404 protein-coding genes, 4 tRNA genes, 1 pseudogene and 2 riboswitches (2 of these 411 running past the window's edge) are annotated in these 456,763 nt (G+C 66.8%); of the genes and pseudogenes, 230 read left to right on the plus strand and 179 right to left on the minus strand.

Translation table 11 applies throughout. The annotated features are described in order from the left end of the window. The 7 genes from AC13F7_RS00250 to AC13F7_RS00280 all read left to right on the plus strand — a co-directional run. Positions 1-1,348, plus strand: partial view of an AAA family ATPase gene (locus AC13F7_RS00250; protein WP_482998886.1) — the 3' portion only. The gene continues 209 nt to the left of window position 1, outside the view; 1,348 of the gene's 1,557 nt are visible here — the last part of the coding sequence; its start codon lies beyond the left edge, outside the window; it ends in the stop codon at positions 1,346-1,348. Between the two features lie 228 nt (positions 1,349-1,576). Next, positions 1,577-1,813 (plus strand): 50S ribosomal protein L28, encoded by a 237-nt coding sequence (gene rpmB / locus AC13F7_RS00255; protein ID WP_019185625.1) that lies wholly within the window; start codon positions 1,577-1,579, stop codon positions 1,811-1,813. A gap of 10 nt (positions 1,814-1,823) precedes the next feature. Further along, positions 1,824-1,991 (plus strand): 50S ribosomal protein L33, encoded by a 168-nt coding sequence (gene rpmG / locus AC13F7_RS00260; RefSeq protein WP_172407465.1) that lies wholly within the window; start codon positions 1,824-1,826, stop codon positions 1,989-1,991. A 173-nt stretch (positions 1,992-2,164) separates the two neighbouring features. Next, entirely contained in the window at positions 2,165-3,583 is a 1,419-nt protein-coding gene (gene cls, locus AC13F7_RS00265) for a cardiolipin synthase (RefSeq protein WP_482998887.1), read from the plus strand. 36 nt (positions 3,584-3,619) lie between these two features. Further along, entirely contained in the window at positions 3,620-5,011 is a 1,392-nt protein-coding gene (locus tag AC13F7_RS00270) for an FAD/NAD(P)-binding protein (RefSeq protein WP_482999468.1), read from the plus strand. Between the two features lie 63 nt (positions 5,012-5,074). Beyond that, positions 5,075-7,264 (plus strand): DNA helicase II, encoded by a 2,190-nt coding sequence (gene uvrD / locus AC13F7_RS00275; RefSeq protein ID WP_481466866.1) that lies wholly within the window; start codon positions 5,075-5,077, stop codon positions 7,262-7,264. 120 nt (positions 7,265-7,384) lie between these two features. Further along, entirely contained in the window at positions 7,385-7,939 is a 555-nt protein-coding gene (locus tag AC13F7_RS00280; RefSeq protein WP_481466868.1) for a hypothetical protein, read from the plus strand. Here AC13F7_RS00280 and AC13F7_RS00285 read toward each other — a convergent pair whose 3' ends face one another. Further along, on the minus strand, positions 7,940-8,671 hold the full coding sequence (locus AC13F7_RS00285) for a ThuA domain-containing protein (protein ID WP_482998888.1): 732 nt from the start codon (positions 8,669-8,671) through the stop codon (positions 7,940-7,942). A 214-nt stretch (positions 8,672-8,885) separates the two neighbouring features. On the opposite strand from AC13F7_RS00285, the gene AC13F7_RS00290 reads away from it, so the two are divergent. The 3 genes from AC13F7_RS00290 to AC13F7_RS00300 all read left to right on the plus strand — a co-directional run bounded on the left by AC13F7_RS00290 (position 8,886) and on the right by AC13F7_RS00300 (position 10,284). Then, the gene (locus AC13F7_RS00290; RefSeq protein WP_482998889.1) at positions 8,886-9,143 is read left to right on the plus strand and encodes a hypothetical protein; all 258 of its coding nucleotides are present in this window, start codon (positions 8,886-8,888) and stop codon (positions 9,141-9,143) included. Positions 9,144-9,192: 49 nt separating this feature from the next. Beyond that, positions 9,193-9,762 carry a sugar O-acetyltransferase gene (locus AC13F7_RS00295; protein ID WP_482998890.1) on the plus strand — a complete coding sequence of 190 codons (570 nt, stop codon included), beginning with the start codon at positions 9,193-9,195 and terminating at the stop codon, positions 9,760-9,762. 75 nt (positions 9,763-9,837) lie between these two features. Further along, positions 9,838-10,284: a universal stress protein gene (locus tag AC13F7_RS00300; RefSeq protein WP_482998891.1), complete on the plus strand. Its 447-nt coding sequence runs from the start codon at positions 9,838-9,840 to the stop codon at positions 10,282-10,284. A gap of 41 nt (positions 10,285-10,325) precedes the next feature. Here the strand turns inward: AC13F7_RS00300 and AC13F7_RS00305 are convergent, their stop codons facing one another. Both AC13F7_RS00305 and AC13F7_RS00310 read right to left on the minus strand, forming a co-directional pair. Continuing rightward, positions 10,326-10,565 (minus strand): hypothetical protein, encoded by a 240-nt coding sequence (locus AC13F7_RS00305; protein WP_482998892.1) that lies wholly within the window; start codon positions 10,563-10,565, stop codon positions 10,326-10,328. A gap of 82 nt (positions 10,566-10,647) precedes the next feature. Further along, positions 10,648-10,929, minus strand: a complete 282-nt coding sequence (locus tag AC13F7_RS00310; protein ID WP_070470027.1) for a DUF2782 domain-containing protein — start codon at positions 10,927-10,929, stop codon at positions 10,648-10,650. 97 nt (positions 10,930-11,026) lie between these two features. On the opposite strand from AC13F7_RS00310, the gene polA reads away from it, so the two are divergent. Continuing rightward, the gene (gene polA / locus AC13F7_RS00315; protein ID WP_482998893.1) at positions 11,027-13,798 is read left to right on the plus strand and encodes a DNA polymerase I; all 2,772 of its coding nucleotides are present in this window, start codon (positions 11,027-11,029) and stop codon (positions 13,796-13,798) included. Between the two features lie 356 nt (positions 13,799-14,154). Beyond that, on the plus strand, positions 14,155-14,628 hold the full coding sequence (locus AC13F7_RS00320) for a DUF421 domain-containing protein (protein ID WP_123729821.1): 474 nt from the start codon (positions 14,155-14,157) through the stop codon (positions 14,626-14,628). On the opposite strand, the gene hemF is transcribed toward AC13F7_RS00320, so the two are convergent. Genes hemF through AC13F7_RS00345 form a run of 5 tightly spaced genes read right to left on the minus strand, consistent with a single transcriptional unit; the run spans position 14,629 to position 20,717 of the window. Further along, positions 14,629-15,525, minus strand: a complete 897-nt coding sequence (gene hemF / locus AC13F7_RS00325) for an oxygen-dependent coproporphyrinogen oxidase (RefSeq protein ID WP_481466882.1) — start codon at positions 15,523-15,525, stop codon at positions 14,629-14,631. A gap of 52 nt (positions 15,526-15,577) precedes the next feature. Next, the gene (locus tag AC13F7_RS00330; RefSeq protein WP_482998894.1) at positions 15,578-17,221 is read right to left on the minus strand and encodes a hypothetical protein; all 1,644 of its coding nucleotides are present in this window, start codon (positions 17,219-17,221) and stop codon (positions 15,578-15,580) included. Between the two features lie 51 nt (positions 17,222-17,272). Further along, positions 17,273-17,872: a hypothetical protein gene (locus AC13F7_RS00335; RefSeq protein ID WP_482998895.1), complete on the minus strand. Its 600-nt coding sequence runs from the start codon at positions 17,870-17,872 to the stop codon at positions 17,273-17,275. A 30-nt stretch (positions 17,873-17,902) separates the two neighbouring features. Next, positions 17,903-18,343, minus strand: coding sequence for an NUDIX hydrolase (locus AC13F7_RS00340; RefSeq protein WP_482998896.1), 441 nt, complete (start codon positions 18,341-18,343; stop codon positions 17,903-17,905). Between the two features lie 7 nt (positions 18,344-18,350). Next, a complete protein-coding gene (locus AC13F7_RS00345) occupies positions 18,351-20,717 on the minus strand; it encodes a S9 family peptidase (protein ID WP_482998897.1) in 2,367 nt (788 codons plus the stop codon). Between the two features lie 294 nt (positions 20,718-21,011). Here AC13F7_RS00345 and AC13F7_RS00350 point away from each other — a divergent pair, with 294 nt between their 5' ends. From AC13F7_RS00350 to cydB, 6 genes are all read left to right on the plus strand, one after another. Next, entirely contained in the window at positions 21,012-21,635 is a 624-nt protein-coding gene (locus AC13F7_RS00350) for a hypothetical protein (protein ID WP_482998898.1), read from the plus strand. A 530-nt stretch (positions 21,636-22,165) separates the two neighbouring features. Further along, positions 22,166-22,558, plus strand: coding sequence for a hypothetical protein (locus AC13F7_RS00355; RefSeq protein ID WP_482998899.1), 393 nt, complete (start codon positions 22,166-22,168; stop codon positions 22,556-22,558). Positions 22,559-22,589: 31 nt separating this feature from the next. Continuing rightward, positions 22,590-23,876, plus strand: a complete 1,287-nt coding sequence (locus AC13F7_RS00360; protein WP_481466896.1) for an ABC transporter permease — start codon at positions 22,590-22,592, stop codon at positions 23,874-23,876. A gap of 9 nt (positions 23,877-23,885) precedes the next feature. Further along, complete coding sequence (locus AC13F7_RS00365; RefSeq protein ID WP_482998900.1) at positions 23,886-25,100, plus strand: ABC transporter permease; 1,215 nt, start codon at positions 23,886-23,888, stop codon at positions 25,098-25,100. Positions 25,101-25,388: 288 nt separating this feature from the next. After that, positions 25,389-26,786 (plus strand): cytochrome ubiquinol oxidase subunit I, encoded by a 1,398-nt coding sequence (locus AC13F7_RS00370; protein WP_482998901.1) that lies wholly within the window; start codon positions 25,389-25,391, stop codon positions 26,784-26,786. Between the two features lies 1 nt (position 26,787). After that, positions 26,788-27,801 carry a cytochrome d ubiquinol oxidase subunit II gene (gene cydB / locus AC13F7_RS00375; RefSeq protein ID WP_265308611.1) on the plus strand — a complete coding sequence of 338 codons (1,014 nt, stop codon included), beginning with the start codon at positions 26,788-26,790 and terminating at the stop codon, positions 27,799-27,801. A gap of 342 nt (positions 27,802-28,143) precedes the next feature. Here cydB and AC13F7_RS00380 read toward each other — a convergent pair whose 3' ends face one another. Next, entirely contained in the window at positions 28,144-29,166 is a 1,023-nt protein-coding gene (locus tag AC13F7_RS00380) for a chorismate transformation FkbO/Hyg5 family protein (protein WP_482998902.1), read from the minus strand. A 181-nt stretch (positions 29,167-29,347) separates the two neighbouring features. Here AC13F7_RS00380 and AC13F7_RS00385 point away from each other — a divergent pair, with 181 nt between their 5' ends. From AC13F7_RS00385 to AC13F7_RS00485, 21 genes are all read left to right on the plus strand, one after another. Next, complete coding sequence (locus AC13F7_RS00385) at positions 29,348-30,082, plus strand: beta-ketoacyl synthase chain length factor (protein WP_482998903.1); 735 nt, start codon at positions 29,348-29,350, stop codon at positions 30,080-30,082. Continuing rightward, on the plus strand, positions 30,075-30,878 hold the full coding sequence (locus tag AC13F7_RS00390) for a lysophospholipid acyltransferase family protein (protein WP_346472245.1): 804 nt from the start codon (positions 30,075-30,077) through the stop codon (positions 30,876-30,878). Before AC13F7_RS00385 ends, AC13F7_RS00390 begins: the two co-directional genes overlap by 8 nt. Next, positions 30,865-31,125 (plus strand): phosphopantetheine-binding protein, encoded by a 261-nt coding sequence (locus AC13F7_RS00395; RefSeq protein WP_019185497.1) that lies wholly within the window; start codon positions 30,865-30,867, stop codon positions 31,123-31,125. Before AC13F7_RS00390 ends, AC13F7_RS00395 begins: the two co-directional genes overlap by 14 nt. Before the next feature lie 20 nt (positions 31,126-31,145). Further along, positions 31,146-31,403 carry an acyl carrier protein gene (locus AC13F7_RS00400; protein ID WP_019185496.1) on the plus strand — a complete coding sequence of 86 codons (258 nt, stop codon included), beginning with the start codon at positions 31,146-31,148 and terminating at the stop codon, positions 31,401-31,403. Between the two features lie 22 nt (positions 31,404-31,425). After that, complete coding sequence (locus AC13F7_RS00405; RefSeq protein ID WP_346472246.1) at positions 31,426-31,977, plus strand: COG4648 family protein; 552 nt, start codon at positions 31,426-31,428, stop codon at positions 31,975-31,977. Beyond that, positions 31,970-33,655: an ApeI family dehydratase gene (locus tag AC13F7_RS00410; RefSeq protein WP_482998904.1), complete on the plus strand. Its 1,686-nt coding sequence runs from the start codon at positions 31,970-31,972 to the stop codon at positions 33,653-33,655. The genes AC13F7_RS00405 and AC13F7_RS00410 overlap by 8 nt, the downstream gene beginning before the upstream one ends. A 16-nt stretch (positions 33,656-33,671) precedes the next feature. After that, complete coding sequence (locus AC13F7_RS00415) at positions 33,672-34,433, plus strand: glycosyltransferase family 2 protein (protein WP_481466912.1); 762 nt, start codon at positions 33,672-33,674, stop codon at positions 34,431-34,433. Further along, positions 34,430-35,377 (plus strand): LpxL/LpxP family acyltransferase, encoded by a 948-nt coding sequence (locus AC13F7_RS00420; protein WP_481466914.1) that lies wholly within the window; start codon positions 34,430-34,432, stop codon positions 35,375-35,377. Before AC13F7_RS00415 ends, AC13F7_RS00420 begins: the two co-directional genes overlap by 4 nt. Further along, positions 35,367-36,923 (plus strand): HAL/PAL/TAL family ammonia-lyase, encoded by a 1,557-nt coding sequence (locus tag AC13F7_RS00425; protein WP_481466916.1) that lies wholly within the window; start codon positions 35,367-35,369, stop codon positions 36,921-36,923. The genes AC13F7_RS00420 and AC13F7_RS00425 overlap by 11 nt, the downstream gene beginning before the upstream one ends. Next, positions 36,910-37,332 carry an acyl-CoA thioesterase gene (locus AC13F7_RS00430; protein ID WP_482998905.1) on the plus strand — a complete coding sequence of 141 codons (423 nt, stop codon included), beginning with the start codon at positions 36,910-36,912 and terminating at the stop codon, positions 37,330-37,332. Before AC13F7_RS00425 ends, AC13F7_RS00430 begins: the two co-directional genes overlap by 14 nt. After that, positions 37,329-37,949, plus strand: a complete 621-nt coding sequence (locus tag AC13F7_RS00435; RefSeq protein ID WP_482998906.1) for a LolA family protein — start codon at positions 37,329-37,331, stop codon at positions 37,947-37,949. Before AC13F7_RS00430 ends, AC13F7_RS00435 begins: the two co-directional genes overlap by 4 nt. After that, positions 37,942-40,287 carry an MMPL family transporter gene (locus AC13F7_RS00440; protein WP_482998907.1) on the plus strand — a complete coding sequence of 782 codons (2,346 nt, stop codon included), beginning with the start codon at positions 37,942-37,944 and terminating at the stop codon, positions 40,285-40,287. The genes AC13F7_RS00435 and AC13F7_RS00440 overlap by 8 nt, the downstream gene beginning before the upstream one ends. Before the next feature lie 41 nt (positions 40,288-40,328). Then, positions 40,329-41,570: an NAD(P)/FAD-dependent oxidoreductase gene (locus tag AC13F7_RS00445; RefSeq protein WP_482998908.1), complete on the plus strand. Its 1,242-nt coding sequence runs from the start codon at positions 40,329-40,331 to the stop codon at positions 41,568-41,570. Continuing rightward, on the plus strand, positions 41,558-42,109 hold the full coding sequence (locus AC13F7_RS00450) for a DUF3261 domain-containing protein (protein WP_481466925.1): 552 nt from the start codon (positions 41,558-41,560) through the stop codon (positions 42,107-42,109). Before AC13F7_RS00445 ends, AC13F7_RS00450 begins: the two co-directional genes overlap by 13 nt. After that, on the plus strand, positions 42,106-43,293 hold the full coding sequence (locus tag AC13F7_RS00455) for a beta-ketoacyl-[acyl-carrier-protein] synthase family protein (protein WP_482998909.1): 1,188 nt from the start codon (positions 42,106-42,108) through the stop codon (positions 43,291-43,293). Before AC13F7_RS00450 ends, AC13F7_RS00455 begins: the two co-directional genes overlap by 4 nt. Positions 43,294-43,295: 2 nt before the next feature. Beyond that, positions 43,296-43,751 (plus strand): hotdog family protein, encoded by a 456-nt coding sequence (locus AC13F7_RS00460; RefSeq protein ID WP_482998910.1) that lies wholly within the window; start codon positions 43,296-43,298, stop codon positions 43,749-43,751. Beyond that, positions 43,748-44,479 carry a 3-oxoacyl-ACP reductase FabG gene (gene fabG, locus AC13F7_RS00465; RefSeq protein ID WP_482998911.1) on the plus strand — a complete coding sequence of 244 codons (732 nt, stop codon included), beginning with the start codon at positions 43,748-43,750 and terminating at the stop codon, positions 44,477-44,479. The genes AC13F7_RS00460 and fabG overlap by 4 nt, the downstream gene beginning before the upstream one ends. Beyond that, the gene (locus tag AC13F7_RS00470; RefSeq protein WP_482998912.1) at positions 44,479-45,720 is read left to right on the plus strand and encodes a beta-ketoacyl-ACP synthase; all 1,242 of its coding nucleotides are present in this window, start codon (positions 44,479-44,481) and stop codon (positions 45,718-45,720) included. The genes fabG and AC13F7_RS00470 overlap by 1 nt, the downstream gene beginning before the upstream one ends. Positions 45,721-45,769: 49 nt before the next feature. Continuing rightward, positions 45,770-46,207 carry an excinuclease ATPase subunit gene (locus AC13F7_RS00475; protein WP_346472260.1) on the plus strand — a complete coding sequence of 146 codons (438 nt, stop codon included), beginning with the start codon at positions 45,770-45,772 and terminating at the stop codon, positions 46,205-46,207. Positions 46,208-46,437: 230 nt separating this feature from the next. Further along, a complete protein-coding gene (locus AC13F7_RS00480) occupies positions 46,438-46,704 on the plus strand; it encodes a YcgL domain-containing protein (protein ID WP_346472261.1) in 267 nt (88 codons plus the stop codon). Beyond that, entirely contained in the window at positions 46,697-50,032 is a 3,336-nt protein-coding gene (locus AC13F7_RS00485; RefSeq protein WP_482998913.1) for an ankyrin repeat domain-containing protein, read from the plus strand. The genes AC13F7_RS00480 and AC13F7_RS00485 overlap by 8 nt, the downstream gene beginning before the upstream one ends. Before the next feature lie 391 nt (positions 50,033-50,423). On the opposite strand, the gene AC13F7_RS00490 is transcribed toward AC13F7_RS00485, so the two are convergent. Beyond that, positions 50,424-52,232 carry a monovalent cation:proton antiporter-2 (CPA2) family protein gene (locus AC13F7_RS00490; protein WP_481466935.1) on the minus strand — a complete coding sequence of 603 codons (1,809 nt, stop codon included), beginning with the start codon at positions 52,230-52,232 and terminating at the stop codon, positions 50,424-50,426. Between the two features lie 345 nt (positions 52,233-52,577). On the opposite strand from AC13F7_RS00490, the gene mgtE reads away from it, so the two are divergent. The 3 genes from mgtE (at position 52,578) to AC13F7_RS00505 (ending at position 57,495) form a co-directional block, all read left to right on the plus strand. Continuing rightward, positions 52,578-53,948, plus strand: coding sequence for a magnesium transporter (mgtE, locus tag AC13F7_RS00495; protein WP_481466937.1), 1,371 nt, complete (start codon positions 52,578-52,580; stop codon positions 53,946-53,948). Positions 53,949-54,022: 74 nt separating this feature from the next. Continuing rightward, a complete protein-coding gene (locus AC13F7_RS00500) occupies positions 54,023-56,752 on the plus strand; it encodes a bifunctional acetate--CoA ligase family protein/GNAT family N-acetyltransferase (RefSeq protein ID WP_482998914.1) in 2,730 nt (909 codons plus the stop codon). Positions 56,753-56,799: 47 nt separating this feature from the next. Beyond that, positions 56,800-57,495: an alpha/beta fold hydrolase gene (locus AC13F7_RS00505; protein WP_481466941.1), complete on the plus strand. Its 696-nt coding sequence runs from the start codon at positions 56,800-56,802 to the stop codon at positions 57,493-57,495. Between the two features lie 120 nt (positions 57,496-57,615). Here AC13F7_RS00505 and dkgB read toward each other — a convergent pair whose 3' ends face one another. Then, the gene (gene dkgB / locus AC13F7_RS00510; protein WP_482998915.1) at positions 57,616-58,419 is read right to left on the minus strand and encodes a 2,5-didehydrogluconate reductase DkgB; all 804 of its coding nucleotides are present in this window, start codon (positions 58,417-58,419) and stop codon (positions 57,616-57,618) included. 144 nt (positions 58,420-58,563) lie between these two features. Continuing rightward, positions 58,564-59,778: an MFS transporter gene (locus AC13F7_RS00515; RefSeq protein WP_482998916.1), complete on the minus strand. Its 1,215-nt coding sequence runs from the start codon at positions 59,776-59,778 to the stop codon at positions 58,564-58,566. A 126-nt stretch (positions 59,779-59,904) separates the two neighbouring features. On the opposite strand from AC13F7_RS00515, the gene AC13F7_RS00520 reads away from it, so the two are divergent. Beyond that, positions 59,905-60,807, plus strand: a complete 903-nt coding sequence (locus tag AC13F7_RS00520; RefSeq protein ID WP_482998917.1) for a LysR substrate-binding domain-containing protein — start codon at positions 59,905-59,907, stop codon at positions 60,805-60,807. 30 nt (positions 60,808-60,837) lie between these two features. Here the strand turns inward: AC13F7_RS00520 and AC13F7_RS00525 are convergent, their stop codons facing one another. Next, complete coding sequence (locus AC13F7_RS00525; protein WP_481466949.1) at positions 60,838-62,970, minus strand: methyl-accepting chemotaxis protein; 2,133 nt, start codon at positions 62,968-62,970, stop codon at positions 60,838-60,840. Between the two features lie 181 nt (positions 62,971-63,151). Between AC13F7_RS00525 and AC13F7_RS00530 the strand changes: the two genes are divergently transcribed. Both AC13F7_RS00530 and AC13F7_RS00535 read left to right on the plus strand, forming a co-directional pair. After that, positions 63,152-63,604 (plus strand): Rrf2 family transcriptional regulator, encoded by a 453-nt coding sequence (locus AC13F7_RS00530; RefSeq protein ID WP_123729852.1) that lies wholly within the window; start codon positions 63,152-63,154, stop codon positions 63,602-63,604. Continuing rightward, positions 63,594-64,502 (plus strand): NAD(P)/FAD-dependent oxidoreductase, encoded by a 909-nt coding sequence (locus AC13F7_RS00535; RefSeq protein ID WP_482998918.1) that lies wholly within the window; start codon positions 63,594-63,596, stop codon positions 64,500-64,502. Before AC13F7_RS00530 ends, AC13F7_RS00535 begins: the two co-directional genes overlap by 11 nt. Before the next feature lie 92 nt (positions 64,503-64,594). Here AC13F7_RS00535 and AC13F7_RS00540 read toward each other — a convergent pair whose 3' ends face one another. Further along, a complete protein-coding gene (locus tag AC13F7_RS00540; protein WP_482998919.1) occupies positions 64,595-65,554 on the minus strand; it encodes an aldo/keto reductase in 960 nt (319 codons plus the stop codon). A gap of 173 nt (positions 65,555-65,727) precedes the next feature. Between AC13F7_RS00540 and AC13F7_RS00545 the strand changes: the two genes are divergently transcribed. From AC13F7_RS00545 to AC13F7_RS00555, 3 genes are all read left to right on the plus strand, one after another. Next, the gene (locus AC13F7_RS00545) at positions 65,728-66,588 is read left to right on the plus strand and encodes a class I SAM-dependent methyltransferase (protein WP_123729855.1); all 861 of its coding nucleotides are present in this window, start codon (positions 65,728-65,730) and stop codon (positions 66,586-66,588) included. 57 nt (positions 66,589-66,645) lie between these two features. Beyond that, complete coding sequence (locus AC13F7_RS00550; protein WP_482998920.1) at positions 66,646-66,906, plus strand: hypothetical protein; 261 nt, start codon at positions 66,646-66,648, stop codon at positions 66,904-66,906. Between the two features lie 68 nt (positions 66,907-66,974). After that, entirely contained in the window at positions 66,975-67,514 is a 540-nt protein-coding gene (locus AC13F7_RS00555) for a pseudouridine synthase (protein ID WP_481467281.1), read from the plus strand. A gap of 60 nt (positions 67,515-67,574) precedes the next feature. Here AC13F7_RS00555 and AC13F7_RS00560 read toward each other — a convergent pair whose 3' ends face one another. Both AC13F7_RS00560 and hrpB read right to left on the minus strand, forming a co-directional pair. After that, positions 67,575-67,964 carry a hypothetical protein gene (locus AC13F7_RS00560; protein ID WP_123729857.1) on the minus strand — a complete coding sequence of 130 codons (390 nt, stop codon included), beginning with the start codon at positions 67,962-67,964 and terminating at the stop codon, positions 67,575-67,577. A gap of 183 nt (positions 67,965-68,147) precedes the next feature. Further along, positions 68,148-70,652 (minus strand): ATP-dependent helicase HrpB, encoded by a 2,505-nt coding sequence (gene hrpB, locus AC13F7_RS00565; protein WP_482998921.1) that lies wholly within the window; start codon positions 70,650-70,652, stop codon positions 68,148-68,150. Between the two features lie 78 nt (positions 70,653-70,730). Here hrpB and AC13F7_RS00570 point away from each other — a divergent pair, with 78 nt between their 5' ends. Further along, the gene (locus AC13F7_RS00570) at positions 70,731-71,528 is read left to right on the plus strand and encodes a TatD family hydrolase (RefSeq protein WP_482998922.1); all 798 of its coding nucleotides are present in this window, start codon (positions 70,731-70,733) and stop codon (positions 71,526-71,528) included. A gap of 22 nt (positions 71,529-71,550) precedes the next feature. Here AC13F7_RS00570 and AC13F7_RS00575 read toward each other — a convergent pair whose 3' ends face one another. Genes AC13F7_RS00575 through AC13F7_RS00590 form a run of 4 tightly spaced genes read right to left on the minus strand, consistent with a single transcriptional unit; the run spans position 71,551 to position 75,147 of the window. Further along, positions 71,551-72,447, minus strand: coding sequence for an NAD-dependent epimerase/dehydratase family protein (locus tag AC13F7_RS00575; protein WP_482998923.1), 897 nt, complete (start codon positions 72,445-72,447; stop codon positions 71,551-71,553). Positions 72,448-72,452: 5 nt separating this feature from the next. Beyond that, entirely contained in the window at positions 72,453-73,391 is a 939-nt protein-coding gene (panE, locus tag AC13F7_RS00580; protein ID WP_482998924.1) for a 2-dehydropantoate 2-reductase, read from the minus strand. Further along, positions 73,391-74,191 carry an ABC transporter permease gene (locus tag AC13F7_RS00585; RefSeq protein ID WP_481466963.1) on the minus strand — a complete coding sequence of 267 codons (801 nt, stop codon included), beginning with the start codon at positions 74,189-74,191 and terminating at the stop codon, positions 73,391-73,393. Before AC13F7_RS00585 ends, panE begins: the two co-directional genes overlap by 1 nt. Continuing rightward, on the minus strand, positions 74,188-75,147 hold the full coding sequence (locus AC13F7_RS00590) for an ABC transporter ATP-binding protein (RefSeq protein ID WP_121040818.1): 960 nt from the start codon (positions 75,145-75,147) through the stop codon (positions 74,188-74,190). The genes AC13F7_RS00585 and AC13F7_RS00590 overlap by 4 nt, the downstream gene beginning before the upstream one ends. A 104-nt stretch (positions 75,148-75,251) precedes the next feature. Between AC13F7_RS00590 and AC13F7_RS00595 the strand changes: the two genes are divergently transcribed. The 5 genes from AC13F7_RS00595 to AC13F7_RS00615 all read left to right on the plus strand — a co-directional run bounded on the left by AC13F7_RS00595 (position 75,252) and on the right by AC13F7_RS00615 (position 80,867). Beyond that, positions 75,252-76,001: a ferredoxin--NADP reductase gene (locus AC13F7_RS00595; RefSeq protein ID WP_482998925.1), complete on the plus strand. Its 750-nt coding sequence runs from the start codon at positions 75,252-75,254 to the stop codon at positions 75,999-76,001. A gap of 94 nt (positions 76,002-76,095) precedes the next feature. After that, on the plus strand, positions 76,096-77,265 hold the full coding sequence (locus tag AC13F7_RS00600) for a GGDEF domain-containing protein (protein WP_482998926.1): 1,170 nt from the start codon (positions 76,096-76,098) through the stop codon (positions 77,263-77,265). Between the two features lie 131 nt (positions 77,266-77,396). Continuing rightward, positions 77,397-78,905: an alpha/beta hydrolase gene (locus AC13F7_RS00605; RefSeq protein WP_482998927.1), complete on the plus strand. Its 1,509-nt coding sequence runs from the start codon at positions 77,397-77,399 to the stop codon at positions 78,903-78,905. A gap of 34 nt (positions 78,906-78,939) precedes the next feature. Then, positions 78,940-79,686 carry an ABC transporter ATP-binding protein gene (locus tag AC13F7_RS00610; protein WP_123729868.1) on the plus strand — a complete coding sequence of 249 codons (747 nt, stop codon included), beginning with the start codon at positions 78,940-78,942 and terminating at the stop codon, positions 79,684-79,686. After that, positions 79,683-80,867 (plus strand): ABC transporter permease, encoded by a 1,185-nt coding sequence (locus AC13F7_RS00615; RefSeq protein WP_482998928.1) that lies wholly within the window; start codon positions 79,683-79,685, stop codon positions 80,865-80,867. The genes AC13F7_RS00610 and AC13F7_RS00615 overlap by 4 nt, the downstream gene beginning before the upstream one ends. Positions 80,868-80,987: 120 nt before the next feature. On the opposite strand, the gene AC13F7_RS00620 is transcribed toward AC13F7_RS00615, so the two are convergent. The 3 genes from AC13F7_RS00620 to AC13F7_RS00630 form a co-directional block, all read right to left on the minus strand. Then, positions 80,988-81,683 (minus strand): transposase, encoded by a 696-nt coding sequence (locus AC13F7_RS00620; RefSeq protein WP_482998929.1) that lies wholly within the window; start codon positions 81,681-81,683, stop codon positions 80,988-80,990. Between the two features lie 191 nt (positions 81,684-81,874). Beyond that, the gene (locus AC13F7_RS00625; RefSeq protein WP_481466973.1) at positions 81,875-82,870 is read right to left on the minus strand and encodes an energy transducer TonB; all 996 of its coding nucleotides are present in this window, start codon (positions 82,868-82,870) and stop codon (positions 81,875-81,877) included. A gap of 187 nt (positions 82,871-83,057) precedes the next feature. Continuing rightward, positions 83,058-83,693, minus strand: a complete 636-nt coding sequence (locus tag AC13F7_RS00630; protein ID WP_123729872.1) for a TIGR00645 family protein — start codon at positions 83,691-83,693, stop codon at positions 83,058-83,060. A 108-nt stretch (positions 83,694-83,801) separates the two neighbouring features. On the opposite strand from AC13F7_RS00630, the gene AC13F7_RS00635 reads away from it, so the two are divergent. The 4 genes from AC13F7_RS00635 to AC13F7_RS00650 all read left to right on the plus strand — a co-directional run bounded on the left by AC13F7_RS00635 (position 83,802) and on the right by AC13F7_RS00650 (position 89,331). Next, on the plus strand, positions 83,802-84,491 hold the full coding sequence (locus AC13F7_RS00635; RefSeq protein WP_482998930.1) for a glutathione binding-like protein: 690 nt from the start codon (positions 83,802-83,804) through the stop codon (positions 84,489-84,491). A gap of 171 nt (positions 84,492-84,662) precedes the next feature. Beyond that, the gene (locus AC13F7_RS00640) at positions 84,663-86,891 is read left to right on the plus strand and encodes a S9 family peptidase (RefSeq protein WP_482998931.1); all 2,229 of its coding nucleotides are present in this window, start codon (positions 84,663-84,665) and stop codon (positions 86,889-86,891) included. Positions 86,892-86,930: 39 nt separating this feature from the next. After that, positions 86,931-87,440 (plus strand): cytochrome c oxidase assembly factor Coa1 family protein, encoded by a 510-nt coding sequence (locus tag AC13F7_RS00645; RefSeq protein WP_481466979.1) that lies wholly within the window; start codon positions 86,931-86,933, stop codon positions 87,438-87,440. Between the two features lie 79 nt (positions 87,441-87,519). Further along, positions 87,520-89,331 (plus strand): DUF885 domain-containing protein, encoded by a 1,812-nt coding sequence (locus AC13F7_RS00650; RefSeq protein WP_482998932.1) that lies wholly within the window; start codon positions 87,520-87,522, stop codon positions 89,329-89,331. A 98-nt stretch (positions 89,332-89,429) separates the two neighbouring features. Here AC13F7_RS00650 and AC13F7_RS00655 read toward each other — a convergent pair whose 3' ends face one another. Beyond that, entirely contained in the window at positions 89,430-89,888 is a 459-nt protein-coding gene (locus AC13F7_RS00655) for a hypothetical protein (RefSeq protein WP_019185443.1), read from the minus strand. Positions 89,889-90,069: 181 nt separating this feature from the next. On the opposite strand from AC13F7_RS00655, the gene AC13F7_RS00660 reads away from it, so the two are divergent. The 4 genes from AC13F7_RS00660 (at position 90,070) to AC13F7_RS00675 (ending at position 92,703) form a co-directional block, all read left to right on the plus strand. After that, on the plus strand, positions 90,070-90,318 hold the full coding sequence (locus AC13F7_RS00660) for a hypothetical protein (RefSeq protein ID WP_482998933.1): 249 nt from the start codon (positions 90,070-90,072) through the stop codon (positions 90,316-90,318). Positions 90,319-90,452: 134 nt separating this feature from the next. Continuing rightward, complete coding sequence (locus AC13F7_RS00665; RefSeq protein ID WP_481466984.1) at positions 90,453-91,370, plus strand: bestrophin family protein; 918 nt, start codon at positions 90,453-90,455, stop codon at positions 91,368-91,370. Between the two features lie 39 nt (positions 91,371-91,409). Beyond that, positions 91,410-92,399 carry a porphobilinogen synthase gene (hemB, locus tag AC13F7_RS00670; RefSeq protein ID WP_313209399.1) on the plus strand — a complete coding sequence of 330 codons (990 nt, stop codon included), beginning with the start codon at positions 91,410-91,412 and terminating at the stop codon, positions 92,397-92,399. A 34-nt stretch (positions 92,400-92,433) separates the two neighbouring features. Further along, positions 92,434-92,703 carry an SHOCT domain-containing protein gene (locus AC13F7_RS00675; RefSeq protein ID WP_284128632.1) on the plus strand — a complete coding sequence of 90 codons (270 nt, stop codon included), beginning with the start codon at positions 92,434-92,436 and terminating at the stop codon, positions 92,701-92,703. 66 nt (positions 92,704-92,769) lie between these two features. Here the strand turns inward: AC13F7_RS00675 and AC13F7_RS00680 are convergent, their stop codons facing one another. Next, positions 92,770-93,642 carry a TolB family protein gene (locus AC13F7_RS00680; RefSeq protein ID WP_482998934.1) on the minus strand — a complete coding sequence of 291 codons (873 nt, stop codon included), beginning with the start codon at positions 93,640-93,642 and terminating at the stop codon, positions 92,770-92,772. 52 nt (positions 93,643-93,694) lie between these two features. Here AC13F7_RS00680 and aroE point away from each other — a divergent pair, with 52 nt between their 5' ends. From aroE to dinG, 3 genes are all read left to right on the plus strand, one after another. Continuing rightward, a complete protein-coding gene (gene aroE, locus AC13F7_RS00685; RefSeq protein WP_346472294.1) occupies positions 93,695-94,540 on the plus strand; it encodes a shikimate dehydrogenase in 846 nt (281 codons plus the stop codon). A 10-nt stretch (positions 94,541-94,550) separates the two neighbouring features. Next, positions 94,551-94,913 carry a hypothetical protein gene (locus AC13F7_RS00690; RefSeq protein ID WP_481466989.1) on the plus strand — a complete coding sequence of 121 codons (363 nt, stop codon included), beginning with the start codon at positions 94,551-94,553 and terminating at the stop codon, positions 94,911-94,913. Positions 94,914-95,054: 141 nt separating this feature from the next. Then, positions 95,055-97,157, plus strand: coding sequence for an ATP-dependent DNA helicase DinG (gene dinG, locus AC13F7_RS00695; protein ID WP_481466991.1), 2,103 nt, complete (start codon positions 95,055-95,057; stop codon positions 97,155-97,157). Between the two features lie 16 nt (positions 97,158-97,173). Here the strand turns inward: dinG and AC13F7_RS00700 are convergent, their stop codons facing one another. Together AC13F7_RS00700 and ilvD are read right to left on the minus strand one after the other, a co-directional pair. Next, entirely contained in the window at positions 97,174-97,806 is a 633-nt protein-coding gene (locus AC13F7_RS00700; RefSeq protein ID WP_482998935.1) for a hypothetical protein, read from the minus strand. A gap of 82 nt (positions 97,807-97,888) precedes the next feature. Continuing rightward, positions 97,889-99,727 carry a dihydroxy-acid dehydratase gene (gene ilvD, locus AC13F7_RS00705; protein WP_482998936.1) on the minus strand — a complete coding sequence of 613 codons (1,839 nt, stop codon included), beginning with the start codon at positions 99,725-99,727 and terminating at the stop codon, positions 97,889-97,891. A 204-nt stretch (positions 99,728-99,931) separates the two neighbouring features. Between ilvD and AC13F7_RS00710 the strand changes: the two genes are divergently transcribed. Beyond that, a complete protein-coding gene (locus AC13F7_RS00710; protein WP_481466996.1) occupies positions 99,932-100,495 on the plus strand; it encodes a DUF1190 domain-containing protein in 564 nt (187 codons plus the stop codon). Between the two features lie 3 nt (positions 100,496-100,498). Then, positions 100,499-101,677 carry a glutathionylspermidine synthase family protein gene (locus AC13F7_RS00715; protein ID WP_482998937.1) on the plus strand — a complete coding sequence of 393 codons (1,179 nt, stop codon included), beginning with the start codon at positions 100,499-100,501 and terminating at the stop codon, positions 101,675-101,677. Positions 101,678-101,680: 3 nt separating this feature from the next. Here the strand turns inward: AC13F7_RS00715 and AC13F7_RS00720 are convergent, their stop codons facing one another. The 9 genes from AC13F7_RS00720 to AC13F7_RS00760 all read right to left on the minus strand — a co-directional run bounded on the left by AC13F7_RS00720 (position 101,681) and on the right by AC13F7_RS00760 (position 112,208). Then, positions 101,681-102,979 (minus strand): DUF58 domain-containing protein, encoded by a 1,299-nt coding sequence (locus AC13F7_RS00720; RefSeq protein WP_482998938.1) that lies wholly within the window; start codon positions 102,977-102,979, stop codon positions 101,681-101,683. Between the two features lie 31 nt (positions 102,980-103,010). Continuing rightward, a complete protein-coding gene (locus tag AC13F7_RS00725; RefSeq protein WP_481467002.1) occupies positions 103,011-104,024 on the minus strand; it encodes an AAA family ATPase in 1,014 nt (337 codons plus the stop codon). Beyond that, positions 104,021-105,199, minus strand: coding sequence for a DUF4350 domain-containing protein (locus AC13F7_RS00730; RefSeq protein ID WP_482998939.1), 1,179 nt, complete (start codon positions 105,197-105,199; stop codon positions 104,021-104,023). Before AC13F7_RS00730 ends, AC13F7_RS00725 begins: the two co-directional genes overlap by 4 nt. Then, positions 105,196-106,869 carry a DUF4129 domain-containing protein gene (locus AC13F7_RS00735; RefSeq protein WP_482998940.1) on the minus strand — a complete coding sequence of 558 codons (1,674 nt, stop codon included), beginning with the start codon at positions 106,867-106,869 and terminating at the stop codon, positions 105,196-105,198. The genes AC13F7_RS00730 and AC13F7_RS00735 overlap by 4 nt, the downstream gene beginning before the upstream one ends. Further along, positions 106,859-107,851: a stage II sporulation protein M gene (locus AC13F7_RS00740; protein ID WP_482998941.1), complete on the minus strand. Its 993-nt coding sequence runs from the start codon at positions 107,849-107,851 to the stop codon at positions 106,859-106,861. Before AC13F7_RS00740 ends, AC13F7_RS00735 begins: the two co-directional genes overlap by 11 nt. Next, on the minus strand, positions 107,848-108,537 hold the full coding sequence (locus tag AC13F7_RS00745; protein WP_482999469.1) for an RDD family protein: 690 nt from the start codon (positions 108,535-108,537) through the stop codon (positions 107,848-107,850). Before AC13F7_RS00745 ends, AC13F7_RS00740 begins: the two co-directional genes overlap by 4 nt. Before the next feature lie 121 nt (positions 108,538-108,658). Further along, on the minus strand, positions 108,659-109,189 hold the full coding sequence (locus AC13F7_RS00750; RefSeq protein WP_482998942.1) for a gamma carbonic anhydrase family protein: 531 nt from the start codon (positions 109,187-109,189) through the stop codon (positions 108,659-108,661). Positions 109,190-109,297: 108 nt separating this feature from the next. Next, complete coding sequence (gene mnmG / locus AC13F7_RS00755) at positions 109,298-111,187, minus strand: tRNA uridine-5-carboxymethylaminomethyl(34) synthesis enzyme MnmG (protein WP_481467009.1); 1,890 nt, start codon at positions 111,185-111,187, stop codon at positions 109,298-109,300. A gap of 490 nt (positions 111,188-111,677) precedes the next feature. Then, positions 111,678-112,208 carry a hypothetical protein gene (locus AC13F7_RS00760; RefSeq protein WP_481467010.1) on the minus strand — a complete coding sequence of 177 codons (531 nt, stop codon included), beginning with the start codon at positions 112,206-112,208 and terminating at the stop codon, positions 111,678-111,680. A 147-nt stretch (positions 112,209-112,355) separates the two neighbouring features. Between AC13F7_RS00760 and AC13F7_RS00765 the strand changes: the two genes are divergently transcribed. Beyond that, a complete protein-coding gene (locus AC13F7_RS00765; RefSeq protein ID WP_482998943.1) occupies positions 112,356-113,315 on the plus strand; it encodes a pyridoxal-phosphate dependent enzyme in 960 nt (319 codons plus the stop codon). Then, positions 113,300-113,911 (plus strand): YdcF family protein, encoded by a 612-nt coding sequence (locus AC13F7_RS00770; protein ID WP_346472311.1) that lies wholly within the window; start codon positions 113,300-113,302, stop codon positions 113,909-113,911. Before AC13F7_RS00765 ends, AC13F7_RS00770 begins: the two co-directional genes overlap by 16 nt. A gap of 61 nt (positions 113,912-113,972) precedes the next feature. Here AC13F7_RS00770 and bioC read toward each other — a convergent pair whose 3' ends face one another. The 5 genes from bioC to bioB form a co-directional block, all read right to left on the minus strand. Continuing rightward, a complete protein-coding gene (gene bioC / locus AC13F7_RS00775; protein WP_481467014.1) occupies positions 113,973-114,857 on the minus strand; it encodes a malonyl-ACP O-methyltransferase BioC in 885 nt (294 codons plus the stop codon). Between the two features lie 37 nt (positions 114,858-114,894). After that, on the minus strand, positions 114,895-115,677 hold the full coding sequence (locus tag AC13F7_RS00780) for an SDR family oxidoreductase (RefSeq protein WP_482998944.1): 783 nt from the start codon (positions 115,675-115,677) through the stop codon (positions 114,895-114,897). 59 nt (positions 115,678-115,736) lie between these two features. Continuing rightward, positions 115,737-116,498: a pimeloyl-ACP methyl ester esterase BioH gene (gene bioH / locus AC13F7_RS00785; RefSeq protein ID WP_482998945.1), complete on the minus strand. Its 762-nt coding sequence runs from the start codon at positions 116,496-116,498 to the stop codon at positions 115,737-115,739. A 16-nt stretch (positions 116,499-116,514) separates the two neighbouring features. Continuing rightward, entirely contained in the window at positions 116,515-117,726 is a 1,212-nt protein-coding gene (gene bioF / locus AC13F7_RS00790; protein WP_482998946.1) for an 8-amino-7-oxononanoate synthase, read from the minus strand. Positions 117,727-117,787: 61 nt separating this feature from the next. Next, positions 117,788-118,822 carry a biotin synthase BioB gene (gene bioB / locus AC13F7_RS00795; protein WP_482998947.1) on the minus strand — a complete coding sequence of 345 codons (1,035 nt, stop codon included), beginning with the start codon at positions 118,820-118,822 and terminating at the stop codon, positions 117,788-117,790. Between the two features lie 70 nt (positions 118,823-118,892). Between bioB and AC13F7_RS00800 the strand changes: the two genes are divergently transcribed. Then, the gene (locus AC13F7_RS00800) at positions 118,893-119,606 is read left to right on the plus strand and encodes a double zinc ribbon domain-containing protein (RefSeq protein WP_482998948.1); all 714 of its coding nucleotides are present in this window, start codon (positions 118,893-118,895) and stop codon (positions 119,604-119,606) included. A gap of 80 nt (positions 119,607-119,686) precedes the next feature. Beyond that, on the plus strand, positions 119,687-120,187 hold the full coding sequence (locus AC13F7_RS00805) for a SecDF P1 head subdomain-containing protein (protein WP_482998949.1): 501 nt from the start codon (positions 119,687-119,689) through the stop codon (positions 120,185-120,187). Positions 120,188-120,211: 24 nt separating this feature from the next. Here the strand turns inward: AC13F7_RS00805 and AC13F7_RS00810 are convergent, their stop codons facing one another. The 6 genes from AC13F7_RS00810 to AC13F7_RS00835 are packed head-to-tail and all read right to left on the minus strand — an operon-like array spanning position 120,212 to position 127,436. After that, entirely contained in the window at positions 120,212-122,017 is a 1,806-nt protein-coding gene (locus AC13F7_RS00810; RefSeq protein ID WP_482998950.1) for an MFS transporter, read from the minus strand. 54 nt (positions 122,018-122,071) lie between these two features. Beyond that, entirely contained in the window at positions 122,072-123,187 is a 1,116-nt protein-coding gene (gene nagA, locus AC13F7_RS00815) for an N-acetylglucosamine-6-phosphate deacetylase (protein WP_482998951.1), read from the minus strand. Further along, positions 123,184-123,960 (minus strand): DeoR family transcriptional regulator, encoded by a 777-nt coding sequence (locus AC13F7_RS00820; RefSeq protein ID WP_481467029.1) that lies wholly within the window; start codon positions 123,958-123,960, stop codon positions 123,184-123,186. Before AC13F7_RS00820 ends, nagA begins: the two co-directional genes overlap by 4 nt. Before the next feature lie 33 nt (positions 123,961-123,993). Beyond that, positions 123,994-125,322 (minus strand): D-tagatose-bisphosphate aldolase, class II, non-catalytic subunit, encoded by a 1,329-nt coding sequence (locus AC13F7_RS00825; RefSeq protein WP_482998952.1) that lies wholly within the window; start codon positions 125,320-125,322, stop codon positions 123,994-123,996. Between the two features lie 23 nt (positions 125,323-125,345). Beyond that, on the minus strand, positions 125,346-126,272 hold the full coding sequence (locus AC13F7_RS00830) for an ROK family protein (RefSeq protein WP_482998953.1): 927 nt from the start codon (positions 126,270-126,272) through the stop codon (positions 125,346-125,348). 6 nt (positions 126,273-126,278) lie between these two features. Further along, positions 126,279-127,436, minus strand: coding sequence for an SIS domain-containing protein (locus AC13F7_RS00835; protein WP_482998954.1), 1,158 nt, complete (start codon positions 127,434-127,436; stop codon positions 126,279-126,281). Positions 127,437-127,769: 333 nt separating this feature from the next. On the opposite strand from AC13F7_RS00835, the gene AC13F7_RS00840 reads away from it, so the two are divergent. From AC13F7_RS00840 to AC13F7_RS00850, 3 genes are all read left to right on the plus strand, one after another. After that, on the plus strand, positions 127,770-131,129 hold the full coding sequence (locus AC13F7_RS00840; protein WP_482998955.1) for a TIM-barrel domain-containing protein: 3,360 nt from the start codon (positions 127,770-127,772) through the stop codon (positions 131,127-131,129). 133 nt (positions 131,130-131,262) lie between these two features. Continuing rightward, positions 131,263-134,235, plus strand: a complete 2,973-nt coding sequence (locus AC13F7_RS00845; RefSeq protein WP_482998956.1) for a TonB-dependent receptor plug domain-containing protein — start codon at positions 131,263-131,265, stop codon at positions 134,233-134,235. Positions 134,236-134,287: 52 nt separating this feature from the next. Further along, positions 134,288-135,643 carry a Gfo/Idh/MocA family protein gene (locus AC13F7_RS00850; protein ID WP_482998957.1) on the plus strand — a complete coding sequence of 452 codons (1,356 nt, stop codon included), beginning with the start codon at positions 134,288-134,290 and terminating at the stop codon, positions 135,641-135,643. A gap of 146 nt (positions 135,644-135,789) precedes the next feature. Here the strand turns inward: AC13F7_RS00850 and AC13F7_RS00855 are convergent. Beyond that, positions 135,790-135,866, minus strand: a tRNA-Arg gene (locus AC13F7_RS00855). A 158-nt stretch (positions 135,867-136,024) separates the two neighbouring features. Here AC13F7_RS00855 and ubiA point away from each other — a divergent pair. From ubiA to AC13F7_RS00870, 3 genes are all read left to right on the plus strand, one after another. Beyond that, complete coding sequence (gene ubiA / locus AC13F7_RS00860; protein ID WP_313212439.1) at positions 136,025-136,918, plus strand: 4-hydroxybenzoate octaprenyltransferase; 894 nt, start codon at positions 136,025-136,027, stop codon at positions 136,916-136,918. 130 nt (positions 136,919-137,048) lie between these two features. Beyond that, positions 137,049-138,440 carry a short-chain fatty acid transporter gene (locus tag AC13F7_RS00865; protein ID WP_481467285.1) on the plus strand — a complete coding sequence of 464 codons (1,392 nt, stop codon included), beginning with the start codon at positions 137,049-137,051 and terminating at the stop codon, positions 138,438-138,440. Between the two features lie 267 nt (positions 138,441-138,707). After that, the gene (locus AC13F7_RS00870) at positions 138,708-138,851 is read left to right on the plus strand and encodes a hypothetical protein (RefSeq protein WP_019185247.1); all 144 of its coding nucleotides are present in this window, start codon (positions 138,708-138,710) and stop codon (positions 138,849-138,851) included. 65 nt (positions 138,852-138,916) lie between these two features. Here the strand turns inward: AC13F7_RS00870 and AC13F7_RS00875 are convergent, their stop codons facing one another. Beyond that, on the minus strand, positions 138,917-139,588 hold the full coding sequence (locus AC13F7_RS00875) for a VOC family protein (RefSeq protein ID WP_482998958.1): 672 nt from the start codon (positions 139,586-139,588) through the stop codon (positions 138,917-138,919). A 196-nt stretch (positions 139,589-139,784) separates the two neighbouring features. Between AC13F7_RS00875 and AC13F7_RS00880 the strand changes: the two genes are divergently transcribed. Continuing rightward, positions 139,785-140,735: a glutathione S-transferase family protein gene (locus tag AC13F7_RS00880; RefSeq protein ID WP_482999470.1), complete on the plus strand. Its 951-nt coding sequence runs from the start codon at positions 139,785-139,787 to the stop codon at positions 140,733-140,735. Between the two features lie 31 nt (positions 140,736-140,766). On the opposite strand, the gene AC13F7_RS00885 is transcribed toward AC13F7_RS00880, so the two are convergent. After that, positions 140,767-142,269, minus strand: a complete 1,503-nt coding sequence (locus tag AC13F7_RS00885) for a YifB family Mg chelatase-like AAA ATPase (RefSeq protein ID WP_482998959.1) — start codon at positions 142,267-142,269, stop codon at positions 140,767-140,769. A gap of 158 nt (positions 142,270-142,427) precedes the next feature. Here AC13F7_RS00885 and yidA point away from each other — a divergent pair, with 158 nt between their 5' ends. Beyond that, entirely contained in the window at positions 142,428-143,267 is an 840-nt protein-coding gene (gene yidA, locus AC13F7_RS00890) for a sugar-phosphatase (RefSeq protein ID WP_482998960.1), read from the plus strand. Between the two features lie 9 nt (positions 143,268-143,276). Here the strand turns inward: yidA and AC13F7_RS00895 are convergent, their stop codons facing one another. Together AC13F7_RS00895 and ubiK are read right to left on the minus strand one after the other, a co-directional pair. Then, entirely contained in the window at positions 143,277-143,681 is a 405-nt protein-coding gene (locus tag AC13F7_RS00895; protein WP_482998961.1) for a hypothetical protein, read from the minus strand. Positions 143,682-143,748: 67 nt separating this feature from the next. After that, positions 143,749-144,009 (minus strand): ubiquinone biosynthesis accessory factor UbiK, encoded by a 261-nt coding sequence (gene ubiK, locus AC13F7_RS00900; RefSeq protein ID WP_481467050.1) that lies wholly within the window; start codon positions 144,007-144,009, stop codon positions 143,749-143,751. A 126-nt stretch (positions 144,010-144,135) separates the two neighbouring features. Between ubiK and AC13F7_RS00905 the strand changes: the two genes are divergently transcribed. Then, on the plus strand, positions 144,136-144,474 hold the full coding sequence (locus AC13F7_RS00905; RefSeq protein WP_070472404.1) for a P-II family nitrogen regulator: 339 nt from the start codon (positions 144,136-144,138) through the stop codon (positions 144,472-144,474). Between the two features lie 30 nt (positions 144,475-144,504). Here AC13F7_RS00905 and AC13F7_RS00910 read toward each other — a convergent pair whose 3' ends face one another. Further along, entirely contained in the window at positions 144,505-145,158 is a 654-nt protein-coding gene (locus tag AC13F7_RS00910; RefSeq protein WP_121040694.1) for an RIO1 family regulatory kinase/ATPase domain-containing protein, read from the minus strand. Positions 145,159-145,711: 553 nt separating this feature from the next. Here AC13F7_RS00910 and AC13F7_RS00915 point away from each other — a divergent pair. Continuing rightward, the gene (locus AC13F7_RS00915) at positions 145,712-146,617 is read left to right on the plus strand and encodes an aspartyl/asparaginyl beta-hydroxylase domain-containing protein (protein WP_026070109.1); all 906 of its coding nucleotides are present in this window, start codon (positions 145,712-145,714) and stop codon (positions 146,615-146,617) included. 91 nt (positions 146,618-146,708) lie between these two features. Here AC13F7_RS00915 and speE read toward each other — a convergent pair whose 3' ends face one another. Continuing rightward, positions 146,709-147,563 (minus strand): polyamine aminopropyltransferase, encoded by an 855-nt coding sequence (speE, locus tag AC13F7_RS00920; protein WP_482998962.1) that lies wholly within the window; start codon positions 147,561-147,563, stop codon positions 146,709-146,711. A gap of 192 nt (positions 147,564-147,755) precedes the next feature. Between speE and speA the strand changes: the two genes are divergently transcribed. Then, positions 147,756-149,645: an arginine decarboxylase gene (gene speA, locus AC13F7_RS00925; protein ID WP_482998963.1), complete on the plus strand. Its 1,890-nt coding sequence runs from the start codon at positions 147,756-147,758 to the stop codon at positions 149,643-149,645. A gap of 94 nt (positions 149,646-149,739) precedes the next feature. Next, on the plus strand, positions 149,740-150,063 hold the full coding sequence (locus AC13F7_RS00930) for a DUF6122 family protein (protein WP_482998964.1): 324 nt from the start codon (positions 149,740-149,742) through the stop codon (positions 150,061-150,063). A gap of 26 nt (positions 150,064-150,089) precedes the next feature. Here AC13F7_RS00930 and AC13F7_RS00935 read toward each other — a convergent pair whose 3' ends face one another. Genes AC13F7_RS00935 through AC13F7_RS00945 form a run of 3 tightly spaced genes read right to left on the minus strand, consistent with a single transcriptional unit; the run spans position 150,090 to position 152,373 of the window. Further along, positions 150,090-151,415 carry a sensor histidine kinase gene (locus tag AC13F7_RS00935; RefSeq protein ID WP_482998965.1) on the minus strand — a complete coding sequence of 442 codons (1,326 nt, stop codon included), beginning with the start codon at positions 151,413-151,415 and terminating at the stop codon, positions 150,090-150,092. Beyond that, positions 151,412-152,074: a response regulator transcription factor gene (locus tag AC13F7_RS00940; protein ID WP_482998966.1), complete on the minus strand. Its 663-nt coding sequence runs from the start codon at positions 152,072-152,074 to the stop codon at positions 151,412-151,414. The genes AC13F7_RS00935 and AC13F7_RS00940 overlap by 4 nt, the downstream gene beginning before the upstream one ends. After that, positions 152,074-152,373, minus strand: a complete 300-nt coding sequence (locus AC13F7_RS00945; RefSeq protein ID WP_121040682.1) for a PepSY domain-containing protein — start codon at positions 152,371-152,373, stop codon at positions 152,074-152,076. The genes AC13F7_RS00940 and AC13F7_RS00945 overlap by 1 nt, the downstream gene beginning before the upstream one ends. 142 nt (positions 152,374-152,515) lie before the next feature. Between AC13F7_RS00945 and AC13F7_RS00950 the strand changes: the two genes are divergently transcribed. After that, positions 152,516-152,950 carry a PepSY domain-containing protein gene (locus AC13F7_RS00950; RefSeq protein WP_346472341.1) on the plus strand — a complete coding sequence of 145 codons (435 nt, stop codon included), beginning with the start codon at positions 152,516-152,518 and terminating at the stop codon, positions 152,948-152,950. A gap of 81 nt (positions 152,951-153,031) precedes the next feature. Here the strand turns inward: AC13F7_RS00950 and AC13F7_RS00955 are convergent, their stop codons facing one another. The 3 genes from AC13F7_RS00955 to AC13F7_RS00965 all read right to left on the minus strand — a co-directional run bounded on the left by AC13F7_RS00955 (position 153,032) and on the right by AC13F7_RS00965 (position 155,362). Further along, positions 153,032-153,550, minus strand: coding sequence for a hypothetical protein (locus AC13F7_RS00955; RefSeq protein ID WP_482998967.1), 519 nt, complete (start codon positions 153,548-153,550; stop codon positions 153,032-153,034). A gap of 98 nt (positions 153,551-153,648) precedes the next feature. Then, positions 153,649-154,860, minus strand: a complete 1,212-nt coding sequence (locus AC13F7_RS00960; RefSeq protein ID WP_482998968.1) for an NAD(P)/FAD-dependent oxidoreductase — start codon at positions 154,858-154,860, stop codon at positions 153,649-153,651. Positions 154,861-154,867: 7 nt separating this feature from the next. Further along, positions 154,868-155,362 carry a lipocalin family protein gene (locus tag AC13F7_RS00965; RefSeq protein WP_481467068.1) on the minus strand — a complete coding sequence of 165 codons (495 nt, stop codon included), beginning with the start codon at positions 155,360-155,362 and terminating at the stop codon, positions 154,868-154,870. A gap of 182 nt (positions 155,363-155,544) precedes the next feature. Between AC13F7_RS00965 and AC13F7_RS00970 the strand changes: the two genes are divergently transcribed. Together AC13F7_RS00970 and AC13F7_RS00975 are read left to right on the plus strand one after the other, a co-directional pair. Next, the gene (locus AC13F7_RS00970) at positions 155,545-155,793 is read left to right on the plus strand and encodes a hypothetical protein (RefSeq protein WP_346472345.1); all 249 of its coding nucleotides are present in this window, start codon (positions 155,545-155,547) and stop codon (positions 155,791-155,793) included. Positions 155,794-155,920: 127 nt separating this feature from the next. After that, on the plus strand, positions 155,921-158,323 hold the full coding sequence (locus AC13F7_RS00975) for a DUF3772 domain-containing protein (RefSeq protein ID WP_482999471.1): 2,403 nt from the start codon (positions 155,921-155,923) through the stop codon (positions 158,321-158,323). Positions 158,324-158,389: 66 nt separating this feature from the next. Here AC13F7_RS00975 and AC13F7_RS00980 read toward each other — a convergent pair whose 3' ends face one another. Both AC13F7_RS00980 and AC13F7_RS00985 read right to left on the minus strand, forming a co-directional pair. Continuing rightward, positions 158,390-160,492: a phosphoglycerol transferase I gene (locus AC13F7_RS00980; RefSeq protein WP_482998969.1), complete on the minus strand. Its 2,103-nt coding sequence runs from the start codon at positions 160,490-160,492 to the stop codon at positions 158,390-158,392. A 283-nt stretch (positions 160,493-160,775) separates the two neighbouring features. Further along, positions 160,776-162,416 (minus strand): ABC1 kinase family protein, encoded by a 1,641-nt coding sequence (locus AC13F7_RS00985; RefSeq protein ID WP_481467290.1) that lies wholly within the window; start codon positions 162,414-162,416, stop codon positions 160,776-160,778. 181 nt (positions 162,417-162,597) lie between these two features. Between AC13F7_RS00985 and AC13F7_RS00990 the strand changes: the two genes are divergently transcribed. Beyond that, positions 162,598-163,509, plus strand: a complete 912-nt coding sequence (locus AC13F7_RS00990) for a DUF808 domain-containing protein (protein ID WP_482998970.1) — start codon at positions 162,598-162,600, stop codon at positions 163,507-163,509. 12 nt (positions 163,510-163,521) lie between these two features. Here the strand turns inward: AC13F7_RS00990 and AC13F7_RS00995 are convergent, their stop codons facing one another. From AC13F7_RS00995 to AC13F7_RS01005, 3 genes are read right to left on the minus strand one after another with little or no spacing between them, the layout of a single operon-like run. After that, entirely contained in the window at positions 163,522-164,181 is a 660-nt protein-coding gene (locus AC13F7_RS00995) for a hypothetical protein (protein ID WP_482998971.1), read from the minus strand. A gap of 10 nt (positions 164,182-164,191) precedes the next feature. After that, positions 164,192-164,710 carry an RNA polymerase sigma factor gene (locus AC13F7_RS01000; RefSeq protein ID WP_482998972.1) on the minus strand — a complete coding sequence of 173 codons (519 nt, stop codon included), beginning with the start codon at positions 164,708-164,710 and terminating at the stop codon, positions 164,192-164,194. 51 nt (positions 164,711-164,761) lie between these two features. Then, positions 164,762-166,324, minus strand: coding sequence for a GGDEF domain-containing protein (locus tag AC13F7_RS01005; RefSeq protein WP_482998973.1), 1,563 nt, complete (start codon positions 166,322-166,324; stop codon positions 164,762-164,764). Positions 166,325-166,457: 133 nt separating this feature from the next. Here AC13F7_RS01005 and AC13F7_RS01010 point away from each other — a divergent pair, with 133 nt between their 5' ends. From AC13F7_RS01010 to AC13F7_RS01030, 5 genes are all read left to right on the plus strand, one after another. After that, positions 166,458-167,096 carry an NAD(P)H-binding protein gene (locus tag AC13F7_RS01010; protein WP_481467079.1) on the plus strand — a complete coding sequence of 213 codons (639 nt, stop codon included), beginning with the start codon at positions 166,458-166,460 and terminating at the stop codon, positions 167,094-167,096. Positions 167,097-167,167: 71 nt separating this feature from the next. Next, positions 167,168-168,046: a tryptophan 2,3-dioxygenase gene (locus AC13F7_RS01015; RefSeq protein WP_019185279.1), complete on the plus strand. Its 879-nt coding sequence runs from the start codon at positions 167,168-167,170 to the stop codon at positions 168,044-168,046. Between the two features lie 242 nt (positions 168,047-168,288). Further along, a complete protein-coding gene (locus tag AC13F7_RS01020) occupies positions 168,289-169,797 on the plus strand; it encodes a peptide MFS transporter (protein ID WP_346472353.1) in 1,509 nt (502 codons plus the stop codon). Between the two features lie 8 nt (positions 169,798-169,805). Further along, on the plus strand, positions 169,806-170,414 hold the full coding sequence (locus AC13F7_RS01025) for a thioredoxin family protein (RefSeq protein ID WP_482998974.1): 609 nt from the start codon (positions 169,806-169,808) through the stop codon (positions 170,412-170,414). Positions 170,415-170,558: 144 nt separating this feature from the next. After that, positions 170,559-171,701 carry a hypothetical protein gene (locus tag AC13F7_RS01030; RefSeq protein WP_481467083.1) on the plus strand — a complete coding sequence of 381 codons (1,143 nt, stop codon included), beginning with the start codon at positions 170,559-170,561 and terminating at the stop codon, positions 171,699-171,701. 24 nt (positions 171,702-171,725) lie between these two features. Here AC13F7_RS01030 and AC13F7_RS01035 read toward each other — a convergent pair whose 3' ends face one another. Then, complete coding sequence (locus AC13F7_RS01035; RefSeq protein WP_481467085.1) at positions 171,726-172,214, minus strand: MarR family winged helix-turn-helix transcriptional regulator; 489 nt, start codon at positions 172,212-172,214, stop codon at positions 171,726-171,728. A 172-nt stretch (positions 172,215-172,386) separates the two neighbouring features. Between AC13F7_RS01035 and hppD the strand changes: the two genes are divergently transcribed. Beyond that, entirely contained in the window at positions 172,387-173,457 is a 1,071-nt protein-coding gene (gene hppD, locus AC13F7_RS01040) for a 4-hydroxyphenylpyruvate dioxygenase (protein ID WP_482999472.1), read from the plus strand. 120 nt (positions 173,458-173,577) lie between these two features. Continuing rightward, positions 173,578-174,879, plus strand: coding sequence for a homogentisate 1,2-dioxygenase (gene hmgA / locus AC13F7_RS01045; RefSeq protein ID WP_482998975.1), 1,302 nt, complete (start codon positions 173,578-173,580; stop codon positions 174,877-174,879). A 161-nt stretch (positions 174,880-175,040) separates the two neighbouring features. Here hmgA and AC13F7_RS01050 read toward each other — a convergent pair whose 3' ends face one another. Then, entirely contained in the window at positions 175,041-175,508 is a 468-nt protein-coding gene (locus AC13F7_RS01050) for a hypothetical protein (protein ID WP_482998976.1), read from the minus strand. 139 nt (positions 175,509-175,647) lie between these two features. Beyond that, positions 175,648-176,178, minus strand: a complete 531-nt coding sequence (locus tag AC13F7_RS01055; protein ID WP_482999473.1) for a hypothetical protein — start codon at positions 176,176-176,178, stop codon at positions 175,648-175,650. A 157-nt stretch (positions 176,179-176,335) separates the two neighbouring features. Between AC13F7_RS01055 and AC13F7_RS01060 the strand changes: the two genes are divergently transcribed. Both AC13F7_RS01060 and AC13F7_RS01065 read left to right on the plus strand, forming a co-directional pair. Then, entirely contained in the window at positions 176,336-176,917 is a 582-nt protein-coding gene (locus AC13F7_RS01060; protein ID WP_482999474.1) for a hypothetical protein, read from the plus strand. Positions 176,918-177,017: 100 nt separating this feature from the next. Continuing rightward, complete coding sequence (locus AC13F7_RS01065; protein WP_482998977.1) at positions 177,018-177,974, plus strand: sodium:calcium antiporter; 957 nt, start codon at positions 177,018-177,020, stop codon at positions 177,972-177,974. A 15-nt stretch (positions 177,975-177,989) separates the two neighbouring features. Here the strand turns inward: AC13F7_RS01065 and AC13F7_RS01070 are convergent, their stop codons facing one another. The 8 genes from AC13F7_RS01070 to AC13F7_RS01105 all read right to left on the minus strand — a co-directional run bounded on the left by AC13F7_RS01070 (position 177,990) and on the right by AC13F7_RS01105 (position 185,829). Further along, positions 177,990-178,403, minus strand: coding sequence for a Na+/H+ antiporter subunit G (locus AC13F7_RS01070; RefSeq protein ID WP_481467096.1), 414 nt, complete (start codon positions 178,401-178,403; stop codon positions 177,990-177,992). Beyond that, on the minus strand, positions 178,400-178,684 hold the full coding sequence (locus AC13F7_RS01075; RefSeq protein WP_019185292.1) for a K+/H+ antiporter subunit F: 285 nt from the start codon (positions 178,682-178,684) through the stop codon (positions 178,400-178,402). Before AC13F7_RS01075 ends, AC13F7_RS01070 begins: the two co-directional genes overlap by 4 nt. Beyond that, on the minus strand, positions 178,681-179,187 hold the full coding sequence (locus tag AC13F7_RS01080; protein WP_481467098.1) for a Na+/H+ antiporter subunit E: 507 nt from the start codon (positions 179,185-179,187) through the stop codon (positions 178,681-178,683). The genes AC13F7_RS01075 and AC13F7_RS01080 overlap by 4 nt, the downstream gene beginning before the upstream one ends. After that, on the minus strand, positions 179,184-180,719 hold the full coding sequence (locus AC13F7_RS01085; RefSeq protein ID WP_482998978.1) for a monovalent cation/H+ antiporter subunit D: 1,536 nt from the start codon (positions 180,717-180,719) through the stop codon (positions 179,184-179,186). The genes AC13F7_RS01080 and AC13F7_RS01085 overlap by 4 nt, the downstream gene beginning before the upstream one ends. Further along, positions 180,716-181,099 (minus strand): Na+/H+ antiporter subunit C, encoded by a 384-nt coding sequence (locus AC13F7_RS01090; protein ID WP_019185295.1) that lies wholly within the window; start codon positions 181,097-181,099, stop codon positions 180,716-180,718. Before AC13F7_RS01090 ends, AC13F7_RS01085 begins: the two co-directional genes overlap by 4 nt. Next, positions 181,099-183,924 (minus strand): monovalent cation/H+ antiporter subunit A, encoded by a 2,826-nt coding sequence (locus tag AC13F7_RS01095; protein ID WP_482998979.1) that lies wholly within the window; start codon positions 183,922-183,924, stop codon positions 181,099-181,101. Before AC13F7_RS01095 ends, AC13F7_RS01090 begins: the two co-directional genes overlap by 1 nt. Positions 183,925-184,284: 360 nt before the next feature. Next, on the minus strand, positions 184,285-184,767 hold the full coding sequence (locus tag AC13F7_RS01100) for an Mpo1 family 2-hydroxy fatty acid dioxygenase (protein ID WP_121040632.1): 483 nt from the start codon (positions 184,765-184,767) through the stop codon (positions 184,285-184,287). Between the two features lie 135 nt (positions 184,768-184,902). Further along, positions 184,903-185,829, minus strand: coding sequence for a phosphoribosylaminoimidazolesuccinocarboxamide synthase (locus AC13F7_RS01105; protein WP_482998980.1), 927 nt, complete (start codon positions 185,827-185,829; stop codon positions 184,903-184,905). 143 nt (positions 185,830-185,972) lie between these two features. Between AC13F7_RS01105 and AC13F7_RS01110 the strand changes: the two genes are divergently transcribed. The 9 genes from AC13F7_RS01110 to AC13F7_RS01150 all read left to right on the plus strand — a co-directional run bounded on the left by AC13F7_RS01110 (position 185,973) and on the right by AC13F7_RS01150 (position 193,582). After that, complete coding sequence (locus tag AC13F7_RS01110) at positions 185,973-186,302, plus strand: J domain-containing protein (protein ID WP_123730837.1); 330 nt, start codon at positions 185,973-185,975, stop codon at positions 186,300-186,302. Between the two features lie 42 nt (positions 186,303-186,344). Beyond that, complete coding sequence (gene rpe, locus AC13F7_RS01115) at positions 186,345-187,022, plus strand: ribulose-phosphate 3-epimerase (protein WP_482998981.1); 678 nt, start codon at positions 186,345-186,347, stop codon at positions 187,020-187,022. 17 nt (positions 187,023-187,039) lie between these two features. Then, positions 187,040-187,522, plus strand: a complete 483-nt coding sequence (locus AC13F7_RS01120) for a GNAT family N-acetyltransferase (protein ID WP_482999475.1) — start codon at positions 187,040-187,042, stop codon at positions 187,520-187,522. A 189-nt stretch (positions 187,523-187,711) separates the two neighbouring features. Beyond that, on the plus strand, positions 187,712-188,644 hold the full coding sequence (gene yegS, locus AC13F7_RS01125) for a lipid kinase YegS (RefSeq protein WP_481467105.1): 933 nt from the start codon (positions 187,712-187,714) through the stop codon (positions 188,642-188,644). A 167-nt stretch (positions 188,645-188,811) separates the two neighbouring features. Then, a complete protein-coding gene (trpE, locus tag AC13F7_RS01130) occupies positions 188,812-190,287 on the plus strand; it encodes an anthranilate synthase component I (protein WP_482998982.1) in 1,476 nt (491 codons plus the stop codon). A 75-nt stretch (positions 190,288-190,362) separates the two neighbouring features. Continuing rightward, entirely contained in the window at positions 190,363-190,941 is a 579-nt protein-coding gene (locus AC13F7_RS01135; RefSeq protein ID WP_481467109.1) for an anthranilate synthase component II, read from the plus strand. 32 nt (positions 190,942-190,973) lie between these two features. Then, positions 190,974-192,011: an anthranilate phosphoribosyltransferase gene (gene trpD / locus AC13F7_RS01140; RefSeq protein WP_481467111.1), complete on the plus strand. Its 1,038-nt coding sequence runs from the start codon at positions 190,974-190,976 to the stop codon at positions 192,009-192,011. A 63-nt stretch (positions 192,012-192,074) separates the two neighbouring features. Then, positions 192,075-192,869, plus strand: coding sequence for an indole-3-glycerol phosphate synthase TrpC (trpC, locus tag AC13F7_RS01145; RefSeq protein ID WP_481467113.1), 795 nt, complete (start codon positions 192,075-192,077; stop codon positions 192,867-192,869). Beyond that, positions 192,866-193,582 carry a haloacid dehalogenase-like hydrolase gene (locus AC13F7_RS01150; protein WP_481467115.1) on the plus strand — a complete coding sequence of 239 codons (717 nt, stop codon included), beginning with the start codon at positions 192,866-192,868 and terminating at the stop codon, positions 193,580-193,582. The genes trpC and AC13F7_RS01150 overlap by 4 nt, the downstream gene beginning before the upstream one ends. 49 nt (positions 193,583-193,631) lie before the next feature. Here the strand turns inward: AC13F7_RS01150 and AC13F7_RS01155 are convergent, their stop codons facing one another. Beyond that, positions 193,632-194,393: a sulfite exporter TauE/SafE family protein gene (locus AC13F7_RS01155; protein WP_481467117.1), complete on the minus strand. Its 762-nt coding sequence runs from the start codon at positions 194,391-194,393 to the stop codon at positions 193,632-193,634. 125 nt (positions 194,394-194,518) lie between these two features. After that, the gene (gene crp, locus AC13F7_RS01160; RefSeq protein WP_088433580.1) at positions 194,519-195,184 is read right to left on the minus strand and encodes a cAMP-activated global transcriptional regulator CRP; all 666 of its coding nucleotides are present in this window, start codon (positions 195,182-195,184) and stop codon (positions 194,519-194,521) included. A 170-nt stretch (positions 195,185-195,354) separates the two neighbouring features. Between crp and speD the strand changes: the two genes are divergently transcribed. Further along, positions 195,355-196,149 carry an adenosylmethionine decarboxylase gene (speD, locus tag AC13F7_RS01165; RefSeq protein WP_019185315.1) on the plus strand — a complete coding sequence of 265 codons (795 nt, stop codon included), beginning with the start codon at positions 195,355-195,357 and terminating at the stop codon, positions 196,147-196,149. 169 nt (positions 196,150-196,318) lie between these two features. Then, the gene (gene sugE, locus AC13F7_RS01170; RefSeq protein WP_482998983.1) at positions 196,319-196,636 is read left to right on the plus strand and encodes a quaternary ammonium compound efflux SMR transporter SugE; all 318 of its coding nucleotides are present in this window, start codon (positions 196,319-196,321) and stop codon (positions 196,634-196,636) included. Between the two features lie 147 nt (positions 196,637-196,783). Here sugE and coq7 read toward each other — a convergent pair whose 3' ends face one another. After that, positions 196,784-197,428: a 2-polyprenyl-3-methyl-6-methoxy-1,4-benzoquinone monooxygenase gene (gene coq7 / locus AC13F7_RS01175; RefSeq protein ID WP_481467118.1), complete on the minus strand. Its 645-nt coding sequence runs from the start codon at positions 197,426-197,428 to the stop codon at positions 196,784-196,786. A 182-nt stretch (positions 197,429-197,610) separates the two neighbouring features. Between coq7 and rplM the strand changes: the two genes are divergently transcribed. Beyond that, the gene (gene rplM / locus AC13F7_RS01180) at positions 197,611-198,039 is read left to right on the plus strand and encodes a 50S ribosomal protein L13 (RefSeq protein ID WP_017354548.1); all 429 of its coding nucleotides are present in this window, start codon (positions 197,611-197,613) and stop codon (positions 198,037-198,039) included. 2 nt (positions 198,040-198,041) lie between these two features. Then, entirely contained in the window at positions 198,042-198,434 is a 393-nt protein-coding gene (rpsI, locus tag AC13F7_RS01185) for a 30S ribosomal protein S9 (RefSeq protein ID WP_017354549.1), read from the plus strand. A 328-nt stretch (positions 198,435-198,762) separates the two neighbouring features. On the opposite strand, the gene AC13F7_RS01190 is transcribed toward rpsI, so the two are convergent. Together AC13F7_RS01190 and AC13F7_RS01195 are read right to left on the minus strand one after the other, a co-directional pair. Further along, a tRNA-Gln gene (locus AC13F7_RS01190) sits at positions 198,763-198,837 on the minus strand. A gap of 49 nt (positions 198,838-198,886) precedes the next feature. Beyond that, positions 198,887-198,963 (minus strand) — tRNA-Met (locus AC13F7_RS01195). 120 nt (positions 198,964-199,083) lie between these two features. On the opposite strand from AC13F7_RS01195, the gene AC13F7_RS01200 reads away from it, so the two are divergent. The 3 genes from AC13F7_RS01200 to bfr all read left to right on the plus strand — a co-directional run bounded on the left by AC13F7_RS01200 (position 199,084) and on the right by bfr (position 200,618). Then, the gene (locus AC13F7_RS01200) at positions 199,084-199,716 is read left to right on the plus strand and encodes an RNA pyrophosphohydrolase (protein WP_179459853.1); all 633 of its coding nucleotides are present in this window, start codon (positions 199,084-199,086) and stop codon (positions 199,714-199,716) included. Positions 199,717-199,833: 117 nt separating this feature from the next. Continuing rightward, a complete protein-coding gene (locus AC13F7_RS01205) occupies positions 199,834-200,040 on the plus strand; it encodes a (2Fe-2S)-binding protein (protein WP_088433582.1) in 207 nt (68 codons plus the stop codon). Positions 200,041-200,147: 107 nt separating this feature from the next. Further along, positions 200,148-200,618: a bacterioferritin gene (gene bfr / locus AC13F7_RS01210; RefSeq protein WP_019185321.1), complete on the plus strand. Its 471-nt coding sequence runs from the start codon at positions 200,148-200,150 to the stop codon at positions 200,616-200,618. A gap of 1 nt (position 200,619) precedes the next feature. Here the strand turns inward: bfr and AC13F7_RS01215 are convergent, their stop codons facing one another. From AC13F7_RS01215 to AC13F7_RS01225, 3 genes are read right to left on the minus strand one after another with little or no spacing between them, the layout of a single operon-like run. Next, complete coding sequence (locus AC13F7_RS01215) at positions 200,620-202,884, minus strand: ATP-binding protein (RefSeq protein WP_482999476.1); 2,265 nt, start codon at positions 202,882-202,884, stop codon at positions 200,620-200,622. Between the two features lie 53 nt (positions 202,885-202,937). Next, positions 202,938-204,797, minus strand: coding sequence for an EAL domain-containing protein (locus AC13F7_RS01220; protein ID WP_482998984.1), 1,860 nt, complete (start codon positions 204,795-204,797; stop codon positions 202,938-202,940). A gap of 57 nt (positions 204,798-204,854) precedes the next feature. Further along, positions 204,855-205,481, minus strand: a complete 627-nt coding sequence (locus AC13F7_RS01225) for a DUF4126 domain-containing protein (protein ID WP_353084769.1) — start codon at positions 205,479-205,481, stop codon at positions 204,855-204,857. A gap of 181 nt (positions 205,482-205,662) precedes the next feature. On the opposite strand from AC13F7_RS01225, the gene AC13F7_RS01230 reads away from it, so the two are divergent. From AC13F7_RS01230 to ampE, 5 genes are all read left to right on the plus strand, one after another. Continuing rightward, positions 205,663-206,412, plus strand: coding sequence for a DUF6776 family protein (locus tag AC13F7_RS01230; protein WP_482998985.1), 750 nt, complete (start codon positions 205,663-205,665; stop codon positions 206,410-206,412). A gap of 4 nt (positions 206,413-206,416) precedes the next feature. Continuing rightward, a complete protein-coding gene (locus AC13F7_RS01235) occupies positions 206,417-206,878 on the plus strand; it encodes a bactofilin family protein (RefSeq protein ID WP_046273056.1) in 462 nt (153 codons plus the stop codon). Between the two features lie 37 nt (positions 206,879-206,915). Continuing rightward, positions 206,916-207,305 carry an iron-sulfur cluster insertion protein ErpA gene (gene erpA / locus AC13F7_RS01240; RefSeq protein WP_019185327.1) on the plus strand — a complete coding sequence of 130 codons (390 nt, stop codon included), beginning with the start codon at positions 206,916-206,918 and terminating at the stop codon, positions 207,303-207,305. 69 nt (positions 207,306-207,374) lie between these two features. Beyond that, positions 207,375-208,280, plus strand: coding sequence for an NAD(+) diphosphatase (nudC, locus tag AC13F7_RS01245; RefSeq protein WP_482998986.1), 906 nt, complete (start codon positions 207,375-207,377; stop codon positions 208,278-208,280). 120 nt (positions 208,281-208,400) lie between these two features. Continuing rightward, the gene (ampE, locus tag AC13F7_RS01250; protein WP_481467124.1) at positions 208,401-209,294 is read left to right on the plus strand and encodes a regulatory signaling modulator protein AmpE; all 894 of its coding nucleotides are present in this window, start codon (positions 208,401-208,403) and stop codon (positions 209,292-209,294) included. 11 nt (positions 209,295-209,305) lie between these two features. Here the strand turns inward: ampE and AC13F7_RS01255 are convergent, their stop codons facing one another. From AC13F7_RS01255 to AC13F7_RS01290, 8 genes are all read right to left on the minus strand, one after another. Further along, positions 209,306-209,725 carry a DUF2752 domain-containing protein gene (locus tag AC13F7_RS01255; RefSeq protein ID WP_482998987.1) on the minus strand — a complete coding sequence of 140 codons (420 nt, stop codon included), beginning with the start codon at positions 209,723-209,725 and terminating at the stop codon, positions 209,306-209,308. Then, positions 209,725-210,084 (minus strand): CD225/dispanin family protein, encoded by a 360-nt coding sequence (locus AC13F7_RS01260; RefSeq protein WP_123729974.1) that lies wholly within the window; start codon positions 210,082-210,084, stop codon positions 209,725-209,727. The genes AC13F7_RS01255 and AC13F7_RS01260 overlap by 1 nt, the downstream gene beginning before the upstream one ends. A 111-nt stretch (positions 210,085-210,195) precedes the next feature. Beyond that, positions 210,196-212,085 (minus strand): MFS transporter, encoded by a 1,890-nt coding sequence (locus AC13F7_RS01265; protein WP_482998988.1) that lies wholly within the window; start codon positions 212,083-212,085, stop codon positions 210,196-210,198. Positions 212,086-212,167: 82 nt separating this feature from the next. After that, positions 212,168-214,345, minus strand: coding sequence for a YccS family putative transporter (yccS, locus tag AC13F7_RS01270; RefSeq protein WP_482998989.1), 2,178 nt, complete (start codon positions 214,343-214,345; stop codon positions 212,168-212,170). Between the two features lie 80 nt (positions 214,346-214,425). Next, a complete protein-coding gene (locus tag AC13F7_RS01275; RefSeq protein ID WP_482998990.1) occupies positions 214,426-216,534 on the minus strand; it encodes a TonB-dependent siderophore receptor in 2,109 nt (702 codons plus the stop codon). Between the two features lie 242 nt (positions 216,535-216,776). After that, on the minus strand, positions 216,777-219,902 hold the full coding sequence (locus tag AC13F7_RS01280) for an efflux RND transporter permease subunit (protein ID WP_482998991.1): 3,126 nt from the start codon (positions 219,900-219,902) through the stop codon (positions 216,777-216,779). A gap of 34 nt (positions 219,903-219,936) precedes the next feature. Continuing rightward, positions 219,937-223,176: an efflux RND transporter permease subunit gene (locus AC13F7_RS01285; RefSeq protein WP_482998992.1), complete on the minus strand. Its 3,240-nt coding sequence runs from the start codon at positions 223,174-223,176 to the stop codon at positions 219,937-219,939. A gap of 88 nt (positions 223,177-223,264) precedes the next feature. Further along, the gene (locus AC13F7_RS01290; protein WP_482998993.1) at positions 223,265-224,503 is read right to left on the minus strand and encodes an efflux RND transporter periplasmic adaptor subunit; all 1,239 of its coding nucleotides are present in this window, start codon (positions 224,501-224,503) and stop codon (positions 223,265-223,267) included. A 230-nt stretch (positions 224,504-224,733) separates the two neighbouring features. Between AC13F7_RS01290 and AC13F7_RS01295 the strand changes: the two genes are divergently transcribed. From AC13F7_RS01295 to AC13F7_RS01315, 5 genes are all read left to right on the plus strand, one after another. Beyond that, positions 224,734-226,065 (plus strand): M20 family metallopeptidase, encoded by a 1,332-nt coding sequence (locus tag AC13F7_RS01295; protein WP_482998994.1) that lies wholly within the window; start codon positions 224,734-224,736, stop codon positions 226,063-226,065. Positions 226,066-226,164: 99 nt separating this feature from the next. After that, complete coding sequence (gene queF / locus AC13F7_RS01300; RefSeq protein WP_482998995.1) at positions 226,165-226,983, plus strand: NADPH-dependent 7-cyano-7-deazaguanine reductase QueF; 819 nt, start codon at positions 226,165-226,167, stop codon at positions 226,981-226,983. A 94-nt stretch (positions 226,984-227,077) separates the two neighbouring features. After that, entirely contained in the window at positions 227,078-227,371 is a 294-nt protein-coding gene (locus AC13F7_RS01305; RefSeq protein ID WP_070426094.1) for a LysM peptidoglycan-binding domain-containing protein, read from the plus strand. 39 nt (positions 227,372-227,410) lie between these two features. Then, complete coding sequence (locus AC13F7_RS01310; RefSeq protein ID WP_346472395.1) at positions 227,411-227,914, plus strand: hypothetical protein; 504 nt, start codon at positions 227,411-227,413, stop codon at positions 227,912-227,914. A gap of 305 nt (positions 227,915-228,219) precedes the next feature. Further along, positions 228,220-230,445: an NADP-dependent isocitrate dehydrogenase gene (locus AC13F7_RS01315; RefSeq protein WP_482998996.1), complete on the plus strand. Its 2,226-nt coding sequence runs from the start codon at positions 228,220-228,222 to the stop codon at positions 230,443-230,445. Between the two features lie 90 nt (positions 230,446-230,535). Here AC13F7_RS01315 and AC13F7_RS01320 read toward each other — a convergent pair whose 3' ends face one another. Continuing rightward, positions 230,536-231,435: a hypothetical protein gene (locus AC13F7_RS01320; protein WP_482998997.1), complete on the minus strand. Its 900-nt coding sequence runs from the start codon at positions 231,433-231,435 to the stop codon at positions 230,536-230,538. Positions 231,436-231,647: 212 nt separating this feature from the next. Between AC13F7_RS01320 and aceK the strand changes: the two genes are divergently transcribed. The 4 genes from aceK (at position 231,648) to AC13F7_RS01340 (ending at position 236,263) form a co-directional block, all read left to right on the plus strand. Beyond that, positions 231,648-233,360: a bifunctional isocitrate dehydrogenase kinase/phosphatase gene (aceK, locus tag AC13F7_RS01325; RefSeq protein WP_482998998.1), complete on the plus strand. Its 1,713-nt coding sequence runs from the start codon at positions 231,648-231,650 to the stop codon at positions 233,358-233,360. Positions 233,361-233,417: 57 nt separating this feature from the next. Continuing rightward, positions 233,418-234,293, plus strand: coding sequence for an energy transducer TonB (locus tag AC13F7_RS01330; RefSeq protein ID WP_482998999.1), 876 nt, complete (start codon positions 233,418-233,420; stop codon positions 234,291-234,293). Between the two features lie 120 nt (positions 234,294-234,413). Next, positions 234,414-235,283, plus strand: a complete 870-nt coding sequence (locus AC13F7_RS01335; protein ID WP_482999000.1) for an energy transducer TonB family protein — start codon at positions 234,414-234,416, stop codon at positions 235,281-235,283. Positions 235,284-235,408: 125 nt separating this feature from the next. Then, on the plus strand, positions 235,409-236,263 hold the full coding sequence (locus AC13F7_RS01340; protein WP_482999001.1) for an energy transducer TonB: 855 nt from the start codon (positions 235,409-235,411) through the stop codon (positions 236,261-236,263). 46 nt (positions 236,264-236,309) lie between these two features. Here the strand turns inward: AC13F7_RS01340 and AC13F7_RS01345 are convergent, their stop codons facing one another. The 3 genes from AC13F7_RS01345 to trxA form a co-directional block, all read right to left on the minus strand. Continuing rightward, positions 236,310-237,896: a sensor domain-containing diguanylate cyclase gene (locus AC13F7_RS01345; protein ID WP_482999002.1), complete on the minus strand. Its 1,587-nt coding sequence runs from the start codon at positions 237,894-237,896 to the stop codon at positions 236,310-236,312. A gap of 272 nt (positions 237,897-238,168) precedes the next feature. Next, positions 238,169-239,953 carry a transcription termination factor Rho gene (rho, locus tag AC13F7_RS01350; RefSeq protein WP_482999003.1) on the minus strand — a complete coding sequence of 595 codons (1,785 nt, stop codon included), beginning with the start codon at positions 239,951-239,953 and terminating at the stop codon, positions 238,169-238,171. A gap of 222 nt (positions 239,954-240,175) precedes the next feature. Next, positions 240,176-240,505, minus strand: coding sequence for a thioredoxin TrxA (gene trxA / locus AC13F7_RS01355; RefSeq protein WP_019183509.1), 330 nt, complete (start codon positions 240,503-240,505; stop codon positions 240,176-240,178). Between the two features lie 559 nt (positions 240,506-241,064). On the opposite strand from trxA, the gene rhlB reads away from it, so the two are divergent. From rhlB to ung, 5 genes are all read left to right on the plus strand, one after another. Next, positions 241,065-242,780, plus strand: a complete 1,716-nt coding sequence (gene rhlB / locus AC13F7_RS01360; RefSeq protein WP_482999004.1) for an ATP-dependent RNA helicase RhlB — start codon at positions 241,065-241,067, stop codon at positions 242,778-242,780. Positions 242,781-242,883: 103 nt separating this feature from the next. Continuing rightward, complete coding sequence (gene ftsE / locus AC13F7_RS01365; RefSeq protein WP_481467157.1) at positions 242,884-243,570, plus strand: cell division ATP-binding protein FtsE; 687 nt, start codon at positions 242,884-242,886, stop codon at positions 243,568-243,570. Further along, positions 243,567-244,517 carry a permease-like cell division protein FtsX gene (ftsX, locus tag AC13F7_RS01370; protein WP_284128704.1) on the plus strand — a complete coding sequence of 317 codons (951 nt, stop codon included), beginning with the start codon at positions 243,567-243,569 and terminating at the stop codon, positions 244,515-244,517. Before ftsE ends, ftsX begins: the two co-directional genes overlap by 4 nt. Before the next feature lie 7 nt (positions 244,518-244,524). Continuing rightward, positions 244,525-245,367: a response regulator gene (locus tag AC13F7_RS01375; RefSeq protein ID WP_481467161.1), complete on the plus strand. Its 843-nt coding sequence runs from the start codon at positions 244,525-244,527 to the stop codon at positions 245,365-245,367. After that, entirely contained in the window at positions 245,364-246,083 is a 720-nt protein-coding gene (gene ung / locus AC13F7_RS01380) for a uracil-DNA glycosylase (RefSeq protein WP_482999005.1), read from the plus strand. Before AC13F7_RS01375 ends, ung begins: the two co-directional genes overlap by 4 nt. Before the next feature lie 17 nt (positions 246,084-246,100). Here the strand turns inward: ung and AC13F7_RS01385 are convergent, their stop codons facing one another. Next, positions 246,101-246,460: a helix-turn-helix domain-containing protein gene (locus AC13F7_RS01385; RefSeq protein WP_482999006.1), complete on the minus strand. Its 360-nt coding sequence runs from the start codon at positions 246,458-246,460 to the stop codon at positions 246,101-246,103. 516 nt (positions 246,461-246,976) lie between these two features. On the opposite strand from AC13F7_RS01385, the gene AC13F7_RS01390 reads away from it, so the two are divergent. The 4 genes from AC13F7_RS01390 to rpoH all read left to right on the plus strand — a co-directional run bounded on the left by AC13F7_RS01390 (position 246,977) and on the right by rpoH (position 266,309). Further along, positions 246,977-248,956, plus strand: a complete 1,980-nt coding sequence (locus AC13F7_RS01390) for a hypothetical protein (RefSeq protein WP_482999007.1) — start codon at positions 246,977-246,979, stop codon at positions 248,954-248,956. A 112-nt stretch (positions 248,957-249,068) separates the two neighbouring features. Then, positions 249,069-261,389 carry an Ig-like domain-containing protein gene (locus AC13F7_RS01395; RefSeq protein ID WP_482999008.1) on the plus strand — a complete coding sequence of 4,107 codons (12,321 nt, stop codon included), beginning with the start codon at positions 249,069-249,071 and terminating at the stop codon, positions 261,387-261,389. Between the two features lie 7 nt (positions 261,390-261,396). Further along, positions 261,397-265,065: a TonB-dependent receptor gene (locus AC13F7_RS01400; protein WP_482999009.1), complete on the plus strand. Its 3,669-nt coding sequence runs from the start codon at positions 261,397-261,399 to the stop codon at positions 265,063-265,065. 368 nt (positions 265,066-265,433) lie between these two features. Continuing rightward, positions 265,434-266,309, plus strand: coding sequence for an RNA polymerase sigma factor RpoH (rpoH, locus tag AC13F7_RS01405; RefSeq protein ID WP_019183519.1), 876 nt, complete (start codon positions 265,434-265,436; stop codon positions 266,307-266,309). Positions 266,310-266,416: 107 nt separating this feature from the next. Here rpoH and purD read toward each other — a convergent pair whose 3' ends face one another. The 7 genes from purD to prmA all read right to left on the minus strand — a co-directional run bounded on the left by purD (position 266,417) and on the right by prmA (position 273,547). Then, a complete protein-coding gene (gene purD / locus AC13F7_RS01410) occupies positions 266,417-267,703 on the minus strand; it encodes a phosphoribosylamine--glycine ligase (protein WP_482999010.1) in 1,287 nt (428 codons plus the stop codon). Between the two features lie 94 nt (positions 267,704-267,797). Continuing rightward, entirely contained in the window at positions 267,798-268,709 is a 912-nt protein-coding gene (locus tag AC13F7_RS01415) for a hypothetical protein (RefSeq protein WP_482999011.1), read from the minus strand. Next, a complete protein-coding gene (locus AC13F7_RS01420) occupies positions 268,706-269,566 on the minus strand; it encodes a hypothetical protein (RefSeq protein WP_482999012.1) in 861 nt (286 codons plus the stop codon). Before AC13F7_RS01420 ends, AC13F7_RS01415 begins: the two co-directional genes overlap by 4 nt. A 17-nt stretch (positions 269,567-269,583) precedes the next feature. Beyond that, on the minus strand, positions 269,584-271,167 hold the full coding sequence (gene purH, locus AC13F7_RS01425; RefSeq protein WP_482999013.1) for a bifunctional phosphoribosylaminoimidazolecarboxamide formyltransferase/IMP cyclohydrolase: 1,584 nt from the start codon (positions 271,165-271,167) through the stop codon (positions 269,584-269,586). Positions 271,168-271,306: 139 nt separating this feature from the next. Continuing rightward, positions 271,307-271,582, minus strand: coding sequence for a DNA-binding transcriptional regulator Fis (gene fis / locus AC13F7_RS01430; RefSeq protein WP_038685853.1), 276 nt, complete (start codon positions 271,580-271,582; stop codon positions 271,307-271,309). Between the two features lie 114 nt (positions 271,583-271,696). Continuing rightward, positions 271,697-272,596: a DUF3426 domain-containing protein gene (locus tag AC13F7_RS01435; RefSeq protein WP_482999014.1), complete on the minus strand. Its 900-nt coding sequence runs from the start codon at positions 272,594-272,596 to the stop codon at positions 271,697-271,699. A 30-nt stretch (positions 272,597-272,626) separates the two neighbouring features. Further along, positions 272,627-273,547, minus strand: coding sequence for a 50S ribosomal protein L11 methyltransferase (gene prmA, locus AC13F7_RS01440; protein ID WP_482999015.1), 921 nt, complete (start codon positions 273,545-273,547; stop codon positions 272,627-272,629). A gap of 187 nt (positions 273,548-273,734) precedes the next feature. Between prmA and AC13F7_RS01445 the strand changes: the two genes are divergently transcribed. From AC13F7_RS01445 to AC13F7_RS01455, 3 genes are read left to right on the plus strand one after another with little or no spacing between them, the layout of a single operon-like run. Beyond that, the gene (locus AC13F7_RS01445; protein WP_481467183.1) at positions 273,735-274,697 is read left to right on the plus strand and encodes a hypothetical protein; all 963 of its coding nucleotides are present in this window, start codon (positions 273,735-273,737) and stop codon (positions 274,695-274,697) included. Then, positions 274,694-275,065 carry a hypothetical protein gene (locus AC13F7_RS01450; protein ID WP_346471178.1) on the plus strand — a complete coding sequence of 124 codons (372 nt, stop codon included), beginning with the start codon at positions 274,694-274,696 and terminating at the stop codon, positions 275,063-275,065. Before AC13F7_RS01445 ends, AC13F7_RS01450 begins: the two co-directional genes overlap by 4 nt. Before the next feature lie 19 nt (positions 275,066-275,084). After that, entirely contained in the window at positions 275,085-275,786 is a 702-nt protein-coding gene (locus AC13F7_RS01455; protein WP_482999016.1) for an alpha/beta fold hydrolase, read from the plus strand. A gap of 82 nt (positions 275,787-275,868) precedes the next feature. Here AC13F7_RS01455 and accC read toward each other — a convergent pair whose 3' ends face one another. From accC to AC13F7_RS01485, 6 genes are all read right to left on the minus strand, one after another. Further along, a complete protein-coding gene (gene accC / locus AC13F7_RS01460) occupies positions 275,869-277,236 on the minus strand; it encodes an acetyl-CoA carboxylase biotin carboxylase subunit (RefSeq protein WP_346471180.1) in 1,368 nt (455 codons plus the stop codon). Between the two features lie 10 nt (positions 277,237-277,246). Beyond that, positions 277,247-277,735 (minus strand): acetyl-CoA carboxylase biotin carboxyl carrier protein, encoded by a 489-nt coding sequence (accB, locus tag AC13F7_RS01465; protein ID WP_019183531.1) that lies wholly within the window; start codon positions 277,733-277,735, stop codon positions 277,247-277,249. 54 nt (positions 277,736-277,789) lie between these two features. Continuing rightward, entirely contained in the window at positions 277,790-278,212 is a 423-nt protein-coding gene (locus AC13F7_RS01470; RefSeq protein ID WP_482999017.1) for a lysozyme inhibitor LprI family protein, read from the minus strand. Further along, positions 278,212-278,661 carry a type II 3-dehydroquinate dehydratase gene (gene aroQ / locus AC13F7_RS01475; RefSeq protein WP_482999018.1) on the minus strand — a complete coding sequence of 150 codons (450 nt, stop codon included), beginning with the start codon at positions 278,659-278,661 and terminating at the stop codon, positions 278,212-278,214. Before aroQ ends, AC13F7_RS01470 begins: the two co-directional genes overlap by 1 nt. Before the next feature lie 273 nt (positions 278,662-278,934). Then, complete coding sequence (locus AC13F7_RS01480; RefSeq protein ID WP_482999019.1) at positions 278,935-279,666, minus strand: putative quinol monooxygenase; 732 nt, start codon at positions 279,664-279,666, stop codon at positions 278,935-278,937. 20 nt (positions 279,667-279,686) lie between these two features. Continuing rightward, positions 279,687-280,499 (minus strand): carboxymuconolactone decarboxylase family protein, encoded by an 813-nt coding sequence (locus AC13F7_RS01485; RefSeq protein WP_482999020.1) that lies wholly within the window; start codon positions 280,497-280,499, stop codon positions 279,687-279,689. 117 nt (positions 280,500-280,616) lie between these two features. On the opposite strand from AC13F7_RS01485, the gene AC13F7_RS01490 reads away from it, so the two are divergent. Together AC13F7_RS01490 and AC13F7_RS01495 are read left to right on the plus strand one after the other, a co-directional pair. Beyond that, positions 280,617-281,537 (plus strand): LysR family transcriptional regulator, encoded by a 921-nt coding sequence (locus AC13F7_RS01490; RefSeq protein ID WP_482999021.1) that lies wholly within the window; start codon positions 280,617-280,619, stop codon positions 281,535-281,537. A gap of 165 nt (positions 281,538-281,702) precedes the next feature. Further along, positions 281,703-282,896 carry an MFS transporter gene (locus tag AC13F7_RS01495; protein WP_482999022.1) on the plus strand — a complete coding sequence of 398 codons (1,194 nt, stop codon included), beginning with the start codon at positions 281,703-281,705 and terminating at the stop codon, positions 282,894-282,896. On the opposite strand, the gene AC13F7_RS01500 is transcribed toward AC13F7_RS01495, so the two are convergent. After that, positions 282,891-283,787 (minus strand): LysR family transcriptional regulator, encoded by an 897-nt coding sequence (locus AC13F7_RS01500; protein WP_482999023.1) that lies wholly within the window; start codon positions 283,785-283,787, stop codon positions 282,891-282,893. The two genes, AC13F7_RS01495 and AC13F7_RS01500, sit on opposite strands and share 6 nt — an antisense overlap. Before the next feature lie 165 nt (positions 283,788-283,952). Between AC13F7_RS01500 and AC13F7_RS01505 the strand changes: the two genes are divergently transcribed. After that, on the plus strand, positions 283,953-284,993 hold the full coding sequence (locus AC13F7_RS01505; protein WP_482999024.1) for an alpha/beta hydrolase: 1,041 nt from the start codon (positions 283,953-283,955) through the stop codon (positions 284,991-284,993). Positions 284,994-285,194: 201 nt separating this feature from the next. On the opposite strand, the gene AC13F7_RS01510 is transcribed toward AC13F7_RS01505, so the two are convergent. Then, the gene (locus AC13F7_RS01510; protein ID WP_482999025.1) at positions 285,195-287,990 is read right to left on the minus strand and encodes a PAS domain-containing hybrid sensor histidine kinase/response regulator; all 2,796 of its coding nucleotides are present in this window, start codon (positions 287,988-287,990) and stop codon (positions 285,195-285,197) included. A 90-nt stretch (positions 287,991-288,080) separates the two neighbouring features. Continuing rightward, the gene (locus AC13F7_RS01515) at positions 288,081-289,148 is read right to left on the minus strand and encodes an SDR family oxidoreductase (protein ID WP_481467301.1); all 1,068 of its coding nucleotides are present in this window, start codon (positions 289,146-289,148) and stop codon (positions 288,081-288,083) included. An 83-nt stretch (positions 289,149-289,231) separates the two neighbouring features. On the opposite strand from AC13F7_RS01515, the gene AC13F7_RS01520 reads away from it, so the two are divergent. From AC13F7_RS01520 to AC13F7_RS01530, 3 genes are read left to right on the plus strand one after another with little or no spacing between them, the layout of a single operon-like run. Beyond that, a complete protein-coding gene (locus tag AC13F7_RS01520) occupies positions 289,232-289,612 on the plus strand; it encodes a winged helix-turn-helix transcriptional regulator (protein ID WP_481467208.1) in 381 nt (126 codons plus the stop codon). Positions 289,613-289,669: 57 nt separating this feature from the next. Then, a complete protein-coding gene (locus AC13F7_RS01525) occupies positions 289,670-290,701 on the plus strand; it encodes a sensor histidine kinase (protein ID WP_482999026.1) in 1,032 nt (343 codons plus the stop codon). Beyond that, on the plus strand, positions 290,698-291,402 hold the full coding sequence (locus AC13F7_RS01530; protein WP_482999027.1) for a LytR/AlgR family response regulator transcription factor: 705 nt from the start codon (positions 290,698-290,700) through the stop codon (positions 291,400-291,402). Before AC13F7_RS01525 ends, AC13F7_RS01530 begins: the two co-directional genes overlap by 4 nt. Here AC13F7_RS01530 and AC13F7_RS01535 read toward each other — a convergent pair. Both AC13F7_RS01535 and AC13F7_RS01540 read right to left on the minus strand, forming a co-directional pair. After that, positions 291,380-292,783, minus strand: a complete 1,404-nt coding sequence (locus AC13F7_RS01535) for a serine hydrolase domain-containing protein (RefSeq protein WP_482999028.1) — start codon at positions 292,781-292,783, stop codon at positions 291,380-291,382. The genes AC13F7_RS01530 and AC13F7_RS01535 overlap by 23 nt on opposite strands. A 115-nt stretch (positions 292,784-292,898) precedes the next feature. After that, positions 292,899-293,492: a TetR/AcrR family transcriptional regulator gene (locus AC13F7_RS01540; protein WP_482999029.1), complete on the minus strand. Its 594-nt coding sequence runs from the start codon at positions 293,490-293,492 to the stop codon at positions 292,899-292,901. Positions 293,493-293,670: 178 nt separating this feature from the next. On the opposite strand from AC13F7_RS01540, the gene AC13F7_RS01545 reads away from it, so the two are divergent. Then, entirely contained in the window at positions 293,671-294,801 is a 1,131-nt protein-coding gene (locus AC13F7_RS01545; protein WP_482999030.1) for an MFS transporter, read from the plus strand. 213 nt (positions 294,802-295,014) lie between these two features. On the opposite strand, the gene AC13F7_RS01550 is transcribed toward AC13F7_RS01545, so the two are convergent. Both AC13F7_RS01550 and AC13F7_RS01555 read right to left on the minus strand, forming a co-directional pair. After that, entirely contained in the window at positions 295,015-295,188 is a 174-nt protein-coding gene (locus tag AC13F7_RS01550; protein WP_184997192.1) for a hypothetical protein, read from the minus strand. Between the two features lie 25 nt (positions 295,189-295,213). After that, positions 295,214-295,354, minus strand: a complete 141-nt coding sequence (locus AC13F7_RS01555; RefSeq protein ID WP_481467216.1) for a hypothetical protein — start codon at positions 295,352-295,354, stop codon at positions 295,214-295,216. Positions 295,355-295,552: 198 nt separating this feature from the next. Between AC13F7_RS01555 and AC13F7_RS01560 the strand changes: the two genes are divergently transcribed. Further along, positions 295,553-298,177 (plus strand): excinuclease ABC subunit UvrA, encoded by a 2,625-nt coding sequence (locus AC13F7_RS01560; protein WP_482999031.1) that lies wholly within the window; start codon positions 295,553-295,555, stop codon positions 298,175-298,177. Between the two features lie 14 nt (positions 298,178-298,191). Here the strand turns inward: AC13F7_RS01560 and AC13F7_RS01565 are convergent, their stop codons facing one another. From AC13F7_RS01565 to AC13F7_RS01585, 5 genes are all read right to left on the minus strand, one after another. Further along, positions 298,192-300,708, minus strand: coding sequence for a PepSY domain-containing protein (locus tag AC13F7_RS01565; protein ID WP_482999032.1), 2,517 nt, complete (start codon positions 300,706-300,708; stop codon positions 298,192-298,194). A 179-nt stretch (positions 300,709-300,887) separates the two neighbouring features. Next, positions 300,888-301,448, minus strand: coding sequence for a TlpA family protein disulfide reductase (locus AC13F7_RS01570; protein ID WP_482999033.1), 561 nt, complete (start codon positions 301,446-301,448; stop codon positions 300,888-300,890). Continuing rightward, a complete protein-coding gene (locus tag AC13F7_RS01575; protein WP_481467224.1) occupies positions 301,445-303,811 on the minus strand; it encodes a protein-disulfide reductase DsbD family protein in 2,367 nt (788 codons plus the stop codon). Before AC13F7_RS01575 ends, AC13F7_RS01570 begins: the two co-directional genes overlap by 4 nt. After that, the gene (gene cutA / locus AC13F7_RS01580) at positions 303,811-304,149 is read right to left on the minus strand and encodes a divalent-cation tolerance protein CutA (protein ID WP_482999034.1); all 339 of its coding nucleotides are present in this window, start codon (positions 304,147-304,149) and stop codon (positions 303,811-303,813) included. Before cutA ends, AC13F7_RS01575 begins: the two co-directional genes overlap by 1 nt. 72 nt (positions 304,150-304,221) lie before the next feature. Continuing rightward, positions 304,222-306,006, minus strand: coding sequence for an endonuclease (locus AC13F7_RS01585; RefSeq protein WP_482999035.1), 1,785 nt, complete (start codon positions 306,004-306,006; stop codon positions 304,222-304,224). Positions 306,007-306,299: 293 nt separating this feature from the next. Between AC13F7_RS01585 and AC13F7_RS01590 the strand changes: the two genes are divergently transcribed. After that, entirely contained in the window at positions 306,300-306,587 is a 288-nt protein-coding gene (locus tag AC13F7_RS01590; RefSeq protein ID WP_019183551.1) for a co-chaperone GroES, read from the plus strand. A 91-nt stretch (positions 306,588-306,678) separates the two neighbouring features. Next, positions 306,679-308,328, plus strand: coding sequence for a chaperonin GroEL (gene groL / locus AC13F7_RS01595; RefSeq protein WP_019183552.1), 1,650 nt, complete (start codon positions 306,679-306,681; stop codon positions 308,326-308,328). Positions 308,329-308,778: 450 nt separating this feature from the next. Here groL and AC13F7_RS01600 read toward each other — a convergent pair whose 3' ends face one another. Continuing rightward, a complete protein-coding gene (locus tag AC13F7_RS01600; RefSeq protein ID WP_482999036.1) occupies positions 308,779-309,081 on the minus strand; it encodes a hypothetical protein in 303 nt (100 codons plus the stop codon). Positions 309,082-309,279: 198 nt separating this feature from the next. Here AC13F7_RS01600 and AC13F7_RS01605 point away from each other — a divergent pair, with 198 nt between their 5' ends. From AC13F7_RS01605 to AC13F7_RS01630, 6 genes are all read left to right on the plus strand, one after another. Further along, entirely contained in the window at positions 309,280-309,774 is a 495-nt protein-coding gene (locus tag AC13F7_RS01605) for a MarR family winged helix-turn-helix transcriptional regulator (RefSeq protein ID WP_481467234.1), read from the plus strand. Further along, positions 309,771-310,511 carry a DNA alkylation repair protein gene (locus tag AC13F7_RS01610; protein ID WP_482999037.1) on the plus strand — a complete coding sequence of 247 codons (741 nt, stop codon included), beginning with the start codon at positions 309,771-309,773 and terminating at the stop codon, positions 310,509-310,511. The genes AC13F7_RS01605 and AC13F7_RS01610 overlap by 4 nt, the downstream gene beginning before the upstream one ends. A gap of 14 nt (positions 310,512-310,525) precedes the next feature. Then, positions 310,526-310,873 (plus strand): DUF6616 family protein, encoded by a 348-nt coding sequence (locus tag AC13F7_RS01615; protein ID WP_482999038.1) that lies wholly within the window; start codon positions 310,526-310,528, stop codon positions 310,871-310,873. 271 nt (positions 310,874-311,144) lie between these two features. Continuing rightward, the gene (gene aroG / locus AC13F7_RS01620) at positions 311,145-312,218 is read left to right on the plus strand and encodes a 3-deoxy-7-phosphoheptulonate synthase AroG (protein ID WP_314403975.1); all 1,074 of its coding nucleotides are present in this window, start codon (positions 311,145-311,147) and stop codon (positions 312,216-312,218) included. 179 nt (positions 312,219-312,397) lie between these two features. Next, a complete protein-coding gene (locus AC13F7_RS01625) occupies positions 312,398-312,667 on the plus strand; it encodes a type II toxin-antitoxin system TacA family antitoxin (RefSeq protein WP_346471230.1) in 270 nt (89 codons plus the stop codon). 69 nt (positions 312,668-312,736) lie between these two features. Next, positions 312,737-313,147, plus strand: a complete 411-nt coding sequence (locus AC13F7_RS01630) for a GNAT family N-acetyltransferase (protein ID WP_482999039.1) — start codon at positions 312,737-312,739, stop codon at positions 313,145-313,147. A gap of 114 nt (positions 313,148-313,261) precedes the next feature. On the opposite strand, the gene AC13F7_RS01635 is transcribed toward AC13F7_RS01630, so the two are convergent. From AC13F7_RS01635 to AC13F7_RS01650, 4 genes are all read right to left on the minus strand, one after another. Beyond that, positions 313,262-316,327, minus strand: coding sequence for an efflux RND transporter permease subunit (locus AC13F7_RS01635; RefSeq protein ID WP_482999040.1), 3,066 nt, complete (start codon positions 316,325-316,327; stop codon positions 313,262-313,264). Further along, positions 316,324-319,431, minus strand: a complete 3,108-nt coding sequence (locus tag AC13F7_RS01640) for an MdtB/MuxB family multidrug efflux RND transporter permease subunit (protein ID WP_482999041.1) — start codon at positions 319,429-319,431, stop codon at positions 316,324-316,326. Before AC13F7_RS01640 ends, AC13F7_RS01635 begins: the two co-directional genes overlap by 4 nt. Beyond that, positions 319,428-320,543 (minus strand): MdtA/MuxA family multidrug efflux RND transporter periplasmic adaptor subunit, encoded by a 1,116-nt coding sequence (locus tag AC13F7_RS01645; RefSeq protein ID WP_482999042.1) that lies wholly within the window; start codon positions 320,541-320,543, stop codon positions 319,428-319,430. The genes AC13F7_RS01640 and AC13F7_RS01645 overlap by 4 nt, the downstream gene beginning before the upstream one ends. A gap of 254 nt (positions 320,544-320,797) precedes the next feature. Next, positions 320,798-321,415 carry a trimeric intracellular cation channel family protein gene (locus AC13F7_RS01650; protein ID WP_019183564.1) on the minus strand — a complete coding sequence of 206 codons (618 nt, stop codon included), beginning with the start codon at positions 321,413-321,415 and terminating at the stop codon, positions 320,798-320,800. A gap of 93 nt (positions 321,416-321,508) precedes the next feature. Continuing rightward, positions 321,509-321,600: riboswitch (glycine riboswitch) on the minus strand. Positions 321,601-321,608: 8 nt separating this feature from the next. Continuing rightward, positions 321,609-321,702, minus strand: a riboswitch (glycine riboswitch). 44 nt (positions 321,703-321,746) lie between these two features. On the opposite strand from AC13F7_RS01650, the gene AC13F7_RS01655 reads away from it, so the two are divergent. The 3 genes from AC13F7_RS01655 to AC13F7_RS01665 all read left to right on the plus strand — a co-directional run bounded on the left by AC13F7_RS01655 (position 321,747) and on the right by AC13F7_RS01665 (position 322,935). Then, entirely contained in the window at positions 321,747-322,016 is a 270-nt protein-coding gene (locus AC13F7_RS01655; RefSeq protein ID WP_482999043.1) for a GIY-YIG nuclease family protein, read from the plus strand. 86 nt (positions 322,017-322,102) lie between these two features. After that, positions 322,103-322,447, plus strand: a complete 345-nt coding sequence (locus tag AC13F7_RS01660) for a ribonuclease E inhibitor RraB (protein ID WP_176988052.1) — start codon at positions 322,103-322,105, stop codon at positions 322,445-322,447. Positions 322,448-322,500: 53 nt separating this feature from the next. Further along, positions 322,501-322,935 carry a nuclear transport factor 2 family protein gene (locus AC13F7_RS01665; RefSeq protein WP_482999044.1) on the plus strand — a complete coding sequence of 145 codons (435 nt, stop codon included), beginning with the start codon at positions 322,501-322,503 and terminating at the stop codon, positions 322,933-322,935. Between the two features lie 51 nt (positions 322,936-322,986). On the opposite strand, the gene AC13F7_RS01670 is transcribed toward AC13F7_RS01665, so the two are convergent. Next, complete coding sequence (locus AC13F7_RS01670) at positions 322,987-324,279, minus strand: NAD(P)/FAD-dependent oxidoreductase (RefSeq protein ID WP_481467252.1); 1,293 nt, start codon at positions 324,277-324,279, stop codon at positions 322,987-322,989. A 162-nt stretch (positions 324,280-324,441) separates the two neighbouring features. Here AC13F7_RS01670 and AC13F7_RS01675 point away from each other — a divergent pair, with 162 nt between their 5' ends. Together AC13F7_RS01675 and AC13F7_RS01680 are read left to right on the plus strand one after the other, a co-directional pair. Further along, a complete protein-coding gene (locus tag AC13F7_RS01675) occupies positions 324,442-325,203 on the plus strand; it encodes an NYN domain-containing protein (RefSeq protein WP_482999045.1) in 762 nt (253 codons plus the stop codon). Between the two features lie 74 nt (positions 325,204-325,277). Then, positions 325,278-325,898 (plus strand): glutathione S-transferase family protein, encoded by a 621-nt coding sequence (locus tag AC13F7_RS01680; protein WP_482999046.1) that lies wholly within the window; start codon positions 325,278-325,280, stop codon positions 325,896-325,898. A gap of 60 nt (positions 325,899-325,958) precedes the next feature. Here AC13F7_RS01680 and AC13F7_RS01685 read toward each other — a convergent pair whose 3' ends face one another. Continuing rightward, a complete protein-coding gene (locus AC13F7_RS01685) occupies positions 325,959-328,139 on the minus strand; it encodes a primosomal protein N' (RefSeq protein ID WP_482999047.1) in 2,181 nt (726 codons plus the stop codon). A gap of 437 nt (positions 328,140-328,576) precedes the next feature. On the opposite strand from AC13F7_RS01685, the gene AC13F7_RS01690 reads away from it, so the two are divergent. The 4 genes from AC13F7_RS01690 to sppA all read left to right on the plus strand — a co-directional run bounded on the left by AC13F7_RS01690 (position 328,577) and on the right by sppA (position 333,604). Then, positions 328,577-329,581, plus strand: coding sequence for a hypothetical protein (locus AC13F7_RS01690; protein WP_482999048.1), 1,005 nt, complete (start codon positions 328,577-328,579; stop codon positions 329,579-329,581). Next, positions 329,574-330,137, plus strand: coding sequence for a DUF3106 domain-containing protein (locus AC13F7_RS01695; protein WP_481467259.1), 564 nt, complete (start codon positions 329,574-329,576; stop codon positions 330,135-330,137). Before AC13F7_RS01690 ends, AC13F7_RS01695 begins: the two co-directional genes overlap by 8 nt. Positions 330,138-330,256: 119 nt before the next feature. After that, positions 330,257-331,621: an MATE family efflux transporter gene (locus AC13F7_RS01700; protein ID WP_481467261.1), complete on the plus strand. Its 1,365-nt coding sequence runs from the start codon at positions 330,257-330,259 to the stop codon at positions 331,619-331,621. A 75-nt stretch (positions 331,622-331,696) separates the two neighbouring features. Further along, positions 331,697-333,604, plus strand: coding sequence for a signal peptide peptidase SppA (sppA, locus tag AC13F7_RS01705; protein ID WP_481467263.1), 1,908 nt, complete (start codon positions 331,697-331,699; stop codon positions 333,602-333,604). A 73-nt stretch (positions 333,605-333,677) separates the two neighbouring features. Here sppA and AC13F7_RS01710 read toward each other — a convergent pair whose 3' ends face one another. Beyond that, the gene (locus AC13F7_RS01710) at positions 333,678-333,914 is read right to left on the minus strand and encodes a hypothetical protein (protein ID WP_482999049.1); all 237 of its coding nucleotides are present in this window, start codon (positions 333,912-333,914) and stop codon (positions 333,678-333,680) included. 154 nt (positions 333,915-334,068) lie between these two features. Between AC13F7_RS01710 and AC13F7_RS01715 the strand changes: the two genes are divergently transcribed. Beyond that, positions 334,069-334,845: an SDR family oxidoreductase gene (locus AC13F7_RS01715; protein ID WP_259258949.1), complete on the plus strand. Its 777-nt coding sequence runs from the start codon at positions 334,069-334,071 to the stop codon at positions 334,843-334,845. 92 nt (positions 334,846-334,937) lie between these two features. On the opposite strand, the gene AC13F7_RS01720 is transcribed toward AC13F7_RS01715, so the two are convergent. The 9 genes from AC13F7_RS01720 to AC13F7_RS01760 all read right to left on the minus strand — a co-directional run bounded on the left by AC13F7_RS01720 (position 334,938) and on the right by AC13F7_RS01760 (position 344,394). Beyond that, positions 334,938-335,591 carry a DUF4124 domain-containing protein gene (locus AC13F7_RS01720; protein ID WP_482999050.1) on the minus strand — a complete coding sequence of 218 codons (654 nt, stop codon included), beginning with the start codon at positions 335,589-335,591 and terminating at the stop codon, positions 334,938-334,940. Positions 335,592-335,616: 25 nt separating this feature from the next. Then, the gene (locus tag AC13F7_RS01725; RefSeq protein ID WP_482999477.1) at positions 335,617-336,414 is read right to left on the minus strand and encodes a DUF4124 domain-containing protein; all 798 of its coding nucleotides are present in this window, start codon (positions 336,412-336,414) and stop codon (positions 335,617-335,619) included. Between the two features lie 49 nt (positions 336,415-336,463). Next, positions 336,464-337,024 carry an L-threonylcarbamoyladenylate synthase type 1 TsaC gene (tsaC, locus tag AC13F7_RS01730; protein WP_481467271.1) on the minus strand — a complete coding sequence of 187 codons (561 nt, stop codon included), beginning with the start codon at positions 337,022-337,024 and terminating at the stop codon, positions 336,464-336,466. Positions 337,025-337,088: 64 nt separating this feature from the next. Then, positions 337,089-339,596, minus strand: coding sequence for a DNA topoisomerase I (locus tag AC13F7_RS01735; RefSeq protein ID WP_482999051.1), 2,508 nt, complete (start codon positions 339,594-339,596; stop codon positions 337,089-337,091). 195 nt (positions 339,597-339,791) lie between these two features. Next, positions 339,792-340,700 (minus strand): RDD family protein, encoded by a 909-nt coding sequence (locus tag AC13F7_RS01740; RefSeq protein ID WP_482999052.1) that lies wholly within the window; start codon positions 340,698-340,700, stop codon positions 339,792-339,794. A gap of 45 nt (positions 340,701-340,745) precedes the next feature. After that, positions 340,746-341,495, minus strand: coding sequence for a pilin (locus tag AC13F7_RS01745; RefSeq protein ID WP_481467276.1), 750 nt, complete (start codon positions 341,493-341,495; stop codon positions 340,746-340,748). 38 nt (positions 341,496-341,533) lie between these two features. Next, on the minus strand, positions 341,534-342,007 hold the full coding sequence (locus AC13F7_RS01750) for a DUF494 family protein (protein WP_088433666.1): 474 nt from the start codon (positions 342,005-342,007) through the stop codon (positions 341,534-341,536). A gap of 42 nt (positions 342,008-342,049) precedes the next feature. Then, complete coding sequence (dprA, locus tag AC13F7_RS01755) at positions 342,050-343,189, minus strand: DNA-processing protein DprA (protein ID WP_482999053.1); 1,140 nt, start codon at positions 343,187-343,189, stop codon at positions 342,050-342,052. 74 nt (positions 343,190-343,263) lie between these two features. After that, on the minus strand, positions 343,264-344,394 hold the full coding sequence (locus AC13F7_RS01760) for a LysM peptidoglycan-binding domain-containing protein (protein ID WP_482999054.1): 1,131 nt from the start codon (positions 344,392-344,394) through the stop codon (positions 343,264-343,266). Between the two features lie 126 nt (positions 344,395-344,520). Between AC13F7_RS01760 and def the strand changes: the two genes are divergently transcribed. The 5 genes from def to AC13F7_RS01785 all read left to right on the plus strand — a co-directional run bounded on the left by def (position 344,521) and on the right by AC13F7_RS01785 (position 350,487). After that, the gene (gene def / locus AC13F7_RS01765) at positions 344,521-345,033 is read left to right on the plus strand and encodes a peptide deformylase (protein ID WP_482999055.1); all 513 of its coding nucleotides are present in this window, start codon (positions 344,521-344,523) and stop codon (positions 345,031-345,033) included. Between the two features lie 99 nt (positions 345,034-345,132). Next, positions 345,133-346,056, plus strand: a complete 924-nt coding sequence (gene fmt / locus AC13F7_RS01770) for a methionyl-tRNA formyltransferase (protein ID WP_481470341.1) — start codon at positions 345,133-345,135, stop codon at positions 346,054-346,056. Between the two features lies 1 nt (position 346,057). Beyond that, a complete protein-coding gene (gene rsmB / locus AC13F7_RS01775) occupies positions 346,058-347,401 on the plus strand; it encodes a 16S rRNA (cytosine(967)-C(5))-methyltransferase RsmB (RefSeq protein ID WP_482999056.1) in 1,344 nt (447 codons plus the stop codon). 26 nt (positions 347,402-347,427) lie between these two features. Continuing rightward, positions 347,428-349,149, plus strand: coding sequence for an ArnT family glycosyltransferase (locus AC13F7_RS01780; protein ID WP_482999057.1), 1,722 nt, complete (start codon positions 347,428-347,430; stop codon positions 349,147-349,149). Between the two features lie 36 nt (positions 349,150-349,185). Further along, positions 349,186-350,487 (plus strand): O-antigen ligase family protein, encoded by a 1,302-nt coding sequence (locus tag AC13F7_RS01785; protein WP_482999058.1) that lies wholly within the window; start codon positions 349,186-349,188, stop codon positions 350,485-350,487. Here AC13F7_RS01785 and AC13F7_RS01790 read toward each other — a convergent pair. Then, entirely contained in the window at positions 350,472-351,290 is an 819-nt protein-coding gene (locus AC13F7_RS01790; RefSeq protein WP_482999059.1) for a glycosyltransferase family 2 protein, read from the minus strand. The genes AC13F7_RS01785 and AC13F7_RS01790 overlap by 16 nt on opposite strands. Here AC13F7_RS01790 and AC13F7_RS01795 point away from each other — a divergent pair. Then, positions 351,289-352,347 carry a CDP-glycerol glycerophosphotransferase family protein gene (locus AC13F7_RS01795; protein WP_482999478.1) on the plus strand — a complete coding sequence of 353 codons (1,059 nt, stop codon included), beginning with the start codon at positions 351,289-351,291 and terminating at the stop codon, positions 352,345-352,347. The two genes, AC13F7_RS01790 and AC13F7_RS01795, sit on opposite strands and share 2 nt — an antisense overlap. A 9-nt stretch (positions 352,348-352,356) precedes the next feature. Here AC13F7_RS01795 and AC13F7_RS01800 read toward each other — a convergent pair whose 3' ends face one another. From AC13F7_RS01800 to AC13F7_RS01815, 4 genes are all read right to left on the minus strand, one after another. Further along, on the minus strand, positions 352,357-353,874 hold the full coding sequence (locus AC13F7_RS01800; protein ID WP_482999060.1) for a PH domain-containing protein: 1,518 nt from the start codon (positions 353,872-353,874) through the stop codon (positions 352,357-352,359). Next, positions 353,871-354,431, minus strand: a complete 561-nt coding sequence (locus tag AC13F7_RS01805; protein ID WP_482999061.1) for a PH domain-containing protein — start codon at positions 354,429-354,431, stop codon at positions 353,871-353,873. The genes AC13F7_RS01800 and AC13F7_RS01805 overlap by 4 nt, the downstream gene beginning before the upstream one ends. Positions 354,432-354,481: 50 nt before the next feature. Further along, the gene (ribA, locus tag AC13F7_RS01810; protein WP_482999062.1) at positions 354,482-355,615 is read right to left on the minus strand and encodes a GTP cyclohydrolase II RibA; all 1,134 of its coding nucleotides are present in this window, start codon (positions 355,613-355,615) and stop codon (positions 354,482-354,484) included. A 68-nt stretch (positions 355,616-355,683) separates the two neighbouring features. Then, on the minus strand, positions 355,684-356,601 hold the full coding sequence (locus AC13F7_RS01815) for a lauroyl acyltransferase (RefSeq protein WP_482999063.1): 918 nt from the start codon (positions 356,599-356,601) through the stop codon (positions 355,684-355,686). Between the two features lie 85 nt (positions 356,602-356,686). Between AC13F7_RS01815 and dtd the strand changes: the two genes are divergently transcribed. The 6 genes from dtd to AC13F7_RS01845 all read left to right on the plus strand — a co-directional run bounded on the left by dtd (position 356,687) and on the right by AC13F7_RS01845 (position 363,019). Next, positions 356,687-357,127, plus strand: a complete 441-nt coding sequence (gene dtd / locus AC13F7_RS01820) for a D-aminoacyl-tRNA deacylase (protein WP_482999064.1) — start codon at positions 356,687-356,689, stop codon at positions 357,125-357,127. A 90-nt stretch (positions 357,128-357,217) separates the two neighbouring features. After that, the gene (gene rpoD, locus AC13F7_RS01825) at positions 357,218-359,065 is read left to right on the plus strand and encodes an RNA polymerase sigma factor RpoD (protein ID WP_482999065.1); all 1,848 of its coding nucleotides are present in this window, start codon (positions 357,218-357,220) and stop codon (positions 359,063-359,065) included. 152 nt (positions 359,066-359,217) lie between these two features. Next, complete coding sequence (locus tag AC13F7_RS01830) at positions 359,218-359,892, plus strand: hypothetical protein (protein WP_482999066.1); 675 nt, start codon at positions 359,218-359,220, stop codon at positions 359,890-359,892. Between the two features lie 168 nt (positions 359,893-360,060). Then, positions 360,061-361,461, plus strand: a complete 1,401-nt coding sequence (yjjJ, locus tag AC13F7_RS01835; protein WP_482999067.1) for a type II toxin-antitoxin system HipA family toxin YjjJ — start codon at positions 360,061-360,063, stop codon at positions 361,459-361,461. A 56-nt stretch (positions 361,462-361,517) separates the two neighbouring features. Continuing rightward, positions 361,518-361,593 (plus strand) — tRNA-Ile (locus tag AC13F7_RS01840). Positions 361,594-361,825: 232 nt separating this feature from the next. After that, positions 361,826-363,019, plus strand: a complete 1,194-nt coding sequence (locus tag AC13F7_RS01845; protein ID WP_482999068.1) for a serine hydrolase domain-containing protein — start codon at positions 361,826-361,828, stop codon at positions 363,017-363,019. Positions 363,020-363,234: 215 nt separating this feature from the next. Here AC13F7_RS01845 and AC13F7_RS01850 read toward each other — a convergent pair whose 3' ends face one another. The 5 genes from AC13F7_RS01850 to AC13F7_RS01870 form a co-directional block, all read right to left on the minus strand. After that, a complete protein-coding gene (locus AC13F7_RS01850) occupies positions 363,235-364,884 on the minus strand; it encodes a phosphoethanolamine transferase (protein WP_482999069.1) in 1,650 nt (549 codons plus the stop codon). An 86-nt stretch (positions 364,885-364,970) separates the two neighbouring features. Continuing rightward, positions 364,971-365,363: a diacylglycerol kinase gene (locus tag AC13F7_RS01855; protein ID WP_482999070.1), complete on the minus strand. Its 393-nt coding sequence runs from the start codon at positions 365,361-365,363 to the stop codon at positions 364,971-364,973. 106 nt (positions 365,364-365,469) lie between these two features. Beyond that, the gene (locus AC13F7_RS01860; protein ID WP_482999071.1) at positions 365,470-366,714 is read right to left on the minus strand and encodes a sensor histidine kinase; all 1,245 of its coding nucleotides are present in this window, start codon (positions 366,712-366,714) and stop codon (positions 365,470-365,472) included. Between the two features lie 25 nt (positions 366,715-366,739). Beyond that, positions 366,740-367,435, minus strand: a complete 696-nt coding sequence (locus AC13F7_RS01865) for a response regulator transcription factor (protein WP_482999072.1) — start codon at positions 367,433-367,435, stop codon at positions 366,740-366,742. 123 nt (positions 367,436-367,558) lie between these two features. After that, positions 367,559-368,122 (minus strand): hypothetical protein, encoded by a 564-nt coding sequence (locus AC13F7_RS01870; protein ID WP_482999073.1) that lies wholly within the window; start codon positions 368,120-368,122, stop codon positions 367,559-367,561. 202 nt (positions 368,123-368,324) lie between these two features. Here AC13F7_RS01870 and AC13F7_RS01875 point away from each other — a divergent pair, with 202 nt between their 5' ends. Further along, complete coding sequence (locus AC13F7_RS01875) at positions 368,325-369,377, plus strand: DUF5694 domain-containing protein (protein ID WP_482999074.1); 1,053 nt, start codon at positions 368,325-368,327, stop codon at positions 369,375-369,377. 37 nt (positions 369,378-369,414) lie between these two features. Here the strand turns inward: AC13F7_RS01875 and AC13F7_RS01880 are convergent, their stop codons facing one another. Beyond that, positions 369,415-369,714: a putative quinol monooxygenase gene (locus tag AC13F7_RS01880; protein ID WP_481470360.1), complete on the minus strand. Its 300-nt coding sequence runs from the start codon at positions 369,712-369,714 to the stop codon at positions 369,415-369,417. A 245-nt stretch (positions 369,715-369,959) separates the two neighbouring features. On the opposite strand from AC13F7_RS01880, the gene AC13F7_RS01885 reads away from it, so the two are divergent. Beyond that, on the plus strand, positions 369,960-371,426 hold the full coding sequence (locus AC13F7_RS01885) for a SulP family inorganic anion transporter (protein ID WP_482999075.1): 1,467 nt from the start codon (positions 369,960-369,962) through the stop codon (positions 371,424-371,426). 251 nt (positions 371,427-371,677) lie between these two features. Beyond that, a complete protein-coding gene (locus AC13F7_RS01890; protein ID WP_482999076.1) occupies positions 371,678-374,272 on the plus strand; it encodes a methyl-accepting chemotaxis protein in 2,595 nt (864 codons plus the stop codon). A 126-nt stretch (positions 374,273-374,398) separates the two neighbouring features. Here AC13F7_RS01890 and arsB read toward each other — a convergent pair whose 3' ends face one another. After that, the gene (gene arsB, locus AC13F7_RS01895) at positions 374,399-375,463 is read right to left on the minus strand and encodes an ACR3 family arsenite efflux transporter (protein ID WP_482999077.1); all 1,065 of its coding nucleotides are present in this window, start codon (positions 375,461-375,463) and stop codon (positions 374,399-374,401) included. 25 nt (positions 375,464-375,488) lie between these two features. Beyond that, complete coding sequence (locus AC13F7_RS01900; RefSeq protein ID WP_482999078.1) at positions 375,489-375,815, minus strand: ArsR/SmtB family transcription factor; 327 nt, start codon at positions 375,813-375,815, stop codon at positions 375,489-375,491. 74 nt (positions 375,816-375,889) lie between these two features. On the opposite strand from AC13F7_RS01900, the gene arsC reads away from it, so the two are divergent. Further along, positions 375,890-376,324, plus strand: a complete 435-nt coding sequence (arsC, locus tag AC13F7_RS01905; RefSeq protein ID WP_482999079.1) for an arsenate reductase (glutaredoxin) — start codon at positions 375,890-375,892, stop codon at positions 376,322-376,324. Between the two features lie 31 nt (positions 376,325-376,355). On the opposite strand, the gene AC13F7_RS01910 is transcribed toward arsC, so the two are convergent. Beyond that, positions 376,356-376,745, minus strand: coding sequence for a DUF2628 domain-containing protein (locus AC13F7_RS01910; RefSeq protein ID WP_481470366.1), 390 nt, complete (start codon positions 376,743-376,745; stop codon positions 376,356-376,358). Between the two features lie 194 nt (positions 376,746-376,939). Here AC13F7_RS01910 and AC13F7_RS01915 point away from each other — a divergent pair, with 194 nt between their 5' ends. The 6 genes from AC13F7_RS01915 (at position 376,940) to hemC (ending at position 383,037) form a co-directional block, all read left to right on the plus strand. Further along, entirely contained in the window at positions 376,940-377,119 is a 180-nt protein-coding gene (locus AC13F7_RS01915; protein WP_481470367.1) for a hypothetical protein, read from the plus strand. Positions 377,120-377,634: 515 nt separating this feature from the next. Beyond that, positions 377,635-379,542, plus strand: coding sequence for a glucans biosynthesis glucosyltransferase MdoH (gene mdoH, locus AC13F7_RS01920; protein ID WP_482999080.1), 1,908 nt, complete (start codon positions 377,635-377,637; stop codon positions 379,540-379,542). A 73-nt stretch (positions 379,543-379,615) separates the two neighbouring features. Further along, a complete protein-coding gene (locus AC13F7_RS01925) occupies positions 379,616-380,281 on the plus strand; it encodes an alpha/beta hydrolase (protein WP_482999479.1) in 666 nt (221 codons plus the stop codon). A 4-nt stretch (positions 380,282-380,285) separates the two neighbouring features. After that, positions 380,286-381,332, plus strand: coding sequence for a sensor histidine kinase (locus AC13F7_RS01930; RefSeq protein ID WP_481470369.1), 1,047 nt, complete (start codon positions 380,286-380,288; stop codon positions 381,330-381,332). Between the two features lie 10 nt (positions 381,333-381,342). After that, positions 381,343-382,071, plus strand: a complete 729-nt coding sequence (locus tag AC13F7_RS01935; protein WP_481470370.1) for a LytR/AlgR family response regulator transcription factor — start codon at positions 381,343-381,345, stop codon at positions 382,069-382,071. A 54-nt stretch (positions 382,072-382,125) separates the two neighbouring features. Beyond that, complete coding sequence (gene hemC, locus AC13F7_RS01940) at positions 382,126-383,037, plus strand: hydroxymethylbilane synthase (RefSeq protein ID WP_482999081.1); 912 nt, start codon at positions 382,126-382,128, stop codon at positions 383,035-383,037. 109 nt (positions 383,038-383,146) lie between these two features. On the opposite strand, the gene AC13F7_RS01945 is transcribed toward hemC, so the two are convergent. After that, positions 383,147-383,923 carry a DUF481 domain-containing protein gene (locus AC13F7_RS01945; RefSeq protein ID WP_481470372.1) on the minus strand — a complete coding sequence of 259 codons (777 nt, stop codon included), beginning with the start codon at positions 383,921-383,923 and terminating at the stop codon, positions 383,147-383,149. 123 nt (positions 383,924-384,046) lie between these two features. Beyond that, positions 384,047-384,658: a hypothetical protein gene (locus tag AC13F7_RS01950; protein WP_346471287.1), complete on the minus strand. Its 612-nt coding sequence runs from the start codon at positions 384,656-384,658 to the stop codon at positions 384,047-384,049. A 90-nt stretch (positions 384,659-384,748) separates the two neighbouring features. Here AC13F7_RS01950 and AC13F7_RS01955 point away from each other — a divergent pair, with 90 nt between their 5' ends. Both AC13F7_RS01955 and AC13F7_RS01960 read left to right on the plus strand, forming a co-directional pair. Next, a complete protein-coding gene (locus AC13F7_RS01955; protein WP_123730096.1) occupies positions 384,749-385,714 on the plus strand; it encodes a helix-turn-helix transcriptional regulator in 966 nt (321 codons plus the stop codon). Between the two features lie 113 nt (positions 385,715-385,827). After that, positions 385,828-386,622 carry a MetQ/NlpA family ABC transporter substrate-binding protein gene (locus tag AC13F7_RS01960; RefSeq protein WP_482999082.1) on the plus strand — a complete coding sequence of 265 codons (795 nt, stop codon included), beginning with the start codon at positions 385,828-385,830 and terminating at the stop codon, positions 386,620-386,622. Positions 386,623-386,675: 53 nt separating this feature from the next. Here the strand turns inward: AC13F7_RS01960 and glpK are convergent, their stop codons facing one another. From glpK to AC13F7_RS01975, 3 genes are all read right to left on the minus strand, one after another. Further along, on the minus strand, positions 386,676-388,175 hold the full coding sequence (glpK, locus tag AC13F7_RS01965; protein WP_482999083.1) for a glycerol kinase GlpK: 1,500 nt from the start codon (positions 388,173-388,175) through the stop codon (positions 386,676-386,678). Between the two features lie 48 nt (positions 388,176-388,223). Next, positions 388,224-389,717 carry a glycerol-3-phosphate dehydrogenase gene (gene glpD / locus AC13F7_RS01970; protein WP_482999084.1) on the minus strand — a complete coding sequence of 498 codons (1,494 nt, stop codon included), beginning with the start codon at positions 389,715-389,717 and terminating at the stop codon, positions 388,224-388,226. A 147-nt stretch (positions 389,718-389,864) separates the two neighbouring features. Continuing rightward, entirely contained in the window at positions 389,865-390,497 is a 633-nt protein-coding gene (locus AC13F7_RS01975) for an OmpW/AlkL family protein (RefSeq protein WP_019183623.1), read from the minus strand. 192 nt (positions 390,498-390,689) lie between these two features. Here AC13F7_RS01975 and AC13F7_RS01980 point away from each other — a divergent pair, with 192 nt between their 5' ends. From AC13F7_RS01980 to lpdA, 4 genes are all read left to right on the plus strand, one after another. Next, positions 390,690-391,211: a DNA-deoxyinosine glycosylase gene (locus AC13F7_RS01980; RefSeq protein ID WP_481470375.1), complete on the plus strand. Its 522-nt coding sequence runs from the start codon at positions 390,690-390,692 to the stop codon at positions 391,209-391,211. A gap of 166 nt (positions 391,212-391,377) precedes the next feature. Continuing rightward, positions 391,378-392,781, plus strand: a complete 1,404-nt coding sequence (gene aceF / locus AC13F7_RS01985) for a dihydrolipoyllysine-residue acetyltransferase (protein WP_482999085.1) — start codon at positions 391,378-391,380, stop codon at positions 392,779-392,781. Next, entirely contained in the window at positions 392,778-393,425 is a 648-nt protein-coding gene (locus AC13F7_RS01990) for a hypothetical protein (RefSeq protein ID WP_482999086.1), read from the plus strand. The genes aceF and AC13F7_RS01990 overlap by 4 nt, the downstream gene beginning before the upstream one ends. Before the next feature lie 17 nt (positions 393,426-393,442). Next, positions 393,443-395,257: a dihydrolipoyl dehydrogenase gene (lpdA, locus tag AC13F7_RS01995; RefSeq protein WP_482999087.1), complete on the plus strand. Its 1,815-nt coding sequence runs from the start codon at positions 393,443-393,445 to the stop codon at positions 395,255-395,257. A 305-nt stretch (positions 395,258-395,562) separates the two neighbouring features. Here lpdA and AC13F7_RS02000 read toward each other — a convergent pair whose 3' ends face one another. Continuing rightward, positions 395,563-396,381 (minus strand): TonB-dependent receptor, encoded by an 819-nt coding sequence (locus AC13F7_RS02000; protein ID WP_346471295.1) that lies wholly within the window; start codon positions 396,379-396,381, stop codon positions 395,563-395,565. 539 nt (positions 396,382-396,920) lie between these two features. On the opposite strand from AC13F7_RS02000, the gene AC13F7_RS02005 reads away from it, so the two are divergent. The 9 genes from AC13F7_RS02005 to AC13F7_RS02045 all read left to right on the plus strand — a co-directional run bounded on the left by AC13F7_RS02005 (position 396,921) and on the right by AC13F7_RS02045 (position 404,109). Continuing rightward, on the plus strand, positions 396,921-397,289 hold the full coding sequence (locus AC13F7_RS02005; protein WP_172407534.1) for a hypothetical protein: 369 nt from the start codon (positions 396,921-396,923) through the stop codon (positions 397,287-397,289). Between the two features lie 31 nt (positions 397,290-397,320). After that, a complete protein-coding gene (gene atpB, locus AC13F7_RS02010) occupies positions 397,321-398,115 on the plus strand; it encodes a F0F1 ATP synthase subunit A (RefSeq protein ID WP_019183631.1) in 795 nt (264 codons plus the stop codon). 67 nt (positions 398,116-398,182) lie between these two features. Next, positions 398,183-398,485, plus strand: coding sequence for a F0F1 ATP synthase subunit C (gene atpE / locus AC13F7_RS02015; RefSeq protein ID WP_017354883.1), 303 nt, complete (start codon positions 398,183-398,185; stop codon positions 398,483-398,485). Positions 398,486-398,596: 111 nt separating this feature from the next. Then, positions 398,597-399,067, plus strand: a complete 471-nt coding sequence (locus AC13F7_RS02020; RefSeq protein WP_346471297.1) for a F0F1 ATP synthase subunit B — start codon at positions 398,597-398,599, stop codon at positions 399,065-399,067. A 3-nt stretch (positions 399,068-399,070) separates the two neighbouring features. Continuing rightward, positions 399,071-399,598: a F0F1 ATP synthase subunit delta gene (locus AC13F7_RS02025; protein WP_123730107.1), complete on the plus strand. Its 528-nt coding sequence runs from the start codon at positions 399,071-399,073 to the stop codon at positions 399,596-399,598. 44 nt (positions 399,599-399,642) lie between these two features. Next, positions 399,643-401,190, plus strand: a complete 1,548-nt coding sequence (gene atpA / locus AC13F7_RS02030) for a F0F1 ATP synthase subunit alpha (protein WP_481470380.1) — start codon at positions 399,643-399,645, stop codon at positions 401,188-401,190. Between the two features lie 76 nt (positions 401,191-401,266). Beyond that, positions 401,267-402,130, plus strand: a complete 864-nt coding sequence (atpG, locus tag AC13F7_RS02035) for a F0F1 ATP synthase subunit gamma (protein ID WP_123730109.1) — start codon at positions 401,267-401,269, stop codon at positions 402,128-402,130. 37 nt (positions 402,131-402,167) lie between these two features. After that, on the plus strand, positions 402,168-403,574 hold the full coding sequence (gene atpD / locus AC13F7_RS02040) for a F0F1 ATP synthase subunit beta (protein WP_088433766.1): 1,407 nt from the start codon (positions 402,168-402,170) through the stop codon (positions 403,572-403,574). 112 nt (positions 403,575-403,686) lie between these two features. After that, the gene (locus AC13F7_RS02045; protein ID WP_005411127.1) at positions 403,687-404,109 is read left to right on the plus strand and encodes a F0F1 ATP synthase subunit epsilon; all 423 of its coding nucleotides are present in this window, start codon (positions 403,687-403,689) and stop codon (positions 404,107-404,109) included. Positions 404,110-404,191: 82 nt separating this feature from the next. On the opposite strand, the gene AC13F7_RS02050 is transcribed toward AC13F7_RS02045, so the two are convergent. Continuing rightward, a complete protein-coding gene (locus AC13F7_RS02050; protein WP_482999480.1) occupies positions 404,192-404,575 on the minus strand; it encodes a GtrA family protein in 384 nt (127 codons plus the stop codon). A gap of 84 nt (positions 404,576-404,659) precedes the next feature. Between AC13F7_RS02050 and glmU the strand changes: the two genes are divergently transcribed. Further along, a complete protein-coding gene (glmU, locus tag AC13F7_RS02055) occupies positions 404,660-406,024 on the plus strand; it encodes a bifunctional UDP-N-acetylglucosamine diphosphorylase/glucosamine-1-phosphate N-acetyltransferase GlmU (protein WP_482999088.1) in 1,365 nt (454 codons plus the stop codon). Between the two features lie 3 nt (positions 406,025-406,027). Here glmU and AC13F7_RS02060 read toward each other — a convergent pair. The 6 genes and pseudogenes from AC13F7_RS02060 to AC13F7_RS02085 form a co-directional block, all read right to left on the minus strand. Then, positions 406,028-407,362: pseudogene (locus AC13F7_RS02060) on the minus strand (sensor histidine kinase); the annotation flags it as partial. After that, positions 407,359-408,699 (minus strand): sigma-54-dependent transcriptional regulator, encoded by a 1,341-nt coding sequence (locus AC13F7_RS02065; protein ID WP_481469530.1) that lies wholly within the window; start codon positions 408,697-408,699, stop codon positions 407,359-407,361. The pseudogene AC13F7_RS02060 and the gene AC13F7_RS02065, both read right to left, overlap by 4 nt. A 132-nt stretch (positions 408,700-408,831) precedes the next feature. Next, a complete protein-coding gene (locus tag AC13F7_RS02070) occupies positions 408,832-410,052 on the minus strand; it encodes an ABC transporter permease (protein WP_482999089.1) in 1,221 nt (406 codons plus the stop codon). A 16-nt stretch (positions 410,053-410,068) separates the two neighbouring features. Beyond that, positions 410,069-411,373, minus strand: coding sequence for an ABC transporter permease (locus tag AC13F7_RS02075; protein WP_482999090.1), 1,305 nt, complete (start codon positions 411,371-411,373; stop codon positions 410,069-410,071). Between the two features lie 8 nt (positions 411,374-411,381). Further along, entirely contained in the window at positions 411,382-412,107 is a 726-nt protein-coding gene (locus AC13F7_RS02080) for an ABC transporter ATP-binding protein (protein ID WP_123730117.1), read from the minus strand. Positions 412,108-412,150: 43 nt separating this feature from the next. Beyond that, positions 412,151-413,416, minus strand: coding sequence for an efflux RND transporter periplasmic adaptor subunit (locus tag AC13F7_RS02085; protein WP_123730118.1), 1,266 nt, complete (start codon positions 413,414-413,416; stop codon positions 412,151-412,153). Between the two features lie 204 nt (positions 413,417-413,620). Here AC13F7_RS02085 and glmS point away from each other — a divergent pair, with 204 nt between their 5' ends. From glmS to AC13F7_RS02105, 4 genes are all read left to right on the plus strand, one after another. After that, the gene (glmS, locus tag AC13F7_RS02090) at positions 413,621-415,462 is read left to right on the plus strand and encodes a glutamine--fructose-6-phosphate transaminase (isomerizing) (RefSeq protein WP_482999091.1); all 1,842 of its coding nucleotides are present in this window, start codon (positions 413,621-413,623) and stop codon (positions 415,460-415,462) included. 664 nt (positions 415,463-416,126) lie between these two features. Then, complete coding sequence (locus tag AC13F7_RS02095) at positions 416,127-416,540, plus strand: hypothetical protein (protein ID WP_482999092.1); 414 nt, start codon at positions 416,127-416,129, stop codon at positions 416,538-416,540. A 30-nt stretch (positions 416,541-416,570) separates the two neighbouring features. Next, positions 416,571-417,491 (plus strand): hypothetical protein, encoded by a 921-nt coding sequence (locus AC13F7_RS02100; protein WP_482999093.1) that lies wholly within the window; start codon positions 416,571-416,573, stop codon positions 417,489-417,491. 493 nt (positions 417,492-417,984) lie between these two features. Then, positions 417,985-418,416 carry a CBS domain-containing protein gene (locus AC13F7_RS02105; RefSeq protein ID WP_123730120.1) on the plus strand — a complete coding sequence of 144 codons (432 nt, stop codon included), beginning with the start codon at positions 417,985-417,987 and terminating at the stop codon, positions 418,414-418,416. A 62-nt stretch (positions 418,417-418,478) separates the two neighbouring features. On the opposite strand, the gene AC13F7_RS02110 is transcribed toward AC13F7_RS02105, so the two are convergent. The 3 genes from AC13F7_RS02110 to AC13F7_RS02120 form a co-directional block, all read right to left on the minus strand. Then, positions 418,479-419,933 carry a UdgX family uracil-DNA binding protein gene (locus AC13F7_RS02110; protein ID WP_482999094.1) on the minus strand — a complete coding sequence of 485 codons (1,455 nt, stop codon included), beginning with the start codon at positions 419,931-419,933 and terminating at the stop codon, positions 418,479-418,481. 1 nt (position 419,934) lies between these two features. Next, entirely contained in the window at positions 419,935-421,236 is a 1,302-nt protein-coding gene (locus tag AC13F7_RS02115) for a putative DNA modification/repair radical SAM protein (RefSeq protein WP_482999095.1), read from the minus strand. 74 nt (positions 421,237-421,310) lie between these two features. After that, entirely contained in the window at positions 421,311-421,745 is a 435-nt protein-coding gene (locus AC13F7_RS02120; protein ID WP_482999096.1) for a VOC family protein, read from the minus strand. A gap of 184 nt (positions 421,746-421,929) precedes the next feature. On the opposite strand from AC13F7_RS02120, the gene AC13F7_RS02125 reads away from it, so the two are divergent. Then, positions 421,930-422,292, plus strand: coding sequence for a hypothetical protein (locus AC13F7_RS02125; RefSeq protein WP_482999097.1), 363 nt, complete (start codon positions 421,930-421,932; stop codon positions 422,290-422,292). 48 nt (positions 422,293-422,340) lie between these two features. Here the strand turns inward: AC13F7_RS02125 and gloA are convergent, their stop codons facing one another. Continuing rightward, entirely contained in the window at positions 422,341-422,868 is a 528-nt protein-coding gene (gene gloA, locus AC13F7_RS02130) for a lactoylglutathione lyase (RefSeq protein ID WP_482999098.1), read from the minus strand. 109 nt (positions 422,869-422,977) lie between these two features. On the opposite strand from gloA, the gene AC13F7_RS02135 reads away from it, so the two are divergent. Both AC13F7_RS02135 and AC13F7_RS02140 read left to right on the plus strand, forming a co-directional pair. After that, on the plus strand, positions 422,978-424,090 hold the full coding sequence (locus AC13F7_RS02135; RefSeq protein ID WP_481469544.1) for a PLP-dependent cysteine synthase family protein: 1,113 nt from the start codon (positions 422,978-422,980) through the stop codon (positions 424,088-424,090). Positions 424,091-424,208: 118 nt separating this feature from the next. Further along, a complete protein-coding gene (locus AC13F7_RS02140; protein WP_482999099.1) occupies positions 424,209-426,242 on the plus strand; it encodes a M3 family metallopeptidase in 2,034 nt (677 codons plus the stop codon). A 40-nt stretch (positions 426,243-426,282) separates the two neighbouring features. On the opposite strand, the gene AC13F7_RS02145 is transcribed toward AC13F7_RS02140, so the two are convergent. Together AC13F7_RS02145 and AC13F7_RS02150 are read right to left on the minus strand one after the other, a co-directional pair. Further along, positions 426,283-427,083, minus strand: coding sequence for an SDR family oxidoreductase (locus AC13F7_RS02145; RefSeq protein WP_482999100.1), 801 nt, complete (start codon positions 427,081-427,083; stop codon positions 426,283-426,285). Next, entirely contained in the window at positions 427,074-427,652 is a 579-nt protein-coding gene (locus AC13F7_RS02150) for a DUF1415 domain-containing protein (protein WP_482999101.1), read from the minus strand. Before AC13F7_RS02150 ends, AC13F7_RS02145 begins: the two co-directional genes overlap by 10 nt. 210 nt (positions 427,653-427,862) lie before the next feature. On the opposite strand from AC13F7_RS02150, the gene AC13F7_RS02155 reads away from it, so the two are divergent. The 3 genes from AC13F7_RS02155 (at position 427,863) to AC13F7_RS02165 (ending at position 431,657) form a co-directional block, all read left to right on the plus strand. Then, positions 427,863-429,326: a benzaldehyde dehydrogenase gene (locus tag AC13F7_RS02155; protein WP_482999102.1), complete on the plus strand. Its 1,464-nt coding sequence runs from the start codon at positions 427,863-427,865 to the stop codon at positions 429,324-429,326. A gap of 14 nt (positions 429,327-429,340) precedes the next feature. Next, positions 429,341-430,468, plus strand: coding sequence for an NAD(P)-dependent alcohol dehydrogenase (locus AC13F7_RS02160; RefSeq protein ID WP_481469551.1), 1,128 nt, complete (start codon positions 429,341-429,343; stop codon positions 430,466-430,468). 88 nt (positions 430,469-430,556) lie between these two features. Continuing rightward, a complete protein-coding gene (locus tag AC13F7_RS02165; RefSeq protein WP_482999103.1) occupies positions 430,557-431,657 on the plus strand; it encodes a helix-turn-helix domain-containing protein in 1,101 nt (366 codons plus the stop codon). A gap of 344 nt (positions 431,658-432,001) precedes the next feature. Here the strand turns inward: AC13F7_RS02165 and AC13F7_RS02170 are convergent, their stop codons facing one another. Continuing rightward, the gene (locus tag AC13F7_RS02170; protein ID WP_123730133.1) at positions 432,002-432,484 is read right to left on the minus strand and encodes a YajQ family cyclic di-GMP-binding protein; all 483 of its coding nucleotides are present in this window, start codon (positions 432,482-432,484) and stop codon (positions 432,002-432,004) included. Between the two features lie 79 nt (positions 432,485-432,563). Between AC13F7_RS02170 and AC13F7_RS02175 the strand changes: the two genes are divergently transcribed. From AC13F7_RS02175 to AC13F7_RS02195, 5 genes are all read left to right on the plus strand, one after another. After that, a complete protein-coding gene (locus AC13F7_RS02175; RefSeq protein WP_353085690.1) occupies positions 432,564-433,460 on the plus strand; it encodes a DMT family transporter in 897 nt (298 codons plus the stop codon). A gap of 132 nt (positions 433,461-433,592) precedes the next feature. Continuing rightward, on the plus strand, positions 433,593-434,600 hold the full coding sequence (locus AC13F7_RS02180) for a methionine ABC transporter ATP-binding protein (RefSeq protein WP_481469640.1): 1,008 nt from the start codon (positions 433,593-433,595) through the stop codon (positions 434,598-434,600). Further along, the gene (locus AC13F7_RS02185; protein ID WP_481469555.1) at positions 434,597-435,286 is read left to right on the plus strand and encodes a methionine ABC transporter permease; all 690 of its coding nucleotides are present in this window, start codon (positions 434,597-434,599) and stop codon (positions 435,284-435,286) included. The genes AC13F7_RS02180 and AC13F7_RS02185 overlap by 4 nt, the downstream gene beginning before the upstream one ends. A gap of 148 nt (positions 435,287-435,434) precedes the next feature. Further along, positions 435,435-435,713 carry a type II toxin-antitoxin system RelE/ParE family toxin gene (locus AC13F7_RS02190; RefSeq protein ID WP_346471318.1) on the plus strand — a complete coding sequence of 93 codons (279 nt, stop codon included), beginning with the start codon at positions 435,435-435,437 and terminating at the stop codon, positions 435,711-435,713. A gap of 10 nt (positions 435,714-435,723) precedes the next feature. Next, positions 435,724-436,026, plus strand: coding sequence for a HigA family addiction module antitoxin (locus AC13F7_RS02195; protein ID WP_137190416.1), 303 nt, complete (start codon positions 435,724-435,726; stop codon positions 436,024-436,026). A gap of 9 nt (positions 436,027-436,035) precedes the next feature. On the opposite strand, the gene AC13F7_RS02200 is transcribed toward AC13F7_RS02195, so the two are convergent. Further along, the gene (locus AC13F7_RS02200) at positions 436,036-436,647 is read right to left on the minus strand and encodes a lipocalin family protein (RefSeq protein ID WP_123730137.1); all 612 of its coding nucleotides are present in this window, start codon (positions 436,645-436,647) and stop codon (positions 436,036-436,038) included. Between the two features lie 203 nt (positions 436,648-436,850). Between AC13F7_RS02200 and AC13F7_RS02205 the strand changes: the two genes are divergently transcribed. Together AC13F7_RS02205 and AC13F7_RS02210 are read left to right on the plus strand one after the other, a co-directional pair. Beyond that, positions 436,851-437,177: a hypothetical protein gene (locus AC13F7_RS02205; RefSeq protein WP_481469642.1), complete on the plus strand. Its 327-nt coding sequence runs from the start codon at positions 436,851-436,853 to the stop codon at positions 437,175-437,177. A gap of 34 nt (positions 437,178-437,211) precedes the next feature. Beyond that, complete coding sequence (locus AC13F7_RS02210; RefSeq protein ID WP_481469556.1) at positions 437,212-439,308, plus strand: prolyl oligopeptidase family serine peptidase; 2,097 nt, start codon at positions 437,212-437,214, stop codon at positions 439,306-439,308. A gap of 165 nt (positions 439,309-439,473) precedes the next feature. Here AC13F7_RS02210 and AC13F7_RS02215 read toward each other — a convergent pair whose 3' ends face one another. Then, complete coding sequence (locus AC13F7_RS02215; protein WP_482999104.1) at positions 439,474-440,670, minus strand: pyridoxal phosphate-dependent aminotransferase; 1,197 nt, start codon at positions 440,668-440,670, stop codon at positions 439,474-439,476. A 111-nt stretch (positions 440,671-440,781) separates the two neighbouring features. Here AC13F7_RS02215 and AC13F7_RS02220 point away from each other — a divergent pair, with 111 nt between their 5' ends. The 7 genes from AC13F7_RS02220 to hslU all read left to right on the plus strand — a co-directional run bounded on the left by AC13F7_RS02220 (position 440,782) and on the right by hslU (position 447,926). After that, positions 440,782-442,899: a S9 family peptidase gene (locus tag AC13F7_RS02220; RefSeq protein ID WP_482999105.1), complete on the plus strand. Its 2,118-nt coding sequence runs from the start codon at positions 440,782-440,784 to the stop codon at positions 442,897-442,899. Positions 442,900-443,081: 182 nt separating this feature from the next. Beyond that, positions 443,082-443,327, plus strand: coding sequence for an LPS translocon maturation chaperone LptM (lptM, locus tag AC13F7_RS02225; RefSeq protein ID WP_176988150.1), 246 nt, complete (start codon positions 443,082-443,084; stop codon positions 443,325-443,327). After that, a complete protein-coding gene (gene dapF / locus AC13F7_RS02230; RefSeq protein WP_482999106.1) occupies positions 443,320-444,174 on the plus strand; it encodes a diaminopimelate epimerase in 855 nt (284 codons plus the stop codon). Before lptM ends, dapF begins: the two co-directional genes overlap by 8 nt. Next, positions 444,171-444,848: a DUF484 family protein gene (locus AC13F7_RS02235; RefSeq protein ID WP_482999107.1), complete on the plus strand. Its 678-nt coding sequence runs from the start codon at positions 444,171-444,173 to the stop codon at positions 444,846-444,848. Before dapF ends, AC13F7_RS02235 begins: the two co-directional genes overlap by 4 nt. A gap of 22 nt (positions 444,849-444,870) precedes the next feature. Beyond that, positions 444,871-445,761: a tyrosine recombinase XerC gene (xerC, locus tag AC13F7_RS02240; RefSeq protein WP_482999108.1), complete on the plus strand. Its 891-nt coding sequence runs from the start codon at positions 444,871-444,873 to the stop codon at positions 445,759-445,761. A gap of 91 nt (positions 445,762-445,852) precedes the next feature. Further along, on the plus strand, positions 445,853-446,404 hold the full coding sequence (gene hslV / locus AC13F7_RS02245) for an ATP-dependent protease subunit HslV (protein WP_019183676.1): 552 nt from the start codon (positions 445,853-445,855) through the stop codon (positions 446,402-446,404). 148 nt (positions 446,405-446,552) lie between these two features. Beyond that, positions 446,553-447,926, plus strand: coding sequence for an ATP-dependent protease ATPase subunit HslU (hslU, locus tag AC13F7_RS02250; RefSeq protein ID WP_121039962.1), 1,374 nt, complete (start codon positions 446,553-446,555; stop codon positions 447,924-447,926). 245 nt (positions 447,927-448,171) lie between these two features. Here the strand turns inward: hslU and AC13F7_RS02255 are convergent, their stop codons facing one another. Continuing rightward, entirely contained in the window at positions 448,172-448,840 is a 669-nt protein-coding gene (locus tag AC13F7_RS02255) for a TetR family transcriptional regulator (RefSeq protein WP_481469568.1), read from the minus strand. A gap of 230 nt (positions 448,841-449,070) precedes the next feature. On the opposite strand from AC13F7_RS02255, the gene smeD reads away from it, so the two are divergent. Genes smeD through AC13F7_RS02270 form a run of 3 tightly spaced genes read left to right on the plus strand, consistent with a single transcriptional unit; the run spans position 449,071 to position 454,801 of the window. After that, a complete protein-coding gene (smeD, locus tag AC13F7_RS02260; RefSeq protein WP_482999109.1) occupies positions 449,071-450,249 on the plus strand; it encodes a multidrug efflux RND transporter periplasmic adaptor subunit SmeD in 1,179 nt (392 codons plus the stop codon). A gap of 12 nt (positions 450,250-450,261) precedes the next feature. Then, positions 450,262-453,408, plus strand: a complete 3,147-nt coding sequence (gene smeE / locus AC13F7_RS02265; RefSeq protein ID WP_482999110.1) for a multidrug efflux RND transporter permease subunit SmeE — start codon at positions 450,262-450,264, stop codon at positions 453,406-453,408. Continuing rightward, positions 453,401-454,801, plus strand: coding sequence for an efflux transporter outer membrane subunit (locus AC13F7_RS02270; RefSeq protein ID WP_482999111.1), 1,401 nt, complete (start codon positions 453,401-453,403; stop codon positions 454,799-454,801). Before smeE ends, AC13F7_RS02270 begins: the two co-directional genes overlap by 8 nt. A 174-nt stretch (positions 454,802-454,975) precedes the next feature. Here AC13F7_RS02270 and AC13F7_RS02275 read toward each other — a convergent pair whose 3' ends face one another. The 3 genes from AC13F7_RS02275 to AC13F7_RS02285 all read right to left on the minus strand — a co-directional run bounded on the left by AC13F7_RS02275 (position 454,976) and on the right by AC13F7_RS02285 (position 456,356). Next, positions 454,976-455,308, minus strand: coding sequence for a hypothetical protein (locus AC13F7_RS02275; RefSeq protein ID WP_123730151.1), 333 nt, complete (start codon positions 455,306-455,308; stop codon positions 454,976-454,978). Positions 455,309-455,370: 62 nt separating this feature from the next. After that, entirely contained in the window at positions 455,371-455,649 is a 279-nt protein-coding gene (locus tag AC13F7_RS02280; RefSeq protein ID WP_346471329.1) for a hypothetical protein, read from the minus strand. Positions 455,650-455,903: 254 nt separating this feature from the next. Continuing rightward, on the minus strand, positions 455,904-456,356 hold the full coding sequence (locus tag AC13F7_RS02285) for a nucleoside deaminase (protein WP_019186053.1): 453 nt from the start codon (positions 456,354-456,356) through the stop codon (positions 455,904-455,906). A gap of 77 nt (positions 456,357-456,433) precedes the next feature. Here AC13F7_RS02285 and ubiE point away from each other — a divergent pair, with 77 nt between their 5' ends. Then, positions 456,434-456,763 carry the 5' end (the start) of a bifunctional demethylmenaquinone methyltransferase/2-methoxy-6-polyprenyl-1,4-benzoquinol methylase UbiE gene (gene ubiE, locus AC13F7_RS02290; RefSeq protein WP_070471930.1) on the plus strand. It continues 432 nt past the right edge of the window, so 330 of the gene's 762 nt are visible here — the first part of the coding sequence; it begins with the start codon at positions 456,434-456,436; its stop codon lies beyond the right edge, outside the window.

A 456,763-nucleotide genomic window follows, 5' to 3' on the forward strand; every position in this document is an offset into this window, starting at 1 on the left:
GGTCATCGGCGCGGTGGACTTCGCCAGCCAGCAGATGGCGCAGCGTCAGAACCTCAGTTTCGTGTTGACCGAAGTGTCCGACCTGGAGGACGACACGCCCTCGGCGCGGCAGTTGATCGATGTGGCGATGCTGGCGGCCGACCATGGCGGCTCGGTGGTCGTGGTGACCAGCAAGCCGGTGTTCGGCCAACTGCAGCGGCTGGGCATGTCGCTGGTGCTGTCGCCGCCCACCGAAGACGAGATGGCGGCGATTATCCACGAACAGATCGATCCGTACCGCAGCCAGTTCCAGATCGAGTGGGACGAAGCCGACATCCGCCAGGCGGCGGCCATCCTGGCCGGCATCTCGCGGCTGGAGGCGGAGAACATCATCGCCACGCTGCTGGTCAACGGGCGTATCGACAAGAATGATCTGGTCGAGCTGATGCATGCCAAGGACCGGATATTCGCCGACATTTCCGGCATCGAGCGGGTGCCGGTGCGTGGCGGCGACCTGAGTGTCGGTGGCCTGGGCGGCCTCAAGAGCTGGCTGGCACGCGAGCGGCCGCTGCTGACCGCCGACCTGCGCGAGCGCGGCATCCGGCCGCCGCGGGGCGTGCTGCTGGTCGGCGTACCGGGCTGCGGCAAATCGCTGTCGGCCAAGGCCATTGCCCAGGACTGGCAGTTGCCGCTGTACCGCCTGGACCTGTCCACCATCCACGGCCAGTACCTGGGCCAGAGCGAAGGCCGCCTCAAGGAAGCGCTTGCCACGGCGGATCACGTGGCGCCCTGCGTGCTGTGGATCGACGAGATCGAAAAGGGCCTGGCCGGCGCCACCGGGGGCGGCGACGGCGGCACCTCGACCCGACTGGTCGGCCAGTTCCTGTACTGGTTGCAGGAAGCCCGTACCCGCGTGTTCGTGGTGGCGACCGCCAACGATGTGTCCAAGCTGCCGCCGGAGCTGCTGCGCCGCGGCCGGTTTGACGAGCTGTTTTTCGTCGACCTGCCAACCGCGCCGGAACGCCGCGACATCATCGGCATCTACGCCCGTCGCGGCCTGCAGCAGCGTGAGCTGGCGCCGGCGCTGCTCGATGAGCTGGTCGAGCTGTCCGAGGGCTTCGCCGGTTCTGACCTGGAATCGGCGGTGCGTGAGGTGGTGAAAGAGGCGTACCTGAAGGGCGATGCCGTGGTCACCGATGAGCTGTTCCGGCGGAGTTTCCAGAACGTGGTGCCGTTGTCGCGGACCGCACCGGAGCAGATCGAGAGCATCCGCGCCTGGGGCAGGGAGCGGGCGGTGCCGGCCTCGGGTGAGCCGATCGCGGCCAGCACCCCGGCCACGGGGCGGCCGCGCCGCGCCGTCTTGGCATGAACGACCCGGCCGGCAGGCCCCTGCCGGCCTCGGTTGCGCCAGCAGGGCCAAGCGGGCATAATGCGCGGCTCGCTGTGTCCAAAAACCTTTGGACTGGTGGCCGGGAACACGTCATCCGGTCCGCCCCCGACAGCGTAACCCTTTGATTCTCATGACGTGTGGCGGGAAACCGTCGAGGCCGCCGTCGCCCGGGCTATGGGCTGACAACTACTTTTATCGAGGTGCGCAATGTCCCGCGTATGCCAAGTTTCCGGCAAGCGAGTGCAGACGGGTAACAACGTCTCGCACGCCAACAACAAGACCCGTCGTCGTTTCCTGCCCAACCTGCACGAGCGCCGCTTCTGGGTTGCCAGCGAAAACCGCTGGGTCAAGCTTCGTGTTTCCGCGCATGCCCTGCGCACCATCGACAAGAACGGTATCGACTCCGTTCTGGCTGAGCTGCGTTCGCGCGGCGAAAAGGTCTGAGGAGTAAACGATCATGGCAGGCAAGCGCGATAAGATCCGTCTGATTTCGACGGCCAACACTGGCCACTTCTACACGACGGACAAGAACAAGAAGAACACCCCCGGGAAGATGGAATTCCTGAAGTACGATCCGGTCGTGCGCAAGCACGTCCTGTACAAGGAAGGCAAGATCAAGTAATCCGCAAGGATCCTTGAGCTTCCCGACGAAAAACCCGCCCTCGTGGCGGGTTTTTTCATGGGCCGCGCCCAGGCGCGGGCAGGGGGCGCAGTGGAGCGTGCCCGCAGCCGACACTACCGGTTGCATGCAGCGACCCATGGCAGAATGCGGTTCCCCTCCCGACGGGCGACGCGATGCTGTTCGAGTGGCTGCTGGGTTCGTGGTTGTTGATGCTGGATTGGCTGATCCGGCTGGCCGCGCTGTTGTGGATTCCCAGCCGCACCACACCCGGTGCCGCACGCAGCTGGTTGCTGCTGGTCGGCTTCGTGCCGCTGCTCGGGCTGCCGCTGTATCTGCTGTTCGGTCATCCCTGGCTGTCGCGCCAGCGCGTGCAGCGCCAGGCCGAGGCCTCCCAGGTAATTCGCGAGGAACAGGCCCTGCAGCCACCGCTGCGCTGGACGCCGCCGCCGGAGACGGCCACCGCCGAGATCGTGCCGCTGATCGAGCGCCAGGGCGACTTCATGCCCATCCACGGCAATGCGGTGGATCTGCTCAATGACTACGATGCCTCGCTGCAGGCCCTGATCGAGGACATCGACCAGGCCCGTGAACGTGTGCACCTGCTGTACTACCTGATGTTCGACGATGCGGTCGGCGAGGCCATCGTCGAGGCGCTGCAGCGGGCAGCCGCGCGTGGCGTGCACTGCCGCGTGCTGCTCGACGCGGTGGGTGCCAAGCGTGGGCTGCGCCACTATCGCCATCGCCTGCAGGCGCTCGGCGTGGACGTGCGCGCGATGTTGCCCGGTGGGCTGCGCTGGCGCCGCAGTGGCCGCATGGACCTGCGCAACCACCGCAAGATCGCGGTGATCGACAACCGCGTCGGCTACATTGGCTCACAGAACCTGGCGCGCGCGCAGTTCGTCGCGGGGTTCCCGAACAAGGAGCTGGTGGCGCGCGTGCGCGGGCCGGTGGTGGCGCATCTGGAAGCGGTGTTCGCCAGCGACTGGTACATGGAAACCGGGCAGCGCCTGGATGTGCTCACCGCGGTGCCGGTGTGCTCGGCCGATGTACCGACCCAGCTGCTCCCCAGTGGCCCGGCGTACCCCTTCAGCAACGCGCGCGATGCGGTGAACGCGCTGATCCATCTGGCGCGTCGGCGCATCGTGCTGGTCACGCCGTACTTCGTACCCGATGAGGCGACCTTGAGTGCGCTGCGCATCGCCGCCTTGTCCGGCGTGCAGGTGCAGCTGATCCTCTCGGCCAGCACCAACCAGCGGCTGACCTCGTGGGCGCAGGAGGCCTACTACGATGAGCTGCTGCGCAGCGGTGTGCGCATCGCGTTGTACGAACCGCATTTCCTGCATGCCAAGCACCTGACCGTCGATGAAGACATCGCCCTGGTCGGCTCGATCAATCTGGATATCCGTTCGTTCGCGCTCAATGCCGAGATCGGCATGCTCTGTTATGACCGGGGCATGGTGCGACAGCTGGCGCAGATCGAAGCCGATTATCTCCAACAGTCCCGTCAGCTCGCACTGGCGACGTGGCGGCAACGGCCGGCGTGGAAGCGCAGCCGCGAAGGCATCGCACGGCTGGCCGATGCCCTGATGTAGCCCGGTGTGACGCACGTGGACAGCCGGTCCACGCGCATCGCCTACAATCGATACATGACTGCGTCCGATACCCACCGCCAGTGTGATCTGGCCATCGTCGGCGGCGGCGCTGCCGGCGTCCTCGTCGCGCTGCAGGCCCTGCGCCATGCGACGCGGCCGTCACGCATCGTGCTGTTCGAGCCGGCCTCGGTCCTCGCTGAAGGCATCGCCTACGCAACACCGTGGCCCGAGCATCTGCTCAACGTGCCGGCCGGCAAGATGAGCGGGCTGCCCGATCAGCCCGCGGATTTCCTTGATTACCTGATTGACAGCCAGGCGATTGCCGACGTGCCGCGCGACGTGCTGGCCGAGCAGTTCGTGCCGCGCCGCCATTACGCCGCGTACCTGCGTGAGCGGCTGGAGCAGGCAGGCGAGCGCAGCGCTGCGGCATTGGAGGTAGTGGAACAGCCGGTGTTCGCGCTGATGCCCACCCCACACGGCGTGCAACTGCGGCTCGACGACGACGTGACGTGGAGCGCGAAGCGCGTGGTGCTGGCCTGCGGCAACAGCATGCGCCCGCTGCCGGTGCCCGGGGCCGACGCACTGCCGCCCGCGCAGGCGGTGGAGGCGTGGGACTACGACGGCGTGCGTGTCCTGGCCGGTGACGACGATCTGGCCATCATCGGCTCGGGCCTGAGCATGGCCGACAGCGTGGTCGCCCTCGCGGCCGCCGGTCATCGTGGCCGCATCTACGTGCTGTCGCGCCACGCGTTGCTGCCCTTGCCGCAGGCGCATGGCGCAGCCGTCACGTTCGATCCTCAGCCGCTGTTGGCGATGCCGCTGCGCCAGCGCGTCCGCGAACTGCGTGGGCAGGCCCGCACGGCAGTGGCGCAGGGCATTCCCTGGCAGAGCGTGATGGACCGGATCCGGCCCATGGGGCAGGCGCTGTGGTTGAGCTTGAACGAGGCCGACCAGCGCCGTTTCCTGCGCCACGTGGTGCGCTATTGGGACGTGCACCGCCATCGCATCGCCGAATCGGTGCACGCCCAGGTGGCCGAACTGGAGCGCAGCGGCCAGCTGCAGCGCCACCGCGCGCGGCTGGACACGCTGCTGGTGCAGGAGCGTGGGCTCCACCTGCACGGCCGCAGCCCGGACGGCGGCCTGCCGCCGCTGACCGTGGGCGCGGTGATCAACGCCACCGGGGTGGAGACCCGCGCACGGTCGATGCGCAATCCGCTGGTCCAGCAGCTGCTCGCCGAGGGGTATGCCCGCCCGGGGCCGCACGGTCTGGGGCTGGATACCACCGTGGACGACGGTGCCCTGATCGATGGCCATGGCCAGCCGCAGCCGGCGATCCGGGTGGTCGGCAGCCTGCGCATCGGCACCTTGTGGGAGAGCCTGGCGATCCCGGAGCTGCGCGTGCAGGCCGAACAGGCCGCGCGCGGCTGAACCCGTTCGGTCCGGGCGCCGCGTAACGACCCGGAGCGACCCGCCCGAGGGTAAAATGGGGACATGGATGTTTCCCACTTGCTCGACGGGTTGAACCCCGCCCAGCGCGAAGCTGTGTCCGCCCCGCCCGGCCACCATCTGGTGCTTGCCGGTGCCGGTTCCGGCAAGACCCGCGTGCTTATCCACCGCATCGCCTGGCTCAATGAAGTCTGCGGCGTGCCGACCCATGGCATCTTTGCGGTGACCTTCACCAACAAGGCCGCCGGCGAGATGCGTCACCGCATCGACCTGCAGCTGTCGCAGGGCAGCCGCGGCGCCTGGATCGGCACTTTCCACGGGCTGGCCCATCGCCTGCTGCGCCTGCACTTCCAGGACGCCAAGCTGCCCGACAGCTTCCAGGTGATGGATTCGGACGACCAGCTGCGGCTGGTCAAGCGCGTGGTCCAGCAGCTGGAGATCGACGACGGCAAGTTCCCGCCGAAGCAGATCGCCTGGTGGATCAACGAGCAGAAGGACGAGGGCCGCCGCCCGCAGCATATCCAGCCCGAGCCGCATGACGCGTGGCTGGAAACCATGCGCCAGGCCTACATCGCCTACCAGGAGCGCTGCGACCGCGCCGGTCTGGTCGATTTCGCCGAGCTGCTGCTGCGCGCGCATGAACTTCTGCGCGACAACCCGGCGCTGCTGGCCCACTACCGCTCGCGCTTCCGCGAGATCCTGGTGGACGAGTTCCAGGACACCAACGCCATCCAGTACGCCTTCGTTCGCGTGCTGGCCGGCGACACCGGCCACGTGTTCGTGGTCGGCGACGACGACCAGGCCATCTATGGCTGGCGCGGCGCCAAGGTCGAGAACGTCCAGCGCTTCCTGAAGGATTTCCCGGGTGCGCAGACCGTTCGCCTGGAACAGAACTACCGCTCCACTGCCAACATCCTCGGCGCGGCCAATGCCGTGATCGCGCACAACCCGGACCGCATCGGCAAAGAGTTGTGGACCGACAGCGGCGATGGCGATCCCATCGATCTGTACGCGGCCTACAACGAAATGGACGAGGCGCGTTACGTGGTCGAACGCGCGCGCCAGTGGGTGCGCGATGGCGGCAGCTACGGCGACGTCGCCGTGCTCTACCGCAGCAACGCACAGTCGCGCGCGTTCGAAGAATCCCTGCTTTCCGAGCAGGTGCCGTACCGTGTGTACGGCGGCATGCGCTTCTTCGAACGTGCCGAAATCAAGGACGCGCTGGCCTACCTGCGGTTGATGACCAACCGCAACGATGACGCCGCCTTCGAACGCGCGGTCAACACGCCCACGCGCGGCATCGGCGACCGCACCCTGGATGAAGTGCGCCGTCTCGCACGCGCCCACGCGATCTCGCTGTGGGAGGCCACCATGCTGACCACCCAGGGCAATGAACTGGCCGCACGCGCACGCAACGCGCTGGCCGGCTTCCTGGTGTTGGTCAATCAGCTCCAGGCTGAAGCCGATACGATGACCCTGGCCGAACGCATCGACCACGTGCTGATGCGTTCGGGCCTGCGCGAGCACTGGTCCAAGGAAAGCCGCAACGCGCTGGATTCGGAATCGCGCGCGGACAACCTGGACGAACTGGTCTCGGTAGCCTCGCGCTTCGTGCGTCGCGAGGACGATGTCGAAGAAACCCAGGACATGAGCGAGCTGGTCGCCTTCCTCGCCTATGCCTCGCTGGAGGCCGGCGAAGGCCAGGCCCAGGCCGGCGAAGAGGGCGTGCAGTTGATGACGCTGCACGCCGCCAAGGGCCTGGAATTCCCGCTGGTGTTCCTGGCCGGCATGGAAGACGGGCTGTTCCCGAGCGCGCGCTCGCTGGAAGAAAGCGGCCGGCTGGAAGAAGAGCGTCGCCTGGCGTATGTGGGCATTACCCGCGCGCGCCAGAAGCTGGTGCTCTGCTACGCCGAATCGCGCCGCATCCATGGCCAGGACAACTACAACGTGCCCTCGCGCTTCCTGCGCGAGATCCCGCGTGAGCTGGTCAACGAAGTGCGCCCCAAGGTGCAGGTCTCGCGCGGCACCTCGCTCGGTGCCAACCGGGTGATGGGCCACGCAGCGCTGGAAGCACCGCCGCTGAAGCTGGGCGCGATGGTCAACCATCCCAAGTTCGGCGAAGGCATGGTCACCGACTACGAAGGCAGCGGCCAGCACGCCCGCGTGCAGGTGGAATTCATCGAGGCCGGCAGCAAGTGGCTGGTGATGGCGTACGCCAATTTGACGGTGCTCTGAGCAGCGCTCGTCATCCGGTAGTGCCGGCCGCTGGCCGGCTGCTCTTTGCCGCGGCTTTGTCGGGAGCCGGCCAACGGCCGGCACTACAATGGCGGCATCCTTTTCGAACAGGCCCCCGCCATGACCGATTCGCCGCTGCACCTCACCGTCAAATTGAATGCGAAGCTCCAGCCCGAGCATCGCCATGAGCTGTTCGAAGATCCGCTCGATGCGCTGCTGGGCAGTGCCGAGCTGGGCGAGATCACCGGCGGCGGCACCGCGCTGACCGAAGACGGTGAAGTGGACTACGGCGATATCGAGGTCGCGTTGAACGATCCGGCCTCGCTGCCTGGCGTGATCGAGCTGCTGGAGCAGCTGGGTGCGCCGAAGGGCTCGCTGATCCAGCGCGAAGGCGCCCCCGATCAGCCGTTCGGCGTCACAGAGGGCCTGGCGCTGTATCTCAACGGCACCGATCTGCCCGATGAGGTGTATGAGCAGTGCGACTCGAACTATGTGTTCGAACAGATCGTCGAGCGCATCGAAGGCCATGGCGAGATCTGCAGCTGGTGGCAGGGCCCGACCGAGACCGCGCTGTATCTGTATGGCGCCTCCTTCGACACGATGCACGCGCGCATCGCCGATCTGCTGGCGAATTATCCGCTGTGCCAGGGCGCACGCGTGGTGCGCACTGCCTGATCAGCAGTCCGGCGCGTGGCCTGCTGCATAGCGCAGGCCACGGCGCAGCTGCGCCCGCACATTCGGGTCGGCATATACCGCCGCATCGTGGCCCAGCCCGGTGTACCAGCTGCGCCCGCCATCGAAGGGCCGGCACCAGGCGATGGGATGATCGGCGCCCATGGTGCCGCCGTCGTAGCGCGCTTCGTCCACCGTCGCGATGACCTGCACCCTCCCACGCGGATTGCGCCGGTAGTTGTAGAGCTCATCGCGGATCGGCCATGCCGGGCCTGACGGTTTGCCGTCATGCTCAGGCTGCACAAGCGTGTTCTGCAGACCCTCGGGGTGCTTGTGGAACCACGCACCGACCAGCTCGCCATACCAGGGCCAGTCGTACTCGGTGTCGGCCGCGGCGTGTACGCCCATGAAGCCGCCGCCGTTGCGGATGAACTGCTCCATCGCCGCCTGTTGCGTGGCATCGAGTACATCGCCGGTGGTGTTGGCGAAGACCACGGCGCGGTAGCGGGTAAGGTTGTCAGAGCGGAAATCGCGCGGATCGTCGCTTTGATCCGCCGTCATGCCGGCCTCGGCACTCAGCTCGCGCAGCGTCGCCACGGCCACAGGAATCGAGTCGTGGTGGAACTTGGCGGTGCGGATGAAGATCAGGACGCGGTCCGGACCGGCTGCGGCCGAGAGGCCCGGCATCGGCAGCAGGAGCAGCGCACACAGCAGGGCGATGGGCAGGCGAGGCATGCGCGAAGTCTGTCACGGGTGCTGCCCGTCGCCGTCCTGCGCTGCAGCACCGGCCGCGCCCGTCTGCGCGATCCGGGTGGGGCATGGCCGGGGCGTCACGCTTCATCCCGGATCGCCCCCGACTCATCCCGGATTTCACACAGTTCGTCGCGTGGCGCTTGTCGCACCCCGGGCCTGCGCCCAGAGTCTGCCCCTGTCCGCTGGGAGCGTACTCGTGAACAAGGGAATTCCGTATCTGCTTGCTGCACTGGTTCTGCTGACATGGTCGGCAGGCTGGGCCGAGCCGGTGCTGGCCCTGTTCCACAACGCGCAGGTCTGCCTGGCCGACGGCGGCGACTTCGATCTGCTGCGCCTGCGCTGCCAGCCGCAGCCCAGTGGGGTGTGCATCGGCCAGGCAACACTGTGGTTCTGGCTGAGCGGTATCGTCTTCGCGGTGGTCGCGCTGCTGGGCACGCGTCGCCGCACGCGCTGACAGTCGAGCACGCAACCGGCATCATCGGCCTCTGTCTGATGGAGGTCATATGCGTCCGAGTGAAAAGGAAAAGATGCTGTCCGGGCTGCCCTACCGCCCCGGTGATCCCGAGTTGCAGGCCGACATGGCCGCGGCCAAGGTGTGGATGGTCCGTTACAACGCCGCCCTGGCCGAAACCCCGGCCGTGCGCCGCGCGCTGTTGCGCGAGCAGCTCGGTGCGGTCGGCGAGGGCGCGGTGATCCGGCCGCCATTCCACTGCGATTACGGCTACAACATCCGCCTGGGGCAGGGCGTGTTCCTCAACTACAACTGCGTGATCCTGGACGTGGCCGAGGTCAGCATCGGCGATGGCAGCCAGATTGGTCCGGCAGTGCAGCTCTATGCCGCCGATCATCCGCGTGATCCGCAGGCGCGGGCTGAAGGCCTGGAGTCGGCCAAGCCGGTCCGCATCGGGCGCAATGTGTGGATCGGGGGCGGCGCGATCGTGCTGCCGGGGGTCACCATCGGCGATGACGCCGTGGTCGGCGCTGGCAGCGTGGTTACCCGCGATGTACCCGCAGGCGCGACCGTGATGGGCAATCCTGCGCGGGTGGTGCCTCGGCGCGCGCACGGCGATTGATCCAGCTCAAGGCACTGCGTCCACACCGGGTGTGCAATGGTGATCATCCCATCGCACACCCCAAGGAGCTCTGCCATGTACAAGCGCATCCTGATTGCCACCGATGGTTCGGAGCTGGCCGAGAAAGGCCTGATCAAGGGCCTGGAGCTGGCCAAGGACGTCGATGCCGAGGTCGATATCGTGACCGTCTCCGAGCCCTGGGCGGTGGGCATGTACGACGCGATGGGCTGGAGCGTGGGCTACATGAACACGCCCGAATACAAAGCCGATCGCGAAGAGGCCGCGCAGAAGGTGCTGCAGCCGGCCAAGGCCGCCGCGGAAGCGCAGGGCCTGCGTACGTCGACCGTGCACGTGTTGGACCGCTATGCCGCTGACGGCATCATCGATACCGCCACCGAACGCGGCAGCGACCTGATCGTGATGACCTCGCACGGCCGCCGTGGCGTGACCCGTGTGCTGCTCGGCAGCCAGACCGCCGAAGTGCTGGCACGCAGCACGGTGCCGGTGCTGGTCATCCGATAGCGGAGAAACGTGTAGTGCCGGCCGGCGGCCGGCAGTGCCCCTCAATCGCGCAGTATCAGCGTCTGCGATTCATCCAGCGTGCCATCCGGCTGCAGCACGACATAACGCTCCCCGCTTCGGTCGAACAGCACCGGGATCGGATCGCGGAACAGCGGGCGGCGCACGAAGCGCAGCTGCCAGCCGAAATGCTCCAGCGTCTCTACCGCCTGGCGCTGCTCTGCAGTGAGGCCGGCGCGCAGTTGGGCCGGATTCGGATCGTGGCGGCGTTCGGGGGTGGTCATCGAGCGTGAGCAGGCAGGGAGGCGGTCCGCGCCCGGCCTGCCCCGTAACGGAACGAGGCAGCAGCGCGGTCGACGCCCGCAATCACCAGCTGTAGAGCTTCCAGTACACCGGCGAGACGCCGTCCTTGTCGCTGTCCATGCGGCCATCGCCGTTCTGGTCGTACATGTAGAACGGGGCACCGCGCGACGGGGTCACCTTGACCATCCGCAGCTGGCCGCCGACCCGGTATTCCTCGATCGTGTCGCCGTTGTCCTGGACCGTCTTGACCACATCGGCACCGGTGACATCGACCGGGGGCCTGCCGCCGCCACCGGTGGCACAGCCAGCCAGCGCGAGCACGCCTGCGAGCAACAGAATCTTCATGGGCCGGGAGTCCTTGGGCGAAGAGGGCCCGATTATGCCCGATGGATCGTGAGGCCGGTGCCGACGACGGTCAGGGCCGGGCGCGTAGAATCGTCACATGAGCCGATTAGTCCTGATTGACGGGTCCAGTTACCTGTATCGCGCGTTCCACGCGCTTCCGCCGCTGACCAACGCACACGGTGAACCCACCGGCGCGCTGTTCGGTGTGGTCAACATGCTGCGCGCCACCCTGAAGGAGCGCCCCGAGTACGTCGCCTTCGTGGTCGATGCGCCCGGCAAGAACTTCCGTGACGACCTGTATGCCGACTACAAAGCCAACCGCCCGCCGATGCCTGACGACCTGCGCCCGCAGATCGAGCCGATGTGCCGCATCGTCGAGGCGCTGGGCCTGAGCATCCTGCGCATTCCCGGCGTGGAAGCCGACGATGTGATCGGCACGCTGGCCCTGCAGGGCCACCGCGATGGCCTGCAGGTGACCATCTCCACCGGCGACAAGGACTTCGCCCAGCTGGTCCGCCCGGGCATCGAACTGGTCAACACCATGACCGGCAGCCGCATGGATTCGGACGCGGCGGTGATGGAGAAGTTCGGCGTGCGCGCCGACCAGATCGTCGACCTGCTGGCGCTGATGGGCGACGCCGTGGACAACGTGCCCGGCGTGGAGAAGTGCGGCCCCAAGACCGCCGCCAAGTGGCTGGCCGAGTACCAGCACCTGGAGGGGGTGATGGCGGCGGCGCCGACCATGAAGGGCAAGATCGGCGAGAACCTGCGCGCGGCGCTGGAGCGCCTGCCGCTCAACCGCGAGCTGGTCACAATCCGCACCGATGTGCCGCTGGAGGTCTCGGCGCAGACGCTGCCGCTGCGCGAGCCGGACGTACCGTCGCTGAGCGAGCTGTACCTGCGTTACGGCTTCACCCAGGCCCTGAAGGAGCTGGGCGGTCCCGTGCCTGCCCCGGCCGCTGCCAGCGAGGCCCCGGTCAGCCTGCGCGGCACTGCGGCCGGCTACGCCCGTGCCACGCCGGATGAGGCGGTGGTGCCGGTCGATCCGGCGCTCTCCGCCCCGGGCGAGTACGAGATGGTGCTGACCACCGGGCAGCTCGATGCCTGGGTGCAGCGCCTGGCCGATGCCGAGCTGATCTCCTTCGATACCGAGACCGACGCACTAGACGCCATGCGCGCCAACCTGGTCGGCATCAGCCTGGCGGTCGAGCCGGGCCGGGCGGCCTACATCCCGGTCGGCCACGACTACCCCGGCGCGCCAGCCCAGCTGCCACGCGAGCAGGTGCTGGCGGCGTTGCGCCCGGCGCTGGAAGACCCGTCCAAGAAAAAGCTTGGCCAGCACGGCAAGTACGACCTGCACGTACTACGCCGCCACGGCGTGAACGTGCAGGGGTACCACGACGACACCATGCTGGAGAGCTTCGTGCTCAATTCCACCGCCACGCGCCATGACATGGACTCGCTGGCGATGCGCTACCTGGGCTACACCACCATCAAGTTCGAGGAGGTGGCCGGCAAGGGCGCCAAGCAGATCTCGTTCTCGCAGGTGGGCCTGGACGAAGCCTGCCGCTACGCCGCCGAAGATGCCGACGTGACCCTGCGCCTGCACCACGCGCTGCGGCCACAACTGCAGGCCACGCCTTCGCTGGACAGCGTCTACCGCGACATCGAGATGCCGCTGGTGCCGGTGCTGACGCGCATCGAGGCCAATGGTGTGCATATCGACATGGCCGAACTGCGCCGGCAGAGCCAGGACCTGGGCTCGCGCATGCTGGCCGCCCAGCAGAAGGCGACCGAGCTTGCCGGGCGCACCTTCAACCTGGATTCGCCCAAGCAGCTGCAGGCCGTGCTGTTCGACGAGCTGCAGCTGCCGGCGCTGGTGAAGACCCCCAAGGGCCAGCCCAGCACCAATGAAGAGGCGCTGGAGGCGATCGCCGAACAGCACGAGCTGCCGAGGGTGATCCTGGAGTACCGCGGGCTGGCCAAGCTGCGCAGCACCTACACCGACAAGCTGCCGGAGATGATCAACCAGGACACCGGGCGGGTGCACACCAGCTACCACCAGTCCGGCGCCGCCACCGGCCGGCTGTCTTCCTCGGACCCGAACCTGCAGAACATCCCGATCCGCACCGAGGACGGCCGCCGTATCCGCCGCGCCTTCGTGGCGCCGCCGGGCCGCAAGATCCTGGCCTGCGATTACTCGCAGATCGAGCTGCGGATCATGGCCCACCTCTCTGAGGACCCCGGCCTGGTGCGGGCCTTCGAGCAGGGCGTGGACGTGCACCGGGCCACCGCGGCGGAAGTCTTCAGCCGCAGCCTGGAGGAGGTCACCTCGAACGAGCGCCGGGCCGCCAAGGCGATCAACTTCGGCCTGATGTACGGCATGAGCGCGTTCGGGCTGGCCCGCAACCTCGGGATCGACCGTGGTCAGGCCCAGGATTACGTAGCGCTGTACTTCAGCCGCTACCCGGGCGTGCGCGACTTCATGGAACGGATGCGCCAGCAGGCCCGTGACCAGGGCTATGTGGAAACCCTGTTCGGCCGCCGCCTGTACCTGAACGACATCAACGCCCGCAACCAGGGGCTGCGTGCCGGTGCTGAACGCGCGGCGATCAATGCCCCGATGCAGGGCACCGCGGCGGACATCATCAAGCGCGCCATGGTGAAGGTGGACGATTGGCTGCAGGACCACGGCGACCAGGCCAAGATGATTCTGCAGGTGCACGATGAACTGGTGTTTGAAACCGAAAGCAGTTTCCTCGACACCTTGCGTTTGAAAGTGGTTGAACTGATGTCTTCAGCGGCCGAACTGCGCGTGCCGCTGGTGGTGGACGCTGGCGTCGGTGATAACTGGGATGAGGCGCATTGAGGCCTGAATCACAGTCAAAAGGCTGAATTGGTTCATTGCTTCCCAATAATCTGACTGCTGGATGAATGTTCCCGGGAGGAGCCCAGTATTAATTGGGCCCCTTCACGAACTATCAATGTTCGAAGTGTTGTTATAGACCTCGACAGGCGCAATGCCTGTTGTGGATCTCTCCCATCCCCTGGAGCAGATCTCGGAACGGGGGCTCCTCCCCAAGCGCCCGTTCCCCGGCCCCGCTAACCTCCCCCTGGTTGGCGGGGCTTTTTATTTGTGGCGCCGGAAAACGGCCGCCCGCGACGCGCCACCATTGCCTCTGGCCGGGTGCCGGCCCATGCTGGCTGGACCAGTCGGGAGAGACGATGAGCGACCTGTTTGCATTGGCCATGCCGTGGTGGGAATTCATCCTGCGCGCGGTGGTGGTGTACGTGGTGGTGCTGGGCATGGTGCGGCTCTCGGGCAAACGCGCGCTGGGCCAGATCACCCCCTTCGACGTGTTGCTGATCGTGCTGCTGGGCAACGCGGTGCAGAACGCACTGCTGGGCCAGGACACCTCCTTGGGCGGCGGCCTGCTGCTCGCGGCGACGCTGATCTCGATCAACTACGGCGTGGGCTGGCTGACCACGCGCAGCCGCCGGATCGAATCGCTGGTCGAAGGCGAGCCGGTGCTGATCGCGCGCGATGGCAAGGTGCTCGACTCGGTGCTCAAGCGCGAGCTGGTCACCCCGTCCGATCTGGACGCCGCGCTGCGTCAGCAGGGCTGTTTGACCATCGATGACGTTGCCCTGGCGGTGCTGGAGATCAACGGACACATCACGATCGTGCCGAAGAAGTAATTAGAGCCAGTCGCGCGGCACCAGATAGTCGGCCAAGCGCGCCTCATCGCTGCCGGCCTCCGGCTGGAAGCCGTATTCCCAGCGCACGCGCGGCGGCAGGCTCATCAGGATGCTCTCGCTGCGCCCGCCGCTCTGCAGCCCGAACAGGGTGCCGCGGTCGTAGACCAGGTTGAATTCGACGTAGCGGCCGCGACGGTACAGCTGGAACTCACGCTCGCGCTCGCCATACGGGGTGTCCTTGCGACGCTCGACCAGCGGCAGATAGGCGTCCAGGAAACCGTCGCCGACCGCACGCAGATAGGCAAAATCGCGCTCGAAATCGCCGTGCAGGTCGTCGAAGAACAGGCCGCCCACACCGCGTGTCTCGTTGCGATGGCGCAGGAAGAAATACTCATCGCACCAGCGCTTGTGCGCCGCATAGCGCTCTTCACCGAACGGTGCGCACAGATCGTGCGCGACCTGATGCCAGTGCCGCACGTCCTCCTCGATCGGATAGAAGGGCGTGAGGTCGAAGCCGCCACCGAACCAGGATGCCACCGCTACTCCATCGCGTTCAGCGCGGAAGTAACGCACGTTGGCATGCGTGGTCGGCAGGTACGGATTGGCCGGATGGAACACCAGCGAAACGCCCGTGGCGCGCCAGGAGGCGCCGGCCAGCTCCGGGCGGTTCGCCGAGGCCGACGGCGGCAGGCGCGTGCCGGCCACGTCGGAAAACCCGATCCCGGCCTGCTCGAACACCGCACCATCGCGCAGGATGCGGGTGCGGCCACCGCCGCCCTCCGCGCGCTGCCACAGATCTTCGGCGAAGCGGGCCTGGCCGTCGGCGGTTTCAATCGCCGCACAGATGCGGTCCTGCAGGTCGGTCAGATACGCGCGGACGCGGTCGAAGTCGTTCATGGGGGCTACTTTACCGCAGGCCGGTGCACGGCCTGCGTGTGCTCATCTGCGTTCAACGGCCGCTTTTGCGAAGGCTGCTTTTGTTCTTCGTCGTCGTGGCAGGTGCGTCGGCCGGCGCCTCATCTTCTCCAGCCTCCGCCTCCGCCTCCTCCGCCTCCGCCGCCATGCGCTCGGCGATCTGCTCCAGTCCGGCGCTGACCTGCATCAGGCCCCAGTTGCGGGTGGCGTGTACATCGCAGGCCACGTGCGTGCCTTTGCCGTCCTTCGCGCACAGGGCCGCCATCTGCTCGGGCAGCGCCTCGTCACCGGTGTGCTCGTAGACGGTGGCCAGGTTCTCGCAGCCTTCGCGGACGCCGGCGGTGCACAGCGTCATGTAGAACGGCGCGGCCTCGGCCCAGCGGTCGCGCAGTGCCAGCTGGTGGCCGGCCGCATTGCAGCCCTGCAGCTTGCCCGCCGCACAGCAGGCCTGGGCACCGCCCTCGCGGCCCAGGGTCGGGCAATCCTGCGGCAGCGGGGTCTCGACGAAGACCACCGGCGCGCTGCACTGCTGCGTTTGCCCGGTGTGCTCGTAGTAGCTGAAGCGGTTCCAGCTGTCCATGCCGATCAGGTTGCCGTTGGCCAGGCGCTTGAACACGAAGTCGTCGCCCTGGTCGTGGCGTACGCGGATGTCGCCGTCCACCAGCCGCGCACGCAGCTTGCCGCCGAAGCCGCTGTCGATCATGCCGCCATCCCCGAACGGAAGATGGTCCATCAGGCCTTGGCTGGCCACGTAGCTGCCGCAGGGCAGGGCGGTGGCCGCCAGCGGGCTCAGCGCCTTGGCATCCAGCTTGGCCAGCGGCGCCGCCCGCTCGCAGGCGCGCGGGTCCTTGCCCTGGGTGCAGGCCCGTTGCAGCGCATCGCGGGCGGGAACCAGGCGCCCGGCCTCCCACAGCGCTTCAGCGGCCTTGGCGCAGAAAGTGCCTTGGGTCTGCGCCTGGCAGAGCGTGGTGATCTCATCGAGCTGCGCAGCCGGCAGTGGCGATGCATCGGCTGCAGCAAGCCCACCGAGCAGTGCCTTGGCAAAGGCCTGGCCCATGGCCTCGCGCGCTGCGTCCAGGCAGGCGGCCTGGTCGTACTGCGCGGACGCGGGCTTGCAGACCTCGGGCTCGGGCGGATCAAGTGCGTTGTCCTGGGTCGCGGCCAGTGTGTTGGCCTCGCGCGCTTCGGTCTGGAAGTTGGCGAGCAGGCGCTTGCAGGCGGCCGGGACATCCTCGCGGCACCACTGCCGCAGGCGGTCGTTGCTGGCAAAGAGCGTGTCGTTCAGGCAGGTATCGATTTCGGCCCGGCACGACGCCGCCGGAAACACCGTCGCTCGGCGGCAGGTAGCCGCCTTCTGCAAGCGATACTCGTTGAAGCGGTCGCTGAGCAGGCGACCGCCTTCGTGCACGTTCAGCGATCCGACGCCGCCGTTGTCGAGGTCGGCCAACTTCAGTTCGTCACCGATGCGGCTGAGGAGGTAAGGCTCGGGCGCTTGGCCGGGAATCTGCCTAACGCCCTCGTTGGCGCTGTGCAGGGTCAACGTAGTGCCGCTGTCCTCGGCCACGAACGTGCCACAGACGACGGCCTGGGCCGCTGCCGGCAGGCTGACCGCCGTGAGCAGGGTGAACAGGGTCGCGCGCCAGCCGTGGCGGCGCAGAAGGGGGAGGGAAGCAGTCACACGATCATCCTTGCAGGTCGTGCAGCGCACCGTGGCGCTGCGGGAAACATGTCAACGGCGGAACAGCGCACGCACATCGGCCGCGCACAGGCGCACGATCAGCCAGCCCTGCAGCACCGCGAACGCCAGTGCGGTCACGCCGGCGAGGCCGCTGCAGATCACGCGCTGTACGCGCAGCTCACTGCGCAGCTTGAGCAGTTCGATCGACAGGGTGTCATCGGGTATCTGCGCCAGCAGGTGGCGGAACGCATCATCCAGCAGCCACGCGGCGACCACGTTGAGCACGGCGGTGACCGCCAGCAGCACGATGAACAGCGCCCACGCCCAGCGCCAGCGACGCAGCATGCCCCAGCATGCGGCAACGCCCAAGAGGCTCGACACGCACAGCAGCACGTTGGCCAGCACCGGGTGGGTGAGCAGCCAGCGCAGCGAGCCAGGCAGCCAGTGCAGGTCCTCATCGGCGAGCAGCGCCTGCAGCGCCTCCGAGCCCGACAGGGGTATCGAAATCAGTGCCAGCACCGCCCACATCGCGGCTGTGACCACACAGACCAGCAGCACGGACTTGAGCAGCGGAGCGAGGAAGGCAGGCGCGCCATCCCCGCTGGGGCGTGGCGTGCGGGAGGGCAATTGCGGGGGAAGCGACGCTGACATCCGGTGTCCTGGTTGGGCAGGCCGCGACGTCTAGGTCGCAGCCACCGCGTTCGCGGCCGCAGGCAGGATATGGTCTGCGCTCAACGGTGCCAAGCGCACTCCATGCGGCAGGTGCAGCGGCACCCACGCAAGTTCGGCGATTTCCGCCTGTGCGCGGGGCATGCCGATGACCGTCACCAGGTAGGCATGCGCCCGTACGCGGTGCCCGGCTTCGTGGACCGCCCATGCCTCGAACCGGCCGAGCGGCACAGCACTGGCAGGGTCCAGGGCGACACCGAGTTCTTCGTGCAGCTCACGCGCCAGGGCAACCAAGGGTGCTTCACCGGGCTCGGGCTTGCCGCCGGGCTGGATGAAGGTGTCCGAGCCGTGTTTGCGCACCACCAGTACGCGGCCGTCGGGATCGAAAACGACCGCGGCGACGATATCGATCGTCGCCGCGGCGTGCTGCCCGTCAGTAGGCACCGACGTCATCGATGGATTACTTCAGGTTCTCTTCGAACAGCTTGAGGATGCGCTTGTACTGGTCCAGCCAGGAATCGGCACGCACATAGCCGTGGCGTTCCAGCGGGTACGGCGCGATCGTCCAGTTGTCCTTGTGCAGCTCGATCAGCTTCTGGGTGAGGTTGACCGAGTCCTGGAAGAACACGTTGTCGTCCATCATCCCGTGCGCGATCAGCAGGTGATCCTGCAGGCCTTCGGCGTACTCGATCGGCGAGGACTTGCGATACGCCTCCGGGTCGATGTCCGGGGTGTTGAGGATGTTGGCGGTGTAGCCGTGGTTGTACTGGTGCCAATCGACCACCGGCCGCAGCGCCGCGCCAGCCTTGAACGTGCCCGGCGAGCGGAACAGCGCCATGAAGGTCATGAAGCCGCCGTAGGAACCGCCGTAGATGCCGGCGTGGTCACGGTCGCCCTGCTTGGTGGCGACCAGCCAGTCCAGGCCGTCCTTGTAGTCTTCCAGTTCCGGGTGGCCCATGTTGCGGTAGATCGCCGTGCGCCAGTCGCGGCCGTAGCCGGCGCTGCCGCGGTAATCCATGTCCAGCACCACGTAGCCCTTCTGCACGAGCAGGTTGTGGAACATCTGCTCGCGGAAGTAGGCCGGGTACTGCTGGTGGACGTTCTGCAGGTAACCGGCGCCGTGCACGAACATGGCGATCGGGTACTGCTTGCCCGGCTCGAAGGTCTCCGGACCGTAGTACTTGGCCCAGACCACGCCGGCGCCGTGCTTGGACGGCACCTGCACCAGCTTGGGCTGGATCCACTCGCGCGCCTTGAACTCGGCGGTGCGGGTGTCGGTCAGCACCTTGGCCTGGCCACCGGCGGCGGGCACCACGGCCAGCTGCGTCGGCAGGTAAGCACCGGAGTAACGCACCAGCAGCTGCTGGCCGTCCGGAGACAGCGAGAAGTCTTCCACGCCGTTGAGCGAGGTCAGCTCGCGCACCTGCTTGCTGGCGGTGTCGACCGCGCACACTTCATAGTCGCCCGGCGACTGCTGGTTGCACAGGAAGTAGAAGCCGCGGCCGTCAGCGCTGGGCACGGGCATCGAGGTTTCCCACTTGCCGCCGGTCAATGCCTGCGGCCTGGCCGTGCCCTGCTGGGTGTACAGATGCGAATAGCCGGATTCCTCGGACAGCATCCAGAGCGTACGGTTGTCGTTGGACCAGCCGAAATCGTTGAAGCTCCAGTTGATCCAGGCGCTGTCGGTCAAGCGATGACGCGTCTCCAGCTTGGCACTGGCCGGGGTCACGCTGGCGATCCAGCGGTCCTTGTTGTCGTTGGCGCGCAGCATGATCGCGGCCTGCTGACCATCGGGGCTCCAGCGGATGCCGGGCGCGCCGGGGCCACCCAGCACTTCCACCGGGCGGTTGCCCTTGAGGGCGTCCTTGCCAGCGGCCTTGCGCAGCGCGGCCAGCGGGTCGGTGCCGATGCCCGGCAGGCCGTCCAACGACAGCGGCTTGACCGTGCCGGCGACGGCATCGACCAGCCACAGCGCGTTCGGCTCCGGATCGTTGCGGCCCACGCGGGTGCGGGTGTCTTCGAACTCTTCGTAGCCCGACTCGGTCACGTACTTGGGCATCTTGCCGCCGCGGCCCTCATCGAAGCTCTTCGGCTTGGTGACCACGATCAGGGTGCGCGCATCCGGCGAGAGCACGCTGTCGACGATCTCCACATCCGCGCCCAGATACACCGGGCTCGGTGCGCGCGTGCCATCGGCGCGGCGCCAGCTGGCTTCCTGCGCCTTGAGCGCGTCGCGCTGGGCGCGGTCGTTGCGCAGCGTGGCCAGGGTGCGCAGCTGCTGCTCGCGCAGCGTGTCCGCCTTGGGTGCGTCATCCGGGTTCTTTTCGGCCTTGAGGCTGGCGACCTGCTGCACGCCGGCCGCGGCCGTCCAATGGAACCAGTTCTGGCCGGTGCGCCAGATCACACCGCCGTCGCGGGCGAAATTGACCGCGCTGGACTTCTCGGTGCTGCGGGTCAGCTGGGTCAGCGCGCCGCTGCGCAGGTCGCGCACGAACACATCGCCGTTGCGCACGAAGGCCGAGCGCTGGCGCGCGCTGTCGTAGACCGGGCTGTCCACATCCAGGGTGCCGCGCTGGTCATCGCCAACCTGTCCGGCCACGCCACCGGCAATCGGCTGGCGGAAGGTATCGCGCACCGGGCTGCCGTTGCGCTTGAGCTGGTACTCCACCTGCTGGCTGTTCCACGACCACCAGGCGCTCTCGACCGGCGGACCGATCCAGTCCGGGTCGGCCATGGCCTGCTCGATGGTGATCGGCGTCGGCGCCGCATGGGCAGCACCGCCAAGGGCGGCGAGCAGCAACAGGGACAAAGGCAGCGTTCTGGGCATTGCGGGCGGCACCAATGAGGAAAACCCGGCAAGCGTAGCAGCCGCAACGGCCGGCGGAGGGGGCCACAGGTCATGGCGCGGACCCATCGCCAGCATCCGCAACGTCGTGACGCCAAGGGGCTGCCCGTGCGCGGGATGAGGGCGATCCCGACACATCTCAGAACGACGAAGCCCTTGCCCTGCCTGATGCGGGAGGCCCTGCGGCACTGCTGCGTCGACAGCCCGGAACCGGCTCCCTACGGTGGCTGTGACCCCCGGGGATCCAAGGGGGACATCCATTCAAGGAGCGATTCGATGTTCAAGATGATCACCCGCGCAGCCGTGTTGACCGGCGCCGCCGTGGCGCTCAGCGCCTGTGGCAATCCGCGCGATGCAACCAAGGCCAATTTCAGTCGCGCCATCCAGGCCTATCTGGACGGGCAGGCCGGGCTGTGTGTCCCGTTACCGGCGAACGAAGTGCCCTTCACGCTCGGCGACCAGGACCTGTTCCCGCAGAACAAGACCCGTGCCGATGCTCTGGTCCAGGCGGGCCTGCTGTCGTCACACCCGACCGAGGTGAAGCAGCCCTTCGGTAGCAGCACCCGCCCCGCCACCGAATACCGGGCGACGGCGGCCGGCCAGAGTGCCCTGGTCGCCCAGGCGCCGAAGACCCTGGTCCAGCGCTCCGCCTTCTGCAGCGGGGCTTACAAGGTGCAGGACGTGACCAACTTCACCGAGCCGGGCGAGCTGATGGGGGTCAAGCTCTCCCACGTCGAGTACACCTACACGGTCAAGGGCAGCGCCGATTGGGCGCGTTCTGACGCGCTGCGCAGCGCCTACCCCGAGCTGGACAAGCACGCGCAGGACAGCGTGACCTCCAAGGCCACCCTGATCCTGACCCACGACGGCTGGGTGCACGAAAGCCTGTTCAAGCGCTGAGTGGTACTGCAGGCGGCGGGCCGCACGCCGCCGCCTGGATGTCGCCGTAGGCGTCTGTCTGGGTCGGTCGCTGCCCAGTACGTTCCTGCTTGATGAGGTGGTGCCCCCGAGCTTCATTCAGATCGTCGATTGCATGCAGGACAGCATCCGTAAGAGATACGGGCAGAAAGACATCCCACAACCGGAACGTCGGCGGGCCGCATGAGCCGTGCCATCGTCGTATTGCATTCCAGCCCGCCGATGGTGTGGCCGAGATGCTGAGGGGTCGTCCCGGCGCCACCTGCGTTCACCTGGATGAGATCAGCGCACTGGGCCATGGGTGAAGGCCATGCGCCGACCGACATAGCGGATCCAGAGGCAGTGCTTGCCTTGTTCACCGATGCCTATGTGATCAAGCGAGTTTCCGACTTCAACCATTGCGAGGCCGGACGTCGCCTGCAAGCGGCCGATCTGCATGGCCTATGGAGCTATATCGCGTTGTCGCCGCTGCTCGAACGCGCGAACACGCTGGCGCACGAGAGGGCACTCCCGTGGTGTGCATCTACCACGAAGGCAACATCGAACTACAGTTTCCGCGTGGAGATGTGGAGGTGGATCGATCGCTGTACCAGCACATCGCCGACGGGGCGCGCCAGGCATTTGCCAGCGAAATGGGCGAGCTGCTGCTCTACGAGCGCGAGGATGCCCCGCCGCTGTTCTGTGCTTTCAGTCCGTACATGGCCAACGCCACGCGCGGACGGCCGCCAGTCGAAGCAGTCAAAGAAATCAACTGCAACCGATGTTCCGGTTCGTGCATCTATGTAACTGACATCCACCAACGGAGCATCACCGTGAAGGAAATGATCCCGATCATGCTGTTCATCTGTATCGCCTACGCCGTTCCCCGAGGCAGCGGCGTAACGGCAGGAGCGACTTCGTGTTGATGGGTCGCCTACCGCGCAATCAGGGGTCAAGATGATCGGCTACTACGCTCTGCTGGCGTTGCGCCGCCTTCGGCAGAACGCCATGGCTTACGCCGTCGTAGCGCTGGTTCTGGGCGCGGGTGTCGGCTGCACGATGATCATGCATTCGATCGTGCGCCAGATCACGCATGATCCTGCGCCAGGTCGCAGTGGGTACCTGTACCGTCCGGCGCTGGATGTGAGGCCGGAAGCGCAGCGTCGGGCGGGCGGCGAAGCGAGCGGCAATCTGACATGGCCGGATGCGCGGCAGTTGCTGGATGGGGGCAGGCAGTGGCCGCAGGTTGCGATGGCTGGTGGCCGGGCTGCCGTCAAGGATGCGAGCGGACGGCCCTTCAACGCCCGCGCGCGCTACGCCACCGACGGCGTGTTCACTGTATTGGGAATACCGCTCGAACAAGGCCGTGGGTGGACGCGCGCCGAAGGGGAGGGGGCACAACGCGTGGCAGTGGTAACCGCGCCGCTGCTCGCACGGGTGTGCAGTGCGGGGCCTTGCCTGGGCACGACCATTGAACTGGATGGGCATTCCTACCGCGTCATCGGCGTAACCAAGCCCTGGCATCCGGTCCCGATGTATCACGCAGACTTGCCGGGCAGCGCCTTTGCCGAGCCGGACGAGGTGTTTCTGCCGCTGGCGGCCGCGGTAGCGGACGACTTGGTGGTGGATGGCAGCGTCTCGGCCTGGGGTGATGGCGGTGATACACCCCGGTTGGGCCCGACGATGGCCTGGCTGCAGCTCTGGACGTGGCTTCCGACCACCGACGATGTGCGGCAGTACGAACAGATGCTGCGTACCCACGCGCTGTCACGTGAGCTCCCTGCGGACCAGGCCAAGGTCTGGAGGATGGCCGATTGGCTGGATCTGAAGGGACTGGTCCCGCCCGATACGCGGATCCAGCTCTGGTTGTCCTACCTGTTGCTGGCTGTCTGCGTGACGAATGCTGGCGCGCTGCTTTACCTCACCCTCGACCGCCGTCGGCATGAAATGGCGATCCGCCGCGCCATCGGCGCACGGCGCGTTGATGTTCTGGTTCAGCTGCTGCTTGAAGCGGCCGTTGCAGGTGCCCTGAGCGGCGTGGTTGCCGTCGTGGTTTACGTGGGTGGGATGGAGTTCGTGCGCTCCAGCCGTGTGGTCGCATCCACGCTGACGGTGGTCGAGCCGGTCACTGCCGGGCTCGCCCTGCTCATCGGCGTTGCGGCCGCACTTGCGTGTGCAGCCGTGCCGGCACTTCGGCTCTGCACGCGCCAGGTCGCGGTACAGCAGATCGCAACAAGTCCATAGGGAATAGTCATGTTGATCCTCAAGGCATTGCGCCACTATCTTCCCGGCGCGCTGCTGCTGACTACGCAAGCCGCGCTGGCTTGCGCGGTGTGTATTCTGTCCCTCTCCGTGATCAGGGATAGTCAATCCCGATTGGGCGCACGCTTAAGTAGCGATGCGGAGCGCATCTGGATCGTGCATGCCGCCGACCCCGTGGGCAAACAGGCTTCGCCGGAGACAATCCGCGAAGACCTCGCGCTCCTCTCAAGGTTGGCGGGAGTCCACGCCGCCGCGGCGGCCGATGCGATCCCGTTCGGCGGGCGATCCCGGCGGTTTGGCCTGTGCAGCAGCGCAAAAGCCATGGAAGACGCCATTTCTGCGGGCTCCATCGAGGTGAAGGGCTGCCAGCAGCCCCCCGTCATCACCGCGACCGAGCGCTGGCTGTCCTCGATGGGTATCCCCGTGCTGCAGGGGCGGGACGCGGATCCTGCGGAGGTTGCCACGGGCGCTCGTGTGATTCTGTTGAGCCAGGCGCTTGCCCGCGCTCTATATGCCGACGAGCCGGCCGTGGGCCGTCAGGTTTACCTCGGTCCGGATGATGTGCGTACTGTGATCGGTGTGTTCGACGCCGTGGCGGGGCCTTCGCCCATGGGGAGCGAAGTCGACACCCAGTGGGCCGTCCAGCCAGGCTATCCGGGGGGAAATCAGCGCTATTTTGCCATGCACGCCCAGCCAGGGCTGGGCCGGCAGGTCGTCGATGGTGCGATCGAGGGCCTGTATGGCCTTGAGGCATACCGGATGCTGGACCCGGAGAAGGCGCGTTCGCTGGCGGAGTATCGTGATGAGTTCCTGCGGGCCGATACGTTCAAGGCCCGGCTGCTGGGTTCGATGACCGTGCTTGTACTGGTGATCATGATGGTGGGGGTTTCCGGCATGGTCGGATCCTGGGTAAACCGGCGTCGCCGCGCCATCGGCATTCGCCGTGCACTAGGTGCCCGGCAGCGCGACATCCTCTCCTACTTCCTGGTGGAGAACCTGTTGCTGTCCGCGCCCGGTGCGCTTCTTGGCCTTGCCCTTGCAGCGGCCATCACGCATTTGTCCCGCTTGGAGGCACTCTCCAGCTGGGGTGCGGGCACCGCAGCCGTTGCAGTGTCCGTCGTCATGGTAACCAACGTGCTGGCCTGCCTGCAGCCCTCACTGCGGGCTGCACGACAGGAGCCCTTGGAGTTGCTGCGCGCGCGATGATCACCTCGGGGCGAGCAAGCCCTGCCGGGCCGGTCGAGGCACTGGGCGCCGAGGAGGATGGGCCCCGGAAGACCCGCATCATCGCTGGCGGTCAGCAGGCTTTCTTGGCGTTGAGGGGGTGTCGGCAATCCACTTGGCAGGCACCGTTGGAGAGGTGGACCACCGACCAACCCTGAACCCGGCCGCCGCCTGCGACAAAGTGAAGCAGCGCGTCACCGGGTCGCATGTGCCTTTCACATATACAGGCCCAGACTGGTGCGGATTTCAGAAGCCAGTCGGAGGCGTCTCTTGGACGCGTTGTTGTTGTCCCGGATCCAGTTCGGGTTCGTCATCAGTTTCCACGTGCTGTTCCCGGCCTTCACGATCGGTACCGCCAGCTGGCTGGCCTTTGTCGAATCGCGCTGGCTGCGTACCGGCAATCCCGTCTGGCGCGAGCTGTATTTCTTCTGGCAGAAGATCTTCGCGGTCTCCTTCGGCATGGGCGTGGTGAGCGGCATCGTCATGGCCTTCCAGTTCGGCACCAACTGGCCCCGGCTGAGCGAGGTGGCTGGCACGGTGATCGGCCCGCTGCTGACCTATGAGGTGCTCACCGCGTTCTTCCTGGAAGCCAGCTTCCTGGGCGTGATGATGTTCGGCTGGGGCAAGGTCTCGCCGCGCCTGCATTTCTTCTCCACCTGCATGGTGGCGCTGGGCACGCTGGTCTCCACGTTCTGGATCCTGTCCTCCAACAGCTGGCTGCAGACGCCGGCCGGTTACACGATCGTCGATGGCATCGTGCATCCGGACAGCTGGTGGCAGATCGTCTTCAACCCGTCCTTCCCTTACCGCTTGGCGCACATGGCGCTGGGCTCGTTCATCACCACATGCTTCGTGATTGGCGGCGTGGGCGCGTGGTACCTGCGCAAGGATGTGCACCGCGAAGCTGGCCGCAAGATGCTGCTGGCGGCGGTGGGCTTCGCCGCGCTGACGGTGCCGGTACAGATCTTCGTCGGCGACATGCATGGCCTGAATACCCTCAAGCACCAGCCGATGAAGATCGCGGCGATGGAAGCGCATTGGCATTCCGAAGGCGAGGGCAAGGGTGTCCCGCTGGTGGTGTTCGCGGTGCCCAACGAAAAGGCCGAGCGCAACGACTACGAAATCGCGATCCCGCGCTTGGGCAGCCTGATCCTCACTCATTCGTTGGACGGCACCTTCGATCCGCTCACCTCGGTGCCTGCCAGTGATCGCCCGCCGGTGGTGCCGGTGTTCTTCGCGTTCCGGGTGATGGTCGGGCTGGGCACGCTGATGCTGCTGCTGGCCTGGGTGTCGGCGTTCCAGTGGTGGCGCGGCAAGTTGTTGCAGTCACGCTGGTTGATCCGCGGCTGGAACTGGATGCTGCCGAGCGGCTTCATCGCGCTGATCTCCGGGTGGTTCGTGACCGAGATGGGCAGGCAACCGTGGGTGGTGTATGGCGTGCTGCGTACGGCCGATGCCGTCGGCCCACAGAGTGCGTGGATGACGGCGTTGTCGCTGGGCGTGTACATCGTCGGCTATGCATTCGTGTTCGGTTGGGGCGTCTGGTACCTGGTGAAGATCATCCGCACCGGTCCCAAGCCGCATGCGCCGGCGCCGAAGCTGGATGCCGGCAGCCACACCCCGGCGCGGCCGCTGTCCGGGGCCGATGAACCGCTGGAGGAGCGCTGAGATGGAGATGACGACCTGGCTGCCGGTGGCATGGTTCGCGGTGATTGGCTTTGGTGTGCTGATGTACGTGGTGCTGGATGGCTTCGTGCTCGGCATCGGCATCCTGGCGCCAATGGCCGAGGATGAAGAACAGCTGGACATCATGATGAACACCGCCGCCCCGATCTGGGACGGCAACGAAACCTGGCTGGTGCTGGGCGGGGCCGGTCTGATGGCCGCGTTCCCGAAGGCCTACGCCGCGTTGCTGTCGGCGCTGTACCTGCCGGTGCTGTTGCTGGTGGTCGCGCTGGTGTTCCGCGGCGTCGCCTTCGAGTTCCGCTTCAAGGCGCACCGCTCGCGCAGGCTGTGGAGCGTGGCGTTCGGGCTGGGCTCGCTGCTGGCCGCCTTCGCGCAGGGCGTGATCCTCGGCGCACTCGTGCAGGGCCTGCAGGTGGTGGATGGCCGCTACGTGGGCGGCGCGTTCAGCTGGTTCAGCCCGTTCTCGATGCTGACCGGTGCAGCGGTGGTGTTCGGCTACGCACTGCTGGGCAGCACGTGGCTGATCCTCAAGACCGAAGGCCGCGAGCAGACGTTCGCACGCACCTTGACCCGCCCACTGGTGGTGGCGGTGATCGTGTTCATGGGCTTGGTGAGTGCGTGGTTGCCGTTCCTGGATTCGCGTCTGATGGCGCGCTGGTTCAGCGATGGCAATTTCTGGTGGCTGTCGCCGGTGCCGTTGCTGACGTTGGCGGTCGCCACGGCGCTATGGCGCAGCGCGATGCACCCCAAGCGCGACCTGCCGCCGTTCCTGTTGACGCTGGCGCTGTTCATCCTTGGCTTCATCGGCCTGGTGCTGGGCATGTGGCCGTACCTGCTGCCGCCGAGCATGACGTTGTGGCAGGCCGCCGCGCCGGCCTCGTCGCTGAGTTTCAGTCTGGTCGGGCTGGTGATCCTGCTGCCGGTGATCCTGGGCTATACGGCGTGGTCGTACCGGGTGTTCCGCGGGAAGGTGCGGGCGGATGTGGGGTATCACTGAGTAAAGCACGGTGGCTATTCCCGGTTCCGGGTGTGCGAGGGCGGTGGGAAGAGTCAACCGCATAAAACGGGTCAAGAGCAGCCGACCAACGGTCGGCTCTACCCCAGCATGAAAGCTGCTTGATTGATCAAGAAGAAACGTCAGGCGGCCGATTCGACCTGCTGTTGATCTCTCCCATGCGCACCAGGCAACTGTCGAAGGGGCGGTGTGGGTGGGGTGGCGGGACCATGTGTTGCCATGGATGGCAACACATGAGCTTACAGGGACGTACTTGCAGCGGGTCCCGACGCCTCACCCACGCCGACCCTGGCCAGTCGGAGCCTGCAAACCAAGGCTGTTGACTCAGCCGTGCAGCCCCTCGATCTCGACCAGCAACTCCGCCCGGCACACCTCCGCATGCAACACCACGAACGGCGGTGCCGTCGGCAGCGCCGCCATCTGCGCCGCCACTGCCGCCAAATCCTCCGCCCGACGCACATACACCTTCAGCACCGACGTCGACCCCAGCACCGGTGACAGCGACGGCCGCTGACCGCGCGCCGTATCCACCAGACTCTGCAGATTCCGCAGCGTCTCGCGCAACTGCTCATCCACCGCCCCCGTGTGCTGCGACACATGCCCCACGATCGCCGCCGTCCCGGACTGCAACAACGGCAGGCCCGTCGCCAACGGCGGCAGCAGCGCCCGCGAGAAACTCGGCGACTGCGGCCCGTACTGGCGTGGATAGCGGAACGCACTCACCTGGCGCGGATTCTCCAGCGGCTGGCCCGGCTCGCGCGCTGCCAGCCAATACACCTGCAGCCGGCGCTCACCGTCAAAACGACCGATGCAGGTTGCCGCCGGCAACGCGGCCTCATCCAGCTCCCGCAGGCCCCGCACGCGGCCCACGCAGAAACGTCGATAGCGCTCATCATCGCCCTCGCCCTCGGTCACCGCGTCCAGATAGTTCCAGGTCCGCAGCAGGTGCGGATAACCGCAGCGCGAGAGGAACGCGCTCATCCGCGCGTAAGCCTCGGCGGCGGCCGACTCGATATCGCTGTCGACCTCATCGATCTCCAGCACCCCGAACAGCACGTTATCGGTATGGGACCAGCGCACCCCATCGGTAATCCCGTGCTCGACCGGGGTGCCGGCGCACCAGACCTCGATCTGTGCCGGGCCCTGTTCGGCCAGCGGCACCTGCAGCCAGCGTGGGTCGTCCAGCGCGACGTGAGGCAGGCCGAATCCGAACACCGCCAGCGTGCAGGGGTCGGCCAGCGCGGCATCGCGGTCCGCCGCCGGGGCGTAGGCGACACGGAACAACGCAGGTCCGGAGGACGGGGAAGCGACTGCCGGTGCCGCTGCGGTGTTGATCGTGTTGCTCATTTCAGAATGTGAATGCTGCCAGTGCCGAGAATGTCATGATAGCGTGCGCACCTTTCCCGGCACCGCGTCCCGTGCTGGACGCTGTCGACGACAGGCGCGGGCCGGCTGGCATGGGGGAGCCGCTCCGCGTTGCCCTCATGGCGCGTGTCCGTCCTGGTACCCATCCATCATGTTGGCGTGAATGATCGAGTTTTCAGTATTGGATTGGTCGGCCTGGGCGCCGGGCATCACCACCCGGGAACAGTGGCAGGCGTGGGCGAACGCTCCCTGGCTGCCGACCGGTGAGGACACCCCGGCATTGGCCGAAGTGCCGGCCATGCAGCGCCGCCGGATCGAGCGGCTGGGCCGCATGGCGATCCAGACTGCCTGCTGGTGCGAGCAGCCTGACGACGGCGGCCAGGTGCCACTGGTGTTCGCCTCGCGCCATGGCGACGTGGCGCGCTCGATGGAACTGCTCAACACCCTGAGCGCGGACCAGCCGATGTCGCCGACCGGCTTCGGCCTGTCGGTGCACAACGCGATCGCGGCGCTCTATTCGATTGCCCGCGGGCATCGAGGCAACTATCTGGCCCTCGCGGCCGGCCGTGCCACGGTCGAAACCGCCTGTGTCGAGGCCTTCGGGCTGCTGGCCGATGGAGCGCCGGAGGTGCGGCTGGTCGTCTACGAATCCCCCTTGCCGCCGATCTATGCCGGTTTCGCCGACGAGCCCGACCCGTTCTTCGCCTGGTGCTGGCGATTGGGCCCGGCGGATCGGCCGGGCACGAGGCTGTCGCTGGGCTGGGGCGCAAGTGACAGGGACCGCCCTTCCCAAGGGCTGCCGCATGGCCTGGAGGCCCTGCGCTTCCTGCTGGCCGGCACGCCTTCGCTGGGGCTGGATGCCGATGGCCAACGCTGGACCTGGCAGCGCCATGGCTGAGCGCTGGCCGGCCCGGATCAACCATGCCTGGCGGGTGCTGGGCACGGGGCTGAGCTTTGCCGCCTTCGGGGTCGGTGGGCTGGTGCTGGGCGGGCTGCTGTTCCTGTCGCTGCTGCTGATCCGCGATCCGGTACGCCGGCGCGTGATGGCCCGGCGGCTGGTGCAGGCTGGTTTCGCCACCCACGTCGGCCTGATGCACCGGCTGGGGCTGATGACCTATGAGATCCGCGGGGGCGAGCGCCTGCAGCGCAACGGCCTGCTGATCCTGGCCAATCACCCGACCCTGATCGACGTGGTGCTGCTGATCGCCCAGCTGCCCAATGCCGATTGCGTGGTCAAGCAGGCCGTGGCCCGCAACCCATTCATGCGCGGCCCGGTCCGGGCCGCCGGCTACGTTTCCAATGACGACGGGGCGGGGCTGGTGGATGACTGCATCGCCGCTGTCCAGGCCGGCGGCAACCTGGTGATCTTCCCGGAGGGCACGCGCACCGTGCCGGGCCAGCCGCTGCGGCTGCAGCGCGGGGCGGCCAATATCGCGGTGCGGGGCCGGCTGGACATCACCCCGGTGCGGATCACCTGCACGCCGCTGACCCTGACCAAGGGCCAGAAATGGTATCGTGTGCCATCACGGCGATTTCACGTTCAGCTGGAAGTCGGGGAGGATCTCCCGATTGCCCCGTTTCTGAACGAGACCGGCGATGCGCCCAGGGGGGATGCCTTGGCGGCCAGGCGTGTGACCGATCATCTTGCCCATTACTTCGACTTCGCTGGAGACCCGACCCGTGCAGGCACTTGAGCACGAGATCAAGGAATTGATCATTTCATCGCTTTCACTGGAAGACATCACTCCCGAAGACATCGATTCCGCGGCGCCCTTGTTCGTGGAGGGGCTGGGCCTGGATTCGATCGACGCGCTGGAACTTGGATTGGCCCTGCAGAAAAAGTACGGTGTCAGCCTGTCAGCCGATTCGGAAGAGACCCGTCGCCATTTCTCCAGCGTGCGTGCCCTGAGCGAGTTTGTCGCCGCACGCCAGCCGTCCTAACGGCGCGTCAGGATTTACCCATGACCAAGAACGAACTTTTCGAGCGCATCGTCAAGATCCTCAAGGACAGCTTTGAGATCGAGCCGAGCCGTATCACGCCCGCCGCGCGGCTGTACGACGACCTGGACATCGACAGCATCGACGCGGTCGATCTGATCGTGCAGCTCAAGCCGCTGCTCGGCCGCAATCTGCAGCCGGAAGCGTTCAAGCAGGTGCGTACCGTGCAGGACATCGTGGATGTGGTGCACGGGCTGTTGCCCGGTCAAGCGGCCGCCTGACGGCCATCGCTGAAGACTGACCATGGTCCGGGTACGCGTCGCGGCGTTTGCGTTGCTGTCGCTGGCATACCCGCTGGTGGTCTACCTGTCGCTGGGCCGGTTCGAGCCGCGCTGGTTGTCGTTGCTGCTGTTCACCCTGGCCGCGCTGCGCGCGCTGACCACCCGCCAGCCGGTGTGGTGGGTGGCCGCACTCGGCACCGGTGTACTCGCCCTGGTGGCCACGGCCTTCAACCAGGCCCTGCCGCTGAAGCTGTACCCGGCGCTGGTGAACGCGGTGATGCTGGTCATCTTCGCCACCAGTCTTCGCTTCGGGCCGAGTGCCGTGGAGCGACTGGCGCGGCTGAGCGAGCCGGACCTGCCGCCGTTTGCGGTGATCTATACCCGCCGCGTCACGTGGATCTGGTGCGGTTTCTTTGTTCTCAACGGAAGTCTGGCCCTGGCCACGGCGCTGTGGGCGTCCAACCAGGTCTGGGCGTTCTACAACGGATTGCTGGCGTACGTGATGATGGGTGCTCTGTTTGGCGGGGAATGGCTGGTCCGGCGACGGGTCAAGGCGGCGCATGCCCATGGCTGAGTGGATCGCACTGGACCGGCTGGCGCTGGCGCCGCGCCCGGGCCGCATCGTGGGCATCGCCGGCGACACCGTGGTGGAGCACCCGCAGTTCCGCACGCAGGTACTGGGCTGGCAGCAGGCGTTCGCGCGGGCGCCCGGCACGGATTGGGCGCTGTATTTCGATGACACGCTGAGCTTCGCCGCCGCCCTGCTGGGTGCCTGGCATGCCGGCAAGCGCGTGTTCCTGGGCGGCGACAACCTGCCGGCCACGCTGGAGGGGCTGAGCCCGCATGTGGCCGGATTTGCCGGCGACGTGCCGGCCCGGTATGCGCCGTTGCAGCCCGATGCGGCGGCCGACCCAGGTCAGGTCCTGCAGCCGTTGGATGAGGCCGCCCTGGAGCTGGTGGTGTTCACCTCCGGCAGCACCGGCGCGCCGAGCGCCATCGTCAAACGCATGCGCCAGCTGACCCGCGAGGTGGATGCGCTGCAGGCCGCCTTCGGCGAGCAGCTCGATGGCGCGCAGGTGCAGGGCACCGTCTCGCACCAACACATATATGGGCTGCTGTTCCGGGTGCTGTGGCCGCTGGTGGCCGGGCGCGCGATCCAGCCGCGCCGGTTCTTCCACGAAGACCTGGTGAGCGCGCTGGGCGGCCAGCCCTCGGTGCTGGTGGCCACCCCGGCCCATCTCAAACGTCTGCCCGAGCAGCTGGACTGGTCCTCGCTGGGCGGGCAGCTGCGCGCGGTGTTCTCCTCTGGCGGCCCGTTGCCGACCGAGGCCGCGCTGCAGGTGCGCGCCTTGATGGGCGTGGCCCCGACCGAAGTGTTCGGCAGCAGCGAGACCGGCGGCGTTGCGTGGCGGCGCTGGAGTGCAGCGCAGCCGCAGTGGCATCCGCTGCCGGGCGTGGCGTGGCGGATCGAAGAGGGTTGCCTGGCGGTCCGCTCGCCGCACCTGGCGAGCGAAGACTGGTGGCTGACCCAGGACCGTGCCGTGGCCGACGACGGCCACAGCTTCCGCCTGCTCGGCCGGGCCGACCGCATCGTCAAGATCGAAGAGCGCCGCGTCTCGCTGGATGCCCTGGAGCAGCAGCTGCGCGCGCACCCGGCCGTGCAGGAGGTGCGCGTGCTGGTGCTGCCGGGCGCGCGCGAGCAGCTGGCCGCCGTGGTGGTGCCGCAGGCGACGGGCGCCGCGCAGTGGGATGACGCCGAGCGCCGCCGCCAGGCGCGGCAGTTGAGCGCCCATCTGGCCCGCAGCCATGACGCCGTGACCCGGCCGCGCCGCTGGCGCTTCATCGACGAGCTGCCCTTCAACGCCCAGGGCAAGGTCACCGCCGCGGCATTGGCCGCGCTGTTCCGTCCATCAATGCCCACGGCCGAGTGGCAGCAGCGCGATGGCACCACCGCGTCGCTGCAGTTCGTGCTGGACCCGGACCTGGTCGCGTTCGATGGCCACTTCCCGCAGGCGAAGATCCTGCCGGGCGTGGTCCAGCTGGACTGGGCGATCCACTACGGACGCAGCGTGTTCACGATGCCGCCGCGCTTCGTACGGATGGACGCGCTGAAATTCCAGCATGTCGCGCGCCCCGGCGACTGCCTGCAGCTGAGCCTGGGTTGGGATGCGGCCAAATCGGCGATGAGCTTCCGTTACGTCTCCGACCATGGCGTGCATGCCAGCGGACGGGTGGTGTTCGGCGATGCGTGATGACACCGGTAGTGGCATGAGCAGGCCGGCCTTCGCCCCCTTGGTGGTGATCCCGGTGTACGACCATGCGCATGCGATCGGCGCGGTGGTGCAAGGCGTCCTCGCCAGTGGCCTGCCCTGCCTGCTGGTCGACGATGGCTCGCACCTGGACTGCGCGCAGGTGCTCGATGCCCTGGCGCGCGCGCATGCGCCGCAGGTGACGCTGCTGCGGCTGGCGGTCAACCAGGGCAAGGGCGGCGCGATGCTGGCCGGTTTCGCCGAGGCCGCGCGTCTGGACTACAGCCATGTGCTGCAGATCGATGCCGACGGCCAGCACAACACCGGTGACATCCCGCGCTTCGTCGCGTTGTCGCAGGCGCAGCCGGACGCGGTGATCTGCGGCACGCCCGCGTACGATGCCAGCGTGCCCAAGGCGCGCCTGTACGGCCGCTATGCCACGCATATCTGGGTCTGGATCAACACGCTGTCGCTGCAGATCCGCGACTCGATGTGCGGCTTCCGGCTGTACCCGTTGGCGCCGGTGACGCGGCTGATCGGCGAGGAGACCATCGGGCGGCGCATGGATTTCGACAGCGAGATCCTGGTGCGCCTGTTCTGGCGCGGGGTGCACGTGGTCAATGTGCCGACCGCCGTCACCTATCCAAGCGATGGCGTCTCGCACTTCGATGTGTGGCGCGACAACGTGCGCATCAGCCGCATGCACGCGCGCCTGTTCTTCGGGATGCTGTGGCGTGCACCGCGACTGCTGTGGCAGCGCATCGCAGGTCATCGCCCATGACCACGCCTGCACCTGAGGGTGCCCCGCATTGGGCCGACATCGGCGAGTCGACCTCGGCCGCGGGCGTACTGTTCCTATGCTGGGTGCACCGCTGGTTCGGCCGTTGGCCGTTCCGTCTGTGCGTGTATCCGGTGGTGCTGTGCCACTGGCTGACCAACCGGGTCGCGCGCGAATCCTCGCTGCAGTACCTGCAGCGTCTGCAGGCGCACACCGGCGTCTTTTCCGCGCCGCCGGGGCGTTGGCAGAGCCTGAAGCATTTCGCGCTGTTTGCCGACACCATGCTCGACAAGCTGCTGGGCCTGGGCGGTCGCTATCCGCCCGATCGCATCTACCTGCAGCGCGACCTGGTGCTGGACAAGATCGCGCGCCGCGAAGGTGGCCTGATCCTCACCGCACATATCGGCTGCCTGGAGTTGTGCCAGGTGCTGGCCGAGCAGGTGCCTGGCTTCCACATCACCGTGCTGGTGCATACCGCGCACGCGCAGCGCTTCAACCGCCTGATGCAGCGGCTCGATCCGCTGGCCTCGGTGGAGCTGCTGCAGGTGACGGACATGGGCCCGGCCACCGCGGTCGAGCTGCAGCGCCGGGTCGAGGCGGGTGGCTTCGTGGCCATCGTCGGCGACCGCGTGCCGCTGCGCGGCGGGCGCACCGTACCGGCCTCGTTCCTCGGCCACACCGCGCAGTTCCCGATCGGCGCCTATGTGCTGGCCGCGGCATTGGCCTGCCCGGTCTACACCATGGCCTGCCTGCACCACGGCCGTGGCTACCAGGTGCGCTTTGAGCAGTTCACCGACCGCATCGTATTGCCGCGTGGCTCGCGTGACGCCGCGCTGACCGCGCAGGCTGAACATTTCGCCCGGTGGCTGGAAGTTCAGGTCATCCAGGCACCCTTGGACTGGTTCAATTTCTTCCCCTTCTGGGATCAGGCATCTCATGGCAAGTAAGGCCGATCAGGCACCCTCCATCTGCTTCGGCGATGCGCCGCTGACCATCGAAGACGTGGTCGCGCTGTCGCAGCGCCAGGCCCAGGCCGTCGTCACCGACGATGCTGCGTTCACCGCGCGCATCCAGCGCGGCGCGGATTTCCTCGACCGCCTGCTGCGCGAGGACGGGGTGATCTACGGGGTGACCACCGGCTACGGCGATTCGTGCACGGTGAACATTCCGCCGGCGCTGGTGGCCGAGCTGCCGCACCACCTGTTCACCTACCACGGCTGCGGCCTGGGCCGTTTCCTGGACCCACAGGAGACCCGCGCAGTGATCGCCGCACGCCTGGCCTCGCTGGTGCGCGGCATGTCCGGCGTCAGCCACCCGCTGCTGCAGGGCCTGGCCACGCTGCTGCGCCACGATGTGCTGCCGCTGATCCCGGCCGAAGGGTCGGTCGGCGCCAGTGGCGATCTGACGCCGCTGTCCTACGTGGCCGCGGTGCTGTGCGGCGAGCGCGAGGTGATGTACCAGGGCGCGCGCCGCCCGGCCGCCGAGGTGCTGGCCGAGATCGGCATGACCCCGCTGCGGCTGCGCCCCAAGGAAGGCCTGGCGATCATGAACGGCACCGCCGTAATGACCGCGCTGGCCTGCCTCGCCTATGACCGTGCCGATTACCTGACCAAGTTGGCCACGCGCCTGACCGCGTTCAACGTGCTGGCCAGCGACGGCAACGCGCACCACTTCGATGAGATGCTGTTCGCCGCCAAGCCGCACCCGGGGCAGACGCAGATCGCCGCGCGCCTGCGCCAGGACCTGCACAGCGATCGTCCGCCGCGCAACGAACAGCGCCTGCAGGACCGGTACTCGCTGCGCTGCGCGCCGCACGTGATCGGCGTGGTGCAGGACGCACTGCCGTTCTTCCGTCAGCTGATCGAAACCGAACTCAACAGCGCCAACGACAACCCGCTGATCGATGTCGAGGGCGAGCGCATCCTGCACGGCGGCCATTTCTACGGCGGCCATATCGCCTTTGCGATGGATGCGCTGAAGAACACCATCGCCAACCTGGCCGATCTGCTCGATCGGCAGATGGCGCTGGTGGTGGATGCGCGCTTCAACCACGGCCTGCCGGCCAATCTGTCGGCGGCCACCGGTGAGCGTGCGGCGATCAACCATGGCTTGAAAGCGCTGCAGATCAGCGTCTCGGCCTGGACCGCCGAAGCGCTCAAGCAGACCATGCCGGCCTCGGTGTTCTCGCGTTCCACCGAATGCCACAACCAGGACAAGGTCAGCATGGGCACCATTGCCGCGCGCGACTGCCTGCGCGTGATCGAGCTGACCGAACAGGTCGTGGCGGCGCTGCTGATCACGGCCCGCCAAGGCGTGGCGCTGCGCGAGCGCGTCGGCATGAAGGCGACCCTGCATGGCGATCTGGCTGCGATGTACCAGGACCTGTCCGAGCGCATCGCCCTGATCGAGGAAGACCGCGCGCTGGATGGCGAGCTGCGCGCCCTGCTGGATGACATCCGCGCACAGCGCTGGGAGTTGTATGTCCACGCCTGATCTGAGCTTCGAGGTGACGCTGTCGCCGGCGTTCCATGACTGCGACGCCATGGAAGTCGTCTGGCATGGCAATTACTTCAAGTACTTCGAGATCGCGCGCTGCGCACTGCTGCAGCGTCATGATTACGACTACCCGCAGATGCGCGATTCCGGCTACCTGTGGCCGGTGGTGGATGCGCGGGTCAAGTACATCCGGCCGTTGTTGTACGGCCAGGCACTGCGCGTGCGCGCCACCATCACCGAATGGGAAAACCGCCTGAAGATCGCCTACGAAATCCTGGATGCGGACAGCGGTACCACGCTGACCCGCGCCCACACCATCCAGGTCGCGGTCGACGCGGCCACCAATGAAATGCTCTACCTGTGCCCGCCGGTGCTGTGGGAGCGTCTGGGAGTGCACCCGCAATGAACCGTTTCCTGCGCACGCTGTGCGTGCTGGTGATGCTGGCCGTGGTCGCCCCGGCGATTGCCGCCACCGATGTGGAGGCCGTCAAACAGCGCGTGGCCAAGGTCGACGTGCTGCGTGGCGAGTTCACCCAGGAGAAGCAGGTCGCCGGCTTCAAGAACCCGCTGCGCTCGCAGGGCCGCTTCGTGCTGGCCCAGGACCACGGGGTGATCTGGACCACGCTCAAGCCGTTCCCGTCCGAGGTGGTGGTCACCCGTGACCGCATCCTCAGCCGGCAAAGCGATGGCAGCAGTCGGGTCGAACTCGATGGCCGTCAGCAACCGGCGATGCGCTCGGTCAACGCGATCATGTTCGCGCTGATGAGTGGCGATGCGCAGGCGCTGTCGGCGCAGTTCACGGTCAAGGTCGAGGTGCTGTCCGGCAACGCCTGGAAAATGCAGCTGACCCCGCGCTCGGCGATGCTCGGCAAAGTGTTCGCGCAGCTCACCCTGAGCGGCGACCGTTACGTGCGCGAGGTCCAGATCAACGAGGCCAACCAGGATGTCACCCGCATCCATTTTGCCGGCATGAGCGATACGCCGGCCACGCTGAGCACCGACGAGGGTCGCAGGTTTGAATGACGTGCTGACCTCGAACGGCCGCCTGCAGCGCATCTGGCGCTGGCTGGCCATCGTTTGGCTGCTGGTGCTGGTCGGCCTCGGCGTGCAGCAGTGGCAGCTGTGGAAGAGCGAATCGCGGATCGACACCGACATCCTCGCGCTGTTGCCGCAGGACGCGCATGACCGCCTGTTGTCCGATGTCACCCGGCGCATCGCCGATGCGAACGCGCGCCAGATCGTGGTGCTGCTGGGCAGTACCGATGCCGCGCAGACCAAGGCGGCCGAGGCGGCCTTCCGCGCCACCCTGCGCGACAGCGTCGACGGCAAGGCGCTGCTCCAGGAAAGCGGCTCGATCGAAGGCTGGTTCGATCAGGCGCGTGCGTTCTACGCACCGTATCGCGACCGCCTGCTGACCAGCGCACAGCGCGAGCGACTGCAGAATGAGCCCACTCAGGGCCTGGCCGAGTCCGCGCTGGCGGCGCTGTACGGTCCGATGGGCGCACCGCGCCTGACCGAGTGGCGGCAGGATCCGCTCTCGCTGTGGCCGCAGTGGTGGCAGGAACGCGCGCTGGGCTCGGGCCTGCAGATGGGCGACGACGGCTTGCTGGAGGCCGATGGCAAGCATTGGTCGATCGTGCAGTACGACACGGTCGGTTCGGCGTTCCAGCTCGATGGTGAGCGCCATATCGATCTGCTGCTGGACACCGCTGCCGAAGCCGCCGCCAAGCAGGCGCCCGGTCTTGAGGTGCTGCGCGCCGGTGTGCCGCTGCATGCCGAAGCCGCTGCGGTGCAGGCCAACTGGGAGATCAACACGATCGGTTGGGGCTCGCTGGCCGCGGTGCTGCTGCTGGTGTGGCTGGCATTCCGCTCGCTGCGCCCGATCCTGCTGGTGGCCGCCTCGCTGCTGATCGGCTGTGGTGTCGCGCTGGCGGTGACGGTGCTGGTGTTCGGCAAGGTGCACGTGCTCACGTTGGTGTTTGGTGCGTCACTGGTCGGTGTTGCCGAGGACTACGGCATCCACTGGTTCGCCTCGCGCCAGGCCGAGCCGGCCGACCGCCGCTGGAAGCTGCTGCGGCATCTGCTGCCGGGCCTGTGGCTGGCGTTGTTGACCAGCGCGCTGGCGTATCTCGCGCTCGGCCTGGCCCCGTTCCCGGGGCTTCGCCAGATGGCGCTGTTCTCGGTGGTCGGCCTGGCGGCTGCGTTCCTGACCGTGATCTTCTGGTTCCCGTGGCTGGATGGTGGCGAGATCCGCCGCACCGGCTTCGCCCGCTGGCTCGGCGCCACGCTGGAGCGCTGGCCGCGCCTGCATGGGCGCAAGGCGGCGGTGTTCCTCGGCGTGGTCACCGTCTTCTCGGCGATCGGCATCGCCCGCCTGCAGACCAACGATGACCTGCGCAGCCTGCAGTCGTCGCCACCGGAGCTGATCGCCCAGCAGATCCGCATCAGCCAGATGCTGGGCATGCCCAGCCCGGCGCAGTTCTATCTGGTGCAGGGTGACACCGCCGAGCAGGTGCTCGAGCGCGAAGAAGCGCTGATCGACCGCCTGCGCGTGCTGGAAGCAGACAAGCAGATCGGCGGCTACCGCGCGATCAGCGATTGGCTGCCATCGCAGAAGCGCCAGCAGGCCGATGCTGCGCTGACGGCCAAGGTCGAGCCGCAGGTGCTGGCCCAGGTCGGCGAAGCCGTGGGTGAGCCACTGCTGCGCCCGGCCTATGCCGCGCAGGACCTGCAGGCCGAGGCCTTCCTCGCCTCGCCCGCGGCGATGCCGTTCCGCCACCTGTGGCTGGGCACGGTCGGGCAGGGCGTGGCCTCGGTGGTGATGGTCGACGATCTCTCCCGCGCCGATGCACTGACCCTGCTCGAAGCGCAGGCCAAAGGCATCGATGGCGTGCGCTGGGTCGACCGTACCGCCGATTTCTCGCAGCTGCTCAAGCACTACCGCAAATTGATGAGCGGCTTGCTGCTGATCGGCATCGCGCTGGTGTTCGCGGTGCTGTACTGGCGCTATCGCGGGCAGGCATGGCGTGTGCTCGCCCCGACCCTGGTCGCCGGTGCGCTGACGTTGGCCTTGCTGGGCCTGTTCGGACAGCCGCTGCAGCTGTTCAACGTGCTTGCGCTCATGCTGCTGCTCGGCATGGGCATCGATTACGGCATCTTCCTGATCGAACATCGCGGCGACGCCAGTGCCTGGCTCGCGGTCTGCGTGGGCGCCGCCAGCACCTGGCTGTCGTTCGGGCTGCTTGGGCTGTCGGCCACGCCGGCGCTGCGCGCGTTCGGCTTGACCCTGTTGTTCGGCATCGGCCTGGTCTGGCTGATTTCGCCGCTGTTCCGCCCCCCGCCGCACGACGCACCGCACTGAGCGACCGCGTTTCCTCACCTGATCTGATCAAGGATGTACCGATGAACCCGCACGTGGAACGTACTGAAATCCTGGTCATCGGTGCCGGCCCGGCCGGTTCCGTGGCCGCTGCGATGCTGCGCCAACAGGGCCGCCAGGTGCTGATCCTGGAGCGCCAGCAGTTCCCGCGCTTCTCGATCGGCGAGAGCCTGCTGCCGCAGAGCATGGAGTACATCGAGGCGGCCGGGCTGCTGCAGGATGTGGTGCAGGCAGGGTTCCAGTACAAGAACGGTGCCGCGTTCGTGCGTGGCGAAGCGACCACCGAGTTCGACTTCCGCGACAAGTTTTCACCGGGCTGGGGCACCACCTACCAGGTGCAGCGCGCCGACTTCGATGACGTGCTCGCGCGCGGCGCCGAGCGCATGGGCGCCACGTTGCGCTTCGGCGATGAAGTGCTGTCGGTGCAGCCCGGCCGCCCGGCGCAGGTGCAGGTGCGCCGCCCGGATGGCAGCGAGTACACCATCGAGGCCGGCTTCATCCTCGACGCCAGCGGTTTCGCCCGGCTGCTGCCGCGCCTGCTGAAGCTGGAGTCGCCGTCGAACTTCCCGGTGCGCGGTGCGATCTTCTGCCACGTGCGCGACCACATTCCGCCCGGTGCCGGCTTCGATCGCAACAAGATCCTGATCACCACCCATCCCGAGCACGTGGACGTGTGGTACTGGACGATTCCCTTCTCAAACGGCTGCTGCTCGCTGGGCGTGGTGGCCGAGCCGAGCTTCTTCGAGCGCTACCCCGGTACCGATCTGGAGAAGCTGCAGGCCATCGTCGGTGAAGATCCGAACCTGACCCGCCTGCTCAGGAACGCCGAATGGGCGGTACTGCCGGTGCGCACCATCACCGGTTACTCGGCCAACGTGTCCTCGTTGTGGGGTGAAGGCTATGCGCTGCTCGGCAACGCGGGCGAGTTCCTGGACCCGGTGTTCTCTTCGGGCGTGACCATCGCGTTCAAGTCCGCACAGCTGGCCAGCGACTGCCTGGCGCGCGAGCATGCCGGTGAAACGGTGGACTGGGAGCAGGAGTTCTCGGTGCCGCTGCGCGCCGGTGTGAAGACCTTCCGCCGCTTCGTCGAGGCCTGGTATGCCGGTGGCTTCCAGAAGATCATCTACCACCCTGATCCGCAGCCGGAGGTGCGCCGCATGATCTCCTCCATCCTCGCCGGGTATGCCTGGGATACGAAGAATCCGTATGTCGCCGATGCCACGGGCCGGCGCCTGCGGGTGCTGGAGGAACTGTGCAGCGCCTGATCCTGACCCTGTTGCTGAGCCTGCTGCTGGCCGCCTGTGCCAGCACCCGCATGCCCACACCGCGGGTGCAACTGCCCACACTGCAGCTGGCGCCGTCGGCATTGCCGCAACCGGTGCAGCTGCAGCAGCGCCTGCAGTTCCGCTTCGGCAGCCACCAGCGAGAGCTGGATGCGCTGCTGGAAGTGGATGCCGAGCAGGTGCGACTGGCCGTGCAGGCGATGGGCCAGACCGGCGTGCGCATGGTCTGGGACGGGCAGCACCTGGAACAGACCCGCGCGCCGTGGCTGCCGCCGCAGGTACGCGGTGAGCGCGTGCTGGACGACCTGCAGTTCGCGCTGTGGCCGGCGGCCGCCATCCGCGCTGCGCTGCCGGCCGGCTGGACCCTGCAGGAGACCGATGGCGTGCGCAGCCTGGCGCAGGACGGCAAGCCCTGGCTGGTGCGCGACACGCTGCCCGATGGCCGCGTGCGCCTGCGCAATCTGGCCGAGGGCTATGAACTGGTGATCGAATCGATGGACATGGGGCAGGGCCAAGAGTGAGCAGCAGTGCGGTCTATCTCAACGAGCTGGGCGTGATCTGCGCGCTGGGTGCCGACCGTGCCCAGGTGCGCGACGGCCTGTTCGCGGCGCAGCCTGGTGGCCTGCGCGACAACGACGCCATCCTCCCCGGGCGCACGCTGGCACTGGGCGAGGTGCATGCCGCGTTGCCGGACCTGTCTGCGTTGCCGGTGGCCCTGCGTGGCCGCAACAACGGCCTGCTGGAGGCCGCGCTCGGCCAGATCCGCGCGGCGGTCGATGCCGCCGTGAGCCGCTTTGGTGCCGCGCGCGTGGCGGTGATCATCGGCACCAGTACCTCGGGCATCGGCGAATCGGAGAGCGCGCTGCGCACCTACCATCGCGATCATGTGTGGCCGGCCGGCTTCCATTACGCCCAGCAGGAAATGGGCACCGCCGCGCGCTTCGTGCGCGAGCGGATCGGCAGCACTGGCCCGGCGTGGACGATCTCCACGGCGTGCTCGTCCAGCGCCAAGGCGCTGATGTCGGCCGCGCGCCTGCTGCAGGCCGGCGTGGTCGATGCGGTGGTCGCTGGCGGGGCCGATTCGATGTGCCGTTTCACCGTGGCCGGGTTCAGCGCCTTGGAGTCGGTCTCGGCGGCGCGCTGCAATCCGTTCTCGGTCAACCGCAACGGCATCAACATCGGCGAGGGCGCGGCACTGTTCCTGATGTCCCGTGAGCCGGGACCGGTGCGGCTCTCCGGCTGGGGGGAATCCTCCGATGCGCACCACATGTCCGCCCCGGATCCGCTGGCACGCGGGGCAATCGATGCGATGCAGCAGGCGCTGGACCGGGCCGGCCTGACGGCCGCGCAGATCGACTACGTGAACCTGCACGGCACCGCCACCGGCCACAACGATGCGATGGAAAGCCAGGCGGTCGCCGCCGTGCTCGGCACGCAGGTGCCGGCCAGCTCGACCAAGCCGCTTACCGGGCACACGCTGGGTGCGTCCGGTGCGATCGAAGCGGCGTTGTGCTGGATGACCCTGGCCGACAACCCGGACCAGCAGTTGCCCACCCACTGGTGGGACGGGCAGGCCGATGCCGCCTTGCCGGCGCTGACGCTGGTGGCCCCGGGGACGCGCGCTGCGCAGCCGCTGCAGCACGTGCTCAGCCATTCGTTCGCCTTCGGCGGCAGCAATGCCGTGCTGGCACTGGCCAAGGGATGAGCATGCTGCTGCCTGACGACATCGACGCCGTGCTGCCGCACCGCGACAGCATGCGCTTGATCCACCGCGTGGTGGCCTGGCAGGACGAGTCCATCGCGGTGGAGGTGGACGTGCCCGCGCAGGGCCTGTTCTGCACCCCTGACGGCGTTCCGGCCTGGGTGGGCGTGGAATACATGGCCCAGGCGATCGCGGCCTGGGCCGGGTGCCGTGCGCGCCACGCCGGCCGTGCGCCGTCGATCGGTTTCCTGCTCGGCACCCGCCGCTACACCGCCCACCAACCGTACTTCACCGCCGGCAGCTGCCTGCGGGTGGAGGCGAACTGCGAGCTGTTGGGCGAGAATGGCCTGGGCATGTTCGCCTGCCGGATCCTGGCGGACGATATCGAAATAGCAGTCGCCAACGTCTCCGTGTTTGAACCCACGGACGCGATGGCCTATCTGGAGAGTGGAGAGGCATGACAGGGAATCTGACCGTGCTGGTGACCGGCGCCAGCCGTGGCATCGGCCGTGCCGTGGCGCTGCGTTGCGCGCGCGATGGCTTCGACGTGGTGGTGCATTGCCGCAGCCGCATCGAAGAGGCGCAGGCCGTAGTGAGCGAGATCCAGGCGCTGGGCCGGCAGGCCCGGGTGCTGATGTTCGACGTGAGCGACCGCGATGCCGCGCGCACTGCGCTGGAAGCGGACATCGCCGAGCATGGCACCTATTACGGGGTGGTCTGCAACGCCGGCATCGCCCGGGACGGCGCCTTCCCGGCAATGCCCGCGGAGGACTGGGACGCGGTCATCCACACCAACCTGGACAGCTTCTACAACGTGCTGCACCCGCTGGTGATGCCGCTGGTGCGCCGGCGCAAGCCGGGCCGCATCGTGACCCTGTCCTCGGTCTCCGGCCTGGTCGGCAACCGCGGCCAGACCAACTACAGCGCGGCCAAGGCCGGCATCATCGGTGCCACCAAGGCGCTGGCGCTGGAGCTGGCCAGCCGCGCGATCACTGTCAACTGCGTGGCCCCCGGCCTGATCGAGACCGAGATGGTCAATGAAGAAGTGGTCGAGCACGCGCTCAAGCTGATTCCCGCCAACCGCCTGGGCCAGCCGGAGGAGGTCGCTGCGGCCGTGTCCTTCCTGCTCTCCGAATCGGCCGGCTACATCACCCGCCAGGTGATCTCGGTCAACGGGGGCATGGTCTGATGGCCCGCCCCGATCGTCGCGTCGTGGTCACCGGCGCCGCCGCCATCAGCCCGCTCGGGCAGGACTGGGCGAGCATCCGCGCGCGTCTGCAGGCACTGACCAATGCTGTGCGTTACATCCCCCAGTGGGAGGTCTTCGATGGCCTCAACACCCGGCTGGCCGCACCGGCCGAAGACTTCGAGCTGCCGTCCAACTACAACCGCAAGACCACCCGCAGCATGGGCAAGGTGGCGGTGATGTCGGTGCGCGCCACCGAGCTGGCGCTGGAGGCAGCCGGTCTGCTCGGCCATCCGGTGCTGCGCAGTGGCATGGCCGGCGTGGCCTATGGCTCGTCCTCGGGCAGCCACGAGGCCACCGCCGAGTTCGGCCGGATGCTGCATGAGCACACCACCGAGGGCATCAGTGCCACCACCTACCTGAAGATGATGAGCCACACCTCGCCGGTGAACATCGGGGTGTTCTTCGGCTTGTCCGGCCGGGTCTACACGACCTCCAGCGCCTGCACCTCGGGCAGCCAGGGCGTGGGCTCGGGCTATGAAGCGATCCGCAGCGGAAAGCAGACGGTGATGGTCACCGGCGGGGCAGAACAGCTCGACGCCACGGCCGCAGCGGTGTTCGACACCCTGTTCGCCACCAGCGTGCGCAACGATGCGCCGCAGACCACCCCCAGCCCGTTCGATGCCCACCGCGATGGGCTGGTGCTGGGCGAGGGCGCCTGCACACTGATCCTGGAGGAGCTGGAGCACGCGCAGGCACGCGGCGCCACGATCCTGGCCGAAGTGGTCGGCTACGGCACCAACAGCGACGGCCAGCACGTCACCCAGCCCAGTGCCGGCACCATGGCCCAGGCGATGCGGCTGGCACTGGACGACGCAGATCTGGCCGCTGAGCGGATCGGCTACGTCAATGCGCATGGCACCGCCACCGAGCACGGCGACATCGCGGAAACCCAGGCCACCCATCAGGTATTCGGCCCGGGTATGCCGATCAGCTCGCTCAAGAGCTATGTCGGCCACATGCTCGGCGCCTGCGGTGCGTTCGAGGCCTGGCTGAGCATCGAGATGATGCGCGACGGCTGGTTCGCCCCGACCCTGAACCTGCATGAGGTCGATCCGCGCTGCGGCGCGCTGGACTACATCGACGGCGAAGGGCGCGCATTGCAGACCGACTACGTCATGAGCAACAACTTCGCCTTCGGTGGCATCAACACCTCGTTGATCTTCCGCCGCTGGCAGGACTGACCGCTGTTTCCGTAGACCCCTCGCGTCCCCCCAACAAGGAGAAAGTTGAATGCGTCGTTTTGCCCTGATTGCCGCCACCGCCCTGCTGGCTGTCGCCAGCACCGCCCAGGCCCGCGACACCCGCGTGGAGCAGTCGCTGCACGAGCTGGTCAATTCCGCCGAAGCCCGCAATGTGGGCATCGACGGCAGCGTGAAGTTCTACCTGGCCGGTGAAAAGGTCAGCGTCCTGCAGCGCCTGGGCGAAGATGTGACCAACAAGAAGACCAACGCGGCCAACAAGAGTGACGCCGAAGCCTGCCGCTGGGTGGCCTTGTCGGCGCTGCGCGCGCTGCAGGACGGCGCCAAGTCGCGCGGTGCGAACGCTGTGGTCGACATCGTCAGCTACTACAAGAAGAACGAGTTCAAGAGCACCACCAATTACGAATGCTATGCGGGCGCGATCCTGGCCGGCGTAGCGCTGAAGGGCACCTACGCCAAGGTGAAGTAAGCACGACACACCACCGCCTCATCGGGGCGGTGGTGGCGCAGAACCGACGTATTCATCACAGGCGGACCGGCAGACTGCAGCGGCGCGCAGCTGAACGACATCGCGACATTGATGAACCTGATGCTGTCGCGCGACAGAAAACCGACGGCGGACCGTGCACGCAGCTTTCACCCGTGCCGGCTTTCCTCCACAATCATTGCCATTCACTACCCTGGGCAACGCCCTGCGGCATGCAAGCCTACGTCTATAAAAGCCAACGCAAGCAGGACAGCTTCGTCTATCTCGCCGTTCGTGATGACTTCTCCGTCATCCCCGACGCGGTGAAGGCCTCGCTGGCGCCGTTCCAGTTCGTTCTCGAAGTGGCCCTGACTCCCGACCGTCGCCTTGCCCAGGCCGATGTCGCACAAGTGCGCCAGAACCTGACCGAGCGTGGATTCCACCTGCAATTGCCGCCGCCCCCGTTGGCGCCGGTCCGGATCCCGCGACGCAATGACTGAATCCCCACGCCCCCGCGCCGTTGCCTCCGCTGCCGCGCTCGGTGTGCTGCTGGCCCTGGCCGCGGCCGTTGGTGGCGTGCCTGGTGCCGTGTGCGCCGCGCTGGCGCAACCGGTGTTCGCGCTGGCGGTGTCGTGGTGGCGCCGGACCCGGCCGCTGCAGCCGCTGGCACAGGTGGCCCGCCAGGATGTTCCGGCGTTGTTGGCGCTGTGGTCGCTCGGTCCGCTGCTGCTGACGTTGCTGGTGGCCTGGCCACTGAGCGCACTGCACGACAGCGGCAGCCTGGCCGCCGTGCTGGGCCTGAGCGTGGCGGTCAGCGCCGCGCTGCTCGGGGTCTGGCGGACGTGGCCGTTGTGGAATGACGTGGAACGCAGCGAGGGCAGCCTGGCCCGCCATTGGCAGACCCTGGCCGGGCGTGACCTGACCGCCTGGCGCGGCCTGGCCGTAGCCGCGCTGGTGGTACTCGTCTGTGCGCTGGTGGTGCTGCCGGCATGGCCGGGGCTGGTCTCGGAGGCGCTGCGCTGGCCGATCGCCGGTGCGGTCGTGCTGCTGTCGCCCCTGGCGCATCTGCTGCTGCAGGCCATCGCGCCGGCCGACGCCTTGACCGCGACGCTGCCGGTGCAGACGCGCGATGCCCGCGAGGATGCGTTCGCCGAGCAGTACGCAGAACCCAAGCCGCTGGAATCGATCGGCCTGCACGAGCAGCAGCCGGCGCTGTACGACGCCGCGCGCAGCGGCCGGGTCGACCGCGCGCTGCAGCTGCTGCAGGCCGGTGCCGATCCGCACGGCCTGCCCGATCCGGCCTGGCGCGACCAGCGCAGCCTGGCGGTGCTCGCGGCCGTGCTGCCCGACCTGCGCCTGCTGCGTGAACTGATCGCCCGCGGCGTGGGCGTCAACGCGCCGCATCGCGGTATGACCCCGCTGCTGGCCGCTACCCGCGACAGCTGGCACGGTCGCCCGGAAGCGGTGATGACCCTGCTCGCCAACGGTGCCGACCCGCGTGCGGTGGACAGCGAGGGCAATACCCCGCTGCACCATGCCGCCCGCAGTTCCGATCCCGGTGTGGCCGCGTTGCTGCGCGATGCCGCTGCCGAAGTGGATGCGTTGAACGACGATGGCTGGTCACCGCTCGCGGTGGCCTGCCAGGTCGGTAACTGGCGCCTGGCCAAGTTCCTGCTCGAGCGTGGGGCCAAGACCGAGCCGGCCGAGGGCACGCCCGTGCTGCTCGCCGCCGCCGGCACCGAAGAAGACGATCCCGCTGGTGTGCAGCTGCTGCTCAAGCACAAGGCCCGCGCCGATGCGCGCGACCGGCAGCGCCGCAGTGCCCTGCACGAAGCCGCGCTGGCCGGCCATGTCGACATCATCGACGTGCTGCTCGCCGCCGGCGCCAATCTGGAAGCCCGCGATGCACTGGCGCGCACGCCGTGGCTGGAAGCTGCACGCGGCGGCCGGGCCGGCGTGGTCGAACACCTGCTGCCGCACCACCCCGATCTCAATGCGGTCGATGGCGAGGGCCGCAACGCCGTGCTGCTGGCCTGCATGGCCGACAACGTGTCACCGCTGCTGGTGCGCCGCCTGCGCGACCTGGGCATCGCCGTCGATGTGGCCGATCCGCAGGGCCGTCGTGCGGTGGATATCGCCGCCGGTGCCGGGCGCTGGGCGATCGTCTCGTTGCTGGACCCCGCCTATCCGCTGCCGTCTGCGGTCAGCGATGGCCTGGTGATGTCCGGCGATGGGGAGACGGCCTCGCCCTCGCTGCCGGACCGCCCGCCACTGGAACTGCTGCGTGAAGCGCTGAGCTTCGGCAACGTCGAGGGCATGGCCGCGCTGGCCCGCCTGTGTGCGCCGGAGGAACTGGGTGCGCTGCTGCACGATGCCGAACTGGCGTTGGATCCGCAGGCACTGGACTGGCTGCTCGCGCACGGCGCGGCGCCGGAAGTACTGGATGCCTGTGGGGATACCCCGATGTTCGCGCTGCTGGCGCGTGGCATCGACGCGGTGCCCGCGCTGCAGGTGCTGCTGCGCCGTGGCCTGTCCCCGGCCGGTCGCGGTGGGCTGGCGCGCCTGTTGAGCGCCTGCGCCCAGCACGACCATGCCTCGCGCGGGCTGGAACAGCTTGCGCTTGAACTGCTGGAACGCGGTGCTGACCCGTTTGCGCCGTCGCCGGCTGGCGATCCGCCGCTGTCGCTGGCGGTGCGCCTGGGCTGGCTGCGCCTGCAGCAGGCCCTGCTCACCCAGGGGGTGGACCGCGAAGCACGCGACAGCCACGGCATGACCGCGCTGCATCTGGCCACCGCGCTCGCGCGCGAAGGTTCGATCAAGCTGCTGGTGCAGCAGGGTGCCTCACCCGAAGCGCGCGCGGCCGACGGCCAGACGCCGCTGGGCGTGGCGCTGTCGATCGGCCGCCGCGACCTTGCCGATTGGTTGGACTGGCGGGTGTGGCCGCTGCCGCGCCGCGCCCTGCGCGACGGCGACCTGCCGGCCGCTGCGATGGCCGGCGATGCCGATGCCGTGCGGCGCCTGATCGATCTTGGGTTTGCTGTGGATGTCGTGGACGCCCAGGGCTGCACCGCCCTGCTGCGGGCCGCCGGTGGCGGTCATCTGGCCGTGGTGGACCTGCTGCTCACCCGTGGCGCGAATCCGCAGCACGCCGCGGCCAGTGGCGCGACGCCGCTCTCGGCGGCGGTCAGCATGCGCCAGATCGACATCGTCTCGGCCCTGCTCGATGCCGGTGCCGAGCTGGAATACCGCCTGCCGGGCGGTGTCACCGTGCTGATGCTGGCCTCGGCGCTGGGCCTGCCCGACATCGTCTCGCGCCTGCTCACCGCCGGTGCCAACGTGCACGCCGGCGATGCCCAGCAGCTCGGCCCGCTGCACTGCGCCGCGCTGTATGGCTTCAGTGCGCGCGACCGCTCGCGTCTGCTCGCCCTGCTGGACACACTGCTGCTGGCCGGTGCCGAACCAGACCAGGCCGCCGCCGGCTCGGTCACGCCGCTGTTGCTGCTGCTGGGTGCACGCGCCGAACCGGGCACCGCCTGCGATGAGCAGATCGTGCTCGCGGCGGTGGAGCGTCTGTTGGACGAAGACGTTTCGCTGGACGTGCGCGATCCGCGCGGCTTCGGTCCCCTGCATCTGGCGGCGCTGCATGGCCTGCCGCTGCTGGTACAGCGCCTGCTGCGTGCCGGCGCCGACCCGGATGTGCGCGACGCGCTCAACCGCAGCCCGCGCGAGATCGCGGTGATGCGCGGCTTCATCGATGTTGCCGGCGAGTTCGAACCGCTGGTGCCGGGCGTGTCCTCTATGGCCCGGTTCCTGCGCGATAACGGGTGAGCAGTTCAGACAAACTCCGCTGCCGTCTCTGCCCTTCGCGTGCGGCCGGACTAAGTTGTTCGGGCCTTCTCCCATCCGCGTCGCGAGAATGACGAGGGTGGCTTCTTTTCTGGCGCGGCGAAAGGTGAGTCGAGCGCTGGGCCGCGCTGCCCTTGCCGGCGAATGTCCCCCGGCGTCGGCCTGCGGCCGCCGCCTCCTCCTTCATTTCGCCCACAAGGGCATCGCGACCCACGTGTGCAGACCACCGGCTCTCACAGAAACGCGCGGTTTCCCGCACACCTACCGCACGCCGAGCCCCTTAGCGGCCGGAAGGCTCCTGGGCAAAATCAAGGAGGAGGTCGCCGCCGCGAGGCGGCGGCCGGGGGACATTTGCCGAGGGGCCTGCCGGTCGCTAAGGGGCGTCACGCTCGCGATCCACACCCTTCCCATCACTCTCCGCATCCGCCTCGAACAGATGCATCAGGTCCGCACGCGCATCGCGCGAGGTCTGGATCACCGCGGCTTCGTCGTCGTAGACCAGGTACTGATCGCGTAGCAGCTTCTCGTCATGCTCGCGGAAGCGCTGCACATGACTGCGCGCGGTTTCCACCGACATGCCCAGCGCGATCAGCATCCGTTCGCTCAGTTCCAGGCTGGTACCGAACACCTCGCGGAACGGCTCGGCGGACATGTCCATCAGCCGCCACGCATGTTGGCGGTTGCGCGCGCGCACCAGCACCACCGCATCCGGATACATGCGCCGGATCAGCCGCGTGGCGCGCATATTGGCGTCCGGATCATCCAGCGTGACCACGTACACACGGATGTGCTCGCCGCCGGCGGCGCGCAGCAGCTCCGGCCGGGTGGGATCGCCGTAATAGAGCTTGTTGCCGAAGCGGCGCAGGTCCGAGACGGTGTCCGGATTGGACTCCAGTGCCACGAACGGGATCTTCTGCGCGGTCAGCAGGCGCGCGACCACCTGGCCGAAGCGACCCATGCCGGCGATCATCACCTGCGGCTGCACATCGGTGATATCGACCTTGTCCGCTGGCGGGGCACTGGCCTTGGGCCCCTCGTCACGCCCGAGCAGCCGGATCAGGCCGATCATCAACAGCGGTGTGATCGCCATCGAGAGACCGACAATCGCCACCAGCCGATCATGGTTCGCACTGCCAAGCAGATGCGCGCGCTGTGCCTCATTGAACACCACGAAGGCGAACTCGCCGCCCAGCCACAGCACGCTGCCCAGCAACACGGCATGGCGCGTGCGCAGCTTGGCCAGCTTGCCGATCCCGAACAGCAGGCCGAACTTGACCACCAGCAGGATCGCCACGCCCGCGGCGATCATCATCGGCTCGGCGACGATGCGGTCCAGGTCGATGCCCATGCCCACGGCGATGAAGAACAACCCGAGCAGCAGGCCCTTGAACGGCTCGATCTGCGATTCCAGCTCGTGGCGGAATTCCGAATCGGACAACAGCACACCGGCCAGGAAGGCGCCCAGGCTGGGGCTCAACCCGGCTTCCTGCATGAACCATGCGGTGCCCAGTACCACCAGCAGCGCGGTGGCGGTGAACACCTCCGGGCTGCGCGTGCGCGCGATGATGTTGAACAGTCGGCGCAGCACCGGCCGCCCGCACAGGATCACCACCGCCAGTGCGCCGATGGCGATGGCCACGTCGTTCCATTGCAGGGTGTCGTTGCGCGCACCGCCCAGCAGCGGAATCGCGGCCAGCAACGGGATCGCGATCAGGTCCTGGAAGAGCAGGATGGCGAAGCCCAGGCGCCCGTAATCGCTGTTGATCGCCTTGTGCTCGGACAACAGCTGCAGCCCGACCGCCGTGGAGGACAGCGCCAGCGCAATGCCGACGATGAGCGCGCTCTTCCACTGGAAGTGATCCAGCATCAGCAGGCTGCCCAGCACCAGGGCGCTCAGCGCAACCTGCAGCGCGCCGGCTCCGAACACAGAGCGGCGCATCACCTTCAGGCGGGCGGGGGACAGCTCCAGGCCGATCACGAACAGCAGCATCACCACGCCGATCTCGGCGGCGCTGAGGATGCGGTCGGCGTCCTGCACGAAGCCCAGGCCGTCCGGGCCGAGCACCACGCCGGCGGCCAGGTAGCCGAGCACGGCGCCCAGGCCGAGCTTCTTGAACACCGGCACCGCGATCACCGCAGCCAGCAGCAGCACCAGGGCCAGCTCGAGCGCGCCGCTATGCATGGAGGAACCTGCTCATGGGATCGTGTGCCCTGCGGGTGGAAAGCCTCCCCGGGCGGACCGGGGCCTGTGGCCGGGGCCACGCGCCATTATGCGACCGCGATGGGTGCCGAAGGCGACTCCCACCGGAACAGGGTTCCGCACAAGGGTTGACCTGCGCCACCCCCAGGTCCAGACTGCCCGCCGCTGCTGGCGTCCGCCGTCGGCAGTAAACCCTTCCGGAGTCCCCAACCCATGTCCAGCGACAGTAGAAGTCGACCTTGCTCGACGCCAGCGATGGCCACCGCCTGACACGGGTCGGTTCGCCAGCGTTGGCGTCGCGCAATGCGATACCCACAGGCGAATACGATGAACCAGAAAGACCTGCTGCGCCCGGTGGCCGATGCCGCCTCGTTGAGCGCACCCCTCGATAATTTCAACACCGCCGATGCGGTGGAATTCCTCAACACGCTGAGCCTGTCGCGCGCCGCCGACACGCTGGCCGCGTTGCCGCTGCCGCGCGCGGTGAAGATGCTCGAGCAGCCCGAGCTCAACCGCAGCGGCGACCTCGTGGCGGCCATGCCGGTAGCCCGCGCCGCCGCCCTGCTCGGGCTGATGGCCGATGACCGCGCCACCGATATCGTCCACGAGCTGGACGAGGACGAGCGTGCACGTCTGATCCCGCTGCTCAGCCCGGACGCCCGCAAGGCGATCCAGCAGTTGCTGAGCTACCCCGCGCACACTGCCGGCGCGCTGATGACCACTGAATTCGTCAGCGTGCCCTCGGATTGGACGGTGGGCCGCACCCTGCAGCACATCCGCGAGGTCGAGCGCACCCGCGAAACCGTCTACGCGATCTACGTGCTGGATCCGCACACCCGCGCACTGGTGCAGGTGGTCACCATGCGCCGGCTGATCACCGGGCTGCCCGAGGAACCGATCCTCGACGTCGCCCAGGTCAACCCGCCGGTGACGGTGGAGGCGCAGCTGGATCAGGAAGAGGTGGCGCAGCTGATCCGCCGCCACGACCTGCTCGCGATTCCAGTGGTCGACGCGCAGCACCATGTGCTGGGCATCGTCACCGTGGATGACATCCTCGATGCGCTGATCGAAGAATCCACCGAAGACGTGCACAAGTTCGGCGGCATGGAAGCGCTGGAAAAGCCGTACATGCAGATCGGCTTCTTCGAGATGCTGCGCAAGCGGGCCGGTTGGCTGAGCGTACTGTTCCTCGGCGAAATGCTGACCGCCAGCGCGATGCAGCACTACGAGGACGAACTGGCGCGTGCGGTGGTGCTGACATTGTTCATCCCGCTGATCATGAGCTCGGGCGGCAACTCCGGCTCGCAGGCCACCTCGCTGCTGATCCGCAGCCTGGCCCTGCGCGAGTTGCGCCTGCGTGACTGGTGGAAGGTGGCACTGCGCGAGGTGCCGACCGGCATCACCCTGGGCGCGATCCTGGGCGTGCTGGCGATCATCCGCATCGTGTCCTGGCAGCTGCTGGGCCTGCACGATTACGGCGATCACTGGCAGCTGCTGGCGCTGACCATCGGCGCGGCGCTGGTCGGCATCGTCACCTTCGGCTCGCTGTCCGGCTCGATGCTGCCCTTCATCCTCAAGCGCCTAGGCTTCGACCCGGCCAGCGCCTCGGCCCCGTTCGTGGCCACGCTGGTGGACGTCAGCGGCCTGGTCATCTACTTCAGCATCGCCGCGATGATCCTGCGCGGCACCCTCCTTTAACGGGGACGGAGGTAGTTAATAACAGGGACGGGGGTGATTATTAGTCACCCCCGTCCCTGTTACTGTCTGGTCGCATGAGCACCTACCACCTGCAAGCTGTCTTCCGCCCGCAGTCGGTCGCCGTGATCGGCGGCAGCCCGCGTGAACGCTCCGCCGGCCGCGCGGTGATGCGCAACCTGCGCGGCACCGGCTTCCCCGGCAAAGTGGCCTGGATCAATCCGCGTTACAGCGAGATCGATGGCATCCGCACGGTGAAGCGGCTCAAGGACCTGGACTGGGTGCCCGAACTGGTGGTGATCACCGCCCCGGCCAGCATCGTGCCGCAGGTGGTGGCCACCGCCGCCGAGCGTGGCGTCAGTGCAGCGATCATTCTCACCGCCAACCTGGGCGAGGGCCCCGGCTCGCTGGCCGCGCAGGTGGAGGCGGCGGCACGCCCCAAGGGCCTGCGCATCCTCGGCCCGCATTGCCTGGGCGTGATCGCCCCGCATGCGCGCCTGAACGCCAGCATCGCCGCGCACTTCCCGCAGGCCGGTGATCTGGCCCTGATCTCCGAATCCAGCGCGATCGCCGCGGCCCTGGTGGAGTGGGGCGTGGCACGCTCGGTCGGGTTCTCCGCCGTGGTCTCGCTCGGCGACACCCTGGATGTCGACTTCGGCGATCTGCTCGATTATTTCGCCACCGATTACCGCACCCGCGCGATCCTGCTCTACGTCGAACACATCCGCGATGCGCGCAAGTTCATGTCGGCCGCACGTGCCGCGGCGCGCGCCAAGCCGGTGGTGGTGGTCAAATCCGGTCGCCACCTCCGCATCAATCCCGATGCCGATACCCACGTGCAGGCGCTGGCCAGCGCCGATGCGGTGTACGGCGCTGCGTTCAACCGCGCGGGCCTGCTGCGCGTCAGCGCGCTGGACGAACTGTTCACCGCCGCCGAAACACTCGGTCGGCTCGGCACCTTCCCAGGCCGTCGCCTGGCGATTCTGAGCAACGGTGGCGGGGTGGGCCGGCTGGCGGTGGATCAGCTGCTGGCCCTGCGCGGCAGCCTGGCCGAACTGTCGCCGGCCACCGTCGCCCAGCTCGATGCGGTACTGCCGCAAGGCTGGTCGCGCAGCAATCCGGTGGACATCGTGGTCGATGCCGATGGCGACCGCTACGCCGCCGCGATCGAGGCGCTGATGTCCGATACCGAGAACGACGCCGTGCTGGTGGTCAACGTGCCGACCGCATTCACCTCCTCGGCCGATGCCGCTCAGGCGCTGACCCGCACGCTCGGCCTGCGCCCGCGCCATCACCGCGACAAGCCGGTGTTCGCGGTGTGGCTGGGCAACGACGACCGCGCCACCGCCACGCTCAATGCCGCGCGCGTGCCGACCTATCCGACCGAAGCCGAGGCCGTGCGCGGCTTCCAGCATCTGGTGCGCTACCGCGACGCGCAGGCGGCGTTGATGGAAACGCCGCCCAGCCTGCCCGAGGATTTCGTGGTCGATACCGCCGGCGCCCGCGCGCTGGTGGAGGCTGCACTCGCCGCCGGCCAGCAGTGGCTGGACCCGATCGCTACCCACCAGCTGCTCAGCGCGTACGGCATTCCGTCGGCGCCGGTGATGCAGGCCCGTGATGCCCATGAGGCGATGGACCTGGCCCAGCCGTTGCTGGAGCAGGGCGCCACGGTGGCGATCAAGGTGTTCTCGGCCGACATCCCGCACAAGTCCGATGTGGATGGTGTGCGCTTGAACCTCAGCACGCTGCAATCCGTGCATGCGGCGGCCACCTCGATCATCGCGCGCGCGCACGAGAAGCGACCCGATGCGCGCATCGATGGCGTGCTGGTGCAGCCGACCATCGTGCGGCCCAAGGCGCGCGAGTTGATTGCCGGCATCGCCGACGACCCGACCTTCGGCCCGGTGATCGTGTTCGGCCGTGGCGGCACGGCGGTCGAAGTGATCGACGACAAAGCGATCGCCCTGCCACCACTGGACCTGCGCCTGTCGCATGAACTGATCGGTCGCACGCGCGTCTCACGCATCCTCAAGGCGTACCGGGATGTTCCGGCCGCCGACGAACGCGCGGTCGCGCTGATCCTGGTCAAGTTGGCCCAGCTTGCCGCCGACATTCCCGAGATCCGCACGCTCGACATCAATCCGCTGCTGGCTGACCGCGACGGCGTGATCGCACTCGATGCGCGCGTGGCGATCGAACCGTCCCGCAAACTTCACAAAGGCCGCGGCCACCCACGCTTCGCGGTATTTCCGTACCCGAAGGAGTGGGAGCGCACCATCACCCTGTCCGACGGCGCCCCCGCCTTTGTACGTCCGGTCCGCCCCGAGGACGATGCGCTGTTCCGCGCCTTCTTCGCGCGCGTCACTGACGACGACCTGCGCCTGCGCTTCTTCCAGTCGGTGAAGCACTTCAGCCACGAGTTCATCGCGCGCCTGACCCAGCTCGACTATGCCCGCTCCATCGCGCTGGTGGCGATCGACCCGCGCAGCGGCGACATGCTCGGGGCGGTGCGGCTGCATGCCGATGCGGACTACGACCGTGGCGAGTACGGCATCCTGATCCGCTCCGACCTCAAGGGCCACGGCATCGGTTGGCGGTTGATGGCGATCATGATCGAGTACGCGCAGTGGCTGGGCCTGAACATCATCGAAGGCCAGGTGCTGCGCGAGAACAGCACCATGCTGGCGATGTGCCAGAGCCTGGGCTTCAAGGCCCGGCTCGACCCGGACGATTCGACGGTGATGGTGGTGACGCTGCCGGTGCAGGACGTGCAGGTGCCGCAAGCGCCCGATCCTGCAACGCACTGAGCCGATCGCGGTACGGCGCGTGCACGTGGGTGGGGCGACAATACGGGATGACTGACCGACTCCCCCTGCTGCTGCTTCCCGGCCTGCTCAACGACGCTGAACTCTGGCGTGCGCAGATCGCCGACCTGTCCGATATCGCCGAGTGCATCGTCGGCGACCAGACCCGCGGTGAGACGATGCAGGCCGTTGTCGACGACGTGCTGGCCCAGGCGCCGGCGCGCTTTGCCTTGGCGGGATTCTCGTTGGGCGGCTTCGTGGCGCAGGCGATCGTGCGCACCGCGCCGGAGCGGGTGCTGCGGCTGGCCCTGATCGATACCTCGATCCATGCCGACTCGCCCGAGCGTGCCGCGCAACGGAAGACGCAGCAGGCAAGCGTGCGTCTGCCCGGAAAGTTCCACGGCTTCGGCGACACGTTGATGCGCAGCTACATCGACGCCGCGCGGCTGGATGACTATGTGCTGGTACAGCGCGTACGCGACATGACCGCGCGGCTGGGCGCGGAGGTGTTCCTGCGCCAGAGCGCACTGGACCGGGTGGATGGCCACGACGTGCTGGCCGGATACCGCGATCCGCTGTTGATCGTGTGCGGTGCCAACGACCGCATCACCCCGCTGGCGATCAGCGAGGAGATGCATGCGCTGGTGCCGGATTCAACTCTGGTGGTGCTGCCCGATTGTGGCCACCTGGCGCCGATGGAGAAGCCCGACGAGGTCAGCGCGGCCATGCGGGACTGGTTGCGGTGATAGCGGCCACGTACTTCCGGTGATGCCGGCCAGCGGCCGGCACTACCCGATGATGTCCACGCCGTTGATCAGGCGCTGGCTCTTCCGGTAGGTGCCGAACGTTGGTCGGCACGCACCCCATCAATCCCAGGCCGGTGCGATCCCCTCCGGATTGGCCAGGCGATGCCCGCGATCCAGCGTGGCGATCTGCGCCATGTCCTCATCGCTCAAGCGCAGATCGGCCGCGAGCAGATTGCCGGCCAGGTTGTCGCGCTTGGTCGAGGACGGGATCACCGCAAAGCCCTGCTGCAACGCCCACGCCAGCGCGACCTGGGCCGGGGTGGCCTGGTGACGCGCGGCGATGGCCTGGATCACCGGGTCCTTGAGCACTTCGCCGTAGGCCAGGCTCATGTAGGCGGTGACATGGATGCCCTGTTCCTTCAGGAACGCGATCAGCGCGCGGTTCTGCAGGTAGGGGTGGACTTCGATCTGGTTGGTGGCGATCGCATCGGCACCCAGGATCTCGATGGCCTGGCGGGTCTGGGCGATGGTGAAGTTGGAGATGCCGATCTGGCGGGTCAGGCCGAGCGACTTGGCCTCGGCCAGTGCACCGAGATACTCGGCCATCGGTACCGCGTCCTTCGGCGACGGCCAGTGGATCAGGGTGAGCTCGACATGGTCGGTGCGCAGCTTGCGCAGGCTCTCGCGCAGGCTGGCCAGCAACGCGTCGTGCTGGAAGTTGGCGATCCAGATCTTGGTAGTGAGGAACAGATCATCGCGGGCCACGCCGGATTCGGCGATGGCCTGGCCGACCTCGGCCTCGTTCTCGTAGATCTGTGCGGTATCGATGGCGCGGTAGCCGACGTCCAGTGCGTTGCGCACCGAGTCGATCACGGTCTGGCCCTTCAGGCGGAAGGTGCCGAGGCCGAATGCGGGAATGGGCATGGAAACTCCTTCATGGGGGTGAGGTGCAGGCTACGCCGTGCACCGTAAAGCGACGTAGAGCCGGCCGTTGGTCGGCTGCGATTGCGTGAAATGAATCGTTGGGCGACTGCTGTCGCGTAAGGCGAACCCTTGGTCCGGAATCGATCAATGCGCACTCATCGCGATGCCTTCGGCGCGGTCGGCCACGCCATCGCGGCGGTCCAGCCGGCCACTCAGCACGGTCAGACCCAAGGCGCCCATCACCACCACTGCGCCCAGCCACGGGGTGTGCATCAGGCCGAGGTGTTCGACCACCAACCCACCCAGCGATGCGCCGAGTGCGATGCCGACGTTGAACGCGGCGATGTTCAGGCCCGAGGCCACATCGGCGGCCTGCGGGGCGAACCGCTGTGCCTGCTTGACCACGTACACCTGCAGCCCGGGCACGTTGCCGAAGGCCACCGCGCCCAGCGCCAGCACGGTCAGCAGCACCAGCCAGGTGTTGTAAGCGGTAAAGGTCAGCACGAACAGTACGGCGGCCAGCAACGCGAAGATCAGCTTCAGTGCCGGGATCGGGCCGCGGCGGTCGGCCAGGCGGCCGCCCCACAGGTTGCCGATCGCCACCGACACGCCGTAAACCAGCAGCACGCCGCTGACCGCATTGGCCGAGAAACCGGTCACGTCCTGCAGGATCGAGGCCAGGTAGGTGAAGGAGAGGAAGGTGCCGCCGTAGCCGAGTGCGGTGATCGCATACACCAGCAGCAGGCGCGGCTGCGCCAGTACGGAGAGTTGCTGCCCGAACGTGGCCGGCGTGCTGCGCTGCAGGTTGCGCGGCACGAACAGCAGGCTGCCGATCAGCGCGATCACACCGAGCGCGGCCACCGCCAGGAAGGTGGCGCGCCAGCCCAGGTGCTGGCCGATGAAGGTGCCCAGGGGCACACCGGTCACCAGCGCCACGGTGAGGCCGGTGAACATGATCGCGATCGCGCTGGCCGCCTTCTCCTTGGGCACCACCGAGGTGGCGATGATCGAGCCGATCGAGAAGAACACGCCGTGCGCCAGCCCGGTCAGCACGCGCGCCACGATCAGCGAGCCGTAGCCCGGCGCCACCCAGGCGATCAGGTTGCCGAGGGTGAACAGCAGCATCAGCGCCACCAGCAGGGTCTTGCGCGGCACCCGCCCGGTCAGCGCGGTGAGCACCGGCGCACCGACCGCCACGCCCAACGCATACAGCGACACCAGCAGCCCGGCCGAGGGCAGGGTGACGCCGAGGTCGGCGGCGATGGTCGGAATCAGGCCGACGATGACGAATTCAGTGGTGCCGATGGCGTACGCACCCAGCGTCAACGCCAGCAAGGCCAAGGGGATACCACGGGACATGGACGGTTACCGGTGGGGAGTGAGGCTGCGCAGTCTGCGCGCCGTACTCTTGCGGAAAAAGCGGCCTTCACGCCAATCACTGTTGCCCCATGGTCAATAATGGAGCACCTCCACCCTGCCGCCGCCATGAAAACGACCCTGGATGAGATGCAGGCCTTCATTGCGGTGATCGACAGTGGCTCGATCACCGCGGCCGCCGAACAGCTCGGCCAGACCACCTCCGGGGTCAGCCGGGCGCTGGGCCGGCTGGAGGAAAAGCTCGGCACCACGCTGTTGACCCGCACCACACGTCGTCTGCAGCTGACCGAGGAGGGCGATGCCTTCCTGGCCCAGGCACGCACGATCGTGGCCTCGGTGGAAGCGGCCGAGGAACAGATCGCCGCCCGGCGGCAACGCCCGGCTGGGCGCCTGCGCGTGGATGCGGCGATGCCGTTCGTGCTGCACGTGATCGCCCCGCTGGTGGTCAGCTATCGCGCGCGCTATCCCGATGTGGCGCTGGAGCTCAACAGCAGCGAGCGCTACATCGATCTGCTCGAGCGGCGCACCGACGTGGCCATCCGGATCGGGCCGCTGGCCGATTCCACCCTGCACGCGCGGCCGCTGGCGCACAGCCGCCTGCGGGTGATGGCCAGTCCGGCGTACCTGCAGCAGCACGGTACCCCGCGAGATGTGGCCGCGTTGGGCGAGCACACGCTGCTCGGCTTCAACGAGCCCGATTCACTCAATCACTGGCCGCTGCCCGGCGCGACCGACGCGCTGCTGCACGTGCGCCCGGCGGTAGCGGTCTCCAGCGGTGAAACCCTGCGCCGGCTCGCGCTGGAGGGCGTCGGCATCGTCTGCCTGTCCGACTTCATGACCCACCGCGATCGTGACGCCGGCACGCTGGTCCAGCTGTTGCCGGACCTCACCGTGGAGGTCCGCCAGCCGATCCACGCCGTGTACTACCGCAATACGGCGGTCTCGGCGCGGATCAGCTCCTTCCTGGATCACCTGGCGCAGGCCATGGTGGGTACCCCCTTCGTCCGGTAGTGCCGGCCGCTGGCCGGCACCACGCATGCGTCACGCCGCGCGAGGCAATCCGGTCACCGCACCGCGTCCCGTATCCAGCACGAACACATCCACCGCGGCATTCAGGGCGACGGCCTGCTCTTCCATGCTGCGCGCCGCCGCGGAGGCTTCTTCCACCAGGGCCGCGTTCTGCTGCGTGGTCTCGTCCATCTGCACCACCGTCTGGTTGACCTGCTCGATGCCGGCCGACTGCTCCTGCGATGCGGCGGCGATGTCAGCCATGATGTCGGTAACGCGCTGCACGCTGCCGACGATCTCGCCCATGGTCCGCCCGGCCTGCTGCACCAGCGCCGCGCCGCCGTCGACATCGGCCACGGACTGATCGATCAGTCCCTTGATCTCCTTGGCGGCCCCGGCCGAGCGCTGCGCCAGCGTGCGCACTTCGCTGGCGACCACGGCAAAGCCGCGGCCCTGTTCCCCGGCGCGCGCTGCTTCGACGGCGGCGTTGAGCGCGAGGATGTTGGTCTGGAACGCAATGCCATCGATGACGCTGATGATCTCGGCGATCTGACGCGACGAGGCCTGGATGGCGCCCATGGTGGTGACCACCTGGCTCACCACCTCGCCGCCCTGCGAGGCGACCGAGGCGGCACTGATCGAGAGCTGGTTGGCCTGCCGCGCGTGCTCGGCGTTCTGGCGCACCGTGGAGGTCAGCTCTTCCATCGAGGCGGCGGTCTCTTCCAGATTGGCTGCCTGCTGCTCGGTACGGCGTGACAGATCGCTGTTGCCCGCGGCGATCTCGCCTGCGGCCGTCTGGATGGACTGGGCCGCGTGCTTGATGTCGCCAACGATGGTGGTCAGCTGGCCGGTGGTGCGCGCCATGTCATCGCGCATGCGCGCGAACACGCCGTGGAAATCGCCGTGCATGTGCGCGCTGAGATCCCCGCCGGCGATCGCCTGGAGCACGCGCGAGACTTCGCCCAGATCCTGCTCGGTGGTGCGCATCAGGCGGTTGAGGCCGCCGACCATCTCCCGGAAGTCGTGCTGGTAGCGCGCTTCATCACCGCGCAGGCTGAAATCACCCAACGCCGCTGCCTCGGCCAGTCGCTTGATCTCGGCATTGATCGCGCCGAGGTTGGCCTTGGCCGTGTCCAGCGCCTGGGTGATCACCGCCTTCTCGCCGGGCAGGCGCTCCATGTCCACCGACAGATCACCGACCGCATAGTGGCCCATGATCTCGATCGCGCGCAGCTTCACCTGGATGTGGTTGGCGACCAGGGTGTTGTTCTCGCGCACCATCTGGCCGTAAGCGCCAGGCAGGGCGTCGGCATCCATGCGGTAGCTGATCTGGCCGGCGTCGTGGCGCTGGGCCATGGTTGCCTGCGCATCCAGTACGGCCTTGAGGGTCCGAGTCACCTCGCTCATCGCCGTGCCGAGACGGCCGATTTCGTCGCGGCTGCGCACCGCCACCGTGTGCTCCAGATCGCCGCGTGCGACGGCGCGGGCCGCTGCTTCCACCGCGATCACCGGTGCGATCACCGCGCGTCGCAACCACAGCGCCAGCACCACCAGCAGCACCACGGCAGCCAATGCCGTCGTGATCGCCGATGCCACCAGCGCGGCGCGCGCGCGCTCGGACGTGGCGTTGGTTTCAAATTCGGCACGTTCGTTGGCGCGTGTCGCCAGCGCGTCCAGCGTGGTGCCAACGCTGCGGTCCGCACCACGTACCAGCGCATCGGCCGCCTGGGTGTCATAGCCACTGGCGGCAAATGCCTCCAGCGCCCCACGGTAGCGGGCCTCAAGGGCACGGTGCTCGGTCAGGAACTGATCGGCCAGCGTGCGGGTCTGCTCGTCGCGGCTGGTGGCGAGCGTGCCGGCCAAGTCCGCGATGCGGCGTCCTTCCGCATCGAATGCCGCCAGGTGACGCTCGCGTTGCACATCGTCCGCACCGCGGATCAGCACGTTCTTCCACTCCTGCACCTGCAGGCGGAACTCGCGCTGGAGCAGCTCGGCCTGTGCCTTGCGGGCAAGCTCAGGAGGGACCTCGGTGGAGAGGTTGCGCCACGCTGAACCGAGCCCGGCCAGGGCGGCCACGACGATGATGATCAGGCCAAGCGACAGCGCGCCCAGCAGTTTGAACTGAAGACTCAGGGCGCGTGGATGCGCCGGTGCGGAGGACGTCATGGGAAATGAAAAGTAGGGAAGGGCAATGCGGTATCGGTCTGCCTAGAGCAGGCTGAAGTGCGACGCCTATCACGGTTACCGTTCCATTAAACGTTGTGACGACCGTGTGTAGATGAAAATTGGTCACATATGGAACGAAACGGCACTGGACAGATAGACTATATGTAACTAATGTAGTTACATGAAATCGAGTAACCAGTTCTCCGACGCGCTGCACGTGATGGCCCATCTGGTCGGCCAGGACGGCCCGCGTACCTCCGAGCAGCTTGCCACCTGCCTGCCTACTCATCCGGTGGTGATCCGGCGCCTGCTGTCTGCCCTGCACAAGGGCGGGCTGGTTACCAGCGTGCGCGGCCATGGCGGCGGCAGCCAGCTGGCCCGGGAACCGGCGCAGATCACGCTGTATGACGTGTACGTGGCCATCGGCGCGCCTGCGCTGCTGCACACCGGCGCCCGCGAGACCGGCCGCGGCTGCCCGGTGCAGCGCGTGGTCAACGATGCCCTCGACGACAGTTACCGCCAGGCCCAGGCCCTGCTCGAGGCCCGCCTGCACGACACCACTTTGGCCACCCTGGGCGAGGCCTTCGCCCGCCACCTGGCCCACCACGCTGCAGGAGTTCCTCATGACGTTTGATGCGATTGTCGTCGGCGGCAGTTTCGCCGGCCTGTCCGCCGCCCTGATCCTGGCGCGCGCCCGCCGCGAGGTGCTGGTCATCGACAGCGGCCTGCCGCGCAACCGCTTCGCCGCGCAGTCGCACGGCGTGCTCGGCCAGGACGGCATTGCCGGCGCCGAGCTGCTGCGCAACGCCAAGACCCAGCTGCTGGGCTACCCCACGGTGCGCTGGGTCAGCGACACGGTCACCACCGCCCAACCGACCGTGGATGGCTTTGTGGTCGGCACCGAAAACGGTGACATCTGGGCCACGCGCAAGCTGCTGCTGGCCACCGGCATCCGCGACGAACTGCCCGACCTGCCTGGCCTGGCCGAGCGCTGGGGCCACAGCGTGGTGCATTGCCCGTACTGCCACGGCTACGAGATCGGGGGCGGCGCGATCGGTCTGCTGGGCGGGCATGAGAAGTCGACCACCATGGCGGCGTTGCTCGCCGACTGGGGCGACGTCACCCTGTTCGCGCACGGCATGACGCTGGAGGCCGATGACCTGGCCGCGCTGCAGCGACGCGGGGTCAGCATCGAATACGACGCCGTGGTCGGGCTGGAAGGCGAGGCACCGGCCCTGAGTGCCGCCGTGCTCGCCGATGGCCGCCGGGTTGAACTGCGCGCGCTGTTCGTTACCGCGCGCCAGCACATGAGCACGCCGCTGGTCGAACAGCTCGGCTGCGTGCTGGAGGACAGTCCGATCGGCGTGCTGGTGCAGGTCGATGCGGGCAAGCAGACCAGCGTGCCCGGCATCTACGCAGCGGGCGATGCAACGCTGGTGGGCAATATCAGCCTGGCCAGCGCCGAAGGCGTGCGCGCCGGGGTGAGCCTGCACCATGCGCTGGTCGCCGAGGACAGCCGGGCCAGCCGCTAGGATCAGGGGCGTGGCCGGTCTGCGAGCGGCAGGCCCGCCCCAAACGGAAACAGCCGCCCTGCGGCGGCTGTCCGTCACACCTGTCGGTGGGCTCAGGCCTGTTCGGCGCTTGCCGCATCCAGCTGCTGCACATCCTGTGCCGACAGCGCGACATTTGCGGCCGCCAGCACCTCCTTCAACTGCTCGACACTGGTGGCGCTGACGATCGGCGCGGTGATGCCCGGGCGCGCGATCAACCACGCGATCGCCACCTGCGAAGGACTCACGCCATGCGTGCTGGCCACATCGTCCAGTGCACCGAGGATGCGCAGCCCACGCGGATTGACGTACTTGTCCACCACGCTCTTGCCGCGCGCGCTGCTTTTGGAGGCATCGTCCGCACTGCGGTACTTGCCACTGAGGAAACCGCTGGCCAGCGAGTAGTAGCTGATCACGCCCAGCTGCGCCTCGCGCACCACCGCTTCCAGCCCGGCCTCATAACCGGCGCGGTCGTACAGGTTGTACTCCGGCTGCAGCGTTTCATAGCGCGGCAGTTTGTAGTCGGCCGAGACCCTCAAGGCATCGCGCAGGCGCTCGGCGCTGTAGTTGGAGGCACCGATCGCGCGCACCTTGCCCTGTTCGATCAGGCGGCCGAACGCGGCCAGCGTGGTCTCCAGCGGAGTGGCTTCATCATCTTCGTGCGCCTGGTACAGATCGATGACATCGGTCTGCAGGCGGCGCAGCGAATCCTCCACCGCAGCGGTAATGTTGTCGGCGGACAGGCCCGGGCGTTCGGCCCACTTGGCGACCTTGGTCGCCAGCACCACCTTGTCGCGCTTGCCGCTGTGCTTGAACCAGCGGCCCAGAATGGTTTCCGATTCACCGCCCTGGTTGCCGGGCACCCACGCCGAATACGCATCGGCGGTGTCGACCAGGTTGAAGCCGGCATCGACGAAGGCATCGAGCAGGGCAAAGGAGGTCTTCTCGTCCGCACTCCAGCCAAAGACATTGCCGCCGAAGGCGATGGGGGCGACATGGAGGCCGGAACGACCGAGTTCGCGCGTAGCAGTCATGGGTGATGTTCTCCCTGGGAATCGTTTCCACAGGATACGGCCGGCGTGGTGACAGCGTTGCGGCAGCAGGCACAAAACAGTGTTCCGGATTGCTGCGCCGCACTAACGTTTTGTGAACACCTGTACACGCTTCGCTGCTAGTCTCGCGGCATCCCGCTACCGGAAGCCCGCCGATGAAAGCCCGTTCGTTGACCTGTGCCTGCCTGTTCACTGTTTCTACCCTGATGCTTGCCACGCCCGCGATGGCGATCAAGCCCGCCGGCCCGAACGCGCAGGTCGCGATCACCCCGGCCGTGCAGAAGGCCGTGCAGGACAGCCGCCGCGATCCGGCCAACGTCAAGCGCGATGCGTACCGCCATCCCGCGCAGACGCTGTCGTTCTTCGGCGTCGCACCGGGCCAGACTGTCATCGAGGTCACCCCGGGCAGCGGCTGGTACTCGGAAATCCTGGCGCCGCTGCTGCACGACAAGGGGCAGTACGTGGCCGCCGTGGTCGATCCGATGGCGGTGGCGGAAGGGCGTGGCCGCGACTACCAGCAGCGCAGCCGAGATGGGCTGGACAAGAAGTTCGCCGGCAACGCTGCGGTGTTCGGCAAGAGCCGCGTGGTCGCCTATGACCCGAAGGCCCCGGTGTTCGGTCCGGCCAACTCGGCGGATGTGGTGCTGACCTTCCGCAACGTGCACAACTGGCGCAGCAGCGGCCAGGCCGAAGGCATGTTCAAGGGCTTCTTCTCGGTGCTCAAGCCGGGCGGTGTGCTGGGCGTGGTCGAGCACCGTGCCAAGGCCGATGTGCCGGCCGACGACAAGACCGGTTACGTGGGCCAGCAGCAGGTGATCGCGATGGCGAAGGCCGCCGGTTTCGAACTGGCCGGCAGCAGCGAGATCAACACCAATCCGCGCGACACCAAGGACTACCCGAACGGTGTGTGGACGCTGCCGCCGACCAACCAGCATGACGCGGCCGACGAGGCCAAGTACCAGGCGATCGGCGAAAGCGACCGGATGACCCTGCGCTTCGTGAAGCCGGGCAAGTAAGACACTATGCGCGGGCCATATTTCCGCGCCTTCGATGGACGGTAAAGGAATACATCGTTGAAGACGTTGCTGTTGATCGGTCTGGCGGTGATCACGCTGATCAAGATCGTTGATTTCGTGTTCTATGGACGGAATGCCTACGACCTGATGGGGGCGGCCGGTTTCGCGCTTCTGCTCACCGCTGCCGCCCTGGATGGGCGCCGGGCGTTCAATGCGCCCGCCACCGGGCGCTGGGCACGGGAAGCCCGCATCGCCAACGTCTGCGGCGTGGTGCTGGTGCTGGTCTACTTTCTGCTCAAGATGAACGTCATCGGCTGACGCCGTCCGGATCGCGGCGGCGGCACGGGGATGGGACAATGAGCCATCCCACCGCCGCTGTTGCCCCGATGCTGATCGCCTTCAACAAACCGTTCAACGTGCTGTGCCAGTTCACCGACCGCAGCCAGCCGCCACGCGCGACCCTGGCTGGTTTCGGGCTGCCACCGGCGGTGTACGCGGCTGGCCGGCTGGATTACGACAGCGAAGGCCTGCTGCTGCTCACTGACGACGGCGGCCTGGCACACCAGTTGACCGATCCGCGGCACAAGGCGGACAAGACCTATTGGGTGCAGGTGGAAGGCACGGTGACCGATGACCAGCTCCAGGCGCTGCGCCGTGGCGTGCTGCTCAACGATGGGCCGACACTACCGGCCGGTGTCGAACGGCTGGAGCCCTCGCCTGAACTGTGGCCGCGCACGCCGCCGGTCCGCTTCCGCAAGACGGTGCCCGATGCGTGGCTGGCGATCACGCTGCGCGAAGGCCGCAATCGCCAGGTGCGACGCATGACTGCGGCGGTCGGACTGCCCACGTTGCGCCTGGTGCGTGTCTCGATGGGCGCGCATGCGATCGGCGATCTTCAACCCGGCCAATGGCGCGAGATCGGATAATAAAAAAACCGCCGGTGGAAACCGGCGGTTTCGATGCGCTCGCAGTAACGCGTCAGCCGATCAGGCGTCGCTGCCGATATCGCTGGTTTCATCCACCACGGTCTCGTTGCGGCGGTTGCGTGCGCTGATGCGCTGCGCCTGGCCGTTCACGACGCCACCGTTGGCGAGCTTCTTCTTCTGCTGCTTGCGGTACAGCGCGTAGCCCAGCAGGCCCACGCCGACAGCGGCGGCGGCGATGGTCACGGCCGGATTGCGGCGCACCACCTTGGCGGCGACCTTGCTGCCGGTCTTGACCGCGCCGAGTGCGGCACCGGTCTTGATCCAGTCGGTGGCCTGCGGCCCGAAATGGCGCAGGTTGCTGCCGGCATGCTTGAGGCCGTCACCGGCGGTGCTGGCGAGGTCCAGGGCACGCTCGAGGGCGCGGTCGGTAATCACAGTCAATCTGCTCATGGGGGGTCCTTGCCTAAAGGTTCTGATCCAGTGTCGCGCGGTGGCCGTGTAGGGCGTGTTATCCATTTGCTACGGCCGGATCACGACTGTATCCGGTTCCCTGCGCTGCGCGAGCCACGTGCCCGGCGATGGTCAGGTGACAGCCATGAATGCGCGCATCGGGTGAGGAAGAGGGCGGCGTACTCACGTGCCGCGCGGCTTGGCGCGGTGTGTCGCGTTCGCCGTCCACGGATCGTCCGGCCAGGGATGCCGGGGATACCGCCCCTTCATTTCCTTCTTCACCTCGGCGTAGGTGTTCGCCCAGAAGTTGCGCAGATCCTGGGTGACCTGCAGTGGGCGGCCGCCGGGGGACAGAAGGTGCAGCGTCAACGGAATGCGGCCGTCGGCGATGCGTGGGGTATCGCTCAGGCCGAACAGCTCCTGCAGCTTGACCGCCAGCACTGGCGCCTGCGGGCTGATGCCGTCGGCGTCCATTGCGTAATGGATCGGGCGCTCCATGCCGGAGGGCACGGTGATGCGGACCGGGGCATGACGATCGATCAGTTGGCGTTGCGCCCACGGCAGCGGTGACTTCAGCGCTTCGCCTAGGCTGGATTCGTCCAGGGCATCCAGGCGTGTCCTGCCATTGAACGCGGGCGTCAACCAGGTCGGCAGCGTCGCCATCAATGCTGCGTCGGAGACGTCTGGCAGCTCCAGCTCCGGCATCCACGCACGTACGCCCAGCGCACGCGACTGCCACTGGCGCAGGCCGTCCGTCCACGGCAATGCCTCCAGCCCGAGTTCGGCCACGGCCTCGGTCAGGGCTTTGGCGGCATGCGCGGGATCCACGCGACCGGCCGAGCGGCTGTCCAGCACGATGCGGTCGAAACGGGTTTCGCGGCGTGCCACCAATGCGCGCTTCTCACCGTCCCAGCGCACCACGTCTTCCTGTGTGAAGCGTTCCGGAAAATCACGCCGCAGTCGATTCTCATCCACCGGCGCGGCGCGCAACAGCAATGCGTCGCGCGCCTCATAGCGCAGCTCCACGGCGACCAGCCACGGCTCGCCACGCAGATCGCTGGGATCGAACAGGCGCGCGCTGCGGCCATTGGCCAGCAGGTAGCGCAGCGGATCACTCGGATGGCGGGCGGCGATCCGGTCGGGAAACGCATGCGCGAGCAGATCGCCGAGCTGATGCGCTTCGGCTGAGGAAGGAGGCGCGTCATCACAGCGCAGGCGTCGCCGCCACTGTTTGCTGGCGGCATCGATGCTCGCCAGGCCGCCGCGGTTGGCATCGTGGGGTGCCCGCCCTTGGCGGAACGCTGCCAGCGCCCGCCACCGCGCAGCGAGTGCATCACCGCCCTGGCGCAGCGGATCGCGCGCTTCCACCAGCGCGGCCAGATCGCAGGCCAGGGCCTGCTCGACACCACTGCCTGCCGCCATCAGCATCGCCGCAAGGCGCGGATGCGTGCCGAGGGTCAGCATGCGCCGGCCCAGCGGGGTCAGCGTGCCGCTGTCGCTGAGCGCGCCCAGGCGCTGCAGCAGTTCACGCGCGGCGGCCAGTGCACCGGCCGGCGGTGTATCCACGAAGCGCAGGTCGTCACTGCCCCAGGCAGCCAGTTCCAGTGCCAGCGAGGCCAGTTCCACCTGCGCGATCTCGGGCCGACGCTGTGCCTCCAACCGCTGCGACTGCGGCCACAAGCGCCACGCCCAGCCCTCGGCGACACGGCCGGCACGGCCGGCGCGTTGATCGGCCGAGGCCTGCGCGATGTTCACCACGTCCAGGCGCGCGAAACCGCTGTTGGGGTCGTAACGCGGCTCGCGTGCCAGACCCGCGTCGATCACCACCCGCACGCCGGGCAGGGTCACCGATGACTCGGCCACGTTGGTGGCCAGTACCACGCGGCGCCGACCGCCGGGATCGGGCTGCAGCACCTGCGATTGCTGGTCCACTGGCAGCTCGCCATGCAGCGGCAGTACCTGCACGCCCGGATCCAGCACGGACTGCAGTGCGGTCTGCACGCGCGCGATCTCGCGCTGGCCGGGCAGGAACACCAGTACATCGCCAGGATGCTCGGCCAAGGCCTGCTCCACGGCGCGCCGTGCCTGCGGTTCCAGTGCCTCGTCGCGGCGGGCGGGGAAGTGCGCGATCGTGACCGGGAAGCTGCGGCCCTCACTGCTCAGGCGCGGCGCATCGAGAAACTGCGCCAGTCGCTCGCCATCCAGCGTGGCCGACATCACCACGATGCGCAGGTCCTCGCGCAGCTGGGACTGCACGTCCAGCGCCAGGGCCAGGCCCAGATCAGCGGCCAGATGCCGTTCGTGGAATTCGTCGAACAGCAGCGCGCCCACGCCCTCCAGCAGCGGGTCGTCCTGCAGCATCCGGGTGAGGATGCCTTCAGTCACCACCTCGACACGGGTACGCGCGGAGATCTTGTTCTCGAAGCGGATGCGGTAACCGACGGTCTCACCGACGTTCTCGCCCAGCTGACGCGCCATGAACTGCGCGGCGCTGCGGGCGGCCACGCGGCGCGGCTCCAGCATGATGATCTTGCGGCCTTCCAACCACGGCGCATCCAGCAACGCCAGCGGCACCTGGGTGGTCTTGCCGGCGCCGGGCGGCGCTTCCAGCACCAGCCGGGTGCCGCGTTCCAGCGTGGTCAGGATCTGCGGCAGCAGTGCGGAGATGGGGAAAATCGGGGGACTCATTGCTTAAGGATACGGCGTCCGATTGAGGCTGTCGGGGCGCAGGTACAATGGCCCGGTTTCCCGTCCTGCAGCAGCCCCATGCACCTGATCGATATCGGCGCCAACCTCACCCACGACTCCTTCGATCGCGACCGCGACGCCGTACTGGCGCGTGCGCGCGAGGCCGGGGTGGTGCAGATGGTGATCACCGGCGCCAGCCGCGAGCATTCGCCGATGGCGCTGGAGCTGGCCCGCCAGCATCCCGGGTTCCTGTACGCGACGGCCGGTGTGCACCCGCACCATGCGGTGGAATACACCGACGAATGCGACGCGGAGATGCGCGCGTTGCACGCCCATGCCGAGGTGGTGGCGGTGGGCGAGTGCGGGCTGGACTACTTCCGTGATTTCTCGCCGCGCCCGGCGCAGCATCGTGCCTTCGAGCGCCAACTGCAGCTCGCCGCCGAGAACGGCAAGCCGCTGTTCCTGCACCAGCGCGACGCCCATGCCGATTTCATGGCGCAGATGAAGAATTTCGACGGCAAGCTCGGCCCGGCGGTGGTGCACTGCTTCACCGGCGAGCGCCAGGAACTGTTCGATTACCTGGACCAGGACTGGTACATCGGCATCACCGGCTGGCTGTGCGATGAGCGCCGTGGCGCGCACCTGCGTGAGCTGGTCAAGCACATCCCGGCCAACCGGCTGATGATCGAGACCGACGCGCCGTACCTGCTGCCGCGCACGCTCAAGCCACTGCCGAAGGACCGTCGCAACGAGCCGATGTTCCTGTCGCACATCGTCGAAGAGCTGGCGCGCGATCGTGGGGAAGAGGTGGCGACCACGGCCGCCAACGCGACGGCGGCTACGCGCGCGTTCTTCCGGTTGCCTGACGCGCCCTGAGAGGGGAGGTACCGATCGTGGGCTACCGCAGCGCGGGGCGTCCGTCGCCGTTTGCCCACGCGTCGTCCAGTCCCTCGCGATAGGTGGCCAAGCGTGGCTGCCACTGCAATGCGGCGCGCGTGACGCGGCCATCGATGCGCTTGTTGCTGCTGTAGAAGCGGCGCAGGGAGGCAGCCACCTCGGGTGCGTCCCACGCCTGCGCGGCGGGCAGCGGCAGCCCACTGAGTATCGCGGCATACGCCAGCACCTCCTGTGGCGGCGCCGGCTCGTCATCGCTGAGCAGGTACAGCGCATGGCTTTCGGCCCGCTGCATTGCCGCCAGCACGCCACTGGCCAGATCCTCCACATGCAGCCGGTTGAACACCTGCCCCGGCCGCACCACATGCCGGGCCTTGCCCTGCGCCAGCTGGACCAGCGCATTGCGCCCGCGCCCGTACAGGCCAGGCAGCCGGAACACCGCCGAGGCGATGCCGCGGGCCTGCGCGAGGGCCTGCCACTGCTGTTCCGCGTGCAGGCGTTTCAAGGCGGTCTCATCGGTCGCATCGGCGGTGGATGTCTCGTTGACCCAGCCGCCAGCGCGGTCGGCATACACCGCAGTCGAGGAGAGATAGCCGACCCAGCGCAGGGCAGGGCTGTCACGCAGCGCATCGGTGAGCAGGCGCAAGGCCGGGTCGCCCTCCGCATCCGGTGGCACGGCGCAGACGATGGCCTCGGCCGTGCGGATCGCCTCGCGCAGGTCCTCGCTGATCGGTTCGCCAGCGACAAGGCGGTGGCGGACCCACCCATCGTCCGGCGCGTTTGCTGGATCACGCACGGTGCCGCTGCAGGCCACGCCGTGCGCGTGCAACAGCGCGGCCAGATGCCGGCCGCTGTAGCCCAGGCCCAGCACCAGCACGCGGGCCGGCAGCTTGGTCGGCATGCCGCTCAGGCGCTGCGCAGCTGCTGGTAGGCCTGCAGGTGCGCATAGGCCACCGCCAGCAGCGGGGCCGCTTGCCCGGCCGCCCGCGCCCGCACCAGCATGTCACCGACGATCTGCTCGGCCTCCACCTGCTGGCCGGCTTCCAGATCGCGCAGCATCGAGGCCTTCAAGGACGAGCCGGGCTGGGTGGTCGCGGTCAGTGCAATCTCTCGCGCCTTGGCCGGGATCGGCTCGCCAGCCGCCTCGGCAACCGCCACGCATTCGTCGTAAAGGCCGCGCACGATCGCCGCACCGTCATCGGTGGCCACGATCGTGCCGACATCGGCGCGCATCAGGCAGGTCGCCGCCGCCAGCGTGGTCAGGAAGGTGTACTTGATCCACTGCTCCTGCCCGATGGCATCGGTGGCGACGTGGTCCACCCCGGCCTGCACACAGGCCGCCGCCAACGCCAGCACGCGCGCGCTGCTGCCGGTGCCGTCGCGCTCGCCAAAGGTCAGCTTGGCCGCCGGCGCCAGATGCACCACCGCGCCATCGGCGGCCTTGGTCGCGCTGATGAAGCACAACCCGCCCAGCACCGCGTCGCGGCCGAAGCGCGCATCGAGATCGGCGTAATGGCGCAGCCCGTTGAGGATCGGCAGCACCGTGGTGCGCGGCCCGACCGCCGGGGCGATCGCCTCGATCGAACTGGCCAGGTCGTAAGCCTTGCAGCTCAGGATCACCAGATCGAACGGCTCGGCGCTCGCCAGGGCGGGCAGTGCCTCGGCGGTGACGTGCTGCACCGGGAACGTCGCATCGCCCAGCGGGCTGCGCAGCACCAGGCCCTCGCGCGCCAGCTGCGCCGCCCGGGCCGGGCGCACCAGGAAGGTCACGTCCACGCCGGCCTGGGCCAGGCGACCACCGAAGTACCCGCCGGTTCCGCCGGCGCCGAGGATCAGGATGCGCATCAGCTGCGCATCCCCACGCCACGCTTCAGCAGCCACAGCGCCAGCGCGGTCAGTGCGACCACGAAGCCGATCATCAGCGCGTAGGCCACCCACAGCGGCACGTCGCTGGTGCCCAGCAGGCCGTAGCGGAACGCGTTGACCATGTAGAAGATCGGGTTGGCGTGCGTGGCCGCTTCGGCCCACGTCGGCAGCAGCTTCACCGAATAGAACACGCCGCCCAGGTAGGTCAGCGGGGTGAGGATGAAGGTCGGCACGATCGCCACGTCATCGAACTTCTTGGCGTACACCGCGTTGATGAAGCCGGCCAGCGAGAAGATCGTTGCGCCCAGCAGCACCGTGGTCAGCGTCACCAGCGGGTGCGGGATGCGCACCGGGGTGAAGAACATGGCGATGATCAGCACGATCACGCCGACCATCAGGCCGCGCAGCACCGCGCCGGCGACGTAGCCCCACAGGATCACCCAGTTCGGCATCGGGCTGACCAGCAACTCTTCCACGTGGCGGCCGAACTTGGCGCCGAAGAACGAGGAGCTGATGTTGCCGTAGCTGTTCTGGATCACGCTCATCATGACCAGGCCGGGCACGATGAACTGCATGTAGCTGTAACCGCCCATCTCGCCCACGCGCGAGCCGATCAGGCCGCCGAAGATCAGGAAGTACAGGGTCATGGTGATCGCCGGCGGCACCAGGGTCTGGCCCCAGATGCGCAGGATGCGCGCCACTTCGCGGCGCACGATGGTCATCAGGGCGATGCGGTTGCGCTGGCCGTCGGTCAGGACCGGGGTCGGGGTGCTGCTCATGCCACGTTCTCCTGGTTGCCGGTGAGGCGCACGAACAGCTCCTCCAGACGGTTGCTCTTGGTGCGCATCGAGCGCACGCGGATGCCGGCGGCGTTCAAGGCGTCAAACACGCGGTTGAGGTCCATCGCACGCGGCATGTCCACATCCAGCGTGTGGCTGTCGGTGGCGATCAGGATCGCGCCGTCGATCTCCGGCAGCTGGGCGGGCAGGCTGCCGTCGATGTCGAACAGGAAGCCTTCCACGTCCAGCTTGGCCAGCAGTTCACGCATCGGGCCCTGGGTGACGATCTGGCCGTGGTTGATGATGGCCAGGTTCCGGCACAGGTGCTCGGCTTCTTCCAGGTAATGCGTGGTCAGGATGATCGTGGTGCCGGCGGCGTTGATCTCCTTGAGCACGCGCCACATGTCGCGGCGGATCTCGATATCCACGCCAGCGGTCGGCTCGTCCAGGATCAGCAGGCGCGGGCGGGTCATCATCGCGCGGGCGATCATCAGTCGGCGCTTCATGCCACCGGACAGGGTGCGGCTCATCACCTGGGCCTTTTCCCACAGGTGGGCGCGCTTGAGCTCTTCTTCGGCCATCTTCTCGGCCTCGGCACGGGCCACGCCATAGAAGCCGGCGTAGTTGACCAGGATGTCGAAGGGCTTTTCAAACAGGTTGAAGTTGATCTCCTGGGGGACCAGGCCGATCAGGCGCATGGTGGCGCTGCGGTTGCGCACCAGGTCGCTGCCGAATACCTCGACCTGGCCTTCGCTCAGGTTCACCAGCGAGCTGATGATGCCGATCAGGGTCGACTTGCCGGCGCCGTTGGGGCCCAGCAGGGCGAAGAAGTCGCCCGGGGCCACGTCCAGGGAGACGCCCTTCAGCGCTTGGGTGCCGTTGTCATAGGTTTTGCGGAGGTCACGCACCCGCAGGGCGGGCGCGGCGGTGGGCGCGGGAGTGTTCTGGGAAGCCAAGCTCTTGCCTTCGCGCCCATGGGCTGGCGCTGGATAGGGGCGGGGAGCGGCTATTATAGAAGACCCCGAGGGCTCGCCCCGGCTACACACTGTCCCGAAACGTCGTGCCTGCCCAATTCCCCCTAAAACTGGTCGACCGGCGCATGCTGGCGCCGACCATCGGCCATTACCAGTTCCTGCGTGATGACGGCCAGCCGCTGGATTTCCAGCCCGGCCAGTTCATCCAGGTCCATTTCGAGTACGCCGATGGCACCGCTACCAAGCGCAGCTATTCGCTGGCGACCATTCATGATCACGCTCTTGGCGCGGGTGACGCGGTCGATATCGCGGTCAGTTTCGTCCCCGGCGGTGCCGCTACGGCCCTGTTCGAGGGCCTGGACATCGGCGGCCACGTCAGCGCCAGCGGCCCGTTCGGCCGATTCTGCCTGCAGCCGGGCGACCAGAACGCCCGGTATCTGCTGATCGCCACCGGCACCGGAGTCACCCCGTACCGCTCGATGCTGCCGCTGCTGGCGACCGCCATGGCCGAGCGCGGGGTGGAGGTGGTCCTGTTGCAGGGCGCCCGCACGCCGGCCGAGCTGCTCTACAGCGAGGACTTCTATGCCTTTGCGGCCGCCCACCCGGGTTTCCGCTATGTGCCCTGCCTGTCCCGCGAGCTGCCCGAGAACCCGCATCCTGACGTGCGTCACGGCTACGTGCAGCAGCACCTGGCCGAGTTCGCCCCGAGCGCGGCCACCGACATCGCCTACCTGTGCGGCAACCCGGACATGGTCGATGCCACCTTCGAGGCGCTGCAAGACGCCGGGCTCCCCACGCCGCAGGTGCGGCGCGAGAAGTACGTCAGCAGCAAGTAGTCCCCCGGCGGTCGTGCCTCAGGGCATGGCCGCCAGCGGCATCGGCGCGTGGCGGGCGGTAAGATGCGCCGCGCCACCTCTGCCGATGGATACGATGCCGCTGGATTTCCCCACCATTGCCGTGCTCGGTTTCCTGCTGTGCCTGGGCATCGCCATGGGCTTTTCACTGCTGTTGCTGGTGCTGCGGCGGCAGCCAGCGCTGCGCCTGTGGACGGCCAGCCTGTGGCTGTTGTCGGTCAGCCTCACCCTGATCGCGCTGCGGCCCTGCCTGCCGCAGGTCTCCAGCATCCTGGCCAGCAATGCCGCGGTGGCGTTGTCCGGCGTGTTGATGCTGTATGGCGTCGCCCGCCATCTGGGCCATCGCCTGCCGGCCTGGAAGCCGGCAGCGCTGTCGATCATCTATCTGGGCGCCATCGCATTCTTTCTGCTGGTCCACCCCAGCCTGGTCATCCGGCTGGACGTCTTCAGCGTGTTCGCGGTGCTGCTCAACGGCTGGATGACGTGGATGCTCCTGCGCCATGCGCCGCCTGCCCAGCGTACCAGTTGCCGGTTGGCGGCGGCCGTGTTCGGCGCGCAGACGGTGCTGTATCTGATCCGGCTGTTCCTGCCGGTGGCGGCGGATGCGGGGCAGGACATCATGCGTGCCGGTTCGCCGGTGTTCGCTACGTATCTGGCTGGGCTGATACTTGAACTGGCCCGTTGTTTTGCCCTGGTGCTGCTGCTGGTGGAACGGATGCTGGTCGATCTGCAGCGGCTGGCGCGCACGGATGTATTGACCGGCCTGCTCAACCGCGGTGCCGTGCTCGCCGATGGGGCCAACCTGCTGCACGCGGTTCGCCGCACGCCACGGCCGCTGGCCCTGTTGCTGTTGGATGTGGACCACTTCAAGAGGATCAATGACCGCTGGGGCCATCTGGCAGGCGATGCGGTGCTGCGACATGTCGCCGATGCACTGGCCGGTTGCGTGGCCGACCGTGAGCACCTGCTCGGCCGGTATGGCGGCGAGGAGTTCGTTCTCTTGTTGCCGGGGACGGACGCCGCGCAGGCCCTGCAGTGCGCAGACCGCATCCGGCGTGTGCTGCGCGAGTCACCGGCCCAGGTGGCCGGCATGCAGGTGCCAGTCACTGCCAGCATCGGGATGGCCATGGATACGGGCCGCGAGGACATCGCACGCCTGCTCGGCGATGCCGATGCGGCGTTGTACCGCGCCAAGGCAGAGGGGCGCGACCGCACCATCAGCGCAGCGCCGGCTCTGGCGGACTGACGCGTCTTTGGAGGTGCGCAGGAGAACGTTCGTACGCCGCACGACACGGAGGCCGACATGCGCCCGGTCACATCCGCACCGCGCAGTCGTCATGGCATGCTGAGACCCTTCACTCCAGGACGAGATCGACCATGCGACTTCCCTGCCGTCCCCTGGCCACCGCAGCGGTTCTGCTGCTGTCGGCCTGTCAGGCTGCCCCGGAGGCGACGCCCAAGGCGGCCGAACGCCTCTTCGGGACGCTGGCCTTCCAGCCCTGCACCCTGACCAGTGCGCAGGCCAGCGCGAATGTCGAGGCCCAGTGCGCCACGCTGCAGGTGCCGGAAAACCCGGCGGCACCGGACGGTCGCAAGATCGGCTTGAACATCGCCTGGCTGAGCGCCGGCAACGATGGCGCAGGTCACGGCGACCCCGTCTTCTTCGTCGCCGGTGGCCCGGGCCAGGCCGCCACGGAGGTTGCCGCACCGGTCAACACGGCACTTCGCGACGTGCGCAAGCAGCGCGACATCTTCCTGATCGACCAGCGCGGTACCGGCAAGTCCAATCCGCTCACCTGCCTGGATGCGCAAGGCAAGGAATTGCCGCTGGACGAGAACGCGGCGCCCAGCACCACGCTGATCGAGGAGTACGCCCGCCAGTGCGCGCAGTCGCTGACCGGCCGCGCCGACACCCGCTTCTACACCACTACCGAGGCCATCGGTGATCTGGATACGGTGCGCAAAGCGCTCGGGGTGGACAAGGTCAACCTGGTCGGTGGCTCTTATGGCACACGCGTGGCGCAGCAGTATGCCGCGCGCTATCCGCAGCACACCCGTACGGTGGTGATCGATGGCGTGGTGCCGAACGACCTGGTGGTCGGCGGCGATTTCGCCAATACCTTTGAAGATGCGATCACCCTGCAGTCGGCGCAGTGCCGCCAGGATCCGATCTGCGCCAAGCGCTTCCCGGTGGATACCCGCACGCAGCTGCGCAACGTCATGGCGACGCTGGCCAAGGCGCCGGTCGAGGTCGACTACCGCAACCCGGGCACCGGTCAGGCAGAGCATGGCGTACTGACCGCCGATTCGGTCACCGCCCTGGCCTTCATGTTCTCGTACATGCCCGAGCTGTCCTCGCTGCTGCCGGTCATGCTGGATGAAGCTGCACAGGGCCGTTATGCGCCGCTGATGTCGCTGAGCAAGATGGCCAGCCGCACCCTCGGCGTGCAGATGAACCGTGGCATGCAGTGGTCGGTGCTGTGCGCCGAAGATGCCGACCGCTACCAGGAAGGTGCGCAGGGCGACCGCGTGCTGGGCCCGGAAGTGGCGCGCATGTTCTTCGCGGCATGCCCGGCCTGGAATGCCGGCTCGCGACCGAAGGATTTCACCGCGCCGTTCGCCTCGACGCTGCCGGTGCTGCTGCTGTCGGGCCAGTTCGATCCGGTGACACCGCCGCGCTACGCCGAGCAGGTGGTCAAGCAGTTGCCCAACGGCCGTCATCTGCTCGCCAAGGGGCAGGGCCACGGGACGATCAACGCCGGCTGCATGCCGCGCATCCTCGGGCAGTTCATCGACACGGCGGATGCCAAGTCGCTCGATGCCACCTGCCTGGATACCCTCAGCCCGGTGCCCGCCTTCACCTCGTTCAACGGGTGGGCCCCATGAACCGTACTTCGACCCGCACCGGGGAGGTGCGCGCATGATCGTCGCCGAGAATCTGCATAAAGCCTTCAAGACCAAGACAGGCCTGATCCAGGCCGTCCAGAACGTGGGCTTCCACGCCGAAGACGGCCGCATCACCGGCCTGCTCGGCCCGAACGGTGCCGGCAAGACCACCACCATGCGCATGCTGTACACATTGATGGCGCCCGATCAGGGCCGCGTGCTGGTCGATGGCATTGACGCGGCGGTGGACCCGGTCGCGGTGCGCCGCCAGCTGGCGGTGCTGCCGGACGCACGCGGGGTGTACAAGCGCCTGACCGCGCGCGAGAACATCGCCTACTTCGGCCAGCTGCACGGCCTGAGCGCGGCGCGGATCCGTGAGCGCACCAAGGTGCTGTCCACGGCGCTGGAGATGGACGACATCCTCGACCGTCAGACCGAAGGCTTCTCGCAAGGCCAGCGCACCAAGACCGCGATCGCCCGCGCCCTGGTGCACGACCCGCGCAACGTGATCCTGGATGAGCCCACCAACGGGTTGGACGTGATGACCACGCGCGCGCTGCGCGGGTTCCTGCGGGGACTGCGCGACGAGGGGCGGTGCGTGATTTTCTCCAGCCACATCATGCAGGAGGTGGCTGCGCTGTGTGACCACGTGGTGATCATCGCCCAGGGCACGGTGATGGCGGCCGGCAGCGCCGATGAGCTGCGCGCACAGACCGGGGAAAGCAACCTGGAAGATGCCTTCGTCAAGGCGATCGGTACCGAAGAAGGATTGCACGCATGAGTTCGTTCGCCACGCTGTTGACCGTGATGCGCAAGGAACTGCGCGATCTCTCCCGTGACCGCCGCACGCTCGCGCTGACGCTGCTGCTGGGGCCGCTGCTGTACCCGGTGCTGATCCTGGGCATGAGCAAGCTGGCCGAAAGCCGGGTCAAGACGCAGATCGAGCAGCCGCTGGAAATTCCGATGATCGGCGGCGAGCATGCCCCCAATCTGGTGCGTTTCCTGGCATCGCAGGGTCTGAATGCGACCGAGGCACCGAAAGACCTCACCGAGGCGATCCGCAGCCAGCGGATTGATGTGGCGCTGCGCATCAGCCCGGAATTCGGCAGGGACTGGGCCGACGGCCGCCCGGCGCTGGTGGAGATCATCAAGGACAGCACCCGCCGCGCCGCCGATATTCCCAGCAGCCGCCTGGAGGCGGCGCTGGGCGGCTACAGTCAGCAGGTCGGCGCCCTGCGCCTGCTGGCGCGCGGTATCGATGCACAGGTGGCCCGACCGCTGGACGTTGCCGCTCAGGACCTGGCGACGGCCGAAGCCAAGCGCGGGATGATGCTGTCAGTGCTGTTGCCGATCCTGCTGACGATCACCTCGTTCCTGGGCGGTGCCTACCTGGTGATGGATACCACGGCCGGCGAACGTGAGCGGCAATCGCTGGAGCCGCTGCTCGCCACCCCGGCACCGCGCAGTGCGATCGTCAGCGGCAAGATCGCCGCGGCCTGCGCCGTCGGGGTGGCGTCGCTGCTGCTGACGCTGGCGGCCTTCAAGATCAGCGCGCAGCTTTCCTCCGGCGGGGTAGGCCGGCAGCTCAACATGGGCTTCGTGCCGATGCTGCAGATGCTGCTGATCATGCTGCCGATGCTGTTCATCGGTACCTCGCTGCTGACCTTTCTGTCGGCAGCGGCCAAGAGCATGAAGGAAGCCCAGAGTCACATGACCTGGCTGATGCTGCTGCCGATGCTGCCGGGGTATGCGTTGATGGTGTACCCGATCAAGAGTGAGCTGTGGCAGTTCGCGGTGCCGTTCCTGGCGCAGAACCAGATGCTGCTCAAGATCATCCGCCACGAAACGATCAGCCCGCAGATGTGGGCGGTCTACCTCGGCGCGGGCTTCGGGCTTGCGGCCCTGTTCTGGTACGCCGCCGTGCGCCGCTACCATCAGGAGCGGTTGGCAATCTCGGGTTGATGCATGAAGGGCTCCGCAAGGGGCCCTTCTTCTTAACGGGGACGGAGGTAGTTAATAACAGGGACGGAGGTAGTTAATTCGGGGGTGTCAGGTGGTTCCGGGACGCTGACCGATAGTCTGCTAGTCGCCCGTCTTCTTGACCGGTCTTCCCGCAGGCCTGCAGACCACGGACCTCTGCAATGCCCGCCCTGCCATGTCTTGGAAGCGCGGGCTGCCCAACGCGCGCTCCTGCGCGACGTAGGCCACGATCCGCTCTCGTTCGTCTGGTTGAATGCTGGCCCGCAGCCATTCGCCGTAGGCCTTCGCACGTGCTTCCGGCGTTGGGCCTAGAAGGGTGTAGCAGGGATGTGGTGTCAGCATCGGGTTGTGCTCAAGGCCGAGGTACACCCGAACGCTGGACCATCGATATTCTTCTGGAAACGCCACCATCGCGGCCCGTACCGGATTCAGCTCGATGTATCGATGCACCATCATCAGGTAACCATCGGAATCCACCAGGCACGATTTGAACCGGCCCTCCAGCAACGTACCGCTCCGCACATGTCGCTTGTTGAAGTACTGCACGTAGTTCTGCCCACACTGTCGCATGGCTGGGGCCAGCCCCTCCGCTGCGGACGGTGTGAGCAGCAGATGGACGTGATTGCCCATCAACACAAACGCGTGAATGGCGACCCCGCACCTGCGGCAGGCGTTGCGCAACAGGCGCAGGTAATGACGCCGATCTTCGTCGTCGACGAACAACGCAGCACGATTGACGCCGCGCTGTATGACATGAAGCGGGATGCCGGGGAGAACCAAGCGGGGAGAGCGGGGCATGGTCGGCTGCGTTGAGGGCGAGCCATTACCTTGCAGAGCCACGCAGGAAAAAGCGGTAGGCCCGTGGCGCGCTCAGTCGTCAGACAAGCGCGCTTAACTACCTCCGTCCCTGTCATTAACTACCTCCGTCCCCGTTAAAGAAAAAGGCCCGGATCGCCCCGGGCCTTTCGTCATCCAACGTGACGCCGCGATCAACCGCCTTCCGGCGCGAAGGCAAGCGTACGGCGGGTCGTGACCGGGGCACCGACCGGCTCGAACTTCCATCGCTTGACCGCGTTGAGTGCTTCGCGATCAAAGACGCGGGCCGGGGTGGCGCGCAGCACGCGGGCGGCGGTCACCGAGCCGTCGGTGCCAACCGTGAGTTCGACCAGTACTTCGCCGGAAATGCCCGAGCGCAGCGCGTCGGCCGGGTAGCGCGGGGCGGGCGTGCTGACCGGGCGCAGGCTTGGTGCGGCGGCGGCTTGGCGGGTCGCCGCCGCCTGCTGGGCGGCCGCCTGCTGCTGGCGCTGTTCGGCCTCGCGACGGGCGGTGGCCTGGCGCTCGGCATCCTGCGTATCACGGCGCGCGGCTTCCTGCTGCGCGGCGATCTGGCGCGCGGCCTCGGCTTCGGTGGTCTGCTGCTGCGCCAGTCGCTGTTGTTCCACCAGCTGCTTGGCGCGGGTCTCGGCGTCCTTCTTGACCTTGTCGGTCTCTTCCTGGGTGCGTTTGAGCGCAGTCTGCATGCTGCCGCTGATGCCCTGCTTCAGGCGTGGCAACGCCGGGGCGGTCGGGTCGACTTTCTCGATCAGCGCGACCAGGCGCTGGGTTTCGGCGAAGTCCTCGCGGCTCAGGTTCTGCTCGGCGGCGATCAGGGTGTAGGGCAGCAGATCGGTCAGTGCGCTCTTGACCGAGGCGTCATCCGGCGTCTTGTCGCGCAGCGCCAGGTAATACTCGATGGCATTGTCGCCGGCCGGGGCGTACATGCGGTTCTCGCGCAGCGCCTTGCTGGCCAGCTCGCGCAGTTCCTCGGTGCCCATCGACTGGACCTTGGCCGACACCGCCGGTGCGGCCGGGGCAGCAGTAGGGGCTGCAGGGGCCGCCGGCGTCGCCGGTGCGGTCTCGTCCTTGCCCGAGCAGGCCGACAGGGCCACCAACAGGATCATCGGCGCGAACAGCCGCGCCGGGCCATGAGTCTTGACGTGCGACATCCAACTCCCCTTTGAAGACGACGATACGTAGGGCCTGATGCGGTCAGGCCGACCGAAGGCCATGGACGTTTCCCGACGTCCACGGCGGACCCGCAGGTATGCAATCTAGCATCACCCCGCCCGGCCCGGGGGCCAGGCGGTGAAGGCAGGGGGCATCCTCACCGATGCCGCCACTGCCGGGCAAGCCTCAGTGCGACAGGGTCTTGCTCGGCGTGCCGTTCATCAGCTTGTCGGTATAGGCGATGCCGATGGCCGACAGGATGAAGGCGGCATGGATGATGGTCTGCCACATCACGCCGGTGGAGGTGAGGGGCGCGCACTTGAAGGCGGCCGCAGCGCTCGGACCGACCGTGCTGATGGCCGTCTGTACCGCCAAAATGTAGTCGGGGCTGTTGCACGACGGCAGGCCGTCCAGGGTGCCGGCCGCGATGAAGGTCTTGAGCAGGTGGATCGAGGAGATGCCGATGATCGACAGCGCCAGCTTCACCTTCAGCACGCTGGCGTTGACGTGGCTCAGCCACTCCGGCTGGTCGGGGTGGTTCTCCAGGCGCAGGCGCGATACGAAGGTCTCGTAGCCGCCCACGATCACCATCACCAGCAGGTTGGAGATCATCACCACGTCGATCAGGCCCAGCACCAGCAGCATGATCTCCTGCTCGCCCATGCTGTTGGCCTTGTGCAGCAGGTGCCAGAGTTCCTTGCCGAACAGGAACACGTAGACGCATTGCGCCAGGATCAGGCCCAGGTACAGCGGCAGCTGCAGCCAGCGCGAGGCGAAGATCAGGGAGGACAGGGGACTGATGGGGGTCTGGGTCGAGCTCATGCTGGAATGCTGCGTTGCGGGGACGGCGCAGCGTAACGGTCCGGCTTGACCCTGCCAAGCCGAGTGACGGACTAGACTCGGGATTCCCTCTTCGCGAGCGCCGTCGCCATGATCGATCTGTACTACTGGCCTACCCCCAATGGCCACAAAGTCACGCTGATGCTGGAGGAAACCGGGCTGCCGTACCGGATCCAGCCGGTGAACATCGGCGCCGGGGACCAGTTCACGCCTGAGTTCCTGGCGATCTCGCCCAACAACAAGATGCCGGCGCTGGTCGACCACCAGCCCACCGACGGCGGCGCCCCGCAAAGCGTGTTCGAGTCCGGCGCGATCCTGCTGTACCTGGCCGAGAAGACCGGCCGCTTCCTGCCCGCTGACACCCGTGGCCGCGTGGCCGTACTGGAATGGCTGTTCTGGCAGATGGCCGGGCTCGGCCCGATGAGCGGGCAGATGGGCCATTTCAACGTCTACGCGCCCGAAAAGATTCCCTATGCGATCGAGCGCTACAACAACGAAGTGCGCCGCCTGCACGGGGTGATGGACAAGCGCCTGGCGCAGAGTGCCTACCTCGGCGGCGATGAGTACAGCATTGCCGACATGGCCAGCTACCCCTGGATCGGGGCCTACGACAAGCTCCCGGTGGATTTCAGCGCTTTCCCCAACCTCAAACGCTGGCATGACGCGATCGCCGCCCGGCCGGCCACCCAGCGCGCCTATGCGCTGCGCGAGAAGGTGAACCCGCAGGCCGGCAAGCCACTCAGCGAGGAAGAGCGCAAGCACCTGTTCGGCCAGCGCTGACGCGGTGGTCGCTTGGCCGGTCGTGCCGGCCGCTGGCCGGCGTCCCGCAGCGGTGCGCGCGGCCGGACACCCGCCGGCCCCCGGCACGACCCGAACGGTTTTGGTTAGGATGAAGCGTTCCCCGTGCCGTTTTCCTGGCCGGGGACTGCCCAGACGCTGCCGGAACCCTCCATGCGCCACCTGTTTGCTTCGCTCGCCCTGATGCTCGCCTCGACCTCGCTCGCCCACGCAGAAAAACTGACCCTGGATGCCATCACCGGCCCGCTGCCGTTGTCCGGCCCGACCCTGATGAAACCCAAGGTGGCCCCGGACGGCTCGCAGGTCAGCTTCCTGCGCGGCAAGGATGCGGACCGCAACCAGCTGGACCTGTGGGCGTACGACATCGCCAGCGGGCAGACCCATCTGCTGGTCGATTCCAAGGTGGTGCTGCCCGGCACGGAAACCCTGAGCGACGCCGAAAAGGCCCGCCGCGAGCGCCAGCGTATCGCCGCGATGACCGGCATCGTGGATTACCAGTGGTCGCCGGATGCGCGCACGTTGCTGTTCCCGCTCGGCGGCGAGCTGTACCTGTACGACCTGAGCAAGCAGGGCAAGGCCGCGGTGCGCCAGCTCACCCACGGTGAAGGCTTCGCCACCGATGCCAAGCTCTCGCCGAAGGGCGGCTTCGTCAGCTTCGTGCGCGCCCGCAACATGTGGGTGATCGATCTGGCGAGCGGCCAGCAGATCGAGCTCACCGGCGATGGCAGCGACACCATCGGCAACGGCGTGGCCGAATTCGTCGCCGATGAGGAAATGGACCGCCACACCGGTTACTGGTGGGCGCCGGATGACTCGGCGATCGCCTTCGCCCGCATCGATGAATCGCCGGTGCCGGTGCAGAAACGCTACGAGATGTATGCCGACCGCACCGAGATGATCGAGCAGCGCTACCCGGCCGCCGGCGATCACAACGTCACCGTGAAGCTGGCGGTGATCGCGCCGCGCCGGAACGCCACGCCGCGCTGGATCGACCTCGGCCGCAACCCCGATATCTACCTGGCCCGCGTCGATTGGCGCGACCCGAAGCACCTGACCTTCCAGCGCCAGTCGCGCGACCAGAAGACGCTCGAACTGATCCAGACCGACCTGGCCAGCGGCCAGCAGCGCACGCTGGTGACCGAAACCTCGCCGACCTGGGTGCCACTGCACAACAGCCTGCGCTTCCTCAAGCAGGGTGGCTTTGTGTGGTCGTCCGAGCGCAGTGGTTTCGAGCACCTGTACCGCATCTCCGATGACGGAAAGACCGTCACCGCGCTGACCGCCGGCCACTGGCCGGTGGACGAGCTGCTGGCGGTGGACGAAGACGCAGGCAGGGTCTACTTCCGCGCCGGCATGGACAGCCCGCGCGAAAGCCAGCTGTACGCCGTGTCGTTGCAGGGCGGCGCGCCGCAGCGTCTGTCGCAGGCCCCGGGCATGCACACCGCCAGTTTCGCGCGCAACGCCAGCGTCTACGTGGACAGCTGGTCCAACACCACCACGCCGCCGCAGATCGCGCTGCACCGTGCCAACGGCGAGAAGATCGCCACCCTGGTCGAGAACAATCTTGAAGACCCGACGCATCCGTATGCGCGCTATCTCGATGCGCAGCGCCCGGTCGAGTTCGGCACCCTGACCGCCGCCGACGGCAAGACCGAACTGCACTACAGCCTGATCAAGCCGACCGGTTTCGATCCGGCCAAGCGCTATCCGGTGGTGGTGTACGTTTACGGCGGTCCGGCTTCGCAGACGGTCACCAACAGCTGGCCCGGCCGTGGCGATCACCTGTTCAACCAGTACCTGGCCCAGCAGGGCTACGTGGTGTTTTCGCTGGACAACCGCGGCACCCCCCGTCGCGGCCGTGATTTCGGCGGTGCGCTGTACGGCGTGCAGGGCACGGTGGAAGTGGCCGACCAGCTGCGCGGCGTGGCCTGGCTGAAGCAGCAGAAGTGGGTCGACCCGGCGCGCATCGGCGTGCAGGGCTGGTCCAACGGCGGCTACATGACCCTGATGCTGCTGGCCAAGGCCTCGGACAGCTACGCCTGCGGCGTGGCCGGTGCACCGGTGACCGATTGGGGCCTGTACGACACCCACTGCACCGAGCGGTACATGAACCTGCCGGGCAACAATCCGAAGGGCTATGAAGAAGCGCGCGTGCTGGCGCATATCGACGGCCTGCGCTCGCGCCTGCTGCTGATCCACGGCATGGCCGATGACAACGTGCTGTTCACCAACTCCACCGTGTTGATGAGCGCGTTGCAGAAGCGCGGCCAGCCGTTTGAACTGATGACCTACCCCGGTGCCAAGCACGGCCTGTCGGGCAGCAACGCGCTGCACCGCTACCGCCTGGCCGAGGACTTCCTGGGGCGCTGCCTGGCGCCCTGATCCCCCGTTCCTGCCACCGGCCTGACAAGGAGTTTGCCGATGACATTGCCGCCCGCACTTCCTGGTACCACCGTGCCCACCGGCTGGTGGCGACGCCACTGGCGCTGGGCCATGCCATTGGCGGTGGTGCTTGGCATTGCGGCGGCAGCGGGCGCGGTGTGGTTCGCGCTGTCGCAGTGGGCGTACTGGAGCAAATCCAGCACGCCCTACCAGGAGGCCATGCGCCGCGCGCGCTGCAACGTCGAGCTGGTCGAAGCGCTGGGTGAGCCCCTGCGCGATGGTTACCTGCCTGCTGGCTCGATGCATTCCAATGGGCAGAGCCAGTTCGTGATCGGGGTGAGCGGTCCACAAGGGAAGGGCCGCCTGTTCCTCAATGCCAAGCGCAGTGGCGAGCACTGGGACTACCCGATGCTGTATGTGGTCACCGATGCCAACGAGGCCATCGATCTGACCGCGCTGGATGATGCCGAGGCCGCCGAGCGCTGCGCGCTGGCCGAGTGCCGGGCCGAGGGCGAGTGTCCGCCGTCGCCCGCCTCGCTGGGCATCTGAGCACGCCATGACCTCCGGCCGATTGCCGCGCCGGGCGTGAGTGCGTAGGGTCGCAGGCATCCTGCCCTGGAGTTCCTGCATGAAGCCGCTTGTCCTCGCTGTCGCGCTCGCCCTGTCCGTTCCCGCCGCGCTGTCGGCCCCGCCGGCCTTGGCCGCCCCGGCGGTCGCCAAGCCCGCCGCTTCGCCCGCCTGGGTCACCCGCAGCAACCAGCTGGCGCAGATCCTGCTGGATGCGCAGGGCCCGTTCCAGCCGGAAGAAACCGGCTTCTTCGGCGTGCCGGGCTATGACGACAAGGTGGCCGACTTCGGCCCGGACAACGGCGCCCGCTACCGCGCGGCGATGACCAAGGCCCGCGGTGAGCTGCAGGCAAAGCTCGCCACCGAGCGCGATCCCAATGTCCGTCAGGACCTGGCAATCATGATCGCCGCCGCCAACCAGAACATCGAGGGCAGCGAACTCAACGAGAAGTACCTGCTGCCGTGGAGCGATACCCCGCAGACGGTGTTCAGCGGCCTCAACCTGCTGCTGTCCGACCAGGTGCCGGCCGAGCGCCGCGCCAAGGCGCTGGATCGCCTGAAGGCCTACGCCGGGCTTGCCCCGGGCACGCAGCCGGTGACCACGCTGTCGCGCCAGCGCTACGAAGAGCGCCTGGGCGACAAGACCCTGCTGCAGCCGACGAAGATCGAAGTCGAGCAGTCGCTGGCCAATGTGGATACCTACATCACCGGCATCGAGCAGCTGTTCGGCAAGTACAAGGTGGCCGGCGCCGAGCAGGCGCTGCAGACCATCGCCAGCCAGCTGCGCGAGTACCGCGACTGGACCCGTCGCGAGGTGCTGCCCAAGGCCCGCACCGATGCGCGCCTGCCCGAGCCGCTGTACGCCTACCAGCTCAAGCGCGTGGGCATCGACATCGCCCCGGCGCTGCTGATGCAGCGTGCCCAGCTGGAGTTCATGGAGACCCGCTCGGCGATGCGCCAGCTGGCGCCGCTGGTGGTGCAGGCCAAGGGCCTGAAGGTTGCCGACAGCACCGATCCGGTGGCGGTGGTTCGCGCGCTCAAGGGCGACAAGATTCCCGACGATCAGCTCGAGCACCACTACCGCGGCGTGATCGATGCGATCGACCCGATCATCCGCAAGGAAAAGATCGTCGACGTGCCGCAGCGTCCGATGCAGATGCGCCTGGGCTCGGCCGCCGAAAGCGCTGCCTCCCCGGCGCCACATTTCCTGCCGGCGCCGCTGGTCGGCAACACCGGGCAGCAGGGCACCTTCGTGCTGCCGCTGGGCAACCCGGCCGCCGGCGACAAGGCCGCGCAGTACGACGATTTCAACTTCAGCTCGGCCGCGTGGACGCTGAGCGCGCATGAAGGGCGCCCGGGTCACGAACTGCAGTTCACTGCGATGGTCGAGCGCGGCATCTCGCTGGCGCGCACGATGTTCGCGTTCAACTCGGTCAACGTGGAAGGCTGGGCGCTGTATGCCGAAGCGGAGATGGTGCCGTACGAGCCGCTGGACGGGCAGCTCATCGCGCTGCAGTTCCGCCTGCTGCGGGCCGCGCGCGCGATGCTAGACCCGATGCTCAACCTCGGCCTGATCGACCGGGCCAACGCCGAGCGCGTGCTGATCGATGAGGTCGGCCTGTCCAAGGCGATGGCCACGCAGGAGCTGGACCGTTACATGGTGCGCATGCCCGGTCAGGCCGGCAGCTACTTCTACGGCTACACCCGGATTCTTGAGTTGCGCATGCAGACCGAGCTGGCGCTCGGCGATCGGTTCGACCGGTTGGCGTTCAACAACTTCCTGCTCGACCAGGGCCTGTTGCCGCCGGACCAGCTGGCCAAGGCGGTCAATGATGTGTTCGTGCCGAAGTACAAAAGCGCGGCCAAACGCTGACGCGTTTGCGGTAGGTACCGACCGTTGGTCGGTGCGCGGTTACCGTCGCCACATCCAACAGCAGCCACGACCAACGGTCGTGGTTGCTGCGGTTCTCATCACCGCTGCGGCGTGATCGTCTGCGTCGGCAGGCGCGGTGCCGGCGGCGGATTCGGCACCCAGATGGCTACGCCGGCCGCGCGCTTCTGCGTGGTCGGGATGCCGATGCCGACCCCACCACCCACGTGCGAGCCGTAGCTGCCTGCACCGACGGACATGCCCACCGGCGAACCACTGGAGCCGACGCCCATCAGGATCACGCCGTTGGCGCCGAGGGCGGCCGCTTCACGCTTGAGCCGCATGACGGCCGCATCGGTCTGGCCCTGCGTGCCGAAACCGACCGCACTGGCCGATTCGAGCTGGGCGATTTCCTGTGACCCTGCCGGCGGGGTGGAGTAGATCTGCACCGTGGCCGGATCGACCGGCGCACGCGCCTGGCCGAGCATGACCTTGGAGGTGCTGGCGCAACCGGCGCTGAGCAGCGCCAGGCCCAGCAATGCAGCGCATCGGATGTTCATGGCGTTACCCCTGTGTGTGATGGCTGGGATGATCGGCGCTGGCGACTGAATCGGTCCCAACCCCTGCCAGCGCACCCTAGCACCGGCTCGGTGAGGCCGCCGCCAACGGCGTCTCGATGCCGCTTGCGCCTGCGCCGGGAACCGCTATGGTGGGCCACGCATTCACCTCAAGGAGCCGGGCATGGGATTGATCAGTCTGTTGTGGGGCATCATCGCGCTGCTCTGGATGATTGTGGCCCTGATCCCGCTGCTGGGCTGGGGCAACTGGTTCCTGATCCCGTTCGCCGCAGTGGGCGCGGTCATCGCCGCGATCGGCATCCTGTTCACCCACGCCAGCAAGCGCGGCCGGGCCTGGACCGGGCTGGTGCTCAACGGCATCGTGGTGGTGGTGGGCATCGTCCGGCTCGGGCTGGGTGGCGGCATCCTCTGAGCGGCCCGTACGCGGCCCGGGTGCGACCGACCGTCGCAGCTCACGGCCGCCCGGCACCATCGGCGTAGAATGATCGGCTGCCGCATCCGGCTCGGCCGGCGGTCCACGCCCGTCCGGGCGCTCTCCCTGCACCGATGATCATTCGTCCTCGTCCCCACGGCTGGCAACTGCTCTACATCCTGCGCGGCTCCATCGTTCCGGCGGTGGCCCCGAAGGTCGTGGCGATTTTGCTGCTGTCCATCGCCGTCGCCGCCCTGGCCGAGCTGTGGCATCCGCCGGGCATCGAGCGCGTGTCGGTGGCACCGTTCACGCTGCTGGGCCTGGTACTGTCGATCTTCCTCAGCTTCCGCAACAACGCCTGTTTCGAGCGCTGGTGGGAAGGTCGCAAGCTGTGGGGCCAGCTGATCTATGAATCACGCAGTCTGGCCCGCCTGTGCCAGGCGCTGCTGGTCGACGATCCAGCGCTGCGTGACCGCGTGTGCCGGCTGTGCATCGGCTTCGCGCATGCGTTGGCTGCCCGCCTGCGCGGCCGCGACATGGCGCTGGCGGCTTTGCCGTGGGTACCCGAGGCCGATCGCGCGCGGTTCGGCCAGCGCCTCAACGCGCCCGACCAGCTGCTGGCCATGATCGCCACCGACCTGGCCCAGGCGCTGCGCGCCGGTCAGCTGGATCCGTACCTGTACACCCAGTTCGAAACGCGCCTGCATGCGCTGTCCAGCATCCAGGCCGGTTGCGAGCGCATCCTGACCACGCCGCTGCCGTTTGCCTACACGCTGCTGCTGCACCGGTGCGCGTGGCTGTTCTGCGTGCTGCTGCCGTTCGGCCTGGCCAGCTCGCTCGGCTGGGCAACGCCGGTGGTCTCCGCCGTGCTGGCGTACGCGTTCTTCGGCCTGGACCAGCTCGGCGAGGAGATGGAAGAGCCGTTCGGGCTGGAATCCAACGACCTGCCGCTGGATGCGATGGTGCGCACCGTCGAAATCGATCTGCTCGACAGCCTGGGCGTCCAGCCGCTGCCCGAGCCGCTGCAACCGCGGCACTACCTGCTGCAGTAGTTCCTGCACTCTTTCCTGCATTCCGTTCCGGAGTTCCTCATGGCACACCCCGACTACCGCCCCCGCCGCATGCGTCACGACGAGTTCTCGCGCCGTCTGATGCGCGAGAACACGCTGACCACCGACGACCTGATCTATCCGGTGTTCGTGCACGAGCTCGCCGGTCGCGCACCGGTGGCCTCGATGCCGGGCGTGGAACGGCTGTCGATCGATGAGCTGCTGAAGGTCGCTGAAGAAGCACTGGAACTGGGCATCCCGGTGATCGACCTGTTCCCGGTGATCGATCCGGCCGGCAAGTCGCTCGATGCCGCGGCGGCATGGGACGAGAACGGCCTGGCACAGCGCGCCATCCGCGCGTTGAAGTCGCGCTTCCCGGAGCTGGGCGTGATGACCGACGTTGCGCTGGATCCGTACACCACGCACGGCCAGGACGGCATCATCGATGACAAGGGCTACGTGCTCAACGACATCACCGTGGAGGCACTGGTCAAGCAGTCGCTGTCGCACGCCGAAGCGGGCGTGGACATCATTTCGCCCTCGGACATGATGGACGGCCGCATCGGTGCGATCCGCCGCGCGCTGGATGCCGCGGGCCACGTCAACGTGCGCATCATGGCCTACTCGGCCAAGTACGCCTCGGCATTCTACGGTCCGTTCCGCGACGCGGTCGGCAGCTCCACCGGCCTCGGCAAGGCGGACAAGAAGACCTACCAGATGGACCCGGCCAACGGCGACGAGGCCATGCGTGAGATCGCGCTGGACCTGGAAGAGGGCGCGGACATGGTGATGGTCAAGCCGGGCATGCCCTACCTGGACCTGGTGCGCCGGGTGAAGCAGCAGTTCGGCGTGCCGACCTTCGCCTATCAGGTCAGTGGCGAGTACGCGATGATGAAGGCGGCCTTCGCCAATGGCTGGCTGGACGAGCGGGCCTGCGTGATGGAGTCGCTGATCGGCTTCAAGCGCGCCGGCGCCGATGGCGTGTTGACCTATTTCGCCCCGCAGGTGGCGCGTTGGCTGCGCGAGCGCTGACAATACGCGCCCACCCCGATACAGGACGACAATGATGCAGACGATGGGATGGCTACAGTGGGTGACCTGGACGGCCGGCGTGCTCGCCTTCGCCGTGGTCATCGGGCTGGTGATCCGTGGCGTGCGCCGCGCCGCGCGGCAGGCACCGGAGCAACCCTCCGCCGCCGCCCGCATCGCGCGTGAGGCACAGCTGTCGCCCGCGTTGCAGGCGCAGCTGGCGGCATTGAACCAGCGCAAGGATCACGGCGAGATCAGCGAAGCGCAGTACGAGCAGCTGCGCGCGGAGCTGCTGCAGGGCCATTGACGCTGGGCGGCGCCATCTCCACGGGTAGAGCCACGCCACGCGTGGCTGCCTTTCGGCCCCGCAACGTCAACCGCAGCCCGGACCTTGGGGCGCTGACGGCGCCTTGATCCGGTACAGATCCAGCCCGCCGGCACGCGGTGCGGGTGCCATGCCAGCCAGGACCATCTCCGAAGGTTTTGACGCGTCCACTACTGGCGCGCCGGTCTGGCCGTCGGCGGTATTGAATGACAGCGTCAGCGGCACCGCCGCCTGGCGGTGATCGCAGCTCGCCAGCAGGACCTGCGAATGTCCGTCGCTCGCGCGGGTGAACGCCAGTGCGCCGTGATTGTCCAGCCACGCCGCCCCACGTTCGTCGGCGGCCGTGTTGAGGGGGGCCGGCAGTGCCTGCGCGGTACCGAATCCCTCGCCCTGCACCGGCGCCAGATACAGATCGAAGCCGCCCTGGGTCTGCTTGCCGTTGCGTGAGAACAGCAGCGTGCGCCCATCCGGACGCAGCGCGGGCGCCCGTTCGTCGTCGCGCGTGTTGAGCGCCGGCAGGGCCTGCACGGCCCCGAGGGTGCCGTCGGCGGTCACCGGGGCACGGTACAGGTCGAAGCCGCCTTTTCCGCCGCTGCGGTTGGAGGCGAAGTACAGCCAGCGGCCATCGTGGCTGAAGTACGGGTCGCGCTCGTCGTTGGCGCTGTTGAGCGCGAGCGGGGCAGGGTCCTGCCAGCGCCCCTCGCGCAGCACCGCCTGCCACAGGTCCCAACCCCCGTGTCCGCCGGCGCGGTCGCTGGCCCACACGATGCGCTGGCCATCCGGCGCGATCGTGGCCTGGGCTTCGTTGGCCTTGGTCGAGACCACGCCCATGCCCTCGATGCCGAATTCGGAAAGCGCCATCGCGGCGGGTGTGCAGAGTAAACTGGCGCTCAGCGCGAGCAGAGACAATGGAATGCGCATCATTGCGTCCGTTGGGGTTTGCGTTCCATTCTAGGCCCGGAGCAGGACACCCATGACCGACCGTTACGCCGTATTCGGCCAGCCCATCGCGCATTCGCAGTCGCCGCACATCCATGCCACGTTCGGCCGGCAGGAAGGCCTGGCGCTGGACTACCGTGCGATCGAGGCATCGCCGGGCGAGTTCCTGGCCGCCCTGGAAGCCTTCGCTGCCGAGGGTGGCGTGGGCGCCAACATCACCGCGCCGCACAAGGAAGCCGCCTTCGCGCTGTGCACCACGCTGACCTCGCGCGCGCGTCGCGCCGGTGCGGTCAACACGCTGCTGCGCAAGGGCGACCGCTGGCACGGCGACACCACCGATGGCATCGGCCTGGTCCGTGACCTCACCGACCGCCACGGGCTGGACCTGCGCGGCCGCCGCACCCTGCTGATCGGCGCCGGTGGCTCGGCCCGCAGCGTGGCCCCGGCCCTGCTGGATGCGGGCATCCTGGAACTGGTCGTGGTCAACCGCACCCCGGAACGTGCCGATGCGCTGATCGATGCGATGGGCGAGCCGGGCCGCGCGATCACCCGCTACTGGGAAGACATCCGCGAGCTGGGCGATTTCGAGCTGATCATCAACGCCACCTCGGCCGGCCGCGACCGCGCCGCGGAGTTCAAGCTGCCGCTGTCGCTGGTCAACAGCATGACCACCGCGGTCGATCTCAACTACGGCGAGGCCGCGATTGCCTTCACCGCGTGGGCGCGCTCGGCCGGCTGCCGCAACATCGTCGATGGGCTGGGCATGCTGGTCGAACAGGCCGCCGAGAGCTTCCTGCAGTGGCACGCGGTGCGCCCACAGACCGATGCGGTCTACACCGAGCTGCGTACCCAGCTGGCCCCGCTGGCGGGCGAGGACTGAGCCGATGGACATGGACCTGCTGATCTCGATGCTGACCATGGTCGGCGGGCGCCTGCCGGTGCTGATCGCGCTGGCGGTCGCGGTGGTCTGGGTGGTGGATACCCCGCGTGGTGCGATCCGCAGCGTGGCCTTGAGCGCGTTGGGCCTGCTGGCGCTGACCACCCTGGCCGGCCTGGTGCTGAACCTGGTGCCGATGTGGTTGGTGCAGCAGGGCAACTACGGAAATCTGCAGATGATGTCCACGATGCTCGGCGTCGGCCACTTCACGCTGAACCTGTTCGAGGCGCTTGCGCTGGTCCTGCTGGTCTGGGCGATGACCCGCGCGCTGCGTGGCCGTGCCGTTCCACCCGCTGCGCCGCTGCCGCCACGCTGAGCGGGTGCAGCCGCCCGTCGCGGCCCACAGTATTGGCGTGGGCCGCGTCACGGATATGAACCGGCGCGGAAAATGGCGCCGGTCACGGCCCCCGGCTCGTGAGAAAATGGGGGCCGTGATCCAGTCAGGCAGTCCCCCGGCGTGACCGAAAAAGTTGAAGCCCCCCGCGCCCTGAACGACGAACTCAAGGCCGGCATCCGCGACGCCTACGCCAAGCTGCAGGCCAATACGCCCGGCTTCAGTACCCGGCGCTCGCAGAGCCAGATGATCGGCGTGGTGTCGCGTGCGCTCTCGCACAGTGGCGGCGTCGGCGTGGTCGAAGCGCCCACCGGCGTCGGCAAGTCGCTGGGCTACCTGACCGCCGGCGTACCGATCGCACTGGCGACCAAGAAGAAACTGGTGATCAGCACCGGCACCGTGGCGCTGCAGTCGCAGCTGGTCGAGCGCGACATCCCCAATTTCCTCAAGGCCACCGGCATCGAAGCCACCGTGGCGCTGGCCAAGGGCCGCACCCGCTACCTGTGCACCCGCAACGCCGCTGAAGCGCATGGCGATGGCGCGCAGGAAGGCATGTTCGAGGACGAGCAGCCGCTGTTCGACCGGCCGCTGGCACCGATCGAGATGGATCTGGCGCAGTCGTTGAGCAAAGCGTTTCTCGAAGGCCGCTGGAATGGTGACCTGGATAACGCGCCGGAAACGATCAGCAACACGCTGCGCTCGCGCATCACTACGCCGGCCTCCGGTTGTGCTGGGCGCAAGTGCGCGTACTCGGCGCAGTGCGCGGTGCTGCGCTCGCGCAACACCGTGCGCGAGGCGCAGATCGTGGTGACCAACCACGCGCTGCTGTTGTCGGCGCTGTCGATCGGCGAGAGCGACAACGGCCAGCCGCTGATCGCCCCGCCCTCGGACATGCTGCTGGTGCTTGATGAAGGGCATCACATCGGCAACGTCGCCATCGACCAGGGCGCGGCCAGCCTCGCGCTGGACGAAATGGCCAAGCGCACCGGCCGTCTGCAGGTGCTGATCGCTGCGTCCTACCGCGCGGTGGACAAGGACAAGCTGGGCAACCTGTTGCCCAACGAGGCCATCGAGGCTGCCGCCAAGGTCAGCAAGCAGCTCAAGGCGTTCCGCGATGTGATCGACCGCAGCTGGCGGCCGGACCCGTCCGCGCAGGAACCGATGTGGCGCGCTCCGAATGGCCGCCTGCCGGACATCTGGATGCCGGACATCGAGGCCATCGCCGACGATACCCGCGCGCTGTTCAACTGGGCGCACGCCGCGCTGACGCAGGTGGCCAAGGGCAAGCCCGAGGACGCCGCGCGCGAGCGCCTGCAGCGCAACCTCGGCATGGCGCTGGAGATGATCGAGCAGCAGCACAACCTGTGGACCGGCTGGCGCCGCGAAGACAAGGAGGGCCAGCCGCCAACCGCGCGCTGGATCACCCTCTCGCGCGATGGCGACCTGGTCCTGCACGGCTCGCCGGTCTCGGCCGCGAATGTGCTGCGCAAGCTGCTCTGGGATGAAGTGGACTCGGTGGTGATGACCTCGGCCACGCTCACCGGCGGCGGCGATTTCCAGGCGCTGGCGATCGACAACGGCATTCCCGCCGAGGCCGAGATGGTTTCGCTCGCATCGCCGTTCGATCTGCCCAACCAGGCGCAGCTGATCGTGCCGGCGTTTCCGGTGACCCCGGATGACAAGGAAGGTCATCCCAAGGAAGTGGCCAAGTACCTGGTCAAGGAACTGGACTGGGACAAGGGCAGCATCGTGCTGTTCACCTCGCGCTGGAAGATGGAAAAGGTGGCCGAGCTGATGCCGGCCGCGCAGCGCAAGCAGGTGCTGGTGCAGGGCGAAACGGCCAAGCAGAAGATGATCGACGAGCACCTGCGGCGCACCTCGGCCGGGGAGGGCTCGGTATTGTTCGGGCTCAATTCTTTTGGCGAGGGCCTGGATCTTCCTGGCGAAGCCTGCACCACGGTGGTGATCACCCAGGTGCCGTTCGCGGTGCCGACCGACCCGCAGACCTCCACGCTGAGCGAGTGGTTCGAGAGCCGCGGCCTGAACGCCTTCAACCTGATCGCGATCCCGCACGCCCTGCGCACGCTGACCCAGTTCTCCGGCCGCTTGATCCGCACCTCCACCGATACCGGCCGCGTGATCATCCTCGATTCGCGGCTGCTGACCCGACGTTACGGCAAGCGCATCATCGATTCACTGCCGCCGTTCAAGCGGGTGATCGGCTGATCGGGGAGTAACGAGGTCAGTCGGCCGCGCTGCGATCCGGCACGGCTGCCGCCTCGGGATGGCGACAGGCCTGGCTGGAATAGGCCTGGCGGTAGCTCTGGCCAAAGCACCGTACAAATCCGTCGACCACATCGAGATTGGGCGGCCAGGCGACCTTCATTTTCTCTCCGCTGGAGAGGGTGACCTGGAGGAACCCGTCCGTGACGTCCGCCGCGGGCGGCGCCGGCACCGCCGCCAGCCTTGCGCGGGCGGCGGCCAGGGCCGGGCGGTCCTTTTCGATGAGCGCGATGCTGGCATCCACGTACGGATTCCACCCGCCGGCATCGGGTGCGGGTTTGTAGGTCTGGCGCATCAGCGCCACCGCCTGCGCGTCCTGACCGGCCTGCGCGCGCATCTGCGCTTCATGCCAGATCATCGTGGTGTTGCCGACGGCCTTGGGCTGCGCACGATAGGCCGCGATGAGATCGGCAGCAGCGAGCTGGCACTTGGCGTTCTCCGCCATCGGTCGCCAGCCGCCCTGCAGGTCCTGATCGAACTGATCCGGGGTCAAGGCCAGCATGGCAGCGCGATCGACGGCACAGTCGTCGGCAAAGGCCGGCAATGCGGCGGCCGACAAGGCCAGTATCAGCAGCGAACGCGTGCCGTGCATCGTCACATCCTTGTGCAGAGGTCTGACCTGAGTGTTTGCCAGTGCTTCACTCAGGTCAAGTCGGGAGCCTGCGGTGGCGTCCTCAGTCCTCCAGCTTGGCCAGGTCCCGCACCGCACCCTTGTCAGCACTGGTGGCCAGCAATGCATACGCCTTCAGCGCACCGGTGACCTTGCGCGGGCGGGCCTCGCGCGGCTTCCAGCCGAGCGCGTCCTGTTCGGTGCGGCGTGCGGCCAGCGTGGCGTCATCGAGCAGCACATCGATGCGCCGTGCGGGAATGTCGATGCGGATGCGGTCGCCGTTGCGCACCAGGCCAATGGTGCCGCCCGAGGCCGCTTCCGGCGAGGCATGCCCGATCGACAGGCCCGAGGTGCCGCCGGAGAAACGGCCGTCGGTGAGCAGAGCGCAGTGCTTGCCCAGCCCCTTGGATTTCAGATAACTGGTCGGGTACAGCATCTCCTGCATGCCCGGGCCACCGCGCGGGCCTTCGTAGCGGATCACCACCACATCGCCGGCCACCACGTCATCGGCAAGGATGCCCTGCACGGCGGCGTCCTGGCTTTCGAACACGCGCGCTGTGCCCTCGAACACATGGATGGACTCGTCCACGCCAGCGGTCTTCACCACGCAGCCATCGACGGCCAGATTGCCGCGCAGCACCGCCAGCCCGCCTTCGGCCGAATAGGCGTGTTGCACCGCGCGGATGCAGCCTTCGGCGCGATCCACGTCCAGTGTCGGCCAGCGCGTGGCCTGGCTGAAGGCGATCTGGGTGGGGATGCCGGCCGGACCGGCACGGAAGAAATCGTGCACCTTCTCATCGGTGCTCACCGCGACATCCCAGCGTGCGATCGCCTCGGCCAGGGTGCGGCTGTGCACGGTCGGCACGTGGGTATGCAGCAGGCCACCGCGCGCGAGTTCGCCGAGGATGCCGAACACACCGCCAGCGCGATGCACGTCTTCCATGTGGTACTTCGGCGTATTCGGGGCGACCTTGCACAGCTGCGGCACACGGCGCGAGAGCGCGTCGATGGCATGCAGATCGAAGTCGACTTCCGCTTCCTGCGCCGCCGCCAGCAGGTGCAGGATGGTGTTGGTCGAGCCGCCCATCGCGATATCCAGCGTCATCGCGTTCTCGAACGCCTGGCGGGTGGCGATGCCGCGGGGCAGTGCACCGATCTCTTCGCCGCCATACCAGCGGTGGCACAGCTCCACGATCAGGCGGCCGGCGCGACGGAACAGCTGCTCGCGGTCGGCATGCGTAGCCAGCGTCGAGCCGTTGCCGGGCAGCGACAGACCCAGCGCTTCGGTCAGGCAGTTCATCGAGTTGGCGGTGAACATGCCCGAACACGATCCGCAGGTGGGGCAGGCGCTGCGCTCGTACTCGGCGACCTTTTCATCACTGGCGCTTTCATCGGCGGCGATCACCATCGCATCGACCAGGTCCAGCTTGTGCTCGGACAGGCGCGTCTTGCCCGCTTCCATCGGTCCACCGGAGACGAACACCACCGGGATGTTCAGGCGCAGCGCGGCCATCAGCATGCCGGGTGTGATCTTGTCGCAGTTGGAAATGCACACCAGCGCATCGGCGCAGTGCGCGTTGGCCATGTACTCCACCGAGTCGGCGATGATCTCGCGGCTGGGCAGCGAATACAGCATGCCGTCGTGGCCCATCGCGATGCCGTCATCCACCGCGATGGTGTTGAACTCTTTGGCAACGCCGCCGACCTGCTCGATCTCGCGCGCCACGAGCTGGCCCAGGTCCTTGAGGTGCACATGGCCGGGCACGAACTGGGTGAACGAATTGGCGATGGCGATGATCGGCTTGTGGAAGTCGCCATCGGTCATGCCGGTGGCGCGCCACAGGGCGCGTGCGCCGGCCATGTTGCGGCCGGCGGTGGAGGTGCGGGAGCGGTATTCAGGCATGGTGGCTGGCAGGATCTGGCGGGCCGTGGGGGCGCGTTTCAGCTCGATTCTGCCGAAAAATTGCGGTTGCGTTTGCAACCGTTGCCAGCGGTGTTTCCCGGGCAAAACCTGAAACCGCGTTCAGCTGGGCGACTTTGCCGGTTTTGGTTGTTCGTCCCGATCAGGCATGATTGGGGAGATAACCGCACTAGGGGGCATGACGCCATGAAACGTTCCAGGACCACTGCGCTGCTGCTGATGAGCGCCGCGCCGCTGCTGTTCACCGCCTGCCAGAAGAACGAGGCCGTGCAGGTGCAGGAAGGACTCTACACCTCGGTGCAGGCCTGTACCGAAGCTACCGGCGATCCTTCCAGCTGCCGCACCGCCTTCGCCGACGCGCAGAAGCAGTCGGCTGATGCCGCCCCCAAGTACGCCACGCGTGAAGCCTGTGAGGCCGAGTACAACGCCGAGCAGTGCGTGGAACAGAAGACCTCCACCGGCCACTCGTTCATCGGCCCGATGATGATGGGCTTCTTCATGTCGCAGATGCTCAGCAACCGTGGCGGTGCAGGCCTGGCCCAGCAGCCGGCGGCAGCCCCGGCCTACCAGGACAAGGCCAAGGGCTGGGCACGTCCGGGTCCGTCCACCGGTGGCCTGAACACGGCCAGCGGCATCGGTGCCGGCAAGGCCGGCCTGGCGCCGGTCAACGCCACCCCGAACCGGGCGGTCACCGCCAGCCGCGGTGGCTTCGGCAACACCAGCAGCAACCGCAGCAGCGTCGGCGGCTGATCGATGCAGCGCGTGCGTATTGCCGAGCGCAGCCAATGGCGCGCTCGGGCCGAGGAGTCGGGCTTCCGTTTCCACACCATCGATGGTCTGCCGTACTGGGATGAAACCGCGTACTACGCGTTCACCCTGCGCCAGATCGAACAGGACATCGAAGATCCCAGCGCCGAGCTGCATGCCATGGCGATGGATCTGGTCGACGAGGTGGTGGGCAGCCAGCAGTTGATGGACCAGCTGGCGATCCCGCCGCCGTTCCGCGACTGGATCGCCGACAGTTGGCGCCGCCGCGAGCCGCACCTGTACGGGCGGCTGGATTTCGCCTACGACGGGACCGGTCCGGCCAAACTCTACGAGCTGAATTACGACACGCCCACCTCGCTGTTCGAGGCCTCGTTCTTCCAGTGGCAGTGGCTGGAAGACCAGCGCAACCAGAACCGTCTGCCGCCGCATGCCGACCAGTTCAACGCGATCCATGAGGCCTTGGTCGAACGCTTCGGTGAACTGGCCGCGCAACTGCCGCCGCCGCTGTATTTCAGTGCGGTCGGTGCCTCCGAAGAAGACCAGGGCACGGTCGCCTATCTGCGCGACTGTGCCGCCCAGGCTGGCCTGCGTGGCGAAGCGATCGCGATCGAGGATATCGGCCTGTCCGAGGACGGGCGCTTCACCGCGCTCGACGACACCGTGATCGGCAGCCTGTTCAAGCTGTACCCGCTGGAAGACCTGATGACCGAGTCGTTCGGCCAGGCGCTGCCCGCCTCGGGCGTGCAGCTGCTGGAACCGGCGTGGAAGGCGATCCTCAGCAACAAGGGCGTGCTGCCGCTGCTGTGGCAGCGTCACCGCGGCCACCCGAACCTGCTCGCCGCCGAGTTCGACGATGGCAGCGAGCTGCGGCGTGGTTGGGTCCGCAAGCCGTTGTTCTCGCGCGAGGGCGCCAACGTGGCCATGCACCTGGCCGATGGCAGCTGGCAGGAAAGCGAAGGCCCGTACACCGGCCCGGCAATCCGCCAGGCCGCGCATCCGCTTACCGCGTTCGATGGCGGTTATCCGCTGATCGGCAGTTGGGTGGTGGGTGACCAGGCCTGTGGCATGGGCATCCGTGAGGACAACAGCCGGATCACCCGCGACAGCGCCCGCTTCGTACCGCACGCGATCATCGACGAAGCGCCGACGCGCATCTATCTCTGAGGGTTACAACAACCCATCCCGCTTGACCGCCAGATAGCGCTCCACCAGCGCCCCGGGCAGTGCTTCGGCGGTGACATCCAGCACCATCACCCGGTGGCTGCGCAGCGCGTCATGTGCGTCGCTGCGCTGCTGCAGGTAACGCGCGATCGCACCGGCCTGGGCAGCGTCCTGCAGGGTTTCCACCGGCTGGGACAGCGCATCATCCAGCTCGCGTTCGCGCAGGCTGGCCACGCACACCAGGTGCTGGCGTTGCAGCAGGCGCACCGCGGCGAGCAGATCTTCAATGTCCTCATCGCGCACGTTGGTGACCAGCATCACCAGCGAGCGACGGCGCTGACGCAGTGAAAGCTCAGTGGCGGCGGCAAGGTAATCGGTGGCGACCGGCTGCGCCTGCAGATCGTAGCTGGCGCGCAGCAGGGTATCGATGGTGCCCATGCCACGTTTCGGCGCGACCCAGCGGCTTTCGCCCCCGGCCGCCAACAGGCCCACACCGTCGCCCTGGCGCAGCGCGAGGTAGGACACCACCAGCGCCGCATTGAGGACATGATCGAAGTGCGACAGCCCGCCTTCGCTGGCCATCATGCGCCGGCCGGTGTCGATCATCAGCACCAGCTGCTGGTTTTTCTCGTCCTGGTATTCGCGGGAGATCAGCTTGCGCGCGCGCGCGGTCGCCTTCCAGTCGACCTGGCGCAGGCTGTCGCCGACGCGGTACTCGCGCATCTGATGGAAATCGGTGCCTTCGCCGCGGCGGCGCTTGAGGTGCGCGCCGACCAGGCGCGAGGCTTGTTCGGCACTGAACAATGCAAAGCGCGTCAGCGGTGCGAAGTTCGGGTACACGCGCACCGCCAGCGCCGGCGGCAGTTGCCGCCGCTGATGCCACAGCCGCCACGCGCTGTGCATGCGCAGGTGCACGCCCTCGAAGACGAAACGGCCACGCGCGGTCGGGGTCAGCCGATACGCCACGCTGCTGGTGACCATCGGCTTGAGCGCCAGCGACCGCGGCAGGCCCTGCAGGCTCCAGCCACCGGGAACCAGATCGAATACCTCCACGCGCTGGTGGCGGCTCGATTCCAGCCGCAGCGTCGCCTCACGCTCGACGTTCAGCGCGAGCGACTCGGGCAGCTCGCGGTGCACGCTGGGCGAGGGCTGGCCGCGCAGGCGCAGCAGGTCCACCAGCGCGATCAGCGCCACGCCGGCACCGATCGCCCACCAGATCCAGTGTGACCAGATGCCGATGACCACGGGCACGCCGAGCAGGCCCCAGCCGGCCAGCAGTGCCAACAGCGTTGCGCGCGGCCTCATGCCGGTCGCTCGCAATGGAGGGCGCGCCCACTCATTTGCGCGGTGCGTCCACCTTGGCCAGCAGCGCGGTCAGCGCGTCGTCGGCGCTCTGTCCTTCGATCTGCAGTTCCGGTGCGAGGGCGATGCGGTGGCGCAGGGCGGGCTTGGCGATATCGCGCACGTCATCGGGGGTGACGAAATCACGACCGGACAGCACCGCCTGCGCACGGGCCGCACGCACCAGCGCGATGCTGCCGCGCGGGCCGGCACCCAGCGCGATACCCGGCCATTGCCGCGTGGCGGCGACGATCCGCACCGCGTAGTCGATCACTTCCGGATCGACCGTGATCGCGGCGGTCGCCTGCTGCAACGCGACCACCTCGGCCGCATTCAGCACGCGTGGCACCTGCGACAGATCGAAATCGGCGGCGCTGCGGCCGGTGGTGATCGCATCGACCATGCGCTTCTCATCGTCCAGCGTCGGGTAGTCGATCAGCACCTTCAGCAGGAAACGGTCCAGCTGCGCTTCGGGCAGCGGGTAGGTGCCTTCCTGCTCGACCGGGTTCTGCGTGGCCAGGGTCAGGAACGGCGGGGTCAGCGCGAACGCCTTGCCTTCGATGGTGACCTGGCCTTCCTGCATCACTTCCAGCAGGGCCGACTGGGTCTTGGCCGGGGCGCGGTTGATTTCATCGGCCAGCAGCAGATTGGTGAACACCGGGCCGCGACGGATCTTGAAGCTCTCCGTCTTCGGGTCGTACACCGCATGGCCGCTGACATCGCTGGGCATCAGGTCCGGGGTGAACTGCACACGGCCGTAATCCAGCTCCAGCGCCTGGGCGAGCGCGCGCACCAGCAGCGTCTTGCCCAGCCCGGGCACCCCTTCGATCAACACGTGGCCGCCGGCCAGCAGCGCGATCAGGATCTGGTCCAGCACCTCGGGCTGGCCGATGAAGGCGCGGCCCACGGCCTCGCGCACGGCATCAACGCGCTCGGAAAGCGGCGACGGCGACGGGGATGGCGTCACGGCAGGCGGGGACAACGGCGGCGGAAGCGTCGGCTCGGTCATAGCAGGTTTCTCATCTGGATCAGCAGGCGGATGCGGTCGCGCAGGCCGGCGACGTCGTGGGAAGCAGGTGGGGACAAGGCGGTCCGCACGCGCTCGTGCGACCACTGCAGTACCGCGGCGATGGCGTGCACCTGGGCCTCGCCGGTGAGGGCGGCTGCCGTCGGCGAGCGTCGCCGCAGGCGGGCCAGGAAGGCGCGGCGCACGGCGTCATACAGCAGCGGTGCCTTGCCAAAGCGCAGCAGGTGTTCGCCACTGGCGCGGATGTGTTCCAGCAGCGAGCGGCGTTCGGCGGCAGGCGAGGGCAGTTGACTGCCCAGGCGCTGCGCACGCTGCCACAGCCAGCCCAGCAGGGCCAGCAGCAATGGCGCCCACACTGGCCAGCCGAGGTAGAACACGCGGTTCCACAGGGAGGGCGGGCGCGAGGCGTAGACCAGCCACATCGTGCCCTTGCCGTAGTTGGGCGCCAGCACGTAGCGGGTGAGATCGCGGTGGGCTTTGTCGTGCAGGCCATCAACGAAGGCGTTGGCAGCATTCGGCGGAACGGTCGGGTTGGGCCGGCCCTTGCCATGCATGAAGGCCATGTCGGCCAACACGTCGATGCGCCCCTGGCCGTGCCGCAGGCGGGCGAAGACCAGGTCATAGTCGTCACCCCAGCCACGCTCGAGGGTGACGCCGGCAGGCGGCTCGGCCGAGAAGCGGCGACCATTGCAGAACTCGACATGCTGCGGATCGTCGCGCACGTGGAACCGCTGGCAGTAGCTTTCGTAGCCGTCGCTGTCCACGCCGAGTGCTTCCAGCAGCGGACCATTACTGGCGGCGTCCTTCCCGGGGGGCGGCGTACGCACGATCAGATGTCCGCCCTTGGCCACCCACGCCATCAGCTCGGTCACGGCCGGCGCCGGGACCTCTGCACTGTCCTGCAGCAGCACCACGGTATCGCCGGGCTCCAGCGGCATCCGGGTCAGGTCCAGACGTGGGCGCGACTGCACCGTGATCCCATCCGCACGCAGCGCCTGGCCGAGCACGTACAGCGCGTTGTAACTGGCTTCGCCCTGGGGCGGCAGGTGTTCTGTGTGTGTCACCCGCTCGTGCGTGCGCAGGAACAGGATCGCCAGCGGCACGCAGATCACCAGCAGGCCCAGGACGATCAGCAGCCAGCGCAGACGGACGCTCACGCGCGCCACCCGAACTGGGCCTGCAGAATCGTGGCCAGCGCATCGAAGTCATCATCGCTGGGCAGTCGGCCGGCATACGCCGCGTACTGCCAGACCCGCACGATGCGCGCGAACAGGCTGCGGTCGGCCTCGACCGGCATCCGCCGCGAGGCACGCAGGCACTGCGCTTCGGTGGCACCGGGGGGCAGGCTGATCCCGGCGCGCTCGCTCATCGATTCCACACTGGCGCGGTACAGCAGTGCCAGCGCCTGCCGGGGGCGTCCTTCCTGCCACAGGGCACGCGCACGCGAGGCGGGATCGGGCGGCACCACGTCCGGTATCCGGATCGGCTCTTCCACGACCGCGGCGGCTTTCGCACGACGGCGCCGGCCGGAGCCGCGCAGCCACGGCAGCCAGCGCGGTGCGGTGGCCAGCAACAGCAACACCAGGACCCCGACTACCGCCCACAGCGCCCACTCGGCGATCCGGGCCGGCAGCACCGGGCCCTTGCTGCCGCGTTTGCCAGTGGCTTTGGCCGCGGCCTCACGTTTTGCCTTCTCCGCCTCGGTCGCATCGCGTTCGATGCGTTTCCACTCGGTGACCTCACGGGTCGGGCTCTGCAGCGGGTCTTCATACGCACGCTGCACGGCCTGGCGGAAGCCAGCGGTATCCACCGCGTCATCGCCAAAGATGACGGCAGGCGTGTTGTCCGGATCGTTGTCGTACGTCCGCGGCGGGTCAGCGGCGTCATCGCCTTCGCCACCGTCGGCGTCGGCGTCCGAAGCCGCATCGGCGCCTTGCGCAGGCGACGGAGCGTCATCGGCCGGTGCCGGCAACGCACCCTTGGTGTTCGACTGCGCCGGCGCCTGTTGGGCGTGCAGTGGCGCGCCTGGCCAGAGCAGCACGAGGGCCAGCACCAGCAGCGGCGCCGCGCGCTGCAACCGTGCATGCAGGCGGCGGAAGGCGATCTCCACATCCCATGCTTCCATCTGGGTGCGGCGATCCAGATACAGGCCGAAGCCGGCACCGACGTAGAACGGGCCGATCAGCGTGGCCGCTCCCCAGAACAGCAGGTTCACGCCCAGCTGCATCCAGGCCGGCATGTCCTGCTTGGCCAGCTCCCACGCCGCGCGCCAGGACTCGGACAACAGGTCCACCGGAATGAACAGGAACACGGCTGCGATGCCGCCGACCACCAGCACGGTCTCGAAGACCATGCACACCATCGTCAGCAGGACGGCATAGCCCATCGCACCCCCGGCGATGGCGCGACGCCGTTGGCGACGATGTGCCGGATCCGCGCCTTCCAGCAGATTGACCGGCAGCAGCACCGAACGCAGCGGGCTCAGGCGTCGCCAGCCGAGATAGCCCCAGAAGCCCTGCCAGCCCCATGTGCGCTGCGCGCGCAATGTCTGCACGGGCGTGGATGCATCGCCGAACACCCCGCGTGAGATCACGTACAGCGCAATGCGCTCGAACAGCGGCTTGAGCCACCACATCGCCAACCAGGCCCAGCCGAAACTGTCGGTCCACCAGGCCAGCGCGTTGAGCAGCGCGACTACCGGCAGCGACACGATGATCCAGGGCGCCCAGATCGCCGTGGCATGCCGGCGCACCAGCGCCATGCCCAGCTCCATGGCCTCCCAGCCCGAGCGCGCGCGCAGCACGACGTTGAGCCGATCAATCTGCATCGGCCGCCCCACGTCCGCCACGCCACAACCACACCAATACGGTGGTCCACAGCACAGCGGCAACGCTGTATTTGCCCCACGCCGGAATTGCCGCGATCGAGGACCAGAACGCTTCGATGAAGGCGGCGATCAGCAGCATCGCCGCAACGCCCACGCACAGCTTGGCGCCGATCACACCGCCCTCGACCAGCGCATCGATGCGCCGCCGGCGACCGGGTGCGAGCAGTTTCATGCCCAGCTGCAGCCCCGCCCCGCCGGCGATCACGATCGCGGTCAGCTCGAACGCGCCGTGGCCGGCCACGAAGCGCCAGAACGGATCGCCATGGCCGATATGCTGCAGATGGCCGGCGACCGATCCGATGCCGACGCCGTTGAACAGCATCACCAGCACCGTGCCGACGCCGGCGATCAAGCCGAAGGCGAACGTGCGCAGGCCAATGCTGATGTTGTTCATGATGTAGTAGCCGAACATCGTCCAGTTGGTGCCGCTGTCGCGGCCCAGGTTGGGCGATGCCGGATCGTACATGCGTTCGAATTCGGCGATGCGCGCGTTGTCCATCAGCAGATGGATCAGCTCGGGGCGCCACAGGATCAGCGCGAAACTGCCCACCAGCGGCACCACGAACAACGCCGCAGCGACCCACATGCTGCGCGCCTGGCTGCGCACCAGCTGCGGGAAATCGGCGAACAGGAAGGCGAGCGCACGCCGCCACTGCGGGCGCGGCGTGCGGTATAGCAGGGTGTGGCCCTGCTGCATCAGCTGCTGCAGGCGTGCCACCAGCTGCGGGCTGTAGCCGCGCCGGCGCGCCAGCGCGAGCTGCTGGCACAGGCGGCGATAGCGCTGCGGGAAGTCGGCATCGTCCAGACCCTCGTGGGCCGCCTGCCGGCGCGCCTGCCGCAGACGCTCACCGCGCTGGGCCAGCCACTGCTCCAGCGTCTGCCACTCGGCCTGGTAGCGGGCGACGAACTGTTCCTGTCTCATCGACGTCCCAGCAGCCAGTTGGCCATCGCATACAGGCGCAGCACGCCGACCTGGCCCTGGCTCTCGGTCAGCGGCGCGGCGATGTCGGCCAGCTCCTGCTGGCGCGGCACCGACAGCCGCGGCGCACGCTCGGCGAAGTCGACCACGGCGGCCTGCTCGGCCGGCTGCAACGGCTGCGGCGGGGCCAGCACGCTGCCGACCGGTACCGTGCCGCCCATCGGCGGTGCGCTCTGGTGGATCACCACGGTTCCCGCGACCAGATCCCCCAGACGGCGGCCATGGGCATCGAACAGGCTCGACACCAGCCCCAGCGCGTAGCCGAACGGGAGCATGTCCACGGTGCGCAGCAGGTTGCGGGTGATCGCGCTCATCCACCCGATCGGTCCCCCATCGCGCGCCACCACACGCAGACCCATCGCGCGCTTGCCCAGGGTGCGCCCCCAGCACGCTTCCTGGACGATGGTGTAGGCCCACATCAACAGGAACATCAGGCCCAGGTAGAGTCCTTGGCCGAATCCACCCAGAAAGGCCAGCGGAGTGCTCAGCAGCATCAGTGCGCCCACCCGGATCACGAAGTCGATCCCCCAGGCCAGCGCACGCGGCAACGGCCCGGCGACGGGCAGGTGCAGAGGCACGCCTTCGGGGGTGATGACTTCCCGGTAGGTATCCAGCATGGGCGCGCTCATCGGCGACACGTCACGGCGGATCGTACGGAAGGCCACAGGGGACGCCGGATTCCTCTCCGGTCTGCCAGCGGGGGCATGCGGTTCTCGACTGCTTCCTGGTCGGCTGAGGACTTTACCGCAATCAACCCCGGTACTGATCCTTCAGGCGCACGTAGTGATCGGCCGAGTAGTGCAGCGACTCGACCTCCTTGTCGCTCAGCGTGCGGGCCAGCCGCGCGGGGTTGCCCAGCCACAGCTCGCCTTCGCCGACCACCTTGCCCGGGCCAAGCACCGCGCCGGCGCCGAGGAAGCCGTGCGTGTTCACCGTCGCGCCATCGAGAATGCACGCCCCCATGCCGATCAGGCAGTAATCGCCGATCGTGCAGGCATGGATGATGGTGCCGTGGCCGACGGTGACGCCCTCACCGATGATCGTCGGGTAGCCGCCCTTGTTGAACGGGCTATGGTGACTGACGTGGATGATGGTGCCGTCCTGGATGTTGCTGCGTGCGCCGATGCGCACGTGGTTCACATCGCCGCGGATCACCGTGCCCGGCCACACCGAGACATCATCGCCCAGCACCACATCGCCGATGATCGTGCAGGCAGGGTCGATGTAGACGCGCTCGCCGAGCACGGGGTGTCTGTCGAGGAAGGGGCGGATCGGGGACATGCACAAACTCCGGCAACGCAGGGGCTGGGACGCCGCCTGCAGCGTTGTCCCGGCCCTCGATGATAGCGCGGGTGCACCCGCCGTCCGCCGATACCGGCGGTGGCCGTGTTACGCGGCGTGAGTGCGGCGCGCGCGTTCCAGATGCACCAGCAGCAGCGAGATCGCCGCCGGGGTCATACCGGGGATGCGCTGGGCCTGGCCAATGGTCTGCGGCCGCACGCGTTCCAGTTTCTGCTGCACTTCGGCCGACAGACCACGCACGCCGGCGTAATCGAAATCCGCAGCGATGGCGGTGTTCTCGTGACGCTGCTGGCGCTCGATCTCGTCGCGCTGGCGGTCCAGGTAACCGGCGTACTTCACCCCGATCTCGACCTGCTCGGCCACCTTGGCATCGGCCACGGCCGGGCCGAGCGAGGGCACCTGCATCAGCTTGGCGTAGTCCAGTTCAGGGCGCTTGATCAGATCCAGCACATTTGTTTCGCGGCTGACGGCCACGCCCAGCGTGGCTTCAACTTCGCGGCCGAGGGCGTTGCCGGGCGTGGCCCACAATGCACGCAGGCGTGCGGTTTCCTGCGCCACGGCGGCCTGCTTGGTCTGGAACGCACTCCAGCGGCGGTCATCGACCAGGCCCAGCTCGCGGCCGAGGCCGGTCAGGCGCACATCGGCATTGTCCTCGCGCAGTTGCAGCCGGTACTCGGCGCGGCTGGTGAACATGCGATACGGCTCGTTGGTGCCGTGGGTGATCAGGTCATCGACCAGCACGCCCAGGTACGCCTCATCGCGGCGCGGGCACCAGCCGGCGTCGTCACGGGTGAAGCGCGCGGCGTTGAGCCCGGCCAGCAGCCCCTGCGCGGCGGCTTCTTCATAGCCGGTGGTGCCGTTGATCTGGCCCGCAAAGAACAGGCCGCTGACGGTCTTGGTCTCCAGCGTGTTCTTCAGCCCGCGCGGATCGAAGAAGTCATATTCGATCGCGTAGCCCGGGCGGGTGATGTGCGCGTTCTCGAAGCCGCGCATGCTGCGCACCAGCTCCAGCTGCACGTCAAACGGCAGCGAGGTGGAGATGCCGTTGGGATAGATCTCCACCACGTCCAGCCCTTCAGGCTCGACGAAGATCTGGTGGCTGGCCTTCTCGGCGAAGCGCACCACCTTGTCCTCGATGGAGGGGCAGTAGCGCGGGCCGATGCCCTCGATCTGGCCGCTGTACAGCGGCGAGCGGTGCAGCGCGTTGCGGATGATCTCGTGGGTGCGCTCGCTGGTGTGGGTGATCCAGCAGCTGACCTGCGCCGGGTGCTCGGCCACGCTGCCAAGGAAGGACATCACCGGGCGCGGATCGTCACCAGGCTGTTCTTCCATGAGGCTGTAGTCCAGCGAGCGGCCATCGATGCGCGGCGGCGTGCCGGTCTTGAGGCGGTCGATCACGAACGGGCGCTCGCGCAGGCGTGCGGCCAGCGTCGTCGCCGGCGGATCGCCCATGCGGCCGGCGGCATACTGGGTCTCACCCACGTGGATCTTGCCGGCCAGGAAGGTGCCGGCGGTCAGCACCACGGCGGCCGCGCTGAAGCGCAGGCCGGTCTGGGTGATCGCACCACGCACGGCATCGCCTTCGATGATCAGGTCATCAACCGCCGCCTGGAACACGGTGAGGTTCGGCTGGGCTTCGACGATCTGGCGGATCGCCATGCGGTAGAGATTGCGGTCGGCCTGGCAGCGCGTGGCACGCACCGCCGGGCCCTTGGAGGCGTTGAGCGTGCGCCACTGGATGCCGGCACGGTCGGCGGCATGCGCCATCGCACCGCCCAGGGCGTCGATTTCCTTGACCAGGTGGCCCTTGCCGATCCCGCCGATGGCCGGGTTGCAGCTCATCGCGCCGATCGTTTCCACGTTGTGGGTCAGCAGCAGGGTGCGCGCACCGCTGCGCGCGGCCGCCAGTGCGGCCTCGGTGCCGGCGTGGCCGCCGCCGATGACGATCACGTCGTAGCGGTAGAAGGTGTCAGTCATGGCGGAGGAGCTCGGGACGGGGCCGGACGGCCCGGACAGCCCTGCAGGCAGGGCGCGGGTGGCGATTTTAGCGCCATTCGTCGGGGGCCATGAAATCCACCCTCAAGTTGGCACGTTTTCTGCAGATAACCCAATAGCACCCAGGATGGCATGCGCCTTGTGCGTAACGGACCGGAATTGGAACAGGGGCCAGTCCAAGCGCATCGTGGGGAAGCAGAGGGGCCGGCAGTCGGGGGACTGCCGGCCCTGTTTTTTTGCGGGACTGCACGCCTTCAAGGGGTGCAGATACAAAAGGCCCCGCCATTGGCGGGGCCTTCTGCTTTTAAGGTGCCGACATCCGACAGGGCCGGAACAGGGGGGATCCAGATGTTCCTGGCGGATATCGACATAGAACCGAATGTGACGCCACTTGTCGCTTTTGGCACTTTGTGACCGTGGTCGTCACCGCCCGGCTAGATTGAACCGCTGGGCGCGTGAAAATCAAGCCATCTCAGGGCTCAACTGTGCGTTGGTTCGCATTGTTGAGATTCCGCCACGGGGAACCGTTCATCCTCGGCGAGGCCGGGCGCGGTGCCTGGGCCGGGCGGGCCTGCGGCGGCGGCGACGGACGCTGCTGTTGCTGTGGCGGCTGGCGACGTGGACCACTCATCGAATCCATGTTCCGCCACGGCGAGCCGCCGTTGTTCGGACGCGGGCGATCCGGCGGACGGGTCGGCTGGCCACCATTGCCGTTGCCGGGGCGCGGCGGCGGGCGGTGATTGTGCGGTGGGCGATAGTTCGGGTACGGACGGTAGACCGGGTAGCCGTATCCACCGCCATACCCGCCGTAGCCGTAGTAGCCACCGCCGCCGTAATAGCCGCTGCCGTAACCGTAGGGATAGCCGGCCGGGTAGCGGTACTCCACCGAGGGAGCACCGTGGTAGTAACCACTACCGCCGCCGCCACCGCCGACATAGTCGTACGTCGCGCAGCCGGACAGGGCCAACAACAGGCCACCGGCAAGAACAAGGCGCATTTTCATGATGGGTCCCCCCAAAGGGCTGTAGGGCCAGCTTCAGCCCACGGCATTGAATCAGCCCTTAACTCGGCCCGATCCGAATGAATGGTTGCCATGCTGACATGTTCAGCAGGACGGGTGTGTATGCGGGGCATACGTTAATCTTGCGTCATGAGCGATTCACCCTTGCCCTGTGTTGACGACGTGCTGGCGGCGGCGGCACGCATTGCCGCGCACGCCTGCGTGACCCCGGTCCTGCGCTCGCGCACGATCGATGCCATGACCGGCGCCACCGTTTCCTTCAAGGCCGAACACCTGCAGCGCAGCGGTGCCTTCAAGTTCCGCGGCGCCTGCAATGCGGTCTGGACGCTGGACGAGCAACAGGCCCGACGCGGGGTGGTCACCCACTCCTCGGGCAACCATGGCGCTGCATTGGCGCTGGCCGCGCGTACCCGCGGCATCGCCTGTCACGTGATCGTGCCCGAGGGTGCGGTCGCGGCGAAGCTGGCCAACATCGGCCGCCACGGGGCCACCCTGTGGCGCTGCGACGCCTCGATCGCCGCGCGCGAAGCCATGTGCGCGCAGGTCCAGGCCGAAACGGGGGCGACCCTCGTGCATCCCTACACCGACCCCCAGGTCATCGCCGGGCAGGGCACGGCGACGCTGGAACTGCTTCACGCCACCGATGGGCTGGACGTGATGGTGGTGCCGGTCGGCGGAGGTGGTCTGGCCGCCGGCACGCGGCTGGCGCTGCAGGCCGCGGCACCCGCCGTTGAACTGGTCCTGGCCGAGCCACAGGGGGCAGCCGATACCGCGCGCTCGCTGGCGGCCGGCGAGCGACGCATCGATTTCACCCCCGACACCGTCTGCGACGGCCTGCGCGGGACACTGGGCGCGCCCAACTTCGCGCTCCTGCACGGCGCAGCACAGGTGATCACCGTGGCCGATGCCGACACTGTCGCGGCGATGCGGGTGATCTGGCAGGTGCTCAAGCAGGTGGTCGAGCCCTCGTCGGCGATCGCGCTGGCAGCGATCCTCGCCGAACCCGACCGCTTTATCGGCAAACGTGTCGGCGTGGTGCTGTCCGGCGGCAACGTCGATCTGGATGCCCTGCCGTGGGGGATGGCATGAGCCGACGCGCAGGGGTGGGGTTCTTCGGCTGGCTGTGGCGCTTGTGCGTGCTGCTGGCGGTCTGGCTGCTCGGGGTCACGGCGTGGATCGTGTGGATCGGCGAGCGCGACCAGGCCCAGAAGGCCGATGCGATCATCGTGCTGGGCGCAGCGGCCTACGACGCCAAGCCGTCACCGGTGTTCGAAGAGCGCATCCGGCACGGGCTGGATCTGTACCAGCAGGGCTATGCGCCGCTGCTGATCTTTACCGGTGGCTACGGCGGTACCGGCGCGCGCTTTTCCGAATCGCAGGTGGCACGACGCTACGCGCTCAAACAGGGCGTGCCCGATGACGCGATCCTGATCGAGACCGCCTCACGCACCACCCGGCAGAACCTGATCGAGGCGCGGCGCTTGATGGAGCAGCGCAAGCTGCACCGCGTGATCATCGTCAGCGACCCGCTGCACATGGCGCGCGCGCTGCGCCTGTGCCGCGAGCTGGGCATCGATGCGCTGGCCTCGTCCACGCCGAGCACGCGCTTCCGCAGCTTCCACACCAGCTGGCGGTTCCTGGCGCAGGAAATCTACTTCTTCCACCGCGATCTGTTCCCGTCGTAGAGCCGACCCTTGGTCGGCTGAATGCATGGCGGCTCGGCGGTCCAGCCGACCAACGGTCGGCTCAGGGCGTTTTGCGGCGGATCGGAATCGCCGACACCGGCACCGTGGCGACATCGTGCCCGCGCTCGCGGATTGGCGCGCCGCCTTCCGGCGCCCACGCGTGTGCGTAGATCACTTCCCAGCTGCTGGGCAGCTTGCCGTCTTCGCGCCGCAGCGGCTCGTAGGCCGCACGTGCGGCATCGAAGCGCCCGCGCCCGGTCAATGTGTGGCGGCGGTCCTGGCGCGCGTTGGTGGCGCCGATCGCCTGCAGCTCGCGCATCAGCGCGGTCAGGTCGTCGTAGGTCAGGGTGAACAGGTCGCGGTCCAGCACCGGGTCGCGGAAGCCGGACATCATCAGCGCATCGCCGAACTGCGCGATCGGCGCGAAACGACTGACATGCGGCACCTCGTCGGCGGCAGCGAACGCATCGCGCAGCTCGATCAGCGTCTCCGGCCCGAACGTGGAGACCAGCAGCAGTCCGCCCGGCTTGAGCGCACGGCGGAACCCGGCGAACACCGCCGGCAGATCCTCCACCCACTGCAGGCACAGATTGCTGAAGATCACATCCACGCTCTGGTCCAGCACCGGCAACGCCTGCGCATCGCCGCACACGCGCGAGAACGGCTTCCACCAGCCGGCCTGCTTCTTCGCCTCGCGCAGCATCGGCTGGGCCAGATCCAGCGCGATCACCTGTGCTTTGGGCCAGCGCTTCTTCATCAGCGCACTGGCGTGGCCGGTGCCGCTGCCGACATCGAGCACCACCTGCGGCTGGCGGTTTTCCAGGTAGTCCAGCGATTCGAGCAGGCGTTTTTCCACCTCGCGCTGCAGCGCCGCGGCGGCGTCGTAACTGCTGGCGGCGCGCGAGAAGGCGCGCCGGACGTGATGGGGATCGAAGCTGGACGTCATGGGGTACTCACGGCTCAAAACGGTGGTGCGGGTGGACTCAGAAGGTGCCCGGGTAGGCGCCGCCATCGATCAGCAGGTTCTGCCCGGTGATGTAGCCGGCCTGGGCGCTGCACAGGAAGGCGCAGGCGGCACCGAACTCGTCGGCGGTCCCGAAGCGGCCGGCGGGAATGTGGGTGCGCTTGCGTTCGGCCAGTTGGCCGGCATCGATGCCCTGCTGCTGCGCCAGGTAGGCGAAGTTGCCGCGCAGGCGATCGGTATCGAACTGGCCCGGCAGCAGATTGTTGAGGGTGACGTTGTGGGCGACGGTCTTGCGGGCCAGCCCGGCCACGAACCCGGTCAGCCCGGAGCGTGCGCCGTTGGACAGCCCGAGGATGTCGATCGGGGCCTTCACCGAGGAGGAGGTGATGTTGACCACGCGGCCGAAGCCGCGCTCGATCATGCCGTCCACGGTGGCGCGGATCAGCGCGATCGGGGCCAGCATGTTGGCATCCAGCGCGGCGATCCAGTCCTCGCGGGTGAACTGGCGGAAATCGCCCGCCGGCGGCCCACCCGCGTTGTTGACCAGGATGTCCACCTGCGGGCACGCGGCCAGCGCGGCGGCACGTCCCTCCACGGTGGCGATGTCGGCGACCACCCCGATCACCCTGCGCGCGCCCGGCAGGGCCTGAAGCTCGAGCACGGCATGGTCCAGAGCGGCTTCACCGCGCGCGGCGATCACCACGTTGACGCCTTCGCGCGCCAGCGCCCGCGCACACCCCAGGCCGAGACCTTTGCTGGCGGCGCAGACCAGGGCCCAGCGGCCGGCGATTCCAAGATCCATGGGTCAGTCCTGTGGCGAAGGGCAGGCGTACATGATCGGCGATGCGGGGCCGGAACAGGTCAAGGCAGCGCGGCAACAAAGTGTTGCAGCTGCGCGGCCACCTCATCGGTATGGCCGAGGAAGGGGGCGTGCCCGCCCTGCGCGACCACGTGGGCCTGCGCGCCGGGTGCCAGCGCGGCGGCGGCCTGCATGGCTCGCGCCGACACCAGCCGGTCGCGCTGGCCGGCCAGCCACAGGCTGGGTTTGCCCAAGGTGGTCAGGGCGCCGCGCAGGTCGGTGTTCTCCAGCAGGCGCAGACCCTCCTGCAACGCACGAGGGGCGGGCTCGCCGCGCGCGACCAGCATCTCGCGCAGCGTGCGCAGTTCCTGGCGGGCGTGTTCGGACCCCATCGCATCCAGCGCGAGGAAGCGCTCCAGCGTGCCGCGGTAGTCCCGTGCCAGATCCTGGCCAAACTGTTCGAAGACCGCCGGCTCGACCGCATGCGGCCAGTCCTCGCCGCGCACGAAACGTGGCGTCGCGGCGATCATCGCCAGGCCGCGTACCTGCGGCAGGGTTGCGGCAGCATGCAGCGCGAACAGACCGCCGAGCGACCAGCCGCACCAGACCGCAGGCGGTGTGGCCGCGGCGATGGCGTTGACCACATGCGGCAGGCGCAACGGGGTGGTGTCATCGCGGCTGCCGCCATGGCCGGGCAGATCCACCAGGTGGAGCTCGACATGCGGCGACAGGCGCTCCACCAGCGGTGCGAACACACCACCATGCAGCGCCCAGCCGTGGATGAGGACCAGCGCCGGGCCCTGGCCGATGACATCGATATGCATGCTCAACGCTGCGACATCACGCGGTCAGGGCGCTCGGTGCCTGCTGCTGCACCACGGTGTCACGGGCATGCGCGATCGCATCGACCAGCGCGCGCACTTCGGCAGGCGCGTGCAGTGCGGACAGCGTCACGCGCAGGCGTGCCTTGCCCTCGGGGACGGTGGGCGGGCGGATCGCGCTGACCAGGAAACCTGCCGCCTCCAGTGCGGCCGACAACGCCACCACCGTCGACTCGGCGCCGCACAGCAGCGGTTGGATCGGGGTATCGGACGGCATCAGTTCCAGCCCGTGCTGGCGGGCACCGGTGCGGAAGATGCCGATCAACTCGGTGAGCTTTTCGCGCCGCCAGTCGTCGCGGCGCGCGAGCTTCACGGCAGTCAGTGCCGCGGCGGCCTGCGCCGGCGGCACGGCGGTGGTGTAGATGTAGGGTCGCGCGGTTTCAGCCAAGTGCTGGATCATCGCCTCGTCGCCGAGCACGACCGCACCACTGCCGCCGAGTGCCTTGCCAAGCGTGGCCAGCTGCAGCGGCACATCGTCGACGCCCAGGCCCGCATCGGCCACGCAGCCACGGCCGTGTTCGCCGACCACGCCGATACCGTGCGCGTCATCGACGTACAGCAGCGCTTCCTGCATGCGCGCCACCAGCGACAACGAGCGCAGGGGGGCGATGTCGCCGTCCATGCTGAAGACGCCGTCGGTGGCCAGCATCGCCGCGCCATTGGGCGCGTGCTTGAGTTGGCGCAGCGCGCCTTCGGTATCCAGATGCGGATAGCGGCGCAGGCGGCAACCGGCCAGTCGCGATGCATCGAGCAGGCTGGCGTGGTTGAGCCGGTCCTGCACGCAGACATCATCTTCCTCGCCGAGCAGCGCCTGCTGCACGGCAAGATTGGCGGCGAAGCCACTGCCGAACAGCAGCGCCCGCGGATAGCCGAGCCAGTCGGCCATTTCCTGTTCGAGCGCTTCGTGCAGCGCGTGGTGGCCGCAGATCAGATGTGAGGCGGTCGCGCCCGCCCCTTCGCGCGCAGCGGCATCCTGCAATGCGCTGACCACGCCGAACTGCTGCGACAGGCCCAGATAGTCATTGCTGCAGAAACCGGTGAGCCACTGGCCATCGACCTCCAGCCGCACGCCATCACGCCGGCTCACCACGCGGCGCACGCGAAGGCGCCCCTGCGCGTCGCGGAGCTTGCGCTGGGCCTGGATGCGGTCGTGCAGGTCAGGACGGGCCATGGTCGTCAGGGGTCCGGGTGGGCCGTTAGCGTACCCGGTTGCCGGGCCCGCTGCTCGGGGCTCAGGCGGCGCGCCCGCAGCCGTCGCCGGCGGTGATCTCGGCATGGACCGTGCCCGGGTGATCGTGGCCGTCGGCATCGACCGTGATGGCCATCGGGCGCAGGCCCAGCCGTTCGAACAGGGCCAGGTCCCGCTCGGTGTCCGGGTTGCCGGTGGTCAGCAGCTTTTCGCCGTAGAAGATGGAATTTGCCCCGGCCAGGAAGCACAGCGCCTGCAGCTCGTCGCTCATCGCCTCGCGCCCGGCCGAGAGCCGCACCATCGAACGCGGCATGACGATGCGGGCGACGGCGATCATCCGCACGAACTCGAAGGGATCCAGCGCGGCGGTGCCGTGCAACGGTGTGCCGGCGACCTGCACCAGGCGGTTGATCGGCACTGAATCCGGATGGGCCGGCAGGGTGGCCAGGGCCAGCAGCAGGCCGGCGCGATGTTCGCGGGTCTCACCCATGCCGACGATGCCACCGCAGCAGGTCTTCAGCCCGGCATCGCGCACGTGCGCCAGCGTGTCCAGGCGGTCCTGGTACTGGCGCGTGTGGATGATCGAGTCGTAGTAGTCCGGTGCGGTGTCCAAGTTGTGGTTGTAGTAGTCCAGCCCGGCCTCGCGCAGGGCGGCGGCCTGCGCGCCGCTGAGCATGCCCAGCGTGGCGCAGGTCTCCAGGCCCAGCGCCTTCACCTCACGGATCATCGCGGCCACCTTGGGGATATCGCGGTCTTTCGGCGAACGCCAGGCCGCGCCCATGCAGAACCGCGAGGCGCCCGCTGCCTTGGCCTGGCGGGCCTTGGCGACCACCTCATCGGTGGCCATCAGCTTCTGTGCGTCCACCCCGGTGCTGTAGCGCTGCGCCTGCGGGCAGTACGCGCAGTCTTCCGGGCAGCCGCCGGTCTTGACCGAGAGCAGGGTGGAGACCTGTACGTCCGCCGGGTCGAACTGCTCGCGATGCACGCTGGCCGCACGGTGCAGCAGGTCCGGGAACGGCAGCGCGAACAGGGCCAGCAGTTCCTCGCGGTGCCAGTCGTGTCGGATGACAGAAGCCATGGGAGTGTCCTGACAGATAGTGGAACGAAAGGGCGGCAGTCTGGTGAGAGCGCCCTCTTCTGTCAACCATATGATCTTTTCAAAAGTTTACGGAGCGCTGGGTTGGCTGGGGTGGCAGATCCTGCCGTTGCGCTGCCTGGTCTGCGATTGCCCGGGTGAAGATGGGATGGACCTGTGCCGCGCCTGCCATCGCGATCTGCCCTGGAATGACCGCGCCTGCAGGCGTTGCGCACTCCCCTTGGCGGCGACGGACCCGGGCGATGCGGGCGGCGATCACTGCGACCGCTGCGTGGACGAGTATCCCCGCCAGGCCGCGGCCAGCGCGGCGTTCCTGTACGCGCCGCCCATCGACCGCCTGCTGATCCGGTTCAAATTCCATCACGACCTGGCCGCCGGCCGGCTGCTGTCCCAGCTGATGCTGCAGCGCGTACCGCCGTTCCTGGCTGGGCCGCTGCTGCCCATGCCGCTGCATCGTCGGCGCCTGCGTCAGCGCGGCTACAATCAGGCACTGGAATTGACCAAGCCATTGGCGCGTGGGCTCTGCTGCCCGCTCTGGAATGGGCTGCAGCGCACTCGCGAGACCGCCGCGCAGTCCAACCTGGACGCGGACGCCCGACGCTGCAATCTGCGCGATGCGTTCACGGTGCGCGGCCATCCACCCGCCGGGCTGACGATCGTCGACGATGTAATGACCACCGGGGCCACCACCGATGCCGCGCTGCGCGCGCTGCAGTACGCCGGCGCCGGGCCGATGCAGATCTGGGTCTGTGCGCGGGTGCCGTAAGCGCGGCCGATTGGCGTAGTTGCCGCCGCGTTGAGTGCGCAGCAGCGATACTGACGTCATTTATTCATGGAGAGGCATGCATGCGCAGCAAGCTGATGATCGTGACGATGGCACTGGGGGCCGGCCTCAGCGGCTGCACCCCAGCACCTCCTGCACCGGCGGCGATCGAGACACCGGCCGGCGTCGCACCGCTCGCGCAGGCACGCATACAGATGCGTGAGGTGGCCGAGGATGCCAAACACCCCGGCGTCACGACGCTCAAGGACCGCGACGGCAACGCGCTGTCCTTGATGGAGCCTGCCTTCATCACGACGGCCGACATCGCCTCGGTGGCCGTGGGGACCGACGGCCACACCGGCCACGGGACCCTGGTCCTGCGTTTCACCGATGCCGCGGCACCACGCATCCTTGCGGCGACGGAGGCGCGCATCGCCAAGCGTGTGGCGTTCACTGTCGGCGATCAGGTCCTCAATGTCGCCGTCATCGCCGGCCCCTTCGCGCAGTCCATGCAGGTGAGCGGGCTGGACAGCACGGAAGAAGCCCACCGGCTGTATACGGAGATCACAGGCAAGGCACCCTGAGCCCTGCGTCGGGCTGCGGACCGTTCAGCGGAAATTCGCCTCGATCTGCTCCAGCGATTTGCCCTTGGTCTCCGGCAGCCAGAACGCGGCGATGAGGAAGTACAGCAACGTACAGCCGGCCCAGAAGAAGAACATGCTGGCATAGCCATGATGGCCGACCGTGGGCAGGAAGATCGCCGCGATCACGGTGGAGACGAACTGGTTGATCAACAGGGCGATGCTCATGCCGTTGGAGCGGATGCGGGTCGGCATCAGCTCGGACAGCGCCAGCCACACGCACACGCCCGGGCCCACCGCGAAGAACGCGACGAACAGCAGGATGCAGCCGGCGACCAGCCAGCCGTGCGTGGGCGAGGGCACCGGCCCGATCACTGCACGTTCGATCACCAGCGGCGCGTTGGCGGCCTGCGCCGGGTCCGGGAACGGGTTGAGGTGCAGCGTGCGGAAGAAGCGGCCGATCACGCTGTCGGCCCAGACCGCGTCCTCGCGACGGATCTGCAGGGTGGCGTCGATCGGGTTGTCGCTGCGCAGTGAGCGCACGTTGCTGAAGCCGCCGTAGGCGTAGGACACGGTCAGCTGCTGCGGCACGGTGCCGGCAGTGCCATCCAGCCGCTGCCATTGCGCGGCGTCCAACGGCAGCGACAACGTGGTGCCGCTCACCTGCTGCTGCAGTGCGGCCTGCACATCCAGCCGCCCACGCTCGCTCTGCACGAACAGCAGGGCCGCCGCCAGCAGTGAAAGCGTGATGCCGCCACTGCCCAGCATCAGCAGGAACTTGCGGCCTTTGCGGTCCACCAGCACCAGCGCGACCACGGTCATCACCGCGTTGAGCAGTTTGATCGCCACATCGGCGCCATTGGCCACCGAGCCGGGCAGGCCGGCCTGGTTGAGGATGTTGACCGCGTAGGCGAGCACCGAGTTGATGCCGGTGGCCTGGGTGAAGGCCAGCACCAGGCAGGCCAGCACGAACGGCCACACATAGCGGCGGCTGAGCAGCGGGTCGCGCTTGCCGTTGCGGCCGACCTGGATCTGCTCGGGAGCCTGCATACGCTGCAGCGTTGGCTCGACCTCGTCCGCGGCGACGGTACGCTGCAGGGCGCGGCGGGCCGCGTCGATGCGGCCACGGCGCACCAGCCAGCGCGGCGATTCACTGATCAGCAGCACGCCCCCGGTGAATACCAGGCCGGGCAGCAGGCAGCTCCAGAAAATGGTGCGCCAGGCGTGGTCCTTGACGTCGAACAGCAGGCGCTGCTGTTCCGCGCTGGGCAGGTGGCGCACCGCGGCGGTCGCTGCATCCACCGCATGCGCGTGGTACAGCCCGATCACCGCGGCCAGCACCAGGCCGATGGTCAGCAGCAGCTGGAACATTGCCGCGCCACGCCCGCGTCGTTCCGGGCTGAGCACTTCGGCCAGATAGAGCGGCACCACCACCCCGATCAATCCGCCACTGATGCCCTGCAGCAGGCGGCCCATCAACAGCGCGGCATAGCCATCGGACAGGGCCATCACCGGAATGCTGGCGGTGAACAGCACGCCGGCCAGCAGCATCGCCCCGCGGCGTCCGATCAGGTCGGCGACCATGCCGGCGAACAGTGAGGACAACACACTGCCGAGCAGCACCGCGGCGACCACGAAGCCCAGCTGCTGGCTGGTCAGGTGCCAGCTCGCGGTCGCGGTGGCCTCCAGGTAGGGCAGGGCACCGGCGATGATGCCGATGTCGATGCCGTAGAGCAGGCCCCCCATGCCGCCGATGAACAACAGATAGCGTACCGGCCAGCGTGGCGCGGAGGCGCCTGCGTGCACGGGCATGGCTGCGGAAACGTCGTTCATGGTGCCGGTCCTGTCTGCAAGTGCGTGCGCCATCGCGGCGCGGGGAGTCAACGCTCAGTCGAGCGCGATGTCATCGCCTTCCACCACCACGCCACGCACGCGCAGGTCGTGGTCGAGCACCACCAGGTCCGCCCAGGCGCCGGTCGCGAGACGGCCGCGGTCCTTGATGCCCAGGTAGTCGGCCGGGTAGCGCGACAGCCGGTGGGAGGCATCGGCGATGTCCAGGCCGAGCGAGACCAGATTGCGCAGCGCCTGGTCCATGGTCAGCGCACTGCCGGCCAGCGAGCCGCTCGACAAGCGCACGCAGCCCAGGCATTTGTGCACGCGCTGTACGCCAAGCGCGTACTCGCCATCGGGCATGCCGGTGGCGGCGGTCGCATCGGTGACGCAGTACAAACGCGGGATCGCGCGCAGGGCGGTGCGGATCGCGCCGGGATGCACGTGCTGCAGATCGGGAATGAGTTCGGCGTACTGCGCATGCGCCAGTGCAGCGGTGGCGATGCCAGGGTGATAGTGATCCACGCCGGTCATGCCGTTGAACAGATGGGTGAAGCCGGCCGCACCGGCGTTCAATGCGGCCACGCCATCCTCATAGCTACCGGCGCTGTGGCCGAGCTGCACACGGATGCCGAGCGCGCTCAGCGCGGGAATCAGCGCCAGGTGCTGGCCGATCTCCGGCGCAAGGGTAAGCACCTTGATCGGTGCGATCGCATGCAGGCGCTGCACGTCGGCCAGCGTGGCCTCGACCACCAGCGGTGGCTGGGCGCCCAGGCGCTGCGCACTGATGAAGGGGCCTTCCAGGTGCACGCCCAGCACGCGGGCCATGCCGGGTTCGCGCGTGGCGATCGCAGCGGAAAGGCCGCGGAGCGCGCACGTGATGTCGTCCTCCTCCGCCGTCATGGTGGTGCCCAGCAGTGCGGTGGTGCCGTGCCGGGCATGCGCGCGTGCCACCGTCCGCGCAGTCGTCCCACCCTGCATGATGTCCACGCCGGCACCGCCATGCACATGCAGGTCGATGAAGCCGGGCAGGATCAGCGGGACCTCATCGTCGCCGCGCGGATCGGCGTGCGCGGTATCGATGGCGGTGATGCGCTGGTCGAAGTGGATGTCACCGCGGACCCAACCGGTGTCGGTGAGCAGGCAGCCGTGCAGGGAACGGGACTCGGTCAAGGCGGGGACTCGGCGATGATCACTTCGACCCCCAGCCGCTGCAGCCCTTCCAGGTACTCGGGCTCGATGCTGGCGTCGGTGATGATGGTATGGACCTGATCCAGCCTCGCGATGCGATGCAGGCTGACCCGGCCGAACTTGGAGGCGTCGGTCAGCACCACGATGCGGCGCGCGCGCTCGACCATGCGGTGGTTGAGGCTGGCTTCTGCCTCATGGTGGGTGGTGAGGCCGAACTGCAGGTCCAGGCCATCCACGCCCAGGAACAGGGTGTCGAAGCTGTAGGTGTTGAGGCTGGCCTCAGCCTGGCTGCCATGCAGCGAGAGCGACTGCTTACGCAGCAGCCCGCCGGTGAGCAGCAGCTCCACGCCGGGCGCATTGGCCAGCTCCCAGGCGATGTTGAGCCCGTTTGTCATCACCGTGACATCGCGATGCCCGCGCAGGTGGCGCGCCAGGGTCATCGTGGTCGAGCCGGAGTCGATGATGATGTTGTCGCCGGCTTTGACCCGCTTGGCCGCCTCGATACCGATACGGTCCTTCATCGGCAGGTTCAGCGCATCTTTTTCATGGATGTCCTGTTCCTGCGGCGGCGTGCGCACCAGGGTCGCGCCGCCGTGGGTACGGGTGGCCAGCCCCTGCGATTCGATGTGGGTCAGGTCGGCGCGGATGGTGACTGCCGACACCGCAAAGCGCTGCACCAGCTCGCTGACCTGCACGTTGCCGTGCTCGACCAGGGTCTGCAGGATCTGTTGGCGGCGCTGTCGGGTGTTGCGCATGGGGTGATTCCGTTCGAAAGGGAAAGCCGAAGCTTACCGTTCCGAAAGCTCCTTGGCCTGTTGGGTTTCGTTATGTGTGCCCGGGCGGTTGCGATTGCAGGCCCGGGCATACTCGGCCAGGCGCAGCGCCACCTTGTGCTGGATCAGCGCCAGCGGCGCCGGCTGCAGCTCACCGGCTTCGATCGCCTTGAGCTGTTCGGGCATGAACTGGCTGAGCAGCATCTGGGGCGGCGCGTGCGCGGTGAGATTGGCCACCAGCGTGTCCAGCGCAGTCTGTACCGCCGGCTCGCCCCAGTAATAGCGGCTGCGGTCGCTGAGCGAATACGCGCGCAACAGGCGCAGTTCGTGCTCGTCGCCCTGGTAGTAGCTGCGCCAGCTGCCCGGTTTTTCGACCATGCAGCGGTCCAGCACCTCGATCAGGTTCGAGCGCTGCGTGGCGGGCAGCAGGTCGGATTCGATCATCGCCAGCGCGAACACCGCCTCGCGGAAGGCGTAGGTCGCCGCCGGGCCGACTTTCAGGATCGCGAAGTGATCGCGGACCAGGGCGTGCAGGCCGGCTTCGGTCTGGTAATCGGTGGAGTGCGCTTCGAACACGATGCGCGGCTGCTGCTCGACGAAGGCCGAGAGGTCGGCGGCGGCAGCCGGATCGTAGTAATGCACGCTGCTGTGGTCGAAATCCACGCCGGGCTGGACGACCATCGCGATCACGCGCTCCCAGGCCGGCAGCAGGTCCGGGGCGGAGAACGCCTCGCGGTGAATTGCCAGGGTGGTCGCTGCGGCCGCCGGCGTGGTCACCTGCAGGCCGCCGGCCAGCGAGGCTTCACCGCCGGGAATCGGTACCTCGGTGCCGATCACGTAGACCGGTGGCGGCAGGCCGTGCTCGGCGGCGGTGCGCTCGGCGATGCGCGCCAGTTCGGCCGAGCGCGCGGCGACGATGGCGTCCGGCAACGGGGTCGGGTCATCAGCGCAGGACATGCTGCAGTCCAGATGGATCTTGTGGAAACCGGCGGCGACATAGGCGGCGATCAGCTCGCGGGCGTTGGCCATTGCGGCCGCTGCGGGGCCTTTCTGCCAGGCGTTCGGCCCGAGGTGGTCGCCACCGAGCACCAGCCGCTCGGCCGGGAAACCCGCATCGCGTGCCAGCTGCAGCACGTAGTCGCGGTACTGCGGCGGGGTCATGCCGGTGTACCCGCCGAACTGATCGACCTGGTTGGAGGTCGCCTCGATCAGCAGCAGGGTGTCGTAGCGCTGCGCGACCTGCATCGCCGCCAGCAGCACCTGCGCGTTGCTGCAGCAGACGCTGTACAGCCCGACGGGGTGGCCCTGGCGATGGGCGGCGATCAACGATTGGACGGCGGACATGGCAACTCCAATGACAACGATATTCAGGGGGAGGGATGGTGCTGGCGCGCGAGTAGAGCGGCGCCGCGCGCACCGCCGGCATCGCCGAAGGTAGGCGGCAGGATCGGGGGCACCCGCACACCGGCGAACAGGTAGGGCGCGATTGCGGCGGGCAGATCGCGGTACAGCTGCTCCAGCTTGGAGAGCCCACCGCCGAGCACGATCACGTGCGGGTCGATGGCGAGGATCAGACTGGCGAAGCTGTAGCCGAGCAGGTCGCGGTGGATCGCCAGTGCCTGCTGCGCGATCGCATCGCCGGCCTGCGCGCGGGCGACCACCTCGGCGGCATCCAGCGCGTCGCCACCACGGCGTTCATGGATCATCGCCAGGCCGCTGCCGGAGACGTAGCGCTCCAGGCAACCCTGCAGGCCGCAGCCGCACGCCAGCACCGGCAGATCATGGCGCTGCTGCAGCGTGGCGGGCAGGCTCCAGTGGCCCCATTCGCCGGCGATGCCGTTGTGCCCGGCGATCAGCCGGCCGCCGACGCAGAAGCCACCACCCGCACCGGTGCCGAGGATCGCCCCGAACATGCTGGGATAACCGGCGGCGGCGCCGTCATGCGCTTCGGACAAGGCGAAGCACTGCAGATCGTTGCCCAGTTCCAGTGGGCGCTGCAGACGTGCCTGCAGGTCCGCACCGACCGTCTGGCCGGTCAGGCTGGGCACGTTGGCGCTGAGCTGGCGGCCGCTGACGCGATCACGCACACCGGGCAGGCCGATGCCGACGGCCACGCCGCGCTTGCTGAGGGCGGCATCCGCCGCGTCGACCAGATCGACGATCGCCTGCAGGAACGCGGCGTAATCCCGCGTCGGCGTCGCCACGCGCTGGCGGTGATGCACCCCCAGCGTGGCGTCGCACGCGACCAGCTCGATCTTGGTGCCGCCGATGTCGATGCCGTACCAGGTCTGCATGCGTGCTCAGCCGTGGGGGTGGATGGTCACGCCCTGCACCACACGGTTGACCGTGCCGTCGGGGAAGGGATTGTCGGGCGTCATGCCGAGCGCGGCCGAACGCTGCAGCGCATAGCACTGCGGCACCAGCAGCCACAGCGGGGCCAGCCACGGATCGGGCAGTGCGGGTGCGGCGAGGACGAAGTCGCCGTCGGCGCGGTCCGCGTCGTCCGGCCCGATCGACAGCACCCGCCCGGCGATGCCGTCGCGGCGCAGTTCGTTCAACAGGTCCTGCTCGTAGCGGCGGGCCAGCGGCTGTGCGCTGCGCAGCATCACCACCAGCGTTTCACCGTTGAGGGTGGACTTGGGCCCATGACGGAACCCCAGCGGCGTATTGGCCAGCGCCAGCACGCGGCCGGCGGTGAGTTCGAGCACCTTCAGCGCGGCTTCGCGGGCGACGGCTTCCAGTGGACCGCTGCCGAGATAGATGACGCGCGCATACGGCGCCTGCGCGAGGGTGGCTACTGCGGCATCCCAGGCATCCAGCGCACGCTCGCCATGGCTGGCCAACGTGCGAAGACGCTCCAGCCGCGCTGCCCACGGGGCGCTGTCGAACGCACTCAATGCGGCCAGCAGCATGCAGCTCAGGCTGCTCGTCATGGCGAAGGCGCGGTCGCAGCTGGCCGGCGGCATCAGCAGCGACAACGTATCGCTGCGGCCATGGCCACGGGTGGCGAGTTCGCCGTCGGCATTGCAGGTGATATCCACAAAGCGCGCATGGTCGACCTGGTCGCGGACCAGATCCACCGCGGCCACGCTCTCCGGGCTGGAGCCGCTGCGCCCGAACGACACCAGCAGGGTCGGGCGGTCGCGGCGCAGGTACAGCGCCGGATGGGTCAGCAGGCTGGTGGTATGCACGGCGCGGACCTCGGCAGGCCACTGCGCATTGATCTGGTCGGCCACCATCTCGGCAATGAAGCCCGAGCTGCCGGCGCCGGTGAAGATCACCAACTGGTTGGGATCGCGCAGGGCCTCCCCGAGGAAGCCATCGACGCGCGCCTGCGCGACCTCCAGCAGGCTGGCCAGCGCGGCCCACAGACGGGGCTGCTGGGCGATTTCTTCGGCGGTATAGGCGCCACCGAGGCGCTGCCACGTGGGCAAATCAGGGAGCAGAGAAGCGTCCATTCGCAATTCCTGTTGGGCGACCGCACCTTCTGCGTTTTCTTTCGAAATGTCAAATATCGAAAGATAAAGAAAAGGTCGTTCGGTCACAGTTTTCGTCGTCTTCTCCGCGGGCAGCTCTCCGGTCGTCACCGTAATGCCGCGCCGCAGCAAGGTTTAAGACGGACGGAAACGCGTATTCAGGCACCGTTTGGAAAGCAGGGTGGTGCAGTATCTTTCGTTTTATATAAATTATCCTTCTTTTTTCTTTGCAATTTGTTGACATTTTTCGAGACCCTGCCCTAGAGTCGGCCGCACTGGTTTCAATTTCCCGCTGGCCGCGGGCTTGGGGGCAAGGTGGACTTCCGGTTTCGACGCACTGGTCTGACGATCGCACTGCTCACCGCAGTGGCTCTGGCTGCCACTGCCAACGCGGCGCCGGTGGGCAAGCTGCGTGCGATCACCGCCGCCCCCGCCAACGATGGCACCCCTGGCTGGACGCTCAGCACCGATACCGGCGCGACCCTGCGTGTGGAGTTGCTGCGCGATGACGTGCTGCGGGTGCGCGCCGGCCGCAACGGCACGCTGACCGATGCCGGCGACAAGGCTGCCCCGATCGTGCTGCCGCAGCGGGCCGCGAAGGTCACCTTCCATCTGGAGGAAGAGGCCAACGAGGTGCGCATCCGTACCGATGCCCTGGTGCTGCACATCCAGCGCCAGCCACTGCGCCTGTCGCTGGATCGCCGCGAGGGCGAACGTGATGTCGCGTTGTGGCACGAACTGCAGCCGCTGGATCTGGACAAGGACCAGAGCGTGCAGGTGCTCTCCAGCGAAAGTGATGAGCACTTCTACGGCGGCGGCCAGCAGAACGGTCGCTTCGAGTTCAAGGGCCGCGAACTGGAGGTCTCTTACTCCGGTGGCTGGGAAGAAGGCGATCGACCCAACCCCGCGCCGATGCTGCTGAGCTCGCGCGGCTGGGGCATGCTGCGCAACACGTGGAGCGACGGCACCTATGACCTGCGCCAGGCCGACCAGGCCACGCTGCTGCATCGCGAAGACCGCTTCGATGCGTACTACTTCGTCGGGCCCAGCCTGCACACCCTGCTGGACCGCTACACCGCCCTGACCGGTCGCGCCGGCCTGCTGCCGCGCTGGGCGTTCTCCTATGGCGACGCTGACTGCTACAACGACGGCGACAACATCAAGAAGCCCGGCAGCGTGCCCGAAGGCTGGAGCGACGGCCCGACCGGCACCACGCCGGATGTCGTCGACAGTGTGGCCCGGCAGTACCGCGACCACGACATGCCCGGCGGCTGGATCCTGCCCAACGATGGCTACGGCTGCGGCTACAAAAAGTTGCCCGAGACCGTGCAGGGCCTGGCCAAGTACGGCTTCAAGACCGGCCTGTGGACCGAGAACGGCGTCGACAAGATCGCCTGGGAAGTCGGTACTGCGGGCAGCCGTGTGCAGAAGCTGGACGTGGCCTGGACCGGCAAGGGCTACCAGTTCGCGATGGATGCCAACCAGTCCGCGTTCAACGGCATCCTGAACAACTCCGATTCGCGCCCGTTCCTGTGGACGGTGATGGGCTGGGGTGGCATTCAGCGCTATGCGGTGGCCTGGACCGGCGACCAGAGCAGCAGCTGGGATTACATCCGCTGGCACATCCCGACCCTGATCGGCTCGGGACTGTCCGGCATGGCCTATGCCAGTGGCGACGTGGATGCGATCTTCGGTGGCAGCGCCGAAACCTTCACCCGTGACCTGCAGTGGAAGAGCTTCACCCCTGTGCTGATGGGCATGTCCGGCTGGTCCGGCAATGCGCGCAAGCATCCGTGGTGGTTCGATGAGCCGTACCGCAGCGTCAACCGCGACTACCTCAAGCTGAAAATGCGCATGACCCCGTACATGTACGGGCTGGCGCATGACGCGGCGACCAGCGGTGCCCCGCTGCTGCGCGCGCTGATGTGGGATTACCCGCAGGATCCGCAGGCGTACACCGAAGCACACAAGTACCAGTTCCTGCTCGGCCGCGAGCTGCTGATCGCGCCGGTGTACCGCAGCCAGGCCGCGAGCCGTGGCTGGCGTCGCGACATCCACCTGCCGCAGGGCCGTTGGATCGATTACTGGGACGGCCGCCAGTTGCAGGCCGGTGCCGAGGGCCGCTCGCTGGATCGTCCGGTCGACCTGGCCACGCTCCCGGTGTTCGTGCGTGCCGGCGCGATCATCCCGATGTACCCGGCGATGCTCTACGACGGTGAGAGGCCGCTGGATGAAGTGACCTTCGATCTGTATCCGCAGGGCACCTCGCAGTACACGCTGTACGAAGACGATGGCGCCACCCGTCGCTATGAGAAGGGCGAATCGAGCACGCAGGCGATCACGGTGCGGGCCCCGGCGCAGGGCACGGGCCCGGTGCAGGTGCGCATCGATCCGGTGCAGGGCCAGTACGCCGGCCAGCTGCAGCAGCGTCGTTATGCGCTGCGCGTGCTCAGCCGCCAGCGTCCCGCCGCAGTGATGCTGGACGGTCGTGCGCTGCCGATGCTGGCTGACCAGGCAGACTGGAAGGGCGCCAACGAAGGCTGGTACTTCGACGCGACCGAGCGCCGAGGCACCCTGCACGTGCGCACCGCACCGACCGACATCCGCCAGCCGCTCGCACTGCAGCTGGAGCTGCCCATCGCCGCTGCACCGGCCGACGACGCCTTCCCGGCCGCCCCCGAACTGGGCCGCGCGCTGCCCTCCGACAGCCTGCTGGTGGTCAACCGTCCGGCCGAGGAGCAGGGCTACGAGATGGAGAAGGCCTTTGACGACGATCCGGCTACGTGGTTCCGCACCGTGCGCAACCAGGCGGTCAAGACCGGTGCGCACGAGTGGGTGCTCGGCTTCGGCGAGCGGAAGCTGATCGACGGCATCGAACTGGCGCCGCGCAACGACCAGCACTGGAAGAGTGGCCAGATCCGCGATTACGAAATCTACATGGCCGACAGCAACGGCGAATGGGGTGAGCCGATCAAGCGCGGCCGCCTGACCCTGCAGCAAGGCGTGCAGCAGATCGATTTCCCCGCCCATGCCGGCCGCCTGCTGCGCTTCCGCGTGCTCAGCACGCAGAACCCGGAAGGCGACGGTGCCAGCGGTGCCGACCCGATGGTCACCGCGGCGCAGGGCAGCATCGCGCGTGCAGTGGATGCGCTGCAGCCGCGCGATGTCGGCCCGATCGTGCTGTCCACCTTCCACGTGCTGGAGCATCCGCAGCCGGAAGGCCCGGCGCAGCAGTTGTATCTTTCCGCGTTGCCGCTGCCGGCGCCATTGAAGGCCAGCGTCGCCGCCGACCACGCCTTCGGTGGCCAGACGGAGATGCGCATGAACGGGCTGCATTTCCGCCGCGGCCTGGGCGTCAACGCCAGCAGCCGGATCGATCTGCAGCTGGGCGGCGGATGGCGCCTGCTGCGTGCCGACCTGGGGATCGATGATCAGTGCCGCACCGCGGGCGGCATGCAGTTCCAGGTGTGGGGTGACGGTCGGCTGCTGTACGACAGCGGCCTGGTCAACGCACCCGCCGTGGTCAAACCGGAGCTGGACGTGCGCGGCCTGCAGCGGCTGAGCCTGCGCACGCTCGGGGCGCAGGGCGATCACCCCGCGCAGGTCTGTGGCAACTGGGCCAACGCCGCCCTGATCGGACAGGAGGGCGATACCGCCAGCATCGTGTCGCCGTAACCGAACCGCCTTTCGAAACACCGCTCTCTCCCGTTTCCCGTCTGCGGCCGTCTGGCCGCGGCACGGGGGACGTTTGCCCGAAAACACCCATCCACCGCCAGCCCCACGCTGCGGATCGAACAAGGAGCCAAAGATGTTGACCGAACGCCATCGCCATCGCCGCATCACCGCCACCCCCTTGTCCATCGCACTCGGCCTGGCCGTCGCGGTGGTCGGCAGTGCCAGCGCCCAGGACGCAACGCCGGATACGAAAGCCACCGAGCTGTCGCGCATCGAGGTGACCGGCTCCAACATCCGCCGCAGTGATGTGGAAACCGCCTCGCCGGTGCAGGTGATCAGCAAGCAGGACATCGAGAACATGGGTGCGCGCACCCTGCTGCAGGTGCTCGACAATCTGCCGGCCGCACGCCCGGGCCAGCAGGACTCGCGCTCACTGTTCACCGGCTCGGACGGCGCCTCGCAGGCCAACCTGCGTGGCCTCGGCGCGCAGGGCACGCTGGTGCTGCTCAATGGCCGCCGCCTGTCCTACTACGGCGCGCCGGCCGGCTTCCAGACCCAGTTCGTCAACATCGATGCGATCCCCGCCGCAGCGATCGAACGGATGGAAGTGCTGACCGACGGCGCCTCGGCCGTGTACGGCACCGATGCGGTGGCCGGCGTGATCAACGTGATCACCAAGCGCTCCTACCAGGGTGCAGAGATCAACCTCACCACGGATAAATCCTCGCGGATCAGCTCCTACGGTGAACACCAGGGCAGCATCACCGCCGGCTTCGGCGATCTGGATGAAGACCGCTACAACGTCTACGCCTCGGTGAACCTGTACCGGCGCGATGCGATTCCGCTGAGCGACTTCTACGACAAACGGCCCGACCAGTACTACGTCAACAACCCCAACTACCTGCCCAACCTGCGCCTGGGCACCGGCAGCAAGCCGGGCGAGTTCAACCCGGGCAGCTACTTCGCCTTCGATCCGGTCACCGGCCGCCGTGTGCAGGAAGCCGCGCCAGGCTGCAACAACGTGCTCACCAGCGAAGCGGCCGGCCCGCGCTGTATCTGGGAGACGTGGATGAACAACGAGATCGACGCCGGCGCCAAGTCCGAGCGCAATACCGCCTACGTCAACGCCCACTTCCTGATCGGCGATAGCACCGAAGCCTTCGCCGAGGCGACCTACACCGACATCGACCTGACCGCCAACGGCGGTACGCCGCGTGCCTACGGCACCACGACAGGCAACCCGACCAGCTGGTTCTCGCGCAATACCGGCACCACGGTCAACCAGTTCCTGTATCCGTACCTGGGCCCGAACAACGAATACAACAACGCCTCACCCGAACTGAAGGCACTGATGGGCGGCGTGGTCGGCCTGCAGTATCTGCTGCAGGATGTGGGTGCCAACCACTTCGGCCAGCGCAACACCGACCAGAGCTACCGCGTGGTGGCCGGAATGCGCGGTGACATCGGCGACTGGAACTGGGAAACCGCCTTCGCCACCGCCGGCAGCCACTCGGTGACCTACCAGACCACCAACGTGAACCTGGCCGGTTTCGAGAAGGCCTTCGGCCCGTACGCCGTCGATCCGGGCACCGGCCGCGTGATCATTTCCGACCACCCGGCGTACAAATTCGGTGAGATCAGCGAGGCCAACGCCGCGCTGATCCGCGAAGCGTTCCCGACCTTCGATATCCAGTCCTGGACGCGCCTGCATACCCTGGACGGCAAGATCGAGGGCCCCCTGTTCCAGATGCCGGCCGGCGAAGTGCGTGCGGCCTTCGGCTTCAACGCCAGCCGCGAGACCTTCTACACCCCGGGCAACCCGGACGCGGCCAACGGCCTGATCACCCAGCAGGGCGGCTCGTGGTTCGATGGCAAGCGCAACACCTATGCGCTGTTCGCCGAGACGGTGGCGCCACTTACCGAGAAGCTGGAACTGGACGCCGCACTGCGCGTGGACAAATACCCGGACTTCAGCGCCAACCTGGCCCCGAAGATCGGCCTGAAGTACCAGATGTTCGATCAGCTGATGCTGCGCGGCACCTATTCCACTGGCTTCCGCGCCCCGAGCCTGGCCGAGTCCGGCAATGGTGGCGTGTTCGCCCAGTTGGGCGGTTACCGCGACGAGGTGCGCTGCAACGAGACCAACGCGATTGCCAACCTGCTGTTGCGGTCGCAGCGCGGGGGGGATGTCGACCTCGGCAAGACCCTGCTCAACACCGACTGCAGCCGTACCGTGGCGCGCATGACCCAGCCCAACCCGGATCTGAAGCCGGAAAAGGCGAAGATCACCACGTTGGGCTTCGTCTACGAGCCGACGCAGTGGTTGTCAGTGTCGGCCGATTACTGGTTCATCTACCGCAGCAACGAAATCGTCGCCCCGGATTTCACCCGCGACGAGGACATCATTTCCTCGACCCGTTCGCCGATCACCGAGGGCGACCGCGCCAACCTGGCTGCCCTGGCGGCGATGTGCGCCGACCCGGCCAGCGGCGTCGCCTGTCCCGGCACGCTGCCCGGCTACAGCGTGGGCAACGTGGCCAGCGTGGTGGGCCAGTACAAGAACCGTGGCAAGACCCTGATCGACGGCTTCGACATCGATGCGCGCAGCCGCTTCTCGCTGGGCGAGTGGGGCAACCTGAACATCGGCGTGGCCGCCACCATCGCCAACCGCAACCGGTCCTACCTGGATGATGAGAGCGGCTGGTACTACGGCGACCTGGTCGGCTACTACAACAACCCGCGCCTGCGCGCGACGTTGAACGCGGACTGGAGCTACAAGCAGGTCACCACCAGCGTCTTCGTCAATTACGTAGGCGGCACCAAGTGGGCGCTGCAGCAGATCGATGAGGAAGACAACAACCCGCAGACCTGCACCGCCGGCTACCTGCCGGTGGAGCAGAGCAAGTGCGATGGTGCCCCGTCGTGGTGGACTGCCAACCTGAGCGTGGCCTGGCGCCCGGATGACCACTGGAACGTCGGCTTCACCATCAAGAATCTGTTCGACCGTCTGCCGTTCTATGACCCGAACAGCTTCCTCGGCGATTCCAGCGATTACGCCACCATCTTCGGTCGCGGCTACAGTCTGACCGTGGGCTACAAGTTCTGATGCTCCCCCGCGCCGGTTTCTGCCGGCGCGATCTTCACACGAGGTACTGTCCATGAAACGCAGAGAATTCATCGCCGCCAGCGCGGCCGTCGCCGCCACCAGCCTGCTGCCGAACACGCCTGCCTGGGCACGCGGGCGCAAGGTACGGCTGGGCCTGATCGGCACCGGCATGCGCGGCCAGGTATTGCTGAAGGAACTGGTCCGCCGCGATGACGTGGAGGTGGTCGCCCTGTGCGACATCGAGCCGATCATGCTCAAGCGCGGCATGGACATGGTGGCCAAGGCCGGCAAGCCGGCACCCAAGGCGTACGGCCAGGACGGCGACGTCAACGCCTGGAAGCGGCTGATCGAGCAGCGCGGCCTGGACGGCGTGATCATCGCCACGCCCTGGGAGTATCACGCGCCGATGGCGATCGCGGCCATGCAGGCCAAGGTCGCGGTGGGCTGCGAGGTGGTCGCCGGCATCACGCTGCAGGACCACTGGGACGTGCTCAAGACCCAGCTCGCCACCGGTACGCCGTACATGCTGCTGGAGAACGTCTGCTATCGCCGCGACGTGATGGCAGCGCTGCAGATGGTGCGCCAGGGCTTGTTCGGGGAACTGGTGCACCTGCAGGGCGGCTACCAGCACGACCTGCGCGGGGTGAAGTTCAACTCCGGCGACCCCAGCCAGCCGTATGACAGCGGCGTGGAGTTCGGTGCCAAGGGCTGGTCCGAAGCACGTTGGCGCACCGAGCATTCGGTGCAGCGCAACGGTGAGCTGTACCCCAGCCACGGCATCGGCCCGTGCGCGATGTACACCGGCATCAACCGCGGCAACCGCTTCACCCACATCAATGCGTTCGCCAGCAAGGCGCGCGGTCTGCACGAGTACACCGTGGCCAAGAGCGGTGGCACCACCCACCCGAGTACCAAGGTGGCCTTCAAGCTCGGCGACATCGTCACCACCACCCTGGCCTGCGAGAACGGCGAGACCATCCTGCTGCAGCACGACACTTCGCTGCCGCGCCCGTACTCGATGGGCTTCCGCGTGCAGGGCACCAAGGGCCTGTGGATGGATGTGAACCAGTCCATCCACATCGAAGGGCGCAGCCCGCCGCACAAGTGGGAACCGTTCCAGGCCTACCAGGATCAGTACGAGCACCCGCTGTGGAAGCAGCACGCCGCGACCGCCGCCAGCGCCGGCCACGGTGGTATGGACTGGTTCGTCATCCATGCCTTTGTGGAGGCCCTCAAGGCCAAGGCACCGATGCCGATCGACATCTACGATGCGATCACCTGGAGCGCGATCACGCCGCTGTCCGAGCAGTCCATCGCCAACAGCTTCCAGACGCTGGAGTTCCCGGACTTCACCGCCGGGTTGTGGAAGCAGCGCAAGCCGATCTTTGCGTTTGATGGATCGTACTGAGGACGGTTGATGCCCCACGGCCGGTACCGATGCGTACCGGCCCTCTCGTGCGCGCATTGTCAGGGCAAGCCCACAGGCAATGGGGAAACCACCGCCGTGCGCGATCAGCGCAGGCAGGCTGGTAAACGAAGGGGAGGTGGCAAGGATGGTGCGCCCGGAGGGATTCGAACCCCCGACCAATGGCTTCGGAAGCCACTACTCTATCCGGCTGAGCTACGAGCGCGTTGTGTCCTGCGTCCCGCCGGGCCGCCTGATGGGGCCACGGACCGCCGAAGCGGCGCGGGAGGAGCATTCTATCCGTAAACGCCGCGCAGGTCTGCCCCCTGTACCGACGTGCCCGGCGACGGCGCGCCCGACCAGCCCAGGCGGTATCCTTTACCGATGGCTTACGAACGTTTTGAAGCGCCCGAGGCGGCGCCCCCGTCGCGCTGGCGGCACTACTGGAAACTGATGCGCGCCGACCGCCCGATCGGCACCCTGCTGCTGCTCTGGCCCACCTGGTGGGCGCTGTGGCTGGCCTCCGGCGGGCTGCCGCCGCTGTGGACGCTGTTCGTGTTCACCGCCGGCGTCTGGTTGACCCGCTCGGCCGGTTGCGTGATCAACGATTACGCCGACCGCTGGCTGGACCCGCACGTCAAGCGCACCAAGGACCGCCCGCTGGCCAGTGGGGCCGTGTCCGGACGTGAGGCGCTGGCGCTGTTCGCCGGGCTGATGATCGTCGCCTTCGCTCTGGTGTTGACCCTGAACTGGCTCACCATCGGCATGAGCTTCATCGGCGTGTTCCTGGCCGCCAGCTACCCCTACCTCAAGCGCTACACCCACCTGCCGCAGGTCTACCTCGGCATGGCCTTCGGCTGGGGCATCCCCATGGCCTTCGCCGCAGTCCAGGGCGAGGTACCGGTGATCGGCTGGCTGCTGTACGGCGCCAACATCCTGTGGTCTACCGCGTATGACACCTGGTATGCCATGGTCGACCGCGATGACGACCTGAAGATGGGCTCGCATTCCACCGCGATCCTGTTCGGGGATCTGGACCTGGTCATCCAGGGCATTCTCTACGCGCTGTTCCTGGGCACGATGGCGCTGGTCGGCCTGCGCGCCGGGCTGGGCGTCTATTACGGCCTCGGCGTCGGCGTTGCCGCCGGGTTGATCGCGTATGAGTTCTGGATCGCCCGCAAGCGCGAGCGCGACCCGTGCTTCAAGGCGTTCCTGCACAACAACTGGGTGGGTGCGGCGCTGTTTGCCGGCATCGCGGTGTCGTTGGCGGTGCGCTGAGGGCACCCGACCCACACCCTACGACCATTAGGCGACTGACAGCGCTGTTCCCAACGCCCAGAATCGCTCCCATTGAATGATCGGGGAGGGCGGGGCCATGAATACGTCGACGGTGGTGCAGGACGGCTGGATGGCGCGCGCGGCACTGCGCTCGGCGGCCTGGGCGGAAAAATGGTTCCCTGACGCCTACGTGTTCGCGGTACTCGGCGTAGTCATCGTCGCGGCCGCCGCGATGGGCTTCGGTGCGACCCCGCAGGCCACCGCCACGGCATTCGGTGAAGGCTTCTGGAGCCTGATTCCCTTCACCATGCAGATGGCGTTCGTGGTGATCGGCGGCTATGCGGTGGCGACCGCGCCGATCGTGGCGCGCTTCATCGATCTGCTGGCCCGCGTCCCCAAGACCGGCCGTGGCGCGGTGGTCTATGTCGGGCTGATCAGCATGCTCGCCTCGCTGCTCAGCTGGGGCTTCTCGCTGGTGTTCGGCGGGCTGCTGGTGCGCGCGCTGGCCCGTCGTGAATCACTCAACATGGACTACCGCGCCGCCGGTGCCTCGGCGTACCTCGGCCTCGGCGCGGTCTGGGCGATGGGCCTGAGCTCCTCGGCCGCCCAGTTGCAGGCCAACCCGGCCAGCATGCCGCCCGGCCTGGTGGAAATCACCGGCGTGCTGCCTTTCACCGAGACCATCTTCCTGTGGCAGTCGATCGCGCTGACATCCGCGTTGATCCTGGTGTCGCTGCTGATCGCTTGGCTGACCGCGCCTGGCGCGGCCACCGCGCGCACCGCCAAGGACTTCGAAGGTGCCGCCCGTGCCGAGGCCGAGCCGCTGCAGCCACGTACCCGCCCCGGTGAGTGGCTGGAGTACAGCCCGCTGCTGACCGTGCTGCTCTCGCTGCTCGCGTTCGGCTGGCTGTTCGGCGAGTTCGCCAGCAAGCCGGTGGTCACCGCCATCGCCAACCTCAACACCTACAACTTCCTGTTCATCTCGCTCGGACTGCTGCTGCACTGGCGCCCGCGCAGCTTCCTCAACGCGGTGGCCAAGGCCGTCCCCAGCACCACCGGTGTGCTGATCCAGTTCCCGCTGTATGGCGGCATCGCGATGATCCTCACCCACGCCACCGGCAGTGGCGATGAGACTCTCGCCCATCGCTTGTCCACGCTGTTCGTGCACATCGCCACCACCGACACCTTCGCGCTGGTGATGGGCGTCTACTCGGCGGTGCTCGGCTTCTTCGTGCCCTCCGGTGGTGGCAAGTGGATCATTGAAGCGCCGTACGTGATGCAGGCGGCCAACGAACTCAAGGCCCATCTGGGCTGGGCGGTGCAGGTCTACAACGCCGCCGAGGCGCTGCCGAACCTGATCAACCCATTCTGGATGCTGCCGCTGCTGGGTGTGCTTGGGTTGAAGGCGCGTGACATCGTCGGCTTCACCTTCATCCAGCTGCTGGTGCACATCCCGCTGGTGCTCGGCCTGCTGTGGCTGCTCGGCATGACGCTGACCTACGTGCCGCCGGTGATGCCGTGATCGTCATCTGCGCGTCATCTGCACTCGCAGGCTCAACGATGCCCTGTTCAGTGGCGCGTCGAGGGGTTTGCAAGGCAGTGGAATAAGGGAATTCGAACCGTTCATATGCAGGGCAACGCCTACTGCGACATGGGGTTTGCACCTGCAGAAAACGCTGGCTTGGAGACGTTGACGAATTCGTACACAAACCCCCACACGTCGTTAACCTCGCGCTGCAGAGGATGGCCCCGACCGCGACATTCCGTTTGCGGCAACCGGAGAATCGAGATGGCTCAGCAGAACCAGCAGAACCCGAATCAGCGCGGTGAGCAGCAGGAAGGTGGTCGCGGCCAGCAGCAGCAACAGCAGCAGGAACAGCAGCAGCGCAACCAGAACCAGCAGCAGGGCGGCCAGCAGGACGAGGAAGAGTGAGCCCAGCGGGCTGTTGTGTGAACTGAAGCCCCGCTACGGCGGGGCTTCGTTCGTCTGCGGCCTGCTCAGGCCGAGCGCAGGTGCCAGCCCAGTGCGTCGTCTTCGACCACCGCGCCAGGCATGACGTCATGCAGCACGACGCGGAGGCCGCGCGCATTCGGCAGCACCTTCTGCTCGGGGAACCAGCGGCGCGTGGCATCGACCACGATCAACAGGCCTTCGTCATCGCCGAGTGGTGCGAAGTGCGGCGTCGGCTGTGACAACGGCGCCAGCCCGAAGGCGTTCTGTGCTTTTGCCTGCACCTCGCCCACGTCTTCAGCGGGCAGGCCGACTTCGCTGATGCAGGTCATCTCGCTGCCCTGGAATTCGCCCTGGCGCTCGCCGGCAGGCAAGCGCCGACGCGCGATCAACTCCAGGATCAGACCGTCCGGGCCGGTGAAATAGATCGACTCCGAATCCCAGCGACCATCGAACGTAAAGTGATCATGGCCTTTCAGATCGCGCTGCAGAGTGGCGCGTGCTTTGAGCCAGTCGGTGGCCACTTCGAAGCGATTGGCCGGGACGTTGAACGCCAGGTGCACACCGCCGACCGGATTCGATCCTGCGGGTTGCAGCTGCAGGGTGCTCCAGCCGATGCGCACGGCGGCGTCGTCTACCGGCAGCTGAAGCTCATCGCGGAAGTAGGCCACAGTGGCGGGGACATCGGACACGGGAAGGTCGATCTGGTGGATGCGCATGGTGGTCTAAGTCTCCACATTGATACGTCGACATTCTGCCGCAGATGCGTGTGTCTCAGTGATGAACCCGATGCACCACAAGCCGATCGCGGTCACCCATCACCGGGCATTGCTGCCGCATTTGCTACAACGATATATCGATGCCGGGACGCACCACCGGCGCACCACACACCACTATCAGAGGAGTCCTCCCGCGATGGGCATGCTGGTCGAGGGAACATGGCAGGAAGGCACCGCGGGTGCCGCTGACAAGGACGGTCATTTCAAGCGCGAGGAATCCACCTTCCGCGATTGGTTGAGCGCCGACGGCAGTGCTGGCCCGAATGGCGAGCCTGGTGTCAAAGCGGCGCCTGGGCGGTTCCGCCTGTATGTAAGTCTCGCCTGCCCGTGGGCACATCGCACGTTGATCGTGCGCGGGCTGAAGGGCTTGGAAGATCTGGTGCCGGTGTCGGTGGTCAACTGGCACATGGGCGAGCCGGGGTGGAACTTTGAGCCCGGCCCGCAGGTGACGCCGGAGCCCGAACGCGGTGCACGCTACCTGCATGAACTGTATGCCGCCGCCAAGCCGGGAATGACCGGCAAGGTGACCGTTCCGGTGCTCTGGGATCGCGAGCGCGGGAGGATCGTCAGCAATGAATCGGCGGACATCATCCGGATGTTCAACACTGCCTATGACGGGTTGGGTGCGAAAGCCGGTGATTTCTATCCGGCAGCGCTGCGTGCTGAGATCGACGCGATCAACGAACGCGTCTATGCCACCGTCAACAACGGTGTGTACCAGGCAGGCTTTGCCTCAACCCAGAAGGCCTATGAAGAGGCTGTTGGTCCGTTGTTCGACTCACTCAGCTGGTTGGACGCACGCCTTCAGCAACGCGAGTGGCTGGTGGGCGATGCCATGACCGAAGCCGATATCCGCTTGTTCACCACCCTGATCCGCTTTGATTCGGTGTACTACGTGCACTTCAAGTGCAACGTGCGGCGTATTGCGGACTTCGCTGGCCTGCATGCGTTCGTGGCGCGGATGATGGCGATTCCCGGGGTGGCGGATACGGTGAACTTCCAGCACATCAAGCACCACTATTACGAGAGCCATCGGCATCTCAATCCGTCGGGGATCGTGCCGGTGGGACCGGAGCGGGCTTACTGACGTAGCGTTCCGGTTGGCACAGCGCATTGCCTCACCCGCTACCACCCCGATCCAACTGCCGATACCCGATCGCCTCCGCCACATGCGCGGTCTTGATCTCCTCCGCATGCCCCAGATCCGCCAACGTCCGCGCCACCCGCAGGATGCGATGCATCGAGCGCGCCGACAGCTGCAACCGTTCCACAGCATCCTCCAGCAGCTGCTGATCCTCCGGTGACAACCGGCAATGCTCGCTCAGCTCGAACGGCAGCAGCTGTGCATTCGCCTTCCCACTGCGTAACAGCTGCACCTCCCGCGCGGCGACAACACGGGCGCGGACACTCGCGCTGTCCTCGCCGAGCGGCGCGTCATCCCGCAGCTCGCGCGGGTCCAGTCGAGGGACTTCCACATGCAGATCGATGCGATCCATCAACGGCCCGGAAACCCGGCCCCGGTAGCGACGGATGACCTCCTCGCTGCAGAGACAGCGCCCGCTGCGATCCCCGGCCCAGCCACAGGGGCAGGGGTTCATCGCCGCAACGAGCTGAAACCGCGCAGGAAAACGCTCGGTACGCGCAGCGCGGCTGACGACGGCAACCCCGGATTCGATCGGCTCGCGCATGACCTCCAGCGCGTGCCGGCTCCACTCGGGCAGCTCGTCCAGAAACAGCACGCCGTTGTGCGCCAGCGAAATCTCGCCAGGGCGCGGATGCGACCCACCGCCAATCAGCGCGACGGCGCTGGCCGTGTGGTGTGGGGCTCGGTAGGGCCGCTCTCTCCAGCGCCCCGCATCAATGCCCTGGCCGCTGCACGACGCGATGGTGGCCGCTTCCAGTGCCTCACGCTCGCTGGCCGCCGGCAGGATGCTGGGCAGGCGCGAGGCCAGCAACGTCTTGCCGCAGCCGGGCGTGCCGAGCAGCAACAGGTGATGACCGCCGGCCGCCGCGACCTCCAGCGCCCGGCGGGCCTGTAGCTGGCCGCGCACGTCGCGCAGGTCGGGAATGCTGACCGGCAGTGGGTCAGCCGCCACGGCGGGCGGCAGCGTACCGCTCTCAAGGGCGCTGCAGACTTCCAGCAGGGTGCGGGCGATGCGTACGTCGGCATGCTGGGCCAGCGCGGCTTCTTCGCTGTTCGCGGCGGCGACGATGAGGCTGCGGCCGTCCCGGGCGGCAGCGATCGCGGCAGGCAGAACGCCGTCGACCCCGCGCAGTTCGCCGGTCAGGGCCAATTCGCCCAGAAACTCGTACTTGTCCAAGGACTGCGCATCGATCTGACCGCTGGCGGCGAGGATGCCCAGCGCGATGGCCAGATCGAATCGCCCGCCCTCCTTGGGCAGATCGGCCGGGGCCAGGTTGATGGTGATGCGCCGCTGCGGAAACTCGAACCGCGCGCAGATCAGCGCGGCACGTACGCGGTCACGCGATTCCCGTACGGCGGCGGCCGGCAGCCCCACGATCTGGGTATGCGGCAGCCCACCTGAGAGGAATACCTCGATCCGCACGGCGGGCGCTTTGACACCGGCACGGGCACGGCTGTGCACCAGCGCAAGGCTCATGCGGTTGTTTCCGGGGTCTGCGGCATGCCGAGCACAATGGCAGCACATGGAGAGCCCAGCCCATAGGCGCTTGCCGCGCCATGGGGTAGGCAAGCACCTCCCCGTATACGGCACTGCCGCTAGACTGGATACCCCCACGTACTACGCCGTCGAACACCATGGATATGCACCACCGCTCCGGCCCGATCGAACTGGTCGCCATCGATATGGACGGGACCCTGCTCGATCCCGCGCACACGCTCACGCCCCGGGTGATGCAGGCCATCGCCCGCGCCCGCGCGCAGGGCGTGCAGGTAGTGCTGGCCAGCGGCCGCCCGGTGTCGGGGATGGCGCCGTTCCTGCAGCAGTTGGGGATCGAGGGCGAGCAGGACTACTGCATCGCCTGCAATGGCGCGGTGGTGCAGAACATCGGCAGCGGCCAGCACGTCATCGAATTTCCACTGAGCTTCGAGGATTTCGTTTTCTGCGAGCGTATCTCACGCGAGCTGGGCATCCACTTCCAGGCGCTCGATGGCCGGCGCATGTACACGCCCAACCAGGACATCAGCCACTACACCGTGGCCGATTCGCACCTGTCGAATGTGCCACTGTCGTATCGCCGGGTGGCGGACATGGACCCGGCCATGCAGTTCATCAAGCTGATGATGATCGATGAGCCGGCCGTGCTGGATGCCGCCATCCAGCGCCTGCCGTCGGAACTGACCGATCGCTTCGCGGTGCTCAAGAGCGCGCCGTTCTTCCTGGAAGTATTCGATCACCGCGCCGGCAAGGGCCCGAGCCTGGAGAAGCTGGCCGCGCATCTGGGCGTGGACCGCGCCAACGTGATGGCGGTCGGCGACCAGGAGAACGACCTGACCATGCTGCAGTTCGCCGGCACCAGCGTCGCCATGGGCAACGCGATTCCGGCGGTGAAGCAGACGGCGCGCTTCGAGACGGCGACCAACGCCGAAGATGGCGTGGCGCTGGCGATCGAGCGGTTCGTGCTGCAGGACGTGTAATCGTGCGCGTTAATCGCCTGCGCCGCTGCAGCGCGGCTTTGCGCGGGACCAAGGTAAGGCCATCATCAGTGCAAACACCAGCAGGGTCGGCAGGGTGAAGACCCACATCTCCCCGGTACCCTTGCCTGCGCCGATGGCGAGCAGGCCGAGCGCACCCAGCTTCAGTTCGCTGATGGACGTCAGGTTGAACGCCAGGACAGGTATGCAGGCGATGAATGGAGCAGGCAGAACACCATGGCCTGCGACAATCAATGTCGGTGCGAGCAGGGCAGCCAACCCGGAGAACACGATGCGGTAGGCGTTGCGCGAGCACACACCGTCAATGCGCATGAACCGCATAAGGCACAGTGCGACGATCACCGCCGCGAGGCAGGCACCGGCGATAGCCAGCATCTGGGAACCTTGTTCACTCATTCAGACATCCTTGTCGCATCGTGGATGGAGGGCAGCCGCTGCAGCCTCCGCAGATCCTGGCGTTGCCTCACTCGCGGGGCGCAGCCGCCCCACGCGCTTCCAGCTCGGCCACCGCCTTCTCCAGCGTCTCCAGCTTCTCGCGGGTGCGCAGCAGCACGGCACGCTGCACGTCGAACTCCTCGCGGGTCACCAGGTCCAGCTTGCCCAGCCCGGCCTGCAGCGCGGTCTTGAAGGTGGCCTGCAGTTCTTCGCGCGACTGGCGCAGGCCCGGTGGGACCATGTCGCTCAGGCGGCGGGCGAGGTCATCGAGGTGGTTGAGGTCGATCATGCTGCGGCTCCGCGGGGTATACGCTAAGGATAAGCCGCCCCGCTGCCGGCGGCACTGACCGCGCGCATCGCGTTCACCGGCGGACAGGCGTTATCCTCGCAGCCTGAAAGAAAGGAGTGCAGACGGATGAAGATGGTCATGGCGGTGGTCAAGCCGTTCAAGCTCGACGACGTGCGCGAAGCGCTGGCCGAGCGCGGCGTCACCGGGATCACGGTCACCGAGGTCAAGGGCTTCGGGCGGCAGAAAGGCCACACCGAGCTGTACCGCGGGGCGGAGTATGTGGTCGATTTCCTGCCCAAGGTGAAGATTGAAGTGGCCGTCGTCGACAATCAGGTCGAAGAGGTGGTGGAAGCCATCGTCAAAGCCGCCGGCACCGGCAAGATCGGTGACGGCAAGGTCTTCGTGTACGACCTGGGCAGCGTGGTGCGCATCCGCACCGGTGAGCTGGACGCCGACGCGCTGTAACGCGCGCCGGCTTCCCGAGGGCGCCCGCGATCAGGCGTGGCCCTTGAACCAGCGGTAGAAGCGCTTCCAGGCCACGCGTACCCCGGCCACCCAGCGCGGGTCGGCCACCTGGGCCGCCTCGGAGGCGCTGGGGCGCTCGCCGGTCAGGCGCTGACGCATCTTCAACAGGTTCTTCATGTCGCTGCGGCGCAGCTGGCGTGAGACCGGGTGTACCGGCAGCCAGCGCGGGCTGCGCCAGGCCGAGGTGAAGTCCACCAGCACCGGCACCCCGCCGCTGACCATCACGTTGGTGCCGTGCAGGTCGTTGTGGGTGATGCCGGCGGCGTGCAGGCGGGTCAGGGCGTACTGCAGTTGCTCGAAGACCTCGATGCCGACCGACTGGGCCGCGCTCAGGGTCTGGCCGGGAATGAACTCCATGCCCAGCGCGAGGCCGCCGATGGTGCCGAGCAGGGCCGGGGCGTGCTTCCAGCCGCTCAGGCGCTGCAGGATGCGCGCTTCGCGGCGGACCAGCAGGCGGGCGATCGGCGACAGCGGGGTGCCGCGATACCGGGTGTAATCCTTGACCACCGCGGGCTGGCCGTTGAGGCAGGTCCGGTAGACGTCGGGTTCCAGGAGGCGTTCACCGCGCTTGAGCAGCTCGGCGGGGGCGGTGTCATCGACACACGGGGCAACAATTGTGTTCATAGGGGTCTGTGCGACCCGGCGGTCGGCGCAATGCGTCAGGCGTACCGGTGCTGCTTACGGTGGGGAACTAAAGATTTCGTTAATTTTAGTACTCGCCAGTACACGAATCCAGACGATGTCGGAAAAATGTCGTGGCCCGGCGTGGAACAGTTCGTCACGCTGAAGCGGACAATCTTGTATCGTTTGGAATAATTTCGTTTTCAATCAGCGGGTTGGTGGCTACGTCTGGAGAGTGCAGGGCAGGCATGACTGCCGTGCGCCCCGTGCAGGGAGCCATTCGGTGAACCCTCAGGGGCTCCGCGCGCTCGTCTGTTCCCATCACAGGCGAGCGCCGCAGGCTTCTGCTGGGGTGGCCCGGTCCGCCACGCCGCGCTGAACGTCGCTCACCTCATGCTTGACCGCGACGCGGGCGCTGCCGACCATATGCTGTTGCTCGCGACATCGGCGGCCGCCCCTCCCCGGCACGTCCCCGCCCTCTGCCGCCCTTTCGATGCCGGTCGCTTCCGCGCATCGCCCCCACCATTTCGGGTCCGGCCATGCCGGAGGAAGACTGATGATCAAGATTGTGCTGGCAGGGCTGTTCATTGCCTGCGTGCTGTACATCCACTACCGCGGCAAAGTCCGTGCGCGCTGGTCGCGCCAGCTGCTGGACCACTCCAGCTTCATGGCCCCGATCAACGTGATCATGTACGCGTTCTCGAAGGTACCGACCACGCCGTTCCTGGACCCCGGCAAGGAATTCCCGCAGCTCGAGCCGCTGCGCCAGAACTGGCAGATGATCCGCGACGAAGCGCTGGCCCTGCGCGATGCCGACAAGATCGCCGCCTCCAGCACCTTCAACGATGCGGGCTTCAACTCGTTCTTCCGCCGCGGCTGGAAGCGCTTCTACCTGAAGTGGTACGGCCCCTCGCACCCCTCGGCCAAGGCGCTGTGCCCGAAGACCACCGCGCTGCTGGAGTCGCTGCCGGACGTGCGTGCGGCGATGTTCGCCCAGCTGCCCTCCGGCAGCGAACTGCGCCCGCACCGCGATCCCTTCGCCGGCTCGTTGCGCCTGCACTTGGGCCTGGCCACGCCGAATGATGACGCCTGCTACATCGAAGTGGATGGCATCAAGAAGAGCTGGCGCGATGGCGAGTGGATGATGTTCGACGAGACCTACATCCACCACGCGCACAACGAGACGCCGGATGATCGCGTGATCCTGTTCTGCGATATCGCGCGCCCGCTGCGCTTTGGCCTGCCGGGCCTGTTCAACCGCGCGGTGGCCTCCACGCTGCTGGCCGGTGGTGCCTCGCCGAACCTGCCGGGTGACCCGACCGGTGGCGTCAACAAGGCTTTCGGCAGTGTCTACAAGGTGCGCCTGAAGGCCAAAGCCCTGCGCGAGCGCAGCGTGGTTGCCTACCAGGTGATCAAGTGGGGCCTGGTGGTGGCGGTGATCGCCGGGATCTGGGCGATCTGAGTAACAAACAACCCGCGCTGCTGCCAGCGCGGGTTGTTTGTTGTCGCATCACATACCGGTAGGTGCCGACCGTTGGTCGGCACGCCTTCGATCAGCCCTTCAGGGCTGAAGCCACGAACGGCGGGGTCACCAGCACACCGGTGTGCAGCGCGGCGGTGTAGTACAGCGTATCGAACGACTTGCCAGCCGAATCGGCCTGGCGGAAATCGAAGCTGCTCTCGCCCTTGCGGGCCAGGGTCACGCTCCACCAGCCGGTCGGGTAGCACGGCTGCGGGAACGGCAGGGTCTTGAACGAACCGAAGCCGGCCTTGCCCATCTCGGTGCGCATTTCGTTGATCAGGTCCAGCTGCATCAGCGGCGATTCGGACTGCTGCACCAGGATGCCGTCGTCCTTCAGGGCCTTGAAGCAGCTCTCGTAGAACGCCTTGTTGAACAGCCCTTCGCCCGGGCCGACCGGGTCGGTCGAATCCACGATCACCACGTCCACGCTGCCGGCCGGGCAGTTGGCCATGTAGGCCACGCCGTCGTCGAACATCAGCTCGGCGCGCGGGTCGTCGTTGGAATCGCACAGTTCCGGGAAGTGCTTGCGGGCCATCACGGTGACCTGCTCATCGATGTCGCACTGGGTCACGCTCTCCACGCCCGGGTGCTTGAGCACCTCGCGCAGGGTGCCGCAGTCGCCGCCACCGATGATCACCACGCGCTTGGGCGCGGCATGGGTGAACAGCACCGGGTGGCTGATCATCTCGTGATAGAAGAAGTTGTCCTTGCTGGTCAGCATGATGGCGCCATCGATGGTCATCAGGTTGCCCCAATCGGTGGTCGCGAAGATCTCGATCTTCTGGAACGGCGACTGCACTTCATCCAGCTTGCCGGTCAGGCGGTAGCCGATGGCCGAGCCGGTGCGCTCGAAGTGTTCGATGTACCAGTTGTTGTTGTCAGTCATGGAGCAGCAGTCCTGTTCGGAAGGGTGTTGGAGCCGGGCTGGCGGCGGTGCCGCGTGGCGCAAGCCACGTCCGGACGGGTTGGCCCGTTCAGGTTTCAAGCCTGAGCACGGGCGCGGGCGCGCATGATAACGGAGCTGTCGCCACATAGGCGTTATCATGCACCCCCTTTTTTACCAACCAGGCCCACTGAAATGACCGATTGGTCCCTCGACCAAGCCCGCAAGACCTACTCGATTCCGCATTGGGCGGATGGCTACTTCGACGTGGATCAGGCAGGACACATGGTGGTGAGACCGACTGGCCAGGACGGCCCGGTGGTGTCCTTGCCCAGGATCGTGGACGCCGCCCGCGAGGCCGGTGCCAAGCTGCCGCTGCTGGTGCGCTTCCCGGACATTCTGGGCCAGCGCCTGGGCAAGCTGCAGGCCGCGTTCGCGCAGGCCCAGGCCGATTGGGAGTACCCGGGCGGCTACACCGCCGTGTACCCGATCAAGGTCAACCAGCACCGTGGCGTGGCCGGGACCCTGGCCAGCCACCACGGCGAGGGCTTCGGCCTGGAAGCGGGCAGCAAGCCCGAGCTGATGGCCGTGCTGGCGCTTTCGCGCCCGGGCGGGCTGATTGTCTGCAATGGCTACAAGGACCGCGAGTACATCCGCCTGGCCCTGATCGGCCGCAAGCTGGGCCTGCAGACCTTCATCGTCATCGAAAAGCCCTCCGAGCTGAAGCTGGTGCTGGAGGAATCCAAGGCGCTGGACGTCAAGCCGGGCCTGGGCGTGCGCATGCGCCTGGCCTCGCTGGGCGCGGGCAAGTGGCAGAACAGCGGCGGCGACAAGGCCAAGTTCGGCCTCTCGCCGCGCCAGCTGCTGGACCTGTGGAAGTCGCTGCGCGATACCGAATACGCCGACTGCCTGAGCCTGCTGCATTTCCACATGGGCTCGCAGATCTCCAACGTGCGCGACATCGCCAATGGCATGCGCGAAGCCACCCGCTACTTCGTGGAGCTCTCGCACCTGGGCGCGAAGATCACCCATGTGGACGTCGGCGGTGGCTTGGGCGTGGATTACGAAGGCACCCGCTCGCGCAGCTTCTGCTCGATCAATTACGGCCTGAACTCCTACGCCAGCAACATCGTGCAGCCGCTGGCCAATGCGTGCGAAGAACACGGCCTGACCCCGCCGCGTATCGTCACCGAGTGCGGCCGTGCGATGACCGCGCACCACGCGGTGCTGATCGCCAACGTCTCCGAAGTGGAAGAGGCGCAGGAAGGCCGCGTGCCGGACCAGCACGACGACGAGCCGGCGGCGATCCGCCACCTGCGCGAGATCCACGCCGAGCTCGATGAGCGCCCGGCGGTGGAGCTGTTCCAGGAAGCGCAGCACTTCCACGCCGAAGGCCTTGCCAGCTATGCGCTGGGCCAGATCGATCTGCCGCAGCGGGCCCGCATCGACGACCTGTTCTACGCCATCGCCCATGCCGTGCGCGCACGCCTGAGCTATGACGAAAAGAGCCATCGCCCGGCGCTGGATGAGTTGAACGAGCGCCTGGTCGACAAGTACTTCGTCAACTTCAGCGTGTTCGAATCGATCCCGGATGCCTGGGCGATCGACCAGGTGTTCCCGATCGTGCCGATCGAGCGCCTGAACGAGCAGCCCGAGCGCCGCGGCATCATCGCGGACATGACCTGCGATTCGGACGGCATGGTGAAAACCTACGTCGAGAACGAGAGCCTGGACACCTCGCTGCCGCTGCATGCGCTGAAGTCCGGTGAGAGCTACCGCATCGCGTTCTTCATGGTCGGTGCGTACCAGGAAATCCTCGGCGACATCCACAACCTGTTCGGCGATACCGACGCGGTGGAAGTGCTGGCCGACGCCGATGGCTACGCGATCACACAGCAACGCCGAGGTGATACCACCGATGTGATGCTGGATTACGTGGGTTACAGCCTGGCCGATCTGCGCGCCAGCTACGCCGAGCGCGTGGCGGCGGCGAAGCTTTCGCCCGAGCGCGCGCAGGAACTGTCCGAGGCACTGGAAGCCGGTCTGACCGGTTACACCTACCTGTCCGACGAACCGCTGGCGTAAGCCAGTGGCGACGGGTGACGGCCTTCGGGCCGCACCCGGCCGCCTGTAACGCCGGGCACTGCCCGGCCGTCTTTGCAAAGCACCCGGAGCCCGCATGAGCGCGCGCGCGATCTTTCATCTGTTCCTGCATGCGGCCGTGCCCGCGTTGCTGGCGTGGATGTTCTGGCGCAAACGGTTCATGTCCGCCTGGGTACTGATGCTGCTGGGCTGGATCATCGATCTGGACCACCTGCTGGCCGACCCGATCTACGCCCCGAACCGCTGCAGCATCGGCTTCCATCCGCTGCACACCGCACCGGCGATCGCGGTGTATGCGGGGCTGTGTATACCGAGGAAGACGCGGCTGTTCGGCATCGGTCTGATCCTCCACATCGTGCTGGATGCCATTGATTGCTGGTGGATGCACGCTGGCCGGTAGGTCCACGCCATGCGTGGATGACGTGCTCACCCCGCCGGCAACGTCAACGTCGCCTGCAACCCTGGCGCGGCATTGGCCAGCACCAGCGTGCCGCCATAACTCTCGGCGACGTCCGCCACGATCGACAAGCCCAGCCCACTTCCCGACGCGCGCTCATCCAGGCGCACGCCGCGTTCCAGCACGCGCTGCAGCTGTTCGGCGGGCAGCCCGGGGCCGTCATCGGCCACGGTGATCCGCAGCTGACCACCGAGCGCGGTCACCTCCACGCGCACCGCATGAGCGGCCCACTTGCCCGCGTTGTCGAGCAGGTTGCCCAGCATCTCTTCCAGATCCTCGCGCGCACCGGCGAACACACCCGCGGTGTTGCTGTCGCACGCAAAACGCAGCCCACGCACGGCATGCACGCGCTGCATCAGCCCGCACAGCGCGCTCACCACCGGCGCGACCGGCGCGCGCTGCTGGCTGTCGGCGCCCAGCCCTGCAGCGAGGTAACGATCAATGCTGGCCTGCATGCGCGCGGTTTCGCTGCGCAGGGTCTGACGCCAATCGCTGCCGTCGCCCTCGGCTTCGGTGGTGAGCACGGTCAGCGGCGTCTTCAACGCGTGCGCGAGGTCTTCGGCGCTGCGGCGTGCGCGCACCACCATGCGCTGATGATGGTCCAGCAGCGCGTTGAGCTGGCCGGCCAGCGGCGCGACCTCCTTGACCAGGCCCTGCTGCGGGAAGCGCACGTTCTCGCCGTTGCGGACCTGCCCGGCAATGCGGCCCAGCTCGGCCAGGGGGCGCAGGCCGTAATGCACCTGGGTCACCAGCACGCCGAACCACACGGCGATCAGTACCGCCAGGGCGATCGCGGTGCGCTGCCGGAAACTGGCGACCTGGGCATCCAGCGGGCTGCGGTCGGTAGCGACCATCACGATCACCGGCGTGGCGGCGCGGGGCAGGCGGACCTGCTGGGCCAGCACGCGCAGGGATTGCTGCAGCGGGCCAGGCGCATCAAAGGCCTGTGCCGGCCCCGGTGGCAGCGAGGTCGGTGCGGCCAGCGCGTCATCCCACAGCGAGCGCGACTGCCCGAGCGGGCGCCCCTGCGGGTCCAGCACCTGCCAGTAGTCGCCGGAGAACACGCGGCGATAGCGCTCGTCAGCCAGGGTGTCGCGCCACTGCAGCTGGCCGTTGGCATCGCTTTCGGCCAGTGCCAATACCGCGATCAGATCGTTGCCCAGGCGCTCATCCATCGCGGTCCGCGCTGAACGCTCGAACATCGCGCCCAGCCACCAGGTCGCCAAGGCCGACACCAGCACCAGGCCCAGGCCACCGGCGACCAGCAGGCGGGTGCGCAGCGAACCGGTGGTCATGGCGTCGCCGACAGGCGGAAACCCTGGCCGCGGTGGGTGTGGATCAGTTCGCTGCCGAGCTTGCGGCGGATGCGGCCGATCAGTACATCGAGCGTGTTGGAGTCTGGATCGAAGCCGTCTTCGTAGACGTTCTCGCCCAGCCGCGAGCGGCTCAACACGGTATCGGGGTGATGCATGAAGTAGCTGAGGATGCGGTGCTCCTGCGCGCTGAGCGCCAGCGGCGCGCCGTCCAGCTCGAAGCGGCCGGCGTTGACGTCCAGCACCAGTGGGCCGCACTGCAGGCGCGGATGCGCGTGGCCGGCGCTGCGGCGGATCAGCGCGCGCAGGCGCAACAGCAGCTCTTCGGGCTGGAACGGCTTGGTCAGATAATCATCGGCGCCGGCATCGAAGCCGGCCAGTTTGTCGTGCCAGCGAGCGCGGGCGGTCAGCACCAGCACCGGGAAGTCGCGCCCGGCCTGACGCCAGCGTTCGATCACGCTCAGCCCGTCCAGGCCCGGCAGGCCCAGATCGACCACGGCGGCGGCGATGTCCTCGATCTGGCCCTGGTACTCGGCATCCCGCCCCTCCGCACTGTGGATGACCACGTAGCCGGCCTCTTCCAGCAGCGTCTGCAACCGGCTGGCGAGCAGGGCGTCATCTTCGGCGAGCAGCACGAGCATCAGTCTTTTTCCATTTTCAGCAGGCGGCCGGTGGCGGCATCGTAATCCAGCTCCATCACCACCCCGTCCGGGCCAAGGATCTCGACCTCGTATTTTCCGTCATCCAGTTCTACCTCGATCAGCTTGCCCGGATAACGCCGCAATGCATCGGCAACCACCTGTTCCAGCGGTACGAAGCGTCCCTGCCGCACCGCCTGGCGCACGCTGTCCTGCTGGCGGCTGCCACCGTCGAGGACCCGCATCGGGTCCTGCGGGGCAAGGGTCAACAGCAGGGGCAGCATCAGGGACAGGGCAGACATGCGGGCACGCAGGGGGAAGGGCAGGGCACCGGTATACCGGGGCTGTCTAAACAGTATCTAACAGTCGCCCTCATGGTCCGGTTAGGCGCGGCGGCCAGACTGGCGGTGCCGGAATGGACCGGTGCCCCCCTCAAGGATTCCCATGAAGACGATGATTGCCGCTACCGCCCTGGCCGCCGCCCTGTTCGCTACTCCGGCCTTTGCCGCCAACCTGTCCGCTGCACAGGTGCAGGCCAAGCTGAGCGCCGCCGGCTACACCCAGGTGCATGAGCTGGAGCACGACGATGGTGTGTGGGAGGCGGACGTGACCCGCAAGGACGGCACTGTCGATGAAGTGATCATCGATGACACCAAGGGCGAGATCTTCGATCCGCGCGATGGCCGCGCCGTGCTGGACGCCGGTCAGATCCTGGCGCTGGCGGGCAAGGCCGGTCTGAAGCAGATCGACTCCCTTGAGCGCGATGGCGCGACGTGGACGCTGGATGCGCGAAATGCCCGCAACCAGCGCGTGGAAGTGCGCATGAGCGGTCACGATGGCCGTGTGCTGGCCAGCAAGCGCGACGGCTGGTGGGATTGATCCCACTCGCCAGCGCGCGCTGGATGCACGAACGGCCGGGTTTCCCCGGCCGTCCGCGTGTGTGCTTGAGAGATGCCGCGCTTACCAGCGCGAGGGGTAATCCCAGTAGCCCGGGCCGCGGCCGTAGCCACCGCGGTAACCATCGAAGCCGTCATAACCGTACCCACCATAAGGGCCGTAGAAGCCAGGGCCCTTGCCTTCGCTCACCCGGATGTTGATGTTGACGTTGCGGGTGTTGCCCTCGTCACTGGTGTAGTTCTTGCTCAGGTTGAGCTCGGCGGCGTTGTAGTGGGTATTGCCGAAATTCTCCGAGTAGCCGATGCCGGTGGTCAGGCTGCCGTTCACCCGCAGCTTGTCGTCGGTCACGTGGGCGATGCCGTTGGCGGCCCGGTCAGTGGATCGCCGGCCGGTACGGTCACCGTAGAACGTGCCCGGCGGATCCCCGCGCAGCGACTGATCGCCCAGGTACTGCATGGGCGCATCGGGAATGCTCAGATCCAGCCCGGTCGACGACTGCGGGCCAGTTGCGCCTGCGGCCGACTGGGCCAGCGCCACACCGGGCAGGGACAGGCACAGCAGCAGGGGAAGCAGGCGGATCATGAGAGGCTCCGGAGCAGACAGGCAGGACGGCCGACAGCGCTGACGCTAGCAGCCGTAGTTTGAATGATGCCTGTCATGGCGCGCGTTGCAAGGGGAACTCAGCGCAACCGGCCGAATCCGAACAGCTCCGCCAGCGGATGCCGGCGCCGCTCGATGCCCGCGCGCAGCAGCCCGGCCCCGATCATGGAGTAGGTGATCCCGTTGCCGCCGTAGGCCATCGCGAACAGCACTCGTGGTCCCCACTGTGGATGCGGGCCGAAGAACGGCAGGCCATCGTGGGTCTCGGCGAAGGTGCCGCCCCATGAGAAGGCCGGTTGCAGCGGCAGGTGCGGGAACAGTTTGGCGGTCTTCTTGAGCAGCGTGGCGGTCTTGCTCTCCACCCGCCGGTCGCGCCGGGCCGGGAGATCGATGGCATCATCCTCGCCGCCGATCAACAGCCGATTGTCGCCGGTGCTTCGGAGATAGAGATACGGACGCGCCGATTCCCACGCCATGGTCTCGCGCAGCGGCCCGAGCAGGTCCGGATGAATCGGATCGGTGATGAAGGCGTAGCTGCTGCGGTTGCGGGCCACCGAGGGCTTCAACCAGCGCTGCCCGGCGTAGCCGGTGGCCAGCACCACATGGCGGGCACGGATGCGGGCGCCGCCCAGGGTGGTGGCGGTCACGCCGCGCGGGGTCGGGGTGAGTGTATCGAGCACGGTACGGTCGTAGACCCCGCAGCCGCGTTTGTGCAGCCGCATCAGCAGGCGATAGGTGAGCCGGTACGGATCGATGCGTGCCGCCAGCGCGCTGAGGATGGCGCCCGGAGCGCGGATGCCGTACCCGGCCTCGACCGCCTCGCTCTCCAGCCAGCGCACATCGAAGCCGTGCCTGGCACGCAGCGCGCATTCTTCGGCCAGTACCGCCTGGTGCCCGCGCTTGCTCGCGTAGTACAGGCTGGCCATGCGGTGGCAGTCCACATCGCGGAACGGCGCGGCCACCTCGCAGATGGCCGGGATCGCCTCGGCACAGGCCTGGTAAGCCTGCACGGCCGCGTCCTCGCCATAGCGTTGGGCCAGGTCGATCAGATGGGTGTCGATCTCATATTGCAGCAGCGCAGTACTGGCCGCGGTGCTGCCCCAGCCGATGTCGCGCTGTTCGATCAGCGCCACGTCATGGCCGTGCGCGCAGAGTTCGTCCGCGATCAGCGCGCCACTGATGCCGCCGCCAACCACCAGCACCTCGCAGTTGAGATCCTTCTCCAGCGGCGGAAACGCATGCATCAGGCCGTTGCGCACGGCCCAGAACGGGTACCCGCTCTTCAGATCCATGGAAGCCTCAGGCGGTCGGGTGGCCGGTGTGCGGGGTCTGGATCAGTTCGGTCAGGTCGAAACCCTGCAGCCGCGCCTGCGCCAGGTAGTGCTCCTGGGTGGTGCGGTCCAGCGTGGGCGTACGCGACAGCAACCAGAGGAATTTGCGGTCCGGGCTGCCGACCAGCGAAACGCTGTAATCCGGGGCGATCTGGATCACCCAGTAGTCGCCCTTGGTGAACGGCAGCCAGCGCAGGCCCTTGGGCAGGAAGCTGATCTCCAGCCGCGCGGTGTCGTTGTCCACGGGGCAGGCTTCGCCGTCGGCTTCCTCGATCTCATCGCCCATGCGGCAGCGGTTGACCACGGCGACGTGGCCGTTGTCCTTCAGGCTGTAGTGCGCGGACACATCCGTGCAGCCTTCCGGCTCATGCTTCATCGGCAGGCGGGCGATCTCGTACCAGGTGCCCAGGTAACGCGGCAGCTTGAGGTCGGGAACGGTTTTCAGGTCGGGATGTGGGGTCATGGGCAACGGCTGGTGGGAGTGCGATCCCACGATGCCGGGGCTGCTGCCACGGCCGGGTGAAGCCGGGGCGAGTTCGGCGTCGAGACAGTCCGTTGTGGTCGCGTCATGTCCCGCTTTAGGTCACAGCGCTATGCTGGGCCGCAGCGCCATTGGCGCTTCTTTCAAGAGCGATGGAGATGCGGATGTACCAGGTGATTCTGCTCAAGAGCGAAACCGGCGTTGCCCGCCAGCAGCGCGAGACGGCCGACGATGTGGTCGACCATGAGGGCGTGACCTACACCCTGCGCGCCGGTCCGCGGCAGCCACTGCCGACCGATCACGCCTGGGACGAAATCGCGGTGTATGCGCCCGAAGAGATCACCGAAGAAGAATTCCAGGACTGGTATGCCCGCCTGCAGCCGCAGGTCGAAGAGCTCCGCCTGAAGTACTGAGCGCCCACATACCTGTTCTGAACAGGGGCCGGTTTATAGTCGCGGGCAGGCGCGGTGGTCCGCGCGAACCGTTGGTGCTGGCGTGTCGCTTCGTCATTCTTCGTTTGTGGTGCGGTCCTTGTCGTGGCTGCTGTTGTTCGCCTGGCTGGGTGCCGCGCCGCTCGCCCTCGGGCAGGCCTCGGATCCGGCCCCGGATCCCGCCAAGCAGCTGGTCCAGGCCGAAAAAGCGCTCCGCGCCACCAGCGACGCGCTGGAAGATGCGGGCACCACGGAAACACTGAAGGCGCTCTCCGACCGCGCCTTGGCCGTCCAGCGTGATGCCGACGGCCTGCAGAGTGCCTTGGACCCGCAGCTTCAGCAGGTGGATGCCCGGCTTGAGCAGCTTGGCCAGGTCGCCGAGGGCACCATCGAACCAGCCGAGGTGAGCCGGCAGCGCAAGGCGCTGAACCAGCAGAAGGCCGACATCACCGCGCAGATCGCCCGCGCCAAGCTCCTTTCCGTGGATGCCAGGCAACTGGGCGAACGCATCGAGAAGATGCGGGTCACCCAGTTCAGCGAACAGCTGAGCCGCAAGGTCGCCTCACCGCTGTCACCGTCGCTGTGGCGCAGCTTCGCCAAGGACGTGCCGGACGATGTGCATCGCCTGGTCATCCTCTACCGCCTGGGCGAAGACGCCGCCCGCAACGCCATTGCCAGGCATGGCTGGAACGCGCCCTTGATCGGGCTGGCGGTCGCACTGGTGATGTTCTTCCTGTTGCGCCTGTGGCTGCGCGCGCTGGGACGTCGCTTTGCCGCCTCCGAGCGCGCACCCGATGGACGCCTGCGCCGCTCTGGCCTGGCGGTGTGGCTGCTGCTGGTCGGCACGTTGTTGCCGGGGCTGGCGGCAGTGGCCCTGGTGGAATCGCTGGATGCGATCGGCGCGATCCCCCCGCGCCTGCAGCAGGTGGCCGAGACCTTCGAGGTGGCCACCTTCGTGGCGGCCTTCATCGCCGCGCTCAGTGCCTGCCTGCTGGTCCCCAAGCGGCCATCGTGGCGGCTGCTGTCGCTGGATGACAGCGCGGCGTTGCGGCTGCGGAAGTACGCCTGGGGCGCGGCCGGCCTGACCTGGCTGAGCATCATGCTGGTCGCCCTCGACCGTGCCGCCCGCACCAGCGAGGTGACCACGGTGGCCGCCGATGGGTTGATGGCGCTGACCTACATGGGGCTGATCATCGCGATCCTGACTTCGCTGGCACGCATGCACAACCGCCAGGCAGCCGAAGCCGCCGAAGCCGAAGCACGTGCCGATCCCCGCGCCGGTGGCGATGGCAAGGTGCGGGGGGCGCCACGCCGCAGTGGCTGGATCGTGCTGGCGCGTCTGGTCGGCCACATCGCCGTGGCCGCGGCAGTGATCGCCACCCTGCTGGGGTACCTCAACTTCGCCCTGTTCGTGGCCCAGCAGCTGGTCTGGGTCGCGGTGGTGTTCATGGCGGTCTCGCTGCTGCTCAAGTTCGCCGATGACCTGGCCACCTGGATGCTCGCGCCCAGCAGCCGTGCCGGGCAGACCATCGTATTGACCACCGGGCTCAGCGAGTCACGGGTGGAGCAGGCCGGCGTCCTGCTCTCGGCCGTGCTGCGGGTCGCGGTGATCCTGCTGGGCGTGCTGATGCTGGCCGCGCCGTTCGGCAACCTCAACGCCTTCCTGGGCGGGCTGGACTCGTTGTCCGGCGGCCTGAAGATCGGTGAGACCACGCTCAGGCCGGGGGGCGTGCTGTATGCGGTGCTGGTGTTCCTGGTCGTGTGGGCGGTGATGCAGACCTTCCAGCGCTGGCTGAGCGACACCTACCTGCCCAAGACCGAGCTCGATGCTGGTGCGCGCAACTCGATCAGCACCGTCACCCGCTATCTCGGCATCATCGCCGCGGTGCTGTGGGGCGTCACCGCGCTGGGGATTGGCCTGGAAAAGCTGGCACTGGTGGTCAGCGCGCTGTCGGTGGGTATCGGTTTCGGTCTGCAGGCGATCACCCAGAACTTCGTCTCGGGCCTGATTCTGCTGGCCGAGCGGCCAGTGAAGATCGGCGACTGGGTCAAGCTGGGCGACCAGGAAGGCGATATCAAGCGCATCAGCGTGCGCTCGACGGAAATCCAGGTGGGCGACAAGTCCACCTTGATCGTGCCCAACTCCGAGCTGATCACCAAGACCATCCGCAACATGACGATGGGCAACGCGCAGGGCCGGATCCAGATCCAGTTCTCGGTGCCGTTGAACACCGATGTGGCCGCGTTGCGCCAGATCCTGCTGGATGCCTACACCGAGCACCCGGGCGTGCTCAGCGATCCGGCGCCGTCGGTGTTCATCGACTCGATCGCCAATGGCCAGATCGCGATCAACAGCTTCGCCTACGTGTCAGGCCCGCGGGCGGTGTACGGCGCGCGCAGCGAGCTGTACTTCACGGTGCTGCAGACGTTCGCCGAGGCCGGGATTGCGCTGTCCTCGCCCACCGACATCCATCTCGTGCGTGATCCGGCGGCGCCTGACCCGCACGCGTAAGCGCAACCGACGACGGATGGATACCGACCGTCGACAGCCCCCGATGTCGGCCGGGGGGGGGCCGGGTCAGCCGCGGTTGCCGCGGCGCGACGGCACCAGCGCGAAGGTATCCACGGCGAGCTTCTCGGCGTGGTTCAACCAGGCGCGCACTTCCAGATCATCGACCTCGTGGTCCAGACCAAAGCTCAGGTTGACGCGGCCGTCGGCATCGGGCTGTACCCACTGCTGGGCGACCACCACCTTGCGCTGCGAGGACACCGCTTCGATCCAGAAACCGCGGTCCGGTGACTGCTTGGTCACCAGTTGCACCATGTACTGACCGGCGCGGGTGCGGCGGCCTTTGTGGGTGATCATGTGCGCTTGGCGGATGCTCGGGCGCGGGCCGTTGAACGGATCCAGTGGGCCGTCCACCGCCACGCCACCGCGCAGCTGGTCATCGCGGAACAGCTTGATGCCCTTGTCCTGGTTGACCAGCATCGCGCACCAGTCACCATCGGCCGAGCCGTCTTCGAACGCGGTGCAGCGATCCACGTAGGCCAGCGTATTGGACGGATCGGCCAGATCGAACTGCTTGGAGGTGTTCTCCAGGTAGACCGATTTCAGGTCCCAGTGCTTGTCGTACTCCAGCAGCACCGGCGGCTGCACATGCTGCAGGCCGATCACCACCTGGTTGTCGTCATCGATGCGCAGCTGGCGGGTCTTGTCGCCCAGCCACAGCGAGCGCGAGAACGCCAGGTAACGCGGATAGTCCTTGCCGTTGTCACGGAACACGGCGGCACTGGCACTGTCCGAGCGCTCCGGATGCAGCAGCGAGCGGCCGAAGCCGATCGAATCGATGGCCGGATCGATCAGGCTCAACAGGGTGGCGCCCGAATCCAGCGTCGAACCGGCCGGCGCGGTCAGCTGGCGCGGGGCGATGTCCTTGCCCAGGAACAGCAGCAGGTTCTCGCGGTCCTGCTTGGCCAGGATGTGGCTGAGATCGTTCGGCATGGCCAGGTGATCGGAGGCGATCACGATCAAGGTGTCTTCGCCATACGGGCTGGCCTGGATGCGGTCGACCAGCTTGGCGATCAGCCCGTCGGTGCACTTGAGCGCATTGAGCATGCCGATGTTGCCGTGCTCGCTCTTGTAGCGGGTGCCCTTGCAGGCTACCGGCAGGTGACCCGCAGGATGATGGGTGTCCATGGTCAGCGTGGTGAGCATGAACGGCTCGCCCTTGCGCGAGAGCTGCACGAAGCGGTCGTATGCCTTGTCCAGCAGCACATCGTCATGCACGCCCCACGGCGAGAAATGCGCGCGGGTGATCTTCTGCTGCTTGAACCAGGCCAGGTCGTCAACGGTATCGAAGCCATGCGTGGCCAGGAACTGGCCCTTGCCGGCGAACTGGCCGTTGGCCCCGCCCAGGTAGTGATTGGTGTAGCCCTGCTGCTTGAGGTAGTCGCCCAGGCAGACCGCTTCTGGCAGGAAGCTGCCCATGCGGCCCATGCTGTTTTCGTCTTCCTTGGCGGTGGTCAGCGGCACACCGCACATCGAGGAGACCAGGCCGGCGATGGTCCAGCCACCGCCTTCTGCCGAGACCAGCCCGCGCACGTCCAGCGACTGCGCGGCCAGCCGGTTGATGTTGGGCATCAGGTCCGGGAAGGTTTCTTCATTGAGATAGGTGCGCTCCAGGCTTTCGCCGTAGATCCACACGATGTTGCGCGGCTTGGTCAGCGGCTGCGTCGGCACGCGGTATTCGGCCTTGACCATGCTGTAGTCCACCGGGCGCATCTGCTGGTACAGACGCTGGGCATCGGTGTACAGCGGGCTCACCACGATGGCGACGAACCACATGGCCATGAAGCCGGCAAACACCGCCTTGCCATGCGCGGGGCGGCGCCGAGGACGCAGGCGCGCCAGCAGCAAGGGGGTGAGCGAGACGAGGGCCAGCGCGATGAAGCCGGCGATGTACTGTTTGAAGTCGGCGACACCGGCGCCTTCCATGTCCGCGCCGAGGTGGTACAGCGTGGCTGCATTGAGACCGTCACCGGACAACTTGTTGATCAACCACCATGCGCTGAGCGTCAGCAGCAGCAATGACATCAGGCTTGCCTTCCACCACACCCATTTGTCAGATGCGAGGAACAGCCAGGTGAGCAGCAACAGTGACAGCAGCAGGATCCAGAGCATAAGCACTTTTGGCAGTGGAGACAGGTGGTGATGGACGTCATGACGACGCAGTTCCCATCCGACCGGCTGTCTCAACCACACATGCATGACAAGCCGATGACTGGATCATGCCTGCACGAACCTGACTGAAATGTTTGTTGAAAACGACATACTTGATCACGCATCGCACTGCGATATGCGACGTAAAACGCGCGTGAAGAAGCACGCGCGATGCACTGCGTCACGCGTTCTGCGTCCCGTCGTTTTCGTTGTGCTTGAATGCGCGACGCGCGTGGTGAGCGCGTCAACGGTGCCCGCGTTCTTCCTTCGAGCGCGCACGGCGATCAAAGATCAGCGCACTGAGGATGATGCCCAGGCCGAGGAACACACCAATCAACATCAAGGTGAATGCGATGGCTGGATAGCCGAACAGATGCCAGCCGGTATCGACTTTCATCATCATCGCCGCGGCGAGTATCAGTGCAGCAGTGACGATGCCGGCAGAGACGCGGTTGGCGATCTTCTGCAGGTTCTCCATCAGGCGTGATTCTTCCAGCCCGGTGACTTTCATCTGCAGGCGGTTCTCGGCGAGCAGCGCGAGGATGTCGGTCATCTTGCGCGGCCCATCGCGCAGCAGCTGTTGGATCTCCATCGCTTCGCTGGCCAGATTGGCTTTGGACAGTGACTTCTTCAGGCGTGCGCGCATCACGTGCTGCAGCTGTTTCTCCACGATGCGGCGCGTATCCAGGTCCGGCGACAGCAGTCGGCAGACGGTTTCCAGATTCAGCAGCGCCTTGCCGAGCAGGCTCAGCTCCGGCGGGGTACGCAGGCCGCTGGCGGTGGCGATGCGCACCAGGTCCAGCACCACGCGGCCCTCGGAGAAGCTGCTGTTGGCGGCATAGCGCGCGATGATCTGCCCTGTCTCACGCAGATACCGTTCCTCATCGAAGAACTCCAGCCGCGTACTGATCCCGATGATCTCATCGGCGACTTCCTCGCCGCGTCCATCCACTGCCGCGAACAGCAGTTTGAGCAGCCGCTCGCGCAGCCGAGGGGGCATGTGCGCGACCATGCCCAGGTCGAAGATCGCCAAGCGACCCGCCGGTGTCACGCGCAGGTTTCCCGGATGGGGGTCGGCATGGATCTCACCATGCACGAAGATCTGGTCCACATACCCCCGGATCAGCGCAGCGGCGAGCGGGGCCATCGGCTGCTCGGTGCGGCGCACGTCGGGGATCATGTCCACCCGCACGCCTTGTGCCAGCTCCATGGTCAGCACGCGATGGCTGCAGTAGTCCCAGACCGGCTGTGGCACCCACAGCGGCTTGAACGGCTTGAGGTGCTGGCCGAAGCGCTGCAGGTTCTCCGCTTCGGCCTGGTAGTCCAGCTCCTGCATCAGTGTCTTGGCGAACTCATTGAGCCAGTCGCGCAGGCGCACGCGGCGGCCCACTTGGGTAAGGTGATCCGCGGCCAGCGCGAAGCTGCGCAGCACCTCCAGGTCCGAGCGCAGCTGTGCGGCGACCTCCGGCTTCTGCACCTTGACCGCCACCTGACGCCCGTCATGCAGTTCGGCGCGGTGGACCTGGGCGATCGAGGCGCAGCCCAGCGGGACCGGATCAAAGCTGGCGAACAGCTTGGAGACCGAAGCGCCGAGCTCCTGTTCGATGATGGCCGAGATGCGCTCGACGGGGATCGGCGCGACCTTCTCCTGCATGCGCTCCAGCGCCGTGGCGAATTCCACCGGCACCATGTCCGGGCGGGTGGAAAGCATCTGGCCCAGTTTGACGAAGGTCGGCCCCAGCGATTCCAGATCGGTGACGAACTGTTCCGGGTTCCCGTCCGGCGGCACATCGTGGACCGCGCGTGCGTCCAGGTTCATGCCGGAAAACACGCCGGAATTACGGTAGCGCAACAGCAGGCGCAGGATCTGGCTGCGGCGGTTCATGCCCTTGACCAGCGACGGCGAACCGGGAACGACGGGCGTGGTATTCAAGCAGGACTCCGGGGCGACGATCACCGGCAGTGTGGCCGGGTGTCGGTGGTGGGCTGGTGAATCCGCGCCGGCTACCGCGCAAGGGCGCAGATCGGTCAGAATCGGCGCTTCCGCCTCCTCCTTTGGATCCACCATGGCCGGTGCCAGTCTGTTCGCGTTGCTCGATGATATTGCGTCCCTGCTGGATGACGTGGCGGTGCTGACCAAGGTGGCGGCCAAGAAGACCGCCGGCGTGCTCGGCGACGACCTGGCGCTGAACGCCCAGCAGGTGACCGGCGTCAGCGCCAACCGGGAGCTGCCGGTGGTCTGGGCGGTGGCCAAGGGCTCGCTGGTGAACAAGGCGATCCTCGTGCCGGCCGCGCTGGCGATCAGTGCCTGGCTGCCCTGGGCGATCACCCCGCTGATGATGATCGGCGGCGCGTTCCTCTGCTACGAGGGGGTGGAGAAGCTGGCGCACCGCTTCCTGCACTCGCGCGATGAGGATGAACAGCGCAAGGCCGAGCGGGTCAAGGCCTTGGCGGACGAGAAGGTGGACATGGTCGCGTGGGAGAAGGACAAGGTGAAGGGCGCGATCCGCACCGACTTCATTCTGTCGGCGGAGATCATCGTGCTGTCGCTGGGCGTGGTGTCCAGCGCCCCCTTCCTCAACCAGGTCACCGCCCTGGTGGTGATCGCGCTGGCGATGACCGTGTTTGTTTACGGACTGGTCGCCGGCATCGTCAAACTCGACGATCTGGGCCTGTATCTGTCCAAGAAGGGGGCTGCGCTGGCCGCGATCGGCCGGGGCCTGCTGGTGGCCGCACCGTGGCTGATGAAGTTCCTCTCGGTCGCCGGAACCGCGGCCATGTTCCTGGTCGGCGGTGGCATCCTGGTGCACAGCATCGCGCCCCTGCATCACGCCATTCTGGAGATGGGGGGCGATGGCAGCTGGGGCTGGTTGATCAACGCGCTGGGCAACGTGATCGTCGGCGTGGTGATCGGCGCGGTGGTGCTGGGCGCGGTCACCGCATTCCAGAAGCTGCGCGGGGCCAAGCCGGCGCACTGAAGCTCGGCCCGCTCAGGCCGATTCCCACCCGCGCAGGGCCTCCAGCTCGGCGCGGGCACGCGCCAGCCGGCGCCCGGAGAGTACATCGATCGCGCGCTGCAGCCGCGGCGAGGCCGGCGCGCGCTGTACCCACTGACGTGCAGCCACCATCGCGGCGATCATGGCCAACGTTCCCGCACCCAGCGATACCAGCAGCCACGGCGTGGCGACGGCGCCCAGATCCACGTGCCAGGCCTGCCATGCCACCAGCACCGGCACCGCCAGCCACAGCCAGCACCACGGCAGGCCGAGCAGCAGTTCGGTCAGTGCGGTGTGCCAGCGCAGCGTGGCCAGGTGGTGCGATTGCTCCACGACAGCAAGGGTGGGGTGCAGCTGGCGTCGGCGCTGCAGGCGGGTGATGCTGACGATGATGGCCGCGATGCAGTACGCGTGCAGGGACAGCGCACTGAGCATCACCGCCAGCGGCGGTTGCTGCCACCACTGGCTGCCGCAGTACACCGCCACGGCCAGCCAGATCGCCAGCTGCAGCCACTGCCAGAGGCTGAAGGCCCCCAGCTGATGCTGTACGGCCCGTTGCCGATGGCTGCGCCACGCATCCAGCGCGAAGGCCTCCTGCGCATCGGCGGCGTCGTTGCTGCGGTTCCACAGCTGCTTGAGTTCATCCGGTTGCATGGCGGTTCCCTCAGTCGGTGGGGTTCAAGCGGGTACGCAGTTGCTGGCGCACACGGTGCAGGCGGGTGGAAACATTGGCAATGCTGATGCCCAGCACCTCGGCCATCTGCCGATGGTCGTGATCATCCAGGTGCAGCAGCATCAGGGCGCGGTCCAGCGGTGGCAGCGCGTGGATGGCGAGCTCGAGCTGGCGCAGCGCGTGGCGCTGTTCGGGCGGCGCGGCGTCGTCCACCGCGGGCAGATCGTCGTCCAATGGTGCGTGGTGGCCCTGCCGGTGCTGCTGGCGACGCCACTGCGAAATCGCCACATTGAGCGCCACCCGGTACAGCCAGGTCGAGAAGCGTGCCCGCGAAGGATCGAACGCCTCGAACGCCGCCCACGCCTGCACGCTGATCTCCTGGACCAGATCCAGTCGATCCTCCGGGTGGTGGCAGTAGCCACGCGCCACCTTCACCACAATGCCGCGGTGCTGCTCCAGCAGCGCGGCGAAACGCGTGCGTGGATCGTCGGCGGTACGGGGCAGGGTCATGTCCATACCCAAGTGATTCGCGCCAGTGCGCCGGCTATCACAGCCACCGGATTAGCGCGCCGGCTCGGCAGCCTGCACGCGGTTCTTGCCAACGCGCTTGGCCGCGTACAGCGCGGTATCGGCACGGCGCAACAGCGCGTCCGCCGCTTCGGCGGGCTGCCATTGCGCCAGACCGGCACTGAAATGCACCGGCACCCGTTGTTCGTTCAGCGGCAGCGGGCGCTGTGCCAGCGAGCGTTGCAGCCGCAGCAGCGTGGACATGCTGTCCGCCGCCGGCGTTTCCGGCAGCAGCAGGACAAACTCGTCACCGCCCAGCCGTGCGATCGCATCGCTGCTGCGCAGGTGCAGCTGACAGACCTCGACCAGATGGCGCAGCACGGCATCGCCGCCGGCGTGGCCGTACTGGGTGTTGGTCTGATGGAAATCGTCCAGGTCCAGCAGCGCCAGTGCCAGCGGATGACCGTGGCGCGCCGCCCGCGCCATCTCGCGCTCAAGCAGTTCATCCAGCCCGCGCCGGTTGAGCGCACCGGTCAACGGATCGGTGCGGACCAGCCCGGAGACGTCACGCAACTCCTGCTCCAGCTCGGCGATGCGCTGCTCGGCCTGCTCCACCTCGCGGCGTGCATTGCCCAGGTGGTCGCGCGCCTGCAACGCCTGTTCCTGCACCCGGCCGGTATCCACCAGCACGTCCTGCAACAGCTGGTTGAGATCGGCGATGCTGCGGGCTTCCTTCAGGGCCAGCGCATAGCTGCTGATGCGATCGTGGTATTCGCCGGTGCTGACCGCCATGCCATCCAGGCGCTCGATGAAGCCGCCCATGACGTTTTTCATCGCCGCCTTGGACTCCACGATCCCCTGTTTGAGCAGGCCCTGCTTGTAGATCACCTCGCGCAGGTTGGCGCGCGCCTGTTCCACCGAGTCGCGATCCAGCGGTCCGCCGATCAGCGAGCGCACCGCGTGCACCTGACCATGCAGCCAGCTGCTGTCATCCAGCAGCTCGCCGATGTTGTCCAGCAGCAGATCGAACAGGCTCAGCAGCAGCTCCTGCTGCTCCTGCCAGCCATCGCTGCGCACGCCGATCTGATGGGAGAGCTCGCGCAGCCGCACTTCGATCGGCTGTAGCGGTTGGCCGGGATGCCAGCGGTGCACCTCGCCGGCAAGCTGCCCGGGCTCCTCGCGCAACTCGGGCATGTTCTGCAGCAGGCTGGCCACGGTCACCCCGAGGGTGTGCCGCAGCAGCTCACGCAGGCGCAGGCTGTCGGGTTGGCCGTCGGGCGTTTCCTGCTCGATGGTGCGGATGTACTTGTCGATCAGCTGGCGCATCGCGCGCCCGTAGCTGACCCAGTCGCCGCTGCGTTGCGCCGATTGCAGGCGCAGGCCCATGTCGCCCAGCTCGCCGGGCAGGGTGGACATGCCATTGGCAAACGCGCCCAGCAGGGGCTCGGGGCTGTCGATCCCGGCAAACAGGCGCTGCAGCATCGCGCTGCTGCCGCCCTTCAGGACCGGGGCCGGTTCACTGCGCGTCTCCACCGCGGTCCCCACGCTCTGCCGCCGCGACAGCAGCCGCCCGACAGCAGTGCCGGGGCTGGGGGGAGGGTCGTGCGGGTCCGTCATGCGGCAGGTCCTTGCAGGGCACGGCCGGGGGCCGGAGCGGTGGAGAGGTTGGAACAGTATCGGCGCAGTCCGGTCACGCTTGAACCGATCCTGCATGGCAGGATGGTAAGCACGAGCCAGGCAGGAGAATGCGATGAAGGTGATGCTGGTGGGCGCGACCGGATTGGTCGGCAGTCACGTCCTGCGGCAGTTGCTGGAGGACCCGCGCTGCGATGCGGTGGTTGCCCCGACCCGACGCCCGGTAGGCATCACCGATGCCGCGCTGGTCAATCCGGTGGTGGACTTCGAGCAGCTGCCGGCCGAGGCCGAGTGGTGGGCCGTGGATGCCGTCATCTGCGCGCTGGGCACCACGATCAAGCAGGCCGGCAGCCAGGCGGCCTTCGCGCGGGTCGACCATGACGCGCCGCTGGCGGTGGCGCGGCTGGCGCGGGCGCAAGGCGCGCATGCCTTCGCGTTGAACTCGGCGATGGGCGCCGACCCGGGCGCGCGGATCTTCTACAACCAGGTCAAAGGCCGGCTGGAGCAGGACCTGCGGGCACTGGGCTTCCCCTCCCTGACCCTGGTCCGCCCCGGGCTGATCGGGGGCGAGCGTGCCGAGCGGCGCACCGGCGAGCATCTGGCCAGCCTGGTGCTGGGCGTACTCGGCCCGGTCCTGCCGCGTGCCTGGCGGATCAATCCGGCCGGGATCATCGCGGCCGCGCTGGTCGAGGCAGCCCTGGTGCCGACGCCGGGCGTGACGATCGTCGGTTCGGCCGAGCTGGTGGAGCGGTGAGCCGTTGACGGCCGGATGCGCGGCCACCGGGCCACTGCGCTACCCTTTCTGCCCCTCAAGCGGTCCCTGCCATGTCCGTCGACAAGAACCAACGCGATCTCGAAGCCGGTATCCACACCGATCTGGAGGGGCGGCTGACCTACGGCGGTTACCTGCGCCTGGATCAGCTGCTGTCGGCCCAGCAGCCGCTGTCCAACCCGCCGCATCACGACGAAATGCTGTTCATCATCCAGCACCAGACCTCGGAGCTGTGGCTGAAGTTGTTGGCGCACGAGCTGCGCGCGGCGATCGGCTTCCTGCAGCGCGATGAGGTCTGGCAGTGCCGCAAGGTGCTGGCGCGCAGCAAGCAGGTGCTGCGTCAGCTGACCGAGCAATGGTCGGTGCTGGAGACGCTGACCCCTTCGGAGTACATGGGCTTCCGCGATGTGCTGGGCCCGTCCTCGGGCTTCCAGTCGCTGCAGTACCGCTACATCGAGTTCCTGCTGGGCAACAAGAACGCGCAGATGCTGCAGGTGTTCTCGCACGATCCGGCCGGCCAGGCCCAGCTGCAGGAGGTGCTTGATGCCCCGAGCCTGTATGAGGAGTTCCTGCGCTACCTGGCCCGCTTTGGCCATCCGGTCCCGGCCGGCTATCAGGGCCGCGACTGGCAGCAGCCGCACGTGGCCGACGATGCGCTGCACCCGGTGTTCGAGCGGATCTACCAGAACACCGACCGCTTCTGGCGCGAGTATTCGCTGTGCGAAGACCTGGTCGATCTGGAGACCGCCTTCCAGTTGTGGCGCTTCCGCCACATGCGCACGGTGATGCGGGTAATCGGGTTCAAACGCGGCACCGGCGGCTCCAGCGGGGTCGGCTTCCTGCGCCAGGCGCTGGAGCTGACCTTCTTCCCGGAACTGTTCCAGGTGCGCACCACGATCCGCAACGACGACCCGATGCCGCCGGACGCGTGATCGAGCACGAGCGCCAATAAGCCTATTCATATTTGCTGCATCTATAACCCCTACCGTGCGGCAGGCCCCGCCGTTGCTGCGCTGACGGTTCCACCCCGGCAGTTTCAGATGCAAGTTCAGCGACCGTGCCGCCAGCTGCGGGGATCGGTGTGTATTTGACGTGAACGCGTTTGTTCTGGGATTCTCCCGAGTTGTTTCGCACATCGGACGTGCATGTCTTCCACCGAACCCAGGAATCCCGCATGAGCGTAGACGCCGCCGCGAAATCCGTTCCCGAACCGGCGTTGCCGGAGTTCAAGACCCTCTTGGGCCATCCGCGTCCCTTGTGGATGCTGTTCATGGCCGAATTCTGGGAACGCTTTGCGTTCTACGGCATCCGGTGGGCGATGGTGTTGTACATCGTGGCCCAGTTCCATGGCGGCGAAGCCTCCGGTGAAAAGCCGGCAAGCGAGCTGTATGGCGCCTACCTGGCGCTGGTGTATGCCGGTGCCATCTTCGGCGGCTATGTCGCTGACAAACTGATTGGTTTCCAGCGCTCGATCCTGCTGGGCGCGCTGTTCATGGCGGTCGGCCTGTTCATGCTGGCCTCGCCGACCGAGCTGCTGTTCAAGCTCGGCCTGGCGACCATCATCGTCGGCAACGGTCTGTTCAAGCCGATCATTTCGACCCTGGTCGGCAAGCTGTACCTGCAGGGTGACGTGCGCCGCGATTCGGGCTTCACGATCTTCTACATGGGCATCAACCTCGGCGCGATGATCGCCCCGGTGATCACCGGCTGGCTTGCCCGTGAGATCTTCGGTACCGATGCGATGCCGCATTACCAGGTGGTGTTCATCTCCGCCGGCGTGGGCATGCTGGTCAGCCTGGTCTGGTTCTGGCTGGGCCGTCGCCAGCTCAAGGGCATCGGCGAACCGGCCCCGGGCCAGGAGAGTGTCGGCCGCGTGGGCATGGTGGCCGTGCTGGGCGCCATCATCGGCATTCCGCTGTTCTACTTCCTGCTCACCATTGACGCACAGGCCCTGCAGGCCCTGCTGATGGCGCTGTTCGTGGTGCCGGCGGTGATGCTGCTGATCGAAGGTGTCCGCGGCGGCAGCGTGAGCCGCGACAAGGTCATCGCGATGCTGGTGATCTTCGTGTTCAACGTGCTGTTCTGGATGTTCTTCGAGCAGGCCGGCAGCTCCTTCACCTTCCTGGCCGACCGCATCGTCAACCGCGAGTTCGGCGACTGGACCTTCCCGCTGGAATGGTTCCAGTCGGTGAACTCGATCGCGATCATCACCCTGGCGCCGATCCTGGCCTGGCTGTGGGTCAAGATGGGCAAGGCCAATCCGTCGATTCCGCGCAAGTTCGGCCTGGGCCTGGTGTTCAACGGCCTGGCCTTCCTGCTGCTGATGGTGGCCCTGTCGAGCATGGTCGATGGCGCCGGCAAGATCCCGTTCTGGACCTTGTTCATGGTGTACGTGATCCAGTCCGTCGGTGAGCTGTGCCTGTCGCCGATCGGTCTGTCGATGACCACCAAACTGGCTCCGGCCCGTCTGGGCGGCATGGCGATGGGTTGCTGGTTCCTGTCGATCGCCATCGGCAACAATCTGGCGGGCATCTTCGCCGGTCGGGTCAGTGGCGAAGGTGGCATGACCGTGCAGTCGGCACAGTCCGGTTACACCTTCGGCTTCATCGCCCTGGTCGGCTCCGGCGTGCTGCTGTTCCTGGTCGCGCCGCTGATCAACAAGCTGATGCACGGCGTCAAGTGAGGTCTGCCATGCGCATGAAAGCAGCGGCAATGTCGATGATCGTGGCCGGCCTGCTGGCCGCCTGTTCGCCGTCGTCGACGCCCACCGCTGCGCCTGCGCAGCCGCTGGATACCTCCGAGCAGAAGGCCCCGGTCGCCGATCCCGGCGAACCGGTGGCCTCGGGCAACACCCCGGCCGCGGCGGACATCGCCGCGATCGCGGCGCTCAACGCCCAGTTTGATCCGGCCCGCGATCCGGTCGCCGATCTGGCCACGGCCAAGGTCGAGGCCCAGCGCGGCGGCAAGCGGATCATCCTGGATGTGGGCGGTGAGTGGTGCCCGTGGTGCCATCTGATGGACGGCTTCATCGAGGGCGATGCGCAGATCCGCAGCTTCCGTGATGCGAACTATGTCTGGATGAAGGTCAACTACAGCGAAGACAACGAGAACGCGGCGTTCCTGTCGCAGTTCCCGGCAGTGAAGGGCTATCCGCACCTGTTCGTGCTCGATGCCGACGGCAAACTGCTGCACTCGCAGTTCACCGGTGAGCTGGAGGCGGACAAGGGGCAGAAGAAGGGCTACGACCGTGGCCGCTTCTTCGCCTTCATGAAGCAATGGGCGCCACCCAAGGCGTCGTGATCGAAAAAGCCGCGGATTCCGCGGCTTTTTTTTGCGCGCGTGGTGAACCTTTCCAGACGGCCCTCAACTTCCGCGCCAACCTGCCGTTACCTCCAAGGACCTCATGCCGCGCTGTTCGTGGCGGACAACCGACGGAATCCACACATGCAGCCGGGCACCAGCGACAGCACCACCGACGTTTCCCTTGATGCGCCGGCCGGCGTGAGCCTGCCGCCGGTCGATGTGCTGCTTGATGACCAGACCGCGCCGGATGCGCTGGATGCCGAGGTGGACACCCCGGCGCCGGGCGCGATCCGTTACCGCCTGCCGATGGTGTCCGTGCCCGACAACGTGCTGCTCAAAGCGGCCGTGCAGAAACTGGTCGAGCAGAAAATGCAGCTGGACGCGCTCGCGCGCCAGGGCACGCTGCCCGGCCTGATTCCTGCCGAGTGGCAGGGCAGCGGCATCCGTGGGGTGGACCTGCAGGGCTTCGTGCTGAGCGTGGTCCCGTTCCTGCAGAACGCCGGCAAGGACGAAACCGCGCCGGCCCGTCTGCCACTCAAGCATGTGCTGGGCGATGCCGGGCGCTGGGATCAGCACGATGTCGCCGAGCCAAAATCGCTGGCGTTCTTCCTGGCCAGCGATGATCGCGCCAGTGCCGGTGTGAAAGATCCTGCCGAGGCGTACCTGGTCGGTGCGCTCGGTCTGGCCTGGGCACACGAGGGGCGTACCCGTCCTGGCTTCCTGCGCGCGATGGGCTACGACAGCATGGCTGCGCGCGTGCATATGCTGCCGTACCCGGCTGCAGGGCAGCTGGCGCTGTACAGCGTCACCGCGCATGGCGTGACCCAGATCTGGTGCGTGATGGACCGTCGCAAGGTGCGGCCCTTGCTGGCGCCCTGGATCAGCGTGCCGCTGCTGACCGCCTATGGCGTGAGCGCTCCGCAGACCTGGCCGACCAGCTTCCCGGCCGTGGATGAGGTGGCAGCGATGCTGGCCACCGCGCGCACCGGCAAGGGGCCGGTGGAGGCGGACCTGACCAAGGTCGCGGCCAAGGTCGCGCAGGACGCATCGGCAGAGACCTGGATGCCGGTCAGCCTGCTCCAGGTCGGGACCTGGTCACCGCGCTGGCGCTACTTCATGGCCGTGTTCATCGGCCTGCCGTCACTGCTGCTGGTGGTCGCCGCACTGGCCCTGCCAGGCGCGATCGAGGCGGCGGCAGTGGCCGCCTCGCTGGGCTTTGCCGCCGGCGCCATCGGCGCCCTGGCCGCGCCGTGGGTGCATGCGCGGCGCAAGCACCTCAGCTGAGCCGCAACGACCAACGGTCGCTGCCTACTCGTCCATCCGCTGCAGGCCGTCCCCGGCCAGGCGCAGGATCAGCGTTTCCAGCAGCTGCTCCTCTTCTTCGCTGAGCACGGACATCAGCTTGCGGGTGATATCGATCACCAGCGGGGCGATGGTCTCGTACACCTCGAACCCGGCGGCCGACAGCGCCAGCACCGAGCGGCGACGGTCGTCGCCATGGGTTTCACGTTTGATGAAGCCGCGTTCGAGCAGTCTGGCCACGGCGCGGCTGACCGCGACCTTGTCCATCGCCGTGCGATCGGACACCTCGCTGGCCGACGAGCCCGGGTACAGCGCCAGGACCGTGATCACCCGCCACTCGGGGATCGCCAGGCCATAACGGTCCCCGTACAGCTTGGCGATGTTGCCGCTGACGCGGTTGGACAGAACGCTCAGCCGGTAAGGCAGGAACTGCTCCAGATCGAGCAGGGCGTGCGAGGCGCGGATGCTGTGACTGCTGGGATCGGGCGGGCTCATGCTGCGGTGCACCTTGATGGTGGTTTCATGTGAAACTATAACCTACGTTCCGGACTCCGCATTCTCGCGGGTCTGCCTTCCTACCGCACCTGGTTTTTTCCGATGCGGACTGCTTTGGAGCCACAGCATGACCAGCCAAACGAGCACCGCGTCCTACGCACCCGATCCGGGCATGCAGGTCACCACCTTCGAAAACCCGATGGGCATCGATGGTTTCGAGTTCGTCGAGTTCGCCGCCCCGGCCGGCCGTGGCGCGGAACTGCACGACTATTTCCGCAAGATGGGCTTCACCGCGGTGCTGCGCCACAAGCAGCGTGCGATCACGGTCTATCGCCAGGGCGACGTGAACTTCCTGGTCAATGAAGAGCCGGACTCGTTTGCCTCGGACTTCGCCGACAAGCACGGTCCGTGCGCCTGCGGCTTCGCCATCCGCTTCAAGAAGCCGGGCGATGAGGTCTACCAGATGGCACTGGGCAACGGCGCCGAAGCGATCGATTTCAAGCCTGACACCCGTGCGGTTGCCGCCCCGATCGTCAAGGGCATTGGCGACTGCATGCTGTACCTGGTTGACCGTTACGGCGCCAACGGCAGCATGTTCGACACCGACTACGCGCCGATCGAAGGCGTGGACCCGCGCCCGAAGGGCTTCGGGCTGACCTTCATCGACCACCTGACCCACAATCTGTACTTCGGCAACATGCAGCAGTGGTCGGACTACTACGAGCGCCTGTTCAACTTCCGCGAGATCCGCTACTTCGACATCAAGGGCCTCAAGACCGGCCTGGTGTCCAAGGCGATGACCGCCCCGGACGGCATCGTGCGCATCCCGCTCAACGAATCCTCCGATCCGAAGAGCCAGATCAACGAATACCTCGATGCCTACAAGGGCGAGGGCATCCAGCACATCGCCTGCTTCACCGAGAACATCTACGACACCGTGGAAGCGATGCGCGCCCAGGGCGTGGAGTTCCTCGACACACCGGACACCTACTTCGACGTGATCGACATGCGCGTGCCCAACCACGGTGAAGACGTGGCGCGGTTGGCGAAGAACAAGATCCTGATCGATGCCGACCCGGAAACCCACCAGCGCAAGCTGCTGCAGATTTTCACCACCAACTGCATCGGCCCGATCTTCTTCGAGATCATCCAGCGCAAGGGCAATGAAGGCTTCGGCGAAGGCAACTTCACCGCGCTGTTCGAAAGCATCGAGCGCGATCAGATCAAGCGCGGCGTGCTGTAAGACGCCTGCTGTAAAGCGTCCGGCACCCGTCGGCGTTACGCTTCAACGGTGGCATCCGCGTCCGCGTGGGTGCCACCGGCTGTACCCCCTTGCCATCCACGCCTCCGGCGGAGCAGGACCATGAACAACCCGATGTCATCGCGCGGCTATCAGACCGGTTTCGGCAACGAGTTCGCCACCGAGGCGGTGCCCGGTGCGCTGCCGGTGGGGCAGAACTCCCCGCAGCGTGTCGCCCATGGCCTGTACGCCGAACAGCTCTCCGGCACGGCGTTCACCGCGCCGCGCGGCAGCAACCGCCGCAGCTGGATGTACCGCATCCGCCCGGCGGTGACCCACGGTGAGTTCACCCCCTTTACCCAGCCGCACCTGCACGGCGATTTCGCGCACGGCGCGGTGTCGCCCAACCAGCTGCGCTGGGATCCGTTGCCGCTGCCGACCACGCCCACCGATTTCATCGAGGGGCTGTACACCATGGGCGGTAACGGTTCGCCCGATGCCCATGGTGGCGTGGGCATCCACCTGTATGCCGCCAACCGCGACATGCAGGGCCGCTATTTCTACAACGCCGATGGCGAGCTGCTGATCGTCCCGCAGCTGGGCCGCCTGCGCCTGCTCACCGAAATGGGCGTGATCGAGATCGAGCCGCAGCAGATCGCGGTGATCCCGCGCGGTGTGCGCTTCCGTGTCGAGCTGCCCGATGGCGACGCACGTGGCTACGTCTGCGAGAACTTCGGCGCGTTGCTGAAGCTGCCCGACCTGGGCCCGATCGGGTCCAACGGCCTGGCCAACCCACGCGACTTCGAAACCCCGCATGCAGCGTTCGAGAACATCGACGGCGCGTTCGAATTGATCGCCAAGTTCGCCGGTCAGCTGTGGCGTGCGGATATCGATCATTCGCCGCTGGACGTGGTCGCCTGGCACGGCAACTACGTGCCGTACCGCTACGATCTGCGCCGTTTCAACACGATCGGCTCGATCAGCCACGATCATCCCGATCCCTCGATCTTCCTCGTGCTGCATTCGCCCAGCGACACCCCGGGCACCAGCAACATGGACTTCGCGATCTTCCCGCCGCGCTGGCTGGTCGCGCAGAACACGTTCCGCCCGCCGTGGTTCCACCGCAACATCGCCAGCGAGTTCATGGGCCTGATCCACGGCGCCTACGATGCGAAGGCCGAAGGTTTCGTACCCGGCGGTGCCTCGCTGCACAACTGCATGAGCGGCCACGGCCCGGATGCGGCGACCTTCGAGAAGGCCTCCGCGGCCGACCTGAGCAAACCGGACGTGATCAAGGACACCATGGCCTTCATGTTCGAAACCCGCGGTTTGATCCGCCCCACCGCGCAGGCGATGGACGCGGCGCATCGCCAGCGCGGGTACCAGCAGTGCTGGCAGGGGTTGAAGGCGAATTTCTCGGCGTGAGCGGGCACTTAGGTGCCGTCCGACCCACGGCGGGTCGGCAACACGCGGTCAATGTGAACGTCGTTGCCCGTCCGCTGATAGGCGATCAGAAACCTGCCATCGCGCGTTGCATACAAAAACGTTCCTCGTATCCTCGAGAGCCAGCCTGCCCCACGCAACCGTCATTTCGTGGACGAGCGGCGCTTCAATGCCGTTTGCAATTCGTCACCGAGTCGCGCTTTCAGCGCCGCCATGTGCAGGTGCGCATCGGTGCCGGACAGTGCCGGCCGTGAATCCGCGCGCGCTTCGGCCACTGCTTCACGGATGCGTTCCAGATAGGCCGAGTCTTCATGCAACTGCTTCAGGGCGCGTGACCGATCCGGACGTGACCGGCGCGAGGGCTCGGCCCCGGCAATCGCTGTCGCGTCAACGCGATAGCGCGTGATCCCCAACTGGGCCAAGACACGCGCGGCCGCCTCGACGCCGGAGAACAGACGGAGCACCCCATCTTTGGTGGCCAAGGCGCGGTCGCTGTTCTCCAGGGCGAAGGTGACGACGTAGCCACCCGGTTCCGCGGTCACCGTGGTGTCTCGCAGGCTGCCAGCGTCGGCCAGTTCCCGAGCAGTTGCCAGTTTGATCGTATTGACCATGCTCGACTCCCAATTAACTGTTATTTGGGAATCATACATTGGTAAAACCTCGCTCTCGCACAGGCCTTAACCTTGCGCGTCGCTCCCCGCCGCGTCCAATTCAATGTCCTCATCGAAACCCGATACGGTCAATACGGGCTCAAACCACCGCGATCTGGAACCGCTCGGCATGTTCCTTGGGCAGCACCTCCAGCAACCGCTGCCGCACCCGTGCGGCGTAGCCGGTGGAGGTCAGGCCTGGCAGCGCGTCCAAAGCGGCCTGCAGCGCGGCCATGACCGTTTCGTCGCTGCGCGACTGCTGCAGGGTGTGGAACAGCGCCGCCGCCTGCGGATGACGCTGCAGTTCCAGGATGTCCAGCAGATAGATGCGGGCGGCCACCAGCGATCGGCGGCGTTCGGTCATCGGCACCGGCACCGCGGTCGGTGTCACCGCAGGTGCGGGTGCAGCGGGTGCGACCACGGCGGCCTCCGCGACCGCACTCGACACCAGATACCCGCTCTGGATCAGCTGGATCACCATCGCCGGGGTTTCCGGGCCCACCAACTGGCCCAGCTGGGCCAGGTCACGCTGGCCGTCGCACAGGATCAACAGCCGGCGCTGGCGCATGTCCAGGGGCGCACGGTGGGCCTGCAGAGCGGTGCGGGCGAGGTCGGTCTTCTGCGGTTGCATGGGGGCGGGGTCGATGCGGTGCAGGCCGAGCCTGAACGCGGCAGGTGAAACGCGGATGACAGCGACACTGTGCATGCCACCCACACGGCACCCGCGCTAGGCTGCGCCCATTCACCGGGAGGATGCAGGCATGAAACAGCTGGCAAGCGTGTTGGCGTTGGGAGTGGTGCTGGTCTTGGCCGCGTGCGAGCGCACGCCGGAGACGCCGTCGGCCGATGCCGAAGCGGCCGTGCCAACACCGGCGGCGGACACCGCGCCGGCAGCGCCTGCCACGGCGGACTCGGGCACCCCAACGCAGGGCCCGGCACGGCTGGATGGCTACGGCCCCGTAGCGCTGGGCAGCACCCTTGACGAAGTCCGGGCAGCCTGGAAGGAACCCCTGCAGGGTGAAGTCGCCGACGACTATTGCCACGCGCTGCGGCCAGAAGGCGCGCAGGCCGAGGACGTGATTTTCATGATCGAAGGCAAGCGACTGGTGCGCTACGACGTGCGCAACGACCGCATCGTCGCCCCCGGTGGCGGCAAGGTCGGCATGTCGCTGGGCCAACTGCAGACGCTGTACCCGGATCGCGGCGATCTGACCCCGCACAAGTACGACGAGCAGGGCCACAACCTGCGCGTGCGCCCGGCCAGCGAGGGCGGTGCGCTGGTCAACTTCGAGATCAACGGCGATGGCAACGTGACCGCGTGGCGGGTCGGCAAGACCCCGCAGGTCGACTACGTGGAAGGCTGCTCCTGAGCCATCGGCACCGCTGCGGCCACAGTGCCGGAGCGGGCCTTCACTGTTTGGCGTGGGCTGGCCCTAGAATCGGCTCACATCTGTCACCGGGGAGCCCCAGATGATCGCTGCCACTGTTTGGTTCGTGCTGGGCCTGGTGCTGTTGGCACTGGGCGGTGACTCCATCGTGCGGGCGGCCTCCGGCCTGGCCCAGCGCTTCGGGGCGTCGCCGTTCGTTGCAGGGCTGCTGCTGGTGGCCTTCGGCACGTCGCTGCCGGAGCTGGTAGTCAATGCGCGCGCCTTCGCGGTTGGCGCAGAAGAGCTCGCGCTGGGCAATGCGGTCGGCAGCAACATCGTCAACGTCGGCCTTACCCTGGGCCTGGCGGCGCTGGCTGCGCCGCTGCTGGTCCGTGCGCGCCTGCTGTCACCGTTGCTGGTCTGCCTGGCCGCCGCCAGCGCGCTGCTGATCCTGTTCGGCCTGGATGGCGTGATCGCACGCTGGGAAGGGGGCGTGCTGCTGCTCGCCTTCGTCGCCCTGCTGGTGGTCCTGCTGCGCCGTGCGAAGCTGGAATCCGAGCCGGTGCGCGCGGCCATCGCCGGCTATGCGATGACCCGCACCGGGCTGTTCCTCAATACCCTGCGGCTGCTGTTCGCGGCGGTGTGCCTGTACTTCGGCGCGCGCTGGATCGTGCAGGCCGCACCGGTGTTCGGCGCCGGGTTGGGCTGGTCGCCCCTGCTGGTCGGCCTGCTGCCGGTGGCGATCGGCACCGCTCTGCCCGAAGTGGCTGCGGCCGTCGCGGCGGCACGACGTGGTCAGGGCGACATGGTGCTGGGCCACGTCATCGGCTCAAGCCTGTTCAACCTGCTGGTGGTGGTCGGTGGCATGGCCGCACTGCGGCCGATGGCGCTGCCCGAATCGTTCGTGAAGCTGGAACTGCGGGCGGCGATCGCTTTCGTACTGGTGCTCTATCCGATGCTGCGCGGCGATCTGACGATCAGCCGGCGCGAAGGCGCGGTGCTGGTGGTGGCCTTCCTTGGCTGGATCGCGCTGGAGCTGGCGCTGGTCTGGGGTGGCTGAACGTCGCAATCGGCTCTACTGGCTGTCCCGGGAAACCGGCGCCTCGGTACCCTCGGTGTCGCCCGGATGGCGCGGCTCCGGCGGCGGCAACTGTTCTTCCTTGGCGGTCTTGTGGCCGGGCAGGTCCGGCCGCGTTTCCATCAGCAGCGACAGTGCGGCCTTGGCCATCATGTGCGCGCTGATCGGTGCGGTGATGAACAGGAACACGGTGATCAGCAGTTCGCGCGGCTGCGGATCCTCGCCGAGAAAGATGTGATAGCAGACCGAGCCGACCAGCACGCAGCCCACGCCCAGCGTGCTGGCTTTGGTCGGTGCATGCAGGCGCTTGAAGAAGGTGGAGAGCTTCACCAGGCCGAGTGCACCGACCAGGATGAAGAAGCAGCCGAACAGCAGCAGGATCGACAGCACGATCTGGATGAAGGTGATCATTCGACGATGTCCCGGCGCAGCACGAACTTGCTCAGCACCACCGTGCTGCCGAAGCCGAGCATGGCGATGATCAGCGCGGCTTCGAAATACACTGCCGAGTTGAGGTACATGCCGAACAGCATCAGCTCGGCGATGGCCGTCACCGACAGCGTGTCCAAGGCGAGGATGCGGTCCGGCACGGTCGGGCCGCGCAGCAGGCGCCAGGTGGCCAGCAGCATGGCCAGGCCGACCACGTGCATGCACACCACCATGGTGGTCTGGATGAACATATGTCCGGTCATGGGAAAATCTCCATCAGCGGGGCTTCGTAGCGGGATTTGATCTGCCGGATCAGCTCGTCCGGATCATCCAGATGCAGCACGTGCACCAGCAGATAGCGGCGGTCATCGGACAACGCGGCCGAGACGGTACCCGGGGTCAGCGTAATCATGCTGGTCAGCGCGGCGATGCCGTGGATGTTGGCGATATCCAGCGGCAGCCAGATGAAACCGGGGTGGATGCGGCGCTCCGGCCCCAGCACCTGGATCGCGACCCGGATGTTGGAGATCAGGATGTCCCATAGGGTCACGAACAGCAGCTTGGGCAGCGGCCGGAGCGAGCCGATGCGCGCAAACTCGCGGTCCAGCCGCGCGGCGAACAACGGCACCACCACGCCCAGGATCATGCCGAGCACGAACTGGCCGAGGGTGAAGCTGTCGGACATCAGCAGCCAGAACACCACCACCATCACGCTCAGCGAGGGCGAGGGCAGCACGCGTTTGTAGAGGGAAGGCTTGCGCGTCATGGCTGGCGGATCTCCGGCGTGGTAGCGCGCAGTTCACCCACATAATCCTGGGGCTGCAGCAGCTGGGTGGCCATCGCATCGGTGTGCTGCATCAGCGGGCCGGCGAACACGCTCATCGCGATGCCATAGCTGAGCAGCAGCGCGGCGGCGAACAGTTCCACCGTGCGCGTGGGGGCCTTGCGCGGTCTGGGCGCGCCTTCTTCGACCACCGGTACGCGCCAGAACAGGCGGATGCCGCCACGGGTCAGGCCGACGATCACCATCAGGCTGCTGCCCAGCACGGCGGCCCAGACCGCCCAGGTGTACTGCGCCGGCATGCCGGCCAGCAGCGCGGCCTTGGCCAGGAAGCCGGACAGCGGCGGCAGGCCGGCCACCGAGACGGCGCCGATCAAGAACAGCACCGCAGGGGTTTCCTTGCCCGGCATCGGCGCGATGATCTCCTTCTTGTCGCTGGCACCGCCACGGCGGCGGCGGATCAGGTCGGCAATGAGGAACAGCGCGGCGGCCACGAAGGTGCTGTGCGGCAGGTAGTACAGGCCGGCCGAGAGCACTTCGGGTGTGCGCACCGAGAAGGCGATGAACAGCGTCGCCGCCGAAACCACCACCAGGTAGGAGATCAGCACGCGCAGACGTGCCGCAGCGAGCACACCCAGGCCGCCCAGCACGAGGGTGGCCACACCGGCCCAGAGCAGCCACTGGCTGCCGTAACCGGCCATCGGGCCGGCACCGTCGCCGAACCACAGGGTGCTGACCCGCAGCACCGCGTACAGCCCGACCTTGGTCATGATCGCAAACAGCGCCGCCACTGCGGCCGGCGCACGCGCATACGCTTCGGGCAGCCACAGGTACAGCGGCATCAGCGCGGCCTTGCTGCAGAACACCAGCAGCAACAGCCCCATCGTCGCCTTGACCAGGGTCAGGTGCGAAGCCGGCACTTCAGCGATGCGCTGGGACAGCTCGGCCATGTTGAGCGAGCCCAGCGAGGCGTACAGCAGGCCGAGTGCGATCAGGAACAGGGTCGAGGCGGTGACGTTGAACACCACGTAGTGCAGGCCGATGCGCATGCGCAGGCCGCGCCCGCCGCTGAGCAGCAGGCCGTAGGAGGCGATCAGCATCACCTCGAAGAACACGAAGAGATTGAAGATATCGCCGGTCAGGAACGCGCCGTTGAGGCCGACCAGCTGGAACTGGAACAGCGCATGGAAGTGCGGCGCGCGGCGGTCCCAGCCCGAACAGGCGTGCAGCAGGCACGGGATGGCCAGCAGCAGGGTGGTGACCAGCATCCATGCCGAGAGGCGGTCGGCCACCAGCGCGATGCCCAGGCGCGAGGGCCAGTCGCCCAGCAGGTACACCGCGATGCTGCCATCGGCGGTCTGTGCGAACAGCAGCGCCACGGCCGCGGCGAGCGCGGTCAGCGTCGTCCACGCCACCGTGCGCTGCACCTTCGGACCATAGCGGCGATGCTCCACGAACAGCGAGCAGGCCGCGCCGAACAGCGGAATCAGGATGGGCAGGATCACCGCATGGTTCATGCGCCGCCCTCCCGGCCCGGCGCGGTATCGGCAGGAAGCTCTTCTTCTTCGTGCGCGTCCACGTGGTCGCTGTGGTTGTCGCTGCGGCTGCGCATCGCCAGCACGATGCTGACCGCCGTCATCGCAAAGGCGATCACGATGGCGGTCAGCACCAGCGCCTGCGGCAGCGGATCGGTGTAGTTGCCCAGATCGCTGTCGATGCCCTCACGCAGCACGGGGGCCTTGCCCTGCACCAGCCGGCCGCCGGCAAAGATCAGCAGGTTGGTCGCATACGACAGGAAGGTCATGCCGAGGATCACATCGAAGCTGCGCGCGCGCAGCAGCAGGTAGATGCCGATCGCGCTCAGTACGCCGATGGCGCTTGCCAGGGCCAGTTCCATCAGTGCATCTCCCCGGTTTTTGCCGAACGGCGGGTGGGATCGATCTCGCCTTTGCGGGCGTTGCGGGTGCGCGAGGGCTTGATCGTGCCCATCATCGAGAGCATCAGCATCACACCGCCGAATACCACCAGGTACACGCCGGTATCGAAGCCGATCGCACTGGCCAGCGGTACCTCGCCGATCAGCGGTATGTGCAGGTCCAGATGCCCACTGGTCAGGAACGGCACACCAAACAACATCGAGGCGCAGCCACTGAGGATGGCGATCAGCAGACCGGCACCGATGCAGCGGATGTAATCGAAGCCGAAGCGCGATTCCACCGAGGTGGTGCCCTGGATGACGTACTGGATCAGCAGCGGCACGGCCAGCACCAGGCCGGCGATGAAGCCGCCGCCGGGCGCGTTGTGGCCGCGCAGGAACAGGAAGATCGAGACGGTCAGGGTGAGCGGGAACATGATCTGCGCCAGATCGGCCGGCACCGGCAGCTTGATCGGCGGGCCCGGCATGATCTGTTCCGGCGCCATCCGCGAGCGGCGCAGCATGGCGTGCACCACCAGCGCGGCGATGCCGAACACGGTGATCTCGCCGAACGTATCGAAGCCACGGAAGTCGACCAGGATCACGTTGACCACGTTCTGCCCATAGGCCTCGGGCAGCGCACGCGCCAGCAGCTCGCCAGCCATGGTGTTGGGCGGCAGGGTCATCGCGGTGTAGGCCATCGCCGCCAGGCCGCCACCGGCGACGATCGCGATCACCGCATCGCGACGTTTGCGCCAGACCGATTTCTCCGGCGGCGACTGGATCGGCAAGTAGTTCATGCCCAGCAGCATCAGGACCAGAGTCACCATCTCCACCAGCAGCTGGGTCAGGGCCAGGTCGGGCGCGGACAGGAACACGAAGGTCAGCGAGACCATCAGGCCGACGCCGCCGACCACCAGCACCGCCAGCAGGCGCTGCCGGTAGACGAACAACGCGCCCAGCGCGCAGGCGATCATCACCAGCCACAGCGCCCAGCCCAACAGCGGGATCGGCTGCGGCGAAGGCCAGTTGGGCGAGGCCGGGTTGGCCACGAACGGCGCGGCGGCGACGATGATCGCCACCACCACCAGCGCCATCAGCATGCGCTGCAGGCTGCCATTGGCCAGGCCCTGGGTGAGCCGGTGGGCGAAGCCGAACACCAGGTCCAGCTGCTTGTGGAAAATGTTGCGGCCGATGCTGCGGCTGACCACCGCATGCAGGTCGATCAGGCGGCGCAGGCCGAAGTACAGCACGATGCCGCCGACCACACCGGCAGCGCTCATCGCCAGCGGCATGTTGAAGCCATGCCAGACCGAGAGGCTGTACGCCGGCATCGCCGGGCCCAGGATCGACGACGCGGCGGCATGCAGCACCGGCGCGATGGTGATCGCGGGCGCGACGCCGACGGCCACGCAGACCACCACCAGGATTTCCACCGGCACCTTCATGAAACGCGGCGGCTCATGCGGAACGCGGTCCAGATCGTGCGGGCCCTTGCCGAAGAAGGTGTCGTGCACGAATCGCAAGCTGTAGGCGACGCCGAACACGCCAGCCAGCAATGCGGCGATCGTCATGGCGATGCGCATCGCTTCGGGCCCGGCGGTCAGCGCTTCGGCGAACAGCATTTCCTTGGACAGGAAGCCGTTGAGCAGCGGAATGCCGGCCATGGCCAGCGAGGCGATGATCGCCAGCGCGCTGGTGATCGGCATCAGGCGGCGCAGCCCACCGAGCTTGCGCATGTCGCGGGTGCCGGTCTCATGGTCGATGATGCCCGCGGCCATGAACAGCGAGGCCTTGAAGGTGGCGTGGTTGAGGATGTGGAACACGCCGGCGACCACCGCCATCGGCGCGGACAGGCCGAACAGCATGGTGATCAGGCCCAGGTGGGAGATCGTCGAATAAGCCAGCAGGCCTTTGAGATCATGCTGGAAGATCGCGTTCCAGGCACCGATCAGCAACGTGATCGCACCGATGCCGCTGACGGTATAGAAGAACAGGTCGGTGCCGGCCAGCGCCGGATGCAGCCGCGCCAGCAGGAACACACCGGCTTTGACCATCGTGGCCGAGTGCAGATAGGCCGAGACCGGCGTCGGCGCGGCCATCGCGTGCGGCAGCCAGAAGTGGAACGGGAACTGGGCGCTCTTGGTGAAGATGCCGGCCAGGACCAGGAACAGGGCATACGGGTACAGCGAACTGGCGCGGATCAGATCGCCGGCGGCGAGCACCGCATCCAGTTCGAAGCTGCCCACGATGCGGCCGATCAGCAGCACGCCGCCGAGCAGGGCCAGGCCGCCGCCGCCGGTGACCACCAGGGCCATGCGGGCGCCCTCGCGGGCATCCTGGCGGTGCGACCAGAAGCCGATCAGCAGGAACGAGCTGATGCTGGTCATTTCCCAGAACACCATGAGCAGCAACAGGTTGCCCGAGACGACCATGCCCAGCATGGCGCCCATGAACAGCAGCAGGTAACAGTAGAAGCGGTGGGCGCTGTCGCGGGCGCTGAGGTAGTAATGGGCGTACATCACCACCAGCGCACCAATGGCCAGCACCATCCCGGCGAACATCCAGGCCAGGCCGTCCAGGCGCAGCGAGAAGGCCAGGCCGATCTGCGGTATCCACTCCCCGTAACTGCGGACGATCCCGCCGTCCATGATCGCCGGGGTCATCGTCGCCAACAGCGCCAGTCCCCCCAGCGGAGCGGCCGCGGCTACCCAGGCGGCCGTGGAGCGGGAGGTGCGGCGGAATGAAGCGACGGCCACTGCCATCAGGAAGGGCAGGGCGAGCAGCAGGAGCAGACTAGGATTCATGCAGGGAATGCGGGATTCACGAGCAGGTCGTTCAGTCTAACAGGCGGGCAATTGCTGCCGATACACCCGAATACGCCCTCAATTGCATGTAACGTGCACTGATTCATTTTTTCCGGCCAGCGCCCGGCCCCATTCGGGTCCGTCGGCGGCCGTATGGAGGCCCGCTGCCGACTTTGCCGACTGTGGCCTCCCGACGCCTGTCCAAACGGGTCCGGAACCAGTCGTCGCAGGGGCTGCGGGGGGGGTAACGGTATGCACGAAGATGAACGGTGGCCGTCGCTCGAAAGGCCACTGGGGACGATGCTGGACGGTGCGGCGTGGAGTGCCGGTGAGTGTCCGCACTCGTTCAGGAAAACCGGGTCAGTAGCGCCAGTCCATCCGGCGATAGAGCTTGGCCAGCACCCACAGCGGACCGATCAGCAGGTAGACCAGATCGGTCAGGAAGCTCGGCTTGCGGCCTTCGTGCTTGTGGCCGATGAACTGTGCCACCCACGCCACGGCAAAAACCCCCAGCGCCAGCCAGAACAGGTTCACCAGGCCGATCTCGGCCTCCAGCAGCCGGCAGACGCAGCCGCTGACGAAGAAGAACGCGAGCATGCCGTAGCCCAGCGTGCGCGAGAGGCGGTTGTAGAAGCACCAGGCGGCGAACATCGCCAGGCCCGCCCAGATCCCGTTCTGGAACCAGGTGATCAGCGGCGGCAGGCACCACAGCAGGGCGATCACCGACCACGCGATCGCCGGGACGGCCACGACGTGGATGCGCTGGTTCAGCGCATTGCGGTGATCGTCGGAATAGCTGGCGAAGTAGCGGTCGATCGGGCGTGCGACGGTGGTGGTGGCCATGTTCCCTCCCAGGATCTGCAGAGCATACCGCCGGTAGGGCCGACCGTTGGTCGGCTGCCTTCCATCCGCTGCCCGACATGGCCCCGGCATCGAAAACCGCGTTCCCCGGCGCAGGGCCGGGGAACGCCGTGCCGGTCAGTCGACCGAGATGCCCGCCAGGCGCTGCAGCGCCTCGGCGTACTTGGCGCGGGTGCGCTCGATGATCTCGGCGGGGATGCTCGGGCCCGGCGCGGTCTTGCCCCAGTCCAGCGTTTCCAGGTAGTCGCGGACGAACTGCTTGTCGTAGCTCGGCGGGCTGGTGCCCACCTCGTACTCGTCGGCCGGCCAGTAGCGCGAGGAATCCGGGGTCAGCATCTCGTCCATGATGTACAGACGGCCATCGGCATCGGTACCGAACTCGAACTTGGTGTCGGCCAGGATGATGCCGCGCTCGCGGGCGTACTCGGCCGCGTACGCATAGATGCGCAGGGTGGCATCGCGCACGCGCTCGGCCAGGTCCGCGCCGACCGCCTTGACCATCGCATCGAAATCGATGTTCTCGTCATGGTCGCCGACGGCGGCCTTGGTCGAGGGGGTGAAGATCGGTTCGGGCAGCTGTTCGGCCTGGCGCAGGCCGTCCGGCAGCTCGATGCCGCTGATCTTGCCGGTGCGCTGGTAGTCCTTCCAGCCACTGCCGATCAGGTAGCCGCGGGCGATCGCCTCGACCGGGACCGGCTTGAGCTTGCGGGTGACCACGGCGCGCTTGGCGTACAGGGCCGGATCGACGCCCTCGGGCAGCACGCTGGCCACATCGATGCCGGTCAGGTGATTGGGCATCAGGTGCGCGGTCTTGGCGAACCAGAAGTTCGAGACCTGGCAGAGCATTTCGCCCTTGCCGGGGATCGGATCGGGCAGCACCACGTCGAAGGCTGACAGACGGTCGGTGGCGACCATCAGCAGGTAGTCCCCCGGCGGAGTGCCGGCGGGGAGCCGGTCGCGCGGAATGTCGAAAACATCACGCACCTTGCCGCGATGGCGCAAGGGCAGGCCGGGGAGATCGGATTGCAACAACGTGGTCGGCACGGGCACTCCTGAGGCTTCGTCATGACAGCTGTCCAGGGGACCCGGAGGGCCCGCACAGACAGCGGGCGGCCTAGTGTAAAGCGGGTTGGGCCCGCTGTGACGTAAAATGAGGATCCTTTGTCGCCTCGGCTGCCCAGACCACCATGCGCTGGTACGGAAAACTGCTCGGATTCATCGCTGGCGCCCTGTTGTTCAGGCCCAATCCGCTGTTCGGGGCCGTGGTCGGGCTGTTGCTGGGGCACGCCTTCGATGCCGACTGGTTCCGGCTGAACAGGGAAAATCCCTACCGCGAGCTGGGGCTGACCTCCGAGGCGACCGATGCCGAGATCGACCTGGCCTACCGCCGCCTGATGTCCCAGTACCACCCGGACAAGGTGGTCGGCGCGGCGCCGGAGCTGCGCCAGCAGGCCGAGCGCAAGTCACGCCAGCTCAATGCCGCCTATGACCGCATCAAGACCCTGCGCAAGCGCTGATGCCGCGCGGCGCCCCCTTTCAACCTCCTGAAGGCCCCGGCCATGTCCAACTGCATCATTGCTCCCTCCATTCTGTCCGCCGATTTCGCCCGCCTGGGCGAGGAAGTGGACAACGTGCTCGCGGCCGGCGCCGACTGGGTGCATTTCGATGTGATGGACAACCACTACGTGCCGAATCTGACGATCGGCCCGCTGGTCTGCCAGGCCCTGCGCAAGCACGGCGTGACCGCACCGATCGACGTGCATCTGATGGTGGAGCCGGTGGACCGGATCATTCCGGACTTCGCCGAGGCCGGCGCGACCTACATCAGCTTCCATCCGGAGGCGAGCCGCCACGTGCACCGCACGATCCAGCTGATCCGTTCGCTGGGCTGCAAGCCGGGCGTGGTGCTCAACCCGGCCACGCCGGTGGACATCCTGGACTGGGTGCTCGATGACCTGGACCTGGTGCTGGTGATGTCGGTCAATCCGGGTTTCGGCGGCCAGGCGTTCATTCCGTCGGCGCTGGACAAGGTGCGCGCGATCCGCAAGAAGATCGATGCCAGTGGCAAGGACATCCGCCTAGAGATCGACGGTGGCGTGAAGGCCGACAACATCGGCGCGATCGCGGCGGCCGGTGCGGATGCGTTCGTGGCCGGCTCGGCGATCTTCAACGCGAAGACCAGCTACCAGGACATCATCGCGCAGATGCGCAGCAACGTCGCCGCGGCGCGGGGCTGAGCTGAGCCATGCAACCGGTGGCTGCCGTGACCATCCGCGTGGCCACCGCCGAGGATGCGGGGCTGATCCTGCGCTTCATCCGCGAGTTGGCGATCTACGAGAAGGCCGAGTCGTCGGTGCAGACCGACGAAGCGGGTATCCGCGCGAGCCTGTTCGGCCCCGATGCCAAGGCGCATGCACTGATCTGCGAAGCCGACGGCGTGGCCATCGGGTATGCGGTGTATTTCTACAACTATTCGACGTGGCTGGGCCGTAACGGGATCTATCTGGAAGATCTGTACGTCAGCCCGGAGCGCCGCGGCAGCGGTGCCGGCAAGGCGCTGCTGCAGCACATCGCGCGGATCGCGGTGGCCGAAGGCTGCGGTCGTTTCGAGTGGTCGGTGCTGGACTGGAATGAGCCGGCGATCCAGTTCTACGCGGCCGCAGGTGCGAAGCCGCAGAGCGAGTGGACGGTATACCGGATGGAGGGCGAGGCGTTGCGGGCGTTTGCCGCAGGCTGAGCTGTCCAAAAAAAGACCGCACCATTTCTGGTGCGGCCCTGGGAATAGCGGGAGGCTGATCCTGCCTCCATCCATCTTCCTTGCTATGGCCTCCCATTCTCCGGGCCCCTGGTGACGCTTTGATGACGTTCACCGGCGGCCACGCCGTCCGCTGCTAGCCTTCGCTTCCCCACTCCCTGGAAGTACCGCATGAGCCGTCCCCATTGGCGTTTGATCCTCAACGGCAAGGCCACCGGCAATGAGGATGTGCGCGAGGCGGTGGCGGCGCTGCGCGAGCGCGGGGTGCAGCTGGAGGTACGGGTGACCTGGGAATCGGGCGATGCCGAGCGCTATGTGGCCGAGGCGATCGCCCATGGGGTCGATACGATCATCGCGGCCGGCGGTGACGGCACCCTCAGTGAGGTGGCCGAAACGCTGGCGCATCGCGAGGAGTCGGCTGACGCGTTGCCGTCGCTGGGCCTGTTGCCGTTGGGCACGGCCAATGACTTCGCCACCGCGGCGGAGATTCCCGATGAACCGCTGGCGGCGCTGGAGCTGATCGCGCAGGCGCCCGCGCGCCCGGTCGATCTGCTGCGCATCGATGCCGATGGCAAGGTGTGGTGGTGCGCGAACGTCGCCAGTGGCGGCTTCGGCACCGAGGTCACGGTGGAGACCGATGAGGGCTTGAAGAAAGTGCTCGGCGGGCTGGCCTATCTGGTCACCGGGATATCGCGGCTGGGGCGGATCGATCCGATCCAGGCGCAGGTCCGGGCGCCGGGGTTCGCGTGGGCCGGTGGCTTCATCGCCCTGGGCGTCGGCAACGGTCGCCAGGCCGGCGGCGGGCAGGTGCTGTGTCCGGAGGCCCTGATCGATGATGGTCTGCTGGATATCACGGTGATCCCTGAGCTGAGCGGGGAGGTCGCCTCCACCTTTGCCGCGCTGGTCAAGGGGGGCAAGCGCGGCGCGCTGGAGCAGGTAGCCGAACGTGTGCAGGCACCGTGGGTGGAGATCGACGCCGAGGCGCCGCTGACGCTCAATCTGGATGGCGAACCGGTCCAGGCACGGCACTTCCGCATCGACTGCGTGCCGGGGCGGGTCAACCTGCATGTGGCGCTGGACAGCCCGCTGCTGTCGCGCGCCTGATGCGCCGGGCGGCGCCGGGTTCCATCCGGTGCCGTCAATGCGGTACAGTCGCCGTGTGTCCATTCTGACGACCCCGCATACCCTTTCTTCCGCTCGCCGTTGGTGGCGATGGTGGCCTGTTGCCGTCGTCCGTCCCGCCACCGCCGTTTCCCGGAAGGAAAGTCGTCTTGATTACGCTCGAGCAGTTCCAGCAGCAGGCCGCTGAAGGCCACACCCGCATCCCCGTCGTCCGTGAAGTGCTGTCCGACCTGGACACGCCGCTTTCGGTCTATCTGAAGCTCGCCGACGGCCCGCATACCTATCTGTTTGAATCGGTCGAAGGCGGCGAACGCTTCGGGCGCTATTCCATCATCGGCCTGCCGGCGCGCCGGGTGTATGCCTTCCACGGCCATACCCTGACCATCAGCGAGTCCGGCACCGTGGTGGACACCCGCGAGGTCGCCGACCCGTTCACCGAGGTCGAAGCGCTGCGCAGCGCCCACTCGGTGCCCAAGCTGGCCGGTCTGCCGGGCTTCACCGGTGGACTGGTCGGCTGGTTCGGCTTTGAATGCATCGGTTACATCGAACCGCGCCTGGCCCCGCCGCGTGGCCGCGATGAGCTGGGCACCCCGGACATCCTGCTGCTGCATTCCGAAGAACTGGCGGTGTTCGACAACCTCAAGGGCCGCCTGTACCTGATCGTGCATGCCGACCCGGGTCAGCCCGGTGCATGGGAGGATGCCCAGGCCAAGCTGGATGCGCTGGTCGCCAAGCTGCGCGCGCCCGGCGCCGGCTACCCCGCACCGATCACCCGCGACGTGCTGGACGAGAACGATTTCGTCTCCGGCTTCACCCGCGAAGGCTTCATCGCCGCGGTCGACAAATCCAAGGAATACATCCGCGCCGGCGACATCTTCCAGGTGGTGCTGAGCCAGCGCCTGAGCGTGCCGTTCAAGGCGCGCCCGGTGGATGTGTACCGCGCGCTGCGTGCGCTCAATCCCTCGCCGTACATGTACTTCCTCGACACCGGCGACGTGCAGGTGGTCGGCTCCTCGCCGGAAATCCTGGTGCGCCTGCAGGACGGGGAGGTCACCGTGCGTCCGATCGCCGGCACCCGCCCGCGCGGCGCGACGGTGGAAGAAGACAACGCACTGGAAGCCGAACTGCTGGCCGATCCCAAGGAGCGCGCCGAGCATCTGATGCTGATCGACCTGGGCCGCAACGATGCGGGCCGCGTCTCCAAGGCGGGCACGGTGGAAGTGGGCGAGCAGTTCGTGATCGAACGCTACAGCCACGTCATGCACATCGTCAGCGAAGTCACCGGGCAGCTGCAGCCGGGCCTGAGCTATGCCGACGTGCTGCGCGCGACGTTCCCGGCCGGCACCGTCAGCGGCGCGCCGAAGATCCGCGCGCTGGAAGTGATCCGCGAGCTGGAACCGATCAAGCGCAACGTCTACGCCGGCAGCATCGGCTACATCGGCTGGCATGGCGATGCCGATACCGCGATCGCGATCCGCACCGCTGTGATCAAGGACGGCCGCCTGCATGTGCAGGCCGGCGCCGGCATCGTCTACGACTCCGATCCCGGCAAGGAATGGGACGAGACGATGAACAAGGGCCGCGCGCTGTTCCGTGCGGTCGCGCAGGCTGCCAAGGGCCTGTAAGGCTCCTCTGCCCAGATGCATGACACGTGCACGGTTGCGTGCACGCCACTTCCCCATTCAAGACGGACCCTGACCATGTTGTTGATGCTCGACAACTACGACAGCTTCACCTACAACCTCGTGCAGTACCTGCAGACGCTGGGCGCCGAGGTCAAGGTGGTGCGCAACGACGCGTTGAGCGTCGATGAGATCGCCGCGCTCGCCCCTGAGCGCATCGTGATTTCGCCCGGCCCTTGCACGCCAAACGAAGCGGGCGTGTCGCTGGAGCTGATCCGCCGGCTCGGCCCGACCACGCCGATCCTGGGCGTGTGCCTGGGCCACCAGAGCATCGGCCAGGTGTATGGCGGCGATGTGATCCGCGCCACCAACATCATGCACGGCAAGACCTCGCCGATCCGGCATGAAGGCAGGGGCGTGTTCGCCGGCCTGCCGGACCGCTACCAGGCCACGCGCTACCACTCGCTGGTGGTCGACAAGACCACGTTGCCGGCCTGCCTGGAAATGACCGCCTGGACCGAGAACGCGGACGGCTCGATCGAAGAGATCATGGGCCTGCGCCATCGCGAGTATCCGGTCGAGGGTGTGCAGTTCCATCCCGAGTCGATCCTCACCGAGCATGGCCATGCCCTGCTGAAGAATTTCCTGCAGCGCTGAGCGCGCCGCACCCGCATCACAAAGGACCCCGCATGACCTTCTCCCCCCAGGAAGCTCTGCAGCGCACCATCGAGCATCGCGAAATCTTCTTCGACGAAATGGTCGACCTGATGCGGCAGATCATGCGTGGTGAAGTGTCGCCGGTGATGACCGCCGCGATCCTGACCGGCCTGCGGGTCAAGAAGGAAACCATCGGCGAAATCGCCGGTGCCGCGACCGTGATGCGTGAGCTCGCCCTCGCCGTGCCGGTGGAGGACAAGACGCAGCTGGTGGACATCGTCGGCACCGGTGGCGACGGCTCGCATACCTTCAACATCTCCACCTGCGCGATGTTCGTGGTGTCTGCGGCCGGGGCCAAGGTGGCCAAGCACGGCAACCGCAGTGTTTCCTCCAAGTCCGGCAGCGCCGACGCGGTTGAAGCACTTGGCGCGATCATCGATCTGCAGCCGCAGGAGGTCGCACGCGCCATCACCGAGACCGGTATCGGCTTCATGTTCGCGCCGATGCACCACCCGGCGATGAAGGTCGTCGCGCCGGTACGCCGCGAGATGGGGGTGCGCACGATCTTCAACATCCTCGGCCCGCTGACCAATCCGGTGGGCGCGACCAACGTGTTGATGGGTGTATTCCACTCGGATCTGGTCGGCATCCAGGCGCGCGTGCTGCGTGAACTCGGCGCCGAACGCGCGCTGGTGGTGTGGGGCCGCGACAACATGGATGAGATCTCGCTCGGCGCCGGCACGCTGGTGGGCGAGCTGCGCGACGGCAAGGTGCGCGAGTACGAGATCCATCCGGAAGACTTCGGCATCGCGATGTCGGCCAGCCGCAACCTCAAGGTGGATGGCCCAGAGGAATCCATCGCGATGCTGCGCGGCGTGCTCGACAACCAGCCCGGCCCGGCGCTCGACATCGTCGCGCTCAACGCCGGTGCGGCGCTGTATGTGGCCGGTGTCGCCGACAGCATTGCCGATGGCCTGGCCCGTGCCCGTGCGGTACTGGCCGATGGCAGTGCACGCTCGCGGATGGAGCAGTACGTTGCCGCCACCCGCCGCATCCGCGGGGCCGTCTGAGCCCGCGTTTTCCGAATTCAGCGGAGCTGGTCGATAATGGCCGGCCTCCAGGACCCCAATGACATGAGCGACATCCTCGATACCATCCTGGCCCGCAAGGCCGACGAAGTCGCCGCACGCCGGGCCCAAGTGCCGCTGGAGGCACTGATCGCGCGCGTGGAACAAGCGCCGCCGGTGCGCGGCTTCGCCGATGCGCTGCGTGCCTCGATTGCCGCGGGGCATCCGGCCGTGATCGCCGAAATCAAGAAGGCCAGCCCGTCCAAGGGCGTGATCCGCCCGGACTTCCATCCGGCCGACATCGCGGTGAGCTACGAGTTCGGCGGCGCCAGCTGCCTGTCCGTACTGACCGACGTGGATTTCTTCCAGGGCAGCGACGCCTACCTGCAGCAGGCCCGTGACGCCTGCACGCTGCCGGTGCTGCGCAAGGACTTCGTGATCGATGCTTATCAGGTGTATGAAGCGCGCGTACTCGGCGCGGACTGCATTCTGCTGATCGTGGCCGCGCTGGACGACCGCCAGCTGGCCGAGCTGTCCGACCTGGCCATGCAGCTGGGCATGGACGTACTGGTGGAAGTGCACGACATCGACGAGCTCGAGCGTGCCATCCAGGTGCCGGTGCCGCTGATCGGCATCAACAACCGCAACCTGCGCACCTTCGAGGTGTCGCTGCAGACCACGCTGGACATGCGCCAGGCCGTGCCACGCGACCGCCTGCTGGTGACCGAAAGCGGCATCCTCGGCCCGGCTGACGTCACCGTGATGCGCGAGGCCGGGGTCAACGCGTTCCTGGTCGGCGAGGCTTTCATGCGCGTGGAAGAGCCCGGCGAGGGCCTGCGTCAGCTATTCTTCAGCGCATGACAGCGATCTACCCAACGCCGCGCGACGACGCCCCGCTGGTGGTCTTCGACTTCGATCACACCCTGTATGACGGCGATTCCGGCAGCCATCTGTTCGCGTGGCTGATCAAGCGCAACCCGCTGCGGCTGCTGGCCGCCCTGTTGGCCACGCCGCTGCTCGGCCCGCTGGTGGCGTTCCTGCCCACCCGCCGCCGCGGCATCTCCGGCTATGTCTGGATCGCCACGTTTGGCCTGCACCGGGCGCGCGAGTTCAACAAGGTGATCGACCGCTACGTTCTCAAGCACGAGGCCGATATCCGGCGCCGCCTGCTGCCCGTGGCGCTGGAGGTGTTTGCCCGGCATCGTGCCGCCGGCGATCGCGTCGTGGTCGCCACCGGCGCACCGCCGGAGCTGGCCCGCGCCATCCTGGCCTTCGTCGCCCACCAGGGCGTGCCGGTGATCGGCAGTGAGGTCGGCCCGTTCCTGGGCGCGGTGATCGCCACCCGGCACTGCCACAACGAAGAAAAGATGCGGATGCTCCGCGAGCGCGGCTATGGCGACGTGGACGTCGCGTACTCCGACAGCAGCGCCGACCTGCCGCTGTTGCTGGCCGCAGCGGCGCCGGTGGTGGTCAACCCGAAGGCGTCACGCGTGGACTATTTCCGCCAGGTGCTGCCGCCGGGCACCCCGGTGCTCAACTGGGGCTGTGTCGATCGGGCCGGTGACAAGGTCTGATGCGACGTTGAAATAGCCTGAAAGGGGCTGGAAAAGTGTCGGGTCCAGCTCAGCCTGCGCGCCACTGCCCGATCGCATGCCCGATCTGGAACAGGCTGATGCCCAGCACCAGCACGCCGACGGCAATCAGCACCCAGCGCTCCTTGACCTTTTTGACCAGAATCGCGGCCACCGGTGCCGCCATCATGCCGCCGATCAGCAGGCCGGCCACGATGTTCAGGTACTGCACGCCCATGGTCAGAAGAAAGGTGATCGAGACCGCAAGCGTGACCACGAACTCGGCCGCGTTGACCGTGCCGATGGTGGTACGGGCCTGGCCACCGCGGGCCAGCAGGGTGGAGGTGGCCACCGGCCCCCATCCGCCGCCGCCGCTGGCATCCAGCAGGCCGGCCACGAACCCCAGCAGCGGGACACGCTTCACTTCCTGGGCCGGCAGCATCCGTCCGGCCGCACGCAGCAGGATGAAGATGGCGAGCACCAGCAGATACATATAGATGAAGGGGCGGATTACGTCACCGGGAAGCTGGGTCAGCACGTAGGCGCCCACCACGCCGCCGACCGCGCCGGGCAGCGCCAGTCGCAGGAACAGCCGGCGGTCCACATTGCCGGCGACCAGGTGCGAGACCCCGGAGGCGCCCGTGGTGAAGACTTCCGCGGTATGGATGCTCGCGCTGACTGCTGCTGGCGGCAGGCCCATGCTGAGCAGCACGGAGGAAGAGATCAGCCCGAAGGCCATGCCCAGCGCGCCATCGACCAGCTGCGCGCCGAGGCCGATCAGGATGAACCAATAGAATTCACTGCCAAGTTCCATGCGAACAGCCTAGCGGCAAATGGGCAGGTAGTGCCGGTCGCTGGCCGGTAACCTCGTCCAGGTCGACGGGCGTCGGTGTGGATGTGCGTGGTTGCCGGCCAGCGGCCGGCACTACGCGGGCAGAATCAGCGGGTGCCGTACAGAACCACGGTCTTGCCACGGGCATGCAGCTGGCCGTCGGTCTGCAGCTTCTTCAGCACGCGGCCGGCCATTTCACGCGAGCAGCCGACCAGGCGGGCCAGTTCCTGGCGTGAGACACGCAGCTGGGTGCCCTGCGGGTGGCTCATCGCCTCCGGCTCGCGCGACAGATCATGCAGGGTCCGCACGATGCGGTCGGTGACATCCAGGAAGGCCAGGCGGCTGGCTTTCCTGCTGGTATCGAGCAGGCGCTTGGAGAGCTGCTGGCCGATGGAGTAGAGCAGGCGCGGAGCATCGGCCGAGAGCGGCCCCAGGAACAGCTGATGCAGGCGCTCGTAGCTGATCTCGGCCAGTTCACACGGCGTACGGGTGCGCAGGATGACCTCGCGGCGGTCCGATTCGACGAACAGCCCCATCTCGCCGACGAACTCGCCCGAGCCGAAATAGCCCAGCACCAGCTCACGATCGTCATCTTCCTCAGCCATTATTGAGACTGAGCCACTGATCACGTAGTACAGGGTCCCGGCCGGATCCCCCGGACGAAAGACGTCAGTACGCGCGGGATAGCGCCGGCGGTGGCTGTGGGCCAGGAAGCGATCGATGGTGGCGATGTCCAGGGCCAACGGACTTGTAGCAAGGCGCACAGTTGACACGTTGAGGCGCTCCGATTGCTCATGAAGAATTCACGGCTATGTGCCGGGAGCTTAACGATCCGAATTGTTAAGGGCAAACCGAACACAGGTACTCGTTTCAATGCAAGTTTCGCCCTCGATCACTTTGCCCCATAATTACTTCTTTCCCACCACACACAGGATCGACCGCCGTGGTCAAGCCGTTGCCTCGCCTGAGGTTGCAGGGTTTCAACAACCTCACCAAGGCGTTGAGCTTCAACATCTATGACGTCTGTTACGCCCGCACCGAAGAGGAGCGTCAGCGTTACATCGAATATATTGATGAAGAGTACAACGCCGATAGGCTGACTCAGATCCTGACCGACGTTGCCGAGATCATCGGTGCGAACATCCTGAACGTGGCCCGCCAGGACTACGATCCCCAGGGTGCCTCGGTGACGATCCTGATCTCGGAAGAGCCGGTGATCGACAAGAAGCAGGCCGGCAAGGAGCTGATCTCCGACGCCGTGGTCGCGCACATGGACAAGAGTCACATCACTGTCCATACGTACCCGGAAACCCACCCGCAGGAGGGCATCGCCACGTTCCGCGCGGACATCGATGTGGCCACCTGTGGCGTGATTTCCCCGCTGAAGGCGCTGAACTACCTGATCGAGAGTCTGGAATCGGACATCGTGATCATGGATTACCGCGTGCGTGGCTTCACCCGTGATGTGAAGGGCAAGAAGCACTACATCGATCACAAGATCAACTCGATCCAGAACTTCCTGGCCAAGAACATCAAGTCGCGTTACGAGATGTTCGACGTCAACGTCTACCAGGAGAACATCTTCCATACGAAGATGCACCTGAAGGACTTCGACCTGGACCAGTACCTGTTTGAAGAGAAGGCCAAGAACCTCTCGTTCAAGGAACGCATGAAGATCGAGGCGCTGCTGCGCCGTGAGATCGAAGAGCTGTTCCATGGGCGCAATCTGGCCGAATGAGGCACTTCGCGATGTCGCCCGGGCTTGGCCCGGGCGGCCTCGCTCAGGCGGGACGGCCCGCCCTGTGGAACCGGTGTTTGCGCAAAATCCGGTTCCACGGCAGCTACCGACGACGGTCCGGTGTGAAAACACCGGGCCGTTTTGCTTTTGTTAACCCAAGGAATCCCCCATGCCCTGGATCTATCTTCTCGTCGCCGGTCTGTTCGAAATCGGCTTTGCCATCGGAATGAAGTACTCCGAAGGCTTCAGCAAGCCGCTTCCCACCCTGGCCACCGTTGGCGCCGCGCTGATCAGCCTGTACCTGATGAGCCAGGCGATGAAATCCATCCCGGTCGGCACGGCGTATGCGATCTGGACCGGCATTGGCGCGCTTGGCGTGGCGATGCTCGGCATTTTCCTGTTCGGCGACAGTGCCTCGCCGTCGCGGCTGGCCTGCATCGCGTTGATCGTGGCCGGTGTGATCGGCCTGAAGCTGGTCTCTGGGTAACGCCCTCGCATTCGCGCTGGCGCTCCCACGGTTCGCTGTGCGAACCGCGGGCCCCCGGCTCACTGAACACCCATACCCCCGCCGCTTCGCCGCGCCCCCCTGACTCAGGGGGGGCTTCTCACCAGATGCACGCGGCGCGGTGGAGGCTTAAAGGCGGTATGCGATGGTCTTCATCACCTTGGAGGCCAGCGCCATTACCGATGGGATCGGTGCGGGCAACTTCCGGGCGCCGGCATGCTCGGCGTGGTCGGCGTGGCGGGCCTCGTCGATCTTCATCACCTTGATCACCTCACGGCTGCGCAGGTCGGCCGGGGGCAGGGTGTCCAGGTGTTCATCAAGGTGGGCTTCGACCTGGCGCTCGGTCTCGACCACGAATCCCAGGTTCCAGCCGTCGCCACGCAGGCCGGCCAGGGTGCCGATGGTGTAGCTGCCGGCATACCAGATCGGGTTGAACAGGCTGGGCCGGCTGTCCAGTTCGCGCAGGCGCCGGGCACACCAGGCCAGGTGGTCGGTTTCTTCCTGGGCGGCGTCGAGCAGGTGGGCGCGGGTTTCCGGCTCGCGGGCGACCGCGGCCTGGCCGAAGTACAGGCCCTGGGCGCAGACTTCACCGACATGGTTGATGCGCATCAGCCCGGCTGCATGGCGGCGCTCGCGAGCGGCCATCTGCACATCCGGGGTCGCCTCGGCAGGGTAGGGGCGGCTGGCCGGCGGATTGCCGAACACCGTATCCAGGGCCCGCTGGGCTTCGGTCAGCAGGTGGTCGAGCGGGGTGATCTGGCGGAGCGCGGTCATGGCAGGGGGATGTCGCGGCGGGGGACTGTCGATTCTCGCCCCCCGCGGCCGGTGTGCCAAGCCGGGATCAGGGTCAACTTGCATGTGGCGGGGATGGCCAGTACAATCCCGCCTCTTCACAACGCGTGGCAGAGTTCCGGCCGTACTGCGCCGTAATGAGCCCGACCTACTAGAGTTCTTTCATGAGCACTTTCACTGCAAAGTCCGAGACCGTCCAGCGCGACTGGTATCTCGTCGACGCATCCGGCAAGACGCTGGGCCGTCTGTCCACCGAGCTGGCCCGCCGTCTGCGCGGCAAGCACAAGCCGGTTTACACCCCTCACGTTGATACCGGTGATTACCTGGTTGTCATCAATGCAGAAAAGATTGCCGTCACCGGCAACAAGCTGCAGGACAAGCTGTATCACCGTTTCACTGGCTACATCGGCAACCTGAAGACCGAAACTCTGGCCCAGGCGCTTGAGCGCCACCCGGAGCGTGTCATCGAGACCGCCGTCAAGGGCATGCTGCCGAAGGGCCCGCTGGGCCGCGCCATGTACCGCAAGCTCAAGGTGTACTCGGGTTCCGAGCACCCGCACGCCGCTCAGCAGCCTCAGGTTCTGGATATCTAATCATGGCTATCACGCAAAACTACGGCACCGGCCGCCGCAAGTCCTCCACCGCCCGCGTGTTCCTGCGCAAGGGCGCCGGCAACATCACCGTCAATGGCCGTCCGCTGGACGAGTTCTTTGGCCGTGAGACTGCACGCATGATCGTGCGTCAGCCGCTGGAACTGACCAAGAACACCGAAAGCTTCGACATCATGGTCACCGCCGCTGGCGGTGGTACCACCGGTCAGGCCGGTGCGATCCGTCTGGGCATCGCCCGTGCACTGGTCGAGTACGACGAAACCCTGAAGTCCGAGCTGCGCAAGGCTGGCTTCATGACCCGTGACGCCCGTGAAGTCGAGCGTAAGAAGGTCGGCCTGCACAAGGCACGTCGCGCCACCCAGTTCTCCAAGCGCTGATCCATCGCGCCTGGCGCGGGATCCTTCGGGATCCCCCTGGGAGGTACGCAAAAGCCCGGCTTCGGCCGGGCTTTTGTCGTTTCCGGGGGTGGGTGTCCCTGGCGCAGATCATCTGGTTGTTGGAGGGGCGCTGCGCGGGCTGGCGACGCTGCGGCGTCACTGCTGTGCTCGCCGCTGTTTCATGGGCCGGTGGTGGCGGCGGTAGTGCCGACCGCTGGTCGGCTGCGTTCGCGGCCCGGCATGGGCAGGGTGTCGGCCGTTTCGCGCCCGGACAAACGCTCAAACAAACAGAAAAGGCCGATCTTTCGATCGGCCTTTTCTGTTTGTTTGGCTGCCCCGGATGGATTCGAACCACCGAATGCCTGAGTCAGAGTCAGGTGCCTTACCGCTTGGCGACGGGGCAATATGTGCGTGCAATTATTGCACTTTTTCCCTGAAAAACCAAGCGGACTTGGTGGCTATGGGTGGACTCGAACCACCGACCCCAGCATTATGAGTGCTGTGCTCTAACCGGCTGAGCTACATAGCCTCAGGGAGCCGGCAATTCTGGAGATGTATTCGGAATCTGTCAACACTTTTTCACCGCGCTTGTGAGTGGGCAGCGGGCATGGCACAGTCCGATCAGTAGATTTTTCTAGGAGTCCGCATCGTGATCGATCCGGACGGCTATCGACCGAACGTCGGTATTGTGCTGATGCGTCAGGATGGGCAGGTTTTCTGGGCACGACGTGTGCGCCGGGATGGCTGGCAGTTCCCGCAGGGCGGCATGAATACCGACGAGACGCCTGTCGAAGCCATGTATCGCGAGTTGCAGGAAGAAACCGGGTTGTTGCCGGAGCACGTTGAAGTGCTCGGGGCGACGCCGGGTTGGCTTCGCTATCGGCTGCCGGCACGGGCCATCCGCCGCAATGAACGGCAGGTCTGCATCGGCCAGAAGCAGGTGTGGTTCCTGCTCCGGCTGGCGGGAGACGAATCCCACGTCACCCTGGACCATACCGACAGCCCCGAGTTCGACCAGTGGCGCTGGGTCGATTTCTGGTACCCGGTGGAGCATGTGGTGATGTTCAAGCGGGGCGTCTACGCGCGCGCCCTGCGCCATCTGGCGCCCTTGGCGCGGGGGGTGGCCGGGACCGGGGTGGAATCGATGCCCAAGTCCGCCCAGGAGGCCTGGATGCCGGGCAACGCCGCCGGCCACGACCGGCCGCGCAAGCGCACCACGCCCAAGCGGGGCGGCGGCTACTGGCCGCGCAGCAAGGCCAAGGGCGAGCCGGGCGCCGTCTGATCGCTCGGCGGTGGCTCTGAACCGTATCGAGAATGATTCAGGTTCGAAATTGACAACCATTCTCGTTTCGATTGGAATAGCAGCAGGCCGATCCGGGCCTGCCTGCCGAGTCCGCACGTGTACGTCTGCATCTGCAACGGGGTTACCGACCATCAGATCCGCGAAGCCGCGCAAAGCGGTGTCGTGAGCGTGTCCGAGTTGACGATGCGCACCGGCTGCGGCGCCACCTGCGGCTCCTGCCTGGACATGGCGGCGGACCTGCTGGCCAAGTTCAGCGCCACCCACGACCTGCCGCTGCCGGTATTGGGCCTGCAAGCCGCCTGAGATCGTCCTACCCGGTTGCGGGCCGCAACTGAGCACGATTCGCGTTCCTTCATGCCTGCGCGCGACACGCTACAGTGCGCTCGATTCCACGCAGCAGGAGCACGCTCATGAAGGGCGACGCCAAAGTCATCGAATTCCTCAACAAGGTCCTCTACAACGAGCTGACCGCGATCAACCAGTACTTCCTGCACGCCAAGATGCTGAAGAACTGGGGTCTGAAGGAACTCGCCGATCACGAGTACAAGGAATCGATCGAAGAGATGAAGCATGCGGACATCCTGTCCGACCGCATCCTCTTCCTCGAAGGCCTGCCGAACTTCCAGGCGCTGGGCAAGCTGCGCATCGGCGAGAACCCCGCCGAGATCCTGCAGTGCGATCTCAGCCTGGAACGCGATGGCGTGGTCACGCTGCGCGAAGCGGTGGCCTATGCCGATTCGATCGGCGACTACGTCAGCCGCCAGCTGTTCGTGAAAATCCTCGAGTCCGAGGAAGAGCATATCGACTGGCTGGAAACCCAGCTGGATCTGATCGAGCGCATCGGCGAACCGAACTACCTGCTGACCAAGATCGAAGACTGACTCAGCCCTGCAGCGGGGCGCGCAGGCGGGCGTGATAGCCGGCCAGCGCGATCCGTGCACGCGCGAACTCGGCGATCAACAGCGCCACCGCCACGGCGGGGCGCTCCAGCGTGCCGGCGCGGGCATCGTGCTCGATCCGCCAGGCCGCTGACGACAGCGCCATCGCGCCTACATTCGCACTGGCCGATTTGAGGCTGTGCGCCAACGCGCGCAGCTGGTCCAGGTCCGCGGCGACCGAGGCGTCCTGCAGCTGCCGGATCAACGGCGGGGTGTCATCCAGGAACACCCCGATGATGCGCGCGGTGTCCTCGCCGATCACGTCCAGCAGTTCATCGAGCACGTCCTGGTCGAGCACTGCGGCGGGTGTTTCGTCGCGTGCGGGGGGCGACGGTGCCGGGGTCAGCGCCGATGGCGTGGCTAGTGGCGGCGTCGAGGCGGTGTCATCGGCCATCACGCTGCTCCACCGTGCCAGCACCACCTGAAGCGTTTCGCGGTTGATCGGTTTGGACAGGTAATCATCCATGCCGGCCTGCAGGCAGCGCTCGCGGTCGCCGGCCATCGCATTGGCGGTCATCGCCACGATCGGCAACCGCGCCGCCCCCAGCGTGGCCTCGTGCGCGCGCCAGCGGCGGGTAGCTTCATAACCATCCACTACCGGCATCTGGCAATCCATCAGCACCAGATCGAACGCCTGGGTATGCAGCGCCTCCAGCGCCTGCTCACCCTGGGTGGCGGTGACCACTTCGCACCCGAGTACCTGCAGCAGCCGCTGCGCGACCAGCAGGTTGACGCTGTTGTCTTCCACCAGCAGCAGGCGCAGCGGAAACTGCGGTAGTGCCGAGGGTGAGCCGGCGTATTCCACCTCGGCCAGCAGCGCGGCCGGGCGTGCACTGGGCAGCACCGGGCGCAACACCGCATGCAGCTCGCTGTCGGCGGCCAGCCGCGACAGGGCTGGCCCGGGGCCAAGCGCTTCGGGCACGGGCGCCTCATCGCCATACAGCCACAGCAGCTGCGCCTCCGGGTGGCGATCATTGCCGGCCACCGCGTTCTGCAGTGCCTGGGCGCCAAGACGCAGGCCGTCGGTGTCTGCGATCACCCAGGCCAGGACGGGATCGACGCCGCGCCGCTGCGGCGCGCGCAGGACATCGATCGCCTCGGCGCTGGTCTCCACCGCGTGCAGGCGCAGGTCATGGTGCTGGGTCACCCGCTCGATGCGCTGGGCCAGCAACGGGTCGCGGGTGACCAGCAGGGCACGGCGCGCACTCAGCGCGGCAGGCAGATCGCCGATCACCTTGAGCAGCGGAATCTCAAACCAGAACGTGGCCCCGTGCCCGGGCGTGGAGTGCACGCCGATACGGCCGTGCATCAGGTCGATGATGCGCTTGCAGATCGCCAGACCCAGGCCCGTGCCGCCATACAGGCGCGTGGTCGAGGCATCGGCCTGGCTGAAGGACTGGAACAGGCGTGCCTGCAGTGCCTCGTCGATGCCGATACCGCTGTCGACGATCTCGAACCGCAGCTGGTGCTGCGCGTTGGTTTCGCCCTGGCGCTGCACGCGCAGCCGGATCTGGCCACGCTCGGTGAACTTGATCGCGTTGACCAGCAGGTTGCTCAGCACCTGGCGCAGCCGGACCGGGTCGCCACGCACCGACAGGCGTACCGCCGGGTCCAGTTCAAGCGAGAGCTGCAGCCCCTTGGGATCGGCGGCGCGCTGCATCAGCTGCACCAGGCCCTCCAGCAGCTCGCGCAGGTTGAAGGTGGTGATCTCCAGGTTCAGGCCCTTGGCCTCGAGTCGGGAGTAATCGAGGATGTCATCGACGATGCGCAGCAACTGCTGCGAGCTGGTCGCGGCGGTCTGCAGCATCTGCCGCTGGTCGCTGCCGAGCTGGCCGCGCGCGATCAGGTCCAGCATCGGCAGAATGCCGTTGAGCGGCGTGCGGATCTCGTGGCTCATCGTGGCCAGGAACTCGCCCTTGGCCAGTGCGGCGGCTTCGGCGGCCTGTTTGGCGCTGAGCAGTTCCTGTTCCAGCTGGTTCTGCTGCTGTCGGCGCTGCTGCAGCTGATCGCGCTCGAGCAACAGCGCTTCGCTGCGCTGCTGCAGTGTGTGGAGGGAGTCCTGCGCTTGCCGCCAGCGGCGCACCCCCTGGATCGCCGCGAGCAGTGCCATCACCCCGGTACCCGCGGCGATGTCGATCCACGGGCCGTTGGCCCCGGTCCGTGCCATCACCGCGGCAGTGGTGCAGACCGCAGCTGAGCCGGCAGCGATCCACAGCGAAGCCGGGGTGGGCAAGTGGGCTGGCCGTCCGTGGCGTCCCATGCTCAGAGCACCGAATTCTGGAAGTCGAAGTTCAGTTCGTTGCCGGCAGACTGGACCATGTTGCCCTGAATGAAATCGACCCCGCCGATCCACATCGCCGCAGCAGCCTGCGGGTCTTCGATCTGCTGGCCGATGATGCGCAGCCCGGCGCGGTGGGCCAGATCGATCGCCGCGCGCAGTTCGTCACGCGTCTGCTGGTTGGTATGGCTGTTGGAGAAGCGTGCCGCCATGCGCACAAAGGCCAGCGGCAGCTGCGACATCAGCGCATTGGCTTCATCGCCCGGCTCGAACTGGCTCAGGCAGAAGCGCACACCGGCCGCATGCATGCGCGTGCAGAACTGCTGCAGGGTGACGGTGTGGATGAGTGCATCGGGCAGGCGCACATCGATGACCAGCGCGCTGCCGTCGATCTGCCGGCTCGCCAGCGATTCCAGCAGCCAGTCGCCGAAGGCATCGCGGGCCAGCGTGCGCAGTGATTGCGACACGAACAGGTGCAGCGGCTGCGCGGCGTGGCGATACAGATCCAGCAGGCCCAATGCGTGGTCGAGCACCTGCTGGTCCAGATCGGCGATGCGCCCCGCTGCTTCGGCAGCCGGAATCACCTGGCCGGCGGCGAGCACGCTGCCATCGGCCTGGCGCAGCCGCAGCAGCACCTGGTACTGCGCGGTGTTGGCCCCAGCCACCGCGACGATCGGTTGATAGGCGAGTTCCAACTGCCCTTCCAGCAACGCGAGGTGCTCCTGCGCGGCGACATCCTCGCGGCGCACGTAGGCGGCCACCCCCGCGGTCAGCAGGCGCGCCTGCAGCGTGGTGCGTTCGACCGCCTCCAGCGCGCTGCCCGCATCGGGGAAGCCCGGCGAGAGCTGGGCATGCCCGACCACGCCGCGCAGGTGCACCGATTCGTCATCGCGGATCACGAAGGCGCGCGTGGACAACTGCTCGCGCAGTGCGTGCGCCATCGCATCCAGGGTGTCCTCGTCGGCATCGCGGCCCAGCACCAGGAAGCTGTTGTCGTTCAGGCGTGCCAGCAGATGGGGTTGGGCCGCATCGGCCAGACGCTGACCCGCCTGGGTCATCAGCCGCTCGAACGCGGCATAGCCATAGCGTTCGCGCAGGCCGAGCGCGCTGGCGATTTCGATGAAGAACAGGCCGCCACGATCACGATGGGCGAGAGAGGCGCCGAGCTGCTGCATCACGTGATGACGCGTGGGCAGGCCGGTCTCGGGGTTGCTCATTGCCGGGGCACCGGCGTTGCCTGCCTGCGAGGCGGCCTGGGCGCGGGCGCGGCGAATCCGGTTGGACACGGCGGCGATCAGATGGCGCGGGCGGATCGGCTTGCTGAGGAAATCATCGGCGCCGCTGTCGAGCACTTCGAACTGGCGCTCCGGATCCGGATCGCCACTGAGGAAGACGATCGGCAGCAGCTGCTGGCCGGGTTGCTGGCGGATCAGCGCGGTCAAGCGCATGCCATCCAGGCCGGGCAGATGCAGGTCCATCAGAATCAGATCGGGGCGGTGCTCGGCGATGGCCTGCTGCACGCCCTCGGCATCGCTGTGCACCAGCGCCTCCATGCCGGCACCGTGCAGCACGCTCTGCGCAAACAGGGCCTGCGAGCGGTCGTCCTCGACGATCAGCACGCGGTAGGGCGAGTCGATCCCGGGCGGGGCCATCTGGCTGGCATCGGTGGGCAGCGGTGGGAGCAGCGGCGGCGGGCTGGCCGGTGCAGCATTGAGCGCGATGACATTGCTGATGGCCACCGGTGCCGGCGCGTCCGGGCGCTGCCAGCGCTGCCAGTGATCGGCCGGCGGCGTTTCAGCGCGCACGGCGCGCGAGGGTGCAACAACATTATCGTGAACGGCCATCAGTACTCCCAGTCTGCGCCGCAATTATGCGACGAACGCCCGAGGGCAGGGCACGCATTACCGTGGCAGGGTTCCCGGTTTGACCTGGGTCTGCCCACTGTCGGCCTGGCGCATCAGCCAGCGCATGCCTTTCCACAACGTCCGCCAGATCATCCACACGATCAACGCACCGATCAGGCTGCAGGCCACCACCAGGATCAGCGCCAGCCACGGGTGGGCCAGCGCCAGCGCCAGCCCGCCGACCACCACGGTGTCTTCGGCGGCCGAGGCGACCCAGTTGCTGGCCGGTTCGGGCGAGGTGTTGAGCAGGGCGCGGGTACCGGATTTGAGCCCGTGGCTGGCAAGGGCGACACCGGCCCCGGCGACCAGTGCGGTACTGCTGAGCTCGCCGCTGGGCGAAAGCGTGGCGGCAGCGAGAAAGGCGCCGGCCGGCACCCTGGCCAGGGTCTGGACCAGATCCCAGGCCGAATCGACCCCGGGAATCTTGTCGGCGAAGAATTCGGCGATGGCCAGCGCGGCCGAGGTGCCCAGCACCCACCAGGACTCCGTGGCCTGCAGGGCCGGCGGCAGATCGACCCAGCCCAGCAGCCCGGCCAGGCCGACGCCGAACACGGTCAGGTACACGCGGATGCCGGCCAGCCAGGCCAGCAGGATGCCGATCACGAACAGGTGGGCTTCGGTCATGGCACGCGCTCCCGCTGCAGAATGTGCACAGGCGCACACTATCGGGGATGACGTCCATGAACGCTACTGCCCCGATCCGGGCCCTGCGCGGACAAGGCCTTTTCCCTGACTTACACTAGCAAGTCGTTCCAGACAGGGGCCGTTGCGACAGCGCCGCCAGGCGCGGTCGCCCAGGACTGCCATGAGCAAACCCACACCTTCCCGCATCCAGATCCGCCGGCCGGGCGCGCCGCCCGTGCAGGACCGCAAGCGCCTGCTGGTGCTGGGCGGGACCTGGGTGCTGTCGCTGGTCCTGGCCGCGCTGCTCGGTGCCTGGCTGGGCTCGCCCGGCGGCGACGTCGGCACCCAGCTCAAGGCGGCCGAAACCCGCAACGATCGCCTCCAGCAGCAGCTCATCGAGCTGCAGCAGCGCCAGGCGACCCTGCAGGCGTCCGACCGCATCAGCCGCGCCGCCAACACCGAGGTCCAGGCCTCGCTGGGCGAGCGTGATGAAGAGATCGCCGGCCTGCGCGCCGACGTGGCCTTCTACGAGCGGCTGGTCGGTGCGACCAGCCAGCGCAAGGGCCTGAACACCCATTCGGTGGAGTTCGCGCCGGAAACGGGTGGCACCTGGCAGTACGCCGTGGTGCTGACCCAGAACCTGAACCGCGGGGCGATCAGCCAAGGGCAGATGCGCTTCACGGTGGAAGGCGTCAAGGACGGCAAGCTGACCTCGGTCAGCTGGGACGAGCTGCACCAGCGCACCAAGGTGCCGGGCCAGGACTATTCCTTCCGGTACTTCCAGCAGCTCACCGGCAGCGTGATGCTGCCCAAAGGCTTCACCCCGCAACGCGTGCGGGTCACGCTGGGATCGGGCGCGGGGGGCGCCACCCAGGTATTCGATTGGAAGCAGGCCGGCGCACCGGCGGCATCGGCAAAAGAAGGGGAGTAAGCCCATGTTTGGCAGCAACAAGTCCAACCGCGACGGACATCTGGTCGTGGACGCGCTGATCGGCGCGCAGGTGGTGATCCGCGGGGACGTGGAATTCAGCGGTGGCCTGTACGTGGAAGGCACCATCCTGGGCAAGGTGATCGCCCAGGACGGCGCCAGCAACGCCACCCTGACGGTGGCCGAGCACGGTGCCATCGAAGGCGAGATCCGCGCCCAGGTAGTGGTCATCAGCGGCCGTCTGGACGGGGATGTGCACGCCACCGAGCGGGTCGAATTGACCCCCAGCGCCCGGGTGACGGGCAACATCCATTACCAGGTCGTGGAAATGCACGCCGGCGCCCAGCTGACCGGCCGCCTGATCCATACCTCGGCGCAGATGGCCCTGCCGCCGCCGTCCGGGGATGCGGACGAGGGCAAGGGCAAGGACACCGCGGCCCGCAAGAAGCTGGCCGAGGCGATGGCCTGAGCTTGAAACCGTGCTCATGCACCCCCATGCTGGGGGCATGAGCACGCTTGTTTCCCTGCCCGGCGCTCCCGCCGCCGCGCCGAACTACCAGTCCCTGGACCGTCCGCTGAACTTCACCGAGGCCGCTGCGGCCAAGGTCAAGGAGCTGATCCAGGATGAGGGCAACGCTGCCCTCGCCCTGCGCGTCTACATCGAAGGCGGCGGTTGTTCCGGCTTCCAGTACGGGTTCGAGTTCGATGAGAACCGCGCCGAGGACGATCTGGCCGTGGATACCGCCGGCGTCACGCTGCTGGTCGATCCGCTGAGCCTGCAGTACCTGATGGGCGCCGAGGTGGATTACACCGAAAGCCTGACCGGCGCGCAGTTCGTGATCCGCAATCCGAACGCCAAGACCACCTGCGGCTGCGGCAGCAGTTTCAGCATGTGATGTGCGCGCAACCGGCCAAACGGTCGGTTGCCGCTTGCCAGTCCCGCCGAATGTGGGCAGGCTCTTGCGATGTCCAGATTTCCCTCGCAGCTTTCCGGTTTCGCCTTTGTCAGCGAGCCGTTGGAGCGCGCCGATACCCTGCGCGATGACGCCGATGCGTTGTTGCGGTTGTGGCCGGACGCGCGCGTATTGGTCCTCGATCCCGATGGCACGGCCCTGGCCGGCGATGACGGTCAGCCACTGCCATTGACCGGCGCCGATCTCGGCGGCGGGCCCGGCACCGCGATCTTCCTCGGCCTGCGCGGCGAGCAGGCGTGGTTCTCGCTGGAGGCCGCCGCCGTGACGGTGGCCGCGCCGCAGCGCGTGGATCTGCGCCAGTCGGCCGCGACCTGGTCCATCGCCGATTCCACCGCCTTCTGCTACGCCCGTGGCATGTCCTACTGGCAGTCGCGCACCCGCTTCTGCGGGGTGTGCGGTGGCGCGGTGACCTTCAGCCGGGGCGGCTTCGTCGGCCGGTGTGGCCAGTGCGCCACCGAACACTACCCGCGCGTGGACCCGGCGGTGATCGTGGCGGTAGAAAACCAGGGCCGGCTGCTGCTCGGTCGCCAGGCGAACTGGGCCCCGCGCCGTTACTCGGTGCTGGCCGGTTTCGTGGAGCCGGGCGAATCGCTGGAGCAGACCGTGGTCCGCGAGGTGTTCGAAGAGAGCCGGGTGCGTGTGCGCGAGTGCCGCTACCTGGGCACGCAGCCGTGGCCGTTCCCCGGCGCGCTGATGCTGGGCTTCGCGGCGACGGCCGAAGACGACGTGCCCACCGTGAACGGCGAGCTGGAAGATGCACGCTGGTTCACCGCCGAGGAAGTAGGAGCGGCCCTGGCCCGCGACGTGGAGGATGACGGCGAAGGCATCCGTCTGTCCCCGCCCATCTCGATCTCGCGCAGCCTGATCGAGCACTGGTACCGCCAGCAGGTGGCCTGACCGTCGCCCGCCGTTGCCGCAGGCTGAACACGCGGCGCGGTACATTACCAACGGCCCGGGGAATTGCCGGGCCGCAAGGCATAGTAGCGGCGCGTTCCACGTCCCGAGCCGGAGGCTTACATGTTCACCACCCTGGTCGCCGTGCTGGTTGCCTTGGCCTTGGGCCATGTTGCGCCTGGCGTGGCCGTCGCGCTGCGGCGGTTCGGCCTGTACCGGCGCTGGCTGCAGTGGCTGGACCGGCACGCTGCCGAAGGCGGCCTCTGGCGCGGCCGCAAGGGCGCCTGGCTGGCCGTGCTGCCGTTCGTGGCGGTGCTGGGCATGCTGCAGTGGCTGTTCGATGGCCGCGTCTACGGCCTGCCGTCGCTGCTGCTGGGCGTGCTGGTACTGGTGATGTGCTGGGGCCCGCGCGATCTGGACCGCGATGTCGAGGCGGTGATCGACGCGGATGACGCCCACGCGCGGCACCTGGGCATCGCACAGCTGCAATCGGCCGGTGGCAGCCTGCACGAAGACGTGCCCTCGCTGGTCGAGGCGACCGTGCTCAACGCGCTGCGGCGCTGGTTCGCGGTGCTGTTCTGGTTCCTGCTGCTGGGCCCGGTCGGCGCGCTGCTGTATCGCCTGCTGGCCTTGCTGGCGGTCGGCCCCATGCGCTCGCTGGCCAGCGTGGAAGCGGTCGCCGGTGCACGCGTGGTGCTGGCCTGGCTGGAGTGGCCGGTCGCGCAGCTGATGTCGCTGTCGATGGCACTGGTCGGCAACTTTGATACCGCGTTCAAGGCCTGGCGCGAAGCGCACGGCAATCAATGGTCGGCCTCCACGCACTTCCTCGGTGCGGTCGCGCGGGCAAGCGTGAGCGCCGAGCTGCGTGAGGACGCGCACGATTACAGTGATGCGGGGATGGTGCCGGTGTGGCGTCGTCTGCCGGAGCTGCGCGATGCGATGAGCCTGGTGTGGCGCATGCTGCTGCTGTGGATGGCGGTGCTGGCGTTGCTGGTGATCGCCGGCTGGGTCACCTAGCAGTTATAGGATCAGCCCGGTGCCAACCAGGTAAACGGCACCCACGGCAGGTTGCGTGCGATCCAGTACGCGGGCAGCAGGATCAGCCAGAAGGCGGGCTTCATCAGCAGCGTGATCAGCGGCTGCAGCACGCGCGGGCGCCAGCCCAGCGCCCAACCGAGTACCAGCGGGGCGATGGCCAGCATCAGCATGGCCAGGGGGTTCATCGAGAACGCGGTGACCACATCGCCGTGGGCCAGCGCGTGCAGTGCACGCGTCAACCCGCAGCCGATGCAGTAATACCCGGTGACCGTCAGAAAGCTGCACGGCGGGAACGGACTGCTGGCGCTGTTGGGGTCGTAGTGCCGCAGCACCCAGAACCCCGCACCGGCCGCCAGTGCGGCCGGTGGCAACAACGCCAGCAACCAGCGCTTGCCGTGCAGCGCGATCATCAGCTGTTGCTTTCGATCTGCTGCTGGAACTGCTGCATCTGCTCCATGTAACCGTCCACGCCCATGAAGGCCAGCGAGATCACGAACAGCACGACGCCGGCGATCAGGAAGCCGGTGGTGACCCAGGCCCAGATCTTGGCGTTCTTGGAAGCACGACGTGCGCCTTCCAGGTCGCCCTGGTTGAGCAGGCCGTTGACCTTGCTGGCGAACACGATCGCGACCACGCCGGTGACGATGCCCGGGAAACTCAGGCACGACAGGCAGCACACGAAGAACGCCAGGATGGTGACGACGATCGACCAGATCAGGTGGTTCGGGATGCTGCCCGGGGCGGGCGGCAGTGGGGCGGTGGCATTCATCAGCGAAACTCCATTTGCTTGGGTGGGTGTGGACGCACGAGGTGTCCCGGGCGGTAATCTAACCGATGTCCCTGTCTCTATGTATACGGTTACATGCAGACAGGGCGGGGCTCAGGCCTGATCGCCCCGCAGCTGTCGCACCTGGGCTTCCAGCATGGGGGCGGTGGCGGCCTCGCCCGCGATCGGCGCAGAGGCGACCACCTCCACATGCGCGCGGAAGCGGCGTGGCACTCGCATGCGGCCCAAACGCGTGTCGCGCCGGCTCCACATGCTCGTCCACATTCCCCGCAGTGCCATCGGCACCACCGGCACCGGGCGACGTTCGAGAATCTTCTCCACGCCCGATTTGAACGCGCCCATCTGCCCATCGCGGGTCAACGCGCCCTCGGGGAAGATGCACACCAGTTCGCCCTCGGCCAGCGCCTTGTCCACCTCATCGAACGCGGCCTGCATCAACGCAGGATCCTCGCGCGCGCCGGCGATGGGAATCGCCTTGGCGGTGCGGAAGATCCAGCGCATCACCGGGATGTTGAAGATCTTGTAGTACATGACGAAACGCACCGGGCGCGGGATCGTCGCCGACAGGATCAGCGCGTCCATGTAGCTGACGTGGTTGCACACGATCAGCGCAGCACCTTCGTCCGGTACGTTGGCCTCGATCCCATGCGGGCGCAGCCGGTACAGCGTGCGCACCATCACCCAGCTGAGGAAGCGCATCAGGAATTCGGGCACGATGGTGAAGATGTAGATCGACACCACGGCATTGGCGATCGCCAGCGCCAGGAACAGCTGCGGGATGGTCCAGTCCAGCACGCGCTGGGTAAGCAGGCCAAGACCCGCAGCGAGCACGATGAAGCCGGAATTCTGGATGTTGAGCGCAGCGAACACGCGCGACATTTCCGACTTGGCCGTGCGGCTCTGGATCAGCGCGAACAACGGCACCACGAAGAAGCCGGTGAACAGGCCGATGCCGATCAGATCGATGATGATGCGCGCGCTGCCCGGGGCCTGCACGAACTGCCAGATCGACAGCCCGGCCACGGCAGCCTCGCCGACGCGGGCGAAGTACAGGTCGAGCATGAAGGCGGTCATGCCGAACGCACCCAGCGGCACCAGGCCGATTTCCACGGTTCGCCCGGACAGCTTCTCGCACAGCAGCGAGCCGGTGCCGGTGCCGAGTGAGAACAGCGCCAGCGCGAAGATGTAGAGCAGGGAGCCGCCGCCCAGGTTGACCTCGGCATACGTGGGCAGCTGCGAGGTGAGCATGGTGCCGACGAACCAGAACCAGGACACGCCCAGGATCGCATTGCGCACGGCTTTCTGCTTCTTGGCCATGCGCAGTACCGCGAGCGACTCGGGCAGCGGGTTCCAGTTGATCTTCAGGTCCGGCGCGCCCGCATCGACCTTGGGAATCATCCGTGCGGTCAGGTTGCCCGCGATGGCGAGCACGATCACCGCAGTGGCCGCCACGATCGGCCCATGGCTGCCGGACAGGGCGAAGATCAGGCCGCCGGCGATCATTCCGGACAGGATCGACAGTGAGGTGCCCATCTCGACCAGGCCGTTGCCGCCGGTCAGCTCTTCTGGCTTGAGGATGGAAGGCAGCACCGAGTACTTCACGGGCCCGAACAGGGTGGACTGCATGCCGGTGCAGAACAGCGCGACCAGCAGCACCGGCATGCTCTCGGTCAGGAAACCAAGCGCGGCCAGCGACATGATCGCGATTTCCATGGTCGTGGTGATCACGATCAGTCGCGATTTCTCCAGCTTCTCCGCGATCTGGCCGGCCAGCGCCGAGAACAGGAAGTACGGCAGGATGAAGATCGCCGGCGCCAGGTTGGTATACAGCGAGCGCTCTTCGATCGGCGTGCCGAGGAAGAACAGCAGCGCGATGATGGCCTGGCGGTAGACGTTGTCGTTGAACGCGCCCAGCGACTGGACGATGAAAAACGGCAGGAAACGGCGTTGCCTGAGCAGAGCGAACTGACTATGGCCGGACATGAAGACTCCTTGCGAACCGGCGCAGCCTAGCATTCTCCCTGTTGGCGCAGCATGGCAGGGCCGGCGAATGTCCCGGCCGGATTCAGCGCAGCGTCCGGGCGGCCTCGTTGGCGGCGCCGCGCAGCTTGGGCAGCAGGCGCAACATCAGCCCCATCTGGGTGCGGATCAGCTGCAGCTTGGGCGGCATGTCGTCCGTCATCTGCTCCAGCTGCTCGGCCAGGGCGCGATCGCCCTCGTTGGCGTCTTCGGCCACCGGCTGGCGCTGCTGCAGCGCGTTGGCGATCTGCTGCATGGCCTGCTGCACCCGTTCGCCGCCGGACAGCGCCAGCGGATCCTGGCCGTAGCTGTCCAGCTGGGTGCGGTGGGCGCCCAGTGCGGAGAGATGGCCGAGCAGGGTGTTGGACAGCGCCAGGAAGCGGAAGCCGGCATCCAGGTTGCGGCGCACGTGGCCGGGCTCGCGCAGCATGTTCGACAAGGCCGTGGACAGTGCCGCGTCGGCGTTGTGCATGTCGCGCCGTGCAATGCGGTAGGCCAGGTCGTCCTGCATGCCGCTGCCGTACTGGCCCAGCACCGCGTGCAGGTACTTGGCACAGTTGTCGAGCACGCGCGCCATCACCAGGTTCAGGCGCCGGCCCTGCCAGTCGGGCAGGATCAGGAACGCGGCCGCCGCGGCGATCGCACAGCCCAGCAGCGTATCCACCAGGCGCGGCCAGATGAGCAGGAAGCCATCGCCGATCAGGTTGAAGCAGGTCAGCGCCATCACCGTGATCGCCGCCGAGGCCACCAGGTAGCGATCGCTGCGGGTGAAGAAGAACAGCAGTGCCGACAGCAGCGCGATCAGCAGTTCGATGCGCAGGTCCTGGAACAGCTGCATCAGCGCCCAGGTCAGGACCAGACCGATCAGCGTGCCGGCGATCCGCTGCGCAAGGCGCTGGCGGGTCGCACCGAAATGCGGGCGGCACACGAACACAATGGTGAGCAGTACCCACGAGCCGTTCTGGGCGTTGAACAGCCGGATCGCGGCGAACCCGACGATCAGCGCCAGCGCCATGCGCAGGCCATGCCGGAACAGCACCGAGCCGGGGGTGAGCTGCTGGCGGATGCGCACGCCCATTTCGCGCAGGGTGTGCGGGTTGGTATCGCGCAGGCGGGTATCGACGTTGTCCAGGGTGGACTCGGACTTCTCGGCCTCGGACAGGCGCCGCTCGATGCTCTGCAGGTTATGGCCGAGCAGCTCCAGCGAGGCCAGCAGACGCTGCCACTGCGGATTGTGCTGGGCGCGCAGCCAGCTCAGCGAATCGGTGAGATCGGCGGTGGCCTGTTTGGTGCGCTCGCCGTACTGGAACGGCTGGCGCAGGCGGATCGCCTGGCCAAGGTTGGCGCAGGCCTCACCCTGCAGCGCGAGCAGGCGCTGGCAGCGGTACAGCACGTCGCTGTGGAAAAACGCCTCGGTCAATGCGCCGTAGGGGTAGTGCGAGGAGCTGGCGCGCTCATGGAAGTCCTGGGCCATGTAATACAGGCGCAGGTACAGGCCGGACTGCACGCCGGGCCGGCCGGAGCGGCCGAAGCGTGCCAGGATCGCGGTCTTGGCGATGTTCAGCGCTTCGACCACGCGCCGGTTCTGTTCGGCCAGCGCCAGCTGGCGCTTCTGCACGTCGGCATCGCGGACCGGTTCGAACAGATCGGCCTTGAGCTGCAGGTAGCGGCCCAGTTCGATGTACAGCCGGGCCACGCGCTCGCGCACCGGCCGGTTGGCGAACAGGGTGGTCCATAGGATCGAAAGCAGGCCGTACCAGGCCGCGCCCGCCAGCAGGTGGCTGACCGCGCTGATCGACTGGGCCAGATCCGCGCTGCCGTGCTGTTCCAGGCCGATCATTGTGTAGATCGCGAGGGTCACCGTGGCCTGCGCGATCGAGGCGTAGCGCTCGCCCAGGCCGCCCAGCAGGGTCAGCCCGAACGTCGCGGCGGCCAGCGCGGTGATGAACCACCACGGATGCGGGAACAGCACCACCACGGCGGCTGCGGCTGCCACGAAGCACAGCAGTGACAGCGCCACCGATTTGATCCGGCCCCACCAGTTGTCGTCGGTCTCGGCGATCGCGCTGGCGATGATGCCCAGGAACACGCCGGGCAGCGCAGGCAGCTGGTCCAGGTACCAGCACAGCCCCATCGCCGCGGACAACGCGATGAACACCCGCAGGCCATAGCTGGCCTTTTCATGCGCCCACAGGCGGCTGACGCGGGTTTCGAACGAAGGCATGGCGACTCGGTGGCAGGCAGGCCACCATTATTGCCGGAGCGGGGTGAAGGGGACACCTCTGTCTGCGGGGCCGGTGCAATTTACATATCGAACCGCACGCTCACCGCGAAGGTGCGCGGCAGGCCGACGCCTGCGTTCGACCAGTACTTCTTGTTGGCGAGGTTCTCCACGCCGGCGCGCCAGGTGACGGGGTGGCCGGCGGCCTGCATGCGGTAGCCGACGCCGGCGTTGACCAGGGTGTAGCCGGGCAGCTTGAGCGTGTTGTCGGCGTCGTAGTAGACGTCACCGTAGTAGCGGGCCAGTGCGTACACGCTCAGGCCCTCGATCTGCGCGATGCTGTAGTCGGCGTGCAGCACGCCCTGCCAGCGGGCGGCGCCGGCGGTGCGGTTGCCTTCCTGGGCGACGCTGTCGGGGGAGAGCTTGTCGTAGGTCGGGTCCAGCCAGGTCACGCCACCACCGAGGGTGAAGGCATCGGTCAGGCGCACATCGCCACTGACTTCCACGCCTTCGTACAGGGTGATGCCGTCCTGCACCAGCCGCTTGCCGGCGGGCGTGATCAGGTCGATGTTGGCGCCCCGCTCCAATCGGAAGGCGGCGGCATTGGCGCTCCAGCGCGGATACTCGATCTTCGCGCCGATCTCGACCTGCTTGCTGATGGTGGGGTCGAGCACGTCGCCGGCATTGATGTAATCGCTGCCCACGCGGCTGCCGGCTTCCAGCGATTCGACGTAGCTGGCATACAGCGTCACGGCATCGGCCGGCTTGTACATCAGGGAGTAGGTCGGGGTAACCGGATAGGTGTGGTACGCGCCCTTGTTTTCGAAGTCGTTGTAGCGCGCGCCGGCCAGCACCGACCAGCCGTCGGCGAAGCTGACGGTGTCGCTCACGAATACCGCCTGCTGCACGGTCTCGCTGCCGCGGCTGAGCACGCGCGAGCCGACCGCATCGTGGCGCAGCGTCGGACGCTGATAGAGGTTGCCGCGGCCGAGGGTGTTCCACTCGTACGGGCGGTCCCAGCCCAGGCCGGTCTGGTGGGAGACGCCGGCAACGACCTGGTGCGACAGCGGGCCGGTCTGGAAGCGGCCCTGCACGATGGCCTGGGCCAGCTTCCACTCGCTCTTGCCGCCGAGCTCGTAGGTGTTGACGTCGTAGTCGCCGTTGACGTCATCGATGTAGGCGAAGATCTTGTTGACGTCGTTCCACGAGGTGGTCACGCCATAGCTCAGGCTGGCCTTCCAGTCGCTGTTGATCTGCCAGTTCAAGGCGGTGGAGAGCAGGCTGGAACGGGTGTCGTAGTAGCTGCCATCGATGCTGTTGTCGATGTCGCCGGCCAGCGGGCGCGGCAGCTCGGTCAGGCCGATGAAGTAGTACTGCGGGGATTCGTTGCTGAGATCGCGTGACTGGAACACGCCGTCGAAGGTCCAGGTGAGGCGGTCGCTCAGACGCGCATCCAGCGACAGTGCGCCGACCTTGCGATTCACCTCGCCGCCGTTGAAGGTCTCGCCTTTCTCCTGATACGCATTGAAGCGGTAGCCGAACATGTCCTCGTTGCCGAAGCGTCCGCCCACATCGACCTGGCCGCTGACGATGCCCGCCTCGCGCCAGCCGAGCTGTGCCGACAGCGTGGTGACCTCGGTGGGCTTCTTGGTGACGTAGTTGACGATGCCACCGGGCTGGCCGAAGCCATACATGAAGCCACCGGGACCCTTCAGCAGTTCCACCTGCTCCATCACTTCCAGCGGCCACTCGGTGCCCCACGAAGAGACCTGCAGGCCGTTGACGCGGTAGCTGTCGTAGCTCAGATCGATGCCGCGGTTGCGGATCGGCGAGCTCCAGCCACTGGCGTAAGCGCTGACCTGGGTGACCACGGACGGATCGGTGAGGAAGGCCTCGCCCAGCGAGACCACCTGGCGCTTCTCGATGTCCTCGCGCCCCACCACCGAGATCGCGAAGGGGGTATCGCGCACGGCGCGGTCGCCCAGCGCGCCGGTGTCGGTATGGGTGCGTTCGGCGGTGACCTTGATCGCATCCAGGTCGGTGGCCAAGCGCGCCCGGGCGGCGCCGTCGGGCGTGGACTGGGCATGCGCAGCGCAGGCCGCGGCAAGGGAAAGGGCGAGCAGGGCCGGGCGCAGGGCACGGACACGGCAGCCCGGCACCACGGCCGGGAGCAAAGACACAGACTGGCGCATGTTGTGGGGGTCCTCCGCGGACAGCAGCACACCGTCCGCGATCAGAAGAAAGCGGAAAAGGAGGGGTGGCTGAGTCGTCAGGCTGGCCGGGGAACCGGGAGCGGGGCAGCGCGCTGGGGCAATGCAGGACCGTGGCTGATGCGAATTGTTCTCTTTTAGGCCGGAAGCGTCAATCCGGCGGGGTGCCGACCCACGGTCGGCACCTGCCTGCATGAACCACGTTCAGTGCAGGCGTGCCGCCGTCAACGCGCGGCCGCGGCGCGCTTCAACGCACGCTTCTCGCGGCGCCGCGCCCGACGGGCCACCCAGCGCTCGCGCAGGCACGAGAAGATCACGTACAGCGCCGGAGTGCTGAGCAGCGTCAGGCTCTGCGAGAACAGCAGGCCGCCGATCATCGCGATGCCCAGCGGGCGGCGCAGTTCGGAACCTTCGCCCAGGCCGATCGCCAACGGCACCGCCGCCAGGATCGCCACCATGCTGGTCATCATGATCGGGCGGAAGCGCACGATGCTGGCCTCGCGTGCGGCCTCCAGCGGCGTCTTGCCGTGCTCGCGCTGCGCCACCACGGCGAAGTCGATCATCATGATCGCGTTCTTCTTGACGATGCCGATCAGCAGTACCAGCGCGATCATCGAGATCACCGACAGCTCGGTGTTGGTGCCATACAGCGCCAGCAGCGCGCCCACGCCCGCCGCCGGCAGCGTGGACAGGATGGTGACGGGGTGGATCAGGCTTTCGTACAGCATGCCCAGCACCAGGTAGACGGTGATGATCGCCGCCATCACCAGGATGAGCATCGCCATCGGGTCCGAATCGAAGCCGAAGCCTGCGTCCTCGGCCAGGCGGATGTCACCGGGCATGCGCATGCCGTTGACCGTGCTGTCGATGATGGCCTTGGCCTCGCCCATGCTGGTGCCGGGGGCGAGGTTGTAGCTCAGCTCCATCGTGGTGTACTGGTTTTCGTGGGTGATCTGCGACGGCGCCAGGCCCGGCACCTGCTCGGCCACCGCCGTGATCGGCACCATTTCGCCATTGCCGGCCCGCACGTAGATCTGGTCCAGCGCTCCGGGTGTTGCGGTCTGCTCGGGCAGTGCGTTGACCACCACGCTGTACTGGTTGATGTCCGAGTAGATCGTGGAGATCTGGCGCTGGCCGAAGGCGCCGTACAGCGCGCCGTCGATGGCACCGACCGAGACGCCGAGGCGTGCGGCCTTGGCCCGGTCGATCACGATGTTCTGGCGCAGGCCGGCAGCGTCCACGTCGGTGCCGACGTCGGCCAGCTTCGGGTTCTTCTTCAGTGCGGCCTGCAGCTTGGGCAGCCATTCCTGCAGCTGGGCCAGGTCGTTGCCCTGCAGCGAGACGCGGTACTGCGCACCCTGGCTGGCACCGCCGCCATCGTTGCTGGGCAGATCCTGGATGGCGCGCAGGCGCAGCTGCAGATCGGGGTAGCGGTCGGCCTTGGCGCTCAGCCGCGCCAGCGCCTGTGCGGTCGTTTCGCGGCGGCCATCCTTGCGGGACTTGAGTTCCACATTGAACTGCGCGCTGGAGCCCTGGCGGCCACTGCCCAGGCGTACACCCACGGTCTTCACCGCCGGGTCGGCCATCAGCATGTCGGTGATGCGGCGCTGGCGGTTGACCATGTCCTCGAAGGAGACCGTGGCGCTGGAATTGGCGCGGCCCCAGATCAGGCCCGTATCCTGTGCCGGGAACGCGCCCTTCTTGACCGCGCCGAACAGGAAGATGGTCGCGCCGATCAGCAGCAGCGGGGTCAGCGACAGCAGCAGTGCGTGGCGCAGCGAGAAGTCGAGCAGCTTCACGTAGATCCGCAGCATGCGGTCGTGGCCGGCATCGAGCAGGCGGCCGAAGCGGCTCGGTTCGCCCGCATCGGCATGCGCGCTCAGGAAGCGGCTGCACAGCGCCGGGGTCAGGGTCAGCGAGATGATCATCGAGACCACGATCGCCGCGACCAGAGTGACGGTGAACTCGCGGAAGAACGCGCCCATCATGCCTTCGGCAAACAGCAGCGGGATGAACACCGCCACCAGCGAGGCGGTGATCGAGACGATGGTAAAGCCGATCTCGCGCGCACCGGTGAGGGCGGCCTGCATGCGCGGCATGCCCTCGTCGAGGTGGCGCATGATGTTCTCGATCACCACGATCGCATCGTCGACCACGAAGCCGATCGCGATCACCAGCGCCAGCAGGCTCAGGTTGTTCAGGGTGAAGCCCAGCACGTACATCACCAGTGCCGCGCCGGCCAGCGACAACGGCACGGTCACCGCGGCGATCAGGGTCGGGGCGAGCCGCCGCAGGAACAGCGCCATGGTCAGCACCACCATCGCCAGCGCGATCAGCAGCGTGATCTGCACTTCGTGCAGCGAGGAGCGGATGGTCGGGGTGCGGTCGAAATACGGGGTGAGCGTGGTGCCCGGTTCCAGATAGTCGCGCAGGGTCGGGATCTGCGCCTTCACCCGATCCACGGTCTCCACGATGTTGGCGCCGGCGCGGGTGAACACGTACATCACTACCGCCGGTTTGTGGTTGAACCACGCGGCCTGGTAGGCGTCCTGCTGCCCGTCGTAGACGTTGGCGATGTCCTGCAGGCGGATCACGCGGCCGTTGTCGGCGGTCTTGATCACCAGCTGGGCGAAGTCCGCCGCGCGCGCCACCGAGTCGTTGGCGATGATCGCGGTGGTGGTGTTGCCATCGGTCAGGAAGCCGGTCGGCGAGGTCACGTTGGCCGCACGCACCGCATTGCGCAGGTCATCGGCGGTCAAGCCGAGCGCGTTCATCAGGCGCAGGTTCACGTCCACGCGCACGGCGGGCGTGGACGCACCGGCGATATCCACCGAGGACACGCCGGTGATCTGGCGGATGCGCTGGGCCAGCAACGAGTCGGCCACGTTGTAGAGATCATCGGCCGACTGCGTTTCCGAGGTCAGGGCGATCGCGATGACCGGGTCATCGTTCGGGTTCGCCTTCTGGAACATCGGCGTGCCCAGCCCGGCGGGCAGGTCGGACTGGGCCGAGTTGATCGCGGTCTGCACGTCCAGCGCGGCCGAATCGATGTCGCGGTCGCTCTGGAAGATCATGAAGACCAGCGAGCTGCCTTCCGAACTGGACGAGCGCATGCGGTCGATGCCCGGCAACTGGCCAAGGTGGCGCTCCAGCGGCGCGGTCACCGTGGAGGCCATCGTCGTGGCGTCCGCGCCGGCCTGGTTGGCGTGCACGAAGATCACCGGGATCTGGATGTTCGGCAGCGCCGAGACACCCAGCTGCAGGTAGCAGATCACGCCCACCACGAACAGGCCGATGGCCAGCAGGGCGGTGCCGATCGGGCGGCGGATGAACGGACCGGAGATGTTCATCGACCACCTCCGCAGCGGTCTGCGGTGCTCATCCTCACGCCTGCGGCTCCTGCACCGGGCCGTGGCCATGACGCAGCGCGCGCTGTTCGCGGCGCTGGCGCAGGCGCTCGGAGAAACGCTCCATGTACAGATAGATCACCGGCGTCGTGTACAGCGTGACCAGCTGCGAGAGCAGCAGGCCGCCGACGATGGCGATGCCCAGCGGGCGGCGCAGTTCCGAGCCGATGCCGGTGCCCAGCGCCAGTGGCAATGCACCGAGCATCGCGGCAGCGGTGGTCATCATGATCGGGCGGAAGCGCAGCAGGCACGCGCGACGGATCGCCTCATGCGCGTTCGCACCGGTGCGCCGGGCCTCGATTGCGAAGTCCACCATCATGATGCCGTTCTTCTTGACGATGCCGATCAGCAGCACGATGCCGACGATGCCGTCCACCGACAACGGCAGGCCGCACACCATCAGCGCGAGCAGCGCGCCCACGCCGGCCGGCGGCAGGGTGGAGATGATGGTGAAGGGGTGGATGTAGCTCTCATACAGCACGCCCAGCACGATGTAGATCAGCACCAGCGAGGCCAGCAGCAGCCACACCACATCGGTCTGGCTGCCAGTGAACTCGGCGGCCTTGCCGATGAACTGTGCGTGCACCTGCGAGGGCATCTCCAGGCCCGCCTTGGTCTCTTCGATCGCCTTGACCGCATCGGACAGGGAATAGCCCGGTGCGATGTTGAACGACACCGTGACCGCCGGCAGTTGCTGCTGATGGCTGACCACCAGCGGGGTGCTGGTGACCTTGCTCTCGGCCAGGGCGGCCAGCGGGATGATGTTGCCGGCACCGACTGGAATGCCGGTGTTCTGCGCGCCGATGCCGGTGGCGGTGGAGGAGTTGGACGAGGTGACCTGGCCGAAGTTGGTGGCGTTGCTGCCAGTCAGCGCGCCCGCGCCATTGGAGGCTACCGCCAGCTGGTTCATCAGCGCGGTACTGGTGCGGAATTCCGGGGCCACTTCCAGCACCACGCGGTACTGGTTGAGCTCGGTGAAGATGGTGGAGATCTGACGCTGGCCAAAGGCGTCGTACAGGGTGTCGTCGATGGTCTGCATCGGCACGCCGAGCACGCTGGCCTTGTCGCGGTCGATGGTCAGTTCGAGTGCGCGGCCCTGGTTGGACAGATTGTTGTCCACGTCGGCCAGCTCCGGGCGCTGGCGCAGCGCCTCGGTCAGGCGGGTGGCCTGCAGCGCGACCTGGGCGCTGTCCACGTCCGACAGCGAGTACTGGTACTCGGTCGCGGCCACGCGGGTATCCAGGGTGACGTCCTGCACCGGCTTGAGGTACAGCGCCACGCCGGGGATGCCGGCCACGGCCTTCTGCAGACGCGGCAGGATCTCCTCCAGCCCATCGCGGTCGCCGCGCTCCTTGAGCACGATCGACAGCTGGCCCTGATTGAGCGTGGGGTTCATGGTGCCGGCGCCGATGAAGGCCGAGACACCGGTCACTGCCGGGTCGCTGCGCAGCGCTTCGGCCACGGCCTTGGTGCGCTGCTCCATCTGCGGGAAGGCGATGTTCTGGTCGGCCTGCACCACGCCGGTGATCAGGCCGGTGTCCTGCTCGGGCAGCAGGCCTTTGGGAATCACCAGGTACAGCACCACGGTCAGCACCAGCGCGCCGGCAGCGACGGCCAGGGTCAGCGGCTGGTGGTCCAGCACCCAGTCCAGGCTGCGTTCGTACAGGCCCACGGTGCGCGACCACACGGTGGTCTTCCCTGCGGCGGCCGCCCGCTCGTGCGCGTCTTCGCCCTCGGGCAGCGCATCGGGCTTGAGCAGGTAGGCGCACATCATCGGGGTCAGCGTCAGCGAGATCAGCATCGACAGCGTCACCGCGATGCTCAGCACCCAGGCGAATTCGTGGAACAGGCGGCCGGTGACGCCGGGCATCAGCAGCAGCGGCAGGAACACCGCCACCAGCGAAATCGTCAGCGAGAGCACGGTGAAGCCGATCTGCTGCGCACCGATCTCGGCCGCTTCGGGTCCGCTCTTGCCCTGTTCGATGTAACGCACGATGTTCTCGATCATCACGATCGCATCGTCGACCACGAAGCCGGTGGCCACCACCAGCGCCATCAGCGAGAGGTTGTCCAGCGACATCCCGGCGAACGCCATCACACCGAAGGTGCCGGCCAGTGACAGCGGCACCGCCACCGAGGGAATGATGGTCGCCCACAAGCGGCGCAGGAACACGAAGATCACCGCGACCACCAGGCCGATGGTGAGGATCAGGGTGAACTGCACTTCATGCACCGAGGCACGGATGGTCTCGGTACGGTCGTTGAAAATTTCCAGATGCACGTCGGCCGGCAGCACGTTCTGCAGCTGCGGCAGCAACGCGCGGATGCGCTCGACGGTCTGCACGATGTTCGCGCCCGGCTGGCGGCGCACTTCCAGCAGCACGGCCGGCTTGCCATCGGCCCATGCGGCCAGCTGGTCGTTCTCCACGCCATCGACCACGTTGGCGACATCGGATAGGCGCACCGGGCGGCCGTTCTTGTAGCTGATGATGGTGTCGCGATACTCGGCGGCGCTGGTCAGCTGGTCGTTGGTGCCGATCGAGTAAGACTGGGTCTTGCCGTTGAGCGAGCCCTTGGGCGCGTTGACGTTGGCCTGGGTGAGCGCGCTTCGCAGCTCTTCCAGGGTCAGGCCCATGTTGGACAGCTGCGCCGGGTTGACCTGGATGCGCACGGCCGGGCGCACGTTGCCGGCGATCGAGACCAGGCCCACGCCCTGAACCTGCGACAGGCGCTGGGCGAGGATGGAGTCGGCGTAATTGTTGACGTCGCGCAGCGGGCGCGTGTCGGAGGTGAGCTTGAGGGTGACGATGGCCGCGTCGGCCGGATTCACCCGGTTGTAGACCGGCTGGTAGGGCAGCGAGGAGGGCAGGGTGGCCTGGCGGATCGCGGCCTGCACATCCTGCGCGGCGATGTCGATATCGCGGTCCATCGAGAACTGCAGGATGATCGTGGACAGCCCTGCCGACGAATCGGAGGTCATGATCTCCAGCCCGGAAATCTGCCCGAACTGGCGCTCCAGCGGCGTGGTTACCAGCGACGCCATGGTGACCGCGTTGGCACCGGGATACTGCGTGGTCACCACCAGGCTCGGCGCATCGATCTCGGGCAGCGCCGACACCGGCAGCTGGCGGTAACCGAGGATGCCGAGCAGCAGCAGGCCCGCCATCAGCAGCGAGGTGGCGATCGGGCGGCGGATGAAAATCGTCGAAAAGCCCACGGGCGGGTCCTTGCTGGTGCGTCGTGCTGCGTTGGATCAGGCGAACGCCGGCATGTAAGCCGGCGTCAGGAACGTAGGGCGGGCGCGATCAGCGCGGACCGCCACCGCGGCGTCCACCGCCACCCTGCTGCTGGGCGGCCTTGAGCTCGGCTTCGGTCGGTGCGGCCGGGGTTTCGCCCGGCTTGAGCGCGGTGACCTTGGCGCCCGGCTTGAGCCGGAACTGGCCTTCGCTCACCACGCGCTCGCCACCCTTCAGGCCCTCGGTGATCTGCACCTGGCTGTCGCCGACTTCCACGCCGCTCTTGACCGTCTGCATGGCCACGGTGCTGTCCGGCTTGACGATATAGACGTACTCGCCGTCCGGCCCGCGCATCACGGCCTGGGTCGGGATCACCACGCCGCCGGCGATGGTGCGCAGCTGCATGCGGACGTTGACGAACTGGCCCGGCCACAGCGAGTTGTCGGCGTTGTCGAACAGCGCACGCGCGCGGAAGGTGCCGCTGTCGCTGCTGATCTGGTTGTCCACCACGTCCAGCTTTCCGCCGTCGGTAAGGACGTGCGCGTCGTTGCGGTCCAGGGCGGCGATGTCCACCGCGCCGGCGGCCTGGGCCTCTCGCACGGCCGGCAGCTGGCGCTCGGGCAGGTTGAACACGACATGGATCGGATGGATCTGGGTCAGCGTCACCAGCGCGGTGCCGGCGCTGACGATGTTGCCGGCGTCGACCGCGCGGATACCGGCGATGCCTGAGATCGGGGCGGTCACCCGGGTGTACTGCAGCTGCACCTGGGCGGCGCGCATGCTGGCCTCGTTGGCGGCCACGGCACTTTCGAACTGGGCCACCTGGTTGCGCTGGGTATCCAGATCGGTCTTGGCCACGTACTGCCGGTACTCGGCCGAATTGGAACGCTGGTAGTTGGAGCGGGCGGTGGCGAGCTGGGCCTGGTTCTGGCGCTTGGCTGCCGCAGCTTCGTCGTAACTGGCCTGCAGGGTGCGCGGGTCGATCTGCGCGAGCAGGTCGCCCTTCTTCACTTCCTGGCCTTCCTTGAAGTTCAGGCTGATCAGCTGCCCGCCGACCTGCGGGCTCACCGTGACCGTGTTCATCGCCGCCACCGTCCCCAGCGCGCTGGCGTAGACCGGCACGTCCTGGCGGACCGCCTCGATCACCGTGACCGGCACCGGGCCTGCGTTGGCCGGGTCAGCGCCCTGGCGCCCTTCGGCTGCCGGGCCTGCCGCGTCCCCCTTCTTGCCACCCATCAGGCGCATACCCACGACGGCAATCACCAGCACTGCGACCACCAGCAGCACGATCTTCCAGAAACGCGACATTCAATAACTCCCGAGGGCTGGCGGAGGGCGGGGGCGCCCGGTTGGCTAGGCGCAAAGCATACTCGTCGCCCGTGGCCTTTCATGCATGACGGATGGGACGGGCGATCAGACCGGATGTGACGGATGAGGTTCCATCCATGAACGTTCGCCGGGGCAGAAAGTTACAGCGCGACCGGCGCCGATGCCCTACATTCAGGTTCGACCGCCGTTCTGACCCGTGGAGACCTTCAATGCCCCGTCTGTCGCTGTTGATGTCCGCCCTGCTGCTGGCCACCCCCGGCCTGGCTGCCGCCGCCCCCGCCGAACGCCCGGAAGTGGCCGCCGCCGCGACCCGCCTCAAGGCCCAGGTGATCGACTGGCGCCGCGACTTCCACCAGCACCCGGAGCTGTCCAACCGCGAGGAGCGCACCTCGGCCAAGGTGGCCGAGCGCCTGCGTGCGATGGGCCTGAAGCCGCAGACCGGTATCGCCCACCACGGCGTGGTGGCGATCATCAAGGGCGGCAAGCCCGGCCCGCGGATCGCCCTGCGCGCGGACATGGATGCGCTGCCGGTCACCGAACAGACCGGGCTGCCGTTCGCCTCCAAGGCCACCAGCACTTACCGCGGCGAGACCGTCGGGGTGATGCATGCCTGCGGCCACGACGCCCACACCGCCACCCTGCTGGGCGTGGCCGATGCGCTGGTGAAGATGCGCGCGAACCTGCCCGGCGAAGTCATGCTGATCTTCCAGCCCGCCGAAGAGGGTGCGCCGCCGCCGGAAGAGGGCGGTGCGGCGCTGATGCTCAAGGAAGGGCTGTTCAAGGACTTCAAGCCCGAAGCCGTGTTCGGCCTGCATGTGTTCTCCAGCGTGCCGGCCGGCCAGATCGCGGTGCGTGGCGGCCCGCTGATGGCGGCGTCGGACCGGTTCGGGATCAAGGTGATCGGTCGCCAGACCCACGGCTCGGCGCCGTGGAACGGCGTGGACCCGATCGTGGCCACCGCCGACCTGGTCGGCACCGCGCAGACCATCGTCAGCCGCCGCGCCAACCTGTCCAAGCAGCCGGCGGTGGTGACCTTCGGCGCGATCAAGGGCGGCATCCGCTACAACATCATCCCCGATGAAGTGGAGATGGTCGGCACCATCCGCACCTTCGACGAGGGCATGCGCCAGCAGATCTTCGCCGATCTGCGCAACGTGGCCGAGCACACCGCGGCCGCGCACGGGGCCAAGGCCGAAACCGAGATCTACGAGTCCGAGGGCAACCCGGCCACGGTCAACGATCCGGCACTGACCGCGCGCATGCTGCCGAGCCTTCAGGCCGTGGTGGGCGAGGGCAATGTGTATGAGCCGCCGCTGCAGATGGGCGCCGAGGACTTCTCGCTGTACGCCCAGCAGGTACCGGGCATGTTCTTCTTCGTGGGCTCCACCAGCGAGGGGATCGATCCGGCGACCGCGCCGGCCAACCACTCGCCGAAGTTCCTGCTCGATGAGAAGGCGCTGGATGTAGGCCTGCGCGCGCTACTGCAGGTGAGCCTGGATTATCTCAATGGGACGCCGGCTGCGGCGACTGGCGCAGGCTGACGTCAGACGACGGCTGGTAGACGGTAGGTCCCGGCCGCTGGCCGGGTCCGTTCGTTTTCGCCGGCGGACGCCGCGCGCCTACCGGCGTAAAATGGGGGCATGAATACCCCCCAGGACTCCAGCCTCGGTCGCGAGGTGGCTTACCCGTCGCAGTACGATCCCGGCCTGCTCTTCCCCATCCCGCGCCGTGGCGCCCGCGAGGAGATCGGCCTGGACGATGCGGCGTTGCCGTTCGTCGGCCATGACCGCTGGCAGGCCTATGAATTGAGCTGGCTGGACGGTCGCGGCAAACCGCGCGTGGCCGTGGCCACGGTCAGCGTGCCGTGCACCTCGCCGAACCTGATCGAATCCAAGTCGTTCAAGTTGTATCTCAACTCGCTCAACAGCACGCGCTTCGATGATGACGCGGCCGCACGCCTGTGCATCACCCGCGATCTGTCGGCCTGCGCCGGGGCGGTGGTGACGGTGGTATTCGGCGTGCCGGCGCTGGTGGAAGAGGCCGAGGGCGAGTCGCTGGACGAGCGCGAGGTGACCATTGAGCGCTACGGCCCGCCGGCCCCGGAGTTCCTGTTCGCCGATGCCGATCAGCTCGTGACCGAAACGTTGAGTTCGGCGCTGCTCAAGTCCAACTGCCCGGTCACCGGCCAGCCGGACTGGGCCAGTGTCAGCGTGCGCTACCGCGGCCCGAAGATCGACCGCGACGGCCTGCTGAAATACCTGATCAGCTACCGCGAACACGCCGAGTTCCACGAGCAGTGCGTGGAGCGGATCTTCAGCGAGATCACCCGGCGCTGCCAGCCGCATTGGCTGGAAGTGGAAGCGCGCTACACCCGCCGCGGCGGGCTGGACATCAACCCGTGGCGGGCCAGCCCGGGCATCGCCGCCCCGGCGCGCACCGTCCGCGACCTTCGCCAGTAGGCGTTCCGCGCGTCTTCACATCCACGCCATGCCCCATTAACAAGGGCTGTGACACCGTGCCTCCCATGTCGTCAATCAAGACGGGAGTGTATGGATGAGTACCGATAAGAAAGTCGACTTTTCCGGTGTCAGCGCCAGCGTTGATACCACCGCGCAGAAAGTCGATCAGGTCGATTTCTCGGGCGTGACCGCCTCGGTGGATACCACCGCGGAGAAGGTCGGAGGCACCTACACGGTGCAGAAGGGCGATTCGCTCTCGAAGATCGCCAAGCAGGAACTGGGCGATGCCAATGCGTGGAAGCGCATATTCGAGGCCAACCGTGACGTGCTGGACGACCCGGACAAGATCCAACCGGGCCAGACGCTCAAACTGCCGCCCAAAGCCTGATCCGCTGCATCGCCCACCATCCAACAGGGAGCAACCTCCATGAAGAAGTCGTCCATCAGTACCGCCGTTCTCGCCGCGCTTCTGGCCACCGTGGCCCTGGCCGGCTGCAAGAAGAAAGAAGACACCGCTGACAACAATGCGCAGCCGGCAGCGACCACGCCGGCCGCACCGGCGCCGATGACCGAAGCCGCCCCGCAGCCGATGACCGCTGCGGCCGGGGTGAACGTTTCCAACGTGACTGTCGGCAAGACCGCTGCGGCGGACAAGACGGTTACTTCGGCAGCGTTGTTCGCGCCGAAGGACGACATCATCGTCTCGATCCGCACCGACGGCAGCGCCAACAATGCCAACGTGGCGGCGAAGCTGACCTTCCAGAACGGCCAGGTCGCCGGTGAGCAGAACCAGGTGGTCAATACCACCGGTGCCGAGACCACCAACATTTCCTTCAAGAATGCCAATGGCTGGCCGGCGGGCAAGTACCGCGCGGAAGTCACGGTAGATGGTAAGGCGGCTGGATCGCCGCAGGAGTTTGAGGTCAAGTAAGCCTAGACGCCGACTCTCTCCCGGCAACAGGCTCACGATGGACGCAGCCGCGAGGCTGCGTCTTTTTTATGGGCGCTTGCCGGACCACAGCGTTCCAGTACGTTTGCGTATGGGACGGCTTTGCTCCGGGGGGCTGAAAACGCGACAATGCAGGGGTTTCCCGCCGTGCGCGCCGTTGGTTGGCGCGGTCCCCGGGGAAAGTGCGGGCCAGGCTGTGCCAGGCCCTGCACGCGACACGGTTGCACGCGGCCCGGCATTGCCGTCGGCCATCATTCACGAGATCTGCAAGAGAGCCCTGATCCCCCATGTCGAACACGCCCAAGATTCTCTACACGCTCACCGATGAAGCCCCGTTCCTGGCCACGCAGTCGCTGCTGCCGATCGTCGAGGCTTACACCGCCACCGCCGGCATCGCCGTGGAAACCCGCGACATCTCGCTGTCCGGCCGCATCCTGGCCCTGTTCCCGGATTACCTGAAGGACGACCAGAAAGAAGCCGACCACCTGGCCGAACTGGGCCAGCTGGCGACCACGCCGGACGCGAACATCATCAAGCTGCCCAACATCAGCGCCTCGGTGCCGCAGCTGAAGGCCGCGATCAAGGAACTGCAGGACCAGGGCTTCGCGCTGCCGAACTATCCGGACGTGCCGACCGACGACGTCTCGCGCGACATCAAGGCGCGCTACGACAAGGTCAAGGGCAGCGCGGTGAACCCGGTGCTGCGCGAAGGCAACTCCGATCGCCGCGCGCCCCTGTCGGTCAAGAACTACGCCCGCAAGCACCCGCATCGCATGGGCAAGTGGTCCACCGAGTCCAAGTCGCATGTCGCGCACATGGACGGCGGTGACTTCTACGGCAGCGAAAAGTCGGCCACGCTGGCCAACGCCGGCAGCCTGAAGATCGAACTGTTCAAGGCCGACGGCAGCAGCGTCGTGCTGAAGGAAAAGACCGCGGTCAAGGCTGGCGAAATCGTTGATGCCGCGGTGATGAGCCGCAATGCGCTGGCTTCGTTCGTGCAGGCGCAGATCGCCGATGCCAAGGCCAAGGGCGTGCTGTTCTCGCTGCACCTGAAGGCCACCATGATGAAGGTCTCCGACCCGATCATGTTCGGCGTGGTCGTCGAAGAGTTCTACAAGGACGTGCTGACCAAGCACGCCGACGTGCTCAAGCAGGCCGGGTTCGATCCGAACAACGGCATCGGCGATCTGTTCGCGCGCCTGCCGCAGCTGCCCGAAGCGACCCAGGAAGCGATCAAGGCCGACCTGGCTGCCGAGTACGGCAAGCGCCCGGGCCTGGCCATGGTCAATTCGGACAAGGGCATCACCAACCTGCACGTGCCGAGCGACGTGATCGTCGACGCCTCGATGCCGGCGATGATCCGCGACTCCGGTGGCATGTGGAATGCCGAGGGCAAGCTGCAGGACACCAAGGCCGTCATTCCGGACCGTTGCTATGCCGGTGTGTACCAGGCCGTGATCGATGATTGCCGCACACACGGCGCGTTCGACCCGGCCACCATGGGCTCGGTGCCGAACGTCGGTCTGATGGCGCAGAAGGCCGAGGAATACGGCTCGCACGACAAGACCTTCCAGATTCCGGCCGACGGCACCGTGCGCGTCACCGATGAGGCGGGCACCGTGGTGTTCGAGCACACCGTGCAGACCGGCGACATCTGGCGCATGTGCCAGACCAAGGACGCCCCGATCCAGGATTGGGTGAAGCTGGCCGTGAACCGCGCCCGCCTGAGCGGCACCCCGGCGGTGTTCTGGCTGGATGCGGCCCGCGCGCACGATGCGCAGGTGATCGCCAAGGTCGAGACCTACCTGAAGGACCACGACACCAACGGCCTGGACATCCGCATCCTGGCCCCGGTGGAAGCGACGGCCTTCTCGCTGGACCGCATCCGCAAGGGTGAGGACACCATCTCGGTGACCGGCAACGTGCTGCGCGACTACCTGACCGACCTGTTCCCGATCATGGAACTGGGCACCAGCGCCAAGATGCTCTCCATCGTGCCGCTGATGGCCGGTGGTGGCCTGTTCGAGACCGGTGCCGGTGGTTCGGCGCCCAAGCACGTGCAGCAGTTCGTGGAAGAGGATTACCTGCGCTGGGATTCTCTGGGGGAGTTCCTCGCGCTGGCCGCCTCGCTGGAGCACCTGGGCAACCGCTACGACAACGCCGGTGCCACCGTGCTGGCCAAGACCCTGGACCAGGCCAACGGCCAGTTCCTGGACAACGACAAGTCGCCGTCGCGCAAGCTCGGTGGCATCGACAACCGCGGCAGCCACTTCTACATCGCGCTGTACTGGGCCCAGTCCCTGGCCGCGCAGGACGACGATGCCGCGCTGAAGGCCCGCTTCGCACCACTGGCCAAGGCCCTGTCCGACAACGAGCAGACCATCGTCGGCGAGTTGGCGGCGGTGCAGGGCAAGCCGGTCGATATCGGCGGTTACTACCGTCCGGACGTGGCCAAGGCAAGCGCGGCGATGCGTCCGAGTGCCACCTTCAACAGCGCGCTGTCCGCGCTGTAACGAAGCGGTCCCGCGGCTGCGGTGATCGAGGAAGAACCCGCGCTTCGGCGCGGGTTTTTTTGTGGGCGGTGGCAAGCCGGTAAGCCAGCGTCACCTGCCGTGCTGGCGCGTTTTGTCGACGAGGGAGCCGATGCGATCAATCTCCGCATCCAGCAGCGCCTGTTGGTCTGCAGCCATCAACCGCAGGACGACGGTTGCATCCGTCTCCGTGCAAGCGCCCAGGTTCAAGCACATCACATCCATCAATTCGCTCCCGGCCCCGCATGCACGACCTTGTTGGCAGGCAGCTATCTGCCAGGCCAGTCCGCTGATGTGCGGATCCACATGAGGCGCCATATACCCGCCTGCCGCTTCAGCAAGGTCACCCAGGTAGGCCATGGCCGTGGCGTCACCGGAGGCAATGACCTGAGCTGCCAAGCCTGGGTACTCCTCCGCCGTCAGTGGCGACGTCACGTTCCGCTGTCGCAGCCACAGCTGCGAAGCAAGATCTCCTCCGCGCGCGGCCTGCTCCCGCCATAGCAGCATGGCGTCCAGTGGAATGAACTGGCCGTCATCCACACCGCCACATTGCGCGAAGACACGCTGGCCGATCAACCGCATCTGCTGACCGGCATCCGGATCCGAATGCAGCATGGCCATGTTTTCGACGCCTTCAAGATAGGACGCGCGTCGGACGTTGACTAAAAAGCACTTCTCGTAGAGCTCGGCCAACCGACGTTGCGCACGGACATCGCCGCGCTCGGCCGCTGCACTGACGCGTTCGAACTCCAGGCGTGTGGCGTCCTCGAAGCGAGCTGCAAGCGGCTCACGGTTCAGCGCTTGAGGGGCTGGAGACACTGTCGCCCCCGTGGGCGTCAGGGCCGTTGATGAGGGATCCGTCACGGTCCGCACGGCGGGTAGTCGTTCACCGGGGACCGACCACACCGCCAGCAACCCGGCTGCCACCAACACCGCTCCTACCCATGCCATCCTTCGGCGGCTCGTCTTCATTGCTCTCCCTGCCTGATAGGTCATGGTCCGCATTGGCAGAGGCTCATCTGCCCGCACCCAAGCGCTTCGACTTTACTCCGGAATGGAGCCGTCATTGCCCGCTGGGCAAGCGCCCAGTCGCTGCCGTATGGTGGCGGCAGGTCCTGTGGAAGTGGATGCATGCACGGTCGCTGTTCCTGCCAGAACGTTCCATGCCCCATCGGCGGCACCGCATGAATGCATCAGCGGAGGCGATCGCGCGGCTGATCCGCGACGGGTTCGAGAAGTACCATGCACGCTTCGCGGCGATCAGCCAGCGTGCGCGGCAGCGCTTCGAACAGCGCGAGTGGGCAAGTGCCCGGCAGGATGCGGTGGAGCGCATCGGGCTGTACGACCAGTGCATTGCCGAGACCGTCAATGTGTTGCGCCGTACAGCCGGTGAGCGGATTGGCGAGCGCGCGCTGTGGCTGCAGGTGCGCACGGCCTATGCGGCGTTGCTGGCGGGGCTGATCGACGCCGAGCTGTACAAGACGTTCTACAACACGCTGGCGCGCCGGTTGTTCGCTACCCGCGGTGTGGACGGCGCGATCGAGTTCATGGCAATGGATGTGGAACCGTCAGACGCCATCACCCATCCCGTCGCGCGACACAGCTATACCCTCTCGCCCACGCGCCCTGCGGACGCATTCATGCGGGTGCTCGGTGACTACCGATTCGACGTGCCGTATGCGCACCAGCTGCGCTGTGCCGCCGCGATCGCAGTGCGCCTGCAGGACGATCTGGCGCACTGGGGCGACGACCCGGTGCGCAGCATCGAACTGCTCGACACCGTGTTCTACCGCGAGCGTCGCGCCTATCTGGTGGGGCGCGTATTCGGCGAGCATCACTTCTCGCCCTGCGTGATCGCGCTGGTGCATCACGAGCGCGGTCTGCGCGTGGACGCGGTGCTGACCCGGCGGCGCGATGTAGCGCATCTGTTCGGCGTCTCGCGCAGCTACTTCCAGGCTGATCTGACCACCGTCGGTGATGCGGTGGTGTTCCTGCGCAGCCTGCTGCCGGGCAAGCCGGTGGATGAGATCTACACCGTGCTCGGGCGTGCCAAGCAGGGCAAGACAGAGCGCTATCGCACCTTCTTCCGTCACTTCCAGGAACAGCCGGGGGAGCAACTGGTGCATGCCGACGGCACGCCCGGCATGGTCATGGCGGTGTTCACCCTGCCCAGCTATCCGCTGGTGTTCAAGCTGATCCGGGACCGTTTCGCCTGGCCCAAGACCATGACCCGACACCAGGTTGAAGAGAAGTATGCGTTGGTGTTCAACTTGGACCGTGTCGGCCGGCTGCTCGACGCGCAGCCCTATCGGCACCTGCGCTTTCCGCGGGCGCGCTTCTCCCCAGCGCTGCGCGAAGAACTGTTGACCCAGTGCGCCAGCAGCGTGCGTGAAGAGGGCGAGGACCTGGTGATTGCACTGTGCTACGTGCAACGGCGTTTCCGCCCGCTCAACCTGTACCTGCGCGAGCAGACGGCCGAGGCGCGACGTGTGGCCGCGCTCGACTATGCGCAGGCGATCACCGACATGGCGCGCAACAACATCTTTCCTGGCGACATGCTGCCGAAGAACTTCGGTGTCTCACGCCACGGGCGTGCGGTGTTCTATGACTACGATGAACTCTGCCTCGTCACCGAGTGCACCTTCCGCGCCTGGCCAACACCGCGCAACGAGGAAGAGGCGCTGGCCGACGAACCCTGGTTCCAGATCGGGCCGCGGGATGTGTTTCCGGAACGGTTCTGGATGTTCATGGGGCTGCCGGCGCTCGAGCTGGCGGCGGTGCGCGAGCATTTCGCGCCTCTTTTCGATCCGGTGTGGTGGCAGCGCCTGCAGGCCGGCTTCGCCGCGGGTGACTTCCCGGATACGCCTCCCTATTCAGCCAGTAACAGACTTGCCTGATAGGCCTCGGCCGGAACCTGGGCTAGGCTTGTATGCCTTCACAAGGAGAAGGTGGAAATGCGTTCATTACGAGGGATTGCGTTGGTGCTTGTACTGGGGAGTGTGGGCGCGTCGACCGTGTTCGATGTGGCCGCGCAGACCAGGCGCGAAGTGCGCGAGCAGGCTGAAGCAAGCATGGTGCTGACCGGTGAGATCGATATCGATACCGAAGGCCAGGTCGAGGCGTTCCGTCTGGACAAACGCGCGCAGGTCGATGAGACCATCGTCACGTTCGTCGAAGGTGCAGTGAAGACCTGGCGTTTCGCCCCGGTGCTGGTGAATGGCCAGGCCGCCAAGGCGCGCACGCCGGCCACCATCCGCCTGGGCGCAAAGAACAATCCCGATGGCACTGGCCTGATCACGCTGCTGGCGGCGAACTTCGAGACATATGACGAAACCTCGACCGACAACGTCACCAAGGTGAAGATGTCGCCGCCGATGTATCCGGAGGATGTCCTCAATGCACGCGGGCGGGGCGACGTGCTGCTCCTGGTGCAGGTCGGGCGCGATGGAAAGGTGCTGGAGGTGGCCACCGAGCAGGTCAATCTGCGGGTGATCGCCAACGAGGCGATCATGCGGAAGATGCGCGACAAGCTGGCCCGCGTGTCGATGGGCGCCGCACGTAAGTGGATCTTCAAGGCGCCCTCTACGGGCAATGAGAAGGATGAGGCCAGCTGGACCGTCCGGGTTCCTGTGCGTTTCTCGTTCGGCGACCAGGTTGAGCGCTACGGCCGCTGGGATGCCTATATTCCTGGCCCGCGCCAGCAGGCACCGTGGCGCAGGGACATGGCCTTGAGCGCCGATGCCAATGCCGACCTGCTACCCGCCGGCGGCGTGTTCATGGCCGACGCCACGAGCAAGGGACCGAAACTGCTGACCCCGTTGGGCGGTTGATCATGCAGGCCGTGATGCATCACCCGAGCCCCTCAACGGGCAGGAGGGTGCGCGTAGGTCTCCAAACCAACCTGCAGAGTTTGCTAGGCTGACAGACCATCAGGACAGGGAGTCGAATGGATGAAAGTGGCATGGCAGTGGGTACTGGCGCTTGGCGTGGCAACAGTCGGCGTAGGCCTGGCAGCACAGGACGTTCATGCGGTACCGAGCATGCGCGCGCTCCAGAGCCAGGTGGAGTCGAGCATGCGGATCAAGGGCAGCCTTGATATCGGTGCGGACGGCCGCGTCGCTGCGGTGCGCCTGGATCGGGAAAGCGCGATTCCGGCAGGCGTCGTCACCTTTGTGAAAGATTCGGTCAAGCAATGGGAGTTCGAGCCCACCGTACGCGACGGCCAGTCCGTCGCCATCACCACGCCGATGACCCTGCGCCTGATCGGCAAGACGCTCGACGATGGCAGTGCGCGTGTGGAGATTCGCCATGCCAGCTTTGTCGAGTACGACGCGAACGATCCGACCATCGTGGCCCGTGAACGGGGATCGGTTCCGACCTTCCCCACGCGCAGGGTCGGGCGTGATGCAGCGGCAGATGTGTTTCTGTTGATCCAGGTTGGCCGGGACGGCAAGGTCCGCAACGTGCTGGCAGAGCAGGTCAATCTGCGCGTGCTGGTATCGCCGCGTGAGATCGCTTCAACCCGGGCAGCATTCGCCGACAGTGCCAGGCAGGCGGCGCGCGATTGGCACTTCCGGGTGCCGACGCAGGGTCCACGGGCCGCTCGCGACACGTGGGTGGTGCGTTTGCCGGTGCGCTTCTCACCGCCGGCCGATCGCAATGCGCCGCGGTGGGAGCCGTATCTGCCGGGCCCGCGGAGCACCGCACCCTGGCTGTCGCCCGAGCCGCAGTTGGTCGCGCCGGATGCCCTCGATGATGGCGTCTACCTTGCGGGTGAAGACACCGGTCCGCGGTTGAAGACTGCGCTGGATCAGGGCTGACGATCAAAAATAGAAGGCGCCTTTGGTGAGGCTGCCAACCATGTGTCGACTAAGTAGGGCACGTCTTCATTGTGCACTATTCTGTCGACAACGATGACGATGGATCGCATGAGGAGAAACACACGATGGATATCATCAAAACAATTGCGGCGGCATTGCTGCTGGCAGCAGCCCCTGCTCATGCCGCCAAGCCATCGGCGGACGTGCCGGTGGAGATGGGGATGCGCGTGGAGGGCACGCTGGCCATTGGTGGCGACGGCCGCATCACCGCGCTGGAGATCGACAAGCAGGACGCGCTTCCCGATGCCGTAGCCGCGCTGGTGCGCAACACGGTGCAGCAGTGGCAGTTCGAGCCGAGTGTGCGTGACGGCGTGCCGGTGTCGATGGACACGCGGATGACCGTGCGCGTGGTAGCGCGGCCAGGGGCCAACGAGACATTCAACGTGCGGCTGGTCAGCGCGCACTTCGAGCCCGCCAAGAGTGATGCCGAACGTGCAGCAGACATCCGGGGGCGGACGTTGCCGCCACGGTATCCTGCAGAGGTATTCCGCAATGGCGGGCAGGGCACGGTGTATCTGGCGCTGAAGGTCGACGAAGAGGGCCGGGTGATCGACCGGATCGCCGAGCAGGTCAACCTGCGCAGCGCTGGCACGCCGCGCCAGATGGAGGCGTTCCGCAGTGGCCTGGCCAAGGCGTCGCTGGAGGCCGCACGCAAGTGGCGCTTCCCGCAGAGCGCCGGCGATGCCGCCCTTGGTCAGCCTTACCGCACGCTGCGTGTGCCGGTGACCTTCGCCATCAACCAGACGCCTGCCGATGATCTGGGGCACTGGCGCGCTTACATCCCCGGTCCGCGCAGCCGGATTCCGTGGGTGACCGGCGCCGACAGCGCCGGGTTCTCGCCGGATCTGCTGACGGATGGCACGGCGACCCTGGCCGACGATCCCAACGCACCGCGCCTGCTCACGCCCCTCAGCGGCTGAACGCACCGCCGGACATCGCGGGCGTGCTGCGCCCGCGATGCGCTGCTTACCCGATGCCGGTACTGTCCGGTTGCGGGTAGACCACCGTGCGGTTGCGGCCCTGTTCCTTGGCCATGTACAGCGCCTTGTCGGCCAGCCGCAGCGCCTGCTGCGGATCGTCGTGGTAGGTCGGGTAGTGCGCCACACCCAGCGAAACAGTGACGGTGCCAACCTGCTCGAACACTTCGGCAGCGACCTGCACCCGCAGGCGCTCGGCCACCTGGGCCGCATTGGCGACATCGACGCCCGGCAGCAGCATCAGGAACTCCTCGCCGCCATTGCGGCAGAGCAGATCGGTATCGCGCGAGCCACTGCGCATCAACTGCGCGATGCGCAGGATCACGGCATCGCCAACGGCGTGACCGAAGCGGTCGTTGATGGTCTTGAAGCGGTCGATATCCAGCGCGATGATCCCGAACGGCTGGCCACGGGCCTGCCAGTCTTCCAGCCCTTGCTGCAGGCCCCGCCGGTTCTGCAGGCCGGTGAGCGGGTCGGTCATGCTGGCCCGGTTGAGCTTGCCGATGCGGTCCTGCAGCAGATTGAAGCTGTAGAGCAGGGCGGTCTTGAGCTGGGCGACTTCGTAGTACCACGCGCGGATGCCGGTGACGTGGCGGATCGCGATGCCGGTGTCGCGGTTCTGCACGTTGCGGGCAAGTTGCCATAGCGGCAGCGAGATGCGTCGCGCGAACCACCAGGTGATCAGCAGTGACAGGATGCCCAATGGAATGGCATTCCAGATCACCGAGGACATCAGCGTGGACAGCGGAGCCAGGGTGGCCGTCGTCGGGCGCTGGGCCACCACGCCCCAGCCCACACTTGGCACCGGCGCGTAGCCGGCCAGCATGCGCACGCCGTGGCTGTTGAGCACCTGTTGCGCGCCCGAATGCCCTTGAGTGACCGCCTGCACGGCCGGGTTCTCCAGGGCGAACTGACCGACCCGGTCCTGTTCGATGTGGTACAGGATGCGGCCATGGCGGTCGACCACGTACAGGTACGAACCATCCCGGTAGTAATGCTTGCCCAGCAGCGACTGCAGGATGCTGCGCTGGCGCAGGTAGATGGTCCCGCTGACGTAGCCTTGATACTCGCCCTGCGGGTTGAAGATCGGATGCGAGATCGCGATCAGCAGCCGGCCGGTCGCCGATTGATAGGGATCGCTGATGAACGGCACGCGGCGCGCCAGGGCATCGCGGTTGCCGGCACTCTTGAGCAGCACGCCCTGCAGCGCCAGGCTCTGCGGTGAGGTGGCCAGCACGGTGCCGCCGGCATCGACGATCAGCACGGAATTGAAGCTGTTGGTCTGCAACTGCAGGCGTGCGGCTTCGGCTTCCAATTGCGTGCGGTCATGGCGGCGCTGGCCAAGCAGGGTGGCGCTGTAGGCCACCTGCTGCTGGGCCGAGAGCACGAAGTTCTGGGTCGATTCGGCGAGCTTGCTGGCGTACACGCGGTTGGCTTCCAGCGTGCTGCCGATCAACTGTTCGCGCTGCACGCGGTAGCTGGCATGCAGTGTATTGGCCAGCGCTATCAGGGCGCTGAGCAGGGCCAGGGCAAGAATCAGCGTGCCGAGGTTGAGGCGGGCGGACAACGGGCGCATGGGGTTCACGGGCGGGCAGGGCGCAGCGCCAACCGGACATGCGGATGGAACGGCAGCAGCGAAGCGGTCAGGAGCGCACGACATCGGACTGAACCGCTGCGCGTCCTGCGCAGGTCACCCGTCGACCCCGCCCCCGGGCGGTCTACAAGTCTCTCAGGGGGATTATTGCGGATTCTGCCCTGCAAGGGTCAAGCCAGCGACGCCCGACCGGCGCGGCGATACAAAAAAGGCCCCGCAATGCGGGGCCTTTTCCTGTCCGGAGGACGCGCCGGTCAGCGCTTCATCGAACCGAAGAACTCGTCGTTGGACTTGGTGTTCTTCATCTTGTCGAGCAGGAACTCCATCGCAGCCATTTCATCCATCGGATGCAGCAGCTTGCGCAGGATCCAGATCTTCTGCAGCAGTTCCGGTTCGATCAGCAGATCTTCGCGGCGGGTACCGGAGCGGTTGATGTCGATCGCCGGGAACACGCGCTTTTCAGAGATGCGACGGCTCAGGTGCACTTCGCTGTTGCCGGTGCCCTTGAACTCTTCGTAGATCACCTCGTCCATCTTGCTGCCGGTATCGACCAGTGCGGTAGCGATGATGGTCAGGCTGCCGCCTTCCTCCACGTTACGCGCAGCGCCGAAGAAGCGCTTCGGGCGGTGCAGGGCGTTGGCATCCACACCACCGGTCAGCACCTTGCCGGAGCTCGGCACGACGTTGTTGTAGGCACGTGCCAAGCGGGTGATCGAGTCGAGCAGGATCACCACGTCCTTCTTGTGCTCGACCAGGCGCTTGGCACGCTCGATCACCATTTCGGCGACCTGCACGTGACGGGCGGCCGGCTCGTCGAAGGTGGAGCTGATGACTTCGCCGCGCACGGTGCGCTGCATTTCCGTCACTTCTTCCGGGCGCTCATCGATCAGCAGCACGATCAGGTGCACGTCCGGATGATTGGTGGTGATCGCGGTGGCCACCTGCTGCATCATCATCGTCTTGCCGGCCTTGGGCTGGGAGACGATCAGCGAACGCTGACCCTTGCCCTGCGGTGCCATCAGATCGAGGATGCGGCCGGTGATGTCTTCGGACGAACCGTTGCCGCGTTCCAGGGTGAAGCGCTTGCGCGGGAACAGCGGGGTCAGGTTCTCGAACAGCACCTTGTTCTTGGACGCTTCCAGCGGCTCACCATTGATGGTGTCCACGATCGACAGCGCGAAGTAGCGCTCGCCGTCCTTCGGGAAGCGGATGCGGCCGGACAGATGATCGCCCGTACGCAGGTTGAAGCGGCGGATCTGGCTGGGCGAAATGTAGGTATCGTCCGGGCCGGCCAGGTAGCTGGCTTCGGCCGCGCGCAGGAAGCCAAAGCCGTCCGGCAGGATTTCCAGCACGCCGTCGGCGGCAACGCCGTCGCCATGACGGGTCAGCACCTTAAGCAGGGCGAAGATCACGTCCTGCTTGCGGGCACGGGCCACGCCTTCGGAGATCTGCAGCTGCTCGGCGATTTCCAGCAGCTTCTGTGCCGGCATGCGCTTGAGGTCACTCAGCGAATAGACCGGGAAGCCTTCGGGCACGTTGGCCTGCTGGCTGCGCACGAACGGCTGCTGTTCACCGTTGTCCTGCGGCATGCCGTCATCGTTGTAGCGATCGCCACCGCGGTTGCGGTCACGGCGATTGCGGAAACGGTCGCGGCGGTTGCCTTGGCCCTGACCCTGGCCTTGGCCTTGGTTCTGACCCTGACCCTGCTGGTACGGGTTCTGCCCGCCCTGCTGGTTCTGGTGACGGCCATTCTGGTTGCGCTGGCCACCGTCGCCGGTGTCCTGCTGACCACCGCCCTGCGAGGGCGATGCGTCGCCACCGGCAGAAGTTGCCGGTGCCGATGCCTGCGGGGCTGCCGAAGGAGCAGCAGCCGGCGCCGGCGCGTCAGACGCGGCAGCCAGAGGCAGAGCGGGTTGTGAGGGGGGAGAACCTGCGTCGGCAGCGGTGTTGGCGGCGGCCTTGGCGACGCGCGGCTTGCGCACGCGCTTCTCGGCGGGCGCGTCGGCGCTCCCGGGTTCGGAAGTAGTGATATCGGACAAGTGCTGGATTCCTCGCTAGAAGGTGCGAGCGCCCGGCAGGGCGGCGAACGTTGGGAAAGGATCTGGAAGGAAACGACGTCCAGAAGATGCGGCGCGCGAATGCGGCCGGATATGCCGACACTAACACCGGCTCGCGGCGGCGCGCAAGCCGGGTGGGGCAGGGTCATTCATGCGGGCGACGGGCCCGCGTGGCAGCCGGACGCGGCCGGCTGCCTGCTGCGATCAGGCCAGGGCCTTGTCGAGCATGCCGGCCAGCTGGGCCTTGCCGACGGCACCGATCTGCTGCGCCTGGACTTCGCCGTCCTTGAACACCAGCAGCATCGGGATCGAACGCACGTGGTACTTGGCGGCCAGGGCGCGGTTCTGGTCCACGTTGACCTTGGCGATCTTGGCGCGGCCGTTGTAGGCGTCGGCCAGCTCGTCCAGTGCCGGGGCGATCATCTTGCAGGGACCACACCATTCGGCCCAGAAATCGACCAGCACCGGTTCCTTGGAATTCAGCACTGCGCTATCAAAGTCGGCGTCGCCGACATGTACAACCTTGTCGCTCATCTTGGTTTCTCGTCTGGTAATGCACCCGGCAGGGCCGGAGGAAGTTGAACCTGGGCAACGCCAACCGGGCGTCACCCTCGTCTGGTGCCTCGTGGCCGCGAACGGCCAGCGGTGCGTTCGGCGGATGCCTGGACGCTCACGGGGCGAAGTGTACCGCTATCGCCGTGACCGGACAGACGCTGGTTGGAAAGAAGCATCCCGTGATCGTCCCCCTGTCCAAGCGGGGCGGTCACGTCAGATATGTGGCACCACCGACTTGGGTTCCAGTCCAACGGACGCGGCTGTTCAACCGGCGGCAGGGCCGGTGAACGCGGGGTCCAGGGGCCAAGCCGACGCCGGCAGGGCCACCCAGAGGCCCTGATGCCGGGAATTCTCAGAGGGTGGTGCGACCACCGGTCCCGGTTTGGGGCCGACATTGCGCTAAACTGGGGCATTGCGCGGCGCCCTGGACCCGAGTCCGGCCCCGCCAATCCCGGCGCAGGGGCCGTTTGCGACGGTGCCCCCCAAGATGATGCAAGCCACCCGCACCTCTGCCGGCTGGCCTTACCAAGACGGACTCATGAGCGACAAACCGCTGACCGATTTGACCTTCTCCTCCTTCGAGCTGCACCCGGCCCTGCAGGCCGGCCTTGAAGGAGCCGGATTCACCCGCTGCACGCCCATCCAGGCGCTGACCCTGCCGGTCGCGCTGCCCGGCGGCGACGTCGCCGGCCAGGCCCAGACGGGTACCGGCAAGACCCTGGCCTTCCTGGTCGCCGTGGTCAACCGCCTGCTGACCCGTCCGGCGCTGGCCGACCGCAAGCCGGAAGACCCGCGCGCGCTGATCCTGGCCCCGACCCGTGAGCTGGCCATCCAGATCCACAAGGACGCTGTGAAGTTCGGCTCCGACCTTGGCCTGCGCTTCGCGCTGGTCTACGGTGGCGTGGACTACGACAAGCAGCGCGAAATCCTGCAGCAGGGCGTGGACGTGATCATCGCCACCCCGGGCCGCCTGATCGACTACGTCAAGCAGCACAAGGTGGTCTCGCTGCACGCCTGCGAAATCTGCGTGCTCGACGAAGCCGACCGCATGTTCGATCTGGGCTTCATCAAGGACATCCGTTTCCTGCTGCGCCGCATGCCCGAGCGCACCACGCGCCAGACGCTGCTGTTCAGCGCCACGCTCAGCCATCGCGTGCTGGAGCTGGCCTACGAGCACATGAACGAGCCGCAGAAGCTGGTGGTGGAAAGCGAATCGATCACCGCCGCCCGCGTGCGCCAGCGCATCTACTTCCCGGCCGACGAAGAGAAGATCCCGCTGCTGCTGGGCCTGCTCTCGCGCAGCGAAGGCGCCCGCACCATGGTGTTCGTCAACACCAAGGTGTTTGTCGAACGCGTGGCGCGTTCGCTGGAAAAGGCCGGTTACCGCGTCGGCGTGTTGTCCGGCGATGTGCCGCAGAAGAAGCGTGAGAGCCTGCTCAACCGCTTCCAGAAGGGCCAGCTGGAAATCCTGGTGGCCACCGATGTCGCCGCCCGCGGCCTGCACATCGACGGTATCAAGTACGTCTACAACTACGATCTGCCGTTCGATGCGGAAGATTACGTGCACCGTATCGGCCGTACCGCGCGCCTGGGCGAAGAAGGCGATGCGATCAGCTTCGCGTGCGAGCGCTACGCGATGGGCCTGCCGGACATCGAGGCCTACATCGAGCAGAAGATTCCAGTCGAGCCGGTCACCAGCGAAATCCTGACCCCGATTCCGCGCGCGCCGCGTGCGCCGTCGCCGGAAGGCGAGGGTGATGCCGAGGGCGACGAGAACGAGAGCGTCGGCCAGATCTTCCGCGAAGCACGTGAAGCGCGTGCGGCCGAAGAACAGCGCCGTGGCGGTGGCAGCAGCAGCCGTGGCGGCAAGCCGGCCGGTGGCCGCGGCGAACGCCGTGCACCGGGTGAGCGCAGTGCCGATGGCAAACCGCGCCGCGAACGCAAGCCGCGCGTGGAAGGCGAGCAGCCGGTGGCTGCCGCCGCCGATGCCGTGGCCAAGCCGCAGCTCGCCCCGACCGCCGCCCCGTCTGCCGACGGCAGCCCGGCCGTGGAAGGTGAGCGCGCGCCGCGCAAGCGTCGTCGTCGTCGCCACGGCCGCCCGGTCGAAGGTGCCGAAGGCGCGGCAGCCACCGGCCCGGTGACCCCGGTGCAGGTGACGGCCAAGCCGATGCGCGGTACGCCGACCGCCGATCCGGGCGCGTCGTTCCTGACCCGCCTGGGCCGCAAGATCCGCCGGATGCTGTCCGGTTCGTAAGACCTGGCGGATGAGGTAGTGCCGGCCGCTGGCCGGCTCTACCGATCAGCCCCCATCAGGCTGCCGTTACCTACGCGCCACCCTCGTCCTGCATAATCAGGGGATGAGCGTCCTGCGTTTTGACAATGTCAGCAAACAATATGCCGGCGGCCACCAGGCACTGGTGGACGTCAGCTTCGATGTCGCCCCCGGAGAAATGCTGTTCGTCACCGGCCATTCCGGTGCGGGCAAGAGCACCCTGCTCAAGTTGATCCATCTGGACGAGCGGCCCAGCCGCGGCGCGGTGATCTTCGATGAGCGCAATCTGTTGAAGGTGCGCGGCGGCAGCATTCCGCGGCATCGACGCGAAGTCGGTGCGGTCTACCAGGACCACCGCCTGCTGATGGACCGCAGCATCGCCGAGAACGTCGCGCTGCCGTTGATCCTGCGCGGCACCCGCCGCAACGAGATCGGCAAGCGCGTGCGCTCGGTGCTCGAACGCATGGGCCTGGGCCATCGCGAAAAAGCCCTGCCTTCGCAGCTGTCGGCCGGTGAGCAGCAGCGCGTTGGCATTGCCCGTGCGATTGTCGGCGAGCCCAAGCTGCTGGTCGCCGATGAGCCGACCGGCAATCTCGACCCGACGTTGGCAGCGGAAATCATGGCCTTGTTCGCCGAGCTGCCCGACCGCGGCACCAGCGTGCTGGTGGTCAGCCACGATCTGCCCCTGCTGCGGCGCATGCGCAAGCGCGTGCTGATCCTGGACCACGGCCGCCTGGTCGATGACATCTCGCCGCAGGACCTGGCCGAATGAATACCCCGGTGACCAAAGAAACCGCCGCGCCATCGCGCCTGGGCGTGTGGCTGCACCACCACGGCCACAGCGTGGTCTTCAGCCTCGGCCGCGCGTGGCGCAAGCCGTGGGCGACCCTGCTGACCGTGATGGTCATGGCACTGGCGCTGGCCCTGCCGCTGGGCCTGTCGATCGCGCTGGACAACCTCAAGCACTTCGCCGGCAGCGTGCAGCAATCGCGCGACATCAACCTGTTCCTCAAGACCGATGCCGGTGCCGATGCGGCCGGCCAGGTCGCCGAGACCCTGCGCGGCCGCGCCGATGTGGCCAACGTCACCGTGCAGACACCCGAGCAGGGCTTGGCCGAGCTGCGCGAGAGCGCCGGGCTGGGCGAAGCGATCGATGCGCTGCATGACAACCCGCTGCCGACCCTGCTGATCGTGACGCCGGGCGAGGGCGCTGATGACACGCGCCTGGCACAGTCGCTGGAAGGCCTGCCGCAGGCCGATCTGGTGCAGCACGATGCGCTGTGGCGCAAGCGCCTGGATGGCTGGCTCGGATTCGGCACGCGCCTGGTGCAGGTGTTGTCGGTCCTGCTCGGCCTGGGGGCCGCGCTGGTGGTCGGCAATACCGTGCGGCTGGACATCCAGGCCCGCCGCGATGAGATCGGTGTGCTGCAGCTGCTCGGGGCCAGCGATGGGTTCATCCGCCGCCCGTTCCTGTACCTGGGCGCGTGGTACGGCCTGGGTGCCGGTGCCGTCGCGCTGGCGCTGATCGGCGCGGCCGGGCTGGCGTTGCGCCCGCCGCTGGCCGCGCTCTCGCAGAGTTACGGCAGCCCGTTCGTGCTGCACGGTCTGGATCTGCTGCATTCGTCGTTCGTGCTGCTCGGCACCGTCGTGCTGGGCTGGCTGGGCGCCTGGCTGGTGACAGGGCATTTCCTGCGCCAGACCCGTCCGACCGAAACCTGAGGCCCGCATGCGCCCGCAAGTCCTCAAGCACCTCGCCGACGACGCGCCGCGCGTGATGGTCGTCGATGGTTCCAAGCTGGTCCGCAAGCTGATTGCCGATGTGCTGCAACGCGAACTGCCGGCGGTGGAGGTGGTGGGCTGCGCGAGCATCGCCGAGGCGCGTGCGGCACTGGACGCCGGTCCGGTCAGCCTGGTCACCACTTCGCTCACCCTGAGCGACGGTGACGGGCTGGCACTGGCGCGCATCGTGCGCGACGCGGCGGGCCAGGCCTACGTGCCGGTGATCGTGGTGTCCGGCGATGCGCAGCAGCATCTGGAGCAGCGCCGCTTCACCGAGTACGTCACCGATTATTTCGACAAGGCGCTCGGCCACGAAGCACTGGCCACCTTCATTCGCGGCTACGTGCAACCGGAGACGATTCCGGGCGCGACGATCCTGTATGTCGAAGACAGTCGCGTCGTCGCCGAGGCGACCAAGCGCATGCTCGAACGGCAGGGCTTGAACGTGTTGCACGTGCTGACGGCTGAAGACGCCTTCGCCCTGCTCACTGCCGAGTCGCTTGGCCGCAGCAGCCATCGCATCGATCTGGTGCTTACCGATGTCACGCTCAAGGGCGAGCTCAGTGGCCGCGATGTGGTGCAGCGCGTGCGGGTGGACTTCGGCTACGGCAAGCGCCGCCTGCCGGTGCTGGTGATGACCGGTGACGGCAACCCGCACAATCAATCCGGCCTGCTGCAGGCCGGTGCCAATGATCTGGTGCAGAAGCCGATCGAAGAGCGGCTGCTCATCACCAAGGTGTTGTTCCAGCTGCGCCTGTCCCGCCTCAACGACAAACCTGTATTGCGATGAATGATGATGTAGTCCCCAGCATCCAGCTCGAACCGAGCTGGAAGGCGCGGATCGGCGATTACCTGCTGCGCCCGGAGATGCGTGAACTCTCTGCGTTCCTGCGACAGCGCAAAGCGGCCGGTGCGCAGGTGTTTCCGCCGGGCCCGCAGATCTTCGCCGCCTTTGATGCCACCCCCTTCGACCAGGTCAAGGTCGTCATCCTGGGCCAGGATCCGTATCACGGCTACGGCCAGGCGCATGGCCTGAGTTTCTCGGTGATGCCGGGCGTGCCGGTGCCGCCGTCGCTGCTGAACATCTACAAAGAGATCGAGGCCGATCTGGGCATTGCGCGTCCGGATCATGGGTGCCTGCAGCCGTGGGCACGTCGCGGCGTGCTGTTGCTCAATGCGGTGCTGACCGTGGAAGCGGGCAACGCCGGTGCGCACCAGCGGCGCGGCTGGGAAGGCTTCACCGACCACGTGGTGGATACCCTCAACCGCGGGCGCGAAGGCCTGGTGTTCCTGCTGTGGGGCAGCTATGCCCAGCAGAAGGGCAAGGTCATCGATACCGGCCGGCATCGCGTGCTCAAGGCGCCGCATCCCTCGCCGCTGTCGGCGCATCGTGGCTTCCTGGGCTGCCGGCATTTCTCGATGACCAACGAGTACCTGCAGCGCCGCGGCCACGGCAGCATCGACTGGTCGCTGCCACCGCGCGCCGCGCTGGATATGTCGGCCTGAGGAGTGCCGGTCGTGGCCTACACGACCAGCATCTCGATGATGGATTGCGCGACCTGCCGCTTACGCGGAGGCAGGCGCCGCAGCAGTGACAGCACGTTACCCTCCAGGTCATCGCGCACGTAGTCCTGCGCAGGCGTGCTCACGGTGACTTCTTCTCCGTTGGCCTTGCAGATCCCGCGCCCAGTGGCCAACCACTCGAAGCGGACACGCGTACTGATGGCGACATGTGCCAGGTGCGACACACTCGGGTGCGTGCCGCCGCGCCGTTCCCATTGCGCCACGGCACTGCGTTTGACGCCGGTTTGAACGGCCAACTGCGTCTGTGACATCCCTGCACTGGTGCGTGCTGCGCGAATTCGATCCGACATCGCCAACATGGCCTTCCCCTTTCTCGGTCCTTGAACGGTGGATGGTTATCGATACTTACCGGGCAGTGATTCTTTTCGTGCTCTGTACAGAATGACTTGCCGCCACTGTCGCCCTAGGCGCTCCACCGATAAACCGCGAGCCGACAGTAAAACTTCCCCCTGCATCTTATGTGGCCGGTTTGACGCTTTCCACCCGTCGACGTACTTAATCCCTCAAGCCGGCCATGACGCGCCGGGATATCCAAAACATCGGAAGCAGGCCGATGCCCTGTCGCTCATGGCCGGTACCCATCGGCCCGTGACAGATCGCTTACGCCAGGACGCAGGGGATGGCGGATGGATAAAGTTTCTGTTGTGAAGTTGGCGTTAGGGCGATTCAGTTTGATGGCCCGAACCCTGTTATTTGTGACGCTCATCGCATTAACTTCTGGTATTTATTCAGCGAATGCCCAATCGGCCTGCACTGCCGGTGCGTGCGTCAGCGCCGGGCCGCGGCTGGCCTCGATCGATTCCGCCCAGAGTCCGGTGCTCAATCTGCTGTTTGGCGCGTTGCTGCCCGGCACGTCCCTGAATCTCTCGGTGGCCGACTGGAACAACCTGGCCGGCGCAAACATCAATCTCAACGCGCTGCTGACCCAGCTCAACGGCGGCGTGGTGGTCAGTGATCCCAGCCAGGTGCTCAACACCAACATCACCCTGGGCCAGCTGCGTGCGGCCATGGTGCAGGTGCTGCAGGCCGACGGACAGACCGCGGCGGCCAACGTGCTTAACGCGCTCCCGCTGGGAGTGGCCGGCACCAGCGGCAGCATCCGCCTGGCCGACATCCTTCAGATCGCCCTGCCGACCGGTTCGCTGGCGACCGTGCGGTTGAACGTGCTGGATCTGCTCACCGGCAGCGTGCAGCTCTACAACTTCCGCAACGTGCTCACCACGCCCACGCCGATCACGGTGAACACCGCTGCGCTCGGGCTCAACGGCGTGGCCAACGTGCGCCTGTGGGCGCAGGTGATCGAGCCACCCGTCTACAACTGCGGCGCGGTCGGTGCGGCGTTCCACAGCGCGGCGATCCGCATCAAGCTGGATCTGGATCTGGTGCAGGGATTGAACATCGGCACGCTCAGCGCGGCGCTCAGTGGCCTCAATCTACTGGGTGTCACACTCTCCAACACGAGTGTCAGTGCTGATGTGCTGCACCTGCAGGTGTATGCCGATGTCGCCCGCGCGGAAGGCACGATCTCGGCCATCAACCTGGTGGGCAACGCGGTCACCCTGCAGGCCCGCCCCGGCCTGGTGAACCTGTATGTCGGCCAGATCAGCGACGCCACGTTCTTCAACCGCAGCACGGTGCTCACCGATACCGCGCTGACGGCCGCCACGTTGACCTCGCTCAGCGTGCGGGTGCGTGTGTCGGCCAACGTGCTGGGTCTGCTCACGCCGATTGCCGATATCACCATCCCGCTGACGGTCAGCATCCGCAGTTTCGCCACGGCCACGCCGGGGCTGCAGAGCGCCAGCTTCACCGGGCCCTATCCACAGACACGCACGTTGAGCGCCGGTACGGTCAGTGCGGCGACCATGGTGTCCACGCTGGTCAATTCGCTCAGCATCCAGGTCACCAGTGGCAACCCTACGGTCACGCTGCTGGGCGGCGTCGCCTTGCCGTTGCCGGTAGCAGACCTGGTCAACGGGATCGTCAACACGCTGCTTACTCCGATCCGCACGCAGGTCAATGCGCTGGTCACGCCCGTGCTGACCGCGCTGCTGGGCGGGCTGGTCGACAATCTGCTGGCGCTGCTCGGCATCCGCATCGGCCAGGCGGTCTTCACCGTCGAAGGCATCACCCAGGCGTGCGCGGCGACACTGCAGCTGGTCAAGGACCTGCAACCGACCAGCGATACCGGGCGCTTCAATCTGTCCATCACCTACAACGGCAGCACCGTCGGCTCGGCGAGCAACGTGGGCAACAACGGCGCCACCGCGGCGGTGATCACCGTGCCCGGTGGCAGCTACGCGCTGGCTGAAGCCGCCGCGGCCGGCACCACGCTCACCCGCTACGCCAGCACCTGGCAGTGCACCGACCAGAACAACACCGTGGTGTCCTCCGGCACCGGTGGCAGCTTCACGCTGCAGGCGCCGGCGCTGACCGCCACGGCGGTGACCCTGGTCTGCCGGATCACCAATCGAACACGACAGGCCGATCTGTCCATCACCAAGACCGATGGCAGCGGCAGCTACACGCCAGGCGGTACCGCGACCTACACGCTGCTGGTTCGCAATGACGGTCCCGATGCCGTGACCAACGCCGTGGTCAACGACAGCCTGCCCAACGGCACCACGCTGCGTGGCGCCTGGACCTGCAGTGCCACCAGTGGCAGCACCTGTGCTGCGGCGAGCGGCGGTGCCGTGGGTGGCAACGCCGTGAATGTCGGGGTGAGTCTCATCAATGGGGGGCAGGCCACGATCAGCGTACCGGTCAGTTTCAGCAGCAGTCCCGGCGCGTACTAGCGCCGGGAGCAGCATCGCGTGCAGCGCAGGGATCGCCCTGCGCCGGGATGGACAGGACCACCACAGCCGAACGGACCGACCAGGGCCGTTGGCCGCTTTCGAGGATGAACGCATGGCAGCTACCGGCACGCATCGCAGGGCACGCTTGGCTTCGGCCGGCATCGCGCATGCGGTGGCCCTGTTGGCGTTGCTGCTGCCACTGCCGCTGCTGGCGCAGAGTTACCCCAATCCGCTCAACAACACCGCCACGATCACCGCGCCGACCGACGTGGCCGATCCGACGCCCGGCAACAACAGTGCTACCGACACCAATGCGCTGGCACTGCAGGCACAGCTGAGCGTGACCAAGACGCTGCTCAGCGCCACGCCGGTGGCCGCGGGCGGTGCGGTGCAGTACCGCATCCAGGTCAGCAACGCAGGCCCGTCGGTGGCCTCGGCCGTGGCCGTTGTCGACAACGTCTCGCCGTTGCTGACCAATGTCGCCTGGACCTGCCAGGGCAGTACTGGTGCGTCCGCGTGCGCGCAGGCCAGTGGCACCGGCAATGCGATCAATGTGCAGGTCAACGTCGCCGTGGGCGACAGCGTGGTGCTGCTGGTCAACGGGACCGCACCCACCAGCACCCCGGCCACGGTGCCGGCCAACACGGTCTCTCTGCTGCTGCCCGCTGGCACTACCGATCCGACCCCGGGGGACAACAGCGCCACCACGCCGGCGATTCCGGTGCAGCCCAATGCACTGGTAGCCAACAACGATACCTTCGCCGCCGCGATCTCCTCGGCCACCGGTGGCAGCACGCCCACGGTGCTGGTCAACGACACCCTCAACGGCGCGCCGGTGAATGGCGCCAATCTGATCATTGCGCTGCAGAGCGCACCTGCGGGTTTCACCATCAACAGCGCGGGCGTGATCACGGTGCCTGCCGGTGCGGCCGCAGGCGCGACCACGTTGACGTACCAGATCTGTGAAAACGCCTCGCCGACCAACTGCGCCAACGCCACGGCCAGCCTGATCATCAGCCCGACTGCCGTCAATGACAGCTTCAACGCTACCGGTGGCTCGCCGTCGTTCAGCGGCAGCGTGGCCAGCAACGACAATGCGCCGGCTGGTGCAACCTTCAGCGCGATCGGCACGCCGCCGGCCGGCCTCACCATCAACAGCAACGGCACCTTCACCTACGCGCCGGCCGGTGGCATCGCTGCCGCCACCTCATTCCAATACCAGGTCTGTCTGCCAGCACCGAATGGCAGCGTGTGCGCCACCGCGACCGCGTCGATCGTGGTCAATGCCAATGCGCTGGTGGCCACCGATGACACCTTCACCACACCCCTGCCGTCCGGTGCGGGTGGGCTCACCCCGAGCGTGCTGACCAATGACACCTTCAACGGTGGCGCGGTGCCGCAGGCCCAGGTGACGATGAGCCTGGTGGGTGCGCCGGCGGGGTTTGCCATCACCGGCAACGGGACCATCCAGGTGCCCGCTGCTGCGGCGGCCGGCCCGTTGGCCCTGACCTACCGCTTCTGCGAAAACGCGCTGCCGGCCAACTGTGCAACGGCCACGGCCAACCTGGTGGTCAGTCCCGACGCGGCCAACGACACGGTGACCACGCCCGGTGGCGGACAACCGGCAACCGGCAGCCTGGCCGGCAACGACAACATCGCAAGCGGTTCGGCTTACACGCTGGGCACCGCGCCCACCCGTGGCACTGCGGTGGTCAATGCCGACGGCACCTTCAGCTATACCCCGACCAACGCCAACACCGGACCGGATTCCTTCACCTACCAGGTGTGCTTGCCGGCGCCGAACATCGGCGTGTGCGATACCGCGACGGTCAGCGTGAACGTGCAGGCCAACCAGATCGCCGCGGTCAACGACGTCTTCGCCACGCCGTTGCAACCGGGGACCACCACCACGATCAGCCTGCTTGGCAACGACTCCCTCAACGGTGTGGCAGTGGTGCCCGGCGCGGTGACGTTGACGCTCACCGGCGCCCCGACCAACGTCACCGTCAACGCCGCAGGGCAGGTGGTCGTCCCGGCAGATGCGGTGGCTGGCGGGGTGAGCTTCAGTTACCAGATCTGCGAACTGGCCTCACCGACCAACTGCGCGACGGCCACCGTGCAGTTGGTGGTGGCTCCCGACGCGGTGGATGACAGCTTCGCGGCAACAGCCGGCATCCTGCTGACGGGCACTGTCGTCGGCAATGACAACGCACCGGCCGGCGCGCAGTACAGCCTGCTCGCGGTTGCCGCACACGGCACGGTCGTTCTCGTTGCCGATGGCAGCTTCAGCTACACCGCGCAGCCGGCGTACAGCGGCCCGGACAGCTTCCGTTACCAGGTGTGCCTGCCGTCGCCGGACGGCAACGTGTGCGATACCGCCACCGTGACCCTCAATGTCAGTGCCGCCACGATCATTGCCAACAACGATGACTTCAGTGCCGCGCCGCTGACCAGTGCCGGTGGGATTACCGCCAGCGTGCTGAGCAACGACACCCTCAACGGTGTCGCCATTGCTCCCGCGCAGGCCACGCTGTCGTTGATCAATGCGCCTCCGGCGGGTTACACCCTCGACGCCACCGGTCAGCTGCAGGTACCGGCCGGCGCTCCGGCGGGTCCGGTCAGCCTGACGTATCAGCTGTGCCAGGCGGGCACCAGCAATTGCACGACCGCCACCATCGCGGTGGTGATCGCGCCGGATGCCGTGGCCGATGCGTACACCACCCAGGTGGCCACCCCGCTCAGCGGCAACGTGTCGGTGAACGACAACACGGCCGTGGGCACCACCTTTGCCGTGAACGGTGCATCCCCAGCCGGCCTGGCCTTCAATGCGGATGGCAGCTTCACCTACAGCCCGCCCGCGCAGTACACCGGCACCACCACGTTCGTTTATCAGGCGTGCCTGGCCGCGCCACTGGCAGGCGTGTGCGATACCGCCACGGTGACCCTCAACGTCAATGCGGGGACGCTGGTCGCCAACGACGATGATTTCCGTAGTGCGATCCTCAACCCCGCCGTGGGCGGCACCACCAACAGCGTGCTGGCCAACGACACCATCAATGGTGCGGTTCCGCCGGCACCGGCCCAGGTGATCCTCAGCCTGGTCGGCGCACCGGCCGGGTACGTGCTCAACAGCAACGGCACGATTTCCGTGCCCGGCGGTGCGGCAGCCGGTGCGGTCGATTTCACGTACCAGCTCTGCGAAGCGGCGCTGCCAGGCAACTGCACCACGGCCGCAGTACGCCTGCTGCTGGCGCCGGTGGCGGTCAATGACACCTTCAGCACGCCGGTGGGCGTGGCGCTGACCGGCAGCGTGGCCGGCAATGACAACGTGCCGGCGAACACCAGCTTCAGCCTCAGCGGCACGCCGCCGACCGGGGTGGTGTTCAACCCGAACGGCGGCTTCACCTATTTCCCGCCGGCGGGGACCCAGGGTGCGGTCACCTTCGCTTACCAGGCCTGTCTGCCTGCACCGGATGCCGGGGTATGCGCGGGTGCGACCGTCACGATCAACGTCAACGCGGGCACGCTGGTCGCCAACGATGATGATTTCCGGACGGCGCCGATCAATCCCGATCTCGGCGGCGGCACCGCGTCCGTTCTGACCAATGACAGCCTCAACGGCACCGTGCCGCCTGCTTCGGCGGACGTGCTGCTGACCCTGGTGGGCGCACCGGCCGGCTATACGCTGGCCGCGGATGGCACGTTGACGATCAGCAGCGGTGTGCTGGCCGGCTCGGTCACGCTGGCCTACCAGCTGTGCGAAGCAGCGCTGCCAAGCAATTGCGATTCCGCGCAGATCCGGCTGCTGGTGGCCCCGTCCGCACTCGACGATGTGTTCTCCACGCCGGCCGGGCAGCTGTTGGCTGGCAATGTCGGCACCAACGACAACGCACCGGCGGGTGCGGTGTTCAGTCTGACCACCACGGCGCCGGCCGGGCTGCAGTTCGGCCCGGATGGCAGCTTCCAGTACACCCCGCCGAGCGGCTTCACCGGGCCGGTGACGTTCACCTACCAGGTGTGCCTGCCGGCGCCGGACGGTGCCCAGTGCAGCCCCGCGACGGCCACCATCAACGTCAATGCCGGCACGCTGTTGGCGCGTGACGATGACTTCAGCGCCACGCCGCTGGCGCCGGGCGGCACAACGGTCACCAGTGTGCTGGTCAACGATGCGCTCAATGGCACCACGCCGCCGGCGGCGGGCAGTGTGCTGCTCAGCCTGGTTGGCGCACCGGCGGGGTACGCCCTCGATGCCAACGGCCTGCTGCAGGTGCCCACCACCGCGGTCGGTGGCGCCACCGTGCTGACCTACCAGGTCTGCGAGGCCGCCCTGCCGAGCAACTGCGCCAGCGCTGCGATCCGCCTGGTGATCTTGCCCGCGGCGAGCAACGATGCCTTCTCCACACCGGCCGGACAGGCGCTCAACGGCAGCGTTGGCGACAACGACAACGTGCCACCGGATGCGTTGTTCACGGTGACCGGTACCGCCCCGGCGGGGCTGGTGCTCGGCGGCAACGGCAGCTTTACCTATACCCCGCCCGTCGGTACCACCGGCCCGGTCACGTTCACCTACCAGGTCTGCCTGCCCGCGCCCAACGGCGCGCTGTGTGCCACCGCAAGCGCCACCATCACCGTCAACGCCGGCACGCTGGCCGCCATCAACGATGATTTCAGTGCGACGCCGATCAACCCGATCACCGGCGGCGCCACCACATCGGTACTGGCCAACGACGCGCTCAACGGCAGCACGCCGCCTGCGATGGCCGACGTGCTGCTGTCGCTGCAGGGCGCCCCGGCCGGGGTGGCCATCACCGCCGAAGGCGCGGTGACCGTGGCACCCGGCACGGCGGCCGGGGTCAGGAATGTGACCTATCAGCTGTGCGAGGCGGCCGCGCCGGCCAACTGCGCCGTCGCGACGGTCCGCCTGGTGATCGCGCCGTCTGCGGTGGACGATGCGCTTTCCACGCCGGTAGGTCAGGCGTTGAACAGTTCGGTCGCTACCAACGACAACGCCCCGGTCGGTGCGCTGTTCACGGTGGTCGGCACCGCGCCGGCTGGTGTCGTGCTCGGCCCCGATGGCAGCGTTGCCTACACCCCGCCGGTGAACTTCAGCGGCGCGGTGAGCTTCACCTACCAGGTGTGCCTGCCCGCACCGGATGCATCCGTGTGCGCCACTGCCACCACCACGCTCAACGTCAACAGCGGCACCCTGGTGGCGGTCGATGACGGCTTCACGACACCGGTGGCGCCGGGCGCGCCATCGCCGAGCGTCCTCATCAACGACACGCTCAACGGCAACACGCCGCTGGCGACCGAGGTGGTGCTCTCGCTGGTGGGCGCGCCGACCGGGTTCAGTATCGCCGCCGATGGCACGATCAGCGTGGCTACCGGCACTGCCGCAGGCGCCACGACGCTCACCTACCAGCTGTGCGAAGCCGCCGCGTCATCCAACTGTGACACCGCCAGCATCGCACTGGTGGTCGCGCCTGCACCTGCCGATGATGTGTTCGCCGTGCAGGCGGGGCAGACGCTCAGTGGCACGGTGTCGGGCAACGACAACATGCCGATCGGGTCGCTGTACACCGTGCCCGGCGTCGTGCCGGCCGGGGTGACCTTCAACGCCGACGGCAGCTTCACCTACGCGCCGCCGGCCGGCACCACCAGCCCGGCCAGCTTCGTTTACCAGGCCTGCCTGCCGGCCCCGAACGCGGCCATCTGCGGCAGCGCCACGGTCACGCTCAACATCAACAACGGGGCGCTGGTCGCCAGCGATGACAGCTTCGGTGCGATCACCCCAGGCGGCACCACGCCCAGCGTGTTGAACAACGATGCGCTCAACGGTGTCAGCCCGGCGCCCGCCGCACGTGTGTCGCTGAGTCTGGTCGGCGCGCCCAGTGGGTTCTCGATCAATCCCAGCGGCACGGTTTCGGTAGCGGGCAACGCGCCCACCGGCGCGATCACGCTCAGCTACCAGATCTGCGAAACCGCGGCCGCCAACAACTGCGCCAACGCGAACATCACCCTGGTTGTTCGACCGGCCCCGGTGGATGACACGATTGCGGTGCAGGGCGGCCAGGCCAACACCGGCAACGTCTCCGGCAACGACAACATGCCGGCCGGCTCCATCTGGAGCGTGGCGGCGCCGCCGCAGGGCCTGGTGTTCAACAGCAACGGCAGCTTCACCTATACGCCGCCGGCCGGCACCGTCGGTCCGGTCACGTTCGCCTACCAGACCTGCCTGCCGGCCCCCGACGCGGCGATCTGCGGCACGGCGACCGCTACGCTGACCATCGCCGTCAACGCGGTGGTCGCCAACGACGACACCTTCGTCGCGCCGGTCAGTGGCGGCTCGGCCGCGCCGAGCGTACTGACCAACGACTCGCTCAACGGTGTGAGTCCGCCGGCCGCTGCATCGGTGCAGTTGCTGCTGGTCGGTGCACCGGCCGGCTTCGTGATCAACAACGATGGCACCGTGCAGATTCCTGCCGCGGCTACTGCCGGCTCCACCGTGCTCACCTATCAGCTGTGCGAAGCGGCATCGCCGACCAATTGCGCCACCGCTGCGATCCGCTTCGTGATCGCGCCTGCGCCGCAGAACGATGCCTTCTCCGTGCAGGCCGGTGGGTCGCTCACCAATGGCAGCGTTGCCGCCAACGACAGCATGCCGGCCGGGTCGACCTGGGCGGTGCAGGGCACCCCGCCCGCCGGGCTGGTGTTCAACGCCGATGGCAGCTTCAGCTACACACCGCCGGCCGGCACCGCCGGGGCGGTGACCTTCACCTATCAGACCTGTCTGCCGGCGCCGAACGGTGGTGTGTGTGGCACGGCGACCACGACGCTCAACGTCAACCTCGGTACGCTGGCGGCGGCGGACGACCGCTTCGTCGATATCGCGCCAGGTACGGCCACCCCCAGCGTGCTTGGCAACGATGCGCTCAACGGCGTCAGCCCGCCGGCCCCGGCCAGCGTACAGCTGAGCCTGGTCGGTGCGCCGGCCGGTTACAGCATCGCCGCCGATGGCACGATCAGTGTGCCGACGGGCGTGGTTGCCGGCGCGTCTACGCTGACCTATCAGATCTGCGAAACCGCCGCGCCGTCCAACTGCGATACCGCGACCGTCGCGCTGGTGATCCGCCCGGCAGCGCAGAACGATGCGTATGCGGTGCAGGTCGGCGGCACGATCAGCAACGGCAACGTGGCAGCGAATGACGCCATGCCCGCAGGGTCGACCTGGGCCGTGCAGGGGACCGTACCGGCCGGGCTGCTCTTCAATGCCGATGGCACCTTCACGTATACCCCGGTGGGCGGTACCACGGGTCCGGTCACCTTCCTCTACCAAACCTGTTTGCCCGCACCGGATGCAACGCTGTGCGCGACCGCCACCGTCACGCTCAACGTCAATGCGGGCACGCTGGTCGCGGTCGATGACACGATCAGCGGCGTTGCCGCCGGGGCCACCTCGGCGGCCAGCGTGCTGGCCAATGACACGCTCAACGGCACCACCCCGCCGTCGTCGGCCGATGTGGTGCTCAGCCTGGTGGGTGCACCGGCCGGCTTCAGCATCACGCCGGCCGGCACGATCAGCGTGGCCAGTGGTGTGATCTCGGGTCCAACGACGCTCACCTACCAGATCTGCGAAGCCGCAGCGCCAACCAATTGCGCTACCGCCAGCGTCACCGTGGTGGTGACACCGCAGCCGCAGAACGATGCCTTCAGCGTGCAGCTGGGGCAGACGTTGAACGGCAGTGTCGCAACCAACGACAGCCTGCCCGGCGGCGCGACCTTCACGGTGCAGGGCACGGCGCCAGCAGGGCTGGCGTTCGCGCCGGACGGTGCATTCACCTACACCCCGCCGAGCGGCACGACCGGGCCGGTCACGTTCACCTATCAGGCCTGCCTGCCGAACCCGAACACGGCCCTGTGCGGCACCGCTGCGGCCACGCTCAACATCACCACCGGTACGCTGCTTGCCGGTAACGACACGCTCAGCGGCGTCGCCCCCGGGACCACCTCGGCGGCCAGCGTGCTGGCCAACGACAGCCTTAACGGTGTCTCCCCGCCGGCCGCCGCCAGCGTGGTGCTGAGCCTGGTCGGCGCGCCCGCCGGTTTCGCGATCACACCCAGCGGCACGATCAGCGTTGCGACCGGCACCATGGCCGGCCCGACTACGCTGACCTATCAGATCTGCGAAGCCGCCGCGCCGGGCAACTGCGCCACCGCCACGGTGACGGTGATCGTCAGCCCGGCACCGCAGAACGACGCGTTCTCCGTGCAGGCCGGGCAGTCGCTGAGCAACAGTGTGGCGACCAACGACAGCTTGCCGCCGGGGTCCAACTGGGCCGTCCAGGGCATGCCGCCGGCAGGGCTCGCGTTCAACCAGGACGGCAGCTTCACCTATACGCCACCGAGCGGCACGCCCAGCCCGGTGACCTTCATCTACCGCGCCTGCCTGCCGGCGCCCAACAACAGCCTGTGCAGCACGGCCACGGTCACCCTCAACATCAACAACGGCACGCTCACCGCGGGCGATGACACGCTCACCGGCGTGGTGCCGGGAGCGACCACGGGCGGCAGCGTGCTGGACAACGACAGCCTCAACGGCGTCTCGCCACCGTTGCCTGCCGATGTGGTGTTGAGCCTGGTTGGCGCACCGGGCGGATTCACCCTCAATCTCGATGGCACGATCAGTGTCGGTAGCGGTGTGATGTCCGGGTCTACCAACATCACCTATCAGATCTGCGAAGCGGCCGCGCCAGCCAACTGCGCTACCGCCAGTGTCACGGTGGTGGTTACGCCCGCACCGCAGAACGATGCCTTCGCCGTGCAGGCCGGGCAGACGCTGAGCAATACGGTCGCGATCAATGACGGCACACCGCCTGGCGCGCTGTTCAGCCTGCAGGGCACGCCGCCGGCGGGCCTGGTCTTCGCGCCCGATGGCACGTTCACCTATACCCCGGCCAGCGGTGTGATCGGTCCGGTCAGCCTCACCTACCAGGTGTGCCTGCCCGCGCCGAACAGCAGCCTGTGCGGCACTGCGATCGTCACCTTCAACGTCAACAACGGTCTGCTGGTGGCCGGCGATGACACGCTCACCGGCGTGGCGCCGGGCAGCACGTCCAGCGGCAGCGTGTTGAGCAACGACAGTCTCAACGGTGTTTCACCGCCCGCACCGGCGGACGTGGTGTTGAGCCTGGTCGGTGCACCGGCCGGCTTCGGCATCACCGCGGCGGGTACCATCACGGTGGCCAGCGGCACCACGTCCGGTGTCACCACGATCACGTATCAGATCTGCGAAGCAGCGGCCCCGGCCAACTGCGATACCGCCAGCGTGACCGTCGTGGTCAGCCCCGCCCCGCAGAACGACGCGTTCTCGGTCCAGGTCGGGCAGACGCTCAGCAACACCGTGGCCGGCAACGACGCCATGCCGCCGGGTGCCGTCTATACGGTGCAGGGCGCGTCGCCGGCGGGCCTGACCCTGGTCGCCAATGGTGGCTTCACCTATACGCCTCCGGCGGGCACGGTCAGCCCGGTCAGCTTCAGCTATCAGACCTGCCTGCCGGCGCCGTATGCCACGCTCTGTGGCATCGCCTCGGTCACCATCAACATCAACAACGGCACCCTGGTGGCCGGTGATGACGTGCTCACCAATGTTGTCCCGGGCACCTCGTCATCGCTCAGCGTGCTCGACAACGATCAGCTCAACGGTGTCAGCCCGCCGCCGGGCAGCGCGGTGCAGCTCAGCCTGATCGGTGCACCGGCCGGCTTCAGCATCCATCCGGATGGCACGATCGCGGTGGCCGTTGGCGCCCTCTCCGGTGCCAGCACGATCACCTACCAGATCTGCGAGGCCGCCGCGCCGACGAACTGCACGACCGCCACGGTCATCGTGGCCGTTACACCGGTCCCGCAGAACGACAGCTTCACCGTGCCTGCCGGTGTGCCGCTCTCGGGCAATGTCAGCCTCAATGACAACGTCGCGCCTGGTGCGGTGTACACCCTGACCAGCGGTGCCCTGCCGGGCCTGGTGTTCAACGCCGATGGCACGTTCACCTACACCGCGCCGGCAGGCGTCACCGGTCCACAGAGCGTTACCTACCGCGTCTGTCTGGCCGCGCCCTACAGCACGCAGTGTGGGGATGCCACCGTGACGCTCACGCTGTCCGTCTCGGCCAACGTCGTGCTGGCGGTCAACGACGACTTTACCGGCACGCCGGTGGACCCGGCCGTGGGTGGCACCATCGCCCGCTCGGTACTGGAGAACGACAGCTTCAACAACGTCTCCCCGCCACCGGTCGGCAGCGTGGTCGCAAGCCTGACCGGCAGCACGCCCGGTTACACGATGAACAACCAGGGCCAGATCATGGTCGCGGCCGGTGTGCAGCCCGGCCAGGTGCAGCTGGCGTACCAGCTGTGCGAGAACGGCGTGCCGACCAACTGCACCACGGCGATCGCCACCGTGCTGGTACAAGGCCCGGTCGGTGCCCTGCTGGCGGTGGATGACAGTGGTGGTCCGGTCGGCCCCACCGGCAGCGTGCGACTGTTCAACGTGTTCACCAATGACACCTTCAACACCGCATCGCTGGATCCCACCCAGGTGAGTTTCGCGCCGGTGAGCACCAATGCACTGAGCTTCAGCGCCGACGGTTGGGTGGACGTCGCGGCAGGGCTGGCCCCGGGCAGCTACAGCACGACCTATACGATCTGCCTGATCAACCAGCCCACCGTCTGCGACACCGGCAACGTGACCGTCACCGTCATCGCGGGTGAGCCGGGCGTGGATGCCAAGGATGATCGCGTTGAGATCCCGCAGGACGGCGTGATCGAAATCGAGGTGCTGGGCAACGATCGCGTCAACGGCACGCCGATCGATCCGGACACGGTCAGCGTGACCATCACCGCAGCGCCGCCGTACGGCACCGCGACGGTAATGCCGCGTGCCCGCATCCGCTTCGCTGCACTGGCCAACTTCTCCGGTCAGCAGAGCTTCGACTATCAGGTCTGCGACGTGGCTGATCCGGCGATGTGTGCCGGTGCGACGGTCACAGTCATGGTCGACCCGAACGTACTCATCCTGGCCGATGACGCCATGACCGCCGACACCGCCGGGCCGCAGGTGATCGATGTACTGGCCAATGACAACGCCCGCACCGCACCGCTGGATCCGGCCTCGCTGCAGGTCGCGGTGGCACCGGCGCACGGCACCGTGCAGTGCGCCAACGCTCTGTGCACGTACACGCCAGCGGCCAACTTCGCCGGTACCGACAGCTTCCGCTACCGGGTCTGCGATGTATCCATCCCGACCCCGATGTGCGCCGAGGCCAATGTCGCGGTGACGGTGGCGGGCCAGCAGGCCGTGCTGCGCCTGACCAAGGTGGCCGCAAAGCGCAGCGCGCAGATCGGTGACCTGGTGCGCTACACCGTCACCATCGACAACGTCGGCGAGGTGGATGCCAACGGCGCCACCCTGCTGGATACGTTGCCGCCGGGCTTCACGTTCGTGCGCGGTGGCTTCGCGGTGATCGATGCCGATAACGACGCGCGTACCAGCGGCGTGCAGCCGCTGCGCATCGATGGCATCGACGTGGCCGCCGGTGAGCGGGCGACGGTGGTCTACTACCTGCGCGTCGGCGCGGGCACCGGCACCGGCGTGCATACCAACCGCATCACCGCCATCGATGGTGAGAACCGCACGATCGGCAACGTCGCCTCGGCCGAGGTGGACATCACCACCGATCCGCTTCTCGATGAGAGCCTGATCTTGGGCAGCGTGTTCGATGACCGCAACGGCAACGGCATCCAGGATGACGGTGAGCGTGGCGTCCCCGGCGTGCGCATCGCGGCGGTGGAAGGCCTGCTGATGGAAACCGATGCCTTCGGCCGCTACCACCTGGTTGGCATCCCCGGTGGGCAGGCACGCGGGCGCAACTTCATCCTCAAGGTGGATCCGTCCACGCTGCCGGCCGGTGTGCGCTTCACCACGCCCAATCCGCTGGTCCGCCGCATCACCCCCGGACTGCCCGCGCGCTTCGATTTCGGTGTGCGCATGCCCGACGGTGCGCTCAGCACGTCCGGTCCGACCGCGACCGCGACCGCGGCACCGCGCCCGGCGCGCATCGAACTGGGCGAGGCGCTGTTCGCGCCTGGCAGCGCACAGCTGGGTGCTGACCGCGCGCCGGTGATCGCCACTGCCGCACAGGCACTGGCGACCCGCGGTGGCGGGCGCCTGCAGCTCACGGCCCCCACCGGCCAGGATGCGCTGGCGCGGCAACGCGCGCAGGCCCTGCAGGCGGCGCTGCGGCCGCAGCTGTCGGCACCCGTCGCGGCGGCAACGACGGTCGAGGTGCTGGGCGCGGACAGCCGCGTGCTGCACCGGTTGCGCCTGGACGATTCCCCCGAGCCTGCCAGTCCCGGTCGCCCGACCGGGGAGGGGCGCTGACATGGACATGACCCTGATTCCGAGCCCGATCTCCCGCCGCCTCATCGTCGGCCTGGCCAGCGTGTTGCTGCTGGCACTGCCGGCGGCCGCCCAGCCGCTCACACCGGCGCCGTCCCCCGCGCCGATCCGCTGCGAGGCCGACAGCTGCCGCAACGATGACGGGCTGCTGCTGCGCATCCTCGATGACAGCGAGCCGGAGCTACCCGGCCGCGCGGAGCTTCCCGCGGCCGGCGCGGTGCCGGCATCGCCGGCAGTCACCCCGGATGTCGCCGCGCGTAGTGGCCAGTTCATGGCCGAGCTGCCCAACGGCGGCGTGGTGTGGGCCACCGAAGACCCGACCATGGTGCCGCCCAGCCTGAGCGTGCAGGCAGCCGCCACGGTGCCGTTCGAGAATGGCCGGGTGATCCGTCCGCTGCGCTTCCACAGCTACAACAACTACGCCTCGTTCATCCAGAAACTGGAGGTCACGCTGTATCGCGGCACCGATACCGATCTGGTCACGCCGCTGGCCCGCATCGAGCTGCCGGCCGACTATGTCGGCGACGCGGAGTGGAGCGGTGAGTTGCCACCGCAGATCAAGCTGCGTACCGGTGATGAGCTGATCTACGTGGCGCGGGCCTACGGCGCCGGTGGTGCGTTCGATGAAACCCGCCTCCAGCGCATCCAACTGGTGACCCCGGCCGATTTCGATCGTGGCCTGCAGATCACCCGCGAGAGCGTGCAGAAGACATTGGGCCAGGCGTTGGATGGCGACAGCGCGCAGGACCTGCAGCTCAGCAACAGCATCTATGGGCAGAGCATGCTCCGCCTGCAGAACATTCCCATCCACGGCTCACGTGTGCGCCTGTACGGCCGCAACCTGGAGCCCAACAGCCGCGTGCGCATCAACGGCCAGGACTTCCCGGTCGATCTGGAGCAGAAGTTCGCCGCCGAGTTTCTCGAGCCGGTGGGCGAGCATCGTTACGACGTCAGTGTCGAATCGCGGGATGCACCGTCCGCGCAGCGTCAGCTGGATGTGGATGTCACCGGCCGCTACCTGTTCCTGGTCGCCATTGCGGATGTCACCGTCTCCAAGAACAGTGCCAGCGGAAATCTGCAGCCGCTCGCTGCCGATGATCGTGACGACGACAGCTTCCTCAGCGAAGGCAGACTGGCGTTCTATCTGAAGGGCAAGCTGCGCGGCAAGTACCTGGTGACCGCACAGGCCGATACCCAGGACCGTGAGCTGAAGTATCTGTTCCGCGATTTCACCCAGGCCGACGCGCAGGACGTGTTCCGCCGTCTTGATCCGGACCTGTACTACCCGGTGTACGGCGATGACTCCACCACGTACCGCGACGTGGATACCCAGGGCCGGTTGTACCTGCGCGTGGACTGGGATCAGAGCCAGGTGGTCTGGGGCAACTACGCCACCGGTATCACCGGCACCGAGTATGGCCAGTACGTGCGCTCGCTGTACGGCGGTGCGTTGAACTGGCGCTCGCTGGAGGCCACGCCGCTCGGTGAGGCGCGTTCGCAGGTGAAGGTGTTCGGCTCCGAGGCGCAGTCCGCCCCGGGCCACAGTGAATTCCTCGGCACCGGCGGCAGCCTGTACTACCTGCGCCACACCGATGTGCTGCCTGGCTCTGAGCAGGTGGTGCTGGAAGTGCGCGACCGCACCACCGGGCGCACCGAAACCCGCGCCACCCTGCAGGAGGGCGTCGACTACGAGATCGACAATCTGCAGGGCCGTTTGATCCTGACCCGGCCACTGGCACAGCTGACCCGCGAGAACGTGCGCAGCATCACCCGCGACATGCCGCTCGATGGCTACGACCAGTTGCTGCTGGTGGATTACGAATACGTGCCGCTGGGTTTCAGCAGCGATGATGTGACCTACGGCGCACGTGGCCGGCAGTGGATCGGCGATCACGTGGCGATCGGCGGCACCTGGATCGATGAGAACCGCAGCGGTGAGAACTACAGCCTCAAGGGCGCCGACCTCACCCTGCAGGCCGGGCGCGGCACCTACCTGAAGATGGAGCAGACCCGCACGGAAGCCACCGCCGCCCCGGTGTTCTATTCGGACAACGGTGGCCTGAGCTTCATCCGCCGCAACCCGTACGAAGGCCGGCGGTCGGGCACTGCCAGCGCCGTGGAAGCGCGTGCCAACCTGCGTGAGCTGGGCTGGACCACGCAGGATTGGAGCCTGGGCGCATGGTGGCGCGACGTGGACGCCGGCTTCTCGGTCGCGCGCCAGGACACCGGCCTGCCGATCCAGGAATACGGTGCGGAGTTCCTTGGCTATCTCAACGACGATTTCAGTCTGTACGGTCGACACACCCGGACCGAACAGGGCGAACTTGCCTTGGAGCAGAGCCAGCTGACTGCCGAGTGGCGGCTGGGCAACGACGGCCAGTTGACCGGTGAACTGCGCCGCGTGCGCGAGGAACAGGCACTGCAGAGCGTGGATGCGCTGCTCGCCGCGATCGGTTACCGCCAGCGTTTTGGATCGTCCTGGGAGCTGTACGGCACCGGCCAGGTCACGCTGGACGATGACGGTGGCGCCTACGAAAAGAACGACCTGCTTACCTTGGGGGCACGATATCTGTTCGGCGACCGCAGCAGTGTCGGTGCGGAAGTGAGCGGTGGCAGCCGCGGTCATGGTGCCAAGGTCGATGGCGAGTACCGCATGGCACCGGACCACAGCCTCTACGGCAGTTACAGCTACAGCACCGACCGCACCGGCACCGATCCGCTGTTCGATACCGGCCTGCAGAGTGGCTGGACGCTGGGCCAGCGCTGGCGGCTGAGCAACCAGGTCAATGTCTACAACGAGAGCCAGTATCTGAAGGATCGCCGCCAGGACAGCGCCGGCCTCGTGCACACCTTCGGCATGGATTTCTATCCCGCGCAGGGCTGGAACCTGGGCTTCACGATCATGGACGGCGAGCTCGATTCCACTCTCGGCCGCGTCGACCGCCGTGCCTACAGCATCAGTGGCGGGCGCACCGATGCGGTGGCGCAGTGGAACAGCAAGCTGGAGTACCGCCGCGACAGCGGTGCCGAGCAGCGCGAGCAGTGGGTGACAACCAACCGCCTGCTGTACAAGCTCAACGAAGACTGGCGGTTTGCGTTGCGCGCCAACTACGCCGACACCGAAGACCGCATCGACCGCCTGGCCGACGCCAAGCTGGTGGAGAGCAACATGGGCTTCGCCTGGCGCCCGCACGACAACACGCGCTGGGCCGGCTTCGGCAAGTTCACCTATCTCTACGACGTGGCCTCGCTTGGGCAGGAGGGCGGCAACCTGTACGACCAGCGGTCGCAGATCCTCTCGCTCGAAGGAATCCGGCAGCTCGGCGCGCGCTGGGAAGTGGCCGGCAAGCTGGCCTCGCGCTGGGGGGATTACCGCACCGGGCGCGGTGAGGGTGCCTGGTTGGACAGCCGTGCCGACTTCGCTGCCTTGCAGCTGCGCTATCGCCTGTTCGGGGAGTGGGAGGGCCTGGCCGAGCACCGCTGGTTGAAGGTGCGCGACGGCGGCGTGCGCAAAGGCTGGCTGGTGGGCGTGGATCGCCGGGTGGGGGAAAACTTCAAGGTCGGGGTGGGCTACAACTTCACCGAGTTCAGCGATGACATGACCGAGCTGAAGTACGACCAGAAAGGGTTCTTCCTGAATATGGCGGGGTATTACTAGCTTCGGCGGGTTCGGGCTGCCACGCATGGCGTGGCACCACCGGGGATCGCAATGTTGGCGGTCGGCGTCGGTGGGCGCAGGGCGCGCACGGGTAGAGCCAGGCCATGCCTGGCTGAACTGCCGACAACCTTTCCGGGATGAATGGGCGCTTCCGCCGGGCTGTTCAGCCAGAAAACACGCGATATGACCCCATTCACCATTCTATATTATTGATTTCATTGGGTTTGCTGCGCCGTTCTCAGGCTCTCGCCACTGTCATCATTTCGCGGTACGTTAGCGGTGTCTTCGGTGCCAGCGTCCCATGAACAGAACGCTGGAACTTCTTTCCCCTTTAGCAGTCCAATTCCGGGACTGCTAAGATGAGTGCTATGAGCCAGAACACCTCTACTGCCCTTGTGGCAAACAATCTCCCGATTCCCAGTGCGCTCGGTTCGCTGGACGCCTACATCGGTGCCGTGCACCAGATCCCGGTGCTGTCGGTCGATGACGAGCAGGACCTGGCCCGCCGCTTCCGCGACGAGCTGGATCTGGACGCCGCGCGCGAGCTGGTCCATTCCCACCTGCGCTTCGTGGTGCACGTCGCCCGCGGCTACAACGGCTACGGCCTTGCGCTGGGCGACCTGATCCAGGAAGGCAACATCGGCCTGATGAAGGCGGTGAAGCGCTTCGACCCGGACATGGGCGTTCGCCTGGTGTCGTTCGCGGTGCATTGGATCCGTGCGGAAATGCACGAGTTCATCCTCAAGAACTGGCGCATCGTCAAGGTCGCCACGACCAAGGCGCAGCGCAAGCTGTTCTTCAACCTGCGCAAGTCCAAGACCCGCCTGGGCTGGATGAACGCGGCCGAAGTCAGCGCGGTGGCCAAGGACCTGAACGTGTCCGAGCGCGAAGTGCTCGAGATGGAGTCGCGCCTGTCCGGTCGCGATATCGGTTTCGATCTCTCCAGCGATGATGATGACGATCATGCGCCGCCGTCGCCGGCTGCCTACCTGCGGGCCAACGAAGAAGATCCTTCGATGGCCTATGAGCGGATGGACAGCGAAGACAATCAGCTGCAGCTGCTGCGCGAAGGCATGGCCGAACTGGATGCGCGTTCGCGCGACATCATCCGCCGTCGCTGGTTGGACGCGGACAGCAAGGTGACGCTGCAGGAGCTGGCCGATGAGTACGGCGTCTCTGCAGAGCGCATCCGCCAGGTCGAGGCGAACGCGCTGAAGAAGATGAAGGCGCTGTTTACTGCCTGATGCAGTGACTGCCGTGGTTACGCAAAAAGGCCCGGCTGATGCCGGGCCTTTTTGCGTTCTGGCGCTCAGAGCAGCGCTTTGATGGGGCGTGGCCCCACCGTGCCAGGTCAACCCTGCTCGCGCGCAATCGCCCGCCAGCCGATATCGCGGCGGTGGAACTCATGGGCCCAGTGGATCGCACCGACGCCGGCGTAGGCGTTGCGCTGTGCCTCGCCCACCGTGCCGCCCAACGCAGCGACGCACAGCACGCGGCCGCCGGCGCTGAGCACCTGGCCTTGCGCGTCGAGCGTGGTGCCGGCATGGAACACTTTGGCCGTCGCGGCGACCGCATCCAGGCCGTGGATCACATCGCCGGTGATCGGGGTTTCCGGATACGGTGAGGCTGCCATCACCACGCCCAGCGACGGGCGCGGATCCCACTGGGCGTCCACCGTGTCCAGGCGCTCGTCGATCGCCGCTTCGACCAGATCCACCAGATCCGACTGCAGGCGCAGCATCACCGGCTGGGTTTCCGGGTCGCCAAAGCGCACGTTGAACTCGATCACCTTCGGCGCGCCGTTGGCATCGATCATCAGGCCCGCATAAAGGAAGCCGGTGAACGGAATGCCGTCGGCGATCATGCCCTGCACGGTCGGGTTGACCACCTCGCGCATCACGCGCGCATGCACTTCGTCGGTCACCACCGGGGCCGGCGAGTACGCGCCCATGCCGCCGGTGTTCGGGCCGGTATCACCGTCGCCGACGCGCTTGTGGTCCTGCGAGGTCGCCATCGGCAGTGCCGTCTTACCGTCCACCATCGAGATGAAGCTGGCTTCTTCGCCGTCCAGGAATTCTTCGATCACCACGCGTGCGCCGGCATCGCCGAAGGCATTGCCGGAGAGCATGTCACGCACCGCGTTCTCGGCCTCAGTGAGGGTCATCGCCACGATCACGCCCTTGCCGGCGGCCAGGCCATCGGCCTTGACCACGATCGGGGCGCCCTTGTCGCGCAGGTAGGCCAGCGCCGGCTCGACCTCGGTGTGCACCGCGTAGAACGCGGTCGGAATGTTGTGGCGGGCCAGGAAGTCCTTCGCATACGCCTTGCTGCCTTCCAGCTGGGCGGCGGCCGCGGTGGGCCCGAAGATGCGGTGCCCGGCGGCGCGGAAGCGGTCGACCACGCCGGCCACCAGCGGCACTTCCGGGCCGACCACGGTCAGGCCGATGTCTTCGGTGCCGACCAGCGCCAGCAGGCCGTCCAGATCGGTGACCTTGACGTCCACATTGCGGCACTTGGGCTCGGTGGCGGTGCCTGCATTGCCGGGAGCGACGATGACCTCGCGGACCTTCGCGGACTGGGCCAGCTTCCAGGCCAGGGCGTGTTCGCGGCCGCCAGCGCCAATGACCAGGATCTTCAATGCAGTTCTCGCGTAAGAGGGCAGGAACGTGATTTTACGCGGTGCGGGCGGCGGGCGCATTCGGGCGGTCGGTTGCGGTGGCAACCCCACGGCCTCAGCGGTCGGCGCAGCCGTCGCGCTGCAGGTCATCCGGTACCGGATACGCGCGCTGCCGGGCATCGAAGATGAGGTGGTAGTACTCGCTCGCCGGGCCCGTGCAGTCGTGGCCGCTGGCACGCACCGTCAACGGCCAGTAGCCATCCACGACGTTGCTGTCGCCCACGGTCGTGCTGAAGTCGACCGCGAACACGTCCTCGCCGCAGTCGGCCGGTTTGCCGTCACAGCCGTGCAGGGCGAGATTGTCGAGGTGGTCGCGGTACTGGGCGACATCGCGCAGGCGATCGTTGTGAAGGGCGACGTAGCTGCGCCAGATGCGCCGATGGCCCCGCCGGTGCTCCTCGTGGGTGATCTGGAAGGCATGGCGTTGCGGGCCGAGCTGCGCGATCTGGACCGTGCCGGGCGCACCGTGGCGGCCGTAGGGGCGCTGCAGGCGCTGGGCGATGACCAGCAGCGGATCGTTGGCCAGCTGCTGGGCAAGCGCGCCGCCGTGACTGGCCTCAACGTTGTCCTTGCCCAGGCGCAGCACATACAGGTCGACCCGCCCGGGTTCGACAGTGGCGGCGTCATCAAGAGTCTGGCACACCGCCAGCAGGGTCTGCTCGCTACCGTCGGTAGTGACCGTGTCACGCGCGCACACGCGGCGGGTGACCGGACGCAGCGCCTCGACCTCGGTGTCCTCCCAGTCGCCCTTCCATGGTGCATCGAGCAGAGCGGTGTCGCCGTAGCGCTTGCGCAGAAAGGCCAGCAGGCGCTGGTTGGCATCGCCCCGGACGTAGATCATGTCCTCCACCAGCGCCGTGGTTCTGAGCACCCGGCGGGGTGTGTCTGGATCGGGCGCTGCAGGTGTGCGATCACAGCCGGCCAGCAGCGCGAGCGCCACACCTGCCAGTGCCCATGAACGGATCACTCGCACCCTTCCCGCTGAAGCGCGTCGGGAAACGCATACGTCCACGTTTTCGGGTCCAGGGTGAAGCGATGTTCGCGCTGGACCGGCTTCCCGCCACACCCCAGGCCGGTCTCTTCAATCAGCAGCGGCCATTGCCGCGCCGCCGGATCGCGGCTGTCGAAGCGCAGCGTGAAATCGAGGTTGAACAGCCGCGCCTGGCAATCGGGTTCGGCGTCGGCATCGTCGCAGTCGTAGGCCGCGTTGTTGTCGATATGGCTGCGCACGCCACCGGCTTCCACCAGCCCGTTCGGGCCAGGCAGCACCAGCGTCTGCGTGATCAGCGAGTAGCCCTGGCCGAACCAGCCATGCTCGATGCGGAAACCGTAGAAGTCGCTGCCGGCGCGCAGGATCTGCACCGTGCCGGGTTCACCCTGGCTGCCGAAGTTCTGCCCGGTCAGTTCGGCGGCCACGACAAAGCGGTCCACCTCGGGGCGCAGCACGAAGAAGTCGATCGCGCCCGGGTCCGGGTGGGCATTCTCGAGGGGGGAGCCGCAGACGGCCAACAGCTGCTGCCAACTGTCGCCGGTCACCACCGGTTGCTCGGCACACACATGCCAATCGGTGAGGCGGGTATCGCCGTCCTGGGTCCAACTGCCACGCCATGTTCCTGAGAGCCTGGCGGCCTTGCCGTAGCGCTCGGTCAGGAAGGCCTGCAGGCGCTCCGTGCGGCTGACGTGGGCAAGCGGGGCGGCCTTCGCCGCGGCTGCATCGGGCACGGCCCGCGGCGCTGCCGGTGCACTGGCCGGCGTACAGCCAGCCAACCCTGCAGCGGTGGCGATCACCGCCGCTGCGAGGGCAGTGCGTTGCCGTGGCGACATCCGTGTCGATCCAGGCATCAGTGGCGGAAGTGCCGCACGCCGGTGAACACCATCGCCAGGCCATGCTCGTCGGCGGCGGCGATCACTTCGTTGTCGCGCATCGAGCCACCCGGCTGGATCACCGCCTTGATGCCGGCCGCCGCAGCGGCATCGATGCCGTCGCGGAACGGGAAGAACGCATCGGAGGCCATCACCGAGCCTTCCACCACCAGGTTCGCATCGGCAGCCTTGATGCCGGCGATGCGCGCCGAGTACACGCGGCTCATCTGGCCAGCACCGACACCGATGGTACGGTTGTCCTTGGCGTAGACGATGGCATTGGATTTGACGAACTTGGCGACCTTCCACGCGAACAGCAGATCGGCGAACTGCTTGTCGGTCGGCGCCAGCTTGCTCACCACGGTCAGTTCGTCGCGGCTCATGCCACGGTTGTCGGCGCTCTGCATCAGCAGGCCAGAACCAATCCGCTTGGTGTCGTAATTGTTGAGGCCCTGTCCGTGCGGAATGCGCAGCACGCGCACGTTGGCCTTCTTCTGCGCGTATTCCAGCGCAGCCGGCTCGTAGTCCGGGGCAATCAATACTTCCACGAACTGGCGGTCCAGGATCACCTTGGCGGTGGCGGCATCCAGCGGCTGGTTGAAGGCGATGATGCCGCCGAAGGCGCTGGTCGGGTCGGTCGCGTAGGCCAGCTCGTAGGCATCACCGTTACCGGCGCCCACGGCCACGCCGCACGGGTTGGCGTGCTTGACGATCACGCAGGCCGGCACGTCGAACTGACGCACGCATTCCCACGCGGCATCGGCGTCGGCCAGGTTGTTGTAGCTCAGTTCCTTGCCCTGCAGCTGCTGGAACGTGGCCAGCGTGCCCGGCACCGGGTACAGGTCGCGGTAGAACGCGCCGCTCTGGTGCGGGTTCTCGCCGTAGCGCAGGTCCATCACCTTCACGAAGCTGGAATTCATCTGCGCCGGGAATTCGGTGCGCACCGGCACCGCGGTGTCGGTGGTGGTCACGGCAGAGAGGTAATTGCTGATCGCCGCATCGTACTGGGCCACGCGGTTGAACGCGGCCACCGAGAAGGCGAAGCGCTTGGCGGCCGAGAGCTTGCCGTCATGGGCGTCCAGTTCGGCGAGCAGTTCGTCGTACTGCGACGGATCGGTCGCCACGGCCACGCGGGCGAAGTTCTTCGCCGCCGAACGCAGCATCGCCGGGCCACCGATGTCGATGTTCTCCACGGCGTCTTCCAGGGTGCAGTCTGCCTTGGCGGTCACTGACTCGAACGGATACAGGTTCAGCACCAGCAGATCGATCGCGCCGATGCCGTGCTCGGCCATCACTGCGTCATCCAGCCCCGCGCGGCCGAGCAGGCCACCGTGCACCATCGGGTGCAGGGTCTTGACCCGGCCGTCCATCATTTCCGGGAAGCCGGTGACGTCGGCCACGTCCTTCACTGCCAGGCCGGCCTCACGGATCGCCTTGGCGGTACCGCCGGTGGAGAGCAGCTCCACGTTGCGCGCCGCCAGGGCGCGGGCCAGGTCGATCAGACCGGTTTTGTCGGAAACAGACAGCAGGGCCCGGCGCACGGGCAGCAGATCGGAACTCATGGGGGCAGGAGATCGAAGCGGAGCGGGGCCATATTGTAGGCCAGTGGCGCGGGCATGGCCCCAGAAACGTCAAAGGCCGGTACCGAGCGCTGCTCGATCCGGCCTTGTTCCGCTGGCGCGACGCAGGCGCCCACCGGCATCAGGTCGCGATGCCGTATTCCTTGAGCTTCTTGCGCAGGGTGGCGCGGTGGATGCCCAGCATCGCCGCGGCGCGACTCTGGTTGCCTTCGCAGTGGTTCAGCACTTCCACGAACAGCGGGATTTCCATTTCGCGCAGCACGATCTCGTAGACATCGTCCGCATCGCAGCCATCCAGGTCCCGCAGGTAGCGCCGGACCGACTGGGCCACGTGTTCGCGCAGGGGTGGCTTGGGCGCGCCACGACTGTTGTCAGGACGAGAAAGGACAGCGTTCAAGGAGTTTCCCGGTGCAAGAGCCGGGGCGGACAACAGCCCACGGCGGAAGGGTGATGGGACCAGTCTAGCGCGTGCGTCGGCTGCCTGCCACGCTCCGGCCGACCCGGCGACGCCTCAGAGGAACTCAAAGGTGAATGCGACGGTAGACGCTGCGGGCTCGCGCACGCGGAAGGCAATCTGTGCGCTCTGGCCGGGTTCCAGCGTGGCTGCCGGGTCTGTTGTGCGATCCAGATAGTCGGCCGGCGCGAACACATTGGTGCCGATCACGCGGCCATCGGCATCGGACAGTGACAGCCGCAGCGACGGCCACGCCTGGGCCCAGCGGGCATCGTTGCGGATGCTCGCCTGCACCTGCAGCGCGCCGGCCTGGCCCGGAACGGGACGCACATCGCGGCTGAGCATGCTGAACGCCGCCGGCTCGCGCCAGGCTGGCACTGAACAGCGCAGCACGCTGCACAACCCGGCGATCCACGGGCGCGTGCCCGCATCGGCAGCGAGCCGGTCGCGGTCGGCTACGGCAATCTGGACCAGCAGCACGGCGGCCAGCCCGGCGACCATTCCCCACTGCCAGCGCGGCGTGCGCAGGCGCGCACCGGGCAGGCGCAGGAAGCTCGGCGTGGTGATCGCCTCCGCTGGCGGCAGGGCCGCGGTGGCGCTGCCGCGTGCGGCCTCAGTGAGGCCGTCCGCATCTTCCAGGGGCGCTATCGATGGCGCTGCGGTGTCAGCGGGCGACGTGGCCGCTGACCCAGCGTCGGCAATCGGCGTGCGTTCGGATGGAGGGGGCAGGTCGAGTTCGAACGCCGGTGCCGTGCGCTGCGGCGCGTGCACCGGTTGTGCATCGATCACCTGTTCCACCGCCAACGGCGCGATGCCATCGTCCACGGGCGACGTCGGCAACGCCTCCGCGTCGTCGTGGGACAGCGAAGACGGCTCAGCCGGATCGGCCAGCGCCTCCGGCGACGGACGCAGGAACGTGGCGATCGGGCGTCGCGGCGGCATCGGAGGCTCGGACATGGGCACGGGACCGGGCAGGAGACGGGCTATTCAAGCACGGCGGACGCCGGTGATGCGCATCCAATCGCCGTCCTGCGCCACCGCCAGCTGTTCAAAGGCCGGGGCATAGCGTTCCAGCAGTTCGCCTTCCTGCCCATGCAGGATGCCCGACAGCGCGATGCGGCCGCCCGGTGCCACGCGTGCGGCCAGCACATCGGCCAGTGCATCCAGCGCGGAGGCCAGAATGTTCGCCACCACGACCGGATAGGTTGCCTGCGGCTCATCGTCCGGCAGGTAGACCTGCACGCGGTCCTGCAGGCCATTGCGCTCGGCGTTGTCGCCGGTGGCGATCACCGCCTGCGGGTCGTTGTCCACGCCGACCGCGCGGGCAGCGCCCAGCTTCAGCGCCGCCAGGGCCAGGATGCCCGAGCCGCAGCCGAAATCGAGCACGGTGTTCCCGGCCAGTGCGCCTTCGGTGGCCAGGCCGTCCAGCCAGCGCAGGCACAGCGCGGTGGTCGGGTGGGTACCGGAGCCGAATGCCAAGCCCGGGTCCAGGCGGACCACGGCGGCATCCTCGGCCTGTGCGGCCTCTGGAAGCTCATGGTTCCACGGCACGATCCAGGTGCGGTCACCGAAAGCCATCGGCTGGAACTGGTCGATCCAGGCGCGTTCCCAGTCTTCATCGGCCACGGCGCGGAAGCTGGCATTGGCCCAGTCCAGGCCCGGGTCGAAGGCGTCCAGTGCAGCCAGCAGGGCCAGCGCGTTGGTGTCGCCCGGGAACAGCGCGGTCAGCACCAGATCGTTCCACAACGGGGTCTCGCCCACGCCCGGCTCCAGGATCGCGCGCTCGTTGCTGGTGTCGGCATCGGCATCGAGCAGGGTCACCGCCAGCGCGCCCACGTCGTCCAGCGCATTCTCATAGCGCGGCTGGGTGGCTTCGGTGCAGTGCAGGGTGAGTTCCAGGAAGGGCATGGGGGCAGGGACCGGCGGAAAACCGTGCATGTTAGACCAGTGCGGGCCGATGGTCCCGGCGCCGCGCAGGTGCGGGCGTCTCGTTGACCGGTAAGATCGGCCGGACAGCCGGTTCAGACACCACTGCGGCCGCTTGCTAAACTTGGATTTCTGCTGTCCATCACCGACAGCCTGTGAACCTTCGCCCATGGCGCTCGTGCCGACCCTGAAAACCTGGTTGCTGGTCGTACCGGCCCTGGCGTTGCTGGGGGTGGTGGGCTATCGCGCGGGCGATCGGGTATTGCACGCCGATCAGGCCGCTGCGCACATGGATGAGCCGCCGGCCGGCAATGCGCCGACGGCGGTCCCGGCCGAAGCGCGGCAACTGGCCCGCCGCCTGCTCGGCAGCGAGCGCGGCACCGCGGTGGCATCCGGCCTGCCACTGGACCTGCGCGCCGATATCGAAGGCGATACCGATCTGTTCGCCTATGCACAACGCCTGCAACTGCAGGCCGCCAATGGCAACGCCGAGGCCGGGTGGATGGTCAGCCGCGTCTACGACTATTGCGCCATGTATGCGATGGACCCGGGCGGCTACCAGCTGGACAACACGCTGTTGACCGGGCTGGGCATGAATGCGTCGGCACCGATGGTCGCCGCGCGCGAACGCGTCTCGCGCCGTTGCGCAGGGTTTGTCAGCAGCGACAACCTGGGCCGGCCGTTGATCCTGGCGCAGCGGCTGCAGTCGGCCAAGGCCGGCAACCTCGCCGCCGAGGCCTCGCTGTTCGCTGAAGGTCATCCGCTGGAAACCGCGCCCGCCTATCGTCGCGGGCTGGTCGAGCGGGTGATGGACTCGCGTGATCCGGAAGCCTTCATGGCACTGGCGCCGGGCATGGGCCAACGTGCCAGCGGCGACAACGCGATGAGCGGCCTGGTCGCCGGCGATCAGTTCAGCGAACTGGCGTGGCGGCTGGCAGCGTGCGAGCTGGGCATGGCCTGCGGGCCGGACAGCGTGCTGATGAACAATTTCTGCGCGAACGGAGGGATCTGTTCGCAGGACGGTGGGCAGGACTTTGCCACTTTTGTGTATGACGCCGCGGTATCGCGGCAAGGTGCGGGGAAAATGAGCGTGTTGGTCGAAGAGCTGGTCAAGCAGAGGAAAGGGCGATGAATTACCGTCGAATCCTGCATGGTGCGAAATTCTGGTTCTGGGTGGCGTTGTTCGTGGCGTACTCGGCTGGAGCGGTGGGTCTGGTGATGATCGACACCTATGACGATCGTTACCGAAGCCTGTCCAAAGTGCAGCTGACCTCGGTCAAGGCCGATGCCGAGGTGCGTCGTGCCGGTGCCAGCCAGGTCGCTGCGGTGTACCGCGCGCAGAGTGGCATGCCGTTCGCTTCGCTGCCCAGCGGCAGCACCTTCCAGGTGGTGTGGCCGGATGGCTCCACCGAAACGATGGTGATCATGGATCCGACCTCGTCGCTGGGCGTGGAGCCGGTGAAGAACTCGCAGGTCACTGCGGCTGATACCGCCAAGTGACCTTCCGGCAGGGCCGGCCATGTCCGACCTGCCTGTGCTGATCGTGCTGCCGGGCATGGATGCCACCGGCACGCTGCATGACGGCTTCATCAATGCGATGGCGGCGAGGGGCATTGCGGCGTCGGTCATTGCCTATCCGCATGACCGTCCGTTGGATTACCGCCAACTGCTTCCCTTCGTGCAGGCCGCGCTGCCGCGCGATGTACCGTTCGTCCTGTTGGGGGAGTCGTTCTCCGGCCCGCTGGCGTTGGCGGTGGCGGCCCGCGCACCCCGTGGCCTGCAAGGCCTGATCCTCACCACCACGTTTGCCCGCGCGCACTGGCCGGCAGGGCGCGCGCTGCGGCCGCTGCTGCGCTGGCTCCCGATGCGGGGCATGCCGTCGCCGGCGCTGTCATGGTGGCTGCTCGGCCGCTGGGCGACGCCGGCGATGCGCGATGCGCTGCAGAAGGCGCTGGCCCAGGTGGACGTGCCGGTCTTGCGGGAGCGGCTGCGTGCCGTGCTGGAGGTGGACATGCGGGCTTGCGCGCCCGAGGTGGCGGTACCGGTGCTGTGTCTGCACGCCTCGGATGACCGCTTGCTGCCTGCGCGCGCGCAGCGCGAGTGGTCAGCACTGCTGCCGCACGCGCAGCAGCACAGCGTGGCCGGCCCGCACCTGCTGTTGCAGGCCAACCCGCAGGCTGCCGCCGACCTCGTCCAGCGTTTTGTCGGTAGGCTCGGCTGACGCGGCAGCACGCCGCAGGCAAACAAAAAGGCGGGGAAATCCCCGCCTTTCTGCTGTCCGGCCTACCGCGTAGAACAAACGATCAGGTCAGCGCGATCGACTTGTTCTTGCGTTCAGCCAGGCGCTTTTCCAGGTAGTGGATGTTCTGCCCACCGGCCTGGAAGCCCTTGTCGCGCATGATGCGCTGCTGCAGCGCGACGTTGGTCTTGATGCCGTCCACGACCAGCTCGCTCAGCGCCACGCGCATGCGCGCGATTGCCGTCTCGCGATCCGGGCCGTGCACGATCAGCTTGCCGATCATCGAGTCATAGTTCGGCGGCACGCGGTAGCCACTGTAGATGTGGGTATCCACGCGCACACCGGGGCCACCCGGCGGATGGAACGCGGTGATCTGGCCCGGGCTCGGCACGAAGGTCTCGGCGTCTTCGGCGTTGATGCGGCACTCGATCGCATGACCGGTCAGCACCACGTCGCTCTGCTTGATCGACAGTTTCTGGCCGGCGGCGATGCGCAGCTGCTCGCAGACCAGGTCGATGCCGGTCACCATCTCCGTCACCGGATGTTCCACCTGCACACGGGTGTTCATTTCGATGAAGTAGAAACGACCGCCTTCGAACAGGAACTCGAACGTACCCGCGCCGCGGTAGCCGATGCGGATGCAGGCTTCCACGCAGACCTTGCCGATCTCGTCGCGCAGCTCGGCGGTGATGCCCGGTGCCGGCGCTTCTTCCACCACCTTCTGGTGGCGGCGCTGCATGGAGCAGTCGCGTTCACCGAGGTGGATGGCGTTGCCCTGGCCATCGGCGAGGACCTGGATCTCCACGTGACGCGGATTCTCCAGGAACTTCTCCATGTAGACCTGATCGTTGCTGAAAGCGGCCTTGGCTTCGGACTTGGTGGTCTCGATCGCGGCCTTCAACGAGGCTTCGGCATGCACCACGCGCATACCGCGGCCGCCACCGCCGCCGGAGGCCTTGATGATGACCGGGTAGCCGATCTCACGGGCGATCTTGGTGTTGGCCACGATGTCGTCGGTCAGCGGGCCGCCCGAGCCGGGCACGCACGGCACGCCGGCGGCCTTCATCGCGCGGATCGCTTCCACCTTGTCGCCCATCAGGCGGATGGTGTCGGCCTTGGGGCCGATGAAGATGAAGCCGGATTCTTCCACGCGCTCGGCAAAGTCGGCGTTCTCCGACAGGAAGCCGTAGCCCGGGTGGATGGCCTGGGCGTCGGTGACTTCCGCCGCGGCGATCAGGGCCGGGATGTTGAGGTAGCTCTCCGAGGACGGTGCCGGACCGATGCAGACCGACTCGTCGGCCATGGCCACGTGCTTGAGGTTGCGGTCGACCGTGGAATGCACAGCCACCGTGCGGATGCCCAGGGTATGGCACGCGCGCAGGATGCGCAGCGCGATCTCCCCTCGGTTGGCAATAACGACTTTGTCGAGCATGGACTAATCCTTAGCCGATCACGAACAGCGGCTGGTCGAATTCGACCGGCTGGCCGTTTTCGCCCAGGATGGCGACGATGGTGCCGGAGACATCGGCTTCGATCGGGTTGAACATTTTCATCGCTTCGATGATCGCCAGCGTTTCACCGGCCTTGACGGCCTGGCCGACCGACACGAAGGCCGGCTTGTCCGGCGAGGACGAGGCATAGAAGGTGCCGACCATCGGCGCGCGCAGCACGTGGCCATCGGGCAGGGCATTGCCGGCCTTGGCGGTGCCACCGGTGGAGGCTTCGGTCGGCGACTGCATCGGCATGGCCGGGGCAGCGGCCTGGGCCGGTGCCGGCGCCATCATCATCTGCGGCTGGGCCTGGACCATGCCGTAGCCGGAGACGGGCGCGCGCGACAGACGCACGGACTCTTCGCCTTCCTTGATTTCGATTTCGGCGAGGTTCGACTCTTCCAGCAGGTCGATCAGTTTCTTGATTTTGCGGAGATCCATAGGGGCCTCTTTAGCTCGTGGTGTCAGTGTGGTGGGAAGCGCGATGCGCTCGGGTCAAAGCAATTCGTAGAAATCGCGCAGCTGCCGCGTACGGTCGCGCGCGAGGGTGGTGAGGCAGTGCATCTGCGCGCCATTGCGCGAGGTGCCATCGGCGTTGAAGGCGTAGACCGCATCGCACTCGTGATCGCGCAGCTGCATCCACGCGCGCTGGGCCAGGATCAGCTGCTTTTCCGCATCGGCGCAGTGCGTGCAGGCGCCTTCGGCGGCCTGGCTGCGCAACTGCTGGCGCGCCTGGGCGTACACCGCGTTCAATTCGGTATCGGCCTCGCTGGCCACATCCGAGGCGCACAGGTCCGATTCCATGGTGCCGCTCGGCTGCGCGCAGTCGATGCCTTCCGCGCTGCGATCAGCGGCGATGGCGGCGCCGCACAGGCAGCCCCACAGCGCGACGCTGGCGAGGACACGCGGCAGCGTCATCACGCGGAGGTGGCCGCCAGCCTGGTCAGCGCCGCATCCATCGCATAGCGATAGCTGTCCGCCCCGAACCCACAGATCACCCCGACCGCCTTGTCGCTGAAATAGCTGTGCTGGCGGAAGGGCTCGCGCGCATGCGGGTTGGACAGGTGGATCTCGATGAAGGGCACGTCCACCGCGGCCAGCGCATCGCGCAGGGCCACCGAGGTGTGGGTGAAGGCCGCCGGGTTGATCAGGATGAAGGCCGTGCCGTCATCGCGGGCGGCCTGCGCCCGGTCGACCAGCACGTGCTCGGCATTGGACTGCAGGCTCTCCAGGGCGTGGCCGGCGGCCTGCGCCTGGGCCAGCAGGGCCTGGTCGATCTGCGCCAGCGTGGTGTGCCCATAGACCCCCGGCTCGCGTGTGCCGAGCAGGTTGAGGTTGGGGCCATGCAGGACCAGCAGTTTCGCCATGGGTGCCGAACAACAGGAAAGGGCGGAGTCTGGCGGAACTGGTGGATCGTGTCCAGTTCGACGAAGTTGCGCGTGTTTCAATCGTATGTTTGAAAATTGAGTGGGACCGTTGGGGTAGATGGATGTTGGCGGCTTGGGGTCGGCGACACGGCGGTTGCAGCCGGTGGCACCCGTTCATCGCATGGCAGGAAATGCGTGGATGTACGCCAGCGCGCACAAGGATCGTTGTGTGGACGCGGTGGCCTGGCGCATCAGGATGCCAACGCGCTTCTCTCAGGGCATGTCGGTCGCATCGAACAACATCCCGCCACGGCTCTTCAATGCGATGGTGCTCACCTCGCTGTGCCCCTTGTCCACCAGCATCTCTGCGGTCCGCTGCAGATAGTCCTTGAAGTGAGGCGTTTGCCGGTGGGTGTCATAGGCAGAGGCATCGGCGTAGATCTCAAAGAAGATCCAATGCTCCGGCTGATCCTGCCGTGTAACGGCATACATCGCCAGGACGCCCGGTTCGATCCGCATGGACTCGCGCATCTCCGCCGTGACGATCCGGGTGAATGCCGGTATATCCGCGGATTTGACCGTCACATCGACGATCCGGACCTCTGGCGTGTCGCCACGCTGCATGACCGAGAGGCGGTCCGGCTTCTCGGCAAGAAACACGGGCGTCGTTTCCGTCAACGTCTTGTCGGTGATGAGCGGCTGCGTGGCGTGCAGAAAATCGGCGTAATGCGCGGTCGCAAGATGCGTCTTCAACGCGTCCGCATCCGCGTAGATTTCGAAGACGTACGCCACGCCCGGCCGCTGGCGATCAGTGACGGCGTGCATCGCCAGAACACCGGGCTCCGTCCGCAGGGAGGCGTCCATGTTGTGCCGGCCGGCAGCGTCGAACGCTTCCTGCCGGCCAGGGTCGGTGTGCAGCTCGAACATGCGCACGATGGGCTGTGCGGCAACGTCGGCACTTCCCAGTATCAGGGACATCAGCATCAGTGCTATCCAGCCGGTCATGGTCTTCTCCTTCGCAGGGTTCAATGGGCGAGCGTGCCGCGCCGCGCCTGGTCCGCGCGATCGGCGGCCTCGGCACCGACCACGTCGCGCAGCACCGCCACGACATGCTCCAGCTGCGCCTCGCTGAGCGCTACGTTCCGGCTGATGCGCATGTGCGCCTGCACCTGCGACTCGGTCCCTGCCATGGCCGACAGCGCGGCCACGGTGGCGAGCTCGCGATCACCCCAGTCGAGGTTGTCGCGCGCAAAGATCGCGCCGAACAGATGTTCCTTGAGGTAGCGGTCGATTTGCGGGGAGAACGCGAACAGCGGGCCTGCGACGGGCTGACCCGACAACCGGGTCTGGTTGGCGGTGCCTACGGCCAGCATCTGGTCCGGCGCAGGCAGCGCGCCCGGCGCTTTCCCCTGTGCATCGTGAACGCCCTGTCCCTTGCGGTCCTCCACCACCGTCATGAAGGTGCCCAGCGCATTCAACGCGCGCGGAAAGCCTGCATAGGCGTAGAGCTGCCCCAGGATTTCCTTGATTTCATTGATCGTCAGCCCCGCGTCCAGTGCGGCGCGCAGTGCCGGTTCGAGGCGGTGAAGATCGCCGGCCGCCGTGAACGCGGCGATTGGCAGGATGGCCTGTTGGCGTGCAGAGAGAGCTGAGGGGGTGTTCATGTGGATATCCGTGGTGTGGGCGGGGGCCGGGTGCTGCGCCAGCAGGGGCAGGGCCATGCCAAGCAGAAGTGCCGCCGTGGCGGCCCGCATGGTGCGGAGGTGGATGTGTCGGCCGTGCACCTGAGGATGCGATCGGGCAGCGGCCGCGAATGCGGGGAAAAGCGGGGTGGGCATGGCGTTCCTGCTGGCATGGCCCAAGGTGGGGCGCACCCATGGTGCCGCACCGTTTTATGTGGATAAACCTGCAGGTCGCGAATAGAGTTATAAAAGCGGCTTATCAATGGGGCGATCATGCGGCGCGAACACTACAACGACCTGCGCGCACTGATGGCGGTTGCCCAAGAGCGCAGTTTCACCCGCGCCGCCGCGCGGATGGGGGTGTCGCAGGCTGCGCTGAGCTATACCGTGCGGGTGCTGGAGCAGCGGCTGGGGATACGCTTGCTGACCCGTACCACGCGCAGCGTGACACCGACCGAAGCCGGTGAACGGCTGCTGGCGCAGATCCGGCCGCACTTCGCCAGCATCGACAGCGCCATCGACGACCTGAGCGAACTGCGTGATCGGCCCAGTGGCACCTTGCGCATCAACAGCAGTGATCCGGCCAGCGAACAAGTGGTCTGGCCCAAACTGCAGGCTCTGCTGGATACCTACGCGGACATCCGGGTGGAGATCACCGACCAGTCCAATCTGGCCGACATCGTCGCCGAGGGGTTCGATGCGGGCATACGCCTGGGCGAGCAGGTGGCCAAGGGCATGATCGCGGTACCGGTCACGCCGCCGCTCAGGATGGCCGTTGTCGGTGCGCCGGACTACTTCAAGCGGTGCGGGGTGCCGCGTACGCCCCAGGACCTGACCGTGCATGACTGCATCAACATGCGGCTGCTGACCCAGGGGGGGCTGTATGCGTGGGAGTTCGAAAAGGATGGCCGCAGCGTGAACGTGCAGGTGGAGGGGCGGCTGACGTTGAGCAGTGTGCGCCTGATCGTCCAGGCGGCACTGGAGGGCCGCGGCCTGGCCTGCGTGCCGGACCTGATCGTCGCCGATGCATTGGCGGACAAGCGGCTGATGCGGGTGATGCAGGAGTGGTGCCCGCCCTTTCCCGGTTTCCATCTTTACTACCCAAGCCGGCGCCAGAACTCGCCGGCGTTCGCGCTGCTGGTCGAGGCGCTTCGATGGGATGGGGATGACGCACTGCTGAGAAAGCCTCAGTAGTCCATGAACCCGGGGGCTGCTTATCAGTCCCCGCTGCGTGGGCCACCATGGCGCCCACTGAAACCACGCCCGGCTTCTGCCGCGCTGCCCAGCACTGTTTCTCTGCATCCTCCCTGCGCACCGCGCTGGGCGGCAACGCCATTGCTGCTTCATAGAGTGTCCACCATGAGTCCTGTCGCCACCTCCATCCTTGCGCATCGCGCTGCCGCCGCGCCGGCGCACTGGGCCGGCATCTTCGCCATGACCCTGTGCGTGTTCTGCCTGGTCGCCTCGGAATTCATGCCGGTCAGTCTGTTGACGCCCATCGCCACCTCGCTCGGTGTTACCGAAGGATGGGCCGGCTATGGGATTGCCATCTCCGGTGCCTTCGCCGTCATCACCAGCCTGTGCATCGCCCGCATCGCAGGTAACCTCGACCGCAAGACACTGCTTCTGCTGCTCACCGTGCTGATGGGCATTTCCGGTGTCATCGTCAGCCTCGCCCCCAGCTATCCGGTCTACATGATCGGACGCGCGCTGATCGGTGTGGTCATCGGCGGCTTCTGGTCGATGTCGGCGGCGATCGCGATACGGGTGGTGCCGGCCGCGAGCGTGCCCAAGGCGCTGGCCGTCTTCAATGGCGGCAATGCGCTGGCGACGGTCGTGGCAGCTCCGTTGGGCAGCTACCTCGGCGGCATCATCGGCTGGCGCGGCGCCTTTCTGTGCCTGTTGCCGATCGCCGTGATCGCACTGGTGTGGCAATGGATCAGTCTTCCTGCCCTGAAGCCGGCGCCTCGCCAGGCGACCGGCAGCATCTTCGCTGTGCTCCGGCGCCCGCTCGTGCTGCGCGGGATGGCCGCCGTCGGGGTGTTCTTCAGCGGTCAGTTCATGCTGTTCACCTACCTGCGCCCGGTCCTTGAAACGGTGACCCAGGTCAGCGTGGGCACGCTGTCGATGCTGCTGCTTGCGTTGGGGGTGGCCGGCTTCATCGGCACCGTGCTCATCGGGAGCTGCATCCGGAAGAGCGTGTACCTGCCGCTGATGATCATCCCATTGGTCATGGCGGCCATCGCGGTGGGGCTCACCGTCTTCGGTCACTCCAGCCGCATGGCCTTCGTGCTTCTTGCTGCCTGGGGCCTGGTGGCGACTGCCGCACCGGTCGCCTGGTGGGCATGGCTGGCCCGGTCCATGCCTGAGGATGCCGAGGCCGGTGGCGGGCTGATGGTGGCGGTCGTGCAGCTCTCCATCGCGCTGGGGTCCACGGTGGGCGGGCTGCTTTTCGACGGCAGTGGCTACCGCGTGACCTTCATCGTCAGCGCTGCGGTACTGACGGTCGGTTCTCTGCTGGCCGCGCTCACCGCGCGTACCCGCCCGTCATAGTCCGGGATGGCGCAGCGCGTTGATGAGGGCGGCAAACGCAGGCGATCCCTGCCGGCGGTTGGGGTAGTAGAGGTGGTAGCCGGAAAACAGCGGACACCACTCGTCCAGCACCTGCACCAGCTGGCCGCTGGCGAGGTAGGGCGCGGCAAGATCCTCAGTGACATACGCCAGTCCAATGCCATCCACGGCGGCATTGATGACATGGAACATGCTGTTGAACACCAGCTGCCCCTCGCCCTTGACGCTGAATTCCTTGCCATCCTTTTCGAACTCCCATGCATAGATGCTGCCTGCGGGCCGGTGACGGATGTTGACGCAGGGCAACCCCGTGATCTCGTACGGCGTACGGGGTTTGGGATGGCGCTGGAAGTACGCAGGCGAGCCCACTACCACCAGCCGCCAGTCCGGACCAATGCGGACGGCGATCATGTCGTTGCTCAGCGCCTCGCCCAGGCGGATGCCCGCGTCGAAGCGTTCCTCGACCACGTTGGTGAATCCGTAGTCCACGTAGAACTCCAGCGTGATGTCCGGGTACGCGGCCAGGAACGTCGCCAGCCTGGGCCGGATCACCATCTCGATGGCATCGTCGCTGCAGGTGATGCGAAGAGTGCCGGCGGGGCGGTCACGGAGATCGCCGAGCGCATCCACGCTCTCGCCGATGGCGTCGAAATGCGGGCCGATCGAGCGCATCAGCCGCTCGCCCGCTTCGGTGGGCGCGACATTGCGCGTGGTCCGGGCCAGCAGCCGGACGCCGAGGCGCGCTTCGAGCTGTTTCAGTGTGTGACTCAGCGCCGATGCAGAGACCCCGAGCCGTGCCGCGGCCTTGGTGAAGCTCTGCTCCCTGGCGACGGCCAGAAATGCCTGCAGATCGTTGGTTTTCAGGACAGCCATTGCTGATTCCGCATCAGGAGTCGGGCGCGATGCCCACAGTATCACCGCGATTTGTGAGCAGAGCTCAGTACGCCTTCCACATTCCCCCGGCTAATCACGGTGGTTGCGGAGGACTACCTTGGGTCCGGCCTACCAACGCCCCGCATTTCTTACTGAGTACCTCTCATGAAACGACTTGCCCTGCTGCTGGCGCTGGCCGCCAGTTCCTTCACGACCCTGGGAGCCACCATGCCAACCGGCGCAGACAATTTCTACAAAAGTGACACGGTCACCGTTGAACGGGTGACCTTCAAGAACCAGTACCACATGGAGGTGGTGGGGAATCTCGTCAGGCCCAAGGCGGCATCGAACGCCACCGCGTCGGCCGCGGTGATCGTCGGCCACCCGATGGGAGCGGTCAAAGAGCAGAGCTCCATGCTGTACGCGCAGAAGCTGGCCGAGCAGGGCTTTGTGACCCTGGCGATCGATCTGCCCTTCTGGGGAGAGAGCGAAGGCGAGCCGCGCAATCTGGTCGCCCCCGAGATGTACAGCGAAGCCTTCAGTGCCGCAGTGGATTACCTGGGCACCCGCGACTTCATCGACCGCACGCGGATCGGTGTGCTCGGCATCTGCGGCAGCGGCAGTTTCGCCATCAGCGCGGCCAAGATGGATCCCAGGCTGCGCGCCATCGCCACGGTCAGCATGTATGACATGGGCGACGTGACACGCAACGGTCTGGGCCAGTCGGTGTCGCTGGAACAGCGCAAGGCGATGTTGGCCAAGGCGGCCGAGCAGCGCTACACCGAGTTCACCACCGGAAAGGGAATCTTCCTCGACTATCTTCCCACCCAGCTGCCCGCCGATGCCGATGCCGATGCCGTGACCCGCGAGTTCTGGGCGTTCTACCGGACCCCGCGTGGCATCGCCATTCCCAAGGGCCGCACGCTGGAGACCACCCAGAACCGCATGCTGACCAGCGAAGTCCGCTTCGTGAATTTCTATCCGTTCAATGACATCGAGACGATCTCGCCACGCCCCATGCTGTTCATCGCCGGCAGCGAGGCCCACTCGCTGGAGTTCAGCCAGAAGGCCTACGCGCTGGCAGGCCAGCCCAAAGAGCTGTATCTCGTCCCGGGTGCAGGACATGTGGATCTTTATGATCGTGTTGATCGGATTCCGTTCGACAAACTCACCCGGTTCTTCGTCGCCAACCTGAGCGCCGACTGAGCCCAGGCAGGATGCACTTGCCGTCGATTTTCAGCAGGGCAAGGGAGTCTTCGCTATCCCAACCAGGGGAGTCCAGCATCAGCTTCACCTGCGCAGCGTGTGGGGTGAGGTCCAGGATCCGGTAACTGCGTTTGCGGGTGTCGGATCAATGGCGTGCACTACGTTCCAGGACTCCGGAATTCGATTCCCGAAGTCCTCCCGTCAGCGCACTTCGGCAAGCACCGCACGCACCCGCAGGGCCAGCTCCTCCAGCGTGAACGGTTTGCCGATCAGGTGGACGCTGGGGTCCAGTACGCCGTCGTGCTCCAGCGCATTGCGGCTGTAGCCGGTGGTGAACAGCACTTTCAGGTCCGGACGCCGCTTCAGGGCCTCATCGGCCAGTTGCCGGCCGTTGACCTCGGGCATCACCACATCGGTGAACAGCAGCGCGATGTCGGGATGGCTGTCGAGCAGGGTCAGCGCCGTGGCGGCCCCTTCGGCGGCGAGCACCGGGTAGCCCAGTTCGCTCAGCGCATCGATGGAGAACTGGCGGACGCCGGGCTCGTCTTCCACGACGAGCACACGCTCGCGGCCCCCGCTCAGCGGAGTGGTAACGCCTGTTGCCGGCGAAGGCGGGGCGGCGATATCAGCAACAAGGCGCGGCAGATACAAGGTCACCGTTGTTCCCTGGCCAACGTCAGAGCGGATCTTCACGTGACCGGCCGACTGTTTGACGAAGCCATATACCTGCGACAAGCCAAGCCCCGTGCCTTGGCCCACCTTCTTCGTAGTGAAGAAAGGATCGAATGCCTTGGCGATCACCTCCGGCGGCATGCCGCTGCCGTTGTCGGCCACGGTGATCAGAACATACTCGCCGTCGGGAACATCCGCCGGCGCGGAGCCAACACCTGCGGTGATCTCACCGTTGGCGGTTTCCACCGTCAGGCGCCCACCGCCAGGCAGCGCATCGCGCGCATTGACGGCCAGATTGAGAATCACGTTCTCCAGCTGATTGGCATCGGCGAACGTCCGCCACAGGTCAGCGGCCAATACGGTCTGCAAGCGGATGCTGCTGCCCAGCGAATGCACCAGCAGGTCGGACATGCCCGCCACCAGCTGGTTCACATCCAGGGGCACCGGCTGCAATGGCTGCTGGCGCGAAAATGCCAGCAATCGCTGGGTGAGCTGTGCCGCCCGGGTAGCGCCATCGATGGCCATGTCGATGTAGCGCTTGGTGCGCGGGTCGTTGTCGCCGAGCCGCATCGCCAGCAGGTCCAGCGGGCCGATCACGGTCGCCAGCATGTTGTTGAAGTCGTGGGCGATACCGCCGGTGAGCTGGCCGACAGCCTCCATCTTCTGACTCTGGCGAAGCGCATCTTCCACACGGGTGCGCTCGGCGACCTCTTCGAGCACGCGGCTTTCCAGGTGCTCGTTCAATTCCTGCAGGCGGGCATCGGCGATCTTGCGCGCCGTGATCTCGACCACCACCCCCACGATGCGGACGCAGCGGTCGCCCTCGAAGTGACCGCGGCCCTTGGCCGCGACCCAGCGCACGATGCCGTCTTCCTTGCCGACCGTGCGGTACTCCACGTCATAGAGCGCGCGCTGGGCCGGATCAGCCGCGGCGGCAAAGGCGGCGAGGGTTGCTTCACGGTCGTCGGGGTGGATGCCCTCGTTGAAATCACGCAGCGACACCGGAACATCGGGGGAAATGCCGAACATCGCCTTGGTCCGGGGCGGCCAGATCAAGGCGTCCGCCACCAGGTCGACATCCCAGAAGCCCATGTCGCCTGCCTCGGTGGCAAACCGCAGGCGCTCCTCGCTTTTAGCCAGGGCCGCCTCGGCGGCTTCACGCACGGTGAGGTCCAGCATCGCGCCGATCATCCGCAGCGGCTCACCCACCGCATCGCGCAGGACGGTGCCGCGGTCGAGCACGGAAGCGAAGCTGCCATCGGCGCGGCGGAAGCGGTACTCGCTGTTCCATGCGGTGCCGTCGCCCTCGATCACGGCATGAATGTCCGCATCCACACGCGCCCGGTCGTCGGGATGGATATGGTCCAGCCACCACTGCGCGCTGGTTTCGCTAAGCGCATGGCCGAACAGCGTGGTCAGTGCCTCGTTCCAGATCACGTGACCATCGGAAATGCGCCAGTCCCAGATCGCATCGTTGGTGGCGTGGGCCGCCAGCCGATAGCGCTCCTCCACTTCAGCATGACGGGCTTCGGCCGCCTTGCGGTCGGTGATGTCCAGTGAGGTGCCGACCAAGCCCACCACGGTCCCATCCGCATCACGCAACGGCGATTTGGTGGACAGCCAGTAGGCGCGCCGGCCATCGGGAAAGCTCACTTCTTCTTCGAGCTGCTCGGTCTGCCCGCTGGCCATGACGCGCTCATCGGTGGCCATCACCGTGGCGGCCTGGGCCGGGTCGCTGAGCAGTTCGGCGTCGGTGCGCCCCACATATACCTCGGGGGGCAGACCGATCAGATCGGTGGTGCCGCGGTTGCCGATCAGGATCCGGCCTTGGCGGTCCTTGGCGTACACCACACCCGGTGCGGCTTCCACGAACGAACGCAGCAGGGTCTGCGCCTGGTCACGCTCGGCCTCCACCCGCCGGCGTTCATCGATGTCGATCAGCACGCCGGGAAACCCGACCGCGTGTCCGTTGGCATCCAGATCGACCCGGCCGATGGCCTCGATCCAGCGATAGGCACCGTCCGCGCCGCGGGTGCGGTACTGGTGGGCATAGCGACCGCCACGGCGCACGGCTTCGGCGATCGCCTCCGCCAGCCCCGGGCGATCCTCGGGATGAACGGCAGACACCACCTGCTCCAGACGCAGCTCGGTGCGTGCAAGGGCGGGGTCCAGTCCATGCGCCTGGGCGAGGGCATCGTCGACGGTGAGGCTGTCCTGGGCAACATCCCAGAACCAGGTGCCGATGATCGCGCCAGCGGCCAGCGCCAGCTTGACGCGCTCGGTATCCCGTTCGCCGTGGGAACCCGTGGTAGGTGAAGAGCTCAAACGGTACCTGCGATCAGCGGGGGGCGGCCGCCATAGCGTATCGCTGCGGGGTGTCGCTGTGGAACCCTCTCAGCGCTGCGTGGCAGCGCCTCAGGGAATCAACCGCGCCGCCCGCAGCTGCGTGAACAGCGCGAAGAACGCATCGTCACTGGGCTGGTAATCCAGGAACCCCATCCGGCGGCTCTTGGACATGTCCGTGATCACCTCCAGCGGGCGCCCGAGATCGGCATCGGTGTGCCAGGGAGAGATCAGCCGGTGGATGTCAGACTCGGCCAGGCCGTGGGTGGCGGCCAGCGACGACCACAGCGCGGCATCATCGGCCATCTGCTCGGCGAGCGGACGGACCTGACCGCTGAACGGCACAGCCTCGATATCGAACCACGCAGCAATCCGGCTCCACATCCAGCGCCAGCGGAACACATCGCCATTGACCACGTTGAAGGCCTGGTTGGCAGCAGCCGGTGTCTGCGTCGCCCACAGCAGGTGCCGCGCCAGCAGCCCGGCATCGGTCATATCGGTCAGCCCGTCCCACTGGGCAAGCGAGCCGGGGAACTGGAACGGGCGGCCGGTGTAGCGGCACAGGGTCGCGTGTACGGCCAAGGTCGTGCCCATGTTCATGGCATTGCCCACCGCGGCGCCGATCACCGTATGCGGGCGATGCACGCTCCAGTGGAAGCCATCGCGGGCGGCGGCGGCAAACACCTCGTCTTCCTGTGCGTAGTAGAAGTTGTCCACGGGCAGACGCGGTTGTTCTTCACGGAAGGGCGTCTGCGGCAGGTTGCCCTGCGCATAGGCTTCGAAGGGGCCCAGATAGTGCTTCAGGCCGGTCACCAGCGCCACGTGCTGCACCGTGCCGGCCGGCTGCACTGCATCGAGCAGATGGCGCACCATCGCGCTGTTGACCCGGATGTTCTCGGCCTCGTTGGCTTGCCGGGACCAGGTGGTGATGAACACATGCGTGGGCGCCAGTCCGGAAAGCGCTTCACGTGTGGCCCGGGCATCACGCAGATCGGCCGAAACGCCGTGCGCACCCGCCGGCAGCGCATCGGGCCGACGCGCCAGGCCATGCACCTCCCAGCCTTCCTGCAGCAACTGCTGGATCAGCGCACTGCCGACGATCCCGGTCGCACCGACCACCAACGCTTTCTGCCTCACGATGTCGCCTCTTTCATTGCTTTACAGGCCCACACCTTAGGATATCCAGGTACGCCTCGAAAGAAGGCACCAAACGGTAACCACACATGAAAACCGGCAGTCCCGAAGAACACTGGCAGGAGGATTGCGCGCCCCGGCGCGTGCTGGAGCTGTTCAGCACCAAGTGGACCTCGATGGTGCTGCACACCCTGGCCGTGCGCCATGACGGTACCGCCCGCAGCAACGCGCTGCACCGCAGCCTGCCGGCCATTTCGAAGAAGATGCTGATCCAGACCCTGCGCGACATGGAGCATGCCGGGATCGTGCTGCGCACCGAGTATCCCACCGTGCCGCCCTCGGTGGAGTACACGCTGACCCCGCTGGGGCGGCAACTGGTGGAACCGATCGAACTGATCTACGACTGGGCGCGCCGCAACGCCGGCGCCCTGGATGCACTGCAGCCGCGCGCGACGTCACGTCGGCGCTGAGCCGGAGGTGCCAGCCGGATCGGGTAGAGTACGGCTCCCCTCCAGCGGATCGATGCGGTGACCCTCAGGTTCTGGCTCCTGCATGTGCTGGGTTGGTCGCTGTTCGCGCTGATCGCCTTCATTGCGCGGCCGACTGAAGCGTCGGTGCCGGACGCGCTTCAGTTCCTGGCGGTGGCTGCGGTCAGCATCGGTGGCCTACTGGCCAGCCTGGGGCTGCGCTGGTTGTACCGTAAGGTCCAGGCCGATGGCTATGGGGAGCTGCGCTGGCTGGGCATGCTGCTGGTCGCCAGTGTGCTGGTCGCCGTCGGCGTGGACGTGGCCGTGTATGTCGTGCTTTCCCTGCTGGCCGGTCTCTCACCTGGGCTGGCGGCCCTGCACGATGCGCAGCCGATGATCTCGCGTGCGCCACTGCTGGCGCCGGCCTTCATCGCGTGGAGCCTGCTGTATCTGGCCATCAGCCGGCAGACCCGGCTGGCCGAAGCGGCACGTCACCAGAAGGATCTGCAGCTGGCACTCAAGGAAGCGCATCTGCAGCGCCTGCTCGGGCATATCAGCCCGCACTTCACGTTCAACACCCTCAACAACATCCGCGCGCTGATCCTCAAGGATCCGGATCTGGCACGGGAGCAGATCACGCGCTTTGCCAATACGTTGCGTTACCAGTTCACCGGCAGCGAGGACGCGCTGGTGACCGGGGAAGAAGAAATGGCGGTGGTGCGCGATCACCTGAGCCTGGTCGGCCTGCAGCTGGGTGAGCGGCTGCGTTACAGCGAACACGTGGATGCCGCAGCGCTGCGCAGGCAGGTGCCGCGCTTCTGCGTGCAGCTGCTGGTGGAGAACGCCGTCAAGCATGGCCTGGGGCTCAGCAGCACCGGCGGTGATCTGCACGTCGCCATTGCTGCACCGGCGGGCGTGCTGCGGATCGAGGTGCGCAACAGTGGTCAGCTGCGGGCGCCCGATGGCACCGGTACCGGCCTGGATAATCTCAGGCAGCGGCTGCAGTTGTCCTTCGGCAGCGATGCAGGCCTGAGCCTGGAAGAACAGGGCGACAGTGTCGTCGCCCGTGTCTGGATCGGGAGTGCAGCGTGATCGACGCCGTCATCGTGGAAGACTCGGAACTGGCGCGCTTCGAGCTGGAGCACCAGCTCAAGGCCTATCCACAACTGAGCGTGGTCGGCCATGCCGGCGATGTGGATGCCGCCATCGCCTTGATCGAGTCCACCACCCCGGACGTGGTGTTCCTGGATATCGACCTGCCCGGAGGTAATGCCTTCGATGTGCTCGCGCGGCTGACCCAGGTGCCGCGCATCGTGTTCACCACCGCCTTCGACGCACATGCGCTCAAGGCCTTCGGCTACAACACCGTGGATTACCTGCTCAAGCCGATCGAGCCGCAGCGGCTGGCGCAGGCCATCCACAAACTGACCGAGGCGGTGGCCATCACGCCGGTACGGCGTTCGATGGACAGCCCGATCTTCATCAAGGATGGCGAGCAGTGCTACCTGGTCAAACCGCGCGACGTACGGGTGATCGAGGCGGTCGGCAACTACAGCCGGGTCTATTTCCAGCAGCACGCTCCGCTGCTGTATCGCCCGCTGGGCGCGATTGAAACGCAGCTGGCGCCGGAAAAGTTCTTCCGGGCCAACCGCCAGTACATCGTCAATCTGGACTACGTGGAGCAGGTGGCGCCCTGGAGCAATGGCGGGCTGATGCTCACCCTGCGCGGCGGGCTGGAGGTGGAGGTCTCCCGCCGCCAGAGCGCGCGCCTCAGGGATGTGCTGAGCCTGTAGCCGGCGCGGCCGCGGTCGGCGCGCGGTAGCCGACGGTATCGCCCATCAGCCGGTCATGCAGTGTCATGACCGCGCGGCCGTCGTCGGCAGTGGCGAAGCTCAGTGCATCCAGACCGCCATCCAGGTAGTAGCGGCCATCGGTGCCGGGGCTGACCGCGACCGGTTCCTCACCCTCGCCCTGGCGAAGCAACTGCAGGTGACCATCGACCAGCGACAGCACCCGCACGTCATCCTCGGCCAGCACGTAGCGGCCGAGCCAGACGGCGTCCTTCGCACTGGGCGCCACGGTGGCCGCATACGGGACGTCGGCGGCAATCGCGGCCAGCCGTACGGTCAACGTGGTCGGATCGAGAAACTCCGCATTGGTCAGCACCGTGGCGAACACATCCGGTGCCTTGAGCTGCACCACGTAGCTGTTGAAGCCGTTGATGAAGCCACCATGCTCCACATCGGCCACGCCCTGCACCTGGCCGATGATCCAGCCGAAGCCGTATGGCGATGCTTTGCCGTCGGCCAGCACGGTCTTGCTCATGGCCTGCGCCAGCAACGCGGCAGGAACGAGGGTGCCGTCGCGCAGTGCCTGATGCCAGCGTGCCAGATCGCCTACCGTGCTGATCAGGCCACCCGCGCCCTGGGGCTGCGTCATGCTGATGAAGTCTGCGTTCTGCAGCACGCCCTGCGCTTTCCGATAGCCATGCGCACGGCCCGGGATGATGGCCAGGTGGGTGTCATAGCGGGTGTGCTGCATACCCAGCGGCTGGAAGATCGCCTGCTGCATGTACTCGGCATAGGACTGGCCGGACAGGCGCTGGATCAGGTGGGTCAGCACGATGTAGTTGGAGTTGCTGTAGCGGAACCGCGTGCCGGAGGCGAACTCCAGCTGCAGATCCTTGAAGTAGCCGATCAGGCTGAGCGCATCGGCGTCCTCGCGGCGCGCGGCGCGCGACGCCGGAATGCTGCTGACGTTCTTGATGCCGGAGGTATGGGTGAGCAGCTGTTGCACCGTCACCTTGCCCATGGGGCCGGCGAGTGCCGGGTCCAGTGTGTCCAGCGGGGTTTCCAGCCGCAGCTTGCCGGCCTGCACCAACTGCATCACGGCCACCGCAGTGAACTGCTTGGTCACAGAGGCCAGCCGCAGCGTGGCGTCCGGTCGCATCGCCACGCCATTCTCGATATCGGCCATGCCGTAGGCCCGGCGCAGCAGGACCTGGTCGCCCTGGGTCACCAGGACCACGCCGCCCGGCTGCTGGCCCTTGAAGAACGCATCGGCCTCGCGGACCAGCGCCGCGGTCCGGTCCGTGGCCGGGGCAGCGTTCCTTGCCGCGGTCGGGCCGCTCATCACCAGCGCCGATGCCATCAGCACAATACCCAGAATCTTCATGCGTCCTCTCCTTCAGTAGATGGGAGAAGCGTAGGGGCGGCCCTGCGAGTACATGGAGCGATATATGACCTGCGGTCAGGCGACCGATCCAGTGGCGGCCAGACAGGATGAGCGGTCAGTGCGGTGAGATGACCCGCAGCCCACGCAGCAGCAGGTCCAGCGCGGTCACGCTCTGTGCCAGCCGCGCATCGCCATCGTCGCCATCGGCGATCCAGAACGCCGCCTCGGCCAAGCTGCCGTACACCAGCGAGGCGAGGGCCTGCGGGTTGGCCTCGGCGACCACGCCCTGATCGATCAGGCAGGCGAGCAGGCGCTGCATGGAATCGATGCAGTGGCGCTGCGATTCCGGCGAGGCACCGCCCAGTACCGCGCGCGCGTCGCGCAGGACGATGCGCTGGATGGTCGGCTCCAGCGCCATCTCCAGATACCCGATGCAGCGCAGACGAAAGCCCGCCCACGGATCCTCGGCGGCGTCGGAGATGGCCTTGAGGCGGTCATCCATCTCGGCGTCGATCTGATCGACGACGGCCGCGAGCAGGCCCTGCTTGTCGCCGAAGTGGTGATACAGCGCGCCACGGGTGAGCCCGGCCTGCGCGGTGAGATCGTCCATGGAGGTCTCGGCGTAGCCACGCGCGCTGAACACCGCGCGGGCGGTGGCCAGCAGCGTGGCACGGGTCTGCTCCATGTCGGCGCGGGTGCGGCGAACCATCATCAACTCCTTACATACGAGACGGATGATTGTTTACATCCGGTGCGTATGTATATAGGATTTTAAACATACGATGTGTATGTAAGTGGCGCAGAAGGCAGTGCACAGAACCGTGACCAACCCCCCCTTTTCCGGGCGACAGCCCGATGCACGCCACCCCTGGTGGGCGGTCACCGCCGTGAGCCTGGCCACGTTCTCGGTCGTGACCACCGAGATGCTCCCGGTCGGCCTGCTGACCCCGATCGCCGACGCCCTGCAGACGAGCACCGGCACGGCATGCCTGATGGTCTCGCTGCCGGCGTTGCTGGCGGCGTTGTTCGCCCCGCTCGTGGTCATCGCCTCCGGCCGGCTGGACCGACGCACGCTGCTGTGCGGGCTGCTGGGGCTGCTGGTGATCGCCAATCTGGGCGCGGCCTTCGCACCCACGCTGGGCTGGATGCTGGCGGCGCGCGTGCTGGTCGGGTTGTGCATGGGCGGCATCTGGGCGATTGCCGGCGGGCTGGCCATGCGGCTCGTGCCGACGCGATCCGTTGGGCTGGCCACCTCGCTCATCTTCGGCGGCGTGGCGGCGGCCTCGGTGTTGGGCGTTCCCCTCGGCGCGTTGATCGGTGAGCTGTTGGGATGGCGCTGGGCATTCGCCAGCATGGCCCTGCTCAGCGCGGTGGTACTCGCACTGCATCTGGCCGTCGTGCCCGGGCTGCCGTCGACCCATACCACCACCGTGCGCCAGTTCGGTGAGCAGCTGGGCAACCCGGGGCTGCAGCTCGGGTTGCTGCTGACCCTGCTGCTGGTCGCCGGGCACTTCATTGCCTTCACCTTCGTGCGGCCACTGCTCATGACAGTCTCCGGATTCGACGCGCGCTGGGTGGGGCCGTTGTTGTTCGGCTACGGCGCTGCCGGGATGGGCGGGAATTTCCTCGCGGGCATCGTGGCGGCGAGATACACGGCACCGACGGTGTTGCTCATCGCAGCGGGCCTGGTGCTGGCGCCGCTGCTGTTCCTGTCCATCGGCGACGCACGTGCCGGCGGTGCCATCGCGCTGATCGCGTGGGGGCTGGCCTACGGCGGCGTCTCGGTCGGGTTGATGACGTGGATGATGAAGGCTGCGCCCCGCGCGGTGGAGGTGGCTTCCGCGCTCTACGTCGGCGTCTTCAACATCGGGATCGCATCGGGCGCATGGCTGGGCGGTCAGGCGCTCGACCGGCAGGGGCTCAGTGCCAACCTCTGCCTGGCCGGTGGCTTCGCGGCGACCGCGGTGCTGGTGTGCGTTGTGGGGCGCGGGCTGCAACGACCCGCCCGAGTGATCTGAGCCGGGGCGGGCATGCCGCGCCGATGCGTTGACACGCCCCGGATGTGCCATGCTGCGGAACATCCAACCAGGAACGCTGCCATGGCCAAGGGCCTGAACAAGCAGAAAGAAACGAAAAAGAAGCCTGCCAAGACGGCGAAGGAAAAGAAGGCCGAGAAGAACGAAAAGAAGACCACCCGCGGTTTCGCACCGGTCTGATCGATCCTGGCACGTCTAGAGCGTGCTGGAATCCACAAGCTGGCGACCGGCCTGGGTCAGGTCGATGTCGCCATCTTCGGCCTGGGCTGCATAGCCGGCCTTCACCGCCCAGTTGGCGTCCTCGTCACTGACCGGCCGCGTGGCATTGATGTCATCGAGGATACGGCGCTGTTCGTCGGTCAATGGCATTCGGCAGTCCTCCCGGCAGCGTCGCTCATGGCGTGGGGGCATCCACGCCGATCACCCGCTGGGCCAGCCGGGCGCGTTTGGCCCGCCGATGATTCACCCACCACACCAGCCCCGGCAGGCCGTAGAGCAGTGCACCGGCGAGCAGGAAGATTTTCAAGGCGGTCATGGCGGTTTCTCTCCGTACGGCATGGCGTGTTGGCGGCAATCCACCGCACTCCCAGCGGTAGTTCAGCGCAATCGCTGTGAAGGTGCTGTTCCCTTCCTCACTCTCGCACGTTCAGACCGGCGTGGCCGGTGCTGGATCAACGCGCCCTTCACGCGCCGTCACCGGCGGTGAGCCGGTGCGGTTCGCTATCCTGCACCCATGAAGAAGCCATCGCGCGGTACGCCGCCCAGTACCGCCTTCGTCCGCGTCCGCGGCGCACGCGAACACAACCTCAAGAACGTGGATGTCGACATCCCGCGCGATGCGCTCGTGGTGTTCTCCGGCATATCCGGCTCGGGCAAGTCCTCGCTGGCGTTCGGCACGCTCTACGCCGAGGCGCAGCGGCGCTACCTGGAATCGCTGTCGCCGTACGCACGTCGCCTGATCGACCAGGTGGGCGTGCCGGACGTGGATGCGATCGAGGGGCTGCCGCCGGCCGTGGCCCTGCAGCAGCAGCGCGGCACGGCCAGCGTGCGCTCCAGCGTCGGCAGCGTGACCACGCTGTCGAGTCTGCTGCGGATGCTCTACTCGCGCGCCGGTACCTATCCGGCCAGGCAACCCATGCTGTACGCCGAGGACTTCTCGCCGAACACGCCGCAGGGCGCCTGCCCGAACTGCCACGGCCTGGGCTACGTGTATGAAGTGACCGAGCAATCGATGGTGCCCGATCCGTCACTGAGCATCCGCGAGCGCGCCATCGCTGCATGGCCGCCGGCGTGGCACGGGCAGAACCTGCGCGACATCCTCGTCACGCTCGGCTACGACGTGGATGTTCCTTGGCGCGATCTGCCCAAGAAGCAGCGCGACTGGATCCTGTTCACCGAGGAACAACCGGTGGTGCCGGTGTATGCCGGCTTCACCCCGGCTGAAACCCGCGCCGCCGTGCGTCGCAAGGAGGAGCCGAGCTACATGGGCACCTTCAGCGGCGCACGCCGCTACGTGCTGCATACCTTTGCCACCACGCAGAGCGCGATGATGAAAAAGCGCGTGGCACGTTACATGATTGGCACCGAATGTCCGGTCTGCGATGGCCGCCGATTGAAGCGCGAAGCGCTCTCGGTCACGTTCGCGGGCATGGATATCGGCACACTCTCGCAGCTGCCGCTCAGTGCCATGGCCCAGGCGCTGCGACCGGCGGCGGAGGGGCATTTCGAGGTGGCGGCAGCAACCGCCACGCGCAGCCGCAGCGCTGGCAAGCAGGCTACGGCCAATCGGGTAGCTGCCGGTGGCAACGCGCATGCGGGCGGCAGCGACGTACGTAGGACGCCGGATCTGTCCGAGGAGAAGCGCATCGCGGCCCAGCGCATCGCGCACGATCTGGTCGAGCGGATCGGCACGTTGCAGTCGCTGGGGCTGGGCTATCTGTCGATGGACCGCGCGACCCCGACATTGTCGCCGGGTGAACTACAGCGCTTGCGACTGGCCACGCAGATCCGCTCCAGCCTGTTCGGTGTCGTGTACGTGCTGGACGAGCCCACTGCCGGCCTGCATCCAGCTGACGGCGAGGCCCTGTATGACGCGCTGGCGCAGCTCAAGGCCGGTGGCAACACCTTGTTCGTCGTGGAGCACGATCTGGAGATGCTGCGCCGCGCGGACTGGCTGGTGGACGTCGGCCCGGGTGCCGGTCAGCACGGCGGCCAGGTGCTCTACAGCGGCCCGCCCGAGGGCCTGCGCACGATCCAGGCCTCGGTCACCGCGCCGTATCTGTTCTCGAACAGCGCCGATACCCGACGTACGCCCCGCGCGCCGTCCGGCTGGCTGGGCCTGCAGGGCGTTCACCGCAACAACCTGCATGGCGTGGATACACGTTTTCCGCTTGGGGCGTTCACGGCGGTGACCGGTGTCTCCGGCTCGGGCAAGTCGAGTCTGGTCAGCCAGGCCCTGGTCGAGCTGGTGGGCGAGCATCTCGGGCAGGAGCCGGTGATCGAGGAGCTCGACAGCGAACTGCCGCAGCCCAGCCGCATCGAACGCACCCGTGGCCGTTTGACCGGTGCCAAGGCGATCAAGCGCCTGGTCAACGTCGACCAGAAGCCGATCGGGCGCACGCCGCGCTCCAACCTGGCCACGTATACGGGGCTGTTCGATCATGTGCGCCGGCTGTTCGCCGGCACGCGCGCGGCCAAGGCGCGCCGCTACACCGTCGGCCGCTTCTCCTTCAACGTCGCGGCAGGCCGCTGCGAAACCTGCGAGGGCGAGGGCTTCGTCCACGTGGAGCTGTTGTTCATGCCCAGCGTCTATGCGCCGTGCCCGACCTGCCATGGTCAGCGCTACAACGCCAAGACGCTGGAGGTGCAGTGGAACGGCCGCAACATCGCGCAGGTGCTGGCGATGACCGTGGAAGAAGCCTTGGCCTTCTTCGCCGAGGAGCCGCCCATACAGCGCCCGCTGCAGTTGCTGCGGGATATCGGGCTGGGCTATCTGCGTCTGGGGCAGCCGGCGACGGAGCTTTCGGGCGGTGAGGCGCAGCGGATCAAGCTCGCCACCGAGCTGCAGCGCAGCCAGCACGGCAACAGCCTGTACGTGCTGGATGAACCGACCACGGGGCTGCATCCGGCGGATGTGGACAAGCTGATGACGCAGCTGCACGGCCTGGTCGACGCCGGCAACACAGTGGTGGTGGTCGAGCACGACCTGCGCGTGGTGGCCGATGCGGACTGGGTGATCGATGTGGGGCCGGGCGCGGGCGACGAGGGCGGCCGGATCGTGGCCGAAGGCACGCCGGCCCAGGTCAGTCGCGCCAGGCAGGGCGCCACCGCGCGCTATCTGCGCCGCTGGTTTCCCTGAGCGGCGCAGGCCCCTCAATACACGTCGCGGCGATAGCGTCCGTCGTTGAGCAGAGCATCGACCGCGTCGTCGCCCAGCACCTCGCGCAGCACCTTATCGACGCCCTCGGCCATGCCGTGCAGCGAGCCGCACACGTAGATGCTGCCGCCCAGATCCACCCACGCCCGCAGTGCCTCCGGCGCGGCACGCAGGCGGTCCTGCACATAGCCGCCGCCGTCCGGATCGCGCGAGAACGCCAGGTCCACCCGGCCCAGATGGCCCTGCGCCTGCCACGCCTCGATCTCCCCGCGATACAGGAAGTCGTGCGCGCGGGTGCGTTCGCCGAACACCAGCCAATGCCCACGGTCGCCACGCGCGTCTGCCTCACGCAGCAGGCTGCGCAAACCGGCGATCCCGGTGCCGTTGCCGATCAACAGCATCGGGGCATGTTCGGGATGGCGATGGAAACCGCTGTTCGGGCGCACCCGCGCGAGGAGGCTGTCCGCCTCAGCCGCATGCACGCACAGCCAGCCCGAGCCCAGTCCATGGCGGCCGTCGGGCAGGTCGGTCAGACGGACCACGAGCTGCACGACATCGTCGCCCGGGACCGAGGCAATGGAATACTCACGATGCGGCAGCGCTGGCAGACGCGCCAGCCAGCGTGCGGCGTCGGGCGCTGCAGTCGCATCGGGCGCCTCCGTTGTCTCCGGCAGCACGCGCGCGGCGGCGGCCTCGACCAGCGTCGTGATGCGTCCGTCCACCGTCACCGGTGCCTGCGGATCCAGACCGTTGCGGGTCAGCACCGCCAGCACGTGTGCACGCGCATGGCGGGGGGCGATCTCCAGGATGTCGCCGGCCTGCCAACTGGCGTGTGCCGGTGGCCGCAGTGCCACCTGCCAGATCGCACCGGCAGCACTGCCGGCGTTGAGCTGGGTGCGCGTCTGCAACGCCCACGGCTGCAGTTCAATCGGCGCGGGCAGCGGCGTGTGGTCCTCCACCCCGGTCACCGCGGCCAACTGCTGCTGCCACTGCCCCAGCGCGACGGCATCGGTGCGGTCCACCTCGATGCTGGCAAACAGGCGCTGGGCGCCCTGCGTGGCCAGCCAGGTGTCCACCTGCCGCGAGAAGCCGCAGAAGCGTGCGTACTCGCGGTCGCCCAGTCCCAGCACGGCGTAGGCCAGCCCCTGCAGCGGCGCCGAATGCGCCAGCACCCGTCGCTCGAACGCACGCGCGGCATCGGGCGCTTCGCCATCGCCGAAGGTGCTGATGACGAACAAAGCCTTGTCGGTGTGTGCCAGCAGCGCCGCATCCACCTGCGCAAGCGGGCGCACCTGCACCGGCAGACCGGCCGCCTGCAGTTGCGAGGCAGCGCGCCAGGCCAGCTGCTCGGCAAAGCCACTCTGGCTGGCGAACGCGACCAGCCAAGGCTGCCCGGTGCCGAGGGCCGTGCCCAAGGGCAGGCGTGAGGCGCGCACCTCGCGTTTCCTGCGGCGGCGATCCAGGTACAACATCCAACCGGTGATGAAGAACACCAGCATGCCCAGGCTGGACAGCATCACGATGATCCGCCCCGGCAGGCCGAAGAAGCTGCCCGAATGCAGCGCGAACATGCTGACGATGATTTTGCCGCCGGGGTTTTTGGCGGCGTAGGGCTCCAGCGAGAGCAGTGCGCCAGTCGCCGGATCCAGTTGCACGATGTCCTGCGCGCGGTCGTGCGCGGCCTCGCCGCCCTGCACGCGGCTGGTGAGCGCGCGGCCGGGCTTGGCCGGGAAGCGCAGATCGATGTAACCGTGGCGCACGCCGTCCAGCGCGTACAGGGTGGCCTGCACCTTGTGCAGATCCAGTGCGCCGCCGCGGGTGCGCGGTTGGCTCTGCTCGGCGCTCGAGCCCCCGAGCAACGTGGTCGCGGCCTTGCGGTACCAGTCGAACGACCACCACAGCCCGGTCAGTGCGATCAGCAGGTACACCAGCAGTACCCAGGTGCCGACCACCGAGTGCAGGCTCCACAGGAAACTGCGCCCCGTGCGGGACCATTCCACCGCCAGCCAGGTGCGCCAGTGCCACCAGCGTCGTGGCCAGCGCAGATACAGCCCGGACAGACAGAAAAACACCAGGGCGATCGCGCAGCTGCCGGTGATCAGGCGGCCACGTTCGCCGCTGACCAGGTGGCGGTGCAGGTCTTCGACGAAGGCGAAGAACGCCAGCCCCCGCAACCCGGTGAGTACGGTGCCGGTGTACGGATCGAAGTAGCGCCAGTTGGCCTGGCCGCCTTCGAAACGCGCGACCGACAGGCGCTGCCCGGTGGCATCCACGCGCAGCCGCTGCAGCGCGTGCGGCATGTCCTGCTGCAATCGCGGTAGCAGCTCGGTGAGCGCCAGCGGCTGATCACCGGCTGCATGGCGTTCCACCACCTGCGCAAGCGCCGGATTGGCCGCGCGCATCAGCTCATCTTCAAAGGACAGCGTGGCGCCGCTCAGCCCCATCACCGCCAGCACCGTGCCGGCGGTGATGCCCAGCAGCCAGTGCAGCTGGAAAAGAACGGTCTTCAACATGGGGCGGTTCCGGCGGCAGAAGGCAGCGCGGCCAGCCACGCGGGCAGCGTGACACTGCCCGGCAGCAGATGAGAATGAATCTCGTCATTGTTGGGGGTGCCGCAACGGCGGTCAAGACCTTCGGCGAGGTTGCGCGGCATCACGATCAGCGGCCACGCTGTCGACGACGGCAGACGGCCTCAGTGGCGCGCCCACGCTTCAATCTCGCCTGCAGAGAACGGCCCGAGCTTCTGTTTCACGATGCGCCCTTCGGCATCGACCAGCACCGAATAGGGGAGCAGGCCCTGTGCATTGCCCAGGCGCACGCTGGCATCGGCAGGGCCGGGCGTGTCGAGCACGATCGGGTAGGTCACGGGTATGCGGGCCAGGAAATCGCGGACGCCTTCAGGCGTATCCAGCGCAAGCCCGAGCACCTGCACACCGCTGGCACCCTGGGCGTCGGCAAACGCGGTCAGCGCGGGCATCTCTTCTACACAGGGGCCGCACCAGCTCGCCCAGACGTTGATCAACAGCGGGCGGCCACGGAAGCCAGCCAGATCCACGGGGTGTCCGTGGATGTCGGGCAGGGTGATCGCCGGCATCGGATCGCCGGGTTGGGCTGCGGCTACTGCCGCGCGCTGCGGTGGTGGGGCGATCGCCGGGCGGGTGTCATGCCCGGCGAACCACAGCCCCGTGCCGATGCCCAGCACGGCCGCGATCACGACCACCACGACCGTCCGCCGTGGTGGCCGCAGGCTCATCGTGCGGTCCGCAGCAGCGCTTCTTCCACCAGCGCCTGGGTCAGCACGGTCGGCAGCACCGTCGGCGGTGCGCCCGGGCCGTAGACCACATACAGGGGCACGCCGACGGCCTTGTGCTCATCCAGGAAGGCGGTGATCTGCGGGTCGACATTGGTGTAGTCGCCGCGCATGTAGACCGCGTTGGTCCGGCGCAGGGTGTCGCGGAAGGCATCGGTGCCCAGCACCGCGCGCTCGTTGGCCTTGCAGGTCACGCACCAGTCGGCGGTCATGTTGACGAACACCACGCGGTTGTCCTGGCGCAGACGGTCCAGCATCTGCGGTGAGTACTCCACCACGTTGTCGCTGGCCGGCTGTGCGGCCTTGGCCGGCGGATCCAGGCGGGTCACGCCCCAGATCGGATACAGCGCGGCCAGCACCAGCAGCAGGGCCAGCAGGCCGCCGACGCGCTGGCTGCGCCAGCGGCTGCGCTCGAACCACCACAGCGCCAGCGACAGGATCACCAGGCCGCCCAGCACCAGCGCCATCGCATCCACGCCGCGCTGCTTGCCCAGCACCCACAGCAGCCAGATCGCGGTGCCGTACATCGGGAAGGCCAACACCAGCTTGAGGGTTTCCATCCACGCGCCGGGGCGAGGCAGGCGACGGGCCAGCGACGGCACGAAGCCGATCAGCAGGAACGGCAGGGCCAGGCCCAGGCCGAGTGCCAGGAACACCAGCATCGCCTGCAGGCCGGGCGCAGCGAAGGCATAGGCCAGTGCCGGGCCCATGAACGGGGCCACGCACGGGCTGGCCACCACACAGGCGAGCACGCCGGTGAAGAAATCGCCGACCGGGCCGCTGCGCGAGGCCAGCGACTGGCCGACCCCGCCCATGCTGCCGCCCAGGGTGAACACGCCCGACAGGCTCAGGCCGACGGCGAACATCAGATACACCAGCGCGGCGATGAACCACGGGTGCTGCAGCTGGAAGCCCCAGCCCGCGGCCTGGCCGGCTGCACGCAGCGCGATCACCAGCGCACCGATCGCAGCGAAGGCGACCAGCACGCCGGCGGTGTACCACAGCGCATGGCTGCGCGCGCGCTGGCGGCTCTCACCGCTCTGCGCCACGCCCAATACCTTCAGCGACAGGATCGGCAGTACGCACGGCATCAGGTTGAGAATCAGGCCACCGGCCACGGCGAACAACAGCAGCACCAGCAGGTTGCCCGGTGCGGCGGCCGGTGAGGCCGGCGGCGGGGTGCGCTGTGCGTTGTCGGCGCTGGCATCCGGGGTGGCGGCCGTGTCGCCCGGCACGGCCAGGGCCGGCTCGTTCGGGCGGATCAGCATCGGCTGGCTGCCGGTGCCACCGTCGCCCCGGGCCAGTGCGCGCTTGTCGCGATTGGGCAGCGGCGCGATGACCTCGGTCTTCTGTGCGACCTCATCGGCCTTCGCATTGATCGTGCCGGCCGGCAGCGCCAGCTTCACCCGCCGCGTCATCGGCGGGTAGCAGATGCCATCGGTCTGGCAGCCCTGGAAGGTGATCACCAGGGTGGCATCGGTGGCATCGACACGGCTGCGGCGCAGCGGCAGCGGGACGTCGATCTGGTCGAAATACACCGCCACGTCGCCGAAGTGCTCATCGCGGTGCGATTTCGCGGCCGGCCACCTGGGCTTGTCCGCGCGGATGCCCGGGGCACCCTCCAGCGCCAGCGAGGTGCGGTCGCGATACAGGTAGTAGCCCGGTGCCGGGGTGAACCGCAGCAGCACGGTGTTGCCATCGCCGACGATGGCATCGAAGCCGAACGCGCGCTCGGACGGCAGCGGCAGCGCCTGGCTGTTGTCAGTGCCGGGCAGGCGCAGGCCAGTGCCGGTGCTGCCGGCAAGTGGGGTGTTGAACGGGGAGGCGGCGCTACTGGTGCCGGCAGGTGTCGCGCTGGCAGTGCCACTTCCACCGGTCGGCAGCTTCACCTGCAGCGTGCGCTTCTGCGGCGGGTAGCACACGCCCGCATCGGCGCAGCCCTGATAGCGCACTTCCAGCGTGACGGTGTCGGCGCCATCGGCGGCCTTGCCCGGCAGCACGCCGGTCAGGCGCTCGCGATAGGTCTCCACCTCGCCGAAGAAATCATCGTGGTGCTTCTTGCCGGCCGGCAGCTGCAGCGCCTCGGCATCGAAGCCGGCATCAGCCTTGACCGTGGTGCGGTGGCGATACAGGTAATAGCCCGGGGCGATCTTCCAGCTGATCTCCACGCGGTCACGGTCGCGCGCCTGCGCGGTGAGCCCGAAGGCCTCATCGACCGGGAGCAGATCCTTTTCGCTGACCGCCCAGGCCGGCAGGCAGACCACGAGCAACGCGCACAGCGCGGCAACACGACGAAACAGCGTCATCAATCACTTTCCTCACGGGTCTGCGCCCGAATCCAATCCAGGTACGCCGGCAGGCCGGCGCGGGTTTCGACCGCGATGCACTCGGGGAGTTCATACGGGTGCAGGGTCTGCACGCGCGCGATCGCCGCGTCCAGGCGGCTGCCGGTGGTCTTGATCAACAGTTGGACCTCATGGTCCTCGGTGACCTCGCCCTGCCAGCGGTAGGTCGAGTGGGCCCCGTCCAGGCGCGTGACGCAGGCCGCCAGGCGTTCGTCCACCAGCGCGTGTGCCAGCCGCGTGGCGCAGGCCACGTCGGGGCAGGTGGTGAACAGCAGGAAGACGGGATCGGCAATCGACATGACCGCCGAGTATAGGACCGCCAGAGGCCAATGGTCCGACCGGCGCCGCGAGGGGGCGCCGGTCGGCCGGGCTCAGTTGGCCAGCTGGCAGGTGGCCGGCTTGGCCGAGGTGAACAGGGCCGGGGTGGCCCATTCGGGGTGGTCGATGAAGGGATTGCGGTTGCCCTGGAAACTGAAGATCACCTCGTTGCGAGCGCGTTCTGCCGCGTCCGGCGGGTCGGACAGGTGCCAGTCGATCAGGGTCGAGAGCAGGCCCATGTAGGCCGGTGAGGCCGACGTTTTGACGATCTTGCTGCGGTCGTCGGTCAGCTCCAGATCCGGCTCGGACTGGCCGGTTTTGGCATCTTTACCGCCTTCATAACGGATCGCCATGTACATCACCGCACGCGCCATATCGCCCTTGCGGTGGCCCCACACTTCGAACGAGCCGCCATTGCCGTCCGGCGTGCGCACCCAGTTGGAGGTGCCCGGGTAGCCCCCGCTGCCACCCCCGAAGCCATTGTTGGCCTCGGTCGCGCGTTCACCGCAGTTGCTGTCGCATTTGGCAAACGGCTTGTTGCCGCGGTCCGCATTCCACTGCGCATCGGTCAGATACAGCATGTGGGTGTCGGTATAGGGCGCATACGGCAGGCCCTTGTCGCCGGTGGTGCTGGCAAAGCCCAGCGAGTTGGGCCAGGTGTGCTCGCGGTTGTAGGTCAGCCCGCTGCCGGTGCCTGCGCGCCCGCTGACCTTGGTGTAGCTGCGGTTGCGGTAGGCATCGAGGATCTTGCCGCTGTCGTTGGGATCTTCGTCGGCGATTTCCAGGATGGTCCAGGTGCTGGTGCCCGAGCCGCTGTAGGGGTAGGCGGTGTGCCCCTTGATGGTCTCGTGCAGCGAGCAGCGCAACTGGCTGGGGGTGGAGGTGTTGACCCTGCCGTAGTACTCGCCCGGAGTGCCAGGGTTGCCCGGATCGGGCGTGGTGGCGGTGGCCACGGTGAAGGCAATGCGCGTATCGGCGGCCGGGCGGGCGCCCTGGGCATCCTTCACGCGGGTGGCGCGGATGTCGAAGCGGCAGGCTTCCCCCGCCACCAGCGCGGTGTTGGTGGCCAGCGTGAAGCGGGTGCCGGTGGTCGGGTGGCTCAGCGCGACCGTGCCGGACTGGCCGCAGCTCAGCGCGAAGGCGCCGGTGGACAGGGTGACCGGCTCACTGAAGGTGACGCTCAGGTCGGCGGCAGCCGGGAAGGTGCTGGCGCCCTGCTCGGGCGTGGTGGCAGTGACCGAGGGCGCCGTATTCGGGCCGGTCGGGCCGCCGCCGCTGAAGGTCTGGCCGTGGTTGCAGGCGCCGAAGGTCTGCGTGGCCGATTCGGCCCAGGTGAAATGGGCGTATTGGCTGCCGGTGCCGGTCAGCTGCAGGGAGGTGCCCGGGGCGGTGCTGTTGGACTCGCTGACCGGGATGTTCTGGCTGGTCAGGCCCGCGGCGGGGCCGCCGGCAGCGGTGATGGTGCCCTCGTAGCTGAGGAACTGGACCACCTTGCCGCTTGCATCGACCAGGGCGATGCCGTCATTGGGACCGTTCTGGATCCCGTTGGTCGGGTAGCTGACCGTGGCCAGTCGGGCGCTGCCGCAGCTGGCGGTGCCGGCCGGGACCGCATTGTTGGCGTACACCGCGGCGGCTGAGGGGTTGCTGCCGTTGTAGAGATAGAGCCGGTAGCCGGACAGGTCTTCACCGGCGGTGGCGACCACTTCGATCGCCTCGCCGACGTCCCCGGCCGGGGTGCTGTCGTCGTAATGCAGTTCATTGATGAATACATCGGCCCGGGCCGGGCTGGTGGCCAGCACTAGCAGACAGGCCAGGGACAGCGGCGTCAGCAACCTCATCTACGACTCCTTGTGATTGGTCAATGCCGATCGAATCTACGCAATCCAGATGACACATCGATTGGTCTGTCGGATTCAACCTTTCGCATTGAGAACTGCGTCAAACATTCACGCGCGGACCCGGATCGGCGAAAAAAACCGTCCGCTGGCCCTTGAAAGGGGAGGGGCCAGCACCATCTCTGCTCTGTCCCGCACCGTCGGGTTTTTTCGTGAGCGTGGCTGGCAGTCGCCCTGTGCGAGTGCTAACATCGCCAGACTTTCCTAGACCAATCAACAACTTAAAAGGGTCTCACATGAGCATCAAGCCGCTTCATGACCGCGTCGTAGTCAAGCCGATCGAAGCCGACGAAATCTCGTCCGGCGGCATCGTGATTCCGGATTCCGCCAAGGAAAAGTCGACCAAGGGTGAAGTCGTGGCCGTCGGCCCGGGCAAGCCCCTGGACAACGGCAGCGTGCGCGCGCCGTCGCTGAAGGTCGGTGACAAGGTCATCTACGGCCAGTACGCCGGCAGCAGCTACAAGTCCGAAGGCGTCGAGTTCAAGGTCCTGCGCGAAGACGACATCCTCGCCATCGTCGGCTGAGTGATGCGGCCGGCCCCGTGCCGGCGCTTCCGCACTTCCTCCCGTTCAAGCAGCCGGGCATCGCCCGGCTCTACATAAAAAGGTAATCGCAATGGCTGCCAAAGATATTCGTTTCGGTGAAGACGCCCGCGCCCGCATGGTTCGCGGCGTCAACGTTCTCGCCAATGCCGTCAAGGCCACCCTGGGCCCGAAGGGCCGCAACGTCGTGCTCGAGAAGAGCTTCGGCGCGCCGACCATCACCAAGGACGGCGTCTCCGTCGCCAAGGAAATCGAACTGGCTGACAAGTTCGAGAACATGGGCGCGCAGATGGTGAAGGAAGTTGCTTCGCGCACCAACGATGACGCCGGCGACGGCACCACCACCGCCACCGTGCTGGCCCAGGCCCTGATCCGCGAAGGCGCCAAGGCCGTCGCTGCCGGTATGAACCCGATGGACCTCAAGCGCGGTATCGACAAGGCCGTGATCGCCGCCGTCGCCGAGCTGAAGAACATCTCCAAGCCGACCGCTGACGACAAGGCAATTGCCCAGGTCGGCACGATCTCGGCCAACTCGGACGAGTCGATCGGCAACATCATCGCCGAAGCGATGCGCCGCGTGACCAAGGAAGGCGTCATCACCGTTGAAGAAGGCTCGGGCCTGGACAACGAGCTGGACGTCGTCGAAGGCATGCAGTTCGACCGTGGCTACCTGTCCCCGTACTTCATCAACAACCAGCAGTCGCAGACCGCTGACCTGGACGATCCGTACGTGCTGCTGCACGACAAGAAGATCTCCAACGTGCGCGACCTGCTGCCCGTGCTGGAAGGCGTCGCCAAGGCCGGCAAGCCGCTGCTGATCATCGCCGAAGACATCGAAGGCGAAGCGCTGGCGACCCTGGTGGTCAACACCATCCGTGGCATCGTGAAGGTCGTGGCCGTCAAGGCACCGGGCTTCGGCGATCGTCGCAAGGCGATGCTGGAAGACATGGCCGTGCTGACCGGCGGCACCGTGATCTCCGAGGAAATCGGTCTGTCGCTGGAAAAGGCGACGATCAAGGACCTGGGCCGCGCCAAGAAGGTGCAGGTCTCCAAGGAAAACACCACGATCATCGATGGCGCAGGCGAGAAGGCCAACATCGAAGCGCGCGTCACCCAGATCAAGACCCAGATCGAAGACACTTCCTCGGATTACGACCGCGAAAAGCTGCAGGAACGCGTGGCCAAGCTGGCCGGCGGCGTTGCCGTGATCAAGGTCGGTGCCTCGACCGAAATCGAAATGAAGGAAAAGAAGGATCGCGTCGACGACGCCCTGCACGCGACCCGTGCAGCCGTTGAAGAAGGCGTGGTCCCGGGCGGCGGCGTTGCGCTGGTCCGTGCGGTCACCGCGCTGAGCGGCCTGAAGGGTGCCAACGAAGACCAGAACCACGGCATCCAGATCGCCCTGCGCGCGATGGAAGCCCCGCTGCGCGAAATCGTGGCCAATGCGGGCGAAGAGCCGTCCGTGATCGTCAACAAGGTCAAGGAAGGCACCGGCAGCTTCGGCTACAACGCCGCCACCGGCGAGTTCGGCGACATGCTGGAATTCGGCATCCTGGACCCGACCAAGGTGACCCGTTCGGCGCTGCAGAACGCGGCCTCGATCGCTGGCCTGATGATCACCACCGAAGCGATGGTTGCCGAAGCCCCGAAGAAGGATGACGGCGCTGGCGCAGCTGGCGGCGGCATGGGCGGCATGGGTGGCATGGGCGGCATGGACTTCTGATGTAGATGCCGGCCATCGGCCGGCACGCATCGGAGCGGTAGGTGCCAACCGTTGGTCGGCACCTGCCATGCGCCAACGCAGTACAGAAAACCCCGCCGGAAGGCGGGGTTTTTTTGTGCGTGCATCACCGGCTCACAGCGCGCTGGTCGGCACTTGGACTTCCTCCTGCAGCCAGCGCAGGAACGCCGCGATGGCCGGGTTTCCCTCGGCGCCGGGCAGGCCACCGGCAACAGCACCGGCGCCGCCAGGGGGCGTGAGACCAGGCCGGGATACTCACCGAGACCGTGGCGGATGGCGATGTCCGCGTGGCGTTCGGTGAACCGCCCCAATCGCGGCACCAGCCAGGACGCGGCGAAGGTCGGCACGGTGCTGATGGTAAGCGTCTGCCGGGCATGGATGGCCTCCAGCAGGGCCATGCTGTGGTAACGCGTACCCACTACAGTGCCTGCGCTATGGCTGAGCGTGCCCATCACCGAGGCTCGTGGCGTCCGCTCTGCGTGCACGCCGGTCCAGCCACAGTCTGGTGGGGAAATACGTCAGCGCCGCGCCGATCAACACGCCCTGCGAAAACGCCATCGGAAACTGGCTGGCCACCATAGCGCCGACTGCCATGCCGATCAGGCTGGCCCCTGCAGCCACGCGCTGACGCTTCAGTTGTGCGGCGTTGGCGAGATCGCGCGCCCGCACGGCCTCGCGCCGCGGATCCGGTTGCAGCATGGCGTGGGTAACGGCTTCAGCTTGAGAACGGTCCATCCGCGTGTCCTTGCGTCGGTGGTGGTGTCTCCATGCTGCCGCGTGACGGTTCCCACGTAAACCCTGTACCTGCTGGGACCGCCCCGGTGGCGGGCTGATCGTGCAGCTGCCGCTGAAGTGGCCAGAGTAGGCGTCCGCCTTCCTCTACGACGTAGATGGCGATATAGTTAGCCGCCGTACTATTCTGGATCCGCCTGCATGCTGGAAATCAAACACCAGGCCTTCCTGACCGAACTGGAGCGTCGCGGCCAGCCGGACACGGGTGAGTTGGCGCTGTGTTTCCAGGTGTTGTCGCTGGCCAGCGCAATCGATCAGGACTGCGCGAGTCGTCTGGCACCGCTGGGCCTGAGCGAAGGGCGTTTCGTGCTGCTGTTCCTGCTGCGCGGCGCGGACACGGCACTGTCGCCGCATCAATTGGCCGATCGCGCCGGCGTCACCCGCGCCACCGTTACCGGCCTGCTGGATGGCCTGGAGCGCGAGCACCTGGTGAGCCGCCAAAGCAATCCGGACGACAAACGCCGCATCCACGTACGGCTGACCCCGGCGGGTCAGGCACTCGCTGCGCAACTGTTCGACCAGCAGACCGACTGGATCGCCTCGTTGTTCGCCGACATCAGCCCAAAGGAACGGCGCACGCTCGGCACGCTGTTGCAACGCGTGTGGTCGCGCACCGACGCAGGGCGTGCCGGATGAAGCAGCCCGTCACCCGCGAGCGACGCGGACAGCTGGATCGCGGTGAAACCGAAGCCACGCATCTGGCCGAAGTGCTGGCCGTCGATTTCGCCAAGCTGATGGCTCATGTTGCCCCTGGCTTGCCCGCCTCGGCGATCACCCCGATGCGCAACGCCGCCAAGCGGGGGATCACCCTGCGCATGCAGGGCGCCGCCACGCTGCTGCGCGTGCACGGACACGGCGATCACGCGCGGTGGTCGCGCCATGCCAGTGACACGGTGCGTGGCTGGGCCTGCTATCTGATCGGCAGTGACCCGGCGTTGTCACTGGAGCACAAGCTGGATGCGTTGCGCGCGCTGGCCGATGACGCGCATTTTGGCGTGCGCGAGTGGGCGTGGCTGGCCGTGCGACCGCATATCGTCTCCGAACCGCTGCGCGTGCTCACGCACCTGCACGGCTGGAGCACCGACGCTTCACCCAACGTGCGCCGCTTCGCCTGCGAAGCGCTGCGTCCGCGGGGTGTGTGGGCAGCCCACATCACGCTGTTCAAGCAGGAACCCCACCACGCCCTGCCACTGCTGCAGGCGCTGTGCTGCGATGCCTCGCGCTACGTGCAGGATTCGGTAGGCAACTGGCTCAACGACGCCGGCAAAAGCCAGCCCGACTGGGTCCGCGCGCTGTGCGGCGAATGGCAGCAGCACCACGCCGATGATCCGGCCAACATCTATATCCGCAAGCGCGCACTGCGCTCGCTCTGACCTCAAGGACTGCCATGTCGCACATGTTGATCGAGCTGTACACCGCCACCCCAGCCTGGACCGCGCTGGACCCGGTATCGCGCGGGGCGCTCTTCGCCCGCATCGGGGCGGGCATGCAGCACGTGGATCCCGCACGCGTCACCCCGGTCGCGATGGGCCGTATCGAGCAGGACGTGCCGCACACCACCGCCGAGCAGTTCTATGCGGTGTGGCAGTGCGCCGAGCGACTGGATGCCGATGCCTTGCTGGCTGCGATCGGCGCCACGGGCTGGCATGAGTACTTCACCACCACGCACGCGGTGGGTGTGGCGGGAAACCTGCAGCAGCACCTGGCTGAGCTGGCAGCGTTGCCGCGGGGATGATGGTGCAGGCCGGCGCGGCGGCGGCTGAATGGTCATCGCAGTTGCGAATGAAACAGTTGGCACCTCCAAACCCCTGTGTTATCAATACTCCCCAATGAACGCACGCCCTGCCAACGCTTACTTTTGGTATTACTTTCCGAAGCCACCGGCGGAGGAAGGCATGCGCTCACCCTGAAGAAACCTTCAGACGCATTCCCGAAAGCCGCCAGCGCACCTGGCGGCTTTTTTGTTGCCGCCGCGCTGGGGACCCCCACTGCCAAGGAGTTACCCCATGCCCCCCCATACCGACGACCTGCGCATCCGCAAGATTGAACCGTTGACCCCGCCGGCGCAGCTGCTGGCGATGCTGCCCTGCGACGACGAAGCCTCCGATACGGTCAGCGCCTCGCGCGCGGCCCTGCACGAGATCCTGCACGGCCGCGACGATCGCCTCGCCGTAGTGATCGGCCCGTGCTCGATCCATGATCCGGTGGCCGCCATCGAATACGCCCAGCGCCTCAAGCCGCTGCGCGACGCCTATGCCGATGAGCTGGAAATCGTCATGCGCGTGTACTTCGAAAAGCCCCGCACCACGGTGGGCTGGAAGGGCCTGATCAACGATCCGGACCTTGACGGCAGCTTCAACATCAACAAGGGCCTGCGCGTGGCGCGTGGTCTGCTGCGCGACATCAACAAGCTGGGCCTGCCGGCCGGTGTTGAATTCCTCGATGTGATCTCGCCGCAGTACATCGCCGACCTGGTGGCCTGGGGCGCCATCGGCGCGCGCACCACCGAAAGCCAGGTGCACCGCGAACTGGCCTCGGGGTTGTCGTGCCCGGTCGGGTTCAAGAACGGCACCGACGGCAACATCAAGATCGCCGCCGATGCGATTGGTGCTGCGTCGAATCCGCATCACTTCCTGTCGGTGACCAAGGAAGGCGGCACCGCCATCGTCGCCACTGCCGGCAATCCGGACTGCCACGTGATCCTGCGTGGTGGCAAGACGCCCAACTACGATGCCACTCACGTTGAAGCGACCAGCCAGACCCTGGCCAAGTCGCACCTGGCCGCGCGCATCATGATCGATGCCAGCCACGCCAACAGCAGCAAGAACCCGGAAAACCAGCCCAAGGTCATCGCCGACATCAACGCCCAGCTGGCCAACGGCGAAGAGCGCATCGTCGGCGTCATGGTCGAGAGCCATCTGGTGGCCGGCCGGCAGGACCTCGTCGACGGCCAGCCGCTGACCTACGGCCAGAGCATCACCGATGGCTGCATCGGCTGGGACAGCTCGCTGGCGGTACTGGAGAGTCTCGCTGAGGCAGTGCGGGCACGGCGGGCAGTGCGGATCAGCGAAGCGGCGTGAGGGTGGGTGCGCACCCCCCTGCGCGGGGTGCTCCGGCCTACGGCTTTCCGGGGAAAACCCCTATTTTTCATGGCAAACCAACGGCATACCCTTGCCTCACCGTTTGGAACGAGGGCGTGCCGTTGAGCGATCATCCGCGTGTGTGTACATTGTATGCACAGACCTCCGGAGTGCTTCCCATGGCCCTCGCCAGCAAAGTCATCAATTTCCGGGCGCCCGCCGACAAGCAGGCGCTGATAGATCGTGCCGTCGAGGTTGCCGGCGTAAGCCGAACCGAGTTCATTCTGGACGCTGCCTGTGAGAAGGCGCGGGAGGTACTGGCGGACCAGACACAGTTCTCCCTGAGTCCTCAGGAGCTGCGACGCTTCAATGCGTTGCTGGATGCACCGCTGGAAAACAACGCGGCCATCAGGAAGCTGTTGAGTACGCCTGCACCTTGGGAGCGCTGAACATTGCGGTTGTCTGCGCCGCAAGCGCTTGCCCAAAGGCATCGACTGGAGCAGTTCCGATGCAGCGCGGTGGAGCTGACCTCGTGGTTGGTGGAGCGTGCGCATCAGAACCAGGCGTCGGGTGGATCGCGGTGCTTTGTTGTCTGTGACGCGCATCACCACGTGGTCGGTTACTACGCACTTGCCGCCGGTGGCGTTTCACATCACCTGGCTCCCGGCCGCATTCGCCGGAACATGCCGCATCCCATTCCGGTCGTCGTGCTGTGCAGGTTGGCCGTCCATGCTGACTGGGTCGGCCAAGGCGTCGGCGCGGGGCTGCTGAAGGACGCTGTACAACGCACGCTGCAGGTGTGCGGGCAGATCGGCGCGCGTGCCATGTTGTGCCATGCGTTCGATGAGACGGCCAAAGCGTTCTATCTCAAGCACGGCTTCATCGAGTCGCCGATGGATGGGATGACGCTGATGCTCCCGGTGGCATAGGGCGTCCAGCCGAGTAGCCACCCCATGGGTGGCTGCGCGCAGTACCGCAACGCCGTATGCAGAGGCAGCCACGCATGGCGTGGCCCTACCCCTGGGGTGTCGTGCGTCCGATGATCACGCCACGCGCCGCAGCTTCGCCAACGCCAGATAGATCGCCGGTGTGGTGTACAGGGTCAGCCACTGGCTGACCAGCAACCCGCCCACGATCGCGATGCCCAGCGGCTGGCGCATCTCCCAGCCTTCGCCGGTGGCCAGCATCAGCGGCAACGTACCCAGCAACGCGGCCACGCTGGTCATCAGGATCGGGCGGAACCGCAGCCGTGCCGCCTCGCAGATCGCGTCGTACGACGACAGCCCGCGCTCGCGTTCGGCCGACAGCGCGAAATCGATGATCAGGATGGTGTTCTTCATCACCACGCCTACCAGCAGGAACAGGCCAAGCAGCGAGATCAGGTTCAACTCGTTGCCGAAGGCCATCAGCGCCAGCAATGCGCCAACGCCGGCCGAGGGCAGCGTGGATAGAATCGCCAGCGGCTGCACGAAGCTCTCGTACAGCACGCCCAGCACCAGATACACCGCCAGCATCGCGCCGAGGATCAGCCACAGCTGGCGCTCGCGCAGCTTTTCGAAGCCACCGGCTTCGCCACTGAGCCGCGCCTGCACATGGGTGGGCAACATGATCCTGGCCATGGCCTGGTCGACCGCTTTCACCGCCTGGTCCAGGGTGACGCCGGGCGCCAGCGCGAACTCGATCCAGACCGAGGCGAACTGCTGGCTGTGATAGATCCGGTCCGGCGCCATGCCGTACTCCCACCGCGCGATGGACGACAATGGCAGGCGCTGGCCGTCCTTGCCGATCACATGGATCTGATCCAGCGTGGAGGGATCCTGGGTGTAGCGCGGGTCCAGCTCCATCACCACGCGGTACTGGTTGAGGGTGTCGTACAGCGTGGCGACCTGGCGCTGGCTGAAGGCGTTGTTGAGCACCGAGGCGATCATGCGCATGTCCACGCCCAGGCGGGCGGCGGCATCGCGGTCGATGTCGAGCACCACCTGGCGCATGCCCTCATCGCCCTTGGACTCTACATCCACCAGCTCGGGCAGGGCGCGCAGTGCATCGGCCACCTTGGGCGTCCATTGCCGCAGCGGTTCCAGTTCGCCGGAGAGCAGCTGGAACTCGTACTGGCCGCTGTCGCCGCTGCCTTCCAGTTTGATGTCCTGGTCCACCCACAGGAACATGCCCCCGCCGGGGATCTTCGGCATGTTGGCGCGCAGGCGGTCGATCACCTGCTGGCTGGAGACCTTGCGCTCGGCCAGCGGCTTCATCTTGATCATGATGAAGGCGTTGTTGACCCCGCTGCGGCCGCCGATGTACCCGATGATGTCGCTGATCGCGGGGTCTTCCAGCAGCAGTTTGCGGTAGGCCTCGATCTTGGGCTGCATGACCTGGAACGAGAGGCCGTCGTCGCCGCGCGCGAAGCCACGCAGCTGCGCGGTGTCCTGCTTGGGCACGATGCCTTTGGGCACCTGCTGGAACAGCCACACATTCAGCGCGATCACACCGGCGAACAGCAGCAGCGGCAGCGTGAGCCAGCGCAGCATCCTCTGCAGGCTGCCCGCATAGGCACCGCGCAGGCGCTCGAACAGTGCGGTACCGGCGCGCTGCAGGCCATTGCCAGGGCCGGGCCGTGCCTGCCCGAGCAGGCGTGCGCACAGCATCGGGGTCAGGCTGAGCGAGACCAGCAGCGAGACGCCCATCGCGGCCACCAGGGTCAGCGAGAACTCGCGGAACAGCTTCTCGACGAAGTCATCCAGGAACAGGATCGAGATGAACACCACGGCCAGCGCGATGTTCATCGATAGCAGCGTGGCACCGACTTCACCCGCGCCCCGCAGCGCGGCGGTCATTGGCGAGGCGCCTTCTTCGCGATGGCGGGCGATGTTCTCCAGCACCACGATCGCATCGTCGACCACCAGCACCGCCGCCACGATCAGCGCCATCAGCGAGAGCGTGTTGAGCGAGAACCCGAGCAGGGCGATGATCGCCAGCGCGCCCAGCAGCGAGACCGGGATCGCCACCGTCGGCACCAGCGCCGCGCGCCAGTGACCCAGGAAGGCCAGCACCACCAGCACCACCAGGGCGATCGCCAGCAACAGCGTCAGCTCGGCCTCGCGCAGGGTGGCGCGGATCACCGGCGAGCGGTCCATCACCACCTGCATGTCGATGTTGGCCGGCAGCAGTGCCTGCAGCGTGGCCATCTGCGCCTGGATGGCGTCGACGGTCTCGATGATGTTGGCGTCCGGCTGGCGGCTGACGATCAGCAACACCGCCGGGCGCTCGTTGTGGAAGCCGCTGGCGTAGCGATCCTCGACGCCTTCGCTGATCCCGGCCACATCCTCCAGGTACACCGGGCGGCCGTCGCGCATCGCCACGATCAGGCGTCGGTACTCGGCGGCGGTGCGCAACTGCAGCGTGGCTTCCAGCTGCCACTGCTGGGCCTGGCTGGCCACCGTGCCCAGCGGCTTGAGTGCATTGGCATTGCGAATTGCCGCGGCGATGTCGTCCAGCGCGATGCGGTGATGGTTCAAGGCATTGGGATCGAGCGAAACGCGCACCGCGGGCAGTGAGCTGCCGCCCACCTGCACCTCGCCGACGCCAGGAATCTGCGCCAGCTTCTGCGCGATCACGGTGGAGGCCACGTCGTAGATCTGCCCCGGCGCGAGGCTGTCAGAACTCAGCGCCAGCGCCATGATCGGCGCCTGCGAGGGATTCACCTTGCGGTACTGCGGCATGCCCGGCATGCCACTGGGCAGCTGCGCGCGCGCGGCGTTGATCGCCGCCTGCACGTCGCGCGCGGCATCGTCCACGTTGCGGCCGAGCGTGAATGTCAGCTCGACCTGGGTCGAACCCTGGGTGCTGGCCGAGTCGATCCCGGTCAGCCCCGGGATGGTGCCCAGGGCACGCTCCAGCGGCGTGGCGACGTTGGCCGCCATCGATTCCGGGCTTGCGCCGGGCAGGCTTGCGCTGACGTTGATCGCCGGGTAATCGACCTGCGGCAAGGGTGCGACCGGCAGCAGGCGCAACCCGAGCAGGCCGGCCAGTACCACCGCCACCGCCAGCAGCACGGTGGCGACGGGACGCTGCACGAACCAGCCGATCGCCCGCGACAGCGGACTCACGCCAGCGCCTCGTCTGCCTCGTCGGTCACCGGCGCGGGGCGCTGGCGGAAGCGGTCGAAGAACAGGTAGATCACCGGCGTGGTGAACAGGGTCAGCACCTGGCTGACGATCAGCCCACCGACCATCACCAGGCCCAACGGCTGGCGCAGCTCGGCGCCCGAGCCACTGGCGAACATCAGCGGGATCGCGCCGAACAGCGCGGCCAGCGTGGTCATCAGGATCGGGCGGAAGCGCAGCAATGCGGCCTGATGGATGGCCTGACGCGGCGCCATGCCGTACTCGCGCTCGGCCTCCAGCGCGAAGTCGATCATCATGATCGCGTTCTTCTTGACCAGCCCGATCAGCAGCACGATGCCGATCACCGCGATCAGGTCCAGGCTGCGTCCGCTGACCAGCAACGCAAGCAACGCCCCCACCGTCGCCGAGGGCAGGGTGGAGAGGATGGTGATCGGGTGGATGAAGCTCTCATAGAGCACGCCCAGCACCAGGTACATCACCACCACCGCCGCCAGCACCAGCCACAAGGTGCTCGACAGCGACGCGCGGAACGCATCGGCCGCACCCTGAAGGCGCAGTTCGATGCTGGCCGGCAGCCCGATCGCGGCGCGGGCGCCTTCGATGGCCTCCACCGCTTCGCCCAGCGATGCCTCCGGGGCGAGGTTGAACGAGAACGTCACCGCCGGGAACTGGCCGACGTGGTTGATCAGCAGCTGCGCGGGGCGCTGTTCGATCCGCGCGATCCCGCCCAGCGGCACCTGCTGCCCGTCCGGACCGGTGACGTGCAGGCGCGCGATCGCATCTGGGCCGAAGGCTACGTCCGGGCGCGCTTCCAGCACCACGCGGTACTGGTTGGCCTGGGTGAAGATGGTCGAGATCTGCCGTTGCCCGAACGCGTCGTACAGCGCATCGGCGATGGTCTCCACGCTGATTCCCAGGCGCGCCGCGGCGACCCGGTCGATCACCACGTGCGCCTGCAGGCCCTGGTTCTGCAGATCGCTGGCGACGTCGGCCAGCGCCGGTGCCTGCTGTAGATGCTCAAGCAGGCGTGGGGTCCACGTTTCCAGCTGGGCGATGTCCGGGCTGGTCAGGGTGAACTGGTACTGGGTCCGGCTGATCCGGTCCTCGATGCCCAGTTCCTGCACCGGCTGCAGATACAGCTTGATACCCGGAACATGCGCCACGCGCTGCTGCAGCCGCGCGATGATCGCCTGCGCATCGGCAGCGCGTTGTGCGTGCGGTTTCAACTCGATCAGCAGCCGCCCGCTGTTGAGCGTGGCGTTGTTGCCGTCCACGCCGATGAACGAGGACAGGCTGGCCACGTCCTCATCCTCCAGCAACGCTGCGGACAGCGCCTGCTGGCGCTGCGCCATCGCCTGGAAGGAGATCGACTGCGGCGCCTCGCTGATGCCCTGGATCAGCCCGGCATCCTGTACTGGGAAGAAGCCCTTGGGCACCCACACGTACAGCAGTGCCGTCAGCACCAGTGTGGCGACGGTGGCGGCCAGCATCAGCGGCTGGCGTTGCAGCACCCAGTGCAGCTGACGATCGTAGACCGCTACGACGCGATCGAACGGGTCACCCTGCTGCGCCGATTCCTGCCCATCGGCATCGCGACGGGTCGCATGGCCGGCCTTGAGCAGGCGCGCGCACATCATCGGCGTCAGCGTCAGCGAGACCAGCAGCGAGATGCCGATCGCCACGGCCAAGGTGATCGCAAACTCGTGGAACAGCTTGCCGACCACGTCGGCCATGAACAGCAGCGGGATCAGCACCGCGATCAGCGACAGGGTCAGCGAGATCAGCGTGAAGCCGATCTGCCTGGCGCCCTTCAGTGCGGCCTGCATCGGCGTGGCACCGCGCTCCAGATGACGGGCGATGTTCTCCAGCATCACGATCGCGTCGTCCACCACGAAGCCGGTGGCGATGGTCAGCGCCATCAGGGTGAGATTGTTGAGCGAGAAGCCGGCCAGCAGCATCACCCCGAAGGTGCCGACCAGCGACAGCGGGACCGCGATGCTGGGAATGATCGTGGCCGGGATGTTGCGCAGGAACAGGAAGGTGACCATCACCACCAGTGCGATCGCGATCAGCAACTCGTGCTGCACGCCGCGGATGGACGCGCGGATCGATTCGGTGCGATCGCTGAGGATGGCCACATCCACACCGGCCGGCAGCGAGGCCTGCAGTTGCGGAAGCAGCGCACGCACCTGGTCGACCACGGCGATCACGTTCGCGCCGGGCTGGCGCTGGATGTTGATCAGCACCGCCGGGGTCGTGCCCGACCACGCGGCCAGCTGGCGGTTCTCGGCGCCATCTTCGATGGTGGCGACGTCGCCCAGACGCAGCGGTGCGCCGTCCTTCCAGGCCAGAATCAGGGCGCGGTACTCGGCCACCGAGCGCATTTGATCGTTGGCATCGAGCATGATCGCGCGGGTCGGCCCATCGAAGCTGCCCTTGGGCATGTTGACGTTGGCCGTGCCGATCGCGGTGCGGATGCTGGCCATGCTCAGCCCGTTGGCGGCCAGCGCGGAGGGATTGACCTGGATGCGGACCGCCGGGCGCTGCCCGCCGGCCAGGCTGACCAGGCCGACGCCGGGCAGCTGCGAGAGCCGCTGCGCCATGCGCGTATCGACCAGATCGTGCACCTGCGGCAGCGAGAGGCCCTGCGAGGTCACTGCCAGGGTCAGGATCGGGGTATCGGCCGGATTGACCTTGCGATACACCGGTGGCACTGGCAGATCGTCGGGCAGGAAGCTGCCGGCGGCGTTGATCGCGGCCTGCACTTCCTGCTCGGCCACGCCGAGCGCCACCTCCAGCGAGAACTGCAGGGTGATCACCGACGCGCCGCCGGAGCTGGTCGAGGACATCTGCTTCAGCCCCGGGATCTGCCCCAGCTGTCGTTCCAGCGGCGCGGTGACCGCGCTGGTGGTGACCTCCGGGCTGGCACCGGGATACAGCGTGGTGATCTGGATGATCGGGTAATCGACCTGCGGCAGCGCCGCGACCGGCAGCAGGCGGTAGGCCATCACGCCGGACAGCAGCAGCGCCACCATCAGCAGCGTGGTCGCGACCGGGCGCTCGATGAAGGGGCGCGAGAGGTTCATGCGCCGGTCCGCGGCGGGTCCTGCTCCACCACTTCGACCTTGGCGCCATCGCGCAGGCCGTCGATGCCTTCCACCACCACGCGCTCGCCGGCTTTGAGTCCTTCGCGCACCGAGACGCGCTCGCCATCGGCCGGGCCGAGCACCACGTTGCGCAGGTGCGAGGTGGCATCGGCGGCGATCACGTAGACGTAGCTGCCCTTGCTGCCGAACTGCACGGCCGCGTTCGGGATGACCACCGCATCGCTACTGCTGACCTGCAGGCGCACGTTGACGAACTGGTTGGGGAACAACGACTCATCGGCGTTGGCGAACTGCGCGCGCAGCTTGAGCGTGCCGGTGGCGGTATCGATGCGGTTGTCCAGGCTGGAGAGCACGCCGTCGCCGAGCGCCGTGCGCTCCTCGCGGTCCCAGGCTTCCACGGTCAACTGCGGATTGGCGCGTGCGGCAGCGACCACCGCCGGCAGGTCCGGCTCGGGCACAGTGAACAGCACGCTGATCGGGGTGGTCTGGGTGATCGTGGCCAGCGGTTCGGTATCGCCACTGCGCACCAGGTTGCCGACATCCACATTGCGCAGGCCCATGCGCCCGGCCACCGGTGCGGTGATGCGGGTGTACTGCAGCTGCAGGCGTGCTTCATCCACCGCGGCCTGGTCGGTCTGACGGCGGCCCTGCAGCTGGCGCACCTTGCTCTGCTGGTCACTCAGGTCCTGTGCGGAGACGAAATGCCTGCTCTGCAGTTCGACGAAGCGCTTGAGCTGGCTCTCGGCATTGTCGAGCTCGGCCAGGTTCTGCTGCTGGGTGCCCAGCGCACGCGACAGTTGTACCTGGAACGGGCGCGGATCGATCTCGGCCAGCAGCTCGCCGGCGGTGACGTGCTGGCCCTCGGAGAACGCCAGCCGCAGCAGTTCGCCATCCACGCGGCTGCGGATGCCCACCGTATGCAGCGGCGTCACCGTACCGAGCGCCTTCAGGCGCACCACCAGGTCTTCCTGCTGGGCGGTGGCCACGCGTACCGGGGTCGGCTGCGGGCCACCGGACGGGCCGGCGGCAGGCGCGGGCGAGAGCAGCTTCCATGCAGCGATGGCGGCCAGGCCGACAGTGGCAGCGATCAACAGCGGTTTGACCATACAACGGCGAGACGACGGGGGCGTTGAAGCGGACATACGCATCCTGCGCACCCTCCACCGGAGCAGTGCGTCCATGGGGACCGGCCGACAGCGGCTGGTCAACGGGGGAGAGGGTGTCTGGCGGGGCAGCGGGTGGAACACCGCCGCGTGGCTGGATGCCGTTCGAATGGAACGGGAGCGCCATGATACAGGGCCGGGCCGCTCAAGCTCCCGTGACCTTGGTCATGCCCGCGGGTGCGTCAATGCACCTCGTCGCGATACACGAACTTCGGCATTTCCCACTTGAAGTGGATCGCCAGCAGGCGGAACAGGAAGCCACCGCCCAGGCACCACAGCGTCGCCGCATTGAGCGATACGCCCAGTTCCAGAAGGGTCAGGTAGGCCGCGCCGGTGAGCAGGGTGATCACGGCATACAGTTCTTTCTGGAAGATCAGCGGGACCTCGTTGCACAGCACATCGCGCAGCACGCCGCCGAACGCACCGGTGAGCATGCCGGCGATCAGGATGATCGGCACCGTGTGCCCACCCTCGCGCGCGACCGCGCAGCCGATCAGGGTGAACGCGATCAGGCCCAGGCCATCGAGCACCAGGAAGGTACGCCGGAAATGGTGCATCCAGCGCGCCACCCAGGTCGCGATCAGGGCCGCGCAGATGGTGAAGCCCAGATATTCCGGGTGCTTCACCCAGCCCAGCGGGTAATGGCCAAGCACGATGTCGCGCAGCGAGCCGCCGCCGAGCGCGGTGACGCAGGCGATGATGACCACGCCGAACAGGTCCATGCGGCGGCGACCGGCCGACAGCGCGCCGGTCATGGCTTCGGCCGAGATGGCGATGAGGTAGATCAGGGAGAGCAGCATGGGGTGGCTCCGGGAAACACGTCAGGCGGGGGACGGAAACACACACGCATCACGCCAGCGCCGCTGCGCTGTCGTGGGGTGGGATTCCGTTGCCGCTCCCGCTGTCCTTTTGCCTGAGAGTTCGGTGGCCAAGGCCACGTGCCCCTTCGGCGGGTCATTGAAGACCTCTCTCCAGATCGGCGTGTCGGATGCATGGTTGGTGGCTGTGCAGCCACCGGCCTGAGCGATTATGGGAGCCTGCGCCTTCGGCGGGCGCCAGCGCGGCGCCTCTCTCCTGCATCCGGGGCGGATTCTAGCAGCCGCCGGGCCTGCACCGGGCGATAATCCCGGTATGCCCGCTGAACCCGCCCTCTGGTACCTGTACCTGCTTGAATGCCGCAACGGCAGCTATTACGCCGGCATCAGCAACGACGTGGACGCGCGGTTCCAGGCGCATCTCGCCGGAAAAGGGGCGAAATACACCCGGGCCAACCCACCGGTGAAGGTGCTGGCGACGCGTGCCTACCCGGACCGGGCAGCGGCGTCGAAGGCCGAGTGGCAGCTGAAGCGACAGCCCCGGGAGCGCAAGCTGGCGTGGCTGCAGCTGCCCGAACCCGGGTAGCGCTGCGCGCGGCTTGTTCGGGCCTTCGCCGGCGGCATACCATCGATCAACCTTCGTTGATCCGCTTGCCCAAGCCCTGGAGTGCCATGTCCCGCGATCTGTCGTTGTACCCGGAAGATGAGAATGGCGATGTGCTCTGGAACATGCTGCAGGACGGCGACGATCTGACGATTCCGCGCGAGGTGGATTTCGCGCTGATCTTCCCGACCCAGGACGTGGCGATCGCCTTCGCCGTGCACCTGCTCAAGAACGACCAGAAGGTGTCCTTTGCCGCGTACGAGGGCAACGATGAGTTCCCATGGCAGGTGGTGGTGCATCCGCTGATGCTGCCGACGCACCAGAACATCTCGGGCTTCGAAGGTCTGCTGGCCAGCGAGGCGGTCTCCTACAGCGGCCAGGTTGATGGCTGGGGATGCCTGTCGCAGGGGTGAGCTGCCGCAACGCGGCGTGACCCGTTCGAACGTCCCCCTGCCGGAGAGAATCGATGTCGACGCTGTCCCTGATACTCGCGGTTGCCACGGCCGCCACACCGGCGGCCCAGGGTCCTGATCCGGCCACGCTGGCCGCCATCGAAGCAACCTGCTTCGACTATGTGGATGGGCAGCTGGAAGGAAATCCCGAGCGCGTGGCGCGCTCGCTGCACCCGGACCTGGCCAAGCGCGCGATCCTGGGCGATACGCCGGACGAGCGGCTTGGCCTGCGCCGGATGTCGAAGGAGGAACTGGTCGCACTGACCAAGGCCGGTGCCCTGAAGACGCCAATGGCCGAGTGGAACCGGCAGTGCCAGGTCCTCGATGTCACCGGCAACGCGGCCTCGGTGCGACTGGAAACCCCGTGGTTCGTGGACTATTTCCACATGGGGCGCTTCGGCGAGCGCTGGGTCATCGTCAACGCGCTGTGGTACAGCAAGCCGAAGTGAGCGCTGGCAGCCAGGCATCACGGCTGGCTGCCACCTTCGCTGCCCTGCTGATCAGGACGTCGGCGGCCGCTTCGGTCGGCGATCCTCCTGTGCATCGCCGAAGATGATCCGCGCGCTGCGCTGGTAACTCCAGTACGCCACCGCCCAGTTCAGCAGTACCACCACGCGGTTGCGGAAGCCGATCAGGAAGAACACGTGCGCGGCCAGCCAGAACCACCAGGCCAGCACGCCGGAAAGCTGCAGGCGCCCGAGGTGGACGATCGCGGCCATGCGGCCGATGGTCGCCAGGTTGCCGAAGTCCTGGTACTTGAACGGACCCGGCGCAGGCTTGCCGGCCAGACGCGCCTGGATCGTGGTGGCCACGTGCTTGCCCATCTGCTTGGCCGCCGGCGCGACGCCGGGCACCGGCTTGCCGTCGGCCTGGGTCAGTGCGGCCAGGTCACCGGCAACAAAGATCTCCGGGTGGCCTTCCAACGTGAGGTCAGGCTGCACCGGCACGCGGCCGGCGCGGTCCAGTGGCACGTCCAACGTGCGTGCCAGCGGAGAGGCGGCGACACCGGCTGCCCAGACCACGGTGCGGGCGTCGACGAAGCGGTCGCCGAGCTGGAAGCCGTCGGCATTGATGTCGCTGACCGGCGTGCCGGTGAGCACTTCCACGCCCAGCTTTTCCAGCTGCCGCCGCGCCTTGAGCGAGAGCACCTCCGGGAAGGTGGACAGCACGCGCGGGCCGGCCTCGACCAGGCGGACTTTGGCCGAGGCGGGATCGATATGGCGGAACTCATTGCGCAGCGTATGCCGTGCGATTTCGGCCAGCGTGCCGGCCAGCTCCACGCCGGTGGGGCCGCCACCGACGACGGCGAAACTGAGCCAGGCGGCTTTGCGCGCGGGATCGGGTTCGGCCTCGGCGCGCTCGAAGGCGAGCAGCAGCTTGCGGCGCAGCGCGATGGCATCGTCCAGCGTCTTCAGGCCCGGCGCATCGGCGGCCCATTCGTCGTGGCCAAAGTAGGCGTGGGTGGCACCGGTGCACAGCATCAGGGTGTCGTAGGTGATCTGCGTGCCATCGGCCAGCGTTGCCGTGCGTGCGGTCTTGTCGATGTCGGTGACTTCACCCAGGCGCACTTCAACATTGCGTTGGTGACCGAGGATGTGGCGCAGCGGGGCGGCGATATCCGGCGCCGACAGGCCTGCGGTGGCCACCTGGTAGAGCAGCGGCTGGAACAGATGGTGGTTGCGACGGTCCACCAGGGTGATGCGCACGTGCGCCGAAGCCAGGGCGCGGGTGGCCCAGAGGCCGGCAAAACCACCACCGATGATCAGCAGGTGGGGCGTGGGATCGCGGGTCATGCTTCACTCCTTGGCGGGCGCCGGAGGGGGGCGGCGCAGGTCGTCTCGTGATGCGGCCCATGGTCGCACGTGAAGCGCGATGTTCACGTCGATGGCCGATACTGGGTTCAGGGGCCATCGCGCTTGCCCGATGGCCGATCCGATTCCGCCCTGGAGACCGAGATGTCCGAACCGGAAAAGCGCATCGCCCTGTTGATCGATGCCGACAACGCACCTTCTTCCAAGATCGACGCGGTGCTGGCTGAAGTCGCCCGCTACGGCGTGGCCAATGTGCGCCGTGCCTACGGCAACTGGAAGAGCCCGCGGTTGAAAGGGTGGGAGTCCGTGCTGCACGAATACGCGATCCGCCCGATCCAGCAGTTTGCCTACAGCCGCGGCAAGAACGCCTCGGATATGGCGATGGTGATCGATGCGATGGACATGCTGTACGCCCGCAACCTGGATGGGTTTGCGATCGTCTCCAGCGATGCGGATTTCACTCCGCTGGTGATGCGCCTGCTGACCGACGGGGTGAAGGTGTACGGCTTCGGCGAGAAGAAAACGCCCGAGCCGTTCGTCAACGCCTGCTCGAAGTTCACCTACATCGAAGCCCTGGGTCAGCCGCATCCGGCCGATCAGGAGGTGGAGCAGGACAACGAGGAAACCCGCCCGCGCAAGAGCGGGCCAGAGCTGCGCAACGACACCCGCTTGGTGCAGATGCTGCGCCGCGCGGTGACCTCGGCCGAAGCCGAGGATGGCTGGTCGCACCTGGGGCCGGTCGGCAGCCAGATCGGCAACCAGGCCTCGTTCGATTCGCGCAATTACGGGTACGGAAAACTCAGCGATCTGCTGGCCGCCACCGGCCTGTTCGAGATGAAGAAGGACGGCAAATCGACCTATGTGCGCGCACTGCCGAAAAAGAGTGCGGCGAAGGCGGCGAAGTAACCGCGCGCCGTTGGGCGTATCGTATCCGTACCGCGCGACCCGTGCCGCGCATCGCCCGATACGAGAGTCCGATCATGCTGAAAATCTGGGGCCGTCGCAATTCCAGCAACGTGCGCAAAGTGCTGTGGTGTGCCGAGGAGATCGGTGCGCCGTACGAGTCGATCGAGGTCGGCGGTGCATTCGGTGGCACGCAGTCGCCGGAATACCGCGCGATGAACCCGAACGGGCTGGTGCCGGTGATCGAAGACCACGGCTTGCCGCTGTGGGAATCCAACACGATCGTGCGCTATCTCTGTGCGCGCTATGCGCTGGGCACGCTGTACCCGGAAGACGTGGTGGCGCGCGCGCAGTCGGAAAAGTGGATGGACTGGACCACATCGACCTTCGCCGGCGTGTTCCGCGATCTGTTCTGGGGCACGTTGCGGACCGCGCCGGCCGATCGCGATGAGGCGCGTATCGCCGCCGCGCTGGTGCGTTCGGGCGAGTTGCTGGCGATGGCCGATGACGCGCTGTCGCGACAGCCGTATCTGTCCGGTGAGCGTTTCGCGATGGGCGATATCCCGCTGGGCGCCTTCATCTATGCCTGGTTCGAGATGCCGATCCAGCGGCCGGACCTGCCGCATCTGGCCGCGTGGTACGAACGGCTCAAGCAGCGGCCGGCGTACCAGCGTGGGGTCATGACGGCGTTGACCTGATCGGGTTGGCGGACAGCGGCCGGGCTACATCGTGCCGACCCTCGGTCGGCACCTGCCGGCCTAGTAAAGATCCATCGGGTCCACATCCAGCGACCAGCGCACCCTGCGTGCCTGCGGCAACGCGGAGATCTGCGGCGTGACCTGGTCCAGCACGCCATGCAGTGGGCGCCGCGCGGGCGAGGACAACAGCAGCTGGGTGCGCTGGTAGCCGGCACGGCGGGGCATCGGCGCCGGCATCGGGCCGTAGCGTTCCACCGCGGCATCGTCGGGAATCAACGCGCGCACCGCACTGAGCATCGCGTTGGCATGCTCCACCTGCTGCGCTTCGGCACGCAGCAGCGCCAGGTGCGCGAACGGCGGGAAACCGGCCGCTTCGCGCTGCTGCAGTTCGGCCTCGGCAAAGGCGTGATACCCACCGTTGACCAGCGTCTCCAGCAGGGGATGCCCCGGGTGATGGGTCTGCAGCCAGACCTCGCCGGCATCCACCGCACGCCCGGCGCGGCCAGCGACCTGGATCAGCTGCTGCGCGAGTTTTTCACTGGCGCGGAAGTCGGCCGAGAACAGGCCTTCATCAATGCCGACCACCACCACCAAGGTCAGCTTCGGCAGGTCGTGACCCTTGGCCAGGATCTGCGTGCCAACCAGAATCCCCGCGCGATCGCCAAGCGAGGCCAGCTGGGTTTCCAGCGCATCGCGCTTGCCGGTGGTGCCGCGGTCGATGCGGATCACCGGAAAATCCGGAAAGGCCTCCACCAGATGTTCTTCCAGCCGCTCGGTACCAATGCCCTGCGGCTGCAACGCCAGGCTGCCGCAGTCCGGGCACGCCAACGGCGCGGACTGGCGCGCGCCACAGTGGTGGCACTGCAGGCGGCGGCCGCCGGCATGCACCGTCATCGGCGCATCGCAGCGCTGGCACGGCGCGGTCCAGCCGCAGTCATGGCATAGCAGCACGGGCGCATAGCCGCGGCGGTTCTTGAACACCAGCACCTGGTGCCCGGCCTGCAGATGCTGGGTGATGCCGGCCAGCACTTCTGGCGAGAGCCCATCGCGCAGTGGGCGTTTGCGCACATCCAGCACGCGCACCACCGGCGGGCGCGCGGCGCCCGCGCGCTGTTTCAGGCGCAGGTGGGTGTAACGGCCGGCATGCGCGTTGTGCAGCGATTCCAGCGACGGCGTGGCGCTGCCGAGCACCACGGCTACGTCCAGCGCCTTGGCGCGCACCAACGCAAAATCGCGTGCGTGGTAGCGGATGCCGTCCTGCTGTTTGTAACTGCCGTCGTGCTCTTCGTCGATCACGATCAGGCCCGCATTCGGCAGCGGGGTGAACACCGCCGAGCGCGTGCCGACGATGACCTGCGCTTCGCCCCGCGATGCGGCCGCCCACACGCGGGCGCGCTCGTTGTCATTCAGGCCGGAGTGCAGCACATGCACCGGAATGCCAAGGCGGTTGCGGAAGCGCGACAGCGTCTGCGGCGTCAGCCCGATCTCCGGCACCAGCACCAGCGCCTGCTTGCCCCGCGCCAGGCAGTCGACGATGGCCTGCAGATAGACCTCGGTTTTGCCGCTGCCGGTTACGCCATCGAGCAGGTAGGCGGCAAAGCCGTCGGCGGAGGTGATCGCGGCGATTGCCTCGGCTTGCTCCGTGTTGGGTGCGGGGCCGCTGGCCGGCGAGGCGACCGCCGGCGCATGCGCCAGCGCGATCCGTTCGACCAGCTCACGCTTGGCCAGCGACCGCGCGGCGCTGCGCCAGTCGTCCATCAAGGTGTCGAGGCGGTCTTCATTCACCACACCCTCGGCCAGGCACTCGGCCAGCCGCTGCGGGCGGGTACCGCTGCGCAGCTTGAGCTGCGGGTCGCGCCCGGCCGCCGTCAGCTGCCAGCCCCACTGATGGGTGTCCGGCACCGCCTCGCCCCGCCGCAGCGGACCGGGCAGGGCCGTGCTGATCACCTCGCCCAGCGGGGCATGGGTGTAGCGCGCCAGCCACTGCAGTGAGCGCCACAGCTCACCGGTGATCAGTGGCGTGGTGTCGATCCATTCGATCGCGGCGCGCAGGCTGCCGGGATCCTCCACCTGGCCGACCCCGGCCACCATCCCGACCAGCTCCCGGGAGCCGAACGGCACCCGGACCCGCTGGCCGGTCATCGCCGGATCCGGGGCCGGCCCGGGGGGCGGGGCGTAGTCGAACAGTTGCGGCAGCGGCACCGGCAGGGCAACGCGCAGGGTCGAAGACGAGGAGGTCATCGGGCCAGTGTAGCGGGCAGGGGCGGGCCGGATCACGCCCATTCACCGTCTCAACCGGGTACGCGCCGAATCATAAATCCCACCTAAATATCCGACTTGATTGGAGATTCAGGCTTATCCACATCTTCTGTGGATAAGTCTGTGTGCCACTGCGTATGTGACCGCCTTGCGTCAGGAACTTCCGACATTCTGCTCAGGTTGGTCAAAAAATAGCCAAGCTACAATAATCAATAGAAACAACAACATAGCTGTGAAACAAAGTTGAAACAGACTTGACGGAGGCCTCACCCCTTGTTCCACCCCGGTTTTACGTGGTGCTGTGCACAACCTTTTGCACCCGAAGGCTTTGCAGACCGTGGCTGCTCACGGGAAATGAACATCCGCGCGCCGCTGGAGTGACGCAATCGCTATCATTTCCACACAATGATGGAGTTGCTATGACGGCTGCGCCCGCCCCCGTTTCTTCTACCGCAGCCGGCGCGCTGTCGGCGTTTCTCCGTGGCGTTGAACGCCGCGCCCTGGTCGTGGCCGAGCTGCAGTGCGGTGATCCGACCGTGGCCGAGCAGGCCCTGGTCGCGGTGATGCGCGCCTTCGCCGGGATCGCCAGCGACCTGCCCATGGCCCAGTGGCCGGAACGGTTCTGGTCGCTGCTGGTGCACCGGGCGCCGTTGCGTGAGCCGGCCGGAGGCCATTGGCCGGCCCCCTTGGAGCACCTGGCCGGGCTGGCCCCGTCGGCGCGATTGGCGTTTCTGCTGCGGATCGGCGGCGGTCTGGATGAAGCTGCGGCCGCGCAGATCCTGGATCTGCCCATGGCCGACTACCAGCACGCGCTGGCCGATGCCTGCCCGCGCGATGCCCACGGCAACCCCGATGCCGCCGGCTGGCGCGCGCTGGCCGAACAGGTCCAACTGCGCATCCGTGATCTGCCGACCACCCGCCTGCAACGCCTGCAGCAGCCGGTGGCCGCTCCGGCCGGCCAGCAGCCTGATGCCGCTTCCTGGCGCACCCCGGTCAAGCCCGATGCGCCCACGCAGCGCCGCCCGGTCAAGCGCCAGCGTGGCCGGCGCTTCCCCTGGAAGGGCGTGCTGATCGTCGCGGTGACGGTGGGCGTACTGCTTGGCGGGGCGGCATGGTGGAAGCACGCCCGCCAGGCCAGTGACTCCGCCGCGGCGATCCCCGAGGGGGCGGTCGCCGATGACGCCCAGGTCACCGTGGAAGACCTGCCTGCCGACGACCTGCCAACCGTGGCCCCGACCGCCTCGCCCTACGCGGCCGCGGACGCGGCGATGCTGGCCGATCCGGATCTGCCGATCGCCCGCGATGCCGATCTGTACGCCTGGTTCGCCGCAGGCGGTCCCGTGCCCGTGGACGAATCCCAAGCCCAGCCAAGCCGCCCTGAACCCGCTACCGCCGGCCTGGAGACGGCTGCCGCCGATGAGTAAGCCTGCCTTCCTGCTGATCGCCCTTGGGCTCTCCAGTGCGGCGCTCGCCGCCCCCAACCGGGTCGAGGTGCCGCTGGCGGTGCCGGCCCCGCCCAGCGCCACCGCGCCGGCCATCCCGGCGACCCCGGCCGCGCTGGATCCGGCCCAACTGCGCGAGCTGCGCAGCCGCTACGCGGCCTGGCAGGCCATGAGCGAGAGCGAGCGCGCCCGTGTCCGTGCGGCAGCGGCACGCGTGGCAGCATTGCCGCCCGCCCAACAGCAGGCCCTGCGCCAGCGCTTCGCCGAGCAGGATCAACGCTTCCGCGATGGCTGGCTGCTGGGTCCTCAGCTCGGGCATGAGTTCACCAAACTGCAGGGCCTGTTCGGCTACCTGCCGGCCGAGCAGCGGCCCACCGCGTTGGCGGTGCTGCGCCAGCTCACGCCATCCCAGCTGACCCAGTTGACCCTGGTCGCCCAGCGCACCCCACCGCAGGACCGCGACCGCGTACGCGCCGAATTCCTGGGCGTCGCCCCTGGCGCGCGCGACACCTGGCTGCGCGAGCACGTCGGCCACTGACGCATTCGTCTCGTTTACCTGGAAGCGCGGCTTTTCCCCTGCCGCGCGCGTAAGATGTCGGGCCGCAACCCGGTGCCTGTGCCTTCCGCGCGCGACCGTAGTTGCCGTCTGTGACGTCCATGTCTACCGCTTCCTCCACGCCGCGCCTCTCCCGGGAAGTGCGCGCCACCGGTCTGCTCGCGCTGCCGCTGGTTCTGGGCCATGTTTCCACCGGCCTGATCTCCTTCGTCGACAACGTGATCGCCGGTCACCACGGCACCCACACGCTCGCCGCCGTCACCATCGGTACGGCGCTGCTGTGGCTGCCGATGCTCATCCCGATCGGCACCCTGATCTCGCTGACCGCCTCGGTCTCGCAGCTGCACGGCGCGGGCCGCGAGCGCGAGATCGGCCCGCTGTTCCGGCAGGCGTTGTGGCTGGCGCTGGGCCTGGGCCTGATCATGTTCACCTTCCTCACGGTGGTGCCGCCGCTGCTGCCGGCGTTCGGCATCGCGCCGGACATCGTGCCCGGTGCGACCGCGTTCCTGCACGCGGTGCGCTGGGGTGGTCCGGCGCTGACGCTGTATTTCTGCATGCGCTACCTCAGTGAGGGCATGCACTGGACGCTGCCGACGATGCTGCTCGGCTTTGGCGGCCTGCTGGTGCTGGCGCCACTGGGGTACGTGCTCTGTTACGGCAAACTCGGCTTCCCCGAGCTGGGTGCCGAAGGCCTGGGCATGGCCTCGGCGATCATGATGTGGCTGCAGGCGCTGTGCTTTGCCGGCTATCTCTGGAAGACCAAGCGCTTCGCCCACCTGCAGCTGTTTTCGCACTTCGAGGCGCCGCGCTGGAGCGCGATCTGGGATCTGCTGCGGACCGGCCTGCCGATCGGCATCACCGTGCTGATGGAAGGCGGGCTGTTCATCGTTACGGCACTGCTGATCGGTCGCCTCGGTGCCACCGAAGCAGCCTCGCACCAGATCGCCATCAATGTCGCCCAGCTGTGCTTCATGATCCCGATGGGCGTGGCCGAGGCCACCACGGTGCGGGTCGGCCACGCGGTCGGCAGTGGCAACGGGCTGGGCGTGCGCCGCGCGGCGATCGCCGGGCTGCTGATCATCCTGGGCACGCAGACGCTCTCTGCGCTGGTGCTGCTGTTCGGCCACGATGCCATCGTCGGCGTTTACACGAACGACCTGGGCGTCGCCGCACTGGCCTCGACCCTGCTGCTGTATGCAGCGGCGTTCCAGTTCCCGGATGGGATCCAGGTGCTCTCGGCCGGCGCGTTGCGCGGACTCAAGGACACCCGCGTGCCGATGTTCATCGCGATGTTCTCGTACTGGGGCCTGGGTATGCCGCTCGGCGCCGGCCTGGGTCTGGGGCTGGGCATGGGCCCGCAGGGCATGTGGCTGGGGCTGATCCTGGGCCTGACCGCTGCCGCCATCCTGATGGCCTGGCGCCTGCGCGTGAGCAGCGCCCGCGCCGGCCTCCCTTTGACACCCTGACTTGTGTCCGATGCCGGCGCGCCCGGCACCGGCTATTCTGGTACCACGGCAAGAAGCCACTTTGGAGTTACCCCCATGAATCAACCCGCGCGTCGCAATCCCGTCGCCAGCTTCTTCATCGGGCTGTGGGATGTGATGAACTTTACCCGCCGGCTCATCCTCAACCTGGTGTTCTTCGGGCTGCTGTTCCTGATCCTGATCGTGTTCATCGTCGCGATGGGCAAGAGCGCGACCTCGAAGACATCGCTGCAGGACCGCACCACCCTGGTGATCGCACCGGAAGGCCGCCTGGTCGAGCAGTTCAGTGCTGATCCTGTCAGCCGCGCGCTGGGCAAGGCCGTGGGCGACAAGAGCGCCGAAGAGATCCAGCTGCGCGATCTGATCCGCGCCCTGGAGGCTGCCAAGACCGACAAGAAGATCGAGCGCGTGGTGCTGGAGCTGGACAAGCTGCAGCCGAGCGGTTTCGCCTCGATGCGCGAAGTGACGGTTGCGCTGCAGGAACTGCGCGCCGCCGGCAAGCAGGTCGTGGCCTTCAGCGAGAACATGAGCCAGTCGCAGTACCTGCTTGCCGCGCAGGCCAATGAGGTCTACCTGGACCCGATGGGCGGCGTGGTGCTCGAGGGCCTGGGCCGCTACCGCCAGTACTTCCGCACCGGCCTGCAGGACAAGCTCGGCGTGGACGTGCACCTGTTCAAGGTGGGCGAGTACAAGTCGGCCGCCGAGCCGTATGTGCTGGATGCTGCCTCGCCGCAGGCCAAGGAAGCCGATCTGTTCTGGATGAACGATGTGTGGCAGCGCTACCTGGCCGACATCGCCAAGGCGCGCAAGCTCGACCCGGCACAGCTGGCCGCCGGCATCGACACCATGCCCGAAGGCATCGCTGCCGCCGGTGGCGACCTGGCCAAGTTCGCCCTGCAGCAGAAGCTGGTGGACGGCCTGAAGACGCGCGAGGAAGTGGACACCCTGCTGACCGAGCGCGGCATCGCAGACGATGACGCCGACGGTGGTTACCGCAACGTCAACCTCGATGCGTACCTCAGCGTGCTCGATGGCCGTCGTTCGCCGGTGGATTCGCGTCCGCAGGTGGCTGTGATCGTGGCGGCCGGTGAAATCTCCGGTGGCGATCTGCCGGCCGGTCGCATCGGTGGCGAGTCGACCTCGGCGCTGCTGCGTGAAGCACGCGACGACAAGGATGTGAAGGCCGTGGTGCTGCGCGTCAGCTCGCCGGGCGGTGAAGTGTTCGCCTCCGAGCAGATCCGCCGCGAAGTGGTCGCGCTGAAGGAAGCCGGCAAGCCGGTGGTGGTGTCGATGGGTGATCTGGCCGCCTCGGGTGGTTACTGGATCAGCATGAACGCCGACCGCATCTACGCCGACCCGTCCACGATCACCGGTTCGATCGGCATCTTCGGCATGATCCCGAACGTGGCCCGCTCGCTGGACAAGATCGGCGTACATACCGATGGCGTGGGCACCACCCGCTTCGCCGGTGCATTCGACATCACCCGCCCGATGGACCCGGCCGTGGGCCAGGTCATCCAGTCGGTGATCAACAAGGGCTACGCCGATTTCACCGGCAAGGTCGCCGCCGCACGCAACAAGCCGGTGGAAGCGGTTGATGAAGTTGCCCGCGGTCGCGTGTGGAGCGGTGCGCAGGCCAAGGAACGCGGCCTGGTCGACGACTTCGGTGGCCTGAAGGCCGCCGTGGCTGACGCCGCCAGCCGTGCCAAGCTGGGCGCGGATGACAAATTCCGCGTGCGCTACATCGAGAAGGGCGCGACCCCGTTCGCGCAGTTCCTCAGCGGCTTCGCCGGCAGCCATGCCGGTGCCTGGATGCTGGGCGAATCGGGCATGGCGCGCCTGATGCTGGCCCGTTCGATGCCGGAACTGGATACCCAGCTGCGCTTCGTGGAAGACGCCGCACGTGACCCGCGCAACAACGCGGCGCCGGTCAAGACGCTGGTGTACTGCTTCTGCGGCCTGTAAGCGGCATCAGCCGTTGGGTGTGACACAAGAACGCCCGGCCAATGCCGGGCGTTCTGCTATCTGGTCGTTGGGCTCACGGCCGGGGCGGGGTGTCGCTGCCGGTGGCGCGGTCCACCTCGGCAGCTTGGGCGTCGGCGGTCTTCTGCAACGTATCGCCAACGCTCCTGGCGCGGTCGATCGGCTGCTGCATGGCCTCGCGTAGCGGCGTGGCCTGCGGTTCCGGCGGTGTATCCGGTGCCGGGGGCACCGGGCGGTTGCAGGCGCCCAGCGCGATCATCGCGAGCAGCGGCAGGGCAGTACGGATCGTCATGGCAACCTCCCTCATTGAGCCGGTGGCGGAGGACCAGTGTCCCACCGCCTCGCGCCTCGCGCGTGATGGCGTCCGGCGTGCCGGCCATCGCGCGTTATCCTATCCGGGCCGCACCGTGGGTGCTGCATCCCATGGATCACCGCAGGAGAAGCACGTGAGCGCGCAACGTTGGCGACTGGATGGACAGACCGCATTGATCACCGGTGCGAGTGCCGGCATCGGCTTGGCGATCGCACGCGAACTGCTCGGCTTCGGTGCGGACCTGCTGATCGTCGGCCGCGATGCGGATGCGCTGGAGATGGCGCGCGATGAACTGGCCGATGCGTTCCCGGACCGTGAGATCCATGGCCTGGCTGCCGATGTCTCCGATGACGAGGATCGCCGCGAAATCCTCGATTGGGTGGAAGACCACAGCGATGGCCTGCACATCCTGGTAAACAATGCCGGCGGCAACATCAGCAAGCCGGCCACCGAGTACACCGAAGACGAGTGGCGCGGGATTTTCGAGACCAACCTGTTCTCGGCATTCGAACTCTCGCGCTATGCGCACCCGTTGCTGGCCCGGCACGCGGCCTCGGCGATCGTCAACGTCGGCAGCGTGTCCGGCCTGACTCACGTGCGCAGCGGCGCGGTCTACGGCATGACCAAGGCCGCCATGCACCAGATGACCCGCAACCTGGCGGTGGAGTGGGCCGAGGACGGCATCCGCGTCAACGCCGTGGCGCCGTGGTACATCCGCACCCGGCGCACGTCCGGCCCGTTGTCCGATCCGGACTACTACGAGCAGGTGATCGAGCGGACCCCGATGCGCCGCATCGGCGAACCGGAAGAGGTGGCCGCGGCGGTCGGTTTTCTGTGCCTGCCGGCCTCCAGCTACGTCACCGGTGAGTGCATCGCGGTGGATGGCGGGTTCCTGCGTTACGGGTTCTGAGCCGGCCAGCGGCCGGCACTACCGATCACAGGAGGCGCGGCAGAACGCGCTGATGGCACGGTGAATCCAGTCACGACGCGGGGAAAACCCGGTCATGGCACGGGGCAATCGCTCCCGGCCAACACCGCTTCAAGACGCGCGCGCTCGGCGGTCGCGGTGGCCTGATTGTCCGGCGTGGCGAAACGTTCGCGGCCCCGTGCATCGCGGAAACGCTGCTGCCAACTGCTACAGCGTTGTGCTTCGGCTACCGGCTCGCAGGCATCGCGCACCACTTCGCAGCTCGCTGCATTGCTCGGCGCCTGGCTGCCACCCAGGCCGGTAAGGGCCAGCGATTCGCAGCGAGACGGGGCGGGCTCGCGTTCGTGCAGGTAGCGGCCGCCATCGGCTGCAACGCACTGATAGATCTCCGGCAGCGGTGGCTTGGGTGGGGCGGTCTCGTCATGTTCCGCCGCCGGCGCCTGCGGGCGCAGCGCTGCACTGTCGAGCAGGCCGCTGTCCGCGTCACCGGCCTGCGGCAGCGGCGGCATGGTGTGTTCGGTGGTGGAGGGGGGCGGGGTACTGTCGACCACGGCCGGGGCACGCACCGGTGCGCTGATCCGCTGGATGCGCTGCTCGCTGCCGGCCGGGCAGGCCACGCTCTGGATGGTCAGGTTGCCGCCCGCATCGGTGCAGCGGAAGAACACCGCATCGTCGGCAGCCGCCGGCAGGGGCAAGAGCAACAGGAGCAGCAGGAACCGTCGTTTCATCGCATCAGTGTAGGGCGCGGCGCGCTCAGTGGCCGCCACAGTCCTGGTCCAGGCGCGTGTCGATCCCGCGCTGCTCGCGGGTCAGCGCATCGCGCTCGCTCTGCAGCGCACTGTTGTAGCGGCGGATCAGGTCCCAGCGCCGGTCTTTCAACCGCGAGCAGACCTCCTGCGCAGGCAGGGCATGGCACTCATCGCGCACCAGCACGTTGCCAGCCGGCACCACCACGCTGTTCTCCACCCCCGGGTACGGATAGCCACCGCCTTGCCACTGCGAGCTGCCACCGCCGATGTTGATGCTGCCGCCGACCCGTGAGCCGCCGCCGCTGACCGAGAGCGAGCCGCCACTGCTGCGCACCGAACCGCTGCCCATCGGCATGATCGGTGGCAGCGGACGCGACGGTGGATAGCCCCCCGAGGGTGGCCGCGGGCCGGGCCGATAGGGCAGATAGGCATTCGTCCAGATCGGCACCCAGCGCGGACTGCCTTCGTTGCTGTCGCTGACGTAGGTATCGCCCTCGCTGGTGGTGCACTCGTACATCGGCTGCGGTGGCTGCACGTGCACGTAGCGCACCTCGCGCTCGGGTGCCCGCGCTGCAGGTGTCGGGTCGGGCGCGCGGTCGCTGCGTACCACGCGCGGGGCAGGATCGCGTGGGCGCTGCAGGTCGCGCACTTGCTGACGACCCTCGCGGCACGGTGCATCCTGCAGCGAGACCGCGCCGTTGCTGCCGACGCAGCGGTACACGCGCACGTTGTCGCTCTGCGCTGCGGCAGGCGTGACAGGGCCGAGCAGCGCGAACAGGGACAACCACAGGGCGGAGCGCAGGGTCATGTGCGCAGTGTGCGGGTTTGCCCGCCGCCACGCAAAAGCACGCTCAGCTGCGCAGCACGTGGCCCGTGAGCGCATCGCGGATCGGCGTAGGCTGTGCCAGGCCACCGGTCTGGCCGTCGATCAGGCCATCCAGCAGGGCCAGAAGGCGCGGGTCCAGTTCGGCGCGGGTGCGTGCCGGTGGCTCGCCGGCGAGGTTGGCACTGGTGGAGACCAGCGGGCCTCCCCAGGCGCGGCACAGTGCGGCAACCAGCGGGTGTGCGCTGATCCGCACCGCGATGCCACTGTGTTCGCCGGTGATCCATCGCGGCGCACGTTCGCCGGCGGGCAGGATCCAGGTGTTGGCCCCGGGCCAACTGGCCAGGACCGCGCCTTGGCGATCCAGCGGCAGGGCGTCCATCCGCACCCAGCCATCCAGCTGGGCCGGATCGGCGGCGACCAGGATCATCCCCTTCTCGACGGGGCGCTGCTTGAGCTGCAGCAGCTTCATCACCGCGGCCTCGTGCGCGGGGTCGCAGCCCAACCCCCAGACCGCTTCGGTGGGATAGGCGATCACCCCGCCGGCGCGCAGCGCAGGCAGGGCAGTGTCCACAGTGAGTTCGTTCATGACAGGTGGGCCGGATGCATGGCCGGCATTATCCTCCCGCCGTGGCGGGAGGGGTCAACCAGGCTCAGCTGGCAGCGACCTTCTTGACGGCCTTCTTCACGGCTTTCTTGGCCACCTTTTTAGTCGCCTTCTTCGCCGTGGCCTTCTTGGCGACCTTCTTCACCGCGGCCTTCTTGGTGGCGGTCTTCTTGGTTGCTTCGCCAGCGGCGGCTTTCTTGGCCGGTGCCTTCTTGGCCACCACCTTCTTGGCGGCCTTCTTGCCGAAGCCCTTGCGCACCGGCTTGCCGGTGTCTTCCATCAACTTCTGTACTTCGGCCAGGGTCAACGAGGCGGGCTCACGATCCTTCGGGATCTTGCCGTTCATCTTGCCATCGCTGATGTACGGGCCGAAGCGACCGTTCAGCACCTGGATCTCGCTGCCCTCGAATTCCTTGATGATCCGATTGCGCGCGATCTCTTCCTTCTCTTCGATCAGGAACACGGCGCGGGCCAGGTCGATGGTGTACGGGTCGTCTTCCTTCTTCAGCGAGGCATAGGTGCTGCCACGCTTGGCGAACGGGCCGAAACGACCGATACCGACGCTGACATCCTCCTCCTTGTCCTGGCCGAGCGCGCGCGGCATCAGGAACAGCTCCAGCGCGTCTTCCAGGGAGATGGTGTGCATCGACTGGCCCGGGCGCAGCGAGGCGAACTTGGGCTTGTCTTCGGCATCCTCGGCGGTGCTGCCGATCGCGGCGTACGGCCCGAAACGGCCCAGGCGCACGCTGACCGGCTTGCCGGTCTTGGGGTCGGTGCCGAGCTCGCGCGCGCCACTGGCCTCGGCGCGGTCGACCGATTCGTTCTTCTCGCCGACCAGCTTGTGGAACGGCTCCCAGAAGCGTGCCATCAGCGGGATCCAGTCTTCCTCGCCACGCGACACCGCATCGAGCTCATCTTCGAGCTTGGCGGTGAAGTCGTAATCCACGTACTGGGTGAAGTGGCTGGACAGGAACTTGGACACTGCACGGCCCACGTCGGACGGGCGGAAGCTGCGGCCTTCCATCTCCACGTACTTGCGGAACAGCAGGGTCTGGATGATCGAGGCGTAGGTCGAGGGGCGGCCGATGCCGTACTCCTCGAGCGCCTTGACCAGCGCCGCTTCGGTGAAGCGCGGCGGCGGCTGGGTGAAGTGCTGTTCGGCCAGGATGCGCTCGAGCGGCACGCGGTCGCCGGGCTTCATCGCCGGCAGCTTGCGGCCTTCATCGTCATCCTCGGCACTCTTGTTGTCCTTGCCTTCTTCGTACACGGCCAGGAAGCCAGGCACGACCACGGTGGTGCCGCTGGCGCGGAATACATGCTCGCTGCCGGCCGACAGGTCCACGCTGACGGTGTTGAGCGTGGCCGGGATCATCTGGCAGGCGACAGCGCGCTTCCAGATCAGCTCGTACAGCTTGCGCTCGTCATCGGTGAGGAAGCGTGCCACCTGGGCCGGGGTGCGCAGCGCCGAGGTCGGACGCACGGCTTCGTGCGCTTCCTGGGCGTTCTTGGATTTGGTCTGGTACGTGTTCGGCTGGTCCGGCAGCGAGGCGATGCCGAAGTCGCGCGCGATCACGTCGCGGATCTCGGCCAGCGCGTCCTGCGAGAGGTTCACCGAGTCGGTACGCATGTATGAAATCAGACCGACGGTGCCTTCTTCCTCGCCGATCGCCACGCCTTCGTACAGCTTCTGCGCGACCTGCATCGTCTTGCGCGTGGTGAAGCCCAGCTTGCGCGAGGCTTCCTGCTGCAGCGTGGAGGTGGTGAACGGCGGGGCCGGGCGGCGCTTGCGCTCCTTGCTGGCCACATCGGTGACATGCAGCGCGCCCTGGGCGGCCTGCTGGATGCGCATGCGCGCGGCCTCGGCGGTGTCGCCGTCGGTCACGGTGAACTGTTCGAACTTCTGGCCGTCCAGCTTGATCAGGCGCGCATTGAAGTGCTGCGAAGGATGCGCGCACAGCGCATCGATGCTCCAGTACTCGCGGGCGATGAAGGCTTCGATCTCTTCCTCGCGCTCGACGATCATGCGCAGTGCCGGGCTCTGCACACGGCCGGCGGACAGGCCGCGCTGCACTTTGCGCCACAGCACCGGGGACAGGTTGAAACCGACCAGATAGTCCAGCGCGCGGCGCGCCTGCTGGGCATCGACCAGGTCGCCAGCGATCTCCCGCGGGTGCCCCATTGCTTCCTTGATGGCACGCGGGGTGATCTCGGTGAAGACCACGCGCTGCATCGGCTTGTCCTTGACCAGCCCGCGCTCGCGCAGGATCTCGGCGATGTGCCAGCTGATCGCTTCCCCCTCGCGATCCGGATCGGTCGCCAGGAAGATGTCGTCGGCGCCCTTGGCAGCCTTGACGATGGCATCGACGTGCTTTTCGTTCTTTTCGATGAGGTCGTAGCGCATCGCGAAGTTGTTGTCGGGATCGACCGCACCTTCCTTGGGCACCAGGTCACGCACATGCCCATACGAGGCCAGGACAGTGAAGTCCTTGCCGAGGTATTTGTTGATCGTCTTGGCCTTGGCGGGCGATTCGACGATGAGCAGGTGCTTGGGCATGGCGTCAGGATTCTATGGGCAGGGCCCCGGGGAGGGCCGCTAGGGTGGAGCAAATGGCCGCATTAGTGAAGCGGCGCGGGCGATATACATAAACCGAACGCCCGGGGGTGGGCCGGGCGTTCAGCTTTCTTGCCTATTAGTGGAATCACGCCGGGGCCGCTCGTGTCAAGCGGCCCAGTGTGAGGATTGCCCGGATCAGGACATCGACGCGATCACGCCGATCATGGCCAGCATCACGCCGAACAGGGCCACCACAGCCAGTGCGGCGATCACCAGGATCACGATGGTGACCGTGCCCAGACCACGCTGCTGAAGCTCCGGATGCTCGGTGAACGCCCACTTGTCCACCACCAGGGTGTCGCACATCATGTCGTGCAGCGCCTGCTTGCGCTCGGTGAAGGCGGCCATGATGAAGCCGATCATCAGGATCAGGCTGCTGACGATGGTCGCCAGGTAGCGGCAGAACGCCCGCAGGAAGCTGATGCGCTCGCCGTTGCCGCGCACGACCTTGATGCCGACGGCCATCTTGCCCAGCGTGGCGCCGCCGCGCGAGGCGTGGAAGCCGGCGTAGTAACCGATGCTGATCACCATGCTGAGCAGCATCACCACCAGCGTCAGCGCGACCTGCACACCTTCATTGCCGGAGCTGACCCCCATCACGTTGATGATCATGCTCAGCGGCAGGGTGACCACGGTCAGTAGGATGTAGTCGATGAAGTAGGCCGCGTAACGCTTCCAGAAGCCGGCATAGACCACGTCCTGGCCGCTGACCACGGCCGTGCTGGCATAGCCGGTGGCTGCGGCTGGGGCGGTGTACGGCGAGTAGCTGCCGCCACCGGTGCCCGGCAACGGGGCGGTGCCGTTGTCGATGGCAGTGTAATCGCCGCGCAGGTCGATGCCACTGCCGACCGTGCTGGCCGCGCTGGCCAGATGCTGCAGCTGCAGCTCATCGACCGCCTCGGACAGCGGTACCCACTGCGCGAACCCTTCCCGCCACACCAGCGTGGTCAGGGTGATCTCACCCCGCTGGAAGCGCTGGCGCATATCGTCTGCGCTCAGCGGTCCCTGACGTTCCTGGCCATCGGCGAAATACCACTCAGTCATTGCTTCAATCCCCTGTTGGGTGCATCCATGGACATCTGTCCGTTATCAGCCGCGGCAATCCAGCGGCAGGTACGTGTCATCAGGCTCACCACTGCATGTCCAGTGCTGTTGCTCACCGTCGTAATCCAGCCACAGCAGCTTGCCGTCCAGCGAGGTGCTGCCGGGCACGGTCAGTTCGGCCTCCACGCCGCAATGGCCATTGTCGAAACGGCCGATCCGCACGGCACCGACGGCACCAGCGGCGTAGCTTTCGGCGGGCTGGAAGCCCTCGTCATCGTTGACCGGGCAGCGGCCATGTTCGCTGGCGAACTCGGCCACGGCGGACTTGATCGGGACCAGCGTGGCGATCGCCTCGGTGGTCTTGCCACGCGCGACATACTCGCGGTATGCCGGTACCGCCAGCACGGCAAGCACGCCGCCGACGATCAGCACCAGCACGGCGAACACGGCCGCGATGATGCCCACGATCGCACAGCCACTCAGGCCCTTGCGGGGCGGCGGCACGACGGTAGGGTCGATGCTCGGAGCGGGCGTGATGGGCGTGATGGGCGCGGCGGGCAGTGCCGGCGGGACAGCGGGACCCGGCGTGATCGCCTCCACCGCCTCGGGGGCGGGAGCGATGTCCAACCCGATCTCGGCCGCCACGGATTCCAAGGGCTGCCACTGCGCCATGCCGTCGCGCCACACCAACGTATCCAGCGCGATGCGGCTGGAACGGTAGAGCGCGATCAACTCGTCAGCAGGCAGCGGACCGCGCTGCTGACTGTTTCCTTCTGCAAAAAACCACTGGTCCACCGGCCCGCTCCTGAATGCGCAAGGCGCTCAGTGTAAGGTCAGTGGAGCGGTTCGGGTTCGTCCACGAACATCTGGGTTTCCATCCAGGCGTACGCGGCTTCGGCCCCAGGCTGGTTGAACAGCACCATCAGCACGACCCATTTGAGGTCGTCCAGGTCCAGTTCGTCCTGGTCCAGCGCCATCGCGCGGTCCAGCACCAGCTCACGCTGGCTGGCATCGAGGATGCCGTGCTGCTCCAGGAACATCAAAAAGCCACGGCCTTCCACGTCGAGCTTGTCCAGCTCGGGCCCATGGAAAATCCGCACCGGGCCATTGACGCGGCCCAGCACCACGGCCGGGCGCTGCTCGGCGAGCGCGTCCAGCCAATCGAAGGCTTTATTGATCTCGGTGGGGCTGAAGCCGGCCTGGATCAGGCCGTTCTGGAGGGAGTCGCGGTCGCGGATGAGATCCGCGTCTTCGCTGAAATAATGTTCGAACAGGTACAGCAGGACATCCAGAATGCTCTCTTTCATTGCCCCTCGGCCTGCGTCAACGACGCTGTGGAGGTGAAGAAACTAGGGTTTTCGACAGTAGCGACCATAGGCGGCCATTACCTTTCCATCCAGTTCCATGACCAGCAGCATGGCCGACAGCTGGGCCGCCGTCAATCCGCTGCGCTGTATCAATGAATCCATACCCGTTGGGTCGTCATCCAAGGCTTTCCACAAGCACTGGTAGTCCGGGTCGGTGTAGGAGGGGGCGCTGTTGAGCACCGGTCGTGCCTGTTCAGTGGGGGCGTCCAGCCGGCTTCGCAAGGCCCCGGCCAGGGTCTGGGCCAGCGCGGTCAGGCCGGCGGTCACCTCGGCCGGTTCTTCCACCAGCGCCGCCCCCTGGCGGATCAGCCGGTGGCAGCCGCGGGCACGTGCGTTGCGGATCGAGCCGGGCAGGGCGAACACCTCCCGCCCTGCCTCGGTGGCGCAGCGGGCGGTGATCAGCGCGCCGGAGCGCTGGGCGGCTTCGATCACCAGGGTGCCCAGGCTGAGCCCGGCAATGATCCGGTTGCGCGCAGGGAAGTGCGCCTGGATGGCCGGCATGCCCGGCGGATACTCGCTGACTACCGCCCCGCTCCCCGCGATCCGGGCATGCAGGGCGGCATGTTGGCGCGGATAGGTCTGCTCCAGGCCGGTGGCGACCACCGCGACGGTCATCCCGCCGTGCACCTGAAGTGCGCCGTCATGGGCCTGCGCGTCCACACCGGTGGCCAGCCCGCTTACCACCGACCACCCGTCGCGGGCCAGGGCCGTCGCGAAGGCGTGCGCGTGTTCCCGGCCGCCGGGAGTCGGTGAGCGGCTGCCGACCACGGCCACGGCGGGATGCCAGAGCCGGGCCGGCTCTCCATCCACGAACAACGCCAGGGGCGGCTCCTCGATCTGGGCCAGCAGCGCCGGGTAGTCGGGATCGGTCAGGCCCAGAAGGTGATGTTGATCCTCGGCCAGCCACGCCAGGCCACGCGCCAGATACGGTTCGTCGGGCAACGCCAGCCGTGCGCGTTGCGCGGGGGTGCAGCCGGCGGCGCGCCACGCGCTGGGGCCCGCCCGCAGCGCGGCCGCCGCGTCCGGAAATGCCCGGAGCAGGCGCAGACGGGGTGGCAGGGCACCGCCGGCCAGGACCAGGGTGAGCAGGGCGGTGGACGTCGCAGGGCAGGGAATCGGCATCCCGGCAGCCTGGGCCGCAAACGACGACGGCGCCCTAGGGCGCCGTCGGATGGCAGGGTAGGACTCTGCCGCGGTTACTTCGTATCGGGATGCAGTGCCGAATACCCGACCCTGACCGGCTTCACGCCTTCCATCACCAGTGCATAGCTGACGTTCTCGAAGGTGCGGAACACCATCGCATGGGCGGCGTACTCGTCCGGCAGGGTGACCCGGCCGGCACCGCTGGTCAGCGCATCGTCCATCCGCGACGAGTTCGGGTAGTCCATGCGGTGCGCCACATGACGGCCCTGCCGCCACAGCGAGAACACCGTGCCGTTGTCCACCCCGTTGGCGCTGCCGGCGGAAATCGCGATCACGTCGCGCGGGCCGCCCGCGGTGAAGGTGTCGGCCACGGCCAGTACGCGGACGTCCAGATCGGCGGTCTGCGGGGCGGGCACGTGCGGCACGAACTGCAGATCGTACGGGCGGGCCTCGATCGGGACCAGGCGGTCGCCGGCGCGGACTTCACGGCCATCGACCTGGCCCTGCAGTACCAGCGAGGTCACCTCGACGTTGCCGCTCTGCACCCGGCTCACCGTGCCGACATTGATCTGGGCCAGCTCGTAGCCCAGCGTCTGGTGGCGCTTGCTCGGCACGATGAAGGTCTTCCAGACATTGCCGCTGCCGGGCGTGGTGTCGCCCCGGGCGTTCAGGTCTTCGGTCGGCTTGGGCAGGGCGTACTGCACGGTCGGGCGGACCACCGCGTAGCGCTGGCCGACCTGGGCATTCTCCAGGCCCCGCACATAGGCGGTCTGGCCGGTGGTGGCGCGCAGGCGGTTGTCTTCCAGACTAACCACGTAGGGCAGCGACTTGACCTCGTCGACCACGCTCAGCTGCTTCAGGAAGGGCTCGACCTGCTCCAGCGGGACGCCGTTGATCGGGGCCTCCCGGCGCGGGCCGGGCTGGGCCACGACGCGGTCCAGATAGGCCAGACTGAGCACGTCACCCGGGTAGATCAGGTGCGGATTCTTGACCTGCGGGTTGGCCTGCCAGATTTCCGGCCACAGCCAGGGCTTCTGCAGGAAGCGCGCCGAGATGTCCCACAGCGTGTCCCCTTTGCGCACGACATAGGTATCCGGGTGCCCGCCATTCATTTCCACGGCGGTAGCATAGGTAGCGACGGTCAGCATCGCTACGGCGACGACCGTACGAGTTCGTTCAAACATAGATGTGGTGCCTGATTCCCCAACAGGTTCGCGCACTATAGTCCAGAAACCGGGGCGCGGGGCAAGCGTTGGCGATAGAATCGCCCTGTACGCCGCTTCGACCGGCGCCCCCTACCGGTATTTGCCATGGCTCTCCTGCCCATTCTTGAATTTCCCGATCCGCGCCTGCGCACCAAGGCTGCGTTGATGGATGCCGCCGACGTGACCACGCCGGCGTTCCAGACCCTGATCGATGACATGTTCCAGACCATGTACGACGCGCCGGGCATCGGCCTGGCCGCCAGCCAGGTCGACGTGCACAAGCGTTTCATGGTGATCGACGTCAGTGAGGAGAAGGACACCCCGATGGTGTTCATCAACCCGGAGATCGTCGCCAACGAAGGCGGCCAGGTCTATCAGGAAGGCTGCCTGTCGGTGCCGGGCATCTTTGCCGATGTCACCCGCGCCAACCAGATCACCGTGCGCTACCTGGACCGCCACGGCGTGGCCCAGGAGCTGACCACCGACGGCGTGCTCGCCGTGTGCGTGCAGCACGAGATGGACCACCTGGACGGCAAGCTGTTCATTGATTACCTCTCCCCGCTCAAGCGCGAGATGGTGCGCAAGAAGCTGGCCAAGCAGCGCAAGCACGTTGCCTGAGGTGATTGCAGCGACCGCCGCGCGGGTTGACCGCGCGACGTGTCCTGTCGCGCGGCGCCGGACATCGGCGCCGTTTTACGTTCTGTTAGTGGGGTCGCCATGAAGATTGTCTTTGCCGGTACGCCGGCGTTCGCCGTGTCCTCGCTGCGCGCTGCAGCCCGCCACCATGAAGTGGTCGCGGTGTACACCCAGCCTGATCGGCCCGCCGGCCGCGGCCGTGGCCTGGCGCCCTCGCCGGTCAAGCTGGAAGCGATCGCGCGCGGCATCCCGGTGTTTCAGCCGGAAAGCCTCAAGACCCCCGACGCCCAGCAGCAGCTGCGCGACCTGCAGCCGGATCTGATGGTGGTGGTGGCCTATGGCCTGATCCTGCCCAAGGCCGTGTTGGCGATCCCGACCCACGGCTGCTGGAACGTGCACGCCTCCCTGCTGCCGCGCTGGCGCGGTGCCGCGCCGATCCAGCGCGCGATCCAGGCCGGCGATACCGAAACCGGCGTGTGCCTGATGCAGATGGAAGCGGGGCTGGACACCGGTCCGGTGCTGCTCAAGCAGCACATCGCGATCGGTGCCAACGATACCGGTGGCCAGTTGCACGATCGCCTGGCTGCATTGGGTGAGCAGGTGCTGTCCGATGGCCTGGGCCTGCTGCGTGCCGGCATCAAGCCGATCGCGCAGCCGCAGCCCGAGGCGGGCGTCACCTACGCGCACAAGCTGGACAAGGCCGAAGCCCGTCTGGACTGGTCCGACGATGCCCAGGCCCTGGCCCGTACCGTGCGCGCCTTCAACCCGTGGCCGATCGCCGAGGCGACATTGGCCGGCGAGCGCGTCCGCATCCATGGTGCGATCGCGCTGGAGGACAACCAGGGCAAGGCCCCGGGCACGCTGCTGGCCGCCTCGCGCGACGGCATCGACATCGCCTGCGGCCAAGGTGCGCTGCGCCTGCGGGTGCTGCAGCGCGAGGGTGGCAAGGCGATCACCGCCGCCGACTATCTCAATGCCCGTCGTGATCTTGGCGTGGGTGCCTGAGATGACCAACGCGCGTCCCGGCAAGCCTGCAGGCCCCTACACCGCCCATACCGCCCCCGGCGTGCCGACCCGCGTGCTGGCCGCGCGCGTGCTGGCCCAGGTGATCGGCCGCGGCCGTTCGCTCAAGGCCGAACTGGCCACCGCACTGCCGACCCTGGACGACAGCCGCGACCGCGCGCTGCTGGAGGCGCTGTGCTTTGCCGTGCTGCGGCGCCGCGCGGCCTATGACGCCGCGCTGGCGCAGTGGATGCCGCGGCCGCTGAGCGTGCGCGAGGATGAACTGCGCGCGCTGCTGCTGGTCGGCTTCGCCCAGCTCGACGCGCTGGAGCTGCCGGCGCACGCCGCGCTGTCGGCCACGGTCGACGCTGCCCGCGCGATGGGTCGTGACCGCCAGGCCGGCATGGTCAATGCGCTGCTGCGCCGCGCCCAGCGCGAAGGCATTCCACCGCTGCCGGCGCGCGATGCCTTCCCGCTGTGGATGGCCGAGAAGATCGAACAGGATTGGCCGGAGGAGGCCGATGCCGTGTTCAGTGCGAGCCTGCAGGCCGCGCCGCTGTGGCTGCGGGTCAACCGCCAGCACAGCAGCCGCGATGCGATGTTGCAGCAGTTGGAGGCAGCCGGTATCGCGGCCGAGCCATCCAGCGTGGGTGCCGACGCGATCTGCCTGCCGGTGCCGGTGGCTGTCTCCGCGCTGCCAGGCTTCGCCGATGGCGCGCTGTCGGTGCAGGATCTGTCTGCCCAGCAGGTGGCCGATGCGCTCGCGCCGCGCCCGGGGTCGCGGGTGCTTGATGCCTGCGCCGCACCGGGCGGCAAGGCCGCACACCTGCTGGAGCGCGATCCCACCCTGCAGCTGTTGGCGCTGGACATCGATGCGCGCCGGCTCAAGCGGATCAGCGAAACGTTCGTGCGTACCGGCGTGGGCCAGAATGCGAAGGTACTGGCCGGTGACGCGACCGATCCGGCCAGCTGGTGGGACGGGCAGTTGTTCGACACCATCCTGCTCGACGCCCCCTGTTCGGCCACGGGCATCATCCGCCGCCAGCCGGATGTGCTGGCGCATCGCCGCGCGACCGACATCGACGCGCTGATCGCCTTGCAGGCACGCCTGCTGGATGCCTGCTGGACGATGCTTACCCCGGGTGGAACCCTGCTGTATGCGACATGTTCAATCCTGCGCGATGAAAACCAGTTCCAGGTGGAAGCCTTCCTGCAGCGCACCCGTGATGCCGGCTTCCTGCCGCTGGGCGAGGCGTATGGCCACGATTCCTGGGCCGGGCGCCAGCGCCTGCCAGGTGAGAACGGTGCTGACGGCTTCTTCTATGCGCGTCTGTTAAAGAAGGGCTGATCCGAACCCGGCTAGAATTCCGCCCCATGCTAAAAAACCGCGCATCCCGAGAATTCTGGCTGCTTGCCCTGATGGCCCTGCTCGTTCTGGGGGCTGGCCTGGGCATGCGTGATCCGTGGCCGTCCGATGAGCCACGCTTTGCGCTGGTCGCCAAGCAGATGGTGGAGAGCGGCGACTGGCTGTTCCCGCATCGCGGCACCGAGCTGTATTCGGATAAGCCGCCCATGCTGATGTGGTCGCAGGCGACCTTGTACACACTGATCGGCGACTGGCGCGTGGCGTTCCTGTTGCCCTCGTTGCTGGCCGCGCTGGGGACGCTGGCCTGCGTCTATGACCTCGGCCGCCGCCTGTGGACACGGCGGGTCGGGTTGTACGCGGCGTGGGCGCTGCTGTTCGCGCTTCACTTCACCTTCCAGTCCAAGAAAGCCCAGATCGACCCCCTGGTGGTCTTCTTCATCACGTTGGCCAACTACGGCCTGCTGCGGCACCTGCTCGGTGGGCCGGCGTGGCGATGGTGGTGGCTGGGCTGGTTCGCTGCCGGGCTGGGGGTGATCACCAAGGGCGTGGGGGTGATCGCGCTGCTGATGATCGTGCCGGCCGCGGTGGCATCGCTGCTGGGCTGGCCGCGGGTCAAGCTGCACATCCGCGACTGGCGCTTCTGGGTCGGTCCGCTGGCCTTCGTGCTGGCGATTGCGTTGTGGCTGGTGCCGATGGTGGTGACCGCCCTGGGCAGCGGCTCGACCGAGTACCGCGCCTATCTGGATGACATCCTGTTCCGGCAGACCGCCAAGCGGTACGCGCAGTCCTGGGATCACCACCAGCCCTGGTGGTATTTCCTGGGCACGATGCCGTCGATGTGGATTCCGGCCTTCCTGGCGATTCCGTGGGCGATTCCGGCCTGGCGCCGGCGTCTGCAGCGCCGCGATGCGCGCTACCTGCTGCCGCTGGTATGGTGGTTGCTGATCGTGCTGTTCTTCTCGATCCCCAACGGCAAGCGTGACGTCTACATCCTGCCGGCGCTGCCGATGTTCTGCCTGGCGCTGGCGCCGCTGTTGCCGGGACTGCTGCGCAAGCGCGCGTTCCAGTGGCTGCTGGGCGGTTTTGTCGCGCTGCTGGCGCTGGGCCTGCTCGGCATCGGCATCTCGATGTTGCTGGGGCAGCCGGGCTTCGAGCGCAAACTGATTCTGGACCGGGGCATCGATACCGCGGTGACCTCCGGCCTGGGCTGGGTGGCCGTGGCGCTGGGCAGTTGGGCGGTGCTCACCCTGTGCGTCGCCGGCGTGCGGCGCTTCCATCTGGCGGTCGTGGCGACGCTGACCATGGCGTGGGTGGCGTTCGGGCTGATCGGCTACCCCCTGTTCAACGACTCCAGCTCCGCGCGGGGCCTGATGCAACAGGTCGGCCAGCGCATCGGCCCTGATGCGGAACTGGGCCTGGTGGCCTGGAAAGAACAGAACCTGCTGATGGCCGACCGTGATGCGGCCACCTTCGGTTTCAACCGCCGTTGGGACCGCCAGCTCGCCGACGGCGTTGCCTGGCAGGCGGCGCTGCCGCAGCAGCGCTGGCTGCTGGTGCAGGAGGACGCGCTGCTGGCCTGTGTGGACCGCACCAGCGCCGAGCTGGCCGGGGTCGCCAACCGTCGTCGTTGGTGGTTGGTAAGGCCGGGTGACATCCATGGCCCCTGCGTGGCCAGTGCCGAGGAACAGGCACGCGAGCGCGCGCTGCACCGGATCGACGGCGATGAGTGATCTCTGCACTGCTGCGTGTGGCAATCGAGGTTGGCAATGACGTTCTCCCCCGCATCCGGGCCGGCCGCGCCTGTCTCCCTGCCGCCGCTGCAGGGACGTGCCGGCGTGGCCCATTGGATCGCCACCGTCGGCCTGTTCTGCATGCCCGCGCTGGTGTTGACGCTGCCGCAGAACCTGCTGCCCTATGGGATCCTGTTGCTGCTGAGCACGCTGCTGGCGCCGGACTACCTGTGGCGCGCGCGGGGCATGGCGGGGCGGCCGGTGGTCGTGCTGTCGTGGATGGTGATGGCGACGGTCGGTTTCGCGCTTATCTCCATACACCTGTTTGACCAAGGGCTGCGCGACATTGATGTACGTTCCCGCTTTGTGGTGATTCCTTGGATCGCGTTGTGGGTGTGTGCATTGCGGCCGGACATGCGCTGGCTGTGGACCGGGGCGCTGGCCGGTTTGATCGGTACGATGGTGCTGTCGATCCTCCAGGTGGCTGGCGGTGCTGCCCGCGCCGAACTGACCACCAATGCGATCGTGCTGGCCGACATCGTGCTGGTGCTGATGGTGCTGCTGGTGTTCTGCCGGCCACACCAGCGCTGGACCTGGGTGATCGCGGGTATGGTCGCCGGCTGCGTCACGATCGTGCTCAGCGGTAGCCGGGGTGTCTGGCTGGCGCTGCTGGCGTTGCTGGTGGTGATGGCAATGAGCCTGCGCTGGCGCACCGGGCCCGCGCGCCTGGGCGTGCTGCTGGCTCTGGTGGCGATTGCCGGCACCTTGACCCTGACCATTCCCAGCCTGCGCGAGCAGGTCCGGCTGACCGAGCTCAAGCACGACGTGGTGCGGATGGAGCGCGGTGACAGCGATTCCTCGGCCGGTGCCCGTGTGGAGCGGTTGCAGGTGGCCTATGAGACCTTCCTCGATCATCCGCTGACCGGCGTGGGCATCGGCCACTTCGACAGCGCGATGCAGCGGCTGCCGGTCTGCCGGGACGATCCCAGCGAGCTGCGCTGCCATCTGGGCCACGCGCACAACGATCTGGCCGAGTGGGCCGCGACCCAGGGCGCGCCGGGCCTGCTGTTGCTGCTGGCCATCTACGGCGTGCCGCTGTGGGTGTTCATCGGCCTGCACCGGCGCAGCGGCGAGCAGACCTTCCGTGGCCCGGCCGCTGCCGGGATCATGGTGGTGGTGACCTATGTGCTGTGCGGGATCACCCAGTCGATGTTCGCGCACCAGATCACGGCCAGCTTCTACGTCACCATCGTCGGCCTGCTGGCCGGGCTGTCCATCGTCCAGGGCCATACGCGTCGTCTGGCGTTGGCGCGGGCCAGGGCTCAGCCGCCGCGCTGATCCCGCGGCGGGTCGGTGACCGGCTGCCCGTTCTGCAGCATCCACAGCATGATGGTCTTCTGGCGCACGTAGTTGGCGCGGACATAGGCATAGACCAGCCCGTGCCAGCCATCGCGGAAGCCGCCGCGCAGCAGCAGTCCACGCCAGAACCGCCATGCCGGGGCCAGGATCAGCTTGGGCAGCGTGGCGCGCTTGCCGCGCGCGAACTCGTGCTCGGCCATCATCCGTGCGTAGCGCTGGGTCTTGAGCAGCTGCTGCTCCAGCGAACGGTAGGGGTAATGGATCAGATCGCCATGCAGGGTGCCGACCGCCCCGTCGACGCTGGCTGCCTCATGGATCTCTCGTTTGCCGCGCCAGCCGCCATGGCGGCGGTCGAACAGGCGCAGGACCCGGTCCGGGTAGGCGTTGCCATGCTTCAGGAACTTGCCGAAGTACTCGGAGAGCCGTGCGAACCGGTAGCCGTGGTGGCCGGCGAAACCGTTGGCCTGGGCGGACAGGATCGCCTCACGCAGGGCATCGCTGATGCGCTCATCTGCGTCCAGGCACAGCACCCAGTCATGCGTGGCCTGCGCGACACAGAACGCCTTCTGGCTGCGGAAACCATCGAAAGGACGTTGCAGGACCCGGGCGCCGGCGGCCGTCGCGATCGACACGGTCGCATCGGTGGACTGTGAGTCCACCACGACGATCTCGTCGCAGAAGGCCAGCGAGGTCAAACAGTCGCCGATGCGGTCGGCCTCATTGAACGCGATAATGCAGGCCGAAATGCGAGGCCGTTCAGTGGGAGCGGTCGAGGAGGACATGATGGCCGAGTACCTGCTGTTTGCGACGGAGCGTTATGCGCTGCCCATTCTCGCCCCTCTGGCGCAGGCGTTGCACGCATCCGGTCAATCGGTGTCGGCCTGGTTCGCCGATGGCGCCGCTGGCGCGTCGCTGCCGGGGGTGCCCAATGTGGGCCTGAAAGACGCGCTGGCACTGCGCCCGCGCGCGGTCTTCAGCGCCGCCAACTGGGTGCCGCCGTTCATCGCCGGGGCCAAGGTGCAGGTCTTCCACGGCTTCAATGTGCAGAAGCGCGACAGCGCCCGCGGCCATTTCCGGGTGCGCGGCCTGTTCGATCTGTACTGCACGCAGGGCCCGGCCACGACCGCCCCGTTCCGCGAGCTGGCCGCGCGCGAGGGCCACTTCGCCGTGGCCGAGACCGGTTGGCCCAAGCTGGACCCGCTGTTCCGCGATGACGGTGGTCTGAGCGCGGGATTGCGCGTGCCGGCACAGGGCCGCCCGGTGATCCTGTTCGGCTCCACCTTCACCGAGCGGCTGAGCGCCGCGCCGCACCTGTACGAGCAGATCGCGGCCGATATCGCCCGCGGCGAGCACTACTGGCTGCTGACCCTGCACCCCAAGTGCGCCCCGGAGTTGTTCGACCGTTACCGCGCGCTGGCCGGCCCGCATGCGCGCTTCATCGAGCCGGAACAGGTGATGGCCGCGCAGCGCGCCGCCGATGTGCTGGTCTCGGACACTTCCTCGATCGTCTCGGAGTTCATCGTGCAGCACAAACCGGTGGTGACCTTCCGTAATCGTGTCCCCCAGCCGCACATGATCGATTTCGACGAGGCCACCCAACTGCCGGCGATGCTGGCCCAGGCGTTGAATCCCGCCCCGGCGTTGATGGCCGAGATCCGCCGCTACGCCGATACCATCCATCCGTTCCGCGATGGATACTCCTCCGAGCGGGTGATCGCGGCGACCGAGGATTTTCTTGCGGGTGAACTCGGCACGCTCAAGCGCAAGCCGTTTGGTGCGTGGACGCGCGCTCTGCAGATCCGCAAGGATCTCGGGTATTGGGGGCCAGCGAAGCGGTAAGGCTCTCTCTTACCAGCGCAGGCGACGGTTCGCCAGCGCGCGGCCCAACTGTTCGTACACCGCACGCGCCTCCGCTTCCGGCAGGTACTGCAGCACCAGTGGCGTGCCCATGCCTGCACCCGCGGTATCCAGCCATACGCTGGCGGTGCCCAGCCGGCGGTCCAGCGGCGAGCGGATCAGGCGCAGCGCCTGCAGCTTGTCCAGTTCGGCAAAGCGCCACCAGCGCTGCCACCAGCCTCCGCGTACGGCGACGTAGTCGTCATCCAGGTGATAGCCGATGCGCTCCATCTGCCGGTGCGCGCGGAACGCCGCCCACGGCAACCACAGCAGCAACACCGCGCCCCATGCCCCGCCGTACCAGATCGCTGCCGCCGTCAGCAGCGGAACGAGGCACAGCGCGCCCAGGCACAGCCGCCACCAACCGCGCATCTGCACCGGCTGCCAGCGCGCCGGCGGCCAGTGCAGGTGCGGCAGCAGATGCTGGACCAGCCCATCGCAGACGGCCGGCGTGGCCAGCGGGGCCAGCTCACGCAGATCGCGCCGCTCGCCTTCGCCGGGATTGCCGGCAGCGATATCGATACGTAGTTGCCGGCGCTGGAACCAGCGCTGCAGCGCGCTCTCGCGCAGTGTCCACGCCTGGATGCGGCGCCGCGCGACACTGGTACGCATGCGGGTCAGCAAGCCGCTGGCCACGGTCAGCCGACGCTCGTGCTCACTGAGCCGGAAGCCGTAGTAGCGCAGCAGCGCGAGCACCACCGACAACACCCGCAGCATCACCCAGAAGCCGACCACGGCGATGAAGGCGCCAACCGCCCACAGCCCCATCCCGGGATGCAGGTGGCTGGCATAGCCGAAGGCCTGCCGGCCGCCGGCCTCGATCACATCGGAGACGCTGCCACGCGGGAACAACTGCACCATCGCGCCCAGCACTGCCACCACCACGACCCAGCCGCGGTTGGAGAGCAGGCCGATACGGACCACCTCGCCGGGGCTCAAGGCCAGCAGCACATCTTCGGCCGGTTCGGCCGCAGCGGTGCCGCCCTCGGCCGTGGCCGGCACTGCCTGACCGCGCTGGCGTACCAGGCGCTCCAGTGCCAGGGCCTGATCGAGCTTGAGTACCCGCATTTCCGCTTCGGGGCGATGGCCGCCGGCCGATTCCAGCTTCAGCTCGGCCACGCCGAACAGGCGATGCAGCGGGTTCTGATGGACCGCCACGTTGTGGATGCGCGCGAAGGGAATCTCGCGACGATTGCGCGCGAACACGCCACTGCGCACGGTGATGGCCGACGCGCCGATCCGATAGCGATAGGTGAGGTACTGCAGCACCGAGAACGCCACCAGCGCCACCACGGCGATCACCGGGCCGAGTGACAGCCACAGCTCATCGCGATCGCCGCGCTGGCCGAACACCACCAGCGCGATCAGCGGTATCAAGCCCTGACGCAGCTGCATCAGCAGCACGAACAGCCATGACCAGGGATGCAGCCGCTGCTCCGGCGCGGCGTCAAGCGGCGGCGGCGTACTCACAGCGCGTCGTCATCCTGGTCCAGCTGGTGCGCGAGGGTGTCGCGCAGGCGCTCGGCATCGGCGCTGTCCAGGCCACTGAGCGTGACCGCACTGAAGCGGCTGCCGGCGGTATGCACGACCAGCGTGCTCAAGCCGGCACTGCGTTCGATCGGGCCACGGCGCAGATCCAGGTGCTGCACGCGCGAAGTCGGTACACGGGTTTCGTTCTGCCAGAGCAGGTCACGGCGCAAGCCGAGGCCTTGCGCGTCGAGCCGCCAATACGTGCGGCGCTGGCGGCGGAACGCGAGGGCCGCACCGACCAGCGCGCCGATCACGAGCATGCCGGCCGCACCCCACCAGCGTCCCGGCAGATCGAACACCACCCACAGCGCGCCGAGCACGCCACCCAGCAGGAGCGCGCCGGCGATCGCACCGCCAAACGCGGCCAGCGAGGCCGAACGCAGCGGCATCGCCTGCCAGTCAGGGGCGGCCGGTAAGGGCGGCAGGGGCGGCGGCACGGGAGTGTCGAGAAGATCGGACAAGGCAGGGCGCTCGGCTGGAAAACGGACCGGGCGCATGCGTACAGGTGCAACCGCCCGTGGCGCAGACGGTAGCAGGTTGCCGTGGGCTATTGCGCGGCCTGGATCAGTGCATCGACATCGAGCAGGTGGCCGGCGCGTTCGGCCTTGGTGCGCAGGTACTGCTCGTTCTCGGCGGTGATGTCGCCGGTGACCGGCACGCAGTCGACCACGTCGATGCCGGCATTGCGCAGCCGCTGGGCCTTGGTCGGGTTGTTGCTGAGCAGCTGCACACGGCTGACCCCCAGGCCCTGCAGCATCGCCACGGCACTGCCGTAGCGGCGCTCATCGGCACCAAAGCCGAGCTGGGCATCGGCGTCGATCGTGTCCAGGCCGTCGTGCTGGTAGCCGTAGGCGCGCATCTTCGCGGCGATGCCGGTGCCGCGGCCTTCCTGGTCCAGATACAGCAGCACGCCGCCGCCGAGGTCCTTGAGCTTGCGCAGACCGCGCCGCAGCTGGTCGCCGCAGTCGCACTTGAGCGAACCGAACAGATCACCGGTCAGGCAGGAGGAATGCACCCGCACCGGCACTACGGCGGACAGATCCGGGCTGCCGACGATGATCGCAACCTGGTCGCGCTGGGCCACGCCGCCGCGGAACACCGCGAATTCGGTCATGCCGACCTCGCGCAACGGCACCGGCGATCGGGCCACCAGCTCATACGCGTGCGCGGCCTGCTCGGCACCCTGGCTCAGGTCGCATAGCGAGACCTGTGCGCAGACATCGAAGCGTCGGTCATCAGCGTTCAGCAGCACACCGACCATCGCCGGCAACAGCAGGCCGAGGCGGGCGATCTCCACGGCGCCATCATCCAGCGCCTCGCCACCGGTCCAGCCCGGCGGCATCGCGCCCGGATCGCGCAGGTAGCTGAGCGAGGGCAGGGCATCGAAGTCGATCCCGGCCAGCGGCACGCGCGCGCCACGTTCGGCACTCACCCCGAGCACGCGCGCGCGGGTGGCGGTGAGGAACAGGTAGTGGCGCTCTTCCGCGGCCGAGGCGAAGGCGGCGAAACTGGTGCGGGTGCTGCTGTCCAGTGCGATGAAGGCCAAGCGCTGGCCGTGGCCATCATCGATCACCACCGGCCGACCGGCGCGCAGTTCAGCCACCGCGCGCTCGCAGCGGATCGCGGCCGGGTCGCCGAACAGGGAAGAAGCAGGGGACATGACAGGGGCCGTGGGGGACATCGTGGGTTCCACAGTGGGGACGGATCGCGGCGATTCAATCGCACCAAGGGCGCGACGCTGCGTCGCAGTCAGTGCGGATGGTCCTCGGTGGCATAGGGATCGTCCTCCCCGCTCTCCGGTGGGCGCAGCGTATAGCGCTTGTAGGTCCACTGATACTGCGCCGGATCGCGGCGGGCGATGCGTTCGATGCCGGCGTTGAGGGCGGTCGCGGCGGTGCGCGGGTCCGGGTCGGCCACGGCGGGCGGGGTAGATTCGATGTGCAGGGCGAAGTCCATGCCCGGGCCGATCCGCTCACACCAGCCGTACAGCACGGTCGCGCCGGTGCGCTCGGCCAGCCGGTTGACCAGGGTCATGGTCAACGCCTCCACGCCGAAGAACGGCGCGAACACGCCGTCGCCGGCCTTGGGCTGCTGGTCGGGCAGGATGCCGGTGGCGCCGCCGTCCTTGAGTACTTTGAACAGCTGGCGCACGGCCGGCCCTTCGGCGCGGACCTGCTGGACGTTGTCGCCGCCGCGGACCAGCTGCAGGAAGGCATCGCCCACCGCTTCATCGGGCGCCTTGTAGACGATCGCAATCGGCCCGCGCGAGGCCAGCCACTGGTTGAGCAGCTCCCAATTGCCGTAATGCGGGGCAGCCACGATCACGCCCTTGCCGGCGGCCACGGCGGCGTCGTACAGCGCCTCGCCGTGGCGCTCTGTGAGCCGGGCCAGGTTGCGATCGCGCGGCTGGGTCCACAGGCGCAGGGTCTCGATGGCCTGCAGCGCGGTGGAGCGCAGCACGTTCCGATGCAGCACCGCACGTTCGGCGTCGCTCAATTCGGGGTAGGCCAGCTCGAGGTTGCGGCGGGTGACGCGGCTCTCACGGGCATTGAGACGTATCCACAGCCAGGCCAGCCCGTTGGCGAAGGCACGCAGCCAGGACCAGGGCAGGCGGGTGAACAGGGCAGCGGCGCGGTAGGCCAGGCGGGCAGTGGTGTGCGGTTTCATCACCGCAAAGTCTAGCCGCTGGCGGCCTGCCTGTCGGCGCGCGGGCACGTTAAGGTAGGCCGCCTTCAGTTGCGGAGCCGTGTGCATGCTTGTCCTGATCCAGCGCGTCAGCGACGCCAGCGTCCGTGTGGAAGACGTGGTCGTGGGCCAGATCGGCCCCGGCCTGCTGGCCTTGGTGGGCATGGAGCCGGGCGATACCGAGGCCCAGATCGAGCGGATGGCCGATCGCCTGCTTGGTTATCGTGTGTTTGGCGACGAGGCCGGGAAAATGAACCGGTCCCTGCGCGACACCGGCGGCGGATTGCTGCTGGTCAGCCAATTCACCCTGGCGGCCGATACATCCAGCGGGATGCGGCCGGGCTTCAGTACCGCCGCGCCGCCGGCGGAGGCTGAACGCGGATTCAATCGACTGGTGGACATCTGCAGACAAAAGCACGCCCCGGGGGTGGAAACCGGCCAGTTTGGTGCCCATATGGTTGTCAGCCTGGTCAACGATGGTCCTGTGACCTTCCTGCTCAGACCCTAGCCCCCGGGACCACCGCCCGGGAAGGCGGGGCGCCGGGCTGGTATAATGCTAGGTTCTATTCCCTCTCCCAGCCGGTGGCGCGAGCACTACATGGCCAACGAACGTCCTGCCCAGCAAAACGACATCAAGCTTCTGATCAGCAAGGGCCTGGAACAGGGCTACCTGACCTACGCCGAAGTCAATGACCACCTGCCCGACGACATTGTCGACCCGGAGCAGATCGAAGATATCATCGGCATGATCAACGGCATGGGCATTGATGTCCATGAAGTTGCGCCCGATGCAGAAACCCTGTTGCTCAACGATGGCAACACCGGCAACCGCGAAGTCGATGACACCGCGGCCGAAGAAGCCGCCGCCGCGCTGAGCGCGCTCGATACCGAAGGTGGCCGCACCACCGACCCGGTGCGCATGTACATGCGCGAAATGGGTACGGTCGAGCTGCTGACCCGCGAAGGCGAAATCGCCATCGCCAAGCGCATCGAAGAAGGCCTCGGCCAGGTCCAGGCGGCACTGGGTACCTTCCCCGTGTCGGTGGAATCGCTGCTGGCCGACTACGACGCGCACAAGGAAGGCAAGAAGCGCCTGGCCGAAGTGATCGTCGGCTTCAATGACCTGGTCGAGGAAGTGCCGGCCCCGGTCGTCGCTGAAGACACCAGCGACGATGCCGAGGACGACGCCGACGACGAAGATGACGGCGACGACGTCGAGGAAGAAGCCGGCCCGACCGGTCCGGATCCGGAAGAAGTCGCACGCCGCATGCAGGCCCTGAGCGACGCGTACGCCGCGTTCAAGAAGGCCGCTGCCAAGGGCGACCGCAAGCCGCTGGCCAAGCTGCGCGACGACATGGCCGCCGTGTTCGTGACCCTGAAGCTGCCGTTGCCGCTGACCGATGTGCTGGTCAAGCAGCTGCGCGACGTCATGGCCTCGATCAAGTCCCACGAACGCCGCGTGCTGAACCTGGCCACCGTGACCGCGCGCATGCCGCGCAAGGACTTCATCCGCTCGTGGGAAGGCAACCAGACCAACCTGGAGTGGGTGGAAGACGCACTGAAGCGCAAGCAGAAGTGGTCCTCGGCGCTGCGTGACGTGAAGGATCAGATCATCGCCGAACAGCAGGCGACGATCGACATCGAGAAGACCACCTGGCTGGAACTGGACGAGCTGAAGGAAATCAGCCGCGCCATGGCCTACGGTGAAGCGCGTGCACGCAAGGCCAAGAAGGAAATGGTCGAAGCGAACCTGCGCCTGGTCATCTCGATCGCCAAGAAGTACACCAACCGCGGCCTGCAGTTCCTCGATCTGATCCAGGAAGGCAACATCGGCCTGATGAAGGCCGTGGACAAGTTCGAATACCGCCGTGGTTACAAGTTCTCCACGTATGCGACCTGGTGGATCCGCCAGGCCATCACCCGTTCGATCGCCGATCAGGCGCGCACCATCCGTATTCCGGTGCACATGATCGAAACGATCAACAAGTTGAACCGCATTTCCCGTCAGATGCTCCAGCAGTACGGCCGCGAGGCTACGCCGGAGGAGCTGGCCAAGGAAATGGACATGCCGGAAGACAAGATCCGCAAGGTGATGAAGATCGCCAAGGAGCCGATCTCGATGGAAACCCCGATCGGCGACGACGAGGATTCCCATCTGGGCGACTTCATCGAGGACACCAACGTGGAGTCCCCGATCGAGAACACCACCAACATCAACTTGTCTGAAACCGTGCGTGACGTGCTGGCCGGCCTCACCCCGAGGGAAGCCAAGGTGCTGCGCATGCGCTTCGGCATCGACATGAACACCGACCACACCCTTGAGGAAGTGGGCAAGCAGTTCGACGTCACCCGCGAGCGTATCCGCCAGATCGAAGCGAAGGCGCTGCGCAAGCTGCGTCATCCGAGCCGGTCCGAGCAGCTGCGCAGCTTCCTGGATATCGATTGATCGATACCGGCAGTTCGCGATGAAACACCAACAGACCCCGCGCAAGCGGGGTTTGTTTTTTGGGCGGCAGGTGTCGCCGCGTGGGCAGCGGGCGCGAATGCGGATGCGGTAGGATGCGCGTCGCTTTACACCTGTGGATCAATGGAATGACGATGAAAAAAGGCTGGCTTCTCCTTGCTCTCTGCCCCTTCGCCGCGCTGGCCGCGGAGCCTCAGCAGCCTGCCTGCAACGCAGCTGATTTCTTCCAGACCCAGCCCGACCTCACCGTCGGCCGCGTCGTGGATGCCGGCAACGTGGCCCTGATGGCTGAGCGCCCCGGCTGCCTGGACACGCCGCAGGACGGCTGCAGCAGCGGCGATGAAGTTGAACCGGGCAGCGGCCTGGTGATCGGCAGCCGCTGGAACGACTACTACTGCGTGCAGGTCCTGCCACCCGGCAAAGCGGTGGTGGGCTGGGCGCCGGCAGAGCGTGTCATGAAGACCGGCCACATGGCCGACACCGACTTCAGCAGTTGGCTTGGCAGCTGGGACGGCAGCGCAGGGCGCGTGCTGGAGATCCAGGCCGAGGGCGACACGCTGCATCTGCGCATGCTGCCAGCGGGCGGCAAAGGCGAGGGCACGCTGATCGGCAGCGCCGAGCCGATGGGCGATGAGCTGTTCCTGGGTGAGGAACCCTGCGCAGTGCGGGCCTCGCTGCAGGGAGCGGAGTTGGTCGTCACCGACAACGGGCAGTGCGCGATCGGCGCCGTCAACCCGGGTGGCGTCTACTCGAGCCGGGCGGCGGCGCAGCGGATGGAGCGCTTGTTCGAGGGGGTGGGGGATCGCTAGGTTTTTATTTGAGTTTAGTTTCTTTTTTCGTAACTTAATTGCTGCAGTGTTTTTGCTGATGGCTGATACGTTGTTATTTTAATCAACGGCTTAGAGGTATGATGAGGTTGCGGTTCGCCAAAGATTGGCGTATAGATTCGTAACTTAATTCGTCCCGAAATCCAGACCATGGCCCGTCCCCGTACAGTCCAGCTCCAGACGCTGTTCGACAGTCTGCCGGCTGGCGAGGTGGTATCGGCGGCCGATCTCATTGATCGCCTGGGCGTCACCCGGCCAACCCTGAGCCGTCTGGTCGCCGAGGCCGGGGACCGCGTGGTGCGACTTGGCCGCACCCGCGCCACGGCCTATGCCGTCCGCCAGCAGACCGCCGCGGGCAGCGAGTGGCCGCTGTACCGTCTGCGCCCAGACGCCACCCTTGAAGAACTGGGCTCGGTCGTGGCACTCACGGGCGAGACCTTCCACGTGGCGACTACCGCCGCACGTCCCAATCTGACCCGTTCGCCCGACGAGACCGTCGACGGCCACTTCCCGGGGCTGCCGTGGTATCTGGACGACCTGCGCCCACAGGGCTTCCTCGGGCGCACGTTCGCGCATCGTCGCGGGCGTGACCTGGGCATCCCCGACGACCTCAATCGCTGGCAATTGGGTGACACTCTGCAGGCTCTGGTACGTGCAGGCGGCACCGAGATCGGTGACCTCCTGCCTGGCGGCGATGCCGTGCAGATGGCGTTGCGCGCGCTTGATGCGCCTGGCGATCACGTCCCTGCCGGGCAGCGCGCACGTCGTTATCCCGAGCGCGCCGCAGCGGCACTGGAAGGCGAAGACGTCGGATCGTCGCCGGGTGGCGAGCAACCGAAGTTTACTGCCACGGTGGAGCATGAGGGAGGGCGCTATGCGGCGCTGGTGAAGTTCGCGCAGCCCACCGCAGGCGAGGCCGCCGAGCGCTGGGCGGACCTGCTGGTCTGCGAGCACCTCGCCCTGCAGTGCCTGCGCGACGCGGGGGTGGACGCGGCGGCGTCCGAGATTCTCCAGACCGACACGCACACGTTCCTCGAGGTGCAGCGCTTCGACCGTACCGTCGACGTGCTCGGCCGGCGTGGCTTCGTCTCGCTGCTGGCGCTGTCTTCGGCCTTCGTCGGTGACGTGACCCTGGACTGGGGGACGGCGGCAGACGCGCTGCTGACGCAGGGCTGGGTCGATCGCGACGCGCAGGCCGCCATGGGCAGGCTGCACGCCTTCGGCCGGCTGATCGGCAACAGCGACATGCATCAGGGCAATCTGGGTTTCCACCTGGTCGATCGCGGTCCGCTGCCGTTGGCGCCCGCGTATGACATGTTGCCGATGTCACTGGCACCCTCGCGCACAGGGGTGCTGCGTGCAGCTACGCCGCTCGCCTCCATCGCGCCGGAGCGCAGCGGCCAGCTCGCGCACCTGCACTGGGCAGCGCCGCTGGCGGTGGACTACTGGCAACGCGTGGCGGGCTCGGCGCTGCTGCGCTCGGGCGGGCTGCGTGAGCTGGCTGCGGAGAATGCGCGTCGGGTGCAGGCGATGGGGCAGCGTTTCGGCTGATGTGAGGGGTGCAGTGGAAAGCGCCTGCGGGCCTCCACTACACTGTGCGGCCGCAAGGGCCTATAGCTCAACGGTTAGAGCAGAGGACTCATAATCCTTTGGTTCCAGGTTCGAATCCTGGTGGGCCCACCACACCGGCGTCTCTGGTGACCGGCATCCCTGCGACCTACTTCGCTCACCTCGCCGCATCCCAAGCCAGAGACGCGCGCTGTCGTAGGCCGACCGCGCAGGCAAGCAACCGCTCCATGGGCCACCGCACCTCGCCGCTGTGAGTGCCGCAGCCATAGCTCCCATCCCATGACTTCTGCCACTCCATCATGACTACAGATGTAGTCATGCTGTATCCGTTTCCGGAGGAATGCGCATGCACTTGAAATCGTGGTGGATGGCACTGAGCTGCCTGGTGTGCTGCAACGCTTTTGCTGCCAGCGGTGGGATGGAGCGCGCTCTGGCCAATCTGAAGGTCAACGCGGAGATGTCCCGCTCCGACGCGATGCTGATACAGCGCGATGGAGAGACGCTGCTCGAAACCCGGAGCACCGCGGCAGCGCAGCCGATTGAACTGATGTCGGCGACCAAGTCGGTGGTGGCACTGTCCATCGGGCTGTTGCTGCACAGCGGCGCGCTGGAATCGCTGGATCAGCCGGTAAGCGCGATCTATCCAGAGTGGGCACAGGGGCGCAAGCAGCACATCACGGTGCGGATGCTGCTCAATCACACCTCCGGCCTGCAGAATGTGCCGAATGCAGGCATCGAACTGGAAGGTGCGCCGGATCTGGTCAAGCTGGCATTGGCGGCTGAACTGTCAACGGATCCCGGGTCGACGTTCTCCTACAACAACAAGGCGACCAACCTCCTCGCCGGCATCGTCGAGCGCGCTTCGGGGAAGACGATGGATCGCGTCGTCGAGAGTGGCTTGTTCCAGCCACTGGGCATCACGGACTACACGTGGCGCAAGGATGAGGCGGGCACGCCGATCGGCATGGCCGGCCTGGCACTGTCCGCTGCCGACCTGGCCAAACTGGGCCGGTTGATTCTGGACAAGGGTGTCGCGCCAGACGGGCGTCGCCTGCTGGGAGAAGACTTCGTCGCTGAACTCATCGCCGAAAGCGCCCGCTCGAAGGACGTGGGGCTGCTGTGGTGGAGAATTCCTGCCTGGGAGCGGTTTACGCTGAAGCCGGACGCGGCATCGGTTCTGTCGCGCAACGGCGTCGATGCGGGCGTGGCGGCTGGGCTGTTGAAGGCGGGCAGTAGCGGGTTTGCCAGCAAGGGCGAGCTGTTCGCTTTTTTCGGGGAAAGCCTCGGGCCAAGCTGGGCTGACGCGTACGGCCGCGAGATCACCGGCCGAGGGATCAAACTTACGGATCTGTTTGATCAGGTGCGCGGGCCGGTCGCCGCCCATGCTGCCATGGGTTACATGGGCCAGTATCTGGTCGTGGTTCCAGAGACATCCCTGGTGGGGGTCCGGCAGATCGCGTGCAAGAAGGGCTACGATTTCGCCGTCGACGACTATGCGACGTTTGCCGCCGACGTGTTGACCTTGTCCGAAGCACTGTAAGACGTTCGAGCCCATCTCCCCTGCAACTGCGGCGCCCAGCCCGAAGACCGCAGACACCGCGCCGAGCGTCACATTGAAGCGGCTGGTTCGCTGGGCCAGGTCGCTGATGATGACGGGGGCAGTGCACGGACGATCTCCGCACCGACGTCAGGCATGTCTCCTGAGCGCGCCCGTCCGCGGGCGCCTCGTGTCAATGTGACCGCCCGCCCACGGGGTCAAGCGCGGCACGCGGCAAACAGGTCCAGATCACGCTGGTAGACCTGGCTGCGGACATCGAACAGCCCCAGCAAGGAGTGGTAAACGTTGTCGTGACTGTACGCCGTGCCCTCGGCACGGTTTCGCAGGCAGGCCAGGTTGAGGTTTGCATGGTGCGCAAACGCCGGCGAGAACCACATCACCATCGGGACGCGGGTCTGTTCCTGAGGCGCAATGAGGTAAGGCGTGCCGTGAAGATACATACCGCGCTCGCCAAGCGACTCGCCATGATCCGAGACGTAGATCATGGCCACGTCCCGCTGCTCCGAGTAGCGCTGCAGCAGATCAATGGTCCTGCCCAGCATGCGGTCGGTGTAGACCAGTGTGTTGTCGTACGTATTGGTCAGCGCCGCGTTGGTGCACTTCTGGATCTGGTTGCTGTCGCAGGTCGGGGTGAAGACGTTGCCGTCGGCAGGGTAACGCTCGAAGTAGGTTGGGCCGTGGCTGCCCAGTTGGTGGAGTACGATCAGGCCATCCCCCTGCATGGCGTCGATGCGTGCGTTCAGTTGATGCAGCAACACTTCGTCGTAGCAGGTGCCGTCCTTGTTGACACACTGCCCGGCTACCTTGAATGCAGGCATGTCGTCGGTGGCCACGCGCGTGCACACGCCTTTGCAGCCGCCATTATTGTTGTTGCGCCAGAGGATGTTCACACCGGTACGCTTCAGGATATCCAGAACGTTTTCTTCCGTCGCTGCGCGTACGTCATCGTACTGGGCGCGCGTCATTCTGGAGAACATGCAGGGCAGGGAGATGGCCGTGGCCGTGCCGCAGGATGAGACGTTCTTGAAGGCGATGATGTCGCTTCGCTTTGACAACACGGGATTGGTGGCACGCGGGTAGCCGTTGAGCTGGAAGTTCTGCGCCCGCGCGGTTTCGCCCACCACGGCAATCACCAGCCTGGGACGCCTGCCCGTGCTTGTCGGCGGGCGGGTGGCATCCTCGGCGACGCGCTGCAGCGGCCGTGACACCGCGATGTACTTGCGCTTGAGATAGCCGTTGGCATGGCGCACGAAGTTGACCGGTAGGACCTGGTCCCTGAGCTCGCGGTTGTTGCGCAGCAGGGAGGCATAGTCCTTGTAGAACACCATGGATATCACGGCCAGGATCGCCAGGGTCGCCAGAACGTTGACCACCATCCAGGAGGCGGTCTGCAGCACGCACCCGCTGCGGATGCGCAGCGACGTCATCGCGGCGGCTGGCAGCGCGCCCAGAAGTACGATGGTGAGCAGCAATGGGACGGAGAAGTAAGAGCCGAGCTCGGCCTGGTTGGTCTCGAAGACGTTCTGCACCATGCTGCGGTCGATCAGGACGTTGTAGTGCAGCATGAAGTAGGTGCTTGCAGCGCTGATGATCACCAGCAGTACCAGCAATGGTTTGCGCAGGTAGGGCAGCGCGAGCACCGGCATGAGCAGCAGGTTGAACAGACAGAAGAAAAAGACCGGCAGGCTCAGGAAGAACAGTACGCCGCGCACGCTGTCGAACTCCGCGTGCCTCCATAGCGCGTGCCACAGTGCAACGTTGCCAAGGGTGGTGAAGAACAGTGCGACTATCCATGTCAGCTGCACCGGGTTGAGTCGCACGAACATAAGACGCTGAAACACGCGCATTCTTCCAATGAATGAAAAGTGCGCGCAGTATCAGAATGCGTGTATCAGGAACTTGTCAGGCGCAGAACCAGGCGTTCTTCGGTGCTCTATCCGAGCAGGATGACCGCCCATACGGCGCCCACCATCAACAAGGCCGTGGCCTGAGCGGTACTGCCCATGTCCTTGGCATTCTTTGACAGCGGGTGGAGGTCGAGCGAGATGCGATCAACAACGGCTTCGATGGCGGAGTTGAGCAGTTCCACGATCAGGCTGATGAAGCTGACGGCCAACATCAGCGCACGCTCCACCGGGCTGACGTCGAGCACAAACGTGGCTCCCATCAGGACGCCATGCAGGACCAGCAGTTGTCGAAAAGCGGCCTCGCCTCGCACGGTCGCGAGGAACCCGTCCCGCGAGTGGATCACCGTGTGGACAATCCGGTTGAATCCGGTCCTGCCGTGGCGATACTTGCCGGCTCTGTCCGGGTCTGACCAGTGCATCTGCATCTCCTGCGTGGATTGATGGGTGCACAGGATCGGAGGGGTGGCGTCAGGAAGCTGTCAGGAGCGGGCGCGGAAGCGTGTGATTGCGGAAACGCAGTCTCGCTTAGTGTTGCTGGCCCTGCGCTGCGGACATGTCCAGCGTAAAGCGGCAACCGTGCTCCGAACTCTCCACGGCCATGCGCCAGCCCAGGTGGTCCACGATCCGTTGCACGATCGACAGGCCAAGTCCTTCCCCGCTCTGGCGCAGGCTGGGCGCGAAGCGCTGGAACTGCTGTGGATCCATGCTGGGAGGCAGGCCTGGACCGGTGTCGACGATGGACAGCGTGGCGTCCCGCACGGTGATGCGGATTTCGCCTTTGTCGGTGTACTGGCAAGCATTGCGCAGCAGGTTCCAGAGCACGCTGCGCGCCAGTTCGGCGTTGGTGTGGATGCAGGGGTCCTGCGGTGCATCCAGCAGCAGGACGACCGGCTTGCCCGCCAGCCAGGGCTGGCAGCGCGTCATGCATTCCTCGATCAACGGACGCAGCGGGACATTCTCCTTGGCAAGACGCTGTGGGTCCCGTGAGAGCAGTAACAGGCAGGACAGCTGGCGCTGCATTTCCTGTGTAGTCCGAACGATCCGCTCGCCGCTCGCCCTCAGGTGGCTGTCCTCGGGCAGCTGGTGAACGATGGTCTCGGCCGCGCCGGAGATAATGGCCAGGGGCGTGCGCAGTTCATGGCTCGCATCCCCCACGAAGCACCGTTCACGCTGCAGGTACCGCTCCGCCTCGTCGCTGTGCTGTGCGAAGGCGCGCGCCAGCACGCCGATCTCGTCGCGTGCCTCCTGGAAGGGAAACGGCGTCTGCCCGCGCTGCACCGCATCGGCCAGCCGGGTGATGGGGGCGATGACGCGCGCTGCCGTCAGTCGCCCGATCCAGAACGCGCAGAGGATGCACAACAGCATGACCACGAGCGCATAGCCATCGATCACGTGCTCCAGATACTGGTACCGCTCGGCATCCTGGCGGAGGTAATAACGTTGGTCGCCGAGGTCGAACACCAGCAGATGCCAGACGTCGGGCGGGTCGGTGCTGTAATAGCCAGGTGCATACGGGCGCAGGGCATTGGGCACGTTTCGCGCATCATAGAGCTCACTGCCCGCAGACAGCGCCGGTGGCGTGCCATCGGCAAGGTCGGCCTGCAGGCGATCCATCTCGCCGTGCAGGCTTCTCGAAATGACGTAGGCCCTGAGCTCGTCATAATCCAGCTGCTCGGCAGCGACCACAAAGCCCATGACGGCCACCATCAGCAGCACGAACGACACGGTGATCCGCGTTCTGAGCGTCATCTGGCGGTAGAGCGCTTTCATGACGGCAACTGCCCTCCTCGGGTCGTCATTCCGGGACAGACGTCGTTGGCGCACTCAAGCGCCATCCGATGCCGTGCACCGTCTCAATGAGCGGATACGTGAAGCTCTTGTCCGCATGCTGCCGAAGCTCGTGGATATGCGTCCGCAACGCACCGCTTTCCGGCGGGTGGTCGCCCCACAGCAGGTATTCCATCTCCTGCTTCCTCACCACGCCGGGCGCGGCCCGCATCAGGCAAAGCAACAGCTTATGGGTGCTGGGGGTCAGCGTAATGGTCTGGCCCTGCCGCCACGCCTGCGGTGCACGGGTGTCCACCCGCAGGTCCTGCCAGGTCAGCGTGCCCTGGACGCTGCGGCCCTGGGCACGTCGCACCAGCGCCTGGATGCGTGCATCGAGCTCTATCAATGAGAAGGGCTTGACCAGGTAGTCGTCCGCGCCCAGCGCCAAGCCCTGCACGCGGTCATCCACCGGATCGCGCGCGGTCAGCATGATCACCGGTACGGGATTCTGGAATTCCTGGCGAAGTTTGTGGCAGAGCGTCATGCCGTCCAGCCGCGGCAGCATCAGATCCAGCAGGATGGCGTCGTAGTCATTCCCGGTTGCCAGGCGCAGGCCCGCAGCGCCATCGCGTGCATCGTCGAGCACATAGCCCAGCGGCTCCAGGAATGCGTACAGGTTGGCCACCAACTCGGGGTTGTCCTCGATGATGAGCAGGCGTGTCATGGTTTGTTGGGATGTGGCCGCATGGGGGAACTGTGCGGGATCGTCGTAGTGTTGCCAAGCGCTGCGGTCAGGCAGGGCACCCCGTCGCCAGGTACAGCAGCTGGAACCACAGCGGGCGCATGCCTACCTCAGCAACGAAGGCGCCTGGTCAATCCGCCACGTGCCATTCAACGCAAGTACCACGGCGAACTTCCCGCACAGCAGTACGTCGGCTTCATTGTTCTCGCGCACGGAGCGGTCAGCCCCTGGGAGCATCAGGACCTGGACCTGGCCGATGAAGTCATGCCGCTCATGGTGCTGGCCACGCACCATCACGCGATACGGTCCGCGAAGCGTACGCACCACCGGGTGACGGCCTGCGGCCTGTGTCGCACCTACAAGATCGATCGCGTTCCCGCGGGGCATGCGCCAGGCGATGCGCTCGGGTTGGCCAAACCACGCCAACGCCTTCACCTCGCGCGCCTGCAGGGCCCGCGTGGCCGGTGTGCGGCGAAGTGCGGCCGCGGCCCGCTGGCTGCGCAGTGCAGTCCACAGCATGCTGCCTATGATGAACAGGCCGGCAGCAGTCAGGTACACGAACACCAGGCCAAACCACGGCGAGCTGTTGGGAATGCCGAACAGCATCGCGACAAAGATGAGCAGCATCGCCCATCTGATCCATTCGCGCGGGTCCTTGCCCGTTGTCATATTCGCTTCCTTGAGCACGGTCTGCAGGCGCGCAGACCGTGGAATTCTGACACTGGCGGAAGCGCAATGCATTGCAGGGGGCGGAACGCGCATCAACGCATCATTCCTCGCCGTCGTCGTTGGTCACCCTGCCATTGTGCAGGTGCCCCCGCGCAGGTGCGGTGCTAAAACATCCAGCAACACCCCGCTCAGGCTCTGGATGATGAAGCAACGCTACTCAACGCTGTCGGCCTGCCTGACGCTTCTGCTTCCCGCGGTCGCGTACGCCGGAGTCGACCTCGCCTCACTCGACAAAGACATGGTCGGCCCGCGCACCGAGATTCTCGTGCTGGGCAGCATCCACCTGAGCGAGCACGAGGCCTTCGATCCCAAGGCACTGGATCCGCTGCTGGACAGGCTCGCAGCCTTCAAGCCCGGCTACATCACCATCGAAGCCATCAGTGGTGAGCAGTGCGATCTGGCCAAGCGCCATGCAGCGGTCTACGGCGATGATTACTGCGCCAGCACGGAGACGGCGAAAGCGGCCACGGGATTGGAGGTGCCGGCTGCGATCGTACAGGTCAACACGACCTTGGCGGCGTGGCCGGCTGCCCCCACCGCCGCGCAGCGCCGCCAGCTGGCCGCGCTGTTCCTCGCCGCTGGCGAGCGTGCATCTGCCTATGTGCAATGGCTGCAACTGCCTGCGGCGGAGCGACGGGCGGGTGATGGCCTGGACGACAGCCTGGTCGAACTGCTCAAGCACCTTGGCACCCGCAAGAACGAGAGCTATCAGATCGCCGCGGTGCTCGCGGCGCGACTCGGCCAGCAGCGTGTGTACGCCATCGATGACCACACCGGCGACAACCACCAGATCGCGGATCGCAAGGCATTCGGCACGGCGCTCCAGCAGGCGTGGAGCACCTACGGACCTGCACTGGATGCCATGACCGAGCGCGAAGCGGCCTTCATCGCCGCCAACGACGTGCTCGGGCTGTATCGCAGCGTCAACGACCCCGCGACGTTGCGGGTGCTCGCCGAGTCGAATGTGAGCCAGACACTGGCTGCCGTATCGCCACAGCACTATCCCCAGATCTGGGTGCAGGGCTGGGAGATCCGCAACCTGCGCATGGTCGCCAATGTGCTTGAAGTGGTGCGCGATCACCCCGACGCCCGCGTCCTATCCATCGTCGGCGCCTCGCACAAGCCGTGGTTCGATGGCTGGCTGGGGCAGATCTCCGGGGTGGATATCGCCGACACGCAGGAAGTGTTGAAGTAGGCGGCGGGGTACACCGCCTGCCTTGATCCGTGTTGCCTTATCCTTGCGCCAGCCCCTGGCCACCCACCGGCTCGGTCTCGAACCGCTCCCCGAATCCCGTGATCATCGGTCGGGCCTTCGTGATCGCCGCCTGCACGGCCGGCAGCGCCAGCGAGGCGCGGTGCAGTTCCTGGCTGTCCCACACCTCGGTCACCCAGATTGCCTCCGCCGCGGTCGGGTCGCGCGCCACTACGTAGCTGCGGCAGCCCGGCATTGCGCTGGTGCCCTCCAGCAGGATCGCGATGACCGCGTCGCGCTGGCCGGGCGCGGTCAACATCTTGCCGATCAAACCGTACATGGGTGCATTCCGGGGCAGGGGAGGTGCCCGCATCCTGCGCGCCGCCGCCACGGCCGGTCAATGGCCACCGGTTTGAGGCCCCCGTCGCCCTGCGGTATCCTGCGCGCCCCTCCTGCTCCGGCCGCCGTGTGATGACGCCACCCTGATACCGCGTTGACGACGCGCCGGCCCTTGCGCTGGCTCAGGGAGTGCTTGTCTTCATCACACAACGCGCCGTGCGGATCGCCGGTGCGTGGAGTCTGTCCATGTCTGTGTCCTATCCGCTGCGCCAGCAATGGCTCGGCAACATCCGCGGTGATCTGCTGTCCGGCGCCGTGGTCGCCCTCGCGCTGATTCCCGAAGCGATCGCCTTTTCCATCATCGCCGGGGTCGACCCCAAGGTCGGCTTGTACGCTTCGTTCTGCATTGCGGTGGTCACCGCCATCGCCGGTGGTCGGCCGGGCATGATCTCCGCCGCCACCGGCGCGATGGCGCTGGTGATGGTCGATCTGGTCCGCGACCACGGCCTGCAGTACCTGTTGGCCGCCACGATCCTGGCGGGACTGCTGCAGATCGTCGCCGGCGCGCTCAAGCTCGGTGCACTCATGCGCTTCGTTTCGCGCTCGGTGATCACCGGCTTCGTCAACGCACTGGCCATCCTGATTTTCCTGGCGCAGTTGCCCGAGCTGATCGGGATGCCATGGACGGTGTACGCCGTGTGCGCGGCCGGCCTGGCGATCATCTATCTACTGCCGCTGCTGACCCGGGCGGTGCCCTCACCACTGGTGGCGATCGTAGTGCTCACCGGGCTGTCGATCTGGCTGGGCCTGGACATCCGCACCGTGGGCGACATGGGGGCGCTGCCGGACAGCCTGCCCACCTTCCTGCTGCCGGACGTGCCACTCACCTGGGAGACGCTGCGCATCCTGTTGCCCGTGTCGGCCACGCTGGCGGTCGTCGGTTTGCTGGAGTCGATGATGACCGCGCAGATCGTGGAGGACATGACCGACACCCCCAGCCAGCGCAACCGCGAGTGCGCCGGGCAGGGCCTGGCCAACATCACTGCCGGGCTGTTCGGCGGCATGGGTGGCTGCGCGATGATCGGGCAGTCGGTGATCAACGTGTCCTCCGGTGGCCGTGGTCGGTTGTCCTGTCTGGTGGCGGGTGTACTGTTGCTGCTGCTGGTGGTCTACGGCGCGGACTGGGTCCGGCAGATTCCGATGGCCGCCCTGGTCGCGGTGATGATCATGGTCAGCATCGGCACCTTCCACTGGCGCTCGTTCGCCGAGTTCCGGCTGCATCCGAAAAGCTCTTCGGTGGTGATGCTGGGCACAGTGGTTGTGACCGTGGCCACGCACGATCTGGCCAAGGGGGTGCTGACCGGAGTGCTGCTGTCGGCGCTGTTCTTCGCCCGCAAGGTGGGCCGGATGCTGGCCATCACCGATGCCGAAACAGCCGACGGCACCCGCGTGTACACCGTGAGCGGCCAGGTATTTTTCGCCTCGGCCGGGCAGTTCGCCGCCGCCTTCGATCTGCTGCGGGTGCCCGAACGCGTAATGATCGATCTGACCCAGGCGCACTTCTGGGACCTCAGCGCAGTGGGCGCGCTGGAGCGCGTGACCGGCAAGCTGCGCGCGCGGGGAGCGCAGGTGGAGGTGATCGGGCTCAACGCGGCCAGCCAGACACTGGTGGAGCGGCTGGGGCGGGGCGATCGCGGCGGGGCGGGTCACTGAACACGGTCAGGAAGCGGCGCTAAACATCGCAGGCGTGGCGCCGTTATCCAACTGAGTCCCCTCTCTGGGCAGGCAACCTCGCGGTGCCTGCAGGCGGTATCTCCACAGGGCGGGGTGGTGGCATCGATCCCCGACTTCCGCTGGCCGCGCCGTGATTGCACCGCGCGCGTGCCGGCCCGCAATGGACTGCGTGTTTCCGTGGCGGCGCATGACTGCGTCCGCCGGTATGCCCTTTTTCCGGAACCGCCCCCATGTCCGTGTCCCGCCCCACCGCGTCCAAGCGCCCCGGCAGCATCGCCAACCGACTGATGCTGGGTACGGCGTTGATCGCCATGCTCTGCTTCGGTGTCACCGCCGCTATCAGCTACCGTGAAGCCAGTGCGTCGTTGGTCGATGCCTCCCGCCACACCATGCAGAGCGAAGCCCAGGCCGAGGCGCTGCGGGTGAGCGGTGATCTGTCCAACGCATTCGCCACCAGCCAGGCGCTCGCACAGAACCTGCTGGTACAGCGGGCTGCCGGAACGCTGTCGCGGGCGACGGTGTCCGCGGTGATCCACCAGCAGGTGCAGGTGCACCCGGAGTGGGTGGGCTTTGGCACGTTGTGGGAGCCCAATGCCTTCGATGGCAAGGATGCCGAGTTCGTCGGTGCCGAGGCGCACGATGACACCGGCCGGTTCATGAGCTACTGGGCCTGGCACGACGGTGCACCGATGCATGATGCGCTGACCGGCTATGACGTGCCCGGCGATGGCGACTGGTATCTCAAGCCGAAAGCGCTCAAGCGGCAGACCGTGGCCGAACCGTACACCTATGAAATCGGCGGTCAGAAGGTGCTGATGACCACGCTCTCCACCCCGGTGATCGATCAGGGGACGTTCGTTGGCGCGGTGACGGTGGACTTCGCGCTGGCCGCCCTGCAGAAGCACCTGGCCGCGTTGCGCCCGATGGGCGAAGGCCACGTTGAACTGATCTCGCCCGGTGGCATCGTGCTGGCTGCGAAGGATCCGAACGAGATTGGCAAGCGTCGCGAGGATGCGCTGACCACGCAGGTACTGGCCGCGGTCAAGACCGGCAAGACGTTTGACGCCTTCGAGCCGGATGCGGCGGGCGATGTGAAAACCTACGTGCCGCTGCGTATCGGCGGCAGCGAAGAGCATTTCGCGCTGGGGGTGATCGTGCCGCATGCGCTGATCACCGCGCAGGCGCGCGCGCTGCTGTGGATCATCCTGGCCGTTGGCCTGGGCGCGGCACTGGTGCTCAGTGGCAGCGTGTACGTGCTGCTGCGCCGGCAGGCGATCCGCCCGCTGGCCGATGCGGTCCGTCTGTCGGCCGATGTGGCCGAGGGTCGTCTGGATACGCCGTTGCCACCCGCGCGCAATGACGAAGTCGGCCGGCTGCTTGAATCGATGCAGCGCATGCGCAGCCAGCTGCGCGCCGTGATGGCCGCGCAGGGGGAGATGGCCCAGCGCCACGAGGCGGGCGAGCTGAGCTACCGGATGGACACGCAGACCTTCCCGGGCGAGTACGGCAAGATGGTGGAAGACACCAACCAATTGGTGGGCGCCAACATCGCGGTAACGCGTCGCCTGGTCGAGGTGATGCAGCGCTATGCGGTCGGTGACCTGAGCCAGGACATGGATCGCCTGCCCGGCGAGCAGGCCGCCTTCACCGCCGCGATGGATACGACCAAGGCCAACCTGCGCGCGATCAATACCCAGATCGGCGATCTCGCCGGCGCTGCGGCAATGGGCGATTTCAGCCAGCGTGGCGACGTGGTGCGCTTCGATCACGACTTCCGCGCGATGGTCGAAAACCTCAACACCATGATGCAGGTCAGCGACGACAACCTGCAGCAGATCTCCGCGCTGCTGCGTGCGATCGCCGCCGGCGATCTCACCGCGCGTATGCAGGGCGATTTCCACGGCGTGTTCGCGCGGATGCGTGATGATGCCAACACCACCGTGGTGCAGCTGACCGACATCGTCGGCCGCATCCAGCAGGCCACCGGCAGCATCAACCTCGCCGCCGGTGAGATTGCCGCAGGCAACAGCGATCTGTCGCGCCGTACCGAACAGCAGGCCGCCAGCCTGGAGGAAACCGCCGCCTCGATGGAGGAGCTGACCTCCACCGTGCGTCAGAACGCTGACCATGCCGTGCAGGCGAACCAGCTCGCCGCTGGCGCAGCCGATGTGGCGTCCAAGGGCGGTGAGGTGGTCGGCAAGGTGGTGACCACCATGGCCGGGATCGAGGCGTCCTCCAAGCGCATCGCCGAGATCATCTCCGTGATCGACGGCATCGCGTTCCAGACCAACATCCTGGCCTTGAACGCCGCAGTGGAAGCGGCGCGCGCGGGCGAGCAGGGACGCGGTTTCGCGGTGGTGGCCACGGAAGTGCGCGCACTGGCGCAGCGCTCGGCGGGCGCGGCAAAGGAGATCAAGGGGTTGATCGACGACTCGGTCACCCAGGTCAGCGCGGGCTCGGCGCTGGTCCACACGGCCGGCCGCACCATGGAGGAGATCGTGACCGGCGTGCGTCGGGTCAACGACATCATGGCCGAGATCTCGGCGGCGTCGAAGGAGCAGTCCGCCGGCATCGAGCAGGTCAACCAGACCATCACCCAGATGGACGAAACGACGCAGCAGAATGCCGCGCTGGTCGAGGAAGCCACGGCGGCAGCGCGTGCGATGGAAGAGCAGGCGCAGCAGCTGGGCACGGCGGTGGCGATCTTCCGGCTGCAGGCCCATCCGGGCACGCCGGCCGCACCGGTGCGTCGTAGTGCGCCTGCGCGCGGTGCCTCGCGCGTACCGGTGGCGGCGGTGGCGAGTGAGGAGTGGCAGACGTTCTGAGGGCGGCTCCTGCCGATTACTCCCGTTGGTCGGCGCGCTCCATCGCGGTGGTACGTCGGGCGTTGATGTAAGCCAGCAGGCGGTGCCCGGCGCGTATGCCGGGTACTTCAATAGGCTCGATTCGTTTCAATGGGGGAGTGCGGCGGTCTCATTGAAGCAGCGGCGGCCGAGGCGCAGCGCCAGATGGACCAGTACGATCAACACCGGCACCTCTACCAAGGGCCCGATCACGGCAGCGAATGCGACCGGTGAGCCCAGCCCGAAGGCGGCGATCGCCACGGCGATGGCCAGTTCGAAGTTGTTGCCCGTTGCGGTGAAGGCGATGGCGGTGGTGCGCGGATAGTCGCGTGCGATCCAGCGGCCCATGAAGAAGCTCAGCAGGAACTGCACGAAGAAGTAGATGGTCAGTGGGATGGCGATACGTACTGCATCCATGGGAATGCGCACCAGATCGCCGCCCTTGAGGCTGAACATCGCCACGATGGTGAGCAGCAGTGCGACCAAGGTGACCGGGCTGATGGCGGGCAGGAAGCGCGTTTCGTACCAGTCAGCCCCGCGCACGCGCAGCAGCAGGCGTCTCCCCAGATAGCCCGCTGCAAAGGGGATGCCCAGATACACCAGCACCGCGCCGGCAATGGTCCAGGTGCTGACATCAATCACGCTGCGCTGCAACCCGAACAGCGGCGGCAACACGGTCAGAAACAGCCACGCATAGACGCTGAAGAAAGCGATCTGGAACAGGGAGTTGAACGCGACCAGGCCTGCCACGTACTGGTTGTCGCCGTGCGCGAGCTGGTTCCAGACCAGCACCATCGCGATGCAACGGGCCAGACCAATCAGGATCAGCCCGGTCATGTACTCCGGCCGGTCGTGCAGGAACACCGCGGCCAGCGCGAACATCAGCACCGGTCCCACCACCCAGTTCTGCAGCAGCGACAGCGCCAGCACGCGCTTGTCGGCGAAGACGGCGGGCAGCGCCTTGTACTTCACCTTGGCCAGTGGCGGGTACATCATCAGGATCAGACCTGCTGCGATCGGCAGGTTGGTACCGCCAATGGTCATCGCGTCCAGCGCGGCGGGAAGGCCATCGAAGACGGTGCCCAGTACCACGCCGAGCGCCATCGCCGCGAAGATCCACAGGGTAAGCCAGCGGTCCAGAAAGGACAGGCGGGAGGTGGCATGTGTCGTCATCGCGATGGGCCCGGCAGTCAACGGATCAGCACGACGGCGCGCATTGGCCGGTCGGACCGCAGTCCGTCTCGCCGGCACAGCAGTTCTCGGTGAGGTAGCTGATGAGGCCATTCATCGCCTTGAAGTCGGCGCGGTAGCAGATGCTGCGCCCGCGCGACTCGGCGCTGACCAGGCCCGCCGCGCTCAGTTCCTTGAGGTGGAAGGACAGCGTGGCACCGGGAAGGCCGAGGTCGGCGGCTATTTCTCCGGCCAACCGGCCAACCCGGCCGGCCTGGACCAACAGGCGGAAAACGCTCAGGCGGGTGTTATGACCGAGGGCGGAAAGGGCGTGGGTTGCACTGTTGTGTTCCATGTTTCTAGAATAGTCGAACAATAAATCCGGAGCAACCTCATGTCCTTGCTGCACAACCCGATGCGCACCCACGCATGAAGGCCGTGATCTACCACAACCCGGACTGCGCGACCTCGCGCAATGTGCTCGCGCTGATGCGCCATGCCGGCGTGGCGCCGGAGGTGGTGGAGTACCTGCGCACCCCGCCGGATCGTGAGCGTTTGATCGCACTGATCGCCGCCGCAGGCCTGCAGGTTCGCGATGCGCTTCGCCAGAAAGGCACCCCGTACGCCGCGCTGGGCCTGGCCGATCCAACGCTGCAGGACACCCAGCTGCTGGATGCGATGCTGGCCCATCCGATCCTGATCAACCGGCCCTTCGTGCAGACCGAACTGGGGGTGCGCCTGGCGCGACCCTCGGAGACCGTGCTGGAGATCCTGCCGCCGGTGCAGGCGCCGTTCCGCAAAGAAGATGGGGAGGTGGTGATCGACGCCCACGGCCGGCGCGGCACAAAAAAGCCCGGTCAGTGACCGGGCTTCTTCATCCAGGCGTGCGCAGTACTTACCAGCGCATGCCGGCAAACGGGTTCCAGCTGGTGTCGCCCTTCACCTTTTCCAGGTAGTACGAGTAGTTGGTCGTGAGCGCGATCAGCACCGACCAGGCCATGCCGATCGCCCGGCCGACCATGTCCGGCAGGAACGCCACGATCACCATCAGCACGAGGGTGATGCCCAGGATGGTGAGCGCCTTGCGCCACATACCCAGAATCAGCAGGTAGATCCAGCTGAAGAACAGCGCGAAGAAGTTGAAGTTGATCTTGATCCTCTGGCCGAACGTCAACGTCTTGAATGCAGCCTTGAAACCAGGCGAATTGGGGGCACCGTGCTGTTCGAAGAAGTTGAAGCGGAACTGCCACTTGGGGCTGAGGGGGGAAGCAGTGTTGGAATCCATATCCGAATCGTTGTTTGAAAGCGATTACATGATAGCGGGGCGACCTACAGAAGCGCCAATTTTTCTGTGCATTCCACCCCCTCCAGCAGGCACTGCGCGCACCGTCACACATTCGTCCCGGTTTTCCGATAGGGTGCGCAATCCGCGCGGCCGGAAGCCCCGCGGGCAATGCGACGTCAACGAGATGCCATTCCATGTCCACTGATGTAATGACCCCCGAGCGCCCCCAGGCAGGACCGCAGATTGCGCCGTGTCCGGTGGCCACCCAGGCGCAGCATCTGCTCGCCCAGCTGCAGTTCTCGCAGGTGAGCGCGCGCGCGCTGTCGCGCCTGCCGGTTGATGCCGACCTGGCCATGGCCGCGCCCACCATCTGAGCGGATGGACCTCGCCGAGCGTTTGGCTTGGCGACCTGCTCCCCTCGTCCTTTTGCCTCGACTCCGGGGCCGCCGCCATGCCTGGCGGACGGATGAACTGCGCAATGCAGCCACCTACCGTGCCAGCGACAGGCGTAAGGTTCACCTTGGTGGGCCTGTCGTGGACCATCCGGTTCCTCTGTAAGATGAATGGGGAAAGGCCCACGGCACAGGGCCTGCGCCTCCGTGGTCCTGGGGGGCAGTCCACTTGGCTCGATCCAAAAGCTGAATGCGGAGAAATCACCGGTGAAACCTTCGCACCCACCTTACAATTCGCGCCATAGACTGAGCCGCATTTTTCGTCTCAAGTCGGTTGGAGAGTTCGTGGGTTCCGGGAGTCACAGACAACAGCGGCGTGCCGGTGATCGGCCCGCACCGACAGGACGAATGCGCGTCATCGCGCGCGCCGGGCTCAGGACGCCCCTTTCCGCATCTCGCATCTCCGGCCTGGCACGCCCTGCACAGGGACACCGCGCATGAGTACCCAGACCCTCCACGCCCGACTGGATGCCGGTCGGGCGACGCTGCCGGCCGAGTCGCCGTTGCCGATGCCCGAGCAGTCCCTCCAGGAAGGCGAGCTGCAGGTCCGCCGGCAGCGCACCGCGCCGCGGATGATCGGTCTGCGCCGCTTCTACATCCTGGGTGGCACCGCGGCGATGACCGCCGCCGCCAGCCGGATGATGTGGAAGGTACTGGCCGTCAACGGCATCAGCGTGCTGGAAGCCTGCCTGCTGGTACTGTTCGTGGGCCTGTTCGCGTGGATCGCGCTGTCCTTTGCCGGAGCCGTGGCCGGCTTTCTGACCGCGGTATTCGATCGTGGTTACAAGCTGGGGATCGATCCGGATGCGCCGCTGCCGACCGTGCACACGCGCACCGCGCTGCTGATGCCCACCTACAACGAGGACCCGCGTCGGCTCTTGGCGGGCCTGCAGGCGATCTATGAGTCGGTGGCCGAGACGGGCCAACTGGAAAACTTCGATTTCTATGTGCTCAGCGATACCCGCCGCGATGACATCGGGCAGGCCGAAGAAGAAGCCTTCCACGCGCTGTGCGATGCGGTCGGCGGCCATGACCGCATCTTCTACCGTCGCCGCGGCGACAACAGCGGGCGCAAGGCCGGCAACATCGCCGATTGGGTCCGTCGTTTCGGCGGCGCCTACCCGCAGATGCTGATCCTGGATGCCGACAGCCTGATGACCGGCGATACCATCGTGCGCCTGGTCGCCGGCATGGAACACAACCCGGATGTCGGGCTGATCCAGACCCTGCCGGCGGTGGTCGGCGGGCGCACCCTGTTTGCCCGCATGCAGCAGTTCGGTGGGCGCGTATACGGTCCGGTGATCGGCCGCGGCGTGGCCTGGTGGCATGGCGCGGAGAGCAACTACTGGGGCCACAACGCGATCATCCGCACCCAGGCGTTCGCCGAACAGGCCGGCCTGCCGTCGCTGCCGGGCAAGGAGCCATTCGGTGGGCATGTGCTCAGCCACGATTTCGTCGAAGCGGCACTGATGCGCCGTGGCGGCTGGGCCACCCACATGGTGCCCTACCTCAAAGGCAGCTATGAGGAAGGCCCGCCCACCCTGACCGACCTGCTGGTGCGCGATCGCCGCTGGTGCCAGGGCAATCTGCAGCACGCCAAGATCGTCGGCTCAAAAGGCCTGCACTGGGTCAGCCGCATGCACATGCTGGTCGGCATCGGGCATTACTTCACCGCGCCGATGTGGGCGATGCTGATGCTGATCGGCATCGCGATTCCCCTGTTCCAGGGCGGTATCGACATCAACGAAGTGCTGCATCTCTCGCCGGGTGTGTACTGGCGCCACCAGGATGAGACGCAGGTGATCCGCATGTTCGCGATCACCATGGTGGTGCTGCTCTCGCCCAAGGTGCTGGGCTATCTGGCGATGTTGCTGGAGCCGGTCGAGCGACGTGGCTGCGGCGGCACGATCCGCGCCTTCATCTCGATGCTGCTGGAGACCATCCTCGCCGCGCTGATGGCGCCGGTGGTGATGTACGTGCAGTCGCGCGGTGTGGCCGAAGTGTTGGCCGGCAAGGACTCGGGCTGGGACGCGCAGCAGCGCGACGATGGTGGCGTGTCCTGGTCGGCATTGGCGCGCGGCTATGGTGGCTTGAGCGTGTTCGGGCTGTTCATGGGCGCGCTGGCCTACGCGGTTTCGCCCTCCCTGGCCGCGTGGATGGCCCCGGTGGTGATCGGCATGGTGTTGGCCATCCCGGTGGTGGGCTTCACGTCTTCGCGCACCGCCGGCGTCTGGATGCACCGGCTGGGCCTGATGGAGATCCCCGAGGAATCGGCACCGCCGAAGGTGCTGGTGCGCGCGGCCGAGCTGCGCCGTGCCGCCGCCGAGGCACACCCCGCCGTCTGATCACGGGATGCCAGGCATCGCTCCCATTGGGGTGGGGCGCGGTCATAATGCGGCTTGAACGTACTGGAGCCGCCTGATGCTGGATACCGTGGAAAACGAAACCGGCGCCGACCCGCAGTGGTCGGTGCTGTGGCTGCATGGCCTGGGTGCCGATGGCCATGACTTCGCCCCGATCGTGCCCGAACTGGTACGCCCGCACTGGCCGGCGATCCGCTTCGTGTTCCCGCATGCCCCGGTGCAGCCGATCACCATCAACAACGGCGTGCCGATGCGCGCCTGGTACGACATCGTCAGCGCCGACTTCCGCTCGCGCGCAGACAGCGCCGGTGTGGACGCCTCCATCGTGGAACTGGAGCTGCTGATCGAGCGCGAGATCGCCCGTGGCATCCCGGCCGAACGGATCCTGCTGGCCGGCTTCTCGCAGGGCGGAGCAGTGATCCTGAGCGCACTGCTGCGTCGCACGCGCCCGTTGGCCGGGCTGATCGCGCTGTCGACCTATCTTCCCGACCCGGCCAAGGCCGCTGCTGCGCGCGTGCCCGGGGCGATCAGCGTGCCGGTCTTCATGGCCCATGGCACGCAGGATCCGGTGATCCCGGTGGCGATCGCGCGGGACACCGCGCAGACCCTGGAAACCCTCGGTCTGCCGGTGGAGTGGCACACCTATACGATGGCCCACCAGGTATGCGCGGAAGAAATGCATGCGCTGGGCAAGTGGCTCGAGGCGCGCTTCGCCGCCTGACGCCATGAACGACCCGCGCCAGCAGTCCTGGTTGCCCGAGCTGTGTCGCCTGCCGCGACTGGCGGCGATGCTGGGGTTGGCCGAGCTGGTGGTGGTGGTGGTGGCGCTGGCACCCGATGGCAGCCGCCACTGGACGCTGTCGGACTTCCTGTCCGCCAGCGGCTTCGCGCTGTGGCTGGCGCTGGCGGTGACGGTCAGTCTGTGCAGTCTGCGCGCCATGCTTTCGCGCCTGCCGGAAGTGCCCGGCATGGTGCTGGTGGTGGCGATGACCGGGCTGATCGCCGGCGCCTGCGCGGCGATCGTGCACGCACTGTATGGCGTGCTCGGTGGCAGCAATTTTGCCCAGGCGGTCGGCTTCTGGCGTTTTACTCTCGGCAGCGCGGCGATGACCGCCTTGATCACGGCGCTGGCGTTGCGCTACTTCTACGTCAGTGATCGTGGCAGCGCACAGATGCTGGCCAACGCGCGCGCCCAGGCCGACGCGCTGCAGGCACGGATCCGCCCGCACTTTCTCTTCAACAGCATGAACCTGATCGCCAGCCTGTTACGCCGCGATCCGGACGTGGCCGAGCGCGCGGTGCTCGATCTGTCCGACCTGTTCCGGGCCGCGCTCGGTGCCGGTGATGGCGATTCGACGCTGCAGGCCGAGTGCGAACTGGCCGAGCGCTACCTCTCGATCGAGTCGCTGCGCCTGGGGGACCGCTTGAAAGTGATCTGGCTGCGCGACGAACCGCTGCCCTGGTCGTTGCCGATGCCGCGGCTGGTACTGCAGCCACTGGTCGAAAATGCCGTGCTGCATGGCATTTCGCGGGTACCCGCGGGCGGCACGATCGTGCTGGCACTGTCCAGTGACGGAACCAATCTGCACATCCGCGTGCGCAACCCTGCACCGGATCCGGCCACGCGCGGCCTGCCGCTCCTGCAGGGCGCCGGGCATGCACAACGCAACATCGCCCATCGCCTGGCCTGGCGCTTCGGCCCGGCCGCGCGGATGACGGGGGCGTGGGCCGACGGCTACTATGCTTGCGAAATCACGGTCCCGCTCCAGTGAGGAAACTGTCTTGAAGGTGGTGATCGCCGACGACGAACCGCTGGCCCGCGAGCGCCTGCGCGCCCTGCTGGCCGATCAGGCCGGCATCGAGGTCGTGGCCGAAGCGGAGAACGGCGAACAGGCCCTGCATGCCTGCGCCGAGCTGCAGCCGGACCTGGTCCTGCTCGATATCGCGATGCCCGGCCTGGATGGACTGGAGGCGGCCCGCCACCTGGCCACCTTCGAGCCACGCCCGGCCGTGGTGTTCTGCACCGCCTATGACGCCCATGCGCTGTCCGCGTTCGAGGCGGCGGCCATCGATTACCTGATGAAGCCGGTGCGTCCCGAGCGCCTGGCCGCTGCACTGGAGCGGGCCCGCACTTTCCTCGCCGGCCGCAGCGTCCCACCGACGGCCGCCAGCCAACAGGCGCGCACGCTGCTGTGCGCACGTCTGCGGGGCAGCCTGCGCTTGATCCCGGTCGAGGACATCCACTACCTGCAGGCCGAAGAAAAGTACGTGGTCGTACACCATGCCCGCGGCGAGGATCTGCTGGAAGAATCGCTGAAGTCGCTGGAGGAGGAATTCGGCAACCGTTTCGTGCGCATCCATCGCAATTGCCTGGTCGCCCGGCACGAACTGGTGGAGCTGCGACGAAATGGCGCAGGCCAGGTCCAGGCGGTGCTGCGGCACGGGCATGAGCCGCTGGAAGTGAGCCGCCGCTGCGTGGCCACCCTCAAGCAGGACCTCAAGCACCTGTGACACGAGGGCAGGCGACCGTTGGTCGATATGCCCCTGTGCGCCGATAATGGCGGCATGAAGACCCTGCGCATCGCCACCCGAAAGAGCCCGCTTGCCCTGTGGCAGAGCGAATACGTCGCCGACCGCCTGCGAGAGGCGCATCCGGGGCTGGAGGTGGTGCTGATCCCGCTGAGCACGCGCGGCGACGAAGTGCTGGACCGTTCGCTGGCGGCGATCGGTGGCAAGGGCCTGTTCCTCAAGGAGCTGGAGCTGGCGATGCTGCGCGGGGAAGCCGATTGCGCGGTGCATTCGCTCAAGGATGTGCCGATGGAGCTGGATGCGCCGTTCGCGCTGCCGGCGATGCTGCCCCGCCACGACGCCGCCGATGGCTTCATCTCCAATCTGTATGCCTCGCTGGACGCGCTGCCGATCGGCGCACGCGTGGGTACCTCGTCACTGCGCCGCCAGGCCCAGCTGCGCGCGCTGCGTCCGGATCTGGAACTGTCGGACCTGCGCGGCAACGTCAACACGCGCCTGGCCAAGCTCGACAACGGTGGCTACGACGCCATCGTGCTGGCGGTGGCCGGGCTGGAACGCCTGGGTCTGGGCAACCGCATCGTGGCGCGCCTGACGGCACCAGACTGGCTGCCGGCGCCGGCACAGGGCGCGGTGACGGTGGAATGCAACGGCGAGGATGCCGGCGTCATGGCGCTGTTCGCCGCGCTGGACGATGCCGACACGCGCGCCTGCGTGGAAGCCGAGCGCGCCATGAACCGCGCGCTGCATGGCAGCTGTCATGTGCCGGTCGCCGGCTTTGCGCAATGGGAAGGCGAGAATCTGTTCCTGCAGGGCCTGGTCGGCGGCGTCACCGATGGCCGCATCGTGCGCGCGGAAGCGCGTGGCCCGGCCAGTGATCCGGAAACGCTGGGCCAGCGCGTGGCGCGTGGCCTGCTCGATGCCGGTGCCGGGGAGCTGCTCGCGGTCTGAGGCGCGTAGTGCCGGCCGCTGGCCGGCAGTCCCTGCTGCGCAAGGTGCGCGATGAGCCGGCCAGCGGCCGGCACTACATCGTGTGGTGGGCGCGGTGCGCCCGCCCCGATTACTTGAACTTGTAGACCACGTTCATGGTGGTCAGCGTGTCGGTCTTGCGCTTGTCTTCGGCAACGTCGCTGTTGTGACGTGCCTGCCAGCCGGCCTTCAGCGCCAGATGTTCGTTCATGCTCACCGACACGCCGAAATCATTCTGCGCGAAGGTGTTGTACGAGCCCGACTCGACCAGCAGCGTATTCACCAGATCGGTGTTCGGGGTCAGCGTGTACTTGAGATCGAACAGGCCACGGCCGATCAGGCCGGTACGGGTCGCGTCGTCTTCGGTGTTGTGGGTGCGGCGCACACCGGGGCCGATCTGCGCGTCCATGTAGAAGCGCTCACCGTCGATGATGCGGGTGCCGTAACCCAGACCGAACGAGCTCTGCCGGTCGTAGGTGGCAAAATCGTCGCGCTCGTATCGCACCGTCGCGGTGATCTGGCGGTGTTCGCCCAGCTGCAGCGCGCTGCCGGCACTGCCGGTGTAGCGGTTGGCGGTCGTGTTGCGGCGGCGGATGGTGGTGCCGTCATCGTTGGTATCGGTGTATTCCGAGCGCGAGCGCAGGCCGAACAGGTCCATGCTGTGCACCCAGTCATCATCGGTGTAGCGCAGGCGCAGACGACCGTTGAAGCTCTCGGTATTGCTGTTGCCGCGGGCCGAGGCAAAGCCCAGTTCACCGCCACTGCCGCTCCAGGGGGAGGTCATCGCTGCCAGTTCGGCAGCGTCCTGTGCATAAACCGCCGGGGCGCAGAGCAGCAGGGGAACAAGCAACGAAACGCGCAGGGACATCAACGGTTCTCCGTGATCGGACAAGGGGGGAGGGACAACAAGGGGGGGATGATACTTGATGCGTTCTGCGTCACATTCGGCGGCGAGTCCCGGCTTTAGGACCCGTTCGGCCTGGATCCCTGTTCAGGGAACATCGATACGCAGCGAGGCGTCGTCGAAGCGCGAGTAGGTGACGGTGATCCGGAACGCCTGCCCGTTGGTCTCGCCCTTGCGCTCGATCTGCACCGGCAGGCCCTGTGCATTGACCCAGTACAGCAGGCCGTCGGGGGCCGCAGTGGCGTGGCGCACCTCGTACTTATGCGCGCGCTGGCCACCGGCGCGGTCCTCGCCAAGATCGCGCACCGTCAGCTGCGCCGGCTGCAGATCGGCCGGCAGCGGGTTGCGCCACTGCGCCAGCATGCCTTCGGGCACCGGAATCTGGCGCACCTCGCCTGCACGCTGCAGGAAGAACGTGCCGCCGATGATGGTCTGCGGGCCGTCGTCGGTGATCAGCCGATAGCGGTCCGGGGCCACATAGTCCATCTGCGCCTCCACGGCGCGCGGGCCCTGCATCTTCATCACCGCATGGAAGCTGCGCAGCTGGCCGAAGCGCTGGCTGGCCGCCAGTACGGTACCGACCGGATCGGCCGCCGGTGCCGTTGCGGCAGGCACCGCGGCCGCCGGCGTTTCAGTGCGCCCACAGCCCCCCAGCAGCAGGGCGGCGGCAGACAGGGCAAGGGCAGGCAACAGGCGCATGACAGGTGGCAGCAGGTGATGGGGGCCCCACGATAGCTGAAGATGCAGCTGAAGCCGCCACAACGACGGCGACTCGGACATAATCGGGTCATGGACCGATATGAACGCATCAATGCCCTGCATCGCCTGCTCAAGTCCGCCCGTTACCCGGTAACGGTGGCGGCACTGCAGGAAAAACTGGAGTGTTCCCGCGCGACTGTCTACCGCGACCTGGCCTTCCTGCGCGATGCGCTGATGGCGCCGGTGGAAGGCGATGGCGAGGCGGGCTTCCGCTACCAGGCCGATGAGAGTGACCGCTTCGAGCTGCCGGGCCTGTGGCTGAGCTCGGAAGAGCTGCACGCGCTGCTGGCCTCCCAGCATCTGCTCTCGCGCACGGGCGGCGGTGTGCTGTCCTCGGTGCTGGCCCCGCTGCAGCAGCGCATCGAAGGCCTCCTGGCGGCACAGGCCGGCGTCTCGAGCTGGCCGGTCGATCGGGTCCGGGTGATCCCGCACCGGGGCCGCAAGTTCGATGAAGCCAGCTTCCGGGCCGTGGCCTCGGCGGTGCTGGAGCGCAAGCAGCTGGCCTTCGAGTACCGGGCCCGCTCCACCGATGAGGCGACCCAGCGCACCGTCTCGCCGCAGCGCATGACCCATTACCGCGACAACTGGTACCTCGATGCCTGGGATCACGGCCGCGAGGGCCTGCGCAGCTTCGCGGTGGACCGCATCTACAAAGCGCGCGTGATCGATACCACCGCGCGCGATGTGGACGAGACCGAGCTGGACGAGCAGCTGGGCGCCAGCTACGGGATCTTCTCCGGGCCGCCCAAGGGCTGGGCCACGATCGTGTTCAGTGCCAAAGCCGCACGCTGGGTGGCCGATGAGCATTGGCATTCCAAGCAGCAGGGCCGTTTCCTGCCCGATGGCCGCTATGAGCTGAAACTGCCTTACAGCGTCTCGCGCGAGCTGCTGATGGACGTGCTGCATTACGGCTCGGATGCGGAAATCGTCGAGCCGGTGATGCTGCGCGAACAGGCCAAAGCCCTGCTCGCGCTGGCGCTGACCAGTTACGAGTAAGCGGGCCACGCCGGCATCGGCTCATGCCGTGGGGTCATATGCCCCGGATTCCGCAAGGGCCGGGGCGTGCGGTATCGTGGGGCGTTGCTGCCCTTATGGATCCCGCTGCCCCCATGAAAAAGTACCTGCTGCTCCCGTTGCTTGTCGCCTCGCTGGCCCTGGCCGCCTGCGGCAAGCCGGCCAATGATTCCAAGAAGCTGGTGGTCGCCGCCACCGCGGTGCCGCACGCCGAAATCCTCGCCGTGGTCAAGCCGATCCTGGAAAAGGAAGGCCTGACCCTGGACGTGCGCGTGTTCAACGACTACGTGCAGCCCAACGACCAGCTGGTGCAGAAGCAGGTCGACGTGAACTACTTCCAGACCGAGCCCTATCTGGACGCCTACAACCGTGACCGCAAGACCGACCTGGTCAAGGTGATCGGCGTGCACATCGAGCCTTTCGGTGCGTACTCGCGTCGTTTCAAATCACTCGATGCCCTGCCCAACGGTGCCGATGTGGTGATCCCCAACGACCCGAGCAACAACAGCCGCGCGCTGATCCTGCTGCACAAGGCCGGCGTGATCACGCTCAAGGACCCGACCAATGCGCTGGCGACCCAGCGCGACATCATCGCCAACCCGAAGCAGCTCAAGTTCCGTGAGCTGGACTCGGCGATGCTGCCGCGCGTGCTGGACCAGGTGGATCTGGCCCTGATCAACACCAACTACGCGCTGGATGCCGGGCTCAACCCGACCCAGGATGCGCTGGCGATCGAAAGCAAGGATTCGCCGTACGTGAACTTCCTCGTCGCCCGCCCGGACAACAAGGATGATGCCCGCGTGCAGCAGTTGGCCAAGGCCCTGACCGGCCCGGAAGTGAAAGCCTTCATCGCCGAAAAGTACAAGGGCGCGGTCCTCCCGGCATTCTGACCGGCACCCACGGTAGCGCCACGCCCGCGCGGCAATGATCGCCGACGCGGGCGTCACCCCACCCGGAACCCCATCGTCGCCTCCACCGCCTGCTGCCAGCCGCTGTACAGCGCCTCGCGCTGATCCACCGGCATCTGCGGCGTGAAGCGGCGATCCACTGCCCATTGCTCGGCGATCTCCGCCCGGCTGCGCCAGAACCCGGTGGCCAGCCCGGCCAGATAGGCCGCGCCCAGCGCGGTGGTTTCGGCCACCTGCGGGCGCAGCACCGGCACGCCCAGGATGTCGCTCTGGAACTGCGCCATGAAGTCGTTGGCGATCGCGCCGCCATCGGCGCGCAGCTCCTTCAGTTCGATTCCCGCATCGGCCTGCATCGCCGCCAGCACGTCGCGGGTCTGGTAGGCCATCGATTCCACCGCCGCGCGGATGAAGTGCTCTTTGGTGGTGCCACGGGTCAGCCCGAACATCGCGCCGCGCACATCGCTGCGCCAGTAAGGCGCCCCCAGCCCCACGAAGGCTGGCACCAGGTACACACCGCCGTTATCGGCCGCACGCTCGGCGTAGGCCTGGCAGTCGCTGGATTTTCCGAACATGCGCAGCCCGTCGCGCAACCACTGCACCACCGAGCCGGCGACGAAGATCGAGCCTTCCAGCGCATATTCCACACATCCATCGAGGCCCCACGCGATGGTGGTGAGCAGGCCATTTTCGGACGTCACCGCCTTCTCGCCGGTGTTCATCAGCATGAAACAGCCGGTGCCATAGGTGTTCTTGGCCATGCCCGGCTCGAAGCAGGCCTGGCCGAACAGCGCGGCCTGCTGGTCGCCGGCGATGCCGGCAATCGGCAGGCGCTGATCGAAGAAGAACTGCGCCTGGGTGGTGGCATACACCTCGCTGGAACTGCGCACCTGCGGCAGCATCGCGCGCGGGATGTTGAACAGCGCCAGCAGCTCATCGTCCCACTGCAGCGCATGGATATCGAACAGCAGCGTGCGCGCGGCATTGGTGACATCGGTGACGTGCGCCTGGCCGCCGCTGAGGTTCCAGATCAACCAGCTGTCGATGGTGCCGAACAGCAGTTCGCCGCGTTCGGCGCGTGCCTGCGCACCCTCCACGTGATCGAGGATCCAGCGGATCTTGGTCGCCGAGAAATAGGCATCGATCAACAGCCCGGTCTTGCGCCGGATCAGCGGCTCGTGGTCATCGGCCTTGAGCTGTTCGCAGATCGCATGGCTCTGCCGCGACTGCCACACCACGGCGTTGTGGATCGGCTGGCCGGTGGCCTTGTCCCAGACCACTGTGGTCTCGCGCTGGTTGGTGATGCCGATACCGGCGATCGTGCGCGGGTCCACTTGGTGGCGGTTCAACAGCTCGGTGATCGTGGTGTAGACGCTGGTCAGGATTTCGCGCGGGTCATGCTCCACCCAGCCCGGCTGCGGGAAGATCTGGGTGAACTCGCGTTGCGCGCTGCCGGCGATGCGTCCGGCACGATCAAACAGGATGGCGCGCGAACTGGTCGTACCCTGGTCGATGGCGAGCACATAGTGCTTGTCCATGGTCTGCTCCGTGGAAATCGATGCCGTCAGGCGTAACAGGCGTACAGCCTACGGCATCGAAACGCGCGCCTGCAGGGTGGCGGCCAATGCCCCGCGCTGTTCGGCGTCCATGCGCAATCCCAAGTGGCTGCGGCGCCACAGCACGTCGTCGGCGGTGCGGGCCCATTCGTGCGCGATGAGGTAGTCCAGTTCGCAGTCGTAGAGGCCGCCGCCGTGGTGATGGCCCAACGCGTCGAGTGTCTGTGCGCCGGCGAGCAGCCCGACTGCACGGGTGCCGTAGCTGCTGGCCAGGCGCTGCAGCAGGGCAGGGGGCAGGCGCGGGTGGTCACGCTGCAGCGCCTCGGCCATGTCAGTGGCCGTGCCGCCATCGCCCCCGGGCAACGGCGGCCCACCGGCGGTCCACGCCGCGCCCATCTCCGGCAGCGCGGGTGAGAGCCGCCCCAGCGCGTCCTCGGCCAGTGCGCGGTAGGTGGTGAGCTTGCCGCCCAGCACGCTCAGCAGCGGCGCGCCGGCGGTATCCAGGTCCAACCGATAGTCGCGGGTGACCCGCGATGCATCGCGGTGGTGATCGGCCAATAGCGGTCGCACCCCGCTGTAGCGCCAGACGATGTCCGCCTCGCGTACCGGAACCCGGACGAACCGGTTCACCGCGTCAAGCAGATAGGCCTGTTCGTCGGCGCGGGGCTGCACCTGCGCCGGGTCACCGTCGTAGTCGGTATCGGTGGTGCCGATCAGGGTGAAGTCCTGCTCGAAGGGAATGGCGAACACCACGCGCTGGTCGGGCTGCTGGAACAGGTAAGCGCTGTCGTGTGCGAACAGGCGTGGGACCACCAGGTGGCTGCCCTGCACGAGCCGCAGACCCAGCGGCGCATCCAGTCCGGCACGCTCCAGCACCGTGCCCGCCCATGGGCCACTCGCGTTGACCACGCACCGGGCGCGAAGCCGCTGCACATCCCCGTTGGCGGTGCGCAGTACCGCCCACCAATGATCGCGGTGACGGATCAATTGTTCGCAGCGGGTACGTGTGCGGATGTCGGCGCCGCGCTCCTTCGCATCAAGCGCGTTGAGCACCACCAGCCGGGCATCGTTGACGCGTGCATCGGCATAGGTGAAGCCGGTCCGGTAGGCGGGCTGCAATGCAGCGCCGCTCGGATCGCGCTGCAGGTCTATGCGCTGGGAGGCCGGGAAGTGGGGATGGGTACGGCCGAGGTGGTCATACAGCCACAGCCCCGCGCGCAGCATCCAGGCCGGGCGCAGATGGCGCGCGTGTGGAAGGACGAAGAGGGTCGGGGCAATGAGATGCGGCGCGAGCTGACGCAGTGTTTCGCGCTCGTTGAGCGCCTTGCGTACCAGGGCGAACTCGCCCTGCTGCAGATAGCGCAGGCCGCCATGGATCAACTTGGTACTGGCGCTGGAGGTATGCGCGGCCAAGTCATCCTGCTCACACAGGCAGACCGACAGGCCGCGTCCCGCTGCGTCGCGGGCAATGCCGGCGCCGTTGATGCCGCCGCCCACCACCAGCATGTCGAAGGACTCGCGCATCGGCTCCCCGTAGCCGGACCGGCGTGGTCCGTGGTGGGTGCCAGTGTCGGCCAGCGACCGGAAAAGCGGGATGAAAGTGGCCCCTCCAACGACAACGGGCCCGCGAGGGGCCCGTTGTGCGTACTACGTGGCGCGAAAACGGCGTGCTTAGAAGCGCGCGCCGATGCCGAAGCCCACGGTCCACGGATCCAGCTTAGCCTTGTCGCCGGTGCCTTCACCGTTGACGGTCAGCTCCGGGCGCGAATGCATGTAACGGGCATCGGCACGGGCGAACCAGGTGCTGTTGATGTTCATGTCCACGCCGACGGTGCCGATCGCGCCCTTGGCGGTCTTGACACCGATGTGGCCGATGTCGCTGGCGAGGTCTTCATTGCTGAAGTTGGACTCGTAGTAACCGGCGCCCACGAACGGACGGAACACATTGTCGGCCTGGCCGAAGTGGTACTGGCCGCTCAGCGCGATCGGCTGCTGCTCGACCGTGCCCAGGCGGGCGCCATCGGTGCCGCGCACGCGGTGGTCGAACTTGTCGGCTGCGCCCCACAGTTCCACGGCCCAGTTGTCGTTGATGTAATAGCTGAAGCTCAGGGTCGGGGCCGGGCCGCCGTCCACCTTGCGCACGCCATCGAGCGGATCGTTCTTCGGCTGCAGCAGCGAGACGCCGCCGACCACGGCGAAGTGCTTGCCAGAAGCGGTATCAACAGTGCTGTCCTGCGCGAAAGCGGCCGGCGCAAAAGCAAGGGCAGTCAGGGTAGCCAGGGTCAGGGTACGGATGGAGCGCATGGGGGAATCTCCTCAGGATGTTTTTGTTCTGGGCCCCGGTGTGTTGGGGCGAGGCAACCGTAGTCCCCGCAATCTGAATCGCGTCCGACGCACGTTAAAATTTAGTTGTTTTCATTCAGCGATCAGTGCGAAATCGCTGTATTTACAGGCGATCATGCAACTCCTGACATTCATGCATCTGGCGATGGTGTGATGGAAACGACAACGTGCATCGGCTTCCCTGCGCAGCTGAACGCCGACTGCCGCGTGCTGGTACTCGGTTCGATGCCGGGTGTCGCCTCGCTGCAGGCCGCGCAGTACTACGCCCATCCGCGCAATCGTTTCTGGCCGTTGATGGGCGTGCTGTGCGGGATCGACGCGACGCTTTCTTATCCCGATCGCGTGCGCGCATTGAACGCGCGCGGCGTGGGCGTGTGGGATGTGATCGGGCAGTGCGAGCGACGCGGCAGCCTGGATGCGTCGATCGTGCGCGGCAGTGAGGTTCCCAATGCGCTGGCTGCACGGATCGACGGATTGCCTGCGCTGCGTGCGATCGCCTGCAATGGCGGCACCGCGTTCCGGGCGTTCCAGCGTTTCATCGTGCCGGCGCTGCTCGATGTGGCGCGCCAGGTGCCGGTATGGTCGCTGCCCTCCACCAGCCCGGCCAACGCGGCCTGGCCGTTGCCCCGGCTGGTGGAGGCATGGCAACCGCTGGCCGATGCCATCCGGCGCTGAGGCGGGGACAGCGCTGGACAATACGGTGCCGACTGGAACCAAAGCAGATGGCTGCAACAGGCTGTCCCGGGACAGCGGCGCTGAAAATTCGCCAAGCTGGTTGGCGCTGGCGCGCGAAGCCCCCACAATAGGCGATTCCCTACACCAGATTGCCGGAGTTTTCCCCATGGCCGAAATCAAGGAAGCACTTGTCCCCGATATCGGTGACTACAGCGATATCCCGGTAATCGAGGTGCTGGTCGCCGTTGGAGATACCGTCAAGAAAGACCAGGGTCTGGTGACGCTGGAATCGGACAAGGCCACGATGGAAGTGCCGTCCTCGGTGGCCGGTATCGTCAAGGAAATCAAGGTCAAGATCGGCGACAACCTCTCCGAGGGCAAGCTCGTGGCGCTGATCGAAGTCAGCGACGAGGCCGCCGCGCCGGCCGCTGCTGCCGCGCCGGCCCCCGCCGGCAAGACCGACGCCGCCGAGACCGCGACCAAGGTCGAACCCGTCGCCACCCCGGCCGAGCCGGACAAGCTGGCCGCCCGTGATATCGAGCAGTCCGCCGCCAAGCCGACCCAGCCGGCCCCGGCCGCCGCTGCCCCGTCGGGTGGCTCGCCGACCAGCCCGCCGGTCGCCTTCAATGCCGACAGCGTGCTGCCGCAGAAGGTGCCCTACGCCTCGCCGGCCGTGCGCGTGTTCGCCCGCGAGCTGGGCGTGGACCTGAACCAGCTGAGCGGCACCGAGAAGGGTGGCCGCATCACCAAGTCCGACGTGCAGAAGTTCGTCAAGTCGGCCCTGGCCGGCGGCGGCGCGGCCACCGGCGGTACCGTGGCGGCCGGTGGCGGCCTGAACCTGCTGGCCTGGCCGAAGGTCGACTTCAGCAAGTTCGGTGAGGTCGAGGTCCAGCCGCTGTCGCGGATCAAGAAGATCTCGGGCGCGAACCTGGCCCGCAACTGGGCGATGATTCCGCATGTCACCCAGTTCGAACAGGCCGACATCACCGAGCTGGAAGCCCTGCGCGTGGCTCTGAACAAGGAAAACGAGAAGGCCGGCATCAAGCTGACCATGCTCGCCTTCCTGGTCAAGGCGAGCGCCGCGGCGCTGAAGAAGTTCCCGGAGTTCAACGCCTCGCTGGATGCCAGCGGCGAGAACCTGACCCTGAAGAAGTACTTCAACATCGGTTTCGCGGCCGATACGCCGAGCGGCCTGGTCGTGCCGGTGATCCGCGACGTTGACAAGAAGGGTGTGGTGCAGATCGCGCAGGAATCCGGCGAACTGGCCAAGAAGGCCCGCGACGGCAAGCTCGGCCCGGCCGACATGAGCGGTGGCTGCTTCTCGATCAGCTCGCTGGGCGGCATCGGTGGCACTGCGTTCACCCCGATCGTCAATGCACCGGAAGTGGCCATCCTGGGCGTGTCCAAGTCGTCGATCCAGCCGGTCTGGAACGGCAAGGAATTCGCGCCGAAGCTGATGCTGCCGCTGTCGCTGAGCTATGACCACCGCGTCATCGACGGCGCGCTGGCCGCCCGCTTCACCACTTACCTCTCGCAGGTGCTGGCCGACATGCGGCGCGTCCTGCTGTGAAGCAGGGCCTGGTCCTGGCCGGGCTGCTGATGGCGCTGCCGATGGCGCAGGCGGGCGCGCGCGAATGCGCGTCTGACCTGGGCCATGGCTGGCCACCGGCGGTCGGCAACTATGGCCAGGCAGTGGAAACCCTGTTCGATGGCAAGGCGCAACCGGCGCTGTCGCTGGTCAGCCTGCCCAAGAGCGGCGTGGAGACCGGCGTGGCATTGCTGCCCGGCACCCAGGACCAGGAATGGACCCTGCGCTACAGCCGGGCCGACAAGCGCGTCTACAACTGGAACAGCGGCGCCCGCCAGGGCGGCGTGGAACTGCGCGTGGACCAGGAGCCGGACCAGTACCAGGTCAGCATCCCGGCGCCGTTGGCGCAGCGGTTGCTGCACAGCTGGCAGGCCGCATTGGCCGCGCAGGTCCCAGGCGACCGCAAGGCGCCGGTGCTGGAGGGTGATGTGCTGTCCTTCACCGTGGATGGCCAGCGTTACAGCGGCACCCGGCCCCAATGCGGTGCGGGCCGGCTGATGATGAAACAGGTGGCGCTGCTGATCGAAGCCAGCGACACCAAGGAAAAGAAGCTCGACCGTCGCTGGAAAGATTTGGACGAGTCGCTCGACGAACTGCAGCAACTGCTCGGCGGCAAGGCCGGCTGAGCACCAGGAGAACACGAATGGCCGCAATTGAAATCAAGGTTCCCGACATCGGCGATTACAGCGGTGTCCCGGTGATCGAACTGCTGGTCGCCGTGGGTGACACGGTGAAGAAGGACCAGGGGCTGGTCACGCTGGAATCGGACAAGGCAACGCTGGAAGTGCCGTCCTCGGCCGCTGGCGTGGTCAAGGAAATCAAGGTCAAGCTCGGCGACAACCTCTCCGAAGGCGACGTCGTGCTGCTGCTGGAGGCCGAAGGCGAGGCTGCCGCACCGGCTGCGCCGGCCAAGGCCGAAGCGCCCAAGGCCGAGGCCGCCCCGGCCAGCAAGCCGCCGGTGACCCCGTCGCACCGCGCCCCGGCCGAACCGGCCGCGCCGCAGCCGGCGCTGTCCTCGGGCAAGCCGGCCGACATCGAATGCAAGATGGTGGTGCTGGGCGCAGGCCCGGGCGGGTACACCGCCGCCTTCCGTTCGGCCGATCTGGGCGTGGATACCGTGCTGATCGAGCGTTACGCCAGCCTCGGCGGCGTCTGCCTCAACGTGGGCTGCATCCCGTCCAAGGCGCTGCTGCATGCCGCCGCGGTGATCGACGAAGTCGCCCACGCCGGTGATTTCGGCGTGGAGTTCGGCAAGCCGACCATCACCCTGGACAAGCTGCGCAGCTACAAGGAAAAGGTGGTCACCCAGCTGACCAAGGGCCTGGCCGGCATGGCCAAGCAGCGCAAGGTGCGCACCGTGCAGGGCCTGGCGAAGTTCGTCTCGGCCAACGAGCTGGAGATCGTGGGCGACGACGGCAAGACCCAGCTGCTGCGTTTCGAGCAGTGCATCATCGCCGCCGGTTCGCAGGCAGTGAAGCTGCCGAACTTCCCGTGGGACGACGAGCGCGTCATGGACTCCACCGATGCGCTGGAGCTGGCCGACGTGCCGGGTTCGCTGCTGGTGGTCGGTGGCGGCATCATCGGCCTGGAAATGGCGACGGTGTATGCGGCGCTGGGTAGCAAGGTGACCGTGGTCGAGTTCATGGACCAGCTGATGCCGGGCGCCGACAAGGACCTGGTCAAGCCGCTGGCCGATCGCCTGAAGAAGCAGGGCGTGGAGGTCCACCTGAAGACCAAGGCGACCGACGTCAAGGCCGACAAGGCCGGCATCACCGTGTCCTTCGAAGCCGCGGTGGAAGGTGAAAAGCCGGGTCTGGACGCCAGCACCTTCGACCGCGTGCTGGTCGCGGTGGGCCGCTCGCCGAACGGCAAGAAGATCGATGCCGAGAAGGCCGGCGTGCAGGTCACCGACCGTGGCTTCATCCCGGCCGACCGCCAGATGCGCACCAACGTGCCGCACATCTTTGCGATCGGCGACATCGTCGGCAACCCGATGCTGGCCCACAAGGCCACGCACGAGGGCAAGCTGGCCGCGGAAGTGGCTTCCGGCGAGAAGAAGGAATGGGTGGCGCGCGTGATTCCGTCGGTGGCCTACACCAATCCGGAAATCGCGTGGGTGGGCGTGACCGAAACCGAAGCCAAGGCCAAGGGCCTGAAGGTCGGCGTGGCCAAGTTCCCGTGGGCCGCCAGCGGCCGCGCGATCGGCATCGGCCGGACCGAAGGCTTCACCAAGCTGATCTTCGACGAAGAAACGCACCGCATCATCGGTGGTGCGATCGTCGGCGTGCATGCCGGTGACCTGCTGGCCGAGATCGGTCTGGCGATCGAGATGGGTGCGGAGGCTGAAGACATCGGCCACACCATCCACGCCCATCCGACGCTGAGTGAATCGGTGGCGATGGCGGCGGAAATCTACGACGGCACGATCACCGATCTGTACATGCCGAAGAAGAAGTAATTGGGCGATCACCGCTGTTGGTGGTGGCTCCGCTTCAACGAAAAACCCCGGTGAAAGCCGGGGTTTTTTGTTGCTGACCTCCCGGCGGCCACCGGGATTCTGTCAAGGCGGGCACGGATACCCTGTGGGGCGAAATCAAGGAGGAGGTGACGGCCACAGGCCGTCGCCGGGGGACATTCGCACGACAGGGTATCCGTGGCCGACCCCCAAACAACCCGCAGTTGCTCCCCAAACCAAAGCGCACAAAAAAACGCGGCCCCGATATTTCGGAGGCCGCGCTTGGAGAGAGAGGTGTTGCGAAGGGCTTAGAAGACGAAGCTGACGCCCGCCACCGGACCCTTGAACTCCTGCTTCAGACCGATCGTGCCATCGCTGCCGGTCTGATCCACGTCCAGCTTGAACCAGTCGTAGCCGGCGAACACGCCGAAGTTCTTGGTGAAGCGGTAATCGACGATCGCATTGGCACGGCTCAGATCGCCGTCGTAATCGTCGAAGTTGCCCCACTTGGTGTTCAGGTACTGGCCCTGGAAGGTGATCATCCACTTCTCGGACGGGGTGAAGCTCAGACGTGCGCCAACCACCGGGGCGACACCGTCGGCCTTCTCGTCCAGGAACTCGCCCTGGTACAGATCACCCACATCGGCATACGCCTTGGTGCTGACCTTGGCGTACTCGGCACCCAGCTGCAGGCCCAGGTCGAACTTGTCGGTATCCACCACCGAGTAGTCATACACCAGGCTGGCCACCTGATACTTCAGCTCACCCTTGATGAAGCTGCCGGCCGGCACATTGGTATCACCGAAGCTCACGCCCTGATCGAGGGTCTCGCGGCGATCCTTGTCGTACTTGAAGTAGTTGAACAGCAGGCGCTGACGGTTGCTGATGCGGAACATGCCGTCAATGCGCGGCTCCCATTCCTTGCCACCGAGGCCGAAATCTTCGGAGAAGCCAACGTCCTGGCCCGCGATGTTGGTGTTGCCGCGGATCGTGTTGTCCGAATCGATCTGCATCGCACCCAGACGCAGCGCGAAGCGGTCATCGCCCTCGGCAGCGTGGGACGGGGCGGCGTAGGAGAGTGCGGCCAGAGCGACTGGCACGGCAAGCAGGGAGAGCATCGGGCGCATCGGGGGTCCTTGCGGTGGTTCTAAGTGATGTGCCGTCACATTGCCCACTGCGACGTCCACCATTCGTGAAGGTATGGTGGACGCTGTGTGTACCGTTCATGCGTGCCGGGCGACCGCAGGTCCGCGCGCTGGCCGTTTGCGGGTCAAATCGCCGTTCATGTCGGGCCCGGCATCGCCAGATCCGTGATCACGCCGCCCGCGGCTCAAAAAAGAGGGTGGCCCCGGAGAGGGCTTCGGGGCCACCCTGTACCAGCCCGCTCGCGGGACGCCGACGAGGATTCAACGGCAGGCTCATGGATCTGACAGTGGTGGGTGGCCAAAGTTCAACGTGCTGCACTGCCGCATCGAGCCACTCCCGCGCAAACCGATTGGACCGCAGGTGGCACAGGCACGCGCGAGGCCCCAGCGGCGGGGGTGCATCCGGGATGAACAGGCAGCGGTTGTCTCTCAAATTGTCCCATTGCTATAATTTGGCGGCTCGACGAGGCGTTTGCTTGCGGCCTCGGCCTTTCCTACTCACAACCATGCAGGACATTCACGTGCTGAACTCCGTTGACGCGGGTCGGCGACTGATGCTGCGCGCAGCGGTTTACCCGCTGGCTGCAGTGGCTGTCCTGGCTCTGGCCCTGCTGCTGTGGGGTGGCCCGAAGGCAGCCCTGGGAGCGTTGCTCTCCGGCGTGGCGGTTTCTGCCGCTGGCTGGGTCGCCGCGCGGATGGCGCTGGGCGGCGGGGTGCAGGCGGCAGGTTCGGCGATGACCCGCCTGATCCTGGCGGTGGTGGCAAAGTGGGTGCTCGTATTCGGCGTCCTGATGGTGGGGTTCCTGGTCTTCAAGCTGCCTGCATTGGCGCTGCTGGCCGGTATCGCCGTCGGGTTGATGTTCCAGGTCCTGGCTCTGGCCAGGCGCTGATCCAATTTATTTAACTCAAGGTTCCGGACACATGGCAGGCGAGGCGCTGACACCCACCTCCTACATCCAACATCACCTGCACAACCTGACGTTCCATATGCAGGAAGGTGGTTTCTGGGCAATTCACGTCGACACCATTGTGACTTCGGTCCTGATGGGTTTGTTGATGGTGTTTGGCTTCTGGATGGCAACCCGCAAGGCCACGGCCGGCGTCCCGGGCAAGTGGCAGGCGTTCGTCGAGATCTGCCTGGAGTTCGTTGACCGCCAGGCCAAGGACACCTACCACGGCACCAGCAAGCTGGTGACCCCGATCGCGATCACCCTGTTCTTCTGGATCCTCATGATGAATCTCATCAAGATGATCCCTGCCGACTTCATCGCGCTGCCGCTGGAAGCCCTGGGCGTGCCGTACTGGAAGCCGGTCCCGACCGCCGACGTCAATGCCACCCTGGGCATGTCGATCAGCGTGTTCTTCCTGATGCTGTTCTTCGCGCTGCGTTCCAAGGGCCTGGGTGGTTTCACCAAGGAATTCCTGACCGCGCCGTTCGGCAAGTGGATGATGCCGTTCAACCTGATCCTCAACATCGTCGAATGGCTGAGCAAGCCGATTTCGCTGGCGATGCGACTGTTCGGCAACATGTTCGGCGGCGAAATCGTCTTCCTGCTGATCTGGGTGCTGGGCGGTGCTGGTATCGCCGGTGCTATTGCAGGCGGTGCATTCGGCCTGGGCTGGATGCTGTTCCACCTGCTGGTGATTCCGCTGCAGGCGTTCATCTTCATGATGTTGTCCATCGTGTACCTGAGCCTGTCGGAAGACGCTCACTGAGTTTTCGCTTCACCCTTCATCCGTTTGTTTCTAAACCCTTAGCTATTCAAAGTTCCAGGAGAAAACCATGTACTTCGCCGTCCTGACCAACCTCGCCCAAGTCCAGAGCTCCACCGTCCTCGCCGTCGGCATCATGATCGGCCTGGCCGCGCTGGGTGCCGGTCTCGGTCTGGCCATCATGGCCGGTAAGTTCCTGGAATCGGCTGCCCGTCAGCCGGAACTGATTCCGGTTCTGCAGGTCCGCATGTTCATCACCGCCGGCCTGATCGACGCCGCGTTCATCATCTCGGTCGCCGTCGGCCTGCTGCTGGCCTTCGCCAACCCGATGATCGGCGAGTTCGTTGCACGCCTGCCGCAGGTTGCTGGTTAATCCAGCAACAGCGAAACGATCAGGCGCCTTGTGCGCCTGATCGCGGATGAAGGATCGGATGCGCCGCCACGGCGGCCCATCCACCCCGTCACCCCCGATTGAGCGAACCCCATGGATATCGGTTTTACCCTCGTTGCCCAGGGACTGGCATTTGCCGGTCTGATCTGGATCATCGCGACCAAGATCTGGCCGCCGTTGATGAACGCCATCGAAGAGCGTCAGCAGAAGATCGCTGAAGGCCTCGCCGCTGCTGACCGCAGCCAGAAGGATCTGGCCCAGGCGCAGGAAAAGGTCAACGATGCCCTGAAGGATGCGCGCACCAAGGCCAACGAGATCATCGATCAGGCCCACGCCCGCGCCAACCAGATCGTTGATGCTGCCAAGAACGAAGCCATCGTCGAAGCGACCCGCCAGAAAGATCTGGCCTACGCCGAGATCGACGCTGCCGCCAACCGTGCCCGTGAAGATCTGCGCAAGCAGGTGTCCGCGCTGGCCGTGAGCGGTGCCGAAAAGCTGCTCAAGCGCGAAATCGACGCCAACGCCCACAAGGCGCTGCTCGACGAGCTGGCATCGGAGATCTGATCGATGAGCCAGGCCCTCACGCTTGCACGCCCGTATGCCCGCGCCGCGTTCGCGACCGCGCGCGACGAAGGCACGTTCGCGCCGTGGTCGGACGCGCTTGCGTTCTCCGCCCACGTAGCTGCCGACCCGCGCGTGGCGGCCCTGCTGTCGAACCCGGAGCTGGAGCGCGACGCCGCCGTCGCGCTGCTGGTTCCGGAATCGTCCAGCGAGACCTTCGGTCGCTTCCTGGCCGTGCTGGCCGATGCGCACCGTCTGCCGCTGCTGCCGGAAATCGCCGGTATGTACGACCAGCTGCGCGCTGAAGCCGAACACGTGGTCAAGGCCACCGTGACCTCGGCCTCGGAACTGTCCGGCGCCGAACTGGACGCCATCAAGGCCGCGCTGCGCAAGCGCTTCGGCCGCGAGGTGGACGTGACGACCGCGGTCGATGCGTCGCTGATCGGCGGTGCCGTGATCGACGCCGGCGATGTGGTCATCGATGGCTCGCTCAAGGGCAAGCTGTCGCGCCTGCAGACCGCGCTCGCTAACTGAATTCATTTAACGTCCGGCGTGACCGCCGGCACTAGGACTTGACGATGGCAACCACGCTCAACCCCTCCGAAATCAGCGAACTGATCAAGAACCGCATCGAGAAGGTCAAGCTGGCCGCGGAATCGCGCAACGAAGGCACCGTGACCAGCGTGTCCGACGGCATCGTGCGCATCTTCGGTCTGGCCGACGTGATGCAGGGCGAAATGATCGAACTGCCGAACAACACCTTCGCCCTGGCCCTGAACCTGGAGCGCGACTCGGTCGGCGCCGTGGTCCTGGGTGATTACCAGAACCTGCGCGAAGGCGACGTGGCCAAGACCACCGGTCGCATCCTGGAAGTGCCGGTGGGTCCGGAAATGCTGGGTCGCGTGGTCAACGCGCTCGGTGAGCCGATCGACGGCAAGGGCCCGATCGCGGCCAAGCTGTCCGCTCCGGTGGAGCGTGTGGCCCCGGGCGTGATCTGGCGCAAGTCCGTCGACCAGCCGGTACAGACCGGTTACAAGTCGGTCGACTCCATGATCCCGATCGGCCGTGGCCAGCGCGAGCTGGTCATCGGTGACCGCCAGACCGGCAAGACCGCCCTGGCCATCGATGCGGTGATCAACCAGAAGGCAACCGGCATCAAGTGCGTGTACGTCGCGATCGGCCAGAAGGCCTCGACCGTGGCCAACATCGTGCGCAAGCTGGAAGAGAACGGCGCCCTGGCGCATACCGTGGTGGTCGCTGCGACCGCATCCGAATCGGCCGCGATGCAGTACATCAGCGCCTACTCGGGCTGCACCATGGGCGAGTACTTCATGGACCGCGGCGAAGACGCGCTGATCGTGTACGACGATCTGTCCAAGCAGGCCGTTGCCTACCGCCAGATCTCGCTGCTGCTGAAGCGTCCGCCGGGCCGTGAAGCCTACCCGGGTGACGTGTTCTACCTGCACTCCCGCCTGCTCGAGCGCGCTGCCCGCGTGTCCGAAGAGTATGTGGAAAAGTTCACCAACGGCGCCGTCACGGGCAAGACCGGCTCGCTCACCGCGCTGCCGATCATCGAAACCCAGGCCGGTGACGTCTCGGCGTTCGTGCCGACCAACGTGATCTCGATCACCGACGGCCAGATCTTCCTGGAAACCGATCTGTTCAACTCCGGCATCCGCCCGGCCGTGAACGCCGGTATCTCGGTGTCGCGCGTCGGTGGTGCGGCCCAGACCAAGATCATCAAGAAGCTGTCCGGCGGCATCCGTATCTCGCTGGCGCAGTACCGCGAGCTGGCTGCGTTCGCGCAGTTCGCCTCGGATCTGGACGAAGCCACCCGCAAGCAGCTCGAGCGCGGTCAGCGCGTCACCGAGCTGATGAAGCAGAAGCAGTACGCGCCGATGTCGATCGCCAACCAGGCGCTGACCATCTACGCCGTCAACGAGGGTTACCTCGACGACGTGCCGGTCAGCAAGCTGTTGGCGCTGGAAGAAGGCCTACATGCCCACTTCGCCAACACCCAGGGCGAGCTGATCGAGAAGGTCAACGCCACCGGCGGTTGGGACAACGATATCGAGGCTGCCTTCAAGAAGGGCATCACCGAGTTCAAGACCACCGGCAGCTGGTAAGCCGCATGTAGAGCGGGGCTCAGCCCCGCTTCACTGTGACAAAGCGGGGCACCCCTCCGCTCTACGGGAATAAGAGATGGCAAGCGGACGCGAAATCAAAACCAAGATCAAGAGCGTGCAGAACACCCGCAAGGTGACGCGCGCGCTCGAAATGGTCTCGGCCTCCAAAATCCGCAAGGCGCAGGAGCGGATGAAGACGTCGCGTCCGTATGCGCAGGCGATGAAGCAGGTGATCGGTCACCTGGCCCAGGCCAGCACCGATTACCAGCATCCGTTCCTGGTCCAGCGTGACGAGGTCAAGCGGGTCGGTTACATCGTGATCTCCTCCGACCGCGGTCTGGCCGGCGGCCTGAACAACAACCTGTTCCGCAAGATGCTGGGCGAAGTGCGCCAGTACCAGGAAAAGGGCGCCGAGATCGACGTGGTCACCGTCGGCCAGAAGGCTTCGACCTTCTTCCGCCGGGTCAAGGTCAACATGGTCGGCAGCGTCACCCACATGGGCGATGTGCCGCACCTGGAACAGCTGATCGGCGTGATCAAGGTGATGCTCGATGCCTTCACCGAGGGCAAGGTCGACCGCGTGTACCTGGTCTACAACCGCTTCATCAACACGATGACGCAGAAGGCCAGCTTCGATCAGCTGCTGCCGTTGCCGGCCGCTGAGAAGCAGGTCGCGCATCACGACTGGGACTACCTGTACGAACCCGATGCCGCGACCGTGCTCGAGCACGTGATGACGCGTTACGTCGAGTCGCTGGTGTACCAGGCCGTGCTGGAAAACGTGGCCTCCGAGCATGCGGCACGCATGGTGGCGATGAAGTCGGCCAGTGACAACGCGAACAAGCTGATCGGAACCCTGCAGCTGGTCTACAACAAGGCCCGCCAGGCAGCGATCACCCAGGAAATCTCCGAAATCGTCGGCGGCGCGGCAGCAGTCTGACGCGCACAGTCAAAGCACACATTAGAGGATTGCAGCAATGAGTCAGGGCAAGATCGTTCAGATCATCGGCGCCGTCGTCGACGTCGAATTCCCCCGCGAGTCGGTGCCGAAGGTGTACCACGCGCTGAAGGTGGACAACACCGAAATCACGCTGGAAGTGCAGCAGCAGCTGGGTGACGGCGTGGTCCGCTGCATCGCGCTGGGTTCCACCGACGGCCTGAAGCGCAACCTGGTCGCCACCAACACCGAACGCGCCATCTCGGTGCCGGTCGGCGCGGGCACGCTGGGCCGCATCATGGACGTGCTGGGTCGCCCGATCGACGAAGCCGGTCCGGTCGCCGCCAGTGACACCTGGGAAATCCATCGTTCGGCTCCGTCGTACGAAGACCAGTCCCCGGCCACCGAGCTGCTGGAAACCGGCATCAAGGTCATCGACCTGATGTGCCCGTTCGCCAAGGGCGGCAAGGTCGGCCTGTTCGGCGGCGCCGGCGTCGGCAAGACCGTCAACATGATGGAACTGATCAACAACATCGCCAAGGCGCACAGCGGTCTGTCCGTGTTCGCCGGCGTGGGTGAGCGTACCCGTGAGGGCAACGACTTCTACCACGAGATGAAGGACTCCAACGTCCTGGACAAGGTCGCGATGGTGTACGGCCAGATGAACGAGCCGCCGGGCAACCGCCTGCGCGTCGCCCTGACCGGCCTGACCATGGCCGAGTACTTCCGCGATGAGAAGGACGAAAACGGCAAGGGCAAGGACGTGCTGTTGTTCGTCGACAACATCTACCGCTACACCCTGGCCGGTACCGAAGTGTCGGCACTGCTGGGCCGTATGCCGTCGGCCGTGGGCTATCAGCCGACCCTGGCCGAGGAAATGGGCGTCCTGCAGGAGCGCATCACCTCGACCAAGAACGGCTCGATCACCTCGATCCAGGCCGTCTACGTGCCCGCCGATGACTTGACCGATCCGTCGCCGGCCACCACGTTCGCCCACTTGGATTCGACCGTGACCCTGTCGCGTTCGATCGCCTCGCTGGGTATCTACCCGGCCGTGGATCCGCTCGACTCGACGAGCCGCCAGATGGATCCGCTGGTCATCGGCCACGAGCATTACGACACCGCCCAGCGCGTCCAGCAGACCCTGCAGAAGTACAAGGAACTGAAGGACATCATCGCGATCCTGGGCATGGACGAACTGTCTGAAGAAGACAAGCAGGCCGTGACCCGCGCTCGTAAGATCGAACGCTTCTTCAGCCAGCCGTTCCACGTGGCCGAAGTGTTCACCGGTTCGCCGGGCAAGTACGTGTCGCTGAAGGACACCATCCGTGGCTTCAAGGCCATCGTCGATGGCGAATACGACCACCTGCCGGAACAGGCGTTCTACATGGTCGGCAGCATCGAAGAAGCGGTCGAGAAGGCCAAGAAGATGGCCGAGAAGGCCTGATGCGGCGGGGACGGGCTCCGGTCCGTCCCGACCGTGACACGGGGTGGGCAGCTGCCCACCGCTGCGGAACACCTGCGGTGGGTTCAACCCGCCCCCTAGCGAAGAGAGTTACATGAGCACCATTCGTTGCGACATCGTCAGCGCCGAGCAGGAAATCTTCCGTGGTGAAGCGACCCTGGTCGTGGCCACCGGCGAGCTGGGCGAGCTGGGCATCGCGCCCAAGCATGCTCCGCTGATCACCCGCCTGAAGCCGGGCAAGGTGGTAGTGACCACGCCGAACGGCGAACAGCTCGATTTCGCCATCTCCGGCGGCATCCTCGAAGTGCAGCCGCAGGTCGTGACCGTGCTGGCCGACACCGCGATCCGTGCCCAGGACATCGATGAAGCCTCGGTCCGCAAGGCCAAGGAAGAAGCCGAGCGCATCCTGGCCAATCGTGGCGAAGCGATGGAAGTGGCCGAAGCCCAGCAGAAACTGGCCGAAGCCGTGGTCCAGCTGCAGGCCCTCGAGCGCCTGCGCAAGACGCTCAAGCACTGAGTGGAGCGGCGCGACGGCGCCATCCACGAAGGGAAAACGCCGGCTTGCCGGCGTTTTTTTTTGCCCGCCGGCGGCGCATGCCTCAGCGGAAGATCAAGGTCCGCATCAGCAGGAATGACACGGCGGCCAGGCTACCCTCCACCAGCGGTTTGGCCAGCCACGCATAGCGCAGGCCCAGATGCTCGGCGGCCAACGTCACCAGCAGCGTGCTGATCGCCGTCAGCACCGCCCACAGCAGCAGGAAGCGCGCGAACCGCGCCCAGCCCAACCGGTGTGCACCCTCGCGCGCGAACGTGTAACGGCCGTTGAGCCAGAACCCCAGCAGCATGCCCGCCACGCGCCCCAACAGGTTGCCTGGCACCGTCGGCATGCCCAGTGCGGTGGCGCCGACGAACACGGCCCAGTCCACCACAAGCTGGACAAGACCGATGATGAGATAGCTGCTGCCTTGTCGGAGAAGGCTCATGGCGGATTCGCGGCGGACAATCCCACATGTTAACGAGCGGCGCACTAGAATTCCTCTCAACGATTCCCGGAACCCGATCTGCCCATGACCCAGCCCCTGCACGTGATCATCCTGGCCGCCGGTGCCGGCAAACGCATGAAGTCGGCCCTGCCCAAGGTGCTGCAACCGATTGCTGGCCGTCCGATGCTCGCCCATGTGATCGACACCGCGCGCCAGCTGCAGCCCGAAGCGATCCACGTGGTGTACGGCCATGGCGGCGAAGCGGTGCGGCAGGCCTTCACCGACCAGCCCGACCTGCACTGGGCCGAACAGAGTCAGCAGCTGGGCACCGGCCATGCCGTGCTGCAGGCCATGCCGCAGGTGCCGGATGCGGCCACCGTCCTGGTGCTGTACGGCGACGTGCCGATGATCCGCGGCGAGACGCTGCGTCATCTGCTGTCTCAGCAGGGGCGGCTGGCGGTGCTGGTGGCCGAGGTTGCCGATCCGACCGGCTATGGCCGCATCGTGCGCAATGCCGAAGGCAAGGTCGGCGCGATCGTCGAGCAGAAAGATGCCAGCGACGAACAGCGCAGCATCCGCACCATCAATACCGGCATCATCGCCGCCGAATCCACGGCGCTGCGCCGTTGGTTGTCCCAGCTGTCCAATGCCAACGCCCAGGGCGAGTACTACCTGACCGACATCTTCGCGGCAGCGGCAAGCGATTACACCCCGGCCGACATGGCCTTCGTGCAGGATCCGCAGGATGCCGAGGGTGCCAACGATCCGTGGCAGCTGGCCCAGCTGGAACGTGCCTGGCAGCTGCGTGAAGTGCGTGCGCTGTGCGCGCAGGGCGCACGCGTGCTGGATCCGTCGCGGCTGGATATCCGTGGCACGGTCACTGTCGGCAGTGACGTGCAGCTCGACGTCAATGTCATTCTGGAAGGGCGCGTGGTTCTGGGCGATGGCGTCAGCATCGGGGCATTCACCCGGCTCAAGGACGTGACATTGGCCGCGGGCACCGTGGTCAAGCCGCACTGCGATCTGGACGGCGTGATCAGCGAAGGCGCTGCCGAGATTGGTCCGTTCGCCCGTCTGCGCCCCGGCACCGTGCTGGCAGCAGGTTCGCATGTCGGCAACTTCGTGGAGACCAAGAAGGTCGTGCTGGGGGCGGGCAGCAAGGCCAACCACCTCACCTATCTGGGCGATGCGGTGATCGGCAGCCAGGTCAACATCGGTGCCGGCACCATCACCTGCAACTACGACGGCGTGAACAAGTCGCAGACCACCATCGGGGATCGCGCCTTCATCGGCTCCAACAGCTCGCTGGTGGCGCCTGTGGTGATCGGCGAGGGCGCCACGGTGGCGGCCGGTTCGGTGATTACCCGCGGCGCACCGGCGGACAAGCTGACCGTCGCACGTGCCCGCCAGGAAACCATCGACGGCTGGAAGCGCCCCACGAAGAAGTAGTGCCGGCAGGAAGATCGCCACGCACAGGCCGCCTTCGCGGCGGTTCTGCAGCGAGATCCGGCCGCCATGGGCTTCCACGATCTCGCGGGTCAGCGCCAGGCCCAGGCCCGTGCCGTTGCGCTTTGTCGAGTAGAACGGCATCAGCGCGTTCTGCAGCACGGCTTCATTCATGCCCTTGCCGCGATCAAGCACCTCCAGCCGCAGCCACTGCGGCAGGCGGGTCAGGCGCAGCTCCACGTCATCGGTGGGCGGTTCGGCGTCGGCACACGCCTCGTGTGCGTTCTTGAGCAGGTTCAGCAGTGCCTGGCCCAGCTGGGCGATGTCCACCCGGCTGTGCAGGTCATCCGGAATGTCAGCCATGCGGAACGGAATCTGGTGCTGTAGTCCGGTCAGGAACAGGTTCCACTGCACAGTCTGCAGCTGCGGCTGCGGCAGTTTGGCGAACCGCGCATAGCCGCGGATGAAGCCTTCGAGGTGACGTGCGCGGTCTTCGATGGTGGCAAAGACCTCCCCCAGGCGTTCGACCTTGCCACGCCGAACCAGCTCGCCGCCGGAGTGCGCCAGCGACGCGATCGGGGCCAGCGAGTTGTTGAGCTCATGGCTGATCACCCGTATCACCTTTTTCCAGGTCTGCACTTCCTGGCGGCGCAGTTCTGCGGTGAGCAGACGGATCAGCAGCAGATCATGCGGCCGCCCGTTGAGATGGAAGTTGCGTCTCGACAGGTGATAGACCTGTTCGTCGTCCTCGTCACCGTCCTCTTCGCGTACCGCGAACAGACTGTCGCCCCCGCGTGCGATGGCATCGCGCAACTCGACCGGCATCGTCTCCATGACATCGTGCATGCGCTGGCCTTCCAGCTTCCAGCCGTTGTGCAGCAGCTTGCGCGCGGCCAGGTTGGAAAACACCACCCGCTGCACACCATCGCCGCCGTGCGAGAGCAGCAGCATCGACACCGGCGTGTTCTGCACCATCGTATCGAGCAGCAGTTCGCGCTGGACCAGCTCCTGACGCTGCGCACGCAGCACATCGCCCAGCTCGCGATGGGCCTGGACCAGATCGCCCAGCTCGTCGTTGGAGGGCCAATAGATGCCGAAGTTGTACTCGCCATCGCGGTAGCTGCTGGTCGTGCCGGACAGGGCGCGCAGCAGTGACCGGATCGGCGCGGTGGCACGGCGCAGGCTCCACCACATCAGCGACAACAGCACGATCACCGAGATCCCAGTGACGCCCCAGCCGTGGTCCATCCAGAACGCCAGATACCACGGAAATGCCGACGCCAGCGCCAGCACCGGCAGCAGGCGCAGGAACAATCGGAAGGTGAAAGAACGCCGCTTCATTCGCGCGGAATGCCGTAACGGTCCATGCGCCGGTACAGCGCCTGGCGGCTGAGCCCGAGTTCGGCGGCGGCCTGCGCGATGATCCCGTGGTTGTGGGCCAGCGCGTTCTCGATCCGGCTGCGGTCCGGATCCACTGCCGGGCTGGTGGCCCGGGGCGCGGCAGTGCGCGGCAGGTTCAGATCGACCACTTCGATGCGCGGGCCGGTGGACAGCAGTTCAGCGCGTTGCAGCACATTGCGCAGCTCGCGCACATTGCCCGGCCACGGGTGGCGCTGCAACGCGGTTGCCGCGGCGGTGGACAGCGGCTTGCCACTGTCCAGGAAGCGCTCGGCGAGCGGCAGGATGTCGCCGGTGCGCTCGGCCAGCGGTGGCAGCGCCAGCTCGACGGTATTGAGGCGGTAGTACAGATCCTCGCGGAACTGGCCGTCGCGGATCATGGCCGGCAGGTCGGCGTTGGTGGCGCTGATCACGCGCACTTTGACCTGCCGCTCGCGGTTGGACCCCAGTCGTTCGAAACGACCGGTTTCGAGCACGCGCAGTAGTTTCATCTGGCCGCTGGGGGAGAGATTGCCGATCTCGTCCAGGAACAGCGTGCCGCCATCGGCGGCCTCGAACTTGCCTTCGCGCGCCTTGTTGGCGCCGGTGTAGGCACCGGCGTCGGCACCGAACAGCTCGGCCTCGATCAGCTCGGAGGGAATCGCACCGCAGTTAAGGGCAACGAACGGCCCCTTGGCGACCAGCGAATTGGCCTGGATGATCTCGGCGATTTTTTCCTTGCCCGCGCCATTCGGACCGGTGATCAGCACCGGCAGTGCCGAGCGTGCAACCTGGCAGGCCAGACTTACCACGCGCTCGCTGGCGGCATCTGCCACAACCGCGCCGCGCAGGTCGTAACGGGCTTCCAGTGCCGAGCGGTTGCGTTGCTCACGGTCACGGCGGCGATCGAGTTCCCGGCGGGTTTCAGACAGTTCCAGCAGGTTGTTGACCGTGATCAGCAGTTTGCGGTCGTCCCACGGCTTGGCCAGGTAGTCGGCGGCGCCGGCCTTGACCAGATCGACCGCGCTGCTCAGATGCGTCCAGGCGGTCAACAGGATCACCGGCAGGTCCGGGTGGCGCGCACGGATCTGCAGGAACAGTGCTTCGCCTTCTTCGCCGGAGGTCGTGTCTTCGGTGAAGTTCATGTCCTGGATCACCAGGTCCACCGGTTGCTGTTCCAGCAGGGCCAGGCCCTGCTCGGGCGAGAGCGCGTGCAGGGTGTCGATGTCGTGCAGCGAGAACAGCACGTTAAGTGCGGTGCCGACGCTGGCGTTGTCGTCAATGATCAGGATCGAGGGCATGCGGCAGCGTAGGACCGGAAGTGGGATCAAGAGTACCGGAGCGCCGGGCCAAGAGGCAGATGGCCCGGCGAGCGGTGGCCGCCGGACGACAGGCCCCGCGGGAGCGGGGCCGTCCGGGCCGGAGGTGCCCGGTCAGGCACTCCGGGTGGCAACAGCGGGTGGAACGGCGGCGGCACGACGTGCCGGGCCGAAGACAGCGATCTGGCCAAGCAGCCACAACAGCACCGCGCCGATCGGCAGGTAACTGATGGGCATGCGCGGCAGCTCGTAGTTGTTCATCAGCCACAGATTGATCGTGTAGGCCATCAACATGCCCAGCACGATGCCGACCGTGGCCAACAGGAAGTTCTCGGTCTGGAAGTAGCGCAGGATCTGGCTGCGCGTCGCGCCCAGCGCCCGGCGGATGCCGATCTGCTTGGTGCGCTGCTGCACCCAGAAACTGGCCAGGCCGACGATGCCCAGCGCGGTCACCACCAGCAGTGCCACGCAGACGGTGATCAGCAGGCCAACCATAGCGCGGTCATTGGCGAAGTACTTTCTGCGCTGGTCTTCGTAGCTGGATTTGCCGCGGATCAGTCGGCTCGAATCGACACGTTCCAGTGCCGTCACCGCCGCCTTGATCACTTCGTCCCGCCGCGCGGGATCGGTGACACGGATCAAGTAGAAGCCTTCCTCATAGGTGGCTCGCAGCGGCAGCATGATCGAATACTGCATATCGCCGTCAACCTGATTCGGCCGGGCCAGCACCTTGACGATACCGACGATGCGCAGTGGCATGGAGCCGCTGTAGACCGTCTTGCCCAAGGCGTCACCGCCGGGGAACATCTTGTCGGCAATCGCCTTTGTCACGATGATCGCCGAGCCGGATTTCTCAGCGTCTTCGTCGGTCAAGGCGTCCGCTGCGTCGCGGTACTCGTCGCTCTGGAAATCGCGGCCGGCGATCAGGTCCACGCCCAGTGTCTCCAGCGCGCCTTCGCGGGCGAAGTATTGAGAGGTGCTCAGTGTCGAGCGTTCCTGGTTGGGTGTCAGTCCCAAGCCCGTGTTCCAGGAGCTGTTGCGGAACGGAATCTGGTTCAGGGTGACGGCACTCTTGACGCCCGGAATGGCGTGCAATGCCGCCAGGTCTTCGCGGGTGCGCGCGGCGGCATTGACCTGGGTGCCGATGCCGCCCAGTCGGACTTCGATCAGTTCAGTCTCGGCGATGCCGCTCGGCTGGTTGATCTTTTCGATGCGCTGCCCGATCAGGAACAGCGCATTGCAGACGATCGCGCAGGTCAGGGCGATCTCCAGCACGATCAGCGCTGCGGCGGTCTTGTGCCGGCGCAGGGTGGAGAGGATGGGACGGATATCCATGATGTGCTCCGGATCCTTACTGCGATTTGAGTTGGATGGCCGGCGTGACCTGCATGGCGCGCAGCGCCGGCAGGAAGCCGGCCAGCAGGCTGGCCACCAGGGTCAACGCGAAGGTCATCAGCAGCATCTGTCCATCCAGCGTGGCCAGCTTGGCGTAGTCCACCGGCTGCTGGCGCACCGCGTACAGGCCCAACATGGCCAGTACCAGGCCAAGCAGTCCACCGGCCAAGCCGACGGTGCCGGCTTCGATGAGTGATTGCATGAAGATCTGGCCGCGGCTGGCACCCAGTGCCCGACGCACGCCAATCTCGCCGCTGCGGCGCAGGAACTTGGCCAGCAGCAGGCCCACGGTGTTGATCAGGCAGACCAGCAGGAAGCCCATCGCCAGCCACAACTGCAGGCGCACGTCACCGGGGACAACCTTCTTGAAGTCCAGCCACTCCATGACATTGCGCAGACGGACGTTGTTGGGACGCTCGAAGCGGCCGGCCGCACGCTGCTGGTCGGAGTAGTTCTCCAGGTAGCGGCGGTACTCCGCAGCCTGCCCGGGGTTCTCCAGCTCTACCCAGTACTGGATCCAGGTGCAGCTGGCGGTCGGGCCGGTCGGGTCGGGTTCGTTGCGGCGACCGAAGCAGTCCATGCTGCCGCTACGGTCGAACTTCAGCTCGATGGCCGTGGTGAAGGGAACGAACACGTCCTCGCTGTCGCCATAGCGACCGGTATTGAGATCGTAGAAGTGTGGATTGGGGTGCCAGTCGTCCAGCACGCCGACCACAGTCATCGTGTTGCCATTGATGCGCAGCGACTTGCCGACGCTGTTGGCGCCATCAAACAGCTTCTGGTTGAGCGTCTTCGTGATCACCGCGACCCTGCCGCGGCCTTCGTCATCTGCTTCCTTCCATCCCTGGCCGTACTTGAACGGGGTATCGAACATCGGGAAGAAGTCGCCAGAGGTGTAGCGCGAATCCGTTACGAATGGACGCAACGTGCTGCTGTCCGGCTCGATGGTGACACCGCCGCCGGTCATCATTGCCTGGCGCTTGGCATGTTTCTCGCTCAGCAGTTTGGTGGCGTCGAAGCGGGTCAACTGGTCGGCCGGTTCTTCGCCAGGCTGATAGCCAAGCGCCGACTGCGGATCAATCTGCACGCTGAAGAGCCGATCGCTCTTCTGCGGAATCGGATCGCCGGACAGCACGTGGAACACGGTCAGTGTGGTCATCGAGGCGCCGATGCCCAGCGCGATGGCGATCACCATCAGCGCGGTCAGCACCTTGTTGCGCCGGAAACTGCGCAGCGCCAGTCGGAAGTAGTAGGCGAGCATGGCGGGCCTCAGTCGTTGGCGATGGCAGCGGCGACGGACGGGCGCGGCGTGGCGAGCACCGGATCGCGCAGCAGATCGGTGACCTGGCCATCGACGATGTGCACGTTGCGCTTGGCGCGTGCGGCCAGCTCCGGGTCATGAGTGACCATGACGATGGTGGTGCCCTTGGCGTTGATCTCTTCCAGCAGTTCCATCACGCCACGTGCCATCTGGCTGTCCAGGTTGCCGGTCGGTTCATCGGCCAGCAGCAGGCGGGGGCTGCCCGCCAGCGCACGCGCGATCGCGGCGCGCTGCTGCTGACCGCCCGACAGTTCGGCCGGGTAGTGCTTCATGCGCGAGCCCAGGCCCACCTGGGCCAGCGCATGTTCGATGCGCTGCTTGCGCTCGGCCGCCGGCATGCCGCGGTAGCGCAGCGGCACATCGACGTTGTCGAACAGGTTCAGATCGGAGATCAGGTTGAAGCCCTGGAAGATGAAGCCGATCTTCTGGTTGCGCAGCCGGCTGCGCGCGTCGTCGCCGAGCTGGCTGACGTCCTGGCCGTCGAGCAGGTAGGTGCCGCTGGTGAAAGTCTCCAGCAGGCCTGCGATGTTGAGGAAAGTGGTCTTGCCCGAACCGGACGGACCGGTTACGGCGACGAACTCCCCCTCGCGGACGTGCAGGTCCAGCGACCGCAGGGCATGGGTTTCCACCTGTTCGGTGCGGAAGACTTTGGCGACCGAGCGCATCTCGAGCATGGCTGTGTTCCTTTGAATGTCGGAAAGATCGAAAGGGAATGAATCAGTTGATGGACACGCGCTCGGCATCGCCGAACAGATCGCTGCCGGACACCACGACGCGATCGCCGGGTTGCAGGCCAGAGAGGATTTCAACTTCGCCCAGGCTGCTCACACCGAGCTTGACCGGGCGGCGGACAGCACTGCTGCCGTCCATGACATAGGCGTAGCCGTTGCCCTGTTCAACGAACGGGCCACGCTCGATTTTCAGTGCGTTGCGGCGGGTATCAAGCAGCACGCGTGCCTGCATCCGCTGGCTCTGGCGCAGGCCCTGCGGCTGCTTGTCGGAGAAGCGGATGCGGGCGTTGACCTCGCCGGCGACCACTTCCGGGGACACGGCGGAGATCTCACCGGCGAACTGGCCGCTGCCGCCGGTGAGCTGGGCGGGCATGCCGATCGACAGCTCACGGGCGAAGCTCTCCGGTACCTTGATCTCGATCTCGAAGCGGGACAGATCGACCACGCCCAGGATCGGCGCATTGGCGACCACGTTGGTGTGCTGGGTGGCCTGCACCTGGCCGACCTGGCCATCGAACGGGGCACGCAGGGTGAGCGCATCGACCTGGCGTTCGACCTCGGTGACCACGGCACGCTGGCGATCGGCCAGCAGGCGCTTGTTGCGCGCGTCCAGATCGGCGCCCTGTGCTTTCAACATCGCATCCTTGCGGGCATGTTCCAGCTGGATGTCGCTCTTCTTGACCGTGTCTTCGGCCTTGGCGACATCGACCTGCGGCACCGCGCCGCCATCGAAACCGCGCTTGTAGCGCTCCAGATCGCGCACCGCGGCCTGGCGTTCGATCACCGCCTGGTCGGTGTCCTTCTGCGCGGTGGCACGGGCGAGGGTGGCGTCCAGGGTGGCGCGGCTGGCCTCGGCCTGCAGGCCGGCCAGCGTGGCCTGCTCCTGGGCGAGCTTGCTGCGCAGTTCCGGGCTGTCGATCACGGCCAGTTCCTGGCCCTGCTTGACCACGTCACCGGCGACCACCTTCAGGGTCACGGTGCCGGCGGAGATGGCGTAGAGCACCGGGTTGTTGGCGGCGATCACGCGGCCATCAGCAGCGATATCGCGGACCATGTCGCCCCGGGTGACCTCGGCGACGCGGACACGGGCGCTGTCAAAGGAGCGGCTGGCGCCGAGCCACGCGCGGGCGGCGAAGCCGATTGCCAGCAGCACGACCAGGGCGGCGACCGCCGGCCACAGCCAGCGCTTCCACGGGGCGGGCGCGGCGTGCGAGGAAAGGGTCTGGTCCTGGGCGGAAGTGTCGCGGATCATCGGGCTCGTTCGCGGTTGGGTTGTGAAGTACCAAAGCAGACTTCATGCCAACTTTTCACCCTTTTAAAACAAAGGCTTGCGAATCGTGCGGCGTGTCCGGGTGTCCGCGGACACCGGACCGGACACTTTCGTTAAGCGGACAGCGCCCAAGCCGCCTCGGTCGCCACGCTAGAATGCGAGGCTAACCAGCAGGGATCTGAATCTATGTGCGGCATTGTGGGAGCGATCGCCCATCGCGACGTGGTACCGGTACTCATCGAAGGATTGAAGCGACTGGAATACCGCGGCTACGATTCCTCCGGCATTGCCGTGATCGACGCCGCCGCGGCCGAGCCCGATGTCCGTCGCGTGCGCCGCACCGGCCGCGTGGCCGAGATGGAGAAGGCCGCTGCGAGCGAAGGCTTCCAGTCGCTGCTCGGGATCGGCCACACGCGCTGGGCTACCCACGGTGGCGTGACCGAAGCCAACGCCCACCCGCACATCAGCCACGGTGTGGCGCTGGTGCACAACGGCATCATCGAAAACCATGAAGAGCAGCGCGAGAAGCTGCGCGCGCTGGGCTACACCTTCGAGTCGCAGACCGACACCGAAGTGATCGCGCACCTGATGCACCATCACCTCAAGGAAGGCGACAGCCTGCTCTCGGCGCTGCAGCGCACGGTCAAGGAGTTGACCGGTGCTTACGCGCTTGCGGTGATGAGCCGCGCCGAGCCGGACCACTTCGTCTGCGCGCGCATGGGTTGCCCGCTGCTGGTCGGCCTGGGCGAGGGCGAGAACTTCGTCGCCTCCGACGTCTCGGCGATCATCCAGGCCACCCGCACGGTGATCTTCCTGGAAGAGGGCGACACGGCCGATATCCGCCGCGATGGCGTGCAGGTCTACGACGAGCAAAACCAGCCGATCGTGCGGGATGTGCACCTGTCGGATGTCTCGCTCGCGTCGCTGGAGCTGGGGCCGTACCGCCACTTCATGCAGAAGGAAATCCACGAGCAGCCGCGCGCGCTCGGCGACACCATCGAAGCGGCGATCGACGCCGGTGGCTTCCCGGCCACACTGTTTGGCAAGAACGCCGAGGCGGTGCTGTCGGGTATCGAAGGCGTGCAGATCATCGCCTGCGGCACCAGTTACTACGCCGGCCTGACCGCGCGTTACTGGATCGAAGCCATCGCCGGCCTGCCGTGCAGCGTGGAGATCGCCAGCGAGTACCGCTACCGCGCTGCTTACGCGAACCCGAAGCACCTGATCGTGACCATTTCCCAGTCCGGCGAAACGCTGGATACGATGGAAGCGCTCAAGTACGCCAAGTCGCTCGGTCATCTGCATACGCTCTCGATCTGCAACGTGCCGGAGAGCGCGATTCCGCGCGCCAGCGAGCTGGTCTGCTACACCCGCGCCGGTGCCGAGATCGGTGTTGCCTCGACCAAGGCCTTCACCACCCAGCTGGCCGCGCTGTTCCAGCTCACCGTGGTGCTGGGCAAACTGCACGGCCGCATCGACGCCGCGCAGGAAGCGGACTACCTGGAGCAGCTGCGCTTCCTGCCGGGCAGCGTGCAGCACGCACTCAACATGGAGCCGCAGATCGCCGCCTGGGCCGAGCGCTTCGCGCGCAAGAGCAGTGCACTGTTCCTGGGGCGTGGCCTGCATTACCCGATCGCGCTGGAAGGCGCGCTCAAGCTCAAGGAGATCACCTATATCCACGCCGAGGCGTACCCGGCCGGTGAACTCAAGCACGGCCCGCTGGCGCTGGTGGATGAAGACATGCCGGTGGTGGTGATTGCGCCCAACGACAGCCTGCTGGAGAAGGTCAAATCCAACATGCAGGAAGTGCGTGCGCGCGGCGGTGAACTGTTCGTGTTCGCGGACCAGGACAGCAACTTCGTGGCGTCCGACGGCGTGCATGTGATCCGCACGCCGCGCCATGTCGGCGCGCTGAGCGCGGTCGTGCATACCATCCCGGTGCAGCTGCTGGCGTACCACACCGCATTGGCCCGCGGGACAGACGTGGACAAGCCGCGCAACCTGGCCAAGAGCGTGACGGTGGAGTAAGTCGGTGCATGTGATGTGTGGTCGAACATAGGGGTTGGTCCAACTTATAAGTACGGCGAGTTGTGAATCAACTCGCCTTTCAACGGTTCCAGGTAAAAAAACGGTACATCAGGCGGCAAAGTGAAAGGGCTTGCTTTCTGGGCTCACGGAGCGTGGGGCGCTGCTACATGCGCGAGCCTGAACAAACGTCAGCCTCTTGCGCTTCTTGGAACCGCTGGCGCCGTCTATGAACGCGCCAACTTTTCGCATGGTCCTTGCTCGCGGTGGCACACGTCCAGCCATGGGAGCGAGTGTCTCTGGTTTGGAAGGGCCAGCAGCCTCTCCTCGGCCGCTTCTGGTGCGGGAAGTAGAGTCCGAATCGCGGGTTGACCAGATGCAAGAAACCAAAGCGGGTGCGGGCCCTGCACTAAAGCCCTTTCTGGTCGCGACCTATCAGTTTCACAGGATGTGATCCGGGTCGCGTGCGTCGACTTGGGAATTTCGTAGCATACAAGCGCGAGTTAGATCGCACTCCCATCTGCGTAACCAAGGACGAGGTTCAGCCATAAAAATTGCTTCTCTGGTCTTCATATGCGTTGGCTTTTTCGTGGGCCCTGCTCAAGCAGCGTCTCCTGTGCCCAGTCATGGCTCCGATGAATTGCACGCTGCTAAGGATCTGGCTCTGTTGCAGCGTGAGATTTCTGGTCGAATGGCGCAAATCAAGAGTGAGGTAGATTTGCAGGCCTACCTGAACTCAGCTCGCGGCCTGCCGACACCATTTGATTTGCTCTCGCCAGGATCCAAGCGTCGCTTCATTGAGAGTTTGGTTTTTACAGAACGAGGCCTGGGAAGCTTCACGTATTCAGACATCCGCAACGAACTCAGTTTGTCTGAGGCCTACAGGCTACTTGCACTCTTTGGCCGGGAAGCAACGGCCGCTTCCATCCGCGGCATTCGCGTGGAAAGCGAGGAAGATCAGCTGGTGTTCCAAGCGGGTGCCATCGGTTCTCGGAACTTGGACTATATGGACTATTGGTGCCGCACAACGGCCACCTGTACTAGAAAGCTTGAGGACATTTGTGTCGCTCCAGGTTGCTAGGGCGCATCACTTTTGTCTAAGGGGGAGTCAATGGATTTCCGCGCTGCCGTCACACTGTTTTCAATGCTTGCACCATCGTTGGCGTGCTCCCAAGGGCTGACGGCCGCGGAACTCATGTTCAATGATTACTATGCCAAGATTCGGGAAGTAGATGAGAGTGAGGGTCGCGCTGCCTCGCTGCGAGCAGCGGAACTATTCGATTCTTACTACTCAGCCCTCTCCACACGGCAAGGCATGGAACGCGCCTCCCCGGAGGCGCTCCACTTCCTAATTAGAGCCTCTTCTGCGAAGAACTTTTACACGCAGCACTCAAGTGATCTTGTGACGATGCGATTGGCGATCGAGAGGCTTAGTTCACTGGGAAAAGATAATAGAGTGGATTGGGACGGATACTTTCGATCGCTAATCTTGATGCGGAGATTTGAGGTCGCTGAGGAGGTCCGAAGAGCGAATCCAGGGTGGTTTTCCGCGCTGCCTACGATCAATCGAAATCATGAGCCTGCAGATGAGCAGGTAAAACTATGGGAGGTAGACTCCTCCTCTGGATCTTTGGTGCTTACATCTAAAAATATCTCACAAGGTACATATCTCGTCGTTATTGCGCACCCGGCGTGTAAGTTCTCGCGTGCTGCAATGTTGGCCTTCGAATCCGATCCTGGCTTGCAGGCAGTGTCAACGCTCTGGTTGGTTCCACCAGAGCGTGATCTTTCTTTTGATCTGATCAGTGAGTGGAACGCGGCCCATCCAGGCGTCCAACTCCTCCTTGCAGATGAGGTGTCCCAGTGGAAATTCGAGAACTGGTCCACTCCCTCGTTCTATCTTCTGGAGGGCGGCAGGATTCTGCGCGAAAGGCAGGGCTGGGCGCTGGACGGAAGTGATAAGGAATCACTGTTCAAGTTCATCAATGGAGAACTGAGATCAACTGGCTCCTCTACGGACATTGTGAAGTAGTGGAGGATCATTCCTTCACAATTCGGCCGATCGTGGACTGGGAGTACAATGACGTCAGTGCCCCTGCGCTCAATGTGCCGGTCTAATGGAGTCCCGGATATCACCTCGACAGTGGCAGGCCGGTTGAGCTTTTGCTGAGTCGGGCTCTAGACCTCTCTAGCGCCAGACCGGCGAGAGATAGGAGACGTCTCGCGGATGGTTACGTGGACGGGGCGGGTAACGTATCCGCGAAGCTGCCCTCTGGGGTGCTCCTCCCGGCCGCGTACACCGGAACTTTAGTCTCACCCCGCGGAGGCGTTCAGCGACGGTTTTAACGACGGTGCCATTCTCAGGGTCGTGCACCGCGTTCCACGACGAACCGTCCCAGATTTGCAAACTCCTGGGCCCGGGTGCGGTCGTAGAATCGAGTGACCGAGGCACGGCGGTATCACTGTCGACCTCGCTGCAATCAGGCGCATCTCTCGACTTCAGTACCCTGCACCAGGAAACAAGAATGAACGTCCGCGAACTCCTGCAATCCAAAAAAGAAACTATCGTCACCATCGATGTGGAAGACACCATCGGTGCAGCGGCCCACAAGATGAGCGCGCACAAGATCGCTGCCCTTGTGGTCATGAAAGATGATGCGCCGGTGAGGATCATTTCCGAGAAAGACATCGTGCGCACGCTGGCCGACGACGGCCCGCAGGCCGGGCGCCGGGTCATTTCCACGCTGCCGTCGGCAGGGTTGGAAGGCATCGGACCGGACGCTACCCTCAAGCAGGCGATGGCACTGATGACGTACTCGCGTCACCGCCACTTGATGGTGACCGAAGACGCCAAGCTGGTCGGCATCCTGAGCCTGGGCGATATCGTCAAGAATCTGCTCAGCGAGCTGGAACTGGAAAAGGCGGTGCTGCAGGACATCTACATGGCGGCGCACTGACACTGCCCGTGTCCTGCTGACGAGTAACGCCGGCTGCCGGCCCGCAATCCCGCCCTGGAGAATCAACGCCGGCCGTCAAGGCCGGTGAGCTGCTGAAGGTCCGACAGCAGCAGCCGATAGGCTGCCTGCTGTGGCTCACCTGCCGGCTGCCGCAACACCCACGATGGATGCACCGTAGCGAAGGCACGGGTGCCGTCCTCCAGTGAGTGCCAGAGTCCGTGGTTCGCCATCAGGTTGAACCCGGCGCCGAATACGGCGGTGGCTGCACTCGCCCCCAGGCAGACGATCACCTGCGGTCGCACGTTCTCGATCTCGCCCATCAGCCACGGCCGGCACGCGTTGATGTGGGTGATCTGCGGCTTGCTGTGAATGCGACGTTTGCCGCGCCGTTCGAAGCGGAAGTGCTTGACCGCGTTGGTCAGGTAGAGCGCGCGGCGATCAATGCCAAGCTCGCGCAGGGCGCGATCCAGCAGCTGTCCGGCGGGACCGACGAACGGGTGCCCGCTGAGGTCCTCGCTGTCGCCAGGCTGCTCGCCGACCAGCATGATCCGTGCGTCGTGCGGGCCTTCGCCGAACACGGTCTGCGTGGCCGGCTCCCACAGCGGGCAGCGGCGGCACGCAGCGGCGGCATCGCGCAGGGCATCCAGCGTGGCAGGTGGGGTATCCGTCACTGGCGGGGCCGGTGAGGCGATGGCCTCGGGGATACGCCGTCGCGGGACCTGTGCTTCACGGTCGTGCATCTCCTGCACCCGGTCACCGGCATCGCGGACCAGCTGTGGCAGCAACGACGCTTCGGGCAGGTGCTTCCAGTACTTGGCGGGCATCTCCTGCTGCATCATCCGCGTGTTGAGCCGCGCCGGATTGAAGATGTTGGCGTAGTAGGTGCGCCACAGTTCTTCGCGCGCATCCTCCACGGGCGCATCGCTCTGATGGCCACCCGGACCAAACGACAGCGCCTGCCCATCCCAGTGCACGCTGCGGTACGGCGTCAGGATCGCCCAGCGCATGCCGGCGAAGCGCCGCGCGAAGAACGGCGCCACGCGGTCCACGATCTGGTGGTCCGGTTCGAACCAGGCAATGAAGGCATCCTGCTCACCGGGTACCTCACGGAAGCGGACGAAGGCCTTCATCTTGTGGGAGTCGCGTCGTACCGCCTGGCTCAGGGCCATGGCGCGCAGCACGTCAGGATCGGCGGGGTTGGACAGCAGGCTGCGCTCGCCATGGGTGATGCGCCACAGCATCCGATAGAGCAGCGACATCCGTTGCGGATCGCGATGGCACAGGCAGATGGCGGCCAGCTCGACAAACACCTTGGAGACATACCTCTGCGGCTCGGCCGGTGGCGTGCGGCCATCGTCCAGCGAGGTCAGTGACGGGGCATCAAGCAATGAAGCCCCCTGATCCTGCAGCCAGTCCAGCTGATCCGGTGGCACCGCATGGCGCAGGGCCAGGCGGGCGGCGGCGCGCCATGCATCCAACGACCACGCCGGCTCGACACGCACACTCCAGCGCGACATGTCAGTGGGCGGCAGCGTCGGGGAACAACGCGCCCTGTCGCGGCGGTGGCGCCAGCCGCGCCCGCAGCGCTGCCGGATCATCCAGTGCTCGCCGCGGATGATGGTCGGCCAACTGCACGAACGGCAGCAGCTTGCTCATCGGTGCACGCAGGCGGGCCACATCGGCCACGCGCAGGCGTCCATGGCGTCGCGCCATCAGCACCCGCTTGACGTTGCGCACGCCGAGCCCGGGCACGCGCAGCAGCAGCTCCTTGGGCGCGATGTTGAGATCGACCGGGAAGCGCTCCGGGTGACGGATCGCCCAGGCCATCTTCGGGTCGATGTCCAGGTCCAGCATGCCGCCCTGGGTGGTATCGGTGATTTCCTCCACGCCATACCCGTAGAAGCGCAGCAGCCAGTCGGCCTGGTAGAGGCGATGCTCGCGTGCCAGCGGTGGCGCCTGCAGGGGCAGCGCCTTGCTGGCGTCGGGAATGGGGCTGAAGGCAGAGTAGTAGACGCGGCGCATCCGATAATTGCCGTACAGATTGTCGGCCGCGCTGAGGATCTGATTGTCGCTGGCGCCGTCCGCGCCGACGATCATCTGGGTGCTCTGCCCGGCAGGCGCGAAACGGGGTGCGCGAGCACGCCGCCCGCGCGGGGCCGGTGACGGTGCAGCGACCGCATGGCCGCCTGGAGGATCGGACTTGCGCGCCTCCTTGGCTTCCTCGATCTGCCAGCGCAGCTCACCCATGGCGCCCCGGATCGACGGCAGTGATTTCTCCGGCGCGAAACTGGCCAGCCCGGCCTCGGTGGGCAGCTCGATGTTGATCGACAGCCGATCGGCATGGCGCCCGGCGGCGGCAAGCAGTTCCGGCGATGCTTCGGGAATGGTCTTGAGGTGGATGTATCCGGCGAACCGGTGTTCCTCGCGCAGCACCCGGGCCACTTCCACCATCCGTTCCATGGTGTAGTCGGCGTTGCGGATGATGCCGCTGGAGAGGAACAGGCCTTCGATGTAGTTGCGCTTGTAGAAATCCATCGTCAGCGCGACCACTTCGTCCACGCTGAAGCGTGCCCGCTGCACGTTGCTCGACACGCGGTTGACGCAGTACGCGCAGTCGTAGATGCAGAAGTTGGTCAGCAGGATTTTCAGCAGCGACACACACCGGCCGTCGGGCGTGTAGCTGTGGCAGATGCCCATGCCCTCGGTGCTGCCGATGCCTCCGGACGTACGCGAATCGCGCTTGCCCGCGCCGCTGGAGGCGCAGGACGCATCGTATTTCGCGGCATCGGCAAGGATGGCCAGTTTGCGGATCGTCTCCATGGAACGACCGTACCGGGCCGCGGTCTCATCCAGTGAGACGGGTCTGCCCATGCCTGAAGAATTCAGATTCCAGCTCAGCCGTCGAAGGTCACCTTCACCGATTCGGCGCTGTACGTCGCCGGCCCATGGAACACCACCTCGATGTTGTTGCCATCCGGATCCAGCGCGAAGGCCGCGTAGTACCCCGGATGGTAAGGGCGTTCGCCCGGCGCACCGTTGTCCTTGCCGCCGTTGGCCAAGGCGGCCTGGTGGAAGGCGTCCACGGTCGCGCGGTCGCGGGCCTGGAAGGCGAGATGATGGCGGCCGGTGAGTTGGCCCAGTGCGGCTTCACTGTCCGCCGTGGAAATGAACAGCTCGTCGGCCCAGAAATAGGTGTCGCCTTCACCGGCAATCGGGATGCCGATCGTGTCGAGCACGGCCTTGTAGAAGCGGCGGCTGGCGGCAAGATCCTTGACCACCAGCTGCAGGTGATCGATCAGCCGGCCGCGGTGCAGTTCCATCGTTTCCATACCGGCTCCGTTGGGTGGGTGGGATGGGGCGCAGATATACCACTGGAGGGTGCCTGCAGCTTTGTCGCTGTGTCGACCTTGCTGACCACGCGCGGAGACCTGTCGGCCGCGGCCCTTCCGTCGACCCGCGCGCTGACCTACGCTGCGCACTGGCGTCATGGACGCGCGGGCGGAGGACGGATCGATGCTGTGGATGGTGATGATGGCCCAGGCGGTCGCAGGCGACGCCGGCTATGAACAGGTGCGCGCACTGGCGCAGCGCGATGAAGCCAGCCTGGCGCCGGCGGCGTACACGCAGATGCTGGACAGCATGAGCCGGGTGGGCGGCGAGAGTTTCGCGCGGTGCATGCCGACCCCCGCGCCGAAGACGCTGGCCCCGTTCACCGTGGTGCTGCAGCTGGATGCACAGGGCAAGGTAGTGCGGACCTGGCGCGAAGGCGACGAAACGGTCGCTCGCTGTGTCGATGCGGGGTTTGCTGGAAAAACACTGTTTGTGCCGCCGAAAGCGCCGTTCCATGCGGCCTTCGAGTTCCAGGTCCCGCCATGACGTCCACGACGCGCCGGTACGCGCCGGCGCGTCGCGGAGAGGCAGGGGTCAGGCGATCGGGGTGTTGGAGATGATCTCCACCCAGTAGCCATCCGGATCCTTGATGAAGGCCAGGTGCTTCATGCGGCCGTCTTCCAGGCGCTTCTGATAGGGCACCTGCAGCGCATCGAAACGCTTGCAGGCGGCCTGGATGTCCGGCACAGACACGCAGATGTGGCCGAAGCCGCGCGGATCGCTGTTGCCGTCGTGATAGACCGCGCCGGCCTGGGTTTCAGTGCCGTGGTTGTGGGTCAGCTCCAGCACGCCGGGAATCCCGGCCATCCACACGCGGCGGCCCTCGTCGCCCTCCGGGATCTGCGTGCCGGCCGGCAGCAGGGCCAGGAAGTACAGGCTGAATTCGGCGTCGGGGAAGTGGCGCAGATCGATCAGGCGGAAGCCGAGCACGTCGGTGTAGAACGCCAGCGAGGCGGCGGCATCCTTCACGCGCAGCATGGTGTGGTTGAACACAAAACCGGTGGTTTCGGCCGGCGGCTGGGCGGCGACACCGGGCTGGTTCTGGAAGGCGGCGAGGCTCATGGGGCATCCTGGGGGAGGGCCGCATCGGTGCGGCGGATACGTCATTTTACCGGTCCCGGTCGGGCGGGGTGACGGGTAGAATGGTGTGTCTCCCTGATCAGCGTTCATCATGTCTCAGCGTGAATGGGTGGCGTCCGCCATCCGCAAGATCGAAGCCGATTTCAACCGTTCGGCCGATACCCACCTGATCCCGATGGACCTGCCGGGGTTTGATGGCATCGACCTGTATTTCAAGGACGAATCCAGCCATCCCACCGGCAGCCTGAAGCATCGTCTGGCGCGTTCGCTGTTCCTGTACGCGCTGACCAACGGCTGGCTGCGTGAAGGCCGCCCGGTGATCGAAGCCTCCAGTGGCTCCACGGCGGTGTCCGAAGCCTATTTCGCCCGGTTGCTGGGCCTGCCCTTCATCGCGGTGATGCCGGCCACCACCTCGCCCGAGAAAATCGCGGCGATCGAGTTCCACGGCGGCCGCTGCCACCTGGTGGAGCGCGCCTGCGACCTCAACTGCGATTCCGAAGCGTTGGCCCGCGAGACCGGTGGCCACTTCATGGACCAGTTCACCTACGCCGAGCGCGCCACCGACTGGCGCGCGAACAACAACATCGCCGAATCGATCTTCAAGCAGATGGCCGAGGAGCCGCATCCGGTGCCGGAGTGGATCGTGTGCAGCCCGGGTACCGGCGGCACCGCCGCCACGCTGGGCCGCTACGTGAGCTACCGCCGGCATGACACCCGCATCCTGTGCGCGGACCCGGAAGTGTCGGTGTTCTACGACGGTTACTGCGCCGCACTGGCGGGGCAGCCCTGGCGCGAGTTGACCTGCAGTGGCGGCTCGCGCGTGGAAGGCATCGGCCGGCCGCGGGTGGAATCGAGCTTCATCCCGACCAGCGTCGATGCGATGGTCAAGGTGCCCGATGCGCTCAGTCTGGCCGCAATGCGTCATGTCAGCCGCCAGTTGGGCCGTCGCGTGGGCGGTTCGACGGGCACCAATTTCATCGGCGTGCTGCAGGCCGCGCAATTGATGCGCGATGCCGGCCGCAGCGGCTCGATCGTGACCATTCTGTGCGACAGCGGCGAGCGCTATGCGCACAGCTACTACAACCCCGCGTGGTATCCGAAGCAGGGCATCGATGTGGACGGCGCCGATGCGCTGCTTGCCGCCGCCGTGGCGGGGCAGGGGCTGCCGGTGCTGCCCTGCGTCTCGCTGGAAGCGCTGTACTGAGCGAGGCGCCGGGTCTGGCGTGAACCTGGCCCATCGGCGCACCCCGGGGCCTTGTGTGGGGTGGGGGGCAATGCCATATCGTGGGGTGATGCCGCCGCAGCGGCCCCGTTGTCTGGAGATGCCTGTGACCCCCACCAACCCCCTGCTCGATTTTTCCGGCCTGCCGCGCTTCGATGCGATCCAGCCCGAGCACATCGCCCCGGCCATCGATGCCCTGCTGGCCGAGGCCGAAGCGGCGGTGAAGACCGCCGAGACCGTCACCCCGGTGACCTGGGCGAGCTTCGCCGATCCGCTGGACGATGCCACCGAGCGCCTGTGGCGCGCGTGGGGTCAGGTGGGTCACCTGCAGGCTGTGGTGAATACCCCGGCGCTGCGCGAGGCCTACAACGCGAACCTGCCCAAGGTGACGCGCTTCGGCAGCGCGCTGGGGCAGAACCTTGCGCTCTATCAGCAGTACCGTGCCCTGGCCGCCGCGCCGGAAGCGGCGCAGTACGAGCCGGCACGCCGCAAGGTGCTGGAGAACGCCCTGCGTGATTTCCGCCTGGGCGGTGCTGAACTCGATGACGCTGGCAAGGCGCGCTACAGCGCGATCCGCGAGGAACTTTCCGCGCTCTCGGCGACGTTCTCGCAGAATGTGCTCGATGCGACCGATGCCTGGTCGCTGCACGTGGAAGACCGCGCCGAACTGGCTGGCCTGCCCGACGATGTGATTGCCGCCGCCCGCGTCGCTGCGGAGAAAGACGGCCTGACCGGCTGGAAGCTGACCCTGCAGATGCCGTGCTACATCCCGGTGCAGACCTACGCCGAACATCGTCCGCTGCGTGAGGCGCTGTATCGCGCCAATGCGGTCCGCGCCTCCGAATTCGGCGATGCCACGCTGGACAACAGCGGCAACATCGATCGGGTGCTGGCGCTGCGTGCGGAGCTCGCCGCGCTGCTGGGCTTCGCCAACTACGCCGAGTACTCGATCGCCACCAAGATGGCCGACGATGCGCCGCAGGTGCTGGGCTTCCTGCGCGATCTGGCGGCGCGTGCCAAGCCGTATGCACAGCGCGACCGTGCCGAGCTTGAGGCCTTCGCGCGCGACGAGCTGGGTATGCCCGAGCTGGAGGCGTGGGACCTGGCCTTCGCGGCGGAGAAGCTGAAGCAGGCGCGCTACAGCTATTCAGAGCAGGAGGTGAAGCAGTACTTCACCGAGCCGAAGGTATTGGACGGCCTGTTCAGCGTGATCCGCAGCCTCTACGAGCTGGAGGTGCAGCCGGACAGCGCGCCGGTGTGGCACCCGGACGTGCGCTTCTTCCGGGTGGTCGATGCGCAGGGCGCGCTGGTGGGCCAGTTCTATCTGGACCTGTACGCGCGCGAAGGCAAGCGTGGTGGCGCGTGGATGGACGATTGCCGCAACCGCCGCGAAACCGCCGCCGGTGTGCAGACGCCGCTGGTGTACCTGGTCTGCAACTTCGGCAAGGGCGCCGCGGGGCAACCGGCGACCTTCAGCCACAGCGATGTGACCACGCTGTTCCATGAAATGGGGCATGGCCTGCATCAGTTGCTGACCCGCATCGGTGAGCTCGGCGTGGCCGGCATCAACGGCGTGGAGTGGGACGCGGTGGAGCTGCCGAGCCAGTTCATGGAGAACTTCTGCTGGGAATGGGACCGTGTGCAGGCGATGACCGCACACGTGAGCACGGGTGAGCCGCTGCCGCGTGCACTGTTTGACCGCATGCTGGCCGCACGCAATTTCCAGAGCGGCATGTTCACCGTGCGCCAGCTCGAGTTCGCTCTGTTCGACATGCAGCTGCACAGCGCTTTCGACCCGACCCAGGACAGCATGCAGGCGCTGCTGGAGCGTGTGCGCGATGAGGTGGCGGTCAACCGGCCGCCGGCCTGGAATCGTTTCCCCAATCAGTTCAGCCACATCTTCGCCGGTGGCTATGCGGCGGGCTACTACAGCTACAAGTGGGCCGAGGTGCTGAGCGCTGATGCCTATGCCGCGTTCGAGGAAGCCCCGGACAAGGTGACCGAAACCGGTCAGCGATTCCGCGACGAAGTGTTGTCGCGTGGCGGCAGCCGCAGTGCGGCAGAGAATTTCGCTGCGTTCCGCGGCCGCGCGCCGACCGTGGACGCGCTGCTGCGGCATAACGGCATGGTGTGACCCCGGCACTACCCGGCAGCGTGATCGGACGGCACGTGGCTCAGTCCGCGTAGATCATCTTGCGGGTCATGCCGCCGTCGACGATGTGGTCCTGGCCGGTGATGAAACCGGCCAGGTCCGAAAGCAGGAACACCGCCAGCGCGCCGATGTCCGGCGGCTGGCCAACCCGGCCGACCGGGTGCTGGGCATGATCGCGGCGCGAGAGCTTTGGCGTGCGCCGGCGTGACGGTGCCTGCCAGGCATCGGTGGTGATCCAGCCGGGGCTGATGCTGTTGACCCGCACCGCCGGCCCTTCGCTCAACGCGAGTGCATGGGTGAAGGCGACCAGCCCGCCCTTGGCCGCGGCATAGGCTTCACTGTCCGGTTCGGACTGCCAGGCACGCGTCGAGGCGATGTTGAGGATGGCCCCGGCGTGCTCGCGCAGGGCGGGCAGGGCGTGTTTGCTGCACAGGAAGGCGCCATGCAGGCTGGAGAGGCGGCGTTGCCACTCGGCCAGCGGCATCTGCGCCAAGGGCGTGCCATGGGCACTGGCGATGCCGGCATTGTTGACCAGGCCATCCAGGCGCCCGAAGCGCTTCATCGTCGCTTTCATCAGCGCCTGCACACTGCGCTCGCTGGCCACGTCCGCGCGCTGGAACGCCGCGCGCTCCGGCAGCGCCCACTCCTTCAGACAGGCCTTGCCAGCATCGGCATCCAGGTCGGCGATCATCACACTGCCGCCGGCGCCGAGCACCGACTGGGCGATGCCACGGCCCACTCCCTGCGCACCGCCGGTGATCACCACCACGCGATCGCGCAGCGGCTGAGCCGACCAGTTGAGGATGGACGGGGTCAGTGACACGGCGGCATGTCGTTGCGGCCCAGCAGGCGCGTCCAGCCTTCGATGCCGAGCTTGTCCAGGGTTTCGATGTTGCGCTCCACGATCACGTCCGGATCCGGGAACGCGGCGACCGCACGCTCCACGCTGTCTTCGCGCAGCAGGTGCAGGGTCGGGTAGGGCGCACGGTTGGTGTAGTTGCTCACGTCATCCGGCGCCGCGCCGGCGAACTGGTACTGCGGATGGAAGCTGGCTACCTGCAGGATGCCCTGCAGATCCAGTGCTTCGATCGCCGCATCGGCGTTGTCGAGGAAATCGTTGTAATCCAGGAAATCGGCCAGCACGTCCGGATGCACGATCAACGTGGTGTCGATCTGTTCGGCCGGCGTATCGCGCAGCAGGATCAGCTCTTCGGCCAGTTCCTCCACCAGCGCTTCCGGCGTGGTCGCATCGCTGAGCACGAAGCGCACCTGGTCCTTCACGTACACCGCTTTGGCGAACGGGCACAGGTTCAGGCCGATGACGATCTGCTCCAGCCATTTCCGGGTCTCGGCAATGGGGTCGTGGGTGGCAGTGAGGGACGCATCGTTCATGGCGGGCGGTGTCGCTGGCTGGGCTGTTGATTGTACGGCGCGGCGGTGAAGCGGGCAGGTGATCGGCTCCACTGTCCATTAACTGGACACCGGCCATGCTGATAAACCCTTATCCGGCAATCACTTGCATTAATCGGGCCAGCGGCCAATAGCCAGTGGCCCGTGGCAGGTATCCAATGGCCGGGTACACGACGCAAGGAGTTATCCGCGATGGCAACACATGCATTCCTGCCGACGGCCACGTGGTCCGGCAAGCTTTTCGACGGTCAGTGGACCTCGGGTGCCGGCACCCAGGACGTGGTCGAACCCGCCACCGGCGAGCGGCTCGGTGAGATCGCGATGGCCGACCCCGCGCAGATCGCGCGTGCGGCCGCCGCCGCCGCCAAGGCACAGCGCGACTGGGCCAGCGCCCCGTATGACACCCGCGCGCAGGTCCTGCGCCGCGCCGCGCAGTTGGCCGAAGAGCACAACGACGAGATCGTGCAGTGGCTGGTCCGCGAAAGTGGCTCCACCCAGCTCAAGGCCGGCTTCGAGGCCAAGGTGAACACCAAGGCGCTGCATGAAGCGGCGGCACTGCCCTCGCGCAGCATCGGCGAAGTCCTGCCGTCCGAACCGGGCCGTCTGAATCTGGCGCGCCGCCGACCCCTCGGCGTGGTCGGTGTGATCGCGCCGTTCAATTTTCCGCTGTACCTGGCCATGCGTGCGGTGGCCCCGGCGCTGGCGCTGGGCAACGCAGTGGTGCTCAAGCCCGATCCGCGCACGGCGGTATGCGGTGGCTTCGTGATCGCGCGCCTGTTTGAACTGGCCGGCCTGCCTGCTGGCCTGCTGCATGTGTTGCCGGGAGATGGCGCGGCTGGTGCGGCGCTGACCAGTGACCCGAACATCGCGATGATCCAGTTCACCGGGTCCACCGGGGCCGGGCGCAAGGTGGGCGAAGCGGCCGGCAAGCACCTGAAGAAGGTGTCGCTGGAACTGGGCGGCAAGAACTCGTTGATCGTGCTGGACGATGCCGATATCGATCTGGCCGTCGCCAACACGGCCTGGGGCGTCTATCTGCACCAGGGCCAGATCTGCATGGCCACCGGCCGCGTACTGGTCCAGCGCAGCATCCATGCGCGCTTCCTGGAAAAGCTGGTGGCCAAGGCCAAATCGCTCAAGGTCGGCAATCCGGCCGACGGCGAGGTGGCCATCGGGCCGTTGATCAATGCCCAGCAGCGCGACCACGCCGCGCGCATCGTCGCCGAGGCGCAGGCCGCCGGTGCCACCCTGGCCACCGGCGGTGGCTACAGGGATCTGTTCTTCGAGCCGACCGTGCTCAGCGATGTAAGCCGCGACAACCCGGCCTTCCACGAAGAAATCTTCGCGCCGGTCGCGGTGGTGGTGCCGTTCGATACCGACGATGAGGCGGTCGAGCTGGCCAATGACAGCGAGTACGGCCTGTCGATGGCGATCGTGTCCAGCAACGTCGGCCGCGCGCTGAAGCTTGGCGAACGGCTGCGCACCGGCCTGCTGCACATCAACGACCAGACCGTGAACGATGAGGTGATCAATCCGTTCGGTGGCGTCGGCGCCTCGGGCAATGGCACCAGCATCGGTGGCCCGTCCAACATCGACGAGTTCACCCAATGGCAGTGGATGACCGTCAAGGGCGAAGCGCCCGCGTACCCGATCTGATCCAGGAGACCCTCATGACCGCAACAGCAGAACTGCGCGACATCACCGTGGCCGTGGTGCGCGAAAAAGAACAGCCCTTCACGATCGAGAAGGCGCGCATCCGTGGCCCGCAGGACGATGAGGTGCTGGTCCGCGTGGTCGCCACCGGCCTGTGCCATACCGATCTGATCGTGCGTGACCAGTACTATCCCGTGCCGCTGCCGGCCGTGCTCGGTCATGAAGGCGCGGGCATCGTGGAAGCGCTCGGTCCGGGCGTGAAAGACCTCAAGGTGGGTGACCACGTCGTGCTGACCTACGGCGCCTGCGGCCACTGCAATCCCTGCAGCGGCGGCCACGGCGCCTACTGCAGGGATTTCTTCGGCCTGAACTTCGGTGGCGGTGCGCTGGACGGCTCCACCGCGATCCAGGATCCGGACGGCCACCCGCTGCACGATCATTTCTTCGCGCAGTCTTCCTTCGCTACCTACGCACTGAGCCGCGAAAACAACGCGATCAAGGTGCCTGACGATGCGCCGATCGAACTGCTCGGCCCGCTTGGCTGCGGCATCCAGACCGGCGCCGGAGCGGTGATCAACTCGCTCAAGGTGACCGCCGGCAGCAGCTTTGCCAGCTTCGGTGCCGGCGCGGTCGGGCTGAGCGCGGTAATGGCCGCTCGCGTGGCCGGTGCGACGACCATCATTGCCATCGATGTGGTGCCTTCCCGGCTGGAACTGGCCAAGGAACTGGGTGCCACCCACGTGATCAACAGCCGCGAGGTCGATGTGGTGGAAGCGGTGCGCGGGATCACCGGCGGCGGCGCGAACTTCGCGCTGGAATCCACCGGTCGACCGGAAGTACTCGCACAGGGCATCGAAGCGCTTGGCGGGCTGGGCGTGATCGGCGTGGTGGGCGCGCCGAAGCTGGGCACCAAGGCCGAGTTCGACGTCAACAACCTGCTGCTCGGCGGACGCAGTATCCGCGGCATCGTTGAAGGCGACAGCGTGCCCAAGGTGTTCATCCCGCAGCTGGTGCAGTTGTATCAGCAGGGTCGCTTCCCGTTCGACAAGCTGGTCAAGTTCTACCCGCTGGACCAGATCAACCAGGCCGCCGAGGACAGCACCCGCGGTGTCACCCTCAAGCCGATCCTGACCATCGGCGGGTGAAACGGTCCGTCGCAGGCGTGCATGCCTGCGATGACGTCTCAGTCAGCGTTGCGGGAGTAGGCTGTCGGTCCGAGGTGGAGATCGACCGATGGCCGCGATGGTTCTGGAACAGCAGCAGGTATTGGCCGCCGCCCGTCAGCGTTTCGCCGAGGGCGGCGCGCTGATGGACAGCGTGGTCAGCCCGCCGGTGCAGCGCTCCTGGGAGCGCTCTCGCCAAGCCGGCGTACAGCCCCGGCAGGAGCCGTACTACGCGCCGCTTGCCGCGGCTGCCGCACGCCTCGACGACCCCGCCGACCGCCGCCTCGCACGCTGTGTGCGCGAAGACATGGACCACCTCTGGGCTGCCTTCGGTGGCCGCCAATGGACGCTGTTCTGCGTCAACGCCGACGGCCTGGTCATCGCCCAGCGCGAACACGGCCTGGCCGATGTCCCCGTGCTGCGCCCGATCCAGATCGGCCGGCGCCTTCGCGAGATCGACATCGGCACCACCGCGCCGGCCTGCAGCCTGGCCGAAGACGCGCCTGCCCTGGTGCGCGGCAACGAACATTACCTGGACCGCTTCGCCTCGGTGTTCTGCCTGAGCGTCCCGCTGCATGGATTGGATGGCGAAGTACTGGGCGCACTGGACATCACCGGCACCGGCGAACGCGACGCGGAGCTGCTGCACGGCTACTTCCGCCAAGCCGCGCTGTCGGCCGAGAACCGCCTCATGCAGGACCACCGCCCCTGTCACCTGCTCGCCGTGCAACACGACACCCGCTGGCTGCACTCACCGCTGCAGGGCCTGCTGGCCATCGAAGAAGACGGCCACGTACGCGCCGCCAATCGCGTCGCCCGGCGCCTGTTCGGCCTCCCACGACGCGGCCCCTTGCCGGTCCTCACCCTCGACGGCCTCTTTGCCGGCGCCAGCGCCCACCAGCGTCGCCGCCTGCTGCAGACCGGCCCGGCCCACCGCGTCCGCCTCGATGAGGACACCGCCGTGCACGTGCAGTACCTGCGCGGACCCCTCGCACCGCATGCCAGCGTGAAGCTCGACGCGCCGCGCGCCAACGCCGCAGGTGCATCGCTGCGCATGCACACGACACAGCACGTGCGCGACGCCGTGGCCGCCCATCATGGAAACGTCAGCGCCGCCGCACGCCAGCTCGGCATCTCACGCACGACCCTGTACAAGCTGATTCGCGCGTAGTGACCAGTGCCCGGCGGTACACACGCCGGAAGCCGCATCTTTTCGATCTGCGCAACGAGGTTGCCGGCCAGCGGCCGGCACTACCGCTTTGCTTGCCTATCCGGTGACGCATTGTTTGGGCGGCGGGTAGGGCCAGGCCTTGCCCGGACCATGAGCGGCATGGATGCCGCGACATGAGCCCCCATGGATGGGTTCACCGCCGGGCCGGGCCCGGCCGGGCCCAACCCGACGCAGCCCTCGCCAATGAATCGCCAGCCTTCAGCGATGAACTGCCAGTGCCAAGGCAGCGAAGGCGCACCAGCAATCAATCGCCAGCGCTCTTCGCTACACCCCTTCGGCCAAGATCAATCGCGGAAATTATCAAACTGCAGCGGCACCTCGAACGTCTCCTTCCGCAACAGCGCCATCGCATCCTGCAGATCATCGCGCTTCTTGCCCGTCACCCGCAGCTTGTCGCCATTGATCTGACTGTCCACCTTCAACTTGGCCTCCTTGATCTTCGCCGCGATCTTCTTGGCCACCTTCTGCTCGATCCCCTGCTTGACCGTGATCTTCTGCCGCGCGCCGGCCAGATTCGACTCGATATCACCGAACTCCAGGCACGCCGCATCGATCTTCCGCGCCGTCAAGCGCTGGCGCAGGATGTCCGTCATCTGCTGCAACTGGAAATCGCTCGGTGCGGACTGGCTGATCACGCTGTCTTCCAGCACGTACTTGGCGTCCACCCCCTTGAAATCGAAGCGCGTGGACAGCTCGCGGTTGGCCTGGTCGACCGCATTGGTCAGCTCGTGGGTGTCGACTTCGGAAACGACGTCAAAAGAGGGCATGGGGAGAACTCCAACGGGTGAATGCCCCATTCTAACCAACCCGCCATGGACGGCCCGTCGCCGGCGGCGATAATGGGCCATGAACACCCAACGCTCCCCCTCCCGCGCCGTTGCCTGGATGCTGATGGCCGTGGCCTGCTTCTCGCTGATGGATGCCGGCATGAAGCAGCTGGCCACCAGCTATCCCACCCTGCAGGTCACCTTCCTGCGCGGCGCGGCCTCGCTGCCGTTCGTGCTGGTCTGGGTGCTGGCCACCGCTGGCCCGCGCTCGCTGGTGCCCAGGCGCTGGGTCCTGCACCTGCTGCGCGGCGTGCTCGGCATGGCGATGATCGGCTGCTTCGTGTACGCCCTGCGCAGCCTGCCGCTGTCCACGGCCTACACCATCTACTTCGTTGCCCCGTTGCTGATCGCCGCGCTGTCCGTGCCCCTGCTCGGGGAGAAGGTCGGCCCGCGCCGCTGGATCGCCATCGGCATCGGCCTGGTCGGTGTGCTGGTCGTGCTGCGGCCCGGGGTCGGCGGCTTCATCTCGCTGCCCGGGCTGATGGTTCTGCTGGCCGCGACCGCGTACGCGCTGGCGGCGATCACGGTCAGCATGCTGACCCGCACCGACACCCCTCAGTCCATGGTGGTGTGGTTCCTGGTGATCATGGCCGTCGGCGCGGGTCTACTGGCGATCCCCGACTGGCAGCCGTTGCAACTGGGCCACGCCGCGCTGATCGCCGGCATGGGCCTGGCCGGGGCAGGGGGGCAGGTTGCCCTGACCCGTGCCTTCCAGCTGGGCGAGGCCTCCATGATCGCCCCCCTCGAATACACCGGGCTGGTCTGGGTGATCGGCTGGGATCTGCTGTTCTGGGGCGCGCTGCCCGACTCGGTCACCTGGCTGGGGGCGGCGATCATCGTGGCCTCCGGCCTGTACCTGCTGCACCGCGAGCGGGTCCGCCAGGTGCAGCCGCCCAGGCCACTGGACCATCCCTGAGCGGTTCCGGGCGGCCCATGACGCCGCCTTATAATCAAACGGAATATGATTCGATCCTGCCGCGCGGGCCAGGGCCGTCCTGCGCTGGTAGGCTGCACGCCCCCTCCCGTCGATGCCCCGGTTGACCGCGAAGTGATCGAGTTCCAGCGCCTGCACAAATCCTATGCCGTCGGCGGCCGCGCGATTGCCGCGCTGCAGCCGCTGGACCTGACCATCGAGGCCGGCGAGGTGTTCGGCATCATCGGCCATTCCGGCGCGGGCAAGTCGACCCTGATCCGGCTGATCAACCGGCTGGAGGAGCCCAGCGGCGGCCGCCTGCTGATCAACGGTGAGGATGTCACCGCGCTGGATGCCGAGGGCCTGCGCGTGCTGCGCCGGAAGATCGGCATGATCTTCCAGCACTTCAACCTGCTCTCGTCGCGCACGGTGGCCTCCAACGTCGCCTTCCCGCTGGAGCTGGCCGGGACGCCGCGGGCGGAGATCGACGCCCGCGTGAACGAACTGTTGCATACCGTCGGCCTGGAAGCGCACGCCAACAAGTACCCGGCGCAGCTGTCCGGTGGCCAGAAGCAGCGCGTCGGCATCGCCCGTGCCTTGGCGACCCGCCCGCAGATCCTGCTCTGCGATGAGGCCACCAGCGCACTGGACCCGCAGACCACCGCCTCGGTGCTCAAACTGCTCGGCAGGATCAACCGCGAGCTGGGCCTGACCATCGTGCTCATCACCCACGAGATGGACGTGATCCGCCGTGTCTGCGACCGCGTTGCGGTGCTCGATGCCGGCCACCTGGTCGAGACCGGCCCGGTCACCGAGGTGTTCCTGCACCCGCAGCACCCGACCACCCGCCGCTTTGTGAGCGAGTCCGAACAGGTGGACGAGGGCGAGCTGCACAAGGATTTCGAGGCCGTCGCCGGGCGCATCGTGCGCCTGACCTTCCTCGGTGCCGACACCTACGAGCCCCTGCTGGGGCGCATCGCGCGCGAGACCGGCGTGGACTACAACATCCTGTCCGGGCGTATCGACCGGATCAAGGACACCCCGTATGGCCAGCTGACCGTCTCGCTGGTCGGGGGCGACGTGCAGGCCGCGCAGGCGGGCTTCGTCGCCGCCGGTGTCCACCTTGAGGAGCTGCGCCGATGATCCTGGCCACCGCAGGCGGGTTCTTCCGCCATCTCGACGCCGGCAAATGGGCCGATATCGGCCAGGCCACGCTGGATACCCTGCTGATGCTCGGCGGCTCGCTGCCGCTCACGCTGCTGATCGGCCTGCCGCTGGGCGTGCTGCTGTTCCTGACCGGTTCGCCGCAGCTGCACCGCAAGCCGGTGCTGTATGGCGCGCTCGCGCTGCTGGTGAACCTGCTGCGCTCGGTGCCCTTCATCATCCTGATGATCGTCCTGATCCCGCTCACGCTGTGGATGATGGGCACCTCGCTGGGCGTCCGTGGCGCGATCGTGCCGCTGGTGATTGGCGCGGCGCCGTTCTACGCACGTCTGGTCGAAACCGCGCTGCGCGAAGTGGACCGCGGCGTGATCGAAGCCACCCAGGCGATGGGGGCTACCACCTGGCAACTGGTCAGCCGGGTGCTGCTGCCGGAAGCGCGGCCTGGCCTCATCGCCGGCGCCACGGTCACCGTGATTGCCCTGATCGGCTTCACCGCGATGGGCGGTGCGATCGGCTCGGGCGGCCTGGGGGACCTGGCGTTCCGCGACGGCTACCAGCGTTCGCATACCGACGTGGCCCTGGTCACCGTGGTGCTGCTGCTGGTGCTGGTGCAGATCCTGCAGATGATCGGCGACCGCTTGGTGACGCATTACAGCCGGAAGTAATCGGTAGGGGACACGTCCCGGCCAAGCCGCCCATTGCAACACCAGGGCGGCAGTACGCGCAGATTCGATTGATCAGGCGTTCCACGAGCGCATCATTGCGTGACGGGCACCTGTGTTACATTCCGTTTCGCGTAATACGCTGTGCGGAATGATTCGTTCCTTCCGATGCCGCCACACGCTCGCGCTGTTCGCGGGACGATGCCCTGGACGATTCCGTGCGTTCCAGACACTGGCCGAACGCAAGCTGCAGATGCTGGATGCTGCACAGACCCTGCAGTTCCTCCGCAGCCCGCCCGGAAATCGGCTCGAAGCGCTTCGTGGCGAACGACGTGGGCAGCACAGCATCCGCATCAACGCGCAGTGGCGGTTGTGTTTTATCTGGACCGACAACGGTCCGTGTGATGTCGAGATCGTCGATTACCACTGAGGTGCCATCCATGAGCCGTCCCACCAACAACCTCAGGGCCGTCCATCCGGGCGAAATCCTGCGCGAGGAGTTTCTGCTGCCGCTGCAGCTGAGCATCACCGCGCTGGCACGGGCCTTGGATGTGCCGCCGACGCGATTGCACGCCATCGTGCATGAAACCCGTGGCGTAACGGCGGATACCGCAGTGCGCCTGGCGCGTCATTTTGGCGGGGATGCCGCGTCGTGGCTGGCTCTCCAGGCCGAGTACGACCTGAAGACGCTGCCGACGCGGCAGGAAATCGAGCGCAGGGTGCAGCCGCGCGAGGCGGCCTGACCGCCGCCCTTACCGGACGTTCGGCACTTCAAAGCCCAGCCGGTCCACCTGCTCGGGGTGCTGCGGCACGCGCTTGAGCTTGTCGGTGTTGACCCCGTAATCATCACGCAGGCGGGTGGCGAGCTCCTTGTACAGCTCCTTGTCCATGTCCGGCTGGCGCGCGAACACCCACGCCATCTCGCGGCCCGGGTAGCCGAGCATCGCCCACGAGTAGTCCGGCGCCACTTCCAGCACGCGCGTGTGGGTCGGCACGACCTTGTAGAACCAGGTGCGCCAGTTGTGGTTGCCGCTCTTCTCGTCCACCGAGGCGCGCACCGTCAGTTCCTGCAGCGGTTCGGAGAAGCCGTTGCGGTAGCGGTACGTGATGGACACCTTCTGGTCGCCACGCAGGCGGAATTCATTGACGCTGGCGACGTGGCCACGCTCGATGGGATTCGGCACCCGGCCGATCACATACCAGGTGCCCATGAAACGCTGCAGGTCGATCGGCGCGCCGGCGCTGTCGACGGCGACCGGGGTCGGCGCGGGTTCCGGCTTGGTCTCATGGCGAAACGCACAGGCAGACAGCAATGCCATCGAGGAGACCAACAGGACAGCGCGAAGCGGGCGGTTCGAAGACATGCGGCGGGTGGCTCCAGTGGCTGGCAGGGGCATGGTGGGTGGGACAGCGGAGAACGTCAATGGCGGCGCAGCGGTTGCGTGACCGATTCACACTGTCGCGACGTCGGCGACGCTCCCGACACCGTGACGTACAAGGTCGCAGCCCTTGAGATGGCGGCGCGGCAAGGTGACGCATCACTTTCGCACGGAGCTGTGTCATGACCCTGTCGTCTTCCCCGCGTTCGTCCGACCGTCCCGATCCGCGCGTGCTGCGTTGCGTCAGGCAGGCTGCCCTCGCCGGGATGGCCCTGGTCCTGGTCTGGCCCGCCGCGCGGGGCCATAGCGAGTGGATCGGCTGGCTGCCGATGTGGCTGATCGGGATGCCGCTGATGGCCTGGTGGAGCCTGCATCGCTTCCGCCTGCCGCTGGCCGGCCTGCTCAACCGCACCGCCCGCCGCCGCCGGGGACCGCAGGCGCGGCGCCGCAGCCGCCCGCTGGCACGCCCGGCACGGCCTGACCTTCGACACGTGAGCCGCGGCCAGCCGGTGTGATAGCGTCCCAAGGCTATGAACGCCTGGAGCTGCAATGTCACGATTCGCTTCCGCCTGCCTGGTGGCAGGTCTGATCTCCGCCGGTGCGGCGGGAACCGCCATGGCCGCTGACGCCCCCGCCGATAAGTACGCCTGGCTTGAAGACGTCACCGGTGACAAGCCGCTGGCGTGGGTCAAGGAACAGAACGCCAAGTCCGAAGGCCGGCTGGCCTCGACCCCCGCGTTCAAGCAGATGGAGACCAGCATCCGAGAGGTGCTCGACTCCGACGCCAAGATCCCGGGCGTGCAGAAGATCGGTGACTATTACTACAACTTCTGGAAGGACAAACAGCACGAGCGCGGGCTGTGGCGCCGCACCACGCTGGCCGAGTACCGCAAAGCCTCGCCGCAGTGGGAAACCGTGCTGGACCTGGATGCACTGAACAAGGCCGAGGGCGAGAACTGGGTCTGGCACGGCGCTGACTGCCTGCGCCCGGACTATTCGCGCTGCCTGATCGCGCTGTCGCGCGGCGGCGCCGATGCCGATGTCACCCGCGAGTTCGACCTGGCCAACAAGACCTGGATCAAGGACGGCTTCTTCCGTCCGGAATCCAAGGGTGGCCTGAACTGGATCGACCGCGACACCGTGTTCGTCTACACCGATTTCGGCACCGGCACGATGACCACCTCGGGGTATCCGCGCGTGGCCAAGCTGTGGAAGCGCGGCACCCCGATGGCCTCGGCCTCGGTGGTCTACGAGGGCAAGCCCGATGACATGTACATCGCGGCCATGCACGACGATACCCCCGGCTACGAGCGCAACCTGGTCAGCCGCACGCTGGCCTTCTACAACAACGAGCTCTACCTGCGCGCCGACGACGGCAAGCTGACCAGGATCGATGCCCCCAACTCGGCCGAAAAAGGCCTGCGCAAGCAGTGGCTGACCCTGGAACTGCGCGAGCCGTGGACCGTGGGCGGCAAGACCTACGCCGCCGGCTCGCTGCTGGCCACCAAGCTGGACGATTACCTCGCCGGCAAGCGTGACTTCGACGTGCTGTTCGCACCGACCGACACCACCTCGCTGGCCGGCACCAGCTGGACCAAGAACCATCTGGTCCTGAACGTGCTGGACGACGTGAAGAGCCGCCTGAGCGTGCTGACGCCGGGTGACACCGGCTGGAAGACGACGGCCTTCACCGGCGCGCCGTCGTTCGGCACTGTGGCCGTCGGCGCGGTGGATGCCGATGACAGCGATGCGGTGTGGATGACCGTCACCGACTACCTGACCCCGACCACCCTGGCCATTGCCGAGATCGGCAAGCAGCCGGAAGTGCTCAAGACCATGCCGACGTTCTTCAACGCCGACGGCAAGGTGATCGAGCAGCACTTCGCCACCAGCAAGGATGGCACCCGTGTGCCGTACTTCGTGGTGCATCGCAAGGACATGAAGCTGGATGGCTCCAACCCGACCCTGCTTTACGGCTACGGCGGTTTCGAGATCTCGCTGACCCCGTCCTACTCCGGTGGCATGGGCCGTGCGTGGCTGGAGAAGGGCGGCGTGTACGTGGTCGCCAATATCCGCGGCGGTGGCGAGTATGGTCCGCGCTGGCACCAGGCGGCGCTCAAGCAGAACCGTCACAAAGCCTATGAAGACATGGCCGCGGTCGCCCGCGATCTGGTCAGCCGCAAGATCACCTCGGCCAAGCACCTGGGCGTGCAGGGTGGCAGCAACGGTGGCCTGCTCACCGGCAACATGCTGACCCAGTACCCGGAGCTGTTCGGTGCGGTCGTGGTGCAGGTGCCGCTGCTGGACATGAAGCGTTACAGCCACCTGCTGGCCGGTGCGTCGTGGATGGCCGAATACGGCAATCCTGACACCGCCGATTGGGAGTTCATCAAGACCTTCTCGCCGTACCACCTGTTCGATGCGAGCAAGACCTACCCACCGGTGCTGTTCACCACCTCCACCCGCGATGATCGTGTGCATCCGGCGCATGCCCGCAAGATGGCGGCCAAGATGATCGACGCCGGCAAGGATGTGACCTACTACGAGAACATCGAAGGCGGTCACGGCGGCGCGGCGAACAACGCCCAGGCGGCGCACATGTCGGCATTGGCCTACAGCTTCCTGTGGGAGCAGTTGTCGAAGTAAGCTCGGGATGGCTCGACGGTCAGGGCCGTCGAGCCATCAGCAGGCAGTGAGCCTGCAGCGGACGCAGTAGCCCCCTGGAGCAGACTCCGGGTGGTGGGGCGTCAGGTTGGCTCCACCCCATGTTCAGCGCCACGCAGCGATGCGTGGCGTTTTTTTATGGGCCGCTCAACGCACCCATGTCTCCAGCCCGCGCGCGATGCGGCGCACCGCTTCTTCCAGGCGAGGCACGTCCTGCGTATAGGCCAGCCGCACATGCGCGTTGGCGCGGTGGTGGCCGAAGTCCAGGCCCGGCGTGAACGCCACATGCTCCGTTTCCAGGAAATGCGCACAGAACGCCTGCGCATCATCGGTGAACGCGCTCACGTCCGCGTAGAGATAGAACGCGCCTTCCGGCTCGACTTCGATGCGGAAGCCGAGCGCGCGCAGCGCGGGAAGCAGGTAATCGCGACGCTCGCGGAACGCCGCGCGCCGCTGTTCAAAGATCGCGATCGCCTCCGGCTCGAAACACGCCAAGGCGGCATGCTGGGCGATGCTCGAGGCGCTGATGTACAGATTCTGCGCGAGCTTCTCCAGCTCCCGCACCGCCTGGGGCGGCGCGACCAGCCAGCCCAGGCGCCAGCCGGTCATCCCGTAGTACTTCGAGAAACTGTTGAGCACGAACGCTTCATCATCGACCTGCAGCACGCTGGCCGCGTCCATGCCGTAGGTGAGGCCGTGGTAGATCTCATCCACCACCAGATGCCCGCCGCGTGCCTTCAGGGACTGCGACAGCGCCGCGAGCTGCGCCGCCGAGAGCACGGTGCCGGTCGGATTGGCCGGGGAGGCGACCAGCGCACCCACGCTGTCCGCGTTCCACTGCCGTGCCACCAGCTCCGGCGTCAGCTGGTAGGCCGTCTCCGGCCCGACCGGCACCAGCTGCGCGGCCCCTTCCACCAACCGCAGGAAGTGCCGGTTGCACGGATACCCCGGATCGGCCAGCAACCAGTGCTTGCCGGGATCGACCAGCAGACTGCTGGCCAGCAACAGCGCGCCCGAGCCACCCGGCGTGACCAGGATCCGCTCGGGGTCGATGTGTACCTGGTAGCGATCCTGGTAGAAGCCCGCAATCGCCTCGCGCAACGCGGGCAGGCCCCGGGCCGCGGTGTAGCGCGTGTGGCCGGCTGCCAGCGCGGCCTGGCCGGCGCGCACGATCGGTGCGGCGGTGGTGAAGTCCGGCTCGCCGATCTCCAGGTGGATCACATCCTGGCCAGCCTGCTCCAGCGCCTGCGCGCGGGCCAGCAGCGACATGACGTGGAAGGGTTCGATGTCCTGGCTGCGGCGGCTGTAGCCGGTGCCGGTCGGGGGCGTGCGGGAAGTATCCATGGGCTGATGATAGGCGCAGTGACCAACGACAGGCTTGCTGCTGGCCTACCTGCCAGCACAGACTGCAGGGACACGGACGCCATTGCATTCCCCCGCCAGGAACCTTATCTCGTGAAACCCGCCCTTTGTTTACTGGTTGCCAGCCTCATGACCTCCAACGTGCACGCCGCCCCCGCGCTGACCCCGCCCGACGCCGAGAAGCACCCGCACACGGTGAAGGCTCCCTTTGGCGCGACCCGCAGCGACGATTACTACTGGCTGCGCGACGACAAGCGCGAAGACGCGAAGATGCTGGCCTACCTGAACGCGGAGAACGCCTACACCGACCAGGTCGTGGCCCCGCTCAAGCCGCTGGAAGATACCCTGTACAAGGAGATCGTCGCCCGCATCAAGCAGGACGATGCCAGCGTGCCCTCGCGTGACCGCGGCTACTGGTATTACACCCGCTTCGAAACCGGCAAGGACTACCCGATCCAGGCGCGCCGCAAGGGCAGCATGGAGGCGCCGGAAGAGATCCTGCTCGACATCAACACGATGGCCGAAGGCAAGGGCTACTTCAACGTGGGCGATGCCGATGTCAGCCAGGACAACCACCTGCTGGCCTGGGCCGAGGACGATGTCGGCCGCCGCCAGTATGTGATCCGCTTCAAGGACCTGCGCACCGGTGAGGTGCTGCCGGACCGCATCGAGAACGTGTCGCCCAACGTGGTCTGGGCCGATGACAACCGCACCCTGTTCTATGTCGAGAACGATCCGGAGACCCTGCTCACCGTGCGCGTCAAAAAGCACGTGCTGGGCACCCCGGCCAGCAGCGACGTGCTCGTCTACGAAGAGAAGGACGACAGCTTCTACATGGGCGTCGGCCGCACCCGCGATGATCGCTTCCTGACCATCGAGCTGCACAGCACGGTGAGCTCGGAAACCCGCTACGCCCCGGCTGCCGACCCGCAGGCGTTCAAGGTGCTGGCGCCGCGTGCGCGTGACGTCGAATACGATGCCGACCACTTCAATGGCCGGTGGGTGATCCGTACCAACGCTGCGGACGCCAGGAACTTCAAGATCGTCACCGCGCCCAGCGATGCCACCGCGCGCAGCCAGTGGAAGGATTGGGTCGCGCACGATGATGCCGTGCTGATCGAAGGCTTCGAACTGTTCGACGGTTTCACCGCGATCGCCGAGCGCTCCAATGGCCTGGAGCGCGTGCGCCTGCTGTTCCCGGATGGCCGCCAGGATTACGTCAAGGCCGACGAACCGGCCTATTCGATGGGGCTGGCCGCCAACAGCGAGCACGACACCCCGTGGCTGCGGTACGCCTACACCTCGCTGACCACGCCGACCACCACCTACGAGCTCAACACCGTCACCGGTGAACGCCGCCAGCTCAAGCAGCAGCCGGTGATCGGCTACGACCCGTCGAAGTACACGACCGAACGCGTGTGGGTCACCGCCCGCGACGGCGTCAAGGTGCCGGTGTCGCTGGTCTACCGCAACGGCTTCAAGAAGGACGGCACCGGCGCGCTGTACCAGTACGCCTACGGCAGCTACGGCATGTCGATGGACCCGGGCTTCAACCAGACCGTGGTCAGCCTGCTGGATCGTGGCGTGGTGTATGCCATCGCCCACATCCGCGGCGGCCAGGAAATGGGCCGTGCGTGGTATGAGGACGGCAAGCTGCTCAAGAAGCAGAACACCTTCAACGATTTCGTCGATGTCACGCGCGAACTGGTCCGGCTGGGCTATGCCGCCAAGGATCGCGTCGCCGCCTCCGGTGGCAGCGCCGGTGGCCTGTTGATGGGCGCGGTGGCCAACCAGGCCCCGCAGGACTACCGCGTGATGGTGGCCCAGGTGCCGTTCGTCGATGTGGTCACCACCATGCTCGACGCCAGCATCCCGCTGACCACCAACGAGTACGACGAGTGGGGCAACCCGGAGCAGCGCGAGTATTACGACTACATGCTCAAGTACTCGCCCTACGACAACGTCAGCAAGCAGGCGTACCCGGCCCTGTTCGTCGGCACCGGCCTGTGGGATTCACAGGTGCAGTACTGGGAGCCGGCCAAGTGGGTGGCCAAGCTGCGCGATGACAACACCGGCCACTTCCCGATCGTGTTCCGCACCAACATGGAAGCCGGCCACGGTGGCAAGTCCGGACGCTTCCAGCGTTACCACGAGCTGGCCGAGTCGTACGCATTCGTGCTGGACCAGCTGGGCGTCACCCAGACGCCGTAACGGCAGCCGCTGGCCGTCGGGAGACGACCAGCGCCGCTCCCCCCGGCCAGGGATCATCAGCAGCGCCGGTAGGGCCGGCCGCTGGCCGGCACCACCAGGGTGCCTCCAAGGGCGTGATTTCTGCGCTGCCTGTTCATCCAGCCGGCACCCAAGCGCCCAAACAGCGCGGCTATACTCGGGGGATGAAGACATCCCCCCGTACCCTCATCTCCCTGACGCTGGCCGCCTCGGCGCTGCTGGTGCTGTCGGCCTGTGGCAACAAGGGCCCGCTGGTCCTGCCGCAGAAGCCGGTCCCGGTCGAAGAGCAGCTGGTCGAGCCGGCCGCTGACGACGCCACACCGCCGGCCGCCGATGCCGATACTGATTCCCCCGTGGTTCCCGATCCGGTTGATGCCCCGGCGCTGAAGGCCAATGACGGGAATGAGTAAATCGAACACGTCCGCGGCGCTGCGCTTCACCAAGATGCATGGCGCCGGCAACGATTTCGTGGTGTTGGACCTGCGTGATGGCAGCGCACCGCCGGATGCCGCACTGGCGGCGCGTCTGGCCGATCGCCATACCGGCGTGGGCTGCGACCAAATCCTGACCATCGAGCCACCCAGGGCCGAGGGCTCGGTCGCTTCGTATCGGATCTGGAACGCCGACGGCAGTACGTCCGAGCAATGCGGTAACGGCGCGCGCTGCGTGGCGGCCTGGCTGGTGCGTGATGGCGCAGCGACCGGGAGCACCTTCGCGATCGACAGTCCGGTCACCACGCATGCGGTCGAACGCTTGGGCGAAGAACAGTACGCCGTTGCCATGGGCGTGCCGCGTTTCGAGCCGGAGAACGTGCCGCTGATCGGCTTCGCCCGCGCCCGTGAGGAATACCTGTTGCCGTTGCAGGGCGACACGGTGCGCTTCGGCGCGGTGTCGATGGGCAACCCGCACGCGGTGATCGAAGTGGGTCTGGTCGATGCCGCCCCGGTCGAGCGCCTGGGCCCGTTGCTGCAGCAGCACGCCTCGTTCCCGAAATCGGTCAACGTCGGTTTCGTGCAGGTGCTCGGCCCGCAGCACGCGCGCCTGCGCGTGTACGAGCGCGGCGCCGGTGAAACCCTGGCCTGCGGCAGTGGCGCCTGCGCCGCAGCCGTGGTGATGATGCAGCGCGGTCGCCTGCAGCGCGATGCCACGATGTCGCTGCCTGGCGGTGATCTGCGCATCCGCTGGCCGTCCGACGATGCACAGATCGTGATGTCAGGACCCGCAGCCTTCGTCTTTGATGGGGAGTGGAACGCATGAGCGAGACCGCCGAGAAGATCGGATCGCATGAAGTCGCCGCCTGGCTGCGTCGGCATCCGACCTTCCTGAAGCAGTTCCCGGACCTGGCCCTGACCCTGGTGGTGCCGCGCGATGACGGCCCCACCGCGTCGCTGGCCAGCTATCAGCTGGAGGTGCTGCGCGACAAGAACCGTGAGCTGTCGCGACGGCTGGCCGATCTGGCCGCCAATGCGCAGATCAACGAGCGCTTGGCCGTGCGCACGCACCAGCTGACCCTGGCACTGATGAAGCAGGACTCGGCGGCCGACACCCTGCGGGCGATGGCTGCCTCGCTGGAAGAAGATTTTGCCGGTGATCTGGTGCGGCTGATCGTGCTGCATCCGGTAGCGGGACTGGAACAGGCGCCGTGGCTGCAGGTGATCGAGGAGAGCAGTCCGTTGCTGGGTGTGTTCCGCGATTGCCTGAAAGATGGCGAGCCGATCTGCGGCCGCCTGCAGCCGGAGAAAAACACCGTGCTGTACGCCGGGCGGGCCGAGGAAGTGCAGTCCAGCGCACTACTGCCGCTGCCGGGTGTCGGCCTGATCGCGGTCGGCAGCCACGACGGCAATCGGTTCTACCCGGGCATGGGCACGCTGTTCCTGCGCATGATGGGCGAATCGCTGGTTGTCGCCCTGCAGCGCTTCGCCTCGCCCTGACGTTCCTTCGAGGGGAGTCGCCGTGAGTATCGCGCAGGACTTCCTGTCGCACCTGCAGGTGGAGCGCCGCATGTCGGCGCACACGCTGGATGCCTACCGTCGCGACCTGGACGCACTCGCGGCGTGGGCTGAGGGGCAGGGTGCGATGATCGACACGCTCGACAGTGCGCAGCTGCGCCAGTTCATTGCTGACGAACACCGTCGTGGGCTGTCGCCTACGTCGCTGCAGCGCCGGCTCTCTGCCTGCCGCAGTTTTTACGCCTGGCTGCTCAAACACCACCGTATCGAGGCCAATCCCGCGAACGGCCTGAAAGCACCCAAGGCACCACGCAAACTGCCGCAGGTGCTCGACGCCGATGAAGCCGTGCAGCTGGTGGAACTGCCCACCGATGCACCCCTCGGTCTGCGCGATCGCGCGCTGCTGGAGCTGTTCTATTCCTCCGGGCTGCGCCTGAGTGAGCTGTGTGCGCTGATCTGGCGCGACCTGGATTTCGACACCGGTCTGGTCAATGTACTGGGCAAGGGTAACCGGGAGCGACGCGTGCCGTTCGGTTCGCATGCGCGCACTGCGCTGCAGGGCTGGCGGGCCGAAAGCGGCGGCGCGGCGACCGCGCCGGTGTTTCCCGGGCGCAAGGGTGGCCCGATCACCCAGCGCGCCGTACAGATCCGCATCCGCCAGCTGGCCCAGCGCCAGGGCCTGTTCAAGCACGTGCATCCGCACATGCTGCGGCACAGCTTCGCCAGCCACATTCTGGAATCCTCCGGCGATCTGCGCGGTGTGCAGGAGCTGCTGGGCCATGCCGATATCGCCACCACGCAGATCTATACCCATCTGGATTTCCAGCACCTGGCCAAGGTCTACGACGCCGCGCACCCGCGTGCCAAGCGGCGCAAGAGCGGCAACGAAAGCTGAATCGATCCGCTGCGGCATCCGGGCGCAGGGCAGGGCGGGTTGAAGCGTCGGGCATAGACCCCACCTCAGTCTTTGTCACCCCGGAGGCTCCATGGACCCCAGTCAGAACCCCAACGTATTTCATGCCACCACCATCATCTCGGTGCGGCGCAATGGGCATGTCGCCGTCGCCGGCGATGGTCAGGTCACGCTCGGCCACACGGTGATGAAGGGCAACGCCCGCAAGGTGCGCCGTCTGGGTCGCGAGGGCCAGGTGCTGGCCGGTTTCGCCGGTGCCGCCGCCGATGCCTTCACCCTGTTCGAGCTGTTCGAGGCCAAGCTGGAAAAGCACGGCCAGCTGCAGCGCGCCGCAGTGGAACTGGCCAAGGATTGGCGCACCGAGCGCCGCCTGGGCAAGCTCGAAGCGCTGCTCGCCGTCGCCGACAAAGACACCTCGCTGATCATCAGCGGCACCGGTGATGTGATCGAGCCGGAAGACGGCATCATCGCCATCGGGTCCGGTGGTTCCTACGCTCTGTCGGCCGCCCGCGCACTGATGGCGCATACCGAACTGGATGCCCGCACGATCGCCACCGAGTCGATCAACATCGCCGGCGACATCTGCATCTACACCAACCGCAACGTGGTGGTCGAGGAGCTTTGACCCGCAGGGTCAACGCTCGGTAGCGCCACGCCATGCGTGGCTGCGGTATCCGGCCAGCCACGCATGGCGTGGCTCCACATCAGCGTTACGTCGCTGCCAGGCAGGCCGGTGATACGTCATTCCACCCCATATCCTCGTGAGCACACCCATGCCGCACAAGATCGAAGTTTCGTCCGCCACCATGACCCCGCGCGAGATCGTGCAGGAACTGGACCGGCACATCGTCGGCCAGCACGACGCCAAGCGCGCGGTCGCCATCGCGCTGCGCAACCGCTGGCGCCGCATGCAGCTGCCGGCCGAGCTGCGCAATGAAGTCATGCCCAAGAACATCCTGATGATCGGCCCGACCGGCGTCGGCAAGACCGAGATCGCGCGTCGCCTGGCCACGCTGGCCAATGCACCGTTCGTCAAGGTCGAAGCCACCCGTTTCACCGAGGTCGGCTACGTCGGCAAGGACGTGGAGCAGATCATCCGCGACCTGGCTGATACCGCGGTCAAGCTGTACCGCGAGCAGGCCAAGGTGCGCGTGCGCACCCAGGCCGAAGAACGTGCCGAAGACCGCATCCTGGATGCACTGCTGCCGCGCCGCAGCACCGGTATCGGCTTCGATGCCGAGGCCGCGCGCAACGAGCCCTCCGCGCAGGACAACGAGACCCGCATCAAGTTCCGCCGCATGCTGCGCAACGGTGAACTGGATGAGCGCGAGATCGAGCTGGAAGTGTCGGCCAATGTCAGCATGGACATCATGACCCCACCGGGCATGGAGGAAATGGGCCAGCAGCTGCGCCAGATGTTCTCCAGCATGGGCGGCGCGAAGGCGCAGAAGCGCACGCTGTCGATCAAGGCTGCGCGTCCGCTGTTGATCGAGGAAGAGGCCGGCAAGCTGGTCAACGAAGACGATATCCGCAGTGCGGCCATCGAAGCCTGTGAGCAGCATGGCATCGTGTTCATCGATGAGATCGACAAGGTCGCCAAGCGCGGTGACAACGTCGGTGGTGGCGATGTGTCGCGCGAAGGCGTCCAGCGCGATCTGCTGCCGTTGGTGGAAGGCTCCAACGTGTCCACCAAGTACGGCACGATCAAGACCGACCACATCCTGTTCATCGCTTCCGGTGCGTTCCACCTGGCCAAGCCCAGCGATCTGATCCCGGAACTGCAGGGGCGTTTCCCGATCCGTGTGGAACTGGGCGCGCTGAGCAAGCAGGACTTCGTACGCATCCTCACCGAACCGAAAGCCGCGCTGACCAAACAGTACGAAGCGCTGCTGCAGACCGAAGGTGTCTCGATGAAGTTCACCGTCGATGCGGTGGACCGCTTGGCCGAGATCGCCTTCCAGGTGAACGAGCGTCAGGAGAACATCGGTGCGCGCCGCCTGCACACCGTGCTGGAGCGCCTGCTGGATACGTTGAGCTATGAGGCCCCGGATCGCGATGGCGAGACCATCAGCATCGACCAGGCCTACGTCGACGCGCACTTGGGCGAACTGGTGCAGGATCCGGATTTGAGCCGCTACATCCTGTAACGCTACGCAATGATCGGGTGGTAGCAAGAACGGCGGCACTTCGGTGTCGCCGTTTTTTTTGCTCCTTCTGTCAAAGGCTGCCTCCGTTTGGGGCTGCCGCGAGCGTGAGGGCCCCGCAGCGACCGGCAGGCCCCTCGGCAAATGTCCCCCGGCCGCCGCCTGACGGCGACAGCCTCCTCCTTGATTTTGCCCAGGGGCCTGTCGGCCACTGCGGGGCCCAGCGCCCGACCAACCCGCACTTTGCCTCAGGCGTCGTCGTCGGTTGGCAGGGCGGTGGGCGGGGCGCCCGGGGTGAATACGCCCGGCTGCACGAACGCGCTGAGGATCGCATCCAGCGTCTGCACACCATCGCGCTTGATCTCGAACAGCTCCGGTTCAAGCATCGCGCTGTACAGCACCCCGGTCAGGCTCGTGCTCACGATGCGGGCCACCGTGTCCACGTCCACCCCCTCGCGCAGCTGCCCCAGCTCCTGCGCGCGCTGGAACGCGGCAGCGTAAATGCCAAGCTCCTCGCGCGACGCCTCCAGCTGCAGTGCCTGCATCGCCTGGCTTTCCACAGAAAGGTCATTGCGCAGCATGATTTCCATCATGTTGCGCAGGCGCTCGTCGTCGGCCAGCTCCTGGAAAGACACCAGCAGCGCCGAACGCAGATCCAGCACCGGGGTGTTGCGCTTGGCCGAGGTGGTGCGCCGCAGCCGCTCGATGAACGGAATGCGCTCACGGTCAATCATCGCGGTCAGCACTTCGGTCTTGTTCTTGAAGTGCCAGTACACCGCGCCGCGGGTAAATCCGGCGCGCGCGCCGATCATCGCCAGGCTGGTGCCCGCGACCCCGAATTCATGGAAACAGGCCTCAGCCGCGTCGAGGATGCCCTCGCGGGTGGCCTGCGCCTCTTCTTTGGTTTTTCTGGCCATTGCGCTGCGCAGTTGCTGGATGAAACCGGCCTGAATTGTACCGCTTTACAAACAAACATGCATGTATGTATATTTGCGCCCCACTGATCCTCAGCGAGGACTGCCTGCAGATGCCGGCGGTCCCGTTTCGGATATTTGCCGTCATTTGCTGCCTGTTTGTCGTCATTCTTCGCTGTTATGGGAAGTTGGGCACCGGGCGCGCCCTTTTCCGTCTGCGAGCCCCCACCACCATGTCCAGAACCCCGTACCGTCTTCTCGCGCTGTCCCTGGCGATCGCCCTGACCGTGTCCGCCTGCGGCGGTGGTGAGCAGGAGGGTCCGCAGGGCGGGCCCGGCCAGGTCACCGTGGCCACCCTGAAAGCCGAGCAGGTCGGCCTGACCCGCGAACTGCCGGGCCGTACCAATGCCTTCCTGGTCGCCGAAGTGCGCCCGCAGGTCAACGGCATCGTCGCCAAGCGCCTGTTCACCGAAGGCGGCCTGGTCACCGCTGGGCAGCCGCTGTATCAGCTCGATGACGCCAGCTACCGTGCCCAGGCCAACAGCGCCCGCGCCCAGCTGGCCCGCGCCGAAGCCACCGCCAATGCCGCACGCCTGAGCGCCAAGCGCATCGGCGAGCTGGCCAAGGTCGAGGCGGTCAGCACCCAGGACAACGAGAACGCGATCGCCGCGCTCAAGCAGGCCGAGGCCGATGTCGGTGCCGCGCGTGCCGCGCTGGACGCGGCCAACGTGACGCTGGGCTATGCGCGCATCACCGCGCCGATCAGCGGTCGCATCGGCAAGTCCTCGGTCACCCAGGGTGCGCTGGTCAGCGCCGGCCAGGCCGAAGCGCTGGCCACGGTGCAGCAGCTGAACCCGATCTATGTCGACCTGACCCAGTCCGCCAGCGAACTGCTGCAGCTGCGCCGCGAACTGGCCAGCGGCCGCCTGCAGGACAACCAGACCCTGCCGGTGACGATCCTGCTTGATGACGGCACCGAGTTCGATCACAAGGGCACGCTGGAGTTCTCCGAAGTCAGCGTGGACCCGACCACCGGCAGCTACGCGCTGCGGGTCAAGGTCGAGAACCCGGACCAGGTGCTGATGCCGGGCATGTACGTGCGTGCCCAGGTGGGCAGCGGCGTGCGCGAGAACGCGATCCTGGTGCCGATGCAGGGCATTGCCCGCGATCCCAAGGGTGATACCAGCGCCATGGTGGTCGGCAAGGACGACAAGGTCGAAGTGCGGCAGGTCAAGGTGAGCCGTTCGCTCGGCGACAAGTGGCTGGTGGAAGACGGGCTCAAGGCCGGTGACAAGGTCATCGTCGAAGGCCTGCAGAAGATCCAGCCGGGCATGCCCGTGCAGGCCACCGAAATGGGCGCGGCCCCGGCCAAGGCGGCCGCCGCGCCGGCGGCTCCCGCCGCCCAGCAGTAACCGGAGAATTCCATGGCACGTTTCTTCATTGATCGCCCCATCTTCGCGTGGGTGATTGCGATCATCATCATGCTCGCCGGTGGTCTGGCGGTGCTCAAGCTGCCGGTGTCGATGTACCCGGAAGTGGCGCCGCCGGCCGTCGAGATCAGCGCCAGTTACCCGGGTGCATCGGCCAAGGTGGTCGAGGACTCGGTGACGCAGATCATCGAGCAGAACATGAAGGGCCTGGATGGCCTGATCTACTTCTCCTCCAACAGCTCGGCCAATGGCCAGGCGACCATCACCCTCACCTTCGAGAGTGGGACCAACCCGGATATCGCGCAGGTGCAGGTGCAGAACAAGCTGCAGCTGGCCATGCCGCTGCTGCCGCAGGAAGTGCAGCGCCAGGGCATCAACGTGGCCAAGTCGAGCAGTGGCTTCCTGCAGGTGCTCGGCTTCGTCTCTGAAGATGGCAGCATGGACGCCAACGACATCTCCGATTACGTCGGCTCCAACATCGTCGATCCGCTGAGCCGCGTGCCGGGCGTGGGCAACATCCAGGTGTTCGGTGGCAAGTACGCCATGCGTATCTGGCTGGACCCCAACAAGCTGCACACTTACAAGCTGTCCACCGCCGAAGTGATCGCCGCGATCACCGCGCAGAACGCGCAGGTTGCCATCGGCCAGCTCGGCGGCGCGCCGTCGATCAAGGGCCAGCAGCTCAACGCGACCATCAACGCGCAGGACCGCCTGCAGACGCCGGAGCAGTTCCGCAACATCATCGTGCGCAGCGCGCAGGACGGTGCCGAACTGCGCCTGTCGGATGTGGCCCGCGTGGAGCTGGGCGCGGAGTCGTACGACTTCGTGACCCGCTACAACGGCAAGCCGTCGTCGGGTATCGCGATCACCTTGGCCACCGGCGCCAATGCGCTGGACACCGCCAATGGCGTGCGTGCGGCGCTGGATGAGATGGCGCCGAACTTCCCGGCTGGCCTGAAGGCGGTGGTGCCGTATGACACCACGCCGTTCGTGCAGGTCTCGATCAAGGGCGTCATCAAGACCCTGATCGAAGCCATCGTGCTGGTGTTCCTGGTGATGTACCTGTTCCTGCAGAACTTCCGCGCGACCCTGATCCCCACGATCGCGGTACCGGTGGTGCTGCTGGGCACGTTCGGCATCCTGGCCGCGCTGGGCTTCTCGGTGAACATGCTGACCATGTTCGCGATGGTGCTGGCGATCGGCCTGCTGGTCGATGACGCGATCGTGGTGGTGGAGAACGTCGAGCGGATCATGTCCGAAGAGGGCCTGTCACCGCTGGAGGCCACACGCAAATCGATGACCCAGATCACCGGCGCGCTGGTCGGCATCGGCCTGGTGCTGTCGGCGGTGTTCGTGCCGATGGCCTTCATGAGTGGCGCCACCGGCGTCATCTATCGTCAGTTCTCGGCCACCATCGTCTCGGCGATGGCCCTGTCGGTGCTGGTCGCGATCGTGCTGACCCCGGCGCTGTGCGCCACCATGCTCAAGCCGCTGAAGAAGGGTGAGCACCACGTGGCCCACAAGGGCTGGTCGGGTCGTTTCTTCAACGCCTTCAACCGTGGCTTTGACCGCTCCAGCAACGGCTATCAGCGTGGCGTGCGCGGCATCCTCGGCCGTCCGTGGCGCTTCATGGGCGTGTTCGCCGCGCTGGCGCTGGTGATGGGCCTGCTGTTCATGCGCCTGCCCAGTTCGTTCCTGCCCAACGAAGACCAGGGCATCCTGATGGCACTGGTGCAGACCCCGGTGGGTGCGACCCAGGAACGGACGCTGGAGTCGATCGACAAGCTCGAAAAACACTTCATGGAAAACGAAGTCGACGCGATCGAGTCGATCTTCTCGGTGCAGGGCTTCAGCTTCGCCGGCATGGGCCAGAACGCGGGCATGGCCTTCGTCAAGCTCAAGGACTGGAAGGACCGTGATGCCGACCAGGGCGCGATGCCCGTCACCGGCCGTGCAATGGCCGCGCTGGGTGGGATCAAGGACGCCTTCATCTTCGCCTTCCCGCCGCCGGCGATGCCGGAACTGGGCATCGGCTCGGGCTATACCTTCTTCCTGAAGGACACCAGTGGTGCCGGTCACCAGGCGCTGCTGGATGCACGCAACCAGCTGCTCGGCATGGCCGGGCAGAGCAAGCTGCTGGCCAACGTGCGCCCGAACGGGCAGGAAGACACCCCGCAGCTGCGCATCGATATCGACGTGGGCAAGGCGAGTGCGCTGGGCCTGTCGCTGGAATCGGTCAACACCACGCTCGCCGCGGCCTGGGGCAGCAGCTACATCGATGACTTCATCGACCGTGGCCGGGTCAAGCGCGTCTACGTGCAGTCCGATGCGCCGTTCCGCATGAACCCGGAAGACTTCAACCTGTGGTCGGTCAAGAACGCGGCCGGTGAGATGGTGCCGTTCTCGGCCTTTGCCAGCCAGCGTTGGGATTACGGTTCGCCGCGCCTGGAGCGCTACAACGGCGTGTCCGCGATGGAAATCCAGGGCGAGCCGGCCCCGGGCGTGGCCTCGGGCGATGCGATGAACGAAGTGGAGAAACTCGCCAAGCAGTTGCCGGCCGGTTTCGACATCGAGTGGACCGCGCTGTCCTACCAGGAGCGCCAGGCCGGTTCGCAGACGCCGCTGCTGTACACGCTCTCGCTGCTGATCGTGTTCCTGTGCCTGGCGGCACTGTATGAAAGCTGGAGCGTGCCGACCTCGGTGCTGCTGGTGGCGCCACTGGGCATCCTCGGTGCGGTGCTGGCCAACACCATGCGTGGCATGGAGCGCGACATCTACTTCCAGGTGGCGATGCTGACCACGGTCGGTTTGACCAGTAAAAACGCGATCCTGATCGTGGAGTTCGCCAAGGAAAACCTGGAGAAGGGCGCCGGCCTGATCGAGGCGACGATGCACGCTGTGCGTGACCGTCTGCGCCCGATCATCATGACCTCGCTGGCCTTCGGCCTGGGCGTGCTGCCGCTGGCGATCGCCTCCGGTGCCGGTTCCGGCGCACAGCAGGCCATCGGTACCGGTGTGCTCGGCGGCATGCTGGTCGGCACGGTGCTGGGTGTGTTCTTCATCCCGCTGTTCTTCGTGGTGGTGCAGCGCGTGTTCAATCGCAAGAAGTACGGCAAGAACGCTGGAGGTTCCGATGCGTAAGCCCATGATGGCCAGCCTGGCGCTGGCCGTGAGCCTGGTGCTGTCCGGCTGCTCGACGCTGGAGCCGCGCAGTACTGAAGTCGCTCCGGCGATTCCCTCGCAGTGGCCGGTGGCGGCCAGCGCAGGCGCGCAGGGCACTGCAACGGCGGAGGTCGCCGACATCGGCTGGCGCGATTTCTTCGTCGACCCGCGCCTGCAGGCGGTGATCACCCAGTCGCTGGAGAACAACCGCGACCTGCGCGTGGCCGTGCTCAATGTCGAGCGTGCCCGTGCGCAGTACCGGATCCAGCGTGCTGATCGGGTACCGGCGGTCGGCGTGCAGGGGCAGATGACCCGCAGTGGCGGCGATGCCCCGGTGACCGAGCAGTTCAGTGCCAACCTCGGCGTGGTCGAGTTCGAGCTGGATCTGTTCGGCCGCGTGCGCAATCTCAGCCAGGCGGCCCTGCAGCAGTACTTCGCCGAAGCGGCCAATCGCCGCAGTGCGCAGCTGTCGCTGGTGGCCGAGGTGGCCAACGCGTGGCTGACCCTGGGCGCGGACAGCGAGCAGCTGCGGATCGCCCAGGCGACGCTGGCCACCTATGAAGATTCGCTGCGCCTGACCGAGGCCCGCCGTCAGCTCGGTGGCGCCTCTGCGCTGGAACTGAGCCAGACCCGCACCTTGGTGGAAACCGCGCGTACCGATGTGGCGCGCTTTGCCGGGCAGGTCGCGCAGGATCGCAATGCGCTGGTGCTGTTGGCCGGTGGGCCGATTGATGCGTCACTGTTGCCGCAGGCCGAGGTGACCGACGTCGCCAGCGTTCGGCCGCTGCCGGCCGGCGTACCGGGCGATGTGCTGCTGCGGCGGCCGGACGTGATGGCCGCCGAGCACGTGCTGCTCTCGGCCAACGCCAATATCGGCGCCGCGCGCGCAGCATTCTTCCCGTCGATCAGCCTGACCGGCAACATCGGCTCGGCTTCGTCGGAGCTGTCGGGTCTGTTTGACAGTGGCACGCGCGTGTGGAGTTTCATTCCCAAGCTCAATCTGCCGATCTTCCAGGGGGGCAAGCTGCGCGCCAATCTGGGCATGGCTACCGCCGATCGCGACATCGCGCTGGCGCAGTATGAGAAGGCGATCCAGTCCGGCTTCCGCGAAGCAGCCGATGCGCTGGCGCTCAACGAGAGCCTGGAAGCGCAGTTGTCTTCGCAGCAGGCGCTGGTGGCGGCGGCCGAGCAGGCGCAGCGGTTGTCGCAGGCCCGCTATGACGCCGGCCTGGACAGCTTCCTGACCCTGCTGGATGCGCGACGCACGGCGTACACCGCACGGCAGTCGCTGGTCAGCACGCAGCTGGCCCAGCAGTCCAATCAGGTAGCGTTGTACAAGGTGCTCGGCGGCGGTTGGCACGAGCGCGGGTGAGGCATCACAGGTGCGGCCACGCGGTCGCACCTGTGCACACCGTTGCGCAAGCGTCGCCGTCGTGGCGACACAATGCGTGAGGCGGTGCGGTTTCATCAGGCACGGTCGGCGGGGGCCGCGGGGTGCCTGCATCATGGACAAAGCGCCGAGCAGGCGCTGTCCAGCCGGTGTGCGTCAGGCGCGTGCGTGCAGCCGCGGGCGCGACGCCTGGTCCTGGCGACCGGCGAGGTAGACGTGTTCCCAGCACTGGTCGACGAATTGACGGGCCTGGTCTTCGGACAGGCGCGGCATGATCTGCAGCGCGTAATGAGTCTGGAACATTTCATCGCGCTCCTCATCACTGGCGCGCGGTTGCGTGATCAGTGAATCGCAGGCGAACTTGATCCACGGCACGTAGTGGCCGAATGAGCCCGTCCCGAGGTTGCCGTCGGCATGACGCTGGCGCCAGTGACTGACTTCGGCGTCGACATCGATGACGGCAGGGATGGAGATCTGGGCGGAAGACATGGTCACTTCAATATGGGAAGAAGGGAATCTGGATGATGGCGTAGGGCGCGGTGCAAGCGGTGTCATGGCGATGTGGAGCCAGTGTGGCGAGATTCGCCACGCGTCTCGCCCAGCAGTTGGGCGTGGTGGACTACGCCGAGCCGTTCGGCCAGCGTCGCCAGCCGGTTGCAGACTGCAACGCGATGATCGGGATGGGACCGCGTCAGCTCATCCTGGATGGCCTGGTAGGCATCCCAGAAAGGCGCGGCGTTATGGTGGCGTGCGTAGTGCACCTGCAGTCTTTCCCACGCGTCCATCAACGCAGGTTCGACGGAGGAGGTGCGGCGGGTTTGGGCATGCATGACGTCTCCTCGACGATGGTGCCCCCTGTGCAACCACCTTAAGACGTTCATGCAGCGCGGTTGTTAGTACCGCGTGTTCGCGCCATTCGGCGCGGGTGGACAAGGCGTGACGTCGGAGCGTGCAAAGACCCGCCGCACAGGGTATTCAGACCCGCACCGATCGCTGAAGCATTCAGAACGCTGCCGTGCCCGCGCAGCTCGTCCTGCGATCGCGCGGGCACTCGGCGCGGGAATCCGCGCGGAATCGTCGGCCTTTACTCGCCGATATCTTCGTTCCAGACCTCGGGATGGGCGCTGATGAAGCCGCCCAGCAGATCGATGCATGCCTGGCTCTGCATGTCGATCACCTTGACGCCGTTCTCGCGCAGCCATTCGATGCCGCCCTGGAAGGTGACCGACTCGCCCACCACCACGGTGCCGATGTTGAACTGGCGTACCAGCCCGCTGCAGTACCAGCAGGGGGCCAGGGTGGTCACCATGATGGTGTCCTGGTAGCGGCGCTGCCGGCCGGCCTTGCGGAAGGCGTCGGTCTCGCCGTGCACGGACGGATCGCCTTCCTGCACGCGGCGGTTGTGGCCGCAGCCGAGCAGGCGGCCATCGTTGTGGTACAGCGCGGCGCCGATCGGGATGCCGCCCTCGGCCAGGCCCTGGCGGGCTTCGGCGATGGCGGTTTCGAGCAGGGCGGCGTAGTCGGGGGTGGTGATCATGCGCAATCCAGGGACGTGAAGACCTTCATGATAGTGGCAGCCTGCCGCAACGGCGCCGGCGGTGCGATAATCGTCCCATGAGCGAATCTCCCTACAAGACTGGCACCACCCATTTCGGCTTCCGCGATGTCGCTGCGAAGGACAAGCAGAAGCTGGTGGGCGAAGTGTTCACCTCGGTCGCGCGCAGCTACGACCTGATGAACGATCTGATGAGCCTGGGCATCCACCGGGCGTGGAAGCGCTACTACGTAGCCACCGCGCAGGTGAAGCCGGGTGACCGCGTGCTGGATCTGGCCGGCGGCACTGGCGACATCGCCGCGCTGATCAAGGAGCGGGTGGGTGACGAGGGTGAAGTGGTGCTGGGCGACATCAACGCCGGCATGCTCTCGGTCGGCCGTGATCGTCTC

The organism is Stenotrophomonas sp. K-6 (genome assembly GCF_056861555.1).

Bases quoted from the DNA above. Each gene is read 5' to 3' on its own strand.
- rpmB (WP_019185625.1), top strand. From the start codon at position 1,577: ATGTCCCGCGTATGCCAAGTTTCCGGCAAGCGAGTGCAGACGGGTAAC.
- cls (WP_482998887.1), top strand. From the start codon at position 2,165: ATGCTGTTCGAGTGGCTGCTGGGTTCGTGGTTGTTGATGCTGGATTGG.
- uvrD (WP_481466866.1), top strand. From the start codon at position 5,075: ATGGATGTTTCCCACTTGCTCGACGGGTTGAACCCCGCCCAGCGCGAA.
- AC13F7_RS00280 (WP_481466868.1), top strand. From the start codon at position 7,385: ATGACCGATTCGCCGCTGCACCTCACCGTCAAATTGAATGCGAAGCTC.
- AC13F7_RS00285 (WP_482998888.1), bottom strand. From the start codon at position 8,671: ATGCCTCGCCTGCCCATCGCCCTGCTGTGTGCGCTGCTCCTGCTGCCG.
- AC13F7_RS00295 (WP_482998890.1), top strand. From the start codon at position 9,193: ATGCGTCCGAGTGAAAAGGAAAAGATGCTGTCCGGGCTGCCCTACCGC.
- AC13F7_RS00300 (WP_482998891.1), top strand. From the start codon at position 9,838: ATGTACAAGCGCATCCTGATTGCCACCGATGGTTCGGAGCTGGCCGAG.
- AC13F7_RS00305 (WP_482998892.1), bottom strand. From the start codon at position 10,565: ATGACCACCCCCGAACGCCGCCACGATCCGAATCCGGCCCAACTGCGC.
- AC13F7_RS00310 (WP_070470027.1), bottom strand. From the start codon at position 10,929: ATGAAGATTCTGTTGCTCGCAGGCGTGCTCGCGCTGGCTGGCTGTGCC.
- polA (WP_482998893.1), top strand. From the start codon at position 11,027: ATGAGCCGATTAGTCCTGATTGACGGGTCCAGTTACCTGTATCGCGCG.
- AC13F7_RS00320 (WP_123729821.1), top strand. From the start codon at position 14,155: ATGAGCGACCTGTTTGCATTGGCCATGCCGTGGTGGGAATTCATCCTG.
- hemF (WP_481466882.1), bottom strand. From the start codon at position 15,525: ATGAACGACTTCGACCGCGTCCGCGCGTATCTGACCGACCTGCAGGAC.
- AC13F7_RS00335 (WP_482998895.1), bottom strand. From the start codon at position 17,872: ATGTCAGCGTCGCTTCCCCCGCAATTGCCCTCCCGCACGCCACGCCCC.
- AC13F7_RS00340 (WP_482998896.1), bottom strand. From the start codon at position 18,343: ATGACGTCGGTGCCTACTGACGGGCAGCACGCCGCGGCGACGATCGAT.
- AC13F7_RS00345 (WP_482998897.1), bottom strand. From the start codon at position 20,717: ATGCCCAGAACGCTGCCTTTGTCCCTGTTGCTGCTCGCCGCCCTTGGC.
- AC13F7_RS00350 (WP_482998898.1), top strand. From the start codon at position 21,012: ATGTTCAAGATGATCACCCGCGCAGCCGTGTTGACCGGCGCCGCCGTG.
- AC13F7_RS00360 (WP_481466896.1), top strand. From the start codon at position 22,590: ATGATCGGCTACTACGCTCTGCTGGCGTTGCGCCGCCTTCGGCAGAAC.
- AC13F7_RS00365 (WP_482998900.1), top strand. From the start codon at position 23,886: ATGTTGATCCTCAAGGCATTGCGCCACTATCTTCCCGGCGCGCTGCTG.
- cydB (WP_265308611.1), top strand. From the start codon at position 26,788: ATGGAGATGACGACCTGGCTGCCGGTGGCATGGTTCGCGGTGATTGGC.
- AC13F7_RS00380 (WP_482998902.1), bottom strand. From the start codon at position 29,166: ATGAGCAACACGATCAACACCGCAGCGGCACCGGCAGTCGCTTCCCCG.
- AC13F7_RS00385 (WP_482998903.1), top strand. From the start codon at position 29,348: ATGATCGAGTTTTCAGTATTGGATTGGTCGGCCTGGGCGCCGGGCATC.
- AC13F7_RS00390 (WP_346472245.1), top strand. From the start codon at position 30,075: ATGGCTGAGCGCTGGCCGGCCCGGATCAACCATGCCTGGCGGGTGCTG.
- AC13F7_RS00400 (WP_019185496.1), top strand. From the start codon at position 31,146: ATGACCAAGAACGAACTTTTCGAGCGCATCGTCAAGATCCTCAAGGAC.
- AC13F7_RS00405 (WP_346472246.1), top strand. From the start codon at position 31,426: ATGGTCCGGGTACGCGTCGCGGCGTTTGCGTTGCTGTCGCTGGCATAC.
- AC13F7_RS00410 (WP_482998904.1), top strand. From the start codon at position 31,970: ATGGCTGAGTGGATCGCACTGGACCGGCTGGCGCTGGCGCCGCGCCCG.
- AC13F7_RS00415 (WP_481466912.1), top strand. From the start codon at position 33,672: ATGAGCAGGCCGGCCTTCGCCCCCTTGGTGGTGATCCCGGTGTACGAC.
- AC13F7_RS00420 (WP_481466914.1), top strand. From the start codon at position 34,430: ATGACCACGCCTGCACCTGAGGGTGCCCCGCATTGGGCCGACATCGGC.
- AC13F7_RS00425 (WP_481466916.1), top strand. From the start codon at position 35,367: ATGGCAAGTAAGGCCGATCAGGCACCCTCCATCTGCTTCGGCGATGCG.
- AC13F7_RS00430 (WP_482998905.1), top strand. From the start codon at position 36,910: ATGTCCACGCCTGATCTGAGCTTCGAGGTGACGCTGTCGCCGGCGTTC.
- AC13F7_RS00435 (WP_482998906.1), top strand. From the start codon at position 37,329: ATGAACCGTTTCCTGCGCACGCTGTGCGTGCTGGTGATGCTGGCCGTG.
- AC13F7_RS00445 (WP_482998908.1), top strand. From the start codon at position 40,329: ATGAACCCGCACGTGGAACGTACTGAAATCCTGGTCATCGGTGCCGGC.
- AC13F7_RS00460 (WP_482998910.1), top strand. From the start codon at position 43,296: ATGCTGCTGCCTGACGACATCGACGCCGTGCTGCCGCACCGCGACAGC.
- fabG (WP_482998911.1), top strand. From the start codon at position 43,748: ATGACAGGGAATCTGACCGTGCTGGTGACCGGCGCCAGCCGTGGCATC.
- AC13F7_RS00470 (WP_482998912.1), top strand. From the start codon at position 44,479: ATGGCCCGCCCCGATCGTCGCGTCGTGGTCACCGGCGCCGCCGCCATC.
- AC13F7_RS00475 (WP_346472260.1), top strand. From the start codon at position 45,770: ATGCGTCGTTTTGCCCTGATTGCCGCCACCGCCCTGCTGGCTGTCGCC.
- AC13F7_RS00480 (WP_346472261.1), top strand. From the start codon at position 46,438: ATGCAAGCCTACGTCTATAAAAGCCAACGCAAGCAGGACAGCTTCGTC.
- AC13F7_RS00485 (WP_482998913.1), top strand. From the start codon at position 46,697: ATGACTGAATCCCCACGCCCCCGCGCCGTTGCCTCCGCTGCCGCGCTC.
- AC13F7_RS00490 (WP_481466935.1), bottom strand. From the start codon at position 52,232: ATGCATAGCGGCGCGCTCGAGCTGGCCCTGGTGCTGCTGCTGGCTGCG.
- mgtE (WP_481466937.1), top strand. From the start codon at position 52,578: ATGAACCAGAAAGACCTGCTGCGCCCGGTGGCCGATGCCGCCTCGTTG.
- AC13F7_RS00500 (WP_482998914.1), top strand. From the start codon at position 54,023: ATGAGCACCTACCACCTGCAAGCTGTCTTCCGCCCGCAGTCGGTCGCC.
- AC13F7_RS00505 (WP_481466941.1), top strand. From the start codon at position 56,800: ATGACTGACCGACTCCCCCTGCTGCTGCTTCCCGGCCTGCTCAACGAC.
- dkgB (WP_482998915.1), bottom strand. From the start codon at position 58,419: ATGCCCATTCCCGCATTCGGCCTCGGCACCTTCCGCCTGAAGGGCCAG.
- AC13F7_RS00515 (WP_482998916.1), bottom strand. From the start codon at position 59,778: ATGTCCCGTGGTATCCCCTTGGCCTTGCTGGCGTTGACGCTGGGTGCG.
- AC13F7_RS00520 (WP_482998917.1), top strand. From the start codon at position 59,905: ATGAAAACGACCCTGGATGAGATGCAGGCCTTCATTGCGGTGATCGAC.
- AC13F7_RS00525 (WP_481466949.1), bottom strand. From the start codon at position 62,970: ATGACGTCCTCCGCACCGGCGCATCCACGCGCCCTGAGTCTTCAGTTC.
- AC13F7_RS00530 (WP_123729852.1), top strand. From the start codon at position 63,152: ATGAAATCGAGTAACCAGTTCTCCGACGCGCTGCACGTGATGGCCCAT.
- AC13F7_RS00535 (WP_482998918.1), top strand. From the start codon at position 63,594: ATGACGTTTGATGCGATTGTCGTCGGCGGCAGTTTCGCCGGCCTGTCC.
- AC13F7_RS00540 (WP_482998919.1), bottom strand. From the start codon at position 65,554: ATGACTGCTACGCGCGAACTCGGTCGTTCCGGCCTCCATGTCGCCCCC.
- AC13F7_RS00545 (WP_123729855.1), top strand. From the start codon at position 65,728: ATGAAAGCCCGTTCGTTGACCTGTGCCTGCCTGTTCACTGTTTCTACC.
- AC13F7_RS00555 (WP_481467281.1), top strand. From the start codon at position 66,975: ATGCTGATCGCCTTCAACAAACCGTTCAACGTGCTGTGCCAGTTCACC.
- AC13F7_RS00560 (WP_123729857.1), bottom strand. From the start codon at position 67,964: ATGAGCAGATTGACTGTGATTACCGACCGCGCCCTCGAGCGTGCCCTG.
- hrpB (WP_482998921.1), bottom strand. From the start codon at position 70,652: ATGAGTCCCCCGATTTTCCCCATCTCCGCACTGCTGCCGCAGATCCTG.
- AC13F7_RS00570 (WP_482998922.1), top strand. From the start codon at position 70,731: ATGCACCTGATCGATATCGGCGCCAACCTCACCCACGACTCCTTCGAT.
- AC13F7_RS00575 (WP_482998923.1), bottom strand. From the start codon at position 72,447: ATGCCGACCAAGCTGCCGGCCCGCGTGCTGGTGCTGGGCCTGGGCTAC.
- panE (WP_482998924.1), bottom strand. From the start codon at position 73,391: ATGCGCATCCTGATCCTCGGCGCCGGCGGAACCGGCGGGTACTTCGGT.
- AC13F7_RS00585 (WP_481466963.1), bottom strand. From the start codon at position 74,191: ATGAGCAGCACCCCGACCCCGGTCCTGACCGACGGCCAGCGCAACCGC.
- AC13F7_RS00600 (WP_482998926.1), top strand. From the start codon at position 76,096: ATGCCGCTGGATTTCCCCACCATTGCCGTGCTCGGTTTCCTGCTGTGC.
- AC13F7_RS00605 (WP_482998927.1), top strand. From the start codon at position 77,397: ATGCGACTTCCCTGCCGTCCCCTGGCCACCGCAGCGGTTCTGCTGCTG.
- AC13F7_RS00610 (WP_123729868.1), top strand. From the start codon at position 78,940: ATGATCGTCGCCGAGAATCTGCATAAAGCCTTCAAGACCAAGACAGGC.
- AC13F7_RS00615 (WP_482998928.1), top strand. From the start codon at position 79,683: ATGAGTTCGTTCGCCACGCTGTTGACCGTGATGCGCAAGGAACTGCGC.
- AC13F7_RS00620 (WP_482998929.1), bottom strand. From the start codon at position 81,683: ATGCCCCGCTCTCCCCGCTTGGTTCTCCCCGGCATCCCGCTTCATGTC.
- AC13F7_RS00625 (WP_481466973.1), bottom strand. From the start codon at position 82,870: ATGTCGCACGTCAAGACTCATGGCCCGGCGCGGCTGTTCGCGCCGATG.
- AC13F7_RS00630 (WP_123729872.1), bottom strand. From the start codon at position 83,693: ATGAGCTCGACCCAGACCCCCATCAGTCCCCTGTCCTCCCTGATCTTC.
- AC13F7_RS00635 (WP_482998930.1), top strand. From the start codon at position 83,802: ATGATCGATCTGTACTACTGGCCTACCCCCAATGGCCACAAAGTCACG.
- AC13F7_RS00640 (WP_482998931.1), top strand. From the start codon at position 84,663: ATGCGCCACCTGTTTGCTTCGCTCGCCCTGATGCTCGCCTCGACCTCG.
- AC13F7_RS00645 (WP_481466979.1), top strand. From the start codon at position 86,931: ATGACATTGCCGCCCGCACTTCCTGGTACCACCGTGCCCACCGGCTGG.
- AC13F7_RS00650 (WP_482998932.1), top strand. From the start codon at position 87,520: ATGAAGCCGCTTGTCCTCGCTGTCGCGCTCGCCCTGTCCGTTCCCGCC.
- AC13F7_RS00655 (WP_019185443.1), bottom strand. From the start codon at position 89,888: ATGAACATCCGATGCGCTGCATTGCTGGGCCTGGCGCTGCTCAGCGCC.
- AC13F7_RS00660 (WP_482998933.1), top strand. From the start codon at position 90,070: ATGGGATTGATCAGTCTGTTGTGGGGCATCATCGCGCTGCTCTGGATG.
- AC13F7_RS00665 (WP_481466984.1), top strand. From the start codon at position 90,453: ATGATCATTCGTCCTCGTCCCCACGGCTGGCAACTGCTCTACATCCTG.
- hemB (WP_313209399.1), top strand. From the start codon at position 91,410: ATGGCACACCCCGACTACCGCCCCCGCCGCATGCGTCACGACGAGTTC.
- AC13F7_RS00675 (WP_284128632.1), top strand. From the start codon at position 92,434: ATGCAGACGATGGGATGGCTACAGTGGGTGACCTGGACGGCCGGCGTG.
- AC13F7_RS00680 (WP_482998934.1), bottom strand. From the start codon at position 93,642: ATGCGCATTCCATTGTCTCTGCTCGCGCTGAGCGCCAGTTTACTCTGC.
- aroE (WP_346472294.1), top strand. From the start codon at position 93,695: ATGACCGACCGTTACGCCGTATTCGGCCAGCCCATCGCGCATTCGCAG.
- AC13F7_RS00690 (WP_481466989.1), top strand. From the start codon at position 94,551: ATGGACCTGCTGATCTCGATGCTGACCATGGTCGGCGGGCGCCTGCCG.
- AC13F7_RS00700 (WP_482998935.1), bottom strand. From the start codon at position 97,806: ATGCACGGCACGCGTTCGCTGCTGATACTGGCCTTGTCGGCCGCCGCA.
- ilvD (WP_482998936.1), bottom strand. From the start codon at position 99,727: ATGCCTGAATACCGCTCCCGCACCTCCACCGCCGGCCGCAACATGGCC.
- AC13F7_RS00710 (WP_481466996.1), top strand. From the start codon at position 99,932: ATGAAACGTTCCAGGACCACTGCGCTGCTGCTGATGAGCGCCGCGCCG.
- AC13F7_RS00715 (WP_482998937.1), top strand. From the start codon at position 100,499: ATGCAGCGCGTGCGTATTGCCGAGCGCAGCCAATGGCGCGCTCGGGCC.
- AC13F7_RS00720 (WP_482998938.1), bottom strand. From the start codon at position 102,979: ATGAGGCCGCGCGCAACGCTGTTGGCACTGCTGGCCGGCTGGGGCCTG.
- AC13F7_RS00725 (WP_481467002.1), bottom strand. From the start codon at position 104,024: ATGACCGAGCCGACGCTTCCGCCGCCGTTGTCCCCGCCTGCCGTGACG.
- AC13F7_RS00735 (WP_482998940.1), bottom strand. From the start codon at position 106,869: ATGCAGATTGATCGGCTCAACGTCGTGCTGCGCGCGCGCTCGGGCTGG.
- AC13F7_RS00740 (WP_482998941.1), bottom strand. From the start codon at position 107,851: ATGAGACAGGAACAGTTCGTCGCCCGCTACCAGGCCGAGTGGCAGACG.
- AC13F7_RS00745 (WP_482999469.1), bottom strand. From the start codon at position 108,537: ATGAGCGCGCCCATGCTGGATACCTACCGGGAAGTCATCACCCCCGAA.
- AC13F7_RS00750 (WP_482998942.1), bottom strand. From the start codon at position 109,189: ATGTCCCCGATCCGCCCCTTCCTCGACAGACACCCCGTGCTCGGCGAG.
- mnmG (WP_481467009.1), bottom strand. From the start codon at position 111,187: ATGACTGACACCTTCTACCGCTACGACGTGATCGTCATCGGCGGCGGC.
- AC13F7_RS00760 (WP_481467010.1), bottom strand. From the start codon at position 112,208: ATGAAAATGCGCCTTGTTCTTGCCGGTGGCCTGTTGTTGGCCCTGTCC.
- AC13F7_RS00765 (WP_482998943.1), top strand. From the start codon at position 112,356: ATGAGCGATTCACCCTTGCCCTGTGTTGACGACGTGCTGGCGGCGGCG.
- bioC (WP_481467014.1), bottom strand. From the start codon at position 114,857: ATGACGTCCAGCTTCGATCCCCATCACGTCCGGCGCGCCTTCTCGCGC.
- AC13F7_RS00780 (WP_482998944.1), bottom strand. From the start codon at position 115,677: ATGGATCTTGGAATCGCCGGCCGCTGGGCCCTGGTCTGCGCCGCCAGC.
- bioH (WP_482998945.1), bottom strand. From the start codon at position 116,498: ATGCATATCGATGTCATCGGCCAGGGCCCGGCGCTGGTCCTCATCCAC.
- bioF (WP_482998946.1), bottom strand. From the start codon at position 117,726: ATGGCCCGTCCTGACCTGCACGACCGCATCCAGGCCCAGCGCAAGCTC.
- bioB (WP_482998947.1), bottom strand. From the start codon at position 118,822: ATGGCTTCTGTCATCCGACACGACTGGCACCGCGAGGAACTGCTGGCC.
- AC13F7_RS00800 (WP_482998948.1), top strand. From the start codon at position 118,893: ATGATCTTTTCAAAAGTTTACGGAGCGCTGGGTTGGCTGGGGTGGCAG.
- AC13F7_RS00805 (WP_482998949.1), top strand. From the start codon at position 119,687: ATGCGCAGCAAGCTGATGATCGTGACGATGGCACTGGGGGCCGGCCTC.
- AC13F7_RS00810 (WP_482998950.1), bottom strand. From the start codon at position 122,017: ATGAACGACGTTTCCGCAGCCATGCCCGTGCACGCAGGCGCCTCCGCG.
- AC13F7_RS00820 (WP_481467029.1), bottom strand. From the start codon at position 123,960: ATGCGCAACACCCGACAGCGCCGCCAACAGATCCTGCAGACCCTGGTC.
- AC13F7_RS00825 (WP_482998952.1), bottom strand. From the start codon at position 125,322: ATGTCCGCCGTCCAATCGTTGATCGCCGCCCATCGCCAGGGCCACCCC.
- AC13F7_RS00830 (WP_482998953.1), bottom strand. From the start codon at position 126,272: ATGCAGACCTGGTACGGCATCGACATCGGCGGCACCAAGATCGAGCTG.
- AC13F7_RS00835 (WP_482998954.1), bottom strand. From the start codon at position 127,436: ATGGACGCTTCTCTGCTCCCTGATTTGCCCACGTGGCAGCGCCTCGGT.
- AC13F7_RS00845 (WP_482998956.1), top strand. From the start codon at position 131,263: ATGTTGACCGAACGCCATCGCCATCGCCGCATCACCGCCACCCCCTTG.
- AC13F7_RS00850 (WP_482998957.1), top strand. From the start codon at position 134,288: ATGAAACGCAGAGAATTCATCGCCGCCAGCGCGGCCGTCGCCGCCACC.
- ubiA (WP_313212439.1), top strand. From the start codon at position 136,025: ATGGCTTACGAACGTTTTGAAGCGCCCGAGGCGGCGCCCCCGTCGCGC.
- AC13F7_RS00865 (WP_481467285.1), top strand. From the start codon at position 137,049: ATGGCGCGCGCGGCACTGCGCTCGGCGGCCTGGGCGGAAAAATGGTTC.
- AC13F7_RS00870 (WP_019185247.1), top strand. From the start codon at position 138,708: ATGGCTCAGCAGAACCAGCAGAACCCGAATCAGCGCGGTGAGCAGCAG.
- AC13F7_RS00875 (WP_482998958.1), bottom strand. From the start codon at position 139,588: ATGCGCATCCACCAGATCGACCTTCCCGTGTCCGATGTCCCCGCCACT.
- AC13F7_RS00880 (WP_482999470.1), top strand. From the start codon at position 139,785: ATGGGCATGCTGGTCGAGGGAACATGGCAGGAAGGCACCGCGGGTGCC.
- AC13F7_RS00885 (WP_482998959.1), bottom strand. From the start codon at position 142,269: ATGAGCCTTGCGCTGGTGCACAGCCGTGCCCGTGCCGGTGTCAAAGCG.
- yidA (WP_482998960.1), top strand. From the start codon at position 142,428: ATGGATATGCACCACCGCTCCGGCCCGATCGAACTGGTCGCCATCGAT.
- AC13F7_RS00895 (WP_482998961.1), bottom strand. From the start codon at position 143,681: ATGAGTGAACAAGGTTCCCAGATGCTGGCTATCGCCGGTGCCTGCCTC.
- ubiK (WP_481467050.1), bottom strand. From the start codon at position 144,009: ATGATCGACCTCAACCACCTCGATGACCTCGCCCGCCGCCTGAGCGAC.
- AC13F7_RS00905 (WP_070472404.1), top strand. From the start codon at position 144,136: ATGAAGATGGTCATGGCGGTGGTCAAGCCGTTCAAGCTCGACGACGTG.
- AC13F7_RS00910 (WP_121040694.1), bottom strand. From the start codon at position 145,158: ATGAACACAATTGTTGCCCCGTGTGTCGATGACACCGCCCCCGCCGAG.
- AC13F7_RS00915 (WP_026070109.1), top strand. From the start codon at position 145,712: ATGATCAAGATTGTGCTGGCAGGGCTGTTCATTGCCTGCGTGCTGTAC.
- speE (WP_482998962.1), bottom strand. From the start codon at position 147,563: ATGACTGACAACAACAACTGGTACATCGAACACTTCGAGCGCACCGGC.
- speA (WP_482998963.1), top strand. From the start codon at position 147,756: ATGACCGATTGGTCCCTCGACCAAGCCCGCAAGACCTACTCGATTCCG.
- AC13F7_RS00930 (WP_482998964.1), top strand. From the start codon at position 149,740: ATGAGCGCGCGCGCGATCTTTCATCTGTTCCTGCATGCGGCCGTGCCC.
- AC13F7_RS00935 (WP_482998965.1), bottom strand. From the start codon at position 151,415: ATGACCACCGGTTCGCTGCGCACCCGCCTGCTGGTCGCCGGTGGCCTG.
- AC13F7_RS00940 (WP_482998966.1), bottom strand. From the start codon at position 152,074: ATGCTCGTGCTGCTCGCCGAAGATGACGCCCTGCTCGCCAGCCGGTTG.
- AC13F7_RS00945 (WP_121040682.1), bottom strand. From the start codon at position 152,373: ATGTCTGCCCTGTCCCTGATGCTGCCCCTGCTGTTGACCCTTGCCCCG.
- AC13F7_RS00950 (WP_346472341.1), top strand. From the start codon at position 152,516: ATGAAGACGATGATTGCCGCTACCGCCCTGGCCGCCGCCCTGTTCGCT.
- AC13F7_RS00955 (WP_482998967.1), bottom strand. From the start codon at position 153,550: ATGATCCGCCTGCTTCCCCTGCTGCTGTGCCTGTCCCTGCCCGGTGTG.
- AC13F7_RS00960 (WP_482998968.1), bottom strand. From the start codon at position 154,860: ATGGATCTGAAGAGCGGGTACCCGTTCTGGGCCGTGCGCAACGGCCTG.
- AC13F7_RS00965 (WP_481467068.1), bottom strand. From the start codon at position 155,362: ATGACCCCACATCCCGACCTGAAAACCGTTCCCGACCTCAAGCTGCCG.
- AC13F7_RS00970 (WP_346472345.1), top strand. From the start codon at position 155,545: ATGTACCAGGTGATTCTGCTCAAGAGCGAAACCGGCGTTGCCCGCCAG.
- AC13F7_RS00980 (WP_482998969.1), bottom strand. From the start codon at position 160,492: ATGCTCTGGATCCTGCTGCTGTCACTGTTGCTGCTCACCTGGCTGTTC.
- AC13F7_RS00985 (WP_481467290.1), bottom strand. From the start codon at position 162,416: ATGAACCGCCGCAGCCAGATCCTGCGCCTGCTGTTGCGCTACCGTAAT.
- AC13F7_RS00990 (WP_482998970.1), top strand. From the start codon at position 162,598: ATGGCCGGTGCCAGTCTGTTCGCGTTGCTCGATGATATTGCGTCCCTG.
- AC13F7_RS00995 (WP_482998971.1), bottom strand. From the start codon at position 164,181: ATGCAACCGGATGAACTCAAGCAGCTGTGGAACCGCAGCAACGACGCC.
- AC13F7_RS01000 (WP_482998972.1), bottom strand. From the start codon at position 164,710: ATGACCCTGCCCCGTACCGCCGACGATCCACGCACGCGTTTCGCCGCG.
- AC13F7_RS01005 (WP_482998973.1), bottom strand. From the start codon at position 166,324: ATGACGGACCCGCACGACCCTCCCCCCAGCCCCGGCACTGCTGTCGGG.
- AC13F7_RS01010 (WP_481467079.1), top strand. From the start codon at position 166,458: ATGAAGGTGATGCTGGTGGGCGCGACCGGATTGGTCGGCAGTCACGTC.
- AC13F7_RS01015 (WP_019185279.1), top strand. From the start codon at position 167,168: ATGTCCGTCGACAAGAACCAACGCGATCTCGAAGCCGGTATCCACACC.
- AC13F7_RS01020 (WP_346472353.1), top strand. From the start codon at position 168,289: ATGAGCGTAGACGCCGCCGCGAAATCCGTTCCCGAACCGGCGTTGCCG.
- AC13F7_RS01025 (WP_482998974.1), top strand. From the start codon at position 169,806: ATGCGCATGAAAGCAGCGGCAATGTCGATGATCGTGGCCGGCCTGCTG.
- AC13F7_RS01030 (WP_481467083.1), top strand. From the start codon at position 170,559: ATGCAGCCGGGCACCAGCGACAGCACCACCGACGTTTCCCTTGATGCG.
- AC13F7_RS01035 (WP_481467085.1), bottom strand. From the start codon at position 172,214: ATGAGCCCGCCCGATCCCAGCAGTCACAGCATCCGCGCCTCGCACGCC.
- hppD (WP_482999472.1), top strand. From the start codon at position 172,387: ATGCAGGTCACCACCTTCGAAAACCCGATGGGCATCGATGGTTTCGAG.
- hmgA (WP_482998975.1), top strand. From the start codon at position 173,578: ATGAACAACCCGATGTCATCGCGCGGCTATCAGACCGGTTTCGGCAAC.
- AC13F7_RS01050 (WP_482998976.1), bottom strand. From the start codon at position 175,508: ATGGTCAATACGATCAAACTGGCAACTGCTCGGGAACTGGCCGACGCT.
- AC13F7_RS01055 (WP_482999473.1), bottom strand. From the start codon at position 176,178: ATGCAACCGCAGAAGACCGACCTCGCCCGCACCGCTCTGCAGGCCCAC.
- AC13F7_RS01065 (WP_482998977.1), top strand. From the start codon at position 177,018: ATGATCGCTGCCACTGTTTGGTTCGTGCTGGGCCTGGTGCTGTTGGCA.
- AC13F7_RS01070 (WP_481467096.1), bottom strand. From the start codon at position 178,403: ATGATCACCTTCATCCAGATCGTGCTGTCGATCCTGCTGCTGTTCGGC.
- AC13F7_RS01075 (WP_019185292.1), bottom strand. From the start codon at position 178,684: ATGACCGGACATATGTTCATCCAGACCACCATGGTGGTGTGCATGCAC.
- AC13F7_RS01080 (WP_481467098.1), bottom strand. From the start codon at position 179,187: ATGACGCGCAAGCCTTCCCTCTACAAACGCGTGCTGCCCTCGCCCTCG.
- AC13F7_RS01085 (WP_482998978.1), bottom strand. From the start codon at position 180,719: ATGAACCATGCGGTGATCCTGCCCATCCTGATTCCGCTGTTCGGCGCG.
- AC13F7_RS01090 (WP_019185295.1), bottom strand. From the start codon at position 181,099: ATGGAACTGGCCCTGGCAAGCGCCATCGGCGTACTGAGCGCGATCGGC.
- AC13F7_RS01095 (WP_482998979.1), bottom strand. From the start codon at position 183,924: ATGAATCCTAGTCTGCTCCTGCTGCTCGCCCTGCCCTTCCTGATGGCA.
- AC13F7_RS01100 (WP_121040632.1), bottom strand. From the start codon at position 184,767: ATGGCCACCACCACCGTCGCACGCCCGATCGACCGCTACTTCGCCAGC.
- AC13F7_RS01110 (WP_123730837.1), top strand. From the start codon at position 185,973: ATGCGCTGGTACGGAAAACTGCTCGGATTCATCGCTGGCGCCCTGTTG.
- rpe (WP_482998981.1), top strand. From the start codon at position 186,345: ATGTCCAACTGCATCATTGCTCCCTCCATTCTGTCCGCCGATTTCGCC.
- yegS (WP_481467105.1), top strand. From the start codon at position 187,712: ATGAGCCGTCCCCATTGGCGTTTGATCCTCAACGGCAAGGCCACCGGC.
- AC13F7_RS01135 (WP_481467109.1), top strand. From the start codon at position 190,363: ATGTTGTTGATGCTCGACAACTACGACAGCTTCACCTACAACCTCGTG.
- trpD (WP_481467111.1), top strand. From the start codon at position 190,974: ATGACCTTCTCCCCCCAGGAAGCTCTGCAGCGCACCATCGAGCATCGC.
- trpC (WP_481467113.1), top strand. From the start codon at position 192,075: ATGAGCGACATCCTCGATACCATCCTGGCCCGCAAGGCCGACGAAGTC.
- AC13F7_RS01150 (WP_481467115.1), top strand. From the start codon at position 192,866: ATGACAGCGATCTACCCAACGCCGCGCGACGACGCCCCGCTGGTGGTC.
- AC13F7_RS01155 (WP_481467117.1), bottom strand. From the start codon at position 194,393: ATGGAACTTGGCAGTGAATTCTATTGGTTCATCCTGATCGGCCTCGGC.
- sugE (WP_482998983.1), top strand. From the start codon at position 196,319: ATGCCCTGGATCTATCTTCTCGTCGCCGGTCTGTTCGAAATCGGCTTT.
- coq7 (WP_481467118.1), bottom strand. From the start codon at position 197,428: ATGACCGCGCTCCGCCAGATCACCCCGCTCGACCACCTGCTGACCGAA.
- rplM (WP_017354548.1), top strand. From the start codon at position 197,611: ATGAGCACTTTCACTGCAAAGTCCGAGACCGTCCAGCGCGACTGGTAT.
- rpsI (WP_017354549.1), top strand. From the start codon at position 198,042: ATGGCTATCACGCAAAACTACGGCACCGGCCGCCGCAAGTCCTCCACC.
- bfr (WP_019185321.1), top strand. From the start codon at position 200,148: ATGAAGGGCGACGCCAAAGTCATCGAATTCCTCAACAAGGTCCTCTAC.
- AC13F7_RS01220 (WP_482998984.1), bottom strand. From the start codon at position 204,797: ATGGCCGTTCACGATAATGTTGTTGCACCCTCGCGCGCCGTGCGCGCT.
- AC13F7_RS01225 (WP_353084769.1), bottom strand. From the start codon at position 205,481: ATGACCGAAGCCCACCTGTTCGTGATCGGCATCCTGCTGGCCTGGCTG.
- AC13F7_RS01230 (WP_482998985.1), top strand. From the start codon at position 205,663: ATGAGCAAACCCACACCTTCCCGCATCCAGATCCGCCGGCCGGGCGCG.
- AC13F7_RS01235 (WP_046273056.1), top strand. From the start codon at position 206,417: ATGTTTGGCAGCAACAAGTCCAACCGCGACGGACATCTGGTCGTGGAC.
- erpA (WP_019185327.1), top strand. From the start codon at position 206,916: ATGAGCACGCTTGTTTCCCTGCCCGGCGCTCCCGCCGCCGCGCCGAAC.
- nudC (WP_482998986.1), top strand. From the start codon at position 207,375: ATGTCCAGATTTCCCTCGCAGCTTTCCGGTTTCGCCTTTGTCAGCGAG.
- ampE (WP_481467124.1), top strand. From the start codon at position 208,401: ATGTTCACCACCCTGGTCGCCGTGCTGGTTGCCTTGGCCTTGGGCCAT.
- AC13F7_RS01255 (WP_482998987.1), bottom strand. From the start codon at position 209,725: ATGATCGCGCTGCACGGCAAGCGCTGGTTGCTGGCGTTGTTGCCACCG.
- AC13F7_RS01260 (WP_123729974.1), bottom strand. From the start codon at position 210,084: ATGAATGCCACCGCCCCACTGCCGCCCGCCCCGGGCAGCATCCCGAAC.
- AC13F7_RS01265 (WP_482998988.1), bottom strand. From the start codon at position 212,085: ATGTCCGGCCATAGTCAGTTCGCTCTGCTCAGGCAACGCCGTTTCCTG.
- yccS (WP_482998989.1), bottom strand. From the start codon at position 214,345: ATGCCTTCGTTCGAAACCCGCGTCAGCCGCCTGTGGGCGCATGAAAAG.
- AC13F7_RS01275 (WP_482998990.1), bottom strand. From the start codon at position 216,534: ATGCGCCAGTCTGTGTCTTTGCTCCCGGCCGTGGTGCCGGGCTGCCGT.
- AC13F7_RS01280 (WP_482998991.1), bottom strand. From the start codon at position 219,902: ATGAACATCTCCGGTCCGTTCATCCGCCGCCCGATCGGCACCGCCCTG.
- AC13F7_RS01290 (WP_482998993.1), bottom strand. From the start codon at position 224,503: ATGTCGCGTTTCTGGAAGATCGTGCTGCTGGTGGTCGCAGTGCTGGTG.
- AC13F7_RS01295 (WP_482998994.1), top strand. From the start codon at position 224,734: ATGCCCCGTCTGTCGCTGTTGATGTCCGCCCTGCTGCTGGCCACCCCC.
- queF (WP_482998995.1), top strand. From the start codon at position 226,165: ATGAATACCCCCCAGGACTCCAGCCTCGGTCGCGAGGTGGCTTACCCG.
- AC13F7_RS01305 (WP_070426094.1), top strand. From the start codon at position 227,078: ATGAGTACCGATAAGAAAGTCGACTTTTCCGGTGTCAGCGCCAGCGTT.
- AC13F7_RS01310 (WP_346472395.1), top strand. From the start codon at position 227,411: ATGAAGAAGTCGTCCATCAGTACCGCCGTTCTCGCCGCGCTTCTGGCC.
- AC13F7_RS01315 (WP_482998996.1), top strand. From the start codon at position 228,220: ATGTCGAACACGCCCAAGATTCTCTACACGCTCACCGATGAAGCCCCG.
- AC13F7_RS01320 (WP_482998997.1), bottom strand. From the start codon at position 231,435: ATGAAGACGAGCCGCCGAAGGATGGCATGGGTAGGAGCGGTGTTGGTG.
- aceK (WP_482998998.1), top strand. From the start codon at position 231,648: ATGAATGCATCAGCGGAGGCGATCGCGCGGCTGATCCGCGACGGGTTC.
- AC13F7_RS01330 (WP_482998999.1), top strand. From the start codon at position 233,418: ATGCGTTCATTACGAGGGATTGCGTTGGTGCTTGTACTGGGGAGTGTG.
- AC13F7_RS01335 (WP_482999000.1), top strand. From the start codon at position 234,414: ATGAAAGTGGCATGGCAGTGGGTACTGGCGCTTGGCGTGGCAACAGTC.
- AC13F7_RS01340 (WP_482999001.1), top strand. From the start codon at position 235,409: ATGGATATCATCAAAACAATTGCGGCGGCATTGCTGCTGGCAGCAGCC.
- AC13F7_RS01345 (WP_482999002.1), bottom strand. From the start codon at position 237,896: ATGCGCCCGTTGTCCGCCCGCCTCAACCTCGGCACGCTGATTCTTGCC.
- trxA (WP_019183509.1), bottom strand. From the start codon at position 240,505: ATGAGCGACAAGGTTGTACATGTCGGCGACGCCGACTTTGATAGCGCA.
- rhlB (WP_482999004.1), top strand. From the start codon at position 241,065: ATGAGCGACAAACCGCTGACCGATTTGACCTTCTCCTCCTTCGAGCTG.
- ftsE (WP_481467157.1), top strand. From the start codon at position 242,884: ATGAGCGTCCTGCGTTTTGACAATGTCAGCAAACAATATGCCGGCGGC.
- ftsX (WP_284128704.1), top strand. From the start codon at position 243,567: ATGAATACCCCGGTGACCAAAGAAACCGCCGCGCCATCGCGCCTGGGC.
- AC13F7_RS01375 (WP_481467161.1), top strand. From the start codon at position 244,525: ATGCGCCCGCAAGTCCTCAAGCACCTCGCCGACGACGCGCCGCGCGTG.
- ung (WP_482999005.1), top strand. From the start codon at position 245,364: ATGAATGATGATGTAGTCCCCAGCATCCAGCTCGAACCGAGCTGGAAG.
- AC13F7_RS01385 (WP_482999006.1), bottom strand. From the start codon at position 246,460: ATGTTGGCGATGTCGGATCGAATTCGCGCAGCACGCACCAGTGCAGGG.
- AC13F7_RS01395 (WP_482999008.1), top strand. From the start codon at position 249,069: ATGGCAGCTACCGGCACGCATCGCAGGGCACGCTTGGCTTCGGCCGGC.
- AC13F7_RS01400 (WP_482999009.1), top strand. From the start codon at position 261,397: ATGACCCTGATTCCGAGCCCGATCTCCCGCCGCCTCATCGTCGGCCTG.
- rpoH (WP_019183519.1), top strand. From the start codon at position 265,434: ATGAGCCAGAACACCTCTACTGCCCTTGTGGCAAACAATCTCCCGATT.
- AC13F7_RS01420 (WP_482999012.1), bottom strand. From the start codon at position 269,566: ATGTCGCCACGGCAACGCACTGCCCTCGCAGCGGCGGTGATCGCCACC.
- purH (WP_482999013.1), bottom strand. From the start codon at position 271,167: ATGAGTTCCGATCTGCTGCCCGTGCGCCGGGCCCTGCTGTCTGTTTCC.
- AC13F7_RS01435 (WP_482999014.1), bottom strand. From the start codon at position 272,596: ATGTCCGAGCCTCCGATGCCGCCGCGACGCCCGATCGCCACGTTCCTG.
- prmA (WP_482999015.1), bottom strand. From the start codon at position 273,547: ATGCCCTTCCTGGAACTCACCCTGCACTGCACCGAAGCCACCCAGCCG.
- AC13F7_RS01445 (WP_481467183.1), top strand. From the start codon at position 273,735: ATGGCGCTCGTGCCGACCCTGAAAACCTGGTTGCTGGTCGTACCGGCC.
- AC13F7_RS01450 (WP_346471178.1), top strand. From the start codon at position 274,694: ATGAATTACCGTCGAATCCTGCATGGTGCGAAATTCTGGTTCTGGGTG.
- AC13F7_RS01455 (WP_482999016.1), top strand. From the start codon at position 275,085: ATGTCCGACCTGCCTGTGCTGATCGTGCTGCCGGGCATGGATGCCACC.
- accC (WP_346471180.1), bottom strand. From the start codon at position 277,236: ATGCTCGACAAAGTCGTTATTGCCAACCGAGGGGAGATCGCGCTGCGC.
- accB (WP_019183531.1), bottom strand. From the start codon at position 277,735: ATGGATCTCCGCAAAATCAAGAAACTGATCGACCTGCTGGAAGAGTCG.
- AC13F7_RS01470 (WP_482999017.1), bottom strand. From the start codon at position 278,212: ATGACGCTGCCGCGTGTCCTCGCCAGCGTCGCGCTGTGGGGCTGCCTG.
- aroQ (WP_482999018.1), bottom strand. From the start codon at position 278,661: ATGGCGAAACTGCTGGTCCTGCATGGCCCCAACCTCAACCTGCTCGGC.
- AC13F7_RS01480 (WP_482999019.1), bottom strand. From the start codon at position 279,666: ATGACCGGCTGGATAGCACTGATGCTGATGTCCCTGATACTGGGAAGT.
- AC13F7_RS01485 (WP_482999020.1), bottom strand. From the start codon at position 280,499: ATGCCCACCCCGCTTTTCCCCGCATTCGCGGCCGCTGCCCGATCGCAT.
- AC13F7_RS01490 (WP_482999021.1), top strand. From the start codon at position 280,617: ATGCGGCGCGAACACTACAACGACCTGCGCGCACTGATGGCGGTTGCC.
- AC13F7_RS01495 (WP_482999022.1), top strand. From the start codon at position 281,703: ATGAGTCCTGTCGCCACCTCCATCCTTGCGCATCGCGCTGCCGCCGCG.
- AC13F7_RS01500 (WP_482999023.1), bottom strand. From the start codon at position 283,787: ATGGCTGTCCTGAAAACCAACGATCTGCAGGCATTTCTGGCCGTCGCC.
- AC13F7_RS01505 (WP_482999024.1), top strand. From the start codon at position 283,953: ATGAAACGACTTGCCCTGCTGCTGGCGCTGGCCGCCAGTTCCTTCACG.
- AC13F7_RS01520 (WP_481467208.1), top strand. From the start codon at position 289,232: ATGAAAACCGGCAGTCCCGAAGAACACTGGCAGGAGGATTGCGCGCCC.
- AC13F7_RS01535 (WP_482999028.1), bottom strand. From the start codon at position 292,783: ATGAAGATTCTGGGTATTGTGCTGATGGCATCGGCGCTGGTGATGAGC.
- AC13F7_RS01540 (WP_482999029.1), bottom strand. From the start codon at position 293,492: ATGGTTCGCCGCACCCGCGCCGACATGGAGCAGACCCGTGCCACGCTG.
- AC13F7_RS01550 (WP_184997192.1), bottom strand. From the start codon at position 295,188: ATGCCATTGACCGACGAACAGCGCCGTATCCTCGATGACATCAATGCC.
- AC13F7_RS01555 (WP_481467216.1), bottom strand. From the start codon at position 295,354: ATGACCGCCTTGAAAATCTTCCTGCTCGCCGGTGCACTGCTCTACGGC.
- AC13F7_RS01560 (WP_482999031.1), top strand. From the start codon at position 295,553: ATGAAGAAGCCATCGCGCGGTACGCCGCCCAGTACCGCCTTCGTCCGC.
- AC13F7_RS01565 (WP_482999032.1), bottom strand. From the start codon at position 300,708: ATGTTGAAGACCGTTCTTTTCCAGCTGCACTGGCTGCTGGGCATCACC.
- AC13F7_RS01570 (WP_482999033.1), bottom strand. From the start codon at position 301,448: ATGAGCCTGCGGCCACCACGGCGGACGGTCGTGGTGGTCGTGATCGCG.
- AC13F7_RS01575 (WP_481467224.1), bottom strand. From the start codon at position 303,811: ATGACGCTGTTTCGTCGTGTTGCCGCGCTGTGCGCGTTGCTCGTGGTC.
- cutA (WP_482999034.1), bottom strand. From the start codon at position 304,149: ATGTCGATTGCCGATCCCGTCTTCCTGCTGTTCACCACCTGCCCCGAC.
- AC13F7_RS01585 (WP_482999035.1), bottom strand. From the start codon at position 306,006: ATGAGGTTGCTGACGCCGCTGTCCCTGGCCTGTCTGCTAGTGCTGGCC.
- AC13F7_RS01590 (WP_019183551.1), top strand. From the start codon at position 306,300: ATGAGCATCAAGCCGCTTCATGACCGCGTCGTAGTCAAGCCGATCGAA.
- groL (WP_019183552.1), top strand. From the start codon at position 306,679: ATGGCTGCCAAAGATATTCGTTTCGGTGAAGACGCCCGCGCCCGCATG.
- AC13F7_RS01600 (WP_482999036.1), bottom strand. From the start codon at position 309,081: ATGGACCGTTCTCAAGCTGAAGCCGTTACCCACGCCATGCTGCAACCG.
- AC13F7_RS01605 (WP_481467234.1), top strand. From the start codon at position 309,280: ATGCTGGAAATCAAACACCAGGCCTTCCTGACCGAACTGGAGCGTCGC.
- AC13F7_RS01610 (WP_482999037.1), top strand. From the start codon at position 309,771: ATGAAGCAGCCCGTCACCCGCGAGCGACGCGGACAGCTGGATCGCGGT.
- AC13F7_RS01615 (WP_482999038.1), top strand. From the start codon at position 310,526: ATGTCGCACATGTTGATCGAGCTGTACACCGCCACCCCAGCCTGGACC.
- aroG (WP_314403975.1), top strand. From the start codon at position 311,145: ATGCCCCCCCATACCGACGACCTGCGCATCCGCAAGATTGAACCGTTG.
- AC13F7_RS01625 (WP_346471230.1), top strand. From the start codon at position 312,398: ATGGCCCTCGCCAGCAAAGTCATCAATTTCCGGGCGCCCGCCGACAAG.
- AC13F7_RS01640 (WP_482999041.1), bottom strand. From the start codon at position 319,431: ATGAACCTCTCGCGCCCCTTCATCGAGCGCCCGGTCGCGACCACGCTG.
- AC13F7_RS01650 (WP_019183564.1), bottom strand. From the start codon at position 321,415: ATGCTGCTCTCCCTGATCTACCTCATCGCCATCTCGGCCGAAGCCATG.
- AC13F7_RS01655 (WP_482999043.1), top strand. From the start codon at position 321,747: ATGCCCGCTGAACCCGCCCTCTGGTACCTGTACCTGCTTGAATGCCGC.
- AC13F7_RS01660 (WP_176988052.1), top strand. From the start codon at position 322,103: ATGTCCCGCGATCTGTCGTTGTACCCGGAAGATGAGAATGGCGATGTG.
- AC13F7_RS01665 (WP_482999044.1), top strand. From the start codon at position 322,501: ATGTCGACGCTGTCCCTGATACTCGCGGTTGCCACGGCCGCCACACCG.
- AC13F7_RS01670 (WP_481467252.1), bottom strand. From the start codon at position 324,279: ATGACCCGCGATCCCACGCCCCACCTGCTGATCATCGGTGGTGGTTTT.
- AC13F7_RS01675 (WP_482999045.1), top strand. From the start codon at position 324,442: ATGTCCGAACCGGAAAAGCGCATCGCCCTGTTGATCGATGCCGACAAC.
- AC13F7_RS01680 (WP_482999046.1), top strand. From the start codon at position 325,278: ATGCTGAAAATCTGGGGCCGTCGCAATTCCAGCAACGTGCGCAAAGTG.
- AC13F7_RS01685 (WP_482999047.1), bottom strand. From the start codon at position 328,139: ATGACCTCCTCGTCTTCGACCCTGCGCGTTGCCCTGCCGGTGCCGCTG.
- AC13F7_RS01690 (WP_482999048.1), top strand. From the start codon at position 328,577: ATGACGGCTGCGCCCGCCCCCGTTTCTTCTACCGCAGCCGGCGCGCTG.
- AC13F7_RS01695 (WP_481467259.1), top strand. From the start codon at position 329,574: ATGAGTAAGCCTGCCTTCCTGCTGATCGCCCTTGGGCTCTCCAGTGCG.
- AC13F7_RS01700 (WP_481467261.1), top strand. From the start codon at position 330,257: ATGTCTACCGCTTCCTCCACGCCGCGCCTCTCCCGGGAAGTGCGCGCC.
- sppA (WP_481467263.1), top strand. From the start codon at position 331,697: ATGAATCAACCCGCGCGTCGCAATCCCGTCGCCAGCTTCTTCATCGGG.
- AC13F7_RS01710 (WP_482999049.1), bottom strand. From the start codon at position 333,914: ATGACGATCCGTACTGCCCTGCCGCTGCTCGCGATGATCGCGCTGGGC.
- AC13F7_RS01720 (WP_482999050.1), bottom strand. From the start codon at position 335,591: ATGAAACGACGGTTCCTGCTGCTCCTGTTGCTCTTGCCCCTGCCGGCG.
- tsaC (WP_481467271.1), bottom strand. From the start codon at position 337,024: ATGAACGAACTCACTGTGGACACTGCCCTGCCTGCGCTGCGCGCCGGC.
- AC13F7_RS01735 (WP_482999051.1), bottom strand. From the start codon at position 339,596: ATGCCCAAGCACCTGCTCATCGTCGAATCGCCCGCCAAGGCCAAGACG.
- AC13F7_RS01740 (WP_482999052.1), bottom strand. From the start codon at position 340,700: ATGACTGAGTGGTATTTCGCCGATGGCCAGGAACGTCAGGGACCGCTG.
- AC13F7_RS01750 (WP_088433666.1), bottom strand. From the start codon at position 342,007: ATGAAAGAGAGCATTCTGGATGTCCTGCTGTACCTGTTCGAACATTAT.
- dprA (WP_482999053.1), bottom strand. From the start codon at position 343,189: ATGCCGATTCCCTGCCCTGCGACGTCCACCGCCCTGCTCACCCTGGTC.
- AC13F7_RS01760 (WP_482999054.1), bottom strand. From the start codon at position 344,394: ATGTTTGAACGAACTCGTACGGTCGTCGCCGTAGCGATGCTGACCGTC.
- def (WP_482999055.1), top strand. From the start codon at position 344,521: ATGGCTCTCCTGCCCATTCTTGAATTTCCCGATCCGCGCCTGCGCACC.
- fmt (WP_481470341.1), top strand. From the start codon at position 345,133: ATGAAGATTGTCTTTGCCGGTACGCCGGCGTTCGCCGTGTCCTCGCTG.
- rsmB (WP_482999056.1), top strand. From the start codon at position 346,058: ATGACCAACGCGCGTCCCGGCAAGCCTGCAGGCCCCTACACCGCCCAT.
- AC13F7_RS01780 (WP_482999057.1), top strand. From the start codon at position 347,428: ATGCTAAAAAACCGCGCATCCCGAGAATTCTGGCTGCTTGCCCTGATG.
- AC13F7_RS01785 (WP_482999058.1), top strand. From the start codon at position 349,186: ATGACGTTCTCCCCCGCATCCGGGCCGGCCGCGCCTGTCTCCCTGCCG.
- AC13F7_RS01795 (WP_482999478.1), top strand. From the start codon at position 351,289: ATGATGGCCGAGTACCTGCTGTTTGCGACGGAGCGTTATGCGCTGCCC.
- AC13F7_RS01790 (WP_482999059.1), bottom strand. From the start codon at position 351,290: ATGTCCTCCTCGACCGCTCCCACTGAACGGCCTCGCATTTCGGCCTGC.
- AC13F7_RS01805 (WP_482999061.1), bottom strand. From the start codon at position 354,431: ATGCGCCCGGTCCGTTTTCCAGCCGAGCGCCCTGCCTTGTCCGATCTT.
- ribA (WP_482999062.1), bottom strand. From the start codon at position 355,615: ATGTCCCCCACGGCCCCTGTCATGTCCCCTGCTTCTTCCCTGTTCGGC.
- AC13F7_RS01815 (WP_482999063.1), bottom strand. From the start codon at position 356,601: ATGAAACCGCACACCACTGCCCGCCTGGCCTACCGCGCCGCTGCCCTG.
- dtd (WP_482999064.1), top strand. From the start codon at position 356,687: ATGCTTGTCCTGATCCAGCGCGTCAGCGACGCCAGCGTCCGTGTGGAA.
- rpoD (WP_482999065.1), top strand. From the start codon at position 357,218: ATGGCCAACGAACGTCCTGCCCAGCAAAACGACATCAAGCTTCTGATC.
- AC13F7_RS01830 (WP_482999066.1), top strand. From the start codon at position 359,218: ATGAAAAAAGGCTGGCTTCTCCTTGCTCTCTGCCCCTTCGCCGCGCTG.
- yjjJ (WP_482999067.1), top strand. From the start codon at position 360,061: ATGGCCCGTCCCCGTACAGTCCAGCTCCAGACGCTGTTCGACAGTCTG.
- AC13F7_RS01845 (WP_482999068.1), top strand. From the start codon at position 361,826: ATGCACTTGAAATCGTGGTGGATGGCACTGAGCTGCCTGGTGTGCTGC.
- AC13F7_RS01850 (WP_482999069.1), bottom strand. From the start codon at position 364,884: ATGCGCGTGTTTCAGCGTCTTATGTTCGTGCGACTCAACCCGGTGCAG.
- AC13F7_RS01855 (WP_482999070.1), bottom strand. From the start codon at position 365,363: ATGCACTGGTCAGACCCGGACAGAGCCGGCAAGTATCGCCACGGCAGG.
- AC13F7_RS01860 (WP_482999071.1), bottom strand. From the start codon at position 366,714: ATGAAAGCGCTCTACCGCCAGATGACGCTCAGAACGCGGATCACCGTG.
- AC13F7_RS01865 (WP_482999072.1), bottom strand. From the start codon at position 367,435: ATGACACGCCTGCTCATCATCGAGGACAACCCCGAGTTGGTGGCCAAC.
- AC13F7_RS01870 (WP_482999073.1), bottom strand. From the start codon at position 368,122: ATGACAACGGGCAAGGACCCGCGCGAATGGATCAGATGGGCGATGCTG.
- AC13F7_RS01875 (WP_482999074.1), top strand. From the start codon at position 368,325: ATGAAGCAACGCTACTCAACGCTGTCGGCCTGCCTGACGCTTCTGCTT.
- AC13F7_RS01880 (WP_481470360.1), bottom strand. From the start codon at position 369,714: ATGTACGGTTTGATCGGCAAGATGTTGACCGCGCCCGGCCAGCGCGAC.
- AC13F7_RS01885 (WP_482999075.1), top strand. From the start codon at position 369,960: ATGTCTGTGTCCTATCCGCTGCGCCAGCAATGGCTCGGCAACATCCGC.
- AC13F7_RS01890 (WP_482999076.1), top strand. From the start codon at position 371,678: ATGTCCGTGTCCCGCCCCACCGCGTCCAAGCGCCCCGGCAGCATCGCC.
- arsB (WP_482999077.1), bottom strand. From the start codon at position 375,463: ATGACGACACATGCCACCTCCCGCCTGTCCTTTCTGGACCGCTGGCTT.
- AC13F7_RS01900 (WP_482999078.1), bottom strand. From the start codon at position 375,815: ATGGAACACAACAGTGCAACCCACGCCCTTTCCGCCCTCGGTCATAAC.
- arsC (WP_482999079.1), top strand. From the start codon at position 375,890: ATGAAGGCCGTGATCTACCACAACCCGGACTGCGCGACCTCGCGCAAT.
- AC13F7_RS01910 (WP_481470366.1), bottom strand. From the start codon at position 376,745: ATGGATTCCAACACTGCTTCCCCCCTCAGCCCCAAGTGGCAGTTCCGC.
- AC13F7_RS01915 (WP_481470367.1), top strand. From the start codon at position 376,940: ATGTCCACTGATGTAATGACCCCCGAGCGCCCCCAGGCAGGACCGCAG.
- mdoH (WP_482999080.1), top strand. From the start codon at position 377,635: ATGAGTACCCAGACCCTCCACGCCCGACTGGATGCCGGTCGGGCGACG.
- AC13F7_RS01930 (WP_481470369.1), top strand. From the start codon at position 380,286: ATGAACGACCCGCGCCAGCAGTCCTGGTTGCCCGAGCTGTGTCGCCTG.
- hemC (WP_482999081.1), top strand. From the start codon at position 382,126: ATGAAGACCCTGCGCATCGCCACCCGAAAGAGCCCGCTTGCCCTGTGG.
- AC13F7_RS01945 (WP_481470372.1), bottom strand. From the start codon at position 383,923: ATGTCCCTGCGCGTTTCGTTGCTTGTTCCCCTGCTGCTCTGCGCCCCG.
- AC13F7_RS01950 (WP_346471287.1), bottom strand. From the start codon at position 384,658: ATGCGCCTGTTGCCTGCCCTTGCCCTGTCTGCCGCCGCCCTGCTGCTG.
- AC13F7_RS01955 (WP_123730096.1), top strand. From the start codon at position 384,749: ATGGACCGATATGAACGCATCAATGCCCTGCATCGCCTGCTCAAGTCC.
- AC13F7_RS01960 (WP_482999082.1), top strand. From the start codon at position 385,828: ATGAAAAAGTACCTGCTGCTCCCGTTGCTTGTCGCCTCGCTGGCCCTG.
- glpK (WP_482999083.1), bottom strand. From the start codon at position 388,175: ATGGACAAGCACTATGTGCTCGCCATCGACCAGGGTACGACCAGTTCG.
- glpD (WP_482999084.1), bottom strand. From the start codon at position 389,717: ATGCGCGAGTCCTTCGACATGCTGGTGGTGGGCGGCGGCATCAACGGC.
- AC13F7_RS01975 (WP_019183623.1), bottom strand. From the start codon at position 390,497: ATGCGCTCCATCCGTACCCTGACCCTGGCTACCCTGACTGCCCTTGCT.
- AC13F7_RS01980 (WP_481470375.1), top strand. From the start codon at position 390,690: ATGGAAACGACAACGTGCATCGGCTTCCCTGCGCAGCTGAACGCCGAC.
- aceF (WP_482999085.1), top strand. From the start codon at position 391,378: ATGGCCGAAATCAAGGAAGCACTTGTCCCCGATATCGGTGACTACAGC.
- lpdA (WP_482999087.1), top strand. From the start codon at position 393,443: ATGGCCGCAATTGAAATCAAGGTTCCCGACATCGGCGATTACAGCGGT.
- AC13F7_RS02000 (WP_346471295.1), bottom strand. From the start codon at position 396,381: ATGCGCCCGATGCTCTCCCTGCTTGCCGTGCCAGTCGCTCTGGCCGCA.
- atpB (WP_019183631.1), top strand. From the start codon at position 397,321: ATGGCAGGCGAGGCGCTGACACCCACCTCCTACATCCAACATCACCTG.
- atpE (WP_017354883.1), top strand. From the start codon at position 398,183: ATGTACTTCGCCGTCCTGACCAACCTCGCCCAAGTCCAGAGCTCCACC.
- AC13F7_RS02020 (WP_346471297.1), top strand. From the start codon at position 398,597: ATGGATATCGGTTTTACCCTCGTTGCCCAGGGACTGGCATTTGCCGGT.
- AC13F7_RS02025 (WP_123730107.1), top strand. From the start codon at position 399,071: ATGAGCCAGGCCCTCACGCTTGCACGCCCGTATGCCCGCGCCGCGTTC.
- atpA (WP_481470380.1), top strand. From the start codon at position 399,643: ATGGCAACCACGCTCAACCCCTCCGAAATCAGCGAACTGATCAAGAAC.
- atpG (WP_123730109.1), top strand. From the start codon at position 401,267: ATGGCAAGCGGACGCGAAATCAAAACCAAGATCAAGAGCGTGCAGAAC.
- atpD (WP_088433766.1), top strand. From the start codon at position 402,168: ATGAGTCAGGGCAAGATCGTTCAGATCATCGGCGCCGTCGTCGACGTC.
- AC13F7_RS02045 (WP_005411127.1), top strand. From the start codon at position 403,687: ATGAGCACCATTCGTTGCGACATCGTCAGCGCCGAGCAGGAAATCTTC.
- AC13F7_RS02050 (WP_482999480.1), bottom strand. From the start codon at position 404,575: ATGAGCCTTCTCCGACAAGGCAGCAGCTATCTCATCATCGGTCTTGTC.
- glmU (WP_482999088.1), top strand. From the start codon at position 404,660: ATGACCCAGCCCCTGCACGTGATCATCCTGGCCGCCGGTGCCGGCAAA.
- AC13F7_RS02065 (WP_481469530.1), bottom strand. From the start codon at position 408,699: ATGCCCTCGATCCTGATCATTGACGACAACGCCAGCGTCGGCACCGCA.
- AC13F7_RS02070 (WP_482999089.1), bottom strand. From the start codon at position 410,052: ATGGATATCCGTCCCATCCTCTCCACCCTGCGCCGGCACAAGACCGCC.
- AC13F7_RS02075 (WP_482999090.1), bottom strand. From the start codon at position 411,373: ATGCTCGCCTACTACTTCCGACTGGCGCTGCGCAGTTTCCGGCGCAAC.
- AC13F7_RS02080 (WP_123730117.1), bottom strand. From the start codon at position 412,107: ATGCTCGAGATGCGCTCGGTCGCCAAAGTCTTCCGCACCGAACAGGTG.
- AC13F7_RS02085 (WP_123730118.1), bottom strand. From the start codon at position 413,416: ATGATCCGCGACACTTCCGCCCAGGACCAGACCCTTTCCTCGCACGCC.
- glmS (WP_482999091.1), top strand. From the start codon at position 413,621: ATGTGCGGCATTGTGGGAGCGATCGCCCATCGCGACGTGGTACCGGTA.
- AC13F7_RS02100 (WP_482999093.1), top strand. From the start codon at position 416,571: ATGGATTTCCGCGCTGCCGTCACACTGTTTTCAATGCTTGCACCATCG.
- AC13F7_RS02105 (WP_123730120.1), top strand. From the start codon at position 417,985: ATGAACGTCCGCGAACTCCTGCAATCCAAAAAAGAAACTATCGTCACC.
- AC13F7_RS02110 (WP_482999094.1), bottom strand. From the start codon at position 419,933: ATGTCGCGCTGGAGTGTGCGTGTCGAGCCGGCGTGGTCGTTGGATGCA.
- AC13F7_RS02115 (WP_482999095.1), bottom strand. From the start codon at position 421,236: ATGGAGACGATCCGCAAACTGGCCATCCTTGCCGATGCCGCGAAATAC.
- AC13F7_RS02120 (WP_482999096.1), bottom strand. From the start codon at position 421,745: ATGGAAACGATGGAACTGCACCGCGGCCGGCTGATCGATCACCTGCAG.
- AC13F7_RS02125 (WP_482999097.1), top strand. From the start codon at position 421,930: ATGCTGTGGATGGTGATGATGGCCCAGGCGGTCGCAGGCGACGCCGGC.
- gloA (WP_482999098.1), bottom strand. From the start codon at position 422,868: ATGAGCCTCGCCGCCTTCCAGAACCAGCCCGGTGTCGCCGCCCAGCCG.
- AC13F7_RS02135 (WP_481469544.1), top strand. From the start codon at position 422,978: ATGTCTCAGCGTGAATGGGTGGCGTCCGCCATCCGCAAGATCGAAGCC.
- AC13F7_RS02140 (WP_482999099.1), top strand. From the start codon at position 424,209: ATGCCTGTGACCCCCACCAACCCCCTGCTCGATTTTTCCGGCCTGCCG.
- AC13F7_RS02150 (WP_482999101.1), bottom strand. From the start codon at position 427,652: ATGAACGATGCGTCCCTCACTGCCACCCACGACCCCATTGCCGAGACC.
- AC13F7_RS02155 (WP_482999102.1), top strand. From the start codon at position 427,863: ATGGCAACACATGCATTCCTGCCGACGGCCACGTGGTCCGGCAAGCTT.
- AC13F7_RS02160 (WP_481469551.1), top strand. From the start codon at position 429,341: ATGACCGCAACAGCAGAACTGCGCGACATCACCGTGGCCGTGGTGCGC.
- AC13F7_RS02165 (WP_482999103.1), top strand. From the start codon at position 430,557: ATGGCCGCGATGGTTCTGGAACAGCAGCAGGTATTGGCCGCCGCCCGT.
- AC13F7_RS02170 (WP_123730133.1), bottom strand. From the start codon at position 432,484: ATGCCCTCTTTTGACGTCGTTTCCGAAGTCGACACCCACGAGCTGACC.
- AC13F7_RS02175 (WP_353085690.1), top strand. From the start codon at position 432,564: ATGAACACCCAACGCTCCCCCTCCCGCGCCGTTGCCTGGATGCTGATG.
- AC13F7_RS02185 (WP_481469555.1), top strand. From the start codon at position 434,597: ATGATCCTGGCCACCGCAGGCGGGTTCTTCCGCCATCTCGACGCCGGC.
- AC13F7_RS02190 (WP_346471318.1), top strand. From the start codon at position 435,435: ATGATTCGTTCCTTCCGATGCCGCCACACGCTCGCGCTGTTCGCGGGA.
- AC13F7_RS02195 (WP_137190416.1), top strand. From the start codon at position 435,724: ATGAGCCGTCCCACCAACAACCTCAGGGCCGTCCATCCGGGCGAAATC.
- AC13F7_RS02200 (WP_123730137.1), bottom strand. From the start codon at position 436,647: ATGTCTTCGAACCGCCCGCTTCGCGCTGTCCTGTTGGTCTCCTCGATG.
- AC13F7_RS02210 (WP_481469556.1), top strand. From the start codon at position 437,212: ATGTCACGATTCGCTTCCGCCTGCCTGGTGGCAGGTCTGATCTCCGCC.
- AC13F7_RS02215 (WP_482999104.1), bottom strand. From the start codon at position 440,670: ATGGATACTTCCCGCACGCCCCCGACCGGCACCGGCTACAGCCGCCGC.
- lptM (WP_176988150.1), top strand. From the start codon at position 443,082: ATGAAGACATCCCCCCGTACCCTCATCTCCCTGACGCTGGCCGCCTCG.
- dapF (WP_482999106.1), top strand. From the start codon at position 443,320: ATGAGTAAATCGAACACGTCCGCGGCGCTGCGCTTCACCAAGATGCAT.
- AC13F7_RS02235 (WP_482999107.1), top strand. From the start codon at position 444,171: ATGAGCGAGACCGCCGAGAAGATCGGATCGCATGAAGTCGCCGCCTGG.
- hslV (WP_019183676.1), top strand. From the start codon at position 445,853: ATGGACCCCAGTCAGAACCCCAACGTATTTCATGCCACCACCATCATC.
- hslU (WP_121039962.1), top strand. From the start codon at position 446,553: ATGCCGCACAAGATCGAAGTTTCGTCCGCCACCATGACCCCGCGCGAG.
- AC13F7_RS02255 (WP_481469568.1), bottom strand. From the start codon at position 448,840: ATGGCCAGAAAAACCAAAGAAGAGGCGCAGGCCACCCGCGAGGGCATC.
- smeD (WP_482999109.1), top strand. From the start codon at position 449,071: ATGTCCAGAACCCCGTACCGTCTTCTCGCGCTGTCCCTGGCGATCGCC.
- smeE (WP_482999110.1), top strand. From the start codon at position 450,262: ATGGCACGTTTCTTCATTGATCGCCCCATCTTCGCGTGGGTGATTGCG.
- AC13F7_RS02270 (WP_482999111.1), top strand. From the start codon at position 453,401: ATGCGTAAGCCCATGATGGCCAGCCTGGCGCTGGCCGTGAGCCTGGTG.
- AC13F7_RS02275 (WP_123730151.1), bottom strand. From the start codon at position 455,308: ATGTCTTCCGCCCAGATCTCCATCCCTGCCGTCATCGATGTCGACGCC.
- AC13F7_RS02280 (WP_346471329.1), bottom strand. From the start codon at position 455,649: ATGCATGCCCAAACCCGCCGCACCTCCTCCGTCGAACCTGCGTTGATG.
- AC13F7_RS02285 (WP_019186053.1), bottom strand. From the start codon at position 456,356: ATGATCACCACCCCCGACTACGCCGCCCTGCTCGAAACCGCCATCGCC.